General features: G+C 59.4%; 329 protein-coding genes, 71 pseudogenes and 1 riboswitch (2 of these 401 running past the window's edge). Of the genes and pseudogenes, 173 read left to right on the forward strand and 227 right to left on the reverse strand.

All coding sequences use genetic code 11. The features are described 5' to 3' along the window. Positions 1-322, forward strand: the 3' portion of a protein-coding gene (locus A6B35_RS31075) for an adenosine kinase (protein WP_006199643.1). It extends 671 nt beyond the left edge of the window; the window shows 322 of its 993 coding nt (coding positions 672-993); its start codon lies off the left edge, out of view; its stop codon occupies positions 320-322. Positions 323-1,067: 745 nt separating this feature from the next. Here A6B35_RS31075 and A6B35_RS37630 read toward each other — a convergent pair. From A6B35_RS37630 to A6B35_RS31095, 5 genes and pseudogenes are all read right to left on the reverse strand, one after another. After that, positions 1,068-1,262, reverse strand: a pseudogene (locus A6B35_RS37630) (IS701 family transposase); the annotation flags it as partial. Between the two features lie 19 nt (positions 1,263-1,281). Beyond that, on the reverse strand, positions 1,282-1,515 hold the full coding sequence (locus A6B35_RS35895; protein ID WP_006199641.1) for a hypothetical protein: 234 nt from the start codon (positions 1,513-1,515) through the stop codon (positions 1,282-1,284). A 152-nt stretch (positions 1,516-1,667) separates the two neighbouring features. Further along, complete coding sequence (locus A6B35_RS31085; RefSeq protein ID WP_006199640.1) at positions 1,668-2,102, reverse strand: type II toxin-antitoxin system VapC family toxin; 435 nt, start codon at positions 2,100-2,102, stop codon at positions 1,668-1,670. Further along, positions 2,099-2,401 (reverse strand): hypothetical protein, encoded by a 303-nt coding sequence (locus A6B35_RS31090; RefSeq protein ID WP_006199639.1) that lies wholly within the window; start codon positions 2,399-2,401, stop codon positions 2,099-2,101. Before A6B35_RS31090 ends, A6B35_RS31085 begins: the two co-directional genes overlap by 4 nt. 700 nt (positions 2,402-3,101) lie before the next feature. Next, a pseudogene (locus A6B35_RS31095) lies at positions 3,102-4,145 on the reverse strand (IS110 family RNA-guided transposase). A 34-nt stretch (positions 4,146-4,179) separates the two neighbouring features. Between A6B35_RS31095 and A6B35_RS31100 the strand changes: the two are divergent. From A6B35_RS31100 to A6B35_RS31115, 4 genes are read left to right on the forward strand one after another with little or no spacing between them, the layout of a single operon-like run. Continuing rightward, positions 4,180-5,193, forward strand: a complete 1,014-nt coding sequence (locus tag A6B35_RS31100) for an SMODS domain-containing nucleotidyltransferase (protein WP_006199637.1) — start codon at positions 4,180-4,182, stop codon at positions 5,191-5,193. Continuing rightward, positions 5,190-6,881 carry a ThiF family adenylyltransferase gene (locus tag A6B35_RS31105; protein WP_006199636.1) on the forward strand — a complete coding sequence of 564 codons (1,692 nt, stop codon included), beginning with the start codon at positions 5,190-5,192 and terminating at the stop codon, positions 6,879-6,881. Before A6B35_RS31100 ends, A6B35_RS31105 begins: the two co-directional genes overlap by 4 nt. Next, the gene (locus tag A6B35_RS31110) at positions 6,859-7,323 is read left to right on the forward strand and encodes a M67 family metallopeptidase (protein WP_006199635.1); all 465 of its coding nucleotides are present in this window, start codon (positions 6,859-6,861) and stop codon (positions 7,321-7,323) included. Before A6B35_RS31105 ends, A6B35_RS31110 begins: the two co-directional genes overlap by 23 nt. Then, complete coding sequence (locus A6B35_RS31115; protein WP_006199634.1) at positions 7,316-8,737, forward strand: SAVED domain-containing protein; 1,422 nt, start codon at positions 7,316-7,318, stop codon at positions 8,735-8,737. The genes A6B35_RS31110 and A6B35_RS31115 overlap by 8 nt, the downstream gene beginning before the upstream one ends. Here A6B35_RS31115 and A6B35_RS36350 read toward each other — a convergent pair whose 3' ends face one another. The 3 genes from A6B35_RS36350 to A6B35_RS31130 form a co-directional block, all read right to left on the reverse strand. Next, positions 8,738-9,640: a hypothetical protein gene (locus tag A6B35_RS36350; RefSeq protein WP_006199633.1), complete on the reverse strand. Its 903-nt coding sequence runs from the start codon at positions 9,638-9,640 to the stop codon at positions 8,738-8,740. A 91-nt stretch (positions 9,641-9,731) separates the two neighbouring features. Continuing rightward, positions 9,732-11,480 carry a phospholipase D-like domain-containing protein gene (locus A6B35_RS31125; protein WP_006199632.1) on the reverse strand — a complete coding sequence of 583 codons (1,749 nt, stop codon included), beginning with the start codon at positions 11,478-11,480 and terminating at the stop codon, positions 9,732-9,734. Continuing rightward, positions 11,477-14,812 (reverse strand): AAA domain-containing protein, encoded by a 3,336-nt coding sequence (locus A6B35_RS31130; RefSeq protein WP_244425827.1) that lies wholly within the window; start codon positions 14,810-14,812, stop codon positions 11,477-11,479. Before A6B35_RS31130 ends, A6B35_RS31125 begins: the two co-directional genes overlap by 4 nt. A 293-nt stretch (positions 14,813-15,105) precedes the next feature. Between A6B35_RS31130 and A6B35_RS31135 the strand changes: the two genes are divergently transcribed. The 4 genes from A6B35_RS31135 to A6B35_RS31150 all read left to right on the forward strand — a co-directional run bounded on the left by A6B35_RS31135 (position 15,106) and on the right by A6B35_RS31150 (position 20,671). Beyond that, on the forward strand, positions 15,106-15,987 hold the full coding sequence (locus A6B35_RS31135; protein WP_006199630.1) for an SIR2 family protein: 882 nt from the start codon (positions 15,106-15,108) through the stop codon (positions 15,985-15,987). A 324-nt stretch (positions 15,988-16,311) separates the two neighbouring features. Continuing rightward, positions 16,312-19,032: a UvrD-helicase domain-containing protein gene (locus A6B35_RS31140; RefSeq protein ID WP_050900685.1), complete on the forward strand. Its 2,721-nt coding sequence runs from the start codon at positions 16,312-16,314 to the stop codon at positions 19,030-19,032. A gap of 78 nt (positions 19,033-19,110) precedes the next feature. Then, entirely contained in the window at positions 19,111-20,259 is a 1,149-nt protein-coding gene (locus A6B35_RS31145) for a DUF4238 domain-containing protein (protein WP_006199627.1), read from the forward strand. Positions 20,260-20,449: 190 nt separating this feature from the next. Next, positions 20,450-20,671 carry a hypothetical protein gene (locus tag A6B35_RS31150; protein WP_006199626.1) on the forward strand — a complete coding sequence of 74 codons (222 nt, stop codon included), beginning with the start codon at positions 20,450-20,452 and terminating at the stop codon, positions 20,669-20,671. A gap of 138 nt (positions 20,672-20,809) precedes the next feature. Here A6B35_RS31150 and A6B35_RS31155 read toward each other — a convergent pair whose 3' ends face one another. Further along, positions 20,810-21,241, reverse strand: coding sequence for a hypothetical protein (locus A6B35_RS31155; protein ID WP_006199625.1), 432 nt, complete (start codon positions 21,239-21,241; stop codon positions 20,810-20,812). Positions 21,242-21,965: 724 nt separating this feature from the next. Continuing rightward, a riboswitch (cobalamin riboswitch) is annotated at positions 21,966-22,165 on the forward strand. Between the two features lie 93 nt (positions 22,166-22,258). On the opposite strand from A6B35_RS31155, the gene metE reads away from it, so the two are divergent. Next, a complete protein-coding gene (gene metE, locus A6B35_RS31160) occupies positions 22,259-24,604 on the forward strand; it encodes a 5-methyltetrahydropteroyltriglutamate--homocysteine S-methyltransferase (protein ID WP_040581813.1) in 2,346 nt (781 codons plus the stop codon). 83 nt (positions 24,605-24,687) lie between these two features. On the opposite strand, the gene A6B35_RS31165 is transcribed toward metE, so the two are convergent. Then, on the reverse strand, positions 24,688-25,743 hold the full coding sequence (locus A6B35_RS31165; RefSeq protein WP_006199623.1) for a cytochrome-c peroxidase: 1,056 nt from the start codon (positions 25,741-25,743) through the stop codon (positions 24,688-24,690). A 605-nt stretch (positions 25,744-26,348) separates the two neighbouring features. Between A6B35_RS31165 and A6B35_RS31170 the strand changes: the two genes are divergently transcribed. Next, positions 26,349-26,825: a Ros/MucR family transcriptional regulator gene (locus A6B35_RS31170; protein WP_040581820.1), complete on the forward strand. Its 477-nt coding sequence runs from the start codon at positions 26,349-26,351 to the stop codon at positions 26,823-26,825. A 245-nt stretch (positions 26,826-27,070) separates the two neighbouring features. Here the strand turns inward: A6B35_RS31170 and A6B35_RS31175 are convergent, their stop codons facing one another. Further along, the gene (locus tag A6B35_RS31175) at positions 27,071-27,283 is read right to left on the reverse strand and encodes a cold-shock protein (protein ID WP_006199621.1); all 213 of its coding nucleotides are present in this window, start codon (positions 27,281-27,283) and stop codon (positions 27,071-27,073) included. Between the two features lie 441 nt (positions 27,284-27,724). Between A6B35_RS31175 and A6B35_RS31180 the strand changes: the two genes are divergently transcribed. The 4 genes from A6B35_RS31180 to A6B35_RS31200 all read left to right on the forward strand — a co-directional run bounded on the left by A6B35_RS31180 (position 27,725) and on the right by A6B35_RS31200 (position 33,333). Then, positions 27,725-27,994 (forward strand): hypothetical protein, encoded by a 270-nt coding sequence (locus A6B35_RS31180; protein ID WP_006199620.1) that lies wholly within the window; start codon positions 27,725-27,727, stop codon positions 27,992-27,994. A gap of 704 nt (positions 27,995-28,698) precedes the next feature. Next, the gene (locus A6B35_RS31190) at positions 28,699-30,009 is read left to right on the forward strand and encodes a M16 family metallopeptidase (protein WP_006199618.1); all 1,311 of its coding nucleotides are present in this window, start codon (positions 28,699-28,701) and stop codon (positions 30,007-30,009) included. Between the two features lies 1 nt (position 30,010). Then, the gene (locus tag A6B35_RS31195) at positions 30,011-31,408 is read left to right on the forward strand and encodes a M16 family metallopeptidase (protein WP_006199617.1); all 1,398 of its coding nucleotides are present in this window, start codon (positions 30,011-30,013) and stop codon (positions 31,406-31,408) included. Between the two features lie 515 nt (positions 31,409-31,923). Further along, on the forward strand, positions 31,924-33,333 hold the full coding sequence (locus A6B35_RS31200) for an NAD-dependent succinate-semialdehyde dehydrogenase (RefSeq protein ID WP_244425831.1): 1,410 nt from the start codon (positions 31,924-31,926) through the stop codon (positions 33,331-33,333). A gap of 819 nt (positions 33,334-34,152) precedes the next feature. Here A6B35_RS31200 and A6B35_RS31205 read toward each other — a convergent pair. Together A6B35_RS31205 and A6B35_RS37265 are read right to left on the reverse strand one after the other, a co-directional pair. Next, positions 34,153-35,457: a lysine N(6)-hydroxylase/L-ornithine N(5)-oxygenase family protein gene (locus A6B35_RS31205; protein ID WP_006199614.1), complete on the reverse strand. Its 1,305-nt coding sequence runs from the start codon at positions 35,455-35,457 to the stop codon at positions 34,153-34,155. A 280-nt stretch (positions 35,458-35,737) separates the two neighbouring features. Further along, the gene (locus A6B35_RS37265; protein ID WP_006199613.1) at positions 35,738-35,860 is read right to left on the reverse strand and encodes a hypothetical protein; all 123 of its coding nucleotides are present in this window, start codon (positions 35,858-35,860) and stop codon (positions 35,738-35,740) included. 757 nt (positions 35,861-36,617) lie between these two features. On the opposite strand from A6B35_RS37265, the gene A6B35_RS31210 reads away from it, so the two are divergent. Then, the gene (locus tag A6B35_RS31210; protein ID WP_006199612.1) at positions 36,618-36,974 is read left to right on the forward strand and encodes a hypothetical protein; all 357 of its coding nucleotides are present in this window, start codon (positions 36,618-36,620) and stop codon (positions 36,972-36,974) included. 349 nt (positions 36,975-37,323) lie between these two features. Beyond that, the gene (locus A6B35_RS31215; RefSeq protein ID WP_006199611.1) at positions 37,324-38,019 is read left to right on the forward strand and encodes an OmpW/AlkL family protein; all 696 of its coding nucleotides are present in this window, start codon (positions 37,324-37,326) and stop codon (positions 38,017-38,019) included. 392 nt (positions 38,020-38,411) lie between these two features. On the opposite strand, the pseudogene A6B35_RS31220 reads toward A6B35_RS31215, so the two are convergent. The 3 genes and pseudogenes from A6B35_RS31220 to istA (A6B35_RS31230) form a co-directional block, all read right to left on the reverse strand. After that, positions 38,412-39,444 (reverse strand): annotated as a pseudogene (locus tag A6B35_RS31220) (mandelate racemase/muconate lactonizing enzyme family protein); the annotation flags it as partial. Between the two features lie 133 nt (positions 39,445-39,577). Continuing rightward, the gene (gene istB, locus A6B35_RS31225) at positions 39,578-40,390 is read right to left on the reverse strand and encodes an IS21-like element helper ATPase IstB (protein WP_065518361.1); all 813 of its coding nucleotides are present in this window, start codon (positions 40,388-40,390) and stop codon (positions 39,578-39,580) included. After that, complete coding sequence (gene istA / locus A6B35_RS31230; RefSeq protein ID WP_065518362.1) at positions 40,387-41,901, reverse strand: IS21 family transposase; 1,515 nt, start codon at positions 41,899-41,901, stop codon at positions 40,387-40,389. The genes istB (A6B35_RS31225) and istA (A6B35_RS31230) overlap by 4 nt, the downstream gene beginning before the upstream one ends. A gap of 155 nt (positions 41,902-42,056) precedes the next feature. On the opposite strand from istA (A6B35_RS31230), the gene A6B35_RS31235 reads away from it, so the two are divergent. Further along, positions 42,057-42,335: a hypothetical protein gene (locus A6B35_RS31235; protein WP_244897192.1), complete on the forward strand. Its 279-nt coding sequence runs from the start codon at positions 42,057-42,059 to the stop codon at positions 42,333-42,335. Between the two features lie 506 nt (positions 42,336-42,841). Then, a complete protein-coding gene (purU, locus tag A6B35_RS31245; RefSeq protein WP_006199537.1) occupies positions 42,842-43,618 on the forward strand; it encodes a formyltetrahydrofolate deformylase in 777 nt (258 codons plus the stop codon). A 721-nt stretch (positions 43,619-44,339) separates the two neighbouring features. Here the strand turns inward: purU and A6B35_RS35905 are convergent. From A6B35_RS35905 to A6B35_RS31260, 4 genes and pseudogenes are all read right to left on the reverse strand, one after another. Further along, on the reverse strand, positions 44,340-45,344 hold the full coding sequence (locus tag A6B35_RS35905) for an ABC transporter permease (protein ID WP_083209860.1): 1,005 nt from the start codon (positions 45,342-45,344) through the stop codon (positions 44,340-44,342). 9 nt (positions 45,345-45,353) lie between these two features. Beyond that, entirely contained in the window at positions 45,354-46,946 is a 1,593-nt protein-coding gene (locus A6B35_RS31255) for an ABC transporter substrate-binding protein (protein ID WP_006199498.1), read from the reverse strand. Between the two features lie 408 nt (positions 46,947-47,354). Next, positions 47,355-47,581, reverse strand: a pseudogene (locus A6B35_RS36870) (IS66 family transposase); the annotation flags it as partial. 600 nt (positions 47,582-48,181) lie between these two features. Continuing rightward, entirely contained in the window at positions 48,182-50,323 is a 2,142-nt protein-coding gene (locus tag A6B35_RS31260) for a CocE/NonD family hydrolase (RefSeq protein WP_006206983.1), read from the reverse strand. 2,567 nt (positions 50,324-52,890) lie between these two features. On the opposite strand from A6B35_RS31260, the gene pyc reads away from it, so the two are divergent. Both pyc and A6B35_RS31275 read left to right on the forward strand, forming a co-directional pair. Then, positions 52,891-56,361: a pyruvate carboxylase gene (gene pyc / locus A6B35_RS31270; protein WP_006206980.1), complete on the forward strand. Its 3,471-nt coding sequence runs from the start codon at positions 52,891-52,893 to the stop codon at positions 56,359-56,361. Between the two features lie 565 nt (positions 56,362-56,926). Beyond that, a pseudogene (locus A6B35_RS31275) lies at positions 56,927-57,532 on the forward strand (MFS transporter); the annotation flags it as partial. Between the two features lie 14 nt (positions 57,533-57,546). Here the strand turns inward: A6B35_RS31275 and A6B35_RS36875 are convergent. After that, positions 57,547-57,951, reverse strand: a pseudogene (locus tag A6B35_RS36875) (ISAzo13-like element transposase-related protein); the annotation flags it as partial. A 31-nt stretch (positions 57,952-57,982) separates the two neighbouring features. On the opposite strand from A6B35_RS36875, the pseudogene A6B35_RS34965 reads away from it, so the two are divergent. Beyond that, a pseudogene (locus A6B35_RS34965) lies at positions 57,983-58,155 on the forward strand (ISAzo13-like element transposase-related protein); the annotation flags it as partial. On the opposite strand, the pseudogene A6B35_RS34970 reads toward A6B35_RS34965, so the two are convergent. The 6 genes and pseudogenes from A6B35_RS34970 to A6B35_RS31305 form a co-directional block, all read right to left on the reverse strand. After that, positions 58,154-58,520, reverse strand: a pseudogene (locus tag A6B35_RS34970) (IS21 family transposase); the annotation flags it as partial. The pseudogenes A6B35_RS34965 and A6B35_RS34970 sit on opposite strands and share 2 nt — an antisense overlap. A gap of 265 nt (positions 58,521-58,785) precedes the next feature. After that, the gene (locus A6B35_RS34975) at positions 58,786-59,076 is read right to left on the reverse strand and encodes a transposase family protein (RefSeq protein ID WP_081482344.1); all 291 of its coding nucleotides are present in this window, start codon (positions 59,074-59,076) and stop codon (positions 58,786-58,788) included. Between the two features lie 630 nt (positions 59,077-59,706). Continuing rightward, positions 59,707-59,919: a hypothetical protein gene (locus tag A6B35_RS31290; protein ID WP_006206975.1), complete on the reverse strand. Its 213-nt coding sequence runs from the start codon at positions 59,917-59,919 to the stop codon at positions 59,707-59,709. 284 nt (positions 59,920-60,203) lie between these two features. Next, positions 60,204-60,722, reverse strand: a complete 519-nt coding sequence (locus A6B35_RS35915) for a hypothetical protein (RefSeq protein WP_139032278.1) — start codon at positions 60,720-60,722, stop codon at positions 60,204-60,206. 222 nt (positions 60,723-60,944) lie between these two features. Beyond that, positions 60,945-61,366 (reverse strand): annotated as a pseudogene (locus A6B35_RS31300) (IS1634 family transposase); the annotation flags it as partial. 413 nt (positions 61,367-61,779) lie between these two features. Next, on the reverse strand, positions 61,780-62,577 hold the full coding sequence (locus A6B35_RS31305; protein ID WP_006206972.1) for a CmcI family methyltransferase: 798 nt from the start codon (positions 62,575-62,577) through the stop codon (positions 61,780-61,782). A gap of 460 nt (positions 62,578-63,037) precedes the next feature. Here A6B35_RS31305 and A6B35_RS35920 point away from each other — a divergent pair, with 460 nt between their 5' ends. Then, positions 63,038-63,178, forward strand: a complete 141-nt coding sequence (locus A6B35_RS35920) for a hypothetical protein (RefSeq protein ID WP_006206970.1) — start codon at positions 63,038-63,040, stop codon at positions 63,176-63,178. A gap of 665 nt (positions 63,179-63,843) precedes the next feature. Then, positions 63,844-64,032, forward strand: a pseudogene (locus tag A6B35_RS37635) (IS1634 family transposase); the annotation flags it as partial. Positions 64,033-64,237: 205 nt separating this feature from the next. Here A6B35_RS37635 and A6B35_RS31320 read toward each other — a convergent pair. Next, complete coding sequence (locus tag A6B35_RS31320) at positions 64,238-65,086, reverse strand: recombinase zinc beta ribbon domain-containing protein (protein ID WP_006206965.1); 849 nt, start codon at positions 65,084-65,086, stop codon at positions 64,238-64,240. A gap of 303 nt (positions 65,087-65,389) precedes the next feature. Here A6B35_RS31320 and A6B35_RS31330 point away from each other — a divergent pair, with 303 nt between their 5' ends. From A6B35_RS31330 to A6B35_RS31345, 3 genes are all read left to right on the forward strand, one after another. After that, positions 65,390-65,563, forward strand: a complete 174-nt coding sequence (locus tag A6B35_RS31330) for a hypothetical protein (protein WP_156788639.1) — start codon at positions 65,390-65,392, stop codon at positions 65,561-65,563. Then, positions 65,556-66,095, forward strand: coding sequence for a recombinase family protein (locus A6B35_RS36880; RefSeq protein WP_063825612.1), 540 nt, complete (start codon positions 65,556-65,558; stop codon positions 66,093-66,095). The genes A6B35_RS31330 and A6B35_RS36880 overlap by 8 nt, the downstream gene beginning before the upstream one ends. A 184-nt stretch (positions 66,096-66,279) precedes the next feature. Continuing rightward, a complete protein-coding gene (locus A6B35_RS31345; RefSeq protein WP_244426149.1) occupies positions 66,280-67,164 on the forward strand; it encodes a recombinase family protein in 885 nt (294 codons plus the stop codon). A 458-nt stretch (positions 67,165-67,622) separates the two neighbouring features. Here A6B35_RS31345 and A6B35_RS36885 read toward each other — a convergent pair whose 3' ends face one another. Further along, entirely contained in the window at positions 67,623-68,327 is a 705-nt protein-coding gene (locus A6B35_RS36885; RefSeq protein ID WP_065518368.1) for a helix-turn-helix domain-containing protein, read from the reverse strand. A 15-nt stretch (positions 68,328-68,342) separates the two neighbouring features. Between A6B35_RS36885 and A6B35_RS36890 the strand changes: the two genes are divergently transcribed. After that, entirely contained in the window at positions 68,343-68,876 is a 534-nt protein-coding gene (locus A6B35_RS36890) for a hypothetical protein (protein WP_040584376.1), read from the forward strand. 823 nt (positions 68,877-69,699) lie between these two features. Here the strand turns inward: A6B35_RS36890 and A6B35_RS31370 are convergent. The 3 genes and pseudogenes from A6B35_RS31370 to A6B35_RS34990 form a co-directional block, all read right to left on the reverse strand. Continuing rightward, complete coding sequence (locus A6B35_RS31370; protein ID WP_006206961.1) at positions 69,700-70,629, reverse strand: 2-oxoglutarate and iron-dependent oxygenase domain-containing protein; 930 nt, start codon at positions 70,627-70,629, stop codon at positions 69,700-69,702. A 584-nt stretch (positions 70,630-71,213) separates the two neighbouring features. After that, positions 71,214-71,706 (reverse strand): annotated as a pseudogene (locus tag A6B35_RS31375) (IS630 family transposase); the annotation flags it as partial. 326 nt (positions 71,707-72,032) lie between these two features. After that, a pseudogene (locus tag A6B35_RS34990) lies at positions 72,033-72,358 on the reverse strand (transposase); the annotation flags it as partial. On the opposite strand from A6B35_RS34990, the pseudogene A6B35_RS35935 reads away from it, so the two are divergent. Continuing rightward, positions 72,357-72,564: pseudogene (locus tag A6B35_RS35935) on the forward strand (IS630 family transposase); the annotation flags it as partial. The pseudogenes A6B35_RS34990 and A6B35_RS35935 sit on opposite strands and share 2 nt — an antisense overlap. On the opposite strand, the pseudogene A6B35_RS35940 reads toward A6B35_RS35935, so the two are convergent. After that, positions 72,548-72,671: pseudogene (locus A6B35_RS35940) on the reverse strand (IS630 family transposase); the annotation flags it as partial. The pseudogenes A6B35_RS35935 and A6B35_RS35940 overlap by 17 nt on opposite strands. 192 nt (positions 72,672-72,863) lie before the next feature. On the opposite strand from A6B35_RS35940, the pseudogene A6B35_RS31390 reads away from it, so the two are divergent. Then, positions 72,864-73,888 (forward strand): annotated as a pseudogene (locus A6B35_RS31390) (IS110 family RNA-guided transposase). A 1,095-nt stretch (positions 73,889-74,983) separates the two neighbouring features. Here the strand turns inward: A6B35_RS31390 and A6B35_RS31395 are convergent. The 4 genes and pseudogenes from A6B35_RS31395 to A6B35_RS31405 form a co-directional block, all read right to left on the reverse strand. After that, positions 74,984-75,994 (reverse strand): alpha-ketoacid dehydrogenase subunit beta, encoded by a 1,011-nt coding sequence (locus tag A6B35_RS31395; RefSeq protein WP_006206955.1) that lies wholly within the window; start codon positions 75,992-75,994, stop codon positions 74,984-74,986. After that, positions 75,975-77,006, reverse strand: coding sequence for a thiamine pyrophosphate-dependent dehydrogenase E1 component subunit alpha (locus tag A6B35_RS31400; protein ID WP_006206954.1), 1,032 nt, complete (start codon positions 77,004-77,006; stop codon positions 75,975-75,977). The genes A6B35_RS31395 and A6B35_RS31400 overlap by 20 nt, the downstream gene beginning before the upstream one ends. Positions 77,007-77,262: 256 nt before the next feature. Next, a pseudogene (locus A6B35_RS34995) lies at positions 77,263-77,388 on the reverse strand (peroxiredoxin); the annotation flags it as partial. A gap of 67 nt (positions 77,389-77,455) precedes the next feature. After that, positions 77,456-78,112 carry a class I SAM-dependent DNA methyltransferase gene (locus tag A6B35_RS31405; RefSeq protein WP_244426148.1) on the reverse strand — a complete coding sequence of 219 codons (657 nt, stop codon included), beginning with the start codon at positions 78,110-78,112 and terminating at the stop codon, positions 77,456-77,458. A gap of 481 nt (positions 78,113-78,593) precedes the next feature. On the opposite strand from A6B35_RS31405, the pseudogene A6B35_RS35000 reads away from it, so the two are divergent. The 4 genes and pseudogenes from A6B35_RS35000 to A6B35_RS35010 all read left to right on the forward strand — a co-directional run. Then, positions 78,594-79,154: pseudogene (locus A6B35_RS35000) on the forward strand (transposase); the annotation flags it as partial. Positions 79,155-79,361: 207 nt separating this feature from the next. Further along, a pseudogene (locus tag A6B35_RS31415) lies at positions 79,362-79,897 on the forward strand (IS5 family transposase); the annotation flags it as partial. 186 nt (positions 79,898-80,083) lie between these two features. Continuing rightward, complete coding sequence (locus tag A6B35_RS35945) at positions 80,084-80,575, forward strand: hypothetical protein (protein WP_006206950.1); 492 nt, start codon at positions 80,084-80,086, stop codon at positions 80,573-80,575. A 117-nt stretch (positions 80,576-80,692) separates the two neighbouring features. Next, positions 80,693-81,725, forward strand: a pseudogene (locus A6B35_RS35010) (IS110 family RNA-guided transposase). Between the two features lie 488 nt (positions 81,726-82,213). Here the strand turns inward: A6B35_RS35010 and A6B35_RS31435 are convergent. Beyond that, positions 82,214-82,558 (reverse strand): LysR family transcriptional regulator, encoded by a 345-nt coding sequence (locus A6B35_RS31435; RefSeq protein WP_006206946.1) that lies wholly within the window; start codon positions 82,556-82,558, stop codon positions 82,214-82,216. A gap of 657 nt (positions 82,559-83,215) precedes the next feature. Here A6B35_RS31435 and A6B35_RS35015 point away from each other — a divergent pair. From A6B35_RS35015 to A6B35_RS31455, 3 genes and pseudogenes are all read left to right on the forward strand, one after another. After that, positions 83,216-83,910: pseudogene (locus tag A6B35_RS35015) on the forward strand (IS5 family transposase). 64 nt (positions 83,911-83,974) lie between these two features. After that, positions 83,975-85,339: pseudogene (locus A6B35_RS31450) on the forward strand (IS701 family transposase). A 374-nt stretch (positions 85,340-85,713) separates the two neighbouring features. Then, positions 85,714-86,880 carry an amino acid kinase family protein gene (locus A6B35_RS31455; RefSeq protein ID WP_006206943.1) on the forward strand — a complete coding sequence of 389 codons (1,167 nt, stop codon included), beginning with the start codon at positions 85,714-85,716 and terminating at the stop codon, positions 86,878-86,880. 16 nt (positions 86,881-86,896) lie between these two features. On the opposite strand, the pseudogene A6B35_RS31460 reads toward A6B35_RS31455, so the two are convergent. The 4 genes and pseudogenes from A6B35_RS31460 to istA (A6B35_RS31475) all read right to left on the reverse strand — a co-directional run bounded on the left by A6B35_RS31460 (position 86,897) and on the right by istA (A6B35_RS31475) (position 91,330). Next, positions 86,897-88,043 (reverse strand): annotated as a pseudogene (locus A6B35_RS31460) (IS30 family transposase). A 242-nt stretch (positions 88,044-88,285) separates the two neighbouring features. Continuing rightward, positions 88,286-88,839, reverse strand: a pseudogene (locus A6B35_RS31465) (transposase family protein); the annotation flags it as partial. A 214-nt stretch (positions 88,840-89,053) separates the two neighbouring features. Then, on the reverse strand, positions 89,054-89,794 hold the full coding sequence (gene istB, locus A6B35_RS31470; RefSeq protein WP_065518369.1) for an IS21-like element helper ATPase IstB: 741 nt from the start codon (positions 89,792-89,794) through the stop codon (positions 89,054-89,056). Between the two features lie 10 nt (positions 89,795-89,804). Then, positions 89,805-91,330, reverse strand: a pseudogene (istA, locus tag A6B35_RS31475) (IS21 family transposase). Between the two features lie 307 nt (positions 91,331-91,637). Between istA (A6B35_RS31475) and A6B35_RS35950 the strand changes: the two are divergent. Both A6B35_RS35950 and A6B35_RS35955 read left to right on the forward strand, forming a co-directional pair. Beyond that, complete coding sequence (locus A6B35_RS35950) at positions 91,638-91,961, forward strand: IS110 family transposase (protein WP_006199672.1); 324 nt, start codon at positions 91,638-91,640, stop codon at positions 91,959-91,961. 49 nt (positions 91,962-92,010) lie between these two features. Continuing rightward, the gene (locus A6B35_RS35955; RefSeq protein ID WP_156788640.1) at positions 92,011-92,181 is read left to right on the forward strand and encodes a hypothetical protein; all 171 of its coding nucleotides are present in this window, start codon (positions 92,011-92,013) and stop codon (positions 92,179-92,181) included. Here A6B35_RS35955 and istA (A6B35_RS31480) read toward each other — a convergent pair. Together istA (A6B35_RS31480) and A6B35_RS31485 are read right to left on the reverse strand one after the other, a co-directional pair. Continuing rightward, a pseudogene (istA, locus tag A6B35_RS31480) lies at positions 92,166-93,179 on the reverse strand (IS21 family transposase); the annotation flags it as partial. The gene A6B35_RS35955 and the pseudogene istA (A6B35_RS31480) sit on opposite strands and share 16 nt — an antisense overlap. Before the next feature lie 111 nt (positions 93,180-93,290). Continuing rightward, a complete protein-coding gene (locus tag A6B35_RS31485; protein WP_156788641.1) occupies positions 93,291-93,842 on the reverse strand; it encodes a hypothetical protein in 552 nt (183 codons plus the stop codon). 147 nt (positions 93,843-93,989) lie between these two features. On the opposite strand from A6B35_RS31485, the gene A6B35_RS31490 reads away from it, so the two are divergent. Continuing rightward, a complete protein-coding gene (locus tag A6B35_RS31490) occupies positions 93,990-94,754 on the forward strand; it encodes an SDR family oxidoreductase (RefSeq protein ID WP_006199500.1) in 765 nt (254 codons plus the stop codon). Positions 94,755-95,131: 377 nt separating this feature from the next. On the opposite strand, the pseudogene A6B35_RS31495 reads toward A6B35_RS31490, so the two are convergent. After that, positions 95,132-95,600, reverse strand: a pseudogene (locus A6B35_RS31495) (pantoate--beta-alanine ligase); the annotation flags it as partial. A 9-nt stretch (positions 95,601-95,609) separates the two neighbouring features. Continuing rightward, positions 95,610-96,617: a glycine betaine/L-proline ABC transporter substrate-binding protein ProX gene (proX, locus tag A6B35_RS31500; RefSeq protein WP_006199502.1), complete on the reverse strand. Its 1,008-nt coding sequence runs from the start codon at positions 96,615-96,617 to the stop codon at positions 95,610-95,612. A 1,235-nt stretch (positions 96,618-97,852) separates the two neighbouring features. Here proX (A6B35_RS31500) and A6B35_RS31505 point away from each other — a divergent pair. The 9 genes from A6B35_RS31505 to A6B35_RS31545 all read left to right on the forward strand — a co-directional run bounded on the left by A6B35_RS31505 (position 97,853) and on the right by A6B35_RS31545 (position 107,632). After that, a complete protein-coding gene (locus A6B35_RS31505) occupies positions 97,853-98,968 on the forward strand; it encodes a mandelate racemase/muconate lactonizing enzyme family protein (RefSeq protein ID WP_006199503.1) in 1,116 nt (371 codons plus the stop codon). A gap of 252 nt (positions 98,969-99,220) precedes the next feature. Continuing rightward, a complete protein-coding gene (locus tag A6B35_RS31510) occupies positions 99,221-100,156 on the forward strand; it encodes a LysR substrate-binding domain-containing protein (protein ID WP_040581755.1) in 936 nt (311 codons plus the stop codon). A gap of 260 nt (positions 100,157-100,416) precedes the next feature. Further along, positions 100,417-101,265, forward strand: coding sequence for a 3-methyl-2-oxobutanoate hydroxymethyltransferase (locus tag A6B35_RS31515; protein WP_006199505.1), 849 nt, complete (start codon positions 100,417-100,419; stop codon positions 101,263-101,265). Positions 101,266-101,270: 5 nt separating this feature from the next. Next, complete coding sequence (locus A6B35_RS31520; protein ID WP_006199506.1) at positions 101,271-102,284, forward strand: sterol desaturase family protein; 1,014 nt, start codon at positions 101,271-101,273, stop codon at positions 102,282-102,284. A gap of 104 nt (positions 102,285-102,388) precedes the next feature. Then, positions 102,389-102,712: a 2Fe-2S iron-sulfur cluster-binding protein gene (locus tag A6B35_RS31525; RefSeq protein WP_006199507.1), complete on the forward strand. Its 324-nt coding sequence runs from the start codon at positions 102,389-102,391 to the stop codon at positions 102,710-102,712. 52 nt (positions 102,713-102,764) lie between these two features. Then, complete coding sequence (locus tag A6B35_RS31530) at positions 102,765-104,003, forward strand: NAD(P)/FAD-dependent oxidoreductase (RefSeq protein WP_006199508.1); 1,239 nt, start codon at positions 102,765-102,767, stop codon at positions 104,001-104,003. A 269-nt stretch (positions 104,004-104,272) separates the two neighbouring features. Continuing rightward, the gene (locus A6B35_RS31535) at positions 104,273-105,364 is read left to right on the forward strand and encodes an alcohol dehydrogenase family protein (protein ID WP_040581761.1); all 1,092 of its coding nucleotides are present in this window, start codon (positions 104,273-104,275) and stop codon (positions 105,362-105,364) included. A gap of 16 nt (positions 105,365-105,380) precedes the next feature. Further along, positions 105,381-106,496, forward strand: coding sequence for a mandelate racemase/muconate lactonizing enzyme family protein (locus tag A6B35_RS31540; RefSeq protein ID WP_006199510.1), 1,116 nt, complete (start codon positions 105,381-105,383; stop codon positions 106,494-106,496). A gap of 35 nt (positions 106,497-106,531) precedes the next feature. Beyond that, positions 106,532-107,632, forward strand: coding sequence for a proline racemase family protein (locus A6B35_RS31545; protein ID WP_202799439.1), 1,101 nt, complete (start codon positions 106,532-106,534; stop codon positions 107,630-107,632). Positions 107,633-107,903: 271 nt separating this feature from the next. On the opposite strand, the gene A6B35_RS31550 is transcribed toward A6B35_RS31545, so the two are convergent. The 5 genes from A6B35_RS31550 to A6B35_RS31570 are packed head-to-tail and all read right to left on the reverse strand — an operon-like array spanning position 107,904 to position 113,300. Then, the gene (locus tag A6B35_RS31550; RefSeq protein ID WP_006199512.1) at positions 107,904-108,830 is read right to left on the reverse strand and encodes a DMT family transporter; all 927 of its coding nucleotides are present in this window, start codon (positions 108,828-108,830) and stop codon (positions 107,904-107,906) included. A 10-nt stretch (positions 108,831-108,840) separates the two neighbouring features. After that, positions 108,841-110,181 (reverse strand): NAD(P)/FAD-dependent oxidoreductase, encoded by a 1,341-nt coding sequence (locus tag A6B35_RS31555; protein ID WP_006199513.1) that lies wholly within the window; start codon positions 110,179-110,181, stop codon positions 108,841-108,843. Further along, positions 110,181-111,068, reverse strand: a complete 888-nt coding sequence (locus A6B35_RS31560; RefSeq protein ID WP_006199514.1) for a dihydrodipicolinate synthase family protein — start codon at positions 111,066-111,068, stop codon at positions 110,181-110,183. The genes A6B35_RS31555 and A6B35_RS31560 overlap by 1 nt, the downstream gene beginning before the upstream one ends. A gap of 1 nt (position 111,069) precedes the next feature. Then, positions 111,070-112,557, reverse strand: coding sequence for an aldehyde dehydrogenase (locus tag A6B35_RS31565; RefSeq protein WP_006199515.1), 1,488 nt, complete (start codon positions 112,555-112,557; stop codon positions 111,070-111,072). A 38-nt stretch (positions 112,558-112,595) separates the two neighbouring features. Continuing rightward, on the reverse strand, positions 112,596-113,300 hold the full coding sequence (locus tag A6B35_RS31570) for a GntR family transcriptional regulator (protein WP_006199516.1): 705 nt from the start codon (positions 113,298-113,300) through the stop codon (positions 112,596-112,598). 173 nt (positions 113,301-113,473) lie between these two features. Here A6B35_RS31570 and A6B35_RS31575 point away from each other — a divergent pair, with 173 nt between their 5' ends. The 7 genes from A6B35_RS31575 to A6B35_RS31605 all read left to right on the forward strand — a co-directional run bounded on the left by A6B35_RS31575 (position 113,474) and on the right by A6B35_RS31605 (position 121,841). Next, on the forward strand, positions 113,474-114,517 hold the full coding sequence (locus A6B35_RS31575; RefSeq protein ID WP_006199517.1) for a GlxA family transcriptional regulator: 1,044 nt from the start codon (positions 113,474-113,476) through the stop codon (positions 114,515-114,517). A 57-nt stretch (positions 114,518-114,574) separates the two neighbouring features. Continuing rightward, positions 114,575-115,558, forward strand: a complete 984-nt coding sequence (locus tag A6B35_RS31580) for a LysR substrate-binding domain-containing protein (protein ID WP_006199518.1) — start codon at positions 114,575-114,577, stop codon at positions 115,556-115,558. A 270-nt stretch (positions 115,559-115,828) separates the two neighbouring features. Further along, positions 115,829-116,815 (forward strand): ABC transporter permease subunit, encoded by a 987-nt coding sequence (locus A6B35_RS31585; RefSeq protein ID WP_006199519.1) that lies wholly within the window; start codon positions 115,829-115,831, stop codon positions 116,813-116,815. Positions 116,816-116,829: 14 nt separating this feature from the next. Continuing rightward, the gene (proX, locus tag A6B35_RS31590) at positions 116,830-117,858 is read left to right on the forward strand and encodes a glycine betaine/L-proline ABC transporter substrate-binding protein ProX (protein WP_006199520.1); all 1,029 of its coding nucleotides are present in this window, start codon (positions 116,830-116,832) and stop codon (positions 117,856-117,858) included. A gap of 70 nt (positions 117,859-117,928) precedes the next feature. Next, positions 117,929-118,978, forward strand: a complete 1,050-nt coding sequence (locus A6B35_RS31595; protein WP_006199521.1) for a quaternary amine ABC transporter ATP-binding protein — start codon at positions 117,929-117,931, stop codon at positions 118,976-118,978. Positions 118,979-119,093: 115 nt separating this feature from the next. Further along, the gene (locus A6B35_RS31600) at positions 119,094-120,614 is read left to right on the forward strand and encodes a trimethylamine methyltransferase family protein (RefSeq protein WP_040581756.1); all 1,521 of its coding nucleotides are present in this window, start codon (positions 119,094-119,096) and stop codon (positions 120,612-120,614) included. Between the two features lie 171 nt (positions 120,615-120,785). Then, positions 120,786-121,841 (forward strand): GlxA family transcriptional regulator, encoded by a 1,056-nt coding sequence (locus tag A6B35_RS31605; protein ID WP_006199523.1) that lies wholly within the window; start codon positions 120,786-120,788, stop codon positions 121,839-121,841. Positions 121,842-122,145: 304 nt separating this feature from the next. On the opposite strand, the gene A6B35_RS35960 is transcribed toward A6B35_RS31605, so the two are convergent. From A6B35_RS35960 to A6B35_RS31620, 4 genes are all read right to left on the reverse strand, one after another. Next, a complete protein-coding gene (locus A6B35_RS35960; protein ID WP_006199524.1) occupies positions 122,146-122,553 on the reverse strand; it encodes a hypothetical protein in 408 nt (135 codons plus the stop codon). Between the two features lie 228 nt (positions 122,554-122,781). Next, a complete protein-coding gene (locus A6B35_RS31610; RefSeq protein ID WP_040581757.1) occupies positions 122,782-124,818 on the reverse strand; it encodes a hydantoinase/oxoprolinase family protein in 2,037 nt (678 codons plus the stop codon). Between the two features lie 118 nt (positions 124,819-124,936). After that, a complete protein-coding gene (locus tag A6B35_RS31615) occupies positions 124,937-125,755 on the reverse strand; it encodes an SDR family NAD(P)-dependent oxidoreductase (RefSeq protein ID WP_063825573.1) in 819 nt (272 codons plus the stop codon). Between the two features lie 9 nt (positions 125,756-125,764). Beyond that, entirely contained in the window at positions 125,765-126,526 is a 762-nt protein-coding gene (locus A6B35_RS31620; protein ID WP_006199528.1) for an SDR family NAD(P)-dependent oxidoreductase, read from the reverse strand. A gap of 347 nt (positions 126,527-126,873) precedes the next feature. Here A6B35_RS31620 and A6B35_RS31625 point away from each other — a divergent pair, with 347 nt between their 5' ends. Then, positions 126,874-127,056, forward strand: coding sequence for a tautomerase family protein (locus A6B35_RS31625; protein ID WP_006199529.1), 183 nt, complete (start codon positions 126,874-126,876; stop codon positions 127,054-127,056). Between the two features lie 37 nt (positions 127,057-127,093). Further along, complete coding sequence (locus A6B35_RS31630) at positions 127,094-128,341, forward strand: M24 family metallopeptidase (RefSeq protein WP_006199530.1); 1,248 nt, start codon at positions 127,094-127,096, stop codon at positions 128,339-128,341. Positions 128,342-128,533: 192 nt separating this feature from the next. Here A6B35_RS31630 and A6B35_RS31635 read toward each other — a convergent pair whose 3' ends face one another. After that, positions 128,534-129,868 (reverse strand): ISNCY family transposase, encoded by a 1,335-nt coding sequence (locus A6B35_RS31635; protein WP_006199531.1) that lies wholly within the window; start codon positions 129,866-129,868, stop codon positions 128,534-128,536. 237 nt (positions 129,869-130,105) lie between these two features. Here A6B35_RS31635 and A6B35_RS31640 point away from each other — a divergent pair, with 237 nt between their 5' ends. Continuing rightward, entirely contained in the window at positions 130,106-130,369 is a 264-nt protein-coding gene (locus tag A6B35_RS31640) for a hypothetical protein (RefSeq protein ID WP_040581758.1), read from the forward strand. A 398-nt stretch (positions 130,370-130,767) separates the two neighbouring features. Here the strand turns inward: A6B35_RS31640 and A6B35_RS31645 are convergent, their stop codons facing one another. The 8 genes and pseudogenes from A6B35_RS31645 to A6B35_RS35970 all read right to left on the reverse strand — a co-directional run. Next, the gene (locus A6B35_RS31645) at positions 130,768-131,805 is read right to left on the reverse strand and encodes an ABC transporter ATP-binding protein (RefSeq protein WP_006199532.1); all 1,038 of its coding nucleotides are present in this window, start codon (positions 131,803-131,805) and stop codon (positions 130,768-130,770) included. Further along, a complete protein-coding gene (locus A6B35_RS31650) occupies positions 131,802-132,818 on the reverse strand; it encodes an ABC transporter ATP-binding protein (RefSeq protein ID WP_006199533.1) in 1,017 nt (338 codons plus the stop codon). The genes A6B35_RS31645 and A6B35_RS31650 overlap by 4 nt, the downstream gene beginning before the upstream one ends. Continuing rightward, positions 132,815-133,708, reverse strand: a complete 894-nt coding sequence (locus tag A6B35_RS31655) for an ABC transporter permease (protein ID WP_006199534.1) — start codon at positions 133,706-133,708, stop codon at positions 132,815-132,817. Before A6B35_RS31655 ends, A6B35_RS31650 begins: the two co-directional genes overlap by 4 nt. 1 nt (position 133,709) lies before the next feature. Then, the gene (locus A6B35_RS31660; protein ID WP_065518371.1) at positions 133,710-134,648 is read right to left on the reverse strand and encodes an ABC transporter permease; all 939 of its coding nucleotides are present in this window, start codon (positions 134,646-134,648) and stop codon (positions 133,710-133,712) included. 22 nt (positions 134,649-134,670) lie between these two features. Next, positions 134,671-136,263, reverse strand: a complete 1,593-nt coding sequence (locus A6B35_RS31665) for an ABC transporter substrate-binding protein (protein WP_006199498.1) — start codon at positions 136,261-136,263, stop codon at positions 134,671-134,673. 813 nt (positions 136,264-137,076) lie between these two features. Beyond that, complete coding sequence (locus A6B35_RS35965) at positions 137,077-137,283, reverse strand: hypothetical protein (protein ID WP_139032159.1); 207 nt, start codon at positions 137,281-137,283, stop codon at positions 137,077-137,079. A 9-nt stretch (positions 137,284-137,292) separates the two neighbouring features. After that, positions 137,293-139,317, reverse strand: coding sequence for a CocE/NonD family hydrolase (locus tag A6B35_RS31670; RefSeq protein ID WP_040581754.1), 2,025 nt, complete (start codon positions 139,315-139,317; stop codon positions 137,293-137,295). A 1,059-nt stretch (positions 139,318-140,376) separates the two neighbouring features. Then, positions 140,377-140,490: pseudogene (locus tag A6B35_RS35970) on the reverse strand (IS5/IS1182 family transposase); the annotation flags it as partial. 2 nt (positions 140,491-140,492) lie between these two features. Between A6B35_RS35970 and A6B35_RS35020 the strand changes: the two are divergent. Then, positions 140,493-141,178 (forward strand): annotated as a pseudogene (locus A6B35_RS35020) (transposase); the annotation flags it as partial. A 203-nt stretch (positions 141,179-141,381) separates the two neighbouring features. Here A6B35_RS35020 and A6B35_RS35025 read toward each other — a convergent pair. The 3 genes and pseudogenes from A6B35_RS35025 to istA (A6B35_RS31685) form a co-directional block, all read right to left on the reverse strand. Further along, positions 141,382-141,673, reverse strand: a pseudogene (locus A6B35_RS35025) (transposase); the annotation flags it as partial. Positions 141,674-141,917: 244 nt separating this feature from the next. Beyond that, positions 141,918-142,730 (reverse strand): IS21-like element helper ATPase IstB, encoded by an 813-nt coding sequence (gene istB, locus A6B35_RS31680; protein ID WP_065518361.1) that lies wholly within the window; start codon positions 142,728-142,730, stop codon positions 141,918-141,920. Then, entirely contained in the window at positions 142,727-144,241 is a 1,515-nt protein-coding gene (istA, locus tag A6B35_RS31685) for an IS21 family transposase (RefSeq protein WP_065518362.1), read from the reverse strand. The genes istB (A6B35_RS31680) and istA (A6B35_RS31685) overlap by 4 nt, the downstream gene beginning before the upstream one ends. Before the next feature lie 349 nt (positions 144,242-144,590). Here istA (A6B35_RS31685) and A6B35_RS31690 point away from each other — a divergent pair, with 349 nt between their 5' ends. Further along, positions 144,591-145,814: an ATP-grasp domain-containing protein gene (locus tag A6B35_RS31690; RefSeq protein WP_040581986.1), complete on the forward strand. Its 1,224-nt coding sequence runs from the start codon at positions 144,591-144,593 to the stop codon at positions 145,812-145,814. Positions 145,815-145,943: 129 nt separating this feature from the next. Here the strand turns inward: A6B35_RS31690 and A6B35_RS31695 are convergent. The 17 genes and pseudogenes from A6B35_RS31695 to A6B35_RS35030 form a co-directional block, all read right to left on the reverse strand. Beyond that, a pseudogene (locus tag A6B35_RS31695) lies at positions 145,944-146,593 on the reverse strand (leucine zipper domain-containing protein); the annotation flags it as partial. 423 nt (positions 146,594-147,016) lie between these two features. Next, positions 147,017-148,423: an aminotransferase gene (locus A6B35_RS31700; RefSeq protein WP_040581983.1), complete on the reverse strand. Its 1,407-nt coding sequence runs from the start codon at positions 148,421-148,423 to the stop codon at positions 147,017-147,019. Between the two features lie 160 nt (positions 148,424-148,583). Further along, positions 148,584-149,081 (reverse strand): Lrp/AsnC family transcriptional regulator, encoded by a 498-nt coding sequence (locus tag A6B35_RS31705; RefSeq protein WP_006200079.1) that lies wholly within the window; start codon positions 149,079-149,081, stop codon positions 148,584-148,586. A 506-nt stretch (positions 149,082-149,587) separates the two neighbouring features. Beyond that, positions 149,588-151,132, reverse strand: a complete 1,545-nt coding sequence (locus A6B35_RS31710; RefSeq protein ID WP_006200078.1) for a fumarate hydratase — start codon at positions 151,130-151,132, stop codon at positions 149,588-149,590. Positions 151,133-151,138: 6 nt separating this feature from the next. After that, positions 151,139-152,572, reverse strand: a complete 1,434-nt coding sequence (locus A6B35_RS31715) for an NAD-dependent succinate-semialdehyde dehydrogenase (RefSeq protein ID WP_065518372.1) — start codon at positions 152,570-152,572, stop codon at positions 151,139-151,141. A 199-nt stretch (positions 152,573-152,771) separates the two neighbouring features. Next, positions 152,772-153,698: a LysR family transcriptional regulator gene (locus A6B35_RS31720; protein WP_006200072.1), complete on the reverse strand. Its 927-nt coding sequence runs from the start codon at positions 153,696-153,698 to the stop codon at positions 152,772-152,774. 129 nt (positions 153,699-153,827) lie between these two features. Next, a complete protein-coding gene (locus A6B35_RS31725; protein WP_065518429.1) occupies positions 153,828-154,727 on the reverse strand; it encodes an HpcH/HpaI aldolase/citrate lyase family protein in 900 nt (299 codons plus the stop codon). 106 nt (positions 154,728-154,833) lie between these two features. After that, positions 154,834-155,985, reverse strand: a complete 1,152-nt coding sequence (locus A6B35_RS31730) for a CaiB/BaiF CoA transferase family protein (protein WP_040582405.1) — start codon at positions 155,983-155,985, stop codon at positions 154,834-154,836. 16 nt (positions 155,986-156,001) lie between these two features. Then, positions 156,002-157,255 carry a methylaspartate ammonia-lyase gene (locus A6B35_RS31735; RefSeq protein WP_006201090.1) on the reverse strand — a complete coding sequence of 418 codons (1,254 nt, stop codon included), beginning with the start codon at positions 157,253-157,255 and terminating at the stop codon, positions 156,002-156,004. Between the two features lie 178 nt (positions 157,256-157,433). Further along, positions 157,434-157,814 (reverse strand): M20/M25/M40 family metallo-hydrolase, encoded by a 381-nt coding sequence (locus tag A6B35_RS37430; protein ID WP_244426115.1) that lies wholly within the window; start codon positions 157,812-157,814, stop codon positions 157,434-157,436. Then, positions 157,811-158,509, reverse strand: a complete 699-nt coding sequence (locus A6B35_RS37435; RefSeq protein WP_244426114.1) for a M20/M25/M40 family metallo-hydrolase — start codon at positions 158,507-158,509, stop codon at positions 157,811-157,813. The genes A6B35_RS37430 and A6B35_RS37435 overlap by 4 nt, the downstream gene beginning before the upstream one ends. Before the next feature lie 142 nt (positions 158,510-158,651). Further along, positions 158,652-159,116 carry a M24 family metallopeptidase gene (locus tag A6B35_RS31745; RefSeq protein WP_040584048.1) on the reverse strand — a complete coding sequence of 155 codons (465 nt, stop codon included), beginning with the start codon at positions 159,114-159,116 and terminating at the stop codon, positions 158,652-158,654. Between the two features lie 29 nt (positions 159,117-159,145). Next, positions 159,146-159,869, reverse strand: a pseudogene (locus A6B35_RS31750) (ABC transporter ATP-binding protein); the annotation flags it as partial. Beyond that, positions 159,869-160,441, reverse strand: a pseudogene (locus tag A6B35_RS31755) (ABC transporter permease subunit); the annotation flags it as partial. The pseudogenes A6B35_RS31755 and A6B35_RS31750, both read right to left, overlap by 1 nt. Before the next feature lie 647 nt (positions 160,442-161,088). After that, positions 161,089-161,441: pseudogene (locus A6B35_RS36895) on the reverse strand (transposase); the annotation flags it as partial. Positions 161,442-161,661: 220 nt separating this feature from the next. Beyond that, the gene (locus A6B35_RS31760; RefSeq protein WP_006205982.1) at positions 161,662-162,201 is read right to left on the reverse strand and encodes an SET domain-containing protein-lysine N-methyltransferase; all 540 of its coding nucleotides are present in this window, start codon (positions 162,199-162,201) and stop codon (positions 161,662-161,664) included. 1,373 nt (positions 162,202-163,574) lie between these two features. Then, positions 163,575-164,276: pseudogene (locus A6B35_RS35030) on the reverse strand (IS110 family transposase); the annotation flags it as partial. A 195-nt stretch (positions 164,277-164,471) separates the two neighbouring features. Between A6B35_RS35030 and A6B35_RS31770 the strand changes: the two are divergent. Beyond that, a pseudogene (locus tag A6B35_RS31770) lies at positions 164,472-165,458 on the forward strand (IS110 family RNA-guided transposase). Between the two features lie 421 nt (positions 165,459-165,879). On the opposite strand, the gene A6B35_RS31775 reads toward A6B35_RS31770, so the two are convergent. Further along, on the reverse strand, positions 165,880-166,380 hold the full coding sequence (locus tag A6B35_RS31775; RefSeq protein ID WP_040584047.1) for a GNAT family N-acetyltransferase: 501 nt from the start codon (positions 166,378-166,380) through the stop codon (positions 165,880-165,882). A gap of 220 nt (positions 166,381-166,600) precedes the next feature. Then, a pseudogene (locus tag A6B35_RS37645) lies at positions 166,601-166,865 on the reverse strand (IS630 family transposase); the annotation flags it as partial. Between the two features lie 217 nt (positions 166,866-167,082). Here A6B35_RS37645 and A6B35_RS31780 point away from each other — a divergent pair. Next, complete coding sequence (locus A6B35_RS31780; RefSeq protein ID WP_244426113.1) at positions 167,083-167,532, forward strand: GNAT family N-acetyltransferase; 450 nt, start codon at positions 167,083-167,085, stop codon at positions 167,530-167,532. A gap of 300 nt (positions 167,533-167,832) precedes the next feature. Continuing rightward, positions 167,833-168,825 (forward strand): annotated as a pseudogene (locus A6B35_RS31785) (IS110 family RNA-guided transposase). A 666-nt stretch (positions 168,826-169,491) separates the two neighbouring features. On the opposite strand, the gene A6B35_RS31790 reads toward A6B35_RS31785, so the two are convergent. The 5 genes from A6B35_RS31790 to A6B35_RS31805 all read right to left on the reverse strand — a co-directional run bounded on the left by A6B35_RS31790 (position 169,492) and on the right by A6B35_RS31805 (position 175,193). After that, entirely contained in the window at positions 169,492-170,589 is a 1,098-nt protein-coding gene (locus tag A6B35_RS31790) for a porin (protein WP_006205973.1), read from the reverse strand. 390 nt (positions 170,590-170,979) lie between these two features. Beyond that, positions 170,980-171,678 carry an antitoxin Xre/MbcA/ParS-like domain-containing protein gene (locus A6B35_RS35035; RefSeq protein WP_006205972.1) on the reverse strand — a complete coding sequence of 233 codons (699 nt, stop codon included), beginning with the start codon at positions 171,676-171,678 and terminating at the stop codon, positions 170,980-170,982. 384 nt (positions 171,679-172,062) lie between these two features. Continuing rightward, entirely contained in the window at positions 172,063-172,668 is a 606-nt protein-coding gene (locus A6B35_RS31795; RefSeq protein ID WP_244897198.1) for an HpcH/HpaI aldolase/citrate lyase family protein, read from the reverse strand. Positions 172,669-172,771: 103 nt separating this feature from the next. After that, positions 172,772-173,923 (reverse strand): CaiB/BaiF CoA transferase family protein, encoded by a 1,152-nt coding sequence (locus A6B35_RS31800; RefSeq protein WP_040582405.1) that lies wholly within the window; start codon positions 173,921-173,923, stop codon positions 172,772-172,774. A gap of 16 nt (positions 173,924-173,939) precedes the next feature. Beyond that, the gene (locus A6B35_RS31805; protein WP_006201090.1) at positions 173,940-175,193 is read right to left on the reverse strand and encodes a methylaspartate ammonia-lyase; all 1,254 of its coding nucleotides are present in this window, start codon (positions 175,191-175,193) and stop codon (positions 173,940-173,942) included. A gap of 451 nt (positions 175,194-175,644) precedes the next feature. Between A6B35_RS31805 and A6B35_RS31810 the strand changes: the two genes are divergently transcribed. The 3 genes and pseudogenes from A6B35_RS31810 to A6B35_RS35040 all read left to right on the forward strand — a co-directional run. Beyond that, positions 175,645-175,926 (forward strand): hypothetical protein, encoded by a 282-nt coding sequence (locus tag A6B35_RS31810; RefSeq protein ID WP_006201096.1) that lies wholly within the window; start codon positions 175,645-175,647, stop codon positions 175,924-175,926. A gap of 59 nt (positions 175,927-175,985) precedes the next feature. Beyond that, complete coding sequence (locus tag A6B35_RS31815) at positions 175,986-177,269, forward strand: ATP-grasp domain-containing protein (RefSeq protein WP_083209861.1); 1,284 nt, start codon at positions 175,986-175,988, stop codon at positions 177,267-177,269. 291 nt (positions 177,270-177,560) lie between these two features. Continuing rightward, positions 177,561-178,293, forward strand: a pseudogene (locus tag A6B35_RS35040) (transposase); the annotation flags it as partial. Between the two features lie 50 nt (positions 178,294-178,343). Here the strand turns inward: A6B35_RS35040 and A6B35_RS35045 are convergent. Further along, positions 178,344-178,697: pseudogene (locus tag A6B35_RS35045) on the reverse strand (transposase); the annotation flags it as partial. Between the two features lie 158 nt (positions 178,698-178,855). Here A6B35_RS35045 and A6B35_RS31835 point away from each other — a divergent pair. The 6 genes from A6B35_RS31835 (at position 178,856) to A6B35_RS31860 (ending at position 184,453) form a co-directional block, all read left to right on the forward strand. Next, a complete protein-coding gene (locus A6B35_RS31835) occupies positions 178,856-179,785 on the forward strand; it encodes an IS66 family transposase (RefSeq protein ID WP_065518375.1) in 930 nt (309 codons plus the stop codon). A 373-nt stretch (positions 179,786-180,158) separates the two neighbouring features. Beyond that, positions 180,159-181,190 carry a tyrosine-type recombinase/integrase gene (locus A6B35_RS31840; RefSeq protein WP_244426054.1) on the forward strand — a complete coding sequence of 344 codons (1,032 nt, stop codon included), beginning with the start codon at positions 180,159-180,161 and terminating at the stop codon, positions 181,188-181,190. After that, positions 181,187-182,131 carry a tyrosine-type recombinase/integrase gene (locus A6B35_RS31845; protein ID WP_006205291.1) on the forward strand — a complete coding sequence of 315 codons (945 nt, stop codon included), beginning with the start codon at positions 181,187-181,189 and terminating at the stop codon, positions 182,129-182,131. Before A6B35_RS31840 ends, A6B35_RS31845 begins: the two co-directional genes overlap by 4 nt. Continuing rightward, positions 182,121-183,116 (forward strand): tyrosine-type recombinase/integrase, encoded by a 996-nt coding sequence (locus A6B35_RS31850; protein ID WP_006205292.1) that lies wholly within the window; start codon positions 182,121-182,123, stop codon positions 183,114-183,116. The genes A6B35_RS31845 and A6B35_RS31850 overlap by 11 nt, the downstream gene beginning before the upstream one ends. A 177-nt stretch (positions 183,117-183,293) precedes the next feature. Beyond that, the gene (locus A6B35_RS31855) at positions 183,294-183,857 is read left to right on the forward strand and encodes an IS66 family transposase (protein ID WP_244897204.1); all 564 of its coding nucleotides are present in this window, start codon (positions 183,294-183,296) and stop codon (positions 183,855-183,857) included. Next, positions 183,854-184,453, forward strand: coding sequence for a UPF0149 family protein (locus A6B35_RS31860; RefSeq protein WP_006200087.1), 600 nt, complete (start codon positions 183,854-183,856; stop codon positions 184,451-184,453). The genes A6B35_RS31855 and A6B35_RS31860 overlap by 4 nt, the downstream gene beginning before the upstream one ends. A 79-nt stretch (positions 184,454-184,532) precedes the next feature. On the opposite strand, the pseudogene A6B35_RS35980 reads toward A6B35_RS31860, so the two are convergent. Next, a pseudogene (locus A6B35_RS35980) lies at positions 184,533-184,625 on the reverse strand (transposase); the annotation flags it as partial. 196 nt (positions 184,626-184,821) lie between these two features. Between A6B35_RS35980 and istA (A6B35_RS31865) the strand changes: the two are divergent. Together istA (A6B35_RS31865) and istB (A6B35_RS31870) are read left to right on the forward strand one after the other, a co-directional pair. Continuing rightward, positions 184,822-186,336, forward strand: a pseudogene (istA, locus tag A6B35_RS31865) (IS21 family transposase). Continuing rightward, positions 186,333-187,145, forward strand: coding sequence for an IS21-like element helper ATPase IstB (gene istB / locus A6B35_RS31870; RefSeq protein ID WP_065518376.1), 813 nt, complete (start codon positions 186,333-186,335; stop codon positions 187,143-187,145). Before istA (A6B35_RS31865) ends, istB (A6B35_RS31870) begins: the two are co-directional and overlap by 4 nt. A 133-nt stretch (positions 187,146-187,278) precedes the next feature. On the opposite strand, the pseudogene A6B35_RS35050 reads toward istB (A6B35_RS31870), so the two are convergent. Further along, positions 187,279-187,573 (reverse strand): annotated as a pseudogene (locus A6B35_RS35050) (transposase); the annotation flags it as partial. A 56-nt stretch (positions 187,574-187,629) separates the two neighbouring features. On the opposite strand from A6B35_RS35050, the pseudogene A6B35_RS31875 reads away from it, so the two are divergent. Further along, positions 187,630-187,911 (forward strand): annotated as a pseudogene (locus tag A6B35_RS31875) (integrase core domain-containing protein); the annotation flags it as partial. 23 nt (positions 187,912-187,934) lie between these two features. Here the strand turns inward: A6B35_RS31875 and A6B35_RS31880 are convergent. Continuing rightward, positions 187,935-188,519, reverse strand: a pseudogene (locus A6B35_RS31880) (recombinase family protein); the annotation flags it as partial. Positions 188,520-188,591: 72 nt separating this feature from the next. Here A6B35_RS31880 and tnpA (A6B35_RS35055) point away from each other — a divergent pair. The 3 genes and pseudogenes from tnpA (A6B35_RS35055) to tnpC (A6B35_RS31890) all read left to right on the forward strand — a co-directional run bounded on the left by tnpA (A6B35_RS35055) (position 188,592) and on the right by tnpC (A6B35_RS31890) (position 190,690). Beyond that, positions 188,592-189,065, forward strand: a complete 474-nt coding sequence (gene tnpA / locus A6B35_RS35055; RefSeq protein WP_081482054.1) for an IS66-like element accessory protein TnpA — start codon at positions 188,592-188,594, stop codon at positions 189,063-189,065. Beyond that, positions 189,046-189,399: an IS66 family insertion sequence element accessory protein TnpB gene (gene tnpB, locus A6B35_RS31885; protein WP_006200090.1), complete on the forward strand. Its 354-nt coding sequence runs from the start codon at positions 189,046-189,048 to the stop codon at positions 189,397-189,399. Before tnpA (A6B35_RS35055) ends, tnpB (A6B35_RS31885) begins: the two co-directional genes overlap by 20 nt. A 54-nt stretch (positions 189,400-189,453) precedes the next feature. Continuing rightward, positions 189,454-190,690, forward strand: a pseudogene (tnpC, locus tag A6B35_RS31890) (IS66 family transposase). 73 nt (positions 190,691-190,763) lie between these two features. Here the strand turns inward: tnpC (A6B35_RS31890) and A6B35_RS31895 are convergent. The 4 genes and pseudogenes from A6B35_RS31895 to A6B35_RS31910 form a co-directional block, all read right to left on the reverse strand. Then, a pseudogene (locus A6B35_RS31895) lies at positions 190,764-192,255 on the reverse strand (recombinase family protein); the annotation flags it as partial. After that, a complete protein-coding gene (locus A6B35_RS31900) occupies positions 192,245-192,442 on the reverse strand; it encodes a hypothetical protein (protein WP_006206148.1) in 198 nt (65 codons plus the stop codon). The gene A6B35_RS31900 and the pseudogene A6B35_RS31895, both read right to left, overlap by 11 nt. Before the next feature lie 804 nt (positions 192,443-193,246). Beyond that, entirely contained in the window at positions 193,247-194,419 is a 1,173-nt protein-coding gene (locus A6B35_RS31905) for a serine hydrolase domain-containing protein (protein ID WP_006206147.1), read from the reverse strand. Between the two features lie 476 nt (positions 194,420-194,895). Next, entirely contained in the window at positions 194,896-196,161 is a 1,266-nt protein-coding gene (locus tag A6B35_RS31910; RefSeq protein WP_006206146.1) for a Zn-dependent hydrolase, read from the reverse strand. Positions 196,162-196,671: 510 nt separating this feature from the next. Here A6B35_RS31910 and A6B35_RS37650 point away from each other — a divergent pair. Then, on the forward strand, positions 196,672-197,100 hold the full coding sequence (locus A6B35_RS37650; RefSeq protein WP_425312841.1) for a pantoate--beta-alanine ligase: 429 nt from the start codon (positions 196,672-196,674) through the stop codon (positions 197,098-197,100). Between the two features lie 93 nt (positions 197,101-197,193). Here the strand turns inward: A6B35_RS37650 and A6B35_RS31915 are convergent, their stop codons facing one another. Beyond that, on the reverse strand, positions 197,194-198,600 hold the full coding sequence (locus A6B35_RS31915) for a M20/M25/M40 family metallo-hydrolase (RefSeq protein ID WP_006206145.1): 1,407 nt from the start codon (positions 198,598-198,600) through the stop codon (positions 197,194-197,196). Between the two features lie 467 nt (positions 198,601-199,067). Next, positions 199,068-199,805, reverse strand: a pseudogene (locus A6B35_RS31920) (ABC transporter substrate-binding protein); the annotation flags it as partial. 294 nt (positions 199,806-200,099) lie between these two features. On the opposite strand from A6B35_RS31920, the pseudogene A6B35_RS35065 reads away from it, so the two are divergent. Next, positions 200,100-200,427, forward strand: a pseudogene (locus A6B35_RS35065) (MFS transporter); the annotation flags it as partial. A gap of 761 nt (positions 200,428-201,188) precedes the next feature. On the opposite strand, the gene A6B35_RS31925 reads toward A6B35_RS35065, so the two are convergent. From A6B35_RS31925 to A6B35_RS35985, 9 genes and pseudogenes are all read right to left on the reverse strand, one after another. Continuing rightward, a complete protein-coding gene (locus tag A6B35_RS31925) occupies positions 201,189-202,610 on the reverse strand; it encodes a CapA family protein (RefSeq protein WP_006206140.1) in 1,422 nt (473 codons plus the stop codon). Positions 202,611-202,745: 135 nt separating this feature from the next. After that, positions 202,746-203,777, reverse strand: coding sequence for an ABC transporter ATP-binding protein (locus tag A6B35_RS31930; protein WP_006206139.1), 1,032 nt, complete (start codon positions 203,775-203,777; stop codon positions 202,746-202,748). Continuing rightward, positions 203,774-204,781 carry an ABC transporter ATP-binding protein gene (locus tag A6B35_RS31935; protein ID WP_040584121.1) on the reverse strand — a complete coding sequence of 336 codons (1,008 nt, stop codon included), beginning with the start codon at positions 204,779-204,781 and terminating at the stop codon, positions 203,774-203,776. The genes A6B35_RS31930 and A6B35_RS31935 overlap by 4 nt, the downstream gene beginning before the upstream one ends. 1 nt (position 204,782) lies before the next feature. Continuing rightward, positions 204,783-205,664: an ABC transporter permease gene (locus tag A6B35_RS31940; RefSeq protein ID WP_040584120.1), complete on the reverse strand. Its 882-nt coding sequence runs from the start codon at positions 205,662-205,664 to the stop codon at positions 204,783-204,785. A 2-nt stretch (positions 205,665-205,666) separates the two neighbouring features. Further along, positions 205,667-206,608 carry an ABC transporter permease gene (locus A6B35_RS31945; RefSeq protein ID WP_006206136.1) on the reverse strand — a complete coding sequence of 314 codons (942 nt, stop codon included), beginning with the start codon at positions 206,606-206,608 and terminating at the stop codon, positions 205,667-205,669. Between the two features lie 5 nt (positions 206,609-206,613). Further along, positions 206,614-208,215, reverse strand: coding sequence for an ABC transporter substrate-binding protein (locus A6B35_RS31950; protein WP_040584118.1), 1,602 nt, complete (start codon positions 208,213-208,215; stop codon positions 206,614-206,616). A gap of 151 nt (positions 208,216-208,366) precedes the next feature. Continuing rightward, entirely contained in the window at positions 208,367-208,642 is a 276-nt protein-coding gene (locus A6B35_RS31955; RefSeq protein WP_006206134.1) for a hypothetical protein, read from the reverse strand. Between the two features lie 38 nt (positions 208,643-208,680). Beyond that, a pseudogene (locus A6B35_RS31960) lies at positions 208,681-208,911 on the reverse strand (hypothetical protein); the annotation flags it as partial. Between the two features lie 574 nt (positions 208,912-209,485). Beyond that, on the reverse strand, positions 209,486-210,892 hold the full coding sequence (locus tag A6B35_RS35985; RefSeq protein ID WP_139032267.1) for a glutathionylspermidine synthase family protein: 1,407 nt from the start codon (positions 210,890-210,892) through the stop codon (positions 209,486-209,488). Between the two features lie 2,036 nt (positions 210,893-212,928). Between A6B35_RS35985 and A6B35_RS31975 the strand changes: the two genes are divergently transcribed. The 3 genes and pseudogenes from A6B35_RS31975 to A6B35_RS36920 all read left to right on the forward strand — a co-directional run. Next, positions 212,929-213,660 carry a helix-turn-helix transcriptional regulator gene (locus tag A6B35_RS31975; protein WP_006206129.1) on the forward strand — a complete coding sequence of 244 codons (732 nt, stop codon included), beginning with the start codon at positions 212,929-212,931 and terminating at the stop codon, positions 213,658-213,660. Positions 213,661-213,751: 91 nt separating this feature from the next. Further along, positions 213,752-214,117, forward strand: a pseudogene (locus A6B35_RS36915) (IS3 family transposase); the annotation flags it as partial. Positions 214,118-214,123: 6 nt separating this feature from the next. Beyond that, positions 214,124-214,566: pseudogene (locus A6B35_RS36920) on the forward strand (recombinase family protein); the annotation flags it as partial. A 23-nt stretch (positions 214,567-214,589) separates the two neighbouring features. On the opposite strand, the pseudogene A6B35_RS37755 reads toward A6B35_RS36920, so the two are convergent. Then, a pseudogene (locus A6B35_RS37755) lies at positions 214,590-214,661 on the reverse strand (integrase core domain-containing protein); the annotation flags it as partial. Here A6B35_RS37755 and A6B35_RS36925 point away from each other — a divergent pair. Beyond that, positions 214,661-215,084 (forward strand): annotated as a pseudogene (locus tag A6B35_RS36925) (DDE-type integrase/transposase/recombinase); the annotation flags it as partial. The pseudogenes A6B35_RS37755 and A6B35_RS36925 overlap by 1 nt on opposite strands. Here the strand turns inward: A6B35_RS36925 and A6B35_RS35085 are convergent. The 3 genes and pseudogenes from A6B35_RS35085 to ectB all read right to left on the reverse strand — a co-directional run. Further along, positions 215,019-216,621, reverse strand: a pseudogene (locus tag A6B35_RS35085) (recombinase family protein); the annotation flags it as partial. The pseudogenes A6B35_RS36925 and A6B35_RS35085 overlap by 66 nt on opposite strands. Positions 216,622-217,441: 820 nt before the next feature. Beyond that, entirely contained in the window at positions 217,442-218,284 is an 843-nt protein-coding gene (locus tag A6B35_RS32000) for a 2OG-Fe(II)-dependent halogenase WelO5 family protein (RefSeq protein WP_006199538.1), read from the reverse strand. After that, complete coding sequence (gene ectB / locus A6B35_RS32005; RefSeq protein ID WP_040581772.1) at positions 218,274-219,533, reverse strand: diaminobutyrate--2-oxoglutarate transaminase; 1,260 nt, start codon at positions 219,531-219,533, stop codon at positions 218,274-218,276. Before ectB ends, A6B35_RS32000 begins: the two co-directional genes overlap by 11 nt. Positions 219,534-219,887: 354 nt before the next feature. Here ectB and A6B35_RS37655 point away from each other — a divergent pair, with 354 nt between their 5' ends. Next, positions 219,888-220,394 (forward strand): 7-cyano-7-deazaguanine synthase, encoded by a 507-nt coding sequence (locus tag A6B35_RS37655; RefSeq protein WP_006199540.1) that lies wholly within the window; start codon positions 219,888-219,890, stop codon positions 220,392-220,394. Positions 220,395-221,448: 1,054 nt separating this feature from the next. Here A6B35_RS37655 and A6B35_RS35995 read toward each other — a convergent pair. The 17 genes from A6B35_RS35995 to nifH all read right to left on the reverse strand — a co-directional run bounded on the left by A6B35_RS35995 (position 221,449) and on the right by nifH (position 238,782). Then, positions 221,449-221,760, reverse strand: a complete 312-nt coding sequence (locus A6B35_RS35995) for a hypothetical protein (RefSeq protein ID WP_139032161.1) — start codon at positions 221,758-221,760, stop codon at positions 221,449-221,451. A 384-nt stretch (positions 221,761-222,144) separates the two neighbouring features. Next, positions 222,145-223,005, reverse strand: coding sequence for a radical SAM/SPASM domain-containing protein (locus A6B35_RS35095; RefSeq protein ID WP_244425819.1), 861 nt, complete (start codon positions 223,003-223,005; stop codon positions 222,145-222,147). 336 nt (positions 223,006-223,341) lie between these two features. Then, complete coding sequence (locus A6B35_RS32030) at positions 223,342-224,355, reverse strand: 1-aminocyclopropane-1-carboxylate deaminase (RefSeq protein WP_006199545.1); 1,014 nt, start codon at positions 224,353-224,355, stop codon at positions 223,342-223,344. A gap of 333 nt (positions 224,356-224,688) precedes the next feature. Then, on the reverse strand, positions 224,689-225,009 hold the full coding sequence (locus A6B35_RS32035; RefSeq protein WP_006199546.1) for an exopolysaccharide production repressor protein: 321 nt from the start codon (positions 225,007-225,009) through the stop codon (positions 224,689-224,691). Positions 225,010-225,038: 29 nt separating this feature from the next. Next, on the reverse strand, positions 225,039-225,359 hold the full coding sequence (fdxB, locus tag A6B35_RS32040; protein ID WP_006199547.1) for a ferredoxin III, nif-specific: 321 nt from the start codon (positions 225,357-225,359) through the stop codon (positions 225,039-225,041). Next, positions 225,356-225,559: a CCE_0567 family metalloprotein gene (locus tag A6B35_RS32045; protein ID WP_040581781.1), complete on the reverse strand. Its 204-nt coding sequence runs from the start codon at positions 225,557-225,559 to the stop codon at positions 225,356-225,358. The genes fdxB and A6B35_RS32045 overlap by 4 nt, the downstream gene beginning before the upstream one ends. A gap of 26 nt (positions 225,560-225,585) precedes the next feature. Beyond that, the gene (locus A6B35_RS32050) at positions 225,586-226,053 is read right to left on the reverse strand and encodes a DUF269 domain-containing protein (RefSeq protein WP_157999191.1); all 468 of its coding nucleotides are present in this window, start codon (positions 226,051-226,053) and stop codon (positions 225,586-225,588) included. 340 nt (positions 226,054-226,393) lie between these two features. Continuing rightward, a complete protein-coding gene (locus tag A6B35_RS32055) occupies positions 226,394-227,554 on the reverse strand; it encodes a TlpA disulfide reductase family protein (RefSeq protein WP_006199550.1) in 1,161 nt (386 codons plus the stop codon). Positions 227,555-228,905: 1,351 nt separating this feature from the next. After that, positions 228,906-229,793 (reverse strand): universal stress protein, encoded by an 888-nt coding sequence (locus A6B35_RS32060; protein ID WP_006199551.1) that lies wholly within the window; start codon positions 229,791-229,793, stop codon positions 228,906-228,908. Positions 229,794-229,899: 106 nt separating this feature from the next. Beyond that, positions 229,900-230,685, reverse strand: a complete 786-nt coding sequence (locus tag A6B35_RS32065) for a response regulator transcription factor (RefSeq protein ID WP_006199552.1) — start codon at positions 230,683-230,685, stop codon at positions 229,900-229,902. Positions 230,686-230,712: 27 nt separating this feature from the next. Continuing rightward, complete coding sequence (locus A6B35_RS32070; RefSeq protein WP_006199553.1) at positions 230,713-231,189, reverse strand: NifX-associated nitrogen fixation protein; 477 nt, start codon at positions 231,187-231,189, stop codon at positions 230,713-230,715. Positions 231,190-231,215: 26 nt separating this feature from the next. After that, positions 231,216-231,713, reverse strand: a complete 498-nt coding sequence (gene nifX, locus A6B35_RS32075; protein ID WP_006199554.1) for a nitrogen fixation protein NifX — start codon at positions 231,711-231,713, stop codon at positions 231,216-231,218. Further along, positions 231,679-233,061: a nitrogenase iron-molybdenum cofactor biosynthesis protein NifN gene (gene nifN / locus A6B35_RS32080; RefSeq protein WP_006199555.1), complete on the reverse strand. Its 1,383-nt coding sequence runs from the start codon at positions 233,059-233,061 to the stop codon at positions 231,679-231,681. Before nifN ends, nifX begins: the two co-directional genes overlap by 35 nt. A 9-nt stretch (positions 233,062-233,070) precedes the next feature. After that, positions 233,071-234,561 (reverse strand): nitrogenase iron-molybdenum cofactor biosynthesis protein NifE, encoded by a 1,491-nt coding sequence (gene nifE / locus A6B35_RS32085; protein ID WP_006199556.1) that lies wholly within the window; start codon positions 234,559-234,561, stop codon positions 233,071-233,073. A gap of 63 nt (positions 234,562-234,624) precedes the next feature. Then, on the reverse strand, positions 234,625-236,166 hold the full coding sequence (gene nifK / locus A6B35_RS32090) for a nitrogenase molybdenum-iron protein subunit beta (protein ID WP_006199557.1): 1,542 nt from the start codon (positions 236,164-236,166) through the stop codon (positions 234,625-234,627). 127 nt (positions 236,167-236,293) lie between these two features. After that, positions 236,294-237,787, reverse strand: coding sequence for a nitrogenase molybdenum-iron protein alpha chain (gene nifD, locus A6B35_RS32095; protein WP_006199558.1), 1,494 nt, complete (start codon positions 237,785-237,787; stop codon positions 236,294-236,296). Between the two features lie 101 nt (positions 237,788-237,888). Continuing rightward, positions 237,889-238,782, reverse strand: a complete 894-nt coding sequence (gene nifH / locus A6B35_RS32100; RefSeq protein ID WP_006199559.1) for a nitrogenase iron protein — start codon at positions 238,780-238,782, stop codon at positions 237,889-237,891. 817 nt (positions 238,783-239,599) lie between these two features. Here nifH and A6B35_RS32105 point away from each other — a divergent pair. The 3 genes from A6B35_RS32105 to A6B35_RS32115 are packed head-to-tail and all read left to right on the forward strand — an operon-like array spanning position 239,600 to position 241,762. Beyond that, positions 239,600-240,526 (forward strand): AbiJ-NTD4 domain-containing protein, encoded by a 927-nt coding sequence (locus A6B35_RS32105; protein WP_139032163.1) that lies wholly within the window; start codon positions 239,600-239,602, stop codon positions 240,524-240,526. 55 nt (positions 240,527-240,581) lie between these two features. Beyond that, on the forward strand, positions 240,582-240,797 hold the full coding sequence (locus tag A6B35_RS32110; protein ID WP_040581783.1) for a hypothetical protein: 216 nt from the start codon (positions 240,582-240,584) through the stop codon (positions 240,795-240,797). After that, complete coding sequence (locus A6B35_RS32115) at positions 240,797-241,762, forward strand: DUF4238 domain-containing protein (protein ID WP_006199562.1); 966 nt, start codon at positions 240,797-240,799, stop codon at positions 241,760-241,762. Before A6B35_RS32110 ends, A6B35_RS32115 begins: the two co-directional genes overlap by 1 nt. A gap of 50 nt (positions 241,763-241,812) precedes the next feature. Here A6B35_RS32115 and A6B35_RS36935 read toward each other — a convergent pair. Next, a pseudogene (locus tag A6B35_RS36935) lies at positions 241,813-241,959 on the reverse strand (XRE family transcriptional regulator); the annotation flags it as partial. 348 nt (positions 241,960-242,307) lie between these two features. On the opposite strand from A6B35_RS36935, the gene A6B35_RS32120 reads away from it, so the two are divergent. After that, positions 242,308-243,423: a Fic family protein gene (locus A6B35_RS32120; protein WP_006199564.1), complete on the forward strand. Its 1,116-nt coding sequence runs from the start codon at positions 242,308-242,310 to the stop codon at positions 243,421-243,423. Here A6B35_RS32120 and A6B35_RS36000 read toward each other — a convergent pair. Beyond that, positions 243,406-243,687 (reverse strand): GntR family transcriptional regulator, encoded by a 282-nt coding sequence (locus tag A6B35_RS36000; RefSeq protein ID WP_040581774.1) that lies wholly within the window; start codon positions 243,685-243,687, stop codon positions 243,406-243,408. The genes A6B35_RS32120 and A6B35_RS36000 overlap by 18 nt on opposite strands. A 1,632-nt stretch (positions 243,688-245,319) precedes the next feature. On the opposite strand from A6B35_RS36000, the gene A6B35_RS32130 reads away from it, so the two are divergent. Next, complete coding sequence (locus tag A6B35_RS32130; protein ID WP_006199568.1) at positions 245,320-245,853, forward strand: peroxiredoxin; 534 nt, start codon at positions 245,320-245,322, stop codon at positions 245,851-245,853. Positions 245,854-245,923: 70 nt separating this feature from the next. Next, entirely contained in the window at positions 245,924-247,408 is a 1,485-nt protein-coding gene (gene rpoN, locus A6B35_RS32135) for an RNA polymerase factor sigma-54 (RefSeq protein ID WP_050900680.1), read from the forward strand. Here the strand turns inward: rpoN and A6B35_RS32140 are convergent. The 8 genes and pseudogenes from A6B35_RS32140 to A6B35_RS32165 form a co-directional block, all read right to left on the reverse strand. Beyond that, the gene (locus A6B35_RS32140; RefSeq protein ID WP_006199570.1) at positions 247,405-248,025 is read right to left on the reverse strand and encodes a nitrogen fixation protein NifQ; all 621 of its coding nucleotides are present in this window, start codon (positions 248,023-248,025) and stop codon (positions 247,405-247,407) included. The genes rpoN and A6B35_RS32140 overlap by 4 nt on opposite strands. 35 nt (positions 248,026-248,060) lie before the next feature. Further along, positions 248,061-248,372: pseudogene (locus tag A6B35_RS36940) on the reverse strand (ferredoxin family protein); the annotation flags it as partial. Between the two features lie 293 nt (positions 248,373-248,665). After that, positions 248,666-249,718, reverse strand: a complete 1,053-nt coding sequence (locus A6B35_RS32145; protein ID WP_006199571.1) for an LLM class flavin-dependent oxidoreductase — start codon at positions 249,716-249,718, stop codon at positions 248,666-248,668. Positions 249,719-250,027: 309 nt separating this feature from the next. Then, positions 250,028-251,629: an SDR family oxidoreductase gene (locus tag A6B35_RS32150; protein ID WP_006199572.1), complete on the reverse strand. Its 1,602-nt coding sequence runs from the start codon at positions 251,627-251,629 to the stop codon at positions 250,028-250,030. A gap of 318 nt (positions 251,630-251,947) precedes the next feature. Beyond that, positions 251,948-252,583: a nuclear transport factor 2 family protein gene (locus A6B35_RS32155; RefSeq protein WP_006199573.1), complete on the reverse strand. Its 636-nt coding sequence runs from the start codon at positions 252,581-252,583 to the stop codon at positions 251,948-251,950. A 180-nt stretch (positions 252,584-252,763) separates the two neighbouring features. Beyond that, positions 252,764-253,009, reverse strand: coding sequence for a ferredoxin (locus A6B35_RS35105; RefSeq protein WP_006199575.1), 246 nt, complete (start codon positions 253,007-253,009; stop codon positions 252,764-252,766). Positions 253,010-253,055: 46 nt separating this feature from the next. Beyond that, the gene (locus tag A6B35_RS32160) at positions 253,056-254,273 is read right to left on the reverse strand and encodes a cytochrome P450 (protein ID WP_006199576.1); all 1,218 of its coding nucleotides are present in this window, start codon (positions 254,271-254,273) and stop codon (positions 253,056-253,058) included. Positions 254,274-254,290: 17 nt separating this feature from the next. After that, complete coding sequence (locus A6B35_RS32165; RefSeq protein ID WP_040581778.1) at positions 254,291-254,527, reverse strand: hypothetical protein; 237 nt, start codon at positions 254,525-254,527, stop codon at positions 254,291-254,293. An 895-nt stretch (positions 254,528-255,422) separates the two neighbouring features. Here A6B35_RS32165 and A6B35_RS32170 point away from each other — a divergent pair. Then, positions 255,423-255,869, forward strand: coding sequence for a hypothetical protein (locus tag A6B35_RS32170; protein ID WP_139032164.1), 447 nt, complete (start codon positions 255,423-255,425; stop codon positions 255,867-255,869). Positions 255,870-255,961: 92 nt separating this feature from the next. Here A6B35_RS32170 and A6B35_RS32175 read toward each other — a convergent pair whose 3' ends face one another. The 10 genes from A6B35_RS32175 to A6B35_RS32225 form a co-directional block, all read right to left on the reverse strand. Further along, on the reverse strand, positions 255,962-256,870 hold the full coding sequence (locus A6B35_RS32175; RefSeq protein ID WP_006199579.1) for a MurR/RpiR family transcriptional regulator: 909 nt from the start codon (positions 256,868-256,870) through the stop codon (positions 255,962-255,964). A 267-nt stretch (positions 256,871-257,137) separates the two neighbouring features. Beyond that, positions 257,138-257,686 (reverse strand): tetratricopeptide repeat protein, encoded by a 549-nt coding sequence (locus tag A6B35_RS35110; RefSeq protein ID WP_006199580.1) that lies wholly within the window; start codon positions 257,684-257,686, stop codon positions 257,138-257,140. Between the two features lie 35 nt (positions 257,687-257,721). Then, positions 257,722-259,818: a type III secretion system export apparatus subunit SctV gene (gene sctV / locus A6B35_RS32185; RefSeq protein ID WP_040581788.1), complete on the reverse strand. Its 2,097-nt coding sequence runs from the start codon at positions 259,816-259,818 to the stop codon at positions 257,722-257,724. 11 nt (positions 259,819-259,829) lie between these two features. Next, the gene (gene sctY, locus A6B35_RS32190) at positions 259,830-260,183 is read right to left on the reverse strand and encodes a type III secretion apparatus assembly chaperone SctY (protein ID WP_244897167.1); all 354 of its coding nucleotides are present in this window, start codon (positions 260,181-260,183) and stop codon (positions 259,830-259,832) included. A gap of 59 nt (positions 260,184-260,242) precedes the next feature. Then, on the reverse strand, positions 260,243-260,776 hold the full coding sequence (locus A6B35_RS32195) for a hypothetical protein (RefSeq protein ID WP_006199583.1): 534 nt from the start codon (positions 260,774-260,776) through the stop codon (positions 260,243-260,245). Between the two features lie 50 nt (positions 260,777-260,826). Next, a complete protein-coding gene (locus tag A6B35_RS32200; RefSeq protein WP_006199584.1) occupies positions 260,827-261,723 on the reverse strand; it encodes a SctD/MshK family protein in 897 nt (298 codons plus the stop codon). Between the two features lie 111 nt (positions 261,724-261,834). Further along, positions 261,835-262,044 carry a hypothetical protein gene (locus A6B35_RS32205; protein ID WP_006199585.1) on the reverse strand — a complete coding sequence of 70 codons (210 nt, stop codon included), beginning with the start codon at positions 262,042-262,044 and terminating at the stop codon, positions 261,835-261,837. Between the two features lie 71 nt (positions 262,045-262,115). Continuing rightward, positions 262,116-262,418, reverse strand: coding sequence for a hypothetical protein (locus tag A6B35_RS32210; protein ID WP_081482024.1), 303 nt, complete (start codon positions 262,416-262,418; stop codon positions 262,116-262,118). A 1,636-nt stretch (positions 262,419-264,054) separates the two neighbouring features. After that, complete coding sequence (locus tag A6B35_RS36945; RefSeq protein ID WP_244425937.1) at positions 264,055-265,068, reverse strand: Effector protein NopP; 1,014 nt, start codon at positions 265,066-265,068, stop codon at positions 264,055-264,057. A 304-nt stretch (positions 265,069-265,372) separates the two neighbouring features. Then, on the reverse strand, positions 265,373-272,032 hold the full coding sequence (locus A6B35_RS32225; protein WP_065518384.1) for a shikimate kinase: 6,660 nt from the start codon (positions 272,030-272,032) through the stop codon (positions 265,373-265,375). A 2,944-nt stretch (positions 272,033-274,976) separates the two neighbouring features. Here A6B35_RS32225 and A6B35_RS32240 point away from each other — a divergent pair. From A6B35_RS32240 to A6B35_RS32250, 3 genes are read left to right on the forward strand one after another with little or no spacing between them, the layout of a single operon-like run. Continuing rightward, positions 274,977-275,687 carry a response regulator gene (locus A6B35_RS32240; RefSeq protein WP_006205126.1) on the forward strand — a complete coding sequence of 237 codons (711 nt, stop codon included), beginning with the start codon at positions 274,977-274,979 and terminating at the stop codon, positions 275,685-275,687. Beyond that, positions 275,684-277,153 carry a type II and III secretion system protein family protein gene (locus A6B35_RS32245; RefSeq protein WP_006205125.1) on the forward strand — a complete coding sequence of 490 codons (1,470 nt, stop codon included), beginning with the start codon at positions 275,684-275,686 and terminating at the stop codon, positions 277,151-277,153. The genes A6B35_RS32240 and A6B35_RS32245 overlap by 4 nt, the downstream gene beginning before the upstream one ends. Positions 277,154-277,163: 10 nt before the next feature. Continuing rightward, positions 277,164-277,757: a CpaD family pilus assembly lipoprotein gene (locus tag A6B35_RS32250; protein WP_006205124.1), complete on the forward strand. Its 594-nt coding sequence runs from the start codon at positions 277,164-277,166 to the stop codon at positions 277,755-277,757. 302 nt (positions 277,758-278,059) lie between these two features. Here the strand turns inward: A6B35_RS32250 and A6B35_RS36005 are convergent. Further along, positions 278,060-278,519: pseudogene (locus A6B35_RS36005) on the reverse strand (transposase); the annotation flags it as partial. A gap of 427 nt (positions 278,520-278,946) precedes the next feature. Here A6B35_RS36005 and A6B35_RS32255 point away from each other — a divergent pair. From A6B35_RS32255 to A6B35_RS35115, 7 genes and pseudogenes are all read left to right on the forward strand, one after another. After that, positions 278,947-279,540, forward strand: coding sequence for a DUF6088 family protein (locus A6B35_RS32255; protein ID WP_040583658.1), 594 nt, complete (start codon positions 278,947-278,949; stop codon positions 279,538-279,540). Then, positions 279,533-280,554, forward strand: a pseudogene (locus tag A6B35_RS32260) (nucleotidyl transferase AbiEii/AbiGii toxin family protein). Before A6B35_RS32255 ends, A6B35_RS32260 begins: the two are co-directional and overlap by 8 nt. Positions 280,555-280,617: 63 nt before the next feature. Further along, positions 280,618-281,463: a restriction endonuclease gene (locus A6B35_RS32265; protein ID WP_202799464.1), complete on the forward strand. Its 846-nt coding sequence runs from the start codon at positions 280,618-280,620 to the stop codon at positions 281,461-281,463. Between the two features lie 11 nt (positions 281,464-281,474). Next, the gene (locus A6B35_RS32270) at positions 281,475-282,254 is read left to right on the forward strand and encodes a Hachiman antiphage defense system protein HamA (RefSeq protein ID WP_040583656.1); all 780 of its coding nucleotides are present in this window, start codon (positions 281,475-281,477) and stop codon (positions 282,252-282,254) included. Further along, positions 282,238-285,756, forward strand: a complete 3,519-nt coding sequence (locus A6B35_RS32275; RefSeq protein ID WP_006205119.1) for a DEAD/DEAH box helicase — start codon at positions 282,238-282,240, stop codon at positions 285,754-285,756. Before A6B35_RS32270 ends, A6B35_RS32275 begins: the two co-directional genes overlap by 17 nt. Before the next feature lie 518 nt (positions 285,757-286,274). Next, complete coding sequence (gene parS / locus A6B35_RS32285; protein WP_006205117.1) at positions 286,275-286,763, forward strand: type II RES/Xre toxin-antitoxin system antitoxin; 489 nt, start codon at positions 286,275-286,277, stop codon at positions 286,761-286,763. Continuing rightward, positions 286,760-287,266 carry an RES family NAD+ phosphorylase gene (locus A6B35_RS35115; protein WP_006205116.1) on the forward strand — a complete coding sequence of 169 codons (507 nt, stop codon included), beginning with the start codon at positions 286,760-286,762 and terminating at the stop codon, positions 287,264-287,266. Before parS ends, A6B35_RS35115 begins: the two co-directional genes overlap by 4 nt. A 653-nt stretch (positions 287,267-287,919) precedes the next feature. Here the strand turns inward: A6B35_RS35115 and A6B35_RS32290 are convergent. Continuing rightward, positions 287,920-288,957 (reverse strand): EscU/YscU/HrcU family type III secretion system export apparatus switch protein, encoded by a 1,038-nt coding sequence (locus tag A6B35_RS32290; protein WP_006205115.1) that lies wholly within the window; start codon positions 288,955-288,957, stop codon positions 287,920-287,922. A 263-nt stretch (positions 288,958-289,220) separates the two neighbouring features. Between A6B35_RS32290 and A6B35_RS32295 the strand changes: the two genes are divergently transcribed. Then, the gene (locus A6B35_RS32295) at positions 289,221-290,153 is read left to right on the forward strand and encodes an IS110 family transposase (protein ID WP_006205114.1); all 933 of its coding nucleotides are present in this window, start codon (positions 289,221-289,223) and stop codon (positions 290,151-290,153) included. A 232-nt stretch (positions 290,154-290,385) separates the two neighbouring features. On the opposite strand, the gene sctT is transcribed toward A6B35_RS32295, so the two are convergent. Genes sctT through A6B35_RS32345 form a run of 10 tightly spaced genes read right to left on the reverse strand, consistent with a single transcriptional unit; the run spans position 290,386 to position 297,737 of the window. Then, the gene (gene sctT / locus A6B35_RS32300) at positions 290,386-291,207 is read right to left on the reverse strand and encodes a type III secretion system export apparatus subunit SctT (protein ID WP_006205113.1); all 822 of its coding nucleotides are present in this window, start codon (positions 291,205-291,207) and stop codon (positions 290,386-290,388) included. An 8-nt stretch (positions 291,208-291,215) separates the two neighbouring features. Then, complete coding sequence (locus A6B35_RS32305; RefSeq protein ID WP_006205112.1) at positions 291,216-291,491, reverse strand: EscS/YscS/HrcS family type III secretion system export apparatus protein; 276 nt, start codon at positions 291,489-291,491, stop codon at positions 291,216-291,218. Between the two features lie 2 nt (positions 291,492-291,493). Further along, positions 291,494-292,159 carry a type III secretion system export apparatus subunit SctR gene (sctR, locus tag A6B35_RS32310; protein WP_006205111.1) on the reverse strand — a complete coding sequence of 222 codons (666 nt, stop codon included), beginning with the start codon at positions 292,157-292,159 and terminating at the stop codon, positions 291,494-291,496. Beyond that, the gene (sctQ, locus tag A6B35_RS32315; protein ID WP_081482254.1) at positions 292,152-293,267 is read right to left on the reverse strand and encodes a type III secretion system cytoplasmic ring protein SctQ; all 1,116 of its coding nucleotides are present in this window, start codon (positions 293,265-293,267) and stop codon (positions 292,152-292,154) included. Before sctQ ends, sctR begins: the two co-directional genes overlap by 8 nt. Next, a complete protein-coding gene (locus tag A6B35_RS32320) occupies positions 293,267-293,800 on the reverse strand; it encodes a hypothetical protein (protein WP_040583665.1) in 534 nt (177 codons plus the stop codon). The genes sctQ and A6B35_RS32320 overlap by 1 nt, the downstream gene beginning before the upstream one ends. Continuing rightward, a complete protein-coding gene (sctN, locus tag A6B35_RS32325; RefSeq protein WP_412177440.1) occupies positions 293,776-295,128 on the reverse strand; it encodes a type III secretion system ATPase SctN in 1,353 nt (450 codons plus the stop codon). Before sctN ends, A6B35_RS32320 begins: the two co-directional genes overlap by 25 nt. Before the next feature lie 2 nt (positions 295,129-295,130). Then, positions 295,131-295,754 (reverse strand): type III secretion system stator protein SctL, encoded by a 624-nt coding sequence (gene sctL, locus A6B35_RS32330; protein ID WP_006205107.1) that lies wholly within the window; start codon positions 295,752-295,754, stop codon positions 295,131-295,133. Then, the gene (locus A6B35_RS32335; protein WP_040583652.1) at positions 295,751-296,359 is read right to left on the reverse strand and encodes a hypothetical protein; all 609 of its coding nucleotides are present in this window, start codon (positions 296,357-296,359) and stop codon (positions 295,751-295,753) included. The genes sctL and A6B35_RS32335 overlap by 4 nt, the downstream gene beginning before the upstream one ends. Next, the gene (gene sctJ / locus A6B35_RS32340) at positions 296,352-297,212 is read right to left on the reverse strand and encodes a type III secretion system inner membrane ring lipoprotein SctJ (protein ID WP_040583664.1); all 861 of its coding nucleotides are present in this window, start codon (positions 297,210-297,212) and stop codon (positions 296,352-296,354) included. Before sctJ ends, A6B35_RS32335 begins: the two co-directional genes overlap by 8 nt. A 9-nt stretch (positions 297,213-297,221) precedes the next feature. After that, positions 297,222-297,737, reverse strand: coding sequence for a nodulation protein NolB (locus A6B35_RS32345; RefSeq protein ID WP_006205104.1), 516 nt, complete (start codon positions 297,735-297,737; stop codon positions 297,222-297,224). A 211-nt stretch (positions 297,738-297,948) separates the two neighbouring features. Between A6B35_RS32345 and A6B35_RS32350 the strand changes: the two genes are divergently transcribed. Together A6B35_RS32350 and A6B35_RS32355 are read left to right on the forward strand one after the other, a co-directional pair. Beyond that, entirely contained in the window at positions 297,949-298,632 is a 684-nt protein-coding gene (locus tag A6B35_RS32350; protein WP_100084833.1) for a secretin N-terminal domain-containing protein, read from the forward strand. A 621-nt stretch (positions 298,633-299,253) separates the two neighbouring features. Further along, complete coding sequence (locus A6B35_RS32355; RefSeq protein WP_006205102.1) at positions 299,254-301,110, forward strand: HrpF/NolX family T3SS translocon protein; 1,857 nt, start codon at positions 299,254-299,256, stop codon at positions 301,108-301,110. A 310-nt stretch (positions 301,111-301,420) separates the two neighbouring features. Here A6B35_RS32355 and A6B35_RS32360 read toward each other — a convergent pair whose 3' ends face one another. Then, complete coding sequence (locus A6B35_RS32360) at positions 301,421-302,479, reverse strand: hemin-degrading factor (RefSeq protein WP_006205101.1); 1,059 nt, start codon at positions 302,477-302,479, stop codon at positions 301,421-301,423. A gap of 597 nt (positions 302,480-303,076) precedes the next feature. Here A6B35_RS32360 and A6B35_RS32365 point away from each other — a divergent pair. The 10 genes from A6B35_RS32365 (at position 303,077) to nifA (ending at position 312,686) form a co-directional block, all read left to right on the forward strand. Beyond that, positions 303,077-303,397, forward strand: coding sequence for an iron-sulfur cluster assembly accessory protein (locus A6B35_RS32365; RefSeq protein ID WP_006205100.1), 321 nt, complete (start codon positions 303,077-303,079; stop codon positions 303,395-303,397). A 27-nt stretch (positions 303,398-303,424) separates the two neighbouring features. Then, positions 303,425-304,111: a Fe-S cluster assembly protein NifU gene (locus A6B35_RS32370; protein ID WP_006205099.1), complete on the forward strand. Its 687-nt coding sequence runs from the start codon at positions 303,425-303,427 to the stop codon at positions 304,109-304,111. Positions 304,112-304,163: 52 nt separating this feature from the next. Then, a complete protein-coding gene (nifS, locus tag A6B35_RS32375; RefSeq protein WP_006205098.1) occupies positions 304,164-305,369 on the forward strand; it encodes a cysteine desulfurase NifS in 1,206 nt (401 codons plus the stop codon). Further along, complete coding sequence (gene nifV / locus A6B35_RS32380; protein WP_006205097.1) at positions 305,366-306,574, forward strand: homocitrate synthase; 1,209 nt, start codon at positions 305,366-305,368, stop codon at positions 306,572-306,574. Before nifS ends, nifV begins: the two co-directional genes overlap by 4 nt. Beyond that, positions 306,571-306,951: a nitrogenase stabilizing/protective protein NifW gene (gene nifW / locus A6B35_RS32385; protein WP_006205096.1), complete on the forward strand. Its 381-nt coding sequence runs from the start codon at positions 306,571-306,573 to the stop codon at positions 306,949-306,951. Before nifV ends, nifW begins: the two co-directional genes overlap by 4 nt. 176 nt (positions 306,952-307,127) lie before the next feature. After that, the gene (locus A6B35_RS32390) at positions 307,128-307,979 is read left to right on the forward strand and encodes an electron transfer flavoprotein subunit beta/FixA family protein (RefSeq protein WP_006205095.1); all 852 of its coding nucleotides are present in this window, start codon (positions 307,128-307,130) and stop codon (positions 307,977-307,979) included. A gap of 16 nt (positions 307,980-307,995) precedes the next feature. Continuing rightward, entirely contained in the window at positions 307,996-309,105 is a 1,110-nt protein-coding gene (locus A6B35_RS32395) for an electron transfer flavoprotein subunit alpha/FixB family protein (RefSeq protein ID WP_006205094.1), read from the forward strand. Between the two features lie 10 nt (positions 309,106-309,115). Then, positions 309,116-310,423, forward strand: a complete 1,308-nt coding sequence (locus A6B35_RS32400) for an FAD-dependent oxidoreductase (RefSeq protein WP_006205093.1) — start codon at positions 309,116-309,118, stop codon at positions 310,421-310,423. 14 nt (positions 310,424-310,437) lie between these two features. Beyond that, on the forward strand, positions 310,438-310,734 hold the full coding sequence (locus tag A6B35_RS32405; RefSeq protein ID WP_006205092.1) for a ferredoxin family protein: 297 nt from the start codon (positions 310,438-310,440) through the stop codon (positions 310,732-310,734). A 185-nt stretch (positions 310,735-310,919) separates the two neighbouring features. Beyond that, positions 310,920-312,686: a nif-specific transcriptional activator NifA gene (gene nifA / locus A6B35_RS32410; RefSeq protein WP_040583651.1), complete on the forward strand. Its 1,767-nt coding sequence runs from the start codon at positions 310,920-310,922 to the stop codon at positions 312,684-312,686. 20 nt (positions 312,687-312,706) lie between these two features. On the opposite strand, the gene A6B35_RS36950 is transcribed toward nifA, so the two are convergent. Further along, positions 312,707-313,072 carry a hypothetical protein gene (locus A6B35_RS36950; protein ID WP_244426043.1) on the reverse strand — a complete coding sequence of 122 codons (366 nt, stop codon included), beginning with the start codon at positions 313,070-313,072 and terminating at the stop codon, positions 312,707-312,709. Between A6B35_RS36950 and nifB the strand changes: the two genes are divergently transcribed. From nifB to A6B35_RS32445, 7 genes are all read left to right on the forward strand, one after another. Beyond that, on the forward strand, positions 312,975-314,399 hold the full coding sequence (gene nifB, locus A6B35_RS32415; protein ID WP_244426041.1) for a nitrogenase cofactor biosynthesis protein NifB: 1,425 nt from the start codon (positions 312,975-312,977) through the stop codon (positions 314,397-314,399). The genes A6B35_RS36950 and nifB overlap by 98 nt on opposite strands. 34 nt (positions 314,400-314,433) lie before the next feature. Continuing rightward, positions 314,434-314,628 (forward strand): 4Fe-4S dicluster domain-containing protein, encoded by a 195-nt coding sequence (locus A6B35_RS32420; RefSeq protein ID WP_006205089.1) that lies wholly within the window; start codon positions 314,434-314,436, stop codon positions 314,626-314,628. Between the two features lie 99 nt (positions 314,629-314,727). Then, on the forward strand, positions 314,728-315,054 hold the full coding sequence (locus tag A6B35_RS32425) for a nitrogen fixation protein NifZ (protein WP_006205088.1): 327 nt from the start codon (positions 314,728-314,730) through the stop codon (positions 315,052-315,054). Next, positions 315,051-315,263 carry a putative nitrogen fixation protein NifT gene (nifT, locus tag A6B35_RS32430; RefSeq protein ID WP_006205087.1) on the forward strand — a complete coding sequence of 71 codons (213 nt, stop codon included), beginning with the start codon at positions 315,051-315,053 and terminating at the stop codon, positions 315,261-315,263. The genes A6B35_RS32425 and nifT overlap by 4 nt, the downstream gene beginning before the upstream one ends. A 42-nt stretch (positions 315,264-315,305) precedes the next feature. Next, entirely contained in the window at positions 315,306-316,190 is an 885-nt protein-coding gene (locus A6B35_RS32435; RefSeq protein WP_006205086.1) for an SIR2 family NAD-dependent protein deacylase, read from the forward strand. A 118-nt stretch (positions 316,191-316,308) separates the two neighbouring features. Next, positions 316,309-318,150: an ABC transporter ATP-binding protein gene (locus tag A6B35_RS32440; RefSeq protein ID WP_065518386.1), complete on the forward strand. Its 1,842-nt coding sequence runs from the start codon at positions 316,309-316,311 to the stop codon at positions 318,148-318,150. Further along, positions 318,150-320,057 carry an ABC transporter ATP-binding protein gene (locus tag A6B35_RS32445; protein WP_006205084.1) on the forward strand — a complete coding sequence of 636 codons (1,908 nt, stop codon included), beginning with the start codon at positions 318,150-318,152 and terminating at the stop codon, positions 320,055-320,057. The genes A6B35_RS32440 and A6B35_RS32445 overlap by 1 nt, the downstream gene beginning before the upstream one ends. Before the next feature lie 298 nt (positions 320,058-320,355). Here A6B35_RS32445 and A6B35_RS32450 read toward each other — a convergent pair whose 3' ends face one another. The 3 genes and pseudogenes from A6B35_RS32450 to A6B35_RS32460 all read right to left on the reverse strand — a co-directional run. Beyond that, complete coding sequence (locus tag A6B35_RS32450) at positions 320,356-321,660, reverse strand: dicarboxylate/amino acid:cation symporter (RefSeq protein ID WP_006205083.1); 1,305 nt, start codon at positions 321,658-321,660, stop codon at positions 320,356-320,358. Between the two features lie 637 nt (positions 321,661-322,297). Then, positions 322,298-322,543: pseudogene (locus tag A6B35_RS32455) on the reverse strand (carbonic anhydrase family protein); the annotation flags it as partial. 136 nt (positions 322,544-322,679) lie between these two features. Next, a pseudogene (locus A6B35_RS32460) lies at positions 322,680-323,379 on the reverse strand (sulfotransferase domain-containing protein); the annotation flags it as partial. Positions 323,380-323,626: 247 nt separating this feature from the next. On the opposite strand from A6B35_RS32460, the gene A6B35_RS37440 reads away from it, so the two are divergent. Further along, on the forward strand, positions 323,627-323,809 hold the full coding sequence (locus tag A6B35_RS37440; RefSeq protein ID WP_006201718.1) for a hypothetical protein: 183 nt from the start codon (positions 323,627-323,629) through the stop codon (positions 323,807-323,809). Positions 323,810-323,837: 28 nt separating this feature from the next. On the opposite strand, the gene tnpC (A6B35_RS32470) is transcribed toward A6B35_RS37440, so the two are convergent. From tnpC (A6B35_RS32470) to A6B35_RS32520, 11 genes are all read right to left on the reverse strand, one after another. Beyond that, on the reverse strand, positions 323,838-325,514 hold the full coding sequence (gene tnpC / locus A6B35_RS32470; RefSeq protein WP_006201719.1) for an IS66 family transposase: 1,677 nt from the start codon (positions 325,512-325,514) through the stop codon (positions 323,838-323,840). A 65-nt stretch (positions 325,515-325,579) separates the two neighbouring features. Next, complete coding sequence (tnpB, locus tag A6B35_RS32475; protein WP_006201720.1) at positions 325,580-325,927, reverse strand: IS66 family insertion sequence element accessory protein TnpB; 348 nt, start codon at positions 325,925-325,927, stop codon at positions 325,580-325,582. Continuing rightward, complete coding sequence (gene tnpA / locus A6B35_RS32480; protein WP_040582614.1) at positions 325,924-326,277, reverse strand: IS66-like element accessory protein TnpA; 354 nt, start codon at positions 326,275-326,277, stop codon at positions 325,924-325,926. Before tnpA (A6B35_RS32480) ends, tnpB (A6B35_RS32475) begins: the two co-directional genes overlap by 4 nt. A 211-nt stretch (positions 326,278-326,488) precedes the next feature. Beyond that, positions 326,489-327,541 (reverse strand): NADP(H)-dependent aldo-keto reductase, encoded by a 1,053-nt coding sequence (locus A6B35_RS32485; protein ID WP_006201684.1) that lies wholly within the window; start codon positions 327,539-327,541, stop codon positions 326,489-326,491. Positions 327,542-327,576: 35 nt separating this feature from the next. Continuing rightward, entirely contained in the window at positions 327,577-328,365 is a 789-nt protein-coding gene (locus tag A6B35_RS32490) for an ABC transporter permease (protein WP_006201685.1), read from the reverse strand. Positions 328,366-328,367: 2 nt separating this feature from the next. Continuing rightward, positions 328,368-329,282: a nodulation factor ABC transporter ATP-binding protein NodI gene (nodI, locus tag A6B35_RS32495; RefSeq protein WP_006201686.1), complete on the reverse strand. Its 915-nt coding sequence runs from the start codon at positions 329,280-329,282 to the stop codon at positions 328,368-328,370. A 4-nt stretch (positions 329,283-329,286) separates the two neighbouring features. Next, positions 329,287-330,996: a nodulation protein NodU gene (gene nodU, locus A6B35_RS32500; RefSeq protein WP_006201687.1), complete on the reverse strand. Its 1,710-nt coding sequence runs from the start codon at positions 330,994-330,996 to the stop codon at positions 329,287-329,289. Between the two features lie 31 nt (positions 330,997-331,027). Beyond that, positions 331,028-331,660, reverse strand: a complete 633-nt coding sequence (gene nodS / locus A6B35_RS32505) for a nodulation methyltransferase NodS (protein WP_006201689.1) — start codon at positions 331,658-331,660, stop codon at positions 331,028-331,030. Beyond that, positions 331,660-333,012: a chitooligosaccharide synthase NodC gene (gene nodC / locus A6B35_RS32510; protein WP_006201690.1), complete on the reverse strand. Its 1,353-nt coding sequence runs from the start codon at positions 333,010-333,012 to the stop codon at positions 331,660-331,662. Before nodC ends, nodS begins: the two co-directional genes overlap by 1 nt. A gap of 43 nt (positions 333,013-333,055) precedes the next feature. Further along, the gene (gene nodB / locus A6B35_RS32515) at positions 333,056-333,706 is read right to left on the reverse strand and encodes a chitooligosaccharide deacetylase NodB (protein WP_006201691.1); all 651 of its coding nucleotides are present in this window, start codon (positions 333,704-333,706) and stop codon (positions 333,056-333,058) included. Then, complete coding sequence (locus A6B35_RS32520; RefSeq protein ID WP_006201692.1) at positions 333,703-334,293, reverse strand: NodA family N-acyltransferase; 591 nt, start codon at positions 334,291-334,293, stop codon at positions 333,703-333,705. The genes nodB and A6B35_RS32520 overlap by 4 nt, the downstream gene beginning before the upstream one ends. A 502-nt stretch (positions 334,294-334,795) precedes the next feature. Here A6B35_RS32520 and A6B35_RS37660 point away from each other — a divergent pair. Continuing rightward, positions 334,796-335,489, forward strand: a pseudogene (locus tag A6B35_RS37660) (transposase); the annotation flags it as partial. On the opposite strand, the pseudogene A6B35_RS36965 reads toward A6B35_RS37660, so the two are convergent. Then, positions 335,465-335,675 (reverse strand): annotated as a pseudogene (locus tag A6B35_RS36965) (transposase); the annotation flags it as partial. The pseudogenes A6B35_RS37660 and A6B35_RS36965 overlap by 25 nt on opposite strands. 151 nt (positions 335,676-335,826) lie before the next feature. Further along, the gene (locus A6B35_RS32530; protein WP_006201696.1) at positions 335,827-337,767 is read right to left on the reverse strand and encodes an acyltransferase family protein; all 1,941 of its coding nucleotides are present in this window, start codon (positions 337,765-337,767) and stop codon (positions 335,827-335,829) included. Positions 337,768-337,941: 174 nt separating this feature from the next. On the opposite strand from A6B35_RS32530, the gene A6B35_RS32535 reads away from it, so the two are divergent. Further along, positions 337,942-338,892 carry a LysR family transcriptional regulator gene (locus A6B35_RS32535; RefSeq protein ID WP_006201697.1) on the forward strand — a complete coding sequence of 317 codons (951 nt, stop codon included), beginning with the start codon at positions 337,942-337,944 and terminating at the stop codon, positions 338,890-338,892. A gap of 69 nt (positions 338,893-338,961) precedes the next feature. Here A6B35_RS32535 and A6B35_RS32540 read toward each other — a convergent pair whose 3' ends face one another. From A6B35_RS32540 to A6B35_RS32555, 4 genes are all read right to left on the reverse strand, one after another. Then, positions 338,962-339,147 carry a 3-keto-5-aminohexanoate cleavage protein gene (locus A6B35_RS32540; protein ID WP_006201698.1) on the reverse strand — a complete coding sequence of 62 codons (186 nt, stop codon included), beginning with the start codon at positions 339,145-339,147 and terminating at the stop codon, positions 338,962-338,964. Positions 339,148-339,343: 196 nt separating this feature from the next. Continuing rightward, positions 339,344-340,666, reverse strand: coding sequence for an aspartate aminotransferase family protein (locus A6B35_RS32545; protein ID WP_006201700.1), 1,323 nt, complete (start codon positions 340,664-340,666; stop codon positions 339,344-339,346). A gap of 85 nt (positions 340,667-340,751) precedes the next feature. Next, positions 340,752-342,368 carry an MFS transporter gene (locus A6B35_RS32550; RefSeq protein WP_006201701.1) on the reverse strand — a complete coding sequence of 539 codons (1,617 nt, stop codon included), beginning with the start codon at positions 342,366-342,368 and terminating at the stop codon, positions 340,752-340,754. Between the two features lie 13 nt (positions 342,369-342,381). Beyond that, a complete protein-coding gene (locus A6B35_RS32555) occupies positions 342,382-343,212 on the reverse strand; it encodes an alpha/beta fold hydrolase (protein WP_006201702.1) in 831 nt (276 codons plus the stop codon). Positions 343,213-343,472: 260 nt separating this feature from the next. Here A6B35_RS32555 and A6B35_RS32560 point away from each other — a divergent pair, with 260 nt between their 5' ends. Then, positions 343,473-344,900, forward strand: coding sequence for a sigma-54 interaction domain-containing protein (locus tag A6B35_RS32560; RefSeq protein WP_006201703.1), 1,428 nt, complete (start codon positions 343,473-343,475; stop codon positions 344,898-344,900). A gap of 212 nt (positions 344,901-345,112) precedes the next feature. On the opposite strand, the gene A6B35_RS32565 is transcribed toward A6B35_RS32560, so the two are convergent. Continuing rightward, entirely contained in the window at positions 345,113-345,949 is an 837-nt protein-coding gene (locus A6B35_RS32565) for an EamA family transporter (RefSeq protein ID WP_006201704.1), read from the reverse strand. A 215-nt stretch (positions 345,950-346,164) separates the two neighbouring features. Here A6B35_RS32565 and A6B35_RS32570 point away from each other — a divergent pair, with 215 nt between their 5' ends. Next, complete coding sequence (locus A6B35_RS32570; RefSeq protein WP_006201706.1) at positions 346,165-346,764, forward strand: helix-turn-helix domain-containing protein; 600 nt, start codon at positions 346,165-346,167, stop codon at positions 346,762-346,764. Between the two features lie 97 nt (positions 346,765-346,861). Here A6B35_RS32570 and A6B35_RS32575 read toward each other — a convergent pair whose 3' ends face one another. The 4 genes from A6B35_RS32575 to pdxR form a co-directional block, all read right to left on the reverse strand. Further along, positions 346,862-349,258, reverse strand: coding sequence for a transketolase (locus A6B35_RS32575; RefSeq protein ID WP_006201707.1), 2,397 nt, complete (start codon positions 349,256-349,258; stop codon positions 346,862-346,864). A 48-nt stretch (positions 349,259-349,306) separates the two neighbouring features. Then, positions 349,307-350,257 carry a PDR/VanB family oxidoreductase gene (locus A6B35_RS32580; RefSeq protein WP_006201708.1) on the reverse strand — a complete coding sequence of 317 codons (951 nt, stop codon included), beginning with the start codon at positions 350,255-350,257 and terminating at the stop codon, positions 349,307-349,309. 6 nt (positions 350,258-350,263) lie between these two features. Next, entirely contained in the window at positions 350,264-350,755 is a 492-nt protein-coding gene (locus A6B35_RS32585; protein WP_006201709.1) for an MOSC domain-containing protein, read from the reverse strand. Between the two features lie 158 nt (positions 350,756-350,913). Then, positions 350,914-352,419 (reverse strand): MocR-like pyridoxine biosynthesis transcription factor PdxR, encoded by a 1,506-nt coding sequence (gene pdxR / locus A6B35_RS32590; RefSeq protein ID WP_040582600.1) that lies wholly within the window; start codon positions 352,417-352,419, stop codon positions 350,914-350,916. Between the two features lie 74 nt (positions 352,420-352,493). On the opposite strand from pdxR, the gene A6B35_RS32595 reads away from it, so the two are divergent. The 4 genes and pseudogenes from A6B35_RS32595 to A6B35_RS32610 all read left to right on the forward strand — a co-directional run. Next, positions 352,494-353,726: a trans-sulfuration enzyme family protein gene (locus tag A6B35_RS32595; protein WP_006201712.1), complete on the forward strand. Its 1,233-nt coding sequence runs from the start codon at positions 352,494-352,496 to the stop codon at positions 353,724-353,726. A gap of 52 nt (positions 353,727-353,778) precedes the next feature. Continuing rightward, positions 353,779-354,681 carry a dihydrodipicolinate synthase family protein gene (locus A6B35_RS32600; RefSeq protein ID WP_006201713.1) on the forward strand — a complete coding sequence of 301 codons (903 nt, stop codon included), beginning with the start codon at positions 353,779-353,781 and terminating at the stop codon, positions 354,679-354,681. Between the two features lie 33 nt (positions 354,682-354,714). Further along, positions 354,715-355,350 carry an FMN-binding negative transcriptional regulator gene (locus A6B35_RS32605; RefSeq protein WP_006201714.1) on the forward strand — a complete coding sequence of 212 codons (636 nt, stop codon included), beginning with the start codon at positions 354,715-354,717 and terminating at the stop codon, positions 355,348-355,350. A gap of 330 nt (positions 355,351-355,680) precedes the next feature. Continuing rightward, positions 355,681-355,872 (forward strand): annotated as a pseudogene (locus tag A6B35_RS32610) (DDE-type integrase/transposase/recombinase); the annotation flags it as partial. Between the two features lie 255 nt (positions 355,873-356,127). Here A6B35_RS32610 and A6B35_RS32615 read toward each other — a convergent pair. From A6B35_RS32615 to A6B35_RS32630, 4 genes are all read right to left on the reverse strand, one after another. Beyond that, a complete protein-coding gene (locus A6B35_RS32615) occupies positions 356,128-358,050 on the reverse strand; it encodes a class I tRNA ligase family protein (protein ID WP_157999206.1) in 1,923 nt (640 codons plus the stop codon). Between the two features lie 71 nt (positions 358,051-358,121). Next, complete coding sequence (locus tag A6B35_RS32620; protein ID WP_083209866.1) at positions 358,122-359,480, reverse strand: SidA/IucD/PvdA family monooxygenase; 1,359 nt, start codon at positions 359,478-359,480, stop codon at positions 358,122-358,124. Continuing rightward, positions 359,371-360,648 carry a saccharopine dehydrogenase C-terminal domain-containing protein gene (locus A6B35_RS32625; protein ID WP_006205817.1) on the reverse strand — a complete coding sequence of 426 codons (1,278 nt, stop codon included), beginning with the start codon at positions 360,646-360,648 and terminating at the stop codon, positions 359,371-359,373. The genes A6B35_RS32620 and A6B35_RS32625 overlap by 110 nt, the downstream gene beginning before the upstream one ends. Positions 360,649-360,659: 11 nt before the next feature. Beyond that, entirely contained in the window at positions 360,660-361,844 is a 1,185-nt protein-coding gene (locus A6B35_RS32630; RefSeq protein ID WP_006205816.1) for an MFS transporter, read from the reverse strand. A gap of 551 nt (positions 361,845-362,395) precedes the next feature. Between A6B35_RS32630 and A6B35_RS35130 the strand changes: the two are divergent. Then, positions 362,396-363,203, forward strand: a pseudogene (locus A6B35_RS35130) (IS110 family RNA-guided transposase); the annotation flags it as partial. A gap of 318 nt (positions 363,204-363,521) precedes the next feature. Further along, positions 363,522-364,553 (forward strand): IS110 family RNA-guided transposase, encoded by a 1,032-nt coding sequence (locus tag A6B35_RS32645; protein WP_006205814.1) that lies wholly within the window; start codon positions 363,522-363,524, stop codon positions 364,551-364,553. A gap of 464 nt (positions 364,554-365,017) precedes the next feature. On the opposite strand, the gene A6B35_RS32650 is transcribed toward A6B35_RS32645, so the two are convergent. The 13 genes from A6B35_RS32650 to A6B35_RS32705 form a co-directional block, all read right to left on the reverse strand. Beyond that, a complete protein-coding gene (locus A6B35_RS32650; RefSeq protein ID WP_006205813.1) occupies positions 365,018-365,461 on the reverse strand; it encodes an Lrp/AsnC family transcriptional regulator in 444 nt (147 codons plus the stop codon). After that, on the reverse strand, positions 365,445-366,266 hold the full coding sequence (locus A6B35_RS35135; protein ID WP_006205812.1) for a phosphotransferase: 822 nt from the start codon (positions 366,264-366,266) through the stop codon (positions 365,445-365,447). Before A6B35_RS35135 ends, A6B35_RS32650 begins: the two co-directional genes overlap by 17 nt. 17 nt (positions 366,267-366,283) lie before the next feature. Beyond that, the gene (locus A6B35_RS32655) at positions 366,284-367,693 is read right to left on the reverse strand and encodes an aspartate ammonia-lyase (protein ID WP_006205811.1); all 1,410 of its coding nucleotides are present in this window, start codon (positions 367,691-367,693) and stop codon (positions 366,284-366,286) included. Between the two features lie 11 nt (positions 367,694-367,704). Continuing rightward, entirely contained in the window at positions 367,705-368,583 is an 879-nt protein-coding gene (gene dapA / locus A6B35_RS32660) for a 4-hydroxy-tetrahydrodipicolinate synthase (protein WP_006205810.1), read from the reverse strand. A gap of 56 nt (positions 368,584-368,639) precedes the next feature. After that, a complete protein-coding gene (locus A6B35_RS32665; protein ID WP_006205809.1) occupies positions 368,640-370,055 on the reverse strand; it encodes an aldehyde dehydrogenase family protein in 1,416 nt (471 codons plus the stop codon). After that, positions 370,055-371,116, reverse strand: a complete 1,062-nt coding sequence (locus tag A6B35_RS32670) for a homoserine dehydrogenase (protein WP_006205808.1) — start codon at positions 371,114-371,116, stop codon at positions 370,055-370,057. Before A6B35_RS32670 ends, A6B35_RS32665 begins: the two co-directional genes overlap by 1 nt. Before the next feature lie 486 nt (positions 371,117-371,602). After that, entirely contained in the window at positions 371,603-372,244 is a 642-nt protein-coding gene (locus tag A6B35_RS32675; protein WP_006205806.1) for an FMN-binding negative transcriptional regulator, read from the reverse strand. 216 nt (positions 372,245-372,460) lie between these two features. After that, entirely contained in the window at positions 372,461-373,681 is a 1,221-nt protein-coding gene (locus A6B35_RS32680; RefSeq protein ID WP_006205805.1) for a trans-sulfuration enzyme family protein, read from the reverse strand. Positions 373,682-373,725: 44 nt separating this feature from the next. Further along, positions 373,726-374,415: an ABC transporter permease gene (locus tag A6B35_RS32685; RefSeq protein WP_006205804.1), complete on the reverse strand. Its 690-nt coding sequence runs from the start codon at positions 374,413-374,415 to the stop codon at positions 373,726-373,728. A gap of 9 nt (positions 374,416-374,424) precedes the next feature. Then, positions 374,425-375,147, reverse strand: coding sequence for an ABC transporter permease (locus A6B35_RS32690; RefSeq protein WP_065518389.1), 723 nt, complete (start codon positions 375,145-375,147; stop codon positions 374,425-374,427). Between the two features lie 75 nt (positions 375,148-375,222). After that, a complete protein-coding gene (locus A6B35_RS32695; RefSeq protein ID WP_006204322.1) occupies positions 375,223-375,984 on the reverse strand; it encodes a transporter substrate-binding domain-containing protein in 762 nt (253 codons plus the stop codon). Between the two features lie 36 nt (positions 375,985-376,020). Then, positions 376,021-376,827, reverse strand: coding sequence for an ABC transporter ATP-binding protein (locus tag A6B35_RS32700; RefSeq protein ID WP_006204323.1), 807 nt, complete (start codon positions 376,825-376,827; stop codon positions 376,021-376,023). Between the two features lie 170 nt (positions 376,828-376,997). Then, positions 376,998-377,693, reverse strand: coding sequence for a B3/B4 domain-containing protein (locus A6B35_RS32705; protein ID WP_006204324.1), 696 nt, complete (start codon positions 377,691-377,693; stop codon positions 376,998-377,000). A 44-nt stretch (positions 377,694-377,737) separates the two neighbouring features. Here A6B35_RS32705 and A6B35_RS32710 point away from each other — a divergent pair, with 44 nt between their 5' ends. Together A6B35_RS32710 and A6B35_RS36970 are read left to right on the forward strand one after the other, a co-directional pair. Continuing rightward, the gene (locus tag A6B35_RS32710) at positions 377,738-378,358 is read left to right on the forward strand and encodes a helix-turn-helix domain-containing protein (RefSeq protein ID WP_006204325.1); all 621 of its coding nucleotides are present in this window, start codon (positions 377,738-377,740) and stop codon (positions 378,356-378,358) included. Positions 378,359-378,870: 512 nt separating this feature from the next. Then, the gene (locus A6B35_RS36970) at positions 378,871-378,945 is read left to right on the forward strand and encodes an Lrp/AsnC ligand binding domain-containing protein (RefSeq protein ID WP_244426006.1); all 75 of its coding nucleotides are present in this window, start codon (positions 378,871-378,873) and stop codon (positions 378,943-378,945) included. A gap of 134 nt (positions 378,946-379,079) precedes the next feature. Here the strand turns inward: A6B35_RS36970 and A6B35_RS32715 are convergent, their stop codons facing one another. From A6B35_RS32715 to A6B35_RS32750, 8 genes are all read right to left on the reverse strand, one after another. Then, complete coding sequence (locus tag A6B35_RS32715; RefSeq protein WP_006204327.1) at positions 379,080-379,892, reverse strand: 2-keto-4-pentenoate hydratase; 813 nt, start codon at positions 379,890-379,892, stop codon at positions 379,080-379,082. Positions 379,893-379,913: 21 nt separating this feature from the next. Further along, positions 379,914-380,651, reverse strand: a complete 738-nt coding sequence (locus A6B35_RS32720; RefSeq protein ID WP_006204328.1) for an ABC transporter ATP-binding protein — start codon at positions 380,649-380,651, stop codon at positions 379,914-379,916. Beyond that, positions 380,648-381,415, reverse strand: a complete 768-nt coding sequence (locus A6B35_RS32725; RefSeq protein ID WP_006204329.1) for an ABC transporter ATP-binding protein — start codon at positions 381,413-381,415, stop codon at positions 380,648-380,650. The genes A6B35_RS32720 and A6B35_RS32725 overlap by 4 nt, the downstream gene beginning before the upstream one ends. Beyond that, the gene (locus tag A6B35_RS32730; RefSeq protein WP_006204330.1) at positions 381,412-382,281 is read right to left on the reverse strand and encodes a branched-chain amino acid ABC transporter permease; all 870 of its coding nucleotides are present in this window, start codon (positions 382,279-382,281) and stop codon (positions 381,412-381,414) included. Before A6B35_RS32730 ends, A6B35_RS32725 begins: the two co-directional genes overlap by 4 nt. Next, a complete protein-coding gene (locus A6B35_RS32735) occupies positions 382,278-383,144 on the reverse strand; it encodes a branched-chain amino acid ABC transporter permease (protein WP_006204331.1) in 867 nt (288 codons plus the stop codon). Before A6B35_RS32735 ends, A6B35_RS32730 begins: the two co-directional genes overlap by 4 nt. A 162-nt stretch (positions 383,145-383,306) precedes the next feature. Beyond that, positions 383,307-384,557, reverse strand: coding sequence for an ABC transporter substrate-binding protein (locus A6B35_RS32740; protein ID WP_006204332.1), 1,251 nt, complete (start codon positions 384,555-384,557; stop codon positions 383,307-383,309). 89 nt (positions 384,558-384,646) lie between these two features. Continuing rightward, on the reverse strand, positions 384,647-385,783 hold the full coding sequence (locus tag A6B35_RS32745) for a M24 family metallopeptidase (RefSeq protein WP_157999218.1): 1,137 nt from the start codon (positions 385,781-385,783) through the stop codon (positions 384,647-384,649). 35 nt (positions 385,784-385,818) lie between these two features. Next, the gene (locus A6B35_RS32750) at positions 385,819-386,256 is read right to left on the reverse strand and encodes an Lrp/AsnC family transcriptional regulator (RefSeq protein WP_157999219.1); all 438 of its coding nucleotides are present in this window, start codon (positions 386,254-386,256) and stop codon (positions 385,819-385,821) included. A 280-nt stretch (positions 386,257-386,536) separates the two neighbouring features. Here A6B35_RS32750 and A6B35_RS32755 point away from each other — a divergent pair, with 280 nt between their 5' ends. From A6B35_RS32755 to A6B35_RS32800, 11 genes and pseudogenes are all read left to right on the forward strand, one after another. Continuing rightward, complete coding sequence (locus A6B35_RS32755; RefSeq protein ID WP_157999220.1) at positions 386,537-387,196, forward strand: NAD(P)H-dependent oxidoreductase; 660 nt, start codon at positions 386,537-386,539, stop codon at positions 387,194-387,196. Between the two features lie 25 nt (positions 387,197-387,221). After that, positions 387,222-388,421 carry an LLM class flavin-dependent oxidoreductase gene (locus A6B35_RS32760; protein WP_065518392.1) on the forward strand — a complete coding sequence of 400 codons (1,200 nt, stop codon included), beginning with the start codon at positions 387,222-387,224 and terminating at the stop codon, positions 388,419-388,421. Continuing rightward, a complete protein-coding gene (locus A6B35_RS32765; protein WP_006204337.1) occupies positions 388,406-389,209 on the forward strand; it encodes an alpha/beta fold hydrolase in 804 nt (267 codons plus the stop codon). The genes A6B35_RS32760 and A6B35_RS32765 overlap by 16 nt, the downstream gene beginning before the upstream one ends. 28 nt (positions 389,210-389,237) lie before the next feature. Further along, positions 389,238-389,684 carry a cupin domain-containing protein gene (locus A6B35_RS32770; protein ID WP_006204338.1) on the forward strand — a complete coding sequence of 149 codons (447 nt, stop codon included), beginning with the start codon at positions 389,238-389,240 and terminating at the stop codon, positions 389,682-389,684. Between the two features lie 57 nt (positions 389,685-389,741). Next, a complete protein-coding gene (locus A6B35_RS32775) occupies positions 389,742-390,749 on the forward strand; it encodes an MBL fold metallo-hydrolase (protein ID WP_006204339.1) in 1,008 nt (335 codons plus the stop codon). 15 nt (positions 390,750-390,764) lie between these two features. Further along, positions 390,765-391,574, forward strand: coding sequence for an SDR family NAD(P)-dependent oxidoreductase (locus A6B35_RS32780; RefSeq protein ID WP_157999221.1), 810 nt, complete (start codon positions 390,765-390,767; stop codon positions 391,572-391,574). A gap of 174 nt (positions 391,575-391,748) precedes the next feature. Beyond that, positions 391,749-391,835, forward strand: a pseudogene (locus A6B35_RS37665) (twin-arginine translocation signal domain-containing protein); the annotation flags it as partial. A gap of 99 nt (positions 391,836-391,934) precedes the next feature. Further along, positions 391,935-392,897 (forward strand): ABC transporter substrate-binding protein, encoded by a 963-nt coding sequence (locus tag A6B35_RS32785; protein WP_244426005.1) that lies wholly within the window; start codon positions 391,935-391,937, stop codon positions 392,895-392,897. A 60-nt stretch (positions 392,898-392,957) separates the two neighbouring features. After that, positions 392,958-393,794 (forward strand): ABC transporter permease, encoded by an 837-nt coding sequence (locus tag A6B35_RS32790; protein ID WP_006204342.1) that lies wholly within the window; start codon positions 392,958-392,960, stop codon positions 393,792-393,794. Positions 393,795-393,806: 12 nt separating this feature from the next. Then, complete coding sequence (locus A6B35_RS32795) at positions 393,807-394,619, forward strand: ABC transporter permease (protein WP_006204343.1); 813 nt, start codon at positions 393,807-393,809, stop codon at positions 394,617-394,619. Next, a complete protein-coding gene (locus tag A6B35_RS32800) occupies positions 394,616-395,689 on the forward strand; it encodes an ABC transporter ATP-binding protein (RefSeq protein ID WP_006204344.1) in 1,074 nt (357 codons plus the stop codon). The genes A6B35_RS32795 and A6B35_RS32800 overlap by 4 nt, the downstream gene beginning before the upstream one ends. A gap of 39 nt (positions 395,690-395,728) precedes the next feature. Here A6B35_RS32800 and A6B35_RS32805 read toward each other — a convergent pair whose 3' ends face one another. From A6B35_RS32805 to A6B35_RS32820, 4 genes are all read right to left on the reverse strand, one after another. Then, positions 395,729-396,502, reverse strand: a complete 774-nt coding sequence (locus A6B35_RS32805; protein WP_244897169.1) for a response regulator transcription factor — start codon at positions 396,500-396,502, stop codon at positions 395,729-395,731. Between the two features lie 159 nt (positions 396,503-396,661). After that, entirely contained in the window at positions 396,662-397,222 is a 561-nt protein-coding gene (locus A6B35_RS32810) for a TetR/AcrR family transcriptional regulator (RefSeq protein ID WP_006204346.1), read from the reverse strand. A gap of 2 nt (positions 397,223-397,224) precedes the next feature. Continuing rightward, positions 397,225-397,569 carry a DMT family transporter gene (locus A6B35_RS32815; protein WP_006204347.1) on the reverse strand — a complete coding sequence of 115 codons (345 nt, stop codon included), beginning with the start codon at positions 397,567-397,569 and terminating at the stop codon, positions 397,225-397,227. Between the two features lie 265 nt (positions 397,570-397,834). Then, entirely contained in the window at positions 397,835-398,644 is an 810-nt protein-coding gene (locus A6B35_RS32820; RefSeq protein ID WP_006204348.1) for an alpha/beta hydrolase, read from the reverse strand. A gap of 363 nt (positions 398,645-399,007) precedes the next feature. On the opposite strand from A6B35_RS32820, the gene A6B35_RS32825 reads away from it, so the two are divergent. The 10 genes and pseudogenes from A6B35_RS32825 to A6B35_RS32865 all read left to right on the forward strand — a co-directional run bounded on the left by A6B35_RS32825 (position 399,008) and on the right by A6B35_RS32865 (position 409,947). Continuing rightward, positions 399,008-400,636: an AMP-binding protein gene (locus tag A6B35_RS32825; RefSeq protein ID WP_006204349.1), complete on the forward strand. Its 1,629-nt coding sequence runs from the start codon at positions 399,008-399,010 to the stop codon at positions 400,634-400,636. A gap of 165 nt (positions 400,637-400,801) precedes the next feature. Continuing rightward, positions 400,802-401,263, forward strand: a complete 462-nt coding sequence (locus A6B35_RS32830; RefSeq protein ID WP_040583436.1) for a MarR family winged helix-turn-helix transcriptional regulator — start codon at positions 400,802-400,804, stop codon at positions 401,261-401,263. A 170-nt stretch (positions 401,264-401,433) separates the two neighbouring features. Next, positions 401,434-403,758 (forward strand): bifunctional salicylyl-CoA 5-hydroxylase/oxidoreductase, encoded by a 2,325-nt coding sequence (locus A6B35_RS32835; protein WP_006204351.1) that lies wholly within the window; start codon positions 401,434-401,436, stop codon positions 403,756-403,758. Continuing rightward, the gene (locus A6B35_RS37270) at positions 403,755-403,889 is read left to right on the forward strand and encodes a hypothetical protein (RefSeq protein ID WP_280110143.1); all 135 of its coding nucleotides are present in this window, start codon (positions 403,755-403,757) and stop codon (positions 403,887-403,889) included. The genes A6B35_RS32835 and A6B35_RS37270 overlap by 4 nt, the downstream gene beginning before the upstream one ends. Before the next feature lie 10 nt (positions 403,890-403,899). Continuing rightward, positions 403,900-404,337 (forward strand): RidA family protein, encoded by a 438-nt coding sequence (locus A6B35_RS32840; protein ID WP_006204354.1) that lies wholly within the window; start codon positions 403,900-403,902, stop codon positions 404,335-404,337. A gap of 10 nt (positions 404,338-404,347) precedes the next feature. After that, positions 404,348-406,327, forward strand: coding sequence for a 3-hydroxyacyl-CoA dehydrogenase NAD-binding domain-containing protein (locus A6B35_RS32845; protein ID WP_006204355.1), 1,980 nt, complete (start codon positions 404,348-404,350; stop codon positions 406,325-406,327). Beyond that, positions 406,320-407,522: a 3-oxoadipyl-CoA thiolase gene (gene pcaF / locus A6B35_RS32850; RefSeq protein ID WP_006204356.1), complete on the forward strand. Its 1,203-nt coding sequence runs from the start codon at positions 406,320-406,322 to the stop codon at positions 407,520-407,522. The genes A6B35_RS32845 and pcaF overlap by 8 nt, the downstream gene beginning before the upstream one ends. A gap of 232 nt (positions 407,523-407,754) precedes the next feature. Further along, positions 407,755-408,045: pseudogene (locus A6B35_RS32855) on the forward strand (transketolase C-terminal domain-containing protein); the annotation flags it as partial. A 322-nt stretch (positions 408,046-408,367) separates the two neighbouring features. Further along, positions 408,368-408,622, forward strand: a complete 255-nt coding sequence (locus A6B35_RS32860) for a helix-turn-helix domain-containing protein (protein WP_040583439.1) — start codon at positions 408,368-408,370, stop codon at positions 408,620-408,622. After that, entirely contained in the window at positions 408,622-409,947 is a 1,326-nt protein-coding gene (locus A6B35_RS32865) for a type II toxin-antitoxin system HipA family toxin (protein WP_006204359.1), read from the forward strand. Before A6B35_RS32860 ends, A6B35_RS32865 begins: the two co-directional genes overlap by 1 nt. 198 nt (positions 409,948-410,145) lie before the next feature. On the opposite strand, the gene A6B35_RS32870 is transcribed toward A6B35_RS32865, so the two are convergent. The 3 genes from A6B35_RS32870 to A6B35_RS32880 all read right to left on the reverse strand — a co-directional run bounded on the left by A6B35_RS32870 (position 410,146) and on the right by A6B35_RS32880 (position 415,018). Further along, a complete protein-coding gene (locus A6B35_RS32870; protein ID WP_085983169.1) occupies positions 410,146-410,523 on the reverse strand; it encodes a c-type cytochrome in 378 nt (125 codons plus the stop codon). Positions 410,524-411,600: 1,077 nt separating this feature from the next. After that, on the reverse strand, positions 411,601-412,632 hold the full coding sequence (locus A6B35_RS32875; RefSeq protein ID WP_040583440.1) for a LacI family DNA-binding transcriptional regulator: 1,032 nt from the start codon (positions 412,630-412,632) through the stop codon (positions 411,601-411,603). A 1,678-nt stretch (positions 412,633-414,310) separates the two neighbouring features. Continuing rightward, positions 414,311-415,018, reverse strand: a complete 708-nt coding sequence (locus A6B35_RS32880) for an SDR family NAD(P)-dependent oxidoreductase (RefSeq protein WP_202799458.1) — start codon at positions 415,016-415,018, stop codon at positions 414,311-414,313. A gap of 1,072 nt (positions 415,019-416,090) precedes the next feature. Between A6B35_RS32880 and A6B35_RS36375 the strand changes: the two genes are divergently transcribed. Then, positions 416,091-416,696 carry a helix-turn-helix domain-containing protein gene (locus A6B35_RS36375; RefSeq protein WP_006204364.1) on the forward strand — a complete coding sequence of 202 codons (606 nt, stop codon included), beginning with the start codon at positions 416,091-416,093 and terminating at the stop codon, positions 416,694-416,696. A 268-nt stretch (positions 416,697-416,964) separates the two neighbouring features. Here A6B35_RS36375 and A6B35_RS37275 read toward each other — a convergent pair whose 3' ends face one another. After that, complete coding sequence (locus A6B35_RS37275; protein ID WP_006204365.1) at positions 416,965-417,090, reverse strand: hypothetical protein; 126 nt, start codon at positions 417,088-417,090, stop codon at positions 416,965-416,967. Positions 417,091-417,107: 17 nt separating this feature from the next. Next, positions 417,108-418,868 (reverse strand): alpha,alpha-trehalose-phosphate synthase (UDP-forming), encoded by a 1,761-nt coding sequence (locus A6B35_RS32890; protein ID WP_006204366.1) that lies wholly within the window; start codon positions 418,866-418,868, stop codon positions 417,108-417,110. 591 nt (positions 418,869-419,459) lie between these two features. On the opposite strand from A6B35_RS32890, the gene A6B35_RS32900 reads away from it, so the two are divergent. From A6B35_RS32900 to A6B35_RS32945, 9 genes and pseudogenes are all read left to right on the forward strand, one after another. Then, complete coding sequence (locus A6B35_RS32900; protein WP_006204368.1) at positions 419,460-420,023, forward strand: hypothetical protein; 564 nt, start codon at positions 419,460-419,462, stop codon at positions 420,021-420,023. Between the two features lie 1,078 nt (positions 420,024-421,101). Continuing rightward, positions 421,102-428,109, forward strand: coding sequence for a shikimate kinase (locus A6B35_RS32915; protein WP_244897171.1), 7,008 nt, complete (start codon positions 421,102-421,104; stop codon positions 428,107-428,109). 718 nt (positions 428,110-428,827) lie between these two features. Then, the gene (locus tag A6B35_RS35150) at positions 428,828-429,076 is read left to right on the forward strand and encodes a DUF982 domain-containing protein (RefSeq protein WP_081482080.1); all 249 of its coding nucleotides are present in this window, start codon (positions 428,828-428,830) and stop codon (positions 429,074-429,076) included. A 1,474-nt stretch (positions 429,077-430,550) separates the two neighbouring features. After that, positions 430,551-431,207: a YopT-type cysteine protease domain-containing protein gene (locus A6B35_RS32920; RefSeq protein WP_244425880.1), complete on the forward strand. Its 657-nt coding sequence runs from the start codon at positions 430,551-430,553 to the stop codon at positions 431,205-431,207. 248 nt (positions 431,208-431,455) lie between these two features. Continuing rightward, positions 431,456-431,902: pseudogene (locus A6B35_RS32925) on the forward strand (Ros/MucR family transcriptional regulator). Positions 431,903-432,093: 191 nt separating this feature from the next. Next, on the forward strand, positions 432,094-432,762 hold the full coding sequence (locus A6B35_RS32930; protein ID WP_006200712.1) for a hypothetical protein: 669 nt from the start codon (positions 432,094-432,096) through the stop codon (positions 432,760-432,762). A gap of 851 nt (positions 432,763-433,613) precedes the next feature. Continuing rightward, positions 433,614-434,126: pseudogene (locus tag A6B35_RS32935) on the forward strand (SDR family oxidoreductase); the annotation flags it as partial. A 170-nt stretch (positions 434,127-434,296) separates the two neighbouring features. Beyond that, positions 434,297-436,609 (forward strand): NADP-dependent malic enzyme, encoded by a 2,313-nt coding sequence (locus tag A6B35_RS32940; protein WP_006200709.1) that lies wholly within the window; start codon positions 434,297-434,299, stop codon positions 436,607-436,609. Then, positions 436,606-436,923, forward strand: a complete 318-nt coding sequence (locus A6B35_RS32945) for a hypothetical protein (protein ID WP_139032185.1) — start codon at positions 436,606-436,608, stop codon at positions 436,921-436,923. The genes A6B35_RS32940 and A6B35_RS32945 overlap by 4 nt, the downstream gene beginning before the upstream one ends. Before the next feature lie 701 nt (positions 436,924-437,624). Here A6B35_RS32945 and xopAD (A6B35_RS32955) read toward each other — a convergent pair. The 3 genes and pseudogenes from xopAD (A6B35_RS32955) to A6B35_RS35165 form a co-directional block, all read right to left on the reverse strand. Next, positions 437,625-444,638: a XopAD/skwp family type III secretion system effector gene (xopAD, locus tag A6B35_RS32955; protein ID WP_202799446.1), complete on the reverse strand. Its 7,014-nt coding sequence runs from the start codon at positions 444,636-444,638 to the stop codon at positions 437,625-437,627. Between the two features lie 156 nt (positions 444,639-444,794). Then, positions 444,795-444,956: pseudogene (locus A6B35_RS35160) on the reverse strand (DDE-type integrase/transposase/recombinase); the annotation flags it as partial. Between the two features lie 249 nt (positions 444,957-445,205). Further along, positions 445,206-445,555 (reverse strand): annotated as a pseudogene (locus A6B35_RS35165) (IS5/IS1182 family transposase); the annotation flags it as partial. Positions 445,556-445,913: 358 nt separating this feature from the next. Between A6B35_RS35165 and A6B35_RS32970 the strand changes: the two are divergent. The 6 genes and pseudogenes from A6B35_RS32970 to xopAD (A6B35_RS37285) form a co-directional block, all read left to right on the forward strand. Beyond that, positions 445,914-446,279, forward strand: a complete 366-nt coding sequence (locus A6B35_RS32970; RefSeq protein ID WP_065518398.1) for a hypothetical protein — start codon at positions 445,914-445,916, stop codon at positions 446,277-446,279. A gap of 269 nt (positions 446,280-446,548) precedes the next feature. Further along, positions 446,549-446,674 carry a hypothetical protein gene (locus A6B35_RS37280; RefSeq protein WP_006200702.1) on the forward strand — a complete coding sequence of 42 codons (126 nt, stop codon included), beginning with the start codon at positions 446,549-446,551 and terminating at the stop codon, positions 446,672-446,674. A gap of 396 nt (positions 446,675-447,070) precedes the next feature. Beyond that, the gene (locus tag A6B35_RS35170) at positions 447,071-447,736 is read left to right on the forward strand and encodes a methyltransferase (RefSeq protein ID WP_081482079.1); all 666 of its coding nucleotides are present in this window, start codon (positions 447,071-447,073) and stop codon (positions 447,734-447,736) included. Positions 447,737-447,739: 3 nt separating this feature from the next. Continuing rightward, entirely contained in the window at positions 447,740-448,684 is a 945-nt protein-coding gene (hemC, locus tag A6B35_RS32975) for a hydroxymethylbilane synthase (RefSeq protein ID WP_081482078.1), read from the forward strand. A 1,079-nt stretch (positions 448,685-449,763) separates the two neighbouring features. Beyond that, complete coding sequence (locus tag A6B35_RS32980) at positions 449,764-451,800, forward strand: hypothetical protein (RefSeq protein ID WP_006200698.1); 2,037 nt, start codon at positions 449,764-449,766, stop codon at positions 451,798-451,800. Between the two features lie 4,092 nt (positions 451,801-455,892). Next, positions 455,893-461,373: pseudogene (xopAD, locus tag A6B35_RS37285) on the forward strand (XopAD/skwp family type III secretion system effector); its annotated part runs 330 nt beyond the window's last position; the annotation flags it as partial.

Genomic DNA, 461,373 nt, shown 5'->3' on the forward strand with positions numbered 1-461,373 from the left:
GACATCGTCGTTCGACGAGGCGCTGCTGCAGATCCGCAAGGATTGCCGGATCGCCGCCGTCACCCGCTCGGAAAAGGGCTCGGTCATCGTGCGCGGCGACGAGACCGTGCTCATCCAGGCGACCGCGATCAAGGAACTGGTCGACACGACAGGCGCCGGCGATCTCTATGCGGCCGGTTTCCTGCATGGCTACACGCAAGGCCGCGACCTCAAGACGTGCGGCGACCTCGGCTCACTGGCCGCGGGCCTGGTGATCCAGCAGATCGGCCCGCGCCCGCGCCAGAACCTGCGCCGCGAGGCTGAACAGGCTGGGTTGCTTTAGGGGGCGTGCGAACTACGTCCCCACCCCGGTGCAAGCTGTCCAAGGAAAGTGCGGGCAAATCGCTATCTCAAGATCGACGTATTGGGATCAAGAGCGACGTCGACACCCGGCCGAGACTGCCAAGACAGGCCAGCATCCTTAAGATCGTGTCCGTCGACGCACGTCGGTTCGGTCCGCTGGTGCTCCCCCGCCGCTGGCTCTCATCTGCTGCCCGCTTCGCCCTGCAGACACCAGAGAGCGAAGCCTCCACGGCCGCGAAAATCTCGGCACGGCGGCTCGATACCAGGACCGGATCGCCATTTTGGGGAGGTGATCGGTGCAGGTGCCCGGCGTGGATCACGCCATCCATCTCCTGACTGTATCATAGCCATCGTCCTTTTCAGCCGGCACAGCCTCCCGACCGCCGGATCGATGATGAAGATACCCTCTGGCGAATAGTCTCTTTTTGAAGAGTGTGACGGTCTGCGCCGTCCTACTTGTTCCGGCCTGTTGCCATGCCCTCCTGCTCCGCGCACGCGGCAAGGCGTTGTCACTCTACCGTGCAACACCCTGTGGAAATACGACAGGTGCACCAGAATAACCCGGTCTGGGCTAAAGATTTTTCAGGCAAACCCCAAAAAGCGAAACGGCAGCCCTTGGTGTTCACGCCGCCGCTTGGGCTAGTACTACAGGTTGCGCATGTCCACGCCGTTTGTAGTGACAGATGGTGGCTGCGGGCCGATGTCGTGGTCGCCAGAGCGACCATGGCGGCGATTGGCTCCTTCGAACTCCTTTCGTTCGGTTTGCTCCATGCGCTGCGGCGAAGATCAGCCGATAGCGTGGAGAGGAACGCCAGGGCGGCCATGCACAGGCTCATGTGGCGATGCCATCCGTGCCAGGACCGAGCCTCGCAATGATCAAGTCCGAGATCATCCTTGGCGCGCCAAAAGCACTCCTCCAGTTCCTCGGGCGAGGTTTCCTCAAGCCGACGATCCCCTCCACGGCGCATGGAGGACGTTCTCGGACTGCAATGCCTCGGAGCCAACACACAGCTTTTTCTCGATACGCTGCGAGCGTGGCTTCAACTGGCGAATGATTTGCCAAGGCGGCGTTTGTCCGGGGTGGGTCAGACGGATTCCGCCGACGTCCACTCCGTCCCGGTCGAGCAGCACGCGGATCAAATCTTCTCGACTCAACTTATTGTAATCAGTCATTTTTTACCTCGACAGAGCCGCTAGGTGCCTGCTCCTGAATGAATTTGAAGCTAGGCCGGGCCCGCCGAGGCGTGAGACCATACGCTTTTTGATCTGTTGCTGTGAGTCGACCTCGATAGGAACATCACATGAACAAACGCAAGTGACTACGCTCATCTCGCGACTTCCCGCAGGGGGTTAACGATATCGACTCCCTCGAAATCTTTCTCATTGTCCGTGACGACAAGGCACCCATTTCTCTCGGCAACAGCGGCGATGATCGTGTCGAGAGCGCTTCGTGGGCGGCCTTTGGCCTTGCCATCTGCCATTAGCCGCGCCCAGATCAGACCTGCTTTCTCGTCGAATGCGAGGATTCGATCCGCGAACAGAACCTGCGGCCCTTCAGACCCAGTGAACCACTTGTCGAGTGCATCGCGCTTTCTGCCGCGTGGTTTCTCCAAAATCCCGCGTCGGATTTCCGCAACGGTCAGCGAGGCGATAAACAGGTCCTCATCGCGCTGTGACGACATCCATGCCACGAGTGATTCTGATGGCTGCGGTTTGACGACATTGCTGATGATGTTGGTATCGAGCAGGTAACGCGTCACAGGTCGACCTTGCGCCCCTCTTCGCGGGGCCGGCTGAGGTCGAGGTCCGCGCCAACCAGAGGCGAGCGACGCAACGCAGCGAGAATGCCGCCCGCTTTCGGAGACTCACCCGCCACTGCCTGCCGTACGGCCCGACGAAGCTGTCCGGCTTCCGGCCCGCCCTCCGTCAATTTCCGGGCAAGGGTTCGCAGTAGATCGCGGTCGGCGTCGAACGCCTGGATCTCGAACCGCGCGATGCCGCGCTCAGTCAGGCGAGACCGATAATTCTCGATGGCTCTCTTCTGCGCGCTGTTGCTCATCGCGTGCCTCCGTTCTATATCCGGATATATAGCCGTCTTTTCCTTGGAGCGCAAGGCTGGTGAAACTGTTATGCATCCCGGTGGGTGAGGATGGCCTCCCCAAGGCATTCATGGTGTCGAGGGTTGCCACCATGACGAGACTACCCTCTTCAAAGGAAGGTGATCGCAAAAATATTTTTGCTACGACGGTAGTCGACTCGTGCCCCGCCACTACGCTGCCGTCCGCCAGAACTCGCTCTTGCGCGAAACAAGCTATTGATTCAAAATGCATTTCTCTCTTGCCAACGCGCCGTCACGTGGCATCTTCGTCGCGAAGCGGAGTGCTCCGCGCGAGGACGAGGACGCGATCGTGGTGCGACCGAGACGTACAACAGCCGAAAAGCTTGGTGTGATCGTCGACGCGGCCCGCGAACCGGCAGTGCCTGCGTGTGTCCCGGCTGCAATCGTGCAGCGCTCGAACCGTCGTGGCACACTCTTCCATCGGAGTGACGGAGCATCGTCACGGGCAATGCGGCGCGGTCCGGCCGTCTCGCGATCGGCGCGGCCGCAGGCAATATAACGGGCGTTCCGCCGTTCCTGACCTGCATCGCTCCTCATCCGCCGGAGCGGATCTCTTGTGTCAGGTGGCGCGCCCCGTCAGCGTGCCGGCGCCATGCGCTTCAACTTCCATTGCGCTGTTCATCGATGCGCTCCGAGCAGCCTACGATCCTTGATTGAGCGCGCCGGGCAGCATCGCTTCGGTCGTCGCGGAATCACCAACATAGAACGTTCCGTCGCTCCATATGGCATGCATGATCACCGCCAGCTTGCGCGCCACAGCGACACTGGCCTTGCAATGGTACGAACGTTTGGCGATCGCCCGGCCCCGGCTTTTGACCTTGTCGGAGCCCTTGAAGCACGTCATCCGTCCCGACGCCGCCTCGTAGAGCGAGCGTCGTACATCCGCGTCGCCGGCTTTCGATATGCGGCCCTGGACGTCGGTCGAGGTGCCCGACTGCCAGCGCCGCGAGGTCGGCCCGAAGTAGGGTGCGACGTCGCGCGAGTGGCGGAAGTGCGACAGATCGTCGATCGCCGTCATGAACGAAGGTGTTGCGATGGGTCGACGCCGGGGATTGCCATGAAGCGTCAGCACAGTTCACTGCGGGCCACCATTTTGACGACGAGATTTTGCAGCCGGCAATACTGCCGCCACAGCGCTGCCCATGCCGACAGCATCGTGTCCATCAACTCGGACGATAATGGATCTCCCGCGGGCTCGGTGCGCTCCGCCTACTCGAAGGCCGTCGCCTGACCTTGCCCAGGCGGATGCCGAACGCCTTCAGCGAATGACGTATGGCATTCTCCAGGTCGAGGAACTTGGCCTTCAATTGCGCCGGTGTGTGGAAGTTTGGTCCGATGGCAGCTTTCCGATTTGATGTGGGCCTGTCGGAACCCAAGCCGGTGCGCATGATATCGGCGATGCCGAGCGCATCGGCCTTGTCGGTTTTGTTGCGCGGCGCCGACATCGCGGCGCGCACGTGCTGATCTCCCAACGGCCGGCAGGCCGTGTCTCTTGAATTTGAGATGCAGCCAAGGCGACGGTGATCCCGACGCGGCGCAGCCGTCCGAGGAACGGTTTCAGAATATCGAAGATCGCCTCCGGATCGGTCACGACCGCCGATACCAGATGCGCCGCGCGAGAGAATCCGGTGCATTTCGACTTGGGTCGCCCACCTGATACTTGAACGTTTGCGGCAACATCCACATATTCGAACGAATGGCGAACATTTGAGGGATATATGCCGGTTCCGCAGGCGCGTTTTACCGAACTTCTCGCTGACATCGAGCCAAGCCCAACCACGAAGTCCCACGCATCTGGCGGACACAGTGGCATTCGGGATCACCTTCGAACGCAGGAAGAGTTCAAGGACAGGTATATCTCAAGCTTTCTGTCCGGCAGCTATGCGCGCGACACGTCGATTCGACCGCGCACGTCAGCTGATGGCCAGGAGCGTCCAGACGTCGACATCATCATCGTCACGAACTTCGAAACCAGCGACCATCCCGACGATGTTCTGAACGAAGTGTGCCGGGCACTCGAGGACGGAGGTGACGGCTACGAGGTCGAACGCATCAACAAGCGCTCGGTGCGCGTCGAGACGTGGCAGGCCGACATGGACATCGTTCCGGTCGTGCAGACGTCGAACGGCTACATGATTCCGGATCGGGACAACGGCACCTGGAAGTTCACCAACCCGCCGGTTCATACCTCCTGGAGCGCCGAACAGAACAAAAGGTTCGGCGGCCGCTTCAAGCCGCTCGTCAAGCTGTTCAAGTGGTGGCGTCGAATTAACCCTAGCGGCAAGCGTCCGAAAGGTTTCGTGCTTGAAGTGCTCGTCTCGCTTCATGCGCCGACAGCGGAAACGCATTATGGCGCCGCCTTCGCCCAGTTGCTGACGAATATCGATAAAGCATACGGCTTCCTCGCGTCGCTCGACCAGAAGCCGTTCATCGCCGACCCCGCGGATCAGTCGAACGACATTCTGGGCAAGGTGAAGCTGGCGCAGTGGAAGGACTTTATCGACAAGGTTCGCGTCTATGCCGACATTGCGCGTCGCGCGCAGGAAACCGACGATATGGACGAGGCGACACGCCAATGGAGGCGGGTGTTCGGCGATCGGTTCAAGGCGACCGCGAACCCGGCGAAGGCTGCTTCCTACGGCGGCTTTGCCGCGGCAACACCTTTGGCCGCCGGCTACACATTCCCCGATGCGATGGCCGCGCCGGCCAGCAAGCCGCGTGGCTTCGCTTGAAGTTCTGGTGGCTGACTGATTCGGCGAGGCTGGCGGCCGAAAAGGCGGCGGTCGAGGCACTTGCTCGCGGCGAGAGTTGGTTCGAGTTCGAGCGCTGGCGGTTTCATGAAGGCAGCCTAAGCGCTGAAGGTGTCCTGAGCGCGCATGGCCAGCGCTATCAGGTACGCCTTGTCTATCCGGATCAGTACCCGGAAGTTCCGGCATGGGTTGAACCGCAGGACGAGGTCCGCTGGACAACGCATCAGTACGGCAACGGCACACTCTGCCTGGAACTGCGGCCGGACAACTGGATTCCCGGCGCGACCGGCGTCGATGTCCTGCGCAGCGCCTACAACTTGCTCGATATCGAGGACCCTCTTGGGAAAGGCGAGGTACGCGCGCCGTCGGCGCATGACGTCGGCGAGCTGCAGGCCTATGGCTGGGGCGCCAACCCAGTGCTGATCGGCTCGGGCTGTGCGACGCGGATCCGAGCCGGCACCGCGATCGGTGTCCAGGCTCTGCGGTGGATGGCCAGTGCTGATGTATGGCCGATCATGATCCACGACGAAGCGGATCAGCGGGGTGCCCGCCGCGTGCCTGGGCCTGACATCGACAGTTGGCGTTTCACAGTGCCCGTCTATGTATCCGACGAGGCTCCGCCGCCTGCGGGCGAGTTCGATCGGACAACATTGGTTCGGGCCGCCGGGCTCGATCCGGTGACGGCGGCGGCGGTTGAAGCCTCATCCGCCGGCGTCGTCATCTTCAAGGGCGCCGAGCTTGATGTCTTCCATCTCACCGCTGACGGCGGAACCAGCCGCCGCCGGGTCTTTATCCTGCCCGATGAGGATGGTCTGCGCTCATCGCGGCCAGCGGAGGTCGAAGCCAAGCGTGTTACGATCGTCGGTGCCGGCTCGGTCGGGTCGAAAATCGCCGAGTCGCTACTGCGTTCAGGTGCTCATCGCCAGACATTGGTCGATGGCGACGTGATGCTGCCAGGGAATCTGGAGCGCCATGCGCTCGATTGGCGCGACATCGGGTTTCGCAAGGTACATGGGCTGAAGCGCCGGCTCCTCGGAATCGTACCTGGCGCCGACGTGAAGGTCATCGATGTCAACTTGAACTGGCAGCGGTCGGCGAAGACCCATGCCTGGCAGGTTGAGGCTGTGGCCGAGAGCGACGTCATCGTGGATGCGACCGGCGATCCGGCGACTGCGCTCTTCCTGGCCGCAATCGCGGACGCGAATGGTCGCGCGTTCGTCTTGGTCGAGGTCTTTGAAGGTGGACTCGGTGCTCTGATTGCAACCGCTATACCGAGCCGCGATCCACCCTTTGTGGAAGGCCGAGCGACGTTTCTGGCCTGGTGCGATGAGCAGGGTGTCAAACCGCCTGAGGCCGGTCCGAGGCGCTACGAAATGCTTGCCGAGGATGGCACCCCGGTTGCCGCCGATGACGCCGCTGTCACAATGACCGCTGGCCACGCGGCTCGGGTAATCCTGGACATCCTTGACGGCAATCCCGCTCCGATCGATTCCGCCTGGCTGCTGCTCGGATACCGAAAGGCCTGGCTGTTCGACGGACATTGCCACACAATCCGCCTGAATGTCGGCGAGCGCGGGCTGAGGCCTCCGATCGCCGACAATCCGGAGGCCCGGTCGTTCGCCTTTGCACTGATACAGGAGTTGCTTGGTGAAGGTAGCGCTGGCGGCTGATCAGACCGAAAGGCTCCTCGCAGCTCTTGAGCGAGCAGGCGTCAAGGAAATCGGCGGCCAGTTGTTCGGCGAACAGCTTGCGCCGTCGGACTTTCGCGTGACGGAACTGACCGTGCAGTCCCGGCCCGGCACATTCGCCCGGTTCATCGTCGATCTGCTGCAGGCTGCAAAGGATGCCATTCGCTTTTTCGATCGAACCGAGCATCGATACACGAGGTACAACTATATTGGCGAGTGGCACAGCCACCCGAGCTTCGCGGTGCAGCCTAGCGGTACTGACGCGGCGACGATGCGGCAACTCGTCCGGGATGCGCAGTTTGCGGGGACCTTCGCCGTTCTGATGATCGTACGGCTGGATGCGGAGACACTGACATCGGGCGCCTGGGTCTTTGATCCGCAAGGAAACGAACGTCGGGTTTTGCTGGAGGTTGAACTTGAGTGAGATTGAGAATGGACCGGCCCTGACCGACGCCCGAGGCATGGGCGGCGTGATTGCCCAAGACGGCTTCGACTATCAACTTTGGGACGGTCTTGCGCGGCTGCCGGCCTGGCTGGCCAACCCCGCCTTCGAGCAGATGATTTTTGAAGGCCTTGAGGACCTGGAAGCGCGGTTCTTCGCGCCTCAGGCGCCGAGAGAGCGGCTGCTCGAGCGCTTCCAGGCGAAGGCCGGCTCATTGGCGCCAGCCGCGGTGCGAGAGGTCTTCGAGACGTTTGAGTGCTTCGAGAATAGCTATCCGCGTGCCGCGCGCGTCCAGACACTGGTAACACCTCGGTTGCCGGCAACTGTGGGCTGGCTCGCGCGGGATCCAAGCCGGGTCCGCAAGGCTCGTCCGTTCTACGCGCCTTTTGCCGACATCATGGCGGCAAGCGATGCCGAGTTGCTGAGCAGACTCGTCGAGGCCTACGGAGATCAACTGGGGAACTTCATCGCCCAGTCGGTCGAGGTCAGCGAGCGCAATCTCCCGGGCCACGATGCCGCCCTGGCAGCATTCGGAATCGAGCTCGACCGGGCCTATCCTTCCCTGGAAGCGCCCCAGAAGCGGGTAGGCGAAGCTTTCGAGGCGTTGAGCGCTCTGGCGCGCAGGTCGATCGGCGCACCGCTGGGTCGGGACGTGTTGGTGAAGACCATCGAAGATGCGTTGGGCAAGCCGCTCCCACTGCCACGAAGCTTCCCGCTCCATGTCCGTTCCGATCGAAACGAGGCTGACGAGCGCTGTCTCGAGATCGACGCCAGTGCGTTTTCCGGTCGCGACGGCGTATTTCCGCCACCAGCACAGTGGGCGGGTGACCTCGCTGCGCCATTGGATAGGACAGCACGGTGGCTGCGAAGCCATGCCATACACCGGGTCGCGCTTACGGGCTCCTACCGACTGACGACCGCGATAATCATCGGCTGGTCACTGCGTTCAGCTCTCGGGTTCGAATTGGAAATTCCGACCCGAGATGGTTCATGGGCGACCGACGATCGGCCCGCTCCGAGCGACTCTGCGCAAAACTGGCGGATTACGGAACCGACGAACTTGGCTGCTGGTCAACTCGTCGTGTGTGTCGGCATCCTGCGCGATCCTGGTGCCGATCTCGGTCAGAGTGCCGGAATCCCTGCAGAGGCGGTGCTGGGGTTTTACCTCGATGAGCCGATCGTTTCTGCGAAAGCGGCGCAGGCCGGTGTCACGGGCATCAAGCGAGCGGTGGATGCTGCGATTGCGCGATTAAGGCCTAAGGGTATCCAACTCTACTTCGCCGGGCCAGCGGCTTTTGCTGTAGCACTTGGCCACCGCTGGAACGCGATGCCACCGACGCAACTGCACGAGTTTGCCACCTTGAGTCGTACCTATGTCGCTACCGGGCTGATTTGATCAGGAACGGCGGACTAGGTTCTTTATCCACGCCATCGCAATCTCGATAGCCCAGTCCGTCTGATGGACCGTGAGGTTGGGCGGCGGTTGGCTCCCGGCGCCATGGCCATGGGGATTTCGAACGTGGACGAAATATGCTCTCAGCATGTCTCCTTCCCACGGGGCGACAAAACGCCCGCTCTGTTGACTGACAAGGTTGTCGATATAGTTGGCGGCGCCGCGCTCACGACCCGTCGACCATCCCTTGTCATCGGATATGATCTTGATGGCGCTTTCAAGCGCCTTCGCGGCATGGAAGGCCGCATCCTGACGCTGGCCCTCAGCGCGCTCGATTGCCTCCTTCAGTTCGCGATCGACATTTGCCCATTTCGCATCCCGCAGAAGTATCCAGCAGGGCTCCGCGGTGCGCGTCTCGGTCAGTTCATCGCGCGCGAACTGCAGGATCCCGTTATGATAGTGCAACCCCATGCCGGCATGGCGAAGGCGACCGTTAAGCTCTTTCACGGCGCTCGCGACAGCGGATACTGCAGCTGGAGCACGAGGGGCAAGTTCACGGGCACGCTCTTCGGCAAATCGGAAAAGCAACTCTACAAGGCTGAGACGCATTTTTAGGAATGCGTCGGCGGAACTATGGTGGTCGTTCCAAAGGTCATAAGTCTCGGTCAGGAATTCACCGCAGACAGCATCCCAAGACGATGCGTCGTAGAGACGTCCGCATCCTGCTTCACGTGCAAGCGCGTCATGCGCTCGCTTGAAGAAGCCAATATCCAATTGCAAAGGTTCGACAAGGTCGTCGAAGATGATGTGCGCGGCCTGCAGGAAGAACCGGTGCATCTCGGCACTGGGGTGATCCGCCCAGTAAACCTGCTGAGGGTAACGGCGAAGGAATATTTCCTGGATCATGATGCGCCGCGGTCAGTAAATCCTGCTTTTGATTCGGCTACGGAGTACGGCAAGTCAGAGTCATTGTGCATATGGCTAATCTTTTGCTGTGCTACGCATCGGTCTGAGGCTCGCCTATTGCGCCGACGATTATGGACCCCATCGAAGAACCTACAAGTGCGCCCTTTAAAAGTTGCACAATCCCAGAGCCCTTCAATAGAAGTCCCAGTTCCGCTCCTCGAGCCCTGGTCCCGTCCACGGTCGTTGAGAGCCAATTGAAGCTGGACGCAGCAAGTGTGTCGTCATCCCAGAGCAACACCTTTGCGTGAAGCTTTTCAATTTTCTCAAGCCGGATGCCTCTTTCCAGCAATCCATCTTCGGCAGGGGCATAGCCTTCACTTGCGAGGAAACGGCTCGGGCGCTGGTAGAACATGTGTACTTTGGTTCCGCGCGCCGCCGCGCGCGACAACGGCACCACAGCCGAAGTCTCTGCGGCAATTCCAAACAAATCACAGCCAATAAGTATTCGGCGCTCGGCTTCGTCGCGAGCCTGCCTAATGCACGCATAGTGATCTTCATCGACGAGAAGAGTAATGCTGTGTTCGCCAGACTCCCCTCGGTTGGCCGCGCTCGAATGCGCGGCGCTCCATAATCGATTGAGCCGCCGCGCCGTAGGGGACCAGCTTCCCGCCGCTGGCAGTTGGGCGGAAACAAGCCAACCGAGCAGCAGTGTGGCCAGCCGCGGACTTCTCGAGCAAATCGTAACATCCAGAGAGTCGTACCAAGTCGATAGGAAATTGCAGCTTCCCACAGCGCTCCGCCACGAGCCGTCGGCAGCGTCATGGATGATTATCTTTGCATGCGAACCCGAGGATGAACTGGACATCTGAACGCGGCGGCGCAGGTCAGGGGCCAGTTGATCAAGCACTCGTTCTGCGTCCTTAACTGGGCGAGGCTTTTCCGTGCTCTCTGGATCACGGTTCAGCCCCCACAGCAACTCCACGCGAACTTTGCGCTTCGCTGCCGCCTCAAAATCCGGCAGCAACTTCTGAAATACTTCGGGGTGCACGAAGCAGGAGTGAAGCACAACTGTAGTCGCGGCCTCGCCAAGAACCCTGCGTACAAGGGCAAGATGAGCCTCTCCCCCCACGACAATGTCCTCCTGGAGAAAGGTGTCGCGGACTTCATCCTTATAGACGCCGAGTCCGTTCGGGCTCGACGCTTCGTTCTCCCCATTTTCTTCGGCCAGCTCAAGCAACATGCGTCGCAATCGCAGCGGCGCGTAGCCGGGAAGTCCGGTGATGCTCCCGAGGCTAATCTCGAATCGAGCGAAGGGTCTGGATGGTGTTTTTAACCTGGGCTCGTCGGGCTCAAGGCTTTGATCCGCATCGAGGTAGAGTAGGTCGCGGAACGATCCGTCGTTCTGCTCCCATGATTTGTAGACAGGATCTAGGATGTTTGCGTCTTCTGGCAGATCCTGGAGATAAACTAGGTTGAGGTCGTCCGACCGTAACCAAGCACCCGTTATCTGATCGAAGCAGAGAGACGTGAACCTTGTGTCGCGGCCGAGTTTCGTAGGCAGTTCGCGTTCCGATGCGCGGCGAGAACCCACAGCTGTCGCGGCGAAGAACACGCCCTTGTCATCCGCCCTGATTTCGATCCAGTTCTCGCGCAACAGATTTATCAACGCTTCGACAACCATTCGCGGGGACACGTTGGCGTCATCCGCCAGTTGGGCAACAGTCCGTCGGGACGCCACCAAGTCCAGCAGAAGCATTTGCTCGAGCAGGCTCCACCGGCGGCCAAACGACACCGTATAGCTGACTGCGGTGCGCAGCACAGGAACGTATATGATTGTCATCGTGGCGCTCTCACGCGGACAAGCTTGGTTTGGCTTTGAAGGTCAGCCATTACCTCCATCATTTGCCCGAGATACGCGTAGTCGGCATCCTCACTTGTGCGCGCATTGACCCTTGTTTCGAAGAAGTCCCAACTTCCTACAATCACCAGCTTGTGCTTGGCCCGGCTCAAGAGGACGTTCATACGATTGCGCTGTCTGAGGAATCCAATACTTTTGGCTGGCGGCAAGCCATTGTTGCGGACGAGGCTTACTACAACAATATCAGCCTCGCTGCCTTGGAACTCATCAACCGTTGCTCCGAGACGCTTTCCATTTCCGATTTCAAAAGGTGCCTCAAACATATGGAGCAGGCGGCCGGATCGCTTCGCAGCTTCGATTTCGGATCGAATGGCTGCGAGTTGTCCGTTGTATGGTGAGAGGATTTGGAGGTTGCAAGGAGATCCGGGCCGGGACCTAATTTCCTCTAGAACATCAACGACAGCCCTCGCCTCCGAAGGTGCGGTGAAAAGACCCTGAGTTTCGCCGACCGAGAACTCCTTCTTCTGTACCCAATCGACATCGCACCAGACGATCCTTGAGTCAGGAAGCCAAGACCCGCTCGGAATGAGGTAGGGAGGCTCCTTCGAGAACCTTTCCCGGGTCTCGGTTGGGGATCGCAAAATCGTTCCGCTCTCATCATCGATCTCGTTGGAAGGGTCCGACTGGTCGGACGGATAGAACGTTCTACCTACCAATTCCGCGATATCCGGATGCATACGGTGTTGGTCGGTAAGGGTAGCTGCTGGGCCAGGCCCATCTTGGCCGACGACGCTTGCCTTAAATACTACAGCGAACAACTCCACCATTCGCCGCCACCTAACACATCGGTCAGCGAAGGGATCACGATCGTCAGCGTCATCGACCAACCCCGTGTCAATAAGCGCCGGAGCGAACTGCGCTCCCTTCTCGATCGCCTTCCTGACCCTAAGAGGATCCTCAAGAAGCCTTCGAAATATTTGCGAATTGTAAGGTGGCAGTTGAAAATGGTCGCCTATCAGAAGAAGCCTGTGGCTAGCCTCAAGAGCCGTCGCCATATCGAACCCGTGTGCCTTACCGGCTTCTTCGATTACAGACCAGTCAAAGCGCCGTCCGCGACTGGCAAGATTCGCTAGATCTGCGGAGTTCGAGGTGGAAAGCGTCACGTTCGCGGCATCCTGTACCAGGATTTGCATGGTACGCAGGTCGCGGTTGTTGCTTTCAACATCCGCGCTGGCCGTTACAGCTACGGAAAGGCGCTCTCTGATTTCTTTTGCGGTGCGTTTGGCGAGGTCACTGTCCGCGAGTTGAAGCAGAAGCTTACGTGTGACGGCGGGCGGATCGAAGACATGCGAATCACGGGCTCCCAGTCGCACCATCACGGGTCGTTCCTTGGCCGAGAGCGTCGAAAACAGCTCATCGAGCTTGGACAAGACGTCGTCGACCGTGTGGTGTGAATGTGCCGTTAGCAAAATCTGAGCGGTCGGATCAGCGGCCAGAAGACGGTCAACAAAACCTTGGATCAGCGTTGTCTTGCCCGTTCCAGGCGGTCCTTGAATCGCGAATGAGGGTTGCGTCCCCCAGAGACGCTCCAAGGCATCGAGCTTAGACGGGTCCAGTTTTATCGGTATGCGGGCCGGAGGGGCCTTTTCGTCACTTTGCCGACTTGACTGGACTGGATCGTCCAACATGCGCAATAGGCTGATGTAGGACCTCATCTCTTCTATTGCGTTGTGGCGTCGCCTTATTTGAGCGATGGATCCACCGAAATTCTTCGCTAGATAATTAGTCGCACCTTCTCTGACCGGAGGATTGCCCCTGCAACGGAATCGATACCTAGGACCCTTTGTGGTCTGCTGAGCGCCGATGAAGCGCCAAGTGCCCTCGCTCACCGCCTCGTTGGCTATGACGCGTCGATCGAGCAACGAGTACACATCCCTTTCAGGATCATCTTCGTCATCTATCGAGATGGGCTCGGCGCCCAAGCTGAACCAATCGCGTAGCTGTTCTTCGGGCGAATCCATTCGGAGGAACCGAGCCAGTTCCGTGCGCTCCACCTCGGGGCGCGGAGTGACCTCAACCTCGGTATCGCTGCTCGACCGAAATACAGTTACAATTTCAACCGGACAAATTTGCGCTGCAGTGAGAATCGTATCCAGCTGCTGTGTGATACGGAAGAAGTCATGCACGTCTCGCAAGTATGGCGGAAGCTCGGCGCGGTTCTTGCGGAAGGGAAAGGTTCGATCCCAGGCGACCGCCCTGTCCCTAATGGTATGTTGATTGCTGCGTACGTTGGGATAGTTTTGAATCTCAAGCTTACGGGTGCCGAGACTGTAGAATTGGTCATCAGGGAGAGACAGAGGATAGAGCGCCGCAGCCTCGCAATAGGCAATGCTCCACGTTTGCGACGCGTCCACAGACCACGGCCACAGTTTGTATTCTAGTTTCTCACCCCGCAACACAAAGTGCGGTGTGGCACCGCCGCGCGCCGTAACGCGTATATCGCCCATCAGATCCCGCTCGATCCATTCGCGTTGCCGCACAGGATCCATTGACGGTGCCGTTCTCTTGGAGGAGTTCTCGACCGCCTGCGAAAGATTCGACCCCGGGCCAAGCCGCACGGCCATGACTAGGCTACGGCCACCTCCTGCACTTGCCGCGTTGAGGTTGCGCACAACGTTGCGGATTTGCTGAAGCGCGTCCTCATCATCAGCCAGCCGCGTGTCGGCCTGGTCAGACAAGAAGCGCAGGATTAGCTCACGTTCGCTGGCATTGAGAACGCTGACCCGTTCAACGGCGAGACGAAGTGATTGAGCCTTGCGATGGTTCTTTGGATCCACTCCAAATACTTCGGCGACAAGTATTCCGAACGCGAACCAGTCCGTCAGCATCGAGTATTCCGAACGCCCGGCCTCAAGCTCTGGCGCAAGTGGTCCAACTCGGGTGGCTATGCGCCCTGGAGGCTGATCGTTGCCGGCGACACGCAACGACCACTCGAAGCCGCTAAGGCGAAAATCGCCTCCTCCTTCTGGACCGGCGAAAACCGAGGCGCTGGATAGCGCACGGTGTAAGGTGCCCTCCCGGTGCAAAATAGCGAGAGCCTCTGCGATTCGCAGCAGTCCGTCCCAAAGTGGTCTCCGGCGTCCCACTTCTCCAAGGTTCTGCAGCCAGTGATGGTTTCGGCGTTCCGAAAGCGTTCGAGCAAGGGGCTGCCTGCGACCACCTTCCAGCACCGCGTAATACTGGCGCTCATCAATTCCAACCTGCTGTAGCGAGACAAATAACTCGCTGGCCCCGGGATATCCTTGCAGGCGCATCAGCCCCCGAACCTCCCGGTTCCAGAGCGCGCGTATATCCTGTCTGTCCTCACCCAGCCGTCGCCACGTCTTCACGTAATAAACATCGCCAGCGTCAAACGCCTGCCAAAGGTCGGGTGTCCCTCGTATTGGATCGCCCGCCAACATCTTGCGATGGAGCCGGTAGCGGCCTCCGATGTATTGCTCTGCCAAATTCACCCCCGTCAAGCTAAAGAAGCATCGTAAAAATTTGGAGAGGTTGCAAGACTAACCTGAGGCACTATGCTACTGCGCTTTCAATGGGGAGTGGGTGGATGGCGTTTCCAACTGACGACAATATGGATGAATTTGCATCCAACTGGGACACTTTTCGTGATCGACTTGTTGTGTTCCTGGGCGCTGGCGCGTCGATCGGGGCTAAGAACACGTCTGGCGACCCCCTTCCGAGTGCATACGATCTGCGCAACAGCCTTTGGCAACGATTCAAACAGCCACACGGAACAACCCTTGATCCAGCTGACCTGAAGCTCATGTCGCTTGAGCACGCCTCAGCCATCATCGAGCAGAAGGTGGGACGCGATACAATTGCAGAGTTCCTCATGAAGGTATTCGACTGCGATCGACCGCTCTGGAGTCACGTGGCACTTCCTTATCTCAGACCGAAGGCCGTGTTTACGACGAACTACGACCAGCTGATCGAATTGGGATACAAGCACAGCACAGTTGTCCCCGACGTTATTTGCGACGACCGCCGACCGACTTCTGGGCAGTTGCCGCTCTACAAGCCACATGGCAGCTTGTCGCACGGGAACCAGGCCGTTGGACGTGGTGGACTTGTAATCACTCAGTTCGACTATTTCGAAATGATCGCCGACTACCGAAAAATGCTTGAGAAGACAATCAATACATTCGGTCGGAGTTGCGTTCTAGTGATTGGTTATTCGTTCGGAGACATGGATATTGGCTCCGAGCTATATAGATTACGCAAGCAAACAGCAGGAACACCTTGGTACGCCGTGTTTCCGCGCGCAGACCCTCAAGTGAGAGGTATGTATAGTGGGCGGCTGGGCATCAGGCAAATAGCACGCACATTCGAAGATTTCATGACTGATCTTGACGAGCGCGTGGGTTTTCTACCAGAAGGCGTGAATAGAGGCAAAAAAGATTCCATGCAGGCCGCAGGAATTATACAGTAGATGACGATAATACTTGAGAAGGCGCCTTGATAACTGATGGCGCAGCTATATTCGGCATGCCCGATACGCTGAGCAGACGTCTGACTCAACCATGGAGGTGGGTTGCGCGTTGCGCAGCCTTTGCAACGAGCGATTCGGGCGCTGGTGAGTACTAACCGTCTGTATGAATTTGCCTCGCAATTTCCCGCAGCGATTTGGAGCATCTCAATCTGCTCATGATATTGGACCCTCCGCACCAATTGCTTACCGGGCGTATCGAATGTGGCTTTGACCAAATTGCTATCTGGCCGCTCGCGCACCTACCGGCCTGGTTTCTTTGCGCGGATGTTTCCAGCCGGAAGATGGAAGCTGACCCTAGACCCGAAGCTGCCGGGGCATTTCCGACTGGCTCAGGATAGCGACGTCGAGTTTAGCTGCCTTGACGTTGTATCGATTTCGGCCAGCAAGGCCCTCTTGTGGCATACAGTCGAGTTACGCACCCGTAGCAGAACAGACACGCTGTCGGCACTATCGGCTGACGCGGCCGCACAACTGGCCGGAGACCTTCACGCCTTCATCAACACTCATCTTTTTGGTTTGATCGATAACGAGAGAGAGCGCTTGCTCGATGTCGGCGGCAGACTTCGGGAGGTCACCGAGGGCAATAGACAGTATCTTGGCCAGGCCGATCTCAGCAGAGCCATTGCCAGCGTTCCTGGCGCCGCGGCAGCTGCCCTCTCTCACCCGCTTCTAAACGCAGACCTCATGCCCGCAGGGCTCAAGGCCTCCCTTCCGGCCTCGTTCGCCATGATAACGAACCCAGGCGTTCGCCATGCCTACAACGAGGCTTTCGTCAGCTCCGAATTGAGAAAGTTCCAGTCGTTCTTCGACGATCTCGACCGGCGTTCGTTTTCCGATCAGCAGCGCGAGGCCTGCATCCGGCTGGAGGACAACAACCTGCTGGTCGCCTCGGCAGGGTCGGGCAAATCCGCGACGATGGTCGGCAAAGTCGCGTACGTCCTGGAAAAACGGCTCTATCGACCCGACGAGATCCTGCTCCTGGCCTTCAACAGAAACGCAGCCGATGAACTCAGGACGAGGATCGCCGCCCAGCTGCAGGTCGAGGAGGACGCCCTGGAGTGTCGCGTCACGACGTTTCACGCGCTTGGGCGCGGAATCATCGAGGAGGTCGAGGGCCGACCGCCCCAGCTCGCCAACTGGGTGGATCATCCCGCTGGCGAAACCAAGGTTATCGAGGCGATCATCCAGAGCCTTTGCGAGAGCGACCCGGAATTCGCCCGGATGTGGGCCGAGCTTCTCGTTGTGCATCCCAAGGCCGACATCCCGATCGAGGTATTTGACGGGCAGGCCGACTATCGGCGCTACGTTTCGGACAGCCTTCAAAAGGGTAGCGCCACGATTGGTTCCTTGTCCGGCGTTATCGTAAAGTCGTTGCAGGAAAAGAAGATCGCCAACTGGCTTTGGCTGCATTCAGTCGCCTTCGAATACGAACGGCAGATTGCAGTAGAGGAAGATGGTGACGCGGTCCGCCATCTGCATCCCGATTTCTACTATCTGCAGACCGCAACCGTGCACGAGCATTTCGCGCTCAATGCGGACGGAAGCTCACCCTTTGCGGACTATGCCCAGCACGCCGAGCACAAACGGCTGGCATATCGCCGCAATGAGATCGATTTCTTCGAGACGACTTCCGCCCAGGCCAGCAACGAGACGCTGCTCAGCACGCTCGAATCCGAACTGGCGCGGCGCTCCATACCTTTCGAGCGCAAGAGCTACGCCGAAATCACCAAGGCGCTTGATCCTGTGATTATCAAGCACTATCACCAGCTGATATCCACCTGCTTGAAGCATATACGGGCCAGCCACCTCACACTCGACATGCTGCTCGAACGTGCCAAGACCTTGCATGACAAGGAGCGCGCGAAGCTATTCGCGCGCGTGGTCTGGATGATCACTCAGGGATATTCCCGGAAGCTCGAGGAAGCCAAGCGGATCGACTTCGATTCGATGATCGCGGATGCGGTCCGGCTGGTCGAGTCCGGTCGATATCGAAGCCCCTATTCCCTCATTCTCGTGGATGAGTTTCAGGACATTTCCGAACCCCGCGCTAACCTCATCAAGGCGCTCAAACAGCAGAAGGCGTTCAGCAAGGTGTTCGCGGTAGGAGACGACTGGCAGTCGATCTATCGCTTTGCCGGATCGGACATCACGATCTTTATGCGGTTCGAGGCAAATTTCGGGACCAGTTGGCAGGGGCGCCTGGAGCAGACGCATCGCTGCAACCAGCTCATTGCCGAAACGGCCGCTAAGTTCGTCCAGCGCAATCCCGAACAGATCAAGAAGTCCGTCCGCTCGACGCGCCCAGCCGTCTCGCGATCGATCCGTGTCATTCCCATCGATGATAAGCGCGACAAGCCGGACTTCGCAGTAGCTTGTCACCGCCTGCTGGAACGCCTTGACGCCGCTCTGGGTGGCATCGCCAACCGGTGGCGCGATGAAAACCGCGACAAGCTCAAGGTTCTGGTGTTGTGGCGCTACAACGTCCTCGATCCTTTCGAAGGAAGGCCCCCGTCCTTTGCCAACATCGAGGTGACCGGGCTGTCGTTTCACCGCGCCAAGGGCCTTGAGGCCGACTATACGGTCCTGCTCGATGTCAGCGAGGGCAACTATGGCGTACCAAGCCGCATCGAAGACGATGAGCTGCTGAACCTGGTCATTCCCCGCCCCGAGACCTTCGCCTACGCGGAAGAGCGACGCCTGTTCTACGTGGCGCTGACGCGTGCGAGCCGAGGCGTCTACATGATCACCAGTCGTCGTCAGCCATCCCGCTATATCCATGAGCTTTGCGAGATCGCCGGCGATGAAGTCCGCTTCGAGACGATTGAGGGAGCCGAATTGAGCCAATGTCCGGCCTGCCTCGTCGGCCAATTGGTGGAGCGGCGCAGCAAAGACGGATCGAAGTTTCGTGGGTGCAATCAATTCCCGGATTGCAAACATTCCGAGCCGACAGTTGCAGGCCGGCGCCGTCCTTCACGACACAGGTAGCGGCCATCAGCCGTGAGCCCGTGGCCGCGACCTTCGGAATCAGATCAAATGCAAAGAAGCCGGAGACGGGAAACGCGAATGATCAAGGCGCCTGGATATTTCGGCGCGTGGGGCAACGTGCCTGCAGACGGTGACGTGCGGCCGTTCAGCATGCTCAATCCGTCGGGTGGTGACATCAACCGGACCAACCGCCGGCATCACTTCATTTCGGCCGTCTATATGGACAGCTTTGCAGATGATAGCGGCAGGGTTCAGGTTTACCTTTGCGAGGCGCCTGGTAACCCGCTGCCGCCGATGAACCCCCGGGCCATCGGATTCGAGCGAGACTACTATTCCCAGAAGCTCCCCGGGGGTGGCCAGGACAACCACCGTTTCGAGGATTTGTGGAACACAATCGAGACCGTATGGCCGGAGACGGTGCAGGCGCTCGCGGCACGCCGCCTGTCACCCGCCATCTCCTTCAACGTGCTTGGAATGCAAACGATCATGCGTGCGCGTGTTCCCGCCACACGCGATCGGCACGCGCTGATGATCGAGGCCAAGATTCGCTGCGAGCACAAGATCGGCGAGGAACTAGGCCTCCTTCCCCCGCAGCTCGAGCGCTATGCGGGCCAGTTCGACACCGTGCCGGTAGGCGTCAACCCACACGAGACGCTGCTGGCGATGAAAGGCGAGTTCAAAAATTTCGGCGACCTCTGTTTCCGCCTTGGTTTCGAGGTGCTCCACAACAAGACAAGCACGCCTTTCCTCACATCGGACAATCCGGTCTGCAGCTATGATCCGTGTCAGCCGTTCCATGCGCGCAAGCCTTACGAGCACTTCGGCGAGGTGGAACTGATCTTCCCGGTTTCGGCGCGCATGCTTGTGCGTGGCTCCAGCAAACGTGGGCCGGTAAACATGATCTCGCGCCATCGTGACATCTCCGACAGCCGCAAGGTACGGCAACTCAATCGCACGATTGCGCAGTTTTCCTATCGCATGACCATCGGCCAGGATCGCTCGAGCGACGATTTGATCCGCGCCCATGGCGCGTTGGTCCCGACCATCACCACAAGAGTGCGCCGGCTTGGGAAAGAGGTGCAAATCATCTGCCGCGATGTTTTTGGCCCCCGGCCGACGCTCTCCCAATATATCGATACGCCCGAGAAAGCCGCGCGCCTTGAGGCCAGGATGGCCGCCGCATCGAGTCACGCGGACCCGGCCCCGCTTAAGGACAGCTACCGGTAACGGGTAAAAACAAATGATGGCTGCCGCTTATTTTCGGCCGCGCTGCCATCTTGCCGAAGCCTTTCCCTTTCCGTCAGCCCTGGGGGCCCGCAATGGTCGACAGACATTCGTCAGGGCACCACGCGTACACATGGGACAGGGCCGATTCGGTTCGGCCCCCGATGCTGATGCAACGATAAGGAATGAAGCCATGACGATCAAACAAGCAAGTACCCAAGTAGTCGCCGCCTTCATCGATTGGAAAGAAAGCCGAGGTCACCGACCCGACGAAGTGCTGCGCGGTGACGATGCCTTCCTGTTCTACCTCGGCCTCGAAAGCAGCCGCTCGCCACTGCTCGACTTCCGTGCAACCGGTGACAAGTGGCAAACCGTTCATGCGTGGTTACGCCGCCGCCGTTTCGTCAGCGACTAAAAGGGCGTGGGATGGGCCGAGTGGGTGGGTCGCATTTCCCGACACTCTCGGCCCGGACCACAGCTAAAATCCTGGCAGCCAGATGCGACTGCTTTCACGTGGTTGGCGGGGCGATTGGGCGACGGCGTGCAGTGCCCTCTATCCCTTCCGGTGCGCTGCCCACTTTTGCTCGGCGCTGATAAGTGTTTCGATCATTCCGATGCGCCCGGTCGGACCGGCCAGATGCGCATAACCATCGGGAATGCGGCGCACGATGATCGTCATGCCATAGCCGGGAACCTCAAAGGGTTTCCCGTCATCGAAAGCCTCGCGCGGCAGGTGAACATCGATCTGGCGGCTTTGGAAAGTCTCGGTGTTCGCGCCAGTCCAGATGTGGAAGACGCCGGGCGGCGTTTCCATCGTAATGTTCATCTTGACCGAGCCGTCCGGCTGCCGAACCGCACCGCCCCGATACTCAGCACCGGCAATATCGTTGCCTATAAGCGACCCGTTCCGAATTTCTATCACACCCTGCGAAGTGCCAGCCGTTGCGCTGGCGATCACCGCGTAAACACCGTCTGTCGCCGACATGGGACGTGCCCTTTTCTCTTCGACTTCAAGCAATGCCTCAGGCCGATCGAGGGCGCAAGGGTGACGGCCCATCGATAGCGCCTTCGGTGCCGGCCGCTACCCCCTTGCTCGCTGGGATGCCTCAAGCGCGCTGGCGCATTCAGGCGGCAAGGCGAGCGGGCGATATGCCTCGAAAAACTTTATGAGCTGTTGGTCCGCGCCGCTCTGCCGCCAATTTGATAGCGCTCGCAAGGAATGCAGGCAATGGCGGCAGAGAACAGGTCGACACTATCTCGTTGGCGGCGAAGCGTAGCGCGGAAAGGTGTCGCGTTAGGGCAATCTGTGTTGAAAAGACTGGCTGTTTGAGACGGTTGCGTTCCTCTCAAACGGAAAAACCGCCCCGGTTAGACCGGGACGGTAATTGATTTATGATAAAATTGGTTGCGGGGACAGGATTTGAACCTGTGAACTTCAGCTTATGAGCCGGGAACGCCGTTCACCCTTCGAACAACACGACTGTCGTTTGGCTGGCAAGCCATCGGTCACCTACAGCGGTGGGGTAATATCCTCATGTAGCCGATGTGCCGATAATGCAACAGGATGCCGAACCTGATAAGGCATTTTCGCATAGAAACGCGCTGCTGCTCGCATCGCACGCGACCCTAAGGGGAACAACGCCGAACGGATTTCACATAACGACATAAACATTTATTTATATGGTGTTTGACAAAGGGGCGTGCTGCTGCGATTGTCTCAATGTCGTGGTTCTCCGTACGGCACTGCCGCAGCGGAGCTAAGAGGGAAGCCGGTGCGATGCCGGCGCTGCCCCCGCAACTGTTAGCGGCGAGCCAATCCCACTCATGTCACTGAGGCGAACAGCCTCGGGAAGACGGGTAGAGGCTATGACCCGCGAGCCAGGAGACCTGCCACGGCGAACAATGTCCACGGGCGGGGTGTCTCGGTGGTCGCGGTAGCCCGACGTTCCTGTCGGCCTACTAGCGCCTTCCTTCTCCCCACGCCGCAACCATCGGGGTATGCATGACTGTCTCTCAGCAAATTCCTGTAGCAACGCTCGGCGTGCCGCGTATCGGTCGCCGGCGAGAACTGAAGTTCGCGCTTGAAAGTTACTGGTCGAGAAAATCTTCTGCTGCCGACCTTCTCACGACGGCGAAGGCGCTCCGTGCCGCTAGCTGGGAGGAGCAGCATGATCGCGGCGTGTCGAAAATCCCGTCGAACGACTTCTCGCTCTACGACCATGTGCTCGACACCGCAGCCATGGTCGGCGCCGTCCCATCCCGTTACGGCTGGAATGGCGGTGAGGTCCCACTCGACGTCTACTTCGCCATGGCGCGCGGCAACCAAGGTCGAACGCAGGATTGTGGACAGCCTGGTCACGAGCATACGGCTTATGAACCTAACCTAACCGCGATGGAAATGACCAAATGGTTTGACACCAACTATCACTACATTGTGCCGGAACTTGAGGATGACCAGACGTTCGCCCTTTCGTCGACGAAATCGGTTGATTACTTCCTCGAGGCTAAAGCCCTTGGCATTCACACACGCCCGGTCATCCTTGGACCGGTCACCTTCCTCAAGCTGGCGAAGTCGCCTGCCGAAGGTTTCAATCCCATCGCGCTCCTCCCACGGCTGTTGCCCGTCTACGAGCAACTCCTGCGGAGGCTAAGTCTGTCGGGAGCCGACTGGGTGCAGATTGATGAGCCAGCGCTTGTGCTCGATTTGAACCCGAACGAACGAGCTGCGCTCGAATTCGCCTATGGCCAGCTGTCGAAAGCCGCGCCCGAGTTGAAGATCATGCTGGCGACCTATTTCGGGTCGCTGGGAGACAATCTCGAGACCGCAATTTCTCTGCCGGTGGCGGGCCTGCATCTCGATCTCGTGCGCGCTCCCGAGCAGTTGGAAACGGTTGGACGGCTCGCGCCGAAGGATCTGGTGCTCTCGCTTGGCTTGATCGACGGCCGCAACGTCTGGCGTGCGAACCTGCCTGCCATTCTCGACCGCATCAAGCCGATCGTCGCCGGCTGGCCGTTGGACCGCGTCGAGATCGCGCCTTCCTGCTCGATGCTGCATGTGCCGATCGACCTGCGGATGGAGACGGCGCTCGATGAGGACATCAGGTCGTGGCTCGCCTTCGCTGCCGACAAGACCGACGAGCTGGTCGTGCTGGCCGAAGCCTTGTCCAAAGGCAGGGATGCGGTAGCAGACGCGTTGAATGCTTCGGCCGAGGTGGCTGCCGCGCGCGCGACGTCCACAAAGGTCCATGATCCGCTCGTCGAGGGGCGGATCGCCAGCATCAATAGCGGCATGAAGCATCGAAAGAGCGCATTTTCGGAACGGACCAGAGTCCAGGCCGGCGCGCTAAGCTTGCCGCCGTTCCCAACGACGACCATAGGGTCCTTTCCGCAGACGCCGGAGGTGCGCAAGGCGCGTTCCGCCCATGCGAAAGGCAGGCTCAGCTATGTCGACTACGAGACCTTCCTGAAGAAGGAGACCAAGGCTGCTATTCGCTGGCAGGAGGAGATCGGGCTGGACGTGCTGGTGCACGGGGAGTTCGAACGAAACGACATGGTACAGCATTTTGGCGAGCAGCTGTCCGGCTTCGCCTTCACCCAGCATGCCTGGGTGCAGAGCTATGGCTCCCGCTACGTTCGCCCGCCCATCATCTTCGGCGACGTGTCACGGCCCAATCCGATGACGGTGCGCTGGTGGCAATTCGCCCAGTCGCTTACCGAAAAGCCGGTGAAGGGAATGCTGACAGGCCCAGTGACCATTCTCAACTGGTCTTTTGTTCGCGACGATGTACCCCGCCCAGAGGCCTGCCGCCAGATCGCGCTTGCCATCCGCGATGAAGTGAGGGACCTCGAAAGATCCGGCGCAAGGATGATCCAGATCGACGAGGCCGCGTTTCGCGAAGGTTTGCCCCTGCGCAAGTCCGACTGGAAAGTCTATCTCGACTGGGCGGTCGAATGCTTCCGGCTCGCTTCAACGGGCGTAAAGGACGCGACCCAAATCCATACTCACATGTGCTATTCGGAGTTCAACGAGATCATCGACGCGATCGCTGAAATGGATGCGGATGTAATTTCGATCGAGACGTCGCGCTCGAAAATGGAACTTCTGGACGCGTTCACGAACTCGAAATATCCGAACGAAATCGGTCCCGGAGTCTATGACATTCACTCACCACGCGTCCCGGAAGTCGCCGAGATTTCGGCCCTCCTTATGCTTGCCCGGGAGCGACTGTCCGACGCCCAACTGTGGGTAAACCCGGACTGTGGCCTCAAGACACGCAAGTGGGAGGAGGTCCGCCCTGCCCTCACGAACATGGTCGCTGCAGCACGCGCGCTCCGGGAGAAAGTGTAGGCCGGAGGCTTTCTGAATTTCGCACCATGTCCCAGGGAAAAGTCGCCATCATTGTTGATTGCGACTTTCCCTGGCTCCGGCCATTATTTTCCTAAGATCTGCGAGACAGGTCGAGGCGTCGCCGCCGTTTCGGCGGGCAAGATGGGATAGGCGACCTCGGGCACCTTTCCGGTCAGCGAGTTAAGGAAGGCAACGAGCCGGTCGATCTCTTCTTGCGTCAATTCTTCACCGAGCTGGGTGGTCCCCATGATAGCGACGGCCTGTTTCAGATCCCAGACCTTGCCCGAATGAAAGTATGGTGCGGTCAGTGCCACGTTGCGCAACGGCGCCACGCGGAAGACATAGGCATCGTCGGGTGTATTGGTGACCGCAAATCGGCCCTTGTCTTTTTCCGGCAGGATGTCGGCGCCAGGCTTTTCAACAAGGCCAAATGGGTAATAGCCGTCCCCACCAACGTTGATGCCGGCATGGCAGGACGAGCAGCCTTTGTCCATGAAAAGGGCCAGGCCCCGTTTCTGTTCGGAAGTCATGGCGGCGTCATCGCCATTGAGGAAGTCATCGAAGGGGGACGGCGTGATCAGTGTCGCCTCGAAGGCTTCGATTGCCTTGGCGAAGTTATCGAAGGTGACACGATCGGCTTCACCCGGGAAAGCTGCATTGAACCACTCGACATATTGCGGCATCGACTTCAGCGTGGCGATGAGTTGACCCGGAGTGTTGGCCATTTCGCCACTGGCTTGGACCGGACCTTTGGCCTGGGCCTTCAGGTCTTCGGCGCGACCATCCCAGAACTGCGCGATGTTGAAGACCGAGTTCAATACCGTCGGCGCGTTGCGCGGCCCCTTCTGCCACCCATGGCCGATCGAGGTTTCCCGATTGTCGTCGCCCCCGGTGGCCAGGTTGTGGCACGAGTTGCACGAGAAGACGCCTGACGCCGAGACGCGTGGATCAAAGAACATGGCCTTGCCAAGGGCGATCTTCTCCTTTGTGATCGGGTTGTTGGCGACTGCCGGTGTGGTGGATGGCAAAGCCTTGAAGGTGGCCCGTGCCGTTTCCCTGAGGTCTTCGGGGATCGCTTGCGCAGCAAGAGCGGCAGCTACAGGCAAGGCGACAGCCACCGTAGTCACTAGGATTTTCATAAATGGTCTCCCTGCGTGGTGCACCGCACCATTGTGGGACAAGCGGTTGGTGGGCGCCTTGCGCTAGATCAGGACCGGTCCCCTGTGGTCGCGGCAGAGCCGCGACCGGCCCGGAAGTGAACGCTCTTCTGGATTGGATTTCAGGGAAGCAAAGGGGCGGTGCTCGGCAAGCCCCGAAGCGCTGGCGCCGGAGCCGGAGCAATAGCGGCTGACGGATGATGAACCTGCACCGTTTCGACCATTGAGAATGAACACGTTTGATACATCTTCCTTGACACGGGCTAGGACACGGCCGCGGCCATCGATTTCACAGTCCAAAGAGAGGATGGCAAAACAGAAATAGACCGCTTCGTTTCGAGAACACCGGCAATTTTTGAGCGCAAAGCTCACGGTCGAGACGCGCCAGGAAATGCGCGAAGCACCGCGGCGGCACGGTCGCCAATAACGGGCGGACCAACGTTCACGACGGCGCGATACCGCGCTAAAGAGCTCGCCGCTGGACGAGCATCGCAATAATGCCGTCGAGACGTTTGTTGCTTTCAGTGGCAACCGGCACTATGAAGCGACGCTTCGCTGACTATGTTTCACGCCGCCTGGAGAGTTTCATGACAGAAGAAGCCGAAAAAAACATCGACACCCTCATCGAGCTGACCGCCGATGTCGTGTCAGCCTACGTCTCCAACAATCCGGTCCCGGTGGGGGATCTCCCTGCCCTGATCGGCCAGGTGCACGCGGCTCTGAAAGGCACGGCCGGAAGTGTCTCCACACAAGAGCCAGAGCCTCTCAAGCCTGCGGTACCGATCAGGAAGTCGGTGACACCGGACTACATCATCTCGCTTGAGGACGGGAAGAAATTCAAATCGCTGAAGCGCCATCTGTCGACCCACTATGGGCTGACGCCGGATGAATATCGCGCCAAATGGGGCCTGCCGGCGGATTATCCCATGGTCGCGCCGAACTACGCCTCGGCGCGCTCGGCATTGGCCAAGACGATGGGGCTCGGCCGTAAACCGAAAGAGCCGGAAACGCCGGAGCCGGCGCCGGAGCCGGCGAAGCGGACCCGCAAGAAGGTCGCAGCTTGATTTCGGCAATCGAGATTCGTTCTCGAGCGCTGCAGCCATCGGCTTAAAATGCGCCGGATATAAAAAGGCGGGGACCAACCCCGCCTTTCCTTGCAGACAGCCTGCTTTTACTGTAGTTCGCGACGCCTTGCAGCTATCTGCTGCCCGGCCTTGCCGTTGAACCACTTTCTTGCTCGCTCTTATCGAGCGGCCGTGAGTATCTGCTGACATACTGCGCCCACTCTGGCCGGGACGCAGGAGAAAATTCAGCCAGCTTTGCTGAGGTTGCCAGCAGAGGATTTGCCAGTGCGGCGGTCCTGTTCGACCTCATAGTTGATCTTCTGGCCATCAGCGAGAGTCGAAAGGCCCGCGCGTTCGACAGCGGAAATATGGACGAAAACATCCTGACCGCCATTGTCGGGTTGGATAAATCCAAATCCCTTGGTGCTGTTGAACCACTTCACCGTTCCAGTCGCCATTATACGCATTCCTTTGTAACAATTGTAACGTAGGCAGGCCATTGGGCCAGCCCGATTCATAGCCGAGAGTGAGGCTTAGCAAAACGAAAAATTTCAAGGCGCTGCTTGATCGCCCGGCGGGCAGCTGGCGCACGCCATCGCAACCGCCTACCACCAGTCAAGCTTTGTCCAGCGCTGCCACTCAGGCACGGCCGAAGCACCCGATCTTCCAACGCTCCGCAGCGCCCCGTCCATGGCTTGGTTCTTGCAGGCCTATCACGGGACCATCCGACCTACCGACCCTGGCAGGATACGTTGACGAGATCCAACAACTGCATCGCGCATGAGACGCACTTAGCGTGACGCCTTATTCGTCGGGCCACCAGGATAACGGCTGGGTGGTTCAGGGTGCCGTCTTCGTGCATAAGCCGCCTGGCAAGCGCTTGAAGGAGTTTCGCAAAATTGGATTGTTTCAAGAAGATCGAGGGTCTGATCGATGCGGCCGGCGCCGATGCGGATACGGCCGGCGCGGATGCGATCGATGACGCGCGCGATTTGCTGGGTCAGTTCAAGGATAAGTCGGAAACAATCGCCCATGCGATCGACGACTTCCTGCTTGATTTGATGACCTTGCTGTTTGTGGTGGAAGCCACCCGCGAGCGGTTCCACAATCCCGCGCGCCGGTTGGCGCGCACCAGATTGAGCAGGATCAGGCTGTTGTTGACCAGATAGGCTTTGCCTAACAGGCCACCTCGATTAACTGTCGCAGATCCTTGATAAGATCTGTCTGCGCGTGCGAGCGCGACTCCGCGCGCTTGAGCCCGCCACGCTCCTTACGCCTCTCGCGTTCAGCATCGACCCTGACCTGCTTATCAAGGACAGCGTTCCGCGGGCGACCACCGACCTCTCCATTCTAAACCCTCTGAGTGCCGGCCGGTTCGAGGCGCATCCCATCCCCCAAGGCAGCGCACTTAGTCGTCTCGCGAACGAGGACGATTTCATCCCAAGCCACAAGCGCGTCTCGGCGGTGTCCAACGTGCGACAATGTCGGCTACGCGACATGGCGGTGCCCAACTATCACCTGCGCCGAACGGTTTTCTGATCTGGCACGGTACCTGCGTGGTCATGCGCACACGCGTCACGGATCAAGGAGAAGCCGTCCAATGATCGCCCCACCAAGAAACACCGCCACAGGTCTCCTGGGCCTATGCAAAGATGGGGCTCGAGTGAGGCCTGGCACCATGAAGGCGGTTGCTCATGCTCTGGCTCGGTGCTGCCCGCCGAGCCGCCCACGGGGGGAGACGGGGACGCGGCGCGTTCGAGATGTGCAACAAATCACTTTGCCTCGAACCTTGCCTTTCAACCAGCCACCACAACTTGCGCCACCGATCAAACTTCGGCCCCACTGGCTGCGCAGAGCATTCGCTGCAGCCGCGTTGGTCCTCGCGACGACCGCTACGGCTGCTGCCGCTAAGGATGACGGCAAGGTGGCGGATTTCCTGCTCGACAACGGCATGGAGGTGGTCGTCATCCCCGACCATCGTGCGCCGGTTGTCACCCATATGGTATGGTACAAGATCGGCAGCGCCGACGAGCCACCCGGCAAATCCGGCATCGCGCATTTCTTCGAACATCTGATGTTCAAGGCCACAAGCAACCACGCCGCCGACGAGTTCGACCGCGCCGTGGCCAACATCGGAGGCTACCAAAACGCCTTCACCTCATACGACTACACCGCTTTCAACGAGACGGTAGCGCCCTTGGCCCTCGAACAGATGATGGGCTTCGAGGCCGACCGGATGCGCAACCTCATCCTTACCGACGACGTCGTCAAGACGGAGCGGGACGTAATCTTGGAAGAGCGCCGTCGGAGCATCGACACCAACCCGCACGCAGTGCTGGACGAGGAGGTCGTCGCGACGCTGTGGCAGAACCAGCCCTACCGCATACCGGTGCTTGGCTGGATGCAGGAGATGGAGAAGTTGAACCGCGCCGACGCCGAGGCCTTCTATGACAATTATTACCGGCCGAACAACGCGGTGCTGGTGGTAGCAGGCGATGCCGAGCCGGAGACGGTCAAGGCGCTGGCCGAAAACACCTATGGCAAGATCGCCCGCGGCCCCGACCTGCCGCCGCGCATTCGCCCAGTCGAGCCGGAGCAGAACACCAAGCGCGTGGTGACGCTGAGCGATGCCCGCGTTGCGGTGCCCAGCTTTTCGACGTATTGGGTGGTGCCTTCCTATCGCACGGCCGAGCCCGGCGAGGCCGAGGCGCTGGACCTTCTGGCTGAGATCCTCGGGGGCGGCAACCGCAGCCGGCTCTATCAGGAACTGGTGGTGAAACAGGGTATTGCCACCGAGGCCAACGCCTGGTTCCGGGGCACCATGCTGGACGCCACCTACTTCACCATCCGTGGCTCGCCGCGCGGAGATGCAAAGCTGGTCGATCTCGAAGCGGCTGCCGATGCCGAAGTCGCCCGGATCGCCAGGGACGGCGTCACCAGCGACGAGCTGGAAAAGGCCAAAGACCGCTTTGTCCGCTCGATGATTTTCGCCCGTGACAAGCAGGACCACATCGCCAACATGTTTGGCTCCACCCTTGCCACCGGCGGCAACGTGCAAGACGTCGTGGAGTGGCCGGACCGCATCCGCAAGATCACTGCCGATCAGGTCAAAGCGGTTGCCGCCCGCTATCTGGTGTTCGACCATTCGACCACCGGCTATCTCTTTCCCGAGACGGAGAATTGATATGATGACGAACCAACACCGCGGCGCCTTCGCACACGTCTTGTCTTCTCCGCTTGCAGGAGAAGGCAAGGCTGCGCGCCTCGCCATGCCGCTGGCCATCCTTCTCCTCGCCATTTTCTTCCTCATCCAGCAGGCGCTCACCGCCCATGCGGCGATGGACATCCAGGAGGTAAAATCTGGAAAGGGCATAAAGGCCTGGCTGGTGGAAGACCATACGGTGCCGATCGTCACCATCCACTTTGTCTTCGAGGGCGGCACCACCCAGGACCCGATCGGCAAGGAGGGGCTCGCTTATCTGATGACCGGCCTGTTCGCAGAGGGGGCTGGCGATCTCGACAGCGATGCTTTTCAGGTGGAGCTTGACGATGCGGGCGCCCACATGAGCTTCATCGCGCAGCGCGACCGCATCAATGGGTCGATGCGCATGCTTTCCCAACAACAGGATGCCGCTTTCGATCTGCTCAGGCTCGCGGTCAACAGGCCGCGCTTCGACCAGGAGGCGTTCGAGCGCATCCGCGCCCATATCTTCTCCGACATCATAGCCAAGGAACGCGATCCCAAGACGATCGCACAGGGCAAATGGCGGCGCGCGCTCTACGGCACGCATCCGTATTCAAGGCCGGACAAAGGTACCAAAGTGAGCCTCGCCGGCATAACGCCGGCCGATCTTAGCGCCTTCCACAAGGCCATTTTCGCTCGCGACGGGCTCCGTGTTGCCGTGGTCGGGGACATCGACGCGAAGACGCTCAGTAACAAGCTCGACCAGCTGTTCGGCGATTTGCGCGAAAAGAAGACGCTTTTTCCCATCGCCGATGTCGCTGCAGAACTCGGACAGCAGGTGGAGGTGAACTACGACCTTCCACAGACCTCGCTGCAATTGGTTTTTCCAGGCGTCGCGCGCACCGAGCCACAATTCTTCGCCGCGGTGCTGATGAACGAAATCCTCGGCGGATTGCCCTTCACCTCACGCCTGTATGACGAGGTGCGGGAAAAGCGCGGCCTTGCCTATGGCGTCGGCTCTTATCTGGTCGATAACGAGCATTCTGAGGAACTTGTGGTTGAGACGGCGACACGCTCGAACCGCGCGGCCGAGACGCTGAGCATCGTGCGTCGGGTGGTGAACGATATGGCGCAGAAGGGCCCGACCGAAGCCGAGCTCGAGGCGAGCAAGAAATATCTGATCGGCGCCTATGCCATCTCCCGTCTGGATTCCTCCAGCTCGATTGCAGCCACGCTGGTCGATATGCAGATCGACAATCTCGGCATCGACTACATCCAGCGCCGCCCAGCCCTCATCGATCAGGTGACGCTCGACCAGGTCAAGGCAGCGGCGAAGAAGCTGCTTTCGGCCGAGCCTTCTATTATGGTAGTCGGCCCGCCGCTGGGCGGCAAAGGATAAGCTCAGGTCCCGTTTTGCTTTCCTTCTCCCCTTGTGAGGCTGTTTCGCGTGGAGCGAAGTCCAGTTAGAGGCCCGCGGAGCAGTTTTCGGGGCCCTCGCCAGGCATTTATAGGTCAGGCGGTCGACTCTCGCCTGATTGCGGAGCGCTCCTCCTCAGGCAAGCCTCCTTTCGAGCGGATGGAGGACGCCGGAGGATTGTCTGCAATTGTAGGCGCAGGCCACCAGCGTGCACCGCGCGCGGGTGGCGAAGCCGACGACCGATTGTCCAGTTTTCGCCTCAGCGAGAACCGCGAGCCATCGACCAGAGAATTCGAAGTCCTTTCCCTTTTCAGTTGAGTACCGTGGTCTACCAGCCGTCTGGCCGAGGCCCTATAAGAAAGCCGCACCTGCAGAATACACCCCACATTCTGCCGACATGGATATTCGCTGCGTTGAGGAGGAATCCGGTATTGCCCCTGTGCCTGCCGATGATCCGCCACCTGAAATCCCCCGACCTGTTTGGCGCCATCGACCGCATGCCGGCACTTGGCACACCTGTTGGCGAGCGGACCTTCAAGGTCTTTAACCCGTCGACCGGCGAATTGCTGGCAGAACTTCCCGACATGGGTGTCGAGGAGACGCGCGCTGCAATCGACATGGCCTATGTCGCACAGGCTGAATGGGCGGCATTGACCGCACGCGAGCGCAGCGACATGCTCTGGCGCTGGCATCAGCTGATTATCGACCACGCCGATGACCTTGCTGCGATTCTCACCGCGGAGATGGGCAAGCCGCTTGCCGAAGCCAAATCGGAGGTCTCGCATGCGGCCGCGTATCTGCAATGGTACGCCGAAGAGGCCAATCGCATCTACGGCGAGACGATCTCGGCGCCGTCGACGGACCGCCGGATGCTGGTGATCAAGCAGCCGGTCGGCGTCGTTGGCACGATAACACCGTGGAATTTCCCGGCCTCCATGGTGGCGCGCAAGATTTCGCCGGCCTTGGCGGCGGGCTGCACAATCGTCCTCAAGCCCGCCGAACAGACCCCGCTCGTAGCTGGCGCAATATTCGCGCTAGCCCATCAGGCTGGCTTTCCCGAAGGCGTCGTCAACCTGATCTATGCGTCCGAAGGCGACGCTGTCGGCCGTGAACTGTGCACCAATCCCAAGGTCCGTAAGATCAGCTTCACCGGCTCGACCGAGGTCGGCCGGCTGCTGATGCGCCAGTGCTCGGACCAGGTCAAGAAGGTCAGCCTCGAGCTCGGCGGCAACGCACCTTTTATCGTCTTCGACGATGCCGATATCGATGCCGCGGTTGACGGGGCGATCCAGGCGAAGTTCCGCAATGCCGGACAGACCTGCGTTTCGGCGAACCGCCTTTACGTTCAGTCAAGCGTTCACGACGAGTTCGTCGAGAAATTCGTGGAGAAAGTCCGCCACTTATCGGTTGGGGATGGCTTCGCTCCCGCGGTCGACATCGGCCCGCTCATCGACAGGCATGCTTTGGTCAAGATCGAATCCCATATTGCCGATTCCGTCGCAAAAGGCGGTGTAATTCGATGCGGGGGCAAATGCATCGGCAAGGAAGGTACGTTTTTCCAACCGACGGTCCTCACCGACATCTCCAGCGAAATGATAGTGGCGCAGGAAGAGACATTCGGCCCCCTGGCTCCGATCATTCGCTTCGAGGATGCGGATCAGGTCGTGCGTGAGGCCAATGACACGATCTACGGCCTCGCCGCCTATTTTTACGCATCAAACCTGAAGCGTGTCTGGCGCGTGGCCGAGGCCTTGGAATACGGCATGGTGGGTATCAACACGGGACGTATGTCCTCGGAAGCCGCCCCTTTTGGCGGAATCAAGCAGTCCGGCATCGGGCGGGAGGGTTCCCGCCATGGGCTCGAGGACTACCTCGAAATGAAATATCTCTGCCTGGGCGGCATCTGACGCATCTTTTTGCGGATTCGCAGACCCGGTTATCGAACGAGCCACCTCCGAATGCAGGAGCGCTCCTCGATGGGAGCGGACGAACGGCTCGGAAGCCGGAGCAAAGACGCAATCCTGAAAGACTATCTTGGCTGGATGTATCTCTCGACGTAGACGATCGTCTGCATTGTCAGCGAAACGGCGCGCATGTAACGGAGGAAACGCTTGCGAGCGATTTGGCGGCACTCGCCGATTACATTAAGGCGATGGGGCTGTCGTTTGCGCGGGTCGGTTGGAAGCCTGCGCGATCGTGAACGCTGGTTGTGCTTTGTCCGGTCTCTGGGGCAGAATTTGAACCAGAGCCTTCCGATTGACTCACTTGCACTTCGGCCGACTGCCGCCGATCCCGGAAGGTCAATGCGAATGCCTGGGATCTTCCGGTTTTGTCCGAGCCTGTACCGGCGGCGCAGCCGTAGCCGTAGCGTGCCTACACTCGTTCCCTCTGCTGCCGGCAGGGCAACGTCCATATCGTCCGGATCCGGCTCACTGAACACTGCCTTGCCAATCTGATATGGTCCATGTGGCCCGTCACCTATGCATGAGGCTCGGCGTCGGCCGGCTTAACCGTTCCGTTGCATATCGGGTGACGGGCCGCTCTCAGGCCCAGCAATCATGGGGACTAGTTGCATGGGGAAACGCACGCTCCCAGAATAATAGGATGCCGACGGATCCAAAGGGCTTGGTCGGTCACGATGATTTCGCAGAAGGCTCCCGCCTTCCCTGCAGTGAAGGTGGACATCATTCCTTGGATGCTACCGCCGATGATCAGTAGTCGCCGAGTCATATCCCGCTGCCCATTTCTTCGGCCAACGGGTCGGACCAATTCTCAGTGGAAGTAGGGCTGATGAAGCCGGGATGCTCGGGGTTGGCGCGCGGCGCGCGCCCCAGAAGGCTGTCGAGGATGCGACGCGCGCGCCAGGCGAGCAGGCTTAGATTCGGATCAGCCAGTCCGCGCTGCCCGAGGCTCGCGTTTTGTATGAAGATGCGACAGTCTGGCGGTCCGTCCCAGCACACCGAAAAATCTTCGCCAATGGCCAATTCATTGTCGACCTGCTCCAGCCGGTCCGCGATCGGTTCCAAGAAGTCTGGCACCGCGTTCTGGTAACCGGTGGCCAGGATGACGATATCGGCCATGACGTCTCCGACAGCGTCCCTGCCGCGCTGCAGGGTCAGCCTGTGACCTGCTCCGGCGTTGATGCAGCGCGAAACGTTGCAACCTGGCCGCAGTGTGATGTCGCATGGGTTTGGCTCGAGAAATGCGTGGCGGTACAGCGCCTGATAGATAGCGCGCAACGTGCTTTCCGAAATCCCGTCCGAGGCGAGTACGAAACGCTCCAGGAACAGCTTACGCTCCAACTGGCTCATCTTGGCGAAACGATCCGAAAAGCAGGGCATGAACAACTCGTTTGTGAACGGGCTGTTGTCGAGGGGCAGGTAGTTTTCACGCTGCGAGACCCAAGTGATCGATCGAGGTCGCCGTTCTTTTGGCAGGCCGACAAGGTGCAACAGCACCTCAGCCCCCGACTGGCCTCCGCCAACCAGGCAGACATGCTTTCTCCGCACGTCAGGATCGATGTGCAGGACGGCAGATGAGTGGAACAGGTTGCGTCCAATCCAGCCCTCAAACTGAGGCGGAATTCGCGCCTGCTTGCCAATGCCGACCACGAGGTTTCTGGCGCCAAGAACCGCGTTTTCCGTCCGCACCCGGAACTCGCCGTCAAAGCGGATTTCGTGCACGGTCTCCCCGCCACGAACAAGTGGGTTCCTATGGAAAGCCCAGTTTAGGTATTGCTCAAACTCAGCTCTGAACACGGCCCCGAACTGTGCGTTCAGGAAGTGGTAGAGACGCCCGTTCTCATACAGGTAGTTCACGAAAGTGTAGGCTGATCGCGGATTCACCAGCGTGACCAGATCCTTAAAGTGGCTGACCTGGAGCTCTGAGGAATCGAAAGCGATGCCTCGATGCCAAAGGAAGTCGACTTGCCGATCCAGGAACAGCGCGCCTTGCCCGATTTGCTCGTGTATCTGACATGCAAGACTCAAATTAGATGGCCCAGCACCGACCCCAATGCAAGAGATTTCCACTTTGCCTTGCTCCTATAGTTTTCCCACTGGCGGCTTGTTCGCAGCGAGTATCGGCCATAGCCATTCGACTCCCCCTCGCGAGCGTTTTCGAGCCACGGTCCCGACCGGGTTTACGGAAATTGTCCTGCGGGTTGGGGTTGTCGAATGTAGCCCCCGAGCATTCCGGCCGGTGACAATCGACGGGTCGTGCCGGCGACGTGGGTCAGGAGGCATCGACGTCCATCCTTTCCGCCCGCCTCGATGACCGGGTCGCCGTCACCCGAGACGCTTTCCAGTCCCATTAGGTGTTTGAAGCCGGCGCAGTTGCCCACTCGACCATGACGCGCCGGCCTTTTGGCGGCTTGGTGGCGGGCGAGAACGCGGTTTTCCCTGCGGCGACGGCATTTTCGGTGCGCGTGATCATGGACGACGTCTCGCTGATACCTTCGGAGAATCCTAAGCAAGGGCCGTGCCAGAGAAGGAAATCTTATTAAAGCAATGGGTTGGCGGATGTGCGATCCTGTCGGGAATCCGACATTGAGGGGGCGCCTCACGGCGGCGCCCGATTTGCACGTCGATGTCGCCTTTTCCGAATAATCGGGCACCTTCTGCACCAGAAGACTTCTTATGGAGACCAGCACGATGGCTTCATGAACGGACGGTGCAGAACCTTATGTCTCTTGCTGGACGGATCGCGATATGCCTTGTCCAACAAGGTCGGCAGTTGCAAGAGCTGCCAGATCCTTCGCCCTTGAGACACTCCTCGACCAGGGGTTTGGCGATTTGCCTCAAAGGCAGGCGATTGCCCCCGTCGCCGATGTCGTCCGAAGCTCGGCCAGTTCGCGGTGAGCTTCACTGCTTGAGTTTTCCGCGGTGCCCACCGAGCTCGCACAGGAGACCGATCAGGCGTTACGGCTGCACTCGTTGTCGGGTCTTCGACAATGTCAGACATGAGACATAGCCCTATCAGGGCCATCTCATTGTTCTAAAATGATTTTCTCATTTGGCACGACACATGCTTGGCTGTCCGCAAACGCGCTGCGGCACGGACGAAGGAGAAATCATCCCATGATCACGCTCGCCGAACATGCGGTCGCAGCCGCGAAAACTGAGCTTTCCCAAACCGAAGGAGAACCTTGCGCTTGTTTCCCAGTCGACATCATTCTTCACGTTATCCGGACATGACCGCATTCGGTGTCCGCCCGACGCTGAATGCCCCGGACGATGATCCCGATTTTTGGCTTGGAGATGTCGAAGGAGAACGGACGCCTGCCTGGGCCACCTGCCAGTCGGGCAGGACCCTGGAGCACTTCGGTGGAACGCAATTCAAGCGCGACGACGACGCCCTGACGGCGATTTTCGACCGTCCTGACAGGATTCCCTTGATCAGACGCCGCAGCCAGTACCTCTACAATTTTTGGCAAGACACCGGAAATCCGCGCGGACTGCGGTGGCGGAACACCCCTACCGCTTATCCGCCGATCCTGCTTGTCGCCACAAAGCGGGACGACTGGGTCCATCCGGGGCTACGCGCTTAAGATGCCCGCAAAGCTGCAGACTCTTGGCTATCGCGCTTACTTCTGCGAGCCCGGCGCGGCGCCACGGCTACGGCAAGACAATCAGGAGCGGGCCGCATTCACTGCTCTGAACGACAACCTTCGCAGCGCGACCCACTGGCAAGCCGATTGTGTTCGATAGGTGGGCGCAACCCGGACAAAGGGCAACATTTCAATAAGCGAAAACAGGTCGATGATTGCGAGCAAAGCGCAAATAATGTGAGCACAATATCACACAACACGAGCACCGGCGTTCCCTCAACCTCAACTAATTCCAGCAGGATTTTTCATAGTGCAGTGCGTCATTTCTGAAGAGCAAGGAGAGAATATCATGGCGAAAAAGCGAATGGGCGTGGCGCGGGAGGTAGCAGCGGCCGTTATCCTCATTGTGATGGGACAGCAGGCCATCGCGGCGGACCTGGAGCAAGCTGCGGACGTCCCGCTGGCAGGAGCCTCGGTCACGGAATGGCCAAGCCCTTGGCAGGTCCGCCTGCGCGCGTTGGGTGTCATCACTAAGGATTCGGGCTACGTCAACGGGGTGCCCGGTTCCGGTCTTTCCTATTCGGACACCCTGACACCGGAACTCGATATCTCCTATTTCTTCACGGACAACATCGCCGCCGAACTCATACTCGGCACGACTTACGCCAACATCGACGGCCAAGGAACGATTGGCGGGCTGGGCAAGGTCGGCAAGGTTTGGCTGCTGCCGCCCACGCTCACATTGCAGTATCATTTTACCGATCTCGGCGCCTTCAGGCCCTATGTCGGTGCTGGCGTGAACTACACGATCTTCTATAATCAGGATGCTGGCAGCGCCGATGCTCTCAAGGTCAAGAACACTTTCGGCACCGCGCTACAGGTCGGATTCGACTACATGGTGGATCAGCACTGGGGGGTCAACTTCGACGTGAAGAAGCTTTTCCTCAAGCCAAACTTCGACGTCACCGTGGACGGCGCGAAGCTGACGGGGAAGGCCGCGCTCGATCCCTGGTTGATAGGCGCAGGTGTCACCTATCGCTTCTGATAACGAAGGCGACTTGCTGACAGCCGATCAGAAAATGAAGGGCGCCTGTGCGCCCTTTTTTCCGTCGGTCCTGCCCGAGCGAATCGACCCGGATCATTCGCAGAGGCTGCGTTCTTGCTCGTAGGCGGGAACGTGTCGAAATCCGAGCAACGCTCTGATCAGTCTTACCAATGAACATCCGACGCATAACAGCGGTGGGGCGACTCTTGAAGAGCCGTTGGTCGAGAGCGCGGGCTCGCCGGCTTCGGACCAGGAAGATCACTCCCGGTCATCGCGGCCTCCACTTTAGCTAAGCTAGACAACTCCGCCATCCCCTTCCGCACGATCCGTGACGGCCATCCCGGATCGGGGCATCTCTTGCTGCTAAACTTCATTTTGAAACGTTGAGAACCTCAGCCGACGGAAAATTCGGGCTCTCCGAACATGCCACCTTCCGGCACGACCCCAAGGCCCGGGCCTTCGGGCAGTTTGATGGCCGCCCACGACCTTCACGCCCTTGGGATCATACGTCCCCTCGATATAGGGCCCGGCCAGCCAAACGCCTTCCAGCAGTCGGGGTTGGACCGTGGAGCCGATATGGGTGCAGGCGGCGGCGATGATATCCCACCCCAAGCGTCGTCGCAGGTATGGGGCATGCTGCGCGCCTCGCAGATGTCACGGAAGGTGGCCATGGCATGCAACCCGCCGATCCGCGTAACCTTCATTCCGAATCCGTCGCAAAGGCCCGTTCCCGCGGCGCGGATGACGGTGGCCAGATCCTCGCCATTCTCGTCGATATAGATGCCGTGATGGACCTGCCCCCGGATCGCGGCGATCTCTTCCAGCGTGTGGCAGGGCTGTTCCATGATGAAGGGGATGTCCGGGCATTCCCGCGAAAGCCGCAGCGCGTCACCTGTCGTAAGGCCACGATTGGCATCGGCGGCCAGGCGCACCCCCTTGCCGCTCACCTCCCAGAGCTTGCGGAGGACGGCTATATCCACCTCCACCGAACGGCCGCCAATCTTGATTTGCAGGCGCGGATAGCCCTCGGCCACTTTCTCAGCGGCGATCCGGGCGATGTCGTCGGGCTCGCCCATGCCGGTGGCATAGTAGGAGGGCACGTTTTCGGTGACAGCCCCACCCAGAAGGTCGGCCGCCCGCACTCCATAAGCCTTACCCATCAGGTCATAGGCCGCGATGTCAATGGCCGCCTTGGCATAGCGATGGCCGTTCAACAGGCCATCCATTTGCCTCTAGCAGCAAAGGTTGCAGTGCGTTGGCGCCGATCAACCCCAGGGCCATCTCGGTCAGCGCGGCGCGGGCATCCTTGGCATGGTGCGGCTGATAGGTTGGGCCGACGGGGTAGGTTTCGCCCCAGCCGATAAGGCCTGTGTCGGTGACCAGCTTGACCAGCGTGGTGTCCAGTGACCAGACTTTGGCATTGGCCTATGGCGCGACAATCTGGGAGAGAAGCGCGCGACAATCAGGATGAGAATCTGGTGTCGCGGCGATGGCGATAATCGCGGCATGGATTGTCGCGCGCAAGAGGTTTGTCGATTTGATTGTCGCGGCGCGTCAATCAGGAAGCGACGTTCGCGGGTGTCGCATATGACGGCGGCCTGCCTGGCCCCCGCTTTCGCTCGATGGCCTCGCGCCGCCGATAGCTCTCGACATTCAGCTCGAAGATTGTTGCATGATGGACGAGGCGATCCACCGCGGCGAGCGTCATGGCGGGATCGGGGAAGACCCTCCCCCATTCGCCGAAGGGCTGATTGGCGGTGATCAGCATGGAACGCCGCTCGTAGCGGGCGCTGATGAGTTCGAACAGCACGCTGGTTTCGGCCTGGTCCTTGGTGACATAGGCGAGGTCGTCGAGGATCAGCAGGTGAAAGCGATCGAGCCGGTTGATGGCGGCTTCGAGGCCGAGTTCGCGGCGCGCGACCTGAAGCTTCTGGACGAGATCGGTGGTGCGGGTGAACATGACCCGCCATCCGGTTTCGATAAGGGCGAGTCCGATGGCCGAGGCGAGATGGCTCTTTCCGCCGCCGGGCGGGCCGAACAGGAGCAGATTGGCGCCTTTCTCCAGCCAAGTGTCGCCGGCGGTGATGGCCATAACCTGGGCCTTGGAGATCATCGGAACGGCTTCGAACTCGAATGTGTCGAGGGTCTTGCCCGGCAGGAGGCGCGCCTCGGCGAGATGGCGTTCGATACGTCGCCGGTCGCGCTCGGCCAGTTCATGTTCAGTGATCGCAGCCAGGAAGCGAGCGGCCGGCCAACCTTCCTTGTCGGCCTGTTCGGCAAACTGCGGCCACATACCCTGGATGGCCGGTAAGCGTAGTTCGTTGAGGAGCAAGCTCAGTTTGGCTGAATCGACGGCGGGGTTCGTCTTCATGCCGCATCTCCTGTCAGGTTGGCGCCAAGCAGGGCTTCATAGTCGTTGAGCGGAGCAAGGCGCACGACGACCCTCGGCAGTCGGGCGGGATCCGGCGCGAACCGTTCCCGCAAAGCAGCCATGTCGGGCAATCGCCGTGCCTGCAGCGCGGCAGTCAGTTGATCGGCCAGTTCGCTCTCGCAGCCGCGTTCGTGCGCCATGGCGAGAAGCTCGACCATGGTGCGGCAGGCCTGCCACTCAGGCAGTCGCTCCATGAGCTTGTCGAAGGTTCGCCTGTAGGCCTCGCGCGGGAACAGCTGGTCCCGGTAGACGAGGTTGAGCAGCGCCATCGGCTTGCGGCGCAGCGAATGGATGACATGCCGATAATTGACGACCTGGTTGTGCTTGCCGGTTGAAGAGGCGCGCCCGCGCGGCAGCGTCATGATCTGCGTGCCGCCGATGAAGATATCCAGCCGATCATCGAAGAGCCGCACTCTGAGGCGGTGGCCGATCAGGCGTGAGGGCACGGTGTAGAACACCTTGCGCAGCGTGAACCCGCCCGATGACGTGATGCGCACGGTGACCTCCTCGTAGTCGGAAGTGCGCCGGACGGGCAGTTCCTGAAGTTCGGTCCGCTCGATGTCGATGCGCTTGGAGTTGCGAGCATTCACGCGGCTGACGATCTCGTCGACAAAGCGACGGTAGGCTGCCAGGTCGTCGAAATCGCTCGATCCTCTCATCAGCAGCGCGTCATTGAGCGCTCGCTTGAGATGGCCGTGCGGCCCCTCGATAGACCCGTTCTCATGCGCGATGCTGCGATTGTTGCGGGAAGGCGTCATGCCGTAGTGGCCGCACAGTTCGTCGTAGCGGCGCGTCAGGTCCTCCCGTGCGTCCTTGTCCAGGTTGCGGAATGCCGCCGAGAGGCTGTCGCTGCGATGTTCGCGGGGAGCCCCGCCGAGCGACCACAGCGCATTCTGCAAGCCTTCCGCCAGAGCAACGAAACTCTCGCCGCCGAGCACGACATGCGCATGCTCGAAGCCCGAATAGGCGAGCCTGAAATGGTAGAGCCGGTGATCGAGCGTCTGGCCCGCGATCGTCACGCCGGCGGCGGCCATGTCGGTGAAATCCGACAATCCCATGCGTCCGGGTTCGTGGACCTGCCGGAAAATGACCTCCTGCTCCTCGCCATGGATGGCGCGCCAGGATCGAATACGGCGCTCGATCGTGCGGCGAATGCCGATGCTCAGTTCGGGATGTCGCCTGATCATCTCGTCGAAGATGGCGACCGGCCGGATGCCAGGAGCCGCCCGCAGCAGCGGCACGATCTCGGCGTCGAAAATCTCGGCGAGCGGATCGGGCCGGCGTCGTTGCCGCGGAACCTTCTTTTGTGACGGCAGTCTCGAATCCTTCTCGATGCGATAGGCCGTGGCCGTGCTGATCGACGCCTTCGCCGCCGCGACGGCCGTCGTATTGGTCTTCCGGAACTTCATGAAAAGCCTCAATTGGTGATCGGTTACGTGGCGGCCGGGCACAAAGTGATTCCTCCCCAACAGGAAAAACCACCGCATACCCGGTCGACCGTGATCACCAGACGACGCCCCGGAAAAGGAACGCGCCACCGGCGGGTTGAAACTCCAGTCGGGCTACGCCCTCCCTGCGTTCCAACCCGCCGGCATTCTCATCCTGATTGACGCTGCGCTCTCACGTTCATTGCCGCGCCGCAGCCATCAATCTCAACAACAAAAAATGGAAATCGCTACTCGACCTCAACAACCCCAACCACGGCCTGCTGCTGCCGATCCTGATCTACTGCGTCGACAAAAAGGGCAGGCCTGTCCTCGGCAAGCCCAAGCCGAGGGCCGAAACCGCGCGCTTCATCGAGCACGAGGCGTACAAAGACATCGCCCTCGTCATCCCCGTCCTGCGCGAACTCCACTACTTCACCCGTTATGACGCTCCGAAGTGATCGGCGCCGGCGCGCCGACCAACGATCGATCTAACCATCAAGACGATTTCGGGACAGGTGCCTTGGCGCACCGCTTACCATCGAAGATGCCTTGGACGCCATCATGTCGTCGCCTGTTATTGACGGGGCCGTCCTCAGTGAACCTGCAAGGCGAGGCGACCTTTGCGGCGGCTGAGCATTTGCAGCGACGCCAAATCCCATTTGTATTTCTGCAGGGCTTCAACGCTTCGAATATCCCTGAAAGCTTCAGGAATACGGCGAGGTTCGAGAAGCCAGTCGACGTCGATCGGCTCACGGAGGTGATGGAGGCTCTTGTCTCAGCGCATAAACCTCCGTCACGCTTAGCGAACTAGGCTGGTGGTCGCGCAACGGACACCAGGTCGACGAGTCGCGACTTCTAAAAACGATTCTGTATCTGTGAAATTATGTTGGTTTTTTTACCAAGCCCGCCGGGGGCGGTGTCAAGCATCCCATGCCCATTAACGCCTTGGAGCTTGGAGCTAACTGTGACTAAAAACAATCACATCCTCACCGTCTCTTGCAAATCGACACGTGGCATCGTCGCGGCCATCTCAAGCTATCTCGCGGACAAGGGTTGCAACATTACGGACAGCTCTCAGTTCGACGACCTCTCGACGGGCCACTTTTTCATGCGCGTCGGCTTTCTGTCGGAAACGGACGTTGAGGAGGCCGAGATACGCGAGGGCTTTGCCAAGATCGCGGCGGCATTTGCGATGGAATATGAGTTTAACCGAAGTGACAAAAAAACCAGAATTTTGCTCATGGTCTCTCGCTTCGGCCACATTCTCAACGACCTGCTCTATCGCTGGAAGATCGGCGCGATGCCCATCGAGATCGTGGGCGTCGTGTCTAACCATCTCGATTATCAGAAGGTCACCGTCAACCATGACATACCCTTCCATCACATCAATGTAACGAAGGACAATAAGGCCCTGGCTGAGGCCCGACTGATGGAGGTGGTCGAGCAGTCCGGCGCCGAACTCATCGTTCTCGCCCGCTACATGCAGGTTCTGTCGGACGCCGTGTGCAAAAAGATGTCGGGCAGGATCGTCAACATTCACCACTCGTTCCTGCCGTCTTTCAAGGGGGCTAACCCCTACAAGCAGGCTTTTGAGCGCGGCGTGAAGCTGATAGGGGCGACAGCGCATTACGTGACGGAGGATCTCGACGAAGGCCCGATTATCGAGCAGGACGTTGCCCGGATCACGCATGGGCAATCGGCTGAAGACTACGTGTCGATCGGCCGAGATGTGGAAAGCTAGGTGCTTGCCCGCGCCGTACACGCGCATATACACCACCGCACCTTCAAGAACGGCAACAAGACAATCGTTTTTCCGCCCCAGCCCCGGCTCCTATGCCTCCGAGCGTATGGGTTGATAAGCCGCCGTACCAACCGGAATCGGCTGCCGCTCTCGGCGCCATTGCAGGTGCGGTCGCGACGAACGTGCCCTCACCTACAAACAGTGTGTCGCCGCGTTTGCCAGGACGCCCGTCGAAAGTTAGTTCTATATGACATAATGTCCTTTAGGTCATATAGAAGCTATGCTAGGCTGCGGTATTCATATACCTTCGAACTGGAACGACATTGTCACTTTGGTACTGCTAGGCGCGGCGTGAACACTTGGCAGTCGATCACCGCAGGCCGAGTCAAGCTACGCGCCGCGATTAGGGTGCCGATGATCTCCAATGGCGGCCCTTGGCAAGGCAGCTTGAGGCCCGGGAAAGCATTTCCCCCGTACTTCGATACGCGACCTGGTTGCCATCGCTCGAAACACGCCTACTTGAACTCGTCTGGGCTACCGATCAGCGGGCCGAAACGCGCTTTCGTGGAATCTTCCTGTCGCACCACAGCAACCCGAGCACCCGAAAGTCCTACGCCTAAGCGGTGATCAGTTTAAGAAGTCGGCTGATGTCGGTCATTTAATCCAGATGGTGAAGTCTCTTGTTGTTACGTGGAAGCCGGGGTCGACCCGATCAGAGGCACTATGTCAAACGACTACCCGAGGCCGTCAACGACCTTCGGGCAGTCTCGGTAGCTTTCATCTTGTGTCTTGTGCTCCTGATATTGCTCATGCTTCTCGGTCCGATCGTTGGCTTGATAACGGGGTAAGACCTCAACGGTGTGCCATTCTCATCGTGCACGAGATAGAACCACCTGCGAAGCTGACCGAGCCGGGATCGATAAGGGACTGCACGGCCCCGCCGACCGCCACACCCATTCGTCTCCGCACTTGCCGTTACCTCCGGCCAGGCTAAGGTCGGCGAAGTGCTCTTGTCCATTGAGGCGATCAAGTGCGGCGGCAGCGCGTAGCGCGCAACGATGCGCCATTCCGAGATCCCAAAGGAGCGAGCCATCCGTATGTGGTTTTCCCCCAGGATCTCAAGCATCGACGCGCGCACCAGTCGGGAGATGTAGCCGACCCAGCCAATCCCTATGGCGAAAGCTGGAAGAATGAGATAGGTAAGCCCATCCCAGAATCCATTGCCGGCTCCGACCGCTGGCAACCAGCGCAGAGTTACGGCAAAAATCAGCAGCGCATAGACTGCCATTACGAAGGACGGAATGGCGATGGTGGCGACCGACAGGACGCCGGTTACCTGGTCGATCACGGAGTTACGCCTTATCGCCGAGTAGCAGCCGAGCGGCACGGCTATCACGACTGCCCATAAGATCGACACCAAAATTAATTCGATCGTATATGGCAATTGCTCAAAGACGATTTCGGCAACAGGTCTCTGGCTGAACACATCAAAACCGAGATCGCCATGGAGCAATCCACCGAAGAAGGTAGCGATTTGCGCGACGAACGGCTTGTCCAGCCCCATCTGCTCATGGAGCTGCGCCTTCATTTCGGGAGTCGCCCGCGGGCCGAGCAGAACCGCTGCAGGATCGCCGGGCACTGCTCTGATCATCAGGAACAGTAGCGTCACCGCGATCACAATAATTGTGATCGCGAGGACGAGCCGTTTGAGCAGATAGAGCCACATTTCTTCCGATCACGTCGAGACCGGCTTGAAATCGAGGTAAAGCGGGATGCCGTCCGGACGGGTTGCGGCCTCTTCTATCTTGGTGGTCCGATACATGAGCGGCCAGCTCACATTAGATAGGAAGCGATAGGCGCCGGACTCCTCCATCAGGTCCTGCATCTCGTAATAGATCTTGGCGCGCTCGCCGGGGTCGCTGACCGTGAACCCTTTCTCGCTGAGCTCGTCGAAACGCTGACTGCGGAAGCGCTCCCAATTCCACACGCCAACTTGTTCTTGCTTGGCCCACCACGTCGCGGTGTGCGGGTCCGCCTGCGAGTAGAATTGTTGGACGTAGAGTTGCAAGGCCTTCCATCGCTCGCCCTCAGACTCCATGCCGGTCGTCCAAAACGAGCCGGAATCTTGGAGATTGATCTCAACCGTGATGCCGATTTGCGAGAGCTGCGCCTGGACTGTCTCGGCTATCGTTTTAAAAGTGCTTGTGTTCAGGCAATCGATGCTCAAGGTGAGATCGCTAACACCGGCCTTTTCCAGGAACTCCTTGGCCTTCGCCAGATCCCCTTCCGGCGGGACGAGCGCTTTCTCGCGGTGCCCGATAAGGCCCGGAGCAACGGCGCCAGTGGCAACGACGGCCTGACCACCATAGGCGGCGTCCAGAATCTGCGGCACATTGATCGCCCATTGGATCGCCTTACGGACGTTGATGTCCTTGAGCTTTGGGTGATCCACATTCATGCCGAGCCAATTATAGTAGAGCGAGGGAAAATTCTCGATCTTGGTGTCGGCGGGCGGGGCGACCTTTAAGGTCGCAAGAGAATCTGAACTAATTGTAGTGATGTCAACGTCGCCCGCGCGATAGGCGCGCTCCGCTGCCTTGACGTCATCTATCAGCAGGAGACGGATTTCGTCAAAGCCCGGCTTGGGGCCTGACCACTCAGCATTACGGGTCATGAGCAGAAATTGGCCGGGCTTAAAGTCGGCGATTACATATGGGCCGGAGAATGCGGGCGGCTTCAAGCCGAAGTCACCACCGTCCTTGGTTGCCTTCATCACCGCGTCTTCAGAAACGATATGGCCAACCCCATAGGGGAGCACGACGTTCCAGAGGGGCACGTATGGCGTCTTCAGAACGATCACGCCAGTAAGATCATCCTCTATCTCAACACGGTCGAGCGGGCCCCAATCGCCTTTTACCGGCGAATTATGCTTGATGACGCGCTCGAAAGAGAATTTGACGTCTCTGGCAGTCAGCTCGCCGTGACCGCCAGTGAACTTGATGCCCTTCTTAAGGCGGAAGCGGACATGGGTCGGATCGACCTGCTCGATCTTTTCTGCCGCCTCGAGCTCCCAGCCCCATTCTGAGCCCGGCTTGTAGCGCGTGAGCTTCGAGTAAATGCAGCTCATCACATCCGTGTCGCCTTGGCCGACGTAGAAGCCAGGATCGAGCTTGACGATGTCGCCACTAGAACGCGCCACGAGCACCTTGCCTTCGGCCGCCCAGATGGCTTGCGACAACGGCATGCCGCCTGCGACGACTCCCCCGCCAAGCACAGCGCCGGTCTTGAGAAAGGACCGGCGGCTCATATTGCCTATGGCATGCTTCATGATCTGTTCCCTTTTTTAGTCGATATTCAGTCTCCGGGACGCTTACGTCCATTTCAGCCTGTGTGTTGAAGTCATCATTTGATTTTGAGATGAGACCACGCTGGTTGAAGGCAACTTCCGTCACGGGCTGTTTCACACCTAGGAACGCTAGGGACGCGGCAGCAACAAAACAACGGAACAAAAAGTTATGTGCCGCACGACTAAATGTTATCGGATGATGGTGGCTCTGCAGGCCAGCCGATGTCTCGTTGCGTCCGATGTTGCCTTGGCGCACTCGGCAGCCCACTCCGGCGGGATTGGATTGTGGTCCCGATCTGTCGATCAGCCATTGCGACAGGTCTGGACGTCCTCTCGCTCAATCGCAGTAAATCGCGGTAACCGGAAACACCAAATGATTCGGCCGGTCGGATAGCCTTCGACCTGAAGGATTGCGGTCAAGCCTGCGAGATGAGCTATGAGCCGCCGGTCTTTCGGTCCGGCGAATAGACATAGGCGCCGCCCCCGGCGGGTCGGTCCCCCCATGGTCGATCGGGCATAGGCCCCAAGCTGCCCAGTCTTGGTCTTGCCGCGGCCAGGATCGAGCACCGGCGCGGCGTCTGGTCGGCGAAGCGTTTTGGTGAAGTCTTCAGCGCTGACGGCCTTACTTTCTACCTTGGTTCCAGGAACCGATGACGTTGAACCTCACCAGCCTGCCTCGACCGCCCTCTCTCAGCGAATTTGCAGACCTCTCAGCACACTACCCGCGATACCAGCAAGCGACGCGCCCGAGCGGCGATTTTCCGGTCCCAGTTCACGGTGACGATACACAACCCCTGCACTCCACGACACTCTTACACAGCGGCCATCATTGTTGTGCGGCGCATTGTGCGACACCAATGAGTTTCGGCACGGACTCTCATACCTTGCGGCGGCGTCCCGCGCCTACTTGTCTACACCCAGATTCTGGATGCTGGGGTAACAGATGCCTCAGATTCTGCTTGCCGATAGCGCGTTGTGAGACCGCCATATGGCAGCCGCGCCCACTTCATCAGGGAGCCAAGGCGGGCAGGCTGCGGGCAGGCTGATGAACGAATCTCGCTCGCCAACTTGCGCCAAAGATCCCCAACCACCCATCACACATTTCGCAAGCTTGGTCGACCAGACGCGCAGGCTGTTCGTTGGTAGATATTCTCGATCTCACGAACATTGCGCCGCGTCTCGCTATCGCTCACGTTATGCCATTCACGATCCGGGTATCAAACAAGCATGCGCGGGATAGTACGATTCCAAGTCTTGGCGAAGACTTCTTTGTCGTGCTCGAAGGCCTTTATCTGACCAACAACTAAAAAATTGTCTGTGGTCAAGCTGAATCGCAGACGGCTCTCGATGCGGACATCCCAGTCGCTGCGATTATACGTCGTAATGAACTGGGTCTCGACCTTGGCGCTGGTCGGATCGTGTTCAAATATTTCCGTTACCTCGTTGGCAGTCGACCACAATTCTGTGCCGATCGCATCAATCCTATATCGATCGCCGGGCACGGCGGTGCGTATCGTAAGTTTGCCCGTTGCGACATCCCATTCAGAGATTGTGGTCGGCGCTGGGGCTTTCTGTAGCACCGTTCGTCCGGAGGTGGGTTCGGGCATGAAGGGGTCGAAGGGCTTCAACTCCTTATCCTCGGCCCGCGGCGGTCGTACGGGCAGCTCGAGCTCGGACCCACCGGCATAAACTGTAAGGACCACCGGCTCCGGCGATGGCCAATAAGCCGGCCAATATGAGGTCGACACGGCAACACGAATGCGCCTGCCCGATTTGAAAACATGGGCACAATCCCTCAGTGCCAAGCGGATGCGATAGCGCTTGCCGGGCTCCAGCGGCTCAGGAAACTCATGACTGTCCCGGTGGGTCAGATTCAGCACATCGTAAGAGATCCGCTTTGATTGACCGTCGGGCTCGACTTCATTGAGTCGAACGGCCAAGAGCGCAACCGGCATGTCGGACGCTAGATCGAGAGTGACCACCGGCGCGCCGAGTATCTCGAAATCGCCCTCGAGCGGCTCGGAATCGAATGTCAGCGAGCGAGCGTCGTCAATGCGCTGATCGGTCGGCAGCTCCGTGTCGATGTCCATCGCGTGCCAACTCGGCGCCGTTATTCCCACTGTCTGCAAAGGCTTCAGAACATGTGCCGTTTCGGTGCCGGCATTGTTCTCCAGTCCGTCCTTGGTGAGATAGAGTTTGCGCGGCCTGATGCGCGGGGACGGCCAGATCTCCTCAGCCACCCACCGACCGGGACTCTGGTGTATGCCGCGCATTGCCGGCTCCTGTTGCATCCATACCCGGTACATCGGCTCGGCCATGGTGCCCGTATCGACGTCCTTGAGCCAGTAATCCCACCAACGCAGCGCCTCGGGGAGCCAGTCTATCGCCGGCTCCGGATCGCCACTGTTCGGATATTGGTGCCCCCAGGGGCCGACCAGGCCTTTACGTGGGCATTTCAGGTTGGCCAGCATGCGCGGGATCGTGCGCTGATAAGGATCTGCCCAACCCCCCACGGCATAGACGGGGCATTGAATGGCACCATAGTCCTCATTGACTGACGCGCGCTTCCAGAATGCGTCGCGGTGCTGGTGGGTAAGCCAGTTCACGGGGTAGTAGTCCACGTTCTGGAGACGCTCCATCCACATGTCGCGCCAGCGGTCCCCAACAATGGCTGGATCGGGAGGACGGCAACAATAAGCGGGATAAACAACACCCCACTCAAAGAAATTACAATCGTGGATTAAGCCACCGTTGAAGGGCTCTTCGGAATAGCGGTCCTCAGTCGAGCAAACCGTGATGATCGCCTTGAGCTCGGGCGGACGTCGTGCAGCCACCTGCAGTGCGCTGTAACCGCCCCAGGAGATCCCGAACATGCCGACCTTGCCGGTACACCAAGGCTGCCTGGCGAGCCAGGCGATGATCTCGACGCCGTCGTCCTGCTCCAGTTCAACATACTCGTCCTGCGGCAGTCCCTCGGAATCCCCCGATCCGCGAATGTCCGGCCGCACACAGGCATATCCGTAAGAAGCCAAGTAGGGGTGCATGGCGTCATCACGAAGACGCGTGTTGTCGCGCTTGCGGTAAGGGATGTACTCCATCAGCACTGGCACCGGATTGCTCTCGGCATCGTCCGGCAGCCACAAGCGCGCCGCAATCTTGGTGCCGTCGGACATCGGAATCCAGATGTTTTCGATTTCACGCACTTTGCGCGGACCCCTTCGCACCACGGCCTGTGATGTCTCGGGCTCGTCCGGCGTGGCCGCAAATGCCTTGGCACTGACGCTGGTGAGAAGTGCCGCGTGATCGTCGCTGGACGGCGCGGCGAGCGCTCCTGTGTTCATGAGGGGCAACTTCGTCATTCGCATCTCCCTTCCGGTCCGGTTCTCGTCGCAGTCGCTGCCCTTGGGTTAAGCCACTGACCTTTTTGATACGAGAGCGATGCCCTGCAGCGCGCTGAAAATCCGACATCGAGAGGGCACCTCGCTAGCCAGAAAAGCGTGAAGTACGAAAAGCGCGCTATTGCTTGTGCATCCGCCACCTTTGAGCTCGGTAGATCAGGAAGCTCGGCCGCCCACGTGCGGCTCATTCTGCCATCCTATGTGACGCTCTACGTGCGCCCTGGAGCGAAGAATGCGTCTCCCTAGAGTTTTCGACTGAGGCGTTTGGGGACTTCGCAAACCGAGTGTTCATCTCTGCAACTGCACCTTTGATGACGACTTTCCCCGAAGTTTGCCTCTCATCGGTCCGGGAACGCTAGCGGCGGGGGCGGCTACAGCACAACGGTATAAAAAGTCATGTGCCGCAGGAATAAATGTTATCAGGCGCATGTCAGGCCTTGATGCCACCTGGTGTCGCGCGCTGTGTGGAGCTGGTGTCGCCCTGCTGTCTTCCCCCAGCCGACGTTGGCCGGAGGGGGTTGAGATCTGCGACCTGTGTCATCACCCAATTGCGGAATTCGTCCCACTCAAGTGCAGTATCCGGAATGACCAAATGATGTTTTCTACCAAGTAGGTAGCTCTCGCTCAGAGGCCTCATCAAGGTGCCTTCATTGAGGACATCACTTACCAAATGACGCCAGCCCAGCCCGATGCCATTGCCTCTGATCACAGACTGCCTTGTTGGATGAAGTCGAAAGGGATCCCGAACTTGTCCAAGCCCGTGCACCAGTCGAAGGGAGACTAGGGGTAGCCGGACCAAATGCTGATCGTCCATAACCAGGAGGACTCGCTTACCAGATCCTCCGGCGTGAGAATACGCGGGAATGTGTCTGATATGATTACTGCAACCTGAAAGACTTCCGCGCCGGAGAACTCGTTGGCGGTGAACCTAGGACGCGCCAGACACCCCATGACCCCGGACATATCAAACCCGTCCGTCGCTGGCGCCGGGCTGCGTTCGAGGAGACCAAGGCAGGTCTACTTCGGGGTTGTTCGCGACGAAATCGCCAATCCGATGGCTCATAAACGGCGTTGCAAACGACATCGGCATGCCGACGGTCGACCGTCGGCTTTCTGCCTATCTTCACATGTCAAAAGCCGCTGCAATATGCGCCAGCTAAGGGTCGCAGCTTCAAACAACTCCTCGCCAGCGGGTGACAATGATACCTTCTGGTTTCCGCGATCAAAGAGCTGGATGTCTAGGTGGTCCTCCAGCGTCAGGATATGGCGGGCTCACCGCCTGCCTGAGTGACCGAAAGCTCTTGGCAGCCTTGGTAAGACTCAAATGCCCGTGCGGCAGCTTCAAATGCGCGTAGCGCACTCAACGATGCCCTCGATAATCCTTCGACATGAGTAATTGTTATCCCGGCCCTGATAAAAAGTAAATTGCATCCCGCGCCGTTACCTATAAGGATCGCGAAGTTCAATATCAAATGACCAGGCTGCGAGCCACGCAATAGCCAAGCAATAAATGTTCCCCGAACATTGCCGTGGTTCGCTAGGAAACGAATTCGAGGTGCAACTTAGAGCCTCCGAACCGTGTGCATGGTGACGTCCACGCCGTTTGCGAGCGGGGAAAAGATCGATGAGGCCGCCCGATACAAGGATCACGTCGATGACCTGATCAACAATATGGCTCTTCAACTATTCTGGACTACGGCGGACCCTGGTTCCGCCTGGCCGGCGCTATCAAATACCTCCCGAGCAGCGCCGGTCTCCTCTTGCGGTGACGAGATCGTGAGCCGGGCGTGCAACGGTCCCATTCGTCGAATGGCATCGACGTCGGCTCGCCTTGCTGTATGTGCATACTCCTATGGTGCGAACTCTGCCGGGGAACGATTGCTCGCTGGATCTCCGTGAACAGATCGCGCGTTTTGTTTACTGCGGTCATTCGCGGCAATCGGCGGCGGCTCATTTTGGCGTCTCTGGTGAGAAGCGGTTGTCGTCGTTTTGCGCAAATGGCAGCCTTGGGCGAGCCCGAGGGCGGTTGCCGCTACTCGAGGCTTGCGGTACGAACCCAGGGGCAATCGTTCAACAGCGCGGCGATGAAGTGTTAACGGAGCGAACCATGACGCCATGATGAGTTCCGGACAGGCGGGCCACATTGAACAATATGGCCTCGAGAACACAGCTCACGGACTGAGTAAGACGACGGGATCCTCCACCAGCCTCTCGCAGGACCCAGCGCGACACTCTCGCCTCCCATAGGCTCCCATCAGCAAACGTGCCGGTCATCCGCGTCATGCCGTTCCACCAGTGAAAAGGCTCACGTTTTTCCGGAGCAGCCGCTGTAAAGAAGGTGGCTCGCGACGTAGAAGGCAATTCTGTCCACAAAAGCGGCCAGCCGAGCGTCAGCGCATGGCTGGTCCTCTAGCGCTTCAAAGCGATCATTGTCGTATCGCACCCAGAAAACGGCTGCCTAATCCATGCTCAATGCGTGCACTGGCAACGCAGACGGCATCGTCAAGCGCATCCTTTGGAGGAGTCGAATGCCGATCACGAAGATCCTCGTCGCCAACCGATCCGAAATCGCCATCCGCGTGTTCCGCGCGGCCAATGAGCTTGGCCTCAAAACCGTGGCGATATGGGCCGAGGAGGACAAATATTCGCTGCACCGCTTCAAAGCCGACGAAAGCTACCAGGTCGGGCGCGGGCCGCATCTCAGCAAGGACATGGGGCCGATCGAAAGCTATCTGTCGATCGAAGAGGTGCTCCGCGTCGCCAGGCTGTCGGGCGCCGACGCCATCCACCCGGGTTACGGGCTGTTGTCGGAAAGCCCTGAGTTCGCCGAAGCTTGCGCCGAGGCCGGCATCACCTTCATCGGCCCCAAGCCGGAGACCATGCGACGGCTCGGCAACAAGGTCGCGGCGCGCAATCTGGCGATCGAGGTCGGCGTGCCTGTCGTGCCCGCCACCGAGCCGCTGCCGGACGACATGGAGGCGGTCAAGGGGCTCGCCAAGACCATCGGCTACCCGGTGATGCTGAAGGCATCGTGGGGTGGCGGCGGCCGCGGCATGCGGGCCATCCGCTCCGAGGCCGATCTGGCCCGCGAGGTCATGGAAGGCAAGCGCGAGGCCAAGGCCGCCTTCGGCAAGGACGAGGTCTATCTCGAAAAGCTGATCGAGCGCGCCCGCCATGTCGAGGTGCAGGTGCTGGGCGACACGCATCGCAACGCCGTGCATCTGTTCGAGCGCGACTGTTCGATCCAGCGCCGCAACCAGAAGGTCGTCGAGCGGGCGCCGGCACCCTATCTGAGCGAGGCGCTGCGCCAGGAGCTGTGCGGCTATGCGCTGAAGATCGCGCGCGAGACCGCCTATATCGGTGCCGGAACGGTCGAGTTCCTGCAGGACGCCGACACCGGCAAATTCTACTTCATCGAGGTCAACCCGCGCATCCAGGTCGAGCATACCGTCACCGAGCAGGTGACCGGCATCGACATCGTCAAGGCGCAGATCCACATCCTCGACGGCTTTGCCATCGGCACGGCGGAATCGGGCGTGCCGGCGCAGAAGGACATAAGGCTGAACGGCCACGCGCTGCAGTGCCGCATCACCACGGAAGACCCCGAGCACAATTTCATCCCGGACTATGGCCGCATCACCGCCTATCGCGGCGCCACCGGCTTCGGCATCCGCCTCGACGGCGGTACCGCCTATTCGGGCGCGGTCATCACCCGCTTCTACGATCCGCTGCTGGAGAAGGTGACAGCGTGGGCGCCGACGCCGGCCGAGACGATCGCCCGCATGAACCGGGCGCTGCGCGAATTCCGCATTCGCGGCGTGGCGACCAATCTCACCTTCCTCGAAGCGATCATCAATCACCCGAGCTTCGCCGACAATTCCTACACGACCAAATTCATCGACACGACACCGGAACTGTTCCAGCAGGTCAAGCGGCAGGACCGCGCGACCAAGCTGCTCAATTATCTGGCCGATGTCAGCGTCAACGGACATCCCGAGACACGCGGCCGCCCCATGCCCAAGGCCGATGCGGCGGCACCGGTGGTGCCCTATCTCAACGGCAAGATCCCTGGCGGCAGCAAGCAGAAACTCGATGCGCTCGGCCCGGAGAAATTTGCGGCCTGGATGCGTGCGCAGAAAGAGGTTCTGGTCACCGACACGACGATGCGGGATGGGCACCAGTCTCTGCTCGCCACGCGCATGCGCACGCATGACATCGCCGGTATTGCCGGCACCTATGCGCGGGCGCTACCGCAATTGCTGTCGCTCGAATGCTGGGGCGGCGCGACCTTCGACGTCGCCATGCGCTTCCTCACCGAGGATCCATGGGAGCGGCTGTCGCTGGTGCGCGAGGCGGCGCCCAATCTGTTGCTGCAGATGCTGCTGCGCGGCGCCAACGGCGTCGGCTACACCAATTATCCCGACAATGTCGTGCAGCATTTCGTCAAGCAGGCGGCAAGCGGCGGCGTCGACCTGTTCCGCGTCTTCGACTGCCTGAACTGGGTGGAGAACATGCGCGTCGCCATGGACGCGGTCGGCGCCGAGGGCAAGCTGATCGAAGCCGCGATGTGCTACACCGGCGACATACTCGATCCGGCGCGGGCCAAATACGACCTCAAATATTATGTCGGACTGGCGAAGGAATTGCAGGCCGCCGGCGCCCATATCATCGCGGTCAAGGACATGGCCGGGCTGCTGAAGCCGAGTGCCGCGCGCGTGCTGTTCAAGGCGCTGCGCGAGGAAACCGACCTGCCGATCCATTTCCACACGCATGACACTTCAGGCCTGTCGGCGGCGACGGTGCTGGCGGCGGTGGAAAGCGGCGTCGACGCCATCGACGCAGCGATGGACTCTTTCTCGGGCAACACCTCGCAGCCTTGCCTCGGTTCGATCGTCGAGGCGCTGAAGGGCACCGAGCGCGACCCCGGTCTCGACCCGCAATGGATCCGCAACATCTCGTTCTACTGGGAAGCGGTGCGCAACCAGTATGCCGCCTTCGAGAGCGACCTCAAGGGACCGGCTTCGGAAGTTTACCTGCACGAGATGCCGGGCGGACAGTTCACCAACCTCAAGGAGCAGGCGCGCTCGCTGGGGCTCGAAACACGCTGGCACGAGGTGGCGCAGACCTATCACGACGTCAACCTGATGTTCGGCGACATCGTCAAGGTGACGCCGTCGTCCAAGGTCGTCGGCGACATGGCATTGATGATGGTCAGCCAGGACCTGACGGTTGCCGATGTCGAAAATCCGGCCAGGGATATCGCCTTTCCGGATTCGGTCGTCTCGATGCTGCGCGGCGATCTCGGCCAGTCGCCCGGCGGTTGGCCGCCAGCGCTGCAGAAGAAGGCGCTGAAGGGCGACAGACCGATCACGGTGCGGCCGGGTTCGCTGCTCAAGCCGGCCGATCTCAAGGCCAGCCGCAAGGAGGTCGAGGAGAAGCTCGAGCGCAAGCTCTCGGAATTCGAATTCGCCTCGTGGCTGATGTATCCGAAGGTGTTTTCCGACTTCGCCGGCGCGCAGGAGACCTACGGCCCGGTCAGTGTCCTGCCGACGCCGACCTATTTCTACGGCATGAAGCCGGAAGACGAGATTTTTGTCGACATCGAGAAGGGCAAGACGCTGGTGGTGCGCTGCCTTGCCATCGGTGATGTCGATGAGAAGGGCATGGTTACCGTGTTCTTCGAGCTCAACGGCCAGCCGCGCCGCGTGAAGGTGCCGGACAGGGCGCATGGCGCCTCGGCGGCCAAGGCACGGCGCAAGGCCGAGCCCGGCAACGAGGCGCATGTCGGCGCGCCGATGCCGGGCGTGGTCTCCGCGCTTGCGGTTGCCGCCGGCCAGGCGGTCAAGGCTGGTGACGTGCTGCTCTCCATCGAAGCCATGAAGATGGAGACGGCGCTGCACGCCGAACGCGACGGCACGATCGTCGAAGTGCTGGTCAAGGCCGGCGACCAGATCGATGCGAAGGATCTGCTCGTTGTTGTGGAGGCTGCATGCCCATGACTTTGAAAGCTCTCGGACTACCGGCATACCCGATTGACGGCGATCACCCGACAAACGCCGGGTTGAAACTCCAGTCGGGCTACGCCCTCCCTGCGTTCCAACCCGCCAGCATTCTCATTTTGCTTGATTGACGCAACGCTCGCAGCTTCCCTGTCGCGCCGCATTTCGCCGTACATGCACGACGCCGGGCCTCTTCGCCGGCAGATAGCGCTTTGAGTGTTTGAGCTCCGCCTGCCCGCGCACCGAAGACTGATGCTGCTCTGCGAGCAGCAAGCCCCGGTCGCAAGGACCGAGGGTGATGCCAGGGTAGTTCGGGTCGATCTCCGTCCGCCGCAGCCGAGGCACGCGGCGGCAAGGCATGCGGGAATTCGCGCTGACCAAACGGAGGTTTGCCCCGCGCAATTCGCTATGACTCAATGCGGCACGTCCGACTCCGATCTTTGCTAAGAACTCGGGATTGAGCGCGTCATCCTAAACCGATGTCGGCCCCAAGGGTGAACTTACAGCATGCGGAAGCGCGGGTGGTTAGCATGCTTGGAAGTACTGACCCATTGCCCAGCCGTGAATTTCGGGGAAGGTAAAAAACGTATGCAGCACGAAGTCCCCTCATCCATCCGTTCCAACGACGTTTGCCCCGCTTTGGAACCCGGTGTTTCGTTCGATCTGGATATGCACACAGGAATCGAGCTTGGATGGCTCGTGCAAACAGTTGCCATCAGTTGGCTCATGGTCACCATTTCAAGGTCCGATCTGATGGTTGCACTTGTGCAGGTCGCATCCACATTACCGGTGTTCTTCCTCTCAATCCTTGCCGGAGCCATCGGCGACAATTTCAGCCGCCGACGGGTGATGTTTGCGGGGCATTGCTTGATAGCATTGGCATCAACGACGCTGATGATTTCTGTGGGTCTTGGATTTGTCAGTCCCTGGCTAATTCTCGGATTGGGTTCCTGGCCGGCTGCGTTTTGCCTTGAATGATCCGGCCTGGCACGCTTCCGTTGGCGATATCGTCGATAAGCGCGACATTCCGGCTACGGTGACGCTTATGGCTGTCGGATACGCCATTGTGCGCAGTGTTGGTCCGGCTCTGGGTGGCGTAATCCTGGCCTTCTTTGGGCCGCTGGCCGCTTTCGCCTTGGCCGCCCTGCAAGATCTGGCGCCTCTAAGGGCGTCGTCCGGGAATAATTACGTCGAAACGGGAAGGTACGGTTCGATGGTGTAGTTCGATTTGCCGTGAAAATCATTGGCGCTTGAGATTGACGGCTTGGAGTTCGGCTTCCGAGATTTTGACGCCAGCCGGATAGATGTTGGTATCGAGTTGACTGCGCACCTTCAATCCCGCGTCAATGGTCGTGGCACCGATCAGTTCGATGATGGCCTAGTGACTGACCAGCGGCTTGCCACGCCAGTTGGCGGTGATGAACGAGAACAGGCGATGCTCGATTCTGTTCCACTTGCTGGTGCCGGGCGGTAGATGGCAGACGTTGATCGGCATGCGCAGTTCGTCGGCGAGCCTCTGGAGTTCCAGTTTCCACAACCGCACGCGCGAATGGAGCCGCCACCGTCGGCGGTGATCACAAGCCGCGTGGCGCAAAGGGGGCAGTTCCGGATGGCGTTTGACAGGGTGCACGACTTCACCATCCCGGAGTTGGGACGCGCGGTGCCTTACGGCGTCTACGACATCGCCGACAATACCGGCTGGGTGAGCGTCGGCATCGATCTCGACACGGCGCCTTCGCGATCAACGCCATCCGCAACTGGTGGACGCAGATGGGCCGCGAGCGTTTCCCGCATTTGTCCGCTGCCGGAAGGCGGCAAACCGCTCACAGAACCAGGTGAATCCATAGCAGTCGGGATGGCTGGCGCGGTATTCCTGCCATAGAAGCGTCAGCGTCACGCCTTCCGCTTCAGCTCCCGGGCAACCAGGGGCAGTCCGGTTCACTCAGATCCTGTGGTGGACCGGCGCGGCCGAATAGAAGCCGCTCCAGCTTTGCATCGTCATCACACCCGCTTGGCTGGGGCCAGGAAAGCCCGGCTTCCCGGGCCCCCAGCAAATAAGTCGATACCGAGCTCTTGCCGATCGTAAGCCGCTCGGCAATCTCGCGCACCGAAAGACCCAGTCCATGGGTCAGGCGCAGGATCGTCCGGATATCCCTCACTGTCGTTCGTCTTGCTTGCTTCCGTCGGCATCGACCCCTCTCAACGTTGTCGTGAGAGGCCTACCCGCAAAGACGGCGCAGCCGCGAACCTATCGTCACACCGCCGCCGGAAACTGTCCGGGATTTAGCGGAATCGCTGTCCGGGAATTACTGAAAACCCTGTCCTGGACATTACCGGAAAGCCTGTCCGGACTTTTCCGAAACCCGCACCAAGTGACGAACGATCGTCTCAAGACGTCCGGTCCTTCGCGATAGCGGAGCCAGATTATCGTCCCCAAACTGCTCGGCAAAAAATGCGGCGGCGGCAAAGAACGGCGTCGCACCAGAAACGGCGAACCGTCACCCGCAGGAAAACCCGCCGACCGGCGATCGGCAAATCGGCGGCTTGCCGCAGATATCGGCTCTGGGTCCGGAGTGAACTGGCCCCGCAGCACGGGCATGTTGCCGAAAGCGCCGTAGCGCGCACGTCAAGAAATACGCAATCCGTGTCGATCTCCGCATGCTCGACGACGAAGCCCGCCGGCGTCAGTTTCGACGACCCAGATCTCCGTTCCATCGCGCTGATTCCCGTTCGGAAAAATCGCGACTTCAGCCTTCACATGCAGCGAGATTGAGTCTGCCCCCCGTTTGGATGAAAACGACCCCTCAAGCAGGATCCCTATTCCATGAAAAATCACACCGAACCGGCATGCGGTCTTTCGTTGCGCACCCGGCTCTCCACAAGACATGGTAAAGTCAGGCATATCCAAATCCATGCGAGACGGAAGCGGCAGAGGGGGGTCTAGGCGAGCATGTTTGCTCGGCCCATCCCTCGCGCCAGAGCCGTCTCGTCGGCCCGCGACTACTGGGCTGATAGGCCGCCCTGTCACGCGACCGCACTTTGGGGCGTTTCATCCGTCGCACTATACCATGACATCGCACAATTTGGAGCCGTTACCGGTTGAATCCGAGGCTTCCGACGCTCACTTCGTATCTCGCCATAGACATTGTGGTAGCCCGGCCTGCGGTCGATGATCCGCACCCGCTACAGTTCAGACCGATCTGCTGATGACACCCAACCGGCGACGCCCGGTCGAGCTTTTCGGCACCCTTCCGCCCGCTGCTCCTGTGGGAGGGCGGCATTGCAGCCGCCGGTCGAAAATCAGCAGCTTGAGAGGTGGTTATTCCATGTTCACCTGCCGCGCCATCACGGCGCACCGTCGAGACCGATATACTGCTTTATGGCAATCCTCCGTTCGTTGCCTGGGCCCGATGTAAGTTGCTCCAGGTCGCGGATCGCGGGGCCGACCCGTCCATGCCACAGACGCCACTTCACGGCTCTGATGTCTCTGTCGATGATTGGAATCGCTTCAAAGGGGCCCGATCGGGATCGTACGATGTGATCGGCGATGTGCTGCATGGGCTGGATCCTCATGGCAATATGAAACCAGTCGATGATGTGGGTCGTTGGTTTTCGGCATGACGCAGGGCAGCCGCTTTAGGATTTCGGCCCCGTCCGAGATCACCGTCACATCCCCAAAGCCGCGATATCCGACTTCCTGGAGAGAGTGAAGAGCACGATCGCGGATTGCCTGCTGGTCGGTGCTGCCGGTGACGAAATAGCGACCGCCCGCTTCGCCCCGTCCCCCGCGCCCACATCTGGCCACGCCAAGCTCGAAATTTCGCGCCGAATGTTGATCAGCGCTACGAAACGTGCGCCGTATCAATGCTGATGACGAACTTTTTGCGCCGGTCTCCGGGAAGCTGCATCTCTAGCTGCCATCGGGCATCCATTTGGGACCTCGCGCGCCAAGTTTCCTGCATGACCTGGTCATCGAGCCGCTCGCCGACTTTGATGGTCCGCTTTCGCACGGTCGCATGCGTCTCAGTCGGATCAGTGGGCAGGAAATCGGCCAGCACCTTCGCCGCCTGCCGGTAAGGCAGTATGCTTCCTAGCCGCGCCGTCAGTTCCATCAGTTCCGGTGTCGCTCGATCAGGACAAATTTCCTTCAGCGGCGCGAAGGCACCGACCATCCCTGGATGGCATTCCCGGCACAGCATCCATCGGGGATTGCGAACCTCTACAGTGCCAAAGACGGTTCGGATCCGACGTGTCGTGTAGTCCTTGACCGGTCGGGACGTATGGCAATCCGGGCAAATCCGGCGAAGAAAAGCATAGGTCTCCGCCTCATGATTCACGACCGCGTTCTGCAGCGCAGCCATGATCTTCTTGTATCGCCGATCGACAAGCCGATGTCGCCGTCGAACAGCCTCTCCCAGCTCTTGTCTATGCGGACCTCCTTCCGACATGTGTCGCCAAATTCGTTCCGGCCCTCGATAGTAACCGTCCATTCCACCGCCATTGCTTTGTCTCCGATCAAAACGATGCTGATGGACCGGTCGAGCCTAACAACCGGTATTCGACCCCAGAGAAATTACCGGTCTCGCGCCCTCGATACCATAATCGGCCATCCAGTTCACGCAGTCGCGGTCCGAGCCCGAGACGAACAGCCGATGCAGCGTGCCAACGAACACCGCCCATTCCACCGCAAAGCCGAACTGGCGCCCTCCAGCACCTCTTCCAGCACCTCGCCGATCCCGAGCCGCTCCCACAGCCGCCCGAACAACAGCGGACCGCCAATGCGGCGAGAGGCAATTCGCCCCGCGTCAATGTCGGACAGGATGAGGCTGCGTTCGCCATGGCGCGCAATCGAGGCCGCCAATCTGTCAAGTTCGCCGCTGGCAACCAGCGCATCCTTGCGGCCCAGCGCCTTTATCGTGCGCTGGCGAACGGTCTTGCCGTCGCGGACACTTTCCACGAGGTAGAGATAGCGATGGCCTCGCGCGACTCTCTCAACGACAAACATGCCAGCGTTGTTAGCAAATAAAATCCATACAATATGCGGCTAACAGCACAAATGTTGTTACCACACAATTTCGCACCGGAAATTCAAAACAAGTGAATTCAATAGCTTAACTGACAGGGTTCGCCATCCGTTCACCTCCAACTGTTCAAGTCGGGGTAATGGTTGCGCAGGGCCTGTTGGACCGCCGTGGTACGGACCCGTATGCCCGGTGGTGTGGGAAGGGCGGCGCCGCGGGGCGTTCCCCTCTCCCGATCAATCCGCAATCTCACCCGCCTATCGGCAAAATCCTTAAAAACGATCCGTGCACCAACGCCTATCCCCGTGGATCGCACCGTCGACGGGCTTGCAACTCCCGGCCGAACTGGCGCGGCCTGCGTTGCGCAGCCCAACAAAGCTCGATATCAGAGTCAAGGCTACGACTTTCGAAGCCATGCATTTGGAGCACAAGTGACATTAATCCCGAACGCATCGGTGTAATAAGTATCTATCAAGAAACCGGATTCCTCTATCATCTGAAATCCATCGATTATATCCTGAGTTACTTGAAAAGGTTCGTCTTCAATTACATAGTAGTCGCCTTTTTTCATAAATTTGTTCAAGTAAGAAAATGTATGAAATATTCTAACATGAGCATCATCGATAACAAGCCAAGGGTGAGGGAGTCTCTTCAGTAAATCTTCGTCGAAATTGGCGGAATCGCAAAGATCAATTTGATGAAACTTAAGCAACGGGTGCTTTTTTGCGTCATTATGGACACATTTTGTATACAAGTCAAATGAGTGGACTTCACCTGTATTCTCACACAGCACCAACATATTGTCGGCAAACCACAGTCCGCTTCCTCCTTGATATGAGCCGAGCTCTATAATTGTCCTCGGCTGAAGTTCCCAAATTAGCCGTGGATACAGAGCTAGGTCAAAAGGAGTCTTGAGAAGTATAAGACCTTTATAAGTTCTAGCTAGGGCTCCAACTTTTGTGCGCTTGTCAGCACTCCATGGGAAGATAGATGACATCCATGTTCGATCGGATGGCTTTGCAAAGCGGCCAGAGTCGTCTGCAGTCATTACGTTGCTAATGGTGTCAAACATTCCCACCCAGTCAGGAATGAACTGTCGCCACGACTGATCAAGAAGTCCGTCGGGCTTCATCTGATCGGGGTAGTTCTCGTGCGCGGCATCCCAAAAAGCCTTGTACCCGGAAGCGAGTTTCATAGGTCTATCTCCATGTTGCATCTGCCTCCCTATCAATGCAATCGGCGTGCCACCCGCGGAATGAGGTTGAGCGCGCTTAACGAGCGCGAAGCTGCCTGCATCCCCGCTGGAATGTCCGCGCGCTTGTCGGGTCCGGGACATCAGCGTCATCTTTGGCCCGTCTTATGCATTGCGCCCCGATGGCGCGTATCGCCAATGGAGGAAGGTTCCACGAGCGGCTCGGTCGGGTAACTGGCCGGGTCGACCCCTCGCCTTGGGCGGTTGGGCAATCCGATGGGCCATAACGTGAGTGAAGTCTGAGCAGCTCTCGAAAGTGATAATGTGGATGCCGACCCATCTGAATTTCGGGGAAGGCTGCGTGAACGGGGAAGCAATCGACATGCGCACCGCGTTCGATCCGCAGGGGTAATGGGCACGGCACCTCGGAAGGGTGATCGGGTAACGGGGAGACCCGCTCGGCATGAGGGTAGCGGCCTCAATGCAGCCGTTCTGCATCCTCTACGACAAGATCTGCCGTGAGGACATGCTGCGCAATGCCTATGCGCTGGCGCCAATGCGGGTTCGCCGAGCCTGGAACGAGGCGGAAGGCGCGGAGAGGTGACTGGAAGGTCTGCGCGACGAACTTGTCTCGAAGACCTACCGGCGCTGCCGGTATAACGGTGATGATCCCGAGGCCGGGGGCGGCGAACGTCCGCTCGGCATCCCGACCATTCGGGCCCGGGGTGGTTCAGACCGCCGCCAATCTGGTGCTGGAACCTATATTCGAGGCAGACTTCGACGATGGTGCCCTATCAGCCCAGAGGCAGTGGGACACGCAATCAAGGTAGTACACCGGCTTGTCTGCTGGGGCTACACGGACGTGGTAGACGCCGATTTGTCGAGATACTGCGACACCATTCCGCATTCGGACCTCAATCGGTGGCCCGGCGCATGTCGACCGGCACGTGCTGTGACTGATCAAGCTGTGGCTGAGAGCGCCTATAGAAGAGCGGGGCGGTGAAGGGAAACGGCACGTGAGGTGGCAAGAGCAGCACGCGCGGCACGCCGCAAGGTGGCATCGCAAACCCGCTGCTCTCGGTCATCTACATGAACCCGGTTTCCTGAAACATTGGCGGCTGACCGAACGCGGCGAGGCGTTCCGTGCGCATGTCATCTCCTATGCCGATGACTTCGTCATCCTCATCCGCGGACATGCGGACGAGGCGCTGTCGCGGACACGTTCGGTGGATGACAAAACTAGGGCTGAGGCTGAACGAGGCAAAGACCTCGCTGAAGGATGCCGAGGCCGAAAAGGACAAGGCCGATCACCAGGCGATTGTGGAAGGACCGCAAAAGCAGCTGAAGAAAGGCGACAAGGCGCTGATCGGCAACAAGGCCCATCGACGCTATTTGAAGTCTGTCGCGAGGGACGCCTTCGAGATCGATCTCGCCAAGCTGGCCCAAGAGGCTCGCTATGCCGCGGCAGGTCACGGGTGAGTGCTTCGATCCGACGCCGCATCTCAGCGCTCAGTTGCTCCTGGTTGCCGGCGCGGAACCGCGCCAGTTCGTCCTCTGCCGCGGCCAATTCCGTCAGCCGTGCATTCCACTCCGCCTCGAGGCCGGCCGCGACCACCGGCTCGCCGGGTCGACCAGCACGAAGCGGCGGCGGGCGAGGTCGCTGTCATAGCGGGCGCGGGTGATGCGCAGCTGATGGATGATGCTCGCTTTCGGCAATTCGGCCCAATTCGTTCTGGATCGCCAGGGTCATCTCCACCGCCATCGGCGTCATCAGCTCGAGCAGCAATCGGGCGACCGCGGCATCGACGTCGACGGTCGGCACGCTCCGGCAGGCGGCGCGGCGGGCGGCGGCCTTATCCACGCAGACATAGCGGGGGCGCGGACGGTGGCCCTGGCGGCTGCCGTAGCGGACATACATCGGGCTACCGCACTGGCTGCACATGACCCGGCTCTGCATGGGCCGGGCCCTCGCGCGGCGGGCCGAACGGGCTGGGTCGGTCGAAGCTTTGCGCGTTGCTGTGCGGCTGGTCCCGGATGGCCTGGAATTCAACCCATGACTGATAGCCCGCGAGCGATCGGGGATCACAACGATCCAATCCTGCGGCGCCAGGGTGCGACGGTCGATCTGGCCATTCGGCGCCATCCGGCAGCGGCGACGGCCATAGACGTAAGCGCTGGCATAGGCCGGGTTGGTCAGCACGTTGCGGACCCGGCTGGTCGTGTAATCGCACCAGAGGACCGTTCCGGCGTTTTCTCCGCCCCAGGCGCGCTGTGGATAGCGTATCCCCGAGGCGTCCGCCGACGCAGTGTGCCGGCAACGCTGCCGGTTGTGGTGAAGGCTCCGAACACCGCGGCGATGCTGGTCTGGATCCCGGCGTCCGGATCGCGCGCAACAGCGCCCATCAGGCACCAGTCCGACCGGCGAGCGCTGCGTCAGTTCGCCGCGTCGCGCCTTGTTGAGAATCCCGCCGCGTAGGCGGCTGCGCAGCAGATGCAGCTCGGCCTCGCTCATCGTTCCCTTCGAACCCGCGACATACTGCCCAGCAACAGCCGCTTGAAGTCGTTGTCCAATATCCGCATCACCCGCATGCCGGCGAGCGCCTCACGGTCGTGCGTCATCTTCTTTACGCCGGCGACGCCACTTCGTTGTCGAGCTGCCAGGCGGCGGCCGGCTCCTGCTGCCTGCATGGATGACCGAGACCAACGCGGCGACGCCGCCCGTTCGCCTGCCTGCGAGAGCTGCGCCAGCTCGTCGACGCGCAGGGCGTATCCTTGTCGCCATCGCTTGAAGCGATTCGCAACGATGGAGACGACGATGCAACAGCATGCCCAAAAGCGGCAACTCGATCTTCTCATGTTGGCGGCCGACGATGGCGTGCCCCGACTATTCAATCCAGTGAGGCGCGCGGAGATCGTGAGCCTGCTCAAAGCTCTCCTGAGCGATCGCCGCGCCCCGGTCAGAATACTGGAGGAGACGGACGATGACTAGAATCACTGCCGATCACCTGGCGCGCAGCGCCTATGTCTATATTCGTCAGTCCACCCCGGACCAACTTGCCAACAACTCCGAGAGCCGACGACGCCAGTACGCCCTGAAGACGCACGCCCGTGCCCTCGGCTGGGAGAATGTGGTCGTCATTGACGATGATCTCGGCCGCTCCGGCGGCGGGACGGCGCGACCGGGTTTCGAACGCCTTCTGGCGGCGATCGGCAGCGGCGGCGCGGGCGCGGTCTTTGCCCTCGAGGCCTCGCGCCTGGCCCGCAACGGGCGCGACTGGCATACACTCTTGGAGTTTTGTGCCCTGGTCGGCAGCCTGATCATCGATGAGGACGGGATCTACGATTCCCGGCTCGTCAACGATCGCTTGCTGCTCGGCATGAAAGGCACTTTCAGCGAACTTGAGCTGTCGACGCTGCGGCAGCGCTCGCAAGAGGCGTTGCGCCTGAAAGCGGCGCGCGGCGAACTGCACACGACGGTGGCGATCGGCTACCGGCGGGGCGCTAACGATCGTCTGGAATAAGACCCCGACCGGCGCATCCGCGAAGCGCTGTCGCTGGTGTTCCACAAATTTCGTGAGATCGGCGGCGTGCGCCAGCTCGTCCTGTGGCTGGCCAGGAGGGGATCGACCTGCCGACCGCTGTCCATGGTCCTCAGGGTGGACGGTGCGGTGAGGGGTACCGCGCTACCACGCCGTCCATCGGCTGCTGACCAATCCGGTCTATGCTGGTGCCTATGTCTTTGGCCGCACCGCCACGCGCACGCGCGTCGAAGACGGCCGCAAAGTCGTCACCCACGGTGTCGCGCGCCGGCGTGAGGACTGGGCGGTTGTGATCCGCGATCACCATGATGGCTATATCTCCTGGACCGAGTATGATCGCAACCAAACGATGATTGCCAACAATGCGAACATGAAGGGAACGATGGTCGCGGGCGCGGTGCGCAATGGCAGTGGACTTCTCGTCGGCTTGCTGCGCTGCGGCTGCAAGCTCAAGGTGCTGCACCATTCACGCCGCGATGCGCGCTATGTCTGCGCTACCCATGTCGACCCGTCGACCGAGAAACGGTGTTCCGTCTTTAGCAACATGCGCATCGATGCCGCAGTGTCGGCGGAAGTGCTGCGGGCAGTTGCGCCGCTGGCACTCGAGGCGGCGTTGCAATTGATTTCCGATAGCAAGCAGGCCGGCAGCGAACGGCTGCGGCAAAGCGAGCTCGCCCTGGACCAGGCCCGCTATGAGGCGGCGCATGCTCGCCGGCAATACGACGCCGTTGATCCCGATAACCGCCTGGTCGCCAGCGAGCGCGAACGGCGATGGAATGACTGTCTGGCGGCGGTCGCCCGGCTCAAGGATCAGGTCCGGAGCTTGCGCCGCGAGCAGCCGTGCGCCGTTGGCGATGACGAACGCATGACACTCATGGCGCTCGCCGATGACCTGCCTGCGCTGTGGAACCATCCCGCCGCTTCCGTCGAAACGCGAAAGCGGATCTTGCGCACTGTGCTGAAGGAGATCGTCGTGACGGCCGAGAGCGGTCGGCTGCATCTGGTGCTGCATTGGCAGGGTGGTGGGGATCACTCGCAACTTGAATGCTGAAGAACCGGACCGGTCAAAACCGCTACAAGACCGATGCGGCGACCGAGCAACTGGTGGGCGAGCTCGCCCGCCTTTTGCCGGACCATAGCATCGCCCCTATTCTCAATCGGCTGGGAATACGCTCGGCCAGAGGGCAGACCTGGACCCAGCTGCGCGTGCGCAATTTCCGCGGCGCGCATCAAATCCCGGTTTACCGGGAGGGCGAACGTGGAGAGCGCCATGAGCTTGTCCTACGCGAAGCAGCAAGCCGCCTCGGCGTCAGCAACATGACCGTTATTCGCCTGATCCGGGATGGACTGCTGCCGGCAAGGCAGGTATGCGCCAGTGCCCCCTATGTCATCCGCGAGGATGATCTCGCCCAGCCGGCAATTCCGCCAGGCGATCGCGAAAGGTCGCCCAGTATCAGCCAATGCGCGCCAAGAAACCATGTCTTTTCGATGAGATCACGAGGTACTGCATCATATCACCGTCCTCTTGAGACCGAGCAGAAGCCTATCATTGAATCCCGCCGGGTCGTAGACGGAGTTGCGCGCCAGGCGCGAGACCTCGAGCCCCAGCACGATACCGACCTTGCCCAGGCCAACGGCGGCGACCATCGCCTGGAATCCGTCGCGCGCTCTCGCCGTTCTCGCTGACCTGGCGCGGCGTCGATTGCCTGTTGTAGAGGTAAGCAAGCGGCTCAGATGGTGGGATGCAACGCGCGGATCACGCATCAACGGCCTCCTGGTCAGACGCAGGACGATCGCCGCGAAGGCGGCCGGCAGCGAGCCGTGGCGGGGCGCCTCGGCGGCTGGCCATGACGGCTCGCTCGCTCGGCGCTGCGGCGGCGTTGCGGGCGCCGCCGTGCGCCACGCCGCGAGCCCGAACGGCAGCCATCCGGAGCCTGGCCTTCGACCGATCAGGAGCGCCGCGCTGCGCAGCTCCTCGTAATCGGTGATGTCGCGCGGCACGCATGGCACTCCCATCACAGCTGCAATTTTTTTACCGCGCAGCACCCGCTCGAGGCTGCGCCTATGGACGGTCAGGCCGAAGCCGTGCTCTAGCTCCGCCAGCAGCTCGCGGGTGCCCCAGTCGGGCCGCTCGCGCTGCCGGCGCTCGATGTGCGCCAGGATCTCCGGGGGCCGCGACCAAGGCCGCGTACCGTTGTCTTCGACAATCCGCACGTCACCGAGTACGGCATGCTCGCCGGGCACTTCGCCGCGACCGCGACGCGCCGTGCGGCGAGCGAAGGGCCTATCCTGGTCCTGCAGGACACGACCGAGTTCATCTATAGCCGTGCGCGGCCGGACCGGATCGGCTTCACCGGGACGATGAACGGCGGGCGCTACAAGGCGGGGCAGCCCAACGTGGTGACCTTGTCCGGCATGCACATGCACTCCAGTCTGGCTGTCACGCTCGCTGGTACGCCCCTCGGTCTGACGGCGGTGAAATCGGGTTGCCATCGCGTTGCCATCGGCGGCGATGCCGATGAGGCCGCCTGCCTGCATGTCAAGTTCGCCGTCATCACAACCTTGTCGCCCATCGGCAAGAAGAAGCATTACCGCCCGCGGGTTCTCACCTATATCCATGCACTCGAACTCGATCCGCCAGCCGGGGGCTCGCCGATTGACTGGAAGCTACTGACCAACCTGCCCGTCGATGATATCGCCGCGGCGGTCGAGAAGCTCGACTGGTACGCGTTGCGCTGGAAGGCGGAGTGTTCCACAAGGTGATGAAGTCGGGCTGTCGCGCGGAAGAAACCAGATTGCAGACCGCGGAGAGGCTGGTGAAGTTTCTCGCCCTTGCCATAGTCGTCGGCTGGCGCATCCTCTTCCTGACCATGTCAGCCCGCGCAAAGCGCGATGCGCCACCGCAAAGCGTCCTCACGATGGCCGAGATCACTACACTCGACCGCATTGATGCGGCTCGCTCAAGAGCAGCGGCGAACCCTCGGCGACTACCTACTGCAGATCGCCATGCTCGGGGGCTATCTAGCCCGAAACCACGATCCGCCTGGCAACATGGTCGTGTGGCGTGGATTGAGCCGCCTCCACGACATCGCTGTCGGCATCACTATCGGCCAAGATCGACGATGTGGGTAATTGAAAGCTTCGTCGTATGCGTACGTTGGTGTCGATGTCACTTATATTTGGAAGTCGGCTTTCCAGTCACTGAGTAGATTCCAGAGACAAAGCCGAGGTTCTCGCGGTTTCGCTAACATTAACCGCAGGGTCCGCGAATACTCTTGCGGGCGGTGTAGCCCAGAGAAATCCCCTGGTGCTGATCGTCTCGTTCCACCCCGGGCTAATGCTCGGCTTTCCACGCCCGAAATCATCGCCTTAGCGCAGCGGCACAATGGAGGCCGTGGCGCTGCACTCGGGTAAAGCGCCGCGCGAATCTCGTGTGTTCAAGCAGTCCACCGGTATCAGCGTGACTCTCCGAGGCGTTGCAGCCGCCGCGCTATACGCGCGACGAATTCCTTCTGGGAGAGTTCTTCCAGAGCACCAAATGCCGAGTGGTCGCCGTAGTTTGCTCACGCCTCAGAAAGCCGAACACCTACTGCAACTCTCGCGCGCGTCCGGCGCCATTCCCTTTTTCCCAGACTGATTCGAAGTTGCGCAGCATCATTTCTGCGACGCTGAAGGTATGCTTGCCTTGCCGCGAAGTCAGGCGAGCATCGATGTCGGGATAGATAAAGAAGGGAAGGGAAATTCGTTCGGCCGGACCATCATGCGCGACTTGGTGCGGCGTACTCTTGAACCGGTCGTCGCTCAAGGCCTGAAGCATGTCGCCCAGATTAACCACCAGACTGTCGGGTAGACTCGGTACCGGCGTCCAGCACTCGCGGAACCACACCTGCAAAGGGCGCGTAGGGAGTTCCTCCTGCAGGAGCAGCGTGAAGAAGCCATTGTCCGTATGCTTAGCGGCCGCGCCGCCAGTAGATGGATACCGGATCACGCGTTGCAGTACCGTCGGTGGGTTGAAATGGCGTTGGAACCAGCCCTTTTCCATATCGAGTAGGTCGGCCAGCGCGCCCCCGAGCAGCGGCACAACCTTCTTGAGCACTGTAGCTTGCAATGCAAGTAGGCTTCGAGCGAAACCAGGAGCCACGGTGTCATCCGGAAGGCGCGTGATTCCGGCAAATGGACGCCGGTCTCCCTCTTTCTCGATTCCGAGGTCGAACATTTCCTTTGGATCGGGGCCGGCCTCAGGATGTAGCATTTCACCATGTAACGGAATGTATCCACGAGCGGTAACGGGGTACACGTCTTGAGAGGCGTGACCGTAGCGTTCCTTCGTAGCCTGCGGCAACGCGAAGAAACGCCGGGAAGCGTCGATCGCTTCTGCGATCTGTTCTTTCGGGATCCCGTGCTCAAGGTAGAAGAATCCGTACTCCTCGCAGGCCATGCGTAAACGCTGCTGCTCTTCAAGTCGTATTGAATCGGATGCCAGTTTCGCCAGTGATATTTGCGGTAGTGTGGTCATAGTCGCTTCTCCTTTGGTGCTTTGCCCCATGGGGCTCTTGAAACTACAGTCCATATTCTTGATCGCGATGTGTCAGTCGTCGTCTAGGCAGTGTGCTGGCAAAGGCACGGTCGCATTTTGGAGACGGCGCATCTCGTCACCATCAAGGATGTGGCCTCCCCATAGCTCTTAATGCTAAGCTTGATAAATTCCGCTCGGGCGCTTGACGCAAGCCAGTTCGAGCAGCCAATCCGGGCGTAGACATGCCCGACGTAAGACACCTCCGCGGACCTTATTGTGATTGGCCCGGGTGTACCGGGTGTATTTGGAGGGCGGTTGATCACGATCGGCATTGCCTCGGACATGGCGGTAAGCGTGGATTTGTCGGACATTTCTGGCCATCTCCAGTTACGGCCGTTCCTACTATTTTTGGAGTACGCACTGAGCATAACTTTGCAAGACAATTTATGGCTTTCTCAGGTATAATCCTCTATTGCCGACACGTAACACCCCAATATCTACCATAACCTTCACCGATTACAACAATCAGTATCAATACTAATACTAAATTTTTGATACAGCTTTTTGCATCTCTTTAATATTTGTTACAAGAGTGTGTTATTGTTATGATTTAGGAAGGATGGCTGGTTCATTGATTTCAACACTTGGTGCCAACGCCTGACGTCTGCGATTATGTTGTCAGGGTCTGCTTTCCACATGAACGACTTTGGCTCTTCGTTGTGTTCCTTGATAAAGCGGTTGATGGCTGCCTGCAGGTCAACGACGGAATGAAAGACACCATTTTTTCAGCCGTCGCCGTGTGAGCTTTGCGAAGAAGCCCTCGACGGCGTTCAACCAGGAACACGATGTCGGAACGAAGTGGAATGTCCAGCGTGGGTGCCGCGCCAGCCAGGCCCGGACCTTCGGCTGTTTGTGCGTCGCATAGTTGTCGAGAATGACGTGGACTGCCTTATCCTTCGACAGTTGCACCTCAATCACGTTGAGAAAGCGGATGAACTCCTGGTGACGGTGACGCCGCATGTTGCGGCCAGTGACGGAGCCGTCGAGTACATTCAGGGCAGCGAAGAGTGTCATGGTCGCAAGCGGGATATTGGTGCGGCCGATAGGAGCAGCAGCGACCGGATGTGAGTTTGAAGCGGCGGCCGCAGTGGCACGATGGCCCATGATTACAAGCGCCATGGCACGCTTCTACGCGCCAAAGCACAGCGTACGGTCAACGCCCTGTGGAATGCCGTCATCGGAAACGGGCCGGGTCATGCAAACGGGCTCAGACCTTGGATACGGAACAACGAGCGGAGATTTACCATCGAATCCTGATCCGAACATCTTGACCCGCAAATCCCCATGTGAGCCAGATCCAGGCGCTCGACCGGACGCAGCCAGGACTTCCTTTGAAGAAGGGTTGCCGCCTTGTGCGCCGGCAAGTTATCCATGATGACGATATCGCCCTGCTTCAGGGTCGGGACGAGGACCTATTCGACATAGGCGAGGAAGACGGCGCCGTTCATGGCGCCATCATAGACGAACGGCGCGGCCATGCCGGTAAGGCGCAGCGCCCCGGTGAAGGTAGTGGTCTTCCAGTGGCCATGAGGCACAGCTCGCCGCGTGGCGCACGGCCCCGCAGCCGAGCCATCTTGGTCGACAGGCCGGTCTCGTCGATGAACACGAGCTTCGCCGGATCGAGATCGAGCTGTCCGTCGAACCAGGCACGACGGCGCTTCAGGACGCATGAAGCCTTCATCGTCGAGCTGATCGAGGCGCGCAAGGACATCACGCTGGACGAAATGGTCGAGCGGCTGGCAGTCGAGCCGTCGGTACGCATCAGCCGCAGTGCCTTGAGCGCCTGGCTTGGCAAACGCGGCTGGACGTTCAAAAAAGTCCGCACATGCACTGGAGCAGGACCGCCCGGACGTATCGAGGCTTGAACCTCGCCGCCAACCCTGTGGCCGAGGCGTCCGCTCGCCGAGCTTGGCTCGCGCGACCCAACGGATCGCACTCGATATTCCGACCCCGAACCGGGCCCCCGCCTGCCGGGCAGACATACCCTCATCGGAAGCCTTCAAAACTCACCACCGAAGATCCTCGCTCAGTGCTTTTGCCATCATCCACATGGGGTAATCGCGGGAGCGACGTGCCCTGGAGCCGATCATAGCGTTGGAGGGTGGCTGTTCCCCGATAAGATGGAAAACGGGCTCACGACTGGATGCCGGGCCCAGCATCAACGGAGAACAGCCATGACAGAATATATCGGTCTCGACGTGTCGATGAAAGAGACGGCAGTGTCGATCCGCCGTGGAGGCGAACGGATCTGGCGCGGAAAGTGCGCATCTGATCCCAACATCATTGCCGAGCTTGTCCGCAAGCGGGCGCCGGCCGCAAAGCGTGTCGTGTTCGAAACCGGCCCGCTGTCGGTGTGGTTCTATCATGCGCTGCGCGCCGAAGGATTGCCAGCCATCTGCATCGATGCACGCCATGCCAAAGCCGCTCTCGATATGGCAGCGAACAAGACCGATGCGAATGACGCCGATGGTTTGGCACATCTTGCTGAAGCGGGGTTCTTTCGCGAGGTGCGCGTGAAAGGCTTCGATAGTATGTTGACCCGCACGCTCGTGGCAGCACGCACCCGATTGGTCCGGATCACCGTCGAGCTTTCCAACCAGATCCGCGGGATCATGAAAACGTTCGGCCTGCTCGTCCCAGCAGGTAAGGGAACTACATTCGAAAAGAATGTCCGGAGCCTTCTTATCGATCAGAGCGAGCTTGCTCCGATCGTGATACCAATGTTGGAGGCCTGGCGCGGCATTCGCATTCGCGCCGCCGAGCTCGGGCGCCAACTGGTTACGGATGCTCGTCAAAGCCAAGCCTGCCGCACCCTCATGTCGATCCCCGGCATCGGCGTGATCACCGCGACCTCTTTCGTCACCGCCATTGAGGATCCAAACAACTTCAAGAAGTCCCGCTCTGTCGCTGCTTGGATCGGCCTGACAACCCGCCGATACCAATCGGGAGAAGTCGATTATGACGGCCATATATCCCGGCGCGGGGATCGACATCTGCGAGGGCTTCTCTACGAAGCCGCCGCGGTCATCCTGACACGCTGTTCGACCGAAAGCAGCCTCCGTACATGGGGTCTAAAGCTCCGGGAGAGGATCGGCTTCAAACGAGCCGCCGTGGCCGTGGCGCGCAAATGGCGGTGATCATGCATACGATGCTCAAGACTGGCGAGCTCTTCAATCCGAGTGCAGGAGCCACGGCGTAAATCCAGATAGCGTTCAGAATCTGAGCGCCCGAGGTGTCCCTGCCGGGACGTGAGCCGAGCCATTCCGCTGATGGGGTTGCACCGCTGTCTCAGCAAAGTGCGTCGTCCACATTGAAGGCTCGTCCCGCGAAGCTCCATCATGCGGCGGCCGATGTCGACCGCGAAGACAACCATGCACCCGGCAGCGCCTTATCAACGCGATAGATGCTTGACGCCCAAGCTGCTGGACGTTGAATCAGTCCAGCAGGCCGGTGTCACATCACAATCGATTCATCGATCGATGGATTTGCTCTAGATGCCGCATTACTGTGTGAGCCACTCGAACTTGACGAAAGCTGGCTCTTCAACGCTATCGACCGGCTCGTTGGCAGCGGACCGTCTTGCTCGGTCAGTTTCGTTCATGTTATAATTGCTCTGGCGGCAGAAATACTTCTGGTTTAAATAGATCTCGATATCAGTTGACGTTCGTAAAATGGATAGCCCGAGTGCAGTCCGTCCTAGCGCGCTTCTATCGGATGCTCGGCAGGCCGTTTCAATTTCGGTTGGACCCGATCGGCCAATTCATGGGTTCCCTTCTTGAGGGATCGAAGGCGCGCTCCGCTCTTGAGCTTGGCACTCCTATCACTATACAACAATCTCCTTTGCCGAGGCAGCGCGCGCGAATAGCGGATCGTCACGAGTTGCGATTTTGACGAATTGCGGGAAAACAACGCGAAAACACCCCAAATCCTGCAGCTTCGCTTCCGCCTTGGAATCAACGAGTCGCAGATCGTTCACTGCCGCGCGGAAATGGGGAGATAGTTGCATTGCCGAGCGCTGGTAAAGCTAAGAGTTTTGCGCCGAGAAGCGTAAACACCGTGCATTCTGACTGACGAAGCTGAACTTATTCTGGAGCTCCGAGTCGTGCAACTATTGCCGCGCAACAAACCTGGCGGCAGCGACGGCGGAAAACCATGGAATATGGCGACAACGTGGCTCATGAATCTCATTTCCGACGTCGATCCAACAACAATTGTAGCTTCCTGATTCCACTGAAGGGCAGGATGATGTCGATTGTCATTTTTGCTTTCCCTTCTGTCGGAGACTTTGAGAATGTCAGAGCAGCCGCCGTACGGCGGCGATGATGTGGTCCTTCGTTGGGAAGAAATCCTTCTCGAGGGCAGGACTGAAGGGTACGTGAATATCTGGAGCGCTCACCCGCAGGATCGGGCGCTTCAACAGATCGAACGCCTCCTCCACCATCACCGCGGCGATTTCACTTCCGACATTGCAGACGCAGTGCGCGTTCTCAACGATCACTAACCGTCCGGTCTTGGCGACTGACGTTTTGATAGCCTCATGATCGAGTGGCTTCAACGTACGTGGATCGATCACTTCGACCGAAATCCCTTCCTCGGCGAGCGCGCTGACGGCTTCCATCGTCGGCCGAATGACACCGGCAACAGCGATAAGGGTTACGTCTTCTCCTTCGCGCTTCACATCCGCCTTGCCAATCGGGATTAGATGATCCGGGTCTGTGGTCACATCGCCCTTCACCGGCCACAGGCGGGTGTCTTCGAAAACCATTACCGGATCGCCGTCGCGAATGGCCGATTTCATAAGCCCCTTGATGTCGGCGGCGCTTGTCGGGCTGATGATCTTGAGGCCAGGCACATTCATAAAGAACGGATAAGGCCGGTCGGCATGCTGCGCCGCTAGGGACCCCAGCGAGTACATACAGCAACGAAACACGATCGGAATGTCGATCTGACCTCCCGTCATATACCGCAATTTCGAGGCCTGGTTGATGATTTGGTCCGAGGCGAGATAGACGAAGCTGGAAACCGAGAGGTCTACGACCGGCCGCAATCCGTTGATGGCAGCCCCGATTCCGAGGCCGGTGAAACTGCCTTCTGAAATCGGCGTGTTCCAAATCCGGTTCTTGCCAAACCGCTCAATAAGTTTGGCACCGCCATGAACCGAGAGCTCCTCTCCCATCAGGACGACGCGCTCATCACGCTCCATTTCCTCCATCTGCGCCTGCACCAAGGCTTCAAAATAGGTCATCTGAATATGGACGCCGGAGGTCGAGGCGAGTTTCTGGGCATCAGTTTCCATGTCGATCATTCCTCTCGAGCCCAGCCCCGAAACCGTAATGGTCTGCAAGGGGCGAGTTGAACATGTAATCAGGCAAGGTTTCGGGTCGAGGCAGGGGGCTGTCTAGACCAAATTGTACAGCCTGCTTCACGGCTTCGACGACTTCATACTCGATTGCTCTCAGACTATTTTCATTTATGCCTTCACCGAGGAGCACAGTGCGGTATAGCAAGATGGGATCGCGGTTGCGTTTGTGAGCTTCGACTTCTTCAACCGATCGATAAGGCTCCCCCGGTATCACCATTCCGAAATCGTGCTCATCGAACCGATAGGTGTTGGCCACTATTAGAGTGGGCCCCTCGCCCGCGCGTGCTCGCGTAACGGCCTCTGCCGCAGCTTCATAGACGGCGCCAACACTCTGCCCGTCAACCGTTACCCCTAGCATCCCGTAGCCCGCTGCCCGCAGCGCGATGTCCGGCTGCCCGTGGCTTTGCGCCACCGAGGTGGTCATTGCATAGCCGTTGTTCTCGCAATGATAGATGACCGGAAGCTTCCACAGCGACGCCATGTTGAGACTCTCATGGAAGGTGCCCTGGTTCACCGCCCCATCGCCGAAGAAGCAAAAGGTAACCTGATCGACGCCGCGCACCTTGGCGCTGAACGCACACCCTGTGGCAAGAGGAATGCCTCCTCCGACAATACCCGATTCACTAATGATCCCCACCGAATTGTCTGCAACGTGCATTGAACCGCCGCGCCCCTTGCAAATGCCGCCAGCCTTTCCCATCAGCTCGGCCATGAGCGTGTTCAGATCCGCACCCTTCCCGATCGGATGGCCGTGCGAACGATGGGTGCCGGTTATGGCGTCATCGTCCCGAAGGGCGAGGCAAGCCCCAACGATAGCGGCTTCCTGCCCCACGCTCGAGTGGAACCAACCAGGGATCTTGTCACCTTCGCACTGCCGCATACCCTCTTCTTCGAATCGACGGATACGAAGCATCCGCCGATAAGCTTCCAGTCTCTGATCACCGTTCAACTGCATGATCCAAACGTTGCTCCAATTTGAAGGTAAAAGATGCCGCCTGGGGATGGCATGGCGCAGGTCCTAAACTCGGAATTATTCATGCACTTCCTGGTTCTCTCATTCATCCGGAGCAAGAGCTTGCTGATAAACCGGCGGGCCGCGCGATTGGCTAGTGATAGGATTGACGAGAATTGCGGCTATGTAGCCTCAGCGTTAACGGCGGCCTTCGGCGTTCCAAGGGTGTTTTGCCTCGACGAGAGACATAGGATCAGCTTTCCGCCTCGACCAACTTCTCCACCACGCCATTGTTCATCAAAACGGCATATCGCCAGAAGCGCATACCGAAGCCGAGATTGTCCTTGGCGACCAGCATGTCGGGCTGGCGCGTGAACTCGCCCGAACACCGAGATGAGCTTGATACGTTGCATCGGCTGCCAGTTTCGACAGCAAAATTTGGGGTAGCGTCGTCACAGCCTCGGTTCCTCTGGTGCGCTGGTCTTCTCGGGCACCTGGAAGACCCAATAGTGCGCGTCCTCCTCGGCGACGTATCTGCCGTTCCTTAGACACTGTGTCGGTATAAGGACGCCCTCATCGTGCAGACGCCGCACCTGGTCTTCAAAGGATGTGGTCTCCGCATAGCTCTTGCGGGTGCTTGCAATGACGAAGCCGTTCGGGCGGGTGACGCGAGCCAGCTCGCGCAACCCATCCGGTCGGACATGCCCGAGCGTGAAGACGCCGCAGCAGACGGTCAGGTCATAGCTCGCGCTGGAGTAGTCGGAGAGCGGCCCGTTAAGGTCGACATCGCCTCGGACATGGCGGTAGACGCCGGTTTGCCGGGCCTTTTCGGCCATCTCTTCGGAGAGATCGAACCCGTCAATCAACCGGAAGCCGAGACGGTCCAGTTCCACGCCGACGAGCCCTGTTCCGCAACCAGCGTCCAGAATTGCAATGGCATTTCGCTGCCCGGCCAAATAGGCCGTCTGCACGGCGCCTGCCAGTTCCGCCACGATCATCGGCCCGCAGTACCCGACGCGGGCCTGATCCAGATCGAAGGCACTCGCCCATCCGCGATATAAGTGGGCCAAGCGAACGGCGTCGCCATCAAGAGCATGGGATTCCTTCATGCGCTCTCGTGCGGCTTGCTCCGGTGCTGTCGGCTGATCTAGGGGGTTCATAACAGGTCCTCCGTGTAAGGGCAGTTGGGTGCGACACTGTATTCATGGGCGCGTAGTGGCTGCGGCTGAAACTACGGACTCTTCCTTGCCACTGTGCGGAGCATGGTTGTTTGTCCATGCGAAGGCGTCTGGACGGAGTGTCGACCGCTTATCATGGAGAGCGTCGATGCAGGCCAGCAGCAGTCAGATCACCTTTCCCAAGATGGGTAAAGGAAAAACGAATTGGTATTCTCAAGGGCGACTGTACCAGTGGCATTCAGGAACAAAAAGATGTTTTTGAGAATTTTCTGTTACATTATATTACAAATTCTTATATATAATTGTTACTTTAAGTTCATATTGAGAAGATAAACAGTCATACATCGATAACAGCACTGCCTTCCGAGTGACGATGTTGTATTGCCTGGAGCGAAGCCCGGCAGGAGATTGTCCTCTGTGCAAGGGAAGCTCATTCGAAAAGGGATGTCCGGGGCCTTCTTGTCGACCAGGACGGGCTCGCCCCTATCATGCTGCCGATGCTGGAAGCCTGGCGCAGCATGCGCATCCGTGCCATCGAGCTCGGACGCCAGCTTGTCGCTGCTGCGCGCCAAAACCAAGCGTGTCAGCTCCTCATGTCGATCCCTGACGTCGGCACGATCACCGCGACCTCTTTCGTCACCGCCATTGAAGATTCCGACAATTTCAAGAAGTCCCGCTCTGTTGGCGCCTGGCTTGGTCTGACGACCCGCCGCTACCAATCGGGCGGTCGACTATGACGACCACATATCCCGACGCGGCGATCGTCATTTGCGAGGGCTTTTCTACGAAGCCGCCACGGTCATCTGACCCGCAGCTCGGCCGACAACGCCCTGCGGACATGGGTCCTCAACTCCGCGAGCGGATCGGCTTCGAACAAGCTGCTGTTGCGGTAGCCCGCAAACTGGCCGTTACGATGCACGCAATGCTGAAGGCCGGTGAGTTCTTCGATCGGACCGCCGGCGCCACAGCGTGATAGCTTAGGAATAGTTCGGTCCCTGAGCGCGCTGAGACGTCCCTGCCGGGGACGTGGCAGAGCCATTCCGCTTGATGGGGTGCACCGCTGGCTCAGCAGAGTGCGTCGTCCACATTTGAAGGCTCCTCCCGCGAAGCTCCATCATGCGGCGACCGATGTCGACCGCGAAAACGATCCTGCACCCGGCATACGCGTCTCAGAAACAATAACGCTGTGCGCTACCTGGTCCGCTCTGGTTGCGGTTGGCGGATGCTGCCGATCCATTTCGGGCCGTGACAGACGGTCTACGGCTGGTCCCGCGAGTTGGCGCGGCGCTTTCTGTTCCAGACTATCCACGACGTTGCAATGATGCTGGACCGCGAGCGAGCCGGGCGCGAGGCCAGTCCCACAGCCGGCGTGATCGACAGCGAGTCGGTCAAGGCTCCGCAAGCGGAAACAAGAGGGTACGACGCCGGCAAGAAGATTGTCGGCCGCAAGCGCCACATCCCGTCGATACGGATGGGCGGCTGTTGATGGTCTACCTCACCACCGCCGATATCTCCGACAGTGCCGGCGCTCAGGCGATCCTGGATGGTATCCGCAAGCGCTGGGCCCTGGGTGAAGCATCTGTTCGCCGATGGCGCCTATGGCCGGCTGAAGCTCATGGACAAAGCCACCTATCTCGACTTCGTGGTCGAGATATCCGTCGATCCGAAGACCAGAAGGGCTTCCAGATACTGCCCCGCCGCTGGGCCGTGAACCGCTGTACAATGTTGCCAAGTGTGCCTTTGAGTGGTCGGTGCGGATCGAGCGTCTAAGTCGTAGGCTGCAGCTTGTTGAGTAGCTCCTGCCCGTGTCTGGTAGCCGATCTGCTCGAGCCGCCGGCATACTGTGAGCCGGGACCAAGGCGGCGGCGTGGCACGCTTCGAGGTGATGGAGGCGGAGGCCGCATGTACGCAGAGACGCTCGACGTGGCCACTGGCAACCGCATCCCTCAGCAGCTCCAGCGCCGGGCGAAGCAGAATCGAACCACTGTAGCCATTATCCAGATAGCTGTGACCTGGCTCAAGCATGAAGCCGTCGGCGGCGATGCGTTGCTGCAACGCAATGACCTGACTGGCGATCGTGTTGTCGCGCGTCTGCGCCTCATCAGCCGTCTGGAAGACTTCTCCACCAAGGTGACAGCAGGGCTCGCCGGCCTTGATCGGACCGGCATGCGGCAGATCATCCGCACCGTGGTTCGCCGGGTCGAAATCGACGACGCGCACATCGAGATCATCTTCCGGGTACCCCCGATCGATGGCTCGGCTGGCCCAAAATCACCAAGCAAAATGACCAGTTCCACGCAACATTGTACAGACGTTCCTCGAGCGGACCTTGGGCTGCAAGACCCGATGGCGCCGCCTCGTGCGGGACTAATCCGCCGAAACGCTCATCCTTGAATTTCAAAACAGATGGGGTGATCGGGGTCTCGACCGAGCCAGTGATGGCGGCTGCTCCTGTGGAAATGTGAAAACGTGGTCGATGTAAGTCGACACAAACATTTGGAAGGAGCAGCCATGAAGTACTTTGCCGGACTGGACGTGTCTTTGGAAGAGACCTCTATTTGCATTGTCGACGAGACTGGCCGGATCGCGAAGAGGCGAGAGCGTTGAGCGATCCGCAGGCATTGTGTGACGCGCTGAAGGGGACCGGCTTGCCGCTTGAGCGGATCGGCCTGGAAGCGTGCCCGCTGACGGCCTGGCTTCACGATGGACTGCACGCCGAAGGCTTGTCGGCGACCTGCATTGAGACGCGGCAGGCCAATGCGGCGATGAAGACGATGCCCAACAAGACCACCGCAATGACGCCCGCGCGCTGGCGCAGATCATGCTCACTGGCTGGTATCGGCAGAGGCATGTCAAGAGCAGGCAGTGCCGGCTGTGGCATCCGCTGCTGGTTGCCCGCCGCACGGTGCTGAACGAGATGCGTTCGATCGAGAACGTAGTGCGGGCGATCCTGCGCGAGGCCGGCGTCAGCTGGGCCTGCGTCGCGCAGCGCGTTTGCCGTCCGCGTGCGTAGTTGACGGAGCGCTGACGCCGAGGTGATGGCGACGGTCGAGCCGCTGCTTGCAATCCTCGGTGTGATGTTGGGAAAGTTCACCCGCCTGACGAAGCAGGTTCTCGACATCGTCCGCAATGAAGAAGTCTGGCGGCGGCTGAAGTGCGCGCCCAACGTCGGGCCGATCACCGCGGTCGCCTTCCGCGCCACGATCGACCGGCCTGAGCGGTTCGGTTTGTCGCAGGCGGTGGGGGCGCATCTGGGCTGACGCCGGCGCGCTACCAGTCCGGCGAGACCGACATCCAGGGAAAGGTCAGCCGATGCGGCGACGAACTTGCACGCACCGCGCTTTGCGAGGCGGCCCACACACTGCTGGTGCGATCGAAGAAGTGGTCGAGCCTCAGAGCATGGGGCATGAACATCGCCAGGCGGCGCGGCATGGCACGAGCCCGGGTTGCGGTCGCCCGCAAACTGGCCGTCATTTTGCATAGCATGTGGGCCGACGCGACCGAGTTCCGCTTTGGGAAGGAGCCTGTTCACCTGGCCGCGTGACCTGAGCAAATCGAGGACCAAGCAACACGAACAAAGCCTTCGCCCGAAAGGGCGATGCCCGGATCGTTCCCTGGGGACGATGGGCGAGGCGATCTCGTTGAGAGTCCCGAACCTGCCGGCCCAAGCGCGGCAAGGTCGTGAAACAGATTGAGACGCCTCGCTCTCCCTGACCCCATAATGCGGCGGCCCAAGCGCTGACCGCGAAGAGAAGCGAGTGACCCACGGAACGGTCCAGAAAAAAGTGCAGGAGCACCTTGACCACAACGACCCCAATCAGAGAAGACTCTGAGGGGGTGGAGCCGGTAGCGCTGGGAAAGAGTTTCGGCGGTGGGCTTCCAATCGCTGCTGTCATCGGCGAGGCAGTGATGCTGGACGCCCTGCCGCCGGGCGATCTCGTAGGCACTTACGCAGGAATATCTTGCATGCGCAGCGGCACTTGGTCTACTGTAATATCATTGTGCGATGCCCTATTGTGCGGCATCGCGGTATTAGCCAGATCGACGCGAACGCATCGTTGGAGGCAATCGTGACATCCGGGAACGACCGCCACGTTTAATGGTCGTTTCGATATCGGACGCCTTGGAAAAAATGCTTGCCAGCTCGGTGTAGAGGTCTTTGCCAGCGCTGGTAAGCATCACGCCGGTTCCTGGCCTCACAAACAGCGGAATACCGAGCTCGTCCTCAATGACTTTGATCTGCCGACTTATCTCTTCCGTTGTCACGTTCAGCTCGGAAGCTGCAAGTTCGAGCGAAAGATGGCGTGCCGATACTTCGAATACCTCGAGGGCACTGAGGACAGTGAGGGACAGGAGATCATCATTGCGATGGGCCATTGAACACTCGCGAACCGAACGACCAGGTATCAACGTCGTCCTCTGGCCTATAAAGGACTGCTTTCAGTCTACACGCGTTAACGTTGAGAGACTGATTAGTCACCACGGGAGTCCGTGACGGAACTGCGGCCGTCCGCCGTGACCCACGCAAGTTGCGTGCCGATTGGCGCACCGTTGTGAGTTACACCACTCGTCCACACCGACAGGCCGGCCCGCTCGATCGTTTCGTCGGGTTTCCGACATTCTTGTCCAGCTTCGGGCAGGTTTACTGCCGAGATGGTCAGCGCGGGAAGTCAGTCGTGAAACGGTGGGCCGTTGGGCGAGAAGTCCAGATAAAGGCCTAGCCTGGCCGAACCGCAACACAGTTCGACGAAGCGGCAATGATCACACGTTCGCGCTTGCGGAGTGGCTCGCCAAGGGCTTTTTGGTTTGCTTCTAGCCCCGAGAATGAAGGGTCGCAGGCAGGTGTCACATGAGTAGTGCCTATGGTCCGGATCGGCGATCACCATTTGTCTATCATTGCCTGCAACAGTTCGTTCTCAGGCTAAGGCTTTCATGTTGCGGCGGAATCTGATTCAGGCTCCGCATGAGCCGATATGACTGACTGACTTTGAATGGCGCGTGATCGAGCCGCTTTTGCCCAACAAGCCGCGAGGCGTGCCCCGCGTTGATGACCGGCGGGTGCTCAACGGCATCTTCTGGGTGCTGCGATCCGGTGCACCATGGCGCGATCTGCCAGAGCGATATGGCCCACGCACCACTTGCTACAATTGCTTTGTCCGATGGCGGAAAGCAGGTGTATGGGACCGCCTCATGGACTCCATCACCAAAGCCCACGACGGTAAGGTGCAGATGATCGACACCTCCATTATTCGCGTCCATCAGCAGGGCGCGGCAGCAAAAAGGGGGATCGAGATCATTGTCTCGGCCGCTCCCGAGGCGGATTGACAACCAAGGTCCACGCACTTGTGGACGCCAAAGGCAGGCCGATCAAGCTGACGCTCACCGCAGGCCAGAAGAGCGACATCGCCTCGGCACCGGACATGATCGCCGACTTGCCTGAGGGAGCCATGCTTCTGGCCGATAAGGGCTACGACGCCAACGCGCTACGCACGGCGGTCAAGGAGCGAAAGGCATGGGCCAACATCCCGCCAAAGACCAACCGCAGGGACCCGATCTGCTTCAGCCCCTCCCTCTACAAGGCACGCAATCTTGTCGAGCGCTTCTTTAATAAGGCCAAGCAGTTCCGCCGCATCGCGACCCGGTACGACAAGCTGGCTGAGAACTACCTCGCCGCCCTCAAGCTCGTCGCAATCCGCATCTGGCTGCGCGGTTATGAGTCTACGTCCTAACACTACTTTGGCAGTTTTTTATTTCTGGGAGCATTTTGAGGATTCCCAGGAGCGGTTTTGCGTGATTCATGAGAGGTCGGCTGTTGGAAGGGCCGGCCATGAACAGGGATTGGCAAGTCGATCTGGAGCAGTGGCTTGAGCCGTTCGTCTCGGCGTTGAGGCACAAGACGCGTGCGCGGATGTGTCCGGCCTATATTGCTGGGCTGATTGGCCTTGGGGATCGCAAGAGCATTCAACCGATGGCGGCGCGCGACGCAGGCGTCAACTATGACCAACTGCACCACTTCATCGCGAGCGGCGTGTGGGATGCTGCGCCGCTGGAGAAGGTGCTCCTTGCGGAGGCCGACGGACAAGTTGGAGGGAACGATGCGTGGCTGATCGTGGACGACACCGCGCTCCCCAAGAAGGGGCGCCACTCGGTCGGCGTCGCGCCGCAATATGCCTCGGCGCTTGGCAAGAACGCCAACTGCCAGACGCTGGTGTCGCTGACGCTGGCCTCTGGCGAAGTGCCGGTCATGGTGTGATTGCGGCTGTTTCTGCCCGAGAGCTGGACTTCCGATCCCGCCCGGCTCGACCGTGCCGGTGTGCCCGAGGACCATCGTGCCTACAGGACCAAGCCCGAAATCGCGCTGGCCGAGATCGACCGGGCTCGCGCAGCCGGCCCACGCTTTGGCTGCGTGCTCGCCGATGCCGGATATGGCTTGAGCGCCCCTTCCGGCAGGCGCTCACCGAGCGCGGCCTTACCTGGGCCGTCGGTATCCCGTTCAAGCAGAAGGTCTATCCCGCCGACGTGGCAATGATCTTTCCCGTTGTCGGACGTGGCCGCCCGCGCCAGCGGCATATCCCCGATGTGAAGTCGATGACCGCGCAGGCGATGCTGGAGACAGCCCCATGGCGCGCGGTCAGTTGGCGGCGTGGCACCAAAGGCCGCCTCGCGGCGCGCTTCGCCGCTGTCCGTGTCCGGGTTGCAGATGGCCCACCCCAGCGCATCCGCGACATGGGCGCTCAGCATCTACCGGGCGAGGAGGTCTGGGTGATCGGCAAGCACCGCTCGACCGGCGAGCGCAAATACTACCTCTCCAACTTGCCCGCCGACACCCCGCTCAAGCAGATCGCAGGCGCCATCAAGGCGCGCTGGGTCTGCGAACAGGCGCATCAGCAGCTCAAGGAGGAACTTGGCCTCGACCACTTCGAGGGACGCTCATGGACGGGCCTGCACCGGCACGCGCTGATGACGATGATCGCCTACGCCTTCCTGCAATCTCGCTGCCTCAAACAAGCGGGAGGGGGAAAAATGAATCCTTGGCCCGCCGCCCCAACCGAGCCTACCCGCCGTCAGGCAAGCCATCCTCACCGCGCTCGCGCAGCCGCCCCAATCCGTTGTCCCCACTGCCGCAGAACCCTCTCCGCTAAAAATCTGCCAAAGTAGTGCTAAAGCTCGGGATCAAACAACCGAGGATCTGCGGCACAGCATTTGCAAAGGGCTCGTGTATGACGCGCGCCTCCAACATACAGCCTAGTATCCGAGCTGGTTTTCAGCTTGACGCACAGCGAGCGCACCGACACTGCCACCTACCAATCCGGGTAGTTTTTGAGAATTTTATCCTCGCATAATCTGTGGGTGGTATCGCCGGCCAGACCCCGGTCGGGAGCCTGATGCGCCCAACGGGAGTAATTAACATGTCCGATAAACGGGGCCTGCCACCGAACGGTTCTTCGTGGTGGTGGACAACTGGTCGAGGCTGCGCTTGACGCACTTCTCCTCGCAAAGTTTGCAATTGCCAACAACCTGATTGGTGGAACATGAACACGACCATTCTGAAATTCGGGGGCTCTAGTTTTCTGTATCCTGACGACTACGGTCGAGTTGCTGGCCATATAGCCGACCGACTCGCGGCAGGCGAAAAGAAAATCGTTGCCGTGGTCAGCGCAATGTCGGGAACAACCGATAAGCTCAAAGCAGTCATGCTCGACGTCAACAAGCAAGCATCGCCATCGAACCTCGATGCGGCACTCGCAACCGGAGAGATGCTCAGTGCTTGCCTACTGGAGGCCGCCGTCAGCCGGCTAGGGATTACCGTAATGTCATTGAACGGCTATTCACTTGGAATACGTACGAATTCAGACTTCGGACGCGCGTCCGTAGAGAGCGTGGATCCCAAGCCAATTATCGCAGCACTGCTGGAGCACGACGTTGTCATTGCTGCGGGAGCCCAAGCAATTGATGAGTCCGGTAGGTTGAATTTTCTCGGCAGAAATAGCTCTGACCTGACTGCTATCGTAATTGCGTCCATGCTCGGAGAGCACGCTTGCGAAATTTACTCGGATGTCCCGGGTGTCTACACGGCAGACCCTTATCTTGTCCCACAGGCACAACTGATCGCCGAGATTGCATATGGGACAATCGCACAAATGTCGCGACATGGGGCAAAGGTACTGCACCACAAGGCAGTGGATTATGCCGAGAAGCACGCGGTCGCCATTGTTTGCAAATCGCTCACCCGCGACGGAGCCGTCACGGGCACGATTGTAACAGGCCATGGAAACGCCCGTTCGGTGACAGTAGCTCGTGACGCAGCAGTGCTGTTGTGCGCCAGCCTTGCAGAACGCGACAATCTCGGCGCGTTTCTTGAGCGGCACGATATCAGCGCCATCTGTGTGGAAGACAACTGCGCGGTCAGCATATGCATAATGAGTGACATCGATTTCGCGATGCGGCTTGTCGAGCTGGCGAGCCCTCGGCCAGTGTCCATTGAACCAAGAACCGCAGTGACAGAGCTTGATTCTTCAGTGCTACGCGTCCACTTGGATCGTGATTACGAGCGGGCCGTTTCCTTGGCGCGCCAGATCCACGAACGGATGTACCCTGGAGCGGTTGCCGAACGGCTTGGGCCGAGAAAGGATAGGCAGCGCTCGGCTTATAGGTCGCTGCTCATCCGAGCAAATAAGGCGCAGGGAGATCTGCAGTAAGCCCTTCGTGGCGGGTTCAACCGATCGCTGCAACACACTCAGCGAACTTCTCCGCTGGGGATCCTTCTGGGGCGTTCGTTGAGCTGCCGCGCGATGGCGCTGAGCTTTGCCTGGCTTTGCAGGGATAGGTCGGTGCCACGTGGCAGATATTGGCGCAGCAGTCGGTTGGTGTTTTCAGTCGAGCCGCGCTGCCAAGGTGATCGAGGATCGCAGAAGTAGACCTCGACGTCCGTGGCCAGTGCCAGCCGCTGGTGGTCGGCAAGCTCTTTGCCTCGGTCCCACGTCAGCGATTGCTAGAGTTCTCCGGGCAATTTCTGCGACTGCTTGATTAGGGCTGAGACGACGCTTTCGGTATCTTTGTTGGCGACCTTGATCAGCATCACATAGCGCGAGTGGCGCTCGACCAGCGTCGCCACGTAGCTGTTCTTGGACCCGCCGCTGAGGTCGCCCTCCCAGTGGCCGGGAACTGCTCGATCTTCGACGGTGGCGGGCCGTTCGCTGATGGAGATTGCATCCTTGATCTGGCCCAGCCCACTCCGCTTCATGCTGGCGTGCCGGGAACGGCGGATCGTGCGCCTGGCTCTCAGATGCTCCAGCAGTTCCTTTTTCAGCACTCCACGTGCCTGGATGAACAGGCTGCGATAGATCGTTTCGTGCGACACCTGATTATGCGGCTCCCCTGGGTAGATGCGCTTGAGCCAGCCGGCAATCTGCTCGGGCGACCATTTCCGCTGCAGCTTGACCGACACTGTCCGGGCTAGGGACGGACAGCAAGCCAGCTTGCACAGCTTGGGGCGCAGGGCCCGATCCCAGGCGGCGTGATCGGAACGTGCTGCACTATACCGTCCAGGCCCGCCATTGCGAAGGACCTCACGACTGATCGTGGACGGCGATCGACCCAGTGTGTGGGCGATCGAACGCAAAGAGCACCGCGTACTGAGCCCTCGGGATATCTCCTCCCATTCGCCCAGACTGAGCGCCTTGGGCGCCCGTCGCCGCTCGGCTGGGCGAATGCCGCCGGCTGGGGAGATCACCGAGAACACCGATGATGACGCCCGATCAAACCGCCGCCCAATCGACTTCATCGACTCGCCAGCCTGCCATCGATCCCAGATCTCCGATCGCTGGGCGGCAGAATAATAGATGCGACGTCGCTGCTTCATGGCCCACACTCCATCTTCGATGAAAGACTAGTATGTTGCCCTCACCGATTGAGCCCACCGGCAAATACGGTCGTTCCGCTCTTCCGCCTGGATCAGAAGCTCGTGTTGAGGACGGTGAGGGCCGCCTTCGTGCGGACCCTGAGACCTGGAAGCCGCCTGGTTCGATGACTTGACCAACGGCGCGCAGCAAGAGCATGCTTACGACCTTGATTGCAGGCTGCATTTCCTTCCGCGCTTAGGACGTTGTCGGTGAGCACGGTGTGGATTCTGTAGGGAACAGCCGCGATCAGGCGCAGCAGGAAGTCTCTCGAGACAGCGGTGGTGGCCTTCTCATGCAGTTCGACAAAGGCGAACTTCGAGGTTCGGTCAATGGCGACGACCACGTGCAGCTTGCCCTGCTCGGTGCGCACCTCGGCGACGTCGATGTGGAAGTAGCCGATCGGATAGCTCTTGAATTTCTTCTTCGCGGCTTGTCGCCCTCTACGTCCGGCAAGCGGCCGATGCCGTGGCGTTGCAGACAACGATGCAATGACGAACGCGTCAGGTGCGGGATTGTCGGCTGCAAGGCGTAGAGGCAATCGTCCAGCGGCAGCAGCGTGTACCGGCGGAAGGCGACGATGACGGCCTCTTCCTCGACAGACAGAACCGTCGACCTAGGCTCTCTCGGACCGGTCGGCACATCGCTCACCGACGTCCGCCCCTTCCATTTGATGACCGTCTTCTGGTTGGTCCCGTAGCGCTTCGCCAGCACTCTCAGCCTCTCTTGATGGGGTTGTCTTGTCTTATGACTTTCCAACCCTTTGGTTCAGTAAGAGATGCCCGATCCGGGATGGCCATCCCGGATCGGGCGGAAGGGGATGGATCGAAGTTGTCTAGGTCGTTGAGGGACTGCGGATTCCGACGATCGCGCGCATGTATTCCAATCTGATGCCGCGCAGCGTTCCTATCTGATCGCGCGCAGGTGGAGCACCTGATCGTCGGGTCAAGATGTCACCGTATTTGCGGTCCGGTCAAGCGGCAGCGGAGATGGTCGACCTGCGCATGGATTCGCCGCTGAGTTCGAGCCGGTGAGCGTTGTGAATGAGGCGATCTAGTATGGCATCGGCGTAGGTGGGGTCCCCGATCAGATCGAACCAACGGGCCACCGGGAGCTGGCTGGTCACCAGCGTTGAGCGACGCCCGTACCGATCTTCGAGGATTTCGAGCAGGTGATGACGGGCATTGCCGTCGAGGGGTTCAAGTCCCCAGTCGTCGAGGATGAGGAGATCGACCCTGGCGAGGCTTTTCATGCGCGCGGCGATGCGGCCATCGCCTTTGGCCAGGGACAGATCATCGATCAGGCGCGGCAGCCGGGTGTAGAGTACCGAGCGATTGTCACGGCAAGCCTTGTGGCCGATGGCGCAGGCCAGCCAACTCTTCCCCACCCCCGCCGGCCCGATGATGGCCAAGCTCTCATGGGCCGCGATCCAGTCACCTTTGAGCAGCCTGTCGAACAGCCTACGATCGAGACCGCGCACGGCACGGTAATCCACGTCCTCGGGCACGGCATGGTGACGTAGCCTGGCATGACGAAGGCGAAGCGCAAGGCGCCGGTCATTGCGATAGGTCGCCTCGTGATCGAGGAGAAGGGCAAGCCATTCGGCATGGCTAAGGTTGGCGGCATCGCTGTTGCTCTCCAGTTCGGTGAACGCATGCGCCATGCCTGCCAGACCGAGTTGCCCCAGCAGTTCGAGTGTCGGGTGTTTGAGCATTGCAGTCCTTTCAGTGGTAATATCCGGGGCCCCGGATGTTGGTGTGGAAGATCGGCGTGTGCTCCGGGCTTTGCGCACCGGAACCTTGTCGAGCCCCTTCTCGAGGATCGATTTGACTGAAGGATAATTGCGCGCCTGGATCTCCAGCGCGCGCCGCGCGGCCGCTTCCAAGCGTTCGGTGCCGAAGCGCTTCTCCAGTCCGATGATGCCGAGGCATGAACGGTAACCCTGCTCGGGATGCGGCCGATCCTCGATGATCTTCTCAACCAGCAGCGACAGCATCGGGCCGATCCGTGCCGCTTCCTCCCGGATTTTCAACGGCGTCCATTCCCGGTAGCGCCGGTGGCTCGACGGCATATGTTCGGGGATCGTCGTATGCCGCCCGTTGCCGCTGCCACGCATGTGCGCGGCGATGCGTTCGCCTTCGAGGAAGATTTCGACGGTGCGTGCGGTGATGCGGGCCTCGACCTCGCGGCGGGCGAAGCGCCAGGGGACCGAGTAATGGTGATGCTCGATCGCAATGTGATAATCGAGCCCGACCCGGCAACGCTTCCACTCAGCATGGACCCACGGTTCGATCGGCAGCGGCTTGAGGTTCGGCGCGTCAATCTCCTCGAACAGATGGCGCCGCGTTTTGCCGAACTGGCGAAGCACCCGTATCTCGTTGAGATCGGCGATGCACTCGGCGACCGCAATGTTCACCTCGGCCAGACTGTAGAAGATCCGGTTACGCAAGCGGCCCAGAACCCAGCGTTCGACAATGCCGACGCAGGCCTCGACTTTCGCCTTATCCCGCGGCTTCCTCGGCCGCGCCGGGAGCACCGCCGTGCCGCAATGGCGCGCCATGTCGGTATAGCTGCGGTTGACCATCGGATCGAAGTGACACGCCTTGATCACCGCAACCTTCGCGTTATCGGGGACCAGCAGATGAGCCACGCCGCCAAAGAAGGCGAAGGCGCTGTTGTGCGCTTCGATCCAGTCGGCGAACCGCTCGGTCCACGTCGCGCACGCAAATGACAAGCTCGATCCGCCGAGCACCGCCACAAACAGATGGGCATCGCGCACCTCACCGGTCCGGCGGTCGACCACAACCGGCACCGTGTCGCCGGCGTAATCGACAAACATCTTCTCGCCGCCCGCGTGGTGCTGCCGCATCGTCAGAGGCAGGCGGCCTTCCCAGCGCCGGAACAGGTCACACCAACGACTGTAGCGATAACCATCCGGGTGCGCGCCGATATATTCTTCCCACAGAACCTGCAGCGTCACATGCTTGCGCTTCAGCTCACATACCACCGCCGACCAGTCCGGTTCCGGCTGCTTGCGCCGGCCAGGCTTCACCCCAGGTAAGCCGTACAGGCACGACTCCAGGTCGGCGTCGCTCATCTCTACAGGGACCGGCCAGTTCAGCCCGGAGCGTGCAAACCGCTTCAACATATCCCGGACCGTCGTTGCTCCGACCCCGGTACGCTCGCCAATCACCCGCGTCGATAGTCCTGCTTCCAGGCTCAAACGCAAAATCTCGCGCACGTGGCGCATCGTAACCCTCCTCGTCGGCATCCATCCCTCCGGTCGCTATCCGGCCGGAAAATGGCCCAACGATCAGGCTCTCCCAACTCCAAACTGCGCGCGATGGCTTCGGAATTCTGCGCGGACAATTCTCGGAATGCTGCGCCCCATCATTTCGGAATGCCGCGCGCAATCAAATCGGAACGCTGCGCGCGATCGCCTCGGAATCCGCAGTTGAGGACCGTCGATTAGTGTGATCACCCCTTTCTTTTCCATCAGGCCTGAACGGAAACCGGGGCATTTGGGCCCGGATAACAAGAATAGGATAGCGGAAAAGATGTGCGATACCCTACCAAAAACCATCGGCATCGATATCTCAAAAGCAACACTCGATGCTCATGCCTATCCTGTAGGCAGCAACCAGCAGTTTGCCAATACTGCCCGCGGCCATAAAGCCTTAATTACATGGCTGGGACAATGGTCAGTCGAATGCGTGGCATATGAGGCGACTGGCGCTTACCACCGGGAACTCGAGCAAGCTCTGGCTGATCTGCCTTGCGTCAAGCTCAACCCCGCTCGTGCGCGGCGCTTTGCCCAGGCAGCTGGAACCTTGGCCAAGACCGACCCGGATCGATGCAGTGATGCTGGCCCGCATGGCTAGCACAATGCAGCCGCCCGTGCGCCCGGCTATAAACCCCGAACAGGCAAGGTTGGCTGAACTGATCAGCGCCCGCGACGGTCTGATGCGCGACAGAACCGCGCTTAAAAACCAGGAGAAAAACCTGACGATTCCGCTTCTAAAGCGTCAGCACAAGCTACGCCTCAATCAGATCGATCAGCATATAATCGCTCTCGATGCCGAGCTCGCAGGCACGGTGTAGAACACCTTGCGCAGCGTGAACCCGCCCGATGACGTGATGCGCACGGTGACCTCCTCGTAGTCGGAAGTGCGCCGGACGGGCAGTTCCTGAAGTTCGGTCCGCTCGATGTCGATGCGCTTGGAGTTGCGAGCATTCACGCGGCTGACGATCTCGTCGACAAAGCGACGGTAGGCTGCCAGGTCGTCGAAATCGCTCGATCCTCTCATCAGCAGCGCGTCATTGAGCGCTCGCTTGAGATGGCCGTGCGGCCCCTCGATAGACCCGTTCTCATGCGCGATGCTGCGATTGTTGCGGGAAGGCGTCATGCCGTAGTGGCCGCACAGTTCGTCGTAGCGGCGCGTCAGGTCCTCCCGTGCGTCCTTGTCCAGGTTGCGGAATGCCGCCGAGAGGCTGTCGCTGCGATGTTCGCGGGGAGCCCCGCCGAGCGACCACAGCGCATTCTGCAAGCCTTCCGCCAGAGCAACGAAACTCTCGCCGCCGAGCACGACATGCGCATGCTCGAAGCCCGAATAGGCGAGCCTGAAATGGTAGAGCCGGTGATCGAGCGTCTGGCCCGCGATCGTGACGCCGGCGGCGGCCATGTCGGTGAAATCCGACAATCCCATGCGTCCGGGTTCGTGGACCTGTCGGAAGATGACCTCCTGCTCCTCGCCATGGATGGCGCGCCAGGATCGAATACGGCGCTCGATCGTGCGGCGAATGCCGATGCTCAGTTCGGGATGTCGCCTGATCATCTCGTCGAAGATGGCGACCGGCCGGATGCCAGGAGCCGCCCGCAGCAGCGGCACGATCTCGGCGTCGAAAATCTCGGCGAGCGGATCGGGCCGGCGTCGTTGCCGCGGAACCTTCTTTTGTGACGGCAGTCTCGAATCCTTCTCGATGCGATAGGCCGTGGCCGTGCTGATCGACGCCTTCGCCGCCGCGACGGCCGTCGTATTGGTCTTCCGGAACTTCATGAAAAGCCTCAATTGGTGATCGGTTACGTGGCGGCCGGGCACAAAGTGATTCCTCCCCAACAGGAAAAACCACCGCATACCCGGTCGACCGTGATCACCAGACGACGCCCCGGAAAAGGAACGCGCCGCCGGCGGGTTGAAACTCCAGTCGGGCTACACCCTCCCTGCGTTCCAACCCGCCGGCATTCTCATCCTGATTGACGCTGCGCTCTCACGTTGATTGCCGCGCCGCATTGGCCATAACATAGGGGCCGTTCTTGACCGGCAGGTCATTTGCGTAGACGGGATTTCCTTGATCTTCATGGTTATCTCGCTTTTTAAGAGAAGCGTCGGTTTGGATGTCAGGGGCACGAGCAGAACGATCTTGCGGCCGGTTCCCTTCGACAGAAAATCCTGTTGTGCCGTGACAATATCTGCCCACGAGTTGGTCTTGCCGATGTTGGATGTCATCTCGCCGCGCTCGATGTAGGATACAAGGTTGAACACGTTGTCGTCGTAAAAGTGCAGCGAAGAAAGTCCGGTGACACGAGCGGGCGAAACTTTACGCGCCACCATCGCCCCAGAGCTTTGCGCACCTTCGACGTGACACGCGACATCAAACGTGGCGACCGGTCGCGCAGCACTGTCTTCAGCACCGGAAGGCGACCGATCACCTATCGGATGGACGGCGGAGTAACGTCGGATCCCGTACATTGGTGTCGTCATTATGCACGGCTGTAGCAAACCGAAGTTCTATCGGCAGAGCCATCATACTGTTTGAGCGGATTTTTTCGTTTGGCACGGCACATGCTTGGCTATCTGTAACGGTGGCTGTAACGGTGCCAAGCGTGGGATATTAAGTCGGAGGCAAAAATGGATTTAGGGCTTGACGGCAAGGTGGCAATGGTGGCGGCCGCGTCCAGCGGCTTAGGTTTGGCCACAGCTGAGGAGTTAGCCAATGAAGGCTGCCACCTGTCCATCTGTGGCCGGGATCCGGTGCGGCTGGAAGGAGCGGTGGATCGGTTGCGCAGCAAAGGCGCCGAAGTGCTGGCCCGCGCAACCGATGTAACTGACTGTGCGGATGCAACAGCTTGGGTTGCCGAAACAGCAGAGCATTTTCGGTGTATCGACATCTTGGTGACGAATTGCGGCGGCGTTTCTGCCGGGCCACCCTCGGCCATGACGCCTAAGGATTTCGACGATGCGTTTGACCGAGTGATTTTACCTTCGATAAATCTAGTTACGGCTGCCTTGCCGTATCTGCGGCGTTCGCGGGCGGGGCGAATATTGATGATCGCTTCCGAGGCTATTGTACGGACCCCGGTACATTTCGCGCTGTCGGGTGTCGCACGAGCAGGGCTAGTGCCCTATTGCCACACACTCGTACAAGAATTGTCAGGGAAGAGCATCACCGTAAACGTGCTCGCTCCTGGAGCACACAGCACCGCGATTCATGAAGCCAATCGAACCGGAGACCATGCCGAAGCCATCCGTGCGCTCGAGGATAGGACTCCGGCCCGACGGCTTGGCGATCCCTCGGAATTCGCAGCAGTTGCTGCATTCTTGGCCAGCGCCCGCGCGGCCTATGTCAGCGGCGCCTTGATCGTCATCGATGGCGGGCTGAGTGCGACCGTCTGAACAATTCTTCGCACTGGGAGCCGTCGCATGAGCGAAGCCAACGCAAACAGAACCGGCATCGATCTCGGCCGTTCAAATACATGCTCGCATTCGCGATCGTTCTGAGCCGGAGCTCACTCTCAAGCTTCGCCAGCTTGGCTGAACCGCGGCACAGGCAGTTCCGGGCGCGGCGATGACGACGCGCTCGCGCGGCAGATGCTCGGGGAAAGGCTTGCGCGTTGGACGCTCGCGCTCTTCCCGAGACCAGCGCCGGCGCCGCTCAACCGACGTGATCACTTCGATCTGATGCTTCATCACAGGGCCAGTCCTAGTGCTTGCACTAGGACTGGCAGCTTTCAGCCTACCTCAGCAAGGCGGCCGTCACCGTGGGGATACCTTTTGTTATAACCGGCAGCGATGATCGCTTGCCGGGCCTCGGCAAGCACTAGCTCTGCTGGCGCTCCGGCCGACAGCCGCTCGGCCGAGGTGGACAGGACTTCGGGGAGCTTTGGCGCTGCCAAGCGCTGTTCGGGCGAGAGCCTGACATTGCGCGACGACATCGCCAGGCCGTCGGCTTCACGTACCGTTGGACATGCTACGATCTCGATGGGAATGTCGAGATCGCGCACGAGCCGGCGAACGACGTGCAGCTGCTGGAAATCCTTCTCACTGAAGAAGGCGAGATCAGCACGCGTCTGTAAAAAGAGCTTGGCTACGACGGTTGCCACGCCGTCGAAATGGCCGGGACGGAACTCTCCGCACAGGCCATCGCTCACCCACCCACCGTGGTGTCGAATCCTTGCGGTCCGCCGCATTTGACGCGTAGAGCATTGGCGCGTAGAGCAGATGGGCGCCGAGCGGCCCGAGACTGTTACACTACTTGGCCGCGGCCTTTGCCTCAGCAATCCAGGCATCCCATTGCACGCGGTGTTTTTGCCTCCAATCTTCCGCATTCTTGCGAATGTCTTCCGGCTTTCCGTGCCCTTCGTGTATTCGCAGGCTGTTGGCGCTAATGTCTTCTTGCGGAACTTTAAGCAATTCGAACCACTTCTGCGCTGCTGGATTTGCGTCCAAGAACGCTGTGTTTGCGATCACGCGCTCAGAAAAGAAGGTGAACCCTAGGTTGCCAATCCCAGGAACAATTGTCTTTGCCCCTTCCAAGTCTTTCGGAAGATCGGTATGGTCGACCGTCAACCAAACTACGTTTTTGCCCGGAGTAAGCACTGTAGTCAACCACATCGGGCTCCACGAATAGTATAAAGTTGGCGTACCGGCTTTGATACGCTCGATAGCGTCGGCGATGATCGCTTCGTAGCTACCCTGAAGGTGTTGTACGGTGTCGCGAAGGCCATAAGCATCCATCTGATGCTCAATAACTCTCTCACATCCCCAACCGGTTTGGCATCCATAGAGCTCGGCCTTGCCGTCTCCGTCGTTGTCAAACAGTTTTGCAATCTTAGGGTCCTTAAACTGGTTGATCGTCTTGATATTGAAAGCATCGGCCGTCTTCTTGTCGATTAAGTAGCCCTGAAGGAAGTTTTCGGCCAATGTTCCGACTGGCTGAAGCTTGGCGCTTCCTCCAGCTTTCTCCCAAATAGATGAGTGCAGCGGATCGTCATATGTAGCGTAAAAGGTTGCGTCCCCACTTCCGACTGAGAGTATGGCCGACTGAAGCTGCATGGAGGCAGATGGCTTTACTTCATACCCAAGATCCTCCAGTCCCATACTGACGATATCTCTTTCAAACCACTCGTCAGCGTAGTTCTGATCGGCTGGTTGCACCGAAATCCCTGCTCCTGGAAGTTTCTCCGCCGATTCCGCCGTGCCAATGGTGCACGCTACAACCAGCGCCCCAAGGGACATCGCTATTGCACCTATACGCATAGTTCTCTCCTCCTGTTTTATTTAGATGATTGCTCGCGCCCTTTTGCGGTGACAGCGCTAACACCACCAACCCGCGGGAGTCTCCCCAAAAACGTCCTCGGGTTTCACAACATTTCCTTCAGCCAAGACCTGGATGCCCGCTACACGCGCAGAGTGCTCGGCAGGCGGACAAAATGCCCAGTTCTCAGTCGGGGGAAACTGCGCATTCGGTATGACTTGAGAGGCTTTTCCTTTGTTTGGTTCTGGGATGGTAGCGGGGGGGGGCTACAAATCAACGGGATAAAAAGTCATGCCCCGCACGACTAAATGTTATCACGCTAATATGGCTCGCATGGGGTCGCCATCGCTCGGGGATGCCGGGACTTTCTTTGCTGAACAATGAGGAGCCGAGATCTGCCGGCCTTTACGCTCCTGACATCAGAGCCGTGGCACCGCTGCCCGGTTTGGCAAGTGTCCCGTCAGCTCAAAGCCCAGTTAGGGGCCCTCGGACCGACCCTCGGCCAACAAGCTGGCGACGTGCCGCGAAAAGCATGCGAGCGATGACCGATACCAGAGTATGCAGCCCGCTGCGCCTACCCCAAGCGCTTCCGCCTCGATCCCGCACTTACTACCCCCCGCGAGAACGCGAAAAGGCCGCTGGCGGGTGCTCATTGTAGCGGTATATCTCGGCACCGGAGCGTTTGAAGCGTCGACCGACTGATAACATTTACTCCTGAGGCGCATGATCTTTTGTCACGTTGTGTTGAGACCACCCCGCCGTTAGCGTCTGAGAAACTCAAGAGGGAATACCCTTACGCTGGGCTGAGGGGGCGGAACTAAGCCAATCCGCCAGCGCGATGCGTAGGCGGTAAGCATACACTGTAAGGCACGAACGAGGCCCATCTGCACTCTCTACAGTCGATATATAGAATCCTTCGAAGACGCTCCGGCGGGATAGGAAGGGACGAAAAAGCGGCCGGCAATCCATCGCGTTGACATCAATTGGAGCCGCAATGAGTGATACCTCGAGCAGTGGAATAAGATGGATCGCGGAAGCGAAAGCAGGTGGCTAAGTAGACCTTAGCCACGCAATCGACCCGTCGGAGGGGGTTACGCTGCCGTGCGGGTTGTTCTTTGTCGTGCAGGCATAAAGAACCAAAGACTGTCGGTCAGTCTTTGCGGTGGGTCCGATGTCCAAACTGCAAGTGTCGAACGTCAGGACGAGGTCGCGCGGAACATCAAGGGAGGAACCTACTGTGTCTAAATGCGCCATCAAAAGGATCGATGTTTTCAAGGCGGACCTCCGCTATAAGGGCGGGGTTTACCGTTTGTCAGGGGGGCGCGAGTACAGCGTCTTGGACGCGACAATCGTGCGGGTAACTACGCAGGATGGAATTGAAGGCTGGGGGGAAAGCACTCCCTGGGGCTCTAATTATGTCGCCTCCCACGCGCTGGGTGTCAGGTCCGGCATCGCAGAAATGGCGCCCCATCTTATTGGCCTTGACCCAAGACGAGTTGACCGCACCTATGACGCCATGGATGCAGCCCTTTTAGGGCATGAACATGCCAAGACGGCGATCGATGTCGCCTGCTGGGACATTTTTGGAAAGTCTGTGGGTCTCCCCGTGTGCGAGCTGTTGGGGGGGCGCACCAACGTAAAGATGCCGGTTATCTCGTCAATCCATTTGGATGAACCGGAAAATATGCGCCGGAGCGTAGCTGAGTATCGTGCCATGGGTTATCTAGGTCACTCCGTGAAGGTGGGCGGGGAACCGGCAGAGGACGCAGCCAGAATTGAGGCTGCTCTCGCAGATCAAAAGCCCCGAGAATTCTTTATCGTCGACGCGAACGGAGGGCTGACGGTAGAGACCGCGCTACGCATGCTGCGTCTTCTTCCTCAGGGGCTCGACTTTGTACTTGAGGCACCCTGCGCAACGTGGCGGGAATGCGTATCTCTGCGCAGGAGGACCGATATCCCGATCTTCTTCGACGAGCTGGCAACCAGCGACGCTTCGATCGTGCAGTTGATAGCTGATGATGCAGCAGACGGAATAGGTTTGAAAATCTCCAAAAATGGCGGGCTCACGAAAGGACGCCGCCACCGCGATATCTGCATTGCGGCCGGCTACACGATGAGCGTCCAGGAGACTGCGGGCTCCGATATAGCCTTCGCAGCAATTGTGCATATGGGCCAGACCGTTCCAGAGAGATACCTTCGCTGTGTGCTTGAAAGCCGCGCCGTGATGTCTGGGAAGACCGCCGACGGCCGTTACGATGTCGTTAACGGACGTATCGTCGCCCCGGATCTACCAGGCCTGGGGATCACACCTCGCCTCGATTTCCTAGGTGATCCAGTTGCCCATTATTCCTAGGTATGGCGCGTGAGCCATACGATTGCGAAGGCCCAATGACGGCCGGTGGCGCTCAGAATTAAGGGTCTGTCGGTCGACCGGGGCGACACGGCCAATTCGAGTTCGTGTTCGGTGATGCGACCCGCCTGTCTGCACTTCGTATTCGGTCTGGCCAGGGACTTGGGATCCTTGCGCAGGCATCGGCCGACATTGTCGGCAATCGGGGGATGCCCTAGAAGCGAAAGAACTCAAATTGTTGTGGCGCGACAGACGATGCGATCAAAGACGCTGTACCATAACATCCTAAGGCTATTGCCGACCTTCGAAGCAGCTGCGCGCCGCGAAAGCTTTACCTTAGCCGGCGAAGAAGTCGGCCTGTCACAGAGCTCAGTCAGCAAGCAGATCATTCAGCTCGAAAGCAGGCTCGGACAGCCGCTTTTTGCCAGGGCGCATAAGCAAATTTCGTTAACCCCGGCGGGCGATCGGCTCTTGAGAGCTTACTCCGCCGCGGCATCTCAGATCATTGATGCTCTTGAGGATTTAATTCAGGATCGATCTAGGCAGCAGATCGTACTTTCGACATCAACGGCCAATGCGACCTTCATGCTGCTGCCTCGGGTCGCCGAGGTCAGGGAATGTTTTGGCGGCGGGGAGATCTTTGTTGTGACCGCCGACCCTCAAGGCATCGAGCCGACAGGGCAAGTGGACCTAGTGTTCACCTTCGGAGAACCAGATTTTCCAGGTCTCACTCTACGCCCGTTGTTTTCGGACATTATGACACCGGTTTGTTCTCCTGAGTTCCTGGAAAAGAACGGGCCCCTCCTAAAAGTGACTGACCTGCAGAATTGCGAACTGCTCTACATGCAGGCTCAACACCCATCGTGGGTGGGTTGGCGGCAATGGCTGCGTGAGTTTTCCTTGGAGCCGCCCAAAAACCAGCGCACGATGGGATTCAATAACTACTACAACTTGATCCAAGCGTGCCTAGCAGGGCAAGGCGTGGCTCTGGGCTACCTCCGGGTACTTGGCGAACTGCTAGAAGCCGGACGCTTGGTGACCCCGCTCCCCGAATTCCGCCAAACAGAGGATAAGTACCACATCGCTTGGCCTTCGCATCGACCTCCAGATTTTCCGATCCAGCGGTTTGAGGAATGGCTGACCAGGCGGTATGGCGGCCCTATCAAGGGCTTTTCGCTGTCTGGCGACTGAACACTCGTTGTTGACGGCAGCCCTCCGGAAAGTTCCGAGTTTGACGCGCCCTTGCTATCCCCTTTAGCCGAGTTGCCGGCGTAGACGATGACGCATGCTGATTCATGAAAGCGCCCACCCTGAATAGTTAGGCAGCTTTTGCATTCTCTGGAGGAATGCAAAAGCTGCCTAACTTTCATTTGATTTCCGAGTGTCGCGGCCACATCCTTCAGCCCTGAAGAGCCGCAACGGGTTTAAATCCGCTCCAAGGAAGGTGGCGAATGCGCAACATATTCACATTTGGTCATCGGCCAGCTCAACGCAACTGGACGGTTGCCGACTTGCGCGCCAACAAGGGCAAAGTGCAGCTGACCGAAGTAACAGTCAGCAGTCGCGAACAAGCGGCGCGAGCTGCCGCCGCCGGGATCGACACGCTGATGACGCGTTCGCAATATTTGAAGGAGGTCAGGGATGGGGCGCCTACCACATTCGTGACCGCGGCTCTTATGCTTGTAGATCACCCTACGGAAAAAGATGTGCTCGAAGGCGCGATGCGAGCGATGGATGAGGGCGCCGACGCGCTTTATACAAGCCGAAGCCTCGACACCATCAAGATGCTAGCCGATCTTGACTTTCCGGTTATGGGACATGTCGGCCTGGTGCCTCCCTATAGCACCTGGATTGGCGGGTTGCGTGCTTACGGTACCAACGCCGACGAAGCGATGAAACTTGTTGAGCGCTTCCGGGCCATGGAGGCTGCAGGTGCTTTCGCTGTCGAGGTCGAGCTCGTGCCACAGGAAGTGCTTGAGGCGATCAACGAGCAAACGAGCCTCATTACTTTTTCAATTGGATCCGGCTCTGGTGGGGACGTCACCTTCCTATTTTCGGAAGACATTTGTGGTGAGACGAAGAACCCTCCCCGGCATGCTTACGCGTATGGCAATGTGCTTCAGTTGCAGGAGCAAATGGAACGGGAAAGAATCCAAGCGTTGACTGCGTTCCACGCCGCCGTGCGGGATGGTTCTTTCCCCTATCGCAACGTTACGGTCTCGATGAAGCCCAACGAGCTGGAGTCATTCCAGGCTCGGCTGGGCGAAGCAGCCCCCTTGGGTGCGCAAAGCGTAGGATGACGCACATGGTCACCGATACGACAAAGCCAGAAGTTACACTCCCTGGAAAAGCGATTTGGAACTACCGCCCTAATCTGCCGCTCGAGGACAAATCCATCTTCAACCTCAGGCGCGGACCACTTGAGGGGCTAATGCTCATCTGGCACTCGTGGTTGCCTATTTCTGATAGATTGATTGTGGTCGGCGTGTCTTTCCTGACCTGGTATTATCTTTCACCGACGCTGGAAACTGCGCGCACATTCAGTCTTGATTGGGTCGCAGCCATCTATCTGCGCAATCTGGCAATGATAGTGCTTCTCGCCGGCGGAATGCATCTTTATCTGTATACGTTCAAAATGCAGGGAGACCGTCTGCGCTATGACGCCCGCCCGTTCCATAAGAAGAATGCGCTATTCACTTTCAGCAGCCAATTTCTCGATAACGTGTTCTGGACGATTGCTAGCGGCGTAACGGTATGGACAGCGTACGAAGTCCTAGGCCTTTGGTGTTATGCGAACGGCTATATGCCGGTTCTAACCTTCACGGCGCATCCAGTCTGGTTTGTCCTGTGGTTTGTGTTACTGCCGCTGTACGGGGTTTTTCACTTCTACTGGATTCATCGTGTTCTTCATTGGGGACCGCTCTACAACCGCTTTCATTCGCTTCATCACCGCAATGTCAATGTTGGGCCATGGTCGGGCATGTCCATGCATCCCATTGAGCACCTCATCTATTTGACTTCAATTGTGATCCACTTTGTCCTCGCGTCACACCCAATCCATTTTATCTTCCACCTTCAGTCGAAGGTGCTTTTGGCCGTGAGTTCGCATGCCGGATACGAGTCGGTTACGGCGGGCGAACACAGTGACTCGGGCCTGAAGGTTGGCGACTTCTTCCACCAATTGCATCACCGCTACTTCGAATGCAATTACGGCGAACCAGAGGTGCCTTGCGACAAATGGTTTGGGACCTTCCATGACGGATCAGAAGAGGCGACTGCCCGTACCCGGGTTCGCACCAAGGAGATGCGTAAGAGGTGAGTCGCCAGGGAAACGTCTCTGCGCGCCCCCCCGCTTCTTCGGCGTGAGCCTGTGACCACATTGCCTTCCTGGAGAAGGGGAGCAGGTCGCTTAGAAAGGTCATGATGATTAAGATCACTTATGTAGAACACAACGGCCGCGAGCATACCGTTGGCGTCCCACAGGGAGGGACCCTTATGGAGGGCGCGCGGGACAACGGCATTCCCGGCATCGAGGCAGACTGCGGTGGTGCATGTTCCTGCGCAACTTGTCACGCCTACATCGACTCTGCGTGGATTGAAAAGCTCCCGGCCAAACAGCCGATGGAGGCCGACATGCTGGACTTTGCATATGAGCCGGACGCGACGCGATCGCGCCTGACTTGCCAGGTCCGAGTGACCGAGGCTTTGAACGGCTTAGTGCTGCATATGCCGGAGAGGCAAGCCTGAGATCAGAACCGATGTGTCGGCGAGCTTGAGGCTACAGCGGCAGGGAGTGGGAATGGCCGGTATCGTAATCATAGGCGCGGGCCAAGCAGGAGCCTCGGTAGCGGCGAAGGCGCGAGTACTCGGGTTCTCAGGACAGGTTACGATAATAGGTGACGAGCCTGTCGCACCATATCAACGCCCTCCCTTGTCCAAGGGGTATCTCATAGGCGAAACCAATTTCGAACGGCTCCTTCTACGATCCCCGTCGTTCTGGAGTGAAAACGGTATTGACCTAAAGCTTGGTGCCCCAGCCTCCGCAATCGATCGGTTTGCGAAGACAGTGAGGTGCTGCGACGAGACCGTTCGATATGACCAGCTTGTCCTGGCGACCGGCTCCAGCCCGCGGAGGCTCCCGGCGCAGGTAGGGGGCCAGCTAGGCGGAGTGTACACGTTCCGTACGGTGGCCGATGCAAACGCAATGACGGCGGAATTCAGCCCCGGACGAAAATTGCTCATCGTCGGGGGCGGATATATCGGCCTGGAAGCTGCTGCCCTCGGCGCAAAACTCGGTCTCGATGTTACCCTGATCGAAATGGCGCCGCGTATACTCCAGCGCGTCGCAGCACCGGCGACTTCCGATTTCTTCCGTGCACTGCATGCCGAGCACGGGGTCACCATCCTAGAAAACATCGGGCTTGGCCGTCTGATCGGTGAAGGGCGCGTTTCCCGGGCTCTGTTATCCGACGGTACCGAGCTGGAGGTCGATTTCGTGATCGTGGGTATTGGCATTGCGCCCAGAACCCAACTTGCGTCCGAAGCTGGCCTGGTCATCGACAATGGGGTGGCTACCGATGCCTTCGGCCGAACCTCCGACCCAAGCATCTGGGCGGCCGGAGAATGCGCCTCCTTTCGCCATGGTGGAAGCCGAATCAGGCTCGAGAGCGTTGGTCACGCAATAGATCATGGCGAACTCGTAGCTAGAAACATTGCTGGTGCCGCTGTCCGATACAAGGCGCAGCCTTGGTTCTGGTCAGATCAATACAACGCCAAGCTTCAGATCGCCGGTCTCAACGTCGGGCATGATCGCTTCGTGGTGCGTGAGGGAGAGGGCCCTTCACAATCTGTGTGGTATTATCGCGGGCCGCAACTGCTTGCGCTCGACGCGATGAACGACTCTCGATCCTATATGGTTGGCAAGCGCATTATTGAAACCGGTCAGACGATTTTACCAGAATTTGTCAGCGACACGTCCAAAGACGTGAAGTCGCTCCTGTCGCTTGCCACCACGATTACAGAAACATTTGCGGCGTGAATAAAGGTGGCTTTCAACTAAAGGTTGTATAGTGAACATTGTGAACTAACGCCTGTGTAGAGCTTGATAGGGTAGGGTGAAGGCTACGCCGGGGCTTGCTCACCTCCTCTATCGATAACATTTCGTCTCATGAACCATGAGTATTTATCGGGTTGTTATCTAGCTGACCTCGCTCTAGCGTTTGAAATCATTGAGAAAACTTGTGTACACTAATCGAGGTCTGTCCAGGGATGAAAAGTGGTTTTTCGAAATCTTCGAATGGCTCTGGAATTGAAATTCCAGAGGTGATGGCTGGCGTAGTCCTCGTCGGGCATGGGGGGGTCGACAAGCTCGAGTACCGCGAGGATATACCGGTACCCACGCCGGGCCCTGGAGAGGTTTTGATCCGTGTCGCGGCTGCCGGCATCAACAACACTGACATCAACACGCGAATTGGTTGGTATTCAAAGGGTGTCAACAGCGCCACAGAGGCAGGTGCGACGCAAGGCTTCGAAACAGTGCAGGACGCCGACGCAACGTGGTCAGGCGTTCCTATGTCATTTCCGCGCATTCAAGGGGGCGACTGCTGTGGTCACATCGTCGGCGTCGGCGACGGCATTGATGCCAGCCGGATCGGTGAACGCGTCATGGTGCGAAACATCATACGCACCTATGCAGATTTCAGGCCTCTGGAGGGCTGGGTCTTTGGATCAGAGTGCGATGGGGCTTTCGCCCAGTATACCAAAGCACCGTCACACGAAACTGATAAGATAGAATGCAATTGGAGCGATGTTGAACTCGCTTCCATACCAGTCGCCTACTCAACGGCAGAAGCCATGTTGCACCGTGCCGGAGTCAAGCGAGACGAACATGTGGTCATCACCGGCGCCTCGGGCGGCGTCGGATCCGCTGCCATCCAGCTGGCCAAACGCCGTGGAGCTATGGTGACCGCAATCGCGGGGGCTAACAAGCTCGAACAACTGCGCGAGCTTGGCGCCGATCGTGTCGTCCCGCGAGGCGAGGATCTGGTTAAACACCTCGGCAAGGAAGTCGCCGACGTTGCTATCGATGTTGCAGCGGGACCTGGCTTTGCAGCGCTCCTGGACGTCTTAAAGAAAGGCGGACGTTATGCGGTCGCCGGGGCCATAGCCGGGCCCATTGTTGAGCTTGATGTGCGTACGCTGTACCTAAAAGATCTCACCTTCTTTGGGTGCACGTTCCAGCCCGACGAAGTTTTCACGAATCTCGTTTCCTACATCGAAAAAAGTGAGATCCGCCCGTTTGTCGGCAACACTTATCCATTGAAGGATATTGTTAGGGCTCAGCAAGACTTTCTGTCAAAGCGTATTCCCGGGAAACTGGTGCTCGTCATACCTCACTAAAAAATGGAAAGTAACAATGCCAGATCTTAAGATTGCGCGTATTGACGTATTCAAGGTCGACCTGCCGTATACCGGCGGTGTCTATCTCCTGTCAGGCGACCGTGAATACACGACGTTCGACGCGACCATGGTGCGTATTACGACCCAAACTGGCCTCGAGGGATGGGGTGAAAGCACGCCATTTGGCGCGAATTACGTGGCATCTCACGCACTGGGTGTCCGATCTGGGATTGCTGAAATTGCTCCCTCGCTTATCGGGCTCGACCCCAGACGGGTTGACCGCGTCAACGATGCAATGGATGCGGCGCTTCTTGGTCATGAGCATGCCAAAACAGCGATCGACGTCGCATGCTGGGACGTTTTCGGAAAGTCAGTCGGTCTTCCTGTATGCGAATTATTGGGAGGGCGGACTAACCTCAAAATGCCGCTTATCTCGTCTATACGCATGGATGAACCCGAAAACATGCGTCGCAACGTAGCTGAGCATCGAGCAAGGGGTTATCGAGGTCATTCGGTAAAAATCGGCGGCGACCCGGTCGAGGACGCGGCTCGCATTGCGGCATCGCTGGCTGACAAAAGAGCAGGCGAGTATTTCATTGTCGACGCCAACGGGGGAATGACGGTCGAGACGGCCCTTCGTACGCTTCGACTCCTTCCGCACGGCCTGGATTTCGTACTCGAGGCGCCCTGCGCGACGTGGCGCGAATGCCTTTCGCTGCGTCGGCGTTCTAACATCCCTATGATTTTCGACGAACTTGCAATGAGCGACTCATCAATCGTTCAATTGGTCGCCGACGATGCGGCGGAGGCCTTTGGGTTAAAAATCTCCAAGAATGGCGGTTTGACAAGGGGCCGTCGTCATCGCGATATTGCGATCGCAGCTGGCTACACGATGAGTGTCCAGGACACAATCGGATCGGCCATCGCATTTGCTGCGATTGTGCAAATGGGCCAGACGATTCCGGAAAAATATTTGCGTTGCGTCGTCGATCTTCGGGCCATGGTTGCCCAGACGACGGCTGATGGAGACTTTGACATAATCGACGGCCGCGTGACAGCCCCGGACACGCCTGGCTTGGGGATCACACCCAGGCTGGAAGTCTTAGGCGAACCAGTTGCCAGCTATTCGTAGCGGTGCAACACGAGTTCAGCCATCGTCGACGTCCCATGTCTGGAAAGGTTGATATGCCTCAATCGTCGGGCCTTCTCCCAATAACTCAGATCAATGCCAGATTTACGGCGTACGACTGCCACTGCGAGGGAGACGTTGAGAAAGTTGTCATCTCCGGGCTTCCCGAATTGCCCGAGGGCACCGCTTTTGAGAAAATGAAATTCTTCCGGGACCACCACGACGGCCTGCGCCGATTCTTTCTTCGAGAACCCCGCGGGAGTATGATTCAGAGCGTCAACTTCATCGTGCCGACAGAGAATCCCGCAGCGGTCGCTGCGTACATTATCGCCGAGGCAGAAGAATATCCTGAAATGTCAGGCGGCAACACGATCAGCGTGGCAACCACCCTGCTTAAAACTGGCATTGTGCCGATCACTGGTCCGATAACCCGGTTCAAGCTTGAAGCTCCTGCAGGCCTCATTGAGATCGAATGCGATACCTCAGGTGGCAAGGTGGGTTCGGTCCGGTTCACAAACCAGCCTGCCTTTGCCTATTGCACCGGTAGGACAATTCACCTGTCGAACTTTGGCGACTTGATCGTGGACGTCGGGTACGGGGGAATGACGTATGCTATCGTGGACGCACGCCAGTTCGGGTTCGAACTCCGTGCATCCGAGGGGCGGCGGCTCAGTGACTTGGGACAGGAAATCAAGGCTGCCGCAGCGGCACAGATACCCGTGTCCCATCCCTTGAATGCCGAGTTACCTGGCATCACCCAAGTCATGTTTGTGGACCCCGTTACACGTAGTTCACATGGTGCCGAGTCAAAGAATGCGGTGATTGTCTCACCCGGCCGGGTTGATCGTTGCCCCTGCGGTACAGGAACGTCGGCACGGCTTGCGGTGATGCATGCGAAGGGGGAAATCGGCGTGGGACAGGCCTTTGCCCACAGGTCATTGATCGACTCGGTGTTCATGGGAGAAATACTCAGCACGACGACGGTCGGCCCCTACAGCGCCATCGTCTCGGCGATTAGCGGGCGGGCGTGGATCACTGCCGAATGCGTTTACATGCTTGAAGACGATGATCCTTATCCTACGGGGTATACGATTTCGGACACGTGGCCCGAAATGAACCAAGACGCGGGTCGGACCTAAGAGGCGTCAGAAGGTTTCAAGGCAGATGAAGGTATGGAGCTACTTACAGAATTTTCTGGCGCTTATGTTCGTAGCACCGGTCAATGACGGCGCAGATCGATCTAGCCGCGTCATTATCGGAGGCGGAGTTATCTGGATTGACAACTGGTCAGCAGGCAAGATGGCAGGCGCTGACTGTGGAAATTCTTCGAACCTCCGATGCACCGAACGCAAGGCACCAACGCCTGCGTAATTCTTAGATATCTCAATTTGTTTAGTTCGGATAATATACTTAGGTTAAATCGTGCGCGTCCAACGGCTTTGCGAGCCCCTGACCGACAGTCAGCGGTGGCACAATCGCAATGGGGCGGCTTAACGAGATGGCTGCACCGGCGAGACAGATCGCCAGACCACAAAGCTTCGCCAAAGTCAGCGGTTCATCGAAGAAAAGCCAGGTCACGGCAACAGCAAAGACCGGTGTTAAATAAAGCACAGTGCCAACGTGAACTGCCGACGAGCGCCGCAGGCACATCCAGTAGAAGCTAAAGGCCCCAAAGGTCGAGAACACGATAAACCACCCCACCACGAACCAGAACGTAGGATCCTGGAATGGTGGGCGCAGGCCTACGTCGGCAATCGCCAATAGCATAAACAAGGCTGCGCAAAAGCTGCTTTGGATGCCTATAGACGGGAGGATGGGGGTCGCATCATTTGTTACCTTCGCGATCAGCGTCGCTGCAACCAGGCCGAACGTTCCTAGTGCCGTTAAAAGGTAGGTCAGCGGCGGGGCCGACTGGCCCCCGCTGGCGATCCAGACCCCTGCAAATGCGATGGCAAGACCGATCCATTGCCGGCGGGAAACACGTTCGCCGAGAACCGGGTCTGCCAGGGCGGCGGTCAGGAGCGGTTGCGTCGCATAGATGATCGAGACTGTGCCCGCCGACATCCCCATCCCGACTGCGACCACGGCACAACCAATCTGCATAAACATGCCGCAGACACCAAGCACTCCGTTCAGCCACACGGCGCGGACGCCGCCTCCCATGGTGATGTGGCGGATCGATGCTGGCGCAAGCAGCAGAGCCACCAGCAGGAAACGCCAAAACAGGACGAGGTATACTGACTGGGTCTCGGCCGCCAGTTTGGCTCCGACATACCCGGAGCTCCACATGGCGACGAGGCCAAGATCCAATAGGGAGAACGGATACCGCCTGGTCATGCACGGACGCCTATTCGCGTCCCGCGCGCCATTCCCTGTAGGCCAGGTTCAGTCGGGCCCCAACGTCGACAAATGGGCGTGGGGGCAAGGTCTGTGGCTTAGCAAAGGCGTGGAAGATGTCACCCAGTCTCGACTGGTGTCCAACGATGAGCTCGGCTGCGGCAATGCCTGCAGCGGTCGACTTGGTCCCACCGATGCCGTTGCATGCGCAAGCAGCGAATATTCCAGGAGCGACTTGGCCAAACAGGGGCACCGTGTTTCGCGTAAGGGCCATGGCGCCCCCCCAGCGGTACTGCATCTTCAGGTGCCGATGCGACGGAAACCGGTCTGCGAATTTGCGGTCGTGCAGGTCCCCTGCTCCCTTGATTGTTGCGTCGCTCGCCTCAATCGTTGGATGATATGTGTAGCGCGAGCGGATGAGAATGCGGTCGCCGTCAGGGCCGTTGATGCGCCGCACCGTCGTCCCCATCGGGGAAGCGGGCGTGGCTCCCCATTTGCGGAGACCGCCCAGTGTGGCGGGATCAAACGGCTCACTCAGTGAGGCGTGCGTAAAGACGTGGAGAAGCTCGCCGCGACCGAATCCAAAGCTCTCGGCATGGCCGTTGGTAGCCAAAATGACTCGCCCTGCCCTCACCTCTCCTTTTGGGGTTTTTACCTTGCAGCCGCCGGAAAAGCTTTCGATGCTGAGCGCTGGCGTCCGTTCATAAAGTTTGACCGGCTCTTGAAACACCGCGGCCACGGCTCTTACCAAAGCCGTCGGCTGCACCATGACCGCTCCGGGCGTAAAGAGTCCCGATTTGAAGGCTGGCGTGCCGGTGACCTTCTCGATCTCGCCTCGACCCAGAAGCTGGTTCGGTTCGTCAAGCGACTTAAGTTGCAGGGAATAGGCTTCGAGATGCTCCGTTCCGCCATCTGTCATGGCCACGCTGTATTTGCCGCTCGCATCGAAGACGTCGTTGTCCCACCCGTGGACCTCTGCCAGCCGCGCATATTGTTGGATCGCAGTCCGAGCCACGAAGATTTCATCGCGGCTTTTGGCAACTGCGTCGGCCCCGAAGTTGCCTGATGAAATGTCGTGTGGCAGATCGATGAGGAATCCAGAATTGCGACCGCTTGCCCCGTGCCCAACTTCGTCAGAGTCAATAACGGCGATGGAGAGCTTAGGATCCAGTTCGGCGAGGCGCACGGCGGCTGACAGACCCGCAAACCCTGCGCCGATGATGGCGACGTCGACAGAGATTGTGCGATCGAGCTCTGTCGTGGGAGTCCTGGCTGGGAGCAAAGCGTCCCAGCCGGACTGAACACCATGAGCCGGGAGGCGACGTGCCTGAAAGACTCTGCCGCTGGCCATTATACTGCTTCTTGCTCAACCAGAGGTCCAAGCGCTATGCGAAGGGCCGAGATGCGGTCCGCGGAAAGCGGCCGGAACGGCTTCCTGGCGCTGCCGCCCCCATATCCGGTGATTTCGGACGCCGCATACACGCTCGGTACATAATCACCATCCCAGAGGAGAGCCATGATTGGCTCCAAGAGCTGCCACAGGGACCGGACGTCGTCCCATCTCTTTTCCTGCGCGGCCCTGACGATGGCAACGCAAGTTCGCGGGGCAATGTTCGCACCGCCCCAAATCAAGCCGGAGCAGCCTGCGAATAGCGAGAATGGCACCAGCGGGTCAGCGCCGTTGATGACATTCAGGCCGGTGCCGATCAACCTGACTTGGCCGACCAGATCACCACTACTGTCCTTGACCGCCTGAAATTCGGGCAGTTCGCAGAGCCTTTGCAGCAGCTGCGGTGTGATCCGCACTCCAACCGCCTGGGGCACATTGTAGCCAATGATGGGCAAACCGACCCCGGCGACTTCGCTGTAGAATTCAAAGACGCTGTCGTCGTCCGACGGGCCCTCGAAGAATGGCGGTAGCACCATTACCCCGTCTGCCCCGGCATCTTTCGCAAATCGTGTTCTTTCGACGACGTCGGCTGTAAGGAGCGCGGAGGCCTGGGCTATCACTTTCGCCCGACCGGCAACGACGCGCGCGCCGCGTTCGACAAGAGCCCGCGACTCCTCCGTGGTGAGGTAGGCGTGCATACCGGTACCGGAGCTGAACACGAATCCGTCGACGCCGACGGCAAGATGGCGCTCGATGAGTTCCTCGAACCGCACGATATCGATGCGGCCGTTTGCGTCAAATGGCGCCGTGATCGCGAGATTGAGACCAGAAAATGCGAATGATGACATCTCAGAAACCTTCATTTGAGCCGCTCAGGTCAATCCAGAGCGTTTTGGTCTGGGTATACTGATCATGAGCGTGCAGGGACTTGTCGCGCCCGCCGAAACCCGACTGCTTATAGCCGCCGAATGGGGTCGAAGCGTCCCCCTCACCGTACGAGTTCACGGTGACGGTACCTGCCTTGAGCGCCCGGGCGGCCCGCAGCGCCCGCGTCCCGTCCGCGGTAAAGATCGAGGCCGCGAGTCCGTATTCGGTCTGGTTGGCGAGGGAGACGGCTTCAGCCAGGGAGTTGACGCCGACCACGGACACGATCGGACCAAAGATCTCCTGCCGCACGTGTTTCCCGTCATGCTGGCCGAACTCCATAATGGTCGGCTCGATCGTGGTGCCGTTGAAGGCCTTTCCACCTGTCACCACCCTGCCCTCCCCGCCGAGATAGCCGCTGACTTTCCCAAAGTGGGTCGCAGAGATCAGTGGCCCGATGCGGGTTTCCGGATCCAGCGGATCGCCAACCGTCCATGACTTTGCAACCACGGTGAGCTTCTCAAGAAGGCGGTCCTTCACGTCATTATGGACAAACACCCGCGATATTGCCGAGCAGTTTTGACCCATGTTCCAGAACGCTCCATTGCCAATATGGGCGGCCACGGCGTCGAGATCGGGCACATCATCCATGACGATGCATGGGTTCTTGCCACCCATCTCAAGCACCACCTCCTTGAGGTTGCTCTCCGAGGAATATTTCAGGAAGCGGCGCCCGGTTTCGGTCGAGCCAGTGAACGAAACGGCGTCGATATCGGGATGCCGGCCGATCGGTTCACCGACGTCCGGACCGTCGCCGGTCAAGACGTTGAAGACGCCGGCAGGAATGCCGGCATCCAGCGCGAGCTCTGCAATCCGCAATGTGGTAAGCGACGTCTCTTCAGCGGGCTTGACCACGATCGTGCAACCCGCGGCAAGTGCCGGACCAATCTTCCACGCCAGCATCAGAAGGGGAAAATTCCACGGGAGGACCAGACCAACAACGCCGATAGGTTCTCGCACGATAAGGCCGAGCGTTGCGTCATTGGCCGGGGCGACCTGGTCGTAGATCTTGTCGACAGCTTCGGCGTGCCATCTGAGGCTGTTAATTGCCTCAGGCACGTCGATGTTGATGCAGTCATTGATGGTTTTGCCGCTGTCCACGCTTTCCATCAGGGCGAGCTCAAGTGCGTTATCTTCGATGACAGCGGCCAGTTGGAGGAGTACCTTTTTCCGGCTTGCCGGCGGCAGCTTTGACCACCGGCCGTCTTCGAAGGCCCGTCGGGCCGCTGCGACCGCCTTGTCCACGTCGGCCGAGGCCGCGGCCGGAAGCTCAGCCAGAATTTCCCCCGTCGCCGGGTTGAGGGTTGGGAACGTTTTGCCCGAAAGTGCGGTGACCGCCTCCCCGTCCACAATCATTTTGGTGGGCAGCTTGAGTGCCTTTGCCTGCGTCTTGTAGTCGACTTTGTTCAGCATTTCTGTTCTCCCTCGTGTCCCACTGACACTGACAATAATTAGCCTTCCAGTTCACCCTGCATGCCGCTCGGCACCGCGTAGAGCGCGACGTCGCTGCGGAATATTTCAAGATGAGCGCGGACCACCTCGCCGGCACGCTCTGCATCGTGGCCCTCAATGGCATCGATCATCTGATCGTGCTGCAGGGCCGCGGTTTCCTGGTCTTTCTGAATCCGCGGGCCGCCGTTCTGGCGGTAAAAGATTTTGCCGATCCGCGCATGGTCGATGAGCAGCTTCTTGAGGCTGGGTAGCAAGTACGGGTTGTGTGCCATCCTGCCGATGGTCAGGTGGAACTGGTGATTGAAAATCACCCTGCTCTCAACATCACCGTCCGCTATGGATTGCCGAAATTTGCGCTGGGTCTGCTTGAGGACCGCAAGATCCCCCGCACTGTGGTTCACCGCCGCGAGTTTCGTCGTTCCAACGTAGATCATGGGCGCGACGATCAGGAAGTCTCGAAGAGTCTGATAGGACATCACGGATACTCGCGCAGCACGATTGGCCTCGAGGTCGACATATCCTTCACCGGCCATCTGACGCATGAGTTCGCGGACGGGAGGGCGGGACAGGCCGAATTCCTCGCTCAGTGCAACCTCATCCAAAACTGCCCCAGGCTCGAGCTGCATGGTCAGAATGCGGTGCACCAAGGTTTCAGCGAGAAGGCCCTTGCGGTCCGTCGACGCTGGCTGCTCATCAAGGTTCATTGCGAGTCCCTTTTTTGTAGATAGACATATTGTAGACAAAGATCATAAGTCAAGATAAGAATGTGACATAACCCTTGGAACAGCGACTTGAGGTGTCACCCAGGTCGGCATCGGCCGGAGCATCGACTGTGTTTCATTCATCCCCACGCGGCAGGCAAGCTTCCTCCGTCCGGTTGAAGGTCGGGTTCATTCTGGCCCGCTCATTTACGTTGACCGCATTTGCTCTGTTCATTGATACGCTTCGCCTCGCCAGCGATGAAACGGACAGATCCGGCAGGGTCAAAGCCGACTGGGAGGTATTGTCGGACACCCGACATCTGGTTAGCGCAAGTTGCGGCGTACAGGTGTCGCCGACGTCGTCGCTTCAAGATCCGATGGAGTTTGATTACATCGTTGTCGTCGGAGGCCGGTTGTCCGACAGCCAGGCAGTCGACAGTCGGACGATACAGTATCTTCGGGAAGCCGCAGCGAGAGGCGCGTGCCTGATTGGAGTCTGCACCGGGACATTTATCTTAGCGGAAGCCGGCCTCATGACTGCCCATGAGACGTGTGTAAGCTGGCTGCATTACGTCGACTTCCGAGAGCGATTTCCTGGCCTCCGGGTCCAAGCTGACAGAATCTATACCCTTGATGTCACTCGGGGATCATGTGCGGGGGGCAGCAGCACAGCCGACTTGGCGGCGGCACTGGTGCGGCGGCATATTGGTGAGGCGGCCGAACGAAATGCGCTCGAGGTCCTGCAAATCGACAGGGTCCGCGGAGCGCAGTGGGTACAGCCGCGTAGACCGCTCGAGCTCGAAATCCATAGTCCGAAACTTCGCGCCGCACTGATCCTAATGGAACAGAATGTGGAGAATGTCCTGTCGATCTCCAGACTGGCCGCCGCATTGGGCATTTCAAGGCGACAACTCGAACGCCTGTTTTTCACGGAGCTGCAGAGCTCTCCTGCGCTCGTTTACAGGCGCATAAGGCTTGAACGTGCCAAGCAGTTGCTCCGGACAGGCAATGCACCCCTGATCGACGTCGCGGTTGCTGCGGGGTTCGAGAATGCTTCACACTTCGGCAGGGTCTTTCGTACCGTTTATGGCCAGTCGCCATCGGTTTGGAGGCGTTCGGAGGGTAACGAGCAGCCCCCATCGGACGCCGAATGCGGTGCACAGGAGGGTCCCCTCCAACGTGCCGTTCGAAAAGAGACAAATTTGCGCCAAACTGTATGATAGGGTCCTCGACAGTTTTGCGGCCCGCGAATGGCCTTATTTGGGTGACGAAAATCCATGTCTAATTATCGACGGCTGCCGCTGAGCGCGCTTCGCGCTTTCGAGGCTGCGGCACGTCATCTCAGTTTTACCAAAGCCGCCAATGAGCTGTCCGTGACCCAAGCGGCAGTTAGCCGCCATATCCTCACCCTTGAGGACCACCTCGACATCCAGCTCTTCAACCGGGGTAACCAGAAGGTTTCCCTGTCTCCCGCAGGCGAGGAGCTCTTCGAAGCTGCCACGCTCAGCCTCGCGCATATTGCGGCGGCCTTCGACAGCGTGAAAAGGAGGGAAAAGGCGCGACGGCTGACCGTCGGCATGCCCATGTCGTTCGCTACTCTCTTTATGAGCCATCGCATCGGCGATTTCGTGGCGAACAACCCAGACGTCGACCTCCATCTGGTTTCCCTTGAGCGCAGCCCGTCGCCGGCCACGGATGGCTTTGATGTATCAGTCGTTATGGGTTATTTGGCGCGGCCTGGCTTCACCGCCACCGAGCTTTTCGGGGAGGAAGTTTTTCCCGTCTGCAGTAAGTCCTATCAGCCCCACGCGCCCATTTTGACCCCTGAGGACCTCGTCAACGAGGTCCTCCTGGTGATGGATGATCAGCATTGGTCCGCTTATCCGTGGTCGCCCTTTGACTGGGTGCATTGGCTTGGACAGTTCGGCGTTTCATCCGATTTCAAACGCGTCATTACGTTTAACAACTACCCGACGATGATGCAGGCTGTGATCAGAGGCCACGGAATCGGGTTAGGCTGGCGTCATTTGGTCAACGATTTCCTGAATGAAGGCTCCCTAATCAGGCCCCTGCCGGAAAGCTGCCTGACCGGGCGCAAACATCATTTGGTCATACCTGATACAGCGATCGAACGGGAAGACGTCCAGATCTTTCGCAACTGGCTGATGGCCCAAGTGGTAGACCTCAATCCTTCGCCCACCCCAACGGAAGTTGGTATCGAGACATCCGCTTTTGCGCATAGCAAGGGAACAGGACGCTGATTTGCGCGATAACATTTAGTCCTGCGGCGCATGACTTTTTATACCGTTGTACCGAAAGCGCTCCCTCGCTAGCGTTTCGGCAACATTAAGAGGGAATACCCTCATGCTGGGCTGACCGCCCAGTTACCATGGGAGCCAAGCATCGACGAAGATCCTGGGGCGGCCTAACCGCGCGAACATGTCGTCGCGCAAAAAGGCTTCGTCTGGATAACCCGCCTGGCGGACAACCGAGGCGCAGGGACGTGATAAGCCTGGCTGAAAGGAAGTTTGGTGAAGCCTGAAGATATCCTGAACCCGTTTAAAAGCTGGCATTTACCGTTTGACCACTGGGTCAGCGACGGCTTGGGTTGGATTGTACAAAACTACCGACCATTTTTTCAGAGTGTTAAATGGCCTATTGACCAGCTCCTGACGACGTTCGCAGCTGTTCTCAACGGCATTCCGCCCGTCATCGCAATTGTCATCGTTGGCCTTATTGCCTGGCAGCTTTCCGGTTGGCGGCTGGCCGTCCAGACAGCAGGCCTCCTGATCATCATCGGCCTCCTCGGCATCTGGGGAGAGACCATGACCACGCTCTCTCTTGTTTTTACGGCGGTCCTTTTCTGCACGATCGTTGGCATCCCGTTGGGCGTGCTTGCGGCGCGGAGCGCTCGGACTGCTGCAATCTGCAGGCCAATCCTCGACACAATGCAAACGATTCCGTCATTCGTCTATCTCGTCCCGGTTGTTATGTTGTTTGGCATCGGCAATGTGCCGGGGGTTATCGTAACCATCGTTTTTGCCTTGCCGCCGGTCATAAGGCTGACGACGCTAGGTATCCAACAGGTCTCCGAAGAGGTGGTGGAGGCGATGCGCGCCTTTGGCGCCTCCGACAGCCAGCTTCTCTTCAAGGCGCAGTTGCCGCTGGCGTTGCCGAGCATTTTAGCGGGCGTCAACCAGACGCTGATGATGTCGCTCGCGATGGTTGTGGTTGCGTCGATGATCGCCGTGGGCGGGTTGGGACAAATGGTCCTACGGGGCATCGGCCGGCTGGATGTCGGCCAGGCCGCAACCGGCGGAATTGGGATTGTTCTCCTGGCAATCATCTTGGATCGCCTCACCCAATCAGCCATGACCAGCAGCAGGCAATTCGCTCACGTAGCTTGGTACAACCGCGGCCCTGCTGGGATCGTCACAGCTGTGGTCAGAACCCTCGCTGCCCGTCCGGCAAGCCGCGAGCAATTGCGAAGTGACCGGCAACAAGTGTCAAATTCATAACAGCGGGAGCAACAATGAGCCAGTTTACAATCACTTCGGCCCTTAGGACACTCGCCGTCGCCGTCACGGTGTTCGGCACAATGATGTTGACGTCCGGATATGTGGCCGCGGAAGATCTGCCGGGTAAGGGCGCCACAGTGAAGCCGATGTATAACGGGATCGCCGAAGAACTATTCGAGTCCTACGTGGTAAAGCTTGGGCTTGATGATCTAGGGTATACAGTCGAAGAACCGGCACAGTCCCAGGTTGCAGTTGCCCATGTGGCCGTCGCAAATGGCGATGCTGATTACTACACTCCGCACTGGTACCCCCTGCATACAGCGTTTGCAAACCAAGCTGGTGGAGACGCGAAAGCCCATCGGGTGGGCACCTTGGCGAGAAATTCAATTCAGGGCTACTCGATTGATAAAGCTACGGCCGACAAGTACGGCATCAAAAGCATCGATCAGTTGAAAGATCCGAAGATTGCCAAGCTTTTCGATATTGACGGAGATGGCAAAGCAGATCTCTACGGTTGTGAGCCTGGCTGGGGGTGTGAGCGCATTATCGAGCATCATCTGGATGCTTACGGGCTGAGGGACACGGTAACGCATAACCAGGGCGAGTACTTCGCTTTGATCGCCGATGCGATCGAACGGGTCAAAGAGGGCAAACCGGTGTTGTACTACGGTTGGACCCCTACCTGGATTAACGGCATTCTCCGCCATGGCGAGAATGTATCATGGCTCACGGTTCCCTTCACGGCTTTGCCCGATGAACAGGCCGGGGCAGAGACGGCAGTCGCCGGCATAGGCAATCTGGGCTTTACTGTGAACACACACCACGTGTTCGCTAACACGGCGTTTCTTGAGAAAAATCCCGTCGCAAACAAGTGGTTCGAGCAAGTCCAGATTCCGATTGAAGACATCGACAGCGAGAACCTGCTGATTCACAAGGGAGAGAAGTCGAATGACGACATTCGTCGGCATGCTGAAGATTGGAAGAAGGCCCATCTCGACGAGTGGAACAAATGGATCGCCCAGGCCAAGCTCGCTTCCAAATAACCATCAAGGATAGAACTCATCCGGCAGAATAGCTCTGCCCCACGGTAGGCCGGAAACCTGGAGACGGATTTTGACTGCTCACGCCATCGAGTTCAGGGATGTGTGGAAGGTTTTCGGATCGACTGCAAAGTACGATCTGGCTCGCATCCAGAGGGATTATCTTTCAAAGGACGCTCTCCTTGAACAGCACGGCTGTGTCGTTGCGGTGGCCGGCGTTTCTTTCAAGGTCAAGGCTGGAGAGATATTCTGCGTCATGGGTTTGTCCGGAAGCGGTAAATCGACATTAGTCAGGCATGTCAACCGGCTAATCAAACCTAGCGCTGGGCAGATCATTGTAGGCGGTGAGGACATTAATCTGAAGTCCGAGGCGGAGATGCGCCAGCTGCGGGCTCAATCGATTGGAATGGTATTCCAGAACGTGGCGCTGTTGCCGCATCGAACCGTGCGGGACAATGTTGCATTAAGTCTAGAGCTACGAGGCGTTCCGAAACGCCGCCGTTACGATATCGCTGAGGAAAAGCTGGAGCTGGTGCAGCTTGCCGGTTGGGGGGATCGTTATCCGGACGAACTGTCCGGGGGAATGAAACAGAGGATCGGATTGGCCCGTGCGCTAGCGGCTGACCCGGCCATCTTGCTGATGGACGAGCCTTTTTCGGCGCTCGATCCACTTATTCGTCGGGAGTTGCAAGACCAGTTCAAGGAGCTGTCAAGCAAGCTTCGGAAAACAACACTTTTCATCACACATGATTTGGACGAGGCGGTGCGCCTGGGTCATCAGATTGGCGTCATGAAGGACGGCAAAATGCTGCAGATCGGCTCTGCGGATGACATCATTGGAAACCCGCAGGATCCGTACGTCGAGAAGTTTGTCCAGGGAAGCAGTCGTCTCAAGCTCCTGACGGCCGCCTCTGTCATTTCACCCCTCAGCGGATATTCGAGTGTCGGAGGCACGGCGCTCGCCGATGCTCCGAGGGTCATGTTGAACATTGGGATAGAGGAGCTGGTGGCGTTGTCAAATACAAATGGGAACAAGCCGCTGGTTGTAACTGATGAGTCCGGCGCCGACGTTGGAATCGTCACTGCATCCTCCCTGCTCAAAGGCATTGAGGATAGGCTTTAGCGGCCCGACACTCACCCGCCATAACCTTACTTCATGACGTGGATGACTATTTATTGTTAGTTTTCCGCAGATTGCTGATCTATATTCTATTCTAACATCAACTAAGGATTAAGCTATGTCTGCACGACCCGGTGGCCGGGACGCCCGGCAGAAGATGCGTTCGGAGCGGGCAGTTACATATATGCCCCCGATGGACCGCGGCCTGCCTTACATGGATTTGCTAAGCGCGGACGAACTGGAGCGTCTTCATGACTACTCCATGCAGATCCTCGAAGAAATTGGCATTGAGTTTCGTGACGACGAGGCCATTGCGCTGTGGAAGGCTTCCGGCGCCGACGTTACCGAACAGCGTGTCAGGATAGACCGTCACCTGTTGATGGATCTTGTCGCGAAGGCTCCCGAGTCGATTACTGTCCACGCCCGCAATCCGGCAAAGACAGTCACCCTTGGCGGCCGAAGGACAATTTTCACCCCCGCGTATGGCTCTCCAAACGTGCTGGACCTAGAAGGCAAGCGGCGAAACTCGACGATCGCCGATTTCGTGAATTTTGCAAAGCTTGCCTATCAAGCGCCGGCCATGCACATGACCGGCGGCGTCCTTTGCGAGCCAATGGACGTGGCAGTTCCCAAGCGTCACCTGCATATGAATTACAGCCTGATAAAATACTCGGACAAAGCGTTCATGGGCGCCGTCACCTCTAAAGAGAGGGCAGAGGACACTGTTTCAATGGCCAAGATCGTTTTCGGCGACGAATTTGTCCACGATAACACCGTCACGGTATCGATAGCGAATTGCAACTCGCCGCTGGTATGGGACTCAACGATGCTCGACGCGGTCAAAGTCTACGCCGCGAGCAATCAGGCAATCCTGTTCACCCCGTTTGTCCTTGCGGGCGCCAGCACCCCGGCGAGTACCATCGGCGCGGTGGCACAGCTCAACGCCGAGGCGCTTGCCGGCGTAGCCTTCGCTCAAGTCGTCCGGCCGGGAGCTCCGGCAATCTATGGACAGTGGCTGGCTACGGTCTCCATGAAAACCGGGGCGCCCATGGCTGGAACGCCGGAAATCGACCACATGAACATGTTGGTCGGTCAGTTGGCGAGGCGCTACAAGCTCCCCTGGCGCTGCAGCGGCATGTGCACGAGTTCCAAGCTCGTCGATGCCCAAGCCGGGTATGAAGCAGCCCGCAACATGTATGGCGTACTGATCGCCGGCGCGAACTTTGTTCTTTCGACCACCGGTTATCTCGAGGGAGCCCTCACTCAGAGCTATAGCAAGTTCATGCTCGACGCAGAGCAGATGGTAATGTTCTACAAGCTCGGACAGGGCTTGGTGAAAAGCGAGTTGGATGAGTCGCTTGATGCGATCCGCCAGAGCGAGCCCGGCGGCCATTATCTCGGGACCGCCCACACGCTGAAGAACTTCGAGCAGGCCTTTTTCGTACCCGATCTGATGGACCACGACAGCTTTGAGCAATGGTCGTTCGCAGGCGCAAGGGACGCCGACACACGGGGACGCGACGCGGCTGCAAAAGCGCTGAGGGAGTATCAGGCCCCGCCACTAGACGAAGCTATTGATGAAGCCTTACTCGAGTTCATGAAGCGCAAGGAACTCCTGATCGGCGACGCCGTCCTCTAAGCGGCAGCCGAAGGTCGCAGGTACCAATGTCTGGTCGAGACATCCGCAGTGTCGTCGTGCAGTTTCGTGCGCGACCGGCACGGATTGCGAAACGTCCCAGTTAGCTGAAGTCCCACCAAGGCTGTCTGTCCACAGGCCGGCCATCCCCTGCGAAAGGTATGGAAGAAGCTGATGAACGCACCTCCCGACATGAATGCCATGAAGGCTTTGTCCACATTTGACAGCCACATGCGCGGCGGCCAGCCTGTCGACCTGGTTGTTCTTGTCCTGCCCGGCTTTTCGCAATTGGCACTCCACGCGTTCATCGAACCATTCCGCATTGCCAATGTGCTTTCAAAGCTGGCGTTGTTCCGGTGGCGCATAGCAGGACTTGACGCACGGCCGGTCGTGGGCGCGAGCGGGCTTTCGGTGGCGGTAGATATGACCGTCGACGACCTGGACGTTTGCATCGGTGGGAAGGCACCAAACCACCTGGCGATCATAGCCGGGGAACCCGTGAGCCCGCGCCTGCCGCCCCAGATAACTAACGTCTTACGGACATTCGCACGCCGCGGGATTCCAATCTCGGCACTAGGCACAGCACCCTGGCTTCTGGCGCAGACAGGTCTGCTATCGGGTACGCGCTGCACGATTCATTGGTCAAGACTGGCCGCATTCTCGGAGATGTTCCAACAGACGCAGGCGCGGGATGCGTTGTTCGTAAAAGACGGCCAATTTGCCACCTGCGCAGGGGAACTGGCGGCCTTTGACCTCGCCGTCGATCTGATCTCCGGCCATGTCAGCGGAACGATCGCCCAGGAGATCTGCCGATACGCAACGGTTGACGGGCAACGGTCTGGTTCGAACCGTCAGACGGGACCAACCGGCCTTGCGTTCGCCGGCGCGAGCGACAAGCTGCTGATGGCAATGCGTATCATGGAAGAATACGTGGAAAACCCTTTAAGTATGACGGAAGTTTCCCGGCGCGTTGGCATATCACGACGTCAGTTGGAGCGGCTGTTTGCAGCCCACGTCCATATGCCTCCGGTGCGCCATTACCTGCGCGTGCGTGTCGAGCACGCCAAACGCCTGATCGAGGGCACGAGCTTGCCGATTATCGATATCGCAATGGCCTGCGGCTTCATGTCTGCTTCGCACTTCGCAAAGTCGTTCAGGACCTTCCATGGCGTGTCACCACAGCAATGCCGTATTGCGCTACCAGCGTGGGTCGGACCCGGCCTTGGTTGACACAACTGCTAACGACCGCCGGAAGGCTCGGCGTTCATTCTCATTTAGGCCTCGCAATAGGCGGCTTGACGTCGGAGGGCTGGGTGCCCTACGCGGAACTGATTAGAGCGTCCACTGCTCATGGAAACGGCAAACCGTTCTAGGCTTTCGGAGCATCGGGTAGCTATTGGGAGTCATTGTGGCTTACGGATCTGGCGACATGAGCGAAGGCGCGCGCCTAAATGCACACTCACCACTACGGTCTATCAACAGCTTCGCGACGATCTTCTGCTCGGCGTATGTGACAGCCAATGCATCATGCCGGTTAGCGCTCAAGTGCTGGAGGAACTGACCCCCATGCGCTGCCGGCTGGATGAGCTGACGCGTCAACCGAATCGGCGAATGGGAAGAGCAGTTGGTGCTGGCTTTGCACCGGCTGGCGCGCCAAGCGTCCTCTGCCGGAGGTTCCGTCCTCCAACAATCCGGAATGGGAGAATCTGCGCCGGGCCTTTTCACCGGGCGCTGATCGTCGGTGGCCGCTCGCACTGGCTGACCGATTGGCGACCAGCTCTCCGATCAGGCCCCCCGCTAAAGGCTGATCTCCTAGGATGATTCCGAGCGCGATGAGATAGGCGGGCATCGGATGATCGCCGTGCGCGCCGTGGATGGCGACGCTGAAGGCGCCGTCGAAGCGCAGCTTAACCAATACCGTCTTACGGCGGCCAAGTTGCATGGAGCGCTTCGAGGTAACCTGCGACCCGCGCGAGTGACGCCAAGCAGCTGCGCAGCCTAGGTCTCTGAGCGCCTCGCCACCGGAACTGAAAGTTGGCAGGGACACCCCGATTTCGCTTCTGCTTGGCAGGCCGACGCTGTTCCTTTTTGGCGGGTTGCTTGCGCTATAACAATTTCAAGGAAACGTGCGCTCCGTTTCCGGCCGGAATTCCGTCAACACTGTTGCGGGCTAAACCGCTATCCTGGGTCTTCCCGACGCGACCGCTAACACCTGTGCCTCGATGAAGAGACGCTGACCTTCCACGGTCGAAACCCGATATTCGATGGTGACCTCAATCTCGGCGCTGTCGGTGCCTGCATCCCTAGCCGTCCCCACGACGAGGGCGCGGACATCGGCCTCTGCGGCGGCGATGGCCGATGGTTCATCAAGGAAATCGCGAACTCTACCCCCAGAGGCGAGGCGGAAGAGTCCTTCTTTGGGTTGGCTGACCTGTGCCTCGGCCGACACGCGCACCTGCCCGACGACCGCGCCCAGCGCATTGGCGACATCGGTATCTTCCGGCACGACGCAGTCATTGCCGACTAAGGGCGGCAGCCCGGCATAGTGCAACGGCGCGGAGGCGCCCAGGCCTATGACCGGGCGGTCGAGCGCGACGCTTAAGCGGGCGATGCCGGGATGTGCGTCGACAGCGCGTTGAACCAGGGCATGTGCCACCGTCGAAGCGCCATCGAGCCCGTCTTCGGTGAAAGCCGTCTCCAGAATGACCTCGGCCGACCAGCGGGTCAGCGTAAGCAGTACACGCTCCGAAAACGCCTCCGGGGACACAGCAACCGGGTGGCCCCGGCCGTCACGTTTGCGGGCGAACAATTCGGCGCCGAGCCGGGCAGCGAGGGGGTCCCAATTCGCTTGCCTGCCCAGCACATGGGCAGCATCCGACGGGGTAAAGCCGGCGACATGTACCAGACCGCGCGACACCAGCCTGTTGAGCGTGGCGTTCTGGGCGTTTGAGGTAAGAAGCTTGTCCAAAGCGACGGCCATATTACCAATAGCCTCGTAGAGTCGGCTTTCAGGTGCGGTAAGGCCAGTTGCAAGCCGATCTGGCACGCCTGTGCGCACCGCGAAGCGGCCATCCATGCGGCTGGGATTGGGGGTGCGCAATTGGCGTTCGAGCTCCCCCACAACGGCCTCGCTATGCGTCGTACCGGCAAGCGCCAAAGGCACCAGGCGGCGCGGCCCAAGCAGGATTTGTGGAATTAGCGCCCCATCCTCCAGCGCCACTTCGGAATCGCCGCCAAGGCCGAAGGTGCGCATTGCGACAGCCTCGACCATGGTGCGGAAGCCACCGACAGTGGCCCCCTCCGGGTCAAGGCGCGGTCGGCCCCTGTCGAGCACGGCGACGTCAGTAGTGGTGCCGCCAATATCAGAAACGACGGCGTTGTCGAGGCCGGTCATGTGATGGGCGCCGACCAGGCTGGCGGCCGGCCCGGAAAGAATGGTCTCAATGGGCCGCTGGCGAGCAAACGCCGCCGAGACCAGCGCGCCGTCGCCGCGCACCACCATCAAGGGGGCCACGATCTTACGCGCTTCGAGAAACCCCTCGGTTGCTGCGACCAGCCGGTCGATCATCGAAATCAGCCTGGCATTGAGCAGTGTGGTCAGCGCTCGACGAGGGCCGCCGAGCTTGGCTGAGAGTTCGTGGCTCGCAGTGACCGGCAGCCCGGTCCTCTCGCGGATCATGTTGCGAGCGGCAATTTCATGCGCTGGATTGCGGGTGGCAAAATAGGCACAGACGGCGAAGCCGGATACCGAGGCGCCGAGTTCCGGGAGTGCCGCTTGCAAACCCGACAGGTCGAGTCCGGCGGTGTTGCCATGAACATCATGGCCGCCGGGACAGAAAATCACCGGGTCTGTGCCAAGAGCGGTCTTCAACCCGTCTCTTGCAAGGTCGGCTTCGGAGAAGCCGATCATAATAAGCGCGACCCGACCGCCCTGCCCTTCGACTAGTGCGTTGGTGGCCAGTGTTGTCGAAATCGAGACCAGTTTGATGGCAGCCGAATTGGTGCCCGCCTTGCACAGCACCGCGTCGACGGCGCCCGAAATGCCGACCGCCAGATCGTGCCTCGTGGTCAACGCCTTGGCCTTGGCCAGCACCTTGCCCTTGTTCGGTCCCTGTTGCGGGCCTTCCGTTTCGGACCACAGTACGGCATCCGTATAGGTGCCGCCGGTATCGATCCCGAGAAACACTGGCTTTGGCTTCGAACTCACTGCGGATAGCCGTTCGATGGGAGTCCGTTAGACTTGCCTTGCAGGCTAGCGGGACCCTGGATTTTTAGCAGAGAGTCCTGCGGGAAGCTTAACCTGACGCAAGCCGTCTGGCGCACGGTTAGGCCTGGACTTTAGTCAGCTTGGCACGATATTCTTCATCCAAGATCGCCGGGAGAGAGATCTTCTTAGTGCGAGCACCATCGACCGAGATCATTTCACCGCTCACAAAACTGGAATCATCACTCGCCAGCCATAGGACAGCATTGGCTATCTCCTTCGGAGCGCCAATCCTTCCCACTGGATGAAGCTGGCCCAATTCGCGCTCAATCAAGGCGCGGTCTGGATGCATCTCGACGTATGCACGATTGAGATCAGTGTCGATCCAGCCCGGGCAGACTGTGTTGCAACGGATGCTATCGGGACCAAGGTCCACGGACAGAGCGAGGGTCAATCCATGAATACCAGCTTTCGACGCCGCATAGGCACTGTGCCATGGGTTGACCATGAACCCTTCGACCGACCCTATGTTGACGATGGTCCCCCCGCCCTGACGTCTCATTTCAGGGACGACATATTTGGCCATTAAGAAAGGCCCGCGGAGGTTAACGGCCATGAGCCGGTCCCACTCTTCAGCTGTCTGGTCATCAATAGTCTTGTGCATGACCAGACCGGCGTTATTGACCAGGATATCGATCCGGCCGAACTTCTGGAGGACTTCATCGACGAAAGTCCGGATCGATACCTCTTTGGTCACATCAAGGGTGAGAGCGGTAATTCCCTCGCCGCCATGCGCACCGGAAGACCGATCGTCGCGCAGGTCGCCGACAACGACAATGGCGCCCTCTTCGGCAAGCTTCTCCGCGATCGCACGCCCTATGCCCTGATTGCCTCCAGTGACGATGGCGACCTTGCCTGATACCCGACTCCGACTGCCCAAAATGTCCTCCTATCCTGCCGTGAAGCCGCCATCAATTGGTATAGCGACGCCTGTGATGTGCCTGGCGCCGTCACTTGCGAGGAACAGCGCTAGACTTGCGATTTCCACTGGGGTAGCCACGCGGCCCTGCGGTATCGAATCGACATTCCCTTGCAGGATTTCTTCCGCGGTGACAGGTTTATGGTGGGCCGACACCAGCATTGGTGTATCGACGGCGCCAGGACAGACCGCATTGATGGTAATGTGCTCCTTGGCATGATCGAGGGCCATGGCCTGGGTCATGAGCACGACCGCACCTTTGGAAGCGCAGTAGGCGACAAGCCCAGGACAACCGACCAAACCAACATTCGAAGCAATGTTGACGATGCTGCCGCCCCCGGTGGTCCGCATGGATTTCACGGCGGCTCGGCTAAAGTAGAAAACGCCGTTGACGTTTGCTTCAAAGGTCTGACGCCAGTCCTCGTTGCTAGTGTCAATCGCATTGCCACGCCGAATGATACCGGCACTGTTAACCAGCACGTCGACCTTGCCAAAGCGCTCGACGCTAGAATTTACCACCTCGTCAGCAAAGACGGGGTCAGCTACGTCCCCCAGCATTAGCTGCGCGGTGCAACCCAGCTTTTCGACGACCTCAAGAGCCCGTTGACCACGTTCTCGATCGCGGCCGACCAGCAGCAGAGTCGCCCCAGCAGAGGCAAATGCCTCCGAAATGGCGCCGCCGATTCCAGATGTTGCGCCCGTGACGATAACGATCTTTTTGGAATGGGTCATATACCGGTTGCCTGTCTAAAATCAGCCCGACGGAACCGCCCGGCACATTTCCTGATCTAGAGCCCCAGACCGCCCCTTCGCAAGCGACCAAAAAGTCATGCCTCGGACAAGCTGAAGTCATGGCGCCTCAACGGCAGAACCCTGTCAAATTTCAGGCGGACATACTCATGACTCCTGGTTATCCGGTTCGACAGGAATACTCATTTGAATGACAGCTCGCCGCTGCCTATAGCTCGCTCTCGCGGCCCTTTGCGTAGCTGCGCATCCTGCGTGGCTTGGTCCGCAATACGGGAGTAGCCCTGACAGGCTATGATCAAGCTCATCCGCAGAGCCAATAGGAGCGTGTTATGCCAGTCATTCACATTGAAACGTTTAAAACTGATGACGACAAGAAGGCCGAAATTGCCGCGGAGATCACCAAGTTGTTCTGCGAGAAATCTAACCTGAAGCCAGAACAAGTCCACGTTGTTTTCGACGAGTACACCCCGAATAACTGGGCCACCGGCGGCAAACTCTGGTCCAGGATGTAACCCGCGGGCCCTAGCCATCAAAGCAAGCGAGGAACCCATGAGCGACACCAAATTGGTTTCAAAAGATCCTGACGGGTCCCTGCTTTCCGACAACTGGAGCGATTTGCGACAGTTCCGGCAGATGCCTGAAATAGACGCTCAGAGGCTCGACAAGTACCGCAAAGATCGCCTGAGGGCTGCGATGCGCGCGTCAGACGTCGCCATGTGCGTCCTGGTGAGCCCTATCAGCCTTCGCCATGCGATCGATTACAACGTCTATCCTCTCTTTCAATCCCATATTCCCGTCACCTATGTCTTTATGCCTGTCGACGGGCCGCTCGTTCTACATGCCGGGCTTGGGAATGAATCTACCGCCGACGTATCGCGGCCCGGACGGCCGATTTCGTTTTTCGAAGGCGGCGCCGAGCTGACGGAGAATGCCCGACTGTTCGCGGATGACATTGTTCAGTTTTTGAGCGAGATCGGTTCTAAGAACCGCAGGGTAGCGATTGAGTATGTAAACCCGAGCATCACCCTGGCATTGCTGCAACGCGGAATCGAGGTTATCGACGCCGTCGACATTGCCGAAGGTGCACGTGTGATAAAATCGGCTGATGAGGTCGAATGCATTCGGTGGGCATGCGCCGTGGCTGAGCATGGTATCGCCCGCATGCAGGCCAGCATGGGCCCTGGCGTCACCGAAGTACAACTCTGGGGAATCCTCAACTACACCAACCTCGCCAACATGGGCGGCTGGCATGAGGGACGGATGCTCGCGTCTGGACCTCGCATCAATCCATGGCTTCAGGAAGCCACCCAGCGAGTCATCGAGCCAGGCGACCTGGTTGGGTTCGACACAGACATGGTCGGCCCATTCGGTTATTTTTGCGATGTTTCCCGGACTTTTTATTACGGCAAAGACCGTCCAACTGCACGTCAGCGCCAACTCTACCGCTATGCCTACGACGAGTTGCACGCCAATATGAAGCTTATTCGTCCCGGTGTCACCATGAAAGACCTTCAAGAGAAGGCTTGGCCGGTGCCGGAAGAGTTCCACGAGCAGGCATACACGTGCTTGATGCACGGGGTCGGAATGTGTGACGAATATCCGCAAGTTAAGCCGATATTTAGAGGACCAATTGCCTTTGAGGCGACCCTCGAAGCTGGCATGGTTGTTTGCGTCGAATCCTACATTGGCGCCGTCGGCGAACGTGACGGGGTGAAGCTTGAGGAACAGGTCCTGGTGACAGCGGATGGGTATGAACTCCTGTCGTCCTACCCGTTCGAAGACCGCCTGCTAGACTAGTGCGCGTCCATAAACGGCTGTTTTCCCGGAGTTTTCAGGGGTCTTTGGCCTGCTGAAGCGATGTTTTGCGGACGCGTGATGGTACAAGGGCACGGAGGTTGCGGCCGGGGGTCGATCTGGCGGCATTGGGGTCATAGGGGTATCGGCCGGCGCTGGCCGGCGTGCTCCTGAACGCAGCCCGATGACTGGGGGTCAGGTCGATTTGAGGCGGGTGAAGAGGGCGAGATTGTAAGCGACCACCGAGGACCAGACGTAAGCCTTGAAGTGGTTGAGCCCGCGCCAGGTGCAGCGGGCCAAGCCATAGGCGCGCTTCAGGCAGGAGATGCTGGCCTCGATACCAGCGCGGAAGTTGCGCAGCTTGCGATAGACCCAGCGGCTGCTGACCATGTCTTCGATCCTGAGGGCGCTCTTCTTGTGGAACGCCATATCGCGCACGCCCCAAGCCTTGGCTTGGCGCAGATTGGCGCGGCTGGCATAGCCGCCGTCGGCCGCCGCCTGACGCGGCGGCTCGCCGTAAAACGCGATGTGGCGCTCCAGCATTAGCAGCAGACGCTCGCTGTCGGCTGGGTTGCCCGCTTCGATGACGAGATCGAGGATCAGCCCGCTGCGACCGGTGGTCAGATTGATCTTGTGACCATAATCGACGTCGCGGCTGCCCTTGACGATGATATCGGCATGCGGCTCGAACAGGCTCACCAGCTTCTCGCCGGCCGGGACCGGCTCGCCTGCCAGGACCCGCCGTTCGGTCTGGGCGATGATCCGCTCGATCAGCGGCCAGTAGTGGCGGACTTGGGCCTGCCACAGTTCAACGGCCGGGCTCGCCGCCAGGGTCGGTTGCTCAGCCGCCTGCTGGAGATAGCCCAAGGTGGTGCGTGTGATCCTGAGCAGCTCGCGGTAGTGCCTCACCCGTTTCGGGCGACCGCGGGTATATTCGATCGCCCGGGACCGCTTCTTCGCCGCGCGGCAGTGATCGTGCCATGGGATGGCGCTGCCCAGTGCATCCGCGTGCTGCAACAGCCGCACCATCACCCGCACAGCGTCCCATAACAGGCTGCTGTCGCTCGGCTCGTGGACGAGTGCGGCGGTGACGGTGCTGTCCACGCGCACGACCTTGCCGCTTTCCAGCTTCTCTCGCCTGGCGCTTGCCAGCAGTACTTTGTTGATCTCTTCCCAGGTCGGCGCCCGGATCGCGCTGATCGTCTTGTGCAGGACTGATTTCTTTGGGCTCCACCCCCATGGCAGCCGGGCAAAAGCCCGGAACGAGGCGGAATCCTCCAAGTGAAAGGCCAGTTCCTGATAGCTTAGTTGGCGATGCTGCTTGAGCAGCGCGCAGCGCAGCACAGCCTCCGCCGGCAGGCCCTCGCGGCCGGTCTCCTTGAGACCGTGCCGGCGCAGGTCCCGCGTCACCAGGCTCAAAAGCTCGCGATGCTCGTCCAGCCATTGCGACATGGCTTTCAATTCACAGCCGATCTCGTGTCGGGCGAAAAGATCAAATACACTGGATTGGACGGTGCGTTCTTGGCGCATTGTCGGCTCCGGCGGTGGCAGAAACGCTTTGGAATCAGTGGCTTGATCTCGAAGTGTATCTGAAACCGCCGGGCCTTGCCTGCCCAAAATCAGGATTCATTCAATAATATCAGCAGCTTGCCGTTTATGGACGCGCACTAGACTAGGCCGATAAAACGAATCCGGTCGACTCGGCAATCGGGGGCAAACGCGAAACAGCCAGGAGCCAATTGCTTTCGGCCCAGTTCAACATTCGACATGATCGGCTCTGAAGCCATGACTTGGATCCATGAACAAGTGGGCGCTACCATACTTGCCGACACCCACGAGCACCTCGTTGAAGAATCCAGACGCATTTTCCCCTTAAACGACTGGCTGCTACCGTGTGATGACTGGTCATTGCTTTTCAAAGAGTATCTGCAGGACGATCTCTTTTCTTCAGGAATGAGCCAATCGGAGGTACGTCGATTTTATGATCCTGCGGTTTCAGCAGTACAAAAGTACAAAATCGTCTCTCCCTAATTTGACGCTCGCATTTACTGGTGGCATACATGCTTCACCGTTGCCGCATCGCATTGGCTAGGTGCACGGCACCTCCTTCATGACAAAGGCTGAAAACCCGTCCTCGGGTCGTTTCATTTGCAAGATCGCTCGATCCAGCCATACGTTCGTTGCCGCACGCGCCCGGGCACGGTTGCAAGATCTTCGGCCGCCGCCGCGGCACCCCTTAACTCGGCGACCATATCTGCATGTCCCAATGTCATGGCGCGAAAGCTCCATGTTCATAGACCTATTGCAAGGTGCCTTGGCGCATCGCTTACCCTGCTGCTCAGAGAGCGAAATTTGCTCTTTCCGCAATTCTGCGAGTGGCAGGAACGCAATCCTCCTGCCAACACATCCCAAGACTTCCTTAGTCACAATCATTCGGTTCCGACCGAGAGAGGGTGTAACCACTCCAAACCGGGGATGATTTCACGCTTGAGCGGGAAGTAGCATCTGAAGCTGTGCTCCGTATCATCCGGGCTTGTTGAAGGTTCGGGGAAGACGCGGCCGCAGATATCCTGCGCGTAACGACAACGGGTGTGGAACTCGCAGCCGGATGGTCGCCTCAAAAGGCTCGGCACCTCGCCTTTGAGCTCGATCCTATTGAGCACCGCATCCGGGTCGGGCTCCGGATTGGCCGCAAGCAGCGCCTCGGTGTAGGGGTGCCGCGGTTGATCGAAAATACGCTCGGTCGAGCCGACCTCAATAAAGCGGCCGAGATACATGATCGCCATGCGATCGGTCATGTGGCGCACCACGTTAAGATTGTGCGTGATGATCAGGATCGCCATGCCGAGTTCGTCCTGAAGCCGCGCGAGAAGATTGAGCACCTCCCCTTGCACTGAGACGTCGAGGCCTGCGGTCGGCTCATCGGCAATAATCAAGTCCGGATTCAGTGCAAGAGCACGCGCGATACCCACGCGCCTGGCCTGACCTCCGGAGAGTTGATGGGGATAGCGGCGAGCAAAATCCGCCGGTAGGCCGACCATCCGAAGCAGGCGCTCGGCTTCGCTTCCGGCGTCGCGACGCTTTAATCCATGGATGCGAAAAGGCTCTGTCAGGAGCGATCGAACCGTCAGCCTCGGCGACAGTGAGCCAACTGGATCCTGGAACATCATCGCCATGCGCCGCAAGTAGGGTTTGCGTTCGGCCCCGCTGAGCTCCTCAATTTCCTGTCCATCGAAGCTGATGCTGCCGCTCAGTGCCCGCTGCAAGCCGATTATCGTGCGCGCGATGGTGGATTTGCCCGAGCCGCTTTCACCGACAAGGGCGAGTGTCTCGCCCTTGCGGATTTCAAAGGACACCCCGCATACTGCGTCGATGAAAGGGGCTTCCGTCCCGGTTGCGAGCGCCTTCAGCGGACCCATGGTGCGGAAGCGGACGCGCAGGTCCTGAACCCGAAGCAGCGCGCTCATGCCGAAACCAAACGCTCTTCGGCGAGAAGATGGCATCGCGCGACTTGGTCTAGGCCGATGCGGTACTCGACCGGGCTCTCTTGCACACAGCGGTTGTACGCATGTCGGCAACGCGTACGGAAGATGCATCCTTGCTTGCTGCCCAGCAGACTGGGGACCTCACCGGGAATAGTCGGCAAAGTGCGAGTGCTTTTTTTGATACGCCCGGGATCGCACTCAAGCAGCGCGCGGGTGTAGGGGTGAGCAGGATTGTGGAAGATGTCCCGAACGGCGCCCTGCTCCACCACTTCCCCTGCATACATGACGGCGACTCGGTCGCACAACTCAGCCACCGCACCGAGGTGGTGGGAGACGAAGAGAATCGAGCAACCTATTTCTTTTTGCAGATCCTTGAGCAAATGAATGATCTGCACTTCCAGCGTTGCATCAAGCGCAGTGGTTGGCTCGTCGGCGACGAGGAGCGCGGGTTTCACAAGAAGCGCCATGGCGATACAAACGCGCTGGCGCATGCCACCTGAGAAGTGATGCGGATAGGCGCCTATGCGGCTTTCCGGATCAGGAATTCCGACCCGGAGAAGCATGTCGAGGGCACGAGCGCGCTTTTCGCTCCGACTTCCTTGATCGTGGTGCTGGATATCGATCATCTGGCTCTCGATGGTCCGCACCGGATTGAGTGAGGTCATCGGATCCTGAAAGATCATCGAGAGACGATCGCCGAGCAGGGTCCGGCGCGCTGGAATAGGCATTTTGAGCAGGTCTTTGCCTTCGAACAGGATGCTGCCGGCTGTCACATCTGCATTTTCTGGAAGCAGGCCCATCACTGTATAGGCGAGCGTCGACTTCCCGGATCCGCTTTCGCCGACTATGCCAATCACTTGTCCCGCTGGCACATCGAGCGAAACGTTCCGCAGGGCATGGATGCGCCCACGCGGTGTACCGAAATCGAGATTTAGGCCACGAACCGCAAGGAGCGGCCGGGCGGATATTTGCTGGGTTAGACCGTCTTGTCTCATAGGTCTTTCCGCAATTTGGGATCAAATATATCGCGTAGCGCCTCGCCCAGGAACGTGAAGCCAAGCGTTGCGAGGACGATCGGAATGCCGCTAGCGATCACCAGCCAAGGGGTCTGGTTGATGTAGCTATAGCCATCGTTGAGGATCGCTCCCCAATCAGGCGTTGGGGGTCGCACACCCATGCCCAGAAAGCTCAGACCCGCCTCTACGGCGATGACAGCCGGAACGTCCATACTCACCAGAATGAGAAGCGGGCCGAGGACATTAGGCAGTACGTGCACGGCGAGAATGCGCGTCGTGCCGGCGCCCATACTACGCTCCGCGGCAACGTACTCGCTGCTGCGCAGCGCCTCCGTCTGGGTCCGCACGACACGCGCGTAAATGGGCATGGACGTTATCGCGATGACGAGAATGACACTCGCCAAACTTGGTCCCAGAAGCGCGATCATGGCCAGCGCGAAAATGATACTTGGAAACGACCGGATCGTATCGAAGACAAGCAGGAGCAAATTATCGAGCCAGCGCGGACCGAAGCCCGCGATCAAACCAAGGACGAGGCCGACTGCCAGTGAACTGCCGAGAGAGGCGAAAGCAACGAGGAGCGGGATGCGACCGCCCATGATGATGCGAGAAAAGGTGTCGCGGCCCAGTTGGTCCGTACCCAGCAGAAAATCCAGTGAAGGTGCGGCCAGACGCGGCCCGACCATGATCCGGATCGGATCATGCGTGATCATCAGCGGAGCGAAGATAGCGATTGCTGCTATGAGTATGACAAGCACTGCTCCGAGCATGCCCAGGCGGTTTTTGCGAAATTGCCGCAAAAAGGTCCGAAAAGCGCCGGTAGCCATTGCATCGTTGGGTTCGGGACGAATGGCTTCAACGCTCACCATGTCAGAGCTTTTCCCGGGTTCGCGGATCGAGGAATGCGTTGACAAGATCCGAGAGCGTCGTAGCGGAAACAATGAGGAACGTGGTGACGAGCACGACGCCCATCACGATCGGATAGTTGCGCGTGTTGACCGCGTTCACAATTAACGCGCCGATGCCAGGTCTCGCAAAGACCACCTCGATAAAGACAGCGGACGAAAGCAGCCACGCGATGCCCACTCCAAGTATGGTCACGGTCGGCAGGATCGCGAGCGGCAGCGCGTAGCGCGCAACGATGCGCCATTCCGAGATCCCAAAGGAGCGAGCCATCCGTATGTGGTTTTCCCCCAGGATCTCAAGCATCGACGCGCGCACCAGTCGGGAGATGTAGCCGACCCAGCCAATCCCTATGGCGAAAGCTGGAAGAATGAGATAGGTAAGCCCATCCCAGAATCCATTGCCGGCTCCGACCGCTGGCAACCAGCGCAGAGTTACGGCAAAAATCAGCAGCGCATAGACTGCCATTACGAAGGACGGAATGGCGATGGTGGCGACCGACAGGACGCCGGTTACCTGGTCGATCACGGAGTTACGCCTTATCGCCGAGTAGCAGCCGAGCGGCACGGCTATCACGACTGCCCATAAGATCGACACCAAAATTAATTCGATCGTATATGGCAATTGCTCAAAGACGATTTCGGCAACAGGTCTCTGGCTGAACACATCAAAACCGAGATCGCCATGGAGCAATCCACCGAAGAAGGTAGCGATTTGCGCGACGAACGGCTTGTCCAGCCCCATCTGCTCATGGAGCTGCGCCTTCATTTCGGGAGTCGCCCGCGGGCCGAGCAGAACCGCTGCAGGATCGCCGGGCACTGCTCTGATCATCAGGAACAGTAGCGTCACCGCGATCACAATAATTGTGATCGCGAGGACGAGCCGTTTGAGCAGATAGAGCCACATTTCTTCCGGTCCGCCTACTTGATCACGTCGAGACCGGCTTGAAATCGAGGTAAAGCGGGATGCCGTCCGGACGGGTTGCGGCCTCTTCTATCTTGGTGGTCCGATACATGAGCGGCCAGCTCACATTAGATAGGAAGCGATAGGCGCCGGACTCCTCCATCAGGTCCTGCATCTCGTAATAGATCTTGGCGCGCTCGCCGGGGTCGCTGACCGTGAACCCTTTCTCGCTGAGCTCGTCGAAACGCTGACTGCGGAAGCGCTCCCAATTCCACACGCCAACTTGTTCTTGCTTGGCCCACCACGTCGCGGTGTGCGGGTCCGCCTGCGAGTAGAATTGTTGGACGTAGAGTTGCAAGGCCTTCCATCGCTCGCCCTCAGACTCCATGCCGGTCGTCCAAAACGAGCCGGAATCTTGGAGATTGATCTCAACCGTGATGCCGATTTGCGAGAGCTGCGCCTGGACTGTCTCGGCTATCGTTTTAAAAGTGCTTGTGTTCAGGCAATCGATGCTCAAGGTGAGATCGCTAACACCGGCCTTTTCCAGGAACTCCTTGGCCTTCGCCAGATCCCCTTCCGGCGGGACGAGCGCTTTCTCGCGGTGCCCGATAAGGCCCGGAGCAACGGCGCCAGTGGCAACGACGGCCTGACCACCATAGGCGGCGTCCAGAATCTGCGGCACATTGATCGCCCATTGGATCGCCTTACGGACGTTGATGTCCTTGAGCTTTGGGTGATCCACATTCATGCCGAGCCAATTATAGTAGAGCGAGGGAAAATTCTCGATCTTGGTGTCGGCGGGCGGGGCGACCTTTAAGGTCGCAAGAGAATCTGAACTAATTGTAGTGATGTCAACGTCGCCCGCGCGATAGGCGCGCTCCGCTGCCTTGACGTCATCTATCAGCAGGAGACGGATTTCGTCAAAGCCCGGCTTGGGGCCTGACCACTCAGCATTACGGGTCATGAGCAGAAATTGGCCGGGCTTAAAGTCGGCGATTACATATGGGCCGGAGAATGCGGGCGGCTTCAAGCCGAAGTCACCACCGTCCTTGGTTGCCTTCATCACCGCGTCTTCAGAAACGATATGGCCAACCCCATAGGGGAGCACGACGTTCCAGAGGGGCACGTATGGCGTCTTCAGAACGATCACGCCAGTAAGATCATCCTCTATCTCAACACGGTCGAGCGGGCCCCAATCGCCTTTTACCGGCGAATTATGCTTGATGACGCGCTCGAAAGAGAATTTGACGTCTCTGGCAGTCAGCTCGCCGTGACCGCCAGTGAACTTGATGCCCTTCTTAAGGCGGAAGCGGACATGGGTCGGATCGACCTGCTCGATCTTTTCTGCCGCCTCGAGCTCCCAGCCCCATTCTGAGCCCGGCTTGTAGCGCGTGAGCTTCGAGTAAATGCAGCTCATCACATCCGTGTCGCCTTGGCCGACGTAGAAGCCAGGATCGAGCTTGACGATGTCGCCACTAGAACGCGCCACGAGCACCTTGCCTTCGGCCGCCCAGATGGCTTGCGACAACGGCATGCCGCCTGCGACGACTCCCCCGCCAAGCACAGCGCCGGTCTTGAGAAAGGACCGGCGGCTCATATTGCCTATGGCATGCTTCATGATCTGTTCCCTTTTTTAGTCGATATTCAGTCCCCGGGACGCTTACGTCAAATTCAGTTTGTGTATTGAGGTCATCTGGGTTTGAGATAGCGTAAGGTCGGGCAATCTAGAAGGTCTGGCCATATCCAGGCACGGACAGGAAATCGAGGCCGATGCCCTCCTCGAGTTCGAGTCAAAAGCCCAGACCAAAGGCTGCGGAAAACAGGATGGAGCTCGCTGGATATTGATTGAGGGAATAGTCGACGCCTTCTGGGCGATCCCTGACCGGCGTGTCCGGATCTGCAGCATCGTAAGAAGGAATGTCAAGCAGAGCGGCAGCAGCGCCGGAGCGAAGAACAGATCGCCACCCCGACGCATCATTGCCCCACAGGACTGAGCCCAGCCAGTAGCCGCACAGAGAGAAGCGAGAGTCAGCAGGCCTCTGAGGGTCCGGATCGAGCTGCCCAAATCTGTGAGCAATACCTCATAGACATGATGCTCTGTGCCCGATAATCATCGCCACAGCTCTGCCGGCAGGAAGCGCCGGTGGTCGTGACCGCGATCGCACGCAAGATGGCCGCCTTCTTGTGAGTCATCGCCGAAAGGTCGAACCCATCATAGCGACCTCGACCCAACTCCTGCACCGCGCCGGGGAGCGACGGCCATGGCGGAGAAACGCCCGTCGCTGGTATGTGGTCGAGCCAATGCGCAGCCGCCCGCGCTTTACACTGAGGACAGTCCCCGAGACGAAGACACGGAAGGTGGGTGTCCAACCCGCCGGATGAGAGGCCGATGTACCGTTGTCCCTCAGTTCTACCCACGGCCCGTACAGTTTCAGGCGGTGCTGATCACGCCTTCTTGTGGCCACACGCATGCTTGTTTGTTCCATTGCTCGGAGAAAAATTTTTGGTTTTCGACAGATACTGTTTGCAGATCGACGGGAAATGCGAGGAGCCAACCCGCAGCCATTTTGAACGCAACTGAGAAGTGGAAAACGCAGAGATCGCTGTGCGCTTTACGACGTTGTCTCTGGTTCGCCATATTTCCAATTTAGACGAGGTCACGAGGAATTTTCTCCGACCATGATTTGCAGAAGATGCGCTCGCCGTTTTCGAACGCGTCGAAATCAACGTGAAGGTGGTAATGCGACTTGGTCGCGGTCAACACAGTTCGCGCCTGCACCGCCGTCTGCCAGGCACCTCGACCGCGATCGAACCGTTCATAGACCTCTGTGCGGACTGTCGAGGGATCATTTCCGGCAATCGAATAGATCATATGCTTCTCGTGCCCAACAACCGTGCCGATGGGATCGAGACGCACTAAGCCACCGTCCGTCTTGACCGTGAGGCTGACCTGGTTCGACACCAGATCGGTCCGAATGTACCGCTCGATACTTCCCGGTTTCAGCGTCGTGGTCGCCATTGGCGCAGAAGCCTCCGGTGCGTCGAAAGCCCGTAAGTCGAGGTCACCCGGTTGCTGCATTCTGATCGGTAGCTGCACCTCGCTGGCATCAGCCTGTACCGTCAATATGGCGCGCTCGGGTGCGGGAAGTGCGATCGGCCAATAAGTCGTTGAAATAGACAACCGAATCCGGTGACGTGGCGGAAAAGTATATCCGACTTCGTTCAGCGCAAGGCGAATGCGATACGACTTCCCAGCTTCCATTGGTTGCAAATCTTCGTGTCCATCGCGGTGCGACAGATTCAGAAGCCCGTATGTGACCCGTGTGACCTCACCTGATGGTCTTACATCGGAAAGGCGTGCTGCGAGTATCGCCGTAGGCTTGTCGCAAGTGATCTCTATTTCAATGACAGGCGCACCCAAGATTGGCGTGGCTTCCGTCAAGAGTTCGCTGTCAAAAATCAACGAGCCGCCATCGTCCCAGCGCTGATCCAGCGGATGCTCCGGACCAACTCCACCGAGCCCATAGGGGCACCACTCGCCGGCCGCGATCCCGACCGTCGCGGGGGAGCTGATTTCAAGGGTAGCTTCAGGCAGTGGCAGCTGAGATAATCTGCCGAGGCCCATGCGGTAAATCCGTGGCGTCACGTGAGGCGACGGCCAGCGCGGGTCCCCGACCCAGTGCCCGGGCCGCTCATCGTAGTGGGCAGCGGGCGCAACCGTGTCGAGCATCCAGCTGCGCAACATTGGCTCCTGCATAACGCCGGTATCCTTGCCCTTCAACCAGTGGTCCCACCAGCGAAGGCACTCTTGCAGGAAACCGATGGCGGGACCGGGAACACCCCCATGAGGGTACTTGTGCCCCCAAGGTCCAATCAGCCCTTTACGTGGTGCATCCAGGTTTGAAAGGAGCCGAAATACCACGTTGGAATAGCCATCTCCCCAACCACCGACCGCGAAAACTGCGCAATTGATTGCACTGTAATCCTCGCAGACTGAGCCATGCTTCCAGAAATCATCTCGGCGTTGATGAGCGAGCCAGTCAATCACAGTTGGCCGAGCATTTTCCAACCGCTTCATCCACATCGAATGCCAGCTCTCCTTGCCGACAATCTCGGGATCTGGAGACTGGGACATCATCGCCAAGCACGTCGTGCCCCAAGATACGTTGTCGTTGAGAACACACCCGCCCATGTAGTGCACATCATCGGCGTAGCGATCGTCGGTCGAGCAGTGGGTGATGATCGCCTTCAGGCCCTTGGGTCGACGAGCGGCGACTTGCAAGGCGCTGAACCCACCCCACGAGATGCCGATCATCCCCACATTGCCACTGCACCAGGGCTGTCGCGTTATCCATTCGATTGCGTCGACAGCGTCATCCTGTTCTTGCTTGACGTATTCATCCTCGAATAGGCCCTCGGAATCGCCAGTGCCCCGAATGTCTAGACGGATACACGCGTAGCCATACGAAGCGAAATAGGGATACATCATTTCGTTGCCCAGAACGGTGCCATCCCGTTTGCGGTAGGGGATGTAGTCCACAATGGCTGGAACCGGATCGGAAGCCGCATCCTTCGGCAACCAAATTTTAGCAGCTAGACGTGTTCCGTCGGCTAGCGGTATCCACACGTTCTCCATGAGCATAACGGGTCTCGGCCCCAGAGCAATTTTCATTGTTCACCACCGGGGTTTTCAGATTTCCACATTTTCCATTTCCTTTGGGTTCGGCGATTTCTCGTCCGGGGCCGAGCTGGCTCCGCTTTGGGGGTCGTTTGGGGGTCGTTTGGGGGTCGGCCGGTCGGCAGGATTCTCTGTGCGACTGCCCCAAGTCTCCAATCAATCCCGATCTTCGCAGCAGTCAAACACTGTTTCAAGATTGGACCCATCTGACAATTAGAGGGCGGATCGGCGTACCACGGACACTAATAAGAAATCGGGCGCACCTCGAAGTATGCGCCACGGCGATTCACCATGTTCCTTAGGTCCTACGGACGGGGGTCCGTGGGCGGGCGTCCAGGGTTTCTCTCGGCTGAAGGGCCACCTCTAAAGCAGCGGGACGGGACTGGGCTTTCTGGGCCGGCGCCACTTTACAAGTTCAATGAGAAAATTTCGTTCAACCTTCGGATCTTGGTTAATCAGCTCAAGGACTGTGGAGTGGCTGCCCGCCTATACGGCCGAAGTCGACTATGACAGCCGGGGCACTTGTAAGCTTGTTTCGGTCGTTCAAGGAAGTCTCGAGGTCACCGTCGGCGCTGAGACAATGACATTGCATGCAAGCGAAGCCGTGCGGTTCGTCACCGGTCAGCCTGTACCGTTTTTCAGTGGCCGTGCGCGAGCGCGGAGGATCCGAACCCGTCCGGTGCCGGATTGCCATGAGCAACTGCCCAGACACAGCGCCCTCGTCGTAGCGCCCGTCCGCTTGAGCGATGGCCGAGCGGCTGATCGATCTGCTCGTCCGACCTGTCGAACCGCGCCCGCGAAAAGGAATTCGCGGCTCTGACCAATGACGAGGCAGGGCGGATCGAGGCGATCTATGCGCAAACCTTTGGTGCCGATCAAAGGTGTGATCATATAAGGATTGATCGTTAGTCCGATGTTTTTGGCGGTCCCCCTAATCCCTACCTCGGGGGTGTGATGTTAACAAAACGCATCGCCGCCAAGTAGCCTTGGTAAAATGCCGTGCAGCAGCTTCAAATTCGCGCAGCGCACTTAGCTTAGAGTCTGTTTTGAAATTCACGGATAAGCGTTTCGGCGGATGAGATTGCCGCCCATTGCGACAAGGATCATGGCGTGAGAGACGTCGATGCGCTGCTCGTAGTCGCGCACGGGGCGGCGCCATCGAGTCATCCGAGGTGCGCGTGAAAGGCTTCGACAGTATGTTGACCCGAACGCTCGTGGCAACACGCACTCGGCTGGTGCGGATCACCGTCTAGCTTTCCAACCGGATCCGAGGGATTATGAAAACGTTCGGCTTGCCCGTTTCCGCCGGTAAGGGAACTACATTCGAAAAGAATGTCCGGAGCCTTCTTATCGATCAGAGCGAGCTTGCTCCTGTCGTGCTACCGATGTAGGAAGCCTGGCGCAGCATTCGCATCCGTGCCGCCGAGCTTGGGCGCCAGCTTGTCGCAGATGCACGTCAAAGCCAAGCAAGCCGCATTCTCATGTCGATCCCCGGCATCCCGCCATTACCGCCACCTCTTTCGCCACTGCCATTGAAGATTCGGGCAACTTCAAGAAGTCCTGCTCAGTTGCCGCTTGGATCGGCCTGACAACTCGCCGCTACCAATCGGGAGAAGTGGATTATGAGGGCCATATATCCCGACGCGGCGATCGACATTTGCGGGGACTTCTCTATGACTATGAGGCTGCGGCGGTCATCCTGATACGCAGCTCGATCGACAGCGGCCTGCGCACGTGGGGCCTCAAGCTGCGGGAGAGGGTCGGCTTCAAACGAGCTGCCGTGGCTGTGGCGCGCAAACTGGCGGTGATAATGTGGCGCCAGCATGAAATCTTGCGAATAGCGTTCAGGATCTGAGCGCCTTAGACGTCCCTGCCGGGACGTGAGCCGAGCCATTCCGCTGATGGGATTGCACCGCTGTCTCAACAAAGTGCGTCGTCCACATTGAAGGCTCGTCCGCGGAGCTCCATCATGCGGCGATTGACAACCATGCACCCGGCAGCGTCGTCTCGACGCAATTACATGCTTGACGTCCCAGCGGCGATTAGTTTCCGTTGTGATCAAGCACGTTTTTCGACCCAGATGCGATCGGCTTTGACGAGCGCGTTGGCGGTGACGAGGAGCTTGCGCATCTATAGCGATTTTGGCTGGTTTGCCCGATGCAATGAGGTGCTGATACTTTTCCCTGAGGTCAGGGTTAAAGCGGGCAGCGACGAGAGCGGGCATGTAGAGTGCGCGTCTAACGTTGGCCCTTCCACCTTGGATGAAGCTTCTGCCTTTCCACTGCCCTGATTGGCGGGCGACGGGAGCGAGTCCTGCCAGCGATGCGGCCTGTTTGTTATCAAGTGATCCGTGGCGCGCTGATCAGCCCGGCCCATGTCGGAGAGCACGGCGACCAATGCCGCCAACTACACCACGCCGCGGGGCACGATCCACCGCCCAGTAATCAAAACGGTTGCAACAGTATGGCGCGACAATCTGGGAGAGAAGCGCGCGACAATCAGGATGAGAATCTGGTGTCGCGGCGATGGCGATAATCGCGGCATGGATTGTCGCGCGCAAGAGGTTTGTCGATTTGATTGTCGCGGCGCGTCAATCAGGAAGCGACGTTCGCGGGTGTCGCATATGACGGCGGCCTGCCTGGCCCCCGCTTTCGCTCGATGGCCTCGCGCCGCCGATAGCTCTCGACATTCAGCTCGAAGATTGTTGCATGATGGACGAGGCGATCCACCGCGGCGAGCGTCATGGCGGGATCGGGGAAGACCCTCCCCCATTCGCCGAAGGGCTGATTGGCGGTGATCAGCATGGAACGCCGCTCGTAGCGGGCGCTGATGAGTTCGAACAGCACGCTGGTTTCGGCCTGGTCCTTGGTGACATAGGCGAGGTCGTCGAGGATCAGCAGGTGAAAGCGATCGAGCCGGTTGATGGCGGCTTCGAGGCCGAGTTCGCGGCGCGCGACCTGAAGCTTCTGGACGAGATCGGTGGTGCGGGTGAACATGACCCGCCATCCGGTTTCGATAAGGGCGAGTCCGATGGCCGAGGCGAGATGGCTCTTTCCGCCGCCGGGCGGGCCGAACAGGAGCAGATTGGCGCCTTTCTCCAGCCAAGTGTCGCCGGCGGTGATGGCCATAACCTGGGCCTTGGAGATCATCGGAACGGCTTCGAACTCGAATGTGTCGAGGGTCTTGCCCGGCAGGAGGCGCGCCTCGGCGAGATGGCGTTCGATACGTCGCCGGTCGCGCTCGGCCAGTTCATGTTCAGTGATCGCAGCCAGGAAGCGAGCGGCCGGCCAACCTTCCTTGTCGGCCTGTTCGGCAAACTGCGGCCACATACCCTGGATGGCCGGTAAGCGTAGTTCGTTGAGGAGCAAGCTCAGTTTGGCTGAATCGACGGCGGGGTTCGTCTTCATGCCGCATCTCCTGTCAGGTTGGCGCCAAGCAGGGCTTCATAGTCGTTGAGCGGAGCAAGGCGCACGACGACCCTCGGCAGTCGGGCGGGATCCGGCGCGAACCGTTCCCGCAAAGCAGCCATGTCGGGCAATCGCCGTGCCTGCAGCGCGGCAGTCAGTTGATCGGCCAGTTCGCTCTCGCAGCCGCGTTCGTGCGCCATGGCGAGAAGCTCGACCATGGTGCGGCAGGCCTGCCACTCAGGCAGTCGCTCCATGAGCTTGTCGAAGGTTCGCCTGTAGGCCTCGCGCGGGAACAGCTGGTCCCGGTAGACGAGGTTGAGCAGCGCCATCGGCTTGCGGCGCAGCGAATGGATGACATGCCGATAATTGACGACCTGGTTGTGCTTGCCGGTTGAAGAGGCGCGCCCGCGCGGCAGCGTCATGATCTGCGTGCCGCCGATGAAGATATCCAGCCGATCATCGAAGAGCCGCACTCTGAGGCGGTGGCCGATCAGGCGTGAGGGCACGGTGTAGAACACCTTGCGCAGCGTGAACCCGCCCGATGACGTGATGCGCACGGTGACCTCCTCGTAGTCGGAAGTGCGCCGGACGGGCAGTTCCTGAAGTTCGGTCCGCTCGATGTCGATGCGCTTGGAGTTGCGAGCATTCACGCGGCTGACGATCTCGTCGACAAAGCGACGGTAGGCTGCCAGGTCGTCGAAATCGCTCGATCCTCTCATCAGCAGCGCGTCATTGAGCGCTCGCTTGAGATGGCCGTGCGGCCCCTCGATAGACCCGTTCTCATGCGCGATGCTGCGATTGTTGCGGGAAGGCGTCATGCCGTAGTGGCCGCACAGTTCGTCGTAGCGGCGCGTCAGGTCCTCCCGTGCGTCCTTGTCCAGGTTGCGGAATGCCGCCGAGAGGCTGTCGCTGCGATGTTCGCGGGGAGCCCCGCCGAGCGACCACAGCGCATTCTGCAAGCCTTCCGCCAGAGCAACGAAACTCTCGCCGCCGAGCACGACATGCGCATGCTCGAAGCCCGAATAGGCGAGCCTGAAATGGTAGAGCCGGTGATCGAGCGTCTGGCCCGCGATCGTCACGCCGGCGGCGGCCATGTCGGTGAAATCCGACAATCCCATGCGTCCGGGTTCGTGGACCTGCCGGAAAATGACCTCCTGCTCCTCGCCATGGATGGCGCGCCAGGATCGAATACGGCGCTCGATCGTGCGGCGAATGCCGATGCTCAGTTCGGGATGTCGCCTGATCATCTCGTCGAAGATGGCGACCGGCCGGATGCCAGGAGCCGCCCGCAGCAGCGGCACGATCTCGGCGTCGAAAATCTCGGCGAGCGGATCGGGCCGGCGTCGTTGCCGCGGAACCTTCTTTTGTGACGGCAGTCTCGAATCCTTCTCGATGCGATAGGCCGTGGCCGTGCTGATCGACGCCTTCGCCGCCGCGACGGCCGTCGTATTGGTCTTCCGGAACTTCATGAAAAGCCTCAATTGGTGATCGGTTACGTGGCGGCCGGGCACAAAGTGATTCCTCCCCAACAGGAAAAACCACCGCATACCCGGTCGACCGTGATCACCAGACGACGCCCCGGAAAAGGAACGCGCCACCGGCGGGTTGAAACTCCAGTCGGGCTACGCCCTCCCTGCGTTCCAACCCGCCGGCATTCTCATCCTGATTGACGCTGCGCTCTCACGTTCATTGCCGCGCCGCAGCAACAGACACTTCATATAACTTCACAGAATTTTTGTGACCGCAAATCGCTGACAATGGTACGTACACCACACGGTCTGAGGTCAGGCACGGCTGAAAGAGATTCTGCCGATGTAATCCGGACCGCCGCACAGCTCACAACGTCGGAGTCAACAGCCAATGGCAAGAAGAGCACTCATGGTAGTGGAAGGCCATCGTTCTTTCTGTCTGCTATACGTGAAAGCGGCACGGCGTCTTGGCCTTCATCCAATTGTCCTGTCGGCTGATCCAACTCGGTATGACTATCTTGCGGCGGAAGGAATTGAGGCAATCCGTATCGATACAGACAATATCGATGCGCTGATCCACGAATGTTCCCGGTTACGTTCGACCTATGACATTGCTGGCATTACGTCCGCCAGGGGAGCATTCTATTCGACAGTTGGCAAGCTCTGCCGGTATTTCGATCTACCGGGACCGGACCCCCAATCCGTCGAACGATGTTGCGATAAGTTCACCCAACGTCAGCTCCTGGCCCAGGCCGGCGTCCCAATACCTGCTTATCGCCTGGCAACGGATGCAGCGGAGGTAGAAAGCTTTGCTGCAGAGATCGGCCTGCCGGTGATTCTAAAGCCAACGGCGGGCAGCGGCAGCATGGGGGTCCGATTGTGCCCCAGTCTCGGTGAGTTGGCCGACCATACGACCTATCTGTTGGAGAAACACATATGGCGGTCGTCGCCGAGGATACTGGTCGAAGATTTCGCACAAGGCCCGCATTATAGCATTGACATAATGGGAAATGCGGTCGTTGGGATTGCCGCCCTTGACTTCGGCCCCCCACCGCATTTCGTCTATCGTGAGCTCACCTATCCGGCCGTGCTGACGGAGGACGAGCATAATCGTATCGCCGATGTTTCGCTGAGCTGTTTGCGAGCTCTCGGCCTTGACTGGGGGCCAACGAACGTTGAGCTCCGGTGGACGAAGCGTGGCCCAGTCGTCATTGAAGTCAATCCGCGTCTTCCGGGTTCGCCCGCTCCTCAACTGGTTCAGCTGGCTTACGGTATCGATCTCGTCACCGAGCACATCAAGGTTGTCATCGGCGACGAATGGAATTTGCACAGAAGCAATTCGCAGACTGCTGCCGCGCGGTTCCTAGTTGCTGATCGCGATGGGACGCTCGATTGGATCGGTGGCGACAGTCCGGCGGCTGCTGTATCAGGTGTCGCCGAGGTCAAATTTTATGTTGAACCCAAGACGCCGATCGTGAGGAAAGGCAATTACCGCGACTGTATCGGACATGTCATCGCCGCTTCCCCCAGCCTTGCTCGGACAGAGGCGATCCTTCAGCGTGCCGTCGACATGATCGATTGGTCGATAACACCATTTCCAGCCGAAAAGGAATAATCAGCGTTCTCACATCTCCGCACCAGCGTTCAGGTAAAGAGCCACCGTCGCCAAAGCGTTATGTGGCGAGAGCATGCTGACGAACAGAGAGACTTTGACCGTCTCCCCATTTCCTTCCGCTCGTAGGACGTTGTCGGTCATGACGCGCGAGACGGTGACGCCAAGGCTAGCATAGTAGGCAGCAACTGGTTTGAGGAAGGCGACCGCGCCGAGGGCGGTTGGTCGGGCATGATGTCGGTGAAAGTGATACGTCGTCGATGCAGACATGGACATGTTCACATCCAGCGCCCCACCCGTTGCCTCGCCTCGAAACTTTGCCTGGTTCTGTCGCCGGTGATGCGGTGACCGACCGCCTCGAAACGGCCGAGTGTCTTGATATCCAGGTGGATGCGCCCGCTCGTAACGACGCACCGGCTCGGCCGACTCGATATCCTTCAGCCGCGACAGGCCAGTTCGCCTCAGCACCCGGCTGACGGTGCCGGCGAGACCCCGACGGCAACCGCGATGTGCTTGCCGGTCAGGCGCTGGCGTCGCAGCGCGACAATGCGCTCGACGGTGGCTGCCTCGGTGGGACGATAAAGCTTTCTGGGGCGCGAAGAGCGATCGGCCATACCTGCGCGGCCGTCAGCCTTGAACCGCTCCACCCATCGCGCCACGATCTTGGCCGACACACCATAGGCCTGCGCCGCAAGAGCTTGAGAAAGACGGCCCTAAATGACCCAAAGAGCCATTTCCTCTCGACGCAACGGCGTCAGACGGGCATTCTTGTGGATGTTCATTCGGATCCTCCGGTGAGTGCTGAAGCCTGGTAACTCCAGTCTCCTCCGTTCGGTCCGAATGGACAACCTATCGACAGCTCACACCTAGAGCGCGGCGGGAGCAACAGGTAGGCGAAGGCGAGCAGGTCGAATTGGGAGGCCAAATCGGTGAGAGCGCTGCGGAAATCGACCTCATCGACGCTGTCCCAAAGCCGTTCCAGAAATCTCTCGAAGACAGGTTGCATGTCTGTCCTTATCAGCACCTTCCTTGGGTCTTCGGCAACTTGCTTGCAGGTGGCAGCAAGTCCAGGTGGACTTGCAACGTCTCAAAGATGCGCCCTGCCGGCGGGGAGGTGCACCGGCAGGGCCCCCGCCCAAAGGCCGCGGTTAAATGGGAGGACCGGACAGCAGCGGCAAGAAAATGCTGGTTGGCGCCCGCAAAGATTATGCCGCGCCCTCTGCCTTTAGCGCGCGATAGGTCGTATCGACTGATTTCGCGGTTGCATCGACGATGATGTCGATCTCTTTTCGGGTAACGATCAGAGGTGGGGCATAGCCTAGGATATCGCCGTGCGGCATAGCTCGCCCGATGACACCATTCTCAAACAGAGCAGCGGCGGCGCGCACGCCGACCTGAAGTCCGGCCTCGAATGGCACCCGTTCTTTAGGATCCCGCATCAGCTCCACGGCGGATAGAATGCCGACGCCGCGAACCTCGCCAACAATGGGATGTCCGTCCAGTTCGGCTTTCATGCGGGCCTGCCAGTACGGCCCGACATCCCGAACATGTTCCAAGATGTTTCTTTCCTTTATCAATTTAATATTGGCAAGCGCGGCCGCCGCGCAAAGCGTGTGACCGGAATATGTCCAGCCATGGCCGAGTGCGCCGTGTTTTTCCGTTCCTTGCTCCAAGACCGACCAGACGCGGTCGCCGATAATTGACCCAGAGATGGGCAGGTAGGCAGAACTCAAGCCTTTGGCGATCGTTACGAAATCGGGACGCATGCCATAAAGGTGGGAACCGAATTTCTTACCGGTTCGCGCGAAGCCGCAGACCACTTCATCGGCGATAAGAAGGATATCGTGCTTGTCAAGCACCTCTTGAATCGCAGTCCAGTATCCCTTCGGGGGCGGAACAATGCCGCCGGTCCCAAGTACGGGCTCTCCGATGAAAGCTGCAACCGTCTCCGGGCCTTCAGAGAGGATAAGGGCTTCAAGTTCGTTGGCACAGCGCCTGGAGAACGCTTCCTCACTTTCGCCATCATGCGCCTGCCGGTAATGGTGCGGCGTCGTCGTATGGCGCACCAAATTCAGAGGCAGGTCGAAGAAATCGTGAAAGAAGGGAAGGCCTGTCAGGCTTCCGGTGACCAGCCCGGACCCGTGATATCCGCGATGCCGCGAGATGATCTTCTTCTTTTCAGGACGGCCGAGAATGTTGTTGTAGTACCACACCAGCTTGATGTTGGTTTCGTTGGCGTCGGAACCGGAGAGGCCGAAATAGACCCTTCGCATGTTCTGACCGAAATATTCGACCACGGCCTCCGCCAAGAGGGCGACTGGCTCGGTTCCTTGGCTTGCATAGATATGGGCGAACGGCAACTCGTGCGCTTGCCGGGCAATGGCGTCGGCTATCTCGGTGCAGCCATACCCCATATTGACGCAATAGAGCCCGCCAAAACCGTCGAGGCTTTTTCGGCCTTCAGTATCCCAGATGTAGACGCCTTCCGCTCCGGCCATGATCCGATTTGGCGTCTCGCCACGGCTGTGCTTGGCTAAGTGCGTAGACGGATGAAAGACGAAGTTTCGATCCTTCTCCCGGATTTGCTCGGTTCCCAGATTACTCAAGCCCATCGTTCCTCTCCTTGCGATCCTTCGGCGGAGGACACTCAGCCGCCTCCCTGGCAATTAGCATACCGGCAAACACCTCACGAATTTCGCGGGAATTCGCGTCTTTGGCCAACGAATTCGCGGAATCGGCACCGATCGCCGTGGAAACCAAGGCTTCGAGGATTTACCGTTGCCTCAGGGCGGACAAGGGGATCGGTGAATTGGATTTCACAGGTTTCGTCACAACAAGGCTATAGTATTGGTCGATACCCAAGCCGGCCTGCAGTAATCTCTCCATGAAATCCTGATACGCAGCCATGGAAGGAGATGAAACGCGCATCAGATAGTCGATCCGCCCCCCGACAGCCCAGCAGTCGAGGATTTCCGGAATCTCCTGGATCGCAGTCTCGAAGTGTCGTTGATCCTCGAGACGATGGCGATCCAGAACCACCTCCACCATTATAGAGATAATGCCCCTGATGAGAGCTGGACTCAGTCGCGCGTAGAAGCCCTCAATGATCCCTGCGGCTTGGAGCACACGGAGCCGCTCCGAACAGGCCGACGCCGAAAGGTGAACACGCTTTGCGAGCTCGCTTTTCGAAATCCGACCATCTGACTGGATCTCTGACAGAATCCGGACATCCCAAGCGTCTAGTCGCACAGGATCGGGTTTTGACTTCATGACTTTTGCTCTCGAGCGGTGGTCGACGGCGCAATTGGTGCCAACCAATCCTATCATCAATTGAAGCGAGCGAATGTAGTGGGCGTCATCCGTCCTCGGCCTGCAACACTTCACTGCGAGGTAGTCGAAGTTAGGTGACTGAGAGCGATCCAAGCAGAAAAGGCTGTAGAACCGTTGTGCTATTGCCCCTCCCCCATAAGCGGGCGATGACGCATTTGGAGAGGGGTGGTCGCCTGGCGGCGGCGACCTCGTCGTAGATAGATAGTGACATTTTTTGGTATCTCCGGTGCTTGACCTCATTGGCACCCCTCGACAGCACCCTGAGCGTCGATCGTATGGACGGCAGTTCGATGCAGTGTTTACATCCGAGCATTTGGCATCGAATGCGACTTGAAGGCCTTCTTATCTGGCTCGCCGAGGAGCTGAACCACAAGTTGCCGCTTGTGTTACCGATGCGGCCCAAAATCCAGCGGGGGAGTCTGGCCGGAGCGCGCGGCCGGGAAGACTCAGACGCCGATACTGCGGGCGATGCTGTCGGCCGCCATGCGCTTGCGCCATTCAAGGGGCCCGGAATTGTGAATGGATTTTCCCTGAACATCGACTGCCATGATAACCGGCATGTCCTGCACCTCGAATTCATAGATGGCTTCCATGCCCAGGTCTTCAAAGGCAACGATCCGGGCCGCCTTGATCGATTTTGAAATCAGGTACGCAGCGCCACCCACTGCGATGAGATAGGGCGTTCTGTGTCTCACAATCGACTCGATGGCTGCCGGGCCCCTCTCCGCTTTGCCGACCATCGCAAATAGGCCAGTCTCGGCGAGCATCTTTTCAGTAAAACCGTCCATGCGGCTGGCAGTTGTCGGGCCAGCCGGCCCAACGACCTCATCCCTCACGGCGCGGACGGGTCCGACGTAGTAGATTATGCGTCCCCGCAGATCGACCGGGAGCGGCTCGCCCGCATCGATCAGGTCGACCATTCGCTGGTGGGCGGAGTCACGGCCCGTCAGCATCTTTCCGGATAAAAGCAGGGTTTCCCCACAGCGCCACGATGCCGTCTCTTCCTTCGTGAGCGCATCGAGATTGACCCGCCGAACGCCGGTTGTGTGCAAATCCTCATGACCGATCTGGGGCCAGTCGGAAAGGTCGGGCGGTTGGAGCTGTACGGGTCCTGTGCCGTCCAAGATAAACTTCAGGTGCCGGTTGGCGGCGCATTGCGGAATGAGTGCCACAGGCTTGGACGCCACATGTGTGGGATAGGTAGCAACCTTGACGTCAACGACCGTAGTCAGGCCACCAAGCCCCTGGGCGCCAATCCCCAGCGCGTTAATCCGCTCAAAAAGCTCGATCCGCAGTGCCTCTTCGGCGCCGGATGGCCCCCTGGCGATTAGATCCGCCATGTCGATCGGCTCATTCATGGCCTCCTTGGCCAAAAGCATCGCCTTTTCAGCGCTGCCACCGATGCCTACCGAGATCAGGCCGGGCGGGCACCATCCGCTCCCGAGGGTCGACACGGTGTCGACCACCCAGTCGGCAACGGACGCGCTGGGGTTAAGAGTGGTGAAACGCGCCTTGTTTTCCGATCCGCCCCCTTTTGCGGCGATGGTGATCTCAATCTGGTTGCCGGGCACGAGGTCGACATGGACGACTGCCGGCGTGTTGTCCCGCGTGTTGACCCGCCCGGCAAGCGGATCCGAGACGATCGATGGTCGAAGGGGATTGTCGGGGTCGAGATATGCTTGGCGGACGCCCTCATTCACGAGGTCCGCGAAACTGGCCGTTGATTTGATGCGGACGCCCATGCCGACCTTGGCGAAGACCACCACAAGACCGGTGTCCTGGCAGATCGGGCGCCGTCCGAAGGCCGCCATGCGGGAGTTCAGCAAAATCTGCCCGATGGCGTTCTTAGCCGCCGGGCTTTGTTCGCGAGCATATGCCTGCGACAGGTACCGGATGTAGTCGGGGGGATGGTAGTACGAGATGTACTGAAGGGCGTCGGCGACGCTCTTTGTAATATCCTTGCCGGCAATGATCCGCGTTGTTTTATTCACTGAATCTCATCCGAATGACCCAAGCCCGTTGACCAGTTTCAGGCTTTGGAAGCTCCGCAATCCCTGCTCGCCCCCTTCATATCCATAGCCGCTTTGTTTGACGCCACCATAAGGTGCATCTCTAGAAACGCCTTTTAGGTAATTTACACTGACAGCGCCCGCCGCAAGACCGCCAATCAGCGCCCGTTTCGCATCGGCTACACCGGTGAAGAAGTAGGCGGCCAAGCCATACTCAGTGGCATTGGCTTCTTCGATCGCCTCCTCGATCGTGTCGAACGGCGCCACGGTGAGGATCGGCCCGAACGGCTCGTCATGAAGCACTTTCGCATCCTTTGGCACCCCTGTCAGGATGGTTGGCGGCCAGTAAAAGCCCTGCTGGTCGAGGCGGGTGCCGCCGGTTTCGACGCGGGCGCCGCGATCGACCGCATCCTCGATCAGACGCTGCATGGCCTCGATTCGCCGCGCGTTTGCCATTGGACCCATCTCAGTCGCCGGGTCGTCCGGTGGACCGATCTTGATCTTGCGGGCAACTTCGGTCATTCGGGACAGGAATTCCTCATAGAGAGGCCGCGCGACGAGGATCCTGCTGGGCGCATTGCAGCTCTGGCCAGCGCACTCGAACTTGTATTCCGAAATTGCCGGTATGGCCGTTGCCAGGTCGGCATCCTCGCATACAACGACCGGGGAGTGCCCACCGAGTTCGAGGATGCACCGCTGCAAGTTATTCGCGGCGAGCTTGGCCAGCTGTTTTCCAACCTCGGTAGAGCCCGTGAACGTTAAGACCTTGACGATCGGCGAGTTGAGGAGATGCCGGGATATTTGCACCGGCACGCCAAAGACGAGATTGACCACGCCGTCCGGGATACCCGCTTGTCGCAAGGCTTCGACGAAGTGGACAGCCGCGCTTGGTGTCTCTTCAGCCCCTTTGAGGATCACCGGGCAGCCCGCCGCCAAAGCAGGGGCGAGCTTGCGGGCGATGAGAACGGCGGGATAGTTCCACGGCGTAAAGGCAGCAACGACGCCAAGGGGCTCCGGGACGATCATCCGGTTCGGGCCCATCGGAATAGGGGCCGACAGCTCTTCGGCGTGCGTGCCGTTCCACTCCAGCGTTTCGACGGCGCGCGCGTACTCACCTGTCGCTTCGGCAATCGTCTTTCCCTGTTCGGTCGACAAATCCTTCGCTGCGTCTCCCATCTTCGTGGCCAGTATCCTGGCGGCCGCCACAAGGATCTCGCCGCGCTCTTTTGCAGGCCGTGAGGACCAAGCCCGGCGGCTTCGCTCTGCAGAAGCGAGGGCCTCATCCAGATCCGACGCTGAAGCTGCGGCCACCGAGCCAAATACCTTCTCTGTCGCCGGGTTGGTTACCGGCAGAGTAATTCCGTCACTACCGGCTCGCCACCTGCCATTGATGAAAAACTGATAGCTCGTGGCGTTGGGCATCGCATGCTCCGCTTGACTGAATTCCTGCTAGTGCGAGGCCAAGCGGTATCCGGACCATGGGCTCGCTTCTCTGCAGTCTCATCGCTATGGTCGGGTCCGGTCAAATATTGAATATCGCCCAAAACCATCTGGAAACCAGATTGATATCGCTCAAGCAGCCGCGGAGGAGCGATAGCACTGAAACTGGTTTGGGATGTGCCTAAGGCCGGTCCGGAGCTGTGGCTGACCAGTGCTTGCTCTCGATCAAAGTCCTTACGACCTTGGGGATCAGCTTGCGGACCGCAGAGACGGCTGGAGAGCGCTCGTCTTTCGGGTTGACGGCAAGCACAACGGAACGGGTAATCACCGGATCAATGATCTTAACCGTGCGGACTTGGCCTTGAGACGCCTCTTTCTGAATGGCCGAAGGGGTAAGGATGGAATACGCCTTTCCTTCCATGACCATATTGATGATCGTAGAAAGGGAGTCGACTTCGAATCTGACGTCCAGCACACAACCGTGTTGGGCAACGACATCAGCCACCGAACGCCTGACATTGTTGTTGCGCATGGGAACCGCCAGCGGAAACGCGTGCAGGTCGGCGAGCCGGACCGAATCTTCGAAAGGCGGTCGACCCGGCGGCACCACCAGGCAAAACTCTTCGCGGGCCAGCACCGTCATTTGCCCCACGCTCTCGGCAGTGCGGTAAAGGACAGCCAGATTGAAACGGCCAGCAGCCATCCACTCCTCTAGCGGTCCCGTCATGCCCTCGATCATCTTGAGCGAAATCCTCGGCAATTCACTTCTTACCGATTCAATTAGAGGACCACTAAGGACGCGAGCGGCACCGGACGGAATGGCAAGGGTCACCTCTCCGGAAGGAGCGGCCACCGAGTTGGTCAGTTCCGCCTCAGTGAGCTGAATTTCCTTCAGAATGATCCGCGCGCGCTCAAGCAGCTTGTCTCCGGACGCCGTGACGCTGACACCGGTCCTATCGCGAATGAGCAGCTGGGTGCCGAAACCTTCCTCCAGTTGACGCACATGCAGGCTTAGAGCGCTTTGAGCAACGTTCAGGGTTGCAGCTGCCTTCGTGAAACTGCCGGCTTCAACCACGCCGACAAAGTATCTTAACTGCCTGATGTCCACGATGAAATAAATCCAACCGGGGCATGATCCCCAGTGCTTTTATATCTATCTCGAAACGAGATGGCAGGCAAGTAATAAACCGTCGGACCATGGCTCAAAAACAGCCTGTCCGGCCGCTGACTTAAGGGCTCAATTGTCGCTAGCGAGAGCCAGGATCTCGTGGGCACGCCGAACCACCGGGGGATCAACCATCCTGCCATTCAATGAGAATGCAGACAGGCCACGCGTGGCGGCATCGTTTTCCGCCACGATAACACGATGGGCCCACTCGAGTTCCTGTGCGCTTGGCGAGAAAGCCTCATTGAATATGGATACCTGCGTCGGATGGATCGCCAAAGCTCCGGCAAAACCAAGCCGCCGCGCATGCGCTGCGGCTTCACGAAGTTTATGAGTGTCCGAAAACTCGCCGATGCTTCCTACGAAGCCCAACGGGAGCAACCCGGCCGCACGGGCGGCAAACAGAACGGAAAGGTTTGGCGTCAAGAGAAGGTCGAATTCCGGGGCGCCGCCAACGGCGGCACTGAAGTCTTCAGGACCAAGCGCCATTGCGACCATCCTGGGATGCGCCGATGCAATGGCCGCTAGCCTCTGCAAGGCACCTGGAGTCTCGATCTGGGCAAGGAACCGGATGCGTCCCGGCGCAAGATTTCTTTCTCGTTCAAGGTCCGATACCGCATTCGCGATCTCTGATACCCACTCTGCCGATTCCGTCTTCGGAAGAACAAGTGCGTCAACACCTTCCATTACGGCTGCATCGAGATCGGCCGCCAAGGCGCGCAAACCACGATTCACGCGGACCAAAACAGATGCGCCCTTGCGCCCCACCTTTGCCACGGATTCAGAAAGCTGCCGCCGTGACTCACCCTTTTGATCCTGGGGAACGGAGTCCTCGAGGTCGAGTACGACGCCATCTGCCCCGCGCTCATGAGCCGCCTCCACAAAGCGCGGAACGTGAGCGGGAACGAAGAGCAGCGATCTCCAGCGGGGTACAGACATCGAGCTTTCAACAGCCGGAACGGTGTCCCTGATCATGGAGTCGCCTCTGCGGTCGATTCTAGCGATGGCGGTGGCAGCGAGCTTGCTGGGCAGCCGATGCCCGTCGCGAGCGCGCCGAACTTCCCGACAAGATGCGCGCTTACGATGACGTGGCTCTTTCGCGCAAATGCCCCAGAACCTCTTCCCGAATAGCCTCGGTATGAGCGCCAAGAGCCGGAACTGGGCGCAGCGAAGGGCGCTCCGAGTTGAAAATCGCCGCCGGCGCTATCGTCTCGACGGTTCCTTCGGGTGTTCCAACCTGCACCCTGCGAATGTGTGGATGTTTTGAAATATCCGCCACTTCGTTAAGTCGGCCATATGCCAAACCGGCCGCCTCAAGCTCCTGCATTGCTTCGTGGCAGGACAGTTCGGAAAACCGCCGTTCAATGATCTCATCAAGTTGGGCACGGTGACCGAGGCGCTCCATGTTGTCGGCAAAACCAGGTGCGCGTGTGAGCCCCGGCTGCCTAAGGAATTTCTCGCAGAAATTTACCCATTCGCGGTCATTCTGAACCGAAAAGATGACGTCTTTGCCATCGGCACAACGATAGGCGCCATACGGCGCCAGGGACGGGTGTTTCACGCCCGCGCGTACCGTGTGGTAGCTGCTATAGTCGTGTTGCAGAACTGGCACATTCATCCAGTCGGCGACAGCATCGAACAGTGACACCTGAATGCTGGCCCCCTCGCCGGTGACCTCGCGGTGATACAGCGCCTGAAGAATGGCGCTATGTGCTGTCATGCCGGCCGAGATGTCGCAAACCGAAACCCCAATACGGGCAGGCCCGTGTTGGGTACCGGTGATTGCGCATAGACCTGTTTCAGCTTGGACAATCAGATCGTAAGCCTTCAGGTGCGAAAATGGGCCTCCCTCCCCGAAACCAGAGATGTCGCAGGTGATCAGCCGCGGAAAGCGTCGACGGAGATCCGCAGACCTGAAACCAAGTTTTTCGATACTGCCCGGCTTCAGATTCTGGATAAAGACGTCAGCACTGGCAATGAGCGTGTCCAGCACGGCGCTGTCCGCCACCGATCTCAGGTCCAGACAGACCGACTCCTTACCCCTATTAAGCCAGACGAAGTAAGCGCTTTGTCCCCGCACCAACTTGTCGTAGTTTCGGGCAAAGTCCCCTTCGGGCCTTTCGACCTTGATCACACGGGCGCCTGCGTCCGCAAGGCGAGACGATGCGTAAGGCGCAGCTACGGCCTGCTCCACAGCAACGACGGTGATCCCCTCAAGGCAGCTACGCATCACGACACCGCGCTTTTCATCCAAGGTTTTCGTTTTGAGCCCAACGACGGTTCAGCATCGCCAGCAACCGGTTTTGTTCATTCCCAACAATTGAGAATGCCTCGTCGACACCCATTCCGGGCTTTGCAAGCATCATGTCGGCCTGGGTCGCCACCGATACGTGGACAGAAGCTTGGGCGGAGAGATCCGTCTCGGTACAGCTTCCTCCGACATACGCTCCAACTTGGTTCTCCTTGCAGAGAATAACGGCACGCGCCGTGTCGGCAATTGAGCCCACATCCGGGGTCTTGATTTGAACGAGATGCGTGGCCTTGGCTTCGGCAAAGAGCCGAATATCCTCGAGCGTGTTGCACCTCTCGTCAACGACGATGCGCGCGCTGGAACCCCGGTTGTCCAAAATCGATACGATCTTGGCATAGTTCTCAATTTGAGCTTCCGTCGAACCAAAATCCGCCGGGGATTCGATGTTGAGCGTGAAATCCGGGACGGCATCTGCAACCTTGCAGATAAAGTCGGCGATTCTTTGCGGCTCCAGTCCGATTTCCTGGCCAATCCAGCCATACACATCGAAATGCAGCATCGGATGATAGCCCGGGCGGCCGATTTGGCGCGTACGCGTTGCAACCCACTTCACGAACTCCATGAAGGTCTGGCCGTCGACGCCGAATTTCTGCCGCGAGTTGATCAGGCCGTGGGGGAGTACATCCACGGCTTTCAAAATCATCTTGTCGACGTTGATTTCGCGAGCGTCACCGCTCTGGCAGTAAATTGGGACGCGGCACGTCGGTAGCGGCAGATCGAACTCCGCGCATATGATCTCCGCCATTGTCTTGCGCTGTAGGTGGGCGGCTGCGCGAAGCAGCGCTTGGCTCACGCCATACTCGACAGCCAGAGGCAAGCGCAGATGTTCGACAGGTTCAAAAACCTTTGCGCAAGAAGTACGAAACCGAGATACATCGACATCAAAAAGCCGGGGCGCGACCACGCGTGATGTGAAAACTGACATCTGATTGGCGTCGAACAGAGGATCGCGTCCGCCGGCACCAGAGTACTGGACGTTCATCATGTCGCCCCAAACAACGGTCTCATCGGAAAGGACGAGCCCGATGCTGAGCGAAGATGCCGGAATGCGAATCGACGTGAAGCCAGGCGTTATCGGTTCGCCGACATAGCGGAAGCCGTCCTGGGTCGCGCCGGATCTAATGGCGGCCTGATCGTCATAAAAAAATGCGCCGTTGCCGGGCGCGAGGAGGACATCTTTGATCTGCACTTCAGCTCGCTCAATTTCTATCGGACCGCGTTGACGGCGGATGTAGTTGGATCCGTTGCCCGCCAAGTATGTGCCACTTGGCGATGGATTCGCCAATATAATGTCTCGGACGGTGCCATCGCGTTTTCAGATGACTGGGCGCCTTCCCTTGGTCGGCCCGATGCGTCAAGCCGCATCTTCAGACGAGTTTCGCTTGCAGGCGCGAAAGCATTTTCAGGCAGCTCTTGAGCTGGTCGATGTCGACGAACTCATTTGGCTTGTGGGCCTGCTCGATCGAGCCAGGCCCGCAGATGATATTGGATACGCCCGCTTCCTGGAAAAGACCGGCCTCGGTACCGAACGCGACGACGTCAGCCCCATTGGCGCCGGTGATTTCATAGACGATATCGCGTGCCTCCGACTGCGCCACGACCTGAAGTCCTTCCACCTCGCCGACGACGTTCGTTTCGATGCCGGCAGAGGGTGACACGGCTGTCATTTCTGGCAGGAGCTGCCGATTGACAAAGGTGTCGAGGCTCTCTTTGACGAGGGCGGCGTCCGATGGCTGAACTGGGCTCATTTCCCATTCGACAGAGCATTCCCGGCGATGATGTTGCGGCCGGCGCCGCCTGAAATGCGTCCGACCTGAATCGTCGCCCAGGGTGGATCGAAACGGCTCCCCGCCATAGCGCGATCCTTCAGCCTTTCGCCGAGCTCCATCAGATGTGTGATGAATCGCGCCGCGAACTGAATGGCGTTAACTCCAAGGTCAGGCTGGGATCCGTGACCTTCAAGGCCTACGAAATTGGTGGTATATTCGTAGCATCCCTTGTGGCCTTCGATGACCCGCATCATCGTCGGCTCACCAATTAAGGCGGCGGAGGGCTTTATCCCACGTCGGGCCAATTCCTTCATCAGCGCCTGAGCGCCAAAGCAGCCCACTTCCTCATCATAGGTAAAGGCAAAATGCAGCGGCCGAACGAGGTTGATTTCCGCCATGCCCCGCGCGGTGGCGAAACAGCACGCGAGAAATCCCTTCATGTCACATGTGCCTCGACCATAGAGCCGTCCTTCACTCTCCTGCATCTTGAATGGGTCGCTCGACCATTTCTGGCCTTCGACAGGCACGACGTCAGAGTGGCCGGAGAGCACCACACCCCCTTCCCTATCCGGACCGAAGGTCACGAAGAGATTGGCCTTTCGTCCGTCTTCGTTGTGCTGCAGGAAAACTCGCGCGCCCAACTGGCCGAAGAAATCGGCTAAATAATTCACCATGGTAAGGTTGGAGTCGGAGGAATGTCGGGAACGCGACCAGCTTATCAAGTATCTGTTTCGTGTCTTCGATCGTTGCGACTGACATTACGAGCTCCACCAAGTTTATGCGAGCGGCTAGGTCTCAGCGTTCGCAAGCGGGATTTCAGTTTTTGACGAACAGTTTGCGGGGCACGTTGGCCAAGCACTCCATGCCGGTCTCGGTGATGAGGAGGGTCTCGGTCATTTCAAAGCCCCAGTCTTCCATCCACAGACCGGTCATGAAGTGGAAAGTCATGCCGGGCTGAAGTTCTGTCATGTCACCACGGCGCAGGCTCATGGTGTGTTGACCCCAGTCTGGCGGATAGGCGCAACCGACCGAATAGCCGACCCGGTTCTCCTTCTTGATGCCGTAGCGTTCGAGGACGTCGCAGAACGCGATTGCGATATCCTCCGCCTTCGCCCCCGGCTTGCGGACGGCAAGCCCAGCCTCCATTCCTTCTAATGTCATCTTCTCAGCATTCAAGAACGTCTCGCTTGGCTTCCCAAGATAAACCGTCCGCGATATCGGCCAGGTGTAATGCCGGTACACGCCGGCAATCTCGAAAAACGTTCCCTCGTTATCGCGCATCGGCTTGTCGTCCCAAGTCAGATGGCAAGGCTGCCGTCGGAGTTGCGCCCGTATTCGAGCACCACGACGTGGTCGGAAATCTGCATGACCACCGACATGTCGTGCTCGATCAGGAGGATCGAGGGTGCTGCTCTTGATATCCATCAACAGTGCATTGAGTGCTGCCGATTCCTTTGGATTGAGGCCAGCGGCTGGCTCTTCGAGGCACAGAAGCTCTGGGCCCGTGCACATGGCGCGGGCAATTTCCAGGCGGCGCTGCGCACCATAGGGCAGGTCGCCGGCCGGATCGTCGGCACGGTCGACAAGATCGGCCTTCTCCAGCCAGTGCTTGGTAAGCTCGACCGATTCGGCCGAGGCCTTGCGGTAGCTGCTGAAGCCGAACAGGCCAAGGATCGTATAGCCTGATGCCTTCATCAGCTTGTTGTGCTGGGCAACCAAAAGGTTCTCCAGCAGCGTCATGGCGCGCGCCGGGATCTCATGGTTGGGCAGACGTTCGAGCAAATAGCTCGATCCGGCGTTCCGGTTGAGCGTGATCATGCCTTCCGACGGTTTGTAGAAGCCGGTGATGCAGTTGAAGACTGTGGTCTTACCGGCGCCGTTGGGCCCGATCAGCGCGGTGATCTCGCCGCGCCTGGCGGTGAAGGAGAGGTCGCCGATGGCGACCAAGCCGCCGAACTTCATCGACAGATGATCGACCTGCAGGATGGCGTCGTTCATGCCCGGATTGGTCCCCTGAATCGAGCTCGCATTCATCAGCCGTGCCCTTCCTTAGTGAAGGAACCGGAGACCGCTCTTCGCACCTTGAGGAAGGCGGTCGGCTCGCGACTGCCAACAAAGCCGCGCGGCTTCCAGAGCATGACGATGACTATGGCCATGCCGAACAGAAGCATGCGGTAGAGTTCCGGGGTGAAGTCCGGCCCGAATATCTGCTTGAGGAAGTCGAGTTCACGCAGCGCCTAGGTGCCGCCGATCATCACCATCGCGGCAACGGCGATACCGACCAGCGAACCCATGCCGCCGAGCACGACGATGGCGAGGATAATGGCCGATTCCAGGAAGACGAAGGATTCCGGGTTGACGAAGCCTTGCCGCGCGGCGAAGAAGGAGCCGGCAAAACCGCCGAACATGGCGCCGGTGGCAAAGGCGGTCAGCTTTGTGGTGGTGGTGTTGATGCCGAGTGAGCGGCAGGCGATCTTGTCTTCACGCAAGGCTTCCCAGGCGCGACCGACCGGCAGGCGGCGCAGCCTGATGGTGACGAAGGCGGTGAGCAGGCACAGGCCCAGGATCAGATAGTAGAGGAAGATCTTGTAGTAGGCGCCCGACTGGACGATGCCCAGCACCTTGGCGACCAAAGGTCGCGGCTTGTGGGGACTCGGTGCCGGGACCAAGCCGGGCAAAATACCTCGCGAACGGGCGAAGGGCCTCGAGGCGCCGGGCCCATGAGAAAGGACTGGCCCGTTTGGCCTGGCCTTGCACCCAGTTCAGGACGATATCGTTGGTGAGCGGGCCACTGTGACCGCGCTCGTCGGCAAACAAGGCGAAGGCGGTGATTTGATGGCCCTGCATCCTGAGGGCGAAACCAAGGGGCGCGGCGTTCGGACAAATAGTCCTTTGCCAGCGAGAGCATGGTGCGCGCGCCTGTCATTGCGCGCTCCCCGGCCAGGGTAGGGCCACCAGCTGCAAGATTGGTCAGATCGACCTTTGCGCGCCTCGGACGGGATAACAAATCCGATCGATACTGCGCGGGCATTCGCGGTCGGCGCTCAACAGGGTGGAGCGACGATCCTCGAGCGCACTCCGGTCACCCGAATAATCGTGGAGAATGGCCAGTTTACCGGGGTCAAAACAGGAGAAGGGATCGTCACGCGCCGTGAAGGCAGTGATCTGCACCGGAATGTGGAGCCGAGGGATCGGTGCGGACCTCAACTGGACGATTCCGCTCCACGCGGCAGAGCATTTTTACGTCGTTACGGAGTTGGCCGCAATATTGCGGCGCAACCCCTACCGGAAAGCCGGTGTCGTCAACGATCCAAGCGCGGCTCGGTCCCTGATGATCAAAGCGCCGACACAGCCTGCGCTCGCACGATACGACGCACGGCATCATGCGCCCAGTCCGCTTTCGCCACGAACTAATGCAGAGACTGGTACGCCGCCTGCACACGCCCAGGGCTGCACCCGTGCCGCCATCGGGTCGACGCTCTTGCGCTCGTCCGGCAAAAGCACCTTGGTGATAGACCTTCAGCCTCGGTCAGCATGACCCAATGCCGAGGCGATATAGGCTGGGAAACGCAATTCACTCGTTTCGATTCCGTCCCGGAGATTCATCGCTCGGTATGCAGGCAGGGTCGAACAGTCCTTCGAACTTGGTAGGCCATTTCTTTTTAGAGCTTTCGGACTGCTCGAAAGATCGATCGGCGGGATTTACGAGACGGTCAATATCGACTGCTTCAACGACACCATGCAAGACGGTAGACATCACGTCGCCAAGTCACGCCTTCGAGGTGCGTATGGGCGGGACAGTTCCAAGTGCCGACAAGTTTTGGACCTATTTACCTCGGAAATTGTTCAGGGTTTCCTCAAGATATGGTGCGTAGAATCGTGACAGGACCATCGGATGATCGGGAGGCAACTTGGAGAAGCCTCCGGCTGCACCTCGGCAATTTGCCGCCGAACAAAGACAAACTGAAATCCCGATGCATTCGAACTCCGAGGTGGCGTAGTCCCAGGTCACTTCGACATCAGAATAGATTTCCTGAATAGCGATAAAATCGTAAGCTCCGAACCGATTAGAGACGATCGCTAAATTGGGATCACAAGAATGGTTCACAATGACAGCCGGCTTCTCAAAGAGAGCATGGACATCCCAATTCAGTTGGATCGAGTTTGTCGTCCGAATCCTTTCCAGGCGGTCAAGTAGCCCAATGATAACAACCTCGCCCGGCAGAAAATCGCGAGCAGCGAATACGCCGCGGCCCCTATCGGCCCCGGTGTCGAGGACACTCACGTTGCGGGCATTGAGTCGCCGAGCGCAGTCGACATCGTCCGTCAAGATAGATAGGGTTTTGTTTATGTGCGGAGACGTCATGGGCCAAATTTCTTCCATGGCAATACTAGGTTAGTTGAGGGATAATTTATGTCGCGTGCGATACATGAAAGGATGGCAATCGTTGCTTGTAATCATGCAGAATATATATTCCTGGCATCCATTTTTTTCTCGCGGGCACAGGGACACTACCGGTTTACCTATTAGCCGTGAGTTTCATTCGCTCAATCCCACAGGGCGCCATGCCTATTTTGGGAGGTGGAGGACTTGCCGATGCCCCCTTGCCGTAAAATGCGATGTGACACAGACCCTGACATTTCCTTTCCTTCCTCCGTTCCACCCATTGGGTTACCCGCGACATTAACGCCGATCGGCACCTCTCGCCGCCTCGCAACGAAGGCTTCAAAATTCGTGCCGATATGGCTGACCGAATGGAAGAAGAACGTTTTGATTGCTTTTCAGCTATTTAACCCGAGGCAACCAAGAGAATGGCTAAAACAAGCCTGTGTGGCGGGTTGGACAAACCCGACGAGGATGTCGGCTTTGTTCGACACTTCAGTCCCGTTGACCTGGATGTGGAGCCTTCTGTAGTTGCCGCCCGTTATGCAAGAGGCTTCTGGCTCTTTTGGATGTGTGATCGAGTGCGGTCTTCTGTCAGGCCTTCATGTGCGGCATTTCCACAAGCCGTTGCGATAAGGTGATCTGCAAATCAGGTCCAAATCTCAACAACGAGCGCATCGGCTCTTTGGCTCCAGCTGGATTTCCTGATCCAGATCAGTTCGATCGTTGTCCCATTCGGAGCGTCGCCTTCTCACACCTGCTTACCGGCTCTGGGCTGTTTGCTGCAGGTCGATCATGCAGCCGCAACCGATCCTGGATTCCGATAACCTTCTTCGTTCTCAGCATCGCCCGATTGCCCGCGCCATCTTTGTTCGTCAAGGCGATCGCCACGGCATTCGCGGCTTACTCGTCAGTATATGCGCCAGCCGAGATCCCTTGAGATCAATCTGCGACCGAGCCAGTTCAGACGTGACATGGCCCCGATGATGGCGAATGTCGGCTTGTCCCTCCTTCGAAACCCGCCGGAGGCGTTCCTTACCTCTCAAGGACTGCTGCCGTGGGACATGGCCCAGCCAAGCCGCCAAGTCCGGCCGCGTTTGAAGCTGGCCATGTCGGGTACGAATGCTTCAACCTCCAGCGCGGTAAGCGGGCCAACTTGGTCTGCAGCCGCCGCACTGTCTCGGTCTCTGTGGTCAGCTTCCTGAGCTGCACGGTCCGTTGTGGCTCCTGCATTCGGATCAAAGAGCTCGCCGCGCGACAGCCACGGAGTTCCTTTGAAGCCGATCTTCTCCCGGAGTTCGAGCCTCATGTCCGCAGGGTGCTCTCGGTTGAGCTACCCCGTGGCTGAACCTGAGGACGGCATGGGCGCCAACGACAAGCAGTCGACGGATATGAGGATCGCCCTGCTTACTGATCCGGCCGAAACGGTCCTTGCCGCCTGACGAGTTCTACCGCGGCACAAGACCGAGCCACGCCGCCAACTGTCTGCCGGATCTGAACAGTGACGCGTCTGTCACCGTCGCGGCGATCGCGCTGGCGGCTGTCTCTAGGCGCCGGCTAAGTTCATTCGAGCGGTGCCAGGCGTGGATCCGACGATCCAGGTCAATGACCTTCTCATGCGCCGCTCGTAGCTGCTCGACCAGGGGAATAAGCGCAACTCGGGCAAGCGGTGGCCGGACCGAGAAGCTCTCGGACCCGATGCAGCATCAGCACGCTCTGCTGCTCCTCGCTCTTCACCGGAACGAAGCGCATCGACGGCCGCGTCACCGCCTCGCAGATCGCCTCTGCATCTGTCGCATCGTTCTTCTGCCGCTTTACGTATGGTTTGACATAGGAAGCCGGTATCAACCGAACCTCATGACCCAGCCGCATGAGAACGCGGGCCCGGTCGCACAAGCCTCAATACCGATCAGGCAGGAGGGCAACGCCTCGAAAACTCCGACGACATCACCGCGCCGTAACTTTCGACGAACGACGACCCCGCCGCCAGCTTCGATGCCGTGAACCTGAAAGACCTGCTTCGCAATATCCAGACCAACTGCGGTAACTTTCTCCATTACGGCTCTCCCTTATGTGACTTGTGACAGCCACTATGGCACCTCGATGCCGGGAGCGGAGGCCGTCCACATGGGGTAATCGCGGGAGCGACGCGCCCTGGAGCCGATCATAGCCTTGGAGGGTGGCTGTTCCCCGATAAGATGAAATACGGGCTCACGACTGGACGCCGGGCCCAGCATCAACGGAGAACAGCCATGGAAGAACATATCGGTCTCGACGTGTCGATGAAAGAGACGGCAGTGTCGATCCGCCGTGAAGGCGAACGGATCTGGCGCGGGAAGTGCGCATCTGATCCCAGGATCATTGCCGAGCTTGTCCGCAAGCGGGCGCCGGCCGCAAAGCGCGTCGTGTTCGAAACCGGCCCGCTGTCAGTTTGATTCTATCATGCGCTGCGCGCCGAGGGATTGCCAGCCATCTGCATCGATGCGCGCCATGCCAAAGCCGCTCTCGATATGGCGGCGAACAAGACGGATGCAAATGACGCCGATGGTTTGGCGCGTCTTGCTGAAGCAGGGTTCTTTCGCAAGGTGCGCGTGAAAGGCTTCGACGACAGTATGTTGACCCGCACGCTCGTGGCAGCACGCACCAGGCTGGTTCGGATCACCGTCGAGCTTTCCAACCAGATCCGAGGGATCATGAAAACGTTCGGCTTGCTCGTTCCCGCCAGTAAGGGAACTACATTCGAGAAGAACGTTCGGGGCCTTCTTATCGATCACAAGGAACTCGCTCTTATCGTGCTGCCGATGTTGGAAGCCTGGCGCGGCATGCGCATCCGTGCCGCCGAGCCAAGCATGCCGCATACTGATGTCGATCCCCGGCATCGGCGCCATTACCGCAACGTCTTTCGCTACTGCCATTGAAGATCCGGGCAACTTCAAGAAGTCCCGCTCTGTTCCCGCTTGGATCGGCCTGACAACTCGCCGCTATCAATCGGGAGAAGTCGATTATGACGGCCATATATCCCGACGCGGCGATCGACATTTCTTCTCTACGAAGCGGCGTCGGCTATTCTGACGCGTAGCTCAATCGAGAGCACCCTGCGGACATGGGGCCTCAAGCTCCGGGAGAGGGTTGGCTTCCAACGAGCTGCCGTGGCTGTGGCGCGCAAACTGGCGGTGATTATGCATTCGATGCTCAAGACCGGTGAGTTCTTTGATCGAAATGCAGGCGCCACAGCATGAAATCTTGCGAATAGCGTTCAGGATCTGAGCGCCTGAGACGTCCCTGCTGGGACGTGAGCCGAGCCATTCCGCTGATGGGGTTGCACCGCTGTCTCAGCAAAGTGCGTCGTCCACATTGAAGGCTCGTCCGCGGAGCTCCATCATGCGGCGACTGATGTGACCGCGAAGACAACCATGCACCCGGCAGCGTCGTCTCGACGCAATTACATGCTTGACGTCACAGCGGCGATTAGACAACACCATCAGGTCACATGGATTCAGATTCGTGCCTTCTTGGCCCATGCGAGTCCGAAACGGCGCGCATAATAGTTCAGCTCGGGGCCCGCCTCACAACAGATTCACGCAGTTCTGAAAGCAAGCGCGCTTCCTCGTGATCGCGAGAGCGAGCGTTACGACGCCGAATGACCATCCAGGCAATGGTTCACCCTTCTATGGGCCTTTCAAGAACCAAGAGGTCGTAATGCTTTCCACGGTCAGAAAAGAGCTCTGAAAGGCAGCCGGCGACTGAAAATCCACATTTCCTTTCTGCGAAGGATATGACATTGGGCATATCCTTAAAAACGATAGCGAAAATGCAGTGCAGATCAAGTATAGCCGCGCGGTTCAAAAGGGTTTTGGCAAGAGCCGTCCCAATTCCCTTGCGACGAAACGCCTCTTGAACATAGAGCGACATCTCGGCTGTCTGGTCAGCATCTTCTTTGACGCGGAACGGAGTGAATGCTGTCCAGCCGACCACGGCGCCCTTGTCCACGCACGTGTAGGACTCAAGTGACGGATGCGATTCGAACAGAAATTCTCTCATTTCATTGATGCTCCAAGGGCGGGTTCCTTCTGTTGATTCCCTGGCGCGACATGCGACGTTATAGATCTCTGTCACGCTTGGCAGGTCGCCTGTTCGCAACGGGCGCACTTGGTACGACATCAGGCGTCCTCCGACCTCATTCGGCATGGTGGCTGGGGTCAATCATAGCCGTTTTAGAGTGACGTTCTCCGGCACGCGCAGCAACCTACCAGAGTTGGTAGCTTGGGTGGACAGATCTGATCGTGGTTTGTTTGTCATGCTAAGCGGGCGGACAGCGGACATCCGCCTTCTAGAGGTTAACGGCAATATCCGCGTGAGCAATTGCCAAGTTGCCCAGTCACCATCGGCGGACCTCTATGGACACTGAGGCGTGCTTGTGGGCGGCGCAATCGTCGAGGATCACTAGACAGACTTGCCGGTCGGGTAGCTGATCGTTGATGATTGGGGAGGCGGATGTGACGCTGCATGATGCGGCCGATGACCGTGGTGTCGAGCACGTCTAGGGCAGCAAACAGTTTAATCGTGCCGTGCCGCTTGGAGTCATGAGTCATGGCGCCGACCCGCCCGTTCTTAATCGGCAGGCCGCTCTGAGTGCTGTCAAACGCCGGGGGGCGGATCAGCCGTGACATGGGCGCGAGCGGCCGACAAAACCGTGAACGATATTCCTGTGCGCATTCCCAGACTCGCACGTGCACTACCGAAAGGGAATCACTATTTGGGACACTTCCTCAGACGACCTAGAACACCGGCACGAGCGCTTAAAACACGAACAGACGAGTTAGACTAATGTTTCGACGTGCAACTTATGCCGATGCCGGCGACATGGCAAAGATCTACAATCAGGCGATGAAGCCCGGCGTCTTTGCTATAAGCCAAATCGCTCCCGAAACTCACAAAGAACGGGTCGCCTGGTTGAAGGAACATCGAGACCCGTATCCTGCATTCGTCTATGAGATTGATCGTACAGTGATCGGCTGGTGCTCATTGAGCAAATTTTCCCTGCGAACTGAATATACGGATGTCGCTGAAACATCACGCTACATTGATGAGAACCATCGAGGGAGGGGAATTGGCAAGCTGATGCATGAAAAATTGATTGAAACGGCCACCAACCTTGGGTTTCGGATACTTGTTTCGCGAGTAGGACAAAGAAACGCTATGAGTATAAAAAGTGCTAAAAAGTTCTTTCAGCAGGTCGTGGTGCTTCACGAAGCGGTCCGCATCCACGATGAATGGCACAACGACGTATGGTTGTGGAAGAAATTACGATGAGTCGTACTCAGCGAACTTGTCTAGCAAGGGGTGATCTGATCCCCAAAAGCTGGACCGTTCTTGGCTCGAGCTTTCCACGTGATTTCCTGGCGGGAAACGGGAGCGGAGAACGAAAAAGGCATCGCGGTCTTCGGAAGCGCAGCAGCGCAGCATCTCGCGGTCCAGGGTCAGATCGGCCACCATATTTATCTGACGCATGTTCTCCTCCTCGAGCCGTTTCAGCTGTTTCATCTCCGAAGGCATCGGCCGGCTTATTTAGTGGGATGGTCCGCCCCCACCAGCGCCGCGCTTATATGGCCGGTGCAGCAAAATGGAGGAGATCATGAACGTCGCTACATTGGCATCGATGTCGGTAAGACCTGGTTCCATCTTATTGGCCTAGACAGCAGAGGAGCAGTTGTCGAGCGAGAGCGCTTCAATCGGAGCCACCTGCTTCGGTACATGTCACGTATGAATTCCGCGCTCGTGGGCGTGGAAGCGTCGTGCGAGGCCATCATCTCGCCCCCGATCTGATTGCACTTGGTCACGATGCGCGCCTGATGTCGGCAAAGTTCGTGCGGCCATACCTGAAGGGTAACAAGAACGACTATCTCGACGCCGAGGCAATCGCAGAAGCTGTCCAGCGGCCAACAATGAGATTCGTACCCGTGAAGAGCCGGAGCAGCTCGATCTTCAAGCGAACCACCGGGTCAGAAGCGGCCTCATCAGTCGCAGAACTGGAGTGATCAATCAGATCCGGTCATTCCTGCAGGACCGCGGTATCACTGTTCCATCGGGTCCGGCCGTCTTGGCTCGAAAGCTTCCGGAGATTCTAACCGACAGCGAAGGCCTCATGCCAGGAATGAAGCGCCTGCTGACGCTGCTTCAGCAACAATGGTTGGCGATAAACGACCAAGTGGCGGAACTCGAGGCTTGGGCTTCGTGACGTTGCCGAGCGCGATAATGCACATGCGGACGCCTCGCGTCGATACCCGGGATCGGTACGATCACCGCGACGGCGATCGTTGCTGCGATCGGCGATGGCCGCATGTTCAAATCTGGGCGCGACTTCGCAGCTTGGCTCGGCCTCGTCCCTCGACAGTATTCGACGAGCGGCCGATCGACACTGCTCGGCATCAGCAGCGCGGCAACTCCTACATCCGATCGCTTCTGATACACGGCTCCCGATGCATGCTGAGGTTCTTCAAGAATCCGGCGACCACCATCGGATTGTGGGTGACGCAGCTGAAGGCGCGCACCCACGCAAACGTCGCGGCGGTCGCCCTGGCGAACAAGCAGGCCCGCACTGCGTGAGCGATGCTCACGCAGGGCACCTTTTATGAGGCCCGACCGATGACGTAGACGCGTCAGGAGGTCACCGAAGTCTGCGAGCGCAACAAAAGGAATGATGGACCAACGGCCAAGCGGCGTCTCCCGGGAAGCCGATGGAAGAAGCGGCCGTTTCCCAGGCCGGGTTTATTTAGCTGGGACGGGGACGCGCGGATCCCATCATGGCCAGGAGCGACAAGACGCTCCACGAACAGGCCGGATAGATTGATGCAGACCACGCGGTTCAACACCTCAAATGCACTTGCAGATGGGGCGCGGACCATAGATCGCCTTCCTAGCAATCAAGAACGAGGAATGACAGTGGAGGTCCCAAGCCGCTGTACTGCTCTGTAGACAACAACATCCCCCGACGTGATATTAGATTTTCTGACAGCAGGTCGTCGCTACAAGACGGCAATCCCTTCGATTCAGTCAGTATGCTCGACGCTCTAGAATGAAGGGCGCCCTGGTCAAGGGCGCCCTTCGCATCGGCGGCAGGCTTCGATCCCGGAGGTGCGGACCTAAGCACTTTGGAAGGAGCCGCCGGTGAACCCTTTTGGGTATCCCCCTAAGTCGACACCGACTGGACGAGCGGGTCTAGCGCACCCAATCGTATGCGACGGGCGCTATTGGTTTAATTGCTTCGATCCGTCAGAACGAGCGCTGGAAGCGGAGGATACCGCCGATCGCACTATCGTCACCGGCTGGAATACCAGTCCAGTTGGAGTTGCCTTCGTCGATGTAGTCGACTTCGGCCGTGATCGTGAGACCCGGGACGATGTCGTAGGCGATATTCGCTGCAACGCCGAAGTTCTTGTCCTCGTCATAGGAGAGCTGGGCATTGAACGAGGTCTTTTCGTTGATGGTGTAGGTGCCACCACCCCAGATTGCCCAGTTGCCGCCCCACTGCTTGTAGAAGCCGCGGCCGCCGGCAGGGATTGCATAGGTCGGATCAGAGAGGTTGTCGTCCGTGCCGTAGCCGACCAAAACGAACAGTGCCAGGTTCTGCACCGGGGTCACGTCTAGGCGAACCTTGCCGGCCACCTCTCCGTAGTTGCTGTCATAAGCAACGACGCCGGTGATGGCGCCCCAGCCCTGCGTATACTTCACGCCGCCGACGACATGCGGAACGTAGCTGTCGATCGTGCCAACCGTACCAGAGCCTTCTTCGAGCGAGACCACCGCCGAGAAGCCGTTGCCGGCGTCGAAATAGTACTGCACGACGTTGGAGTCGAAATCGCCATAGGGAACCAGCGTATCGTTGATGACATTGCCGGCGTAGCCGATGAACGTATCGAAGGCCGAATCGTCTTTACCGACACGCAGCCCACCGAGTTGTATCCAGGCATAGGGCAGCGTACTACTGTTACTGCCGTCGGTATAGTTGAAGTTGGTTTGAGTGTAGGTCTTCAAGGTGCCGAGCTCTGTTTCCTGACCAGTCCAGGTCTTCAGCGCGAAGCGGCCCCTCTTGTACCAGGTGTCGTTGATGCTGCCGTCCTCATGGTCGACAGCACGGCGGCCGTTGAACGAACCTTCCTGGCCGGCCGAAGCATCCCAGCGGACATAGCCACCGATGCGCAGGCAGGTTTCGGTGCCAGGGATGTAGAAATAGCCGGCGCCATAGACGTCACAGATCTTGACGTACTCAGCTGGTTCCGGCTCGGCGACGGTGACGGCATCGGCCGCACGTGCGCCGGTGACCGCAGCTAAGGCCGCAGCGGAGCCGAGAAGAAGGCTCTTGATGTTCATTTTGATCTCCACTCAAAGGATTAAAAAAAGGGCCAGGGTGTCATTGCTGAAGGACAGCATCCCCTCCCCATTCCCCACGATCGAAAAAGATGCGCATCGCGCTGCTTCTTCGCAGCTTGACGCTATTCGCGTAATTGAATAACGCAATAGATATGGCGCGAGGCAGTGAGATATAAAGCAAAAGTTGCGATTATGTCACGAAAAATCGAAGAGATATTGTACAAGTCGTTCAAACTATACAAACAACACAGGCTGGACATTTCGCACGATATCGAAAGATACATTACGCACCCCTAGTGGCGCGTGCAACCTCAATAGGGCTTCCACAGGCTCACAGCGACCAACCGATTGCCGGTGCATTGATTTGCAATTGGTTTCGTCAGTTGGGCTTCATGTCGAGGAATAATCTCGTGCGGCCAAGATGACTTCTGTAGCCAAGTCTTGTCTGAGCATTTCTATAGGAATTCGGCCATCAAGCCGCGGTGAAGGGGAGGTAAGCCAAAGCCATGCCAGTCTGGGATTGGCGATCAAGGAGAGCACTTGTCGTATCCCCGGCGCAGGCCTGCCGTCGATGAACTGAGCCAAGGGGAACACATGCTTGCGCGCGCCTTTCCGCAATGCGACCACGTCTTTGTGCCGTTGCCACCAATGCAATGTCGATCGCGGTATGTGGAAGTGTTCTTCCAGATATGTGGGCCCTGCAACCTGACCCGCCCAGTCTTCAATGCGCAGGCAATCGCTTTGCTGATCTCGCGCTTTTCGGACCGCGCGCCCATGTGCGCCCTCGGTTCGAACCATGAGCGGAGCTGCCTCACTGACGCTTTCATTGGACCGACGCACTGTTTCGGCTGCGAGCCTGCGAACAAATTCAGACGCCAGGGCGGTCAAATCGTCATGAATGGTTTGTTGGGGCGTTGCAGAAAGCAAATCGGCGGCAGCGATGTTGACGGGCCCCGTCCGCGACGAGATTGAAGTCCTTTCCTTAATTACCTCCTCGTGCTGAGCCAGAACACGCTGGACTTCCTTTGCAATCAAGCTTGAAAGCTCGTCCTGGCGAGGCTCATTTCCAGAATCAAATGATTTTGTCATGTGTGGCCCCCTGCCGCGAAAAAGTCCGCTTGATTCACTGCGCGATCAAGCTCGACAACTCCATCAAACCGGCTAACGACTGGCGCATGGCCCATTCTGAGCCATGCCAATCAGGTATTGAACGCGCTCGATCCGTGCCGAATTCGCCAACGACGAGCGCTGGGGTTGGATGGGAGTTGGAAAGTAGCTGCAACGGGTGTTGCGTACCACCGCAGACCACACCAGCTTCGCGATCACATTTAACAACCAAACGTTATGTCTATGAGGTTACCCCAAAAGCCGACGCCAAAAGGGTGTCAGCGCGTTGCTCTGGCCGCTGGACGTTGCATGACAATCGGATGTCAATCCGCCTTCGTACATCAGAGGATCGGTCGCGTGTACGCCTTAGTCAAATGCAGTCTTTATATCGACATCATCTAATTTCGAGATAAATTGAACGAAGAGAAGGTCGAATTCCGGGGCGCCGCCAACGGCGGCACTGAAGTCTTCAGGACCAAGCGCCATTGCGACCATCCTGGGATGCGCCGATGCAATGGCCGCTAGCCTCTGCAAGGCACCTGGAGTCTCGATCTGGGCAAGGAACCGGATGCGTCCCGGCGCAAGATTTCTTTCTCGTTCAAGGTCCGATACCGCATTCGCGATCTCTGATACCCACTCTGCCGATTCCGTCTTCGGAAGAACAAGTGCGTCAACACCTTCCATTACGGCTGCATCGAGATCGGCCGCCAAGGCGCGCAAACCACGATTCACGCGGACCAAAACAGATGCGCCCTTGCGCCCCACCTTTGCCACGGATTCAGAAAGCTGCCGCCGTGACTCACCCTTTTGATCCTGGGGAACGGAGTCCTCGAGGTCGAGTACGACGCCATCTGCCCCGCGCTCATGAGCCGCCTCCACAAAGCGCGGAACGTGAGCGGGAACGAAGAGCAGCGATCTCCAGCGGGGTACAGACATCGAGCTTTCAACAGCCGGAACGGTGTCCCTGATCATGGAGTCGCCTCTGCGGTCGATTCTAGCGATGGCGGTGGCAGCGAGCTTGCTGGGCAGCCGATGCCCGTCGCGAGCGCGCCGAACTTCCCGACAAGATGCGCGCTTACGATGACGTGGCTCTTTCGCGCAAATGCCCCAGAACCTCTTCCCGAATAGCCTCGGTATGAGCGCCAAGAGCCGGAACTGGGCGCAGCGAAGGGCGCTCCGAGTTGAAAATCGCCGCCGGCGCTATCGTCTCGACGGTTCCTTCGGGTGTTCCAACCTGCACCCTGCGAATGTGTGGATGTTTTGAAATATCCGCCACTTCGTTAAGTCGGCCATATGCCAAACCGGCCGCCTCAAGCTCCTGCATTGCTTCGTGGCAGGACAGTTCGGAAAACCGCCGTTCAATGATCTCATCAAGTTGGGCACGGTGACCGAGGCGCTCCATGTTGTCGGCAAAACCAGGTGCGCGTGTGAGCCCCGGCTGCCTAAGGAATTTCTCGCAGAAATTTACCCATTCGCGGTCATTCTGAACCGAAAAGATGACGTCTTTGCCATCGGCACAACGATAGGCGCCATACGGCGCCAGGGACGGGTGTTTCACGCCCGCGCGTACCGTGTGGTAGCTGCTATAGTCGTGTTGCAGAACTGGCACATTCATCCAGTCGGCGACAGCATCGAACAGTGACACCTGAATGCTGGCCCCCTCGCCGGTGACCTCGCGGTGATACAGCGCCTGAAGAATGGCGCTATGTGCTGTCATGCCGGCCGAGATGTCGCAAACCGAAACCCCAATACGGGCAGGCCCGTGTTGGGTACCGGTGATTGCGCATAGACCTGTTTCAGCTTGGACAATCAGATCGTAAGCCTTCAGGTGCGAAAATGGGCCTCCCTCCCCGAAACCAGAGATGTCGCAGGTGATCAGCCGCGGAAAGCGTCGACGGAGATCCGCAGACCTGAAACCAAGTTTTTCGATACTGCCCGGCTTCAGATTCTGGATAAAGACGTCAGCACTGGCAATGAGCGTGTCCAGCACGGCGCTGTCCGCCACCGATCTCAGGTCCAGACAGACCGACTCCTTACCCCTATTAAGCCAGACGAAGTAAGCGCTTTGTCCCCGCACCAACTTGTCGTAGTTTCGGGCAAAGTCCCCTTCGGGCCTTTCGACCTTGATCACACGGGCGCCTGCGTCCGCAAGGCGAGACGATGCGTAAGGCGCAGCTACGGCCTGCTCCACAGCAACGACGGTGATCCCCTCAAGGCAGCTACGCATCACGACACCGCGCTTTTCATCCAAGGTTTTCGTTTTGAGCCCAACGACGGTTCAGCATCGCCAGCAACCGGTTTTGTTCATTCCCAACAATTGAGAATGCCTCGTCGACACCCATTCCGGGCTTTGCAAGCATCATGTCGGCCTGGGTCGCCACCGATACGTGGACAGAAGCTTGGGCGGAGAGATCCGTCTCGGTACAGCTTCCTCCGACATACGCTCCAACTTGGTTCTCCTTGCAGAGAATAACGGCACGCGCCGTGTCGGCAATTGAGCCCACATCCGGGGTCTTGATTTGAACGAGATGCGTGGCCTTGGCTTCGGCAAAGAGCCGAATATCCTCGAGCGTGTTGCACCTCTCGTCAACGACGATGCGCGCGCTGGAACCCCGGTTGTCCAAAATCGATACGATCTTGGCATAGTTCTCAATTTGAGCTTCCGTCGAACCAAAATCCGCCGGGGATTCGATGTTGAGCGTGAAATCCGGGACGGCATCTGCAACCTTGCAGATAAAGTCGGCGATTCTTTGCGGCTCCAGTCCGATTTCCTGGCCAATCCAGCCATACACATCGAAATGCAGCATCGGATGATAGCCCGGGCGGCCGATTTGGCGCGTACGCGTTGCAACCCACTTCACGAACTCCATGAAGGTCTGGCCGTCGACGCCGAATTTCTGCCGCGAGTTGATCAGGCCGTGGGGGAGTACATCCACGGCTTTCAAAATCATCTTGTCGACGTTGATTTCGCGAGCGTCACCGCTCTGGCAGTAAATTGGGACGCGGCACGTCGGTAGCGGCAGATCGAACTCCGCGCATATGATCTCCGCCATTGTCTTGCGCTGTAGGTGGGCGGCTGCGCGAAGCAGCGCTTGGCTCACGCCATACTCGACAGCCAGAGGCAAGCGCAGATGTTCGACAGGTTCAAAAACCTTTGCGCAAGAAGTACGAAACCGAGATACATCGACATCAAAAAGCCGGGGCGCGACCACGCGTGATGTGAAAACTGACATCTGATTGGCGTCGAACAGAGGATCGCGTCCGCCGGCACCAGAGTACTGGACGTTCATCATGTCGCCCCAAACAACGGTCTCATCGGAAAGGACGAGCCCGATGCTGAGCGAAGATGCCGGAATGCGAATCGACGTGAAGCCAGGCGTTATCGGTTCGCCGACATAGCGGAAGCCGTCCTGGGTCGCGCCGGATCTAATGGCGGCCTGATCGTCATAAAAAAATGCGCCGTTGCCGGGCGCGAGGAGGACATCTTTGATCTGCACTTCAGCTCGCTCAATTTCTATCGGACCGCGTTGACGGCGGATGTAGTTGGATCCGTTGCCCGCCAAGTATGTGCCACTTGGCGATGGATTCGCCAATATAATGTCTCGGACGGTGCCATCGCGTTTTCAGATGACTGGCGTGTTAAGAAGTCGACCGTGTCGCGGACGCGGTGAGTGGCGCGATAGAGGGCATATTCCCACGGCCATGGATCATGATGCATGTCTCGTAACTATGCCATTTGCCGGTAACGGTTCGCTTGCGCCGATTGCAGCGTTCCAGCAGAGGCGAGGAACAAGCGGTCCGGCGGTATGATAGTGGTATCATCGGACGCAATGCGCCCTCGGCCATCATTCGGATCACACAGGCTGAGATTGCGGGGTAGGGTATTTCCTGCCAGTCCCCCCCGCCTACACCTCCAACCTCAACGCCATAGAACGTTTGGGGAGAGGCATGAACGAGCATGTCACCCACAATTCCTACAATAGCATTCCGCGCCTTCGCCGAAGCCCAATGCGCTTCTTCAAATCCACCCTGCCACGCAACCGCAAGACCATCCGCGACGTCGTCGACGACAACTTCGTTATCGTTCGGCCCGGCGAATTTCGGTTTATCGGGCAGACGATGACCAAAGTTGCAACAGACGTTTCAAATAACTTCATAGAATATTTGCAACCGCAGATCACTGACGATGGTACGTTCACCGCAAGGGCTGGAAGTAGGTGTACAAAATAGGCTGACGCCCGCTCGCGCACAGGCCGCCGCACGGCAAGCAAACATAGGAGTCACAGTCAATGGCAAGAAGGGCACTCATCCTGATCGAAGGCGGCGCATTGGGTTGTGGTCTGCTATACGTCCAAGCGGCCCAGCGTCTTGGTCTTCATCCAATTAACCTGTCGGCCAACCAAGATCAGCGCGACTTTCTTTCGGCGGGATGTGAGACAATCCATGTTGATACAGGAAATCTCGATGCTCTGGTCCACGAATGTTCCCGGTTGCGTGCCACCAATGAAATTGCTGGCATTGTATGCGCCAAGGAGGGGGGGGGGGTCTATGCGACGGTTGGCAAGCTCTGTCAGTATTTCGATCTACCGGGACCGAATCCGGGATCGATCGAACGATGCTTCGACAAATTTGCTCAACGTCAGCTCCTCGCGGACGCCGACATTCCAATACCTGCTTATCGCTTGGCAACAAATGCGACGGACGTAAAAAATGCTGCTACGGAGATCGGATTTCCATTGATTCTTAAGCCAGCCGTGGGCGCAGGAAGCTGCGGTGTCCGATTATGCCGCAGCGCCGATGAGGTGGCCGAACATACGACCTATCTGTTGGGCGGGAAGCACATATGGCGGTCGTCGCCAAGGATACTGGTTGAAGAATTCGCGCAAGGCCCCCTTTATCTCACTTATACAATGGGAGATGAGGTCGTTGGGATTGGTACCTGTGACTTCGGCCGCCCACCGTATTTCGTGTGTCGTGAGACTATTTTTCCGGCCGTGCTGACTGATGAAGAGCATAAGCGTATCGCCGATGTTTCTCTGAGCTGTTTGCGAGCTCTCGATCTTGGCTGGGGGCCAACGAACATTGAACTCCGGTGGACGAGGCTTGGCCCAGTCGTGATTGAAGTCAATCCGCGTCTTGCCAGCGCGCCTCATTCCCAACTGGTTCAGCTGGCTTACGGTATCGATCTCATCACCGAGCACATCAAGCTTGTCATCGGCGGCGAGTGGTATTTGCACAAACGGCGTTCGCACACCGCGGCCGTGCGGAGCCTACTTCCTGATCGCGATGGCATCCTCGATTGGATCAGTGGGGACGGTCGGGCGGCTGCTGTATCAGGTGTGGCCGAGGTGAAACTCTTTGTTGAACCGAAGACGCCGATCGTCAGAAAAGGCGATTACCGCGACAAGATCGCATATGTCGTGGCCGCTTCACCCAGCCATGCTCAGACGGCGGCGATACTTCAGCGTGCCGTCGACTTAATAGATTGGTCGATCACACCATTTCCGACCCTTGGCGAACAGGAACAATTCGATTTGAACTCGTCGCGTGTGGGCCAGGGCGTAGATCTTTAGTCTAGTTTCCAGCCATAAATGGCAAGCATTTGATTTAATTTGATAAATATTACGTTTGTGCGAGCAAGGTCCGGCGATTTCAGGTATCTTGGATCATGCCACTGGTTCCTAACCCCTCACCGCTGGAGCCGACAATGCGGCAAGAACCGCCCAAGCCAGCATACTCGATCTTTTCGCCTCGCACGCGCTGCAGCGCTACGACATTGCCATTGCTCTGATCCCTGAAAACTGGATCATTCGAAAGTGGAGTGTTCCGCGGTAACATCCCTTGGCTGGGAGGAGCGGAAGACGATGAAGGCATCGAAGTTTTCGGACGCGCAGAAGGCGTTCATCCTGAAGCAGGGCGCGGAGGGGATTCCGGTCGCGGAGATCTGCCGTCGGGCGGGGATCAGCCAGGCGACCTACTTCAACTGGAAGAAGAAATACGACGGCTGCTGCCGACCAAGATGAAGCGGCTGAAGCAGCTTGTGGACGAGAACGGCAAGCTCAGGAAGCTGGTGGCCGATCTCTCCTTGGACAAGGAGATGCTGCAGGACGTCATTCGCCGAAAACTGTGAGGCCTGGTCGCAAACGCGAGCTGGTGGCGCAGACGTGTCATGAGTGGAACGTGTCGATCCGGCGGGCATGCCGGGTTCTGGAGTTCGACACGTCGACCTATCACTACAAGTCCCGCCGCCGCGACCAGGCCGGCATCGAAGCTCGGATCAAGGACATCTGCGCCACACGGGTCAGCTACGGATACCGCGCGTGCACGTAATGCTCACGCGAGGGCTGCGACATCAACATGAAGCGAACCTACCGAATTTACAGGGACTTGGGCCTGCAGCTCAGGAACAAGACGCCGAAGCGGCGTGTGAAGGCGAAGCTGCGGGAAGGCCGGGAGGAAGCCCTCGGGCCGAACGAGGTCTGGGCGATGGACTTCGTCCACGATCAGCTCGCGACGGGCAAGTAGATCTGTGTGCTGACGGTCGTCGACACGTTCACCCGCTATGTGCCTGTGCTCGACCCGCGGTTCAGCTATCGGCGGAGGATGGGACTGTCAGGAATTCCGTGTGCGGGCGGGCGGTTGAACATTTACGCCGCCATGGCCTTGATGAAGCGCTCGCCGAAGATGACGGCGAACTGAGCCTTGGCCATGGTCCACTCACGTAGCGGCATGTTCCACTCTTTCTCGGATCGGTTCAAGATCAGATAGAGCAACTTGGTTGCCGCATCGTCGCTTGGGAAGTGGCCCCTGGCCCTGACAGCCCGCCTGAGCTTCGAGTTCAACGCCTCTATTGAGTTCGTGGTGTAAATGATCCGACTGACGTCGTCAGGGAACGCGAAGAATGGAATGACCTCGCCCCATGCGCGCCGCCAGCTCTGGCCGATGGCGGCATAGCGCTGGCCCCAAGGGCCGGCCTCGAACGCCGCCAGCGCCTTTTCGGCGACCGATCAATATGGAGCTTTCGAGCCATGACATTGGAACATGCAAGGGGCGATACGGTCACCGAATTAAGCGGCGCCGGCGGCGGCCGAAGATCTTGCAACGGTGCGCGGGCGCGTGCGGGCAACGAAGGCTGTGGAGTTGCACTGAGAAGCGCGCGTTGGTCGATCTGGCGAGCGCGGCGGGGTCGTCGGTGACCGAGGTCGCGGAGGCGTTCGGCGTAGCTCCGTCACAGCTCTATGCCTGGCGCAAGCAGATGGCCGGCGGCGAGCTCGAGGCCGATCAGGCGATGGCAACTTTCGCGCGGATCGACGTGAGCGATCTGCCCGAGGTCGAGCGGGATCGCTTCAACCGCAAAGCCTTCGGCCGCTCCTCCGAGAAGCTGGGCCAGATGCGGCTCGAACTCGAAGATCTCGAGTCCGATTTCGCCGCCAGCGTGCCCGATACCGAGCTGCCCATCGTCGCTGACACCGACAAGGTCCGGGTGTTGCCGGTGCGCAAGCTCAACCCCAACCTGCCGCGCAAGCGGGTCGTTCGCGAGCCCTCTTGCGCATGCTGCCCGGGCTGCGGCGGCGATCTGCGCGCCATGGGCGAAGATAGCGAGGAGATGCTCGATCTGGTCGCCCAGGCCTGGCAGGTGATGGAGACCGTTCGACCCAAGTACAGCTGCCGGACCTGCGATAAAATCATCCAGGCGCCGGCACCAGCCAAGGCCATTGCACGCGGCAAGCTCAGCTATGCCGCGCTCGCCCATATCATGATGGCCAAGTGGGGTTATCATCTGCCCTTCTACCGTCAGGCCCAGATGATGGCCGCCAAGGGCGTCGATATCGAGCGATCCACGCTTGCGCGCAGCGCCGGCTACGCCGCCGCCTTGCTCGATCCGATCTACAACCGCATCCGTGAGATCGGCCGTACCCGCAGCAAGATTCACACCGACGACACGCGACTTCCGATCCTGGCGCCCAGCACCGGCAAGACGCACAAGGGCGCGCTCTGGGTTTACGTCGCCGACGACCGCAACTCGAGCTCGAAAGAGCAGCCGATCGCTGGTATCGCGCCACCATGGGCCGCGCCGGCGAGAGCGTGATGAGCGAGCTCGCCGGATTTGCCGGCACGCTCCAGGCCGACGGTTTCAGCGGCTATGTTGCGGCCGTCCATATGTGGCCATGCTGGCCTTTACCCATTGTCAACTGAGTGTTTGGGCCCGATTTGACGCAACATAAATCGCGAGCTCAGCTGGCGGACCTTTTCTCATTTGGAGGTTCGACATGGATCGCTCTTGCTTTTCTGACCAAGCCGCTGATGCCCTATTTCCCGAAGTGCCCTTCGCTGACGAGCGGAACCGCTATTTGCATCATTGCGCCACACTCGGAGCGAGACCCGAAGTTCTGAGGGTCAAACGCAGCGAACTCCTATGGATCGCGCGACATCTCCGCCCGGACGCCGCGGAGGGAGTTGGCATGGCGGAGTTGTTGCCGATCGCGCAAGCTCGGCAGAATCTTCGCGGTGCGGCTACCGCCGCGCGTCGAGTTATCGATATCGGGCGACCCTGGCTGAAGTTCCTAGGCTGGTGGCGCGAGCCCACCGTCATATTGTCGTACCAAGGGCAACTCGACCAATACGTTGTCTGGATGCGCGACGAACGCGGTTTGACACCGTCGACGGTGGAGCAATGGGGGAGGATGGCCGGCAGGTTCTTGCTGTGGTGCGAACGGTCGAACCGCCATCTTGAAGATTTGAAGGCAGAAGACATTGACAATTATATCGCGACCCAAGGAGCCGGACGATGGGGTCGCCTCTCTATTGCACACGCCACTTCAGCCTTGCGGGATTTTCTGCGATACGCAGCAAAAGAGGCGTGGTGCTCAGACCGCTTGGCGGCGTCAATATCGCGACCTCGGCTGTATCAGCATGAGTCTCTGCCATATGCCCCGGATTGGTCCGACGTCCAGAAGATGTTGGCCGACGTCGATACGGACCGGCCCCGCGACATCCGAGACCGCGCGATCCTACTGCTGCTGGCTGTTTATGGCATGCGCCGCGGCGAAGTCGCCGCACTGCGGCTCGACCAGATCGACTGGGCGGGGCGAACACTTCGGCTTTTCCGCCTAAAGCGACGAGAAGCCCAGATCTATCCGCTGGTGCCTTCCGTTGCGGAAGCATTGGCGCGCTACGTGGATACAGTCCGCCCGCAGTCGTCGTGCCGAGAAGTTTTCCTCCGGATGCAGGCGCCTCGACGCCCCTTGAACGTGACCAGCATTTATAGCATCGCCAATCGGCGATTTGTTGCGCTCGGGATTCGAGCTGCGCATCCCGGCGCGCATGCCTTGCGCCATGCCTGTGCAGTTCGCTTGCTCGCCGAGGGACTGACCATCAAGGAGATCGGCGACCATCTTGGACACCGCAGCACCGCGGCAACAAGTGTCTACGCCAAGGTGAACATGGCAGCTCTTCGTGAAGTCGGAGCCTTCGATTTGGGAGACGTCCTATGAAGCTGAGCGACGTCATCGATCTCTACGTGGCCCGGCAACGGTCACTGGGCATGCGCTTCGAGTCTGCCGAACGCAAGCTCCACCACTTCGGGCGAGCAGTCGGCGATCGACAGATCGACGAGGTGACCCCGGAATCGGTCATTGATTTCCTCAATGGAGACAAGGCTCCGACAGCGACGTGGGTACTCAAGCACAGCGTGCTGAGCGGCCTGTTTAGGTTTGCAATAAGTCGTGGATATGCCGATCGCTCGGCTCTGCCGACAGTTCTGCCGAACCTGCCGCCGGCGCAAACGCCATACGTATATTCGACCGACGAACTGCGCCGACTTTTGGAAGCAACGTCGACTTTGCGAACGGGCTACAGCCAGCATGTACCCGCGATGTATCGTACGATGATCTTACTCCTCTACGGGACCGGCATGCGGATCGGCGAGGCCCTGCGCTTGACCTTTCAGGATGTCGATCTCGTCGAAAAGGTCATCACCATCCACTGCACCAAATTCTACAAGACTCGCATGGTTCCGATTGGACCGAAGCTGTCTGGAGAGCTGGCCGCGCATCTCGAACGTCGTGGTATGCTACCAATGCCGCAGGGGAATGCGGCGCCGCTGTTCGCGTCGCGCGGCATTCGAGGATGGACTTATCCGACTGTCATCACGATGTTCCAGCATGTCCGCCGCGACGCCGGTATCGAACGCCCGATCGGCGAACCGCGTCCACCACGTCTCCATGATCTTCGCCACACCGCAGCCGTCCACCGTGTCGTCGCATGGTATCAATCCGGCCAGGACGTCCAGCGATTGCTCCCCCAACTCGCAACCTTCCTTGGTCACATCGACATCCAATCGACGCAACGCTATCTGCAGATGACGCCGGAACTCCTGGAGGCGGCCAGCCAACGCTTCGCCGAATATGCGATGGAGGGCAGCCATGAAGAATGAGATGCTCCTCGGACCATGGGTGCGGCGGTTCCTCCTCGAACATCTGGTGGCGGAGCGGAATCTGTCCCGAAACACTCAGGCCAGCTACCGCGACACCCTGATGCTCTTGCTTCCGTTCGCCAGCAATCACGCGGCGCGCGCCATCGATCGAATGGTAGTCGAGGATTTGACACCGTCAATCATCCGTCAGTTCCTTGATCACCTGGAACGCGATCGAAAGTGCAGCGGAGTCACCCGAAACCAGAGGCTGGCGACCATACGCTCATTGGCAAGGTTCATAGGCATGCACTCTCCGGTCCACATCGCGTGGTCCGGCGAAGTACGAGCGATGCCGTTCAAGAAGACCGCCAAGGCCGTGATCGGATATCTCGAGAAGCCGGAGATGGACGCGCTCTTGGCACAACCGGACCGTCGTACGCCTCTCGGCAATCGCGATTATGCTTTGCTTCTGTTCTTGTACAACAGCGGTGCCCGTGCCGATGAAGCGGCGAACTTGATCGTCGACAATCTACAGCTGGGCCGGCAAGCGTCGGTGCGACTACACGGCAAGGGAAACAAGTTCCGATCATGTCCATTGTGGCCAGCCACTGCAACGACATTGTCGAGGCTCGTCGAGGGGCGTGGCAAACGTGACCCGGTGTTTTTGAATCGGGTCAACTTGCCATTGACGCGGTTCGGGATCCACAGGCTTGTGACCCACTACGCCGAACTGGCGAGCAGAACAGTGCCGTCGATCGAAACGAAGCGTGTCAGTCCCCACACCATTCGGCATACAACGGCAGTCCACCTGCTTCGCGCTGGCGTCGATATCAACACTATCCGCGCCTGGCTTGGCCACGTGTCTCTCGACACGACGCATATTTATGCTGAAGTCGATATGGAAATGAAGGCAAAGGCGCTTGCTCGGGTCGACATCTCTGGCCAACAAGCCACTGTCCCTCAGCGCTCACTGCCATCCTTGATGGCTTTCCTGAAAGCTCTGTAGCCGTCGCAGAGTTGGAATTTATGTTGCGGTTCAGGCCGGGGAAACGAACCTTTCTCCGGCCACCGTTACATATGGACGGCCGCAACATAACCTCCAATATGTTCTGGAGGACATATCAGCGGCTACAATCAGCTCTACAAGGGCGGCGCCATTCGAGAAGCTGCCTGCCTAGCCCATCTGCGTCGCAAGATATTCGACGTTCACGACGGCCAGCCGACCGAGCTCAGCACGACGGCCATGGCCGGTATCCAGGCGATCTACCGGATCGAGGAAGAGATACGGGGGCTGCCGCCCGCCGAGCGATTGGCCGCACGACGAAGTCGGACCCGACCACTGGTCCTCGCGCTGCGACGACAGCTCATGCGCCAGGGCAAGGGTTTGTCGCGCCATGCCGATATCGCCAAGGCCTTCGCTTATGGCACCAAGCGATGGCGAGCATTCAACCGCTTCCTCTACGATGGGCAGCTCGAGCCCGACAACCTGATCGCGGAGCGCGCCATTCGCGGATTTACGGTTGGCAGGCGTAACTGGCTTTTCTCGGGCAGCTTCGCCGCGGCAGAGCGGTCAGCGGTCGTGCTCAGCATCATTGAGACCTGCAAGCTCTGCGGCGTCGATGCCGAAGCCTACATGGCCGATGTCACCGAGCGCATCCAGAACGACTGGCCAGCCTCGCGCTGGGATGAGCTGATGCCATGGAACTGGGCGCGTCGCCAAGAGATGCCGCTCCCGTTGGCAGCATGAGCGCGATCGATGACATGGCGCTGTCGGACGAGGCGCTGGAGGCCTGGATGGCCGTCAAGACCAACCCCCGCCCGCTGGTGCGGACCATGTCGGCGCTGGATGGCTTCGTAACGGCGGCGGTCACCGGGCCGCGGTTCGCGGACCCGCAAGATTGGATGTGCCCGCTCATGGGGTTGCGGCGCGACGTCCTGGCCAAAGGGTCTGCAACCGATCACGCCGTGTTTGCCAGCCTCGCCAGGATCCACAACCGGATCAAGGAGACGCTCTTCGACAGACCGCAGGATTATGCACCCCGATTCGCAACCAGGCCCAGCGGCGGCATCGACCCCCGGCCGTGGTGCCAGGGGTTCTACGCGGCCATGAATCTCAACATCAAAAAATGGAAACGGCTACTCGACCTCGACAATCCCAACCACGGCCTGCTGCTGCCGATCCTGATCTACTGCGTCGACAAAAAGGGCAGGCCCGTTCTCGGTAAGCCCAGGCCGGGGCCCGAGACCGCGCACTTCATCGAGCATGAGGCCTACAAAGACATCGCCTTGGTCATCCCTGCTCTGCGCGAACTCCACTACGTCACCCATTATGACCCGGAGTGATCGGCGCCGGCGCGCCGACCAACGAGAGACTTAACCATCAAGACGATTTCGGGAAAGGTGGCTTGGCGCATCGCTTGCCGAAGAAGACCAGCGGGTAAATCGGATCGAGCGGCCTTTGCTGCCAGGTGGCGACTTCGTCGAGCACGGCGTCCGTCACTGTTGAGATCAGATCCTGCGTGCGGCGCGGCAATCAACGTGAGAGCGCAGCGTCAATCAGGATGAGAATGCCGGCGGGTTGGAACGCAGGGAGGGTGTAGCCCGACTGGAGTTTCAACCCGCCGGCGGCGCGTTCCTTTTCCGGGGCGTCGTCTGGTGATCACGGTCGACCGGGTATGCGGTGGTTTTTCCTGTTGGGGAGGAATCACTTTGTGCCCGGCCGCCACGTAACCGATCACCAATTGAGGCTTTTCATGAAGTTCCGGAAGACCAATACGACGGCCGTCGCGGCGGCGAAGGCGTCGATCAGCACGGCCACGGCCTATCGCATCGAGAAGGATTCGAGACTGCCGTCACAAAAGAAGGTTCCGCGGCAACGACGCCGGCCCGATCCGCTCGCCGAGATTTTCGACGCCGAGATCGTGCCGCTGCTGCGGGCGGCTCCTGGCATCCGGCCGGTCGCCATCTTCGACGAGATGATCAGGCGACATCCCGAACTGAGCATCGGCATTCGCCGCACGATCGAGCGCCGTATTCGATCCTGGCGCGCCATCCATGGCGAGGAGCAGGAGGTCATTTTCCGGCAGGTCCACGAACCCGGACGCATGGGATTGTCGGATTTCACCGACATGGCCGCCGCCGGCGTGACGATCGCGGGCCAGACGCTCGATCACCGGCTCTACCATTTCAGGCTCGCCTATTCGGGCTTCGAGCATGCGCATGTCGTGCTCGGCGGCGAGAGTTTCGTTGCTCTGGCGGAAGGCTTGCAGAATGCGCTGTGGTCGCTCGGCGGGGCTCCCCGCGAACATCGCAGCGACAGCCTCTCGGCGGCATTCCGCAACCTGGACAAGGACGCACGGGAGGACCTGACGCGCCGCTACGACGAACTGTGCGGCCACTACGGCATGACGCCTTCCCGCAACAATCGCAGCATCGCGCATGAGAACGGGTCTATCGAGGGGCCGCACGGCCATCTCAAGCGAGCGCTCAATGACGCGCTGCTGATGAGAGGATCGAGCGATTTCGACGACCTGGCAGCCTACCGTCGCTTTGTCGACGAGATCGTCAGCCGCGTGAATGCTCGCAACTCCAAGCGCATCGACATCGAGCGGACCGAACTTCAGGAACTGCCCGTCCGGCGCACTTCCGACTACGAGGAGGTCACCGTGCGCATCACGTCATCGGGCGGGTTCACGCTGCGCAAGGTGTTCTACACCGTGCCCTCACGCCTGATCGGCCACCGCCTCAGAGTGCGGCTCTTCGATGATCGGCTGGATATCTTCATCGGCGGCACGCAGATCATGACACTGCCGCGGGGCGCGCCTCTTCAACCGGCAAGCACGACCAAGTCGTCAATTATCGGCATGTCATCCATTCGCTGCGCCGTAAGCCGATGGCGCTGCTCAACCTTATCTATCGTGACCAGCTCTTCCCTCGCGAGGCCTACCGGCGAACCTTCGACATGCTCATAGAGCGACTGCCTGAGCGGCAGGCCTGCCGCACACCATGGTCGAGCTTCTCGCCATGGCGCATGAGCGCGGCTGCGAGAGCGAACTGGCCGATCAATTGATCGCCTCGCTACGGGCACGGCGATTGCCCGACATGGGGCTTTGCGCGGACGGTTCGCTCCGGATCCCGCCCGGCTGCCGAGTGTCGTCGTGCGTCTTGCTCCGCTCAACGTCTATGAAGCCCTGCTTGGCGCCAACCTGACAGGAGACGCGGCATGAAGACGAACCCCGCTGTCGATTCCGCCAGGTTGAGCTTGCTCCTCAACGAACTGCGCCTGCCGGCCATCAAGCTTATATGGCCGCAGTTTGCCGAACAGGCCGACAAGGAAGGTTGGCCGGCCGCTCGCTTCCTGGCTGCGATCACTGAACATGAACTGGCCGAGCGCGACCGGCGGCGTATCGAACGCCATCTCGCCGAGGCCCACCTCCTGCCGGGCAAGACCCTCGACACATTCGAGTTCGAAGCCGTTCCGATGATCTCCAAGGCCCAGGTTATGGCCATCACCGCCGGCGACACTTGGCTGGAGAAAGGCGCCAATCTGCTCCTGTTCGGCCCGCCCGGCGGCGGAAAGAGCCATCTCGCCTCGGCCATCGGACTCGCCCTTATCGAAACCGGATGGCGGGTCATGTTCACCCGCACCACCGATCTCGTCCAGAAGCTTCAGGTCGCGCGCCGCGAACTCGGCCTCGAAGCCGCCATCAACCGGCTCGATCGCTTTCACCTGCTGATCCTCGACGACCTCGCCTATGTCACCAAGGACCAGGCCGAAACCAGCGTGCTGTTCGAACTCATCAGCGCCCGCTACGAGCGGCGTTCCATGCTGATCACCGCCAATCAGCCCTTCGGCGAATGGGGGAGGGTCTTCCCCGATCCCGCCATGACGCTCGCCGCGGTGGATCGCCTCGTCCATCATGCAACAATCTTCGAGCTGAATGTCGAGAGCTATCGGCGGCGCGAGGCCATCGAGCGAAAGCGGGGGCCAGGCAGGCCGCCGTCATATGCGACACCCGCGAACGTCGCTTCCTGATTGACGCGCCGCGACAATCAAATCGACAAACCTCTTGCGCGCGACAATCCATGCCGCGATTATCGCCATCGCCGCGACACCAGATTCTCATCCAGATTGTCGCGCGCTTCTCTCCCAGATTGTCGCGCTATAGGTACTTGGCGATCAGCTGCGGTTCGAAACTCGACTGGCGGTCGCGCGGAACATCGGTCTCCAGCTTGCCGGTCTCGGTCGTCACCGTCTTGCGGCCGTAGCCGTTGCGCGTGTTGCCAGCGTCTTCGCCGCTCGCCAGATGATGGTCCATCTCCGCGTTCAGCGCGCACTCGGTCAGCGCCTTCTTGAGCGTATCCAGCAGGCCGCCCTGTTAAGAAGGCAGCACTGGCTGCGCCTCCTGCCAGGAGCTGGTCGAGAAGGTCATTCAGTATCGCAGGTTCTTTGCGTCGGGTCATAGTGGGAATCCTTTTTACCCATTATGCCCGCCCCACACGGAATTCCTGACAGTCCCGCGGAGGATGTGGTCAGAGCACTGGAACAGGTCTGTCCGAAGATGGGCTATCCGAAGACGATCCACGTCGACCAAGGCTCCGAGTTCGTCTCCCGCGACCTCGACCTATGGGCGTACGCGAAAGGCGTGACGCTCGACTTCAGCAGGCCGGGAAAGCCCACCGACAACGCCTACATCGAAGCCTTGAACGACCGCTTCCGGGCGGAGTGCCTGAACGCCCACTGGTTCCTGACCCTTGCCGACGCCGCCGAAAAGTTGGAGGATTGGCGCAGATACTTAAATCCTGTTTCATAACACCCATCTGTCTATGTCGTTGAAGTGAATAGGTTTTGCTGATCTGGATGCGATCCCGTGGGGTATTTTGGGTTTTGCCGCGCGCGATGAACGATGCGCTGGGCCGCCGGTTCGTCAAGCGTTGATCGGCTGAAGATCCACGGACCATCCGGCAGAGGATGAACGCCTTCGATCTCGCCCGCCTCGGCGGCGAGCCTGAGGGTCTTCGGTGCAACGCCGAGAAGGCGCACCGCCTTGTTCCGGTTAAGCCATGGCTCTTTGCCGTCGGCCGCTGGCCGGAAGATAGGGATCTTATGATGCGACCTGTGCGCGGTGACCCGTTCGCGTGTCCATCGATTGCCACGGCCGGTCACCAGTCCATTGCGGTTGAGGATGCTGGCAATCAGATCATCATTGGCGATGAGCACCAGTTGGCGGACGGACGCGATGATGTCGCCGGACGTGCTGTTGCGCTGTCCACGGCGACGCTTCGGCAGGCGCAGTTCAGTATGGACGCCACCAACCCAATGGATCAGGAGAACGATCTCTGACGCTTCGTCATCGATATCGGCGACCTCCCGGATGACGGTGCGAACGATGCGCTTCTTGGCAAGCGCGAATTTCCCCGCACCTTTTGCTGTTGAGTGCTCTGATGCAAGGTGTCCACCGAAATAGGTGGACACCAGGTGATGGAAGAAGATGAGCAGAAACTGCGGGTGAGGCTTGTCGGTCGGGACGGGCGACGCCGATACGACCCGGCATCGAAGGACCGTCTTGTCTCGGCCTGCCTTGAGCCTGGCGTGTCGGTATCGAGGCTCGCGCTCGAACATGGGGTCAATGCGAACCTTCTTCGGAAGTGGATAAAGAAGCGCGCGGAGACCCAGTCCTTCCCGCCGTCCTCATCACCGTCGTTTATCCCGGTTCAGATTGAAAGCACTTCCGATCGGGTCTTGCTGCGACAGAGCAGCATGGCTGCGGTGGATTTGCCGGGGACTTGCGATGGGGTGCGTGGGTCGGCATCGAAAAGGACAGCGCCTTTTTCCTCTCCGGCCAAGGTGAGCGCGTCGCTGCCGAACGGTGTGAAGTTGACGCTGGAATGCGGTGATGTGGATGCGTTGGCAGCGGTAATCGGAGCGCTGGGTCATGTTCACACTGGGCGCTGACCTGAAAGTCTACCTGCACCGCGAGCCGATCGACTTCCGGGCCGGCATCAACAGCCTTGCGGTTCTGGTCCAGGAGACGATGGCGCTCGATCCGTTTGCTCCGGCGGTTTTTGCGTTCTGCAATCGCCGTCGCGACCGGATGAAGCTCCTGTTCTTCGATCGGTCGGGCTTTGTGCTGGTCCTGAAGCGGCTGACCGAGGACAGGTTCCGGTGGCCGCGCCGGGAGGCAGCGGTGGTCACGCTTACGACCGAGCAATTGCACTGGATCCTCGACGGCATCGATATCGATGCGATGGTCCGCCATCCGGTGCGGCAATATCAGGTTGCCGGTTGAGGGCTCTCGAATTGAGCGGTTGACGCGGCGGCATGCTTTCGATTCAAGAATCTGATGAATCGACCCGGCGAACCGACTGTTGAAGAGTTGATGGCGCATATTGCTGCACTGCAGGCGCAGAACCGTCAACTCACCGAACGCGTCGTCAAACTCGAGGAAGAGCTGGCGCTTGCACGGCTGCATCGTTTTGCGCCGCGCAGTGAAAAACACATTGACCGCCTCTTCAATGAAGCCGAACAGGCCGCGGATGAGGACGCCGCCGACAACGAAGATGGCGATGTCGTTGTCCTGCCGGACACGGGCTTGCCGGCGACCGAAGGGGCGACGGGAAAGAAGCGCGGCCGCAAGGCCTTGCCGGAAAACCTGCCGCGCGAGCGTGTCGAGTATGACCTTCCCGACGCCCAGAAGGCTTGTCCTTGCTGCCGTCACCAGATGCATCGCATGGGCGAGACCGTTACCGAGCAACTTCATATCGAGGTGAAGGCGAAGGTCCTGCAGAATGTGCGGTTCAAATATGCTTGCCGTCATTGCGACCGCACCGGGATCAACACGCCGGTCGTGATCGCGCCGATGCCCACGCAACCTTTGCCGGGCAGCATCGCTACGGCCTCGACGCTGGCCTTCGCGCTCGTTCATAAGTATGTCGACGGCACACCGCTCTACCGCCTGGCGCAGGCCTTCGAGCGCGCCGGCGTTCCTGTCAGCCGAGGCGCTCTGGGCCACTGGGTGATCGGCTCAAGCGAAAGGCATCTCTCCCGCATCTATGACGCGCTGAAGCTGCAGCTCAGATTGCAGCCCCTCATCCATGGTGACGAGACCACGGTCCAGGTGCTGAAGGAAATGGACAGAGAGGCCGCCAGCACGTCATATATGTGGGCTTACCGGAGCGGCCAGGACAGTGACGAGCCGATCGTGCTGCTCGATTATCAGCCGGGCCGCCCCAAAAGTCTTGCCGGACAGCAAGCTCGGCGACGCCGTCTCCTACACCCTGAACCAATGGGGATATCTGACGCGTTACACCGAGGACGGCAGCATGCCGATCGACAATAATCTTCTCGAGCGTGACATCAGACTCTTTGCCACTGGCCGGAAAAGTTGGCTGTTCAGCGATACCGTCGACGGAGCCAGGGCCAGCGCCGTCATCTACAGCCTGATGTTGACCTGCCGCGCCTGCGGCGTCGAGCCGTTAGCGTGGCTGCGCTACGTCCTCACCGAGTTGCCTCAACGCGCTATCGATACTGATATCGACGACCTGCTGCCCTTCAACTTCGCCAAAACCGCTGCAGCCTGATCCGCCCGGACGCGTCCGTCTGAAAGCGATCAGCTGTTGCAAGGGCCGTCGACGTGCGGGGAAATGAGCGCTTACGCTTCCTGAGCCTTGCATCCGTCGTCGGCGCCGCCCACACAGCCTTGAGATTGGCGGCGAGCGCGGTGACGTGTATTGGCGACAGAAGTGATGGCTCCGATGTCGAGGCAGCATGCGCAGCAATCCTGCTCTCGATCTCGCCGACACGCGTAAGCGCCCGGTTCCATCGCAACTCCAGTTCCGCCGCGACCAGCCGGTTCCGCGGATCGATGGCGTCGTATTGCCGGAACGCCCGATCGGCGCTGTAGCGTGCCGCCTCGAGATCGCGCATCAGAACATCGCGGACCTGATCGCGGCGACTGGCCGCTTGCGCTTCGGCCTCGACGGCCGCGGCTATCGCTCCCGGCTCGACAACCCGCAGAAGAGCTTCTTCGATGGCGTCGTCGACGCGTAGCCCGAAGCGATGCAACGCGGCTCGCCATTGTCAAGCAGACCACGCCAGCAGGAATAGCGCGGAATGTTGTGCTTGGTTCCCGTGTAGCGGACCGTCAGCTTGCGGCCGCAGCGCCGGCAGCGGACAAGGCCGGCGAGCAGAGCGTCGCCATGCTTGGGCGCCCCGTGATGCCGGCTCGTGGGCGCGTTGTCGCTCACCATCTTGCGGATCGCTTCCGCCCTTCCCAGTCGACGTGGTCTTCGTGTGCACCCGGGATCAGCGCCAGCCATTCATCACGCGCCTTACGGCGGCTGCGCGAGCGAATGGGTGTTGCATCATATCCCGACGCAGCACGAGTCTTACCATAGGCGTAGGCGCCGCCGTAGATCGGGTATCATTCGGTGGATGGTCGCATAGCTTGGCCTGCGCCAAACCACATCGCCATTGTTGCGCTTGGCAGGCAAATCCAGCCCATGTTCGAGGAACCAGAGCAGGGCCTGGCGGGCACTGCCGAGTTCCGCCACCTGTCAAACACAAGGGTGATGGCCTCTTGCATGCGACGATCGGGATCCTTCTCCAGCCGGTCGCCGACCTTCACGAAGCCGACCGGGGCTGTGACAATGAGCTCGCCGCGCCGGGCCTTCTCGTAGCGTGCCGACAGGGAACGCTGACGCAGAAGATCGAGTTCGCACTCGTTGAGGCTGCCCTTCAATCCCAGCAGCAGCCGGTCATTACCCTGACGCGGCGCATAGACCGTCTCCTGATCGACCAGCACGGTATCGACGACGCGGCACATCTCGATGAGCTGCTGCCAGTCACGGCTGTTGCGGGCGAAGCGCGATACTTCCCGCGCCGCAACCGCCCCAACCTTGCCGAGACAGACTGCGGCGACCATCCGATCGAAGCCCGCTCGCGCGACACCGCCAGCAGCAGAGCGGCCGAGATCGTCATCGACGGTCTCGATGCAAGACCAGCCGAGCGCCACCAGGCGATCGCGCATCGCATACTGCAGGGCGCTGCTCTCACGATTGTGCAGAACCTGATGGGCCGAGGACTGCCGCACATACAGGATCGCCTTGCGCTCCAGATGGTGGGGCCGGATCTTCTCATGCATCATGGCTCGCTTCCTCCCGTTGAACGGCGCGCGCGCCGTCGACGTGATCGAGGATCAGGCGCACCATCAGCTTTGTCAGCGTCGGGCGCGTCTCTTCCGGCAGCGCCTGCCATGGTGGCATCTGCGCGGTCTCCGGATCGTGCGGGTTGGAGAACAGATCGGACTGATATGTCGTGGGCTGGCGCGGCACGGACCTCTCCCCGATTCGCGTCGTAAGGACCCGATGCTGCGCCCGAATCCTCCAATTGCGATGGGGTGGGGGAATTGGCCGTCGCGTCCTGCAGCAGTGTCACTAAGACGCCAAGCGTTCTGGGATCAACATGTGGGGCAGCGGCAATGCGCCACGCGGCGCAGACCGCGCGATCAAACATCCAGGCCGGAACCTCCAGCCACCGATCGGAGGCGGGGCCAGAGAAACTGCAGCGGAAACCACCCGGTCAGCCTTCTCGATCACCTCATGAACGTGAACACAACGCCCGGCCTAGGGATGCCATGGATAAAGAAACTTGCGTTCCTCCCGTGGGCGTTCTCTCGTCGTGTTGTATAACGAGGTGCGCCCGCATGGGGCGATCGGGCACAAGGCCCCGATCTCGTTGCTCAATCACGATGACGCCGCCAGCCCGCCATCGTGAGAAAGCCGGGAAACTCTACCTTCCGGCGTCCAGAGAATGGTATCGGAGCACCGATTGCCAAGACTTTCCCTCGACCCGGAGGAGATTAGGGTCTCAGGTCACGGCCTTCGATGCACTGTGAAGAGATGCTCCCGCAAAAGGCATATAGCTGGCTCGGAAACCGCTTCCTCCGACGGCCAGACGCGATGCTCAAAATCGCAAGATCGACGCGATGGTTTTCGTGCGAATCAGGATCGCAGGATCCGCGTGCGCGATGCACTCAAGCCGGTGCACAAGCATACCCGATGGAACAGCACCTCGTTCCTTATAGTATTTCGTGAATGACGTGCGTCCCCACCGCGCGGTCACAGCGGACACGGAGGTTAAAGGGTTGCCGCATTGCAGAAAAGGCTTTCGATAACGGCCTCTCTGCTGTCACCAATGTCGTCTCCATTGAAGTAAACGATCGCGCCAGTCCTGTCCTTTTCGCGGAAGAACATTTGGGTCCTGACACCGGGATCGCTGCCACCGTGACCCCAAATGACATCACCATTTTTGAGGATGCGTTTGTTCCAGCAGAGAGCGCGACCATCATGGACTTCAGAGAGCATCATGTTGATGGTCGACTCTTTCAGCAACTGATTTCCGCCTCGGTATCCATAAGCGGCGAGAAAGAGCGCCAGTTCCTCGACGCTCGTGCGCGCCAGTCCCTCCGGATAGGTGGGGTAACTGTAGAAGCAATGCGGCATGCGGCCCCCCGGCGTAAGCTCATCAATTGTCAAACCAGGAGCTGGTAACAGGGAGGAAAATGATTGCCGGCCCCTCTCCAACATTTCTTTGGTGACCCTGCCATAGACAACCGCGTGCCGGTCAACATCGACATCACGCACATACCAGCCAGTGCTGTTCATGCCCAAGGGGGTGAAGATGTGGTCGGCGCAATAATCGGTGAAGCTCGTGCCAGTCACGCACTCGACAAGGTGGCCGAGCAGGCCATAAGCAACATTGCAATACCCGGGCGGCAGCGATGAACCAGGATCGAGATAAGGATTCCGGCCGGGGTGATCCGGTTCGAATATGCCGGGCGCCCACTCATGGAAATTGTCGTTGGCGTCATAATAGGCTCCTCCTGGCTTTAGGTATGCCTCGACCCAGTCGCCAAGCGCAGCCGCTGGATCGCCGCAGGCGTAGGTCTCCCAGTAAGACTTCCCATCCCGGATTGACGAACGATGATTCAAGAGCCGCCGTGCCGTGATGGCCACCGATGGGTGTTTCGGATTGACGACCTGATAGGGAAGATACCTACTGACATCAGTATCGAGGTCAACTAACCCCCGCTCCCAAAGCTGCATCACGGCCGTTGCCGTAATGGTCTTCGACACGGAACCGATATTCATGATGGTTTTGGGCGTCATCGGAACTTTGCGTGTCACATCTGCCCATCCATAACCCTTTGCCCAAACGAGCCTGCCATCTTGCACGATCCCAACTGCTGAGCCTGGAATCGAAAACTCCTTGAGTTTGCCCTCGATGACCGCATCAATCGATGATTGCATAGATGTTTACTCCTTCGCGAGAATCCCACGTCCTAAAAGAATGCCTCTGGAAATCGAGGTGCCGAAATCGCCGCCGAGGATGCGACAGCCAATGCAGCACCTCATTGGAGAACGGCGACGAAGCAAAGGCGGCAACAAAAGATAGCGCCCGACCACCACAACGAACGAGGTCGCCTGCATTAAGTCCCAGAGGTTTAACAAAAAAGCTCATCGTCCTGTCTGCGATTTTCGACTCTTTAATGTGCAGCTGGTTCTCAATTGCCGCCGAGTTTACGTCAAATTCAGTCTGTATATCGAGGTCATCTCGTTTTCAGATGGGACTCAGATTGGCGTAAGCCCGAAATTCCGTCGGAGTATCGCCGGGCTGTAAGCGGCGAATGTGCTCTCACGCTTGTCATGTGGGTACTCACTTGGATTACTTGGAGGCAGCTCATATGAGGGGTAACGCTCACCGAGTTGCGAAATTCAGCCAGCTTTCAAGACTTTGCGTCATTTAGCTGCGGAGGCCAGGTGTTTCCCTCGCCTCGCAGGATCGCCTCGGCGGCATCAGTCAGCACCTGGCAGCCGAGCACCAGGTCGGCATCGTCTGTGTTTTCGGTCCAATGGTGGCTGGTGCCGCCGATGCTCGGCACGAAAAGCATAGCGGACCTCAGTCTGCGCGCCACGACTTGGGCGTCGTGACCAGCCCCACTTGGCATCCTTACATAGGCGTTTGGAGCATGGCGCGCGGCCGCTTTCTCTATCGCGTCCTGAAAGGCCGGATCCATGTGGCATGGTTTGCCGGTCTCGGTTTGCTCGATCTCGGCGCGGCAGCCCATTTTCATGGCGGTCTCTTCAACCAGCCCCCTTAGCACAGCATCCAGGCGCTCAAGCACCGGCATTTCTGAATCGCGAAACTGGAACAGCATCTCTGCCTTGCCCGGAATTATGCTGGGAGCACCCGGCTCCAGCGTAATGCGGCCTGTGGTCCATACGGAACGCGGGCCGGCCACTTCAGGAAAGTGCCTTGCAATGGCCATGGCCAGCGTCGCTGCTGCGACGCCGGCATCCCTTCGGATGGCCATGCGCGTCGTGCCGGCGTGATTCTGGATACCGTGAAAAACGATTGAGTACTGCCAAATCCCGACGATGCTCGTAACAACACCGATCCGTTTGCTCGAGGCTTCCAGCGCGTCCCCCTGTTCTATATGTGCTTCCAGATAACCGACGTGGCGTTCCGGCTCCACCAGAGATCGGGGAACGCCGGTTAGGCCGGCCGCACGGAGCGCGTCCCTAAGCGGCAGCCGGTGATCAACATTCACCGCGCGATCGATCTCCGCCTCATCGATGTCACCGACGAATGAACGACTTCCGAGCATCGAGACGTAGTGACCTTCTTCATCCGCCCACGCCACTGGCGCGATGGGAAGGTCTGCGCAGTCCGGCGTTTCCGCCAAGGTCCGGGCAATTTCAAGGCCGTAGACCACACCAAGCGCCCCGTCCAGCCATCCGGCATAATTCTGGGACTCTGCGTGCGACCCGATCAACAGCGATCGCCGGTCCGACCGCGGCGTGCCGAACACGTTGCCGACCCCGTCAATATGCGCCTGAAGCCCTACGGCTTCGTACTGCTGCGCAAGCCAGCGGCGGCTGTCCATATCCTCCTTCGAATAGGTTGGACGATGGACACCGGTCCGGTACGCGCCGAACTGCGCGAAACCTCTGAGATCCGAGAGCAACCGCCCGGCGTTGATCTTTGGCATTTGCACTGTCCTGGCATGTATTTGACCAACGCCGACTTCCCTTGGGACGCGTTGTCAGTGGAACCCAGTCGCCATGATTCCACCTTAGCTCTGGAAGAAGGCTTCAAAGCAGGCCGCGGCCGACTCTAACACGGCTGGGAAATGGGAGGCCGGCGAGCCCACACTTGCGTGTCATCGATCATTTCTTGACCGCTGACAGATATAAGAAGATGACCCGCATAACGTCAAATTGCGTTTTTAGATCAGGGATATCTTGGTCTTAGATGGCTGTCCTGGCTGTCCTGGCGGCGGTATGAAGCAAAGTAGCTTAGTCGCCACTCGAGACGCAGGACGCTCTCTCTCACGGCTTTTCAACGATTAGAATGGCCAATGGTGCATCCGGATTAGATAGGTCGTCTCTCACCGAGCGGCGTCCGGCAATCCAATTGCGGCTTTGCCGCAGCCGAGCGCGGACGCTTACTTGCCGCCTATCCCCGAACTGAGCAGGACGACAACGCCAAGATCGCGCCAATGGATGCTCGCATGCTCTGTGCCGCGGAGTTGCCTGAGATGTATCCGTACGTTTCGCTAGGACGGCTTGGGGTGAGCGGGATGAGCGAAGGCCTGTGCAACACGTTCCGTCCAAGCCATTTCGACAGCGTGGCAACAGCGGTGCCGAAGCTGTTTCCCCAGACGGGCGCCGGGCCTGGCCTTCTTCGGCGAGAAGGATTTCCAGGAGCTGCTGTTGTTCGCCGGCTCGACCGCGATCTCGACATCCCAATCAATACAGCCTGTGGGTGTGTGAAGTGGCGCAGGATCGTGGTGTCTACTTCCGACGCGAGCAAACCACCATTCTGGAGTGAGAAGGATCAAACCCGCAACAATCATCTGCGGCTTGTTCCTCCGCCAGGCAGCCACCCGCTACATAATACAAACCTCAGGGGCCAGAACCTCCTTTAAATCAGGTTGCTCGTTGTCTCTCCCTGAGGACGGACAGGCACTGATACTATTAAAGACCCCCGTCTTTGTCTGGCGATGGTGAGATTAATGGTGTTATTCGCAGCTGTCGCACTTGACCGGATCGCGCTCAGCAAATGATAAACAACCAAGCTCGTACAATAACGCAGCGCCTGTGCGAATCCCGCTGTAGAAGCAACTGAGTGTGAGATTTTCATTCGGCGCATGGTTTGCCTCGTCGTGGTTCGCGTAAGGCGTGTCGAAAGCAGGAATGCCGAGGATCTTGGTGAATACATAGTTAGGGAGAGTGCCGAAGCCTGCGGGGACCAGCAAAGGCTCCTCCCCTTGCGCGGCGACGAAAGCACGGCGAAGCGGTGCAGTGAAAGGGGAGGTCATGGGTGTTTTCGAGGGGTACATGCTCCCTTGCGCTATGAATTCCACTTCGGGCGCGTGTTTTTCCACATGGGCCGCCACCTTGCGCAGGATGTCCGCGGGGTCCTGTGCTTCCACGAGCCGTATGTCGCATTTCACGAAGGCTTCGTTGGGCAGGACGCTCTTGCTACCAGGCCCGCCATAGCCGCCATGGAAGCCATTGATCGTCAGCGTCGGGCGGAAGCACAGGCGCTCGTAGAAGGGCCGTTCCGCCGGCGCGTCGAGTCTCGCAAGATCGAGACCACGCTTCACAGCCTCGACATCGAGAGGTAAACGCTCGACCGCGGCCAATTCCTCCTTTGACGGTGGGTCGATTTCATCGTCGAAACCGTCAATGGTGATTTCACCATCGGCATTTTTCATGGTGCCGAGCAGATGCACCAACGTCCAGATCGGATTGGGCACAACGCCGCCAAAGTTACCCGAATGCAAGTCGCCGTTAGCGTGGCGGCAGCGTAGTTCAAAAGACACCTCGCCACGCGATCCGAACTTGATCACAGGTGCGCCGCTCGCATGACGCGGACCATCGGCGGTGACAGCAAGATCAGCTTCCAGGATACCGATGTTGGCATGGACGAAATCGGCGATGTGCGGACTGCCGATCTCCTCTTCGCCTTCCAGCAGCAGGATGACGTTGCAGGGCAGCGCGCCATGCACCTTGAGGTGGGACTCGATTGCCAAAATCTGTGCGAAATGCTGGCCCTTGTTGTCTCCCACACCGCGTGCGTATAGGCGCCCGTCACGGATGGTCGGCTCGAAGGGCGGCGAGAGCCATTTGTCGATCGGGTCAGCCGGCTGCACGTCGTAATGGCCGTAGAGCAGCACGGTCGGCTTGCCCGGCGCCTTCTCCCAGCGCGCGACCACCATCGGGTGTCCTTCTGTCGACACCAGGCTGGTCTCGAGCCCGATCCCGGTGAGCATCTCGACCAGCAGCGCGCCGACTTCGGCGATGCCAACATTCTCGGCGCTGATGCTCGGGTGCCGAACGTAATCAATCAGGCGATCGAGGAAGGGGGTTCGGTTCGCCTCGATATGCTCGAAAACGGCGTTCAACGGATCAGAAGAGGTCATATCCTTGCCTGTAAGAAAGAGGAAGAAGTCGGAGATACAGGGTGTTCTCGGTTGGCAGGCCGAACAAAGGCGCGCGGACGCCGTGGATCGACGGGCCGGCCGAGGCGCGCCTCCAAGGCCGCCGCATCTCGAAATGCCAGCGACAACTCCCAGCGGCGAAAGGGAACAGCCTGATCCAGCCCCCGGCTTGGTTGCGATCGGATTGAGATAGAGGCGGATCGCAGACCATGTCGCCGGCCTCGCAGGAGCGCGAGCCGGGCGATCTGGATACCCTCGGCGCCACATCTGTACCTCATGCTTTTTGGTTTCACCAACCCGCCGCTCCGAAGCTGCTTCCGCCGGTCACAGATCTGCCAGCGCGTCACGCGCAACCTCCGCAACGCGCATGCCCGCATAAGGCTCTCGGCCACGATCCTAGCTTTATCGAGGCGACGCAGTCCGCTGCGGTGACGGGGGTACCGTCATGCCTGCTTGGCCTTTTCCGGGTCGCCACCCTTCTTGTACCACCCCGTATTTTCGTCGTTGGAATAGGGCGTATGGCTTCCGAACACCGAAGTGACAGTGCTGATGTATTCTTGAGGGAACGTGGTGCGCATGAATGCCTCCTGATCTATCAGGTGAAGCATCGCTTGGCGCGCCTTGACGTTGTCGAACGGCTTCTGCAGACAGTTCATGCGCATGAAATACACATTGCCCGCCTTGTTCAGAACCTCGAGGTCAAGGTTGGGATCGCCCTCGATCGCTGGGTAAAGATCGGCGGATGGTTCTAAGAGGAAATCGGCCTCACCCGCCTGCAAGGCCGCGAAAGCAGTCTGCTGATCGGCGATATTGTCCCAGACAACGCGATCGACGTTCACGACCTTCCCGCCGGCGAATCCGTCTGCTGGCTCCAGGCGTGGTACATACGCTTCATTGCGATCGTAGGTGAAGGTCGCGCCCGGCTTGGCAAGAGCATGGTTAAACTTGAACGGCCCTGATCCGATGTTCGAATTTACGCTCTCGGTTGCGGGGCGATCCGCATCCTTCTCGCGCATCATGAACAGGCACGGAGTCGACGCTTTCCCCAGGATGTCGAGCAGAATCCCCATGGGTTCCTTGAGCGCGATCGCGAAGGTTTTGTCGTCGATTTTTGAGATGTCGCTCGCCCGCTCCATGATCAGTCGTCCGCCGCCGGTATCCGCCTGGCCCCAGCGACGGATCCGCGCTCGTAATCGGACTCGAAAGTCATGAATATGCTCCAGCCGCCGCTCTCAATGGGGCCCTTGTTCCTGTAGCGGGCGGAACGTGCGGCACTGTCGAGCGGCAAAAGCTCTAGCTGCCTATTCGGATGAAGCCGCCCCGCTTGGCCTGCCGTTAGATCGGAGTTCGACTCTCCGAGAAATGAGCAGTGTGGCGGGTGCAAATACAGATCCGTTTTCGCCGGGGCGTTTGCGCCGCTCAAAAATCGAACCTTTCGTTCGATCTGGCTCGCAACGCAGGTTTCCAGTCTCGGCTAGCTCATGCAGACCGTTGCCATCAGCTGGTAGATGGCAACGATCTCAACCTCCGATCTGATGGTCGCGCTGGCGCAGACTTCATCGAACCTGCCAGCGTCCATTATCTGTCTTCGTCGGGCCCATCGCCGATAACTTTAGCCGTCGTAGAGTCATGTTCGCCCTGATGGCGGTAGCATCTGCGATGCTGACCGCTTCCGTGGCGATGGGCCTTTTGGAACCGTGGATGATCCTCGGCTTCAACTTCTTGGTCGCATGAGGCGCCGCTCTCAACGATCCCGCTTGGCAAGCCTCGGTTAGCGATATCGTGGACCGACGCAATGTTCCTGCGGCCTTCCCAACGTTGACCTCTCGCAAGTGCAAAGATGCACAATATTCATAACTGACCAAGTTAGCCGGTAGCTAAGACTTCTTGGCTCGAGCACTGGCCTTGGCAGCAAACCGGTTTACCACGATGAGTGTGCGTGCCGTAGTCAACTCAGTTGGACCCAGCAGCGTCGCACGGGTTTTCCGACACCGGCGGATCACAGCAACATCTTGCCTGCGAGATTCACACCTACAGCAGCCTCTAGTTAGCAGTTCGCCTGGATATGATCGAAAACGGCGTTCAACGGATCAGAAGAGGTCATATCCTTGCTTTTAAGAAAAGGAGGAGACAGATGTACAGGGTTGTTCTCAGCTAACAGCCGCTGGTGCGAGCATGCAGCGATCATTCAGATAACACGCGCTCATTCGCCCAGGTTCAACTTCCTTCAGCGGTGGCTCGGTCTTGCAACGAGCAAAGGCGCGCGGCTCCGTGGATCGACGGCTGGCCGGAGCGCCTTCAAGGCCGCGACATCTCGAAAGGCCGCGACAACCCAAGCGGCGAAAGATGACTAGACCATGTTACCGGCCCCGCAGGAGCGCGTGACGGCGATCCGGACGCCCTCGGCACCACATCTGTACCTCATGCTTTCTGGTATCGCCAACCGACCGCTCCGAAGCTGCTTCCGCCGGTCATGAAGTGCCAGCGCGTCAGCTCGTATTTGCGCGCAACCTCCGTAACGCGCATGCCCAGCGTAAGGCTCTCGGCGACGATTCGTGCTTTCTTCAAGTTTACGGCGAGTTGGGCCGCAGTCTGATGACTCCAACGTTGTTGTCGATGGTGATCTCGGTCCCAAATGGCTTCGAGAGCTTCTGTAGCCGCTCCAGAATGGATTTTGCTTGCGGCGGAGGGGCGAGCCGCGGAACACCCCTGTTGGCAAACCGCTTTAAGTACCCGAGCTCGACGGGATATAGTCGCAACTCAGCAAGCTGGTTCTGCTGAAAGCGGCTGACGGTCACAACGCTTTCATAAAAGACCGGGTCGTCAAATCCTTTTGCCTCCTCCGCGACTGTCACCTCGGCATCCGTGTCGACCCGTGGGTCCTTCCCATAAGCGGCAAACATGTCGGCCCCTACAGGCGTCCGGTGGTCATCATAAAGGAAATTGGCCAAGCTATAAAAGATCGGCCGGCCCTTATAGATCTCGATGCCGCGCAACTTGTGCGGCCCGTGACCGACATATGCATCCGCTCCCGCATCAATCAGTCGATGCGCAAACGATTGTTCGTAATCAGGCGTCTCCTCGCTCCAGTTCCCGGGCTGGTGACAGTGATTCGTGACGATGCAGAAGTCAGAGAACTGCTTGCCCCGACGAACGTTTCGAAGAATGTCGGCGACGTCGCTCGGATCGGCTTCGTAGCTGTAACCGGCCTTGTCGCCCGCTGTGAACGCCATTCCAGCGACCACGACGCGGTTTGGATCGTTAGGGTCCTCGGGCCGGTCCGCCGTGGCCCCTGAAACTGCCGGCGGAGCCGATCGACCGCCCGGGCGGGAGTCGGGCAACGCATCGCGTATCTGCCTCAAGCTCTCGAGCTTCTCGGGCGGGACCACAATGCTTTTCGCCAAACGAAGGGCGTTGAGTCCGGGTCTGCCTGGCGCCTCGCCGGCGGGATCGCCAGCCCGAGACATGGGCGTGAACGATGAAGCAAGCGACACCAATGCTACGCGACCGCGCGCGGTTTCCAAAAAGCGAGCCGCGCCGGCTTGTGCGAGATTTTCACCCACCCCTGCATGGATGATCCCGCTCTGATCGAGCACTTGGCTCGTCTCGCGCATGCCTTCAAGCCCCCAGTCGAGCGTATGGTTGTTTGCGCGACTCATTAGATTGAACCCCATTGCCTTCAGATCAGGTCCGACTTCAGGAAGGCTGACGTGAAACGCACCGCCATACTCAGCCTGCGGACTTCCCTCGAACGATCGGATATCAAAGATGTTCATTTCCATGTTGCCAAACGTGACATCGGCGTCATGGAGGACTTTGACGATGTCGCCGAAGCCGGGATGGTGACCTTTGGTCAGCGGCCGCGACACGATGAGATCGCCAACTGCTACCATTGTGAAGCCGTCCGCGACGTTCGTTTCAATCGAACCGACTGTATCATAGCTGCCCGCTTGGGCCGAATGATCGTTGTTCTCGTGTGAATGCTTTTCCATACGGTTCTCCATAGGCCGAATCTTTGCTTTCAAATCTGTTCGTTTCATCTCTTCTTCTCACCGTGCTCCACGCGATGTTCGGTGCTGATGTCAGCGGTACGAACGAGATATTCGATCGGGTGAAAGAGTCTGTGGCTATACCACACGACTGAGCGAAGAATTGGCTGCTGTAGTTGGCTTTGCCACGACATCTGTAGCCGGAGCGCGCACATGACAGGCCACGACGCGCCCGTCCGCCAATGGCACCAAAGGCGGCACCTCGATGCGGCAGCGCTCGACGGCGAGCGGGCAGCGCGGGTGAAACGCGCAGCCGCTCGGCGGGTTGATGGGGCTTGGCACCTCGCCCTCAACGGGCGCCTCCAGTCGAACACGGGTGGGATCCGGGACGGGAGCTGCCGCCATCAGCGCCTCGGTGTAGGGGTGGACCGGCTTGGCGAAGAGCGCCTCGCAGGGCGCGAGCTCCACGATCCGCCCCAGATACATGACCGCAACGCGATGGCCGATATGTTCCACGACGCCAAGGTCATGTGAGATGAAGACGAAGGCGATTCCCATCTGCTGCTGGAGATCCAGAAGCAGATTCAAGATCTGTGCCTGCACGGACACGTCAAGGGCTGACACCGCTTCGTCGGCGATGATCAGCGAAGGCTTGAGGGCCAGCGCTCGCGCGATACCGAGTCGCTGCCGTTGACCGCCCGACAACTCGGACGGGAGCCTGTGCATCATCTCAGGCGACATTCCGACCTTCTGGAGAAGGTCAGCAGCAAGCGCGTTGCGTTGCTGCCGGCTGAGACGCTCAAAATTCTCCACGGGTTCGGTGATGATCTGTCCCGCCGTGAGGCGCGGATTCAGCGACGAGTAAGGATCCTGGAAGACCATCTGCATGCGACGGCGCCAGGCGCGAAGTGCGTCCTTCTTGAGGCCCGCAATGTCGGTCCCGTCGATCAGCACGCGCCCCCCCGTCGGCTCCACGAGCCGCATCAAGAGCCGCGCCACGGTGGACTTTCCGCAGCCGGATTCGCCGACGATGCAAAGCGTCTCGCCCGCCTCAACGGAAAAGGATACATCCTCCACCGCCCGGATCACCGGAATGTTTTTCTTGAAGATTCCCGAGCCAAGCGGGTAGTGCTTGGTTAGATTCTCGACTTTCAGCAGAGGACCGTTCATGCGCCCATCACCTCTTCGGCGCGCCAGCAAGCTGCGGCGTGGCTCGACCCGACATCACGCAGGGCGGGCGTCTTCTCGCGGCAAATGTCGATCGCGAACGGGCAGCGAGGAGCAAAGCTGCACCCGACAATGGGCTCGCGCAGGCTTGGGACAATGCCGGGGATTTCCGGAAGGCGGCGTTGTCGGCCGCGTCGCCGGTCAGGCACCGATCGCATGAGGCCCTGTGTGTAGGGATGCGCCGGACGCGCAAACAAATCTATGACGTTCGCTTGTTCTACGATCCGGCCAGCATACATCACGATCACGCGCTGGCATGTCTCGGCTACAACGCCCAGATCATGCGTGATGAACATCACGGCCGTACCCGTGCGCTCTTTCAGATCGACGATGAGCCGCAGGATCTGCGCCTGGATAGTGACGTCGAGGGCGGTCGTCGGCTCATCGGCAATCAACAGTTCCGGCGAGCAGGCAAGAGCCATAGCGATCACGGCGCGCTGGCGCATGCCGCCTGACATTTCGTGAGGATAGTTGTTGACGCGAAGCTCAGGGTCCGCGATGCGGACGAGACGGAGCATCTCTTCGGCCTTTTCCATGGCCACGGAGCGGGACGCTTTCGTGTGGATCTGCACCGCCTCGGCGATCTGGCGGCCGACTGTGTAGACCGGGTTCAGGCTCGTCATCGGCTCCTGGAAGATCATGGCGATCTGGTCGCCGCGGATCTTTCGCATCTCCCGATCGGACAACTCAAGCAGGTTGCGTCCGTGGAAGTGGATCTCGCCGCCGACAGTCCTGGCGCTCAGCTTCGGCAGCAGGCGAAGAATGGTGAGAGCGGTGACGCTCTTGCCGCATCCGGATTCGCCGACGACGCCAAGCGTTTCGCCTTTCTTTACCTGAAAGCTGATCCCGCCCAGGGCGCGGGTGACGCTTTCTTCGCTGTAAAAGTGAGTCTCAAGGTCGCGTACGTCGAGAAGCACGTCGTCTCCTGCGGATTCTCGCATTAGCATGTCAGCGCCTACGCTTCGCACGGGGATCGAACAGGTCGCGCAAGCCATCCCCGAGCAGGTTGACGGCAAGGACCATGACGGCAAGGCAGATGCCCGGGGCGAAGATCGTCAATGGGGCAATCGAGAGATACAAGCGAGAATTCGAAATCATGTTGCCCCAGCTGGGAATCTCGGGCGGCACGCCCACGCCGAGGAAGCTCAGTCCGGCCTCTGTCAGAATCGCATCTGCGCAGACTATGGCGCTCTGCACCATAAGCGGCGCGATGGTACTGGGCAGGATATGCCGCCACAGCACCTTGGGCAGGCGCGCGCCGCCGCTGACCGCGGCCTCCACGTAAGGACGTTCCCGAACACTCAGAACCGCCGAACGAACCATCCGCGTGACGCTCGGCAGCTGGGGGATCGTGATGGCAACGATGAGGATGCCGATCCCGGAGCCTGTCAGAGAAATAAGGGCAATGGCGAGCAGAATCGTCGGAATCGACATCAATCCGTCCATGACCCGCATTGCGATATTATCGAAGGCGCGGACATAACCGGCGATGACACCAATCAGAAGCCCGCCTAGGGCCGCGCCCACCGCTGACAGCAATCCGACCACGAGCGAGATTCGGGCGCCGAAGATCGTTCGTGCAAACACGTCACGGCCCAGATTATCGCTTCCGAACCACATCTCCGCGGACGGTGGCTGGAGGCGCTTGAATGGATCCATGCTCGATGGATCGCCGGCGTAAAGCGGGGCAGCGAGTGCCAGAACGATCAACAGTGCGAGGAAGCCGCCGCCTATCACGACCAGCTGATGCCGCCTTGCTAGACGGGGAAGGTCAGATATTCGCAGGCGACCCGTCGGGACGTATTCCACTGGTAGGGAGAGGAGCGTCATAATCAGTACCGGATTCGGGGGTCGACCAGGGTGTAGGAAAGATCGACCGCAAGATTGATAAGGACGTACAGAGCCGAAACTAGGATGAGCACACCTTGAATAATGGGGTAATCGCGGTTGTTGATCGCATCCACTACCAAACGACCGACACCAGGTATGTTGAACACCGTTTCCGTGATGACAACACCGCCAACCAGACTTGCGAAACTTAGGCCGATCACGGTCAGAATTGGAACGCCGGCATTTTTCAACGCATGGTGGAAAAGCATGGCATACGACGACGCGCCTTTGGCGGCGGCTGTTCGCATATAGTCTTCCGACAACACCTCAAGCATGCTCGCCCGCGCGATCCGCGCGATAAAAGCGATATAACCAAGACTTAACGCCACGGTGGGCAGGATCAGGTGCACAAGCCATGGCCCGAAGCCATGGTCAATCGGCTGGTATCCCTGGACCGGTAGCCAATGTGATATGATAGCAAACAAATATATGAGAAAGAAACCGACGACAAACACCGGGACAGAAAAACCAAGTGTCGCGAATACCGTCAGGATACGATCAATAAGGCCGCCAGCTCGCCACGCGGCCACGATACCGAAGGAAATCCCCGTCGTCACCGAAAGGATCATCGTTAGGATCGAAAGAGAGACGGTTGGTTCCAGCCGCTGCGAGATCAGTTCAAGAACGGGTAGCCCCGTGAAAATTGAGGTCCCGAAGTCGCCGCTGAGGATGCTGAGAGCCCAATGTACGAACTGAACGGGCAGCGGCTCGTTGAGCCCCAATTGTTCGCGGATGCCGGCGATCATCTCTGGCGTGCCCTTATCGCCAGCGATGATGGCGGCCGGGTCGCCTGGCGCCAACCTGAGAAGCAGAAAGACGAAAACCCCGACCATCACCATGACGGCGATGGTCGAGAATATTCTGCGCAGGATGTAAGTGGCCATTGCGCTCAGGCCTTCTGCATGTTCCACATCGGCGTGAGCCCCGGCATGCCGATGAGGCCGGTCAGCGTTTTGCGGCGCGCGATTGGCGAGACAACTTCACCCAGCAGAACGGTGCCCACGAAATTCCAATATTCTTGTTGCATCTTGCGGGCCAGTGACTTGCGTTCTTCCAGCGTTTTGACAACCGCCCATTTGGCCCGAAGAGCCTCATATTCATCGCTCTTCGGCCAGCCCAACCAACCCTCTTCGCCGTTCGCGTTTAGAGTGGGGTTGCCGGCTGCATCGCCGCGCTCGTAATCGGACTCGAAAGTCATGAATATGCTCCAGCCGCCGCTCTCAATGGGGCCCTTGTTCCTGTAGCGGGCGGAACGTGCGGCACTGTCGAGCGGCAAAAGCTCGGCGTTGACCCCGATCTTGCGCAGCGTGGCCGCCAGTAACTGCGTCGCATTGTTGGTAAACGGAACGTCCGTCGCTTGGATAATGACGACCTTCTCGCCGGCGTATCCCGCCTCCTTGAAGAGCTGCTTGGCCTTTTCCGGGTCGCCACCCTTCTTGTACCACCCCGTATTTTCGTCGTTGGAATAGGGCGTATGGCTTCCGAACACCGAAGTGACAGTGCTGATGTATTCTTGAGGGAACGTGGTGCGCATGAATGCCTCCTGATCTATCAGGTGAAGCATCGCTTGGCGCGCCTTGACGTTGTCGAACGGCTTCTGCAGACAGTTCATGCGCATGAAATACACATTGCCCGCCTTGTTCAGAACCTCGAGGTCAAGGTTGGGATCGCCCTCGATCGCTGGGTAAAGATCGGCGGATGGTTCTAAGAGGAAATCGACCTCACCCGCCTGCAAGGCCGCGAAAGCAGTCTGCTGATCGGCGATATTGTCCCAGACAACGCGATCGACGTTCACGACCTTCCCGCCGGCGAATCCGTCTGCTGGCTCCAGGCGTGGTACATACGCTTCATTGCGATCGTAGGTGAAGGTCGCGCCCGGCTTGGCAAGAGCATGGTTAAACTTGAACGGCCCTGATCCGATGTTCGAATTTACGCTCTCGGTTGCGGGGCGATCCGCATCCTTCTCGCGCATCATGAACAGGCACGGAGTCGACGCTTTCCCCAGGATGTCGAGCAGAATCCCCATGGGTTCCTTGAGCGCGATCGCGAAGGTTTTGTCGTCGATTTTTGAGATGTCGCTCGCCCGCTCCATGATCAGTCGTCCGCCGCCGGTATCCGCCTGGCCCCAGCGACGGATCGAGGCGACGCAGTCCGCTGCGGTGACGGGGGTACCGTCATGCCACCCCAGGCCATCCCGGAGCTCGAACGTGTAGGTCTTCTTGTCGTCGGAAACGCCCCACTTCCCTACCATTTGCGGCTGAGGCATCAACTTGGAATCAAGCGCAAACAGCGTGTCGTAAATCGCCAGGCCATGATTGCCACTCGAGTAGGCCGCTGAAAAGACAGGATCAAAGTCGGTGAAGTTACCCATCACCATCCGGGCCGTCCGCGCGGCGGCGGGCGCCGTTTGTGCTCGCAGGACCGACGGGATCGATAGAGCCGTTCCGGCGGCCAAGCCTACCTTAATAAGGTCGCGTCGAGAGATTGTCATGCTACAATTCCCCTTTCTTGGTTTAGCGATGCGGTTCTGCGCTTTTGACTTTGTTTCGTCGAATTTCAATCCACCGCGGTGCTTACGTCAAATTCAGTCTGTGTATCGGCGTCATCTGGTTTTAAGATGGACTCAGATGTGCCGAATACCCTTACCCATCTCGCTTCAAGATAAGTGTCGAATTAAAGTTGGAAACGCTCAGCGGTTTCCGGATCTCGCCCATAGTAGTTGTCTGCTCGGGGCGCCATCCGACGAGCTGTATATGTACAGCCAAACGCGATGCGGCCAGCGTAGGTCCAATTGTAGGTACTAGCGGGCTCGGCAAGCTCTTCGGGAAGAATAGATGTTCGACGGCCTTTTGAAATAGCCTCAACAGCATCAGGAAAAACTGCTTCTCGGGCTTAGCATCGATGACTTTCATGCTCATGTCAGGATGACGCCTCCCTTCCCAACCGCCGGGGGACTTCCCGGCATTTCGTTCAGATAGACTTCCGAGGGCAGACCCTTGAAATCCCTTCCGAAGCCGGCGTACTGGTTGCGCAGCCCTTCGAACGAGATTTTCCTGATCCACTGCGGGTCGCGCTCGGCGCACTCCTTGACGGCGATGATATGGGCGCCGGCAGCTCTGGCCAACCAGACATAATAATTGAGGTTCGTATTGGCACGGGCCGGCGCGAGAATGTCGCCGGTGTGGCAATCGTACCCAAATGAGCATCCGGCGCGCGGCGGGAAGCTGTCCCTCGGAGGCCTTGGGCGCCAACCCAAAGCAGGTGATCTCGATAGAATCGAGCAACGACCGATGCGGATCCGGCTTTCGCAGGGGGCGAGAAGCGTTCGGGGCGACCCGGCGTGCGTGCTCGATCGTCATTCGCGCGGCGATGTGTGGTGTTGCTGTCCGGAGACCGTACACGAAACGATCAAACGTCGATGTTCGGCCATTACGAGCCGCGAAATCGCTGAAACTGGCAAGCCGGCTGATCTGACCTTAGCCGAAGTTTGCTTGTAACCCAACCAGCGAGAAATGCGCCGCAAAATGCGGTCAAGCTCTTCAACCAGCGCCATGCGGGGAAGGCGCCTGAGGACTCTAGTATATCTGAAATCAGTTCCAACATACCACTCTCTCCATCACGAAACATCCTTGGCCCGAGGGAGAAAGTGACCAGATATTATGTGGCGGCAAAGCTCACCAACACGGTTGAATGACAGGCTTCTGGCGCACGCCGCCACAGATCGAAGTCCGGCACATAAAAACGGATCGGCACCCATCTGTTCACGCATTAGCGACAGCGACGGGCATTAGAATCCCGCTCCGCCCAACGTTCATCACAGCATCGAAGCTTGCGCGCGACTGAAAACCTGCTAAGCGGCCACCGAATACATAACAGTCAATTCCATACGCCATTTTCTTGATCGAGCGGCTTGGCGGGTGCAGAGCCGTCACCTCTCCGGGCCTGACGTACTCTTGTACGACGTATGGGTTGCGGGCGGCCCGGTCAATGTGTTCCTCCCACACTTCTGAGGGTGTGAGATGCCCAACCAAGACATGCTCGCCACGCGTCGCATTAGAGGGCTTCAGAACAAGATTGACCTTGTTCTCCCGAATGTAACCGATGAGCTCGATCCGACGTCGTTCGGGGTTGGTTGTTACTCCCGCTCTAACAAGACGGGTCCATGGAATGTGGCGTGCAATGAGCTCGACCTGCTCGGCGTTGAAGTTCGAGACGAATCGATCGTCGCTGAGTACAGCAAGGATCGCCTTGTCAGATAATATCCACTGGGAGATCCAGGGGTTTATCGAAACCACCTCTTGAGCGGCACACGCATCTAAGTAATCTCCCGATTCCCTATATTTAAATATATCTCGTACATCGAGTTTATTGTAAACAAGATCAATAATTTCGCCGCTCGGTCCGACTAACCCACGAGGTGTGCGCTTCATCTCGGTAATGTCTAGCAACGCTGCTTCGACGCTAGCGTCTCTTAGGCCGCTCACAATCCACTCTACTTCGTTTGTATAACGGCCGCGAAAGTTGACTACGGCGGCGGTTCTGAGCTCGCTGCCAGTTTCAGCGTGGTAGGCAGACACCAGCTCCCGAACAAAACAGTTCGGATCTTTCGCGAAAGGCTGGCTGCTCACGTCAAGTGCCAGGCCGTGTGCCAATGGATTGGAAATACAGCTCCAGACTTTTGCGGCGAGGCCGTTCTGAATAACGCCTCCCGGCCCCTCGGTATTTGTTTCAAGTATCTTATAATATCCATCGCTCCCGAATAACCCATCCAGTCGGCATATTCTTACAAGCGGCCGATGTTTTGGGAGACGAGTGATCCAATGCCCAATATGTCTATAGGCTGGAAACAGGTTTTGCACCTCTTTATTGAAGCAATACAGATCAGCGGCGACATCAAGGAGCTTGACCACTTCCTCAGCGGTGGCGCTCAGGTGATTAGCCAGATCGCAGTCTATCGCAAGGGGTCTAAGGCATACCGGATACGCCCGCCCCTCAAAGTGCATGCCCGCCACTGCAATCGCGCTGGACAGTTCGTCTTGAGCCTCCCAGATCAAGGCTGAATCGGAAGTCGCGAACTCGCAGAGTCGGCGCTCAATTTGTGCATCCGCCTCGCTGATTGCAGGAACTGTTGCAATTTCCGCGGGGCCTAACCCTATCTGAGTTGTCATGAGCAGCTCCTATCTCGTGGTCTTGTTGGTTGCGTTTTCGAGACCCGAGAGCTTCCTGGGATAGCGCGAGTTTCGCTCTGGGATCGATCCGGTCAGACAGTCAGCAGACCACCGGAGCGCGCGAATCTCAGCCTCGCATAGTGTCGCTTGGCCGGCCCACCTTGCGCTCCGTTGGTCGCTGACAGGACTTGAAAGATAGTGTGTTGATGTTTTTCAGGAACTGCCTAATCTGGTGGCTTGACGCTTCCGCGACACCGCTGCCTGTCTTCGCTGATGTCGAACCACGTCGGCCCGCCGCCATGCGGAAGTTACGCTAGGTATGGTACGGTGCAGAAGCTCGACGTAGCGGGTGTCCGCATGATCAGCGCTGCACACTGCTCTTCGCGCCCAAAAACTTAGATTCGCGACAGAGCCGTTCGAGATGATGTCTCAGTTCCGATTAAGGCCCATCACCGGCGTCACGATTGCAGAGCAGATCGAGACGCAGCCAAAATGAACTTCGCAGGTCCAGCCGCTTCAAGGTGGACCCGTTTGGCCCAGCCTCGGTAAAGTTCGCAGAGCCATCGGCTGTCGCGGTAGCCATCGGGGTGGCGGGCGATGTATTCCTCTCACAGGATCGCAGCCTCGGAGCCCGGTGGACGTGTACCCAGTCGGGCTCGACCCTGCGGCGATGGCCTTCTTTTTGCCCGATTCCATCCCTCCCAGCTGTGAGGTTTCGGTGAGTTGTCCATCCGAGTTTCGGTGATTCCATGAAGGACCAGAATGCCCAACTGACGCCGCGTGATCGAGAGCGAATTGTAAGGCAGGTCGAGAGCGGGCGGACGCCGCAGACCCCCGTTCGAAAATGGATTGACTGATAGGAGCGAAGGATTCGCCGGCTTGCGGGATCGCTCTTCCCGGCCACATCGACTGTGCGGGCCGACATCCACGGGATCATCGAGACGATCGAGCGGCTGCGCCGCCAGCGCTGGACGGGCAAGCAGATCGCAAGCGAGGGCTCGCGGCCACCGTCAGCCGCGCTGTGCGCCGGCTGGTTTGAACAAGCTGTATGCCAAGGAGCCGGAAACCCATGCGCCGCTGCGGATGCTTCTAATCGGAATTCTGCCGGCGTCTCGGCGATTTTACCGGCACCTGAGCCCCGTGCGCCTACCCAGGACGGTAGTATCGTCGCTGGCCGTTCTTTAGTAACTCGCCAATTCCGATTAAGAATAGAAACATCGCAGTCGAACCTCATGTCCTCCGCGAAATACCCACTCTGGCAGGCACGTGCCATTCTCTAAAAAGCCTGAACAAACCCTATGTCACACAACTGCGTGCCAAGGCAAAGGACGACGCGGTCGCCTTTCAGCTAGGTCCGGCGTGGGCGGCCACGACGAGATGCTGGCGCTTCTATCCCGATTGCGTTGGCGACGCCGATGGCACCATTGGCCGCGATCTGTTGGTACGACGTTCGGCTGAATGTGCCCCTCATGATGCGAAAGTCACTGGAACGCGGAGTTGAAGAAGCTGCTCGCCGAACGGATGGAGGACTCTCAACACCGCGAGGCCCCATTTCTCGCTCGACTACCAGACTCTGGCGGCCTATGCGGAGGTATCACCCAATCGGCTCCCGACGCTGCACTGATCGAAGCCCCGTGTCTTCGCCGGTTGCTCAACCCGCGCCATACGGCCTAGCAGAAACGGTCGAGGCTTTAGACGTGATTATTAACGCAAGTGACGAATATTTCAGAATCTAAACGGATTCATTTTCGTCATGTTAAGCTTGCGCAAATGCTGGTTAAGCATAACTTTAACCTAAAATAACCTTTGTTTTCGCAGCGAGGTGGTAGAGAATTTTGCCGATACCGGCGGCGCGCGGAGCCGTGGTTTACAGCCGGGAAGACTGTGCGCTAGTGACAATATCCGATCCAGATGGGTGCGGAGAAGAGACTTGGACCCCCGCGGATCACTACGGGCTCTCAACGTCGAGGGCTGGCAACCAAAGCCAGTTTTCTTTGATCCCGTCTATTCATCTCCCGAAGGCAGCCGGGGAAGCGATGGGGGCCGAGTTCGACCGATTTCTCGAACAGGTTGATAGTGTTGCTCAATCCGAGCAGGTGTTCAACCTATTAGCTGCTTTTGCCTTGCATTTTGAGTGCCCATGGATTGCCTATGGCCCTCTTACACCCGACCAAAATTTCTTGAAGCCGGTCCGACGCGATCCGGGGGCCATGCTAAATTATCCCGATGAATGGCAGGAGCGCTGTTTCGAAATGGGTTATGACCGGATGGATCCCCTCATCAAGAAGAGTCGAAAGCGGGCAGGCGCCTTTCGATGGAGCGAGGTGTACAAAGATGCAAGCACGACTGAAGATGAACGGCGCGTTTTCGACGAGGCTGCGACGTTCGGCTTAAGGTCAGGCATTAGCGTTCCATTGCACGGCCCCGGCGGCAGGTTTGCGATCATGAGCTTTGCTCAAGCCTCGGACCGCGAATTCCAAAATAGAACAATCACCTACTTGCAATTTGCCGCGTTACATTTCCATCTGAGGGTGGCGAAGTTCGCGAGTTCGAATGGCAGCGGCGAAGCTCCTGACCTTTCTCCAAGAGAAAAGGAGTGTATTCTGTGGACGGCGAGAGGAAAATCGTCGTGGGAAATGGGAAAAATTTTAGGAATTTCCGACAACACCGTCAATTTTCACATAAAAAACGTGATGCGAAAACTGAACGCTGCTAGCAGAACGGTCGCTGCTATAAAAGCTGTAAATCTCGGAATAATCGAATTGTGAGAAGCGGCTTACCAGACTGAACTTTCATCCAGCGGCGATTAGAGTACCCGTGTTGGTTGCTCTGACCCCTGAAGAAGCAGGGAGCGGACGGGATTTGAAGCGGCTGAAGCAGCTTGAGGACGAGAACGGCAAGCTGAGGAAGGTCGCCGACCTGTCGCTGGACAAGGAGATGCTGCAGGACGTGATCCGCCGAAAACTGTGAGGCCTGGTCGCAACGCGAGCTGGTGGCGGAGACGTGCGGTGAGTGGGATGTGTCGATCCGGCGGGCGTGCCGCGTTCTTGAGTTCGACACTTCGGCCTACCCTACAAGTCCCGCCGCCGCGACCAGGCCGGCATCGAGGCTCGGATCAAGGACATCTGCGCGACGCGTGTGCGCTATGGCTCCGGCGCGTCCATGTGATTGCTGAAGCGCGAAGGGTGGGACATCAACATGAAGCGGACCTATCGCATTTACAGGATTTAGCGCAACAGCACGTCCGGCGACATCATCGCGTCCGTCCGCCAACTGGTGCTCATCGCCAATGATGATCTGATTGCCAGCATCCTCAACCGCAATGGACTGGTGACCGGCCGTGGCAATCGATGGACACGCGAACGGGTCACCGCGCACAGGTCGCATCATAAGATCCCTGTCTTCCGGCCGGCGCCAGACGGCAAAGAGCCATGGCTTAACCGGAACAAGGCGGTGCGCCTTCTCGGCGTTGCACCGAAGACCCTCAGGCTCGCCGCCGAGGCGGGCGAGATCGAAGGGGCTCATCCCCTTGCCAGATGGTCCGTGGATCTTCAGCCGATCAACGCTCGGCGAACCGGCGGCTCAGAGCATTGTTTGGCGTGCGCCGGCAAAACCCAAAATACCCCACGGGATCGCATCCAGATCAGCAAAACCTATTCACTTCAACGACATAGACAGATGGGTGTTATGAAACAGGATTTAAGTATCTGCGCCAATCCTCCAACTTTTCGGCGGCGTCGGCAAGGGTCAGGAACCAGTGGGCGTTCAGGCGTTACGCTCGACTTCAGCCGGCCGGGAAAGCCCACCGACAACGCCTACATCGAAGCCTTCAACGACCGCTTCCGGGCGGAGTGCCTCCAAATGAGGAACAAGACGAACAAGCGGCGCGTAAAGGCGAAGCTTCGGGAAGATCGCCAGGAGGCCATTGGCCTGAACGACGTTTGGGCGATAGACTTCGTCCACGATCAGCTTCGCCACCGGCAAGAAGATCCGTGTCCTGACGGTCGTCGACACGTTCTCCCGCTATGTGCCTGTGCTCGACCCGCGGTTTAGCTATCACGCCGAGGACGTGGTCAAAGCACTTAAGCAGGTCTGCCCTCGCATCGGATATCCGAAGACGCGAAGGACGCTTCGGCAGGCGCAGTTCAGTATGGACGCCACCAACCCAATGGATCAGGAGAACGATCTCTGACGCTTCGTCATCGATATCGGCGACCTCCCGGATGACGGTGCGAACGATGCGCTTCTTGAGCCTTGCATCCGTCGTCGGCGCCGCCCACACAGCCTTGAGATTGGCGGCGAGCGCGGTGACGTGTATTGGCGACAGAAGTGATGGCTCCGATGTCGAGGCAGCATGCGCGGCAATCCTGCTCTCGATCTCGCCGACACGCGTAAGCGCCCGGTTCCATCGCAACTCCAGTTCCGCCGCGACCAGCCGGTTCCGCGGATCGATGGCGTCGTATTGCCGGAACGCCCGATCGGCGCTGTAGCGTGCCGCCTCGAGATCGCGCATCAGAACATCGCGGACCTGATCGCGGCGACTGGCCGCTTGCGCTTCGGCCTCGACGGCCGCGGCTATCGCTCCCGGCTCGACAACCCGCAGAAGAGCTTCTTCGATGGCGTCGTCGACGCGTAGCCCGAAGCGATGCAACGCGGCTCGCCATTGTCAAGCAGACCACGCCAGCAGGAATAGCGCGGAATGTTGTGCTTGGTTCCCGTGTAGCGGACCGTCAGCTTGCGGCCGCAGCGCCGGCAGCGGACAAGGCCGGCGAGCAGAGCGTCGCCATGCTTGGGCGCCCCGTGATGCCGGCTCGTGGGCGCGTTGTCGCTCACCATCTTGCGGATCGCCCCCGCCCGTTCCCAGCTGACATAACCCCTCATGGAGATCCGGGATCAGCGCCAGCCATTCATCACGCGCCTTACGGCGGCTGCGCGAGCGAATGGGTGTTGCATCATATCCCGACGCAGCACGAGTCTTACCATAGGCGTAGGCGCCGCCGTAGATCGGGTATCATCCGGTGGATGGTCGCATAGCTTGGCCTGCGCCAAACCACATCGCCATTGTTGCGCTTGGCAGGCAAATCCAGCCCATGCTCGAGGAACCAGAGCAGGGCCTGGCGGGCACTGCCGAGTTCCGCCACCTTGTCGAAGACGAGAATGATGGCCGTCCTGGACACGGCGATCGGGATCCTTCTCAAGCTTGTCGCCGACCTTCACGAAGCCGACCGGGGCTGTGACAATGAGCTCGCCGCGCCGGGCCTTCTCGTAGCGTGCCGACAGGGAACGCTGACGCAGAAGATCGAGTTCGCACTCGTTGAGGCTGCCCTTCAATCCCAGCAGCAGCCGGTCATTACCCTGACGCGGCGCATAGACCGTCTCCTGATCGACCAGCACGGTATCGACGACGCGGCACATCTCGATGAGCTGCTGCCAGTCACGGCTGTTGCGGGCGAAGCGCGATACTTCCCGCGCCGCGACCGCACCGACCTTGCCGAGGCAAACTTCGGCTACCATTCGGTCGAATCCGGCACGTGTGACGCCGCCGAGCGACCGAGGTCTTCGTCGACCGTCTCGATGCGAGACCAGCCAAGCGCCGTCAGGCGATCGCGCATCGCATATTGCAGGGCGCTGCTCTCACGATTGTGGAGGACCTGATGGGCCGAGGATTGCCGAACATACAGGATCGCCTTGCGCTCCAGATGGTGCGGCCTGATCTTCTCAGACATCATGGCGGGCCTCCTGCCGTTCCCGAGCGAGGTCACCGTCGGCGTGGTCGAGGATCAGGCGGACCATCAGCTTCGTCAGGGTCCGGCGCGTCTCGGCGGGCAGTGTCTGCCATTGCGGCGTCTTGCTGCGTCTCGACAGCGTGCGGATTGGAGAACAGATCGAACTGGTACCTGGTGAGCTGGCGCGGCATGGACATCTCCCCGATTCGCGTCGTGAGCGCCCAATGCTGCGCTCGAATCTCGCATTTGCGATGGGGTGCCCGAAGCGGGTGCTACATCCTGCAGCAGGGTCGCCAAGGCGCGTAGCGCAGCAATATCGACATGGGAGCGGCGCCAACCTGCCAGGCGGCACTAGCCGCCCGATCAAACATCCAGGCTGGAATCTCCAGCCACCGATCGGATCCCCGACCAGAGAGGCTGCAACGGAAACCCTCTCTACCAGCCTTCTCGACCACCTCATGAATATGGGCCAGGCTCCCGGCCCAAGGATGCCACGGGTAGAAAAGCTCGTGCTCCGCGATCCCGTGGGCGTTCTGTCGTCGTGTTGTCTAACGAGGTGCGCCCGCATGGGGCGATCGGGCACAAGGCCCCGATCTCGTTGCTTAATCCCGATGGTGCCGCCAGCCCGCCATCGTGAGAAAGCCGGGAAACTCTACCTTCCGGCGGTCCAGAGAATGGTATCGGAGCAAAACGGCCAAGGCTCTAATCGCTGCTGGATGAATGTTCAGTGGCAGGTCAGGGGCGGACCATCCCACTAAATATGGGCGATGGACGTCTCAAACGCGAAGCGGCTGAAGGCCTTGGAGGCGGAGAGAACGCAACTTCAGGTCCACCAGAGAACAAGATCCGGGCGTGCGAATCCAAAGAAGCTGTTCAGCACCAGGCGAGGCCTTCCGTTGCCGGATTGACCGGTGACTCCGTGAACGAAACCGCCGTCGATCAGGGCGATATCTCCGGCCCTGAGCAGGAAATCGCGACAAGGAACGGCATCGAGATAAGCTGTCGAGTAGGGATATCCTGTGGTCTCCACACCTTGCGACTTTCGATCGGTGACCGTCGGCTTATGGCTCCAGAGCCGCAGGTTGCCACCTTCCTCGGCCATGCTGGGATAAAAGTTGAGTGCTGCGACGGTGTTGTGCGCCACGGCAGAAAGCTCGTAATCGTCCCCGGCACATAAGACTTGAGCGACATCGTCGTGGGGGTCCAAGGAAAACGTGCCGCTGCCAGACCAGCTGAGAGCGCGACAGACATTAGCCTGACCCTGCGCCGAGCGTGCAAGTCCCAATTCAATGCCCTGCTTGTGAAGCTCGCGCTTCAAGGCGTCGAATAGTGATCGGACCGGATCAACCAAATTGCCAAAAAGGGCATCGACGTACGGCCGCGCAGTTTCCGAGTCTGTGAAATAGCTGGCTGCATCCTTCCTGTAGTGGGATGCGCCGACATATTGTCCGGGGACGCCATCTTTACGCTCCCTGCGACCGGGACTGTCAACAAAGTTCGCAGTGATTTCTTCCGCTAGTTCGGTGCTGAAAGCTTGCTTGACGTGCAGAGCGGTGATCTCACCTTTCAGGACGGACACGATTTCGGCAGTGCTGATTGAGCCAGTTCGCTCTCTGATTGTAGGAGCGGAGATGGTAGGCGCTTGAGATGCTTGGTTAGTGCCCATTGGCTTGCTCCTGTAGTGCGTGATCTAGGATGGCGATGCCATGATCGAGTTCTTCGTCAGTGATGGTTATCGGCGGTAGCACTTTGATGACGTCTCGATCTGGCCCTGAAGATTCGATCAGCAGGCCGTTTTCGAACGCGACATCGTGCACACGGGTGACAACAGCCTGGGAACGGAACTTGAGGCCGGCCATCAGACCGCGGCCGCGCTTTTGTTCGATGCAAGTGGGAAATTTCGCAACCAGACGATCAAGGTGTTTTTGGACGTTGACGGCTGTCCGCTCGACGTCTGCAGTAAACTGCGCGTCGGACCACATTTTGCACATGGCCTCTGCCGTCACGAAAGCAAGATTATTGCCTCTGAAGGTCCCGCTATGTTCTCCGGGATTCCATACATCTATGTCGGGGCGAATCAGAACAATGGACAACGGGCTACCTGAACCGCTTAGGGATTTGGAAAGGCACACGATGTCGGGTTCGATTTTTGCGAACTCGAAGGAGAAGAAATTGCCCGTTCGTCCCGCTCCTGCCTGAATGTCGTCGACGATCAAAACAACGCCGTGCTTACGGCAAATGCGCTGAATTTCTGAGAGCCAAGCTGCAGAGGCGACGTTCATGCCGCCTTCAGCCTGGATGGTCTCCAGAATGATTGCGGCCGGTTTTTCTATTCCGCTGCCTGGGTCGCCCAAGACGCAGTCGATGTAACCCGCGGAATCGAAGGTTTGGTTCGGATAGCTATCGTAAGGGACGCGGATCACATCGTGACGGGCAACGCCGCCTAGCTCCTTGGTTGATGCCGAACCCGATACCGCCAGAGAGCCGAGCGACATGCCGTGGAAGGCATTTGTGAAAGCCATGACGCTCGAGCGACCGGTATATTTTCGGGCCAGTGCCAGCGCCGCTTCGTTAGCGTTTGTGCCGGTCGGGCCAGGAAACTGTATCTTGTAGGAAAGGCCTCTGGGTTTAAGGATCGAATCGACGAACACTTCAATGAAGTCACGCTTTGCTGCCGTATACATATCAAGAGACAAAATAATGTTATCACCGACGAGATATTCAATTGCCGGAGCCATAATGGTCGGGTTGTTGTGTCCGTAGTTGAGGGCGCCAGACCCAACAACGAAATCAATATGAGGTTTACCCGTCTCGTCCCAGATTGTCGCCCCAAGTGCCTTGGTAAAGACTGTAGGAAACGACCGCCCATAGCGACGAACATTGGACTCATGATTGGTGAAAGCGTCGGTATTCATTCTGGGGTTCCCTCGGCGCGTAGGCGTAGCGTTCGACGCGAAAGTGATAAAAATGCGTTTGGTACTTTCCAGCGTCGTCCCCCTGCTCTCCATGCGATCTCTCTGGGTCGACCTGCTGGGACAAATGGTTTCTAGAGTTCTCGGGCAAGCACCGATACTACAGCATCTGGTAGTTGACGCTCTCGCTCGCGCCCGCGAAGCGCCCTGCCGGTCAGCATAGTCCGAAGTGACCATCGGCTTCGACTATGGGCAGCGGCATCGAATCGACCTCGCCGTCCGACCGCGCCTCTCCAGGGCATTCGAAGAGACTTTCCCGCCTGGCATGACCGATTGCGCAGGAACCATCTGATTGATATGGCCGTGGTCGGCCAAGTCAGCGATATCGCACTGAAGCGGGACGTCGAGATCGAGACGAAAGCGAGCAGCCAACCAAGTACCTTCGTGCCTGGCCGCAACCTACTGTTTCTCGACTTCGCGGCCGACGTATTGCCGGAAGCGCGCGAAGCACGTCGTCACTTGCGTCTGCCGAGACGGATCATTCGGGTTACCCGGGACTGCCGGGATGCTTCATTTGGGCGATCCAACTTGCCCTGGCCCTTGGGCTGGAACCGTTTCGATATTCACACGCCGCTCATCGGAATTGACAAAGCGCAGACCCGGCCGCTGGCGGAGCGACTGCGAGGCAAGGCGCTGGTGAAGCTATCCGCGAGAGAACTCACAACGCTATCGCGGAGACCGCCGGCACAGGCATGTCTGAGGGTCGGTTGTGGGTCCGGCCCAGCGTGTAGTCTTCACGGAGCGGGGTGGGAGACATTCCGACACCACAAAGCGACGCCGGAGGTCGCCCATGAGGCGATGTGAGCGTGCGCGTCGGCACGCTTCCTTTTCTTGGGCTTGCCGTGTGTGCCAAGCAACTGACTCACCGAGAACGTAGGGACCGTCATTTCCTGTCGCCTCGATCGCAAGAATCCTCTCAGAAGGTGGCAACGCGCATTGTAGCAATGCTGCTCGTAGCAATGCAGCGAAACTTGGCGAGCGGCTGGGTTCGGGACAAGCGTGTTTCTGACCGTTGCCAGCTCTGCGACCTACCCTTGCTGCGAGTGACGCCAGTGAGTCGGGCGGCACGTTGACCGGTCTCTTGGTCGATGCCTCAATCCAGCCGCCATCAACACGCCGAAAGGGAAGACAAGCGGGTGCAGACCGTCTCGATCCATGACGGCGAGTTCGAGATCCGGTCGAAGGGTGCGCTGGAATCCGTTTCCACATGCGTCTGGATACATTGCTGAATCGCTCTTCACATTGATCCGGCTCAAGACGATGCGAAAAGTGTGCGCCAAGCGGAGGAGCCGGCACGAGCATACGGGCGTACCTCTATCGGGTTTCATGTTTGATCCGCCGCATACTGGCACCGAGGGCGTGAGGCAACCTGCCGCGATGCGGTCACAGAACACATTGAGGCCAAGCAAAATCAGGGAATAGACTCTACCGAGCGCGGTTCGCGTGAAAACAGGTGGAGACAATCGTGCGACCCTTTTGAAAAGCGCTGGCCACAAACACGCAGGGTGTGGAGACAATTCGCTCACATGGACCTGGTCATGGAGCGAGCGGGGGTCGACATCAGCAGTAGCGGCTCGCAAAGCCTGTGGCGCTGCTCTCGCGCAGGCACGAGACAAGTGCTTGTCTTGCACATTGGACCGCGAATGCCGGAACTGGTTCAAGACCCCCGAAGACTTGACCCGCCTACTCGAGTCCTGTCCGAACGCAAGCTTCTTCCGCGATTGCGCCCGGAAATCGCGCTGACGAGTTCCGGAATCCCGAGGTGACATTGAACTTTTGCGCGAACGCTGCCGGTCGCTGTGTATCGCCAGCTGCGGCCGCAGTCGAGCACAGATACGTCGTTACAAATTCAGCGCATTCAATAGGACCCCATGTTTCTCCTGACGATGCGCCAGCCTAAGGACGAGACCTTCCATTTTTGAGATCCGGTAGGTTTGAAGGCGGCACTCAGGGCAGCTAGCGCGGCCGCCGTTCGTCTTGCTGCGCACGTTTTGGCGACCATCGGCTCGGAATGGGGACCATGGATCGGCGCGCAAAAAAGGGGCCCCTTCATTGATCTGAGGCGGTGAGCGCTCGCCGGGCGGAGCTGGTCCGGGTTGCGCAGCCCGAGCGAGCGCGCGGCATCGGCATTGAGCATTCGACCGTCCACCGCCGGGGCCTTGATTTTCACCGCGGCTTTCTGAAGCGGGGCAATCGGCGCAGCGGGCTGTCGGCGGCAGGCAGGCCGCATACGGACGAGATCTCTCAAGATTTGGGCCCGATGGATGTATCCCTACTCGTGTATTTTGCCCAAGTGATGATCCTTATCGAAACACGTCCCATCGCGTGAGCCATTAGAATGCCTAGTCCCAGACACGCGCCAGAATAACGAAGGTGGAGAACGCACGTGGATCACCCATCTCAAATTCAATCGCGGGATGAAGCGATTTCATATCGCAACCAGGCCGCATGGCACGATAGAAAACAAATCATCGATCACTGATGAGGCGGCACAGCTTTACGGTCCCAGTGAATCTGTCTTCGGATCGGTCCACGTCCTAAGGCCGGCATCCACTCAGCATGCGGACGCCGTTAGATGGGCATACTCGCACATCCTACAAAGCAGAAAGCCATCCATTCCATTCATGCGATCGACGATTTCGCAAAAAACGGATCCTTCGAAGAGATCTTCGTATTCGTCGCGCAGAAGGTTGCCCAATACGTGGCGCCGTTCAAAATCCATGCAGCAGAGCGTGACGTCACCGTTTGGGAGAAGAACATTGCGATGATGCCGTTCCTCAACGCATGTCAGCGCTCCGGCGACTGGCTGCCGCGGTTCGACGATGTTAGGATCGACGCTTCCACCCCTGCTACTCAGAGGTCGCGCGCGAATGAGCGCTTCGGCGGGGATTAACTCGATGATATCGGGATGGACCTCGCCCAGGACTACGAACCGAATGGTGGCAATGTCTGCGTCGACCAGTTGACGAATCAAATCGAGATGCTTGTCTCCGACGAGGCGGCTATTCATGTGTGAGCCATCATCGAGAACATGGACCACGAATACCCTCGAGCGAAGCGCTTGCAAGCGTTGCAGATCTCGCCTCTTCATGCCTACAAGCGTCGTGAAAATCCGGATGCCATGGCCTCTGGCGTAAGCATGCTCCACCATTTCGGTGCAATCCGGATTGAGCCAAGGTTCGGAGTAGCCGGCAAAACTAATGTCGACGGAAGTCGGCACGCGGGCCAGACATCGCCTGAAATCTTCAAGACGAAGGTGCTTCAGAGGAGAGACTGCTCTTTGCCGGCGGGCGAACTTGTCCTGCGGACAATATGAACATCCGACGATGCAACCTGTGGTCGTTGTTATTTCCAAAACCCTGCCGCCGGGGATGGCAGAACCCAATTCCTTTAAAATCACAGGATGCGACTCCACTTTTCTGATGCTCTTTAATAGGTCACTCCAGAATTCTAACCGAAAACAGTTAAAAGATTAAATTATTTTATAATGTTTTTCTCATTCGAATGTATTATATTATAATTCTCACGGTATCCGCAAAAATATTATAATATTTGCATAATAAAAATGGCAGCGATTTTCTGATTTCCTTAGAGAATCTTGGTCGGCTTAAACCTTCCGAATGAACTCTATCAACTTCGCGTTGGGCGGCGATCGACCGCCTCCTCCCTCGGTTTTCCGGTTGGCCGTCGAACGACCTTTGGGCGCATCGACGGCACGGGACAGGACGGCGCGATGGCAATCTGTCGAGCGTCAGCCGTTGCGGAAGGTATAGCCGTAACCGTTAATCGCCGGCGCGCCGCCGAGATGCGCGTAGAGGATCCTCAATCCCTCTGGAAAGAAGCCTTTCTGAATGAGGTCGATCATCCCTTGCATCGATTTGCCCTCGTAGACAGGATCGGTAATCATGCCCTCGAGCTGCGCACACAGGCGGATGGCTTCCTTCGTCCCCTCGGACGGAATGCCATAACACGGGCCAGCGTACTCCTCGAGCAACACGACGTCATCCTCGACAAGTTCCGTTCCGAGATCGACGAGCGTCGCTGTATGTTGGGCAATGCTAAGCACCTGCGCCTTGGTTCTGGCGGGCGTGGCAGAAGCATCGATACCGATCACGTTGCGCTGTCGACCGTCCTTGGCAAATCCAACCAGCATGCCAGCATGCGTCGAGCCCGTGACCGTGCAAACGATGATGTAGTCGAAGGCAAACCCAAGCTGTTTCTCTTGGGCGCGCACCTCCTCCGCAAACCCCACATAGCCGAGGCCGCCCTTTTCGTGAACAGACGCCCCGGCTGGTATCGCATAGGGTGTGCCGCCCCTTGCCTTGACCTCATAGAGCGCTTTTTCCCAACTGCGGCGGATGCCGATGTCAAAGCCCTCGTCGACCAAGCGCACCTCTGCTCCCATGATGCGGCTCAAGAGAATGTTGCCGACCCGGTCGTAGACGGCATCCTCATGCGGAACCCAGCTCTCCTGTACCAGGAGGCATTTCATGCCGATCTTGGCGGCGACCGCGGCGACCATCCGCGTGTGGTTGGACTGCACGCCGCCGATGGAGACCAGCGTATCGGCATCTGACGCGATGGCGTCGGGGATGATGTATTCGAGCTTGCGCAGCTTGTTTCCGCCAAATGCGAGACCGGAGTTGCAGTCTTCGCGTTTTGCGTAGATTTCCACCTTTCCCCCGAGATGCTTGCCAATGCGGTCGAGTTTCTCGATAGGCGTTGGTCCAAAGGTGAGCGGATAGCGTTCGAATTTTTTCAGCATGTTCTCTCCGGCAACACGTGATTGAGCTGACATTAGCTTCCACTGCTCATTCTAAAAGGCATGTTTGATTTGAGGTTTAGCTTGCCATCCTCCGACGTTCCATAAGAGGCCCATCATTACTTCCAGCCCCATTTCGTCATCGAGACCAAGCGCCCGCATGGCGGCGTGCTGGGACAAGCTACTTTGCCTATGGCACCGAAAAGCTGCATTTCTTAAATAGAATGACCGGACTGCGGCCGCCATCGACCTATCAAACACAGTATTCCTTGCGAGATCCGCTCAATGTTCATGGTTGATTGAAAGTATCCTGAACACAGACCTTGTCATGACAAATCAAGGCAGAAGCAGCGATATGGCTAGCATTTGATTCTGGAGCAAATCTGCAGATTCACTCGTCGCCTCCTCATGGTCTGGCGGCTGGGTTCCAACGTCCTTGCAACTGCCGAAATGCTCAGCCCTTTGCCCAGCTTCGCGAGCGAAACCGGACCGCCAGATCAGAAAGAGCACGCTGCCGAAATAGCAGACCTGGAGGAGCAGCCAACAAGCCAGCGTCGTGACGACGACCGTGCGGATGGAATGCGAGGCGAAGTAAACGGCCACAGCATTGCCGCATAGGACCAGCCACAGAACGCGATAAAAGATTCTCAGGGGCAACGCCGTTCTCCTGGTTTGTGCGCGCCACATCATGCAGCGACCTTGTCGGCCGCGACATGCGTCTGGCAGTTCTTGGGGCAGACGCGGGCGCAGGCTCCGCAGCCGACGCAGCGGCCTGCATGGTCGACGACCATGATCATGCGATTGAGCTCGCCATCGAAGTCGTCGTCGTCCTCACCGTCGCAGGCGCCGAGGATTTCACCCGCGTCGTCGACGCCATAAAGGTGCATGACCTCGCGCGAGCAGACCTTGAAGCAGCGGCCGCAGCCGATGCAGGTCGTGCCATCGATAGCAGTGAGATACTGAGGCATCCATTTGGAGCCGTCGCGGGTGACGAAAGCGCTCGTCATCGCGAATTCTCCGACGCAGCGAGGTCTCTCTTGGCAGCGTCCCACTCAGCAAACACGGTGAACGTTTTCTCGGCAACCGCCTTGATCTCAGTCCAGTTGACCGGGAGGTCCTCGGCAAGGTCGTGCAATTCCATCTTCGCTGTGCCCGCACGCGACTGCAGCTTGCGAACTTTCTTCCGCAACGCCTCAAGGTCTGACATTGATCGTTCCTCGAAAATTGGTTTCATCACGCCCGCGCCACGTCGGGACAGGCTTCAGTGGCTGCGGTCGCATCGTCGACCAGTTTCGTACCGGCCTCGGCGAGTTGCCGGAACGTCTCGAAGCCGAACTGATGCAGGTCTGGGCAGAACGACCAACTGCCCGCCCCTGAAAAGCACGCGCCCGAAGGCCTGACTGGTTTCATCTCCACGACTGGCGATGTCACCGGGCGGAAACGCTCCGCGATCGCAAACCCGACAGCGGTGTAAAACATATCGAGCCTCCACAGCACGTCCGGATCAGAATAGCCCATGCCAGGGAACGCATGGCGCCTTTTTTCTGGTGACGATGAAGTCGGCCAGCAGCGTGGCGTCCGATCTGCCCATAAGCAGTAGGATTCCTGAGAACGAATCAGCCGCACGAGGCATTTGACGAACGGGGCGGCAATGGCCGCCTCGTCCTCGTTGGCAGCGGGGCTAACCGCGGCATCAGACATTTCATATCTCCTCAATTTCCGTCCTCTTCCGCGAAGAACTCTTTCTTTTTTCGAAGACGGCTGCCTCGGGCACACTTGCGCAGCCGACGCCCGGCTCGGGGCGGCCAATTCCACGGACTTGATGCCCCGGTGCCCGAGCTTGGTCGTGTCTTCGACTGCAAGGCCTTCCACGCGGTTTCGCGTCGAACATCCCATCCGCCGCCACGTGGCCACAGGTCAGCGCAAGATTCGAACCTTGACCCCGCTGCAAACAATCCATCCGGTGCTGCCTGGGGCCTCCTTGCGGCCAAGCCAGGGAAATGGACGAATTTGCCAGGGAACATTCCAACCATCCCCGTTTCTAAGTACTCGTCTCGCGCGGTAGCGCTTTGGCACCTCCAGGAAGTTTGTTTTGCGGAGCCGCACAGAGAGCGCCGTAACAAACCTTGCCACCCCTGTAGTTGGCCAGGGCCTTCAGGAGATCCGGGAGAAGCTGCTCTTTCAGGTCGTCCGGGATAGGCTCCGGACCGTCCAGCGACGTCAGTGCCAGTTCGACCAACTCGATCGCGCGATCGTTGTTGCCGTTCTCGTGATAGTACCGGGCGACCGCCGGATAGGACCGGAACTTGGGGCTGTCGCCTTGCGGCGGATTCAGTGCCAGGATGTGTTCGGACAGCTCTTTGCCCATTGCGAAGCGCTCGGCAGGGGGAAGGCGCGAATGGTCATTGGCCGGATGGAAAAGTTGGTCTAGCGCCGAAACCATCCAATCCTCGGAGTTTTTGTCGATCGCGTCGCGAACCAATTGGCGTATGACGGGCAAGCCGGTCCACATGTCTTGGATTTTGTGCAGCAACAGATGCGCATGAGCCAGGCGGAAATTGATGTCGTCAGGCATCAAGGCGATGCCCTCTTCGATTGCCCAGAGCGCCGTCTTCCAATCTTCCAACTTCACCGCCGCCCAGAATCTGTCATCGATCGGCTTTTTCAACGCTTGCTCGCGCGCCATAGGTTCGCTTGTCGCGAGCCGCTCCGTATCGGCGGCTTTAGCTTTATCGCTGGTGCGCCAGCTGCCGTTCAGCACTTCCGGCAAAACCTCATCGAGTTGGCTCGGATGACCGATAAAGGCGATGTGGCTGTCTCGGTCGACCACGAATGAGGTCGGAATCCCGACGGAAAAGCTGGGTTCCCTCCAAAGCTTGTTCATTTCGCCTGTGAAGTCGAACCCGATCCGATAGTTCAGATTCGAGCACTTTTCGGTCAACCACGCTTCCAACTTGGTTCGGGCCTCCACTTCCGTTGGAGCGTCTTCATCCGCCGCTATCCCGACGATCTCAAGTCCGCTGTCCTTGTATATTTCCTGGAATAGCATCAGTTGGAGCATCTCCGTCGAACATGGTCCGCACCAAGTTGCCCAAAATTCGACGACATACACTTTGCCGGACTGGAAGTTCGCAAGGGGCTCACCACGCAGCCAGTTCTCCACTTTGATCGAAGGAGCCGGTGACTCCATCCGCAATACCATCTTGCTCTCCAAAGCTGTTGCCGCAGGTTTCGCCACCGGATGCCCGAGCTTGTTTCCCTCTTAGAGAGGGGCACAAGGGTTCAAAGAAAGGAGAGCTATCGTCTCGCGCATATGCATGCAGTCAGCCTTCACTCAGTGTTGCCACATCACAATCAGCAACGGTCAATCAGCAAAGGCCGTGCCAGCGCGCACAGCACGAGTTAAGCACATGATTTCGCATTGAAAAACCTTTACAGCGTCCAAGATGGCCGGTTGTAGCGAACCTGACATTTTGTCTGTCGCTGTCAGGTTTTGGACAAGCACCCCGCGTCGCGGTCAGAAAAGTGTGGCTGCGGACGACGCAACATATATTTGGGCTAAGGGACAAGCCGAAGGCCATCATGACTGTCTTGGCAACTATCGGGCTCGTCATCATCGTCTACTAACGCCACCTCGCTTGAGCTTCTTGCCGTTCCGGTCCGGAGGCGCTAGCGACCTCGCCATTTGCAAGGGGCCGCTTCATTCCGTGCCCCTCCTGCGCCCCTCCCCCGCTTGCGATTGAATTCCTGGCTGGTGGCATAGGAGTTCTTTACGACGAAGCCGGTTCAGCTGCGGCTCGTGAATACCGAATCGTCAGATCTGACGACGATGATCGGGGCGAAAAGGTCAGGATGAGCGCCGGCATGTGCCTGCCGGTGAACTCTGCGGGAATCCTGCTTTGTGTTTATCTTCTGTGTTCCCGGTGCTCAGGTGCAACGGGGACTCATGGTGGGAATGTAAGCGTTGGCGAAATTGACAACCCAAAGACCGCTCGGTCGCCAAGGCGGGGTCGGGCCGACCGACCGAAAACGAAGATGCCGCCGTCCGCACTAACCCGGGCTACCATCCCAGGCGATGACATGGGATTGATGCCATCGTTCGCGCCGACGCTGGCAAGCGCCCGACCGTCCCGAGCCTAAGGCGAGGGCCGTGGCCACTGCACGGTCGTTGCGGTGTTCAGCTCCCGGCCAGTGATGAGGGAAATCGTGATAACGCCAATACGATGCGGCTACGGTCCGAACGCGGCCTGCCGCGCTGAAACGACTCTCTTTCTCGACCTGACGCCGACCCGCGAAGCGGTGGTTTTGAGCGCATTGAGGACGCCTGGACCTCTGTCCGGCCGTTGGTCTGCGCGTTACGAATTGTCTCGGGCGGGCAGAAACCCCGAGGCGCTCGAGGCGTCCGGGATGTTCTTCGCGACGGCGCGTGCAAATTGGCTCGAGGAGCTTCACGAAACCTGCGCATTTGCTGCAACCCTTCTCGGATTTGGCATCAGGAGAGGTGATGCAGGGGAGTAGAGCTGTGAACGGCACCGGTGCACCTTCGGAACCCGTCAGCGGGCCAAAAACAGCGGCAATGGCGGCTTGCGAACGATCCATCTCGTCACGCCGCCGAAGAGCCGCTCGCGCAGCCGGCGGCTGCCATAAGCGCCCATGACGATCATGTCGGCAGACGTGTCGATTGCGTACTGCGCGAGCACTGTGGCCACCGGTTTGCCGGCACTCGCTAGCCGGTCAACCGACACCCGAGCACCGTGCCGAGTGAGATAGGCAGCGATGTCGGCTCCCGGCTCGGCGCCGCTTTCGGTGCAGGTCGGCTCAGGATCGACGACGGCGACACGAACTTCCTCAGCACCGGACAGCAGCTCCAGCGCTTCCCGAACCGCACGGGACGCCTCGGCTCGCGAATCCCATCCGACCAGCACGCGCCGTGGCGACAGAGTAGCCTCAGCACCGTTCGGCACGACAAGCACCGGCCTTCCCGTGTCAAACAAGCTGCCGTCGATAACTAAAGGTCCGAGACTAATGTCGTTGAGAAGTGCGGGGCCAACGATTGTCAGGTCGGCACAGAGCGCGCGCTGTCGCACCGCCTCACCGACGCTGGCCCGATCGCAGTTGGCAATATCGACATCATAACACCGCCACGTGGCTCTCAGCAGTTTATGAATTTCCCTGGATGTTTTTTCCAGACTGGCCATGTCCTGGGAAAATGTCTCGATTTGCCTGTAGCGTTTTTCCAGTCTGGCAATGGCCTTTGCGTGTTGTTCAGGCCATTCGGGGATGCCATCGCATGGCGGCGGAGGCGACATAACGAGCCGAGGAGGCGACATAATCAGGACGGACAGATATGCGCCGACCTCGGCGCACAAGCCGGCAGCTGTTCTGACATCCCGATCGGAGTGGTCAGCTCCCATTACACTGAGTAGGCTTTTGAAGGCCATCTGACTGCCTCTCCCTGAGTTTGTCGTGCCCGCAGGCGCGTTTCGAAGCCGCAAGACTTACCCTGGCCAGGACGCAGACGGGGAGTGGCACCCACCCCTGCCCTGTTTAGTCGTCCGGCTTCTCGAGCGAGTAGCCGGCCGACCTGACGGTGCGAATGATGCTGCCTGGCGAAGCCGCCTTCAGCGCCTTTCTGATCCGGCTTATATGGACGTCGACGGTGCGCGCACCGATATGGATATTGTCCGGCCAGGCCGCGTCGATCAGCTCGTCTCGGCTGAAGACCTTGCCTGGAGTCTCAAGAAACTGCCGCAGCAGGTTGAACTCGAGAGGTCCCAGATGGATGTCGTGGCCATTGCCGCGAACCCGGTAGGCATCGAGCTTCATCTCGAGGCCGCCGCAGCGGAGCCAACTGCCGTTTTCAATTCCGTTTGAACCTGGCTTCGGCAGCGCCAGCTTCGTCCGCAGACAGTCAAGCAGCGTGGCCGGCGCGATCGGCCGCACAAAGCTCTCGTCAATGCCTGCCTTCAACAGATCAAGGTGCTGGTTCTCGGCACCTGGCGCGATCAGGGCAATAACGGGCAGATCGCCGGTCCGTGGCTCGCCCTTGAGCCGGGCACAAATTGTGGAGCCTGTCGCGCTTGCCGGTCCGCAGTCCAGCACGACTGCCTGGAACTCCCGTTCATCGACAAATGCGAGAGCGTCGTCCACGCCGCCTGCCGGCTCACTTGTGAAGCCGTCCACCCCCAGGATGTGGCTGAGGAACAGATACAACTCCGCATCTTGCGAACAGATCAGGACCAGTGGCTTCATCAGCCCTACCCCAAGAACCAAATCGGCCTCGACCGCCTCGGTTGAGTGGGCTGGCCATTGCCTGTCCTCAAGGCTTGACATGATCCCCTTGCTCGAAAATCCGTTCCATCACGCCCGTGCCACCTCGGGATAGGTTTCAAGGGCTGCGGTCGCATCGCCGGCCAGTTTCGTACCGGCCGCGGCGAGTTTCCATAACGTCTCGAAGCCGAACCGGTGGACGTCGCGCAGGGTCTTCGACAGAACGACCAACCGCCCGGACGTCAAAACGACGCGCCCGAAGCCCTCATGGCTCATCTCCATCATCGGCGATGCCATCAAGCCGGAGCGCTCCTCGATGGTTAGCCCGACGGCGGCGTAAAACATGTTGAGCCGCCACAGCACGTCCGGATCGGGATCGCCGATGATCGGGATCGCACGGAGCTGTTGCTTGGTGACGATGAAGTCGCCCAGCAGCTCGGCATCCGGTTTGCCTTCCCATGACCCGTAGGAATCCTGAGCACGGATCAGCCGCACGAGGCATTTGACGAACGGGGTGGCAAGGGCCGCCTCGTCCTCGGCGACAGCAAGGCTAACCGCGGCATCCATTTCGCGTTCTCCTCATTTCAGTCCTCTCAGTCCTCGTCCTCGAACGACGGTTTCTTTTCGGCGACACCGGCCTCTGCCAGCACCTTGCGCAACCAAGGGGGAGGACACGTCCTCAGCATCATCTGCGTGCGCAACAGCACCTCCTGGATGGTCTGGGGCTGCGGCACTTTGATCGGATGGATTTTTGCCGAAACAACCCTGGCTGCCGAGGGTCCGCCGATAGCCAGACAAAACAGGAGATGACAGCCCCTCAGCGCCTCGACTTTCGGGGTGATGCGATCATCGCCGTCAGTCCGATGCTCCCCGCTCTCATCGGAAACATCATCGAAGGCCACGGCTTCCACGAGACTCCACTCCTCGCGCGTGACGTCGTAGACAGCAAAGCGCCTGGCCGACCCGAAATGGGCGTTGAGGCTCTTCATGTCTTGCGTGGCGATCGCCACGCGCAAGGCGCCGACTTGCCGTTCCGGCACCGGTGCGTGGACCTCGTCAGTGACGAGTGAGAGGCGACGAACGGAGCTCATCTGGCATGTCTCGCATACGGAGTGGATCAAGCGCCTCAGGCGTCGGCGCGTGCCGGTTGGCCTGGAAGATGTTGGCAACCTCGAAGATCAGGTCCCGAGTCCCCTGATAGAGGATTGTGAGCTTGTGCTGGCTGCCGAGCCGGTCGAAGATCGGGAAGCCGACGTGCATGAGCGGGATGCCAAGGCGCTGCGCCGCCTGGCGGCCGTGGGAATGAGTAACGAGAAGATCAGCGTCGGCGCCAAGCGCTTCCAAATCGCCGAGATCGCCGACTTGAACCGACTCCGCCGGTATTTTCTGCAGAATTTTCGACATGTCGGTCGTGACGACCGCCGCCGCGATGTCGGAGCCCATGTCGGTGAAGAAGGTCGCGAGTTGGTAGAGTTGGTCTGGTTCAGCAGCGATCGCAATTTTCTTGCCTCCGAAATGGAAATGTCCGTCGAGCAACGCATCCTGCAATTGCGCCCGGCGCCGGCGCACCCCCGCCGGCACGGTCGCGCCTGAAATCGCAGATATCAGCGAGACGAACCGGTCGGCGCCCCGCAATCCCGTCAGCGACTGGAATAGCACGTAGGGCACGCCGGTCACCCTCTGCAGCACCTCCGCCGGGCGCCGCATATGCTCCCCGATGACGATGCATTGTGCGGCCGTGCCAAGCTCGCGGATATCCTCGACGCTGGTACCGCCATAGGTGGTCGTGATCCAGCGGTCGGGCACCGTGCCGTCGAGCGAGCCGGAGATGTCGGGCAGGATCACCGGCTTGAGCCCAAAGCTTTCAACCATCTCGCGCAAATGCTCGATGTCAGCCACAGTGAGGTGCCAGCCGGGCAGGATTGCGATCTTCTTTGATTGCCGCGCCTGCTGGCCTGGCCGTGTAATCCCTTCGATCATCGCGGTGACGGCTTTGGCCCAGCCCTCTTCGATCGCGCCGTCGAAATCCGGCGTGTTGGCCAGCACCACCTCCGTACCCGCGATGTCTTCCGCGCGCTTCAGCTTGATGGTGGCGATTTCTTCAGCACAATCTTCGCCACGGGTTTCTACGAGCGCCGTCGTGCAGACCCCGATCAGCGTTGGCTTTGTGCGGGCCTTGAGGTTGAGGATCGCTTCTTCCAGACGGTCCGCCCCGCCGAGGATGGTCGCCACCTCGTCCATCGCCGTTGTCTGCAAGGGGATGGCTTCCTTGAAATGCCGCACGAAAAGCACGAGCGCGAGGCTGGTGCAGCCCTGGCTGCCGTGGAACAACGGCATCGCACCATCGACCCCAAGAAAGGCCAAGGCGGCGCCGAGCGGCTGTGACGACTTCAGCGGATTGACCGCCGCCGCTTTGGTCTGGGGAAGGATGCGGACCATCGGCTTTCCTCAACACGCGCCGAAGTCGACGGCCGTCGCGCCGGCGAATTTCTTGAAAGCCTGGACAGTCGCGGTCTCGCTCTTTGTGCTCGGCAGTTCGTCCTTTACCGCAGGCGGGCGATCCCACGGTGCGGGCTCACGCACCTGGCGCCAGATCGGGTTATGAATGGCGAGGTCGATCTGGCGCACGAGTTCCACCATGCCGTCATAGCCGGCATAAGGGTGTTGGCGCTCCTGGTTGATGTCGAGCCAGGGTGTCTTGGCTTTCAGCGCGATGAATTGCGTGCGCCCGCCCGACAGCATGATATCGGCCTTGTGTTCTGACAGCATGGCGTAAAGCTCGCGCGCTGCCATCTGCTCGAACATGTGGTTGTCGTCCTTGAGTATCTGTTTGATACGCTCCTTGTCTTTGGCCGTGGATTTCTTGACCGAGGTGCCGACGATCTCGATGCCGATTTCCATCAGCGCATGGACGATTGACCAGGACTTCACACCGCCGGTGTTGAGCAGCACGCGCTTGCCTTGGAGCCTCGGCCGGTAGGCTGCGAGCTTCTTCCACGCAATCCCCTCCTCCAGTGCGATCAGCGTCTCTGTGCGGTCAAGGATCTCTGGATCGGCTCCCTTCTTCACGAGCAGGTGAGAGATCTGCCGGAGCGCTTCGGAGGTGTCGGTTATGCCGTAGAAGGAGCCCTCGAAGAATGGGATCTCCCAGCGCTCCTCCATCTTGCGGGCGAGATTGATGAGCGCGCTCGAGCACACCATCATCGCCGCCCGCGCGCGGTGCGCCGTGGCAACGTCGCGGTAACGCGCGTCGCCCGGAATGCAGGCGCGCACCCGGATGCCAAGCCGGTCAAGGAGCGGCTTCACCAGCCAGAACTCGCCCGCGAGATTGAATTCGCCAAGGATATTGATGTCGTAAGGGCCGGCGTCGTCGGGCTCCACCGTGCCGATGACATGATCGAGCAACGCCTCGCCGGCAAGCTTGTTGCCAAGATTCTTGGAGCCGACGAAGCCTGGTGCATCGACCGGGACAACGGCCAAGCCGAATTTTTCCGCTGCGCGCTTGCAGACGGCCTCAATGTCCTCGCCGATCAGCGCCGTCACGCAGGTCGAATAGACGAAGATCGCTGGCGGCCCATACGCTTCCTTGATCTCGCGGATCGCTTTGAAAAGCTTCCGCTCGCCCTGCCCCATCACCACGTCGAGTTCGGTAAGGTCCGTCGTGAAGCTTGTGCGCCACAGCGTTGGCCCGGACGAAGCCGCACCGCGGTTGTCCCAGGAATTGCCCTCGCAGGCGAGCGGCGCATGGACCAGGTGCGCGACGTCGGTGATCGGTTGCAGCACAATCTTGGCGCCGTCAAAGGCGCAGCCGCCAGCCGCCGCCCCGGGGGTTAGTGGCTTCGAACAGCCCTCTTTGCGCGCCTTGGCATCCTTGCCGCGGTTCTTCTCACAGGCGGGCTCGTTGAAGACTTCCTGGATTTTGGTACTGAGCGAGGACATTGCGTCGGTCTCCAAAGTCCATTGGGAGGACGGACGGCGGCGGCGGAAAGCCGGCCGCCAACCTTAGCGGGTGAGGTCATAAGAATAGTCCGTCACGCCCGTCTCGCTTGTCTCGCGATCAAGCTTGTCGAAGATCTTGTCGAGGATCGTCGTCAGTACGCGCAAGCCGCCTTGGTAGCCCATGAGCGCAAAGCGATGGTGATGGTGCCGGTCGAAGATCGGAAACATCAGCCGGATCAGCGGCGTGCCCGTGTCGCGCTCCAGGTACTTGCCATGGGAATTGCCGATCAGCAGATCCACCGGCTCGGTGAAGAGCAGCGAGCGCATCGCCCAGAGGTCCTTGCCCGCCCAGACTTGAGCCTCCTTGCCGAAGGGCGAGGATGCAAGCAGTTGTTTCAACTCGGCTTCCCATGCCGAGGTGCCGTTGGTGGCGAGGCAATGCGTCGGCTCGCCGCCGGTCTCCATGACGAAGCGGGCCATGGCGTAGACAAAATCCGGATCGCCGTAGATCGCGTACTTCTTGCCGTGTAGCCAGGATTGGCTGTCCGCCATGGCGTCGACAAGTCGGCCGCGCTCCAGGCGGATTGTCTCGGGGATTTCCTTGCCGGAAATCGCCGAGACCTTCATCAGCAATTCGTCGGTCGCCTGGACGCCGAGCGGGTAGTGAAACGAGGCCGTCGCCTGCCCGACCTCCTCACAATATTCAAGCGTTTTTCGGGTGTTGTAATGCTGGAGCGAAAGTGTCGCTTCGGCGTTGAGGGCCTTCTTCACGTCTTCGATCTTCGTGCCGCCGTCGTACATGCGGTATTCGCCGTCCGACGGCGTGTCGAACTGGTCAGAGGCGTCCTGGATGAAGGTATAGGACACGTCCATCACATCGAGCAGGCGCTTGAGTTCCCGGTTGTTGCCAACGCAAAAGCCGTCGAAGCCCGGAATGATGTTGATGGTTCCACCGGCTTGCGTTCGCTCCTTGCCTTTCCAGAAGTGCTCCAGAATGCCCTTGACCGTGCCGTCATAGCCGTCGACATGGCTGCCGACGAAGGCCGGCGTGTGGGCGAAGGGCACATCGAAGTCGCGCGGGACCGAGCCTTCGTCCCTGGCGTTCTCGATGAAGCTGTGCAGGTCGTCGCCAATCACCTCGGCCATGCACGTGGTCGAGACGGCGATCATTTTCGGGTCGTAGAGTTTATACGTGTTGGCGAGCCCGTCGACCATGTTCTTCAGGCCGCCGAACACTGCCGCGTCCTCCGTCATCGAGGACGAAACCGCCGAAGCGGGCTCCTTGAAATGGCGCGACAGGTGCGAACGGTAATAGGCCACGCAGCCCTGGCTGCCGTGGACGAAGGACATGGTTCGCTCGAAGCCCGCGGCCGCGAACACCGCGCCGAGCGGCTGGCAGGCCTTGGCGGGATTCACGACAAGCGCTTCGCGGGCGAGGTTCTTTTCGCGGTATTCCCACGTCTTGGTGAATTCGCGTTGATCGGTAACGACCTGGTCGGGGTGCGGACACTCGAAATTCAGCTTCTTCTCGGCGAGCATCTGCCTGTACTCTGGCTCGCGGAACAGGGGAGCGTGGTCGAGAACTTTTTCGGCCGACTGCGGCATGGTCGTTACCTCTTTTCCATCTGGCCGCGCCATACGGCGGCACAGGGACAATCAAGACATTTTCAGGTCTCCCGCGGACACAGGGCCGCAGGCGTTCATCGCCTCCCAGCCTTCGGGAGGCCAGGTTCTATTCGGCTGCGATCGCCGCCGACGGCTCGGTTTTTTTCTTCCAAGGGGCGTCGTAGAGGTCCCAGACCGGGTTGTTGATGGCCAGATCCATGTCGCGGGCGAAGATGGCGAAGCCGTCGTAGCCGTGATACGGGCCGGAATAATCCCAGGAATGCATTTGACGGAACGGTATGCCCATCTTCTGCACCGGGTATTTTTCCTTGATGCCGGAGCCAACGAGATCAGGGCGGATCCCCTCGATGAACTTCTCCAGCTCGTAACCGGTCACGTCGTCATAGATCAGCGTGCCCTTCTTCACGTAATGGCCGGTGCGCTGATAATCGTCGTTATGGCCAAATTCGTAGCCGGTGCCGACGATCACCATGCCCAGGTCCTCATAGGCCGTTACGACGTGACGGGGGCGCAGTCCGCCGACATAGAGCATCACGGTCCTGCCTTCGAGGCGCGGCCGGTACTTGGCGATGACCGCATCGACCAGGGGCCGGTATTTGGCGATAACCGCCTCGGCCTTGTCTTCGATTTCCGGCCCGAAATGCTTGGCTATCTTGCGCAGAGAAGCTTCCGTTTGGGAGGGCCCGAAGAAATTGTACTCCATCCAGTCGATGCCATACTTTTCCTCCATGTGCCGGCAGATGTAGTTCATCGACCTGTAGCAATGGATGAGGTTGAGCTTGGCCTTCGGCGCGCGTTCTATCTCGGCGAGCGTGGCGTCGCCCGACCAGTTGCCGACCACGCGCAGGCCCATCTCCTCGAGCAGGATGCGCGAAGCCCAGGCGTCGCCGCCGATATTGTAGTCGCCGATCACATTGACGTCGAATGGGCCGGCCTCGAACTCGACGTCCTTCTTCTCGAAGACCCAATCGCGGATCGCATCGTTGGCGATGTGGTGGCCGAGTGATTGCGAAACGCCGCGGAAACCCTCGCAGCGCACTGGCACGATCGTCTTTTCGTGCTCCTTGGCCTTGTTGCGGGACACCGCTTCGGTGTCGTCGCCGATCAGGCCAATCGGGCATTCGGATTGCACGCTCATGCCCTTGTTCAGCGGAAACAGTTCCTCAATCTCGTCGATGATCTGTTCCAGCTTCTTGTCTCCGCCGAAGACAATGTCCTTCTCCTGGAAGTCGGAGGTGAACTGCATTGTACCGAACGTGTTGATGCCCGTCGTACCGACGTAGTAGTTGCGCCGCTGCGACCAGGAATATTGCCCGCAGCCGACCGGACCGTGCGAGATATGGACCATATCCTTGACTGGCCCCCAGACCACGCCCTTAGAGCCGGCATAGGCGCAGCCGCGAATGGTCATTACGCCGGGAATCGACTTGATGTTCGATTTGACGTCGCATTCGGAAACGACCTCGCCAGCCTCGTCTCCGCTCCTTGCGACGCTGAGGTGCTTTTTGCGGCGCTTGGCCGCCTTGTCAGGATATTGCGACAGCACCTCCTCGATAAGCTTCGCATGCAGAGCACCGTCATTTTCGTATTCGAGGCTCATGGGACCCCTTTCAAGGTTCGCATGACGCCTCACCGACGAGGCGCCGTTGTTCGGAAGGCGCCAGCTCAAGGCCACGCCTCATGTTGGCTTGACAGCCGTCGTTACTGCGCGGCCGCCTTCGGCGTTTCCTTGGCCTGAAGCTCGGCAAGCATCTGCTCCTCGGTCTTCATGATGCCGAAGTCGAGCAGCATGTCCTCGAGCTCCTCCATGGTGATCGGGGTCGGGATGGTGCCCTGGCCCGAATTGACATGGATCTTCTCGGCCAGTGCGCGGTATTCCCCAGCCTGCTTGCAGTCCGGCGCATACTGGATCACCGACATCTTCCTGAGTTCGGCGTGCTGGACGATGTTGTCGCGGGGCACGAAGTGGATGAGCTTGGAATTGAGCCTGGAAGCCAGCGCTTCGGCGAGGTCGAGCTCGCGGTCGGTCTGGCGCTCGTTGCAGATCAGGCCACCCAGCCGCACGCCGCCCGAATGCGCATATTTCAGGATGCCCTTGGCGATGTTGTTGGCGGCGTAGAGCGCCATCATCTCGCCCGACATGACGATGTAGATTTCCTGGGCCTTGTTCTCGCGGATCGGCATCGCGAAACCGCCGCACACCACATCCCCGAGCACGTCATAGGAGACATAGTCGACATCGTCATAGGCGCCGTTCTCCTCGAGGAAGTTGATCGAGGTGATGACGCCGCGCCCCGCGCAGCCGACACCCGGCTCGGGACCGCCGGACTCCACGCACTTGATGCCTTTATAGCCAATCTTGAGCACGTCCTGGAGTTCGAGGTCTTCCACCGAACCTTCCTGTGCCGCCAGGTGCAGGACCGTATCCTGTGCCTTCGCATTCAGAATCAGGCGGGTGGAGTCGGCTTTGGGGTCGCAGCCGACGATGAGAATCTTCTGCCCGAGGTCAACAAGTGCGGCGAGTGTATTTTGGGAGGTGGTGGATTTGCCGATGCCGCCCTTGCCGTAAAAGGCAATCTGACGCAGACGTGCCATGTAGCTTTCCTTCCTTCGTTCCTATCAATCGCGGCTGCCCGCAACATGAATGCCGGTCGGCAGCTCTCGCCGCCTCGCACCAAAGGGTTTCAAGACTCGTGCCAATTTGGCTGAGCGAGCCGAAGAGTAGATTTCGTGATTGCTTTTCAGCTGTTTAGCGTGAGGCGAAACAAGAGATCGGCCAAACAAGCCCCTGTGTAGCGGACCCGACAAAGGCGACAGGACGCGTCGGATGGTAACTTGCGACCGCTGTTGACCTCGCCGGAGCCGGCCATCTTCCCCGCGGAACGCCTGTTTTTGCGCGAAACGGGGACCCCGCAGCGAAAGGGATTCTAAGTCATATACGCTTAATAGCATCACATTGAAATAATTACCATATTTGACTTGCACATGCGGCTATGTGTAGGATTCTGTGTAAATTTCGTGTCGAAAATACCACTGTTACCATAGCCGAAGGGCCAGAGGGCCTTTTCCGCTTTTGGGGCAGAGGCTCCGACCGTTGTCCGGCTAGTGAGGCGGAAATTTGGGCGACAACTCCGCATGAGCAGTGGGAAGCGGACTCTCGCAGTTAGGATCGCATGTGCTTGACGGTCGCTTTTTTGTCCCACAGGCGGCTTCTAGTGATCAATCGTCCCTTGACGAAACGTGGTCGCAGCAGGCCCATGCTGTTGCTCATCGTCTGCCCCAAGGCGAAAGCTGTATCCTCTTATGGGTGGCGGATACCGCTCGGTTGCTCATTGTTTGCGTTCTATCTTTGTTCTATATGGCTGGCTAGGATAGCGCAATCGTGCCTGGATATCTCTGGAGCTTGAAACCCATGCTGTTCAGTCAGCGTTACTTTCGTCCAATCGAACAAAACAAGCTGGTCGTGGAAATTCCGGAGGCGGCGCGTCGCAAATTGTGGGCGTGGCTTCAGGCAAACAATTCGTCACTGCATATCCAACGCGACCCAAACGATCGTTGGATTTCCCAATCATCCATTCTGGAGGAAGTGGAGTCCGAATTGCTCGTCGAACATGGTTGGGACCGACTCCCCGTATCACGTTCTCAGTCTGAACGGCCCGGCGAACTACGTTTGCTGGTTCAGCATGGCAACGCCACGTGGGTTTTTGACACGATCGAGCTGGCCTCCAGACAAATGGATGACTCCGACAAGGAAGCACTACGCCAGAAGGTCAACCAGATATTTGAGCTGCATGATTGCCCCTGGCGGCTCTCTGACGGTGAATTTTTCAAGCTGGACGGCGATTTCATCGGGGCCAGGCTTGCCACAACCGCACACGACGCTCTGACGGCCAATCGGTTTGCAGGCGCGGGCGACGAGTTCGCCAAGGCCCGGCAGTATCTCGGCGCCGGTGATGTTCGCGAAGCCATCTTCTATTCAGGGCATAGTTTCGAGAGCGTGATGAAGGTTCTTACGGGACTGGACCATGCCAACGGCGACAAGCTCATCAAGGAACTTGCTCAACAGGGCTTTTTCGATGATCTGCCCGAGGCGGTCAGGAATGGTTTTACCGACCAGGTCCTGAAGGCATTGCCTTTTCTGCGCAACAAACTAGGCGGACATGGACAGGGTGCAGCGGTGGTCAACATCCCGACCGTGTACGGAGATCTGGCTATTCAGATTGCCGCCGCCTTCCATAATTTTCTGATCTCCAAGCATTTGGAGCGCTCGCCGCCGCCCCCGCCAGAACCGTTGCGTGAGCCCGCAGCTCGTGAGTTGGCCGACGAGATACCGTTTTAGGGGGAGAAATATGCGCAGCGCTGGGCAGGTTGTTTTTGTTTCGAGAAACGAGGGCATGATCGTCGTGCACCACGATGACGGTTACGCTGTCGTGGAATTGATCGGCGATGAAGGCTCTTTCAGTGTTGGTGACCGTTTGGAGGGAGATTGGGACGCACTGGGCGGTGAGCCTCTGTTTGCCGACGGCGAAACGCTTGACGCGTATTTTCAGGGCAGTTGGGGTTCGCGCGACGCGGCGGTGCAGATTGCCCGGAACACCGGCGGCGGCTGATGCCTCTCGACCACTTCGTTTCGCAAGTCCATTTGAAGAATTTTTACTCCAACGGCGGATGCGGACCGTTGGTCGGGATCAAAAAAGACGACCTGAAAAAATTCCGTCCGTGGTCAGACAATGTGTGCCGTCGGCCGGACGGCAGCACCAATGATTTTTTGGTCGAGCCTCGCGCGATCGAGGCCTTTCTAAAACGCGTGGAGCCAAACTACAACACGGCGCTCGAAGCGATACGGCGTCGGGATATTGATGAAACGGCCGTCTACGTCATCGCTGGCTTCGTCGCCTATGTCATGACATGTTCGCCGACCGCAATGCGTATCGGCACTCCCCATATTGCAGCGACCCTCCAATCGGCGGCAGAAATCATCGATGCCCAGGGCCTTTTCCCAGCTGCTCCGAAGGAGCTTGGCAACAAGAGCATGACCGAGTTGCTTGAAATGGGCGCCGTCCGGTTCAACGTCAACGAGAGATACCCACAGGCGATTGGCATAACCAGCATCGAAGCGCGGGTTGATGTTCTTGGCAACGCGGGGTGGGATGTAATGTTCGCCGATCCCGCTTACGGGACATTTTTCACGAGCGATTTCCCAGTAGGGCTTGGACCGTCCTTCGACAATCGCGTCGTGAGCAAGACGGTGCCATTGGCCCCCGACATTGCGGTTCGCATACATCCAAAAATACGCGAACGCGGCATGGAATTAGACTTTTCGTTCCCTCATTTTCGTGCGCGGTTTCGCAAGTTGAGACCTGAAGAAACGCGAGAGGTAAACCGCCAATTGGTGCGGGCTGCCGAGACGATGGTGTTCTACAACGACGACGCAGAATGGCTACTGCCGTTTGTACGCAAGAACCGCAATCATAGGGTAGAGTCGCTTGTCGATCGTATTCCAGCACCGGGCGGTGGCAAAATGGTGGTCGCTAAGCAGGGGGTGATGCCCTACCAACGCCCGTCTTTGCCGTAGAGAAAAGTCGCCGACGGTTTTAGGCTCTGGCCATCTAGTCGGCTACCCACTCATCGCAGAGCATGCACCGAGACGTGCCCCAACCGATCATCGCGGCTAGGGCGGATGACGATTTCGACATCACGGTTTAGCAGCGTAAGAAAACCCATAAGCCGTTCGACGGAAAATCCATCGAGGCGATAATTTACCAGCGCCGCGCTTGGTGTTGCCAATTAATCGCAAGGCCGCGCAGCATCTCTCCCGCGAACTCGGCGTGCAGTATAAGACCGCTTGGGTCCTGTCGCTGAAGATCAAGTAAGCCTTGCGTCTGTGCCGTGTCGGCATGAAGCGTGAGGCGAGGTTCAGATAGGCAGCAAATATGCAGGTGGTCGTATCAAGCAGGAGAACAAGGCCGAGGACCGGATCGCGCAAGCCGAAGGTGCGACCCTCCGGAGACCGCGCCCTTGTTCGTGCAGGGGGCGAAGCCCTAATTCTGAGGCAAAGCATAGATTGCTATAGCTCACTATTTGTGTCACAATGAGTTATAGAGAGGTGCCTTATAACTCATGGCATGGAATTGGGAGCAGGCCGACTGGCCGCATTTCACCTACGATAAGAAGAAGCTGGAACCGCTGGAAAGCGAGTTTCTGCTGCGATCGGGCGAGTTCCTGGGCGTCTTTCGTCATGTAGGGTCCGACGATCGCGACCAAATCCGCATCGACCTTATCAGCGAAGAAGCCTTGAAGACATCCGCAATCGAGGGGGAGTACCTCAACCGCGAGAGTTTGCAATCATCCTTGCGCCAGCAACTTGGATTGGGCAGGGAGACTAGGCGCATTCCCCCTGCCGAGCGCGGCATCGCGGAAATGATGGCCGATGTATATTTGCATTTTGCCGACGCGCTCTCGCATCGCACCCTCTACGCTTGGCACAAGATGGTGATGTCGGGTGAACGACGTATGGAGACCATCGGGAATTATCGCCAGCACGCCGACGCTATGCAGATCGTTTCCAATCGGCTGGATAAGCCCAAAGTGCATTTCGAGGCCCCGCCCTCCGCGCGGGTGAAAACCGAAATGGACGCCTTCGCCGCTTGGTTCAACGATACCTCACCCAAAGGCAAGACACCGATCCCGGCGTTGACGCGTGCCGGTATCGCGCACCTTTATTTCGAGAGCATTCACCCGTTCGAGGATGGCAACGGTCGCATAGGGCGTGCCCTTTGCGAAAAGGCGTTGGCGCAAAACCTGGGCGAGCCCAGCCTCATCGCGTTGGCCTACACGATCGAGCGCCACCGCAAAGCCTATTACGATAGCCTGGAGGCCAACAACAAGAGCAACGCGATTACCAATTGGCTGCTATACTTCGCCAACACTATCCTTGAAGCCCAGCGCGTAACCCTCGCCCGTGTTGAATTCTCTGTCGCCAAGGCCAAGTTTTACGAATGCTACCGGGGTCAGTTCACCGAGCGGCAGGAAAAGGTCATCGCCCGCATGTTCCGCGAAGGCATCGACGGCTTCAAAGGAGGGCTCAGCGCCGAGAATTATATCGCCATCACCCAGGCATCGCGCGCGACGGCGACAAGAGATTTGCAGGACCTCGTTGCCAAGGGTGCACTGATAAGAACCGGCGAACGGCGACACACCCGTTACGCGTTGAACATCCTAGCTGGCCGCGCCTAAACCATAACAGAGAAAGAAGAAGCAGGCTGTCAAAGAGCCTGCTTGGAGCATTGAGGGGTGGCTGGCTGCAAGCCGGCAGGAAGTCGTCGATTGGCTGACACGGCACGTCTTCGCGTAGAAACCCTTTTCAGGAACAAAGTCCATCAGGCCTTCATGCGACACGCGAAACAGAGCTTCGCGCACCGGGACAGGGCTGACGCCGAGAATGGTCGAGATCTGGCGAGTGCTTATCGGAACGCTGTCCGATAAGACGTTGCGTTCCATAGTTTTTCACAAAGCGATACGCACGCCTCTGCGCATGTGACGTCACGGCCCCCTCCGGAGTGGGCCGCGGGTGGCGGTAAGCCCCTTGCGATTTTTGCTGGCGCCGACCGTCAGGACGGCGATCGTCTCCGCAGATCCGCGCATCGCCGCCTGAAATCGCACGAACTCCCGCGCATCAGTATGTCTGCCTACCATGCTTGTCTTACCCTCCACTCCCTCTATCGGGATGGACATATTTGTCACGGCTGCCGCACGAAGCGCTTCATCACCAACCGCTCTACGGTCCCATCGGAGATGCCATTGCCGCCCGCCGTGACAGAATCATCAAGACGCGTGCCGAATTAGTGTACCGTCCGCGTTGAACTCCTTCTCCGTTCCGCGGCCCGCCCCTCACCCTTTGGTCGGGCTTCCGACATTTTTGTCCACCTTCGGACACAAAGGTTTCATGGGACCGCTGCCGCCGCAAGGTTGCGACAAAGCGGCGCCGGAAAAAGACACCGGTGGTCGATGCAGGGGCTGTGGATGCCGCAATCGCCGCGGCGGACATTGGGCTTCGACGTGATGTCGTCCGCCACCTGATGAGATCGCCATCTTAGCCGACAGGCTTTCCTTCGTGGCGGCTCCTGGTCAGCTGATCGTGGCCGCCGGCGGCAGCAGCGCCGAGAACATGCCAGCCCTATGCTCGAGCCTGTGCGCAGGTGCGACCAAATACGGGCATCCGCGAACATTCAGCTGCGATTTGGAAATTGGCAGCATGTCGTCTCTTCACGACACGGTCGGCGGACATCCCTTCGATCTCCAAGGCAACACCTTAGAATCCGGTGATGCAGTCGCAGGTCAGCACCTTTGCTCGGTGCGCGTGAGGCAAGCGACTATGGCGCGGGGTCTTGGCGAAGGCATGGTCCTTTCTCTGAAGGCAAAAAGATCGCTTTAACCCGCTGCTTTCAAGTCAGATGGCATGGCGTTTGCAGCACACACTAGAACCGACAAAGGCACAGAGAAAGCGACGCGCAACCCATGGCCAACAGGCGACGTTCCAGACAAGCGCCTGAGGAAACCGGGCCCATTCCGGTTAAACATCGGCACGTCATCCTCTCCAGACATCCGTGCTCGGTAGCTGTTCCCCGCACATCTGGCCCGACGCCGACATCCAAACGTGGGGCGCTCGCCCAATTGCTGCTTGTCGGTCCTCATCAGCATGTGAATGCCGAAGAACTGCATCAAAGGGCCACCCATGCCTACGCCGGCGTGTCACTGGCCAACACGCCGGAACAGTTCCGTGAAGCGAGGCTCTTGCGCGACGTCACAGTTGAGGCGTCACACGCCTATTTCGACAACGACACTGCCGATCCCCTCTATTTTTCCTCAAGGACGAGCAGCGGGTCATTGATATCGCTTCCAGCGCGGTCGCCGTCGAAGGCCTGCTCGAGCCGTCTGAAGGCACCCGGATCACCCATATTGACCTGGCCGTTTTTGGTCACAAAGACAACGAGCCAAGGGCTTCCCAGGCAACTGGATGGAAAAGAATGGAAGCCGCAAAGGTCCGCATCTCATGTCCGCCATGCCGGCCGATGCTGCATCGGCCCAAACCAGGAAACCATGCACCAGTTTTCTTCCAAAGGAGCAATAGTGATGACCGTTACAAAGAAGGTTCCCTTCGTCACCTTTCGCACGCGTGTTCGTGATGAGAACGTTGAGGGGCCAAATCCATACCGCTGGGAAGACAAGACATCCGACGACTATTTCGGGGGCAAGCGGGTCGTCCTGTTCTCGCTGCCTGGCGCCTTCACCCCGACCTGCTCGACCTACCAAGTGCCCAATTTCGAAAAGCTCTATGACGAGTTTGCGAAGGAGGGCATTGACGCGATCTACTGCGTCTCCGTCAACGATGCCTTCGTCATGAATGCGTGGGCGAAGAGCTTGGGCCTGCAGAAGGTCGAGCTCATTCCCGACGGCTCCGGCGAGTTCACGCGCAAAATGGGCATGCTGGTCGCCAAGGACAATCTCGGCTTCGGCATGCGCTCCTGGCGCTACGCCGCCCTGATCAACAATGGCGCGGTGGAGCAGTGGTTCGAGGAAGAAGGTTTCTCCGACAACTGCGAGGCCGATCCTTATGGTGTCTCATCCCCGCAAAACGTCCTTGAAACACTGAAGGCCCCCGCATGACGGGGGTAACGTCTCGCCGATCCCACTACGCACGGCCAAGAGCCTCCCCAATCGGTTTTGAGGGCTAACCATGCAATCCTCAGCAAGCCTGCTTCAACGCCAGAAGCAATCTATGGTCGCATCGCCTCAGCTGATTGCGTCGATTCGCTTGCTGCAACTGGCGCGTGCCGAACTGCATCAGTTCGTGGAGCAGGAACTCGAGAAGAACCCGCTTTTGGAGCCTGCTTCAAACGACGGCGAGTCTTTTGGCGATGTTTTGCCGATGTCGCGGGAGGATCAGATCGGCGCACGCGAAAACGACATTGATAGGCCGACGAGCGCCGGAGCCTCCGAACGACTCGGGGATTGGAAATCGCTGCGCAACACAACGAACAACCCGCCGGGTAATCGCCCCACCTTGGACGAGTTTACCGCCTCCACCGAAACATTGCACGACCATGTCGCTGGCCAGATCGCGCTCACGCCATTCACACCGCAGGAGCGGCTGATAGCTGGCCAGCTTGCCGCTCATCTGGAAGACACCGGCTATCTTCAGGCACACCTTTCGGAGCTGGCCGAGCGCCTAAATATCCGGACGGCTGATGTGGAACGGGTTCTCGCAGCGTTGCAGCAATTTGATCCACCGGGAATTTTTGCTCGAACTCTCAGCGAATGCCTCGAGATACAGTTACGCCAGCGAGACCGGTTCGACCCGGCGATGGCAGCCTTGGTTGCCAATCTCGAGCTGCTTGCACGACGCGATTTTCAGGCATTGAAGCAGCTTTGCGGCGTCGATCAAGAAGACCTTCTCGACATGTTGCATGAAATCCGTGCGCTCGATCCCAAGCCTGGAAATCGATTCCAATCCGGAGCGCCGGAATCCATCATACCCGACGTCTGGGTCACGCCCTCGCCGGGAGGAGGATGGCAGATCGAACTTGATCCCGACACGTTGCCCAAGCTGCTGATCAACCAAACCTACTTGGCCGAAGTCTCGCGTCTCACCGACCAAAATCCGAAAGATCAAGCATTTCTCAACGAATGCCTGCAAAACGCGAACTGGCTGATCCGCAGCCTCGATCAGCGCGCCAAGACAATTCTTAAGGTTACGGCTGAAATCGTGCGACAGCAGGGTGCCTTCTTGGAACATGGCGTCGCCCATCTGCGGCCTCTCAATCTCAGGACTGTCGCCGAAGCGATCAACGTGCACGAGTCAACCGTGAGCCGGGTGACCTCGAACAAGTACATGCTTACCCCGCGCGGGGTGTTCGAACTGAAGTATTTCTTCACTGTCGCACTTGTCTCCTGCCAAGGCGGCGAGGCGCACTCCGCGGAAGCTGTCCGCCACCGGATCAAAGCGATAATTGCCGCAGAATCCCCCGGTGACGTGCTTTCCGACGATGACATCGCTGTCCGGCTGAAGAACACCGGCATCGATGTCGCGCGCCGTACCGTCACAAAATATCGCGAGGCGATGAACATCCCCTCCTCCGTACAACGGCGCCGGGAAAAGCGCTTATGGCTCAGTGCCAATCAGGGCATGGCGCCTGGTACCGCTGACCAAAGCGGCGCTTAATCCAAAGCGATCCCGTTCTTGATCCGTGCGAGGCGACTTTCGCCTTCCTCCGGGCCGAAGCAGCTTTCGAAATCGTTGCATTCCCGGCAACTCGGTGTGGTGCATAGGGAAAAACCTTCAGCCTCGCAGAGCTTGCGGTAAAAGTACTTCTTCCATCTCATGTTTTTGGTGTTGCCAGCCGCTAGCGTTGGGAAATGCGTGGCAAGCAAGCGGCTGACCTCGGCCCGATTGAAAAGTCCAAGGTCCTGCCACAGATGGTCATTGCGCATGGCACGCCGGGCGATGATCTTGGCGAACCGGACGCTCGCTAGGTCGCCCGGCCGGGCATGCGCCAAAAGCAGGCCGCGCAGGAGTTCTTCCTCCAGATCCGGCTCGGGCTCGTCCACCTCTTCCAAAGCGAACGCTCCGATAGGAATGGCAGGGAAGCCGCGGGACAGGACATCGCGCAGCTCGGCGCGCGAAAGGCCGGTTGCTTCCGTTGCCGTCGCCTCGCCGGCCTCGAGTTCCTCGAGCGCACATGAAAGCACACAGCCAAGCACATGCTGGTCAAATCCGCTTTCCAGCTCGATCCGCGGCCGTTGGCGGTCGATGAACCAGCCATAGTGACGGGCGAACATAGGTGCCATTCTCCTCTGGTTTGTCCATCAAGCCATGCCGCGACCGGGTCCGCCGCAACAGGGCGTCTGTCAGTTCTTCGGGCAGACGAGGGCGCAGACTGGGCAGCCAATGCAGCCGCACAGCGGTCGAGAACCATGATCATGCGATTGAGCTCGCCGGCGACATCGCCCTCGCCGTCGCGGGCGCCGAAAATTTCACCCGCGTCATCGAAGCTGTAACGATGCAAGACCGCGCGCGAGCAGACGTTAAAACAGCGGCCGCAGCCCATCCAGGTCATGCCGTCGGTCGCGGTCAGATATCGCGGCATTCGTCTGGAGCCGTCGCGGGTGACGAAAGCGCTACGCATCGGGAATTCTCCGACGCACCGAACTCTCTCGCCCTTGCTGAGTGCCCGTCGTGCGAACGCTTTGCTGAAGCCGGCATCCTCGCCGTGCGAGCGGCATGCTAAACGCCGCCTGCGGCTAGGGGCCAGGGAACAGTCGACGGAGGCTGGGCACCGCATTCGCTTGAATTCCCTTTCTGACTGCACCTTCGACCCCGAGTCTATCGCTAGCAGCGCCCCCTAGACGCTCCGTGCCCCGATGTTGACCGCGCTTTGAAACGATCAAGCGGCAGAGGTGAGAGTTCAAGCCGTTGCGGTCAACCGCCGGCATTCGCGAGCGACTTGTTGATCGCTGGAATGATCTTGTCGCCCCAAAGCTCGATCTGCCGCAGCATCGTCTTCTGGTCGAAATCCCCCAATTGGGTCTGAATAGCGATCTGGTCCGGTTTCAAGATATCGATTTCTTCCAGCAGGCGATCAATCACACGATTCACGCTGCCGATCGGCAGGTTCTGGCGCATAGTTTCGAATGAGAGATCCTGCTGCGTGGGCGTTTCCTGCAGGAGATAACCGTCCAGGCTCTGCTGGCGGCGCTGATGCAGTGCTTCGGACAGCCGGCGCTGGAAGCGGGCATTGTCGAGATAGCTGTTGATCTCGGCCTCGTCGTCGCTGGCATAGCAGCAACGCAGCAGAGATAACTTGGCGTCCGTGACATTCTTGCCTTCGCAAGCCGCCGTCTTCTCGATTGTTTCGCGCAGCGCGCTCAAGGTCTCCAAGCCGTTGTGGAATGCTGTGACAAAGAAATTGTGTCCTTCGCGATAGGCCCGGCCTATGCGCGCGGGCCCGCTGGCGATCCAGATCGGCGGGGTCGGCCTCTGGACGGTGCGCACCGAAATCGCCGTCGGGGGTATGTTCTGATACTGGCCGTCGTGCTCGAAGATGTCTTGGTTGAGGCCCTTCAGAAGGATGTCCAAATGTTCCGAAAAGAGGGCCGGCGCCTCCTCAATATTCACGCCGAAGCGCTCGAACTCGAATTGCTGGTATCCCGAGCCGACGCCGAGCTCGAGACGGCCGTTCGCGAGGATGTCGGCGAAGCCGATCTCGGAAAGCAGGCGTTGCGGTTGATAGAGCGGCAGCACGCACACGGCAGTGCCAAGGCGAATGGTGCTCGTCACGCCGGCGCAGTGCGCCACCATCATCAAGGGCGAGGGAATCAGGCTGTAATTGTTGAAGTGGTGCTCCGCGAACCACGCGGTACCGAAGCCTGCCTGCTCGGAAACGACGGCCTGTTCGATAGAGTTGCGGATGACGCTATCGCACGTTTGATGATAGCCGCGCTGGGCGGCCAGGATGAAGGTCGCGAATTCCATGGTGTGTCCTTGTTTTACAAAGGGAGTTTGCCGATCGGAGGATGCGCTGGGCATGCGCATCAGGCGTTGGCCGCGATGTCGATCCAGCCCTTGGCGTCGGCGTGGTCCTGCGGCAAACCGCTCGCCATTCGGCGGTTGCAGGCGCGCGCGGAGCGGTTGAACTGCTTCGACCGGTGAGGACCTTTTCGTCATCGCCGAAGATGACATCTTCGATCGCAGGCAGTGCGGCGCGGTACGCAGCCGGGGCCTTTAGCCTGGACGTCCTCGGCTTTGATGAGCCGCAGCCCTGGCTTGGCGAAAAGTCGACAATCAACGCGCGGCCTCCGCTAAATACTCGCTATCGAGTTCGCTGGCGTTTCCCGCATCGCCGAACGAGGTCCAGCCGCCGTCCACGTAGAGGATGGAGCCGTTGACGTATGAGGCGTCAGACGAAGCCAGGAAGAACGCCGCGTCAGCGACGTCTTGCGGCTTTCCCATCCTGCCCATCGGGATGCGTCGTCTGATCGCTCTCGCGTCGATGCGGCCGACCTTCGCCAACTGAGCAACCCCGGCCGTGCGGATGTAGCCAGGCGCGACGGTTGCAGTCCGAATGCCGACCGGCCCGAGTTCGGCCGCCATGCATCGGGTCAGAATGTCCAACCCCGCCTTCGAGGCGCCGTAGGCATGGTGCGACGCCACTGGCAGAAAGCTGTTGATCGATCCAAGGTTGAGGATCACGCCGCCAGGGCACATCGCCTTGATTGCCTCGCGCATACAGGTGAAGGCGCCGATTAGATTGACGTCAAGGACGTGTTCGATCTGTTGCGGTATCTGTTGGGTTCCCGACAACGAGGTGTCGGTGACCGCAGCACCGTTGACGAGGACATCGATGCGCCCGAAGCGTCCTCGCACCTCCTCGAACAGCGCCACCACCTCGCTCTCCACGGTCACGTCCACGGATTTGGCCGGGTTCTCGCCGTCGAGCGCTGCAGCGAGCTCTGCCGCTGCGGCGCCATCTTTATTAGCAATCACAACGGTATCGCCGTTCGCGGCAAAGCGGCGAACGACGGCCGCCCCTATGCCGTTGGCGCCACCCGTGACCAGCACGATCCGCGCGTCGGTGCGTTCGGCCGGACGGCAGAGTTCGGCCAGGGGCGTCCCATCCACCGGCGGGTGCGCGTCCCCCGGCTGGTTGAATTGCACCCAGCCGCCGTCGACCGCCAGCACGGATCCGGTGATGTAGCGCGCCTGCGGGCTGGTTAGAAAACGCACCGCGAGGGCGATCTCGTCCGGGCGCGCCAAGCGCCCCATCGGCACCCGGCGCCGCACTGCCGCCAGGTCCATCTTGCCCACGCGTTCCAGTTTTGCCAACATCGGCGTGCGCACGTAGCCCGGCGCTACCGCCGTCACGCGAATGTCGCGAGAAGCCCACTCGCATGCAAGCGACTTGGTCAACGAGATCAGCCCCGCTTTCGAGGCTGCGTAAGCGTTGCGCTTGGGATTGGCGACCAAGCCCGACATCGAAGCGACGTTGACGATGGCGCCGCCCGGCCTCATGCGCCTCGCCGCTTCGCGGGCCATGACGAACGGTCCAATCAAGTTTACTGCCAGGCCGAGCCGGAAGGCGTCGACACCAGTGTCGGCCGTCGCAGCCATGGTGGGTCCCATCCCTGCGTTGTTGATAAGGACGCCGATCCGCGCGAACTGTGCTTCGATCCGGCCGTAAAGCGCGAGGATATCCTCCTCCCGCGAGACATCGCATTCGATGCCGAGATGCGGGTGGCCGAGACGACGGGCCAGTTCAACGACGCCGCTGCCAGGAAGGTCCACCGCAACAACAGTGTCTCCATCCCTGGCATGAATATCGACCAGGGCACGGCCGATCCCGCCCGCGGCGCCCGTAATGACGACAATGCGTCCTGCCTGTTTCATGAGAATTTCTCCGCGACGAACCCCAGCGATCTCAGCCCATCAACGTTGGGCGGCAAATGATGCGTCGCGGGTAAGCAGCACGTCCTGGTGACGGCCAGTTGCAGGCCCGGATAGACGACGTGCGTTCCGGCAGCGGTCCACTCCCGATTTGGCAGCCGAACCTGGTGAGGGACGAGGACAGGGCTGGCCTCGATGGGCGACGCTGCCGAGGTCCCGCACATCGATGACACGAGCGTCGGCGGCTGGCTCATGGTGTGGACAGATCGCTATCACGATCACGCCGTCGGGGGGCAGAAAGGCATGCTGTCGGACGTATCGTCATCGGGCAGGCTTGCACAGGGATCGGTGTGGCCTTGCAAAATGGTCATAGTCTGTTGTTCCCCCCGCCGATGCGGCGTTCGAACCTTTGAAGGCATCATGGCGAGAAGGAATGCGACGCTTCCCGAGCCTGTAGACCGGATCATCCGGATGTGGTGCTCCAATCGGCTGTCGAGGGCCGAACCGTTCTGCCTCAAGGACCGCTGGTGGGATCTGCTCCTCAAGCCAATCGTAGACCACTGTCCGTTCGGCAATGCGCCACTCCCCTTCCCTCTTCTGAAACAGATCGCAGTAACGGCCGCAAAGGAGCGTCTGGCGCACTTCTCCGCTTTCGTCCGGTGCGCGTTGCAGCCCGGTAAAATAGCTCTCGACTGCCGCCTCTGCCGAGCCAATAAATTCGATCAGGATGTTCGTGATCTGATGGATGTTGCGCGGCCCGGTCTTGAAGACACCGAGCGCAAACTGGATGAAGCCCTCTGCGGAGCCGCAATAGGCCCCGTGATTGTCATGTGCATCGGGCCAGTACGCGCTCCGCAGCGCCGCCTCATCCGCGCGGTCTATCCCGCGGCAATACCGATAGAGGCAGTCGCGGATCGCCTCACGGTCGAGTAGTTCGGTAATTTTCGTCTGGCCCATCGGCTCTGTCGCTCATTCTGTGATTGGAAAAGGTGTTTCGCGAACCCCGCCCGGCTGTTTGCGCATCGTGGGGCTCACCTCTCGATGCCGGAGCTGCCGCCTGCACAGTTGGATGAGGACAGTGATGGGACAGAGGCCGCATGCCACCCTTTCTTCCGTGTGCGGCCACATGGTCCCCCTTCAAGCGCGGCAGGCTCTCGGTTGAATGACGTCCGATTCAACCCGAGCAGCCAGGGCACGGCCGAGTTCCAGCGCACGTTCGGGGCAGGATCGCGCGCCTCGCGATGCAAGCAGTTCCTGGCCTTCCGCAACTTCAATGTCACCGGGCAGGATGTAACCCTCTTCATCAAGCTTGAAGATATCCGGCGCTTGCGCCGCGCATCGCGCGTGACCCTGGCATTTGGAATTTTGGACGATGATACGCATGCCGCTGCCTCCATTGTCTGTGCCCCCGGCTCGGGGCGGGGCTTGGTCAGGACCAGTCCAGGATCAGATTTTCGATCCCGAACACATGGCCGCCGCAGGTGATGGGTGCCGTACCCTTCTTGATCCGGAAGGCCGGTATGCGCGCCAGCCACTCCTCCAGGCCGATGATAATCTCCCGCCGGGCCAGGTGTGAGCCAAGGCAACGGTGGGGACCATAGCCAAAGGCGGCGTGGCGGTTGTCCTCTCGCGCCAGATCGATCGTGTTTGGGCAACCAAATTCCGCCGGGTCACGATTGGCAATCATCGTGGCGCAGGAAACATAGTCCCCCTTACGGATCGGCGCGCCTTCGAAGTCGATATCTTTTGTTGCAACGCGGATCAACTGAATGGGCGGATAGGCGCGCAGCAACTCTTCGGCTGCGAGCGCGATCCGGTCCGGTTCGCTGCGCAGCAGTTCCTGATCCTTGAGGTTGCGTGCGAGATAAGCCAGGTCAAAGCCTATCGCTGCTGCGACCGTGTCAAGTCCCGCGACGAACACAAGCACGCCGATGCCACGGATCTCCTCGTCGGTCAGCCGGCGGCCCTCGACCTGTGCCTGCACGATGAAGGTCATGAGATCGTCTACCGGCTCCTTGCGGCGATTGGTTGCAAGTTCATCGATGAAAGTCACAATCGTCCGGGCAGCCACAGGTCGTTTCACATCGTCGCCGTGGAGCAGGTCTTTCGCCCATCCAACAAATGTGTCGAGCCGGTGATCCGGCAACCCCAAAAAGCGAAGGAAGATGCTGACCGTGAAAGGAAAGGCAAACTCCTTCATGACATCGCAACTTGTGCCCGATGCGGCGATACTATCGATCAGCGTGACCGCTCGCTCGCGGACAGCCGGCTCCAACACCCTCACCCGCTTTGGCGAAAGCAGCGGACTGAGCAGTGAGCGAAAGACGCCATGGGCCGGCGGATCCAGTTCAAGCGGGATCGTCGGCCAGGTTTCGCCTAGCACGGAGGAGAAGATGCTGCGATGGCTGGAAAAGGTTTCAGTGTCCTGCAGCACCTTGCGCTGGTCTGCGGCGCGGGTGATGACCCAGGTGCCCCGGCCATCTTGCGTGTTGTAGGGGGAATAAAAGATCGGCGGCCCGTCATGGGCGCAAGCGACAGCTGCATGCGGATCCCCGTTGGGCGTCGGTGACATGCCTGGTGACGTAAACAGGCTGAAGTCCCTCACCATTTCGGGCGGGACATGATCTGGAACCGGGTTCGTCGCCATTCGGTTTCTCCTGAACGTCAGGCGTGCTTGCGCTCGATTGAGACTGCACGGCCGGTCATGAAGTCGATTGCCAATGTGTGGTAAAATTTCCGCTCAGGCGCGATGAGGTTCTGTTGCGCGGTGCAGCCGATCTGCGCACCGGCGCGGATGAGACCGGTCGCGAATTCAAGCGGCAAGGGCAACCACGTCGTCTTCAGGTCCTTGAGGGACCGCGCCGTTTTATACGCGCTAATTTTGAGAGGCTGGTCTATCACCGCTGAACTCCGTGAGGCACTTCTGACGTGCCGTGTGACAAAAACATCGAAGCAAGTTGCGTGCCGGATTGGCGCACTGACGGCGCTGCACGACTTCTGCGTACGAGCGGCCGGCGCCGTGCCACCCTTTTGGGGTCTGGCTTTCGACATTCTCGTCCAGTTTCAGACACGGCATGGGTTGCGGGTAGACACCGCACGGAGGAGCAATGAAAGGAACCTCAACCATGCAAACCCCGCGAGCCGACCAGATGAGCGGTGGGTGTGTAGCTGAAATATCATGCTTGCTGCGAGACTTCCTTGATCGAGATATGGAAGGCTCTCCTATTCGGTTGACGAATGGAGGGGCTAGGCTGTGCCAAACGATCAAATTCCTAAACGGGATCGCCGAAAAACGGCGTCTCCACTCTCAAGTGCGCAGCAGCCTATGGACCATGTTAGGTGACGCGGTTAGACACCACCAAAATGCCGATGGCCGCTCCCCTCTACCGCCACTCTAGCACAGCGTTTCTATCCCCCCAGGCGGGACAGCGCCCCGCGAGTGATTGGGTAGCAACCGCCACCAAGCCTCGTGAGTGAGTTGATCTATCTTGTCTGCGCGGTCATGCGTGCCCCGATCCCGTCCGGACGTTTGAAAATGTGCGGCTCAGTCGCCGTCCGGATTGAGCGGTGCGAAGTCCAGACGACAACCCAAAGGCCGGGTGCCTCCATGGCTCAATGCGCTCCCCCTCGATGGGGAGCAGTGTTTTCCAGTCCCGGCACAGGCAACAACGGCGCGACACCGTGGCGGTCAACGGAAGGCCACGCTCGGGTTCAGGTAACGTTGCGGACAGCGAAACGGCCGACGGCCTCGCCGAAGCGTTGCGTTTTAGGTCAGTGCTGTCATATGAGTCTCTGTATGGCCACGCTTGTGCCTGGAGACGCCATGGGGGTCGGCCGGGATCTTGGCGCTCCGAAAGCGAGGTCTTTTCAGTGGCCTGTCCCGGCTTTGGTACTTTTTACTACCAAGCGGCTTGATGCTCGCTGTTCCCTATGCCTGGAGCGGCGCGCCAATGCCGTCAGCGAACACCTTTGCAACTTTGCTAGCGCTCGGGATTCTCCCCTCGATCTGCGGATTCTACTGCACAATTCGCGCTGTTCAGCATATCGAGGCTTACAGACGCAAGTCATCGAATCGAGCGAGCTGTTCTTTTCCGCCCTCTTCGCAGCCGTTTTCTTCGGCGAATGGCTCACAGGTACAGGAATGCTTGCGGCATTGGCCACCATTGTCGGTGCGTTGATCACATCCATGCCTGAGCGCCGTGTCATCTCCATGCAAGTTCGCCCAATTGCCGAAAGGGAGTAGGGAACCGTCCTTGTGGCAGGCTCCACGCAAAGCGAATAATGATCTACGCCATCGAATTGCGAACCTCCTGGATAGGGCCTGCGGAAACGCGCTCATCCTGATTCCAACCGTTTGGCTGGCGATTCCCCCGCCCCTGCCCGCTGTCGGGTCGGTTTCCAAAATACATCGAGCTCCGCAAGCTGGCGCTCAGTGTCTTTCACGACCTCATCGACATTCATCCCGGATTTGACAGCGATCAACGCTGCCAGGATCTCGCTTGCGGCCACAGCCGGTGCGATACTTTTGAAGAAGGATTGAGAGCTGCTGGTTACAATAACGCTTTCCTTGGCCGTACTGGCGAGCGGGGATACCCTGCTGTCGGTGATGGCAACGACAGCTATGCCTTGGCGCGCTGCATGCCTCACCGTTTCGATGGTTGCACGACAGTAGGGCTCAATCCCTACCGCCAGCACTGCGTCGCCTTTGCCAGCCCCTCGCAAGGCATCAATACCGAGACCCCCGGCCGCATCGAGAACGACCGCCTGCCGGCCGAGCTGTGACAGCGTGTAGGCAAAATGCAGCGCCACCGGATGCTCTGCGCGCAGCCCAAGGCTGAACAGGTTTCGGCTCGCGGCAAGGACACTCGCAGCAGCCATCAGCTGCATCGCGTTCCCGCCTTCCCCGAGCCTTGCGATTTGCGCTGTCAGCGTGTCCGCGACCTCTCCGACCGTCGAGCAACCGCCATCGCCTTCTTCCCGACGCCCCGGCAGCGCCGGTTCGGCAGACGTGCGGATCGCCTTTGCATAAAGGCTGCGCATGTCCTCGTAGCCGTCCAGGCCGACCCATCGCGCCAGCCTCATCATGGTCGTGTGGGACACACCCGCCAAATGCGCCTGCTCGCGCATCGACATCAACGCAACGTCCTGCGGATGATCCAACACAAATCGGGCAGCCAGCTGGAGCTGCCGCGGCATCCTTTCGAACCGGTCGACCAAAACGCCGGCCAAAGGGCCCTTTTCCATACCGCTCCACCGCGTTCGCCCGGCCGAAAGATCCTTCGATGTCGTGGAAGGAACACTCGATGTTAGTCTCAAATGAACTTTCATCCTGAACGCACCACCCTGATGCCGAGCTACCCAACCCATTTGGGAGAGCAATTTGCATTCCTTTCGACGAAGCTTGTTCGCACTGAGTTCGGTGTCGTGAGGCACTGCGGGGCGACAGGGGCTGATGACAAGCTGCTGCGAAGTTGTTAGTCGTGTGCGGTACGGTTCCGAGCCAATGCCAAGCTATAGCGTTCGGGCTGACGCACTCGGTTCGACCGTCCCGTCAAGTGCGAGCGACAGGTTGAGATTGTTACGCAACATCTGATTTCCTGGTTCTGTTTTGAGGGCTTGCCGGTATAGTGCTTGTGCCGCGTCGTGCCGGCCCTCAAGATCGAAGACAACTCCCTTCGCGTTCAATGCGCGCAAATTATTTGGTGCCGCAAGCAGGACGTTGTCGAGTATCTGAAGCGCCTCACTCTCGCGTTTCTGCGCCACCAGGGCCTTCGTAAGACGGATCGCCGCATCGACATTGCCCGGTTGCTGCTTCAGCTCATCCTGCAAAGCTCGCTCGTCAGTATCTGGACCAACAGCGCGTGCAATGCGCTCGCGCATAGCCGGATCGATATCCTTGGCGCCGAGCAAATCCGGCGGCGCCGCCTCCTTCACTGACAGACCTGACTTATTCCAGCTTGAGCAAGCGCTGAGAGGCACTATGGTGAGTATAGCGAAGACAATCGAGGCCAGACGAAATGACCGCGGCCGTATTGCGTGCAAATTTTGGTATGACTTCATGCTGTTCTCACCTGTGATCGCGTCCTTTGTTCTTGTCAACTGGCCGAAGCGCGCGGGTTACGACGTTCGTCTGACATTACTTTATTCGGTTCAGCCATGAGCTTGACGGATCCAATGGGCTGAATCGTAAAGTCGGAGGCGAGGTCCTGATAAGACAACACAGCGAGATCGATGCCGTTGCGGGTGAGAAAGCCACGGACGAAGCGTCGGACATCCATTGAAGCCAATATGACGGCGCTGGTCTGCCCTGGCGCTATGCTCGACTGGATCTGACGCATTTGCGACACCAGCATCTCGCTTTGCCAATCCTCGAGTACCAGGTACGGCCCGACGGCCGAATCGCGTATAGCACCGCGCACCACATCCTCAGTTTCACGTTCGATGATGAAGGCAGGCACGATACGCTGGGCATTCGCATAGCGGTGGCAGATCTGCCGCTTCAGACCGGAGCGAACATATTCCGTGAGAAGCGCAACGTTTTGCTCACGTTCGCTCCATTCGGACAAAGCCTCCAGGACCAGCCGGGTGTTGCGGATCGGGATGCCCTCATCCAGCAGGCGGCGCAGCACATCGGCAATCCGGGGGATCGGCGTCGTGCGCAGCACCTCCTTCACCAGCTCGGAATATTCCTTCTCCATTCGACCAAGCAATTCGCGCGTCTCCTGGATACCCACCAAGCGTTGTGCATAGCGCATTAACGTCGCATGGACGCGCAAGGCGAGGAGTTCACTGGGACGGTGATGCCCGATACCGGCGGCATTGAGAGCCGGTGCATGGCTTTGTTCGATCCAAATCCTGTCCGTCTCTGGGTCATGCCGAAACGGGATGTCACTCAATTCAATGTTCGCCAGATCGTCGGTAAGCGCGAGCTGCGTCGGATCAATCAAACCCTGTTCAACCGGCACGCCCTCAACATCTATCCGGAATTCCGACTCGGGCAACTGCTGGTCGGCCGTGAAACGGATGGGGGGGACGATTATGCCGAGATCAGCAGAGACCAGTCCCGAAACGCGTGCGATGTGCTGTTGCAATTCGTCCTTGTCGAGAGCCTGTGTCAGGCTAGGCGCAAGGAATAACGCGATCGGACGTGCCTCCGCAGGTGCGGCTTCGGTGTCAGGCTGCGCTGGACCTGTCGTTGTGGAAATGACCTTGTCGGCGCCTTGGACATCACCGCTGACAAAGCTTGCCGCTGCGAAGACCGCGGCCAGGACGAGAAAGACGAGCAGCGGAAAGCCAGGAACAAAACCCATCACAACCAGGACGCAGGCCGCCAGCCGCAACGCTCGCTTACTGGCGGTCAGCTGGTTGACTATGTCGGCACCAAGATTGAGCCCCGCCCCCCCACTGACACGAGTGACCATGGTCGCCGCTGTAATTGAGAGCAGCAGCGCCGGAATCTGCGAGATCAACGCATCACCGATCGTCAGTAGAGTATATTGATGCAGTACATCGCTAAAGGACATGCCCTTCGAGAGAAGGCCGATGGAGATACCACCCAGCATGTTGATGCAGATGACCACCAGCCCGGCGATGGCATCGCCCTTCACGAATTTCATGGCCCCGTCCATGGCGCCATAAAGTTGGCTTTCTCTCTCCAATGCGGCGCGCCGCCGGCGAGATTCGTTCTGATCGATATGGCCGTTCCGTAGCTCCGCATCGATCGCCATTTGCTTGCCCGGCAGAGCGTCGAGCGTGAAGCGCGCCGCCACTTCTGCCACGCGTTCGGCGCCCTTGGCGAGGACCATGAACTGCACCATGGTCACGACCAGGAATATGACAACGCCTACGGCGATATTGCCAGATATGACGAAATCGCCGAACGTGTAGATGATGCTGCCGGCCTCCCCCTCAGCCAGAATTAATCGCGTCGTTGCGATGGTGAGCGCCAGACGGAATACCGTGGAAATCAAAATGACGCCCGGCAAGGAGGAAAAATCAATTGGCGTGGCCACGTACAGCGCAACCATCAGCAGCAGTATGGCGAATCCCAGATTGAATCCGATCAGCGTGTCGATCGCGACAATCGGGATCGGAATGATCATCATTCCGATTGCCAGAAGCAGTATCAACGCGACCATCAAGTCCGGGTTGGCCGGCGCTCGCGAGATGAAGTTACGCAGGACGTTGGTTATGGGGACCATTCTTATGACTGTTCGACAAGAACTGTGCTGGCACGCAGTGAGACGTAGCTTTGGAAAACCGCGCGCGCCTCTTCCATCCGGCCGGCCCGCCGCAGGGCATGGCTACGCATGAGAGTCAAAGGGAGGCGCGAAGACGGCTGCTCATCAAGTATGTCCAGTCTATCCAGGATCGTTAGTGCTTCATCGCCAAGACCCTCCGAGATGAGGGCGTACGCGAGAATGCGCAGCAGATCGACCTCTTGAGAATTGGCGTGAGCGGCAAGCCGCAACAGAGCCAAGCTATGTGCGCTCTGCCCACATGCAAGGTGAACATAGGAAAGTGCACAGAGTAAATCGCGCGCCTGCTCGGAGATCAAGACATCACCGGTTTTGGAAACGTCTATTGGCGGGAGTGTGCTTCGTTCGACTGACATCGCTAGCCCTCGATCAAGCTGTTCCGGTTCTGCCGGAGCAGGATCAGCCGCTGCAACTCGTCTTTCAGGACGGCAACGCCGTCACGCGACACCAAATCCTCAGGAGCGGCCGCCAGCGTGTCAACCAAGCCTTGCAGAAGAACACAATGCTTCTCCGCGCGCAGCACGTCCGGGTAACGCAGCCGTGGCGTGACGAAGGAGAGTTGCTCTTGTGCGAGATTGTGGCCATCAAGGGGGACCAGTTCCGCGCGTGGGTTGACCACGTTGATCCGGGCGCGCAATTCGTTGGGACTGACGCGCGTGATTGCGTCGATACCACCAACCTCCGGCACACCGCTGATCGCCAGCGGAAGATCCAGCGTGTGCGTTTCCCGCCCAATCGACGCGTGCTTCTTGTCGCCATTTGAATGAGCACCATTGATCTGCTTGTCAATCGCTTGACGGATGGCAGGCTCTATTGTTGATTCACGGCCATCGATGTTGAACCTTTGTGGAGAGGTGCCGGGCCCGACAGGGTGGCTAGGCAGCTTGACCATGACATCTTCCTTAATAGGCCTGCGAAAATAAGGTCTCCGAATTGGAGACTTTAATAGGGGAGAGCAGCAAACTGGCCATTTCGGCTCAGCAGCACACGACTCTCCTCGATTCGATCGATAATCCATCCATCATCTAGGAGGGCACCGACGAAATACTTTTGGCCACCGATCAGGACGTACGGCAGGACTCCACGCCAAACAGCTTCAACGGCGATTGAAGATGGCGCCTTCTCCTCTTTGATAGCCACTCCGCTCACCAGTGTCAGCGCACCATTCGTACGATGATCGAACCACTGCTGGACCTTCTGCCATCTGGCGACCAAGGCAGGCATAACTGTTCCGTTGGCGGTCACAACACCGTTTGCGGAGGCGATCTTTATATTGAGCAGGCCCGCTCTTTCAACTTCCTGTTGCAGCGCCTGTGCCGCCGCCTGGGCGGCTTGACCAACAGGGTGGTTGATGGTTGGCTCGGGTGCAGGTTCGGTGCCGGGTGAATTGGTGCTCAATGCATCGGTGCTGCCGTAGTAGAAGAAAATGGTTGAGAGAATGCCGATCCCGAGCAAGCCGACTAACACGATGGCGAGCAGCGGAATTGAAAGACGCGGTATGCCAATCGAACCGGCTTGTGCTGCATCCGGTGCCGACCAGAGAATGGACATCGTGCCCGCATGAATGACCACAGGAAGAGGAACGACAACGCGCTCGCCTGCGGCAATATCGTCGCGCCCCTCGATGCTGATTCCGGCCGCAACGGCCTCGACCTCAGCCTCGATAGAATTGCGAAGAAAACTGATGCGAAAATGATGCGGCTCGAGTCGTTGCTCGACGAAGACCATATCGGCATCGAGGCCACTGCCGATCAGGTTCGCTCCAGAAGCGGAATTGCCGGTAAGTCCGGAATAAAGTCCGGATAGCACTTCGAAATGAAGGGAAGCGGCATCATTCACCGATAATCTCCTGAACAGGAGAGAGCCGCACGGCAGCTGCCATGCGGCTCATTTGACTTCATACAGCGCACCGCCGCCAGGACGGCATATGCGGGGCGCCCACTTCCAACATCACTGAACCCGCTCGTCGGCCACCTTCTTGATTGACCCGAGTTCGGTCGTGACAGTGCGCATCGTCACGCTCCTCTGCGTCGCCTCCAAGCTGACAGCCGTCAGCTGCGCGATTTGCGCCTGGAAAGCGAGTTCACCAGCGCCCTTTGCAGCTATATCCGTTCCAACTGCAGCGGCCGCGCCGGCTACGGCACCAACTTTACCAACCATGTTGCTTCACCTTTCTGTTTCAGATTGCCGCCATTGACGGCTTGCGTCTCCTGACGTCGGACCATCCGGCGTCAGGCACCTTCTTCTGTTTCATCCAGAGCATCGTCGAGATCACCCATGGAGTCGTTCACAATTTGAATTGCCACCGACCTGAGAGCCGCATCGAAGGCTTCCTTTTGAGCTGCACCTTGCCAGTCATTCCCGGAAACGGCCGCACCATCTTCATGGCCGCTTGCACCATGACCGCGCGCGTCACCCGGTTTACTCTGGCTAGAATGCTCGGCGGGCGCGTCCTGCCGTTGTCCATGAGCACCTCCGTGACCCGTTCGGGCCAAGGAAACACCAATGCCACCAACCCCTCCAATTCCAATCATCGGGCGCTCCTCTGATCTTCGTTTGCATGGCCATCAACAGACGGCGAAGCCATTTGACGTTTTGATGCTACGAGCGCCAGCTTTCGAGAAGCTGACGAGTTTCAGAAAAGTCGGCGGTGCGACAAAATGGTGGTTGTGCGCAAGCTGGGGCCTCCTCACATGAGGCTTCTTCAATGACCCCTCTAATGGGCCTCATTTGACCTTCAAGGAGCGAAAATCACCTATCTTCGACGAAACAGTCAACGCGATAACGCGTACCAAATTCGTTGAAGACCTCGTGGCGGGGAAGAATATTCCCGCGCATCACCAGTTTCGCGGACAAGCGACCCGTCGATGCCCAAGCCGCGTTCAGACATGCTGTCTTGAGATCGCGAAGGCCGAGGCCAGGGACCAGCGCACGCACAGCACACACGGTCAAACTGGCGTCCCTTATGCGGGTAGCGACTGGCAATGCGCGAGGTCGCGGATCGTCAGCAGTGCTGACGGGTGTCTCACTATGAGCTTCTCCGCCAGATTGACAGCCATGCCGCTGTGGCGAGCATGCCGGAACACTCTCATCCTTCCCTCGTCGACGGAGTCGATGAAAAACCAGCAAACCGATCCAGTTGTCTTCCTCCAGGCTTCGAACCTTCGAATATCTTCGGTGTCAAGAGCGCCCTCGAGGCCGCCTCGGCCGAGATCTTGAACCGCGGCATAACAGGCAAGTTCGCCACACTTCACCGCAGCCTACCAATGCGGTTTGCGCTCGTAACTTTTGCCACTGCCGGCTTCCGTCAGAAGGATGACTCGGTTTCGTTCTTTAAGTTCTGACCAGCCCACGTGACCGCTCTAACGAGGATCGAATAGAAGCGCCGGTGTCTTCGCCTCCTCACGCGAGACGGTCCGAAATCGATGGTCCAGATCGACAAAATTGCTACTCCTGGTGCAAGGATAGGAGCTGCAGAGTAACCTGCAATCGGTATGATTGCGCCCAATGGAGTGGGGGACATCACGAGCAACATAAGGGAGGATCCCTTCGGCGACCATAGCTCGCTGACACGTACGACCTTATGATCGGCGGAAGGAACGCATATCGCTCGCGCCAAACCGCACGGCAGCGGCTTTGGCGGTTTTTGTTCGGAGTGTCACACCGGCGTTGCACTTGGACATTATTCGGAAGACGCGCTGTTGATGAACGCAGGTTGACGCGCGTCCTCCCAAGACTTGCCCCTCCGGTCCCTGTCGGAGGGGTTTGTCCTGTTTCGCTTTGAGAGTTGCAATATCTCGATTGCATCCGTGGCGTGCCGCCGAGGCACCCAGTTCCCGCCATACGCAACCTCTTCATTCCACCTCGCGCAAGACACTCAGCGACTCAGGATCCATCTTCATCGTCTGAACGCAATGGCGGAGTGGAAGGCCGCGAGTGCGGTCAGCTGACAGAGCACACCGCTTCAGCGCGTTTATACGCAGACAACGTGAGAGCGCCCGGCTATCCTCAGCGCTCTCGCGCAGCCGCCACCAACACGGTGTCCGCACTGCCGCAGATCCATATCAGCTAAAACTCTGCCAAAGCAGTGCTAGCGCCCGGAACGCTCGTACCCCGAACTTTCACGTCTCGTCTATTTGACGTAATTCCTAGAAGATCCCATTCGGCGGTCTACATAAAGTCATCGTCGCAGGAATCCGCCGCCGTGGTTACGACACTCTCGGTATCGCTGCCTTCACTATCGTCCGCCTTGGAGAGGTACATGGCAGGTTTGCCCGCACGCTGCCATTCACCGTCACTGTTCTTCGTCCACTTATCGGGATGCTGGGTGGGGTCTAGCACCATGTTAAAGTCATCCACCGCGACAAAACCCATCGCCATTGCGCGCTCTTTCGCTTGTGGGTTTGCGGGGCAAGAATTGAGCAATGGTCTGTCGCCGTCGAGTCGAAGTTGATGCTCCAGCAGAATGTCTCCTGCGTTCTCGACAAGCGGGTGCGTAACCCGCAAATCTACGATGGATGTCACCTCAGTTCGCCCAGGAAAAAGTTCTCGCCACTTTTCCCCCTCGAACAGATTACCCATGCTATCTCCGCCTTCGGTTCTAAGAAGCCCGACACTTTGGCTGCCCAATTGATAGCTGAAATACCGTGCCTGCTCTGTATCAAACCTGGTGGTGCCGTATTGGTCAGCAATTTCCACCGTTCGCCTGGCTTTGGAGGAAAGGGAAGTCGAGTACTCTTGTGGCTTCGACGCGATATGCACCATTTCATCGCCATAAAAGGCCTTCGCTTTTTTCTCGAATGAAGAGCGAGATATCTCGACCACAGGAGGTCGGGGAACGAGGGCATACGATGGCGTTGCCGCTGATGAAGAAGACAGGGGCGCCGCTGAAGAAGAACTAGCGCGGGACTCCCGTGCTTCTAAGTGCATAACTGCAAGTATTTCGGCAAAGCCGTGGCCGCCGCTACCGGCTTGCGCAGCGCTGGTCGCCGACCATCTCGCGTTGTCAACGTCGCCTGCACGCGCGGATTGGGTATTGGATGAACAACTGATCCGGCTATGCATGCTTCGCGTTCCTATCGGCAGAGTTTTCCACTGAGTGGGGGGTGACTCCAGCGGAATGATAGTCAGCCTTGCTGACCGCAAGCTGACCACAAGCTGACGATACGCGTTGAGCGTCTGCATCACGCTTCTGCGCGATGGTCAGGTTATGGCGATCCCGCCAACGCACTCCGCTCACGTGACAGGGGTTGCAGATTGCTTTCGCGGGTGTAGGCCTTCGTCGAGCGCGAGCGACAGGTTGAGATTTTTGCGCAACATGTGATTGTCTGGGCCTATTCAAACAGGCGGTGTCACAGGCTGAAGCCAGGCCGGACGCGCAGTGGTCAGGGTCCGCAGCGCCCCGGCCTGGCGTTCTGATGGGCCCCGACATGACCACGATCAGAAGCAAGCTCTCCGCGGTAACAACCGGCCGATTACCCTGCCATTCCTAGTCCAGGAGCCAGTAATCCGCAGTGATATGGGCGTCGGTCAGCCAATGGGTGGGGCCGAGCGCCAGCCGATCCTGCGATGCGCTGCCCGAGCCAGAGGCCGGTTCATCCGTCTGGGCAACTCGAGCGTGAGGGGTGGGAAGAATGCGCCCGTCCGGCTCCCGCGCCGTGGAGGTGGGCTCACCGTTGACAGTTTGCGCTCCTGGCACATGTATCCGATCGGCTTCCTGTCTGGCAGGGCCGCGGTCCGCGCCCGCCTCGGGGCACAGGTGGGCGTGCAGGGCGCTCACGCATGGATCGACGTTCTTTCTATCTTGCTGGTGGGGTGGGACGACGGTGATATCGGCTTGTGCATAAAACGGCCTGCGCTCGCTCAACAGTCTGGCGATCTTCTGCTCCGGGTTGGGGCCTTGCAGCAGCGGGCGGCTGGTATCGTTCCTGGTGCGTTTTTCGATCACGTCGAGCCTGGTGTCGAGCCAGATCGAGACCGCCTTCTCGCCGATCAGGTGACGGCTCTGCTCACGCATGAACGCGCCGCCACCGGTCGCGATCACGGCAGGGCCTTTCTGGAGCAAATCTGCGATCACACCTGCCTCCATGTCCCTGAAGAACGCCTCGCCATGGACTTCGAAGATCTGCGATATCGATATGCGGGTGTCCTTCTGGATTATCTTGTCGGTATCGACGAAGGGCAGCCGCAGCCGCCTGGCGAGAGCCGGGCCGATGCTGGATTTGCCGGCACTCGGCATGCCAACGAGCACGACCGGCCGTCCATTGAGGGCGGCAAAGATCTCCTTTGCGACCGGTGACCTGGCGATCAAGGGTGGTCCTGGCTGTTCGGCCGCGCGCACCCCAAAGCTAGAGCGGCTGGTTCTGCCCGTTGCCCCCTCTTCGGCTCCCCAGTGGGGGACGTCCATGGCGCCGTCTGGAATCGCAACCTGGCTGCAGACCGCGCGCACGCGCTGCGCCAGTTCCACGGCCTTGGCTTGCTCCAAAGCATCCGCGCCGGCTTGCTGGCGCAGCCTGAGAAGCGCCTTGTAGGTATCGTGATTGTCAACCTTGGCCCGGTAGCTGCCTGGCGTGTGGAACTCTAGCTGGAAGCGGTAACCGTCCGGGGTGGTGAGCACCGTCTGGATGCCGAGAAAATTCGGAGTCCGCGTTCTGAACCAGTTGGTTGTCTGGAGTTCGGAGTAGCCCCGCTCATCGAAGGCCAGCATGGCTGCCTTGAAAGCGCGCGTAAAATCCTTGTCAGGGACTTCGAAGACATGGCGTAGGGCGTTGCTGACCAGCTGTACATGGCTGCCGGTCGGGGCGCTCATGCCGGTGAGCTGATCTGTCATGGAGGCTGCCGATTTCAAGCGGCGCTCCAGGTGAGGCATGTTCACATGGATGTCCGCTGTCCTGAGGCTTGTGGCAACGCTGAGGGCCGCTGCGGTGATTGTCTCTTCTGCCTCTTTGGCGCGGGACGCTTCCATCCTGGCGCGCTCCGAGGCCTCCTCGCGGGTCAGCGTGATCGTCATGGCGCAATCCTCGGCCGCAGGCTGCCGGGCAGAGAGGTTGCGCAAGATGCCCTGCTCCGTTGCGAGCTTGATCGAGGTCTCCATGATTGAAGCCGTCAGCGTGGGATTGTCCTTCAGGTCCTCCAGGGTCGCATCGACATCGAGCCTGCCCTGGTTGAGGGTCGCCGCCAGACCCTTGACGTAGGGCACGGCCTTCAAGCCCGGCGTTCGATGCAGGAGCCGCTGCAGCTCCTCGCTCTTCTTCATGAACAGGCGGGCGCCGGTGTCGGATTTGTAGGCGTCGGTGCCGACCTTGATGCCGAGGCTCAGGAGGTTGTTTGCGCTTTCGACGAGGTCGTCGGGATTGTAGCCATCCGGGCGCGGATCGATGCGCGCACGATAGTGATCGAGCAAAAGCTGGACGCGCTCTCGTGGCTGGGGAGTTGCCGCATAGGTCTCAGCCAGTTCCGCGAACAGCGCGCACAGCGCGGCACTGAGCTCAGGGTTTGCGTCGTTTGCGTCGTTCACGCTTTCGACCGTCTCGGGCGGGACTTGCTCATGCGTGCTCGCGGCCCAGGCCTCGAGGTCGGCGGCGAGCAACGCGGCCATTTCGCGGGCGACCGGATGTCTGGCGACCTCGATCTCATGTCGCGCCCTGGCGAGCGTGTCCTGGATGTCCTGGCCACGCACCTGGTCCTGGTTCAACAGGTTACCGATGTCTCGCCTGAGCTCGTGGTGAACGCCCTCGTAGATGCCAAAGATGGCCCGCTCGGCAAACCATTGTCGTGCCTCATGGGGCTGAGCCAGAAAGTTTCGCTGCAGGCTGGTATAGGTTTCCAGGACGTTCTGCGTGGCGGCCAGGATCTGGCTGGCGCGGCTGAACTGGTAACGCTCGCCGTCGATGGCCGGAGTGTGCGACTTCGGCGGCTTGAGCGAGCGCAGGCCGCGCGCCTGCTCCTTTTGATCGAACTCGCGCACATGCTCATAAAGCCGCGGCCGGTCGCCGAGTATGATGACCGTGTCGCCGTCGAAGTCGCCGTCGAGCTTTTTCTGTTCACCGGTCGGGACGGCAACCAGCGACCCCGGAGCAAACACCTCCGTCGCCTGCAGGATGCCGACGCAGTCGAGCGACGTGTCCACCGTGACCCGGTCCTTGCTCGTGGTCCAGCTCGAATGGCTCTTGACGTCCTCGGCCGACATCACCAGCCCACGCTCGGCATAGTCGGCCGGCCACATCTCGTCGGGGACCACGATCAGAATGCCCTTGGCAAAAAAAGTCGGATCGGCGGCGGCCAATTTCTCCCCCGACTTCTGGGCGACATTAAAGCTGTATTGGATGGCCACGCACTGATCCAGGAACCCTGCCGTCGGGTCCCCGTCAACCGCCGACCTGACCTGCCCGGCGGCAAACGGGCGCAGGTTCGGCTTGTCATAGGGGGACCGCCCGATCAGCACGCCACCCGTCCCCGTCAACGTCTCGCTCTTGAGCGTCGGCACATGGACGTGGCCATCACCGGACGGTACGGCGACCGCGCCCGGACCGTCGATGTGTCCGGCCGTCACCGTGCGAAACAGCTCTTCGGACGTCAACCCGCGCCCTTGCCCCTGTCGGCTTTCGAGCCAGGCCCTGGCCTTCTCGCGCGCCTCATCCGCCACCAGTTCGCTGCGCGGATAATGTTGCGCCGCCAAGGCGGGCAGGGACGATCTCCTTCCCTCGCCAAAGGCAGCCACCCGATCGGGATCGCCCGTTTGACCGGCCCGGCGAACCGTTGGCATACGCGCGGCCAGCGAGGCCTTGATGAAGCCGCAGCCGTCATGCGGCCGCAAGGCGATCGGGCCTGCCTTTCCAGTCAGCTTGAAGGGATGCTGCTCATTGGCAGGGCGGTCCGGCATCAGCGACAGTTTGAAGGCGCCTTCCAGCGCGTAGTCGTGGGGCCCCAGACCTTGAAGGGCAGGAGGCGCGGCAAAGCCCCGGCGCTGCGTGTAATAGTAGGCCTCCTTGAAAGGGGCCCAGGCGCGCGATAGCTGCTCGAACGCCGTGCCCGGCGCGGTTTCGGCATAGGGAATGGCCAGCAGCTTTCCCCCGGAGGCCCTTGCTGGCGCCGCGTCCGGGCTGCGGGCTGCGATCTGCGACACCGTCGGTTGCGGCGCTTTCAACTTGCTGCCGCCAAACAGGTCCATGCGGTATGGCACACCCTCGACCGTAACCGTCCGCGCCAGCATGAAGGCGCTCGGCTTGCCCGGCAGTTGCACCGCGACCGTCTTGATGGTTCCCGAGGTCAGGCGATGGAAAGCCGAATATCGTGTCTCGGGCTCGGTGGCCACGCGCTGCCCCCGTATGTCCACCACCGGCAACTGCATCAGTCCCGCGTCGCCCTGTGGCGGCCTGGGCTCGTGGTCCATGGCTTGCAACACCTGGTGGACATCGAAGACGGACGCTGGATGCTGGGCCTGGACGGTTGCCGCATTGTGCGCCATGAACGTGTCCAGCGCATCGACCGGGCTATCGGCCTCGATCTCCGCGATCACGTTCCAGCTCATGTTGGAAAGGTCGCCTTCGATGAGGTCGCGCGTGCTGGCCAGGATCTGCCTGGTCTCGCGCTGCAGCTGTTGCTGGGTCATCCGCAAGTCGGGCTTCCTGCCCTCGACATACGGTCGCCGGTACAATGACTCCAGGACCGCGCGGGCCTTGAGCACCTGATAGATCGACAGGGCGGGACAACGGCTGGAGCACGGTCCGCGTGTCTGCTCGGCACTGCTTGCCTGCAGATGCGCCTCGATCTTGTGCTTCACGACCGGCTGGATGTCCTTCAGCAGGTTGAGCGCCTGCCTGCGGTGCCAGCGCAGCTGCTTGTGCGGGCTGCGCGCCAGCGGCAGCAGAGCGGCGCACAGATTACCCATGCTTTCGAGGTTGTTCTCAGTGGCAAAACCAGGGGCACGGTGCAATTCCTGAAGCCGATCCAACCCTGCCCGTGCCAGCGAACCGAAATCGTCAAAAAGCCGGGCCTTGGCCAGCGCCCTGAAGATGTTCGTGATGCCCAGAGCGTCGGCCCGCTCCAGCCGATCAGTGGCATAGTGGAGGTGATGGGCCAGCTTGTGCAGCCTATCCCTCAGCAGGGCAGTCTCTGTAATCTCTCCGCTGCCCTCTCCCCTCTTGCATTCCCGCGCCAGATCATTGGCGATCGTGCTGAGCGCAGGTGTGGTGAACGCCGCGAAGCGCAGGCCTGCGGAGCCCAGTCTACGCGCAATGTCCATTATCGCCTGGTGGCACGCCGCTTCTTCCGGCCACCTGCTGAACCCGTTCATCAGGTTCGCCAAGTGCTGGGGAATAAAATCAGCGAGCTCATCGGCACGGCCGAGTACTTCGCCGGCGATCGCGACCGTCGCCTGGCGACACTCCACCGCTTCCGGCCATTTGCCGAAGCCGTTGACCAGGTTCGCCAGGTGCTGGGGAATAAAATCAGACAGCTTGTCGACGCGGCGAAGCACCTCACCGGCGATCGCGACCGTGGCATCGCGACAGTCGGTCCCGTCAGACCATTTGCTGAAACCGTTCGCCAGGTTCGCCAGTCCCTGCGGAGCAAAATCAGACAACCGGTCGGCGCGGTCGGCACGGCCAAGGAGCCCAACGCCGAGCGCGACCGCGGCTTGGCGACACTGCGCCCGTTCCGGCCATTTGCTGAAACCGTTCACCATGTCCACCATGTCCTGCGGCGTAAAATCAGACGGCCCACTGGCACGGCGAAGCACTTCACCGGCGATCGCGACCGTGGCTTGGCGACAGTCGGCCTCTTGCGGCCACTTGCTGAAGGCATTCACCAGGTTCGACAGGTGCTGGCGACTAACATGAGACAACGGGTCGTCACGGCGCGTGACCTCACGGGCGATCGCGAGTGTTGCATCGCGACAGTCCGCCTGTTGTGGCCACTTGCTGAAACCATTCACCAGGTTCGTCAGATTCTGGTAAGCAAAACCAGGCAGTTGGGCGCGGCGGCGAATGACCTCACGGGCGATCACGACTGTGGCTTCATGATAGTCCGCATCGTCCGGACATTTGCTGAACCCGTTCACCAGGTTCGCCAGCTCCTGCGGAGTAAAATCAGCGAGCCCTTCCTCGCGGTCACGCCGAGAGAGTTCTCTGGCGATCTTGATTGTGGCTTGGCGATAGACCGCTTCGTCTGGCCATTTGCTGAACCCGTTCACCATGTTCGCCAGGTCCTGGTGATTAAAATCAGAGAGCCCGAACTCGCCGGGGGCGACGCGGCGACCGACCTGACCGGCAATCGCTCCGATGGCGTGGCAAGACCACTCCTCTTGCGGCCATTTGCTGAAACTGGTCACCATGTTCGCCAAGTCCTGGTGACTAAAATCAGCGAGCCCGGCACGGCGGTCACGACGGATGACCTCACCGGCCATCGCGCCTGCGGCTTCGCGAGACGCTGCCTCTTGCGGCCACTTGCTGAACCCGTTCACCAGGTTCGCCATTTCCTGCTGAGTGAATTCAGAGAGCCGGGCACGGCGGTTGCGGCGGAGCACCTCGCCCGCGATTGCTACTGTGGCTTGGCAAAAGACCTCCTCTTCCGGGCACTTGCAGAACCCGTTCACCAGGTTCGCCAATCCCTGCGAAGTAAATGCAGAGAACCGGGCATCGGGGACGCCAGCGCGGTGACTGACCTCACTGGCGATTGCAACTAAAGCGCCGCGGCAGTCCTCCGGCCACTTGGCGAAGCCGTTCACCATGTTGGACAGTTCCTGATGTCCAAAATCAGAAAGCCAGACGTTGCGGCGACGGGAGCGACGAAGGACCTCACCGGCGATTGCTGTTAAGGCCTGGCGAGCGTTCGGCTCCGCCCATTTGCTGAAACCGTTCACCAAGGTAGACAGGTTCTGCGAAGGAAAATCAGAAAGCTGGCGAGCGCGGCGACAGATCTCGGCGGCGATTGCAAGTGTCGCCTGGCGGGGCGTGCTTTCCTGGGGCCACTTGCTGAAGCCGTTCACCAGCAGTCCGAGACTTTGACTGTTGAGTTCTTCAAGTATCCCGCTTTCGTCGCGACAAACTTTGGCGATCCTGATCATTCCATTGCGGCATTCCGCTGCCCGGGAATGCCGACCGAATGATGATGCGAAGAGCGAAAGCGCCTTGCCTTCGACTTCGTTCACTAGCGCATCACTAAGCTGCGACACCCGAGCTGCCATGGCTCTGCAAGCTTCGATACCTGCCTGCCCCCCAGCCTCCCGGCTCACTGCGTTGCATGTCGTGGCGTACCCCCATGATTTCCAGGCGCGGACATCGTTCTCCCAGTTTGGGACAAAGTCACGTGCGAACCGGGCGGCCGCCTTTTGCAGAAACATTGCGTGGTTCGCGTGCCCCGCTCTTTGCAGCACCCTGTCATGCTCCACCACCGCACGTGAGAATCGACCGATGTCGCGAGCGGCATAGATCTCATGCAAAGCCACATTAAGTTGTGTTTCAGAGATTGCGTGTTGGTCATGCTGGGCCGAGACGTCGTCGATACGCCGCTTTCCTGGCCCTGCATCCAGGTTGGACACGATTTGCCCATGAGGTGGGAGAGCGTCTGCTTGCCAGCTCCCGGCTTCTTGATCGGCGAGCCAGGATTCGCCTTCGTAATGCCAAGAGCTTTCTTCTCGGCCTGGCGCTTCATCCTCCGGCAGTGAGGGAAAACGACGACGCCGCCCCCCTATTGCACGCGGCAGAGCCCCGGGAGCCCGACGGGCGGCAGCGGAGGAGCTGGTAGGCCTGTCTCGAACAGCCTCACTGGTAAGGGGCGGATTGCGAACGGAGGACGTCCCCTCATCTTGAGGCTCGGGACATATCCCCTGGACAATCGAGCTGAACGATCTATTGCCTGCTCCAGGGGCAATGGCTGGTTCTGGGCGCGAACTGCTCGGCCCCCATGTGCCGTCGGCTCCAGCATCCCCACTGTGCGATTTCCCAGATCGGCCAATGCCTGTCATAATTTATCTCCAATGCAGGCGAAAAGTGCGCGGGCAAGGATTCCGCTGGCTGAATTTAGGCAAGTGGAGGGTCCGCATTCGCGGCATGACAACACTCCGAGCCAGGATGATTCACCGTTGCGGCAAATCAGACGCCCTCCGGCAACCCATGCCGCCGCTCATTCCCTTCCATTTGATTATTGTTACCATCCACCGACTGCGACACATGGATCTCGCCAGAGCGCGGCTGGCCATCCTTTCGGCAATGGTCGCGCTTTGACCGTCGTACATAGCCATCGCCGCTGACATAAACCTGACTTGCACCCAGCCGACACGACTTTGGCCAACGCGACAACTACCGCAACAGCTGCTGCAGCACTGACTAAGGCATGGCAATGTCAAGCGTCGGGTGAGCAAGCTGGGCGAAGAGGTAGCGTGGCTCTCAGACGGCGTCCAACAATTGAGGCTAACGCAAACTTGATGAAGTCCCGGGGCATGCGGCGCCGATCAGGCCGACCTGCAGGAGATCGAGCTTTCCGCGGCGATATCATCTGGCTTCACCAGCTTGAGTTTTGGGATCAACCCCTCTGTCTGCCTCGTTTGGCCAGGGTTCAGTGTCGCTGCGCCGTCGCCCGTGATGCCGCTGGCGAACGACGCGATAAGGCTTGCACTAGCGTCCGCGATCCAGATCCGGTTGCGGCCCTTCGTCAACGGCACCGTCCCTTGGCGACGGGAATGGAAGTAAAAATCGGAGCACCAGACGGGCGGCGCAATCCGAAGCAAGCGCTCGATAATTGGGCTGCCCGCCGTAGTAGTAGCCGCAATGTCCACGCAGAACGGCGGCGCATTCGTGCTGCGTGACCAGCGGCGCTTGCATGAGCCCCCCAATCTCCCGGCGTCTGGGCGCGAGGCGACAGAAGTTGCCGACCCGAAATTCGTGTCGAGATCACAGATCAAGCCCTTGAAACGCAACGCTTTATCCATCCACAGTATGGATGAGAAACATCGAAACAATCGATTTTACCAATTTTGCAGAAGGCTGCATAAGAAGGTTGCATACGAGGACTCTTAAGAGCAGGCACCCGCGATGGTTGTCGATGTTAGCGTTGCATCCGAGGAGAATTTTCTAATGTAGCCAGCATCAGCCAAAATTCATCATTCATCGTGACCAAGGTTCCTCCTGTTCTGCGTAAGCTGCATTCGCTTGGCGCGAAAACCTCAAGATTAGGCAATCGCCATGGGCGAGAGAAGACTGGATCCTGCCATCCAAGATCGATCACCTAAAACAATCTGTGCAGAGTTCATTTTCTCGATAAAGAATAAGATACCTTTGATATCCGGGACAAGAATTTATGATATCCTGATAATGAATTCGAACAAAATCATTTCTGAATTAGAGATCCATTTTTTACTTTAAAACTAAGCTCTTCTTTGATCGGAGCGAACCGCTCGTCAACATGCCCAAGAACTCCAGAACCTCCCAAATTTCTCGCGATCGACCGCAAAATGAATCGTTGGGAGGTTCGTCAGCTTCTCGAAAGCTAACCGTCCTACTCATGGAACGTGATTCTCTGGACGGAGCCGCCGGATCTATCGAATGCAAGGGCTGAACTCAGGAGGATCGATGCGTAGAGAAATCGCAGACGTGGCACGCGGAATTTTTTGTTGGGCGGCCGGTGATGTTCGGTCCCGTCAACTGGTCGATCACTTCTTGCATGTTGTTGCTCGTGCCGTAGTCCTATGCGTCCCCTCGATTGCAAGGGGGAAACAGTGTCCGGCGCTTCCGAGATCGCGCGACCGGAGACTGCATGATGATACGCACTTCAGCGAAATTTCGAGTTCCCTGCCTCCGGGGCCGCTATACCCGGGCTATGGCGGCTGTCAGCGGAAGACGGTGCACCGGAAATCGGGCTTCTCGTCGGTTCGAACGGGATTCTCGCTTCAAGGAATCCGCAGAGGGATCGTCGCTATGACTTCGCCTCCTGGCTGAACGTGCTGCGGTTGAGCGGCTTGCCTGCGCCTTAGACGATTATCCATCGGAAAGAATGATGGCGAATACGCGACGAGTTGCGCGACTGATCATGTCGCCGCGGTCTCACAGCCGACGGTGACGTCCCAATGGTTTGTCGTGCCTTGATAGGAGATGAAAATGCGAACGCTGCTCGTTGATCATCATACCGATCTTACGCGCTCGGTGCGAGGAGCGCTCGCGGAGTGCGGTTTCACCGTTGATGTGGCTCGTACCCTGGAAGAAGCGTCGACTGCTATTTGTTTCGCGAGCTATGAAATCCTCCTGCTAGAGCTCGCCCTGCCGGATGGAGATAGCTTAGACTGGCTGAGGCAGTTAAGGCGTGACGGGCATTCAATTCCTGCCATCATCATGAGTAACCTCAACGATCTCGACAGGCGAATCGCGATTTTCAACGGTGGCGCAGACGATTTCCTGCCCAAGCCCGTCTCTAGTGATGAGCTCGTTGCCAGAATGCGAGCCGTTCTGCGTCGATCAACACAGGTGACCGACCCCATAATTGAATTTGGCAATCTCACCTTCGATCCGATTAGCCGACAAGTTTGCGTTGGTGGTCGGCCGCTAAAGATCGCGCGCCGCGAACTGTCCATTCTTGAGCATCTGCTCAACCGCGCAGGCCGAACCGTGCCTCGCGAGCAGCTGGAAGACAGCGTCTATGCGTTCAACCACGAGGTCTCGGCCAACGCGCTCGAAGTCGGAATCTATCGCTTACGCGGACATTTGACCAAGTCCGCTGCAACGCTACGCATCAAGACCGCGCGTGGCATCGGCTACATCCTTGAATTGACTGGGACGGCATCGGCCCGAGTTGATCGAACTGGAAAGCAATGACTGCCTTGAACATCGTTCGCAAGAATCACTCTGGTGGCGATCGGCGGTCGATCGTCATTAACACCCTGAAATCGGGCGTTTTTCCTTGCCTTCGCCACTTCCTGTGCGCGGTCATTCTGCTTTCTCCACTTTCTGCCGTTGCCCAGATCAAGCAGGATGACAGTGGGGAGACGTCGCACGCCTCTCCTAATAGCGTTAGCGGCACGCTGAACCTTTCCTCCTCGCTCGGCAAGACAGTTCATCTGTCCGCGCCCGCCGCAAGCATTTTTGTTGCCGACCCAACGATCGCAGACTATCAGGCACCCTCGAACAAAACTATCTTCGTCTTTGGCAAGAAATCCGGGCGGACGACCTTGTTCGCCCTCGACGAGAACGGAGAGGCTCTCGCCCAGTTGCAGATTGTCGTCGCGCAGCCGATCGAGGACCTGCGCGCCATGTTGAGGGCCCAAACCGGCGACTACCCGATCCACGTCAGCTACACGCCGCGCGGCGCAGTCCTGAGCGGTACGGCACCCAATGCTGAAGTCGTCGACACCGCAATGAAGATTACTGAACAATTTCTCGGCGCCGGTGCGCAGATCGTCAATAAAATCCAGGTCACCGGGTCGTTGCAGGTTAATCTGAGTGTGCGCGTAGCGGAGGTCTCGCGTAGCGCCATGAAGAAGCTCGGCGTCAACCTCTCCGCTTTCGGTCAAATCGGCAATTTCAAAGTCGGCTTGTTGAGCAGTGGCAACGAGGCTGGTTTCGACAGCGGCAATAAGGCAGGAATCGGATTCAGCGATGGCAATATCAACGTCAGCGCGGTTCTCGATGCGCTCGCCACGGAGCATCTTGCGTCCGTATTGGCTGAGCCGAATCTCACCGCAATGTCCGGCGAGTCCGCCAGCTTCCTGGCTGGCGGCGAATTTCCCATTCCGGTCGTGCAGAACAATGGGCAAGCCTCCGTCGAATTCCGGCACTTCGGCGTCAGCCTGGAATTCGTACCGACCGTTCTCAGCAACAATCAGATCAATATTCGCGTAAAGCCGGAGGCCAGTGAACTATCGTCACAAGGAGCCGTCCAAATGAATGGTATCTCGGTGCCTGCCATCTCCACGCGGCGTGCCGACACGGTTGTAGAGCTCGCCAGCGGCCAAAGTTTCGCAATCGGCGGGCTGATCAGGCGCAGCGTCAACACTGATATCAGTGCCTTTCCTTGGCTTGGTGACGTGCCGGTCCTCGGCGCGCTGTTCCGTTCGTCCTCATTCCAAAAAGAGGAAACGGAACTGGTTATTATCGTCACGCCTTACATTGTACGGCCCGGATCGAGCCCGAGCCAGATGAGCGCACCCACCGACCGCATCGGGTCGCCCTTGGGTGTGGGGGGCACTCCGACAAATTCGTTGGCAACTCCGCCGCCAAGCCACGGTGCTCCTCGCCCCAGCGTATCAAGTCGCGCCGGCGGTGCCGGCTTTATTATCGAATAGCGATCACCCAATGATGTTGAGGATCATAAGCCTTCTAGTCCTGACCGCCAATATAGCTGGCTGCACAACCAGCGCGCCGCTCTATGTCGACCCATCGGCACAAGCGATCCTTGTGCGGCAGGAGAACAACGTCCTGCTGTTGCAGGGCCTTCACGCGGCCGAGCGCCAGCGTCTGCGTGGTTTCATTGCGAGTGCCAGTCGCGGTCGAGTCGACGCGCTCCAACTCCTTATCAGCGGCCCATCTCGGCCCAGCGCACAGATAGCCAGTCAGGCCAGGAAAATGGGGGTCGACGCTTACAACATCCACCTGCTGGACCCCAGTATTGATCAGAACGACGGCGTCTCGGTAAGAGTAGAGGCGATTGTCTACAGTGCCAGTCCTCCCGTGTGTCCGTCGCTTTCCAGCCCGTTAGGCAAAGACAATTCTTTCGACCAGACGCTTGGCTGCTCGACCCGCCACAATCTGGTGGTCATGGTCAACGATCCGCGCGACTTGCTCGACAACCCGGCTGTCAGGCCAAGCAATGGCGATCGTGCCGCTATCCCCGTTGCCAAATACAGGACCTTCGCCACGGACAAGGACGCACCAGAACCAGGAACTTAACAACCCACGCTGATAAAGCACCCCTGATGACAGCGGTTGCGAAACGGGCGGCAAAGGTTGTTGGCTAGCGCGAAACGGTTTGTGATGCGCAGCAACTAATTGGACCACCTTCAGGCGTAGGCGGCCCGCGGGCTAATCGCATTGCATGTAGGGGCGACCACGGCAGAAATTACAGCGCTGTCCGCCATTGGAGTTTGAGTAGCGGATGTCGGTAACTATGTGCAGGCTCAGTGGAGAGCCGGTGTTGAGCAAAACCGCAAGGGTACTCATTCCAGCAGCTTGCCGGTTCTCCATAAGTCCACCATGAAGGACGGTCTTGCCTTCTTGCCCTGTCCCTTGCGGTGGAGCCTAGCGTTGGGATCGGTATGGGCTGGTTCGACAGCTTCTGGCCATCGCCGCCGCATTCTGCTGGCGAATCGCCCAAGCTGTCCTTCGGCATCACACTCTTCATCGAAGCCCAGGCCTCGATCAGCATGCCGTCGACCAAGACGTGATCCGTAGACAGAAGCCCCTTCGCTGGTCTGGGCCAGCTCGGCAGCCAGGACCTTCGCCGTGATGTCGCCCTCCAGCAGCCGGGCGCAGCTGTTGAAGAGCACCGAGTGATCCCCTGGTACATCATCGACGCCGATGCCGACGAACCGCGAAAGAGAAAGTATACTCCTGCTGCTCCATAAAAAGCTGCTCTGAGCGGATCGAGTAGATGCCTGCAACAGCATCGGCCGAAACCTTCTCGGGCGGGACCGAAGGTCGCCCGATCGGCGAAACAGCGCCGCAAACCCCGCTCGATTATTAAAACTGACCATAAGTAGCTGATTTCACTCGCAATTTCTCAGTTTAGACGACAATAAGCCGACATGGGCCATCAAAAAGCTACACTGTTGATTTTAAACATATTTTTCAGCGAAAATTTTTTCGTGTGGCTTCGGTATCTATCGAGGTCGATTGCCTCTGAGAACCGATTTTTAGCGGCTGGGAGCCGCTCCGCTACCAGCGGAAAAGTACCGTCATGCCTCTTATAGCAGCGTTTTGTCGCCCGAACGAGGCCCGTCCGACCCACGTCCCAGAGCAAGCCTACGCAAGGGCCTGACGTACCGTTGTCGCCCCCATTCCGCGCCCCTTGAATGTCAGAAAAAGATGTACTATTTTCTGACGCATGAAAGCCACTGTCACATCAGTTCCGGATCGGATCATGCGACGCGCCCGCGCTGGCGGGCGTGGCGGCGTCTTCACGCCTCGTGACTTCCTGGACGTGGCGGCGCGCGCAGCGGTCGACCAAGCCCTTTCCCGTCTGGCGAAGACCGGAAAGCTTCGCCGCCTGGCGCGCGGCCTGTATGATTTCCCCAAGGTCCATCCCAAGCTCGGGCCGCTTTCTCCAACTCCGGACGACGTTGCGCAGGCGCTTGCACGCGAGACCGGCTCGCAGGTGCAGATGGCTGGCGCGCGCGCGGCGAACGCGCTCGGCCTCTCGACTCAGGTTCCGGCGAAGAGCACCTATCTGACCGATGGCCCCTCCCGCCGCGTCGTGCTGGGCAAGCGCGTGGTCGATCTGCGTCACGCCTCGCCCAAGCATCTGATTGCTCCGGGCAGCGCGGCCGGCACCGTCGTCCAGGCCCTGCGTCATGTGGGGCAGGTGCGTGCCGCCGACGTCGCACAGATCGCAGCGCGTCGTCTGTCGGCCAGCGACAAGAAGACGCTCGCCTCCACCGCGGTCCAAGCACCCGCCTGGATGCGGCCGACGCTCGTCTCGATCGCAAACGCAGCGTCGGGCGATCTCGATGGATAAGGTCGCTCTTCTTCCAGCCACCGATCGGGCGGCTCTTTTTGGCGAGACCGGCGCAGGTCGAGGGGTCGCCGACACGATCATCGAAAAGGACTTCTGGGTCTGCTGGACCTTGAAGCGGCTTTTCGGCCTGCAAGGGAAGGACGCTGCCACCTTGGTCTTCAAGGGCGGCACGTCCCTTTCCAAGGCGTTCGGCGCGATCCGCCGCTTCTCCGAAGATATCGATCTGTCCTTCGATCGCGCCGACCTCGGCTACGTCGGCGACCGTGATCCCGAGAAGGAGGGAATCAGCCGGAAGAAAGCGGCTCAACTCATCGAAGACCTGGTGGGCGACGTCGAGGCGCATATCGCCGAGAAGCTGCTTCCGGGGCTTCGCGCCGCCATCGCGGAGCAACTCGGCGAACCTACCGATGGCGCCTGGTCGCTGGAGATCGACGCAGGCGACGCGCAGACCGTGAACTTCCACTATCCGACCGTGCTGCCCGCCGCCGAATATGAGGGCATGGCCTGAAGCTCGAACTCGGCGCGCGCGGCGATCCCTGGCCGACCGAGGAGAAGGTCATCCGCTCCTATGCGGCGGAGGACTATCCCGACTTCTTCGAAGATCCCGACGCCGTCGTCACCGTGCTCGCGGCGCAGCGGACCTTTTGGGAAAAGGCCACGGCGTTGCACGCAGAGGCCCATCGCCCCGCTGAATCCGCGACGCCGCAATATTTCTCACGACACTATTACGACCTCGCCATGCTTCTCGACACGGACGAGGGCAAAGCCGCCGCAGGCGATTTCGACCTTCTGGCGACAGTGGCGAAGCACAAGGCGACCTTCTTCCGATCGGGCTGGGCCAGCTACGACACTGCGCGGTCAGGGACGCTGCGCCTTATACCGAGCGAGGCGCGGATCAGGGACCTGCGTGCAGACTATCGTGCAATGGCGCCGATGATGTTCGACGACAGCCCGCCCGCCTTCGACGCCATACTTGCAAGAATCGAGAAGCTCCAAGAAAACATCAATAGCTAGCGCAACGCTACACGCCGGGGAGGAAAGTTTATTAGCGCGATACGGTCCATAGATCTGCGTCTTGTGGATGATCTCGTCGACTTCGTACGAGGTCCCGGCTTTGTGCTGGATTTTTCCGACGCCAGCTTCGCGAACTTCTTCGCCTCCGAACTCAAGGTCAACATCGACGACCGGAAATATGCAGTGAATGGCGGCTCGAAGGGCAAGCGCCTGCGCTACTTCCTGCAGAGCTGCGACGACGCCACCGCAGTCCTGACCCTCACGGCGCTCTGGGAGCATCGCTCGGAACATCTCGCCCGCACGGGCGGGGAAGATCCCGTCGTCAATGCCGAGAGCCGTTATCACGGGCTGATCACCCGGCTCTCTGGCCGCGCGACGCCGCAGGCGCCAGGGCGCAGCGCGAACGCTGGCCCGGTCGACAAGCAGCAGATCGCCAAGATCAAGGCGGACCTCCTGCAGGTCACGTCGCTCGGCCCGCACGCGCAGGGCTATGCCTTAGAGGGGTTCCTCAAAGGGCTGTTCAACGCCTTCGGCCTGGCGGCTCAGGACCCTTTCCGGCTGAAAGGCGAACAGATCGACGGCAGCTTTCTGCTTGGCACCGACGTCTATCTTCTCGAAGCCAAGTGGCACGGCCAACCCATCGGTGTCGCCGAGCTGCACACGTTCCACGGCAAGATCGAACAGAAGGCCGCCTGGACGCGCGGCCTGTTCGTGAGCAACAGCGGCTTCTCGGAAGACGGCCTCGTCGCCTTCGGCCGAGGCAAGCGCGTCATCTGCATGGATGGGCTCGATCTCTACGAGATGCTGGACCGGGAGATACCGCTCGACCAGGTTCTTGAACGCAAGGTACGCAGGGCCGCCGAAACCGGCATGCCCTTTCTTCGCGTTCGCGACCTCTTTCCGAGCTGAGGGCGAGGCGCATGGTCCAGTTCAACGATTGGTGCGACTCCGCCGATACCCCCGCAGGCAATCATCACGTTCGGATAATGACGGGCCGGCCGGCGGACTCGGCGACCGGTATACAGGTGACGGCCACGGCTCTGCCGGTCCACTACGCCGCCGAGGAACGTATCGCCGGCGCGCTTGCGAGGCTGGGCAAGCCTGCCGCCGCGAAGATGATCACCGATCTTCTCCCGCAGACGCCGCAGATCCGTTCGGGCGACCTCGGCGAGATCTACGCAACCGAGTGGATCAACGCGCACAGCGGCTACCGCGCGCCCATCAAGCGGCTGCGCTGGAAGGATCACCGCAACATGGCGATGCGCGGCGACGACGTCATCGGCATGATCCTCGATCCCGCAACGCAGCGCCTCCGCTTCCTGAAAACGGAAGCGAAGAGCCGCATCGACCTGCGTGCCCAGACGCTGCAGGAGGCGCGGATCGGACTTGACAAGGATGGCGGCCTTCCGTCGTCGCATGCACTGTCCTTCATCTCGGCCAGGCTGATGGAATTGGGCACTGACGCGCCGCTTGTCGACGCGATCGACGAGGCGCTCTATCGGCACGGCATCCCGCCCGAGAGCGTCAAGCATCTTCTCTTCACCTTCTCCGGAAACTCTCCGCACGCGTTGCTGACGCAGTCGCTGCAGGCTTACCCCGGTCCGATCGGACAATGGGGTGTGGGTCTGCACGTCGATGGCCATGCCGCGTTCGTGGGGGCCGTCTACGCTCAGGTCATCGCCGATGCCAACCAGCCCTGAAGCGATCATAGCCGCCATAACGGAAGCGACGACGACGGGCTTCCGCGGCAGGCTCATCGCGCGGGGCCAGGCGCGCGCGATGATCTGGCGCGACGGCGTTCTTCCCCCTGAAGCGCCCGCCTTCTCGCCGCAGCTCAGCTTCGACCTCCATAGCTACGCTTATGGCTTGCTTGGGTTGGGGCTGCGCCTCCTCGAACTCAATGGCGACCCGACCCAAGCACGCATCGCGTTCGAACAGGCGGCGACCGCGCTCGAGGCGGTTATGGCGAAAGGCAATCGTGCCGAGGCGGATCGCGATTTCCACTTCGTCATGGCGGCGGCGAGCTATCATCTCGCGCACCTGTCCGCCCGGGCCTACTCCCTCCTCGCGGTGGTAGCGGCCGAGGGCAACTTCTCCCCCATCGAACAGGCGCTCGCGCTGTTGATGCGGCGAGACATCACCGAGCTGCGGGCACGCGTCTATGCCTTCCGCCTGGACGGCCGAGGATCGGATGCGACTATTGCGACGCTGCTCCAGCAGCGCCTTGCCGAGCCGGTGGCCGACGCGCCGGAGCGCAATGGGCAGGACTTCCTCTTCGAGGGCCTCGACCTCGCACTGACCGACGCCTTCTTCGGCGCCTTCGCCATGTTCCTGCTGGCGCTGGATGGCGGCGAGAGAGCCCTGGTGGACCGAGCGATCGCGCAGCTTCGCCAGAACCTCGACATCTGCGCAGAGCTGAACCTTCTGCCGCAATGGTGGGTGCATCGGGTCACCATCCATCTGCTCTCCGATCTCTGGGCGAGCACCTTCCACGAAAAAGTGCCCCTGTTACCAGCGGGTGGCGCTGCGCCCGCCTGGCCCGGCCTTCGCGAGCTCTTCATCGCCCTGCTCGCGCGGCGCCCGCGAGCCGAGGTCGATCTGTGGCCTTCGCAGATCGAGGCGGCGGCGCGCGCCGTCGATCAGATCGACAATCTCGTTGTCTCGCTGCCGACCAGTGCCGGCAAGACCCGGATCGCCGAACTGTCTATTCTAAGATGCTTGGCCGGCGGCCGTCGGGTCATGTTCGTGACGCCGCTGCGCGCCCTGTCGGCGCAGACTGAAACCACGCTCCAGCGCACCTTCGGCCCGCTCGGAAAGACCATCTCCGCCCTTTACGGCAGCATCGGCGTGTCTGGCTTCGATGAGGACGCGATCCGCGAGCGCGATATCGTCGTCGCGACTCCTGAGAAGCTCGATTTCGCCTTGAGGAACGCTCCCTCGCTGCTCGACGACGTCGGCCTTCTCGTCTTCGACGAAGGCCATATGATCGGACCTGGCGAGCGCGAGGTTCGATACGAGGTTCAGATTCAGCGCCTCCTGCGTCGCCAGGACGCCAATCAACGTCGCATCGTCTGCCTGTCAGCCATTCTTCCCGATGGAGACCAGCTGGAGGATTTTTCGGCGTGGCTACGCTGCGATCAGGTTGGCGGACCCATCAAGCACGACTGGCGTCCAACGCGCCTGCGCTTCGGCGAGGTGACCTGGAATTCGCCGACGGCTCGCCTCAACCTTCGCGTCGGTGAGGAAAAACCCTTCGTGCCCCGGTTTCTTACCGGTGCGGCGCCGCCGTTGTTCGTTCCTCCGAAAAAGCTCCGCACGCGGCTCTTCCCAGACAACCAGCCGGAGTTGAGCCTCGCGACCGCCTGGCGTCTCGTCAACGATGGCCAGACGGTCCTGATCTATTGCCCTGAGCGCCGAAGCGTCGAGCCGTTCGCCAAGGTCATCGTCGAATTGCACTCGCGCGGCGCGCTCGCATCGCTGCTCACGGTCGATCCGACCATGTTGCGAACCGCTATCGCGCTCGGGGAGGAATGGCTCGGCGTGGACAGCGACATCCTCAAATGCCTGCGGCTCGGCGTAGCGCTACACCACGGGGCGTTGCCGACCGCCTATCGCAAGGAGGTCGAGCGTCTCCTGCGTGACGGCGTGCTCAGGGTCACGATCTCATCACCCACCCTGGCCCAGGGCCTGAACCTGTCGGCGACCGCAGTCGTCATGCATTCGCTCTATCGGCATGGCGAAAAGATCAAGGTCTCTGAGTTCAAAAACGTCATCGGCCGCGCTGGCCGCGCTTACATCGATGTCGAAGGCCTTGTCCTCTATCCCATTTTTGAGGACACAAAGAATAAGAAGCACGACGAGTGGGTCGGCCTGATCGAGGATGTCGGCGCTCGCGAGATGGAGAGCGGACTCGTCCAGCTCATCTTCTCGTTGCTCACGCGGATGCACAAGCGACTTGGCGGCAACCTCGACCAGCTCATCGACTATGTCGTCAACAATGCGGCGGCATGGACCTTCCCGGAAGTTGCTGGCGAAAAGGCCGACAAGCGCGAGCGAGCGCTGAACGAGTGGGAGCGCCATATGGCGACGCTCGATACCGCCATCCTCAGCCTTGTCGGTGAGGCCGACGTGCCGGATGACCAGATCGACGCCGCGCTCGACACCATCCTTCAGTCTTCGCTCTGGCAGCGTCGCCTGCTGCGCGTGGACGATGCATCGCGCGCCGCCTATCGCGCTACGCTCCTCACGCGTAGCCGGTACATCTGGGCAAATTCGACAGCCGCGACGCGACGCGGCTACTTCCTGGCTGGCCTCGGCCTCGAAGCCGGGCGCGCCCTCGACGCCGTCGCGCCCGAAGCCAACATGCTCCTCATCCAGGCGAACGCAGCGTTGATGGAGTCGGACCATGAAGCAGCGATCGCGGCCATCACCGGGATCGCCGAGCGCGTCTTCGCCTTCTACCCGTTTGAACCCGACCCATTCCCGGACAACTGGCGAGACATTCTGCGATGCTGGTTGCTCGGGCAATCCCTTGTGGGGACTGTTGCCGGTAGGGAAGCAGAGACGTTGCAATTCATCGAGGGCGGTCTGGTCTATCGCCTGCCTTGGGCGATGGAGGCACTGCGCGTCCGTGCCGCCGCCAACAGCGATGTCGTTGGTGTGTTCGGCCTGTCACTAACGGATCATGAGCTGGGCCTCGCGGTTCCGGCCGTTGAAACGGGGACGATGAACCGCTCTGCTTCCATCCTGATCCAGGCCGGCTTCAACTCGCGGCTTGCGGCCATCAAGGTCGTTGCTGACATCGGCGCCACATTCACGACCGGCGCGGAATTGCGCGCTTGGCTTCGCTCGCCTGGCCTCGCGGCATGGTCGGCCCAACCAGAGTGGCCCTCCTCCGAGACTCGCGGCATGTGGCTCGAATTCATCCAGGAATTCGCGCCATCCGACAATCGGACCTGGGCGCGGCGAGACTATCTCGGGAACGTGCAGTGGTTCGCTGCACCGGCGCCCCCGGGGACGCCCGTTAGCCTCCATCATCGCGACGGACAGCCGTTGGTGCTGACGCCCGACGGGCGCGCGATCGGCCTGCTGCAACACCCGCTCAATCCAAATCGGCGTGGTCTCGTGCGAGCAAGCGTCGCTCAAAATGTCGCCCAGCTCAATCTTAGCTATCTCGGCCCCGACGACTTATGGGGGGCCTAGAAGGAAGATGACCAAGCCGCCCACATAATTCGGCGCATGGGACAACGTGCCCATCGATGACGATGTGCCGCAAATTCAGCATCCTCAATCCCATGATTAGCAATGCCAAACCGATGCCCGAGGGTGGCCAAGAAGACCATCGCTTCGAGGACTAATGATGAAGCATCGAAACCGTATGACCAGAGACGATCAAAGCGCTGGCGGCACGCTTATTGTCACCTACCATTTCTTTCAGGCTCCGAGTAGGTCGGTCAATTAGCCCGCGGTTGAACCCGAATTGCCTCGAAGCCCCCTTCGCAAAACTGATTGTTGTCGGCTAGTGCCCGATAAAGCTTGCCGAGCCAATAATTAGGGCCGCATACATCCTCGAAATCCTGCGCCACTTCGATGAGCTTTTCGGCGACCCTCTCGGCGTCCTCTGCCGCGCCATATGCGCGGCGCAAGGCCTCAGATTATACAGCACTTGAATTCCCGCGCCACCTGTCGTAAATAATACGACACATGACGGAGCAGCGACCATGACCAATCCCCTGATGGCAATTAGAGCGGCGTCGAGCGTCGGAAGCGAGTTTGAAGAGCTCGTGAACCTATTTGGCGGGCCGAACGTCCTAAAGCATCCCGTATCCAATCAGATCGAAGCTCACGAACTAATCCTCCACGGTATTCCGAGTTTGGCTCTGGAGAAACTCGTGACCCATCTCCTCGTCATCGACCCCACCGATGCCTTCGAGAAGGCTTTCGGTATGAGCGAACGCACATTCCAAAGACACAAATCCGACCACTCCAGGACGCTCAACACTGAGCAGAGCTCTAGAACATGGAACTTCGCGAGAATTTTGACAAAAGCTACCTCTGTCCTCGGTTCCCAAGATGAGGCCGAGAAGTGGATGATTCAGCCTGCGATGGGGTTGGATAATCGAAGGCCGATTGATCTTTTGGCTACTGCGGCCGGCACCGAGCTCGTACAGGAGTTCCTGGAGCGTTTAGACTACGGTGTCTATGCATGACGCCTTTACCAGGCTTGCTCGGAAATGGAGAGATCATAGGCTGGAGGCTCGACCACAACCGTTTCAGGTCCACCTGGGATAGTGGCGAGGGTTCGTTCAAACTGGGTGCAAGATGGAATAGCAGAGGCGTTAGGGCAATCTACGCTTCAATCGATCCGTCTACTGCGATTCTCGAAGTCGCCGTTCACAAAGGGTTTAGAACACTCGACACCGTTCCCCATGTTCTGACGTCTTTTGAAATTAGAGAACCATCCACTATTCATGTCGTGGACATTGGGGACATTCCAAATGCCAATTGGCTAAGGCCAGGCATTCCCAGCGCAGGGCAGCAGCACTTTGGCGATGCTTTACTCGCAACGTATATGTTTGTCCTGATTCCAAGTACGGTATCGCACCACAGTTGGAATTTGGTGTTTGATCCAGCCAGGGCCAGCGGTCTCTACACGCTTCGATCCCAAGAGGATTTCGCGCTGGACACGAGATTGCATCCACCAACGCCATGAACCCACGACTTTGACCCCATCTCAGTCCATGCCTGAAAAGCCCTACGCCATTGAGCCATCGGCAAAAAATCAGCTTTTCGATGACATTCCGCGGCTCGTGAAGACGCCATTACGGTCGCTGATTTCTACAAGAATATTTACAACATCACCCCGCTCCCACTGATGACGTACATTCGGCAATGATAGAAAACCCCGATCTCGAAGTGAGTACGCCCGCGGGCCGGAAATTCCTTTTTCCTTCAATGCTTTATGGGGCAAAAAAGTTCCGTCACTAACCCTCATTGACTGTGACGGTACTCAGAAAATTTCGGGCGGGCAATATGTATGCGACCCGTCAGGCGGTCCCTCACAGCCAATCTCTGCGTACCGATTGTCGCTGATTGTCTTTGGAGTGAGTTATTTTTGTTTTCAGTACGTTACGTCGCAGATTTGCGTATTTTTTCGGCGGCGTTTGAGTGGGTCCGAATCATTCCCGCTCCAACGCACATCGCCGCACATCGCCAGCCCCTCGTCATGATCGCCCGAATACGCCGCAACGGATAGTCCCGCTGGCCCCGCGCCTTGAGGTCACCCGTTCATCTGCGAATTTCTCTGGAGCCAATCAATCACGCTCCTCAAGTTACCAAGAGCAAATTATTCAACATCCTTCTAATCTAAACTAGGCCGGCGGCATACAATACCTTCGCGACCGGCTCGAAATACTTCTGTGGGACGGGATCCCCCAGCTTCGTCGTGGGGATGAGCTGGCGCGCCAGGACATCATCATCGACAATGGTGAGACGTAGCGCTCGCGCCTCATCAAATAGCTGAGAAGCAGCCTCCCCCTCGCCTCGGCAAACCAGTACCGGCACCCCGGTCTCGCCACGGACGTAACGTAGACCAACCAACATCGCGCGCCCTCTCAAGATCAATGTGGCGCGATGCACGCCAAGCGGAAGCTCGCTAGCCATTTCGTTGCGGAGGCGACGTCGTTCACGTTTCAATTCTGGCTCGCCTTGCTGATCCTTCAACTCGCGCTTCATCTCGGTGTCGGTCATGCGCATGTCGCGCAAAAACAACCCGCGCTGAACCAGGAGATCAATCAATCCGCCGATCAGAAAGAAGCCGGCAGCAATCCCAATCAGCAGTTTCACCTCTGCAAACACAAAGCCGACACAGCCCATGCCGCAGATCGGCAGATAGACCATCGTCTTCCACATGCCGAGAACGACGAGGAGAAAGACTGCGCTGAGGACGAAAACCTTCACCAGCGTCTTCACAAGCTCGGTTAGAGATCGCATCGACGCGATGCGCTTCAGCCCTTTGAAGGGGTCAATTTTCTCATATTTCGGCATCATCGGCTCGAAAGAGAAGACCAATCCACGATTAGCGAGAAGTCCCGATAAAACTGCTGCGGCGACAATAATCCCGAGGAATGGGCCAACGATTGACACTGCGAGTTCGGTAAAAAGGACCAGCGCCTGCTGAACCGCGCTGTTGAAGGGCATATCTTGCAGCTTGTCTGTTAGTAAAAGCGCTTCCTGGCATTTATCCTCGATGGTGCTCGCTTTTAACCATAGATATCCCAGCCCGGCGCACGTGCTGGCAGCGCGGACTAAATCGGCGCTGCTTGGAATCTGCCCTTTCTTGCGCGCTTGGTTCAGCTTCCTGGGTGTGGGTGGGTGTTTCTTTTCTTCGCTCGTGTCGCTCATCAGGCAGCCTCGCGATTGCGCTGAATTCGTTCAAGGGAGGACTGGGCGTCGGTCCCGCGTCGCCGCGAGGACCGCCTTTGCTTGCCCCACGAGGGCCCAAATGAGGCTTGAGGCGTTGCAGTGGCCGGGAGCTCCAGACGGCCTACAGGAAGATGCGCCACGGACACCTCCACCAAGATGTGCCCAGAGCGTCGATTGATGAGCACCTCGTGAGGGCAGCTTCCGGCACCGGGCACCCGACCCCAGTTTGTAAAGGTGCATCCATGACCATTTTGGTTGGTGTCGATTGGGGCGGATCGAACCATGCCGTTTGTATCGTCGACCCTGCCGGCTGGGGCCTGGACCACTTTGCCGTCGCCCACGAGTGGGACGGGCTTGCTGATCTCTCTGCCTGCCTGCGCCGGTATGGCACGCCCGGCGAGACGCCGATCCCCATCGAGCGGCCCAGTGGGCTCGTCGACGTGCTGGTCGAGGCCGGGTTCGTCGACACCCTGCCCTACCCCAATGTCGTCAAGGCGTGCCGGCGCCGCTATCGCGCCGACGCTACCAGCAGCGACCCCGGCGACGCCTGCATCCCCGCCGACATTCGGTGGATCGAGGGCCACCGGCTGGCGCCGTTCCGGCCACAATCTGACCCCATCAAGGCCTTGCACGCGCTGGTTCGCGGCCGTGACAATCTCATTGCCAGAAAGGTCGTGATCGCCACTCAGCTCCGCGCCCTGCTCGAAAGCTATTGGCCAGGTCCGTTCGACCTGTTCGCCGACATCGCAAGCCCCATCGCGCGGGCTTTCATTCAGTGCTACCCGCCGGAAGACGCCGGCCGCCTGGCTGAGAAGCGAATGGCCGCGCTCCTCGCCCAGAACCAGTATTGCAGCCGGCTCTGCTCCACTCCCAACCCAACCGCCACGGAGGCTGACGCCAAGGGCGAACTCTCGCGCGTCAGTGCCAGCACACTCGAAGGCCTCGTCGCCCAGATCGCCAAGCTCTCCCGCCGCATCGAGCACCCCGTTGCTCGACTGCCGGAAGGATGCATCGTCATATCCTTCCCCGGGGCCGGAAAAATCTGCGCCGCCCAAATCACCGGCGAACTGGGAGACGGGCGTGTCCGCCGCCAAAGCGAGGATCATCTCGCTGCGGAGGCGAGCGTCGCTTCCGTCACATACCAGAGCGGCAAATCCCGCAGTGTCGGCTGGTGATGGGCCTGCAACAAACGCTTGCGCGCCGTCATGACCTGCTTCGCCGACAACTCCAGACAGGCAAGCCCATGTGTCGCGAAGGTCCATCAAGACGTCAGAAGACGCGGATGCCGGCATCCGCTCACGCATGGATGTGCATTTTCTGGAGAGCATGGCAAGACGACATGCCCTACGATCCAAAAACACCCCCCTGCCTGGCCTCTGCTTGTCGCTGGTTGGCAAAGGACCTCTCTCATTTCAGCAGCTTCTCAAACCACTCCAGCGCGCCGTTCGACCAGACGATTTCCGATTTCATGCCTTCGACGAGATAGACAGTGTAGGTGACCATGATGATCGGAAAGCCGATATTCTTGATCGTCGGGGAGAGATCGCTCGGCTTGAATTGCGGCGCATAGCGCCCGACTATCATCACAGATATATCGACCAGGAGTAGGAAGGCCACCACAGGTCCAGAGACCAACAGAGTCGTGCGCATGATGTGGTCCAGGAGCCCCATCAATTCCATTGCTCCTTGCGCAGTCAGGGTGGGTTGAAACCGATACACGGGCCAGATCAGATAGCTGCCATAAAGGCTGTTGATCATAACCTCCAGACCTCCCGACGCGACAAAGATCGTTGCCGCAGTGATGCCGAGAAAAACTCCCGTCGCCGAAGCCTGACTGCGCGTAGCGGGATCGTCCGAAGCGACCTGGCTGGTGATGCCGCGCTGGGTGTCAATAATCTCACCGGCCGCCTGCAGGCTCCATAGCGGGATGCCGAGCAGCGTGCCAAGCAGCAGGCCGACAAAAACCTCCTTCAAACCGAGCAGCGTTACCTGAATAAGACGTGTTTCAGGATCAATCGCCTGCAGGCCGACGCTGATCTGCGCCAAGCAGGGTAGGGCGAACGCAACAGCCAAGCAGCCGCGGATCAGCCCGCTAATCTGAGACCGTGTAAATATCGGAAGGACCAGCATAATACCGACGGCGCGGGACGCGCCAAGTCCAGCTGCAACGATGAATTCGATGGCCGCCTGGATCAGACTTTGAGAATCAGAAAGTGACAAGCCATACATGGGAATGGCTAGTAGCTGGATGTGATTGCGGGAAACTCAGCAAAGATCTGGTTGGTGTATTCTATGAGCGGGGCGCTCAGCACAGGGGAAAACAGACCAATGACGGCAACAACGACCAGAAGTTTCACGGCGAGTGGCAAGGAATCATTCTGGATCTGCGTCGCCGCCTGGAAGATGCCAATGCCCAGGCCAACAACCACCGCCGCGATGAGTGGCGGCAGAACCCAGATCATGAAAACCACGAACGATTGGCTCATGTGAGTTACAATGCTGGCCTCGTCCATACTCAACCTCCCGGTGTTGTGTAACTCAACACAAGCCCGTGCGTTAGTTGCGACCAACCATCGATAGTGACAAATAGAAACAGTTTGAAAGGCACAGATATCACCGCCGGGGACACCATTGACATGCCCATGGCCATCAGAATTGTCGTTACGATAAGATCGATGGTGATAAAGGGAAGATAGAGAAGAAAGCCAATTTCGAAGGCACGCTTGAGTTCTGAGATTAGAAAAGATGGTATCAGAATGACGAGGTCATCAGGTGCAGCGCTGGCGCGCATATCCTGTGGCCAGACTTGTTGGGTCGAGGATAGGAAAAACCGGCGTTGTTCTTCATTGGTGAACCTCTTGAGATAATCACGCAAGGGCTCCCGCCCCTCTTTAGCGGCGGTCACCCAGTCATCGAACGTTTGATAATGCAGTTTCGGATCCGTGACGCGAGCATAGGTTTGCTCAATAACAGGCGCGCTAACGAAAACGGTGAGAATCAATGCAGCGGCGTATAGCACGATGTTTGGTGGTATTGTCTGGGTCCCGAGCGCGTTGCGGACGAGGAAGAGGACGACCGATATCTTTACAAACGCCGTGGTCGTGACGACCGCCAACACCAGCAGACCGAGTCCGGCTGTAACCGCAAGTAATGCCAGGATTCCTGGTTGAACGTCAGTCATTGCATGCCAGTCTGCCACGGAGTCTGATGCCCAGCCCGTCGCCGATGCGCACGATGTCGCCGCAGCCGATACGCTGGCCGTTGGCAAGAATATCGACCGGACCGTCGATCGGCCTACCAAGTTCGAACACATGCCCTTCGCCGGCGCTTCTCAATTCTCTTAACGGCATCGACCAGCGGCCGCATTCAAAGACCAATGTGATCTCGACATCGTCGAGATCGGCTTCCGCCGGCGCTTGCTGTGATTCGGGTTGTGTCGTCATATGTGCATTCTCCAAGCGGGATGGTCGCGGACGAAAAGGGCGCCGCAGAATTAGGCTGTCTCCGGCAATATCTGCCGCGGCCCATAACCGGCCCGCAGATAGGATGATCTGGCCGCGCCCAAACGGTAATACATCCGGCAACAGCGCATCCCCCGCACGTGCGTTGCGAAGAATCGCGGCCGAAGCGGTGAGCGAGCCGATCTCTGCTGCAACTGTGATGGGGAGCTCTGAAAACAGGTTGCACGGCTGTCGCTGCAACTGGCCAAGCAATTCGCCTAACGCACGGAATGCAGATGGTACACGACCGTCGAGAGGCGAGAACAGGAACAGACGAACTTTGCCGCTGACTGGACCGCAGACGATGTCGAATTCCAGATAAGGAGCTGGCGTCATGGGGTCGCCTGTACGAAGGAATTGCACGTTCCGCTGTGTCTGACTCTCCAGTCGAGCGATAAGCGGCTCGAGTGCAAGTTCGAGAACAAGCGAACCAGTTGGTTCGCAAGGTAATGCAAGACCATTCTGCACTGTTGAGATGAGCGCCTCTGCAAGTCGACGGCACAACGACAAGACGATCGTTTCGTCTCCGACGCGCCAAATGCAGTCAAACATTGGAGCCGTAGAAGGTTCCTGCTGCCAGACAATCCGTTCCATCCGCACAGATAGCGGCATATCGCCAAGCCGGCTTTGAAAGGCCATGCGGGGGGTCGCGATTTCGTTGATCCACGAGACGACGGCGCGGGACAGAGTTAGCGATGGTTTGAGCGTAGCGTGTCTGCCCACAGGAGTTACCGGGGGCGGCTCTACAAAACGGCACGACCGCGCCGCGGTAAGAGGATGAGCCGTCATCATATCGGGTCGCCCGACATTTGGGGACGCGAAACCCTCCCATACCGAGGCATGCTTTCGTCATCGGCCTCTATCTCGGCTGCGGACTCCGAATGGATGTCGACCGCGCGCCGAACGTCGCCCTCGATCTGTTCCCATTTGTGCCTGGCCGCCGAACATTTGACCCAGTGGGCCCTTGTCTCAGACGCCGCCGTCTCGGCCTCTTCTTGAGCGACGTGCGCGTCATCAAGCCTCTGACGTCTCAAGGTGATCTCGGTCTCAAGCCGCTCAATCAGGAGCTTGCCACGATCGAGTGCTGCGACGGACAAGGTATCGAGCGATATTAGCTGTTGATAAAGCTGCACTTCGGCCGCTGCGCGGCGGTCCTCTGCGATCGCAAGCTCCTTGGAAGCTTGCTGTGTAGCCAAGGCCGCGATCTGGCGCTTGGCTTCCATATTGGACAGGTTGCTAAGGGCACTGCGCTCTCGCATATCCTTCAGAAGCCTTAGCCTCGAAGCGTGAACACGATTCACGCGGTCAGACGTGACATCCATTCGACGGTTTCCTCAAAACTGGACGTCTCGACTTCGCCCTGGCGCAAAAACTCCTGCAGATCATCGATCGAGGCGATAGCCCGGTCAGTCAGCGGATCGCTGCCATGCTTGTATTCACCGACCTTGACCAAAAACTCGGACTCGGCACTGCGCGAGAGGAGGTCACGGAAGAAGGACGCCGACCTACGATGTGCAACAGATACGACTGCATCCATTACACGGCTGCGGCTCTGCAGCACATCGATTGCGGGGAAATGCTCTCGCGCCGCGATCGTGCGTGAAAGGACGACATGGCCATCGAGAATGCCGCGCGACTCCTCGGCGATTGGATCCCCCACACCGTCACCCTCGACAAGCACGGTATAGAAGGCTGTGATTGAGCCACGCTCCCCCATGCCGGCACGCTCCAACAGGCCTGGCAGCGTGGCAAAGACGGAAGGAGGAAAGCCCCGCCGGGTCGGCGGCTCACCCGCAGCAAGGCCGATTTCGCGCATGGCGCGGCAAAGGCGCGTCAATGAATCCATCATCAGAACGACGCGTCGCCCTTGTTCGCGAAAATACTCGGCGAGTGTGGTTGCCATATGCGCACATTGCGCCCGCTCTATTGCCGAGCGGTCGGAGGTTTCGACGACAACGATCGTACGACGAAGGGCTGCCTCCCCAAGATGCCGCTCAATGAATTCACGAACCTCACGCCCACGCTCGCCTATGAGCGCGACGATGGTAACGTCGGCTGCCGCGCCTTTTACGATCTGTGACAGTAAGGTTGACTTGCCGCAGCCCGCCTCTCCATAGATTCCGATCCGCTGGCCTTCGCCACATGTCAGTAGACCGTCCAGGGCACGGACGCCGAGTGGGAAGGGCCGCTCGATTATGCGCCTTGTCATTGGGTTGGGGGCTCTGCCGCGCAGCGGACGGGTTTCAGCGGTTTTGACAGCGCCTTTGCCATCGAGCGGACGTCCGAAGCTGTCGATCACGCGGCCGAGCAAATTGGCCCCGACTGGCACTTCATGCATTCGTCCCGTAGCCACCACTTCTGCACGGCTGGACAGGCCGACCAAGTCACCGACCGGCGTGAGCAAAACGCCATTCTGAAACAGACCGACCACCTCGGCTTCCAACGACCACCCGGTCCGCGGATCCTGCAACAGACAGAGTTCGCCGATACGGGCGTCTGGCAAGACGGCATAGAGGAGCGTTCCGATGGCCCGCGTGATCCGTCCACGTACGACACGCGTGTCGATATGCTTGGCTTTAGACCTCAGACCAGACAGCTCTGTATCCAGAGTTCTCTCTGCAGCGGGATTGCTGTGCTCGGGCATCCGCATGGTCACAGTTCGTTTTCTTCAGAACGCAACCCAAACCCGAGGCGCAGCGCGCGTAGCTGCGCAGTCAGCCCGAGATCGACATTGCCATATTCGCTCCACAGCACGCATTGCTGCGGCGACAGCGCCGGATCGGGGTCAATCCTAACCTTCGGCCGGCCTTCCCTTCCATCGCATTCAGCGAACTCGCGCGCGAGCGCATCGACTTGCGTGGGAGACACATGAAGACAAACTTCGGCGCCACCATATTCCCGCTCGATCGCACGACGAACGGTCTTCACCAGCAGATCGCCTGGATCAAAGGCACCCAGAAGATCGCCTACGATCTCCATCACGAGCTGTGGCAATTCTTGCTCCAGAACGGTCTTTCGCCGTGCCACTTCAGAGACTGTCCGCCCAATCAGTTGGGCCATCTCCTCGGCGCCGTCGTTGAATCCCTCGGTATGACCGCGCGCCCGTTCGCGCCGATAAGCCGCGCGCGCCCAGCCGCGAACCCGCTGCAGATGCCGTTCGGCCGCCGAACGCGCCTCCGCGGCATTGTCCCAGATTTCGAGCTCACTTGCCGGTATCAGTGGCCCGACTGGGCGCATCTGTGGAGCAACCGGCGCTGCTGGATCATCGAACGTCATATCGTCGGGGTCTCCGCAACCAAATAGGCTACCACTAAAGAAAACAACTGGCCTGCAGCATTGCGGTGCTCAATCGCGGGCTCATCGGCGGCGGTCCCAACAGGCAGGCGCAGCAGCACGCGGTCCCGGTCAAGGGCTGAATTTTCATCGAGCCAGGCGCCAAGACAGGCATGCCCATCGTGTTCAATCTGTTGGGCGAGTTGCTCCGGATCGTCAATCGATCCGGTTGCAATGGCATGCGCCAGATGTCGGATGCCAAACGCGTGCGCTTCAGCGCCGATAGATTGGATCAGAACGGTGAGGTCAGGCTTTGAAATCAGCTTCAGCAGCGAACGGGCATGCCAGAGGCTGCCGGCAAGCAGGGCCGCTCGACGCGGATCATGTCCACGCAGAAGGTCCTGACCCCAGCGGCCTTCATTCAAATTCATTTCATTGTCGAGCAACAGTCCTGCCAATCTCACCTGAAGCCTGCGACTCTTCTGCAACCGCACCAAGGTCGCGGCCGACAACGCCGGGTCAAGACGTGCGGCAAATCGAGTCGGGTGAATCGCAGCAGCAAGCTGGCTCAAGTCCACGGAAGCCGATTCGGGCGATCGATCACGCATCGCCGACCATCTTTTTAGCAACAGACTCGATCGCAGGCACACCCTTGCGCCCTTCGAGCCTAGTTGGTTCGCGCGATTGCCTGCGCTGGCGTATACGAGCGCGGCCCAAGACATAGCTTAGAACGCCGATCACGGCAGCGGCGAAACCCACAGCAATCGCCAGCAAAGGCGCCGGAATCGATTTAGATGCCTGGGTCAAAACAGCCGCTGGCTCAGCCCGTTGCTCAAATGCGGGCCGTTCCACTGGCACGAAAACCACCTCCACCTTATCATAGGATAGGCCCTCGATGCTGTTTGCAATGAGCATCTTGATTTGCGGTAGCAGAATTGAGAGGTTTGCCTTAGCGTCATGTCGGATAAACGCCGACGCCGAGGATGGCGTGGCGCCCTCTCGTAAAAGGTCGTTATGCGGCAGAACGACATGGACGCGCACCGAGATGACGCCGTCGATGTCGCTGATCGTACGCGACAACTCTTCGTTCAGCGCATAAACATAACGCGCGCGCTCTTCGGTCGGCGACGCGATCAGACCCGATCCTTTGAATATTTCGCCGAGGTTCTTGAAAGACTGGTGCGGCAGCCCCTTGGCATTCAGCAGGTTGATCGAGAAGGCAAGCTGCTTTTCTTCGACCTGAATCGTGCTGGTCCCATCCTTTACGGCGACACGGACCGCATCGACGCCACTGTTAAGCAGGAGCGCGAGCATGTCGTTCGCCTCGCGCTCCTGCAATTTCGTGTAGAGATCGGCCTTGCAGCCACTTAGAGCAAGCAGAAGCGGCAGCACAGCACAACAAGGCCATAGCCGACCAGGCGGACGGCTATGGGTGATCTCGCCATGCGTTGCGCCAACCATGGGCGACATTCAACCCGCCGATACCAGTTTATTCACAGACGAGCTGGCGGAGCCGATACCCTTGCATACAAGGGAAACCTGAGTGACGTCATTGTAGACGTCGCGCAGGCCAGCAACCATCGCTTCGAAATCCTTCCCCCCTTGCGGAGCACTTGGCGTCTGTACTCCTGCTGCTCGGGCCTGCAGAGGGAGCTGCGCCGCCGGCCCAGGCGGGGCGCCGGTCACAAGGGGCACCTCGCGGCCGAGCGCGGGAGGCGCGACTGCATTGTGCTGATGCATCGAAGAAAGCGTTTGAAGCACGCGATCGCCCAGCGGGTTCGCCTGCGTTACAGCCCGTTGAACCTCCAAGGTGGGAGGAACTGGCGCCACCCCAGCCGTCGCGGAGGACGCATCGTTTTTGACTGAGCTCGCCGCCTGCACAAGACTGCGCTGAAACTGCGCCTGGTCGCCGAGCGCTGCCGCTGACCCGACCTTGGACAGACCGTCGGTTAGATTGGTGGAGATCGATGTGACGCCCAACATCATGCAAGGACTCATTTGTTCTCTTTGAGATGTGGTGAGTCTAACCCGCCCATCACCCGTTATCGGATCAACAGCATAGAGAGTCGAACTGACGACAAGCTGACGAATTGACCATGGGCAGCGTCTTTTAATCGCCACGTTCGGCGCCTAAGTTAGAACGCGAATTTCAACCTTATGTTCTTCGGGACGAGATGCCGGGAATGCTTGTGAATCCATGATCCTGCACATTTTTAAGAAAGTCCTCTGTGTCGTTTTTGTTGTCTCCACCGGAAACCATTTGGCGCACAGTGCTCCTCTGTCACTGCCCTCGACACCTTACAGGTATGCGGTTCTGGATCAGGAACTCGCTGCCGCGTTGCAGGAATTCGGCAACAACCTCAAAATCAAGATCAGCATCAGCGGCGAGGTGAAGGGGCGGATTCGCGGACGCATGCCGGATTTGCCACCGCGCGCGTTCCTCGACCGCTTGACCGATCTCTACAATCTCCAATGGTACTTCGATGGGGTCGAACTTTACGTATCATCTGCAAATGAAGCGCAAACTCGCCTGCTTGTTCTGACCCCGATCCGCTTCGATGCGCTCAAGGCAGCTCTAGATGCGCTCAACATCTCCGATGAACGCTATGTCGTGAGACCGGCGCCGGGAAATGCTCTCGTCATGGTTTCCGGTCCACCACGCTTCGTCGCGCTGGTGGAGCAGACGTTCAACGCTCTTGTGGCGCAGGCGCAGGCGCAGCCACAGGCCGCCGCCGTCGAGAAGCCGCCGCAGGAATCGGTACTGCTGTTGTTTCGCGGCTCCTCCGCCACGGTCATTCGCGATGGACGGCAGGAAGGCCCCTATTCTTCCCTGCCGCGTCAGGACGACATCGTGCGGGAGCCTGAGCCAGCCCAGAAATGACATTGAGAATACGGGCACTGCGCCCCGCCTCTGCCCAGGAACACAAGTGGGTGTGCGGCGCCCTCAGCATGGATTGACGTTCTTTCTATCTTGTTTGCGCAAGAGATCGGCTTGTGCACAAAACGACATTCGCTCGCTGATTGGTTTGGCGACCTTCCGCTCCGGGTTTTGCAGCAGTGTCCGGTCGGCATCAATCAAGCGGACCCAAGGTCCCCATTCCGGGCCGATCGACACTCCTGAGAGAGGAGGTCTCCAGCATTGCCTGGTTGTTCGACCGCCTCTCGCTGACGCGCTGTCGATAGCGGATGGGCGAGGCGATGACATCACAGAATACACCACGGCCTCCGGGGGCAATATCGCCGGCGATGCTGATTGTGACTCCTTTTGAAAGTCGTCAGCTTGTCGAAAGCTAACCCGCCTAACATGAGTCTCCAGACGGCACTGCCGCCTTTGGCTGTAGTGGGAACAACCGTCGTGCAAGTGACGAGCGGAGCAGTCAAGACCGTGGCTGGTGGCATTTAGGTGGCCGACCGGCGCTGGGACTTGTCACCGTTCGCCGTGAACAGTGGCCCCACATGATGCACATGTGGCGGTTTTCAATCCTGCATCTGGGGATACGCAATGTCGCTCAGCAATCTTTCGCTATACGCTAACTCGAATCTGCCTCAGTCCGCGCAGGGCTTGTCGTTCCGGGGACCTTCTGCCCCAACGCCCGACCAGACCCAACAAGGCGCAACTTCGACCTTTGAGGCGATGTTGTCGACTTGCTTGCAGGAAGACAAAAATGCCCCCCTCGCGCAGCGAGATCTGGTGCCGCCGGATCTGAACTCGGTGATGGAACAATTGCAGAAGCACCCTTTGGATCTGCTGTCACCGCAGATGAGGGAGTCAATCAAAGCACTGGATGAGGCCTCGCAGCCCTCCGCAATCGCAGCGCCAGCGCCAGCGCCCGTGCCGACCTCGCCAGTGCCAAGCTCGAGGATCACGTGGAACGGCGGCACGCTGACCGAGACCGAGTTGCAGATCGTAGCAGTGCTGAACCGTCACAAGGACCAATGCCCGCTCAGTTGGCAGTCGCTGGCAGATAAAGCCAACGATCCCACTACGCCGCCTGATTTGAAGGCAGCGATCGAAGGACTGCAGCAGGACCCAGAGCTCTTTTATGCGATCGGCTCCCAGGGCGATGGTCGCTGCGGCGGTAAGATCGCGGCGAAGGATTTGTCGGGCTTCTCGGAGCATCACTCACAAGTTGGCGAATTCCAGGGCCGGCAGGCACAAAGCTATGAGCAAAACTACATCCCATCCGACGGCACTGGAAATGGGCAGCCGCAGGTCATGACCGCGAGCGACGCCATGCGCGAGCTTTACCGATATTCCGACTATCTGCCCAAGAACCTGAGCCTGGCGGATTTCAAGCAGATCGTCGAGGGCGACGCCAAAACCGGCAAATGTCCGCCCCAGGTCATCGCGGCGGCGCAGTACTTCGTCAATCACCCGGATGCGTGGAGGCAGTTGTACGGCGGCGCGATAGATAAGGTTCACAAAGAGGACTTCCTACAAGTCGCTTCAGCTGCGATGAGCCTCACGAAACCCGAGTTGGCTGCGCTTGACACAATTAACAAGAATCAGAGTGCCTTCTTTGGCAGCGGCGACTTGACTCGCGAAAAGCTTGCCAGCATGGCCGACGACAAGAGCCTGAACGAGAGTGTACGGAAAGCAGCTTCGCAGCTGCTTTCAGATCCGCTATTGTTCGGTTTGCTAAACAATTCGATCACGGGCTACAAGACCCACCATGGGTTCTTCGACTTCGGCGGCGGACATACGGTCGATTCCGGGAATATAAGCAACAACGACTTCAGGCATTTCTACAACAACATGTCGGCAGCCAACAGCACCGTTCAGAACGCGAAGACCCATGTTCCCAAAACCGCTGCGGAGCAGGATGCCGTCGCGGACATGATGATGGGCGTGGCGGACCAGCCTAATATCAAGTCTGCCAAGAAGAACGGCGGGGCCTTCATGCACGCAGCCGATAGTGTGCTCAAGGTGGGCTCGGAAGTGCTTGACTGGGGTGCGACAGCGGTGGGGCTGCTGAGCTTCGTTCCAGTCTTGGGTGAGTTGGCAGATGTCGTGTCAATGGGGCTTGAGACGGAGTCGCAAGCCGCAAATCTTCTGCATACGGCCATTAGTGGAGGCAATATGAAGCTGGCGCTGGCAGAAGCCGGCATCAGTCTCGGGGGGCAGGCGCTAAGCTTTGTCGCCGGCCCCGAGGTGAAACTCGCTATTCGCAATGGGCTCGTGAAGAAGGCCCTGGAAGAGGCGTTCACGGCTGGCGTCAATATGCCGATTTCGGTGGCGCAATCCTATGCAGAGGGCTATTTGAGCAACATAAAGGCACGCCTTGAGGCCGGTCCCGTGCAAGGCGTAGGCGCTCCAACCCAATACGACACAACGGCGCGGTCTCAAAACGTCGCTTGACAGGAGACTTGCCCCGACCCAGCGGCCGTGTAAGCCTTGCAGTCACAGCACCCGTTGACCTGATAGAGCGCGTTGCGGCGCAACACCAGAAACGCCGCACGCACGCTGGGAATGCGTGCTGAGAGCGAATGGCGGCAATAGCCGCTGGCGAACTCCACGGCAAGCCCGGCTATGGCTGTCGGTCGTATACTGACGGCCTCAATGCGCCGTCATACGATCTTGCCGGGAACAAGTTGCCGAAAGACTGATGAGGTTTGACTGGCGACCCAAGCCTTTCTCCATAGAACGGAAGACAACATGCATTGGGGTCTTAAGCGGTCGGACTGGGAATGCGCGGCAGTGTCTCGGCCAGGCCCCGCCAGTCGCCGCGCTCGCATTCGCCTTCCTTACGCGTCCCGAAGAACTGGATGATCATTTTGCCATCGGCGCCATAGGCTTCGAGCGACGTGACGTGACCGTCCCTGGTCGGCTTGCGCACGGCCCAGACCTCACGGATGTGGTGGGTGCCGAGATGCAGGCGGAAGGTCTCGTCGAGCACATTGATCCACGGCCCGATCGGTTTGACCGACTTGATCGGGCCGGAATGGATCTGGATGCAGCCACGATTGCCCACAAAGCACATGATCGGAAGCTCGTCTTCGACCGCGTGTTGAAACATGGTGCCGACGGCATCCTTATCGAGCAGCCAAGCGTAATCCTCGCCGACCATACGCATTGCCTGGCAGCGGCGGAGCTTCAGTGTCTTCAACATGTCGTAGAACTGATGCACGTCGGTCAGCTGGCTCCAGTGGTCGCGTAAATCCTCGATCGTGGCGGATTGGTCGCGAACCTCTGCGTCATCGTCGGCACCGGTCGCCTTGACTGAGACGATCGGCGCCTGGCTCGAGGATTCCAGCTTGGCCACCAGCTTCTGATAAGCATAGAGGTTTGAGGCGGGCCTGAGATGCACCTTGTGCACCGCTTGGCCTGTGGCATCAAAGAATTGCAGGCTGCGGCAGATGTCGTCGCCATCGCGCTTCTCGACGGCAAAGCCATAGGCCCACACTTTCGGAAAGATGCGCAGGTCGATGTCGTCGCCGAGTACCATGGCATGCTGGTTGCCGGTGACCACCTTGTCGTAGACGCCTACCTTTTCGTGCACGACACTTTCGTTGCGGGTCAGCGCCATCACCTCGCCGACCGTTTCGAGGCCGGTCAGCAGATCATTGACGCGCGGCTCGATGCGCACCGCGCTGGAACCGCAATGCGCCGCGACCAATTCGGCTTCCGAAATGCCCAATTTGGTGGCGAGATCGTGCTCGCGTATTTTCGGATTGTCTTCCCGCGCCCGCCGGATTTCGTCCGGTGACGGTTTCTCGCGCTGGTCCATGTATTACCTCTGCTTCCACCTACTTGTTGAGGATCAGCTGCGCTGCCAGGCGATCAGCCGAGCGCGCGCCGTGATGCTCGATGCGGCTCTCGTGCTCGCCCATGACGTGTGTTCCTGGACAGCGTGCGCATCGCCGTCAGGACCGGCTCGAAACCGGGTGTTCCGTCTGAATGGTGAGCCGCGGATCCCGCGAGCGGAGAGCGGATCTGACCTAGACCTGACACGTTGGTTTCCTCCTTCGTTCCATCGATCGCGGGCACGCGCGACTGATGATCGGTCTCCAGTTCTTGTCGTCTCCGCCAATTGGACGCCTCAAAAGTCGTGCCAATGTCGCCGAAGCAAGTTCAGAAGAATCTTCTGCACACCAGTCAATGGTTTACGCGAGAGTTCAGCAGGAACTCAGACCGAACACCCTGTGTGGCGGGCTCGACAAACCCGACAGTTACGTGTCGGTTGCCGGACATCTTCCCAGCAATGGCGCACAAGAGGGATAGCAGTTTTAGAGAGATTACGTCTGAGTTGAAACGGTTTTTGCCTTTGGCACGGTCCATGCAACGTGAGCCGCAAACACGTCACGGACCGAGGAGAAATCGAGCCATGATAACGCTCACGGACAACGCTGTTGCCGCCGTCAAGACCGCTCTTTCCAGCGCCAGCGAGCCGGCGGAAGGCTTTCGCATCATGGTCCAGACCGGCGGCTGCGCCGGCTTCAAGTACCTGATGGGCCTGGAGAGCGTCCCGCGCGAGGGCGACGCGATCACCGAGACAGACGGGGTCAAGGTGTTCGTGGACGCAGGCTCCCAACCCCATGTCGCCGGCATGACCGTCGACTTCATCACCGGTCTCGAAACTTCCGGCTTTGTCTTCGACAACCCCAACGCGCGGGAGAAGTGCGGCTGTGGCAAGTCCTTCGGTTGATCGCCAATGAGAAGGAGTAGGGCCACGATGACGTGGAACTATAGCGATAAGGTCCAGGAACACTTCTTCAGCCGGAGGAATGTCGGCTTGGAAACAGTCAATGCCCGCAGTGTGGTCAGCACCATCGCCTGCGGTGCCGCGTTCGCCTCCTCGTCGGCGCTTACCCAACCCATCATCGGCAAAACTGTCGACGTAGGGATGATAAGGCGGGCCGTCCGTATCAATGGCCTCGCCACAATCGAGCAGGTCACTCATCACACCAACGCTGCCCGTGGCAGCCTCTCATGCTGCGAAGCCATCGAGCACGTGCTTGTGGGGGTCCATGAAGCGATAGCCGCAGACGGACACTCTGCGGCAGACGAGGCTTATATGGCCAGTGCAAGAGGTGTCCCCGTCCTCAAGGACAAGACATGGTCGAAGCTGATCTCGGGACCGCCAATCGCTTCCGGCAGAATGCAGAGAACGTCGGCGCCCGGAACGATTCAGTTCGTGGCGAGACCCGAACTGCTGGCCGCCAAATCGCGCCCCTGGAGCAAATTCGGCTTATCGAAATCGCTGTCGCGGGCGGGCGTCCTTACCTGCGGGCTGACGGCGGCAGCTGCGAACTTGTCCTGTCGACGGCGCCCAAGTCTACTACGTCAAACTGTCGGGCGCCTGAGCCGGTTGCCAGTTTGGGCCCATCACCATCAACGGCATGCGCCAGAGGCTCAATGAGGCGACCGGCCTCGCGCTTGGCGTCATTGCGGGTCAACTGAGGATCGCACCTATGAGGCCTATTTATCTCGACAACAACGCAACGACCCGGGTCGATCCGGAGGTCGTGCAAGCGATGCTGCCGTTTTTTGCGGATCAATTCGGCAACCCGTCGTCGGCGCACGCTTTTGGCGCCTCGGTCGGCGCGGCGGTGAAAAAGGCGCGGCGGCAGTTGCAGGCGCTGATCGGCGCGGCGTTCGACGATGAGATCACCTTCACCTCGGGTGGGACAGAAAGCGACAATACCGCGATTCTTTCGGCGCTTGAGGCGATGCCCAACTCAACCGAGATCGTGACTTCCGCGGTCGAGCATCCCGCCGTGCTGACGCTGTGCGCGCATCTTGAGAAGACCCGCCGCGTCAAGGTGCACAGGATCCCGGTGGATCGCCTTGGCCGGCTCGACCTCGACGCCTATATAGCCGCCCTCACCCCCCACGTGGCGATCGTCTCGATAATGTGGGCGAACAACGAGACTGGTGTGATCTTCCCCGTGGCCAAGCTTGCTGAGTTGGCCAAGGAAGTCGGCGCCCTTTTCCATACCGATGCCGTGCAGGCGGTCGGCAAGCTCCCGATGGATATCAAGTCGACCGCAATCGACATGCTGTCGTTCTCCGGCCACAAGCTGCACGGCCCGAAAGGGATCGGCGCACTTTACGTAAAACGTGGTGTGCCCTTCCGCTCGCTGATCAAGGGTGGTCACCAAGAGCACGGCCGGCGTGCTGGCACCGAGAACACGCCCGGCATAGTCGGGCTCGGCAAGGCGACCGAACTCGCCATGAAATTCATGGACGACATGACCACACGGGTCAAGTCGCTCCGCGACCGCCTGGAAGGCGGGATTCTCCAGCGCATCCCAGATACCTGTGTCACTGGCGACCCGCTGGAGCGGCTGCCAAACACCGCAAACATCTCCTTCGAACATGTCGAAGGTGATGGAATCCCGCTTCTGCTCAGCCGCGTGGGCATCGCCTGTTCCTCCGGATCCGCCTGCAGCTCCGGCTCGCTGGAACCGAGCCATGTGCTGAGTGCAATGAAAACGCCACACCAGGCGGTCCGCTTCTCCTTCGCACGCGACAACGGTGAAGCGGACGTCGACCGGGTGTTCGAGGTCATGCCGGCAATCTTGGCGAAACTGCGTAGCGCGCCCGGCAGGCGAAGTGCTGATGACGTTCAATCCAATTCATGCCTGAGCCGCAGCAGAACAGGCTGCCATTCATGAACCGTCATGTCTTTCTCAACGATACGACCTTGCGCGACGGCGAGCAGGCGCCCGGCGTCGCCTTTACGAAAACGGAAAAGCTGGAGCTCGCCGAGGCTCTTGCGGCAGCCGGCGTCCCAGAGATCGAGATCGGCACGCCGGTCATGGGCGCCGACGAGATCGAAACAATTCGCGCCGCGGTCGCGCGGCGTCTCCCGGTTCGGCTCACGGCCTGGTGCCGGATGACGTCGCAGGATCTCGACGCAGCGATCGAGAGCGGTATCGGCGCCGTCAATCTGTCGCTACCTGCATCGGACATCCAACTTGCCGCCAGGCTCGGCCTCGACCAAGCAAGAGCGCTGCAGATCATCGATCATATGGTTAAGCGTGCCGCCGCGGCCGGCTTCTTCGTCGCGGTGGGATGCGAGGATGCCTCGCGGGCCGATCGGGATCATCTGGCCCGCGTCATCGAGGCGGCTGCGCACGCCGGCGCAAGCCGTGTCAGACTGGCCGACACGGTCGGCGTTCTCGACCCTTTTTCGACCTTCGAACTTGTCGCCCAGCTCGTGGCGCAATCTCCAATCGACCTCGAGTTTCATGCGCACAACGATCTCGGTCTCGCTGCCGCCAACACGCTGGCCGCGATCCGCGCAGGCGCACGCCACGCCTCCGTCACCGTCCTCGGGCTCGGCGAGCGTGCGGGCAATGCCGCGCTGGAAGAAGTGGCCGCTGCGATGGCCGTCCTCGACGGCGCGGATACCGGCATTGAGCTGACCGCATTGCCCGACCTCGCCGCCCAGGTGGCCTGGGCCGCCGGCCGGCAGACCGCAGCCATTAAGCCAGTCGTCGGCGCCGATGTTTTCTCTCACGAATCCGGCATTCATGTCGCAGGGCTGCTGAAGGACTCGCGTACCTATCAAGGGCTCGATCCGGCTCTCGTCGGCCGCTGCCGTCGTATCGTCATCGGCAAGCATTCCGGCGCCACCGCGATTGCCCATGTGCTGAGCGAAAGCGGTCGTGATCTCGACCCGGATCTGGCAGCCGCGATGGTGGCCCGCGTCCGCCGCAAGGCGGCCGAGACCAAATCGACCGTCAGTGCAACTCAACTGGTCGAGCTCTACGATGCAATGTGCAACGGGCCATGCTTCGCCGATCTCGCGGGTCCAGGTCAGCCGTGCGGCGAACGCACCGACACCACAGTTTTCCGACCGGGGGAAATGCAATGAATTGTTCCGCTGACAGCTCTCCCATCGATGTCACCGACATCCTCGCGCGACTGAGAGGCCTGTCGGCTGCGGAGGAATTCTTCGCCATCCTTGGCGTCTCCTATGACCCGAAGGTGCTGGATGTCTCTCGCCTCCATATCATGAAGCGCGTGGGCCAATATCTTGCCGAAGAAGATCTGTCCGGCTTGCCCGATCAGGTGATCGCCGCGCGGGTGCGCGCCACACTCGAACGTGCCTACGAAGACTTCGCGATTTCCTCGCCGCTCTCACACCGGGTCTTCAAGGTGCTCAAAGACCACGACCCGAACAAACCTGCCACGCCGGGCCGAACCTTCGTCCCGTTCGACGCCGTGCTGAAGCGGTTCGAAGAAGAATGAACGCGACATGTTTGCGACGCGACAATGTCGAGAAGCCGACAAATCACGAATGCGCCCCTCGACAGGCCATCCGAATTTCCAGGGTTGGGAGCGTGCAAAGCAGTTGGCACGGATGATGCTTTCAAGGAGGTGAACTGCCAGGCCCGCATCGGGACAGAAGCCCAGAGAGACCGCCAATGCACATCGTGATCTGCATCAAGCAGGTGCCGGACTCGGCACAGATACGGGTCCATCCGGTGACGAACACGATTATGCGCCAGGGTGTCCCGACCATCATTAACCCTTACGACCTGTTCGCGCTCGAAGAGGCACTGCGACTGCGCGACGCTTATGATGGCGAGGTCACTGTGCTCACCATGGGCCCGCCCATGGCAGAGGACGCGCTGCGCAAGGCGCTCGGCTACGGCGCCGACCGCGCGGTACTCTTGACCGACCGCTATTTTGCAGGCTCCGACACGCTGGCGACGTCCTACGCGCTCTCCCAGGCAATCGCGAAGGTTGGCGAGACGTTCGGCACGCCAGACATCGTCTTCACTGGCAAGCAGACGATCGATGGCGATACCGCCCAGGTCGGGCCCGGCATCGCCAAGCGCCTCGATCTCCTGCAACTTACCTATGTCGCGAAGATCGCCTCCCTTGATCTTGATCAGCGCGAGATCAAGGTCGAGCGCCGCTCTGAAGGCGGCACGCAGATGCTGAAGAGCAGGCTACCTTGCCTCATCACCATGCTGGAAGGCACCAACGAGATCCGCCGGGGTTCGCTCGTGGACGCCCTGTGCGCCGCGCGCAGCCAGGTCTTGAAATGGAGCGCGGCCGACGCCGGCATTGATGACCTCACCAGATGCGGCCTGCGCGGCTCGCCCACGGTCGTCAAGCGCGTTTTCGCCCCTGCTACACGAGCGGAAAAGGCGGCGCAAATCGACACCACCGAAAAGGCGCTACGCGATATCGCTGACGAACTCATTGCCGCAATCTTCACCCGCCAGCCGGCGCTGCAACATGAGCTCGCCTTCAACGGCGGCGCGTGACGGCAAGGAGCAGACGATGTCGACCGTAAACCGAGAAACCACTCGCCCTGCCGCCGGCCGTGCCGGCATAAAGAAGGAGCTGCCCGCGCATTTCAAGGACTACCGCCACGTTTGGGTCTTCATCGAACTCGAACGTGGCCAGGTCCATCCCGTATCATTCGAATTGCTCGGCGAAGGCCGAAAGCTCGCCGACAAGCTTGGCGTCGAGCTTGCCGGAGTCGTGATAGGACCGCCGGGAGAAGCCACCCGGCCTGCCGTAGCCGATGCCTTCGCTTATGGCGCCGACCTTGTCTACATCGTCGAGGCGCCGCTGCTTGCCGACTATCGCAACGAGCCGTTCACCAAGGCGATGACGGATCTGGTCGTTACCCACAAACCCGAGATCCTTCTTCTCGGCGCGACCACACTCGGCAGGGATCTCGCCGGCTCCGTGGCCACGACCTTGCTCACAGGGCTCACGGCCGATTGCACCGAACTCGATGTGGATACCGATGGATCGCTCGCCGCGACCCGGCCGACTTTCGGCGGCTCCTTGTTGTGCACGATCTATACGCTCAACTACCGGCCGCAGATGGCGACGGTGCGACCGAGGGTCATGCCCATGCCGCAGCGGACGGACAGGCCGGCCGGGCGTGTCATCCGGCACAAGCTGTCGGTCCCCGAGGACGAGATCGTTACCAAAGTCCTCGGCTTCCTGCCGGATAGCCAGTCGGCAAACGCAAACCTTGCCTATGCCGACGTCGTGGTTGCGGGAGGTCTCGGTCTAGGCTCGGCGGAGAACCTGCAGCTTGTGAAGAACCTCGCGCGAGCAATCGGGGCCGAGCATGGCTGTTCGCGCCCGTTGGTCCAGAAGGGCTGGATGTCGGCGGATCGGCAGATCGGCCAAACTGGCAAGACCATCCGGCCGAAACTTTATATAGCGGCCGGGATTTCCGGCGCCATCCAGCACCGGGTTGGCGTCGAGGGGGCGGATCTCATCGTGGCCATCAACACCGACCCCAACGCGCCGATTTTCGATTTCGCCCACCTCGGGATCGTCACCGACGCGATCCGCTTCCTGCCCGCACTAACTGAAGCCTTCACCCGGCGGCTGTCGCCCCACAATCGCGATAAGCTTGCGAGCTAGCGAGATGGACATGATCGCGGAAAAATTCGACGCCATTGTTATTGGAGCCGGCATGTCCGGAAATGCTGCTGCGTACACCATGGCAAGCCACGGCCTGAAGGTGCTGCAGTTTGAGCGGGGTGAATATCCGGGCTCCAAGAATGTCCAGGGTGCCATCATGTACGCGAACATGCTGGAGAAGATCATCCCGGATTTCCGGGACGATGCGCCTCTCGAGCGGCATTTGGTTGAACAGCGGCTTTGGGTGATGGACGACACGTCCCACACCGGGATGCACTATCGGTCGGAGGACTTCAACGAGGCAAAGCCCAACCGCTATACGATCATTCGTGCCCAGTTCGACAAATGGTTTTCGCGTAAGGTGCGCGCGGCCGGCGCGACAGTCCTGTGCGAGACGACTGTGACGGAACTCGTCCGTGATGCCAAGGACAAGGTGGTCGGCGTCCGCACGGACCGGGCCGGCGGCGCGATCTTCGCGGACGTTGTCATTCTCGCAGAAGGTGTCTCGGGGCTGCTTGGCACGCGGGCCGGGCTTCGCGAGATGCCGAAGCCACAAAGCGTGGCGCTCGCCGTCAAGGAAATGCATTTCCTGCCCGAAGATGTCATTGAGCAGCGGTTTGGCCTCAAGGGCGGTGAAGGCTGCGTAATCGAGGCTGTCGGCACGATCTCCCGCGGCATGGCCGGGCTTGGCTTCCTTTACACCAACAAGGAGTCGATCTCACTGGGCATCGGCTGCCTCGTTTCGGATTTCGGCGCGACGATGCAGAGCCCATACGCCCTCCTCGATGCGCTGAAAGACCATCCTTCGATCCGGCCGCTGATCGCCGGCTCGGAGGTGAAAGAATATGCCGCGCATCTCATTCCCGAAGGTGGCTACAAGGCGATTCCGCAGCTCTTTGGCGACGGTTGGGTCGTGGTCGGCGATGCCGCGCAATTGAATAACGCCGTTCACCGCGAGGGTTCAAACCTCGCCATGACCTCCGGCCGCATCGCGGCTGAAGCAATCGTCCAGGTCAAGCGCCGCAATGGTCCAATGACCAAGCAGAACCTTGTCCTTTATAAGACCATGCTGAACAAGTCCTTCGTGGTCAAGGACCTGAAGAAATACAAGGATATGCCGGCCCTGCTCCACACCAATTCCCGAAATTTCTTCACGACCTACCCGCAGTTGATGTCGCAGGCGGCCCAGAACTTCATGCGGGTCGACGGCACCCCGAAAATCGAGAAGGAAAAGGCGACCGCTGCTGCCATGATCAAGGCGCGTTCGCGCTGGGGGTTGGTGAGCGACGCGGTCCGCCTGGCGCTCGCCTGGCGTTAAAGGAGGGACGAGAGATGACGGTCGCGGTGACGTTGCGCGTCGAGGAGAAGCTCTACCAGAACCGCTACCTGGTCGATTCGGGGCGCCCGCATATCAAAGTGCGACCGCACGCGCGGCCAAGCGCTAACCTGCTCGGGTTGACCCGCGTCTGCCCGGCCCAATGTTATGAGCTGAACGACCAGGGCCAAGTGGAGATCACCGCCGACGGCTGCATGGAGTGCGGCACCTGCCGGGTCCTGTGCGAGGCCAGTGGTGAGATCGAGTGGAATTATCCGCGCGGTGGCTTCGGTATCCTCTTCAAGTTCGGATGACCCGCGCACGCACGCGCCATTTCGGGCGCGTGCCGATAGCCACCTGCGATTGCCGCGGCTCCAGCCTAACAAGCTTCTCGCAACCAGTTTGCAATTGCAATTCAACTGGGGGTCGTCAATACTGAATCGAAACACAAAAAGCCGCTTCGGGGAGAAGCACGCTGCACAACCCCTGAGGTGTCTCCATGACTCAAGTATTGCGCGATCGGGTGGATGAAATAGGCCTTCGGACGAGCCGGTCGCCTGGCAAAACCATGCACGAGGCGGATATTTCGGTCAAGGGAATCTACGCGATATCCAAGAGCCTGACCGCCCCTACCCGGCTGGAGATCACGCTCGCCAATGTGGTGAATATTCTCTCCTCGTTTGTGCACATGCGTCATGGTGCAATAGTCGTCCTGGGCGCTGAAGGAGAGGCGGAGATTACCGCAACTGCCAGCAACGACCACACACCTCAATCAGGCCTGTGCCGCGCCATACCTCAGGGCGTCGTAGACCAAATCGTCGCTGCGGGGACGCCGCTTGTCATACAGGATGTCAGCAAGTCCGAACTCTTTCAGGCTGACCTTAAAACATTTTCGAGCGGCGGCACCGTCCCGGTTAGCTTTATCGGAGTCCCGATTAAGGCTGAGGATAAAATCCTTGGGACATTGTCGATCGACCGTGTCGGGGACGGCACCACCAGCGTGCGCTGCGACGAAGACTTACGCTTCCTGATCATGGTCGCCAACCTTGTCGGCCGGACCATCCGCCTGCACCGCATCCTAAACCCAGATGGTCAGCGGCTTAAAGAGGAGCAACGCAGACCGGAAAAATCGCTCGGCGAGGAAAGGACCAACCCCGCCCGGCATTCGCATGTCAAAATCGGCGGGATCATCGGGGAAAGTCCAGCACTCAAGCAGGTGCTCGAAACCGTCTCGGTCGTCGCGACGACTAATTCCACCGTGCTTCTTCGAGGTGAAAGTGGCACCGGCAAGGAATTCTTTGCACAGGCCATCCATGAGCTTTCACCTCGCAGCAAGAAGGCTTTCGTCAAACTGAACTGCGCCGCACTGCCTGAAAGCGTTCTGGAATCGGAGTTGTTTGGGCATGAAAAGGGCGCCTTCACCGGGGCTATCTCGCAGCGCGCCGGTCGTTTCGAATTGGCGAATGGCGGAACCCTGCTGCTTGACGAAATCGGCGAGATTTCGCCTGCCTTTCAAGCCAAGCTGTTGCGCGTCTTGCAGGAAGGCGAACTGGAGCGAGTCGGCGGCACCAGGACGCTAACGGTCGATGTCCGGCTCATATGCGCCACCAATAAGGACCTCGAGGCGGCAGTCGTGAAGGGAGAGTTTAGGGCCGACCTTTACTACCGCATTAATGTGGTGCCAATCATGCTGCCTCCGCTGCGAGAGCGACCCGGCGATATTCGACGCCTTGCGAAAGCCTTCCTCCAACGCTTCAACAGGGAGAACCACCGCGACCTCGACTTCGCACCCTCGGCGCTCGACCTGATCTCGCAATGCTACTTCCCAGGTAACGTGCGTGAGTTGGAAAACTGTGTGCGAAGGACGGCCACGCTTGCGCGTTCAACGACGGTCGCCACGTCGGATTTCGCCTGCCAGAATAGCCAGTGCCTTTCTTCGCGCCTCTGGAAAGGGGCAGACCTTCCGCCCGGCAGCAATGCCCGCGAAGAGCTCGCTCGGGGCAACCGCATGCCGGTCGCATCGCCGCCGTTGCCGTCCAGGCGCATCGGCGGCGCCGAAGGCGAGGTACTGCCCGTCCAGGTCTGCGATCCGAACGATCCTGCTTACCCCGCAGCCGGCCCGCGTCTGGCGGACCGCGACCGGCTGATCGATGCGATGGAGAAGTCCGGCTGGGTTCAGGCCAAGGCGGCTCGTATCCTTGGCCTCACGCCGCGGCAGATTGGCTATGCTCTGCGCCGGTACCGTATCGAGGTGAAGAAGTTCTAACGTGCCGGCGACGTCAAAGGTCAAGCTGGCGTTGTTGGCCCCTCTTCCGTGCGTGGGATGCGGTGCCGCGATCCAATTCGCCTGTCCATGTCGGAAGCCTGACAAAAATGTGTCGGAACAAACGGCCAGAAGCGGAAACGAATACCTAACACATTGAACGAATCGCGCTTTTCAAGTTGGCGCAGCTCTTGCAGTTGAATGGGGACGTTCGCCCTGGCATGGAGCCGTTTGATGTCCGCACCGACGATTTCGCTTGAGGGCGTGGCCAGCACAAAATCCTTCGACCGTTTGCTGGCGACTGCGAAATCCGGTGGCTGCGCATCTCCATCTTGCGGCTTGTCCGCAAAGACGGACGACATGGACCCGGCTATCTGGGAGAAGATCAAGGACCATCCGTGCTATTCAGAAGAAGCCCACCATTATTTCGCGCGCATGCATGTGGCGGTCGCGCCGGCCTGCAATATCCAGTGCAACTATTGCAATCGCAAATATGACTGCGCCAATGAAAGCCGGCCTGGGGTCGTCTCGGAAAGGCTGACCCCAGACCAGGCGCTACGCAAGGTGATCGCGGTCGCCAACGAAGTGCCGCAGCTTTCCGTGCTCGGCATCGCCGGACCGGGCGATGCCTGCTACGACTGGAAGAAAACAAAGGCAACGTTCGAGCGAGTTGCCAGGGAAATCCCCGACATCAAACTATGTATCTCCACCAATGGGCTCGCGCTGCCGGACCATGTTGGCGAGCTTGCCGACATGAATGTCGATCATGTGACAATCACCATCAACATGATCGACCCAGAGGTCGGCGCAAAGATCTATCCCTGGATCTTTTACGACCACCGCCGGTACACCGGCGTCGAAGCTGCCCGGATCCTGCACCAGCGGCAGATGTTAGGCCTGGAGATGCTGACCGCGCGCGGCATCCTTACCAAGATCAATTCGGTGATGATTCCCACCGTCAACGACGAGCACCTGATCGAGGTCAATAGATGGGTCAAGGAGCGCGGCGCGTTCCTGCACAACGTCATGCCGCTGATTTCCGACCCGGCGCATGGCACGTACTTCGGTCTGACCGGGCAGCGCGGTCCAAAGCCGGTGGAATTGAAAGCGCTTCAGGATAGTCTAGGAGGTGGCGCCAAGCTGATGCGCCATTGCCGGCAGTGCCGGGCCGATGCGGTCGGCCTGCTTGGCGAGGATCGTGGCCAGGAGTTCACGCTCGACAAGCTTCCCGGCGAAGTTATCTACGACGCCGGCAAGCGCGAGGCCTATCGAGAGGTGGTCGCGTGCGAGCGCGGCGATCATGTGGCAGCCAAGAGTCAAGCGGTCGCGATCGTCAAGGCAGCGGACTCCGGCAAATCGCTCCTTGTCGCCGTGGCGACCAAGGGCGGCGGGCGCGTCAACGAACACTTCGGCCACTCGAAGGAATTCCAGGTTTATGAGGCCTCGCCGAGAGGGATCAGTTTCATCGGGCATCGCAAGGTCGAGCAATATTGCCTCGGCGGCCGGGGCGCGGACGCCACCCTCGATGGCGTTATCGCTGCGCTGGAACGCATCGACATCGTGCTGTGCGCCAAGATCGGAGATTGCCCCAAGGATCGGCTCGCGGAAGCTGGAATCCGGGCAACGGACGTTTATGGCTATGACTATATCGAGACCGCGATCAGCGCGCTTTACGCTGCCGAATTTGGGGTCGAACCAATGGCGGCGACGGCCTGAGCCGTCTCGTTCCAACCGAACCAGGAGTTGAGAAATGGCCTTCAAGATCCTCGCATCACAATGCACGCAATGCGGTGCCTGCGAGTTCGAATGTCCCTCGGGCGCGATCAAGTTCAAGGGCGAGGCCTACGTGATCGATCCTAAGGAATGCACCGAATGCAAGGAGGCCTTCGATACCCAGCAATGCGCCTCGGTATGCCCGGTACCGAAGACCTGCGTTCCCGCCTGACCTCCAATCGGGCTAGCGACACGGGTCGCGGTCACCTCCCGAGGAGGCCTCTACCTCTTTATTGACAACCTGCAGCCGTGACGAAGGAAAGGAACAGGCATGGGCCTTGGACGCGAACAGGAGGTCGAGATCCGCAAACCTCCGCGATTGATGCCGGGGGAGCGGGTCCGTGCCACACGCCACATAAGGAATGACGGCACCTATCCTGGTCGCCAGATCGGCGAAAACCTCGTGCGGAAGGGCGACGAAGGCTATGTGCGCGACATCGGCACCTTTCTCCAGCAGTTCTACATCTATGCGGTCGAATGGGTCGATCGCGGCACCGTCGTTGGCATGCGCGCCCACGAACTGATGAGCCTCGACCAATCCGGGAATCCTTGCGGTGCCGAATTCACTGCTGGCCCTAATAAAGGAACTGCCCGATGAAGGTAATGATCCGCAGGACCGGCGCCGGGCTGTCGGCGTATGTTCCCAAGAAGGATCTCGAAGAGCCCATCGTCAAGGTCGAGAATGAAGACTTGTGGGGCGGGTGCGTAACGCTCAGGAACGGCTGGCGGCTCGTCCTGCCCGAACTTCCGCGGGATACACGTCTGCCGATCACTGTCGAGGCAAGGAAGATCTCCGACAAGGACTGATGCTGCAGGCTGGCAACATGACAACGCCAACCGGAGACGAGCATGAACATGATCTCGGCCTTGAACCATCTCTTCATCATTCGCGACAGTCATGCCTCAAAGCAGCTTGATCTGCTGAAGAAGGCGCTATACGCCGATCAGATCATCCCCTATCTTGGTCCGGGTCTACTCCGGCTCAAGACCGTGGAACCACCCGTACCGCATACGCCGGAAACCGTCGCCGCTGCCCTCAACGCGCGAGCGCCAGCGCCTTCCAAGATCCGCACCAATATGTGGTCGGTCGCCCAATTCATCGAACAGCGCCGGCATCGCCGGACGCTTCAGGCTTGGATGGCTGAGATATTCGCAGGGCCGGTTGCGCCGACCGTTTTCCACGCCTGGCTTGCAACGCTGCCGCTCTCCCTCATCGTCGACAGCTGGTACGACGGCGCCATGCGCGCAGCCCTCGCAGAGACCGGCCGAACGGATGTCATCGAGATTCAAGGCGTCACGCGGGCGGACGCAATCACCGACATTTGGACAAGAACCTACGACTTGGCCGGGAGGGAACTCCAACCCGGATCAGCGGCAACGACGGTTCTCTATACGCCACACGGCAGCATCAGGCCCGCCGCGAATTTCCTCGTCGCAGATTCCGACTATGTCGAGACCCTAACCGAAATCGATATCCAGACGCCTATCCCACAAGTCATGAAGGAACGGCGCACCAACAGAGGTTTCCTCTTCTTCGGCTGTCGCTTCGACGATCAGATGCTGCGCACTTACGCCCGGCAAATCATGAAGCGCTCCCAAGGCCCGCACTTTGCGGTAATCGATTCGGCAACGCTGACCAAAAACGAACGCCGTTTCCTTGCAGCAAATGCAATCACGGTCATAGACATGCCGGCAGGCGAAGCCGCGGCTCGGCTTGCCGCAGCACGCGTCTAGAAGATGATGGCGGGCCATGTATCGCAACGGCCTTTGATCGTGGTCCGGCTCACCGCCCACCCCCGGCCGGACCTGAGTCCGAAATATACGCTTGAGCAGTGAGGCTAGTGGCGGCGTGATGAAGGGCCGGAATTCGCCCGGGCATGTAGAGGCGGCGGGTTGGGGCCGGGGCTTGAACACGATACTGCGCATTACGCGCATGAATTTGCGGCACCCGTGGCAGGTCGCCGTTGCAATTGGCTCGACACTCGTGGCGGTAACCCTCCAATTGCTCATCCCCCAGCTTATCGGCTGGGCCGTCGACCACACCCAGACAGCCATCGGTGGGGGTATTGCCGGCGCGGCAGCGGATGAGGCGCTCCGAACCTCAGCTCTCCTGCTGCTTGCCGTCAGTGTGCTGCGAGGCCTTTTCACACTGGCTCAGAACTATTTTGCCGAGGCGGTAGGACATCACATCGCGTACGAACTGCGGCTTGCCTACTACGAAAAGATCCAGCGCCTTAGCTTTTCCTTTCACGACCAGGCGCATTCAGGCGATCTGATTACCATCGGCATGCTCGATCTCGAAGGCGTGCGAATGTATTTTTCCACCGCTCTGGTTCGCGCCGTCCTGCTCATCATGCTGATCGGGATCGGCGCCTGCATGCTGATATCCACCGACCTGGCGCTTGGTCTCCTCACGCTGAGCTTCGTGCCGTTCGTCGGATGGCGCTCATCGGTCACTCAGCTCAAGCTGCGCCACACCTGGCTCGACCTGCAGGATCGGCTTTCGGTTCTGGGCCGCGTAATGGAAGAAAATCTTGGCGGCATTCGCGTCGTGCGCGCCTTTGCGGCGCAGCCTTACGAGATGCTGAAGTTCGACCACGCCTCGAAGAAAGCGCTTGGTCTCGCCCATGACCGTGTCGATATCCGCGTACGCAACACCTCGGCGATGACTTTCTCCTTCCTTTTTGCCATGGCTCTGGTCCTCTGGATTGGCGGCAACAAAGTTATCGCTGGCGAGACTAGCGTCGGGACGCTTACGATGTTCCTGACCTTCATGATGATCCTGCAAATGCCGGTCCGCCAGATCGGCTTCATGGTCAACGCCTTCGCCCACGCTTCGACTTGCGGTTCCCGCCTATTCGGGCTCCTCGACCTAGATATCGCGATCAAGGACGCACCGGGCGCGAGACCGCTTGAGGTCAGCCAAGGGACCTTACGCTTCGACAATGTTTCATTCGCGTATAACGGCATCGAGAACCGCCCAATTCTGAAGAATATAAGTTTCGAGGCCCGCAAGGGCCAGACGATCGCGATCGTTGGCCCCCCGGGCTCCGGCAAGTCGACGATGGCTCATTTGATCCCCCGTTTTTACGATGTCACTGGCGGCACCATCACGCTCGACAGCCAGGACGTCCGCGAGGTCACCCTTGCCACGCTTCGCAGGGCGGTCGCGGTCGTGCAGCAGGATGCCTTCCTGTTCAGCACGACGATCGAGAACAATGTTGCCTATGGCGATCCCTGGGCCGAGGAACAGCGGATCGAGCGCGCGAGCGAGTCTGCTCAGCTTCACAATTACATTCTCGGCCTGCCGACCAGCTACAAAACAGTCGTGGGCGAGCGCGGCGTCTCCCTTTCGGGCGGCCAGCGCCAGCGCCTGACGATCGCCCGCACGATGATGCTGCGCCCGTCCGTCATCGTTTTTGACGACTCGACGGCGGCAATCGATGCAGCCACCGAACAGCGCATTCGCAGCGCCATGCGACGCTTTGCCAAGGATCGCGTGACCATCATCATCGCCCACCGCCTGAGTTCGCTCATGCATGCCGACAACATCCTGTTTATCGAGAATGGAGAGATCGTCGAGCGTGGCACTCACCAAGAGCTTCTGGCGAAGGACGGACGCTACAAGGCCCTTTACGATCTTCAAGTGCCCCCGGGCGATGACATGCTGCCCAAACAAGAGGGAGGGAGTTGATGGCCCACGCCGGCGAAGTCGAGACGGAACGCAACGATATCCGCGACGACGGCCGGCGCCCTCCGCGTGCGGTCGTCGGGTCCCATCGCGTCGAAGAGGAGTTGTTCGGACGGGCCTTTGACAAAAACGTTGTCCGACGCATTTGGGCATTCGTCCGGCCCTACCGCACCAAGATGATGATCTCGCTAGCCGCAATGTTTGTCTTCACCGGGACGCAGCTTCTCATCCCGCTGATCATCCGCTATGCGATCGACAATGGGATGTCCCCGGGAAGTGGCGATCGCTCAGCCCTGCTTGCAGCCGCCTGCTTCTTCCTTCTTGCCATTTGGGTCAATTCCACGGCCAGCTACACGCAAGAGACGGTGATCGGCAAGATGGCCGAGAATGTTCTCTTCGATATACGCCGCGCCATGTTCGGCCATCTGCAGAAGGTCTCACTTTCCTTCATGGACAAGACGGAGGTCGGACGCCTGATGTCTCGTCTGCAGGGCGACATCAATTCCATGCAGGAATTCCTCGAAACGTCCTTGTTCTCGCTGGGCGACGTTGCCCTTCTCTTCGGCATCGTCTTGGTCATGCTGTGGCTCGACCTTCGGTTAGGCCTCCTTACGCTTTCGGTCCTGCCGGTTCTCTTCATAGTGCGCATCTTCTGGCTGCCGCGCGCCCGCGATGCCTTCATGGCCGCGCACGAGACCAACTCTGTCGCCAATGGCGCGCTGGCAGAGGCCATTCAGGGCGTGCGCGCAGTGCAGTCCATGGACCGCCAGCAGGTCAACTTCAGCCTCTACGATGATAAGGCCGATGCGAATCTCAAGACGCATCTGACGGCTGCCAAATATGCGCAGGTCATGGTGCCGATCGTCGATAGCCTGACGGGCGTTGCCATGGCCGTCGTCGTGATGGTCGGCGGTGCGATGGTCATGAGTGGCGGCATCGACGCGGGTGTGATGGTTGCCTTCCTCTTCTACATCCAGCGCTTCTTCGATCCGATCCGCTCGCTCACTCTGCAATATTCGATCATGCAGCGCGCGATGGCCTCCGGAAAGCGTCTGACCGACGTGCTCGACGTCAAGATTGACATCCAGGACAAGCGGAATGCCAAGGTGCTTTCGCCCGACATGGACGGCTCGGTGGAGTTCAGGAACGTTACTTTCGGCTACGACCGCAAGCATCCGGTATTGAAGAACGTGTCCTTTCGGGTCAATCCCGGCGAGACCGTCGCCCTCGTCGGCCCGACCGGTTCGGGCAAATCCAGCGCGATGGCGCTTGTCCACCGCTTCTATGAGGTCCAGCAGGGTCAAGTGCTGATCGGTGGACACGACGTGCGCGATCTCACCCAGGAATCGCTCGGCCGTCATATCGCCATGGTGCTTCAGGAGCCGTTCCTTTTCACCGGCACGGTCTTCGAGAACATCCGCTACCACAAGACCGACGCCAGGCGCGAAGAGGTGATCGAGGCCGCCAAAGCGGTCGGCGCGCACGACTTCATCGTGAACCTTCCTGGTGGATACGAGGCCGATGTAAGCGAACGCGGCGGCAATCTTTCGCTCGGCCAGCGCCAGCTTATCAGCTTTGCCCGCGCGCTCGTTGCAAACGCCAAGATCCTTATACTTGACGAGGCAACCGCTAATATCGACAGCTATACGGAGAAGCTCATCCAGAAGGCACTGATCAGGCTTCTCAAAGGCCGCACGGGCCTGGTCATCGCCCATCGGCTTGCCACAGTCCGAGGCGCCGACCGCCTCATCGTTCTCCAAAATGGCCAAGTCGTCGAGACCGGCAAGCACGACCGGTTGATCGCCATGGGCGGGCTCTATTCCAAACTCTACAACCTCAACCACGCCTCGTTCGACGACATCCCCGATGAGGAACTCGATACCTCAGCCCAAACCGGCGCAAAGACCTGATTTCTGACCAGCAATCGTCTGCGGCTTGCCGCTGCGAAATGGTTGGCTTGGCGGCTGGTTTGCGAGCTCAACGAGGTTTGTGCGATTGTTGGTAGCAAAATGGATCTCATTCGTGTTTTGGTTTGATGCAAATCAGCATCCGGCGCTGCCCTGGGACGGCATAGCATCTAACTGCCTGCTACCTGCAGACGAAAGCACACCTTTGTGCGGCCAATTTTCATTTCCAGGCCAATCAGCGATTTAACAGGCCGCGCTACTGCGACCTTCCCGGCGGGCGTCTGTATCGTTAGTTGGCCAGCTATGTCTCGGCAAGCTGATGGCCAGACAAGGCGGCTTCCAACTTTACGCGGTCCAATTCGCCCTCCCAGCGAGCGACGACGAGGGATGCCACCGCGTTGCCGACGATATTCGTGAGGGCCCGGCACTCGGACATGAAACGGTCGATGCCGAGGATCAGGGCCATACCGGCCACCGGCACGGAAGGTACGACGGAGAGCGTCGCGGCCAACGTGACGAAGCCGGCGCCTGTGACCCCTGCAGCGCCCTTCGAAGAGAGCATCGCCACAAGGAGCAGCAGGATCTGGTCGCCGATCGACAGATCCGTATTCGTCGCCTGCGCGATGAAGAGGGCTGCCAGCGTCATGTAGATATTGGTGCCGTCCAGATTGAAGGAGTATCCGGTCGGAATGACGAGGCCCACGACCGAACGCGTGGCGCCGGCCTTCTCCATCTTCTCCATGAGCGAGGGTAGCGCGGCCTCCGAAGAGGACGTTGCGAGAACAAGCAGCAGCTCTTCCTTGATGTAGCCGATGAGAGCAACGATCGAGAACCCGTTGTAACGGCAGACCGCGCCGAGGATGACGAACACGAAGAGGAAGGCGGTGAAATAGAACGTCCCGACCAGCATCGCCAGGTTCACAACCGAGCCGATGCCATATTTGCCGATGGTGAAGGCCATTGCGCCGAAAGCGCCGATCGGGGCAGCCTTCATCAGAATGCCGACGAGCTTGAAGACGGGCGCGATGAGCGCCTGAAGGAAGGAAACGACAGGCTTGCCCGCCTCACCGGCCATCGCCAGCGCGATGCCGAAGAGAACCGAGAAGAACAGCACCTGCAGGATGTCGCCTTGCGCAAACGCGCCGACGATCGTCGACGGAATGATGTTCATCAGGAAGTCCGTCACGGACTGCTCGTGGGCCTTTGCGGCGTAACTGTTCACGGACTGGAGGTCGAGCGAGGCGGGATCGATATTGAGGCCGGCGCCGGGCTGAACGACATTGGCCACGATGAGGCCGACGATCAGTGCGAGCGTCGAGAAACTCAGGAAGTAGACCATGGTCTTGCCGGCGACCCGGCCGACCTTGTGAAGATCGTTCATGCCGGCAATGCCGGTCGCAATTGTCAGGAAGATGACAGGCGCGATGATCATCTTGACGAGCTTGATGAAGGCATCGCCCAGGGGCTTCAGGCTCTCGCCGATCCCCGGACAGACATAGCCAGTTGCGACGCCGAGGGCGATGGCGACAAGCACCTGCACGTAAAGCTGGGCGTAGAGAGGCTTGCGAGGCGCGCGAGGCGCGCTGCGGACTGGTGGAGCTAGCATTTTTCTCTCCCTGACCGGATCTGGGCGGGTTTCGGACCGTCCCGGGCTTCTCCCAAGCAGCGCTCCGGCCGAACGCGGCTGCCACCTTGGGCGCAAGAGCCATGCCAGACCAAATGTTGCGGTTCTCAGGTGTCCAGTGCAGGCCGAACTAACGGCTTTCCTGGCGGAATCTCGCACCAGGCTTCGTCAACGGCCGGCCTGGAGAATACGGTGGCAGACGAGATCCAGCACGCCCCATGATGCTTCTCGCCAAATCGTCCGTCGGTCGATCTCTCTGGATTGCGATGCTCGGCCCTTTAGGCTTGTCTTCTTGCGACAGGTTGCATGCGCGCGCCAGAAGCAAAGCAGGTCCTATGCGACCGTGTCGTTGCCGCGTCGCCGCCGATACTTTGAAAAGGTACGTCAAGAGACTGATTCCGCCGGTCGCAGCAAGCGACGTGCGGTTCAACAGATATTTCGGAGTTCGGCCACTGCCAAGGAAGCCGCACTTGATGACACGCTTCGTGCCATCGGGAGCGACGCCCCGCTCTTCTGTTATCAAGCTAGAGAGCGCTGAGTGATCGAGATCGCGAAGCATCTCAACCTGACCCGGCGTCGCAACCCACCGCGGTTGGCTGCACGCCCAAAGGCCTCAGCCTCAGTCACGGCCCAGGGTGAAGCGCCGATTGGGTGCACGAAGCGGCCGCGCGTTCAGGGGGAAGAGCGAGGTAAATCGCTTGATGTCTACAGCGTCGACCTCGACCGGATCCATTGCCAACATCCACTCGACGTTCTCGGTGCAGGGCGTCGTCGTCAATGATCCCTCACAGGTCCAGTAGCCGAGCGAGGCCGGCAAAAGCCCATTGGGATCGACCTCGTCGAGCGCCATCTCATCGCCTGGCCGCGCAGTTCAAGTGAATAGATGCCAAGATCCCCTAGCTTGGTGTCGGCTGTAACATCGTGCCGGTGTCCGAGTAAGCTTTCAGCTTTGGGATGATCTCGGTTGCCGTCCGATCGCTCGCTGCCCTTGCCCGAAAGACGTCATCAACCTCAAAGAACCTCGCGTAAGGTCTGTTCGCGAAGTGAAGCCGCAGCTCATCAAAATTCTCTATCGTTTGATCCAGCGGTCGCGTCTCCTGACGCTGAAGGATGGCGCTGCCAGAAAGCTGAAGCGTTGGGACCCCCAGGAAATCCCAAATCGTTGCCAAGCATGCGGCAGGTTCGCGAAGACGGCTCTCATATTCGATCTCAAGCATGCTGGTCGGTGCAAAGGCGTGCGCCACCCGAGCGTGGAAACCGTCGGCAGTCTTGAAATAGGCCTGGCACTTGGCGATTGACAATCTGATGCGCGGCGGGGAAGCCGCTTGACTGTCCGAGCCGAACTTCAGCCACTGGCCGGATTGCCTCACCTGCACCAGCGACCGCAGCGATTCAAGGTATTTGTGCGAACCACAAGGATGACCTTGAGGCCGGGCCGACGGACCAGTTCGGAAAAAAGCCCGGGCGATCGTGAAACTGAGGTTCGTTGATCTTGCAACCAACATGCGTCACCTTCTTGTCGCTCCCTGCGGGAAAGCACAGATAGGCGAGCTCGAGGAGTTCGCGATCGCTGCGTAGCATGCGAGCTTTGTCGAGCCAATTCGTATCACAAGTGTTGAGCAACTCACCGTTGCTCAACACGTTCGGATGCTCGTTCAGCAACGCTTCCAGATAGTGCGTCCCAGTCCTTGGCATCGCCATGCGTCATTGCGTGTTTCCAACTTGCATGAATTGCAGGCGGTCCGGGTGGCGTCCCAGTACAAGATCCGCTGTCATCTGTGCGCCGGTCCGTTCAACAGTGTTAGGAACCGAAGCGCGGAAACAAACAAGACAGAACTATCAGCGTCTGATCGTACCCATCCGGTGAAGACCGCAGGCGTGCGTATCCGGCGGCCATGAGCACCTGAGCACCGCGGTGCTGGGGTCAAGCTTTCGATGGGGAGACGCGATGATATTCTTCGAGGAGGAGTTTGACTTCCTCGATGCCCTCATCGGTGAAGGCCAAGATCCCGTCGTCATCGTTGGCGCCGTACACCCAGATGACGCCGTCCTCGGGCTCGAGACCGAGGGTCAGGTCCTGGATGAGCGCTTCGCTGACGCCGAGGTCCCTGGCGACAATTCGACGGTGTAGACGTGATGCACCTTATTGCGCTGCATGATCAGGCCGCCGCTGGTTGGGTCCGCAGTTTTGCGGATCTCCAATTCCACGGCAGCAAATCATCGATCCGCTGTGCTGGGTGGGCTGCGATGCGCGCCAGGATATCGGCGAGCCAGGCCTGAGGGTCGACGTCATTCAACTTGGCGCTGACGATCAGGCTGTAGAGAACGGCAGCGCGCTGTCCGCCGCGATCGGAACCGCAGAACAGCCAGGACTTTCTTCCGAGAGCGACGCCGCGCAGGGCTCGCTCGGCTGCATTGTTCGATAGGCAGATCCGCCCATCGTCGAGGAACCGGGTGAAGGATGACCAGCGGCGCAGCATGTAGTTGAAGGCCTTGGTCAGATCGTGTCCGCGCGAGAGCTTGTCGCGCGTCTCGATCATCCAGCGCTCGAGCTCGGTGACCAGCGGCGCGCTCCGCTCTTGGCGCACGGCGTGGCGTTGGCCTGGCGACAGGCCGTTGATCTCGCGTTCGATATCGAACAGGGCATCGATGCGCTTCACGGCTTCAACCGCTAGCGGATAGACCAGGTTGGGCTTCTCGCCGTGCGCCTTCTTGCGCGCCGCCGCTTCGATATCGGCCAGCTCGAACACTTTGCGCCGGCTGTGGGCCCAGCAGCTGGCTTCCAGAATAGGCGCCGGCTGACGGCCCGCCGCATAGAGATCGCCATAACCGCCATAGGCATCGGCCTGCAGAATGCCGCTCCAGCCGGCGAGATGCGCCGCGGGATGTTCGCCTCGGCGATCGCGGGAATAGTAGAACACCACCGCCGGCGGATCGGCGCCGCCGAACGGTCGGTCATCGCGCACATAGGTCCATAATCGGCCGGTATCGGTCTTGCCCTTGGCCAGGACCGGAACCGTCGTATCGTCGCCGTGCAGACGTGAAGCGGACAGCACATGGGCTTCGAGCCGCTTGAATAGCGGCATCAGCACCGCGGCGCCGGCGCCGACCTGGTCGGCGAGCGTCGACAGGCTGAGCGGCACGCCTTCGCGGGCATAGCGTTCAGCCTGGCGGTTGAGCGGCTGATGCTGGCCGAACTTCTCGAACAGGATCATCGCCAGCAGGCCGGGACCGGCCCAGCCGCGCGGGGTGGCGTGGAACGGCGCCGGAGCCTGGCTGATCGCCTCGCAGTCGCGGCAGGTGAACTTCTCCCGCACGTGTTGGATCACCTTCCATTGCCGCGGCACCACCTCCAGCGTCTCGGTGATATCCTCACCTAGCCTGCGCAGCCGATGACCGCCGCAGCAATGGCAAGCGGTCGGCGCCGGCTCGACCACGCGTTCGCGCGGCAGATGCTCTGGAAATGGCTGGCGCGCCGGTCGTTTGCGCACATAAGGTGCCACCTCGGTGGTCCGGGCCGCCGCCTGTTCGGCGGCGATCTCATCTTCCGTTGCCGTGCTCTCGAGTTCCTCGAAGGTGAGCTCCATCTGGTCGTGCAGGCGGGCTGAGCGTTCAGAACTCTGACCATGCAGCGCCCGCTGCAGCTTCCGGATCGTCAGATCCTGATGTGCGATCAGCGCCGCATCATCCGATGCCTTGGCCCTGGCGACCGCCAGTTCGGCCTCGACCAACGCAGCGCGCGCGGCCTCGTCTTCGGCTCTGGCCAGTGCCGCGGTCAGCGCTGCTCTCAGCGCACCGATATCGTCCGGAACAGCATCCAGGGCGGTGGCAACCATGCTCTGGAGTGAATCATAAAACGCGTCCGCTGACACGCGGAAAATGGCGCAACTCAAAGAAAAACTCAGCCCGCGCGCTGGGGGCGGAACGTGTGACGCGGGTTGCGCCAATCGATCCCGTCGAGCATGTAGGCGAGCTGCGCCGGTGATATGGAAACCGTACCATCCGCCGGCGACGGCCATAGAAACCGGCCCTTCTCGAGCCGTTTTGCATACAGCGACATGCCGAGCCCATCATGCCAGATAATCTTGATCAGATTGCCGCTGCGGCCGCGGAAGACATAAAGATCGCCGGCATGCGGATCGCGGCCCAACGTCTCCTGAACCTGCAGAGCGAGGCCTTGCATTCCGCGACGCATATCGGTCCGGCCGACCGCCAACCAGATCCGCACCTGGCTCGGAACCGGGATCATGAAACGCCCAGCGCCTTCACCATCGCCGCCGCCAGTGTCGGCGGTGTGGTCAGCGGAATCCGCAGCCGCACCTTGCCGGCGATCTCCAGCTCGATCACCGCTGGGGGCGCCGCCGGCACCGAAGCGGCGACAGGCTCATCGGGAACCACGACAACTTCGGCAAAGCCTGTCTCGCGGGCTCTCAGCGTGCGGCGCCACTTATAGATCAGACTGGTCGCGACATCGTACTGACGCGCCACCGCCGCCACTGTGGCCCCGGGCGCGAATGCCGCGGCCAGTATCCGGCACTGATCCTCTTCACGCCAACGACGACGACGCTCCGGTCCGGTCAATAACGTCACATGGCTCATGCTGTGCTGCTAACTACGCTCGTAAGGGCGACCTTAAGAGCGCAACTTCGCTACCGTGCCATGCTCCCGCAAGGCGGCCTTCGCCGGAGGCGTACGTCTGATCACGCAGACCCGCGTGAGTACCGGTCTCTTTCCGCGTTGCTTTTGATTTTGGGTCTCGAATACGCGACACCAGATCGACGACACGATTTGATAAGAAGGCCACAACCAATCATGGCACCGGCGTGCCATAGCGCTGGTAGATTGACTGGATGCCGTCGAGCATCTCGCGTGACAGGGTGACTTCCAAACTGGCGATGCTGTGCTGCAATTGCGGCACGGAGGTAGCGCCAACAAGAGTGCTTGCAACAAAAGGCCGGCTTCTAACGAATGACAACGCGCCGTGCACTGGATCGATGCCGTGTTCACGAAAGAGCGTTGTATATGCGAGTGCCGCATGCTGCGCCCATTCGCTGCTGTAGCGGAAGAACCGTCCGAACAAGTTCAGCCGCGAACCGGTTGGCCGCTGCCCCCCCAGGTACTTTCCAGTCAGCGTGCCCATCGCCAGCGGTGAATACGCGAGAAGCCCCACCTGTTCACGCAGAGCCATCTCCGCCAGGCCGTTCTCGAAGTCGAGGTTGAGTAGATTGTATGGATTCTGAATGCTTATCACACGGGCGAGCCCTAGTGTTTCCGCGTGATGCAGGAAGCGCGCCAAGCCCCAAGGTGTTTCATTGCAGAGCCCAATGTGGCGTACGCGACCGCTTTTAACGAGCGCGTCCAACGCCTCCAACGTTTCCAGGATTGGTACCGCATCGTCGTCGAGTTCATACTGGTAGTCGACCAATTCGAATATATTGGTGCTACGGTCGGGCCAGTGCAATTGGAATAGGTCGATATAGTCCGTCTGGAGCCTTTGGAGACTGGTTTCGACGGCCTCGAACAGGTTGGCGCGTGTGTAGCTGACACGACCGTCGCGCGCATACGGTAAGTTCGCGTTGCCTGGTCGAGCAGGACCGACGGCTTTGGTCGCAAGCACGATGTCTTGCCTGCGGCCGGTCTGCCGTAGCCAACTCCCGATATAACGCTCCGTAAGTCCATGTGTCTCGGCGCGGGGAGGCACAGGGTACATCTCCGCAGTATCGACGAAGTTTATGCCGGCATCCAGGGCTGCGTCTAACTGCGCATGCGCCTCGGCCTCCGTGTTCTGCTCTCCCCAACTCATAGTGCCCAGGCCGAGCACGCTCACCTTCAGGGCGCTGCGTCCCAGTTCATGATATTGCATTGTCTATCTCCTTCTCGAATTGTTCGTAAATCGCGTCATGGCATCAGGCGCCGACGGAACAGGGCCGTCGACACGAAAAAGGGCAATACTGCGTAGATGGAAAGCGCGCCGATATGCAGGCCAATGCTGTCGGCCGGACGGCCAAGCATCGCCGGGCGAATGAGGTCGATCGCTTGTGCCAGCGGCAAGAAGTGCGCGGCCTGTTGAAAACCCTCGGGCAATTGGGCGACTGGAAAGACCGCGCCGCACAGGAACAGCATGGGGGTGACAACAAGTGTCTGGTAAAACACGAAATAGTCGTAGCTGGGTGCAAGCGCCGTCACCACCATCGCCAGGCTTGCGAAGGCTAACCCAGTGAGGGCGATGACTGGCAGCGCATAGAGGATGGAAGGCCACGCCGCATAGCCTAGCGTGCCGGCAACAATCGTAATCCCCGTACCGGCGAGAAAGGCCTTGGTGGCTGCCCACGCCAATTCACCGAGAACGATGTCACCGAGCGTAAGCTGGGTGTAGAGGATTGCTTCCCATGTGCGCTGAGCGTGCATGCGAGCGAAAGCCGCATAAATCGTCTCAAATGTCGCAGAGGTCATCGCGCTTGTCGCGACCATGCCGCCTGCCAGAAACGCGACATACGAAGTACCGTCAACGCGACCTACAACAATTCCCAGGCCAAAGCCAAGACCGAACAGGTAGATCAGAGGATCGGCCAGGTTCCCGAGAAGTGACGCAAGCGCGACCTTCTTCCATGCCATATAGTTGCGGCGCCATACCGCGATCCAGTTCCAAGCGTTGGTGGGCAGAGCCGTGGCACAACCTTCACCCATGTTCATTTCTCCATCTCGCGCCCGGTCAATCGCAAAAAGACATCCTCCATGTTCGGCGGACGCTCCAGAAGGCGTAAACCCGCACGCCCGCGCAACTGCAGGCGCACTTGCTCCGGATCGGGCGCGTAGCAAAAGAGTGTCTCGCCGCTCACCTCGATGCGCTGCGCATACGGCCTAATCAACGCATCCAGCTCATGCGGATTGCCGCCATAGATCTCGATCACCTGACATCCGATCTGTTCGTCAATCAGCGTGTGAGGACGGCCTTCGGCAATGTTGCGACCTCTTTCAAGCACGCACAGCCGATCGCACAACCGCTCAGCCTCTTCCATGAAGTGGGTTGTCAAGAGAATAGTCTTGCCCCGCGCGAGCAGCGACCGCAGGCGTTCCCAAATCAGGTGTCGCGCGTGCGGATCTAAACCGGTGGTCGGCTCGTCCATTACAATCAGTTGCGGGTCGTTGATCAACGCACGCGCCAGCGTCAGGCGCCGCTTCATGCCGCCGGACAGTTCGGAAACGCGAGCATGCGCCTTGCTTTCGAGGCGGGCGAACTCCAGAAGCGATGGTATGACTGCTTCGATCTCGCGTGTGCTCATGCCGAAATAGCGCCCGAATACCAGCAGGTTCTCGCGCACCGTGAACTCAAGGTCCAGGTTGTCGAACTGCGGGACCACGCCGATGCGCCGGCGTGCCAAGCGAGCGCGTGCCGGAACTGGCACGCCGAGCACGGTGATCTTGCCCGCATCAGGTGAGGTCATGCCGAGGATCATACGCGCAATCGTGCTTTTGCCCGCGCCGTTCGGTCCCAAGAGCCCGAAGCATTCCCCCGCTGCTACGCGGAATGACAGCCTGTCGACAACGACCTTGTCATCATATGTCTTGCTTACGTCAGTAAGATCGATTGCTAGCATGGACATACGTTCATGTTACCGTGAAGGTCGTCTCAACTGGCGATTGCTCCGTTGCCTGCGTTTTCGTCAACAGCAGGCCGTCGCACCATACGCGTTCGATGCGTCCCCACTCGCAGGCTGCAGCAGCGTCCGGGAAGAAGCCACGTCCGTGGTGATTGGCACTCGTGTTGCAAAGCAGCGGAATGCCGGTGAGTTTTTCATATGCGACAAGTAGCTCGGCGACTTCGTGTTGCGATCTTCTCGAGATGGTTTGCAGTCGCGCAGATCCGTCGAGATGTACAACTGCGGGGATTTTGTCCCGCCACTCCGCCCGCGTCTGGTGATCGAACAACATGTAAGGGTCCGCCGTTCCAGGGCTGAAAATATCCGGCGCACGGTCCTCAAGGCATATCGGCGCAACTGGCCGAAAGTGCTCGCGAAGTTTAACGTCGTTGAGATAGTCCTTCGTCCTCGGCGAAGTAGCGGCCGCGAGAATGCTTCTGCCTCCCAACGCTCGAGGTCCAAGTTCGGCACGCCCGGAAAGGAAAACCACGGGTTCGTTGCTGGCGAGAATGGTCGCAAGTTCCGGCATGCTGCACGGCGTGGCCTCCCATCCTGGCGGCACATCGCCACTTTGTAGGACCGGACCGCTGTAGACTGACCATTCCAGCGGGACGAACCCTTGCTGCGCCACCATTGCAGAGCAAGCGGCTCCGATTGCCGAGCCGCTGTCATTGGGAAAGGGCGGTACCCAGACATCGTCGAAAAGGCCGGTCTCACGTAGTGCACTGTTCCATTTGATATTGAGCCCGCAGCCGCCGGCTATACACAAATATTGCGGTCCCGCAAACGAATGGCGCTGCAAGGCAATTGTCATTTCCTTGACGAGGAGACGCTCGAGGAACATATGAAAAGACGCAAGTACATCTTCGGGTGCCTCAGCCTCCAATCGGAGCGCGGCGGCGTCGAAGAACTCATGTACAGCCGCAAGCGTGGACTCTGCACTGACGATGTTCGCGCGGTAATGATGGGCGAGCTCCGCGTCGCCCGCAAAGCGCTCCTCGTATAGCTCCTGAAACACCGCCACGATGTCTTCATGCACCGACCCGAGCGCGATGTAGGCCATCAGCTTGCCGGCAACACCTAGATCCCAGCCGGCGCGGCCCGCTTGCTTATAAGGTCCGAAATGATGGCCCGCGGCAGCGTAGACATGACCTATCACCGGGAACAGACATTCCAGGAAGCGGGCACCTCGCTGTTCCACATGGTAGAGACGCGGAAAGATGCAGCCGTCCCACACCAAGCAGAACGCGGGTTGTCCGGCCCTGGCAAAGGGGCTGGTGCAGTAAGCGGAGGCCACATGGCCCGTCACGTGCGGGTAGCTTTTATACGGGAAAACCCGGCCGTCGAGCATCAGGCCGGAGCTGTTGAGCGAAGTTAGAAGGCCCTCGGCATCGCGTTCGATATAAGGCGCCCCTTTAAGGATGACAGGAGTTTCCCCACTGAGGACCTGAAACTGCGACTCCACCTCCCCGTCCCAGCCGTCGATAACAAACTGTTCAACGTCCCGCGCATCCATACCGTGCTCAGCCAATGCGGTTACAACAGTGTCGAGATTGTCGATGGCTTTGTATCGTCGGTTGTTGTCTCGCTTCTCCTGCTCAACGCAAAAGACGAGCCGTCCGTCCTCTATGAGGGCAACCGCCCCGTCATGCGTCAGATTGATGCCGCAGATGCGCATAGTATCTCCATATCTAAGGTCGGCAATTCGCTTAATTTGGAAGCCGAACCGGGTTCCTAAAGCGGGCGAGCAAGCAGTCTTCGTTGTCCGACTCACCGCGGCACTGCAGACGCTCGACCTCGACCAACGATTCATTCAGAATGGCCAAGACCGTCTCGGCCCCGGCAGCGTGACCCCAGCGCCGGCAAAGGGCATCGCGCGCCGATCCGAAAACCAGATGCCCGCCTGGCGCAAGCAGCCGCACCAGATTGCCGATGGCCGCGCGCATCTCGGCTATGCCCTCGACGTAGTAGAGAACTTCCGCCACGACGATCAGATCGAACAGCTCGTCAGTCGAAAACTGTTGAACGTCGGATACTATCCAGCTGATGTGCGGTAGCTTGTTCACCCGTTGGCGCGCTAGATCAATCGCTCGCGGCACGACATCGACTACGGTGAGCCGTTGGCAGTAGGGCGCGAGTTTTTCCGTGAATGCGCCTGCCGCGCACCCGACTTCGAGAGCATTCATGACAGGACCTTGGGAGAACGATAGCTGAAGCATTTGCATGTAACGCTCTTGCTCGAACGGATTGCCGTCGAGCCGCCACGGGTCGTCCGCGGCCAGCTCCTGCTTCAACAATTGATAGTTCTTGTCCTGCTTCAATTCATCCACCTCGATAACCATCATTCGTCACAGCAAACGCTGTCAGATGTCACCAACATCGCCGAATCCCGCGCTAACCTGCGAAGCGACGTCGCATTTCCCGTAAATTCTGTAGTGTTTGATCCAGTGATCGGGTTTCGGATGTGGACCTGTTTTTCGCCCATATCTGGTACGGCGGTAGCAGAACTGCGCGAAAGCCAATCACTATTGCTCAATGTGCACAACGCATAGGCTTTCAAGGGAAGTAAGAGCAGGATGTTGATGAATGTATGCAGAGAAAAGCCAAGAAATCGAAGCTGACGAGTGCGAATCGCTACAACGCTGCAGCGAATGATGGTCATGGATGCAATCATCAGGACTGTCCACCAAGGCACTGTGGCTGTCAGTGCGAACTGCGCGAGCCCGGTTAGCACCGATAGCGCGAGGAGTAGCGGACCGAGATTCTGTCCGATCACGTCCAATGTGAGAAAGCGATCGAGGCCGGGCAGCAGGCGCAACGCAAGCAACGTGTCCCGAAAAGTGCTACGTGCCCAGCGCAGTTGTTGGCGCAGATATGGCCCTAGCCTGTCAGGAACAACTGTCGACGCGATGGCGTCCGGGACGTACTCGGTTTGAAGGCCTGCTTTGAGCATGAGGATCGTGAGATGGCGATCCTCGCCGAAGTCGCTTGGCTTTCCCCGAAAAAATTGCGATTCGTACTTATCCAGCAGCAAAAGAAGCGCGGATCGGCGATACATGGCACATGGGCCGCAGCAGCACATCACGGCACCGAAGCGAGCCTGTGCCGCGCGCTCCTCGTTGCAAGCCAGCCAGTACTCCATATCGATCATCCGGGTCAGCCAGGTGTCGCTCCGGTTGCTAGCCGTCAACTGGCCCATGGCCGCGCCGATCGTTGGATTGCGCATCTTCAACGCAAGCTTTGCGATGACGTCGGACGCGAGTATCGTGTCAGAGTCAACGTTAAGCACCAAATCTCCATATGAGCGGCGTATCGCCGCGATCTGCGCCTTGCGCTTCCCGACATTGTCGGGAAGCAGAATGATATTGAACATAGGGTTGCGGGCGTAGGCTTCGTGAACAGGTCCTACTGCAACGCGATTTCCAGAACCGTCATCAACCACATAGACCCGGAGTTTTCCGGAATATTCTTGGTTTGCAATGGAAGCCAGGCATTCCGAAAGCGTGCGCGGGTCCTCGTTAAAGCAGGGGACAATGACATCCACGCTCGGCATTTGGCCAGAGTCGGCCAGACCCTCCAATGCCGATGAAGTGTTATTCGGCCGAGCGTAAGCGATCTGCATGCTTCTATAAGCAGTCGAAAGTATCGCATATGTCGAAATGGCGACGGTGCTGACTGTATCAAGAAGGTACATTGGGTATTGCCTTCAGCTTCATAGCAAATTTCTCTCAGTGATATTAAGGGAGCAAGCGGAGTACGAACCCGCGACTATGCAAAGCAGGAATTATTTGGGATACTGCCATGATCGTCTGGCGCCGGAGACTGACGTCTGCGCCCGCTGGCAACTCGTCGGGAGGACATCCGTCGTGCAAGAGTACAATTGCGCCCGGCTGGACAGAATCGAGCACTGCATCGACAATGGCGTCGACCCCAGGTTGCGACCAGTCTCGCGGGTCTACCGACCAGTGGACGGCGGCCAGTCCAGCGCTCACCGAAGCAGTGAGTACTTCTTCGGTCCAGTTTCCAAACGGCGCGCGCATGTGCCGCACAGAGGCCTGGGGGCAGGCCGTCATGATGGCCCGGTTCGCCTCAAACATTTCACGCTGAACTTCGCCGGGTCCGCATCTGGACAGATCCGGATGTGTCATTGTGTGGTTAGCGACCTGGTGCCCTTCTGCAACCATTCGTTGAATTAGTTCGGGCTGGTCTGCCGCGTACGCGCCGATGACGAAGAAAGTTGCCGGCACGCGGTGTTCTGCCAGCACATCGAGGATCTCCGGCGTGGCAAATGGATAAGGACCGTCGTCAAACGTCAAATAAACGCTCGGCTGGCCTGTGCCGTCAGCATCCTCACTGCGCACTTCGGACAAGCAATCGAAGTGGTTCATAGCTCTGGCCCATTCCGATCGATGAAATTACCGGTGGGCCAATCGCTCATCGACCGTGCAAGGGTTAAAACGATCACAAGTGCGTCCTCGATGCGAATGGGCGGCTTGTCGAGACGCGCGTCTGGTAGGGTGGAGCGCACGCGAATCCCCGACAAAACGGTCAGTTGGCTGTGTCGGCCGAACCTTTCAATGTGTTTTTGCAGCGCGTGCCGAACGGTGCCAAAAGCGAATGGAACGCCTAGCTCCTGCAGCGTTGGAATCATGAAGCGGATCGAATGGGCGATCCCAAGGCCCTCAAGGTCCGGACGGACCCCGTACAGGCCTAGCTCGGCAACCAGAAGATCGACCCCGTCAACCTTGATGAAACGCCGCAGGCAGCCCATGTGAGCCGCCACACCGTTCGAGTCATAGGCGATTGCGCGGAGTTCGGGCCTGGCGCCAGCCCAGCTTCGACTACCTTCGAAGGGTTGTGCATTAAAGACTCCAGTCGGCCCGTAGGTCTTTCGAAAAAACTCCGTCAGTTCGACATGGTCGCCCAGTTGCAACTCATTTTCCCAGCACAGCTTCCACCGCACCTGCGAGCGCATGTAAAGACTTCCCTATTTTTGCTGTTTGTTTAAGACGCCTGATCACACGTTCGACGCAGCAGAGGCCGTCGTCAGCGATCGTGATGTCGGGCAATTGGGCGGATGGAACCCTTCAGGGCATTGCGTTCCAGATGTGGTGATGCTCTAATCAATGTCCGTCTTTGTTGTGCCGCCCAGGAAATGTACAGCTGGAGTACTTGGTTTCGCTCAGTTGACGATCTTCTAATGTATCACGCTCATGGATTTGTAAAATCGATTGTTTGGATAGACCGCATCCACGCTTTGGATGGATGCGGTCATGCGGCTGGAGGCCCTTACCCAGCTGTTCAGGATGGATGCCGCGAACTTCTCCCCCGTCCATCCAAGCCGTCATCCGATCCATAAGGTGCTGATTATCCCTTGAGATCGCGACGCCCTCCCAGTGCAAGTCCAAGCGATCCTTAAGGACGGCACCTCCACTTCCCGACCGCCTGCTCATGCACCGCAAACTCAGCCGCGACGATGGAAGGGCCGCCGGCATGGCCCGCGAAAGGATCGGCGATGGGCCAGGGCCTGGCGCCCGGAGCAGATTGCCGACGCTTGCTGATCGACTTCCCGGACGACAAGACGATGCGCATCAGCCACGAAGCCATCCATCAGGCCTTCTTCGTTCAGGGGCTGCGGAGTGCTGCGCCGCTAGCTGACGGCCTGCTTGCGAACAGGACGTGTGTTACAGGTCCCCAGGGCGCGCGTACGTAGGCGAGGCAAGGGCCTTATCTCGCCGGAAATCATGATAAGTCAGCGTCCCCGCCGAAGCGGCCGATCGAGCGGTGCCGGGACATTGGGAGGGAGACCTCATCCTCGGTCTTGGTAGCTCGCGACGGGCACGCTAGTCGAGCGACGCGCTTCGCGATGCTACTGCATCTTCCCCGGCTTGCGGGGCATGGCCCAGCACGATCGTCTGATGATCGATGCGGGTGTCTAGTTCTACTTCTGCGATCCGCAAGGCCATGGCAGCGCGGAACCAACGAGAACACCAATGGACTCCTGCGTCAGCACTTCCCGAAAGGCCCCGACCTGAGCATCCACCGCGCCGACGAGGATCGCCGCCGTGGCGGCCCACAATGCCGCCGAGAAAGACCCTGGGTTGGAAAACGCCGGCAGAGGCGCTTGACGAGTTGCTGGTCCTCTACAGCCCATTGTCTCGCCAAGCATAGAAGAGCGTTGGACCGTCGAAACCGGCGGGAAGCGGTCCGGTAATGCCCGTCACTGGCAGCCCGTCCAGGCGATCGATATAGAGGAGCGCGTCCACGATTGTCCGCATCTTCGGTCGTCCGTGGTCGTCCGGTCGCCTTCGCTCCAGGCATGAACGGCTCGATCAACGCCCATTCCCTGTCGGTCAATGCGTTTACTCCCGCTGGCCCGCGCAGCAATATTGCCGGTGCGTGTGGCCTCCGTCCAACCCATGTCGCGATCCCGCTCAAGTCAAGCGAATCGCAACGGACAGAGCCACTCAACCGCTTCCACGTCCAAGCCCGAGTTTCGGGTCAGGCTCTAACGAGCAGCCCTGATCAGCTTCTCAGCAAGTCTTGTCTGGCGAGCAATGATTTCTGATCCTTCATAGGAAAGATGCCCGCTGTCGCGATAAAGGAATTTGCCATCTATCTCGGTCTTGCATGTGGTCTCATCGCAGAGGAAGTCGCGGTAGGAAATAACCTCTACGTCAGCCTTCAAGGAAACTTGTTTCAATAGCTCAAGAGTTCTGGATCTTATCTGGAGGTAATCAATTACATATATTTTACAGTCACTGTAGGGCCCGATCATAAAACTTCCCAGCGACTTTCGCTCAAGGCAATCGCCGATATCGAAGCTTGCGACTGGCGGAGGGGCAACAACAACCACTCGCTTGCCCTGCGCTCGAACGGCTTCGACGAGAGCCTTGATACCATCGACTGCTACATCTAGAGAAGCGTCAACCTCCGTGAAAGTACCATTGCTCTTCTTAAGAAGCATGAAGTCCGTCGACACAGGCGTGGCAAATGGGCTTGAAATGGCAACGGTCGTGATCTCGGGCCGACGTTTCAAGACATCCAGAACACTGTCATTGAAGCGCATGCAGTCCTCGCCGAAGGCACGGGGATAATAAGGAGACTCTGTTGACGTCTTCGAGAAGGCAGCAATGCCAATGGCGGGGAAGCATGCACTCATCGTGAGCTGCGCCAGTCCGCCTTCGCCGACTGTCTTGGCCAAGCCGGGAACGAGTGCCATGGCAAATGAATCGCCCCAAACCAGCAATTGGGGCCTGCCTACCGTCTGGCAGTTCTTGGGGATTTCCCGAGGAGGCGATCCTGGCTTGAAAACACATGCTGGTCCCAAACCGCTATTGATCTGCCGGATCTTGGCAAAGTCAACATTGTTCTGGATTGCGGCGATGGCGACTGAAGGTGACAAGCCAAGAACAACGGATGCGGCAACAAGTCCTCGGGCCAGCCGTCGACGAGACGTGACGAACCCCCGCCGGAACGGCTCCTCCACGAAGCGGTAGAGAGCCCAGCCCGCAACAAATGAGAAGGCAACTGCCGCGTAGATCGCAAGGGCAGGAGCATCTGACAGCCAAACAGCCCGCACATAGACAAGCACAGGCCAGTGGACCAGATAAAGCGAGTACGATACATCCCCTATCCTTGCCATGCCTCGAATCGCCGCGTTATCCCTGCTGGGCGCGAGCAGGAGGATCAGGGTTGCCAAGCAAACCAAAGCGGCGTCCACGCCCGGGTGCTGGGAACCAACAGGGGCAATGGGAAGAAAGAGAAGAAGTACGAGCGCGGGGAGGCGCAGCTTCGAAAGCTTGGCAGTCACCCAAGGGCTGGCGGGAAGCAAGGTTCCGAATGAACCGAGGGCCATTTCCCAAAATCGGGTGGGTAGAAGATAGAATGCAGTGGAGGGGTCATAAGAGGCCACGTATAGACATAGAGCTAGGCTGGCAACGAGGAGTGAACTGACTCCTATCAGCCACCATCTTCGGGGAGCCAAGGCCAAGAAGGCAGGCAGCAGCAGATAATACTGCTCTTCAACACCAAGCGACCAAACATGCAGGAGTGGCATCGTATCGGCGGCTCCGCCGAAATAGTCGCATTGGAACCAGAGAACGATATTGCCGGAGAATGTGAGCGCCCCGAGGACTTGATTTTGGAACTCCCTCAGGCTCACTTCGGACAGCAAGAAAGGCGCAGCGATCGTCGTGAGCGCAATGACGACATAGGCAGCGGGCAACAGACGCTTCGCACGTCGATAATAGAATTCCCAAAAACTGAATCGTGACTGCTCAAGCTGCGTCCTGATGAGGCCGGTGATCAGGAAGCCCGAAATCACGAAAAAAATATCAACGCCCAGGTAACCCGCGGCGAACGGCCCAAGGCGAGCATGGTAGAGGACAACCAGCAAAACAGCCAGACCCCGCAAGGCCTGGATATCAGATCGAAACTCTCGCGGCATGGGACTGCGTTCCAGATGTGGTGGGTGCTCTAACCAATGCCCGTCCTTCCTGCGCCGCCAAGAATGCACCGCTGTGGCACTTGATTTCGAGGGGTCGATGCTTCTAATGACGCATGCTCACTAATTCCTAAAATCGATTGTTTGGATGCCACACATCCACCCTATGGATAAGACATGCGGTTCAAAGGCCTTGATCTAAATCTCCTGGTGGCACTCGACGCTCTGATGACCGAGCGCAACCTCACGGCGGCGGCGCGCAACATCAACCTCAGTCAGCCAGCGATGAGCGCTGCCGTCGCCCGGTTACGGGCCTATTTCAACGATGACCTGTTTACGATGCATGGTCGTGAACTTATCCCAACACCGCGTGCGGAAGCGCTTGCCATCACGGTGCGCGAGGCCCTGCTGCACATCCAGCTCTCCGTTATTTCCAAGGATCTGTTTATCCCAGCCAAATCGGGTCGCCGCTTCAGGATCATCCTTTCGGATTTCATCACACTGGTGTTTTTTAAGACGATCGTAGAGCGTACTGCGCGGGAAGCTCCCGAGGTCACCTTCGATTGTCTGCCTCTTGCCGACGACTACGATCAGCTTCTCCGGCGCGGCGACGTCGATTTTTTGATCATGCCGGAACTCTTCATGTCGAAGCAGCCTCGTGAAGCACTGTTCGAGGATATATTCGTATGCGTAGCCTGCGGCACGAATAAGCCGCTATCCGAGCCATTTACATTCGACCGATACATGTCGATGGGGCACGTCGCGGTCAAATTCGGGAACACCCTGAGGCCGTCCATCGAGGAGTGGTACTTGCTCGAGCACGGTATCAAGAGACGAATAGAGATCGTCGTACAGGGCTTTAGCATGATCCCGCCCGTTCTATCAGGCACCAACCGTATAGCGACGATACCCTTGCGACTGGCTCAGCATTTCGCAAAAACAATACCCCTGCAGATAATGGAGCTTCCGCTGCCACTTCCCTCATTGAAGGAGGCCATCCAATGGCCTGCGCTTCACAGCAGCGATCCCGCAAGCATTTGGATGCGGGAAATGATGTTAGATGAGGCATCTCGCATGGCTTCCTCACCTGAGAGACTGTTTGGAAATTCTACTCTGGCGGCCGTCTAGCGGTTTCCACGGACCCAAATGTCCGCTTCGTGTCAAGCGAAGTGAGGATTTGACCCCTAATACAAGAAGCTAGGCCTTTTGCGACAGCCGAGATTGCCCTGAAGCTGGGCCGGCGACCGGCGCACCAAGCCGTTCCAAGTGCCATTTCGCTTTCTCGACGAGTTCGGCATTGCTCTTCACGAGCTCAGTCAGCGACATCTGGGTCGTGTCCTCCATACCGATCCGGACATCGCCACCGAGCACATAGGACTGCATCAATCGCGCATCGGCGGGATGCTGGCAACACCCGAATCGTGCCACCTTGGCCCAGTCTGGCTATTCGGCTGGGAGAAGGGCGACAGACGCAGCACCATATATTGTGGCCACCTGAGGCGAACGGGATAAGCGGTCTGCACCAACAAACAGTGCCGTTCGCTCTGCCGACAGCTTCCCAATCATATTGCGTAGGTCATCAGGCGAAAGCCGGCAATGCTCGGTCGAAGGCCCGTACTATCTCGTCGATATCCGCGCCCTCCATGGCGGTGGAGAACGCCATCAACCCGTTGCCTGAAATGATCACGCCTTCGTCGAACAATACCTTAGCGAGCGCCGAAATCCGCGCGGCGCCATCCGCCGCTGCGAATGTGGAACGGTAGTCGCTCAACGGTGCGTCCGTCAGGTGGAAACGGCGTAGCGAGCCCAGCCCGGTAACTTGCCCCTTGATCCCGTGTCGAGCAAAACACGCACGAATACCCTGGTCGAAGCGATCACCGAGCGCCTCGAGCTTCTCGAATGCGGCGGGTGTCAATTCCTCCAGAGCGGCTATACCGGCTGACATCGACATGGGATTGGCACTGAACGTCCCGCCATGAGGAACAGCGGGTTTGCCCTTGCTCGGATCGAACACCGACATCACTTCCGCCAGCCCGCCGATGGCGCCGATTGCAAAGCCGCCGCCGATGATCTTGCCGAGCGTGGTAAGGTCCGGGTCGATGTCGAAACGGCCCTGAGCGCCATTGTAGCCAAGGCGAAACGTGATGACCTCGTCGAGAACCAACAAGGCCCCGAGTTCGCGCGTGACCCGCCGCAGCATCGCCAGATAGTCGGACTTTGCCGGCACGAGGCCAGCGCGGTTTGGCATCACATCGACAAGCACGGCGGCGAGGCTGTTGCCGCTGGCACGCAGGATTGCCTCGGCGACCGGGGTGTTGTTGAAGGGAATGACGACGACATCGTCGAGCACCCCTTGGGGTGTCCCCTCGGCTGCCGGCACGGATCCCGGCCTATCGATATCCCCCCAGGTAGCTGGACTGGCGTCCAGACTTGTCTCGGCCGGGTCGTACGTTCCGTGATAGGCGCCCTCACATTTTGCTATTTTCGGTCGGCCGGTATAGGCGCGCGCCGCCTTGATAGCGTTCATCACCGCTTCGGTGCCGGAATTTGTGTAGCGAAGCTGCTCGACGGACGGCAGACGATCGCACAGAATTTCAGACAGCCGGATTTCGCTCTCGGTAGGCATGCCGAAACACGTTCCGGCTTCAAGCTGCCGTGTAGCCGCCTCGAGGATTTGGCGATTGCCATAGCCATGGATCAGAGAGGTGGAGTTTCCCAAGGCATCGATCCGGACATGGCGGTCGATGTCGGTGATCCGGCAGCCATCGCCGCGCCTTGCATAGATTTGATGCGGTTTGCGATAGACGGTGGTGCGCGTGTTCCCGCCAGGCATGACCTCGCGGGCACGCGCATAGAGCTTTTCGGAATTTGGTGTCGCTGGTCCTGACATGATGTCGCTCATCACTTGGTTCTAGGGGGCAAGGTTGATCCGCGCGCGACGCACGCGGCGCCGTTGGGACAGCGCCGCGCCCTTCTATTCCGCCGCCCTAGTTACTCAAGTCGCGGCCACGGGTCTCTGGGAGCAGAAACGCCCCGATAACCGCGGTCAAACCGGCAAACGCGACGGTATACCATAGGCCACCGAAAATATCGCCGGTCGCGATGACGACAGCTGTTGCCACAAAGGGCGCGAATCCACCAATCCAACCGTTGCCAAGTTGCAGGGCGACCGACACCCCGCTGTAGCGGATCCGGACAGGAAACAACTCGACCAACAATGCCCCGAGCGGTCCGTAGACCATCGTCGCAAGAAAGATCAAAGCGAACAGAACAGCGACCACCATGGGGCCGTTGGGCTGGGCGGGTGTATTTGCCGGCGGCATGCCCTTTTCGGTCAATGCCGCAAGGAGTGCGGCATCATCGAAGGTTTTGGGTGCGTCATCGTTGATCTGGATGCGAAGGGGTTCAGCGTCGGTGTTGATGGTGTAGGGGACGGCGTGCGCCGTTAGCAGCGCCTTCACCGTCTGGCAGTGTGTCGCTGCCTTCGGTCGGAAAAGCTGCCCGACGAACGACTGATCTTGGCGGCAGCCATTGCCAGTTAGCACCACTGACGTCTTCGAGCGGAACTGTGCGAGCGCAGGGTTCCCGTAGCTCGCAAGGCCCTGGAAGAGCGGTATGATCAGCAGGGCTGACAGCGCGCAACCCGTCACCACGATCCACTTGCGTCCGACCTTGTCGGACAGCCAACCGAAGAAGAGGAAGAACGGCGTTCCCAAAGCGAGTGCCGTTAGAAGGTAGAAGCTTGCCTGGTCCTGGCTCATCCTCAGCGTCGTGGTCATGAAATAAAGACTGTAGAAATGCCCCGTATACCAAATTACCGCCTGACCAGCGACGGCGCCGAAGATCGCAACGAGCACATGGCGCAGGTTTCGGCCGTCGGCAAATGTATCGGCGATCGGATTCTTCGAACCTTTGCCCTGTGCCTTCATCTCCTGGAAGATAGGTGATTCCTGCAGTTTGAGACGAATGTAGAGCGACAGCAACAGAAGGACGATCGAGCCGATGAACGGTATGCGCCAGCCCCAGTTTGCGAAGTCTTCCGCTGACATGGAAGCACGACACAAGACGATCACTATCAGCGACAGGAACAGGCCGAATGTCGCGGTGATCTGGATCCAGCTCGTCGTGAAGCCTCGCCTTTCCACATCGGCGTGCTCGGCGACGTAGGTGACGGCACCGCCGAACTCGCCGCCGACGGCCAGCCCCTGCAACAGCCGCAGACAGACCAGGAGTATCGGAGCGGCCCACCCGATGGACTCGAATGTCGGCAAAAAACCGACCGCTACCGTAGCAAAGCCCATGACCAGCATGGTCACGAGAAACGTTTTCTTGCGACCGACAAGATCACCCAGCCGGCCAAACACAACGGCTCCGAAGGGACGAAGGACGAAGCCCGCCCCGAAGGTCGCCAGTGCAGCGAGCAATGCAGCCGTTTCATTGCCTTTGGGGAAAAACAGGGTGCTGAACAATACGGCAAGGGAGCCGTAGATGAAGAAATCATACCATTCGAACACGGTTCCCAAGGCGGCGGCAAAGACGATCCGCTTGGTGTCGCGGTCGAGATCGTGCGATTGCGAAGCGGCAGTGATACTTTGAAAGGACATTTGAACCTCCCAATCAAACAGTTTGCTGAGAGAGGCCAGCGCCTCCCATCAGACGGGATCGGCTGATGTTCTCGACGAGGAATTCGTCGAGCACGCGGTTGAAAACATCGGGCTGCTCAAGCATCGGGAAGTGGCCCGCCTCGGCGACGATCTCAAGCTGGCTATCGGGAATTCCTTCCGCCAAAATAACCGATTCACTCGGAGGCGTGATGACGTCCTCATTCCCGACGACGACCAGGGTCGGGACGCGGATCTCTCCGAGCCTGAGGCGACTGTCCGATGCATTGAGTGAGGCGATCGCCTGGCGCGCCACGAAGTCCGGAGTTTGCGCGACCTCTTCCTTGGCAAATGCCACGAGCTCAGCGCTTGCGGCCCGGCCGAAAGATTTTTGGATGACATTCTGGCTCGCCGTAACGACTCCCAGCTCATCGATTGCCGTCAGCACACTGTCGGCATTTACGTGCTCGCCTAGCCCATGTGATGTAGCCCCGACAAGCACAAGCGCTCGCACGCGTTCGGGGTGGGAAAGCGTAAAACTCTGAGCCACGGTCCCTCCCATCGAAAGGCCAACGAGAATAGCCTCGCCGATTTCCAGGGCGCGATACACTTCCAGGACATCCTCCGCAAAGGCCGGTACCGTGTAGTCGCGTCGCTTGCGGCGCGGGGATGCACCATGTCCGGGCAAATTGATCCTGATGACCCTGTATCGCGACGAGAACGCCTCGATTTGTTCTCGCCAGAATTCGGCTGTGGTCGTGAATCCATGGACAAAGACCAGTGGTGTTCCTGCTCCAGACACACGTACCACGGTGTCTCTTATTTCAAAGGTGTCGATGCGCGTCATCTCTTTCCTCCCTGCGCGTTTCCACACGGGGAACTTTGCAAGGCCCGGGCCAGTCCACGCTCGCGCGCCAACAACCCTCTTATCGAGTTGGTATCGTTGTAGAAAATCGTCGCCTTTGAAACTGTGAGCGATGTTTGACAGGCCGCAACCGGGATAGTAATGTCACCGAAGAGACACACTATCGTCTCGCTTGCGGGACACTCGGACATCATGAAGCCTCGCAAGCCTGCGCTTGGGGCTTGGCCAACACAGGTGCTTCAATGGCGCTTCCGGATTGGTTTGTCGGTTCATCCGAAGAGGCCGACTTTCTGAGGCTCATCCTCGATCATGTCTCGGACTGTCTGGTTGCCGTTGATACGTCCGGGACGATCGTGTTGATAAACGAGCCTTATTGCCGCCTGCTGGGAGGCGAGGCAGAGGAATTTCTAGGTCGACACATAACCGATGTGGTTGGGCAACAAACCCGGCTTCATCTTGTTGCTCGAGGCATAGGGACCCATGTCGGCTATCCCTTGGAAGTTCGTGGCCACAAATTGGTGACGAAGCAGGTTCCTGTACAGCGCGATGGTATTACTATCGGCGCGGTAGGGCTGGCCCTGTTCTCCGATTTCGATGCGCTAAAGAAAACATACAGCCGTATCTCGAAGGCGGAGCTCGCCATCCCTCAAAGCAACAAGCTCTGGCAATCAAAATTCAGCTTGGACGACATCCTTGGACAAGGTGAGCAGATGGATGCGTATCGCGGCGCCCTTCAGTCGGTCGCGGAATATGAACTGCCAGTGCTCATCTGCGGCGAAACCGGCTCGGGCAAGGAACTGGCCGCGCATGCAATTCATGCCCTATCAGACAGATCCCGCGGACCCTTCGTCTGGGTCAATTGCGCTTCGATTCCAAGCGAGCTCGTCGAAGCTGAGCTATTCGGTTACGAGGGTGGCGCCTTCACGGGTGCCCGCAATCGCGGCAAGCCGGGCAAGTTCGAACTTGCCGCAGGTGGCGCGCTGTTCCTGGACGAAATTGGCGATATGCCGCTTTCCCTTCAAGGCAGCTTGCTGCGCGTCCTTCAGGCCAACGAGATTGTGCGGGTAGGCGGCACCACTCCCGTGAGCGTCAGCGCGCGTGTTATCTGTGCTACCAACCGACCGCTCGCCAATATGGTCAAAGCTGGCCGCTTTCGCGAAGATCTCTACCACCGGCTGAATGTGCTTCCCATAATTGTACCTGCTTTACGTGAGCGCGACGATGTCGGTTTTCTCGCGGAGCAATTGCTCTCACGCATCACCGACCGTCTGGGCAAGCCAGCGCCCGCGTTGGCGGCGAAGGACCGTCAACTCCTGCTCCGGCATTCATGGCCCGGCAACGTGCGCGAACTGGAGAATGTTCTGACGCGACTGGTCATCACCGGCAAACTTTCTGCGTCTTTCCCAGAGTTTCCTTTGGAGCCGACATATGCGGGATCGAACCCTCCGCTCAAGCACCGAATTCAAGCCCAAACCGGAGCGGAGATTCGGGCCGCGTTGAAACAAGCTCAAGGGAACAAGCGTCGCGCCGCGGATTTGCTCGGCATAAGTCGCGCACATTTATACCGGCTCCTGAAGGCGCACAGTGCCCAAGGGCCTGTCAAAGGTGAAATGTCGCCGATGCAACCTTCAAGCCAGCGCAAGAATACTTCGTTTGGGGCTGGCGGCTGACCCCGGAAGGGCAACGCGACCGTTGCCACTTCGCAGGCGCTCCACGTCCGGTTGGCATCCGCGAATTGTCATATCCTGACGGCCAACTGCCCTGCGCATGCCACTCGATCGTCGCACCAGGACGATAGGGAGAACGTGACGCCCCCTCTTGCATGGACGGGCACCTCAGACCGGCATCTATCATTATCGTCCCGAGCCGCTTGGACCACCCCTTAACCGGATTGGAGAAGGAAGACCGCCGGAATGGCCAAAAGCAGCCCGATCCCTTGTGTAATCGAAGGCCGCTCTCGCAGAACGGCGATGGCCAACAGGATGGTGGCGACCGGATAAAGTGAGGCGACGGCGGCAGTCTCGGCCAACCCTCCCGTGGCAAATGCAAGCATCAGCAGCAGGTTTGCAGTTCCATCGAGAAGGCCGGCAACAGCAGCGACACCCAAGCTCCGCAACTGAAACACGTGTCTTCGGCTTCTCAGGGCCACGGCAGTAACCAGTACAAATGCTGTGGCACGAACAAGCGTGAGTCCCCAGATCCCTCCCCCTGCCGCGTCGACTCTATCAAGGCCGATGTAGAACAGGGCCAAGCCAAGCCCGGCACCGATAGCGACAATGATGACCGATCGGTTCCGGATGCTCTTGTACAAGCCACCACTCAAACCCGATAGAAGAGCAGCGCTGAGGCCGGCAGCCCCGAGCCCAAGCAACAGATGCCCTGTCAGCGCTTTGCCGGTCAGAATATCCACCAGAGCCGGAACGGCGATTGCAACGACGGCGGTGACCGGTGCGACCTGGGTCATCTGTCCCTCGGCGAGCGCGCGGTAGAGGAGCGACACACCGACCGCGAAACCTGCGCCAGCCGACAAACACCAGTTCAGCGGAAGCGTAGGGGGCGGGCTGCCCTTGAAGCATGCCGCGACGCCTAAGACCAGCAAGCCCGTTCCGAGCGCCACCAACACGACCCGGCGCCAATCCGAACCGCGGGACGCGACACCGCCAAGAAAATCGCCAGCGCCAAAAGCGGCGGCCGCCAAGCTTGCGGCCGTGACACTCATGCGCAGCACCCAGTGAGCAGAACGGGTTTCAATGGTCGATGCATATCCGCCGCCGCCCTTATTGTCGGGGATGTATCTGACTTCAAAGCAATGGCTTTACGAGCGATCGGAAGGTACATCTTCATCAATCCTTGAACAAATGAGATGGCATGATTGAAGTCCCCGCACCGGTCATTATACTGACCGTAAGCGGCATATCTGGAGAAGTCAATATAATGACCAAGCACGCAGCAGCGGTGGCAACCGAGAGAGAACTGGGAACGCTGCTCTCGTCCAAGGTGCAGCATTTGCGGCAATTGCAGAATATGAGCCTTGATGCGCTAGCGAAGCGCGCGGGCCTTTCGAAGGGCACGGTTGTGGCCATCGAACAGGCAAAGGCAAATCCGAGCATTGGAGTCTTGTGCCGCCTGGCCGTCGCGTTCTCGCTGTCGGTCAACGACTTGCTAGGTCAAACTTCGGAAGAAATCACAGACGATCGTATCGAACGGACCAAACCAGCAACACTTTGGAAAACCCCGCAAGGCAGCGAGGCGAAACTGATGGCATCGACCTCAGGCCGAACGATGTTCGAGATGTGGTCCTGGACGATTGCGCCCGGTGATGTCCATTGGTCGGACGCTCACAGCCGCGGCACTCGTGAACTTGTTTCGGTCCTGCGAGGAAGTCTGAAGCTCACTGTCGGCTCCGAAACCATAATCTTGCAAGCCGGCGAAGCCGCGCGACTCCTCACCGATCAGCCGCACTCCTATGCGGCTGCCGACGATCATGCCGTTTCGTTTTCCATGGCTGTGCTGGAACGGGGCGTAGAAACGTGACCCCGCGGCAATATGGCGTTGGCTTGATGGAGTCTCGGGCGGCTACTCAAGCATGACACCCCCATCGTGCCGATAGCGCAAGACGTCCGCCGACCGCTTAGGGAAGCGCCTTCAGGTATCGGATCCTGCGGCCGGAACTGACTGCCTGGGCGGCATGCACGATGGCATTCGCATCGAGACCATGGTGGCGATAGAGATCTGCAATCGTGCCGGTCTGGCCAAAATGCTCGACCCCAAGCGCCTTGACGCGATGCCCGTTCACGCCGCCGAGCCACGCAAGCGTCGCCGGGTGACCATCAATTGCGGTAACGATTCCGCAATCGCGCGACAGCGGTGCCAACATCCGCTCGATGTGGCTAAGGGCGCCGGTCGTTCCGCGCTGGCGGGCACGCTCCGCTGCCTGCCAGCCCGCGTTCAGCCGGTCGGCTGACGTGATTGCCATCAGCCCGACGTCGCGCCGGTCCTCTGCCAGAAGCCCAGTCGCTGCAATCGCCTCTGGCGCGACAACGCCTTGATAAGCGATCACTACACTGGCGTTCGGCCCGGGCGGTCGCAGCCAATAGGCGCCATTGACGATATCCCGTGCCAGGTCCGGCCTGATGTCGCGCAACGGCTGCTCGAGCGGCCGGGTGGACAAGCGCAGATAGACCGACCCTCCGGTCTGATCGCGCAGCCATGTCGTCTCGTCCGGATCTCCTTCGCCGTTGCGCTGCATGTAATCGAATGCGAAGCGCATGATCACGGACAACTCGTCGACGAAGGCCGGTTCGAAGGCGCAAAGCCCATCCTGCGCCATGCCGATGAGCGGGGTGCCGATCGATTGGTGCGCCCCGCCTTCCGGCGCCAGCGTCACGCCGGAGGGCGTGGCGACCAGCATGAAACGCGCGTCCTGGTAGCAGGCATAGTTCAGTTGATCGGCGCAGCGATAGATGAACGGGTCGTAGACCGTCCCGATCGGCAGCAGACGCACGCCATTGATCGAATGCGATAGACCGAGCGCCCCGAGCATGATCATCAGGTTTGACTCTGCGATCCCGAGTTCCAGGTGCTGCCCCTTGGGTCCGAACTCCCAACTGTAGGTGGAGGGGATGCGTTCGGCCTTGAAGGTGTCGGCCATCGTCTCGCGCGCAAAAAGGCCACGCCGGTTGACCCACCCCCCAAGATTGGTCGAGACCGTCACATCGGGCGAGGTGGTGACAATGCGTTCGGCAAGTGGACTCTGCTCGCGCGCGATGTCGTTCAGGATCTGGCCGAAGCCCATCTGGGTCGAGAGCGGCTTGCCGCGCTGCCCCGATGACGGAAGGGTTTCGGGCACCGGCACTGACGGCGCCGACAGCCGGCGCCGCCCCTCACTGAAGAACGGCACCTTGGAGAAGAAGGCTTCAAGCTCCGCTTCCGGCAGGGTGGCCGCGGCCCATTTGCCCCACTCCTCACCCGGCTTGACGCCCATTTGCCGGCGGAACCCTTCCATCTGTGCAGGCGTCATCTGTCCCGCATGATTGTCCTTGTGCCCTGCAAGCGGCAGGCCGTAACCCTTGATGGTGTAACAGATGAAGCAGACAGGGCGGTCATGTCTGGATGCCGCTTCGAACGCTTCAAGGAGGCTCGGCATGTCATGCCCGCCAAGGTTCGTCATGAGCGCCTGCAACTCGTCGTCGGAGCGGCGTTCGATCAGAGCGGTGGCCGGACCCTGATCTCCGATCTCGTCGAGCAGCCGCTTGCGCCAGGCTGAGCCTCCCTGGAAGGTCAGCGCCGCATAGAGCTGGTTGGGACACCGCTCGATCCACTCACGCAGCTTCTCGCCCCCCGGCTCAGTGAAGGCGGCCTCTTGTAGGGCACCATGGCGCAGGATCACCACGTCCCAGCCGAAGTTACGGAAAATCTGCTCGAACCGCTGCCACAGGCCCTCCCGGATCACGGCGTCGAGCGACTGGCGGTTGTAGTCCACGATCCACCAGCAGTTCCGTAGCCCGTGCTTCCAGCCCTCGATCAGGGCTTCGTAGATGTTGCCCTCGTCCATTTCGGCATCGCCGATCAAGCTGACCATACGACCCTCGGGGCGGTCCTTGATCCAGCCATGGGCCGAGACATAGTCCTGCACCAGCGACGAAAACAGCGTCTGCGCGACGCCGAGCCCCACCGACCCGGTCGAGAAATCGACGTCGTCGATGTCTTTGGTCCGTGAAGGGTAGCTCTGGGCGCCCTTGTAGCCGCGAAAGTTCATGAGCTTTTCACAGGTCTGGTTGCCCGCGAGATATTGGAGAGCGTGGAAGATCGGCGCCGCGTGAGGTTTGACCGCCACCCGGTCCTGTGGGCGCAGCACCGATCCGTAGAGTGCCGTCATGATCGTGCTCAGGGAGGCGGAAGAAGCCTGATGGCCGCCGACCTTGATCTCGTCGCTCTCGCGGACGTGGTTGGCGTGGTGGATCGTCCAGGCTGCGAGCCAGGAGACGCAGCGCTCGATCTCGTTCAAATGTGCAAGTTTCGTCGTCATTCACTTCCCCGAAAATCAGCGTCCGGATGGCTGCATCCCAGTGGACCGTCAAAGATCGAGCTTCAGCACGCCCGTCGCTCGTGACACGCAGGCGATGAAGCGGTGGCCGCGTGCGTCTTTCGACAGGATGGAATCCCGATGGATCGGCTGCCCACCAAGCATCCCGCATTCGCAGGTCCCGCAAACGCCATTCTCGCATGAGGCCAGCAACGGCACCCCGGCTGCGCGCAGGGCCGCGAGCGCCGTGGTCTGCGCCGAAACCTCGACCACCCTGCCCTCACGCAGTTCTATGATGAATGGTTCCGGTGGCGCGCCGTCAAGCCCGGCAGGCTGGAAAGTTTCGAAATGAACAGTGCCCTCGGGCCAGTGTTCGGCCGCGCGCCCCACAGCCGCCATGAATCCGGGCGGCCCGCAATAGTAAGTCTGTGCGTCGGCCAAACGGTTGGCCAGGAGCGCGGCGATATCCTCCCGGGTCGCCGGCTCGTCATCGAAATGGAGCTGCACATTTCCGACAGGAAGATCGCTCTCGATCGCCGGCAGGAGTGGCGTGAGCGCCCGGCTGCGGGTGAAATAATGCAAGTGGAACGGCTTGGCCTGCCGGGTGAGCGCGCGCGCCATGGCCAGAATCGGGGTGATTCCGATCCCGCCTGCCAGCAGCAAGATCGGCCCCTCGCCGGGCTTGAGCGCAAAATGGTTGCGTGGCGCCGAGATGGGCAGTGTGGAGCCGGCCGCAACGGTTTCGTGAATCCACGCCGAGCCGCCACGGCCGTCACTCTCGCGTTTCACCGCGATGGTGTAGCGGCCGAGCTCGGTCGGGTCGCCGCAAAGCGAATACTGACGCACCTTCCCCTCAGGCAGATGGACATCGACGTGAGAACCTGCCTCGAACGGCGGCAGCAGAGGTTTGCGCGGGTGTTTCAGGTCGATGATCAGCACGTCACCGGGCTCCTTGCGGACGGCGGTCACGGTCAGCTTCATGATGATGCGGGGCGAGGCCATGGCGTTTCACTCGTCGATGGGCAAGATCAGATCACCGGGGCGGATCACGCCCCCGACCTCGATTGTGCAGTTCAGGCCCGAGCGGTTCAGAAGCCCCTCGTAGAGACCCGGAAGCCCCAGCAACTCCTCGATATACTTGCACGGCACATTCATCCGGGCAGCCCTGAGGATCGTTTCACCGACCCGGAAGCGCTTGCCGACAAGATGGCTAAGCGGAACGCTTCGTGTTGTGATATTGCGCCGGTGATCTTCGGGCGCGAGCTTGGCCTTGAAGCCCGGTATCCTGGGTTCGCCCTGCGCGATCGCGTCCAGAACTTCGGCTTCGATCAGTGTCACCTCGCGAACGTCAGGACGCGCGGAATAGGTCCCCGTCCCCAGGTAGTAGCGGTCTCCGACAATGCCTCGGCCGGCCACGAGCTGCGCCTGCGCCAGCTCCTCCATTTCATAAGAGGCAGCGGGCGCGATATGGATGTGCAGCAGCTTTCCTTGCCAGGTCATGCATCGCTCTCGGAAATTCGTCTTGCACCAAAATCTGCCGCCAAACTGGCCTGATCAACAGCACCAGTTGCATGGCGTTTTCCCAGTCCAGTTGGCTTTGCCACGAAATGCGGGGGCCTTGGGGTCGCTTTCAGCGCCAGCTTTCGACGTCCCCTGTCTCAGTCACCCTGCCCCGGCAACGCGTCTTGCACTTGCTTGACAACCTCGCGCAGGACCTCAACGCCCTTCTCGATCTGCCGAATGCTCAAGGCGGCGTAGCCCATGACAAGCCCAACGCGATCGGTGCGGCCTTCCTCTGAGTGTCGTTCGTAAAGGGGCGATATTAGGTGTAGCCCCAACCCCGTGCGTCGGGCGGCTTCGACCAGTGCCGTTCCCCGCGATCGCTGCAGGTCGTTGAGCCAAACGACGACGTGCAGACCAGCCTCTGCTCCCTGGACAGCGATGCGATCTCCCAAGCAGCGCTGCAAGGCGCCCAACAATGTCTCCCGACGCTCGCCGTTCAGCCTGCGCACGCGGCGCACATGGCTTTCGTAGCCGCCGCTCTCGATGAGAGAGGCCAGAGCCTCCTGTTCAGCCACCGGCGAATGCCGGTCCGCGAATTGTTTGGCGGTTGCGAAGACCTCCTGCAATTCCGGCGGGACGACGAGGTAGCCGATACGCAGCATCGGCGAAAGCGTCTTGGAGATCGTGCCGAGGTAGATGACAGCCCCGTGGTCCTCGAGACTGTGCAGCGGAGGGACCGGATTGATGTCATAGCGATATTCGCTGTCGTAGTCGTCCTCGATCACGTAGGCGTTGTTGTGCCGCGCCCATTCCAGAAGCTGATGGCGGCGCGCGACCGGCATGACGCCGCCCAGCGGAAACTGATGCGATGGCGTGACATAGGCCAAGCGTGCCCCGATCCCCGCCAGCAACTCCGTCTTCATCCCATCCTCGTCGACGGTGACGGGGATGGGCGAGGCACCGGTACTGGCAAAGACCTGACGCGCCATCCTGTAGCACGGATTCTCGATGACGAAGTGGTCGGCGGGATCAAGAAGCAGGCGAGCGCACAGATCGAGGCCCTGCTGCGAGCCGTTCACAACTATGATCTGCTCGAGGTCGCAGCTCAAGGTTCGGGCGCGCCAGAGATAGCCCTGCAGCGCCTGGCGTAGCCTGCGCGAGCCGCGAGGATCGTCATAGGCAAGACGCAACGGGCGCTGCCCCATCGCCTCGTTCATCACACGTTTCCAGACCAATGCGGGGAAGTCTGCCGGCGCCAGGTCGCCATAGCGGAAATCGACCCTCAACCCAGTCGGCAAGTAATCTGGCCAGGGCGGCGTGACGCGCAGTCGTTCGCCATAGGCGGACATATGAACCGGGCCTAGCCGTTTCGGGGAAGTGCGGCTTGCCTCAGGACCGATTAACGAAGATGAAACGCGAGGTCGCGCGCCTTGACGGACTTCGATGAAACCTTCCGCAGCCAGTTGCTCGTAGGCGACCGTCACCGTCGTTCGCGAAACCCCGAGGTCATTTGCCAGGCCTCGGGAGGACGGCAACTGACTGCCGGTTTCATAGACGCCGCCGAGGATTTGCTCGCGAAGAGCCTCGTAGATCTCGCGCGCACCCATCGCGTGCGAGCGACCGGCAGCACCGGCACTTGAAGACTGGCCCATTTCATTCATCGCCAACTGGATATTTCACATTGGCCAGTTTGCCGTCAATCTTTCGGAAACCCAAGAAAGATCTTCGAGGCCGAATGACCCGCACCTATCAATCCGCAACCGATGCTCCCGCGCGTTCGCTCAACGACACCGGCCCCGGTTTCGCCACCCGGGCGATCCATCATGGCTACGATCCGTCCGGCTTTTCCAATGCCGTTCAGCCACCAGTCTTCTTGACCTCGACCTATGGCTTCGAAAGCGTGGCAGCAAACGAGGCCGCCGCCGCGCTTGGCGGAAGGCTCTACGCGCGCGAATACAATCCCACGACGGAGATCCTCGAACAACGGCTCGCCAATCTGGAAGGAGCCGAGGCAGGTCTGGTCGTTGCCTCGGGGATGGCGGCTTTCGGCACGCTGATCCTGTCGCTCCTCTCACAAGGCGATGAACTCATTGTCCACAAGACACTTTATGCGAACACGCTTGCCATGGTCGAACAGGCGGTCCCCCGCTTCGGCATCAAGGTCGTGGCGGTCGATCTGTCCGATCCACAAAATCTCGAGGCCGCGATTACCGAGCGGACGCGGCTTGTTTTCTTCGAGACGCCGGTGAATCCGCTGAGCCGCATCCTCGACATCGCTGCCATTGCCGAGCGCGCCCATGCGCGCGGTGTCAAGGTTGCAGTCGACAGCACCTTCGCCTCGCCCGCGCTCCAGCGACCGCTTGAACACGGGGCCGACATCGTGCTCCACTCGCTGACCAAGTACATCAACGGTCATGGCGATGCCCTTGGCGGGGCGATTCTGGGCGACGCCCAAACACTCCGCACGCTGCACGAAACGGGCCTACGCTATATCACCGGCGCAGCGCTCTCGCCCATGTCAGCCTTCCTGATCCTGCGCGGTCTGAAGACGCTCACGCTGCGTATGGAACGGCACAGCGCCACAGCCCTTGCGGTGGCTCAGGCGCTCGAGGCGCACCCAGCGGTGGCATTTGTGAGTCATCCCTTCCTCGACTCGCACCCTGATCAGGTGACAGCGCGAAAGCAGATGTCCAACGGGTCGGGCATGTTGGCCTTTGGCCTGCGCGCTGGATACGAAGGCGCGCGCCGGATGATGGACCGGCTCAACCTGATCACCCGCGCCGTCAGCCTCGGCGATGCCGATAGCCTCATCTATCATCCGGCAAGTCTCACACGTGCTCGGCAGCCGATCCGCAAGGATGCCCATCTGGCCGACGGAGTCGGCGAGGACCTCATGCGTCTGTCGGTGGGTCTTGAAGACGCCGATGACCTGATCACCGACCTGCGGCGGGCTCTGGACGCCTTGTGATGACCTGTCGTGCGCCCAGCCCTGCCCTCACGCACCAACCTGGAGCCTTGCCATGGCATTCCTGAGCGGTCTTTCCGCGTTCCCTATCACGCCCGCCGATCGTGACGGCCGCGTCGACACCGTTGCTCTGCGCAGGCTGATTGCTCGGCTTGGCGCCGCTCAGGTCGATTCCATCGGTCTTCTCGGCAGCACCGGCACATACATCTTTCTTTCGCGCGAGGAACGGCGGCGGGCTCTCGCCGAGACCTTGGAGGAAACCGCAGGGCGAATGCCGGTCGTGGTGGGTGTAGGCGCGCTACGCACTGACGAAGCCGTGCGGCTCGCGCAGGACGCCAAGGCCCTTGGAGCTGCGGCGGGGTTGCTTGCCGCCGCCTCTTATACCCCGCTCACTGATGACGAGGTGTTCGAACATTTCTCCACAGTGGCGCGCGAAAGTGGCCTGCCGATCATCGTCTACGACAATCCGGGAACGACGCATTTCCATTTCACCCCAGCCCTCGTCAACCGCCTGGCAAAGGTTGGTGGGATCGTCGCTATCAAGAATCCGACCAACAAAAGCGATGCGATCAAGAGCCATCTGGCCGACCAGAGGCGAACGCTGCCGGAAGGGTTCTCGATCGGTTACAGCGGCGACTGGAATGCCGCCGAGGCCATGATCGCCGGCGCCGATACATGGTACAGCGTCCTCGCGGGCATCCTGCCCGAGGCATGCATGATGATCGTCAGGGCGGCGCAGCAGGGCGATGCGGCCGAAGCGCGACGGATCGATGCCACGCTTTCGCCGCTCTGGAGCCTCTTCCAGGAGTTCTCAAGTCTTCGCGTCGTCTATGCCCTTGCCGAATTGCTCGACATTTGCCGTGCCGAACCCCCGCGTCCCATCCTGCCTCTGCCTGCAGCAGCGAAGGACCGGGTCGCCGCCGCGTTGGAATGCTTGCCATCAGATGCCAGCCGGTGAACAGCGACCCGGCGGCCCGTGAAAGGAACTGTCATGTATGTACCCGCGCATTTCAATGAACCGAGCCGAGAAATCCTTTACCATCTGATCGAGAACAACGCCCTCGGCGTGCTGATTACCCATGGCCGGAGCGGGCTCGACGCCAATCACATCCCCTTCGAACTCGACGCGTCACATGGAGAAAACGGCACCCTTCGCTGCCACGTCGCCCGCAACAATCCAGTTTGGCAGGATGTGGCGACCGGCGATGAGGTGCTCGTGGTGTTCCGCGCCGGCGATGCCTATATTTCGCCCCAGTGGTATCCGAGCAAACAGGACTTTCACAAGCAGGTGCCGACTTGGAACTACATCGTCGCACATGCCTATGGACGGATCACAATCCACGACGACGAACGCTATGTCCGCCGCAATGTCGCCAAACTGACTCACAGGCACGAGGCGACCCAGCCTGCCCCGTGGAAGATGGGGGACGCACCCAGGGACTTTATCGACACAATGGTCAAGGCGATCGTCGGCATAGAGATCGAGATCACTCGCCTTGTCGGCAAGGCCAAGCTCAGTCAGAACAAAGAGCGGCGCGACATCCAAAACGCTGGGGAAATGGTCAACGCCCCGGGGGATCATCCGATCGGTCAGGCGATGCTGGCAGCCGCCGCCCGGAAAGTCTGAATGAATGTCGATGGAACATGATCCTTGAGCCACACCGCGAAGTCCATTCAATGCTTTGTCTTGGCTGTGCATGCACGGCCAACACGGCTATGTCGACAAGGGGGCCGATGGCTCAATCAAGGCCTGACTCATGCGCCAGCGTCACTTTCGTTAGCGAGCGCGTCGGCCTGACGGCTGAAACGATGACGAACATCGATACGTCAAGCACCCTGCCCTGCACTTGCCGTGGTTGTTAGGTCTTGCTCATGCTCCCCTAGGAGGACGGTAGTCGATCCGTCCGTGCAAGAAAATACGGATGGCGCGTCGCGCCTATTCATGCCTGATAGCGATAACAACAGGATCGAGCAGGACCACCGGCGCATCAAGCGCCGTGTGCGGCGGATGCTGGGTTTCAAGTCGCCGGCCACCGCCAGCACCCTGTCGGGGATCGAAATGCTTCACATGATGCGCAAGCGACAGGCGAGGTACGCGTTCAATCCAAATCCCTCCCTGGCCGAGCAGTTCGCCATACTGGCGGCATGACAGCGGCTTGTCCCGACCAACCTTCATGACACAGAAAAAACTTTGCAATACAACCAACTCTTGTCGTCGTTTAGCCGCGCTTTTGAAAAGCCATCAACACGTCAGACTTCGCCCGAGCCGGACGACATCGGCGTCGTTTCGGTGACAAGGCTAATCAAAGACGAAGTCCACGATGCACTTCCTGGCTTGCCCGCATCCTCCGGCTGATTCTCGAAAAGTGGCTGCGGTGAACGCCCGAAATCCTTGATCGGTTATTCAACGGCCTCCAGCGTCATGGCTTGCAGACAGACGGACTGGCTCGGCCAGCCAGTCGCGGTCGAACCAGCTGAGCTTGGGAGCCTCTAGCCCCAGACTCCTTGCGATGGAGATGGCGAAATCAGGTACGACCGGGTATGTCGCGACACAGAGTCCGACGAGCGCGAAGGTCACCGCGCGGGCCGCAGTCCGGGCAAGCGCCTCCTTCACCTTCGGCGCAGCCGGAACTTGCAGCACTGAACATGAATAGCGGTCAATTGCGTCGACGAACGCCTCGATTGCGCGTGTCAACTGACGTACGTCCGGGTAATCCGCTTCGAATCGCGCCCGCACTTCCGCGTTGAAGCGTGTGCAGTCCGCGAGGAACGCAATGTCGGTGGCTGACCACTGGCCAGGACACGGGAGCTCGTCTGTCGCGACCCGCCCGATGACCTCGTTAGCCTTCGCGACCGATCTCGACAGCCGTCCGTCCCAGAAGTCCCGTTTCCAGCTCTCGTAGGCACCCATGGAGAAGTCCTCGACAGAACCGTCCGGACGACACCGACACAAGTAGAAGCGAAGCGGCTCGGCAGTTTCTTCCGCAGCGATGTCGTTCACCCAGATTGCGTGATTTCGTGATGTTGAGAACTTCTTCCCCTCAAGCGTGAGCATCTGGTTGACGAAAATCCGTCGGGGGAGCATCTCATGGAGATCAAGCGCCGAAAGTACCCCGGGAATAACCAACAGACGTCCGAAGGCGTTGTCCGCCCCGAAGAGAATGTCCAGCTCCGGCATCTCGTCCCGTGGGATTTGGTACCAGAAGGCGGGGCATCCGCTCTTTTCTCTTATCGTTTCTAAGGCGAGCAAGTGCCGAGGCACGTGTTCCATGGTGATGGTAAACCGCTGGCACTCAAATCCTGGGATTGGAATCCGAATTCCCTCCCGGTTTGGGTTTGAGATGCAGACTGCCGGAAGCCCCCGGGACAGCCAGGACTCGACATAGAGCTTTGCGTAAATGGGCAGGAAGTTCCGCGAGGCGAAGGATTCGAGTGCGTCATGCAATGGAGCGAGGTTCAGGAAAAGGCGCTTCAGGGGACGACGTTCCAGCGAGCGCCCGTCGAGATCGACCGGATCCTGGAGTTCGGCATCGAGGACCAGCGCGCCGCAATCCTCGCATTCGTGGCCGGAGGAATAGCCGCCGCAATATGGACATTTGCCGTGGACGAAGGCGTCCACCTTGAAGCGCCCACTTTGGACGTCATACGGGACCAAATGCTCGCTTTCAGCGATCAGGCCCTTGCTGCAAAGTCGCTCAAAGACCTCGAGAACGACCGCCTTGCCGCGGCGGTCAGGCTTTGTCCCAAGGAAAATATCCGAAACTGCATTGAGCCGATGCAGAGCCTCCTGGAAAGAAGCCGTGTTTTTCTCGGCCAGCTGGTAGTATTCCAGTCCAGCAGCGTCGGCCGCAATTGCAATGTGCTCAAGGTGACCGTGCGTGCCCTGCAGCACGAAAACCTCTCGGCCGCCGGTCTCGGCAATTCGGCGCAACACATCCGCGTAGAGGAACGGTCCTGAGGCATGACCTATATGCATGTTCCCATTCGGGGTAAGCATTGCGGGCACAAGCAGCAGCGGTCTGCTCTTTCCTATCGCTTCGTTCGTGGAAGTCGCCTCTTCGAAGGCTGCGCGGCTGTGCCACCACACTGTCTGCATGACTGCACCGCTGTCCAAAGCCTCAATCCTGTGCCTGCTCAGCGGGTCCATCCTAATGCTCTCTCCGCCAAGCAGCAGGAACGTCTTTTCGTCTAGATGAATTCGAACGCCGCCAGAGATCACCGTCCAAAATTCGACTTCCGTATGGTTGTGACGGCAAGTGGTCGCGCCTGGACTGAGCTTCAATAGTCGGATGGAAACGTCGCCCCCTTCCGGGAAGGGATCATGCATGACGATGCCCCTTTCAATCGAGATGGGGACCGCGCGTGTTTCATTTTTGAGATCTATTACTTGCGAACACATCATTTCGTTTCCAGTCTCGAATTTCCGGTTGGCCGTGCCGCTGGCAAGGTCTCGGGGCGACCTCGAGCAGGTTGAAGCACGTGCCCGTCTTGCAGCGCCTTCGCCACCACCGCAGCCCGTTCGGCCAGACCGCCGAGTGTGTGCTCCGTTGGGCCCCGAAGGCCAAAAGAGTGGTTCAACAAGAAAACGCGAGGTCTCGGACCGGTGAAACAAGATTCTGGCATCTGATCGAGTCCCACTTCGAAGGACTCATCGACAACGACGTCGCCATCTTCCATTCGCGGTTGCAGCAGTTGGAAAAATGATAGATGGCGACGGTTTGAAAAGCCCGTCGCGCATACCAGGAGGTCAATTTCAAGCGTCGTGGAGTCCGGCTTGCCTCCGATTCCGCGAAGGTCTAGACGAAGACCATTCTCGAGACGCTTTGCCGCCGTGATTTCAGTATACGGGAACAGCCTGAGCCTGTCGCGTCCGCACGCCTGGTCCTCGAATCGAAGATCGTAGATGCTTTTGAGGACGTCCTTGGTGACGGTGGAGAAGTTCGTGTTCCTAGTGTCGGAAAGAAAGCTCTTGCGATCTTCAAGTGGCAACTCCGCGAACTTCAGCGAGTGTGGATAAGTGTAGAAATCATTTACGAACGGGTTGTCATCCGTCTGTTCGAAGAGGTGGCGCCGACCAACGACGATAACTTCCGACACTTCCCGGTGTTGGAGCAGGAATCTGACTATCTCGCCGGCGCTTTGCCCGGACCCGACGACCGCAACGCGAGCGTTAGCGTTGATTATTCCCTCGTTCGCATGGGATAGGAAGAAGTTTGAATGCACCACGCGGCCGGAGTCGACGGCCAGTTCTTCGGGGATGTATGGCTCATGCCCAAGGCTGACGACCACGTCGTCTGCCTCGATTTCTGAAACATCTCCGCTCGAGACATCCCTGGTCGTGACGACAAGGGTTTGGGTTCCCGACGGCTTCTCGTGGAACCTGGCCGCCACCGCCTCCTTGCCGAAAGAAATCTTGTTCGCAAAGAACCGGCTTACCCAGACCAGATAGTCGGAAAACAGCTTCCTTGAAGGATACAGATTGTTCGTATGGATGAAGTGATAGAGAAGCTCCTTGTCACGCAGGAACGAGAAAAAAGTGAATGGGCTTGCCGGATTCCTCAGGAACGCCAGGTCCTTGAACAACGACACTTGGAGCATCGAATCCTCGAAGGCGATGCCCGGGTGCCATTCTGCGCTGTCGCGGCGCTCAAGGACTTCCAGCGAATCCAGAACTGAGGATCCCCGCTCCTTGAGGCAGGTCAGCAGTGCCAGGTTTGCTGGTCCGCTCCCCACGAGTAGTGTCTTTCGTCTTTGCATGACCAGCTCCCAAAATTGTGCTTGTTTCCAACAGCCCGGTCGCGCGCTCGGCTAAGACAGCGATCCGGCTTCTCCTCAGTTGCTCGAGGGCCATCGCGGCAACATCGGCGAGCGCGGCTTTGCTGGGGTGTATGGGACCCCGCAACTGTTGACGCGTGACGCATTCCACGGCTGCGGCCACCGGAACTGCGGTGGCGATAGCCATGCTTGAGATGCCTCGCTCCTGAAGCTCGGAGCGCAGGATGCACGTCCAACGGCCAACCCGCCCTTGGCGATCCTCAATGGCGATGTCAAGGACGACCTGGTCGCCATCGTCATTTGGGTTCCGGCGACTTAAAAGCGCCTCCGTGACCTCCTTGACCTGCAGGCGCGCGCTCCCGATTTCGATCTCCTCGTCGGACAGCAGCCCGAGGCGATGCAACATCCGAACGCCATCCGCAAAGCCAGGCCACCGCACAGTCAACTGTCGAAGCGTTGGAATGCTAGGATGAGCGCCTGCAGCCGTCGACGAAACCATTGCATCATCGTATGCTTCGAGAAGGCCGACACCATCCACGAACAGCTGAGATACGCTTTCGAAGCGATTTCGCGTTACGGCTTGGCCGTCGATTCGAGCAAACGCGAGCCTCTGCTCTATGGGCAGCCGACGCCCAAAGGCGAGAGCATAGTTCAGCGGAGGTTCCGGAATTCTGGGAATCCCTCCGCAATGAGTTACTATGCTCTCTATGTCCTTTATTTCAGCCGCAACCAGCGAGACTAAAGATTCAACCAGTCCTGGTTCGAGACCCGCTCCCAAGACTACGGGCGGACCGTTAGGCGGTACCCGGAGAATGTCAAGATCCCCAGGGCTCGGCCTGCCGACGCAAATAATAGGGGTGTGTAGACCTGCCTCGTGCGTTTGGTGCAAAAGCTTGCCGACCAAAACTCGGGAATCTCTCCAAGACGTAGCCATGATCAGCGATCGGGCTTGAACCGAGAGAGCGGATGGACCCAACGACACGTCGAAGCGGACGTTTGCGAGATTGCCCAGAAGCCGTTGCGCCACGGCAAGCGCAGAATGGCTCCTGTCAATCACGACAACGAACGAGTCCGGCTGGTCCGCAAGTTGCAGCGCCACTGCCCGACCGACCGGCCCGGCTCCGATGACGACGTGTGATCTCTCGTGCATAGTGCCCTGCTTCAGCCTTTACTGCCAACTACGGTCGGGGTCGGCTTGCGCCGGATCGTGCGATAGCCAAGGAGAGCGATAGCCGTTTGCAGTAGAGCCAAGCCGGCAATCAACAGCGTCAGCGTGTCATATCCCAGATGGACTGAGACGAGCCCTGCGGCGAAGGGGAAGAAATACAGGCCAAGAAAATAGCAAAGGCTGAAGATGATCTGCACCAAAGTCCGGGACTGCGGCGCAGTCACGCGGATGGCTTCTGCCTGTATCAGGGGATAGGATAGCCCATAAGTTATGCCGGTCGCCAGCGATGCCATTGCGTAAATGACGGGGTGGCCCGGGGAGTAGTGAAAGCCGAGAAGCGAAACGACCATCCCGCCCAGAAGTAGCGGCAAGGTGCGGTCGGCCGCACTGCGGGTTACGCGCGGACCAATTGCAAATCTGGAGCCGACTGATCCTATGGCCCAAAAGCCAAAGAATATTTCGTACGGTAGACCTGAATTATTCGCAAATGTAACCTGGAAGTTTATCAAGCTAGTGTAAATGCTTGCGGACAACAGTACAAGAACAAAAAACAGAGCAGATTTGCTGAAGAGGAGATCAAAAAGGTCGCGCGCAATCGAGGCGTTATTCGGAATATCGGCTTCGCCGATGTTCGCCGCATGTCGCGCTGCCCACGATGACAACGCTGCCCCTGCCGTCGCCGCGAGCATTGCCAGAATGAACATATCCAGCGTGCCCAAGCCGGCGTACCGGGTAAGGAGGCTGCTCAGCAGCGGTCCGCAGGTTAACCCTAAGGTGGAGAATGCGGAGTAGGCCATGAAGCTCGATGGCCGGTCTGCATCGCTTGAGAGGGCGGAAATGCATATCGAGCCGATAGTGAAGTGCAGCGCCCATCCGCCTGATTTCAGCATGTAGCTGAGGAAGTAGGGGAATGTCGCGCGCACCCCCGACAATTCGTTCAAGAGTACGGTCGCGCAGGCTGCTGCATAGAGAAGCCCGCCGATGGGTGCGAGCCTCCGCACACCAAACTGGCGTATCAGCGTAGGACTGATCAAAACTATTAATATAGCGACCGCCATGCCTGCTGCTGAGATCGAACCAAAAAAGATCTCGTCGCGCCCAACAGACAACAGGTAGACTGGAAACAGCGCAAAAACGCCCATCGCGAAGGAAATCAGATATCGTTCAGCAATGAACATGCGCCTGTGCCACAAAAGGCGCCTATTATTGATCGAGATGCTGCGAACGTTCATTTTGTTATACCATGAAACTGTACTTTGCGTCGGTTAGGACGAAGATAAGTTATGTATCCGAATATGATTCGCGGTTTTGATGTGACCATTGTCATGGTCGAAGGGATACGTTTCCTTAGATCGAGAGCCGTCCTTCGCCTGTTCATCGTGGCTACCCGTGACACGAGTTATGGCCGGCAGCTGTTGCCCGCCCCGCAACGAAGGCTCTCAAGAGTCATGCCAGCTTGCTTGATTGAGCTGAGGAAGGAACTTTATGGTTGCTTTTCAGTCGATTAGCCCGAAGCAAAGCAAGAGATCGACTGAAAATGGCCATATCGCGAACTCGACAAACCCAACAAACCCGACAAAAGATGTCGGATGGCGTTGTTGAGACTGCTCCGCTCTGACCTCGCCGGTGAGCCACGAACATCGTGCCGTGTCCAAATGGAGCCCGGAGTTGAGAGGGTTGTGTTGCAAAGTTTTTTCTGTGTCATGAAGGTTGGTCGGGACAGGCCATCTGGGCACGAGTGTTGGCCGAGGCTGGACACGAAGTTCGCCTGATGCCGCCTGCCTATGTCAAACCATATGTGAAGCGCGGCAAGACAGATGCTGCCGATGCCGAAGCGATCTGCGAGGCCGTCACACGGCCGACCATGCGCTTCGTAGCGGTCAAATCGGAAGACCAGCAGGCGGTTCTCATGCTTCATAAGGCGCGGGAACTCCTGGTGCGCCAGAAGACGATGCTCACCAATGCCATTCGCGCCCATCTTGCCGAGTTTGGCCTGGTTGCGGCGCAGGGACCGGGTGGATTGTCAGCCCTTCTGGCGGTGTTCGATGCTCATCGAGAGCAACTGCGCTCGATGGTCTGATCGCGCAAGCTGATCATATCGCGACCGAGATCGCCGCGCTGGAGGCCCGCATTCTCGAATGGCATCTCGGACACGCCGCCAGCAAACGCCTCGCGACGATCCCAGGCGTCGGACCACTCACAGCAAGCGCGATCGCTGCGAGCGTTCCCCACGCTTCACTGTTTCGTTCGGGCGACAGTTCGCCGCCTGGCTCGGCCTGACGCCGAGAGCTCATTCGAGCGGAGGCCATGAGCGTCTGATGGGCATCAGCAAACAGGGAGACGGCTATCTTCGCCGCCTGCTTGTCGTCGGCGCTGCAGCCGTGCTGCGATACGCTCGTCAGTCGACTGAAGCGAAGGTTTGGGCAACGCAGCTTCTCGAGAGGAAGCGCCCGAAAGTCGTCGCGGTCACGCTGGCCAACAAGATGGCGCGGATCGCGTGGGCGCTTCTGCGCCGCAACGAGACCTACGTGGCGCCGACGGCACAAAGCGCCGGAAATCGCGCCACAAGCAGACATGCATGGATGCTGAGAGGAGATGACGAACCGGCCGTGCCGGGGATCGGGACACCCCTTGGGGTCAGAGCGCATCAAAAGCGCGCAAAATTGATTGGGAACTGATCCGCGGACTTTATCTTGGCCAGCGAGGCGAGCCTCGCATGAAACAGGCCGTAGACATGACTGCACCTGGCCGGTCCGTCACCCACAATCACCCTTGCGCAACGGGGGCCAATGGTATGGACCCCGCCCTCCAGGCGCGGTGAAATCTCGAACGTCACTGCAACGAAGGAGGATGTCATGCAGATCGTTCGAATAGGTCTGGATCTTGCGAAGTATGTCTTCGAGGTTCACGGCGTCGACTGCCACGGGAAAGTTGTCGTACGCAAAACCCTACGTCGCGATGCGGTAGCCAGCTTCTTCGCCAACCTGCCACGATGTTTAGTCGGCATGGAAGCCTCGAACGGAGCGCATTATTGGGCAAGAGTGCTTTCCGATCTCGGCCATGAGGTTCGGCTGATCAGCCCTCAGTTCGTGACGCCATACGTCAAATCGAACAAGAACGACCGGAACGATGCGGAAGCTATCTGCGAGGCGGTCGGTCGGCCATCAATGCGCTTTGTGCCGCCGAAGTCGACTGATCAGCTGGCAATCCAGGCCGTTCATCGCATTCGTCGGCGTCTGGTCGCCGACCGGGTCAGACTCGTCAATCAGATTCGTGGCCTCCTTTCCGAGCATGGGATGGTCATTGCTCGTGACATCTCGCAGCTGCGACGCGGCCTTGCCGTCATCGTCGGAAACGACGATGACGGCCTCAGCGACATGGTCCGTTCGCTCATGAGGGAGTTGCGGGCGGAAATGGCCGAACTCGATGATCGCATTGCAACCTATGACCGGCGGATACGAGAGATCTTCCGCACCAGCGAGCAGTGCCAACGGCTTGGAAAGATCGAAGGCATCGGCCCCGTAACGGCAACCGCCTTGATCGCTGCCGTGGGCAATAGAACCTGTTTCAAGAACGGCCGTCAGTTCGCGGCCTGGCTCGGCCTGGTGCCGAAACAACGATCCAGTGGAGGGCGAGCCCGCCTATTCGGTATCAGCAAACGCGGCGATCGCTATCTGCGCACATTGATGATCCATGGCGCTCGCGCTGCGCTCGGCAAAGCAGCTGGCAAGCAGGATCCTCGAAGCCTTTGGCTTAATAAGTTGCGGCAAAGGCGGCATCCCAATGTCGCGGCTGTCGCGCTCGCCAACAAGAATGCGAGGATCGTGTGGGCCATGCTCTCGGGCAGCACATTCTACGAGCCTGCACCGTCGGTGAAAGCAGCTTGAGGCGAAGCGGCAAACGAAGGAACAACAGAAGGAGGTCTCACCCCGGCAATTGCAGCAAAATGGTAGGAGATGGTGAAACGGTCATTCCGTCGCTTCCCGAACCTGGTGTGTGGACCGGCTTGGCTTCGGCCAATGTCTAGGGGCCGACGAGGTGGAAGCGCGCGAAAATCCATCGGGGCTCGCGGCGAAGACGTTGTCCAGCCGCATCAGGAAGCCGGATATACGTCAGCAGTTGTGACCAACGATCCTGATCCAGCCGACCTGTTGCAATCGGGCGGGGTCCATATACGTCCAGACATGAACCCCGACCGGCGTCCGAGGCCATCGACTAAAAGCGAGGGCCCGGCCAGCCGACCCCGCTCTGGACGGCCGCTGCGAGAAGGCGAGGCTCTCCACACCGGCAGAAACACGGATCGGACGATCAGCAATGCAACCTGAGTTGGCTCTCCTCAGAGCCGATAGTGCTATTTTCGAATGACGGATGATAAAGCAAACGCCGTAAGGGTATCACGTACCCCTGGCAATTCGGAGATTTGCTGCCAGATTTGCCGAATACGGTCCGCGTCACCGGACTCCACCCGCACCAAAAGATCAAAGTCCCCGGTCATCACGTCACATGAAACAACCTCCGGAATACGCCGCAACGCGTGTATGACCTCGCCACCTCTCATCCGATCATGTCTATAAACGAACATCATTGCGGTTGTGAGAGCTTCGCTGCTCAAACCTTCACCGGACACGATTGTGTAGCCTTTGATGAAGCCTTCCCGCTCAAGTCGTTCGATGCGCACGCGAACAGCGTTACGCGACAAGTTGACTTGTCCGGACAATTCAGCATGCGATATGCGTGCGTTGTTCTTCAATTCGTTCAGGATTTTTTCATCGGTTCTATCAAGCAGGTATTTCATGGGGATCCAAGCCAACCAGTCCTGATTGCATTATCCCGCTAGCCGATCGATATGCGTTTACAGCAATGTCAGGGAGATGCCTGTGATCTCCCTTTCTCCCATAGCACCTGGCTGTTGCCGCCATCACAAAGGCAGGTAGCGCATCTCGTTCAGCATCCGACAAACTTCTAACACTCTGGTATCCAGCCAGCAGTGCTTGAGCGTTGTCATTATCCAAGCCTCCGTTCGACCTACCTGTCCAGTCAACAAGCACATCTGCAACTTCCGAAATGAGCGCATCATCATGGCGGAGTCGAAAATTTATGATACCGCTGACCTTGTCATCGAGAAAGAAAACATTCTGATGGACCAGTGCTCCGTGAACCGGTCCTGTCGGCAGCTCATACGAAGATCTATTCGGATGGGGCTGCAAAATGGAGTGAATCCTTGCCATGGTCTGCCCTAGGCTGTGACACTTGCGCGTTACGGGATCAAACGTTGACGATCCAGGCACGAAACTCACGATCGCTACGAGTTTGCCAGCTGCTCGAGAGGTGGCATTTCCGTCGAGGCTTCGAATTGGCTTCGGACAAGGGACTCCGTTTTTGTGGAGCCTCTCCATGGTTTCAAATGCTCGTTCCAGATCTGACGGTTCGGCGCCATTTTCGAACAGGGTGACGATAAGGTCATTTTCTTTGGATCTGAAAAGATAGGTCGTCTCGCGGTCTCCATCAGCAATGCCGATGACAGATAACAACGATGTTATCCCGTACGCAGACGCAATAGCGTCGCGATCGCCGTCAGAGAGCTCTGTGAATACAGCCATAACCCTTGCCGCCAATCTTAGGAATTATTCGGTGATGTGGAGGGGCAATCAGAGATGCCGAATATCCGAACAATCTGGTCTCGAGATAAGATACCCTCTTCTTCTACGACTTGCCGAAGTGGTTTCTTTTCCCCCAAAGCTCTCATTGAAAGAGCCGAAGCTTTACTATAACCAATCAGTGCCGCCAGTGGCGTAGCGAGAACGAGAGATTGATCGCAAAACGATTTGCATCGATCAACATCGACCTCGATTCCTTCTACGCAACGCTGCTTCAGAATTTTGATACCTCTTGTCAACATGCGCATGGATTGAAGAATGTTCAAAACTATGACGGGCTCCATCGCGTTCAGCTGCAGCTGGCCCGCGCTCGCCGCGAGCGTCACCGTCAAATCATTGCCTACCACCTGAAACCCAATCTGGTTCATCATCTCCGGGATGACCGGATTGACTTTTCCCGGCATTATGGACGAGCCAGCTTGTACGGCCGGCAGTCGGATCTCTCCGAAACCCGTGCGAGGGCCGCTGCTCAACAGACGCAAGTCGTTGCATATTTTTGAAAGCTTTACCGCGATTCGCTTCAAAGCGCCGGAGAAGGTAACGAAGGCTCCGGTGTCGGAAGTGGCTTCGACAAGGTTGCGAGCAGGCACCAAATCAAAGCCAGAAATTTGATTGAGATGACTGCAGGCAAGGCCTGAAAAGCCAGGTGGAACATTGATGGAAGTGCCGATCGCCGATCCACCCAGGTTAACCTCCATCAGCAGCCTCGACGCTGATTGTAAATGCACTATGTCTTCTTCCATCAGTTCCGCGAACGCCTCAAACTCTTGGCCAATCGTCATAGGCACGGCGTCCTGAAGCTGTGTGCGACCAACTTTTGCGACTTGATCATACTGAGCTGCCTTCACTCGGAAGGCGTCTCGAATATTTACCTGCGACGCGATTAGTGCATCGCAGGCCCGCAAGATGGTTAGGCGTATTGCCGTTGGGTAAACGTCGTTGGTTGACTGTGACAAGTTGACGTCGTCATTGGGATGCAGCGTGGCATAGTCCCCCACTACCCCTCCAATTTTGATGAGAGCGAGGTTTGCTACAACCTCATTGACGTTCATGTTGGTGGAGGTCCCAGCTCCACCCTGCATCATGTCAACAGGGAAATTCTGATCAATGCCTTGCAGTTCTATTAGATCTTCACAAGCCTCGGAAATTGCCATTGATTTTGATCTTGATATCAGCCCGAGGTCCATATTGGCCAGCGCCGCTGCTTTCTTCACCATGGCCATGGATTGTATGAGTTCGGGAAAGTCCTTCAGTTGTAGCCCTGAAACGTAAAAGTTCTCAGCTGCACGTGCGGTGTGCACACCATAGAGAACGTTGCCGGGAATGAGGAGCGGGCCGATAAGATCGGTTTCAATACGTCCTGGCGACATGTCTTGCCCTCTCATGCGAGGATGCCAGCATGCAGCATGGCACGCTTGATTTCATCCTGGACCGTCGGGCTGACAGCGACGAGCGGCAATCGAAGGTCTGCCTTCATCCTACCAAGTAGCTCCAAGGCATGTTTGGGACCAGCGGGATTCGTTTCGAGAAAGAGCGCTCTGTGGAGCGGCATCAGCTGATCCTGAAATTTGAGCGCTGCTGCAAAATCGCCGTCCAGACAGGCCTGCTGAAATTGAGCACAAAGACGGGGTGCGACGTTTGCGGTCACCGAAATGCATCCATGCCCGCCATGGGCCATATAACCCAAGGCAGTTCCGTCTTCGCCCGACAACAAATTGAATTCCGGGCCGCACGCGATGCGCTCGAGCGAGGGACGCAATATGTTGCCCGTGGCGTCCTTAACCCCACAAACATTGCGACAGTTTTTGAATATTCGCGCCAGAGTTTCAACTTGGATGTCGACGACGCTGCGAGGCGGTATATTGTAAACTATGATCGGAAGTCTGCTGACAGCGTCGATCGCCTTGAAATGCTGGTAGATTCCCTCCTGCGTCGGCTTGTTGTAGTAGGGAGAGACAATGAGCAGTCCGTCGGCGCCGGCGTCTTGAGCATGGCGCACGAAATCAAGCGCTTCCTCGGTGCTGTTGGAGCCCGCCCCTGCGATGACTGGTACACGACCGGCGGCGGCGTCTATGGTGATCTCCACCACCCTCTTGTGCTCGGCATGGGTAAGTGTTGGACTTTCTCCTGTCGTTCCACACGGTACCAGACCTGATGACCCTTCAGCGATTTGCCATTCAATGAAGTCGCCCAATGCAACGTCATCGACGTGGCCGTCCTTGAACGGTGTTACAAGCGCTGTGATAGAACCTTTGAACATCTACACTTTTCCCCTCAGGCAACAATTGCTGGCGGCTGCCAGCTGCAAGACGCCGGTTATCGTTGCAGTCTGTTTATGCAAACGACCTTGGGTTGCGTCATTTCCTCATAGGCGAACCGAACGCCTTCTCGTCCCATGCTGCCATATTTAAAGCCGCCGAAGGGCATCGCGTCGAAACGATAGTCCGAAGAGTCGTTGATCATGACGCCAGATGCATCAATTCCGCTGGCGGCATCGAGGGCGTGGTCCAGATCGTTGGTGAATATTCCGGCATGGAGACTGTACTCGGGCTCGTTAGCCATCGCGATGGCATCCTTCAGCTCACCAAACGGTTGCAGGATGACAATCGGCGCAAACACCTCTTCCGACCAGACAGCACATTGCGCGGGGACATTCTCCAGAACGGTAGGCGCGTAGAGATTCCCATGCCGGTGATGACCACAGAGCAAAGCGGCTCCCGCCGAGATTGCTTGATCGACCATTGCAGTGGCTCGCAAGATCGCTCCTTCTGAGATCATCGGGCCGATGTCGGTCGTTTGCTCAAGGGGATTTCCGGCCTTCAATCTTGCGGTCGCCTCGACGAACGTTGACCTGAACCGTTCATAGATAGCGTTCTGTACGAGAATTCTCTGCGTGCCTATGCAGTTTTGGCCAGCTGCCCAATAGGCCCCGGAAACGCAGGCGTCGACGGCTGCATCGAAATTGCAATTTTCCATCACGATGACGGGAGCGTTGCCGCCAAGGTCCATTGCAAGCTTCTTGATGCCCGCGGTCCTTGTGATCGCCTCGCCGGTGTTGAACCCACCTGTGAAAGATATCATGCGCACGTCGCGCGCAGAAACAAGCGCCTTACCAAGCTCCGGCCCACCGACGGCAACGGTCACGATCTCCTCAGGCAAGCCGCTAGTGATCAAGGTGTCGACCAGCTTGAGGGCGGAAAGTGGCGTGAGTTCTGACGGCTTCAAGAGCACGGCATTGCCGCCGGCGATTGCGGGGCCAAGTTTATGGGCGACGAGGTTCAGCGGGTCGTTATAGGGCGTAATGGCAGCGATAATGCCCAAAGGCTCCCGTGTGTACCAGCCCTGGCGAGATTCCGACCCGAGGTAGGAGTCGAACGGTATGATCTCGCCCGCATTTCGTTTTGCTTCATCCGCCGAAAGTTTGAGAGTGTTGACGCACCGCGTTGCTTCCTTGCGGGCCTGCACGATGGTTTTCCCCGCCTCGCTCACGATGAGCAGCGAGAATTCTTCCAGGTTGGCCTGGATTGTCGCAGCTGCCCTTTCCAGGATAGCCGAGCGCTTGTATCGCGGCAGGGCTCTTGCGATCTCGGCTCCCCGCTTTGCCCGTTCCAAGAGCGAGCTCACGCTTGCAGCACTGGTCTCGGGAACTGTTCCCACGACCGTCCCGTCGAAGGGGCTTCTCACGATGATATCTTGAGTAAAGGTGGTTTCGCTCAGGGCTGCACTGCGCATTATGCAGCCTCCTTTGCGTCTTTCGACGGTTGAGCAGAGTGGATGGCAACAATATCAGACAGAAGGGCATACGCAGTCTCGACCCGTCCAGCGCCTGGTCCTGTTATCGTCACCGATCCAAGCAGCTCCGTGTTGAGTGAAACTGCGTTCGTTGCGCCTCCGACTCCTGCGAGCGGGTGCTCTAGAGCTAGTCTCTTGGGAGCAACACTGCCAACGACAATCCCATCTACACCACGAGCCGCGGATCCGATGAGCTTCCACCGGCAATTCTCCTTGGCAGCCGTTTCAATGTCGTGAGGAGACAATCTTGAGATGCCCTCGCAGGTGACATCCTCGGGCTTGAGGTTTGCCCCCAGCAACTCGTTTGCAAGGATCACGACTTTCAGTCGAACATCATGGCCCTCAACGTCCGCAGTTGGGTCGGCCTCAGCATATCCAAGGGCCTGCGCCTCTTTGACGGCAGAGGAGAAGTCCAACCCCCCCTCCATGCGTCCCAAGACGAAATTCGAGGTGCCGTTGAGAATGCCCTCAAAACCTTTCATTTCGGCGCCGGCCAGCGTTTTGTCCGCCAGTCGCATTACCGGAGTTCCGCTCATGACGGCGCCCTCATACTCGAAGCGCACGCCGCGAGATTTGGCCAGTGCCTTGAGCTCCTGGGCGGCAAGAGCTACCGGACCCTTGTTGGTCGTGACGACATGTTTGCCTGCTTGAAGCGCCCAACGGCAATGGCTGACGGCAGGCTCCCCATCTTTCGGGTTGGTGAACGTCGCTTCAACGACAATGTCTGCTGGCGCCAGCTTGATGACAGTTTCATTGTCAGCCTCAGAACTGCCGCCGGAAAGCTGCCCAAAGCCACCTTTGGTGAAATTGGCCTCAGTGAGCATCCGCGGGTCAAGCCCGTTGGGTGATATCACCGAGCCCAGGTAGAGATCACTGACGGCGACGATGTTTAACTGGAAGCCAAGCTGGCGCTCCCACTGCGGATTTTTTGTCGCGATAAGTCCTGCCAAGGCCCGGTTCACACCGCCAAAGCCAATAAGCGCAATATTGTAAACTGTCATGACGATCCTCCAAAGAATTGTGCGGGCATCATGCGGGTGCGGACCGCACAGTGGAAACGCCGCAATAGGACCAAACAACCGAGCACTTTGCTCATTTTGCCGCTATTTTGTTGGCGTTGCGACCAATGGCCTTCCAGCCGCGGGAACCAATCGCCTCCGATTCGCCGGTGGGTGGTCGCCGGACCATCAAGGTCGGACCGCTGATGGCATATACTTGTGCCGGAGCCAGACGGCTCCCATGTTGGACCAGAGAGCAAGTCCGTGAAGACTCTGGCTCAGGAATGAGGTGGGGGCGCGGATGCTGCGGGATCATGAACAATTCACGGTGTGTTTTGCCCATTGATTTCGCCCGATCCATCAAGATCACCCGATCTGCTACCTGGCGGACAAACCGCACCTGATGGGACACGGCTCGAAAGAGAAACAGCGTGGCGGATCCGATAGCGGTATTCCTCATGGCCCCTGCCCCGGATGGGACTGTTCGTGCTAACTCTGGACGTCGATATCCGCGCGCGCAATCATGGCGTCGCCAATCAAAATATCGCCCTGGGCTTTCAGGCCAAGGCCAGCGCCGCGCATATCTGGGGCACCGTCATCTTGGCCCAACTTGGACTTGCCGGTCAGCCTGGTAACCTCGATCTCTATGCCGACGATCGCCTTCACCAACGCGTCAATGTAATCCCTTGGAGCATGCGTCATCTTCCATGGCGTCTCGCGCGTTGCCTCGTGAATACGCGTCAGGCGCGCTACGATAGCGCGGACATAGCGTTCGTCATCGCGGATCCTGATTTGCCCATAGGCGTGAGCAACCATGTAGTTCCAGGTGGGGACCTGCCGCTGCGTCTCATGCTTGGTCGGATACCAGGTCGGCGTGATGTAGGCGTCTGCGGCGCGAAATACGACCAGCACTTCATCGCCGTTCGCAGCATTCTGCCAGACGGGATTGGCGCGGGCGACGTGGCAATGAAGCACGCCTAACGTGCCTTGCTTGGTGTCAAGGAGAAAGGGGATGTGATTTGCATCCATTTCACCTTTGCTATTGGTGAACAGGATGCCAAGGGGATTGCGCTCGATCAGGTCGTGAAGGACCTCAAGGCGCGACTCGATGAAATGCGACGGCAAATACATGACCGCTCCTTTGATGCCTAGTGCTATCCCCAGCACCTTTTGCCTTGGCTCTGCGACAAATGTCTTGCCCTTCCCTGGGTCAGAACCGGCGAGTTGGCGAATTTCGCGCTGACATGCCAGAGACGTTCAGGGCACAAAATTCGCACCGGCTTGAAGATCGCCCAGGGCCAAGTAAATGCTCAAAGAGCAATTCACTTGGCAAGAAGGGCCACTCCCCTAGATTTTGTGGGATTTTCGGAACGTTTCGTCCAATGCATTCTCGATGTCGGCGATGAGATCGCTTGGGTCTTCCAGGCCGATTGAGAGGCGCAGATGTCCATACTTTTGGAAGTTGGGCGGATATTTGTTCGAGCCGCCTCGTCCGCCGCCGCCAACGTGAACGATCAGGCTCTCGTCATGCCCGAGCGAGACCGCGGAGGTGATCACCTTCAAATTGCCCACGAAGCGGTTTTGCGTGTCCGGATCGCCTTCCACCGCGAAAGCCATCATCGCGCCGTAACCTTGGCCTGCGAATTGCTTTTGCGCCAACTCATGCTGGTCATGGCCCTCAAGGCCGGGGTAGGTCACATATGCGACACGCTTGTCGGTCGCGAGGTATCGCGCAACCGTTTCGGCCGAGGAGAACTGCTGCTTGAGGCGAAGCGGCAAGGTGACCGAGCCACGCATGATCAGCCAGGCGTTGAAAGGCGAGATGGTTCCGCCGACATCCACCAGGGCGTCTGCCTTCACATGGTGGACGAGTTCCTTCGAGCCGATCACAACGCCGCCCATCGCATCGCCATGGCCGTTGATGTATTTGGTCAGCGAATGGATGACGAGGTCCGCCCCCAACGCAAGCGGTCGGAAGAAGGGCGGAGGGGTGAAGGTCGAGTCCACTGTTAGAAGCGCGCCGGCTTCCTTGGCAATCGATGACAGCGTGGCGATATCAGCCACCTTCGTGGTCGGGTTTGCGATCGTCTCGGTATGGATCAACTTGGTGTTCGGCCGGACGGCGGCCCTCACGGCATCCATGTCGCCCATGTCTACAAAGGTGGCTTCGATCTGATAGCGTTGCGGCAGGAGTTCGGCAAACAGCCGCCAAACCGCTTCATAGGTGACATCACCCACGACCACATGGTCGCCTGTTTTCAGGAAGGTGAAGAAGACGGCGTGAAGCGCAGCAACACCTGTTGCAAAAACAGCCGCATCCTCGCCTCCCTCGAGCGCCGCCAGCTTCCGCTGCAGGCCGATCTGGTTGTGCCCCGAATTGCGGGTATAGGAGGGCGTTTCTGTATCTGACCAATCCATCGTCGATGGGTCTTCCGGGAGAAGATAGGAATTGGCCATGACGATCGGCGTTCGGATCGCGCCGGACGTCTTATCGATCTCGTTGCCCCCATGAACCGACAGGGTGTTGAAGGATAGCGTGGAGAGCTGATGTTTATCGGGTCTGGGCATTTGTGACTCTTCGTTGCTGGAGTTTGAAACAGTAATTGTGACGTTCAACGCCGGGATGGCACCGACTTTTCGAGTTTCTGAAAGACCTGCGTTATGGCGAAGGTCAGGCCGACGTAAAACACCGTCACAAGGATAAGCGGCTCATAGACCAGCAGGGTGTCCTGACGGATCTTGTAGGCCGCTCCGTAGAGATCCATGACGGTCACTGAGAATACAATCGGCGTGGCTTTCAACTGAAGCACGACCTCGCCGGCAAAGGTCGGCAAAGCGATGCGGATCGCACGTGGCAGCCATATGCGACGCAAGATTTTGCCAGGGGACATGCCAAAAGCACGCGCCGCCTCGAGTTCGCCTTTTGGAACCGACAGCATCGCGCCCCTCAGGATTTCGCCTTGGTAGGCTGCGAAGTTCAGCGTAAGCGCAAGCGCTGCGAAGAAGAACCCCTCGCGCAAAATGGGCCACAAAAAGCTTGCCCTTAGGCCGGGGATAAAAGGAAGGTACGACCCAAGGCCATAATAGAGGAGCCAAAGCTGTATCAGGAGCGGGGTGCCGCGAAAGAACGTGCAATACCCTCTAGACAACCAACGCAATGGGAAGAAGGCCCCCAATTGTGCGACCGCAAGGAGAATTGCCAAAGCGAAACCGACCGAAACAGAAATTGACAGAAGAAGAAACGTTATTGCAGCTCCCCGCACCAGCAAATCTGCATAGGAGGCAACCCAAGAGAAGTCCATTTTGGCCCCCTACGCCAATGCTCTCTGCCCGCGACGGTAATAAGCTTCCAGCGCGGTAAAAATTTGATTCGATATTAGGGTTATTGTTAAATATATCGCTGCGGCCGCCAGGAAGAAGACCATGTATTGTTTTGTATTGCTTGCGGCCATTCGTGCAGCGAGAGCCAATTCCTGGTAACCGACGACAGCTATGAGTGCGCTGTCCTTGACGACTCCCATCCATAGGTTGGCGAAACCCGGCAGGGCATTCGGAATCAGCGCGGGGAGGATCACCCTGCGGAATCGTAAGGCCGGGCGCATTCCAAACGCTTTCGCCGCTTCGAGCTGGCCGACCGGAATTGCCAGAATGGCGCCTCGCAACACCTCCGTCATGTAGGCTCCCTGGACGAAGCCGAGCACGATCACAGCTGCGAGCAGGCCGTTAACCTCCAGCGGACCAAGATCAACCAAGGCGAGAACACGGTTCAGGCCGTCGGTCCCAGCATAGTACAATGCTATGATCAAAATCAGTTCCGGAACGGCCCTGACCACAGTCGTGTAGAGTTGCAAAAGCCACTCAATTGATCGAAATCCGCTCAACTTTCCAAATGCGCCAAACAGCCCCAAGACCATGCCAAGGAAATAGGCGCCCATGGATATCAACAGCGTGGCGAGAGCCCCGGTGAGCAGAACGCCACCCCACCCCGGAGGGTTGATGGATAACAATTCCAGAATTGAGTTCACAGAATTCATAGTGGAATCTTTCGAAACAGAGCTAGCGGACTTGCCGCGAAGGATGCTCGTCAGCAAATCCGCTAGATAAATGCATCAGTAAGGATCGTAGTCGAAGTACTTCTTATTGAATTCCGCGTACTTCCCGTTGGCTCTTATCGCCTTGATGGCGCCGTTCAGTTTCTGCTTGAGCTCTTCGTCCCCCTTGCGAATTCCGCCGCCTACGCCTGCTCCAAGAATCTCGTCATCGGCAGCAACCGTCCCCTTGAATTCGCAACAGCCCTTTCCGAGGTCCGTTTTGAGGAATTCCTTCAGGGGCCCGGTGTCTGCAAACGCATAGTCGATCCGACCTGAAGCCAAGTCTTGCAGTGATTCATCAACAGTCGCGTAGCTTTTCTCAGTTGCTATATCTGCGAAATGTTTCTGGAAGTAAGCCGATTGCGTTGTGGAAACTGCGATCCCGATGGTCTTCCCCTTCATCTGCTCATCAGTGACCCCAGCAACTCCGTCCTTTGCTCCAATCATGCTTGCCGCTGCGGAGTAGTACTTGTCGGTGAAATCGATACGCTTCTTGCGCTCGTCCGTAATGGACATCGAAGACCAGATTACATCGATCTTCTTGCTTTCGAGAGCGGGAATGAGGCCATCCCAGGCAATATCGACGGTTGTGCACTGCTCGTGAAGCTGTTGGCAGACCGCGTCCATAAGATCGATCTCCCAACCGATCTCTTTGCCGGAGGCATCTTTCGTCGTGTAGGGAGGATAGGCCTCGTTCGCGATGCCAAACCGGATATCGGCATGAGCGTCTGCCGCGAAACAGAGAATGGTGAGAGTTAGAGCAATAGTCCGATATTTCATCTTAGTTCCCCTTTTTGAGAAGTTGGGTGGTGGTGACTAGTGCGAACCCGCTCCAACAAATTCCTTGCAGCGGCTGCTCATGGGTGCACCGAAGACCTGGTCGGGAGGGCCGTCTTCCTCCACTTGGCCTTGATGCAAAAACAGCACGCGAGTCGAGACATCGCGAGCGAACTTCATTTCGTGGGTGACCAACAACATGGTTCGGCCCTCTTCCGCTAAGCTGCGGATCACCTTGAGGACTTCACTGACCAGTTCCGGGTCCAGGGCCGACGTCGGTTCATCAAACAGCATGACGGAGGGGTCCATGCAGAGCGCGCGGGCGATCGATGCTCGCTGTTGCTGACCACCGGAAAGGAAAGCGGGATAGGCATCGCGCTTGTCGTAGAGACCCACTTTGGTGAGCAGCCCATGCGCTTTCTCGACAGCGACCTTTCGATCAACGCCAAGGACGTGAACAGGGGCTTCGATCACGTTCTCCACGATCGTCATGTGGGGCCAGAGATTGAAGCTCTGGAAAACCATCCCTAACCCTGTTCGGAGTCTCTCAATCTGGCGCCAGCTTGCTGGATGGCATTTCCCATCATGCCCAATCCGGAACTTGACGTCCTCTCCATTGACCTGGAAGGCTCCCTGGTCAGGGATTTCGAGGAAGTTGATGCAGCGCAGAAAGGTGCTCTTGCCAGAGCCTGACGAGCCGATGATCGAAACCACATCACCCTTTTGTGCCGTGAGCGAAATTCCCTTCAAAACTTCGTGGGCTCCATAACGCTTATGGACATCCCGTACGGCAAGCGCAGGTATCCCAGTGCCAGCATGCATTCTGATCTCCATCAGGCTCGTCATGGCTTTTCGGTGCTCATGCAGGCAACGCTCCGCAATCGCTGCGTTGCCGCAGCAAACGTCACCCTTGTGCAGTTAGTCGCAGGAGAGGAAGGCTACTCAAATCTGGCCGTTTGGCCGCGGCAGGGAGCCCGCGAACCGAGTGCCGTTATCTGGTCGCCACAGATTGTTGTTTAAGGAGGAGGAGTAATGGACAGCTTTTGTTTCAGGATCCCACACCCTGGCATGAGGCGCGACAAGCCGTCGGTCAGCATATCGCCTGCTTCTTCGAGCGCGTTTTCAGGCATGGTCTCCAAGCTTTCCAACAGAAACCACATGCGACCGGTCAAAGCGTCCAACCGGGTGCGAGAGCACTGTCGCCAATTCCATCTCCTGCAAGTGACGCCTGCATCATCTCGCCAGATGGCCTCTCCCGGTGCCGGGCATTCCTTTATCGCCTCTCCATTCACAACCGTTTCGAAGACTTCAGTTCCAGCGGCAATTGTTAACCGTGGCCGCCCAACATACGCGTCGTAGTTTTCACCGCCGACAGGAAGTGCGTACCGAAGGCTGACAGCGTTGTAGAGATCGACAACGGGGTTGATCGTGGGAACCTTGCCGTCTTTCTCCACCCGTTTTCTGAGAGCCTGGGCAGAGCAGGGAGTTCGGTTCGGCTTTGCACCGAACCGGAAGTACGTTTCCGACCAACTGGCCAAATGCGCGTCTGCCCATGGCGCACCTCCCGCCGACACAAAGTTGCAGGCCTCTGCCAGAAGATTTGTATCAACGCTTCCTGTTTCGGCATTCGTGGCATCGATATGGATGGATATGGCGCGAAAGCCAGGGGCAATGCTGGCAATTCGTTCGTCGACAACCGGGATTTCGAACACGGCCCACTAGCTCCCATTGACCATCTTGGTGTAATATACCGACCATGGAACAGAAAGTCAATATACTGACCGACGTGGGCGCCGAGGTCGAACACGTCAGTGCAATGGTCTCCCAGAACCTCAAGCTTTTCCGACGCCAGAACGGCCTCACACTTGACCAGCTCTCTCGAAAATCCGGGGTCAGCAAAGGGATGCTGGTGGAAATCGAGAAGGGCAGCGCTAACCCCAGCATCGCCACTCTTTGCAGGATGGCAGTCGCTCTGGGGGTTTCTGTCGCAGACTTCGTAGGCGTAGCATCAAGTGTGCCAGCACGGATCGTGCACCCGCAAGACACTTCCACATTGTGGCGAGGCCCTGGCGGAGGCAGTGCCACTCTCCTTGTGGGAACGCACGGTCCGGACGAGGTGGAGCTTTGGCGGTGGATTATGTTTCCAGGCGAAACATTCGAATCGCCAGGGCATTCTGCGGGAACGCTCGAACTGCTGAATGTGGAAACCGGCGAGCTAACTCTGAAATTGGCTGATACCGATCTCCTAGTTCAATCCGGTTCTTCGGTTTTGGCACGCACGGAAGACAAGCATGCCTATATGAATCGGGGCACTCAAGAGCTTCGGTTCATCATGGTGGTCGCAGAACTGCAGTATCCACGCGTGCAGCATGTTTAGGTACAATTCCCGTATCCCACGCTATATGCGCTTTTGGCTAAGTCGGACCGGCGGAACGATTTCCCGCAACCCCGATGCCTGTCTCTTAGACCAGCACTGAATGCTAGAGCCATGATTGACAATACGGGATTGAACGCGTCCTTCGTCGGATGCAGCGAGGGGCACACTGGACCTGTGCGCATGCGGCAATGCCTGCCTGATGCTCGTCTGCGGAAAGCCAGAAGACGGGCTTCCGTTCCCCACGTCGAAATGGCACGAGCCAACTTCCGTGCAGCTCGACAATCTCATGCCCCAGCAGGAAATCTCCCGCGGTGTAGGCCCTTCGGCGCCAGCGGTAGCGCGCCGCCTTCAAACGGCTTCGCTCCACCGGATAATCAAGAAGAAGGACATCTCTGTCGTAAACGAGAGGGCGATTGGGCGCCCCCTGACGGTTATCGCGGAGGTGACGACCGAAACAGGAAAGACTGGATCTGATCGACGAGATAAAAAAGCGTTTCGCGAGCTGTCCACAGGTGCAGCAGTGCTACTGCATCACTGGCGAGACGGACTTTGTGCTTATCATGAATGCCAGCGACATGGATGAGTAAACGGCACTGATGCGCCAATCGTTCTTCGAGGGCGGAAATGTGACGAGCTTCGAAGCTGCGTTGCAATGGAGAAAGCCGACGGCCGATCCCGCTTTTGTCTCACCTGCGCATCGGAATGGTTTCGTCTTGATATTCTAGACTAGATCCAAGCTTATATCCTTGAACGGAATTTCCAAAGGCTGTGCTCGCCACCGCTGTCCCGACTGAGCCGGTAGAGCTACGGTCAAAGTGCCTGTGGTAACGATGTCTCCCGATTTGAGGGGTTGACCGCCAAAGCGCTCCAGTTCTCGTACCAAATAGGCTAATGCGGCGAGAGGGCTACCCAGGACCTGCGACCCACCACCCACCGCCGCGGAACCGTTTTCACAAGCAAGCGTCACCGAAAAGCTATGCAGTTGCTTTCCCCATCGCTCGCGGTCACTTTTGATTGAGTGCCGGGAGCCGAGAAGTAGGGCAACATGAACACCCGTTGCCGCAGCATCTGCGACATTGAAACGCCATTCTGGAAAGATCGACGTGCAAACCTCGAAGCCGAGTGCTGCCCATTCCACACACGAGAGAAGATCGTGTTCGTCCATGCGAGGGTCCGGAGGTGCGCACAAGCCGAGCGCGACTTCAGCCTCCATTCTGACGTTCGGCCAATGCGCTACCGCAAGGCTCGTCTTCACGCCTAGATCGAACGTTGTTTGGTCGTAGAGGTAATTCCAGATTGGCCCGCTGATCCCGTAGCCGGCCCACGCGGCAGAGTTGGTAAAGCCAATCTTGCGGCCGACTATTCGCTCACCATTTGCCTCGCGTCTGCGTCTTATCTCTTCGACAACCCAGTATGCATCCGCCAGTCCAAAGTTTGGATAACGGGACGTAAAAGGTGAGACCTCTCGCAGGACATCGCGTGTATTCTGAACTTCATCCGCAATATCCGATAAGATATTCTTGGGAAGCTGCACTTAAACCTCCTACACGATGCGTCAAGGCTTCTCCGCCCCGTCGCCGGCACCGAGATAGATGCGGCCGACCTCCGGATTGCTGGCGATGGAAACAGCGATCCCGTCCAGCCTGTTGCGCCCTTCGGCGAGCACGTAACAGCGATCCGAGATAGCTAGCGCCTTGTGCGCATTCTGCTCGACCAGCACCACGCTAACGCCGCCCTCGGAGCTGATCGTACGGATGTGCCCGAAAACCTCGTCGGTTGCCTTAGGAGAGAGGCCGGCACTCGGCTCGTCAAGAAGCAGCACTTTGGGGGATGCCATCAGGGCGCGACCGAGGGCCACGATCTGTTGCTGACCTCCGCTCAGCCGGCCGGCGGTGGCGCTCCAATAATCGCCGAGCGTCGGCAGGATTTTGCGTACCGCATCCTGCCGCTCGCGAACGGGACCGGGCACCGCGACGAGGCCCATGCGCAGATTCTCCTCAGTCGTCATGGTCGCGAAGACGTTCCTGACCTGCGGCACATAGCCCAGCCCGGCACGCAGACGCTCGCGCGTCGCGGTGTTGGTGATATCGTGTCCGGCAAGGGAAATCTTGCCTGCAGTTGGGTGGATGACGCCGACCAGCGTCTTCAGGAGTGTCGACTTGCCGCAACCGTTCGGGCCAATGACGGTGACGATCTCGCCTGGCGCTACGCGTATGCTGATACCGTGCAGAATCTGCATTTCGCCGTAGCCGGCCACCAAGCCATCGGCGACGAGAATGTCGCTCCCGCTCATGCATCTACCCCGCCGAGATAAGCGTCAAGCACCTGCTTGTTCTGCTGGATTTCCGCCGGCGTACCGGCGGCAATGACGTGACCCCGGTCGAGCACGACCACCCGCTCGCAGAGTTCCATAATGACGTTCATGTTGTGCTCGATGATGAGCAGCGTGATGCCCGAGGCGTGCACCTTCTGCATGACTTTCATCAGGTGCCGGATTAGGGTCGGGTTAACGCCTGCTGTCGGCTCGTCGAGCAGCATCAGCCGCGGTCGGCTCATCAAGCAGCGGGCAAGCTCGAGCAACTTCTTCTGGCCGCCTGAGAGACGCGCCGCGGCAATGTCGGCCTTTTCGGCGAGCCCGACCGTCTCCAACACCTCACGGGCGGCTGCCTCGTTGACTTGCTCTTCCTGTCTGACCCGCGCGCCTGGCAGAAGGACGGAGAGGAGCCGGTCGCCGAATTGGCCTTCCGGCACCAGCATCAGGTTTTCCAGCACCGACATCTCCTTCAGCTCTCGTGGGATCTGGAAGGTACGGCGTAGCCCGCGCCGCGCGACCTCGTATGCGCCCAGGCCCTCGATGCGCCGCCCGCCAAACCGGATCTGGCCGGAATCGGGCTTGGTGAAGCCGCTGATGATGCTGAAGAGCGTGGTCTTGCCCGCACCGTTAGGGCCGATCAGGCCAGTGATCGATCCCTCTCGGACCGATAGCTCGCAACGGTCGACGGCCTGGAGGCCGCCGAAGCGTTTGTTCAACCCGGCAATCTCCAGAAGGTTGCTCACGCGCGCCTCCCGGGACCGTAGCGAACCGCCACGATTATCATTAGCGCCAGGCCAAGCGCCATCAGGCGAAGTGCGGCCAACTGCACACCGTCGACGACGGTGATGTAGTCCTTGAGAAGTCGCGTGCCTTCGAGAAGGACGGCAACGACCGCCGTTCCCGCGAGCGTGCCCAGGGTGGAACCTTGCCGGCCAAGCAGCACGGCCGCAAGCACATAGATCGAGACATTAGGGCCAAACATGTCAGGTGAGATGTAAGTGAGGTAGCTCGCGAACAACGCGCCACCTATGCCTGCGAGCGCAGCGCCGAGCACGAATGCGAGCGTCTTGTAAGTAAGGGTCGGCTTGCCGATGGATGCGACCACGGTCTCGTCCTCACGGATTGCGCGCAGCGTCCGGCCTATCGGGAAGTGTGCCAGCCTTTGACTAAACCAGAAAGCGACGGCGAGCAGCACGGCGGCAATCACCAGGAAGGAAGTTTCTGAATCGAGGCCTGGAATGGTGACGGGCCGCGGTATGCCGGCGATGCCGTCCGGGCCACCAGCGAGCCACTTTTCGTTGAGAAAGATCAGCCGCACGAATTCGGAGAACCCCAACGTGACAATGGCGAGATAGTCTTCGCGCAAGCGTGGCGTAAACAGCGCCACCGCACCGCCGAGCGAGCCGCTGACCAGCGCAGCCAGAACGAGAGCAGGCAGCAACGGCAACCCGGCCTGCGTGGTGAGTGCCGCGCAATAGGCGCCGACCGCGAAGAATGCGACCTGGCCGAGATTGATCAAACCAGTGAGGCCCCACTGGATGTTGAGGCCGAGCGCCACGAAGCCGTAGATCACGGCAAAGATGAGGATGGCAACAAGATAGGCTGTCATCGCTCAATTCCCCCCGTCCGGATGAGGCCCGTAGGTCTGACCAGCAGCACCAGCGCCAGCACCAGAAAGGCGAGCGCTGTCTTGTAGGTGACCGGCAGCAGCAACAGGCTGAATTCCGACACCGTCGCGAGAAGCAGAGCCGCAAGTGCGGCGCCGGTAACGCTGCCCAGTCCACCCAAAATGGCGACGGCAAAGAGTGGGATCAACACCCGCCAGCCGAGAAGTGGGGTGAGCGAGGTCTCCGTGGCAAGCGCCACCCCGCCGATGGCCGCGAGGAAGCCGCTGGCAAAGATGATGCCGCCATAGACGACTTCCGGCCGGATGCCGGTGACAACCGCGAGCTCTGGATTGGTGGAAGTGGCGCGCACAGCGCGGCCGAAGGAGGTCCAGCGCAGCGCCGCGATCCCAAATACCAGGATGACCGCGACGGCGCCGATCATGGCCGCTTGCGTCGGCGTGACGATGAAGCCGGCGAACACGAAGGGACGCGCAAGCTCGATGGGATACTGATGCACGTCATTGCCCCAAATGAAGCGGACGCCGTTCTGCAGGAAGAGCATCAGGCCAAGCGAGAGGAGCACTGGCGGCAGCGTGCCCGCGGCGCGCACGAAACGAAAGATCGTCTGGTCGACTGCGAGCGCGATTAGCCCTGTTAGCACGGCCGCCAGAAGTGCCGAAAGCCACAGCGGCACGGAGAAGCCACACAGTAACAACGCCAGATAGGCGCCAAGCGTCATGAATTCGGGAATGGCGAAATTCGGGTAACGCAGAACTCCGTAGATCAACGATATCGCCGCCGCGGGCAGCGTCCAGATCGCGGCCGAGACCAGCGCCGAGACGAGATAGATTTGCAACTCATCCACAATAGCGTTTCCTAGCCTCCAGCTCCGCCTGCCGGCAGCGCCTCCGATGAAATCGCACGCGGGTACGGATTTAAAGCCCACCGCCGTTTGGTCGAGGTCAGGTGCTGCTTGTCATCCTTACCCCCTCCCCGCAAACGGGGAGAGGGATTGTCAGCGTCTCGTCTAGAACACAACGTCCTTGACCGCGCCGATGGGCATGATCTTGCCGTCCTTCACTTGCGACACGCGGAAATTGGCCTTAGCGATATTGCCGTTCGCATCGAAGTCGATCGCCCCTGAGGCGCCTTCGTAGTTCACCTGCTCACCTGTGCGCAGCGCCTTGATGCCCTCTGCGAAAGAGGTCACTTTGGCGCCGTCGGGCCCGGAGACTTTTCTGACGGCGTCATTGAGCGCAGTGCCGTCGGTCGACTTGGCCGCCTCAATGGCAAGCGCGAGCAGGACCAGCTGGTCGTAGGCCTGCGCGCCGAAGGAATAGTAGCGGTCGCCGCCAAGCGCCTTGGCAAGGCGATCATAGGCGGGCGAACCCTCGGCCACGCCCTCTTCGACCAATAGCAGTCCTTCCGCGGCAGGCCCGGCATTCTTGATGAGCTCGGGGCTCACCGCAAAGCCGGGCACGATAAAGCGTCCGGAAAGACCGAGCTGGTAGGCAGCCTTTAGAATGGCGGTGATGTCGGGCTCGTAGCCGGAGATATGGATGAAGTCCGGCTGATCAACGAAGGCGCGCGTCACCTCGGAGCGGAACGTGGTCTGGTCCTCATTGTAGGTGGTGAAGCTCATCACCTTCCCTCCCCGCTCCTCGAAACGCTGGCGGAATGCCGCGACCGTCATCTGCGTGAAGGGCACATTGAGGCCAAGCACGGCGGCCTTCTTCCAGCCCTGGCTGTTGGCGTATTCGGCATAAGCTTTGCCAAACAGAAGGTCGTCTGGCTCCGTGCGGAACAGATGACCCTTCTTCTGTACCTCGGTGATGCGGCTGGCGCCGGAGGTCGAGAGCTGGATGAGCTTCTTCTCTTGCACGATCGGCGCCACCGCAAGCGTGACACTGCTCGCCCAGGTGCCGACGATCGCGGACACCTTGTCGACATCGACCAGCTTGCGCGCACCGCGCACGGCTGCTTCAGGGCTGGTCTCGTCGTTTTCCACCACGAGCACGATCTTGCGACCGAGCGGACCGCCGGCCGCATTGATCTCCTCGAGTGCCACCTTCGCCGAGGTGAGCATCTCCTGCCCGAAACTACCGCCGGCCCCCGACAACGGCATCAGAGCGCCGACTTTGATGTCGCCATCCTGAGCCCAAGCTGCGCTCAGACCCGGCAGGGCGGTTGCGGCTACCGCTCCGGCGCTGATGGCCAGCAGCGAGCGGCGACTGATGGAGCCGCCCAATGGACGGCGCTTCGTGAAGTCGCTTTTCATCGTTTTTACTCCCCTTTGTTACTAAACTCTACGCTGAGCCCGCGGCAGCCTTGGGAGGATGACGCCGGGGGATCGGCCGGATTCTGTTCTCAAAAGCCGATGTCGCGTGGGAAATCGGTGATGCAGCGGGACCCGGTTTCCGTGACGATCAGCACATCGGAGTGACGGAAGCCACCGAGGCCCGGAATGTAGACGCCCGGCTCGACCGAGTTCGCCATGTTGGGCAGGAGCTTGGTCTTGTTGTAAAGACGCAGTTCTCCCTTCTCCTCGCGGCTGGCGGAGCCGATCATGATGCCGTGGGCATGCCCGGTGCCGTGGCGGATATACTTGACCAGGTCGTATTTCTGCAGAATCCCGCGCGTCAGCATATCGATGTCCGACATGGCGACACCCGGCTTCAGGGCTTCCTTGCCCGCGTCGAACGCCTCGTTGACGGCATCGAGCGTCCTCCTGATCTCAGGTGTAGGCTCGCCATAGACGAAGGTGCGCTCCAGCTCCGCGCAATAGCCCCAGACGACCGGAAAGATGTTGAGCGATACGAGATCGCCGCGCTTCAGGCGGCGGCTGGTCGGGTGCAGATGCGGTACCATAGTGTGGTCAGCGAATTGGGCATAGGCGTAGGTGCTGGTTAGTCCGTTGTCGGACAGGGCGCCCATCGCCTTGTTCACCGCCGCGACCGCATGGGCGGCCACCGCAAGTTCGGTGACGTTGTCCTGCATGGCCTCTAGGAAGGCGTCGGCGCCGATCTTGGCGAGGTCCGCGCCCAATTCAAGCAGGCGGATCTCCTCGTCCGACTTGATCAGCCGCAACTCCTCCAGCCATGGGCCGACTTCGACGAGTTCTGCCTCGGGAAAGCGGGCCTGAAAGGCGCGGAACAGACCGACTGGCAGCAGAGCTTCCTCGATGCCCAGCCTTATCCTGGCGGAGCCGCGGCGCGCGATGAAGTCTGCGCAGAGCTTGAGGCTCGCCTGCACGACATTCTCATCATCGCCATAGGCCATCACCTCGTCGAAGGAGCTGTGCTCCTCCATGTTCTCAGTCTCGATAGCCGCACCGCAGACCGCGCTCGACCCCGATGCCGGCAGAATCGCCCACATCGGCCGTCCCCATTCCGACAGCAGCGGCACGCCGCTCATGTAGAAGACGCTGTCGGCGGTGTGCAGGAATGCGACATCGACGCGCTCCGCGGCGAGCTTTCTGCGGAGAGCATCGATACGACGTGTCATTTCCTGTTTCGAGAAGGCTGGCATTTCAAACTCCACTAGGGTTTGTTGTCTTGAGATTCATTGTTCGGTCCGTCTTCGAGACCGGCGACGCCGATCAGGCCGTCGGTCTTGATGTTCTGGAGGATCATCAGCGAGTTGGAATCCTTGATCCCGTCGACCGCAGCGAGCTCAACCAGGATGAAGTCGTAGAGATCGCGCAGCGTCTCGAAGCAGGCCTTGATGATCAAGTCGTAGGGACCTGTCGTCACGGCGACACTGTCGACGAACGAATATTGCTGCAGCACCTTCGCCACTTTGATGATGGCGTTACGCTCCACGTCAATGCCGATGAAGGCCGAGGCCTCGTAGCCGAGATCGACGGGATCGGCGGTGGCGCGAATGCGCACCCTACCCTCCTGAGTAAGCTGGCTCAGCTTCTTGCGCACAGTCGGCTCGCTGATGGACAACCGCCTAGCCATCTCGGCGGTCGGCATGCGGCCGTCCTCTTGCAAGAGACGGATGATGAGCCTTTCGGTTTGATCAAGCGGTTTTGGCTTCATGTTCTCAATTCAGGTAATTTGTTCGTTCATATCTTCCATAATCCGAAACTTTTTGCAACGTATTATTTCGGCTTCCATATTTTTCGGCGCGCCAGACTCAAAATGGGCGCGAGCGCGGCGTCCAAACGCAATCCTGCTTACCGACCGATCTAACAGCGACAACCGACAAAGCGCTCTCATAGAGTCGACAGCGTTCACCCCTCCATTTGGCGGGGTGGAACTGCCGCTGCCTTCGGCCGATGATTGCCTTGCAGACAAATTGCGAGCAGGCGGCAAGCGTATGACAAGATTGAGAGTCGTGGCATTCAGCGGCAATTTTCGCCGGCCTTCCAAGACATTGGCGCTGACGAACGCGATCGTCAGTCAATTGGCGCAGAAGACCAGCGCTGAGATCGTCACCTATGATCTCCTGGACCTGGATGAATCTGTTTGCACTTTCGATCGCGCCGACCTGAGCCAGCAATCGGCCCGCATCATCGGCGAGCTCGAGAGCGCAGACGCCCTGATCGTGGCGACCCCCATCTACAAGGGTGCCTATTGCGGGCTGATGAAGCATATCTTCGACCTTCTTCCAGCCGATGCCCTTTGCGAAACGCCGGTACTGATCAGCGCCAACGGCGGGGGGCCGCGGCATGCCCTAGTGATCGAGCATCAGCTGCGGCCGCTGTTTGGCTTCTTCGAAGCAGATACGCTTCCGACATGCGTCTATTCCTGCGAAGCCGACTTCAAGGAAGACAAGATCGTCGATCCGGGAGTTCTAGCGCGGATCGACAAGGCGACCAATCAAATGGCGCATCGGCTCGACGAACTTGGCGAATTTTCGAGCGAAAGCTCCACTCTCGTTTCTGGGAAAAATCATGCCTATCCTGTCTGACACGAAATTCCTTGTCGCCCACTACATGCCCTACACCGACCTTCCTGATGAGTGCCTGGAACGGGACTCGCTTTGGGTCGACATCCCGAACGCCTACTACGATCCACACAAGGGTCATGCACTTTATGAACGCTACCTGGGCGAGGCGGTGCTGGCCGAGGAATTGGGCTTCGACGGGCTGTGCATAAACGAACATCACGCCACGCCAGCAAGCATGATGCCGGTGCCGTCCATAATCGCATCGGCGATCTTTGCCAGGACGGAGAAGTTGCGTGTCTGCATTATGGGCACGCCGCCCAATCTGGAGAACCCGCATCGCCTGGCCGAAGGCTATGCGATGCTTGACGTCATGTCAGGCGGTCGGCTCGAAGTCGCTATCCCGCTCGGCACCCCGATGGAATACTGGGTCAATCCCGTGGCGCCGGCGACGGCGCGAGACCGCCTGCATGAATCGATCGATATCATGCTGAAGTCCTGGGAGACGCAGACCGGCGAACCGAAGGGCTACGATGGCAAGTTCTATCATTACAAATATCTCAATGTGTGGCCCCGACCGATCCAGCAGCCGCATCCTCCCATCTTTCTCGTCGGCTCCGGGAGTCTCACAACGGTCGAGATGGCTGCACGGCTGGGTTTCGGATATGCCGCGACTTTCTCGCCGATTCCCAAGCAGATGAAGGCGCTGGAGATCTACCGACAGAAATCGGTCGAAGCCGGACATGACCCGGATCCCTCCAAATTCCCGCTTACCGCAATGGTCTACGTCGCGGACACCGACGAACAGGCGGTCGAAGAGATGACGCCTTGGGCCGATTTCTACTTTGGTCAGTTGCTCAAATCGGGCCGGTTTATCGAGTTGCCGGGATACATTCCCGTCGACGAATTCCGCCGGCGCGACGGGAAATTCATTCCCGAATCCCACGGTGTCTTCGACTGGAAGGCGATCGAGGCGGTCTACCGTGTCGTCGCAGGCTCACCAGAGACCGTCGCCAATCAACTGGAAAAATGGGCTGAAGAGACCGGGTCAAATCGGATCATCTGCGAAGTCCACATCGGAAACATGCCGCATGACAAAGTCGTCAGCAACATGACCAAGCTTGCCAAAGAGGTGATCCCGATTCTTGAGGAGCGACGCGACGGAGCCCCAAAGGTCGAACAGTCACCGCAATCGGCTTACCTCGATCCCCCGGAAATGATGAGATTTAGAAAATGGACGGGCCGGTGAACAAGAAAATCGTGGATATGAGCGGGTTCGACCGCTCGGAGTATGTCGTGTCCGGCGTCAGGACGGCCGTTTATTCGATCGGCTCAGGACGGCCCGTCATTTACCTTCACGGAGGCGGCACCTTCCCGGGTTTCGATTTCGTGCGCGAGTGGGCCAGGGACCGCCGTGTCATCGTCCCTTATCATCCCGGTTTCGGCGAGAGCGACGACGATCCCCGCATCGACGACGTTAGCGACTACATCTTCCACTACATCGACCTGTTCAATCAGATGGGGCTGGATGAAGTCGACATCGTCGCCCACTCGCTGGGAGCCTGGATCGCGGCCGAATATGCCTCTGTTCAGGCGCCGCGCATCGGCAGGCTCGTACTCGTGGCGCCGAACGGCGTGGTGATCCCGGAGTTCCCCAACCCCGACAGCTTCAAGATCCCAAAGGAGCAGCTCCACGAATATCTCACGGCCGATCCCTCGGTCGCGCTTCGATATTTCCCTGATGGCCACGACATCGACTTCCTGACGCTTGGCTTCCGCGAGTTGACGGCCTTCAGCCGAGTCGGCTGGGAGTATCCGCAGGGCAATCCAAAACTGCGCCAGCGCATACACCTGATTACCTGCCCGACGCTGCTCCTGTGGGGTCAGGAGGATCGGTTTTTTCCGGTGGGCGGTGCCAAGACGTGGCAGGAGCTTTTGCCGAAATCGGAACTGAGGATCCTCCCGAAAACCGGGCACCTCGTCTTGGGCGAGAACCCTGATGCGCCGGGCATCGTGCACGAGTTCCTGACACGCTGATATCCATCCCTGAAGAGGAGAAGTCCACATGAAACCTGAACCCGCCGGCATCACGCGCATGAAGGATGCCTATGAAGGGCGCGTCTGGAACATCCTCGGACAAACCTACACACTCAAGCATGTGACCGAGACTTCGATGCTTTGGTATGCCGAATTCCCGCCGGGAACGTTCGTGCCGCCGCATATCCATCCCACCCAGGACGAGCTGGTCATCGTTCTCGAAGGCGAGATCCATGCCGTGCTCGACGGAGTAGAGCAGGTTGCAGGCTACGGAGATACGGTCCGATTGCCGATGGGCATTCCGCATGGGCTGTTCAACAAGTCCGATAAGAAGGCTGAAGCTCTTTTCGTGGTCTCGCCGACCGGCGCGCTGTTCTCTCTGTTTGACAAAATCCACAACGTCGGCGACCCGGCTGAGGTGGTCCGCTTGGCCGCGCAGCATGAGATCAACTTTCTCCCGCCGCCAGCCGGCTGAGCGTCGGGCGCCCGGCGATCGCAAATGCCCGGTTAGTGTGCGTAAATGGGAGCACTTATGTCTTCGACCTGCAGCAATCACGCCAACAACAGCCAGATGTTTCGGCCGCCGATCGGCGATCTGTGGGACTATGCCGACATCTCGCGCGACAAGTGCATTGCGCCTGGATTGAAAGTACGCAACTGGATCCAGTACCAGGCGAGCGAGGAGTTCTACATCCAACGCCTGACAGATCGTGGCTATTTGGTCGGCGCCGCAGGTTACAACGCGGTTGCCGTGATCGGCGACAAGGGGGTGCTGCTGGTGAGCACCCAATCGGGCGTGGCGACCACCCACACGCTCAAGGGGTTGCGCACACTGACCGACCTGCCGGTCACGGACATCGTCTACACCCACTACCATATGGATCACATCGCCGGCACGCCCGAGATCGTAGCCGAGACCAAACAGCGCTTCGGTAGGGAAAGCCGGATCTGGGCGTCCTCGCTCACCGCGCGGCAGATCGACCGCTTTGGCCGTAAGGTACCGATGCCCACCAATGTCATCGAGGGCCATGACGGCGACTTCCTGTTCGAGGGCAAGCGGGTGCGCATCCGCACGCCTGAATACAACGGCCATTGCCTGGACAACGCGATCATCCATCTGCCGACCGAGGGCATCGTGCAGTTCGACGATATGGTCGAGCCGGAATGCATGCCCTTCCCCCATTTCGGCCCGCAGGAGAACTTGCGGAACTTCGAAGACAACATGATCGAACTGCAGGGGATGACCTGGGACTTCGTCAATGGTGGTCACGGCAATTTGGGCAGCCACGGCGACGTCAAATTCTACCTCGACTATTTCGACAAGATGCGCAACGCCACGGCGGCGCGCATGGAACGGCTCTCCACGACGGATTTTGTCGTGCCCACCTATTCGTACATGAGTGCCTGGGTGAATTATCTTGCTGCCGTCAGCGCCCTGGTCAAAGAGGACCTGCGCCCGGAATATGGCCTCTACTACGGATTCGAGGAAAGCGTCCCTACCCATGTCGAGATGATGATCAATCATCTTATCCTGTACTGAGGCATGAACGCGTCCATGACAGATCGCTTGCCGATTCCTCCTACCCTCGCCGGGAAGCGCGCTCTGGTGACCGGCGCCAGCCAGGGCTTGGGTCAGGATATGGCGGTGACCTTCGCCCAGGCAGGAGCCACGGTCGCAATTCACGGCCGAACACTTGGCGAGACAGAGGCAACGATCGAATTGGTCCGCAACCTCGGCGCAAACGCGCACGCGGTCGCAGCCGACTTCCTCGAGCCCGCAAGCATCAGGCCCATGGTCGAAGGGGCGATCAAGGCGATGGGCGGTCTGGACATCCTGGTGAACAATGCTGGGATCGGCGAGATTTCCACGCTGGAGGATATGGACGAGGCCCTCTGGGATCGCACCATTGCGATAAATCAGAAAGCGCCGTTCCTCGTCACCAAGGTAGCGGTCGAGACGATGCGGTCCAATGCCGATGGCGGACGCATCCTGTTCATCTCATCGACCGCGGCAAAAACCGCGGACGCCGGTTTTTCCGTCTATGCCACGGCAAAGGCCGGGCTCCTGGCCTTTGCTCGCTGCATTGCCCCTGAATTGGGTCCGCACGGGATCACGGTGAACGCCATCTGCCCGGGCTGGATCGACACCGCGTTGTCACGCGACCCGGTCAAAGCGATGGCAGAGGAGCTGAAAGTCCCCTTCGATCAGGTTTGGCAAATGACCATGGCGGACACCAACATGATGAAGGCTTTTCTCAAGCCGGCCGACATATCCCAGGCAGCGCTGTTCCTGGTGGGCCCCGGCGCCCGCCACATTACCGCGCAATCGCTGAATGTCTGTGCGGGATTGGCCTATTGGGGTTGAGACAGCGACGACCAAGAAGGTGGCGCGGAGAGTAGAATACGGAGCAGCAGTCCAGTTGCAAAAGCATGGTATGTCCTGCCGAGAATCGATCCATGGCGAAGCGTCCGATGGACATTTTCGGGGACGGGCAGAATAAAAAACAAAGAGGAATTACCTCAGAATGGGAGAGCAGACATGAAGACGTTGCAGCATTCGGTTCAACCGGGATTGCGGTTCGATCGGCGTGATTTCCTGAAGGCGTCGGGCGCGGCGGCACTTGGCCTCGCAGGCAGCGCAATGCTCGGCCGGTCCGCACTTGCGCAGAACATCGGTGGAACCCTCGACTATCTTGGGTGGCAGGGCGAGGAGATGCCCGGCGCAATGGGGGCCTTCGCCAAAGAACACGGCATCAAGATCAATCCGAGCTACATCGCTTCCATCGACGACGTCGATGCCCGCTATGCCGGCGGCGGCGGCAGCGGTTTCGACCTGCTGTCGACCACCACGTCAACGAGTGACCAATTGGAGAAGAATGGGCACGTACTGACGCCACTCGATCTCGAGCGGATACCGCGTCATGGAAATCTGGCGAACTACTTCACGCAGAATGCGCGTACGATCGGCATCGCCGACGCGGACGGCAAGTTGTTCGCGATACCACATTCGTTTGGGGTTTTCGGTATCACTTACGACAGCAAGGCCATCCCCGAGCCGAAGGCATGGACCGATCTGCTTGATCCGAAATTTAAGGGACGCATTACCATGCCGGGAGATCCCGGCGCCAACTTCACACTTGCCGCGCATATTCTCGGACACGATCCGTTCCGAACCCCGAAGGGCAAGATCGACGAGATTGCCGCGTTCATGAAGCAATTCATCGACCAGTCGAAGACCATCGCGCCGAGCTACGGCGACGTGGCGTCGCTTATCGGTTCGGGTGAAGTGGTCGCCTCCTTCCTCGGCTGGGCGGCGATCGATGTCTTTGCTGCTGCCGCCGGCAACAACAATGTGCGCACCAACATTACCCCGACGGACGGCACCTTTACCTTTGTCGAAGCTTATGTGATCCCGCAAGGGGCGGACAACGCCGAAACGGCCTATGCGTGGATCAACGAAGTGCTCGATCCAAAGGTCAACGCCGCCGCCGCGATGGAACTCGCCGCTGGTCCGACGGTAAAAGGTGCAGCCGCCTTCATCGATCGCGCCAAGAGCCTCTATCCGGTCGATGACGTCGATGCATTCCTGGCAAAACGCCCGGTTCTCCTGCAAGCCCCGATCGAATCCGACGAATTTATCACGCTGGGCGAATGGGTGGCGAAATTCCAAGAGCTTCTGGTCAAGTAAGTTAGCGAAGTGCAGACACCTCGTTTTGGAAGCTTTTGGCCCCGGTTCAGACTGACGGCAATGACCTTGCCGGCAGTCCTTGGCCTGTTGGTGTTTTTCGTCGTCCCCGTCCTTTTCCTGCTCGGCTACAGCTTTATGACGGCCGGGCGGTTCTCCGTTCATCTACCGCTGACGCTGGAGAACTTCTGGGCGGCGGTCACATCGTCAGCCAGCCTGCGGCTGGCGCGCAACTCACTCATTGTCGGCGGCTCCGTCGCGACACTTTGCGTCCTCATCGGCATTCCGGTCGCCGCCTATATCAGATATCGCGCCGGACGCTGGGAGTTTCCCGTTTTGCTGCTCTTCGTTATCGCGATGTTCGCAAGCTATCTTGTGCGCATATACGCCTGGCGGCTGATGTTGGGGGAACACGGCGCAGTCAACGCAACTTTGTTGGCACTTGGCGTGATCGATACGCCACTTAAGGCGCTGCTGTTCAGCAAACTCGCTATCGTACTGGCAATGGTCCACATCGGCATTCCCTGGGTCGTGCTTATCTTGTATTCGGCGATGCGCCCGCTCGAACCGCGCTATCTCGAGGCGGCGCAGGACCTTGGCGCGACGGCCACACAGCGGTGGTGGAAGGTTATGTTTCCGCTGCTGGCGGCACCTATTGGATCCGCTTTCCTGCTGATCTTCATCCTCGCATCGAGTGACTACGTTGCGCCCCAGTTTCTTGGTAGCCCGGGCGATCAGCTCATCGGCATACAAATCCAGTCCGATTTCAGGGGGCTCGGCAACTGGGGCGTTGGCGCCGCGCGATCATTCCTCACTCTGCTGGTCTATGTATTTGCCTTCGGTCTGTTGACCGTTGTGCTCCGCTTCAAGCGCCTCAAAGAAATCCACTGGGAAAACTAAAGGGCAGGCAGCATGAAGAACGTGGTCCTCCTGGCAAGCACAGTGTTCGCCCTGCTCTACCTTTTCGTTCCACTGTTCATCGTGGTTCTGTTTTCATTTCATGCGACGGGTGGATTGTCATTTCCCTTCGAGGGCTTCTCGTTGCGATGGTACGAGGAAGTCCTGTCTTCGCCGGATTTCCTGAACGCGACGAAGAACTCGTTCTATGTCGCTTCAGCCACCGCGGCCATCACGCTGGTTGTGTTCACGGCAGCGGCTTACGGCATGTCGCGATCGACGGCGCGCTGGCGAGATACCCTTTCTCCGCTCTTCCTGTTGCCAATCACCCTGCCTGGCATTTTCATCGGCGTGGCGCTTCTGCTGTTTTTTGCTCGCATTCAGCTGCCTCTGTCACTGATGACTGTCATCATAGCCCACATCGTCTTTGTCGCCCCGTTCTTCTATCTGATCACCAGCGTTGCGCTTGAGAGCCTTGACCCCTCTCTGGAAGAGGTGGCGCTTGATCTGGGGGCCAGCCGCTACCAGGCGTTCTTCAAGATCGTTCTCCCGCAGATCTGGCCGACGTTGGTGGGTGCAACTGTGTTGGCCTTCATGTTGTCGTTGGATGAGTTCATCATCACCTTCTTCGTCATCGGAAACGACGGCACCCTTCCGATGTATATTTTTTCCAAGCTTCGCCGCACCGTAGATCCGTCGATAAATGTCGTATCGGCCCTCCTCATCGGGGCAAGCTTGCTGCTGTGGATTGTGGGACTGATGATGATGTGGCTTCAACGTGAGCGAGCTGCGATCGGTGTAAATGGCAAGGAGAACATAACAACGTGAACCAGACTACCAATCCGCGCCTCGAAGTCCGATCCGTTAGCCATTCGTTCGGTGCATTCCAGGCTGTTAGGGACGTATCGCTGACATTGCATCAGGGCGAATTCCTGTCTTTTCTCGGTCCATCCGGGTGCGGCAAGTCGACAATGCTGCGCATCATCGCTGGCTTCCTGGTCCCGACTGAAGGCAAGGTGCTGCTGCACGGGCGCGATGTCACGGCCACGCCGCCGAACCGTCGCCCAGTTAATCTGGTATTCCAGCGACCGACGCTATTTCCCCATTTGAACGTGTTTGAGAACGTCGCATTTGGGCTGCGCATCGCCAAGCTGTCGGAGCCCGAAATCAAACGACGCGTCATGAGCATGCTTGAGATCGTTGATCTTGGCGCGCTCGCGAGGCGGCGATCGCATGAATTGTCCGGCGGACAAATGCAGCGTGTCGCGGTCGCCAGGGCGCTCGTGAACGAACCGCAACTTCTCCTGTTGGACGAACCGTTCTCAGCACTCGACATCAAAATCCGCCTTCAGATGGAATGCGAATTGCGACGGATTCACCGCGACTACGGTGCCACGATCGTCTTCGTCACTCACGACCAGCGTGAGGCGATGGCGATGTCGGATCGGATCGCGCTGTTCCGCCAGGGCGGAATCGAACAGATCGCCCCTCCAGACGAGATCTATCGGGCACCAATCTCCGAATATGCGGCGCGATTTGTCGGAGATGCCAACATCTTGCGGGTCGACCTGCTACCGCAAGCGCCGGGATTGGCTCGGGTGGCCAGCCATGAGGTCAATGTCGGTAACCTTCATGACTGTACGTCCACGTCCGCTGTCATGATCCTGCGGCCCACCGCCATACACTTCGAGGCCATCACATCGGATGGACCGGGGTTGCCGGGGCTGGTCACCGATGTGGCCTACCGCGGCACCGGCTTTTCTTGCGAGGTGAAGGTTGACGGTCTTAGCGAACCGCTACGCGCGGAGGTCAGCGCGCTTGGTGGCTTCCGGATCGCTGTCGGAGATCGTGTCAAAGCGACTTGGTCCGGAGCGGAGGTGCGGATGATCGCGACGTGAATAGGCAGTATGCACCAATGGGAGCGGCGGGAGGACTGTTCAAGACGCCTTCATCAAGACGCCAACAAGCTCGGTCCTGTTTGAAACCGAAAACTTCTTGTACAGCGTCCCGAGATGTTCCTTCACTGTGTGGGCGGAAATTCCGAGCGAACGTGCGATTTCCTTGTTCGACCGGCCCTGGCAGATCAGCCTGGCAACCTGCCGTCCACGTGGTGGCAAGACCTCAACATTCTGGAATTCCGATCTATCATTCGCCGGTTCGGCAGGGGGTGGCGAAGGTGGTTCGGCCATTGGTGCTTTGATGTCGAGCGCCGCGTACGCATGACTGCTGGCACGGCAAACCAGATCCATCGCGGCGCGTGCCTCCAACGAGTACGACCCATAGATTTCCGATCGACCGATATAGATGACGGCCGCAATCTTTCCGTCCACCTTGATTGCGCCGGCCATGCAATGCCCAAACCCCCAGCGACGCAGAAAGGCCAAGTTGCCCTGGTCAATCCAGCCCGGCCGCCCCTTCATCATTTGATCATGCACCGGCATACCGCTGGTCGCGACGTATTCGAGCAGCAGGTCCTTCGTCTTGCTGTCACGATATTCAACGTGCAGCCCTTCGGGCACTTCTTTCGAAAACAGGAGCTTTGGCGTGGCCCCGTCCAGGGCATAGATAGATATAGCGAGGGATCCGACATAATCGGCGATAAACCTGCTTGCCTCTTCACCCAGCGTGTCGACCGTCTTGCTCTCGGCCACTCGCATGAGCGATTGGCCTAGGCGCAGGGAACAGTCCAATTCGTTCGGAGTCAGCGTCACGTTATCCTGGGTTCATATGAGTACAGCAATGGGTAGACAACCTACCGCATGAGAAGAAACAGTGCCACCGACATCGATAGTCGGCTGCCACAACTGCGCTTCGGGGCGGTTGCGTCTGCGACACGGCCGCACCGTATCGCCAGGTCAATGCGGCGGCGGTTACTTCCTTGTGAGGGAGAGCAGCCTGGCTCTTAGGTCTGCGATGTCGGCAGCTACGGTTCCATGATCGCGCAAGGCGAGGCCGAGCCAGGCTCCGTCCGCCGCGAGACGCACGATCTCGAGAATGGGGTCGCTGTCACTTTCGCGATGCCGTCGCAGCCGTGCGTCGAGCCAATCAGCCCAGATGCGTCGCAGGCCTGGCTCGGCGATCATCGATACCGAAAGAGCTGCCCATGGCCCCTTGAGACCGAACTCATGCCCGACGAACACGGTGTCGAGATAGGCGCGCGTGAAACTTCCCCAACGCTCGTGATCCCTCGCGATGGCCTGGTCGAGTTCCGCGTCCAGACGTTTGAGGATGTTTTCGAACATGCCTTCAACGAGGATCTGCTTCGACTGGAAATGATGCAACAGGCCGCCTTTCGTGACCCCCGCCGCCTCGGACACCGCTTGCAAAGTTATACCTGCAAGGCCCAAATCCACTGCGAACTTCTCGGCGCAGTCGAGAAGTTTCCTGCGAACCAGCTCCGGCTGCTTCTTGCGAAGATGACCTTGCGACATCGTCAGTGCACGGTCGTGCGGGAGAATACCTGCATCACGACCACGCCGCTCACAATCATGGCGATACCCACCAGTGCCGCCACGTCGATTGCCTGGCGGAAGACCGTCACACTGACGAAAGCTGTCAAAACGATGCCGAGGCCGCCCCAGATGGCGTAAGCCACCCCGAGCGGTATGCCTTTGAGGGCTTGGGAGAGGAAGAAGAACGAAATCCCGTAAAGGATCGTCATCGCAAGGACAGGCCCGATACGGCTGAACTGTTCTGACTTTTGTAGAAAGGCTGAACCAGCGACCTCGCAGACGATAGCAATGGCAAGCGAGCCGTAGGCAAGGAACGAGGGGGTCATGGGTGCACCGAAAAGACAAATATTGTAAGATACCATCCAGCCGGTATCTTATAAATCATGCCTCGTGCTCAATGGCAACCGGCGCCCTCACAAAAGAGCACTTTCGGCCGATCCTCACCTATTTCCTCGGCGTTCCTGTTCGGTAAGGTGACTCCCGAGAATTAACCACCATAGGGCCTGCATGCCGGCGTGCCGCAGCAACTGCTGTCTAGAAGTGGATGGCGTAGTGGCTATTGCAGGCCGGATTGTCGAGATATAGGTCGGCTCATTCTACCAAAGTGCGGGTGAGCGGGTGGTTGCGGTCGACCAAACCGTCAATCACATCGAAATGATGCCGATCAGGCTCCTCGACGGCATCAGTAGCAGCACCCAGCCCCGCCCAGACATTGTTCAACAGTGCATTTTGGCGCCGGAACTCAGCGCGCTCCGCGCCGCCTACCCAACACGTCAGTCTTGCGCCTTCAATGGGCCGCAGCAATACGGGACTTTCGACGTTCGCCTCAGTCTCATCTATCCTCAGTTGCTTGTTCATGACGGTGCGCATCAACGGCCGAAGATCGTGGACACCTGAGATCGAGACTGTATTCACCACCCTGTCCTGCACCGATGGCGGCAAAAGGACGTCCGATGTGATCATGCGCGTAACAAGGTGGCCGCCGGCGGAATGGCCTGTAAGGCGCAGCGGTCCCTCCACCATGGCGGCCGCCGTGCCAATAGCCGCGGCAACTTCGCGAACGATGCCCGCGATGCGGATTTCGGGGCACAGCGTATAGGAAGGCATGGCCACTGCATGGCCATGTGCGAGTGGCCCGGTGGCAAGATGCGACCAGAAGCTCTTGTCCAGCCGTAACCAGAAGCCTCCATGAACAAAAACCACAAGACCTTTCGGAGTGCCTTCCGGAAGAAATAGATCGAAGAGATTGCGCGGCCTTTGGCCATAGCGTTGATCAAGTCTTGCACGCCCTTGAGCTTTCATACGCTCACGGAAACGCTCCGCCGGCTCGATCCACAGATCTGGCCATCTCTCGCCCCCTGCGATGTTGGGACCGTTGGCGTAGGCATTGTCCCAGTCCACTATTCTATGCAAAGGCACGCTTTTCGCCTCCAAATGAAAACTGACTTGTTGCCGTTTTGGCCCTTTGCTTCGAGCCGGCCAGAAAGCGCGCTATCGCGCGGTCGAGGGATGCTGCAACTGCTCGCAGAGTGTGCATTTCAGGTTCGCAAGCCTTCGAAAAGGAAAAAGCGCTGCCGGAAATTAGCAATGACCGGAGCCACCCGTGCGCGTCAATAGCCACGCAAAAAAACTTTAGGCTTGAAATAGTTTTCGGTTCGTGGGAGCCTTTGTCGGCGCCCGGTGCCCGCCTTGCACGGGCAATGAGGCAGAGGGGCCAACGGCCGCGAATTTGCCGATTGGCCGGCTCGCAAGTCGGGGGGAAATATGCTTGGGCCTTCAGCGCATATCGACACGTTCACGCGCGATCATCTGCCGCCGCCGGAGCAATGGCCGCACTTCCTGCTCGACGGCTTCGACTATCCCGAACGCCTCAACGCCGGCGTCGAACTGACCGACCGGCTGGTGGAGAAAGGCCTCGGCGACCACACCGCGCTGATCGGCAACGGTCGCCGCCGCACCTACAAGGAACTGTCCGACTGGACGAACAGGCTGGCCCACGCGCTGGTCGAGAATTACGGCGTCAAGCCGGGCAACCGGGTGCTGATCCGCTCGGCCAACAACCCCGCTATGGTCGCCTGCTGGCTGGCCGCCACCAAGGTCGGCGCCGTGGTCGTCAACACCATGCCGATGCTGCGCGCCGGCGAACTCGGCAAGATCGTCGACAAGGCGGAGATCACCGTCGCGCTCTGCGACACCAGGCTGATGGACGAGATGACCGCCTGCGCCAAGGACAGCGCGTTCCTCAAGCAGGTCATCGGTTTCGATGGCACCGCCAACCATGATGCCGAACTCGATCGTGCCGCTCTCGACAAGCCGGTGACGTTCAGCGCCGTCGACACCGGCCGCGACGATGTCGCGCTGCTCGGCTTCACCTCGGGCACGACAGGCGTGCCGAAGGCGACGATGCATTTCCACCGCGACCTGCTGATCATCGCCGACGCCTATGCCCGCGAAATCCTCCAGGTGACGCCGGACGACATCTTCGTCGGCTCGCCGCCGCTCGCTTTCACCTTCGGCCTTGGCGGCCTCGCCATCTTTCCGCTGCGCTTCGGTGCGGCGGCAACGCTGCTGGAACAGGCGACGCCGCCCAACATGATCCACATCATCGAGACCTACAAAGCGACCATCTCCTTCACCGCGCCGACCGCCTACCGCGCCATGCTGAAGGCCATGGATGAAGGGGCCGACCTGTCGTCGCTGCGCGTCGCCGTCTCGGCCGGCGAAACCTTGCCCGCTCCGGTTTTCGAGGAATGGACGCAAAAGACCGGCAAGCCGATCCTAGACGGCATCGGCGCCACCGAAATGCTGCACATCTTCATCTCCAACCGTTTTGGCGACGTGAAGCCTGCTTCCACAGGCAAACCAGTCGGCGGCTACGAAGCGCGCATCGTCGACGATGAGATGCGCGAGCTGGCGCGTGGCGAGACCGGACGGCTGGCGGTGCGCGGCCCGACCGGCTGCCGCTACATGGCCGACGACAGGCAGAGGGAGTATGTGCGCGACGGCTGGAACCTCACCGGCGACACGTTCACCCAGGACGAGGACGGTTTCTTCCATTTCGCCGCGCGTTCCGACGACATGATCGTCAGCGCCGGCTACAACATTGCCGGACCGGAGGTCGAGGCAGCACTGCTGTCGCATCCCGATGTCGCCGAATGCGCGGTCATCGGCGCCGAGGATGGCGAGCGCGGCCAGATCGTCGAGGCGCATGTCGTGCTTGTGCAAGGCGTGGCGCCCGATGCGTTGACCACCAAGCGCCTGCAGGATCACGTCAAGGTAACGATCGCGCCCTATAAATATCCGCGCTCGGTCAAATTCATCGCCGCTCTGCCCAAGACCCAGACCGGCAAGATCCAGCGCTTCCGGCTGCGGGACGCCGACTGCAACAAATAGAACCTCGGACGCGCCAAACCGGTGAAGGCCCTGTTCAAGACGGCAGGGCAAGCTTACAAGGCGCATCATGCGCTACCGCCGGATGCTGGAACGATTGCCGACGTGAACCACGACAATGTAGTCAAGACGATCTCGCCGGACTGGGTTGATGGCGAGACGAAAGTGATGGAATCCCCTGCCGACCATGGCCAGGATCTGCGCCTGTGGCTCAGGTTGCTGACATGCTCGACGCTCATCGAAGGCGAGATCCGGCGCCGCCTTCGCGAGCAGTTCGACTGCACGCTGCCGCGGTTCGACCTGATGGCGCAGCTGGAGCGGGCCAAGGCCGGCATGGTCCTGGGCGAGCTCTCCAAGCGTATGATGGTGTCGCCCGGCAACATAACCGCGCTGGTCGAACGGCTTGTCGAAAGCGGCCACGTCACCCGCACCGTTTCGGCGGCCGACAGGCGGGTGCAGATCATCGCCCTGACGTCCTTCGGCCGCGCCGAATTCGAGAAGATGGCGACCGCGCACGCGGATTGGATCGCCGAGCTGTTCGACGTCATTACAGCGCGGGAGGGCCAGATCCTGTTCGACAGGCTGGGCAAGCTCAAGCGCTCGGTCGTCACCGCCCTCGCCCGGGATTGACGGGTTTCCTTCAGCCGATCCGCAAGGCCGAACCTGCCTTCACAGGCTTCTCATAGCATCGGTTGCTACCGAAAATTATTTTAAGCTTGAAGTTTTTTCCAAGCCAGTTCATGGTGCCGGGAAGAGCAGGGCGACTCGCGGTCGGTCGGCGAAACGCGTGGGAGGACAGTATGCGCATCGTCTGCATCGGCGGCGGCCCGGCCGGTCTTTACTTCGCGTTGCTGATGAAGAAACAGCAGCCCCTGCACCACATCACGGTGGTCGAGCGCAACCGGCCATTCGACACGTTCGGCTGGGGCGTGGTGTTCTCCGACGCCACCCTCGAATCGATGCGTCAGTGGGACCTGCAGACGGCCGCCAGCATAGAAGATGCCTTCAACCACTGGGACGACATTGAGCTCGTCTTCAAGGGCCGCAAGATCAGAACCACCGGCCACGGTTTTGTGGGCATCGGCCGCAAGAATTTGCTCAGCATCTTGCAGGAACGCTGTCTTGAACTTGGCGTCGAATTCGTCTTCGAGCGAGACGTGCTCGACGACGGAGAATTTCCCGACGCCGATCTCATCATCGCTTCGGACGGGGTGAACTCCCGTTTGCGGCTGAAATATGCAGATGAATTCAAGCCCGACATGCAGATGCGGCCGAACCGCTATATCTGGCTTGGCACCGACAAGCGCTTTGACGCCTTCACCTTTGATTTTCGTCGCACCGAGCATGGCTGGTTCCAGGCTCATATCTATCGGTTCGATGCGACCACCTCGACCTTCATCGTGGAAACGACGGACGAGGTTTTCCGCGCGCATGGCCTCAACAAGATGGATCAGGACCAGTCGATCGCCTTTTGCGAGAAACTGTTCGCCGAGACGCTCGACGGCCACAGTTTGATGACCAATGCCCGCCATCTGCGCGGCTCCGCCTGGCTGAATTTCGGCCGCCTGATCTGCGAGAAATGGAGCCATTTCAATGGCACGAACCACGTTGTCCTGATGGGCGACAGCGCACACACGGCGCATTTCGCCATCGGCTCAGGCACCAAGCTCGCCATAGACGACGCCATCGAGCTGACCCGCCAGTTCGACATCGTCGGACATGATGCGAAGAACATTCCGGCCGTGCTGGAAGCCTATGAGGGTGTACGCCGGATCGATGTCGCGCGCATCCAGAATGCGGCTCGCAACGCCATGGAATGGTTCGAGGTGGTCGGTAGGCGCTATGCCGACCAGCTGGAGCCGGAACAGTTCATGTATTCCATGCTAACCCGCTCGCAGCGCATCAGCCATGAGAATCTGCGGGTGCGCGACAGGGAGTGGCTGGAAGGCTATGAGCGCTGGTTCGCCCAGCGCGCCGGCATCGAGGCCGGGCCGGACGGGCAGGTCCCTCCGCCCATGTTCACGCCCTATTCCGTTCGGGGGCTAGTGCTGCCCAACCGGATCGTCATGTCGCCGATGGCCATGTATTCGGCGAAGGAAGGGGTGCCTGACGATTTCCACCTTGTCCATCTCGGCGCACGCGCCATGGGCGGGGCGGCGCTCATCTTTCCGGAGATGACCTGCGTTTCGCCCGATGCACGCATCACGCCAGGCTGTCTTGGCCTTTGGAACGACCAGCAGGTGCAGGCCTTCAGGCGCATGGTCGATTTCGTCCATCGTGAGACTCCCGCGAAGATCGGGATCCAGCTCGGCCACGCCGGACGGAAGGGCGCGACTAAGGTGGCGTGGGAGGGTATAGACCAGCCCCTCGACGAAGGCAGCTGGCCGCTGATCTCGGCTTCGGCGATCCCTTATCTGCCGCACTCGCAGGTTCCGCGCGCCATGACGCGCAAGGATATGGATCGCGTTGTCGCCGACCATGTCGCCGTCACGAAACGCGCGGCAGAAATCGGCTTCGACATCCTGGAACTGCACGCTGCACATGGTTATCTCCTGTCGAGCTTCCTGTCGCCGCTCACCAACCGGCGCGACGACGAATACGGCGGCGACCATGAGGCTCGTGCTCGCTTTCCACTCGAAGTCTTCCGGGCCATCCGCCAAGCATGGCCTCACGGCCGACCGACATCCGTGCGCCTGTCCACCAATGACTGGCTCGCGGGGGGAAACAGTCCAGAGGATGCGGCGATCTTTGCGCGCATGTTCAAAGAGGCCGGGGCCGACCTCATCGACTGCTCCTCAGGCCAGGTGGTGAAGGAAGAGAAGCCGGTCTATGGCCGACTGTTTCAGACGCCCTTCTCCGACAAGATCCGCAACGAGATCGACGTACCCACCATCGCTGTCGGAGCGATCTCGGAGGCCGACCATGCCAACTCCATCATCGCGGCCGGTCGGGCTGACCTGTGCGCGGTGGCGCGGCCGCATCTGGCCGACCCGGCCTTCGTCATCCACGAGGCGGCGAAAATCGGGTTCGCGGGACAGCAGTGGCCGAAGCAGTACCAGTCTGGCCGCTATCAGTATGAGGCCAATTTGGCGCGTGCGGCAGCGGCGGCTGGGGTCAAGTCGTGAGCGACACTGCGCGGCACGCTTTGGTGACTGGCGCGGGCGGCGGCAGCGGCCTCGCTGTTGCGCTGGCGGGCGAAGGCCACGCGGCGATCCTCGGCCGCGCCAATGCCGGCATCGCCGCCTTTTCGAACTGATGGATTTGTTATGACCGCTACACCGAACGGCAAAGCCGCAGCGCCTGCCTCGCCCCATCGCAAACTACAACCCGATGGATGGGAACAGCCCATCGGCTATGCCAACGGGATCGAGGCGCGTGGCCGCACGATCTTCGTCGGCGGCCAGATCGGCTGGAACGAGCGCTGCCAATTCGAGACCGACGATTTCCTAGGTCAGGTGCGCCAGACGTTGATAAACATCGTGGCCGTCTTGAAATCCGGCGGCGCCGAACCGCACCACATGACCTCCATGACCTGGTATTTCATCGACAAGAAGGAATATGTCGACAATCTGGGCGGTATCGGCCAAGCCTATCGCGAGATCATCGGCCGGCATTTCCCGGCAATGGCGGCAATGCAGGTTGTGGCGCTGGTCGAGGATCGCGCCAGGATCGAAATCCAGGCGACCGCCGTCGTGCCGGAATAAGGCTCGGCGGATGAGCGTCACACGGTTTTCCCAGAGCGTATCCGGCAGCATCCGCGACGGTGTCCTTGTCGTCACGATCGACAATCCACCCGTCAATGCTCTGTCCACCGAAGTCAGGGAAGGCCTCTGCCGGGCCCTCGACCATGCCGTGAGCCTGGAAGGTGCGGCAGGCGTCGTCATCACGGGAGCGGGAAGAGCGTTCGTGGCTGGCGCAGACATTCGTGAATTCGCAACACCCGCGGCGGCGCCCATTTTGCCGGATGTGACACAACGCATCGAGCAATCCGACAAGCCGGTCGTCGCAGCCATTAACGGCGCGGCACTCGGTGGCGGCGCCGAGATTGCACTCGCCTGTCATGGCCGGGTCGCAAGCATGGCGGCGATCTTCGGCCTGCCGGAGATCAAGCTTGGCATTGTGCCTGGCGCTGGAGGCACGCAGCGGCTGCCGCGTCTCGTCGGGGCAGCCCACGCAGTGGAGATGATCGGCAGCGGTCGCAGCGTCAAAGCCGACGAGGCGCAGAGCCTCGGTCTCATCGACGCCTTGGGCGACGACCCGGTCGCGGAAGCCGTCGCACTGGCGCATGGGATGGCGAAAGCGCCCCTGAGGCGTACTGGCGAGTTGGCCTGCGTGCCGGCAGACGAAGCGGAGACTGAGGCCGTGGCTAGGAAAGTACTGGCCAGGGCACGCGGCCAGGTCGCGCCGGCCGAAGCCGTCAGGCTGGTCAGGGTTGCTGCCCTCACCAGTCTTGAGAAAGGCCTCGCGGATGAACGCGCGACATTCCTGCGGCTGCGTGATTCCGACGAGGCGGCCGCCTTGCGCCACGTCTTCTTCGCGGAACGGCAAGCCGGCAAGGTAGCGAAACTGGAGGGCATCAGTCCGCGCCCCGTCGTCACGGTCGGCATCGTCGGGCTCGGCCTGATGGGCTCGGGGATCGCCGTCTCGGCGCTTACGGCGGGCTATTGCGTGATCGGCGTCGAGCAGACGGACGATGACGCGCAAAAGGGCCGCACATGCATTGTCGGCCTTCTAGACAAGGCGGCGCAGTCGGGACGTCTCACGCCGGACGCGCGCGAGGCCTGCCTGCAACGGCTCGCCGCCACCGCCAACTTGACGGCGCTCTCCGGGGTCGACTTGGCGATCGAGGCGGTGTTCGACAATCTTGCGATCAAGACCGACCTGCTCCGACGGCTCGACGGCATCGTCCGGCCCAACACGATTCTGGCCACCAACACCAGCTATCTAGACCCCAGCGAACTCGCCGCGGCGACCGTCCATCCCGAGCGGATCGTCGGGCTGCATTTCTTCTCGCCTGCAAATGTCATGCGCCTCGTCGAAGTGATCGATTGCGCGGCGACCCGGTTGGACGTGCTTGCCACAGCCCTCGCCTTCGCCAAGAGGCTCGGCAAGCTGCCTGTCGTCTGCGGCGCGGCAGAAGGCTTCATCGGCAATCGCATCTTTTCCGCCTATCGACGCGAAGCTGAATTCATGGTCGAGGACGGCGCCATGCCCGAAGAAATCGACGCCGCACTGGAAGCCTGGGGCTTTCCGATGGGCATCTTCGCCGTCAACGATATGGCCGGACTGGAGATCGCCTGGGCGCGGCGCAAACGGAATGCGGCCACGCGCAACCCGAACGAACGCTATGTCGAGATCGCCGACCATCTGTGCGAGGCGGGCCGCCTCGGCCGCAAGACCGGCCGCGGCTGGTACGACTATTCGTCGGGCGAGAAGATGGTCGATCCGCAGGTCACGGCGCTCATCGAGGCGGCGCAGAAGGCGAAGGGGATCGTGCCGGGCCGCTTCTCCGCTGACGAGATCGTGGCACACTTGCTTCGCGCGATGGCGGCCGAAGGGAGCGTGTTGCTATCGGAGGGCATTGCCGGGAGTGCCGGCGACATCGACCTCGTCATGATCAACGGCTATGGCTTCCCCGCCCATAAGGGCGGCCCGATGTTCCAGGCCCGGCTCAAAGAGGACAGCCATGCCTGAAGCCTTCATCTGCGACTATGTCCGCACGCCGATCGGCCGGTTTGGCGGTATCTTGTCGGCAGTGCGCGCGGACGATCTTGCCGCGGTTCCGCTGAAGGCGCTGATACGGCGCAATGCCTCGATGGACTGGGCTGAGATCGACGACGTGATCTACGGCTGCGCCAACCAGGCGGGCGAGGACAACCGCAACGTCGCGCGCATGGCGCTGCTTCTGGCCGGACTTCCTGTCAAGGTGTCCGGGAGCACCATCAACCGGCTGTGCGGTTCGGGTATGGATGCCGTCATCGCCGCCGCCCGCGCAATCAAGGCCGGCGAGGCGCAACTGATGATCGCCGGCGGGGTGGAATCGATGAGCCGCGCGCCCTTCGTTATGCCGAAAGCCGATGCCGCCTTCTCACGCAAGGCCGAGATTTACGACACCACCATCGGGTGGCGTTTCGCAAACCCCCTTATGGAAAAACAATACGGGATCGAATCCATGCCGGAGACGGCCGAAAACGTCGCCGAAGACTTCAAGGTCTCCCGGCAAGACCAGGACGCCTTTGCCGCACGCAGCCAGGCAAGGGCCGTCATGGCTCAGGACAACGGCCGGCTGGCTAAGGAAATCGTGGCTGTGACGATCCCGCAGCGCAGGGGCGATCCCCTGGTTGTTGAGCGAGACGAGCACCCACGCGCCAGCTCGACTGTCGAAACGCTGGCGAAGCTGCCGGCACCGTTCCGCCAGGGCGGCACGGTCACGGCCGGCAACGCCTCCGGCGTTAACGACGGCGCGGCCGCCCTGATCGTCGCTTCGGAAGCGGCGGCGAAAAGGCATGACCTGACGCCGATCGCCCGCGTGTTGGGTGCCGCGACTGCTGGCGTCGAGCCACGCGTCATGGGCATGGGGCCTGTCCCAGCGACCCGCAAACTTTGCGCACGGCTCGGCCTCGATCCGTTTGACTTCGATGTGATCGAGCTCAACGAAGCTTTCGCCTCACAAGCGATTGCAGTGATGCGCGAACTCGGCCTTGGTGACTCGTCCCGCGTCAATCCGAACGGTGGAGCGATCGCCCTGGGGCATCCGCTTGGAATGTCAGGCGCGCGCATCACCGGGACCGCCGCACTCGAACTGCGGGAGCGCGGCGCCAAGCGCGCGCTCGCGACCATGTGCGTCGGCGTAGGTCAAGGAATCGCGTTAGCGCTGGAACGTTTGTAGCAGCGGGCTGGCCGCTCGTTTGGCTCCGACAACGTGCCGGAGTGCTTGAGGCCCGGCGTCCGTATAAGGTGGACAGAGGGACTGCCAAGCGCGCAGATGAAGGAAAGGAAGAAGGCGCGCGTAGGAGCATCAGCCCTTTGCGACGGCCTTTTCAAGTCAGGCGGTGCCGACTGCAGCGGCTTCTCCCGCTGGTCTTTGGTCAAGAGATGCATACGGGCCTCCTACCGCTCGGGTCTTGCCAGTGCCGGCTATCCAGCCCCGAAAGCCGCTGGATGTCGAAACCATCGTCGAGGCGGCCAGGGTGCCGGGTCGCCTCGTCGTCGTCGCCGAGAACCATTCGGTCATCGGTGGCCTCGGCGAAGCGGTCGGCTCGGTGCTGCTGCGCAACGGCGTGACGCCGGCCTTCCGCCACATCGGCCTGCCGGACGCCTTCCTCGACGCCGGCGCCCTGCCGACGCTTCACGACCGTTACGGCATCTCGACATCCGCTATGGTGAACAGGGTCCGCGACTGGTTGAAATGAGGAAATGTGGCCACCGAACGACCCTCCCATAACATGAAGCGGCCAGCGCGGCATCGCACAGAGCTCAGGGAGGAATATCAGCGTGATTGCAGCTTCAATCACGCGTCGTGGCCTGATCGGGGGCGTGGCCGCTGCTTTCGGAGCCGGCCATCCTGTCACTTCCACGCTGGGCGCAGGCTACGACGACACTAACGCTCGCGCCACATACGCGATTACGTATATGATCTTTTTATACCGCTTCGCGTATAGATTCGTGATATACGCGAACCCGTATATTGACGAAATATACCAACTCGCGTATATCAACCTCTGGAGACGCGCCATGACCGACCAGATCGCTCGCAACGAAAAGCAACTCGGTGCCATCCTTCGCCGAGCCCGCAGGCAGGCCGGCCTCACGCAAGCGGCGCTGGGCAGTCATATCCATCTGCGCCAGGGCACGGTATCCCGGCTTGAAGCCGGGGAACCTGCGGTTCAACTGCACACACTGATGGCCGCACTTTCCGCCCTTGGCCTTGAACTCGTCGTGAGGTCGCGCAGCAAAGGCAGCGCAACCGACATCGAGAATCTGTTCTAGTGGCGCGGCGCCCGGCCCATGTCCCGCTCAATGTCTTCCTGAACGGGCGGCTTGTCGGCGTGCTGCGCCGGGAATCGACGGGAGCCATCGACTTCCAGTACGCCCGTCAGTGGCTGGACTGGCGGAGCACCTTCCCCGTCTCGCTCTCGCTCCCGCTGCGCGAAGATCGCTATATAGGCGCGCCCGTCATCAACGTCTTCGACAACCTGCTCCCTGACAACGATGCCATCCGCAGGCGCATCGCCGAACGCGTCAATGCCGACGGCACGGACGCCTACAGTATGCTGTCTGTCCTCGGCCATGACTGCGTCGGCGCCCTACAATTCCTGTCCGACGGCATCGATCCCGGCCCCGTTGGCCTCAGCGATGGCAAACGTATCAGCGACGATGACGTGGCGGAGATGATCAACAACCTTGCAGCGGCCCCTCTCGGTCTCGGCGAAGATGAGGACTTCCGTATCTCCATCGCCGGCGCGCAAGAAAAGACCGCACTGCTGCGCAAGGACGGCCACTGGTTCAAGCCGATTGGAACTTCCGCGACCACACACATCCTGAAGCCACAGATCGGCCGGCTGCCCAACGGCATCGATCTTACGAACAGCGTCGAGAACGAATATCTGTGCCTCAAGCTGCTCGAGGCGTTTGGCATCCCTGCGGCAAAGTCGGAGATCGCCGATTTCGGAGAGCGGCGAACGCTGATCGTCGAACGCTTCGACCGCCTGTGGGCTCGCGATGGCCGCCTTCTGCGCCTGCCGCAGGAGGATTGCTGCCAAGCTCTGTCCATACCCCCGACAAGGAAATACCAGACGGGTGGCGGTCCCGGCCTGCGCGCGATTGTCGACCTGCTGAAAGGCAGCGACACGCCTAACGAAGACATAATGACCTTCATGCGGGCAAACATCATATTCTGGCTGATTGGCGCAACAGACGGTCACGCCAAGAACTTCAGCATCTTCCTGACGCCAGGCGGGCGTTACCGGCTGACGCCCCTTTACGATGTGCTCACCGCGCAGCCCAGCCTCGACACCGGTGAAGTCTCGCGCAAGAAATTCAAGCTGGCCATGTCTATCGGCAAGAGCCGGCATTATGCCATCCAGGACATCATGCCCCGCCATTTCATGCAGACAGCTGACCTTGCAGACATCGGCAAGCCGATGATGAAAGCGCTATTTGAGGACCTCGCCATCGGCGTCGAACTCAGGATAGCTGCCTTAGCAGAATCCCTCCCTCGGGGATTTCCGCCAGCGCTCGTGGATTCTGTTACGGCCGCGCTTAGGCACCGCGCACGCTTCCTCGTTGAAGAGGGTGAAGCGACCTGTTGCTGAGAGCTTTAAGGAACCTGTGGGATGAGGATATTGCCTTAGTGAAAGGGACAAAGGACGCAAACGTCGCAACGGCGGTTACGGGTTAGATTCGCCACCCTGCCTGGAAGAACAGTCAGCTTTTCAAAACGGGCTTCGCGGCGCGAAATAAGATCGCTTCATCCTAAGGTCGTTCTCGAAAGCCAACGTCCTAAGGTTTCTCTAGCCTGACACACTCTTGAGATAGGCGATGACATTTTTGATGTCGTCAGGGTTCTTGAGGCCCGGAAATCCCATCTTGTTGGCCGGCACTTTCTTCTTGGGGTTTTTTAGGTATTCCGCGAGATTCGTCTCGACCCAGACCAAGCCCGCGGCACCTGCACCCTTCATCGCTGATGAATAGACATAACCGGGCGCGGTCCCGGCTTTCCGGCCAACGACGCCCTTCAATGTGGGGCCGATCTTGTTCGCATCAGTTTCGGCGTTATGACAGGCAGCGCACTTTCTGAAGACGGCTTTCCCGGCCTCGATATCCTGGGCTCGGGTGACCGATGACGTTAGCGCCAGACCAATTGCGGCACTGACAAGCAAGCATTTCACGCGGGAAACTCTCCGATTGGTTTTGTTGCTATGGCTGATTTGGGACGCAACGAGGATTGTTCCGTTGCAGGTGAGGCGGCGAGATTGGCGATAGTAACGTCAACCCATTTTCGACGCGCTATTTCAAAGAGCCTACGTAACACGCGTTTGCGAATCACCACGCATCCGCCGTGCCAAATGAGAAATCGTTTCGGAACAATACGATAGCTCGGCAGCTGTGTCGCATATCCGACATCGGTAGATGCTGTCATCCAATCACGCGCAAATGTCGCATCCGGCCTCGATCAGCGCGTCGACGAATGCCGGTATCTCACTCGGCTGCATCAGAGGCCGTCGCGAACCTTCCTCCCGTTGGCTCGGCTAGGAGTAGAAGGGGTGAGGGTGCGGCTGGCGCCGCACCCGTGGCCCGTAAATCCTGCCGACCTTGTTTTCAACTGGCGCAGAAAAGCGAGGATCCCTTTACAGACCGTCGATTTCATCCAGCTTTTCGATGATCGCTTTCCACGTCTCGGCCTCCGGAAAATCCTGTCCCCAAAGGTGCGGCGCGCCCGCCGATGTCACCTTAACTTGAACTCGGGATATCGGAAGTCACCTACGTGGTTATACCCGCTCATCCCTTGCTCCTCTCGGCCTTCGTGCTGGCAGATTCCGCCTTGCCTCGCGGGTCGGCGTACCGGGTATCGGCGGCTAGGTTGTCACAGAGCTTCACACCGAGCTGTTAACGGCTCGGCATGTCCGGTTGGGAACGGCTGATGGACCCCCCGCCTTCTTCAGCCAGTATTTCCTCCGGTGAAACAGAAACTCACGCGATTTGCAGGTCGCATGAAAGCCCGCTTTGCCAAGTTCACCCCGATCATTCGTTCATTTTCGCCGTCCTGCCGCGTCGTGGCTCATCGAGCACATCTCCTGGCACTTTCGATGGCGGGAAGACAGCAACGATCCTATCTGCCACGCGACAAGTATGCCTTTTGCGCTCATGCGCTCTAAATCGTGCACGCCGTTCCAATGCCGCCCGCATGGAAGAGTCAATGGCAATGACGTGGAGCACCCCATCATTTCTTCTGTCGTGAAGCTCAGTCAAATGTTTTCAGGCAGGTAGATATCGAAAGGCAGGAACGTCTGTCCGGGTGCGTTGGCTGGTCCGTCTTTGATCGCAATCGCCATGAGATCAACCAGCTCTCGGCACAGCCTTTCCAGAGGTGTCGCGATCACCATGGTGGCGATGTTATCCGCCAGTGCAACGCGCGATTCTGGTGTGATTTGATCGCAGACGACAATCGGCGGATCCACCGGCTTGATCGCCCTCACTGCGGCGATGGCTCCTTCGATGGCGCCACCTACAATGTGACATCCGACAAGGTCGGGGTTCGTGTTGAGCAGGTCCGTCATGGCCTGATAATTCAATTCGCTTGTTTCGAGATTGACCAACGGCTCCAAGACGGTGAAACTTGGGGCCCTCTCACGAAAATATGAACGCAGGCCTATCTCGCGCAATTCCTCACCCTGAAAGCGGTGGCTGCTCACGAACACCGCGACCTTGCCCGGCCGTCTCGCGCATTTGGCAATCATCCAGGCAGCGGTGCGCCCTGCTTTTCGATTGTTGAGGCCGATGTAGCCTTCGCGAACGCCGGCGGCGAAATCAGACAGCAGCGAGAACACGGGGATGCCGTGTGCCTTCAACGCCTCAACGGCGTCGGTGACCGCCGGATGATCCGGGCTGACAAGGGCAACCGCGTGCGTTTTGCCCGCCAAGCGGTTCAACTGCCCGACGATGTCTTCCGGCGACTGGCCCGCCCAGGAGTCAACAATCGGGACACATCTGAACCGCAGCGCCTGTGCAGCCGCACGCTCCAGTTCGCGTGCAAACTCCTGATAGAAATGCTGCCCGGGCTTCCGAAGAAGGAAACCCAGCCTGTATTCCGGGAGCTCTTGGTGCATTCGCTGCTTGATCAGCCTGGTGGCATGGTAGCCGATGGCGCTTGCGGCCTGGTAGACCCGTCTTGCGGTCTCCTCCCGAACTGGAAGCCTGCCGTTCAGCACGCGGTCGACGGTTGCGACGCTAACCCCCGAAGCCTCTGCAAGATCTGAAATTGTCGGTCTCTTGGCCAATGGTGCGCTCATCGGTTTTCTGGGAGTTTGCGGGGTGGTAGTCAATGATGGGGATTATTGCAAAACATTGAGTGGAACGAATGTGTTGGATATTTTCCAGCCAATGACCCTTAAGTTCCGGTGTCACCAGAGAGGCTAACGAGCGCGACGGCGGCGGCGATGATTAGCCGGCGAACGAAGAGAGATTACAAACTACGGGCTGTCGAGCGGCCTGTCGGCGGCCTGATGGAGCGGGACGTCGGTGCTGCCATCCGCAACATCGTTGCCTGGTTGGGGCGTCCTCATTTGAGCGGCGGGTGGCGCTTCGTTCTGGGGCAGCCGGCGGTGTGTCTTCCTGGTGAGGGCATCTCTATCGTTCCTGGCGTGCCACCTTAACTTAACGCGAAATAGCGGGACACGCCTTCTAAGCTCTGGTTCTATATCCTTGGCCTCATGTTTGGCACTGGTGCGGCCGGTCTCCTGCAGCGGGTCGCGGTCTGCCTTTCGGACTGATCTTAGGCCATGGCTCCCGCCCCAGCTTTTCACGCGGCGATCGCGTGGAGCGGTAGGTTACGCTAGAGCAGGCTGTGTGGCCGGCCTGGGGCGCGGACGCCGCTTGCCCTGCGAAGCGCCGGACGAGCGCCGTCGAAAAATCAGCGCAAAGGTTTCGACGACTCGGGTTTTGCGGTGTGAGGTCGCACGCCCCTATCGCCGACATCAGTGCGCCCAGTTGATCTTGGAGAGCCAAACGCGGACGCGGCCGAGGCAGAGCACGCCATCGCGCGACGGTGTGCCGAGGCAGGCAGCGGACCCGGAAGACCGAATTCCGCACCCTGCGTGAGACACTTCCGGCAGACGACAGGTCCGGGTCGTTGGGCCTGCCGGCAGCAGAGCCGGGAACTTGTCTTGCCTCCGAGCGGCCGCACCAACCTCGAGGCAACCCTTCCGGCAGCCCGGCAGCGCTGTGGGGAGCATGGAATGATTTCTCCTCAGTCCGCGACGCACTTGCGAATGACCGCGCATATTCCGTGCCAAAGGAGAAATCACTTCAAACAATACGCCGGCTCGAACGAAGCTGTGTCGCATGTCCGACATTGGCGGATGCTGCATCCAATCACGCGGTAAAATGCGCAAGTGTCGCATCCGGCCTTGCGCGCGTATCACCGGGCCCCGCGGCGCTCGAACTTAAGGAGCATGGCGCCAGGCGCGTTCGCGACAATGTGCGTGCGTCGGTCAAGGGATCGCGCGGCGCTCGAACACTTGTAGCAGCGGGCATGCTGCTCGCAATGTACTACAACGGTCTGTCCGCAACACCCACCCGGATGGTCGCCTCCGCCCCGCTCATCGATCGGGCAGCCCGCACCGACGACGACGGGCTATCGCGTCCACCCCCGTTCTGTCTCGGGGTCACATTGGCGATCGGATCGTCACCATCGGACTGATTGACTGGAGCAAGGTTAGGGTTCTCGATGGCCTCATTATCGGTGATCGGATCGTCATTTCTTAATGGTCAGCGATCGGAAGACGATAGCCAGACGGTAGACGTGACGGCGTGTCCGGCGACACAAGCTGCCGAACGCTTTGGCCGGAGCGAGGGTGCTACTGGGTCGAGCATCAGCCCGGAGTGATGAACAGTACGGATGAATTCGCACGTCCAATGAATATGGCGTCTCGGCCGGGGCCTTGGCGTCCGCAAGTATCACATCTGACTGTCGAAATAAGTCATCCCTGAGTTCGCGATCAGCGACCCGCCATCCACGGCATACTCCGCACCGTTGACAAAGCCTGCGGCAGGCGACAGCAGGAAAGCAATGACTTCGGCCGCCTCCATTGCGGTACCCGCCCTTCGCTGCGGCACATGTTCACTGACCTTGCGATAGGCAGCTTCCAGACCATCACCAATCGAAAGAGCCCTCATCTCCTCATCACCCATCTCGGTGCGGATCCAACCCGGCGCCACTGCATTTGCCCTTACTCCGAAGCGGGCATTCTCGTAGGCGATACACTTCATGAGCTGGCTAATTCCAGCCTTAGCCGCCGCATATGCCCCAAGTCCCGGGCCAGTCTGCACAGCGCCGACCGAACTCACCGCAACGATAGCCCCTCGACTCTCAATGAGATGCGGTAGCGCCGCCTGCGCCATCACGAAAGGCGCGGTCAGGTTGACGTCGATCTGGCGGTGCCAGTCATCCATCGCCATGTCGGCCACCGGCGCGGTGACGACTATGCCGGCATTCAGAACCAGGCCGTCCAGTCGACCATATCGAGCGACCACGTCCGCGACGAGTTTCCGCGCTGCACCGTAGTCAGTGACGTCAATCACAGCCGTATCTGCTTTCGTTTTCGCCGCCACTACATCGAGTGAGGCCTGGCAGCGGTCACAAACGACAACCCTGCTGATTCCCATTAGCCGTTCCGCGACTGCGGCCCCGATTCCGCTGCCGCCCCCTGTCACAATCACGACGGAACCACCTGGCGGCGCGGGATCCACTTCTCGCGACATACGTAGAACCTCCTTTGTTTGACTCAAATGTATTTAATATTTTAGATTCAGGATTTTTCGATGAAACCACTTTCAGGTTATTTTCATGATCGGGATGGCGCACTCAACTCTTCTGCTTCCAAGGTGCAAAAGGCGGGACATCGAAATCGCGGATCCCGGCAAATCGTCGCCGTGCCAACCGCATATCGGCTCTTGATGGTCCCGGCCGCCAATTCCGGCATTGGCTGTTCACAGGTGCTATTAGGATGGGATTACGTCGGTTCTTGCCCATCCCCCCATGTGGCGGGGTGGACAGCGGCGACAGCCTAATATCGTCTTGCGAAATGCGAGCCGGGGCCTCACAACCGACTGAAAATCACGTCTCACGATGTTTCAGTCGTGCAGCCCTTCCGTGACAGCCCCGCGGGAGCGACCCAAATTGGCCATTTAAGGGCATGACGAATGCTCGGCACATGAGCCAAACCATGAAAAAGAAGACCAGGGTCACTCGCACCCAGCCCTAAGATACCCAAGAAGCGGGTCAGTTCGGCGAGATTGCCGGGTCAGTCCTCAGCAAAAAATCGACACTGCGGAGCGTTGCGTGCCAGAAACCGTATTCGACATGAGAAAATCGTCCGTCCCGCACTCGGGGGTGGATATAATAGTAATTGATGGAGTCTCACTGATAACAATGGCGTTAATCGTGCGACCATTGAGGTATGCAGCATCGACGACTCATCAAGCAACGCCCATCCGTACATTTGGATGGCCAAATAAGGTGGTCAGCTCTTGCGATGGGATTGAACTGACACTTGACGATACTTTTCAAAATTCGCGTTACGTTGCAGACGATATTGAGCCTCACACTGTAATTATCTGTGGCGGATGGCAAGGGAATTATCCCCCTGCGCTACTCGATTTTGTTAGGTGCATTTACGCCAATAACATAAGGATTTTTTCAGTGGGGCCAGCCACTTGGCTCTTGGCGGAGGCAGGCTTGGAGAAGCTCACCGATTGCGCCGTCCACTGGGCAGAAGCCGGACGGTTTCTCCGCGATTTTCCTAGCATCCGGGCTACAGAACAAATCGCGTCTTTCGGGCACCAACTGTGTAGCTCCCCAGGTGAACTTGCCACTCTCGAGCTCTCCATGCGTATTGTTGGAGACTTGTTTGACACTGCCACTTGCGAGGCCGTTTTGGATAAAATGCTCGTGGACCGGATTCGCCAGCCTTATTTTCAGCAGGTTCCCGTTGGCCCGCGAGACGCTAACGCAGACCCTTTTACCCAAGCGCTTAGCCTCATGGAATCCAACATCGCGAACCCGCAGCCGCTAGAGCGCATATTCGAGCTCTGTGGGCTTTCAAGGAGGCAATGTGAGAGATTGTTCAAGGATAAGCTTTCTCTGGCTCCCCATCAGGCTTATATAGAAATTAGGCTGAAGAGAGCAAAGTCGCTTCTTGAAGAAACAGACCTGCCAATTAAAGATATTCATACGGCATGCGGTTTTGCAACCCCAGCAACGTTCAACCGGTTGTTCATGCGCGCCTTCTCAAAACGACCTTCAGATGTACGTCGTCGTTTAGATACCGCAGACGCGGCGTAACAAAGGGCTGCGACATTCAACACAGAACAAAGGTGCGGCGCCATCCGCACCATGCCGAACGGATCACACTTCACGGACGGCACGTGGAAGGCGCCGTCGGCCATCCTACGCTTCGTCTCGTGCCTTGTTTGACGCCGTTGCGACAAAGAGTTGGCGCGCTGCAGATTATCCTGCACAGTGATGCGCGCTACTCCCAAGACGACCGCAATGTCGCGGGAGTTTGTCGCGCTTCCGGCAAGCCGAAGCTTTGTCTCTACCGTCTCAGGGGTCAGCCTTCTCTTGCCCGCATCAAAATGTCCTCGTTCATGGCGAGGCCATTGATGCCAAAGTTGCTGACCCAGGAGCCGAGCTTTTCTGTGCCGAAAACAGGCCGGCCTTTGATCGCCGCCGGCATCACGTCGGAATCCGCACTCAGGGGCGCGCGCCCGGATGATCTGCGCTGCTCGTCGTCGGGAGAACCCAACGTCTATCCATTGCGTGCTTCAGCGCGGCTTCCAACTCGGCAGTGGTTTCATACGAGGGCATTTGCGCCTCGTTTATCCAGCCGAGGCCGAGGTGTCGGAAGTGATCCGCCGGCACCGTTACCCGGCTTTTGTCCAGTTCCTGCACGAAGTCAGCAGACCAATGGTGGATCGTATATGCTTCAAGTCTATCCATCATCATTCGCCAGCGTTGTATGCGCTCCTCGCGCGGCATGTTGGCCGCTCTGGAAATCGCAGTCGCGATCTCTTCAGGGCGGGTCGGATCCACGAGCAGCGCTTCGTTCTCTTTGAAGTCTTCGGCTGCACCCGCAAACTTCGATAGGACCAGAACGCCAGGATCGTTCGGATCTTGCGCAGCGACATATTCTTTGGCTACCAAATTCATGCCGTCACGCAAGGGTGTCACCACGCCAACGTGCGCGGCTCGATAAAGACTCGCGAGTTGTGCCTGGGTGAAAGAATTCTTCTCGTACAAAATCGGCCGCCACTCGTCCGTGCCGTGCTCGCCATTGACCCGGCTGACCAAGCTGTCGACATTACGCTCATACTCTCCATACGCTGCGATTTGAGTGCGTGAGGGTATGGCGATCTGCAAGAGCGAAATGCTCCGCGGCTCGGCTGCTACCACCTGATTGAAAGCTTCGATCCGGTTGTCGATACCCTTGGTGTAGTCGAGACGGTCGACGCCGATTGCAAGCTTCGCGCCATTGAGTTTGTTCTGCAAGGACGAGATAAAGTCGTTCTGTTCCGCAAGCGACACCGCAGCATTTTCTGCGAACTGCTTGGGATCGATACCGATCGGGAACTTTTGGCAGCGCGTCTGCCTGCCCTGCGAGATCACTATGCCGTTCTTGCTTTCCAGCCCGAGATGAGAATGGACGCAGGCAAGGAAGTTATTCCGGTCCCAGTTGGTCTGAAAGCCAAGCAGATCGTATTCGAGCATCGATTTCATGAGTTCACGATGATTGGGTACTCGCTCTATCAAGTCAGGCGCCGGCCAAGGCGTATGTAGGAAGAAGCCGATTGGCCGGTCGATGCCAAGTTTGTGCAGATCGGCGCCCAGCGGAAGGAAATGATAATCATGCACCCAGAATGCGTCCCGATCCCTCAGGTCGAACGCCGCGCGCCCCACGAAAGCATTGACCTCGCGATAGCTTTCATAGTGGTTTTCCGCACCTGACGAAACCCGGTCGAGCAGCGAGTGGAACGCTGGCCACAGCATAGAATTCGCAAAACCCTCGTAGTAACCAGGATAATGCGCGGCCGGCAGATCGAGCCTCGCCACGTGGCCCTCGCCACACTGCGCGAGGGCCACGGGCCGGTCATTGCCATCGCCCAAGTTGCCCGAGGACCCCATCCAGACGGCGCCGGAACGGCTCACAACGGGCTCGAGGGCAGCGGCAAGGCCGCCAGTCGGGGGCTGATCGGGGTTAAATGTCGCAACGCGGTTCGAAACGACGACAAGTTTCATATTTGGTTTCTGGGTTTCGGTATCGAGGCGGCCCTCCTGCTGGGGAGAGCCAACGGGACGGGAAGGAGCAGCACCTGCTTGTTGCATCGGCCTCTGTGGTGCCTCGCTCAAGCGCCGCTCAAAGGCCGCTTGGTCCATGAGCTGCTGTTGTTGCGTGGCGTGTGATGTTTCAGCGGAGCCTAGAGCGGCTGCGCAAACAAGGTTATTGATTATATCCATTCCAAATTCCCCATTATGTCTCCGCTTGATGCAGGCTCGCTGATCGCAGCAGCTAAGCAGCGGATTTCTGCACATAGGACGTCTACCTTTCGAGAGACTGACGGGCTCAGAGCTAATTATGGCGGCATCAATTGTCAGCCAAATGGGGTCGGACGTGATTAGCTGGACGGCCCCTGCACCAGCGAAGCTTGGCAAAGATGCGGGTCATATGTGGGCGTATAGGAAGGCAACCACCCAGAGGATCACGTTTCAGCGTAAATGCCGCGACCTGAAATCGCTTACTGGAAAACCTGCCGCGAATGCATCCATGCCAGGTGGTGCAAACATTATGTTTTTGCGACAGGGCGCAAGGTGAACGTCCTGAAGCTGACATCCGTCGGATGTTCGAACGTCGACATCGAGCCATTCCGCTTGCAGTGCGCGAAGCGGTTGGTTGCGCTTTCAAGGAAGCTTCGCATCAGCATCGACGTTCGTCGGCATGGTTCTTGCTTCCCGTTGCGCATGGTTGGTGAAGAACGAACGGCCAGACCGGCTGCTCGGCGCTACAATCAATCGTTACGGCTGGATGCAGCCCGGAAGTGGAGCTAGGAAATGACGTGCATTGTCGGTTTGATCAACGATGGATCAGTTCACATCGGGGGCGATAGTGCCGGGGTGGTCGGCTACTCGCTCACGGTGAGAGCCGATCGCAAGGTCTTCCGAAACAAGGACTTCGTCTTTGGCTTTACGAGCTCGTTTAGGATGGGTCAGCTGTTGGCGCATTCTTTCAAGCCGCCAAAGAGACACCCGGACATTGATGTCTATACCTTTATGGTGACGGAGTTCGTCAATGCGCTGCGCCAATGCCTGAAAGATGGCGGCTACGCCGAGCGGCATCACGAAGCCGAGCGCGGTGGCACCTTCCTCGTCGGCTATGCCGGACGACTCTTCAAAATCGCGGGCGACTATCAGGTTGGCGAGTCGGCAGATGATTTCGATGCCTGTGGGTGCGGCGAGCAAATAGCGTTGGGCGCGCTCTTAGCCTCTCCAAATTCTCCACCGCGCGAAAGGTTGACGATCGCGCTCCAGGCCGCCGAGCGGTTTTCGGCCGGCGTGCGCACCCCGTTTCACTTCGAGACTCTGGGGCCGCCCCACATTCAGGTCCCTTCCAATTAACGGAGACAGCGCGTCCAGATCCTTAGACTACACGCCGCCAGACCGAAATGCGCTTGTCGCCACAGGGCAGTCGTGGCGAGGCCCGAAAGATGGGCAGTCCAAAGGAAATACGCTTCGTCGTTGCCGGCATGTTCTGCGCGCTTCGATTCCATTTGGGGCCGCCGGCTAACAAACTTTCCTTCACGCAAAACGCGCCCTTACCGCACCGCTCAGCGCCGGCTATCCGGCGCGTCTCGCCGGTAACGTCCAATACGGTATCCTACTCTGACTTCCATGTTCGCGCGCTCCAATCTGAGCCCATACTGCCACGGCCAATTTGGTGACCATGTATTTCGCCGAAATCGAGGTTCGGGCTGACCGCAAGTCAGGCTTCCGTCAGATACCACGACTATGTTGAAGCCTGACAATTTCCAGAAGCGAATGACTGTGCGCGATTGCATTCTCGTTTGCAGCGGGGCGGACCATGACAGGCATCGGTCGACGTGGCAGTTCGTACCATTCGGACTTCAGAGCCGACGACGCCGAGGACATAGATGGGTCGCGCGGTCCAGCCTCTGGACAAGGCGGACAGCTGTTCAGTTCTGCGATAGAGCGGATGCGCCCCGAGCATGAAGATCCTGGGGGTGGTTCTGTTCGCACTGGGATGCGCGCCCGTAATGTCCTGCACGATACCTCTGCTGATCCCTGGGCTGGCGCGCCCGGTCGGGAAGAGAGCTCGTTGCGTTCAGGTGGCGAATCTTGGCGTCGCGATCGGGCCGCCGGAAGCTGGCAGCCAGGAGCGCTCCCGCCCCAGCGACAATTTCGTGGCGCGCCCAGTCGGGAAGAACGCTCGTCGCGTTCAGATGGCGAATCTTGGCGCGGCGATCAGGCCGAAAGCTGGCAATCAGGGGCGCTCCCGCCGGCCAGGCAATTCGCGAGCGACCTGGGTACTGGAAGAAAGCGGCGTAGAGACGACGAAGCCGCGCAGAGCGTCCACATCGGCTTTGAGCGGCGTCATCCACGCTGTTCGGACGAGTTTCATGCTGCACTAAGAGGGATTGGCAACGCGCGCGCCATCGGTGGATTCTCAAAGGAGGTGGTGAAGTACTCCAAGCGCCTGCGAATGCCGGATCAAGCAACGTTCCTGCAAGAGGCCGCCTCCAATTTTGAAAGAAAATTTGTCAAGCGCATGAAGGAAGACATCGGCGCGCGACAATCATGGGGGTATGCCACGACATGCAACGCGGTGAGCCGGGAGGCTGGCGGTCGGGACGGTATGGAAGCTTGCAGGGTCGTTGCAGCTCAGATTTCGCAGTTTGATCTCGCGCTAATGAAGAAGATCGAACCCAGAGCGCTTTCGCTCTTTGCATCATCATTCGGTCGGGACCCATTGTCGACGAGATGTCGCAATGGAACGATCAGAATCGCCCAAAGTTGTCACGATCGAAGCGGAGCACTTGAGCATCTGAGCGGTCAAGATCTATCCTTGCTGGCAAACGGTTTCAGCAAGTGGCCGCAAGAGGCCGATTGTCGCCAGGCCGCAGTTGCGGTCGCCGGTGAGGTTCGTCGCCGCGCCGATCGAGACGTCGGGCGCTCCGGCTTTGTTCCGCGGGATCTGTCGAGCTTCGCGAATGCATTCAGCAAGTGGCCGCAAGAGGCGAACTTTTGCGATGCCATAGTTGCGATCGCCGGTGAGGTTGTCCGCCGCGCCGACCGTCAGACCGCCCGGCTCCCTGGTTTTAATCCGCAGGAAATGGCGAACCTCGTGAACGGCTTCAGCAAATGGCCGCAAGAGGCGGCCTCCCGCGATGCTATAGTAGCGATCGCTGGCGATGTCAGTCGCCGCGCCGACCGTCACACCGCCCGGCTCCCTGGTTTTAATCCGCAGGAAATGGCGAACCTGGTAAACGGCTTCAGCAAGTGGCCGGAAGTGGCGGAGTGTCGCCACGCCACGGTCGCGATCGTCGGTGAGATACGTCATCGCCGGCTTTTAGATTTTACTCAGCAGGAACTGGCGAACCTGGTGAACGGTTTCAGCAAGTGGCCAGAAGCGGCAGAGTGTCGCCAGGCCACGGTCGCGATCGCAGGCCATGTGTTTCGCCGCGTCCACAAGCTGTCTGAATTTGCTCCGCAGGGACTGGCGAACCTGGTGAACGGCTTCGGCAAATGGCCGGAAGCGTCCGAGTGTCGCCAGGCTATAGTCGCGATCGCCGGTGAGATCCGTGGCCGCGCCGGCCGGCTCTCTGGCTTTACTCAGCAGCACCTGTCGAATCTGGTGAATGCGTTCAGCAAGTGGCCGGAAGCATCCAACTGTCGCGACGCCACGGTCGCAATCGCCAATGAGGTCCGTTGCCGCGCCGGTGGGCAATCTGATTTTACGCCGCAGGGACTGGCGAACCTGGTAAACGGCCTCAGCAAATGGCCGGAACGGGCGCAGTGCCGCCAAGCCGCGGTCGCGCTCGGCGTGGGGCTCCTTGGCCGTGCCGACCGCGCCGATGGGCTGTCTGGTTTTACTCAGCAGGAGCTGGCGAACCTGGCGAACGGTTTCAGCAAATGGTCTGACGGGACCGACTGTCGCGATGCCACGGTCGCAATCGCCGGTGAGGTGCTTAGCCGCGCCGATCGCGCCGACGGGCTGTCTGATTTTACTTCGCAGGGGCTGGCGAACCTGGTGAACGGCTTCAGCAAATGGCTCGACGGGACCCACTGTCGCGATGCCACGGTCGCGATCGCCGGTGAGATGCTTCGCCGCGCCGACCAACTCTCTGAATTTACTCCCCAGGACATGGCGAACCTGTCAAACGGGTTCAGCAGGTGGCCGGAAGAAGCGGCGTGCCACCAGGCGATAATGAACATTGCGCACAGACTGGGCTCTGGAGGCCTGCGCTTCGCAGCATTCACCACACCTGCGCTCAGCACGATCGCCAATGATCTGGCGCGGGAATGCAAGAGGGGAGAGGGCAGCGGAGAGATTACAGAGACCGCCCTGCTGAGGGATAGGCTGCATCAGCTGGCCCATCACCTCCACTATGCCACTGATCGGCTGGAGCGGGCCGACGCTCTGGGCATCACGAACATCTTCAGGGCGCTGGCCAAGGCCCGGCTTTTTGACGATCTCGGTTCGCTGGCACGGGCAGGGTTGGATCGGCTTCAGGAACTGCACCGCGCCCCTGGTTTTGCCACTGAGAACAACCTCGAAAGCATGGGTAATCTCTGCGCCGCTCTGCTGCCGCTGGCGCGCAGCCCGCACAAGCAGCTGCGCTGGCACCGCAGGCAGGCGCTCAACCTGCTGAAGGACATCCAGCCGGTCGTGAAGCACAAGATCGAGGCGCATCTGCAGGCAAGCAGTGCCGAGCAGACACGCGGACCGTGCTCCAGCCGTTGTCCCGCCTTGTCGATCTATCAGGTGCTCAAGGCCCGCGCGGTCCTGGAGTCATTGTACCGGCGACCGTATGTCGAGGGCAGGAAGCCCGACTTGCGGATGACCCAGCAACAGCTGCAGCGTGAGACCAGGCAGATCCTGGCCAGCACGCGCGACCTCATCGAAGGCGACCTTTCCAACATGAGCTGGAACGTGATCGCGGAGATCGAGGCCGATAGCCCGGTCGATGCGCTGGACACGTTCATGGCGCACAATGCGGCAACCGTCCAGGCCCAGCATCCAGCGTCCGTCTTCGATGTCCACCAGGTGTTGCAAGCCATGGACCACGAGCCCAGGCCTCCACAGGGCGACGCGGGACTGATGCAGTTGCCGGTGGTGGACATACGGGGGCAGCGCGTGGCCACCGAGCCCGAGACACGCTATTCGGCTTTCCATCGCCTGACCTCGGGAGCCATCAAGGCGGTCGCGGTGCAACTGCCGGGCAAGCCGAGCGCCTTCATGCTGGCGCGGACGGTTACGGTCGAGGGTGTGCCATACCGCATGGACCTGTTTGGCGGCAGCAAGTTGAAAGCGCCGCAACCGACGGTGTCGCAGATCGCAGCCCGCAGCCCGGACGCGGCGCCAGCAAGGGCCTCCGGGGGAAAGCTGCTGGCCATTCCCTATGCCGAAACCGCTCCGGGCACGGCGTTCGAGCAGCTATCGCGCGCCTGGGCCCCTTTCAAGGAGGCCTATTATTACACGCAGCGCCGGGGCTTTGCCGCGCCTCCTGCCCTTCAAGGTCTGGGGCCCCACGACTACGCGCTGGAAGGCGCCTTCAAACTGTCGCTGCTGCCGGACCGCCCTGCCAATGAGCAGCATCCCTTCAAGCTGACTGGAAAGGCAGGCCCGATCGCCTTGCGGCCGCATGACGGCTGCGGCTTCATCAAGGCCTCGCTGGCCGCGCGTATGCCAACGGTTCGCCGGGCCGGTCAAACGGGCGATCCCGATCGGGTGGCTGCCTTTGGCGAGGGAAGGAGATCGTCCCTGCCCGCCTTGGCGGCGCAACATTATCCGCGCAGCGAACTGGTGGCGGATGAGGCGCGCGAGAAGGCCAGGGCCTGGCTCGAGAGCCGACAGGGGCAAGGGCGCGGGTTGACGTCCGAAGAGCTGTTTCGCACGGTGACGGCCGGACACATCGACGGTCCGGGCGCGGTCGCCGTGCCGTCCGGTGATGGCCACGTCCATGTGCCGACGCTCAAGAGCGAGACGTTGACGGGCAGGGATGGCGTGCTGATCGGCCGCTCGCCCTATGACAAGCCGAACCTGCGCCCGTTTGCCGCCGGGCAGGTCAGGTCGGCGGTTGACGGGGACCCGACGGCAGGGTTCCTGGATCAGTGCGTGGCCATCCAATACAGCTTTAATGTCGCCCAGAAGTCGGGGGAGAAATTGGCCGCCGCCGACCCGACCTTCTTTGCCAAAGGCATTCTGATCGTCGTCCCCGACGAGATGTGGCCGGCCGACTATGCCGAGCGTGGGCTGGTGATGTCGGCCGAGGACGTCAAGTGCCATTCGAGCTGGACCAAGGGCAAGGACCGGGTCACGGTGGACACGTCGCTCGACTGCGTCGGCATCCTGCAGGCGACGGAGGTGTTTGCTCCGGGGTCGCTGGTTGCCGTGCCGACCGGTGAACAGAAAAAGCTCGACGGCGACTTCGACGGCGACACCGTCATCATACTCGGCGACCGGCCGCGGCTTTATGAGCATGTGCGCGAGTTCGATCAAAAGGAGCAGGCGCGCGGCCTGCGCTCGCTCAAGCCGCCGAAGTCGCACACTCCTGCCATCGACGGCGAGCGTTACCAGTTCAGCCGCGCCAGCCAGATCCTCGCCGCCACGCAGAACGTCCTGGAAACCTATACCAGCCTGCAGCGAAACTTTCTGGCTCAGCCCCATGAGGCACGACAATGGTTTGCCGAGCGGGCCATCTTTGGCATCTACGAGGGCGTTCACCACGAGCTCAGGCGAGACATCGGTAACCTGTTGAACCAGGACCAGGTGCGTGGCCAGGACATCCAGGACACGCTCGCCAGGGCGAGACATGAGATCGAGGTCGCCAGACATCCGGTCGCCCGCGAAATGGCCGCGTTGCTCGCCGCCGACCTCGAGGCCTGGGCCGCGAGCACGCATGAGCAAGTCCCGCCCGAGACGGTCGAAAGCGTGAACGACGCAAACGACGCAAACCCTGAGCTCAGTGCCGCGCTGTGCGCGCTGTTCGCGGAACTGGCTGAGACCTATGCGGCAACTCCCCAGCCACGAGAGCGCGTCCAGCTTTTGCTCGATCACTATCGTGCGCGCATCGATCCGCGCCCGGATGGCTACAATCCCGACGACCTCGTCGAAAGCGCAAACAACCTCCTGAGCCTGGGCATCAAGGTCGGCACCGACGCCTACAAATCCGACACCGGCGCCCGCCTGTTCATGAAGAAGAGCGAGGAGCTGCAGCGGCTGCTGCATCAGACGCCGGGCTTGAAGTCGGTGCCCTACGTCAAGGGTCTGGCTGCGACCCTCAACCAGGGCAGGCTCGATGTCGATGCGACCCTGGAGGACCTGAAGGACAATCCCACGCTGACGGCTTCAATCATGGAGACCTCGATCAAGCTGGCAACGGAGCAGGGCATTTTGCGCAACCTCTCTGCCCGGCAGCCTGCGGCCGAGGATTGCGCCATGACGATCACGCTGACCCGCGAGGAGGCCTCGGAGCGCGCCAGGATGGAAGCGTCCCGCGCCAAAGAGGCAGAAGAGACAATCACCGCAGCGGCCCTCAGCGTTGCCACAAGCCTCAGGACAGCGGACATCCAGGTGAACATGCCTCACCTGGAGCGCCGCTTGAGATCGACAACCTCCATGACAGATCAACTCACCGGCATGAGCGCCCCGACCGGCAGCCATGTACAGCTGGTCAGCAACGCCCTACGCCATGTCTTCGAAGTCCCTGACAAGGATTTTACGCGCGCCTTCAAGGCAGCCATGCTGGCCTTCGATGAGCAGGGCTACTCCGAGGTCAGCACGACCAACTGGTTCAAGATGGCAAAGCGGACTTTTGTCGGCATCCAGAGCGTGCTCACCACGCCGGACGGTTACCGCTTCCAGCTGGAGTTCCACACGCCAGGCAGTTACCGGGCCAAGGTTGACAATCACGATACCTACAAGGGGCTTATCAGGCTAAACCAGCAAGCCGGCGCGGATGCTTTGGAGCAAGCCAAGGCCGTGGAACTGGCGCAGCGCGCGCGCGCGGTCTGCAGCCAGGTTGCGATCCCCGATGGCGCCATGGACGTCCCCCACTGGGGAGCCGAAGAGGGGGCAACGGGTAGAACCAGCCTCGCCAGCTTTGGGGTGCGCGCGGCCGAACAGCCAGGACCACCCCAGACCGCCAGGTCACCGGTCGCAAAGGAGATCTTTGCCGCCCTCAATGGACGGCCGGTCGTGCTGGTTGGCATGCCGAGTGCCGGAAAATCCAGCATCGGCCCGGCTCTCGCCAGGCGGCTGCGGCTGCCCTTCGTCGATACCGACAAGATAATCCAGAAGGACACCCGCATATCGATATCGCAGATCTTCGAAGTCCATGGCGAGGCGTTCTTCAGGGACATGGAGGCACGTGTGATCGCAGATCTGCTCCAGAAAGGCCCTGCCGTGATCGCGACCGGTGGCGGCGCGTTCATGCGTGAGCAGAGCCGTCACCTCATCGGCGAGAAGGCGGTCTCGATCTGGCTCGACACCAGGCTCGACGTGATCGAAAAACGCACCAGGAACGATACCAGCCGCCCGCTGCTGCAAGGCCCCAACCCGGAGCAGAAGATCGCCAGACTGTTGAGCGAGCGCAGGCCGTTTTATGCACAAGCCGATATCACCGTCGTCCCACCCCACCAGCAAGATAGAAAGAACGTCGATCCATGCGTGAGCGCCCTGCACGCCCACCTGTGCCCCGAGGCGGGCGCGGACCGCGGCCCTGCCAGACAGGAAGCCGATCGGATACATGTGCCAGGAGCGCAAACTGTCACCGGTGAGCCCAGCACGGCGGGGTGGGCGTCGGACGGGCGTCTCACCCCTCACGCTCGAGTTGCCCAGACGGATGAACCGGCCTCTGGCTCGGGCAGCGCATCGCAGGATCGGCTGGCGCTCGGCCCCACCCATTGGCTGACCGACGCCCATATCACTGCGGATTACGGGCTCCTGGGCCAGGAGTTGCAGGGACGTTCTCCGGATCTGGCTGCCCGGACGCGCCTCGTGGATCCCCTCATATCATATCAACTGCGCTTGATCCCCGAGCGCGATGCACTCGGCGAATTCCAGCGCATAGTCCATAATCAGAATGAGGAGGATACGGCCGACTTCCTGTTCCTACCAGTGAACGATGGCCGTGCTGGCGTTCCTGATAGTGGCAGCCACTGGTCGCTGCTGCTCGTTGATCGCCGCGACCGGGAAAACCCGGTCGGCTATCACTACGACTCGCTGGGAGCGTACCACCGCCCCATTGCAACGGAGTTCGCAGCAAGGCTGGGCGCCAGCCTGCGGCCAGTGCGCATGGCCAAACAGCACAACGGTTATGATTGCGGCGTCTTCATGCTGGAGGCCACGCGGGAGCTGGCTCGACGGTTGGCGCAAGAACCGCGGCTGCGGCGCGAGTCCCTGCACCTCGACAATCTGGTCGCCGATCGCCAGGCACTCCAGGAGCGGCTCGCGCGAATTTGATGACGCGCTCGGGCTGATGGAGTGGCTGGGGCGCTCTCGCCGTCGCGAGAACCGGCCCAGAATAGCCCAAACACGCTAATCGAGCAGCTATGCCGTCAACGGCCCGGTAAGGTACAATAGACATGACCGACGCACATCCGACGATCCGCTGACCGAGGGTGGTGCCGAGCGCCACAGTTGGGCACGATTTACATGGTCCTGGCAACGACTATGTGAGCGCGATTCTCTAAGCATCTAGCTCGATTTTCCACTTCTGCTGATTAACAGGTTGTCTGCGCCGTTCAGGAAACCATACCAGCGAGAACCGTCATCATCATCGAACGGCCGGTCGAGAGGCCCGGCCAGCGTTGGCATGACACTGCCAGGCGAGAGATCGCATCGTTTGCCTCAGGCCCTGCACTGATCACATCCCAAAGATGGCAGGCTCTCCTTGGATCGAGAATTCATAGGCGATTCGGAATCAGGCTGCATTCGCCATTTCTTCCAGATGAAGTAATCGCATCGGCCAGAAGGCCAACGGTAAAGAAACATCTTGCGCTGCCCCGATAAAATGCACTCATGGTACGATTCGTGCAAGAATTGAACATGGGTGGAATCCCACCTTGTACCAAGCTTTCGATTGAGCGGCCGACCGGTGCGACCCGCAAGCGGGATCGACACAATTTTCATCGGTTGTAATCGCAGGCTCTGGGTCGGTAGGAGTTGAGGGGGAGGCGAGATGACGGGCTTGGTCAGATTTGAGAGGCCAGTTGTGATCCAGATTAGCCGCCATAGCACAGAACGTGCCGTGTGCGATGTCAATGATGCTGCCTCCATCCTGCTCCGGGATTTTGGTCGTCAGACGGAGAGGCGCAGGGCCGCAATGGACGCCTGTCTGAAGGTACTGAGAGGTGAGGCTCATCCACCCGCCGCTCGAAGGGCCTTCGTCGCGGCCGCGCGCGAAGCAAATATCCTTCGCTGCGATTGACAGGATACTCAAGCGATACCGAGGCAATTGGCATCTCAGGTCCCCCCATCGGTAGAGCTGGAGGACATGCGGCGGATGAGTAACCCGAGAGTTCTGCATGCTCGCCATTGGGGGCCCTTAACTTTATGACATGGACAGCGACGCCGCAGCCAAACTGTCAGCGAAGGGCATGAGTTTTCATGCCGACTTTCCTAAGGCTTCACTGACGTCGTTCCTTACCATGATCGCCAGATCGCGATTTGAAGCCGGAGGATGGGCAGGTGGATTTATCTCACCAAGCCACAGCCCGATCTCCTGAAATTGCTACCCGCTAAACGGTGAGGGCGGGGAGCGACTGAGCCAATGGTCGAGATAACCGTCTCCGACAATTTGGCGGTCGACACACCTGATCCTGCAGGAGGCACTGCCAGGTAGAGCGACGAAATGAAGCACTCTTTCCTGCCGTCGGCTTTCGTGCGACAGGAAGCCCTCCTGCGGATGCATATGCGACGCGAATCCAAGTAACATTCTCGCAATTGCGATATATAATTTGTGCATCGCAATATCTGCGGCTATGGGTAAGGTCCTGATGTCGGTCATCTACCCCCCTCGAATGTGATGCCGACGCTGAATGCGGCGCGCCTCTTCCCGCGCTGCATCTCAATCGAGCCCGCTGCCACCTCCTCCCGGCAGCGGGCTTTTCTATGTCTAAGTGGACAGGTTCCGAGGATCGGCTGTGCGTTGGCTCTGGGAGAGGCGAGTGCTCCGGACTTCCAGACCTTCTTTCCCTGCCCGGCTTCGAGGAACACCTCTGTCCTTCCACAAGCACTCTGATTCCTGAGCGGATCGATGGCATGGACGAGACATCCTTCTCACCGTTATCGAGGTCCAATCAAGCCAAAGCCCGTGTTTGGATTGTCCCTCTTGAGCGTGCCCTTGGCTCCTGCAGGTCACTCGTCCGGAACTTTCTGACAAAGGTGCGTGTTTGACGGCTTTTTCACGATCTGATCGCCGATCTCAAGCATTTGCATAATCTGAGAACCGCTGGGCCGTGACTTTGAAGGGCGTCCCTTCGGAAACGCGGCTTCACCCTACGGGAAGAGCCGGGGTGCTGGAAATCCGCCTGCCCCGAGAGGGCGACAGCCGTATGGCTGAGTTACTCGACCCCAGTCGCATCGACCGAAAACGAACCTGATTCTGATAGGTCTTCAGGCGCGCAACCATTGCTTTCTAAGCTGGTAACACCGTCCGTAAGCTCGCCGTCAGCTTGACCGAGCATCATTCGGATCAGGGCCTATTCAGTCCGCACTCGCTACGAAGAAACCTAAGCCAAAAGGAAACGCGAATCGCCATGTATAATCGGATCAGTGACTCATCCACACGCGCTAGCTGGGCTGACGAACCGAGTCAGTCGATGGACAGCGACAGCTTTACCGAAACACTTGCGGACCTCGCGCTGCGGAGGAACCTGCCATCTGGGGAGTTGCCCGACAAAATGGGATGCTGCGCCAGCAAGTCAAATGCCTCGGATCCAGGCAACCCTCCAGCAGGGCCGAGCACCTCCGTTCCAGCAAGGCCGAGCACCTCCGTGTTGGAATACAGGACGGCTGAATTAGCTGATGCGAATCAACGCGGGATCTGCGTTGGGCTGGCTGCGGGGTGGCTCAGCAATCTCCACAACAGCCCGAGATCGCGAATGAATGCCCTAGTACCGGGATCGCAAGGACATCACTCAGCGGCTCAGTGGCAGGAGCGGTATATGGACGTCAGGAGCTCGTCGCGAAGTGAGGGAGCAGAATCTTCTCAGGCCAATCTGGAGGCCAAAACCACCATGTTGCGGGAAGTGGGCTTGGACCCATCCAAGAAAGAAAACGTGTATACGTTCGGTGGGCCTGACAGCATCTCACCGATGCTGAAGAAAATCTCCAAAAGCGGGGCGAACCATTTGCTCAGCTTGCGCTTTACCAACGGTCAAAGACACTCAATTGCGACGTCAGCGTCGGATGGGAGGATCACACTCTTCGATCCCAACTATGGAGAATTTGTTGTTCAACCAGACCAGACGGGAAGCTTTTTCCAAAGCCTCGCCAATCGTTACAGGAATCCCAACGGGCTGGAGTTGTCGACAGTCACCACACAAAAAATGAACTGAGTTCGGGCCTGCAGGCAGCCTAATGCGGGCTTGCCGTTACGGTAAACCGCGGCCATCGGCTCCTCATACTTGGCAAGACTTGAGACTCTGGTTTCGGACAGTCGAACGTTGTCTCGGCCACCAGCACAGCGGACCCGCAGCCTGATGGTCGAGACATTTACTGCTTTCAGCGACAACCGCCACTATGAGGCGACGCTTCGCCGACTGCGTTTCAGCCGTCCGGAGAGACAGAAGAAGCCGACAGGAACATCGACAACCTCATCGAGATCACCGCCGATGTCGTGCCAGCTACGTCTCCAACAAGCCGGTCCCGGTGGAGGTCTCCCCTGCCCTGATCCGCCAGGTGCATGCGACACTGAACGGGTCACCACAGAAGGGTCGCAGGCACTCAAGCCTGCTGTCCGATCAGGAAGTCGATAACACAGACTACATCATCTCCCTCGAGGACCGGAAGAAATTCAAATTGTTTGAAACGCCATCTGTCGACCACTATGGGCTGACGCAGGACGAGTATCGCGCCAAATGGGGTCTGCCGGCCGATTACCCCATGGTCGCGCCGAGCTATGCAGCCGCGCCCGGTTTTGGCCAAGACGATGGGGCTTGGCCGCAAACCAAAAGAGCCGGAAATGCCGTGCCGTCGAAGCGGACCCAGAGAAGGTCGCAGCTTGATTTCGTCTACCGGAGATTCGTCCTGAAGCGTCCAGTTGCCAACGGCATGATTGCGCGGAATATGAGAGGTGGGCGGTAACATTCCTTTCAAACAACGCGCGATCGCGCACAAGGCGCGTTTCGTAGTTGCGGCAGGGGCCGCCATGTTTTCAACGCGCGCGCAGGCTGCGTTCCTGCAAACGCCGCTTCGTAACGCAACGCAAAAGGGTTTTGTAGCATGGGTAATCGAAATTTCATCGCAGCAGCCTCCCTCGCCGTGATGGTGACCGTCTCGTCACCCTCCGAGGCCCGCACCCCTTTCACCGACGATACCGCCTCCCGCACGCAGGCCCTGGCCCTGCTGGAAACGCTCAACGCCGACCTGCTCAGCCACCCCAGCGCCACGCTTACGCTGGAACGGTGGTGTGGTGACCATGGTCTAGCACCGGAGGCGAAGATCGTCGCCCATCGCGTGAAGGGCGACAACAAGCTCCTGCCGGATAATGCCCGCCAGGCATTGGGCATCAGCGCTGACGAACCCGTTCAATACCGGCGTGTGCAGCTCGCCTGTGGCAAACTCGTGCTCTCCGAGGCCGATAACTGGTATGTCCCGTCGCGCCTCACACCTCAGATGAATCAGGTTCTCGACACGACGGACCAGCCCTTCGGGAAGGTGGTCCAGCCGCTGCACTTTCGCCGCCAGACCATCAGCGCCGAACTGCTGTGGTCGCCGCTGCCCAAGGGGTGGGAGATGGACGCGCCGCTGCCGGCGGCGGGAAAGGGGGTACTGGCCATTCCCCATGAAGTGCTGCGGCACCGCGCCATCCTCTATACCGGGGCGAACCAGCCCTTCAGCCTGGTGGTGGAGACCTACACAGCCGAGGTCCTGGCCTTCGGCCGCCGTTGAAAGGCCGCGATGCCTCGGAGCGGCCCTGCTGCTGTAAAGTTTAATGCCCGTACCTGTGCCCAATCGCTAAGGGCAGAGTCATGCAGCGGATCCCGTCAACCGAAAGAAGACTGAGGTGAAAAGCTACCCCCTCGAACCGCCGCTTCCCCATGTGGCCCGCCATCACCACTGCTCTCAACGAATTTGCAGAACTCTCAGAGCGCTACCGAAAACGATGGCTGGCTAACGCTCAAAAAAACGTCATGTCCAACCCGAGCAGGCCAGCGTTCAGACATCGGTCAGTTCTCAGTGGATAATCGCAAGTCCCGGGTTACTTCCTTGCGAGACTGGGGTCCGTTGTCCATCGCAAATCTCGAAGTTCGCCGAGACGCATGCCACCCGGCAATCAAACCGTTGCAACAAATGCTTCAAGTTAACTTTGCAGACTCTTTACGACCCCAAATCGCTGACGATGGTACCTCCCTCACAGACTCTGAGTCGGGCACGGGTAAAAGCGCTGATGCCGATTTATACGCTCAGACCGCCGCATGGCACGAATGTCGGGGTTAACAGCCAATGGCAAGAAGATCGCTCATCCTGGTTGAAGGCGGTGCGCGTACTGGTCGGCTGTTCGTCCAAGCGCCCAGCGTCTTGGTCATCATCCAATTACCCTCTCGGCTGGTCCAGTGTGGCGACTATCTTGCAGCGGAAAACATTGAGGCAATCCCTGTCGATGCAGACAATCTCGATATGCTGAGCCGCGATTGCTGGTACCTGATTTGCGCTCAGCTGGCGGTGGACGCTTGTCGCTTTCGATTTCATTGTGAGAATGTCTTGCCAACGATTTCAGAGGGATGTTGTCAACAACGATTGGCGGCACGCCGCAGCGCTACTTCCGCGAACTCGATCGCGCCAAGATTCTCGAAGGCGTCACCCAGAACATGGTGACGCCGGTCGAGCTGGTGCAGGCCGTCATCGACGGCATGGCAGCGCGCGGCTTCGGCCGCATCGTCAACACCACCTCGCTGTCGGTCTACGTTCTGATCCCAGGACTCGATCTGTCCTCCGGCGCCCTCGCCGACCTGAACTCGTTCCTTGCCAGCGTGGCACGTACGGCGGTCGACAGCACGTCACCGTCAACAGCCTGCTGTGCCCGGCAAGCTCGACACCGACCGGCTGCGTGGGTCCCCCACGAGGCCGGCACACCGGAAGATCCTGCGGCGGCGCCGCGCGCAAGGTCCGCATCCGCGCCGACTTGCCGGCAAAGCGGTTGGGCGCGCCGGAGGAGCTCGGCCAGATCTGCGCCTTCCTGTGCTCGGTCAACCGGCTACCTTACCGGCCAGAACATTCCGTTCGATGGTGGCCCTTACGTCAGCGCGTTTTGACGCAGCGCCTGCGATGGGTGCCCGACGCGTCGGAGATTCCGTGTGCAAAGGGCTGAGAGGCCGGACGATTTTCCGCTTCAGCAGCGCAACGTGGAAACCGCGATTGGCGTCGCGAAGAATCGTGCCGCAGGCTGAAAGCCTTGAAAGCACTGAACACAAGGAGGTCTGCGATGGATGACGAGACCAAAAAGACGGCACGTTCGGACCTCGACGAAGCCGCCCTCTACTTCCACAAGCACCCAACGCCGGGAAAGCTCGAGATCCAGGCGACCAAGCCGCTCGGCAACCAACGCGACCTGGCGCTCGCCTATTCGCCCGGCGTGGCCGCCCCCTGTCTTGAGATCCGCGACAATCCGGCGACCGCGGCCGATTATACGGCGCGCGCAAATCTCGTCGGTGTCGTTTCCAACGGCTCGGCCGTGCTCGGCCTCGGCAATATCGGCCCGCTGGCCTCCAAGCCCGTCATGGAAGGCAAGGCGGTGCTATTCAAGAAGTTCGCCGGCATCGACGTCTTCGACATCGAGATCGACGCTCCCGAGATCGAGCGCATGGTGGAGACCGTCGCTGCTCTCGAACCGACTTTCGGCGGCATCAATCTCGAGGACATCAAGGCGCCGGAGTGTTTTGAAGTCGAGGAACGGCTGAAAGCCCGGATGAGCATACCGGTGTTCCACGACGACCAGCACGGCACCGCCATCATCGTCGCCGCCGCCGTGCTCAACGGACTGGAATTCGCCGGCAAGACCATTTCGGACATCAAGGTCGTCACCTCCGGCGCCGGTGCTGCCGCCCTTGCCTGCCTGAACCTTCTGGTCGCGCTCGGCGTGCGCATCGAAAACATCTGGGTCACCGACCGTTTCGGCGTCGCCTACAAGGGCCGCACCGAAGAGATGGACCGCTGGAAAGACCCTTATGTGAAGGATACCGAGGCGCGCACGCTGGCCGATGTCATCCCGGGCGCCGATGTCTTCCTTGGCCTTTCGGCCGCCGGCGTGCTGAAGCCGGAACTGCTGCAGCACATGGCGCCAAAGCCGCTGATCCTGGCGCTGGCCAATCCCAATCCCGAGATCATGCCGGAAGAGGCGCGCGCGGCGCGTCCCGATGCCATGATCTGCACCGGCCGCTCCGATTTTCCCAATCAGGTCAACAATGTCCTGTGCTTCCCCTATATCTTCCGTGGCGCGCTCGACTGCGGCGCCAGCGCCATCAATGAGGAGATGAAGATGGCCGCCGTGCGGGCCATCGCCGCCCTTGCCCGCGAAGAGCCTTCGGACGTCGCCGCGCGCGCCTATTCAGGCGAGACGCCGATCTTCGGACCCGAATTCCTGATCCCCTCGCCCTTCGATCCCAGGCTGATCCTGCGCATTGCGCCGGCTGTCGCCAAGGCGGCCTGCGAAACCGGTGTGGCGACGCGGCCGATCACCGACTTCGCCGCCTATATCGACAAGCTCAACCGGTTCGTCTTCCGCTCCGGTCTGGTGATGAAGCCGGTGTTCTCATCCGCAAAGGCATCGAGCGCCAAGCGCGTCATCTATGCCGATGGCGAGGATGAGCGCGTGCTGCGCGCTGCCCAGGTGGTGCTCGAGGAAGGCATCGCCGAACCCATCCTGATCGGCCGTCCGCACGTCATCGAGGTCAGGCTGAAACGCTACGGCCTGCGCATCAAGCCGGGCGTCGATTTCGGCCTGATCAACCCCGAGGACGATCCGCGCTACCGCCACTATGTCGACCTTTTGATCGAACTCGCCGGCCGGCGCGGCGTCACGACGGAGGCCGCGCGCACCATGGTGCGCACCGACAACACGGTGATCGCAGCCCTTGCACTGAAGCGTGGCGACGCCGACGCCATGGTCTGCGGCCTTGAAGGCCGCTTCGAGCGGCATTTGCGCAACGTCACGCTGATCATCGGGCCCCGCGCCGGCATCAAGGACTATGACCTGTCGACGCTGTCCATGCTGATCTCGCAGCGCGGCATCATCTTCCTCACCGACACGCACGTCTCCGTCGACCCGACGGCCGAGGAGATCGCCGAGATGACCGTGCTGGCGGCCGAGGAAATCCAGCGCTTCGGCATCGAGCCGAAAGCGGCCCTTCTATCGCATTCGGATTTCGGCTCGCGCGATTCGCCAAGCGCGCTCAAGATGCGGCAGGCGGCGGCGATCCTGGCGCGCATTGCGCCGGAGCTGCAGTGCGACGGCGAAATGCATGCCGATTCCGCTTTGTCGGAGCATCTGCGCCAGCGCGTCTATCCGCATTCGCGCCTGAAGGGCGAAGCCAATCTGCTGGTGTTCCCGAACCTCGATTCGGCCAACATCACGCTGACGGCGCTGCGCGCCATGATGGATGCGCTGCATGTCGGGCCGATCCTGCTCGGCACGGACAAGCCGGCGCACATACTGACGCCCTCGGTCACGTCGCGCGGCGTGGTCAATATGACGGCGCTCGCCGTGGTCGAGGCTGCGCACAAGGCGCGGCGATATTGATCTGGGTCGGAGCCGGCATCAGCGGGTATGCTGAACAAACGGTTAATCGTAAGCGACGCGATCTCCACCCCTTCTTCCTTCGGATCATTAGCCGGGTCATGCGTGGCAAACACTCAGCCACGGCCGGCGAACTGCTCGGCAAGGAAGTCGCGTGCAGCATTTTCAGACGCCTCGAAATTCGCACGGCTTGTGCAGATCACCGCGCCATCCCTTTGCACCAGATCGGCAGCATGTTTATCGTCACCAACGATTTGGCCGCCGCCGTCACGAACATTGCCGTCATGACGTTCGACCAGGCTCTCTGGGCCGAATGAACCCGCGAACTACGAGCTGCCGATCCCCCTCGAAACTACGCCAGAACCTTCCGTCAAGAATCGCAAGCGTGACCGCGAGAGCGCGGAGCGCATCCAATTGGCCGGCGGCCTAAGCCACCCCTCCGAGACTGCGCTGTCGCATTTGCCGGTGAAAAGAGTGGAGTGCGAATGCGCGAGCTGACTGAGATCGGATTCCCCGCTGCTATCTGGCCCGTATGTGCGACGAGGGGCTGCTCATCAAGGTTGGCTATGGAATCTATCGCGCCACCCTAATTGATAATCATCAGCGAACCGGGCGCTGGTTGGCACCGAATTGGCGGTTGGAGCGACACGACCTATCAGAGATCACCGGGCTCGTTGCCGTTGCTCGTGTTCTACTTGGCGCGGCGCATCCGACGCGGTGGGCGTCGTTGCGCCTTCTCCAGTTCCAGCGAGCCTGAAAGATAAGTTGCAGATCACAGTCGGTGACGGGGCACTCAGGTGCACACCTTGTTCTGACCCCAGTCTGAAGCCGAGGCCTTTCCTGCCTGTTGCGGGAGAAAGCATCGATGAAACCTTGTCTTTGAAAATAAGTTTACTGAGCCGCATTTTTCATCTCCTCCTCGAGGCACGCTGCCGCCCATCGCCTAGACCAAGATCACCCCCCGCTCGCTGGCGCCTTCCTATGAGGAAACGGCAACGGCGCTGGGGTTTTTCATTCTTTAGTGCCGAGGCCACAGCGGCTGGAAATGCCCCGGCGTGTGCAGAATGTGTACCAGTCGACCTTCACCCAGGACAGGATGCACGGTCAGCCTGCCATTCGCATCAGCTTCGATGGCTTGAATGCTCACGCCAAGATTGTTCGCCAGCAAGACCCCGACGCCCTCAGCGCCGTAAAGGTCGATCTCGCCATGCGGATCGACTGCACCGACTTGAACTAGACTGTTCCGCAGCGACCGAACCTGTTGCCGAAGTTGCCCAGTCTGCGGCGTTTCGTGGTCCTGCCGCTTCGTGTTGTGGGCAACTTGAAGAACCGTGTCCAGCAGGCAGTTCAGTCCTTGGCCACTGGCTTGTCCCACTTCGGCATTGAATTGCTCCAAAAACGTATGGAGCGTGTGCGTCAACGGACCGACGGGCAAGTCGGGCAGCGATGCGCCCCCGAGTCCCTGTGCAGGCGCCTGATATGCCGCGGACGGCACGCTGAGTGCGGGCCTGTGCCCGTCGTAGCCAGGAGTGCTGGCGTCGCCAACCCAGTCCTGCACGCCAGTCGGTCGCGTGTCGCTGGCCTGGAAACTCGGCGCGTTCCACGATTCCGCGCCGTGGGCGTAGCTATGTTCTTGCCAGTCTTCGATCTCGTCACATCCAGGCGGCATCGGGATGCCGCGGAAGGCGAGCCAAGCCTCGCGCGTAAGTGCGCGCAGTTGCTCGGCTGATGCGCCCTTCAGGCGCATGTCTTGAGCGCTCTTGTAAACATCGTGATAGCGCTCCTTCAGCGCGAAGGTCTCGGCCGTGTGGAACTGGGTTTCCCATGGCGCACCGGCCGGGTTGCGCAACGTGACGCTCACCGCGCTGAATGCTTCGCTCTTGGTGAAGTGGTTGGTCAGCTTCGTCCTGGCGTGCCCCTGCTGGTCCAACATCGCGAGGATACGGCGGCAGCCCTCGGTGAAGTTCTGCGGCGGAAGCACCACGCTGTAGCGCAGGGCGTCGTTGACATCGGCGACGGCCTCCTCGAGGTTCTTGTTCTTCGCCGCCATCAGGGAGTCAAGCTTCTTGTGGAGCGAGCCCTTGGATTTCTGCCGGTGTTCCAGGCCAGCGAGATCACCCCCGAAGGCGGACACGACCTGCTGCAGCATCGGCGTGATCTCGCGATCCATCTGCCGCGCGCGATCGAACAGCGCTCCGGCGGCTCGTGAAACTTCTGCGCGAGGCGTCTTGCCAAGCCGGGCAGACGGTGCCGGCGGCCGGGCCAGCATGCCCGCCTGCTGCAGCGACTGCACGGCGTCATGCATGACGCCAGAAGCCATGGTCGGCATGCGCTGCAACACGGACTTGACCTGATCGGCATCGAAGCGGTTGTGCCGCATCGCACGGGCCGTCTCCTTGCCGTGCGGCACGTTGCGCACACGATCAGGGAACTTCGCCTCCTGGCGTTCGCATGCCTCGATCACCTTGGAGAACAGCGCGGTGCCGGTATCGGACTTCAGAGCGTCGGTGCCGACCTTGATGGCTATGGTGAAGAGGTTGCGCATCGTCAGCTCCGGCTCACCGGGGACCAGCCCGGGCTGCCCATCGGGGAACCGCTCGTGCGACAGCCGGCACACCGGGTAGTTGTCCAGGATGGCATGGATACGTGCCGGGGTGTCGACGGCCTGGACGTATGCCTGTGCCAAGTCCGGGAATCGTTGGGCCAGCGCTGCGGAAACCTCGGCAGGCCCCGACGCCATGGGCTGCCCCGAGGCCTGGTAATGCCGAAAGACCTCCCCATACAGCAGCAGGGCCGCCTCGCGCGCCTCGTGCATGTGCGCGCGGCCGATCGCCTGGTGCGCCTGGATTGCCAATGGATACAGCGCCTGCCGGTCGGGCTGTGGGCTCTCGAGAACGGCGCTCAGGCCGTTTCGCAGCGACCGTTCGACGCCGTCGTAAGTGCCGAACATCATGCTGTGCGCCATCGCCTCGCGCAGGTCGTCGGGCTGCGACAGGAAGCGCGTCGCCAGGGTGCTGGCTGAACCCATGAGCTTGCGTCCGCGCTGCTCGGCTAGGATCTCGGACGCACGCCCAGGCTGGTAGTGACCACTGTCGTCGAATGCCGGCGTGGCCGTCTTCGGGGGTTTGAAGGAACGGGGCTGGCTACGCCGAGCGGCGCGCCCGTCCATCACGCGCTCGATCAGCGCTGCCAGCTTCGGATAGCCTGCATAGACGAAGGCATCATCGCCGTCGCAATCCATGTTGCGCTTGCGCAGTTCATTGATAGGCAACGCTCCCAGCCGACCAGGCTGCACGATCTCCTTGACGCGCAGGCTGCCGGTGCTGAGCATGTCGCTAGGGGCGGCGGCGCGGTCGCGCCCGTCGGTCCAGCGTGACAAGGTTTTCAGGTCCTCCTTCGAGCACACCAGGTCCATGTCCTCGTGAGCGGGCGACCAGCACCCCTTGGGCGGGATGATGAGCATGCCCTTGCTGTGCAGCATCTCGGCATCCTCGCCTGAGTCGTCGTTGAATCCGGCGTAGCTGTATTGGATGGCAAAGCACCTTGACAGGAATTGAGCTGTTGGATCCCCCTGGGCTACGGTGGCAACCCGTTCCTCGGGCACCGGCAGCAGGTTCTCCTTGTCGTACGGCGGCTTGCCGAGCAGCAGCGCGCCGCCTGCGCGGTCGAAGGCAGCGCTGCGCTGGTGTGGCAAATGCACCTTGTCGTCGGCGGACGGCACGGCACGTATCTTCTGCCCCGCATAGCCGCCGCTGACGGTAAGGTCGTAGAGCGTTGTCGAATCGATGCCGAGGCCCGGCCGTCCGACAGAAGAATCTCCTTGCTGCCGAGCCAAATTGCGCAGGCGGCGTTGCATTGCTTGATGCGCTTCCTCGATAGCTTCCACGTCGTATGGGAAGTGCTGCAGTGCCTGCGGTGCCAGCCTCTTGAGCTCGCTCTCTTCGGCTACGAGCTTGCGTTGCTCTTCGCTAGCATGACCTGTTCGCATTGCCGCCCATGCGTCGTAGTGCTTGCGGACCGCGGGAATGCGCATGGCGACCTCGAACTTGAGGAAGCCGCAGCCGTCGTTGGGGCACAAGGCGATGTGTTGACCGCCCGGTCCGGCCAACTTGAATGGATGTTGAGGCCCCGGGACGTCGTCGATAAAGCCTATCCTGAGTGTGCCCTCGACCACGTGGTCGTGGGGCACCATCTCCAGAAGCGCGCGTTGCATGCGCGACCAGTCCTCGCGCTGCGGCGCGAGCTTTGCGGCCAGCTGCATCAGGGCGCTGCCGGGCGCCGTGTCGGCATAGCGAACCGCCGGCAGCATCGACGGCGCCTTCGCGCCGCCGGACAGGATGTCGGACGCCCGTTGCTGGCCCCCTCGGCTCAAGCGGCTGCCGCCGAACAGATCGAAGCGCCACGGCTCGCCCAGGAAATTGAAGGTGCGCGCCAGCATGAACGCGGACAGCGAACCAGGCAGTTGCACCTCCACCAGGGGCAGACCGGTCAGGCGCGCAAACAGGGAGTACGGCTTGCTCTCGTCATCCATGTTGCTCTTGAGCATCTGTCCCTGCATGTCCACCACGACGCGCCTGGTGTCGCCTGCGCCAGGGGATAGCGGCTGGGGTCGGCCGGGCCGCGTTCGCATGCTTTGATGCACGTCCTGCACACTGAAATCGGAGGGCGCATGGATTTGCGTGACCTGCTCGAAGTGCGCGAGCATGTGCAGGTCCAGCGCGTTCAGAACTTCATCGCCGGCTTCGATTTGCGCGATGAGGTTCCAGCTCATCTGCCCGAGGTCCGACTCGATGGTCTCGCGTGTGCGCCCGAGCGTCTCCGTGACCCAGGTCGCCAGTTGCTCACGGCGAGCTCGCACGGCCGAGCGCTGCCCCTCGACATTGCGCGGCTTCCACTGCCTGCTTACCACTGCGTAGGTCTTGAGCACCTGATAGGACGTCAGTGCCGGGCAGCGCGTGGCGTGCAGCTCGTCGGCGGGCGCAGCGCTCGCAACAGTGGGTGCGTCATCGGCTTGCTGACCCTGCAGAAAGCGATCGATCTTGCGCGCGACGATCGGCTGCATTTCATCGAAGACGGACAGTGCCTGGCGGTGATGGCGCGAGAGTTCCTGGCTGCGGGCCAGGGGCAGCAAGCCCAGGCACAGGTTGCCCACCGATTCAAGGTCCGTCTCGCGCAAGTGCGTTTCGCGGCACAGGTTTGCCACCCTGTTTAAGGCTGGCCCGGCCAGTGGTCGCATCTCGCGTTGCAGCTGTTCATGGGCCAACGCCTTGAAGATCATGGCGATGTCCTGGGCCTGCGCCGTCTCGAATCGATCCCGATGCAGGTCGAGGTGCGCCGCCAGACCCTGAAGCTTCGCGCGCGCCAGCGCTTGAACCTCCGCCTCGTCCTCCGCATCCACTGCTGAGTGGGACAGGTGCGTCAAGGCGTTGCCGACCTGCGCAAGCGTGCCCATGTCGAAATCGCGCCAGGGAAGGTCAGCCCCACCCGTCCGATCAGCTAGCCTGATCGACGTCCAGCGCCAGTCTGGCGCATGGGGCGACCCGCACAGTGCGTTGAGCGACATCGCGACTTCTTGCGCGTTCATCTCCTGCAGCAACGTGTCCTCGCTCGCGACCCATTCGGCCAGACGTTCGGTTGTTGCCAGGCAGACCTCGTTGCCGGGCCACTTGCTCAGCGCGTTGAGCGAGTTGGCGACATTCTGTGCGTCCATGTCCCGCAGCAAGCCCACATCGTTTGAGATTCGTTCAGCCAGATGTTCGCTGGCGCTCTGACAGGCAGAACTGTTGGGCCACTTGCTCAGGGCGTTGAGTGAGTGGGCGACATCTCGCGCGTTCATCTGCTGCAGCAACGCGTCGTCGCCCGTGATCCGTTCGGCCAAGCGCCTGCCTGCCTTCCTGCACGAACGATTCTCGGGCCACTTGCTCAGGGCGTTGAGCAACTCGGCGAGATGTCGTTCATCCATGTTCTCGACCAGGGGCGCATCATTGGCGATTCGCTCGGCCATGAGTCTGCCAGTCATCTGAAAGACGGGGCTATCCAGCCACTTGCTCAGGGCGTTGAATGTGCTGGCAACCGCTTCGGCGTTCATCTCCTGCAGCAAGGTGTCGTCGCTCGCGACCCGTTCGCCCAAGCTCTCGCCGGCACTTCGGCAAGCGGGGCTGCCGGGCCACTTGCTCAGCGCGTTGAGCGAGTTGGCGACATTCTGTGCGTCCATGTCCCGCACCAAGTCTACATCGTTTGAGATTCGTTCAGCCAGACGTTCGCTGGCGCTCTGAGAGGCAGAACTGTCGGGCCACTTGCTCAGTGCGTTGAGCGAGTTGGCGACCGCCTGGGCTCCCATCTCCCAGATCAAGGCTGCATCGTGTGCGATTCGCCCGGCGAGGCGTTCACCAGCGCTGTGGCAGTCTGGATTGCCGGACCACTTGCTCATCGCGTTAAGCACCAGGCTGGCCCCTTGTGCCGTTAGGTCCCGGTCCAGCCGCTCACGCAGCAGGACGCGTCCCAGGCGAGCGACGGCTTGCTCGCATCGATCGCTGCGGGTGTTCTTCGACAAAGCGTTCGCAAGCAATGCCAGGTTCTTGGCACTCAGCTCCGGCAGGCCGTCGTGTTCAAGCACCTCACCGGCGATCCAGGCTACGGCCTGCATGCACGTGGCTCTCCGCGGGTGCTTGCTCAGGTTGCTGCCCAGGCGCACGAGCTGCTGCAGCGGCGCGTCTACGAACCAGTCGGTCTTGACCAAATAGTGCGCGGCCAAGTCTGTGCAGCGTTCCAGATCCGGTCGATACTGATTGCTTTGTGGGGAAGTGGCGGAGCGCCTCAGCATCTGGAGGTACTTGTCAAGCCATCCTGCGTTCTTCTCTGGCGTCGCACCGCCATCGAGAAATGGCAGCGCCCAGCCGTACTCATTGCGGTCTGCCAACAGGTTGTCGCGGGCCATATCTATGCAAGCTTGAGGATGCCGCACGTGATGTTCCTGCGGAAGGTCGGGTTGCGCAGCAAGGCGCAGTTGCTGCCGCTGATACTGACGCAGCTGACGGAGTTGCTCAATCTCATCACGGCGCAGACCTCGCTCGCACTTCGTAAGCTGTTCCGTGGTTGGCGCGGCATCTGCTCCGGAGTCTTGCGTAACCGGGGACATGGGGTAGTCGGTGCTACCATGATGGACGGGCTCGGGCGTGGCGGCTTCCCATTCTGCTGCGGACCTGCGGTGTGCAGGGTGGAGTTCCCGCTCTTGAGGATCTAGGCTGGCCTCGATCACCTCCCGACCGCGTTTGGCGTAGTCGATATGAAAATCCGTTGAAACAACTGCCTGCGATGACGATTCCTTGCTGCTGCGGCTCAGACCGAACATTTTCCCAACGCCGGACCCGAGACGTGACATGATTCCTTTGCGGGAACTGCGCAGCGAAGGGGGCAGTGTCTGCACATCCGAAGCACCCGCTCGTTGGCGCCCGCCTGCTTGCTTGCCTCCGGCCGCCCGATCGCCGCGCGAATGTTCGCCGCCAGAGCGCGAGGTGCTTTCTTCCCAACGCAAACCAGGCCGCCCCTCATTGCCGAGCCCCGACTTAACACGCGACCAAAGTCCCCCGCTCTTCTTATCTCTTGTCCGCGCGACAGGCCCCGATTCCGATCGTGCCGTGTAGCGCGTGCTACTGAATAGCCTGTCACGCAAATCAGACTGCACCGCCTTCTCAGCCGAGCCAAGGTGAGGGCGAGGAAAATCGACGCTGTACCGCGTACTGCTGAAGCGATTGTCCCGCAGGTTGGATTGCGGCGGCATCCGCATCGAACCGCCGACGTCAGTGCGCTGGATACTTCCATGCGCCTCTGCGGGTGGAGTGTTGGGCGAAGCAGCATCACCGGACCTCTCATCAGAGGAACTGAGCTGCAAGTCGCTCAGTTGCCGCTCAAAGCTCGCTTGACCAGCAGGCATATTGTCCGACTGTTGCCTCGCCCGCTGCTGCTGTTCTTGCAAGGCAGCGTATTGGTGCATCCAAGCGTTGGTATTGAATGGATCGGAATTGGATTCCACGCCACTCTCCCTAAATACGATAATCTTCGTTGGTCAGACATCCACGTCTCCTAAGCACATAGCAGCGCTAGCTTTCGATGAACTGACGAGCCTCCTACGGGGGCATGTCGCAAGATCCGGGTGCCGTTCGTCAGATCGCATGCCGCCTTTGCACTTTGTTAAGCCACCGGAAAAACGCAAGCCTTCCCTCAACCACAGCATCGCCTCGAAACCCGCGATGGTCCGTCGCGCTGTGATGAATGACTGGAAGTCACCAACCTTCGGCATGTTCTCCTTCACCCGGAAATGGTCGGTCTCAATGCCTTGCTGGAGGTGTCGCCGGCTGAAGCGATCCGGATCCGCCGGAGCCGCTATTTGACGGATGTATTTGACAAGGGCCGTTCTGCTCCGATGTCCTGGGGGTGTGCTTTCACGCGTTCTGTCCTGGCGGACGGCCGAGATAGCGGCGCGCGCAGCGGGTTCAGGGCTGGCCGGCAGGACATCGCGCGGTATGCGCGGCTTGGCCTTGACAGAGGCGTTGGTGCATGACCACGGAACTGCACCCAACGCGGTCTTTGATGCATCCTTCTATGTCGGCCGTGCCGGGCAGCGGACGGACTCCGGGCGTGCGCACGCCGTCATGCGATTGAGAACGGCGCACGCGATGGCGGCCTCGGTCTGCTGAGCCGGAAAGAAGCGCGCGCGCAGGCGCCGGCCGATCAATCCCTTGGGCCGATGGCCGTCTCGATCAGGGCGCATCGGCCGTAACCGGTGGCAGTCTGCCATTTCAACCTTCCGTCATTGGCAATCGCCCTGATGTGACCATCTCTCTGGCCCGGTGGTCCGATTGCACCGCTCTCCACCGCCGTCACACGTGGAGGAATTACAATCGTTGCGGCGAAGCTGTGTTGCAGGACGGCGCCCGCTTCGTACTCCGGCCAATTCGTCACCTTGTACTTCATCTTCGGTATTCGTGACGCCGGGTGGCATTGTGTTTGAAGGGCATTCGGCGAAGATCATAGCTCCATTTGCGATCTCACCCGCCTATCGGCAAATCCCTAAAAACGATCCGTGCACCAATGCTGCTTGGAGTGCCATTTTGTTTTTTGTCCTTTGCTAACCCACGGCCAATATGCAAGACAACAAACTACTCACCATCCTGGCGAACGCTGCACAGCTGGACGTGAAGGAAGATAGGGCTGGATGGCTCGACCCGAGCGGCCATATAGACTTCACACGATGTAGATGTGGCAGGGGCGTTCGTCAAACGAGTCGACAGGCTGACTGGCGTTGCTCATGACTGATACGAGCGGAAAGAACATGATGAGAATGACGCGTGCCGAGCTTCATCGGCTGGTCTGGTCGAAGCCGATGACCGAGCTCGCAAGGCTATATGGCGTCAGGGACCAGCATGTCGCGCAGGCCTGCGATGCCCATGACATCGCTCGGCCGCGTGCCGGTCATTGGCAACGAGTAGAGCACGGCAAGACGGTGGAGACCGCCGCGCTCGACAACACGAACTATTCTCCAGAGGCGATCATCATCATCGAACCTTCGGTCGGGAGGCCCGGCCGGGTTACACGGGGCCAGACGATGAGGCATTTAAAAGATGTGCGGCATGATCCGTTAAAGGCCGACGCGGGAATTGCGGCCGGAAAATAGCGTCTTGGCCAGAGAGTCGACCCGCCGTCCCGGGCATTTCGCGATGCGGAGCCGGCGCTGTCTCAGATCCGGATGGCCAAGTGCGAAGCAGATGAGAGCCTGCGGCGGTTCAGGACGCTTACGAGACATATGATCACGATCTTCGTGGTGCTCGGGAAGGCATTGACGGCAAAGATCATCACCATTGCCCCCCCTGATCAACCCGCTTCCCGGCGACGGCGATGGGCATGGCGTCCAGCTCGAGGCGGTGTTGAGCTAAGAGTCACGGATTGGTCAACATCGGTGTCGGCGGCCGCTACTGGCGCGTGGCATCTACTGGCACCGCGCATTTCGAGGAGACGCCGCTCGATGGCAGGCCGCAGGTCCTGCATTGGAGGTTGAGCGGTACGGCGTGATCGTGCAGCGAGCGTCAAGTTCAATCGAGAAAGCACCGCCAGGGCCAAGTTGCCGTTGGAAAATCCACAGTGTTCCGAGAAGCCGCATGCTCACACTCTCCCTCAACTGCACCAAGACCGCTGAGGCTCGCTCGGCGTTGGTGGCACAGTCGCGGTCCGCCCAGCGCCAGCCTCGCTGGGAAGCAAACAAAGCCTGGAGCGACCTCGCCCCGAGCTTCCCGTGTATGCGGCGAGATTATCGCCTGCTGTAGCCAACGTAGTCGGCTTCGCCGAATCCATAAGTCCTGGCAGTCATCCGTTTCGCGCTGGGTCCGCCGTTAGAAAAATGATGGCAAGCGCGACCACAAATGCTGTAACAGGTCCATCCCTTTGAAATTTGATCGCGAAGGAGTCTCAATGCCGTTGGATCCACGAATTGAAGAGCGCCTCGGGCGCATTGATACTGTAGCCCCCGACGGTGAGGCAGACGACATCGTCCTCAATGGAATAGGGCTTCATGTCGATCCGGGTGTTTTCAATCCCGCCAAGGGAAAATCTGGTCGCAAGATCCTAAGAGCCATCGACCTCATTCCTCCGAGTCCGGACGCGCGAATAGTCGAGATCGGCACCGGCTGCGGACACCTATCTGCCGCCATGTGGCTCCGAGGATGCCGAAACATTGTCGCTTCGGACATTATGGTCGAAGCTTGCAACAATGCTCGTCGCAATTTTGATCGGCTTGGCTTCGAAATTTCTGTTGTTCATTCTGATCTTCTCGCGAGTATACAGGGGGACTTTGATTATATTGTCTTCAATGCACCTGCAGCCCATCCGAAACGCTTTTCACCAAACAGAGGTGCTACCACCTTGTATGATGTGACAGGCACCACCAAACAGCGGTTTGTCGAGCAGCTTCTCCAGAGAAAACCGAGTGGCCGGCTACGCGCAATGTTTACGTATAGCAGTTACATCGACTATGCACCGATCACGGAGATCGGTTTTGGCGATTTTGAAGTAAACTACCTTCTAGTAGATAAAGACGAAATATCTGAAACCGGTATAGTATTACTGTCTAGAGATTAAAATATGAAACATCCAAAACTTCGTCTAGGAACCCGCCGCAGCCCGATGGCAATCGTTGTGGCCGGGACTGCTGAGCGCCTTATTAAAGCTGTAGAACCGAGGATTGAGGTTGAAATTTGCCCATTTGTGTCCGAAGGTGATCTCATCAAGGGAGACCTTAAACTATATGGTGGGAAAGGGACATTTATCAAAGATTTGGAACGTCGTCTTTTGGCCAATGAGATCGACTGCGCGATTCATGCCCTGAAGGACATTCCGGGAGATGTCCAGATGCATGAAGAACTTATGTTAATTGCGTTTCTCTCAAGAGAAGATCCTCGAGACGCTCTTGTCCTTCGAAGCGGCCTATCTGAAGAGGAGTTCCTGGCAAAACAACGTGTCCGGATTGGAACATCGGCGCCGCGCCGCCGAGCCGCCGCGTTGCGCCTGTTCCCTGATTGTGCCGTTGAGTTGAGCCGTGGCAACGTCAATACTCGCCTTAAGAATCTGGATTCCGGTCTGCACGATGCCTTGATACTTTCTGGTTCCGGCTTGGATCGCGTTGGCTTTCATAGCCGTATCGCGCGACTATTCTCTTACGACGAGGTTCTCCCCGCTGCTGGGCAAGGCATTCTGGTTCTGCAGATAAGGCGGGAAGACTTGAACCGATGCTCTTATCTCAGGATCGTTAATAACGAAGAGTCGGAGAATGCCGCGGCGGCGGAGCGAGAGGTGCTCGCACAGCTCAACGGTAACTGCCACAGCGCAATTGCGGCGCACTGCTGGGCTGTTGAAAGCGGCGGCCACAAATTGACCGCTGCAGTCTTTGATAGTGCTACTGGGAACTGCCTTGAGGCGGCAATGGAGCTGCCCCTCAATTCCAAGGATTTTACCGAGTTAGGAGCCAAAGTTGCCGAGCAGCTCATTAAGGATGGTTGCAGAAAATTCCTTACGCCGGTCGGAGCTTAGTTTCTACAAGCACGTGCAACCTCGCCAAACCCTCCTTTGGCAACCTCTCGTGCGAAATCTGTTAGGATCAAATCCGCGCCGGCCGACGGCGAGTGTTGGTGGAGACCGTGCAGCAGGCGCCCCTCAACCATCAATCAGACAATAGCGTTACTCTCAGCCGCAATCGATCGATGCCACCTTTGTAGGGCTCGCTATTGCGGAATGGGAGCTGTGACCCGAGCCCTTGCCTGATATCTCTTTGCGACCGACTTCGGATAACGGGACAGCCGCGACAAGGCCGCTTGGCTGACCTTGAGGTTTCGCGGCCGATATAGGCCGCAGCCTGATCGCTAACGCTTAGGTCGGTTTTTTTGCATTCAGGAGAAGCGCGTCGTCAGCTAATCGTCAGACAGGCCGTCTATCCATGCCTACCGTACCCTAACCAGCTCGAGCTCAACGCGAAACATGGGAATGCGAAACGTCCTGTATGGTCGAACTGGCGGCTCGTCCGATTTTCACGAGGCCGACGAAACGAACCGGTTGGTAGCCGTCGAGCAAACGGGGTGGAGGATGCCACAGATTTGCGACATCTTTGCTTGGGTCTTCGGTGCCGGTTCCAGCGGCAGACCATCTTCGGGGTAAGGGCGAGCAATAGCGCCCGTGAAGGTACCCCCTCCCCCCAAAAACTCCCTCTCTGCGAATCACAACGGCTGAGCGACCATCAGCCCGCAACACCACGATCAGCGCATAGTCGCCAATATCGGAGATGGAATATGACGAGCATTGGCCGACCTGGCAGATCGTGCATTGGGGATGCTGGAGCCGGATCAAGCTGTTCACGCTCGCTATTAAGTGGCGCCCCTGGGGAAGGCAGCCAATCGTTCGATGTCTTCGTGGAGCAGATGCGCTCTGTGGCTCTGGATAAAGCGACGACCTCCGCTCCCATCGCGCGCGGTGCCGATGATGCCCTTGGCGATAGGTCTTCCTGCGCCTCCGTTGGCGCCCATCCAATCCTGGGCGCTCCGCCACTTGCAGCCGTTGCGCCACGTGCAGTCACGGCGCGGCGGCGCGGTTTTCCCTCGCTGTCGGAGGGTGAAGCCATGACGCCGGTCGCCAGCCAGCCGCCAACTTCGGGTGAGGCGGATCCTATTTCCTTGTCAGCCGAAGAGATCAACTCAACGAAGGAACGAATGCTCGGGCTGCTCATGGAACTCGACGCCTGCCGCAATACGGCCCTGCAAAACTATAACTCCTTGGACGAGGCGCAAGAGCAGATCGATCGGCTCGTTTATGCAGGCTCAGCAGTTCTAGATTACTATGCGAGCCTGCACCCGCCTCTGGCGCGTAACATTCTGTCCGACGATCGGGCGCGTCAATTCCGCGACGAGGTGCTCCATGCGGGGGACCAATGCAACATGCTGGCCGCCACGACTATCCGACAGGTGCAAGGCCGCAGACAGCTTGCATCCACCGTGCTCAAGAGCTTGCTCAAATCCGACGCTACTCCGGACCAGCTGAGCCGAGCGGCTTCAACGGTGGCGGACCACCATGTGGCCTCGATGGAGTGCTGGGAAAAGAAGGCTTGGCGCTGTGAACGGATGCGGTCCGTCTGTGCCGCCACTGCCAACTTACCAAGTGCAACGGCCAACATGCGCGAGGCCGATGAGGCCGCACTACGGCTGCACTCCGGCTGGGCTCTGAATACGAAAGTCATGCAGCTGGAATCTCGGGTTGCTCTCGCGAAGTTCAAGATTGAGCGGCAGGCGAGCTCCTTCGAAGCACCCGTGATGGGAACCCTCATGGGTGACGACGGGCAGGTGCGTCGGCTGGGAACCTTCGTCAGCGAGGTTTTTCCGGCATTTCACTCGACGTCCAACGCTGTTCTGTACAGCAAAGGGCGCCCACTCGACGCAGATCACTGCGCCGTTCTGGAAGGAGTCGTGGAGCGGCTTTCGGAATTTGCGGTGGCATTGCAGGACATCCTGACCGAGCTAAGCAATGACCGAACAAGTGCCGGGCTTCCATTGGAACTGTTGGGGAAGAGCGTGACGGATGCGTGGACCAGCGCGCACGAAGTCATGCGATTCCTGACACTGCAGCCGAAGACGTCAGCCATCATTGCACCGCCGACCGACGCTGGCGCTGGGATATCGGCTAGCACTGCCGGTAAGGGTGCGGGGGCTGAAGGCACGGCAGCGCGCAGGAAAGGGAAAGGCAAGCACAAGCCGGCCACTGGGGACGGGAGTTCGGCCAGGCGGCCGGAGCCGCAAGTCGTGGCGGGCGTCAGCGACACGGAGCCAGCAGCCAACGTTCTCGTGCGCTCGGATCTAGGTACGAAGAAGCTCGTGAGCGCGAAGGAGGCGCAGGCGAGTGCGGCGACGGCGACGGCACACTTGGCCATCTGGCAGACCCCCGCCTCGACGGCGGCCCTGACGCGAGGAGTCGAGCGGCTGAGCGAACTTTTGCAGTTCGATCTCGCTGGTCAGCAAAAGACCATCTCGCAAGCGCGTTGGATGAAACCCGAGGACGCCGCCTACGCACTCGACACCGTGGTCGAGCGTCTGCAGGCGCAGGCCACCGAGATGGAGGCCTGTCTGGCCGCGTTGGCGGAACCTCTTCGACTCGGCCTTTTCACGACGCAAGTGCGCGACGTGCACGCCAAAAAAGTTCGGCTTCAGGGGATGTTGTCCGAGGCGCGGGGATTGATCAACGATGTGAACAAGCGAAAGGCCGCTATCACGACCGATTGCATGAAGACCTACCCGTTTCCGTTGCAGAACTACCTTGAACAATTGCGGGTGGCCAAGGAGTTGACGCCTGCTGATCTGCCGCGGGCGTTGAAGGGCGAGCCAGGAGCGCTGTTCGAGATCAAGCTGCAGCCCAAGGCGCTGCGCAACGGAGCAATGCCGAAACCGATGTGGGTGCACATCCATACGAAGCGGTCGGTACATGCGTGGCAGTTGGCAACGCTGGATGACGCTGACTTTGCCGCTTGCCACGTCAAATCCAATGAACAGCGCGGGAGTAATCGAGAGTGGCAGGACAGGCGGGCCGCACTCGGTCACGAGAATGTCATGATCCATCGCGGCAAGCTCACCCCTGCGTTCTGCAAGTCCTTGTTTGACTACAGGGCGTAGCGGCCAGCCACGCCATCCGCATGTTGCGAACCACCGGTCGACGCGGGCTGCTCGATACGGAACGTAGCTAGCGGCGTCTAGCGGTCGAGTGCAGCTTGTGGTGACGGCATGAGGCAGTCGAGCCGCTCTGGTCTTGAGCCAGACAACGAATGCCGCGAACTGCCCGAGTTGCCGACAAGACTACGCCCCTGCTCCGTGCCTGCGCCGGCCCGAAGGCGTCCGCGTCTTCCCAGATTCTGGCGATCTTCGGCTCCACGGCTTTTACGGTCGGCACAGCGCTGGTGGATCGTTAGAAAGCCGATCTCATCGGTTGTCGTGGGACGAGCTTGCAGTTTGCCTCACGCCTCAACTCCATAACGAAGACAGCGGCGTCGCGGCCAACCTGTCCGCGACGGGCACGAGGTTGGTGCTGTCATAGAACACAACCCTATAGGCGAACCGATCCCCGCAAGCCTGAGCCAAGTCCTCAGGCCGCAGTCACTGGACTTCACCGTCACGGCCGACTTCACATCGATCTGCAAGATCGTGCCGTCGGCGCGTTCCAGCAGGATGTCCACCCTTGCATCTGCTGGTCGCGGAAATGGTAAGGCGTCAATCGCATGTCCGACGCCGTATCCATCTCTGGCCGAACAGCTCGCCATTCTCGCTGCCTGACCAGCAACGCAACAATCCTCCATGCGTCCCAATTTCGCCGTTACAACAAGAGCTTCGCGAAGCCTGGAAGGAACCCGGCCTTTCGGTGGACCAAAATTCAATCTTTTAGGAAGAACGATATCCCGGTCAAACGCAAGTATCTGAGAGTAATTGTTCTCCTGGCCGATCTCGCACCCGGTTCCTTTGAAATCATAATATTTGCCGAGGAAGGATAAAATTGCAAAATATTCAATTGACGTATTTCTTTATCATCCCGAGGCAGTCGGCAACCTGCAAATCCGTTAGGTGAAATATTTGAGCCGGATACCTCAGTATAGGCCTCAGCAGGTATTCGGTTGACGAATTTTAGATTGTGTCCGTGGACATTCTAATCCTTCTGGTTGTCGCGAGGTTTCTCCCAGATCGCCCGCGCTATACCCGAATTCGGCTGTGCGCAGGTCAGGTCTACGTCAGGTGCAGGGGATAAGTTCGATGCCACAGCGCACAATTGAGCAAAACCAGAGCGCGCGCACAATTGTGCCAAAGATGACGATCCCCGCTTGCCGGCTGTGGCGAGTCGCGTCTCGTCGGCGCAACGCAAGCAGTTCCGCCCTGCGGTGTTGAAACAACGCAGTTGAGGACGCCGCAGCGGCAACGTGTGGCCAAGCGTTCTAATCGGCGCATTCACAATTACTTGGGAGACGAATTTTGAAAAGAGTTGACCGGAGTTTGAATGCGCCCAGCGGACAAGACACGCACCGGCCCCATCCGGAATCAGATCTTGACGGTGGAAAAGATGGCTCGACGTTCAGTTCCGTCGTCCAGGGCTTGCGCCCTGAAAATCGAGAGTTAGGGGCCCCCTCCGGTCAAAGGCCACCTTCGGCCAGCGATGTCCGGCGCGGCCCCTCAACCGATCCCTCCGTTAATACGCGTGAGCGCCAGGCCGGTTCTCGCTACTTGCCGCACAGGGACGCACCAAACTGGGAAAAAAGTTCGTCGCGTTCCGGTGCGGAGGGCCGCGATGCCGATCAGTCCAGGGCATCACTACGAAGTGCCTCTTCCCCGCACAGGCAATCCGTATCCGGCCTGGACCATAGACCGAAAAAGCGGCGCCTGGATAGCGGCGCCACGCAGAGCACGCAAAGTGCAATATCCGGCCTGGACCACAGACCAAAAAGGCGGCGCCCGGATAGCGACACCACGCAGAGCACGCAAAGTGCAATATCCGGCCTGGACCACAGACCAAAAAGGCGGCGCCTGGATAGCGGCGCCACGCAGAGCACGCAAAGTGCAATCTCAGAACAACAATCTAACGCAGCTCTAGACGCGATTTATTTCGCCCGTGACATCGTTGGATTCTCGCGTGCGGTGGTGGAGTATGACAAACGGCTGCAAGGGGCGGGCGACGGGATCCATGCAGCCTTCATGCAAAAGGCCGCCGCCCAGTTCAGAAGTCAATTTGTCCCTTGCTTTGAGGACGATATCCGCCGCGGGAAATCATGGGGCTACGCCACGGCATGTAACGCGGTGAGCCGCGAGGCTGGAGGTCAGGAAGGTGTCGAAGCTTGCAAGGCGATGGCTGCTCGGGTGGCGCAGCTTCATGGCACGTTGGCGCTCCGAGTCGACCCCAAAGCTCTTTCGCTCTTCGCTTCATCATTTGGTCGGCATCCGCAGTCGAAGACATGCCGCAATGGAACGATCAGCATCGCCGAATTTTGCCGCGATGAGGGCAAGGCACTTGGGGTGCTGAAAAGTCAAAGTCTGGCGTTGCTGGTGAACGGTTTCAGTAAGTGGGCGCAGCGGTCGGAAACTCGTGAGGGCACGGAAGCCGTCGCCAGGGAGGTCGGTTCTCGCGCCGACCGCCGTGTCCAGCTCTCTGATTTTACTACGCAAAACCTGGCGAACCTAGTGAACGGCTTCGGCAAGTGGCCGGAAGAGGAGTGGTCTCGCCAAGCCACCGGAGCGATTGCCGATGAGGTGCTCCGTCGTGACCACCGTGCCCGGCTCTCTGATTTTAATCACCAGGACTTGGCAAATCTGGTGAACGGTTTCGGCAAGTGCCCGGAAGAGAAGGTCTTTCGCCAAGCCACAGTTGCGATCGCGGGCGAGGTGCTCCGCCTCGACCGCCGTGCCCGGCTCTCTGGATTCACTCAGCAGGAGCTGGCGAACATGGTGCACGGGTTCAGCAAGTGGCCGCAAGAGGCGGCGTCTAGCGAAGCCGCAGGCGCGATGGCCGGTGAGGTCATCCGTCGTGACCGCCGTGCCGGGCTCGCTGATTTTAGTCACCAGGACTTGGCGAACATGGTGACCAGTTTCAGCAAATGGCCGCAAGAGGAGTGGTCTTGCCACGCCATCGGAGCGATTGCCGGTCAGGTCGGTCGCCGCGTCGCCCCCGGCGAGTTCGGGCTCTCTGATTTTAATCACCAGGACCTGGCGAACATGGTGAACGGTTTCAGCAAATGGCCAGACGAAGCGGTCTATCGCCAAGCCACAATCAAGATCGCCAGAGAACTCTCTCGGCGTGACCGCGAGGAAGGGCTCGCTGATTTTACTCCGCAGGAGCTGGCGAACCTGGTGAACGGGTTCAGCAAATGTCCGGACGATGCGGACTATCATGAAGCCACAGTCGTGATAGCCCGTGAGGTCATTCGCCGCCGCGCCCAACTGCCTAGTTTTGCTTACCAGAATCTGACGAACCTGGTGAATGGTTTCAGCAAGTGGCCACAACAGGCGGACTGTCGCGATGCAACACTCGCGATCGCCCGTGAGGTGACGCGCCGCGACGACCAGTCATCTCACCTTACTCAGCAGGCGCTGGCGATATTGGTGAACGGGTTCAGCAAGTGGCCGCAGGAGGCCGAGTGTGGCCAAGCCATGGTCGCGATCGCCGGTGAAGTCACGCGCCGCGCCGCGCGCGGCGACGGGCTCTCTGACTTTACCACCCAGGGACTAGCGAACATGGTGAACGGTTTCAGCAAATGGCCGGATGCATCGAACTGTCGCGACGCAACGGTCGTGATCGCACGGGAGATTCTTGGCGGTGATGTCTGGCTCTCTAATTTTACTTCGCAGGAGCTGGCGAACCTGGTGAACGGCTTCAGCAAATGGCCGAAAAAGGAATGGTCTCGCCAAGCTGCCGGGGCGATCGCGAGCGAGGTTCTTCGCCGCGGCGTCCGACTACGTGACTTTACTCACCAGCATCTGGCCAATCTGGTGAACGGTTTCGGCAAATGGCCGGAGGCACCGGACTGTCGCGACGCCGCGGTCGCAATCGCCGGTGAGGTCTTTCGCCACGCCGACCAATTCTCTCGTCTTACTCAGCAGGGGCTGGCGACATGGGTGAACGGGTTCAGCAAGTGGCCGCGAGAGGCGGTCTGTCGCGATGTAACACTCGCGATCGCCGGTGAGGTCTTTCGCCGTGACGACCCGTTGTCTCATCTTACTCAGCAGACGCTGGCGATGTTGGTGAACGGGTTTAGCAAATGGCCGCTAGAGACGGCGTTTCGCCAAGCCACAGTCGCGATCGCCAGTGAGGTCAGTCGTCGCGCCGCTCGCGGCGAGTTCGGGCTCTCTGATTTTAATCACCAGGACTTGGCGAACCTGGCGAACGGATTCAGCAAGTGGCCGCAAGAGGCCGAGTGCCAGCAAGCTACGGACGCGATAGCGCATGAGGTCCTTCGCCGCGACGCCCGGCTCTCCGATTTTACTCACCAGCATCTGGCTAATCTGGTGAACGGGTTCAGCAAGTGGCCCAACGGGGCGGATTGTCGCGAGGCGACAGTCGCAATTGCGGAGGAGATCTGCTGGCGCCAGCTCTCCGATTGTTCTCCGCAAGAACTAGCGAACTTGGTCAACGGATTCAGCAAGTGGCCGGAAGCGGCGGCATCCCTGCAAGCCACAGTCGCAACGGCGCATGAGGTCCTCCGCCGCGGCGCCGGGCTTCGTGATTTCAATCACCAGGACCTGGCTAATTTGGTGAACGGGTTCAGCAAGTGGCCGGAAGAGCCGGACTGTCGCGCCGCAGCCGTCGCAATCGCCAACGAGGTCCCTCGCCGCCAGCTCTCTGACTTTGCTCCCCAGGGACTAGCGAACATGGTGAACGGTTCAAGCAAATGGCCGGAAGCACCGGAGTGTCGCGCCGCAGCCGTCGCAATCGCCAACGAGGTCCCTCGCCGCCAGCTCTCTGACTTTGCTCCCCAGGGACTGGCGAATATGGTGAACGGTTTCAGCAAATGGCCGGACGCCCCAAACTGTCGCGACGCAACGCTCGTGATCGCACGCGCGGTTCTTGGCCGTGATGTTATCCGGCTCTCTGATTTTAATTCACAGGGGCTGGCGAACCTGGTGAACGGTTTCAGCAAGTGGCCAGATCAGGCGAGGTCTCAGCATGCCACAGTGGCCATCGCGCATGAGGTCCTCCGCCGCGCCTCCTCGCTCTCCGATTTTACGCACCAGGAGTTGGCGAACCTGGTAAACGGTTTCAGCAAGTGGCCAGATCAGGCGGGGGCGCAGCAAGCCACAGTCGCTATTGCGCTTGAGGTCCTCCTCCGCGCCTCCTCGCTCTCCGATTTTACGCACCAGCAGCTGGCGAATCTGGTGAACGGTTTCAGCAAGTGGCCGGAATCGCAGGACCCGCGCGACGCCACGTTTGCGATCGCGGGTGAGGTCCTTGGCCGCGCCGAACTCTCTGATTTTGCCCCGCAAGGACTGGCGAACCTGGTGAACGGTTTCAGCAAATGGCCGGACAGCGAGGATTGTCGCCAAGCCACGACCGCAATCGCCGGGGAAGCCGGTCAGCGCCAGCTCTCTGATTTCGCTCCGCAAGGAGTGGCGGCCTTGATGAACGGGTTCAGCAAGTGGCCGGAAGAGGCGGCGTGCCGGCAGTCGACGATAGATATCGCGCGAGCATTGGGTACTCGAGAGCAACGATTCGGTGTGTTCACCGCACCTCAGCTGAGTATGCTCGCCAATGCTCTGTCGCGAATGATCATGAGGGCAGAGGAAAGTGGGGACATTACGGACGCCGCACTGCCGAAGGATCGATTGCACAAGCTCGCACACTACCTGCACTATGATAATGATCGCCTAGGGCAGGCTAACGTTCTGCACATCACAACCATTTTCAAGGCGCTGGGTAAGGCTCGGTTGTTCGATGATCTCGGTTTGCTCGCACCGACAGGTTTGAATCTGCTCTCGGAATTGCGTAAAGCCCCTGATTTTACGACCCAGAACGATCTGGAAACTATGGGCAATCTGTGTACTGCTCTGCTGCCGCTAGCGCGCAGCCCACAGAAGCCGCTGCGCTGGCACCGCACGCAAGCCCTCAACCTGCTCAACGACCTCCAACCCGCGATAGAGCAGAAGATCGAGGCGCATCTGAACGCAAGCGATGCCGAGCGCACCCGTGGACCGCTTGCGAGCCGCTGCCCCGCTCTATCGATCTATCAGACGCTCAAGACCCGTGCAGTCCTAGAGAGATTGTTCAGGCCACCGTATGTCGAGGGCAAGAGGTCCGACTTGCGGGTGAGGCAGCAACGGCTGGAGAGCAAGACCAAGGAGATCCTGGAAAGGACGCGGGGCCTCATTGAAAGCGACCTATCCAGCATGAGCTGGAACCTGATCGCGCAGATCGAGGCCGACAGTCCAGTTGATGCGCTGGACTTATTCATGGAGCAAGATGCGGAGGCGATCCAAGCGCAACATCCTGCATCGTTCTTCGACGTGCATCAGGTCTTACGAACCATGGATCACGAGCCCAGATCGCCGCAGGGTGACGCGGGACTGATGCAGTTGCCGGTGGTGGACATGTTGGGGCGGAAAGTGGCCACGGAGCCGGAGAGACGGTATTCGATTTTTCATCGCTTGACTGCTGGGGCAGTGAATGTCGTTGCGGTGCAGCTTCCAGGAACCCCGAGCGCCTTCATGCTGGCGCGTACGGTGAGCGTCAACGGTGTGCCATACCGCGCGGATCTGTTCGGCGGCAGCAAGCTAAAGCCGCCGCGATTGACCGTGTCTCGGATTGCGGCCCGTGCTCCAGGCGAGCTGGCAAAACCTACCGGGGGAAAGCTGCTGGCGATTCCGTATGCCGAAACCGCACCGGGCACGGCCTTTGAGCAGCTGTCGCGCGCCTGGGCCCCTTTCAAAGAGGCCTATTATTATACCCAGCGCAGAGGTTTTGCGGCGCCTCCAGCGATTAAAGGTATATCTCCGCACGACTATGCGCTGGAAGGCGCCTTCAAATTGGTGTTGCTGCCAGACCGTCCTGCCAACGAGGAGCACCCCTTCAAGCTGACGGGGCCGAAAGGCCCGATCGCCTTGCGACCGCATGACGGCTGCGGTTTCATCAGGGCCTCGCTGGCCAACCTTATGCCAGCTGTTCGTCGCGGCGGCGAACAGGAAAGTCCTGACCGGGTGCTTGCCTTTGGCGAGGGAAGGAAATCACTCCTGCCAAGCTCGGCGTTGCAACATTATCCGCGCGCCGAAAAAGTGGCGGATGAGGCCCGCGAAAAGGCCAAGTCCTGGCTTGAAAGCCGACAAAAGCGCGAGTTGACGTCCGAAGAGCTGTTTCGCGTCGTGACGGCCGGACACATTGATGGCCTCGGCGCGGTAGCCGTACCGTCGGGCGATGGCTACCTCCATGTGCCAACGCTCAAGAGCGAGACGTTAAGCGGCGGTGGCGTGCTGATCGGGCGATCTCCTTATGACAAGCCCAACCTGCGCCCGTTCGCCCCCGACCAGGTCAGATCAGCCGTTGACGGAGGCCCGACTACGGCGTTTCTCGATCAGTGCGTGACCATTCAATACAGTTTCAATGTCGCCCAGAAGTCGGGGCAGGAACTGGCGACCGACGATCCGACTTTCTTTGCCAAAGGGCTTCTGATCGTGGTGCCGGACGAGATGTGGCCGGCCGACTTCGCCGACCAGGGGCTGGTGATGTCCGCCGAGGACGTCAAGTGCCATTCGAACTGGACCACGGGCAAGGACCGCGTGAAGGCGGACACGCCGGTCGACTGCGTCGGCATTCTGCAGGCGACCGAGGTGTTCGCTCCGGGCTCGCTGGTTGCCGTCCCGATCGGGGAGCAGAAGAAACTTGATGGCGACTTCGACGGGGATAGCCTCGTCATCATCGGCGACCGGCCGCAGCTTTACGAGCATGTCAGGCAATTCGATCAAGAGGAGCAGGCGCGCGGCCTGCGCTCGCTCAAGCCGCCAAAGTCGCATACCCCGGCGATTGAGGACGGTCGCTACAAGTTCGGTCGCGCCAGCCAGATCCTGGCGGCCACGCGCAATGTTTTGGAAATCTATACCGGCCTGCAACGAGGCTTTCTCGCTCAATCCCATGAAGCCCGGAAGTGGTTTGCCGAGCGTGCCATCTTTGGTACCTACGAGGGAATTCACCAAGAGCTCAAGCGAGACATTCGAGGCTTGTTGGAGCAGGAACAGGTCAGTGCTCAGAACGTCCAGGACAAGCTGGAGAAGGCGCGGCACGAGATCGAGCTGGCAGAGCATCCGGTCGCGCGCGAGATGGCCACGTTGCTCCTCACCGAGCTCGAGGCGTGGGCCGCGAGCTCGGATAAGCAAGACCTGCCCGAAACGGTCACCAGCGCGAGCGAGGGACATGTCGCAATGAGCCAACCGCTCTGCGAGCTGTTCCCGGAGCTGGCGGAGACCTTTTCGGCAACGGCTCAGCCACTCGACCGCATCCAGCTTCTCGTGGACCGTTACCCTTCGCGCATCGACCCGCGACCGGATGGTTACAATCCGCATGACCTCGTGCAAAGCGCAAGCAATCTGCTGAGCCTAGGCATCAAGGTCGGAACCGACGCCTATAAGTCCGACACTGGCGCGCACATCTTTATGTTCAAGAGCAGGCAGCTTCAGCGCTTGCTGCAACAGACACCAGGGTTGAAATCGGTGCCTTACGCCAAGAGCATTGCCGCTCCCCTCATCCAGGGTACCTTCGATGTCGATGCGACCCTGGAGGATCTGAAGGAAAATCCCAGTCTGGCGGCTTCAATCATGGAGACCTCGATCCACCTCGCGACGGAGCAGGGCATTTTGCGCAAACCCTCCGGCCGTCAGCCCGAGGCCGAGGATTCCGCCATGACGATCACACTGACCCGCCTGGAGGCCTCGGAGCGCGCCCAAATCGAAGCAGCCCGCGCTCAAACCGAAGAGAAGGACATCACCTTGACGGCAACTGCGGTCGCCGAAGCCCTCAGGAGAGCCGACATCAAGGTAAAGATGCCCCATCTCGCTCAGCGTTTGAGATCGGAAAGCTCGATGACAGGCCAGCTCATTGGCATGCAGGTCCCGTTTGAGGCCGGCACCCAGCTGATCGGCAACGCTGTGCGCCACGTCTTCGAACTCCCTGATGAAGATTTTACACGTGGCTTCAAGAAAGCCATTCTAGACTTCGACGAGAGCGGCTATGCCGAGATCAGCACGACCAACTGGTTCAGGACGCGATCGCCGACCTTCGTCGGCATCAAGACTGTGCTCGCCACGCCTGGCGGCTACCGCTTCGAGGTAGAGTTCCACACGCCAGACAGCTACAAGGCCAAGATCGACAATCACGATACGTACAAGGAGCTGCAGAAGCTGCTGGAGCTGCAGCGAGAGAGCGGAGAGTCCCTCGATCAGTCCATAGCCGAGCAACTGTTGGAGCGCGTGCGACAGGCCTGCAACAAGGTTGTCATCCCCGAAGGGGCCATAGGGATCCCCCACTGGGAGGCCGACGCGGATAGCACAGTTGTTGCCAGCCTAGCCCGTCGGCTGCAAGTGGCCCCGTCGAAACGCACGGGGCGGTCCCAGATCGAAACAGAAATTCTTGGCGCCCTGGGCACACGACCGATCGTGCTTGTTGGCATGAAGGGCGCCGGAAAATCTAGTTTTGGCCGAGCACTCGCCAAGCGACTAGGGCTGAGGTTCGTCGATTCC

It is taken from the genome of Mesorhizobium amorphae CCNWGS0123 (genome assembly GCF_001686985.1).
Lineage (GTDB): Bacteria > Pseudomonadota > Alphaproteobacteria > Rhizobiales > Rhizobiaceae > Mesorhizobium > Mesorhizobium amorphae.

Coding starts and splice junctions, on each gene's coding strand:
- A6B35_RS35895 (WP_006199641.1), bottom strand. CDS start 1,515: ATGACTGATTACAATAAGTTGAGTCGAGAAGATTTGATCCGCGTGCTG.
- A6B35_RS31090 (WP_006199639.1), bottom strand. CDS start 2,401: ATGAGCAACAGCGCGCAGAAGAGAGCCATCGAGAATTATCGGTCTCGC.
- A6B35_RS31100 (WP_006199637.1), top strand. CDS start 4,180: ATGCCGGTTCCGCAGGCGCGTTTTACCGAACTTCTCGCTGACATCGAG.
- A6B35_RS36350 (WP_006199633.1), bottom strand. CDS start 9,640: ATGATCCAGGAAATATTCCTTCGCCGTTACCCTCAGCAGGTTTACTGG.
- A6B35_RS31125 (WP_006199632.1), bottom strand. CDS start 11,480: ATGACAATCATATACGTTCCTGTGCTGCGCACCGCAGTCAGCTATACG.
- A6B35_RS31130 (WP_244425827.1), bottom strand. CDS start 14,812: ATGCGCCTGCAAGGATATCCCGGGGCCAGCGAGTTATTTGTCTCGCTA.
- A6B35_RS31135 (WP_006199630.1), top strand. CDS start 15,106: ATGGCGTTTCCAACTGACGACAATATGGATGAATTTGCATCCAACTGG.
- A6B35_RS31140 (WP_050900685.1), top strand. CDS start 16,312: ATGTTTCCAGCCGGAAGATGGAAGCTGACCCTAGACCCGAAGCTGCCG.
- A6B35_RS31145 (WP_006199627.1), top strand. CDS start 19,111: ATGATCAAGGCGCCTGGATATTTCGGCGCGTGGGGCAACGTGCCTGCA.
- A6B35_RS31150 (WP_006199626.1), top strand. CDS start 20,450: ATGACGATCAAACAAGCAAGTACCCAAGTAGTCGCCGCCTTCATCGAT.
- A6B35_RS31155 (WP_006199625.1), bottom strand. CDS start 21,241: ATGTCGGCGACAGACGGTGTTTACGCGGTGATCGCCAGCGCAACGGCT.
- metE (WP_040581813.1), top strand. CDS start 22,259: ATGACTGTCTCTCAGCAAATTCCTGTAGCAACGCTCGGCGTGCCGCGT.
- A6B35_RS31165 (WP_006199623.1), bottom strand. CDS start 25,743: ATGAAAATCCTAGTGACTACGGTGGCTGTCGCCTTGCCTGTAGCTGCC.
- A6B35_RS31170 (WP_040581820.1), top strand. CDS start 26,349: ATGACAGAAGAAGCCGAAAAAAACATCGACACCCTCATCGAGCTGACC.
- A6B35_RS31175 (WP_006199621.1), bottom strand. CDS start 27,283: ATGGCGACTGGAACGGTGAAGTGGTTCAACAGCACCAAGGGATTTGGA.
- A6B35_RS31195 (WP_006199617.1), top strand. CDS start 30,011: ATGATGACGAACCAACACCGCGGCGCCTTCGCACACGTCTTGTCTTCT.
- A6B35_RS31200 (WP_244425831.1), top strand. CDS start 31,924: ATGCCGGCACTTGGCACACCTGTTGGCGAGCGGACCTTCAAGGTCTTT.
- A6B35_RS37265 (WP_006199613.1), bottom strand. CDS start 35,860: ATGATCACGCGCACCGAAAATGCCGTCGCCGCAGGGAAAACCGCGTTC.
- A6B35_RS31210 (WP_006199612.1), top strand. CDS start 36,618: ATGACCGCATTCGGTGTCCGCCCGACGCTGAATGCCCCGGACGATGAT.
- A6B35_RS31215 (WP_006199611.1), top strand. CDS start 37,324: ATGGCGAAAAAGCGAATGGGCGTGGCGCGGGAGGTAGCAGCGGCCGTT.
- istB (WP_065518361.1), bottom strand. CDS start 40,390: ATGAAGACGAACCCCGCCGTCGATTCAGCCAAACTGAGCTTGCTCCTC.
- A6B35_RS35905 (WP_083209860.1), bottom strand. CDS start 45,344: ATGTGGCTCTATCTGCTCAAACGGCTCGTCCTCGCGATCACAATTATT.
- A6B35_RS31255 (WP_006199498.1), bottom strand. CDS start 46,946: ATGAAGCATGCCATAGGCAATATGAGCCGCCGGTCCTTTCTCAAGACC.
- A6B35_RS31260 (WP_006206983.1), bottom strand. CDS start 50,323: ATGACGAAGTTGCCCCTCATGAACACAGGAGCGCTCGCCGCGCCGTCC.
- pyc (WP_006206980.1), top strand. CDS start 52,891: ATGCCGATCACGAAGATCCTCGTCGCCAACCGATCCGAAATCGCCATC.
- A6B35_RS34975 (WP_081482344.1), bottom strand. CDS start 59,076: ATGGAACGGAGATCTGGGTCGTCGAAACTGACGCCGGCGGGCTTCGTC.
- A6B35_RS31290 (WP_006206975.1), bottom strand. CDS start 59,919: ATGCAGCACATCGCCGATCACATCGTACGATCCCGATCGGGCCCCTTT.
- A6B35_RS35915 (WP_139032278.1), bottom strand. CDS start 60,722: ATGGCTGCGCTGCAGAACGCGGTCGTGAATCATGAGGCGGAGACCTAT.
- A6B35_RS31305 (WP_006206972.1), bottom strand. CDS start 62,577: ATGAAACTCGCTTCCGGGTACAAGGCTTTTTGGGATGCCGCGCACGAG.
- A6B35_RS35920 (WP_006206970.1), top strand. CDS start 63,038: ATGAGGGTAGCGGCCTCAATGCAGCCGTTCTGCATCCTCTACGACAAG.
- A6B35_RS31320 (WP_006206965.1), bottom strand. CDS start 65,086: ATGAGCGAGGCCGAGCTGCATCTGCTGCGCAGCCGCCTACGCGGCGGG.
- A6B35_RS31330 (WP_156788639.1), top strand. CDS start 65,390: ATGCAACAGCATGCCCAAAAGCGGCAACTCGATCTTCTCATGTTGGCG.
- A6B35_RS36880 (WP_063825612.1), top strand. CDS start 65,556: ATGACTAGAATCACTGCCGATCACCTGGCGCGCAGCGCCTATGTCTAT.
- A6B35_RS36890 (WP_040584376.1), top strand. CDS start 68,343: ATGCTCGCCGGGCACTTCGCCGCGACCGCGACGCGCCGTGCGGCGAGC.
- A6B35_RS31370 (WP_006206961.1), bottom strand. CDS start 70,629: ATGACCACACTACCGCAAATATCACTGGCGAAACTGGCATCCGATTCA.
- A6B35_RS31395 (WP_006206955.1), bottom strand. CDS start 75,994: ATGATCGACATGGAAACTGATGCCCAGAAACTCGCCTCGACCTCCGGC.
- A6B35_RS31400 (WP_006206954.1), bottom strand. CDS start 77,006: ATGCAGTTGAACGGTGATCAGAGACTGGAAGCTTATCGGCGGATGCTT.
- A6B35_RS31405 (WP_244426148.1), bottom strand. CDS start 78,112: ATGAAGGAATCCCATGCTCTTGATGGCGACGCCGTTCGCTTGGCCCAC.
- A6B35_RS35945 (WP_006206950.1), top strand. CDS start 80,084: ATGTACGCAGAGACGCTCGACGTGGCCACTGGCAACCGCATCCCTCAG.
- A6B35_RS31435 (WP_006206946.1), bottom strand. CDS start 82,558: ATGGCCCATCGCAATGATGATCTCCTGTCCCTCACTGTCCTCAGTGCC.
- A6B35_RS31455 (WP_006206943.1), top strand. CDS start 85,714: ATGAACACGACCATTCTGAAATTCGGGGGCTCTAGTTTTCTGTATCCT.
- istB (WP_065518369.1), bottom strand. CDS start 89,794: ATGCTCAAACACCCGACACTCGAACTGCTGGGGCAACTCGGTCTGGCA.
- A6B35_RS35950 (WP_006199672.1), top strand. CDS start 91,638: ATGTGCGATACCCTACCAAAAACCATCGGCATCGATATCTCAAAAGCA.
- A6B35_RS31485 (WP_156788641.1), bottom strand. CDS start 93,842: ATGACGACACCAATGTACGGGATCCGACGTTACTCCGCCGTCCATCCG.
- A6B35_RS31490 (WP_006199500.1), top strand. CDS start 93,990: ATGGATTTAGGGCTTGACGGCAAGGTGGCAATGGTGGCGGCCGCGTCC.
- proX (WP_006199502.1), bottom strand. CDS start 96,617: ATGCGTATAGGTGCAATAGCGATGTCCCTTGGGGCGCTGGTTGTAGCG.
- A6B35_RS31510 (WP_040581755.1), top strand. CDS start 99,221: ATGCGATCAAAGACGCTGTACCATAACATCCTAAGGCTATTGCCGACC.
- A6B35_RS31515 (WP_006199505.1), top strand. CDS start 100,417: ATGCGCAACATATTCACATTTGGTCATCGGCCAGCTCAACGCAACTGG.
- A6B35_RS31520 (WP_006199506.1), top strand. CDS start 101,271: ATGGTCACCGATACGACAAAGCCAGAAGTTACACTCCCTGGAAAAGCG.
- A6B35_RS31525 (WP_006199507.1), top strand. CDS start 102,389: ATGATTAAGATCACTTATGTAGAACACAACGGCCGCGAGCATACCGTT.
- A6B35_RS31530 (WP_006199508.1), top strand. CDS start 102,765: ATGGCCGGTATCGTAATCATAGGCGCGGGCCAAGCAGGAGCCTCGGTA.
- A6B35_RS31540 (WP_006199510.1), top strand. CDS start 105,381: ATGCCAGATCTTAAGATTGCGCGTATTGACGTATTCAAGGTCGACCTG.
- A6B35_RS31545 (WP_202799439.1), top strand. CDS start 106,532: ATGTCTGGAAAGGTTGATATGCCTCAATCGTCGGGCCTTCTCCCAATA.
- A6B35_RS31550 (WP_006199512.1), bottom strand. CDS start 108,830: ATGACCAGGCGGTATCCGTTCTCCCTATTGGATCTTGGCCTCGTCGCC.
- A6B35_RS31555 (WP_006199513.1), bottom strand. CDS start 110,181: ATGGCCAGCGGCAGAGTCTTTCAGGCACGTCGCCTCCCGGCTCATGGT.
- A6B35_RS31560 (WP_006199514.1), bottom strand. CDS start 111,068: ATGTCATCATTCGCATTTTCTGGTCTCAATCTCGCGATCACGGCGCCA.
- A6B35_RS31565 (WP_006199515.1), bottom strand. CDS start 112,557: ATGCTGAACAAAGTCGACTACAAGACGCAGGCAAAGGCACTCAAGCTG.
- A6B35_RS31570 (WP_006199516.1), bottom strand. CDS start 113,300: ATGAACCTTGATGAGCAGCCAGCGTCGACGGACCGCAAGGGCCTTCTC.
- A6B35_RS31580 (WP_006199518.1), top strand. CDS start 114,575: ATGTCTAATTATCGACGGCTGCCGCTGAGCGCGCTTCGCGCTTTCGAG.
- proX (WP_006199520.1), top strand. CDS start 116,830: ATGAGCCAGTTTACAATCACTTCGGCCCTTAGGACACTCGCCGTCGCC.
- A6B35_RS31600 (WP_040581756.1), top strand. CDS start 119,094: ATGTCTGCACGACCCGGTGGCCGGGACGCCCGGCAGAAGATGCGTTCG.
- A6B35_RS31605 (WP_006199523.1), top strand. CDS start 120,786: ATGAACGCACCTCCCGACATGAATGCCATGAAGGCTTTGTCCACATTT.
- A6B35_RS35960 (WP_006199524.1), bottom strand. CDS start 122,553: ATGCAACTTGGCCGCCGTAAGACGGTATTGGTTAAGCTGCGCTTCGAC.
- A6B35_RS31620 (WP_006199528.1), bottom strand. CDS start 126,526: ATGACCCATTCCAAAAAGATCGTTATCGTCACGGGCGCAACATCTGGA.
- A6B35_RS31625 (WP_006199529.1), top strand. CDS start 126,874: ATGCCAGTCATTCACATTGAAACGTTTAAAACTGATGACGACAAGAAG.
- A6B35_RS31630 (WP_006199530.1), top strand. CDS start 127,094: ATGAGCGACACCAAATTGGTTTCAAAAGATCCTGACGGGTCCCTGCTT.
- A6B35_RS31635 (WP_006199531.1), bottom strand. CDS start 129,868: ATGCGCCAAGAACGCACCGTCCAATCCAGTGTATTTGATCTTTTCGCC.
- A6B35_RS31640 (WP_040581758.1), top strand. CDS start 130,106: ATGATCGGCTCTGAAGCCATGACTTGGATCCATGAACAAGTGGGCGCT.
- A6B35_RS31645 (WP_006199532.1), bottom strand. CDS start 131,805: ATGAGCGCGCTGCTTCGGGTTCAGGACCTGCGCGTCCGCTTCCGCACC.
- A6B35_RS31650 (WP_006199533.1), bottom strand. CDS start 132,818: ATGAGACAAGACGGTCTAACCCAGCAAATATCCGCCCGGCCGCTCCTT.
- A6B35_RS31655 (WP_006199534.1), bottom strand. CDS start 133,708: ATGGTGAGCGTTGAAGCCATTCGTCCCGAACCCAACGATGCAATGGCT.
- A6B35_RS31660 (WP_065518371.1), bottom strand. CDS start 134,648: ATGTGGCTCTATCTGCTCAAACGGCTCGTCCTCGCGATCACAATTATT.
- A6B35_RS31665 (WP_006199498.1), bottom strand. CDS start 136,263: ATGAAGCATGCCATAGGCAATATGAGCCGCCGGTCCTTTCTCAAGACC.
- A6B35_RS35965 (WP_139032159.1), bottom strand. CDS start 137,283: ATGGCGAACCAGAGACAACGTCGTAAAGCGCACAGCGATCTCTGCGTT.
- A6B35_RS31670 (WP_040581754.1), bottom strand. CDS start 139,317: ATGAAAATTGCTCTGGGGCCGAGACCCGTTATGCTCATGGAGAACGTG.
- istB (WP_065518361.1), bottom strand. CDS start 142,730: ATGAAGACGAACCCCGCCGTCGATTCAGCCAAACTGAGCTTGCTCCTC.
- A6B35_RS31690 (WP_040581986.1), top strand. CDS start 144,591: ATGGCAAGAAGAGCACTCATGGTAGTGGAAGGCCATCGTTCTTTCTGT.
- A6B35_RS31700 (WP_040581983.1), bottom strand. CDS start 148,423: ATGGGCTTGAGTAATCTGGGAACCGAGCAAATCCGGGAGAAGGATCGA.
- A6B35_RS31705 (WP_006200079.1), bottom strand. CDS start 149,081: ATGAAGTCAAAACCCGATCCTGTGCGACTAGACGCTTGGGATGTCCGG.
- A6B35_RS31715 (WP_065518372.1), bottom strand. CDS start 152,572: ATGCCCAACGCCACGAGCTATCAGTTTTTCATCAATGGCAGGTGGCGA.
- A6B35_RS31730 (WP_040582405.1), bottom strand. CDS start 155,985: ATGCGTAGCTGCCTTGAGGGGATCACCGTCGTTGCTGTGGAGCAGGCC.
- A6B35_RS37430 (WP_244426115.1), bottom strand. CDS start 157,814: ATGAGCCCAGTTCAGCCATCGGACGCCGCCCTCGTCAAAGAGAGCCTC.
- A6B35_RS37435 (WP_244426114.1), bottom strand. CDS start 158,509: ATGGTGAATTATTTAGCCGATTTCTTCGGCCAGTTGGGCGCGCGAGTT.
- A6B35_RS31745 (WP_040584048.1), bottom strand. CDS start 159,116: ATGCGCGATAACGAGGGAACGTTTTTCGAGATTGCCGGCGTGTACCGG.
- A6B35_RS31760 (WP_006205982.1), bottom strand. CDS start 162,201: ATGACGTCTCCGCACATAAACAAAACCCTATCTATCTTGACGGACGAT.
- A6B35_RS31775 (WP_040584047.1), bottom strand. CDS start 166,380: ATGTCGTACCAAGTGCGCCCGTTGCGAACAGGCGACCTGCCAAGCGTG.
- A6B35_RS31780 (WP_244426113.1), top strand. CDS start 167,083: ATGGCAAAGATCTACAATCAGGCGATGAAGCCCGGCGTCTTTGCTATA.
- A6B35_RS31790 (WP_006205973.1), bottom strand. CDS start 170,589: ATGAACATCAAGAGCCTTCTTCTCGGCTCCGCTGCGGCCTTAGCTGCG.
- A6B35_RS35035 (WP_006205972.1), bottom strand. CDS start 171,678: ATGACAAAATCATTTGATTCTGGAAATGAGCCTCGCCAGGACGAGCTT.
- A6B35_RS31795 (WP_244897198.1), bottom strand. CDS start 172,668: ATGATCAGGGACACCGTTCCGGCTGTTGAAAGCTCGATGTCTGTACCC.
- A6B35_RS31800 (WP_040582405.1), bottom strand. CDS start 173,923: ATGCGTAGCTGCCTTGAGGGGATCACCGTCGTTGCTGTGGAGCAGGCC.
- A6B35_RS31810 (WP_006201096.1), top strand. CDS start 175,645: ATGAACGAGCATGTCACCCACAATTCCTACAATAGCATTCCGCGCCTT.
- A6B35_RS31815 (WP_083209861.1), top strand. CDS start 175,986: ATGGCAAGAAGGGCACTCATCCTGATCGAAGGCGGCGCATTGGGTTGT.
- A6B35_RS31840 (WP_244426054.1), top strand. CDS start 180,159: ATGGCGGAGTTGTTGCCGATCGCGCAAGCTCGGCAGAATCTTCGCGGT.
- A6B35_RS31845 (WP_006205291.1), top strand. CDS start 181,187: ATGAAGCTGAGCGACGTCATCGATCTCTACGTGGCCCGGCAACGGTCA.
- A6B35_RS31850 (WP_006205292.1), top strand. CDS start 182,121: ATGAAGAATGAGATGCTCCTCGGACCATGGGTGCGGCGGTTCCTCCTC.
- A6B35_RS31860 (WP_006200087.1), top strand. CDS start 183,854: ATGAGCGCGATCGATGACATGGCGCTGTCGGACGAGGCGCTGGAGGCC.
- istB (WP_065518376.1), top strand. CDS start 186,333: ATGAAGACGAACCCCGCTGTCGATTCCGCCAGGTTGAGCTTGCTCCTC.
- tnpA (WP_081482054.1), top strand. CDS start 188,592: ATGGAAGAAGATGAGCAGAAACTGCGGGTGAGGCTTGTCGGTCGGGAC.
- tnpB (WP_006200090.1), top strand. CDS start 189,046: ATGTTCACACTGGGCGCTGACCTGAAAGTCTACCTGCACCGCGAGCCG.
- A6B35_RS31905 (WP_006206147.1), bottom strand. CDS start 194,419: ATGCAATCATCGATTGATGCGGTCATCGAGGGCAAACTCAAGGAGTTT.
- A6B35_RS31910 (WP_006206146.1), bottom strand. CDS start 196,161: ATGCCAAAGATCAACGCCGGGCGGTTGCTCTCGGATCTCAGAGGTTTC.
- A6B35_RS37650 (WP_425312841.1), top strand. CDS start 196,672: ATGGATGCTCGCATGCTCTGTGCCGCGGAGTTGCCTGAGATGTATCCG.
- A6B35_RS31915 (WP_006206145.1), bottom strand. CDS start 198,600: ATGACCTCTTCTGATCCGTTGAACGCCGTTTTCGAGCATATCGAGGCG.
- A6B35_RS31925 (WP_006206140.1), bottom strand. CDS start 202,610: ATGGAAAAGCATTCACACGAGAACAACGATCATTCGGCCCAAGCGGGC.
- A6B35_RS31930 (WP_006206139.1), bottom strand. CDS start 203,777: ATGAACGGTCCTCTGCTGAAAGTCGAGAATCTAACCAAGCACTACCCG.
- A6B35_RS31935 (WP_040584121.1), bottom strand. CDS start 204,781: ATGCTAATGCGAGAATCCGCAGGAGACGACGTGCTTCTCGACGTACGC.
- A6B35_RS31940 (WP_040584120.1), bottom strand. CDS start 205,664: ATGACGCTCCTCTCCCTACCAGTGGAATACGTCCCGACGGGTCGCCTG.
- A6B35_RS31945 (WP_006206136.1), bottom strand. CDS start 206,608: ATGGCCACTTACATCCTGCGCAGAATATTCTCGACCATCGCCGTCATG.
- A6B35_RS31950 (WP_040584118.1), bottom strand. CDS start 208,215: ATGACAATCTCTCGACGCGACCTTATTAAGGTAGGCTTGGCCGCCGGA.
- A6B35_RS31955 (WP_006206134.1), bottom strand. CDS start 208,642: ATGAGCATGAAAGTCATCGATGCTAAGCCCGAGAAGCAGTTTTTCCTG.
- A6B35_RS35985 (WP_139032267.1), bottom strand. CDS start 210,892: ATGACAACTCAGATAGGGTTAGGCCCCGCGGAAATTGCAACAGTTCCT.
- A6B35_RS31975 (WP_006206129.1), top strand. CDS start 212,929: ATGGGGGCCGAGTTCGACCGATTTCTCGAACAGGTTGATAGTGTTGCT.
- A6B35_RS32000 (WP_006199538.1), bottom strand. CDS start 218,284: ATGGGCACTAACCAAGCATCTCAAGCGCCTACCATCTCCGCTCCTACA.
- ectB (WP_040581772.1), bottom strand. CDS start 219,533: ATGAATACCGACGCTTTCACCAATCATGAGTCCAATGTTCGTCGCTAT.
- A6B35_RS37655 (WP_006199540.1), top strand. CDS start 219,888: ATGGCCGTGGTCGGCCAAGTCAGCGATATCGCACTGAAGCGGGACGTC.
- A6B35_RS32030 (WP_006199545.1), bottom strand. CDS start 224,355: ATGCTGAAAAAATTCGAACGCTATCCGCTCACCTTTGGACCAACGCCT.
- fdxB (WP_006199547.1), bottom strand. CDS start 225,359: ATGACGAGCGCTTTCGTCACCCGCGACGGCTCCAAATGGATGCCTCAG.
- A6B35_RS32045 (WP_040581781.1), bottom strand. CDS start 225,559: ATGTCAGACCTTGAGGCGTTGCGGAAGAAAGTTCGCAAGCTGCAGTCG.
- A6B35_RS32050 (WP_157999191.1), bottom strand. CDS start 226,053: ATGTCTGATGCCGCGGTTAGCCCCGCTGCCAACGAGGACGAGGCGGCC.
- A6B35_RS32055 (WP_006199550.1), bottom strand. CDS start 227,554: ATGGTATTGCGGATGGAGTCACCGGCTCCTTCGATCAAAGTGGAGAAC.
- A6B35_RS32060 (WP_006199551.1), bottom strand. CDS start 229,793: ATGGCCTTCAAAAGCCTACTCAGTGTAATGGGAGCTGACCACTCCGAT.
- A6B35_RS32065 (WP_006199552.1), bottom strand. CDS start 230,685: ATGTCAAGCCTTGAGGACAGGCAATGGCCAGCCCACTCAACCGAGGCG.
- A6B35_RS32070 (WP_006199553.1), bottom strand. CDS start 231,189: ATGGATGCCGCGGTTAGCCTTGCTGTCGCCGAGGACGAGGCGGCCCTT.
- nifX (WP_006199554.1), bottom strand. CDS start 231,713: ATGAGCTCCGTTCGTCGCCTCTCACTCGTCACTGACGAGGTCCACGCA.
- nifN (WP_006199555.1), bottom strand. CDS start 233,061: ATGGTCCGCATCCTTCCCCAGACCAAAGCGGCGGCGGTCAATCCGCTG.
- nifE (WP_006199556.1), bottom strand. CDS start 234,561: ATGTCCTCGCTCAGTACCAAAATCCAGGAAGTCTTCAACGAGCCCGCC.
- nifK (WP_006199557.1), bottom strand. CDS start 236,166: ATGCCGCAGTCGGCCGAAAAAGTTCTCGACCACGCTCCCCTGTTCCGC.
- nifD (WP_006199558.1), bottom strand. CDS start 237,787: ATGAGCCTCGAATACGAAAATGACGGTGCTCTGCATGCGAAGCTTATC.
- nifH (WP_006199559.1), bottom strand. CDS start 238,782: ATGGCACGTCTGCGTCAGATTGCCTTTTACGGCAAGGGCGGCATCGGC.
- A6B35_RS32105 (WP_139032163.1), top strand. CDS start 239,600: ATGCTGTTCAGTCAGCGTTACTTTCGTCCAATCGAACAAAACAAGCTG.
- A6B35_RS32110 (WP_040581783.1), top strand. CDS start 240,582: ATGATCGTCGTGCACCACGATGACGGTTACGCTGTCGTGGAATTGATC.
- A6B35_RS32115 (WP_006199562.1), top strand. CDS start 240,797: ATGCCTCTCGACCACTTCGTTTCGCAAGTCCATTTGAAGAATTTTTAC.
- A6B35_RS32120 (WP_006199564.1), top strand. CDS start 242,308: ATGGCATGGAATTGGGAGCAGGCCGACTGGCCGCATTTCACCTACGAT.
- A6B35_RS36000 (WP_040581774.1), bottom strand. CDS start 243,687: ATGGAACGCAACGTCTTATCGGACAGCGTTCCGATAAGCACTCGCCAG.
- A6B35_RS32130 (WP_006199568.1), top strand. CDS start 245,320: ATGACCGTTACAAAGAAGGTTCCCTTCGTCACCTTTCGCACGCGTGTT.
- rpoN (WP_050900680.1), top strand. CDS start 245,924: ATGCAATCCTCAGCAAGCCTGCTTCAACGCCAGAAGCAATCTATGGTC.
- A6B35_RS32140 (WP_006199570.1), bottom strand. CDS start 248,025: ATGTTCGCCCGTCACTATGGCTGGTTCATCGACCGCCAACGGCCGCGG.
- A6B35_RS32145 (WP_006199571.1), bottom strand. CDS start 249,718: ATGGAATTCGCGACCTTCATCCTGGCCGCCCAGCGCGGCTATCATCAA.
- A6B35_RS32150 (WP_006199572.1), bottom strand. CDS start 251,629: ATGAAACAGGCAGGACGCATTGTCGTCATTACGGGCGCCGCGGGCGGG.
- A6B35_RS32155 (WP_006199573.1), bottom strand. CDS start 252,583: ATGGGCCAGACGAAAATTACCGAACTACTCGACCGTGAGGCGATCCGC.
- A6B35_RS35105 (WP_006199575.1), bottom strand. CDS start 253,009: ATGCGTATCATCGTCCAAAATTCCAAATGCCAGGGTCACGCGCGATGC.
- A6B35_RS32160 (WP_006199576.1), bottom strand. CDS start 254,273: ATGGCGACGAACCCGGTTCCAGATCATGTCCCGCCCGAAATGGTGAGG.
- A6B35_RS32170 (WP_139032164.1), top strand. CDS start 255,423: ATGGCCACGCTTGTGCCTGGAGACGCCATGGGGGTCGGCCGGGATCTT.
- A6B35_RS32175 (WP_006199579.1), bottom strand. CDS start 256,870: ATGGAAAAGGGCCCTTTGGCCGGCGTTTTGGTCGACCGGTTCGAAAGG.
- A6B35_RS35110 (WP_006199580.1), bottom strand. CDS start 257,686: ATGAAGTCATACCAAAATTTGCACGCAATACGGCCGCGGTCATTTCGT.
- A6B35_RS32195 (WP_006199583.1), bottom strand. CDS start 260,776: ATGGTCAAGCTGCCTAGCCACCCTGTCGGGCCCGGCACCTCTCCACAA.
- A6B35_RS32205 (WP_006199585.1), bottom strand. CDS start 262,044: ATGGTTGGTAAAGTTGGTGCCGTAGCCGGCGCGGCCGCTGCAGTTGGA.
- A6B35_RS32210 (WP_081482024.1), bottom strand. CDS start 262,418: ATGATTGGAATTGGAGGGGTTGGTGGCATTGGTGTTTCCTTGGCCCGA.
- A6B35_RS36945 (WP_244425937.1), bottom strand. CDS start 265,068: ATGCAGACGCTCAACGCGTATCGTCAGCTTGTGGTCAGCTTGCGGTCA.
- A6B35_RS32240 (WP_006205126.1), top strand. CDS start 274,977: ATGCGAACGCTGCTCGTTGATCATCATACCGATCTTACGCGCTCGGTG.
- A6B35_RS32245 (WP_006205125.1), top strand. CDS start 275,684: ATGACTGCCTTGAACATCGTTCGCAAGAATCACTCTGGTGGCGATCGG.
- A6B35_RS32250 (WP_006205124.1), top strand. CDS start 277,164: ATGATGTTGAGGATCATAAGCCTTCTAGTCCTGACCGCCAATATAGCT.
- A6B35_RS32255 (WP_040583658.1), top strand. CDS start 278,947: ATGCGACGCGCCCGCGCTGGCGGGCGTGGCGGCGTCTTCACGCCTCGT.
- A6B35_RS32270 (WP_040583656.1), top strand. CDS start 281,475: ATGGTCCAGTTCAACGATTGGTGCGACTCCGCCGATACCCCCGCAGGC.
- A6B35_RS32275 (WP_006205119.1), top strand. CDS start 282,238: ATGCCAACCAGCCCTGAAGCGATCATAGCCGCCATAACGGAAGCGACG.
- parS (WP_006205117.1), top strand. CDS start 286,275: ATGACCAATCCCCTGATGGCAATTAGAGCGGCGTCGAGCGTCGGAAGC.
- A6B35_RS35115 (WP_006205116.1), top strand. CDS start 286,760: ATGACGCCTTTACCAGGCTTGCTCGGAAATGGAGAGATCATAGGCTGG.
- A6B35_RS32290 (WP_006205115.1), bottom strand. CDS start 288,957: ATGAGCGACACGAGCGAAGAAAAGAAACACCCACCCACACCCAGGAAG.
- A6B35_RS32295 (WP_006205114.1), top strand. CDS start 289,221: ATGACCATTTTGGTTGGTGTCGATTGGGGCGGATCGAACCATGCCGTT.
- sctT (WP_006205113.1), bottom strand. CDS start 291,207: ATGTATGGCTTGTCACTTTCTGATTCTCAAAGTCTGATCCAGGCGGCC.
- A6B35_RS32305 (WP_006205112.1), bottom strand. CDS start 291,491: ATGGACGAGGCCAGCATTGTAACTCACATGAGCCAATCGTTCGTGGTT.
- sctR (WP_006205111.1), bottom strand. CDS start 292,159: ATGACTGACGTTCAACCAGGAATCCTGGCATTACTTGCGGTTACAGCC.
- sctQ (WP_081482254.1), bottom strand. CDS start 293,267: ATGACGGCTCATCCTCTTACCGCGGCGCGGTCGTGCCGTTTTGTAGAG.
- A6B35_RS32320 (WP_040583665.1), bottom strand. CDS start 293,800: ATGGATGTCACGTCTGACCGCGTGAATCGTGTTCACGCTTCGAGGCTA.
- sctN (WP_412177440.1), bottom strand. CDS start 295,128: ATGCGGATGCCCGAGCACAGCAATCCCGCTGCAGAGAGAACTCTGGAT.
- sctL (WP_006205107.1), bottom strand. CDS start 295,754: ATGACGTTCGATGATCCAGCAGCGCCGGTTGCTCCACAGATGCGCCCA.
- A6B35_RS32335 (WP_040583652.1), bottom strand. CDS start 296,359: ATGCGTGATCGATCGCCCGAATCGGCTTCCGTGGACTTGAGCCAGCTT.
- sctJ (WP_040583664.1), bottom strand. CDS start 297,212: ATGGTTGGCGCAACGCATGGCGAGATCACCCATAGCCGTCCGCCTGGT.
- A6B35_RS32345 (WP_006205104.1), bottom strand. CDS start 297,737: ATGATGTTGGGCGTCACATCGATCTCCACCAATCTAACCGACGGTCTG.
- A6B35_RS32350 (WP_100084833.1), top strand. CDS start 297,949: ATGATCCTGCACATTTTTAAGAAAGTCCTCTGTGTCGTTTTTGTTGTC.
- A6B35_RS32355 (WP_006205102.1), top strand. CDS start 299,254: ATGTCGCTCAGCAATCTTTCGCTATACGCTAACTCGAATCTGCCTCAG.
- A6B35_RS32360 (WP_006205101.1), bottom strand. CDS start 302,479: ATGGACCAGCGCGAGAAACCGTCACCGGACGAAATCCGGCGGGCGCGG.
- A6B35_RS32365 (WP_006205100.1), top strand. CDS start 303,077: ATGATAACGCTCACGGACAACGCTGTTGCCGCCGTCAAGACCGCTCTT.
- A6B35_RS32370 (WP_006205099.1), top strand. CDS start 303,425: ATGACGTGGAACTATAGCGATAAGGTCCAGGAACACTTCTTCAGCCGG.
- nifS (WP_006205098.1), top strand. CDS start 304,164: ATGAGGCCTATTTATCTCGACAACAACGCAACGACCCGGGTCGATCCG.
- nifV (WP_006205097.1), top strand. CDS start 305,366: ATGAACCGTCATGTCTTTCTCAACGATACGACCTTGCGCGACGGCGAG.
- nifW (WP_006205096.1), top strand. CDS start 306,571: ATGAATTGTTCCGCTGACAGCTCTCCCATCGATGTCACCGACATCCTC.
- A6B35_RS32390 (WP_006205095.1), top strand. CDS start 307,128: ATGCACATCGTGATCTGCATCAAGCAGGTGCCGGACTCGGCACAGATA.
- A6B35_RS32395 (WP_006205094.1), top strand. CDS start 307,996: ATGTCGACCGTAAACCGAGAAACCACTCGCCCTGCCGCCGGCCGTGCC.
- A6B35_RS32400 (WP_006205093.1), top strand. CDS start 309,116: ATGATCGCGGAAAAATTCGACGCCATTGTTATTGGAGCCGGCATGTCC.
- A6B35_RS32405 (WP_006205092.1), top strand. CDS start 310,438: ATGACGGTCGCGGTGACGTTGCGCGTCGAGGAGAAGCTCTACCAGAAC.
- nifA (WP_040583651.1), top strand. CDS start 310,920: ATGACTCAAGTATTGCGCGATCGGGTGGATGAAATAGGCCTTCGGACG.
- A6B35_RS32420 (WP_006205089.1), top strand. CDS start 314,434: ATGGCCTTCAAGATCCTCGCATCACAATGCACGCAATGCGGTGCCTGC.
- A6B35_RS32425 (WP_006205088.1), top strand. CDS start 314,728: ATGGGCCTTGGACGCGAACAGGAGGTCGAGATCCGCAAACCTCCGCGA.
- nifT (WP_006205087.1), top strand. CDS start 315,051: ATGAAGGTAATGATCCGCAGGACCGGCGCCGGGCTGTCGGCGTATGTT.
- A6B35_RS32435 (WP_006205086.1), top strand. CDS start 315,306: ATGAACATGATCTCGGCCTTGAACCATCTCTTCATCATTCGCGACAGT.
- A6B35_RS32440 (WP_065518386.1), top strand. CDS start 316,309: ATGAAGGGCCGGAATTCGCCCGGGCATGTAGAGGCGGCGGGTTGGGGC.
- A6B35_RS32445 (WP_006205084.1), top strand. CDS start 318,150: ATGGCCCACGCCGGCGAAGTCGAGACGGAACGCAACGATATCCGCGAC.
- A6B35_RS32450 (WP_006205083.1), bottom strand. CDS start 321,660: ATGCTAGCTCCACCAGTCCGCAGCGCGCCTCGCGCGCCTCGCAAGCCT.
- A6B35_RS37440 (WP_006201718.1), top strand. CDS start 323,627: ATGATATTCTTCGAGGAGGAGTTTGACTTCCTCGATGCCCTCATCGGT.
- tnpC (WP_006201719.1), bottom strand. CDS start 325,514: ATGGTTGCCACCGCCCTGGATGCTGTTCCGGACGATATCGGTGCGCTG.
- tnpB (WP_006201720.1), bottom strand. CDS start 325,927: ATGATCCCGGTTCCGAGCCAGGTGCGGATCTGGTTGGCGGTCGGCCGG.
- tnpA (WP_040582614.1), bottom strand. CDS start 326,277: ATGAGCCATGTGACGTTATTGACCGGACCGGAGCGTCGTCGTCGTTGG.
- A6B35_RS32485 (WP_006201684.1), bottom strand. CDS start 327,541: ATGCAATATCATGAACTGGGACGCAGCGCCCTGAAGGTGAGCGTGCTC.
- A6B35_RS32490 (WP_006201685.1), bottom strand. CDS start 328,365: ATGGGTGAAGGTTGTGCCACGGCTCTGCCCACCAACGCTTGGAACTGG.
- nodI (WP_006201686.1), bottom strand. CDS start 329,282: ATGTCCATGCTAGCAATCGATCTTACTGACGTAAGCAAGACATATGAT.
- nodU (WP_006201687.1), bottom strand. CDS start 330,996: ATGCGCATCTGCGGCATCAATCTGACGCATGACGGGGCGGTTGCCCTC.
- nodS (WP_006201689.1), bottom strand. CDS start 331,660: ATGGTTATCGAGGTGGATGAATTGAAGCAGGACAAGAACTATCAATTG.
- nodC (WP_006201690.1), bottom strand. CDS start 333,012: ATGTACCTTCTTGATACAGTCAGCACCGTCGCCATTTCGACATATGCG.
- nodB (WP_006201691.1), bottom strand. CDS start 333,706: ATGAACCACTTCGATTGCTTGTCCGAAGTGCGCAGTGAGGATGCTGAC.
- A6B35_RS32520 (WP_006201692.1), bottom strand. CDS start 334,293: ATGCGCTCGCAGGTGCGGTGGAAGCTGTGCTGGGAAAATGAGTTGCAA.
- A6B35_RS32530 (WP_006201696.1), bottom strand. CDS start 337,767: ATGCCGCGAGAGTTTCGATCTGATATCCAGGCCTTGCGGGGTCTGGCT.
- A6B35_RS32535 (WP_006201697.1), top strand. CDS start 337,942: ATGCGGTTCAAAGGCCTTGATCTAAATCTCCTGGTGGCACTCGACGCT.
- A6B35_RS32540 (WP_006201698.1), bottom strand. CDS start 339,147: ATGCAGTCCTATGTGCTCGGTGGCGATGTCCGGATCGGTATGGAGGAC.
- A6B35_RS32545 (WP_006201700.1), bottom strand. CDS start 340,666: ATGAGCGACATCATGTCAGGACCAGCGACACCAAATTCCGAAAAGCTC.
- A6B35_RS32550 (WP_006201701.1), bottom strand. CDS start 342,368: ATGTCCTTTCAAAGTATCACTGCCGCTTCGCAATCGCACGATCTCGAC.
- A6B35_RS32555 (WP_006201702.1), bottom strand. CDS start 343,212: ATGACGCGCATCGACACCTTTGAAATAAGAGACACCGTGGTACGTGTG.
- A6B35_RS32560 (WP_006201703.1), top strand. CDS start 343,473: ATGGCGCTTCCGGATTGGTTTGTCGGTTCATCCGAAGAGGCCGACTTT.
- A6B35_RS32565 (WP_006201704.1), bottom strand. CDS start 345,949: ATGAGTGTCACGGCCGCAAGCTTGGCGGCCGCCGCTTTTGGCGCTGGC.
- A6B35_RS32570 (WP_006201706.1), top strand. CDS start 346,165: ATGACCAAGCACGCAGCAGCGGTGGCAACCGAGAGAGAACTGGGAACG.
- A6B35_RS32575 (WP_006201707.1), bottom strand. CDS start 349,258: ATGACGACGAAACTTGCACATTTGAACGAGATCGAGCGCTGCGTCTCC.
- A6B35_RS32580 (WP_006201708.1), bottom strand. CDS start 350,257: ATGGCCTCGCCCCGCATCATCATGAAGCTGACCGTGACCGCCGTCCGC.
- A6B35_RS32585 (WP_006201709.1), bottom strand. CDS start 350,755: ATGACCTGGCAAGGAAAGCTGCTGCACATCCATATCGCGCCCGCTGCC.
- pdxR (WP_040582600.1), bottom strand. CDS start 352,419: ATGAATGAAATGGGCCAGTCTTCAAGTGCCGGTGCTGCCGGTCGCTCG.
- A6B35_RS32595 (WP_006201712.1), top strand. CDS start 352,494: ATGACCCGCACCTATCAATCCGCAACCGATGCTCCCGCGCGTTCGCTC.
- A6B35_RS32600 (WP_006201713.1), top strand. CDS start 353,779: ATGGCATTCCTGAGCGGTCTTTCCGCGTTCCCTATCACGCCCGCCGAT.
- A6B35_RS32605 (WP_006201714.1), top strand. CDS start 354,715: ATGTATGTACCCGCGCATTTCAATGAACCGAGCCGAGAAATCCTTTAC.
- A6B35_RS32615 (WP_157999206.1), bottom strand. CDS start 358,050: ATGCATGATCCCTTCCCGGAAGGGGGCGACGTTTCCATCCGACTATTG.
- A6B35_RS32620 (WP_083209866.1), bottom strand. CDS start 359,480: ATGCAAAGACGAAAGACACTACTCGTGGGGAGCGGACCAGCAAACCTG.
- A6B35_RS32625 (WP_006205817.1), bottom strand. CDS start 360,648: ATGCACGAGAGATCACACGTCGTCATCGGAGCCGGGCCGGTCGGTCGG.
- A6B35_RS32630 (WP_006205816.1), bottom strand. CDS start 361,844: ATGTTCATTGCTGAACGATATCTGATTTCCTTCGCGATGGGCGTTTTT.
- A6B35_RS32645 (WP_006205814.1), top strand. CDS start 363,522: ATGCAGATCGTTCGAATAGGTCTGGATCTTGCGAAGTATGTCTTCGAG.
- A6B35_RS32650 (WP_006205813.1), bottom strand. CDS start 365,461: ATGAAATACCTGCTTGATAGAACCGATGAAAAAATCCTGAACGAATTG.
- A6B35_RS35135 (WP_006205812.1), bottom strand. CDS start 366,266: ATGGCTGTATTCACAGAGCTCTCTGACGGCGATCGCGACGCTATTGCG.
- A6B35_RS32655 (WP_006205811.1), bottom strand. CDS start 367,693: ATGTCGCCAGGACGTATTGAAACCGATCTTATCGGCCCGCTCCTCATT.
- dapA (WP_006205810.1), bottom strand. CDS start 368,583: ATGTTCAAAGGTTCTATCACAGCGCTTGTAACACCGTTCAAGGACGGC.
- A6B35_RS32665 (WP_006205809.1), bottom strand. CDS start 370,055: ATGCGCAGTGCAGCCCTGAGCGAAACCACCTTTACTCAAGATATCATC.
- A6B35_RS32670 (WP_006205808.1), bottom strand. CDS start 371,116: ATGACAGTTTACAATATTGCGCTTATTGGCTTTGGCGGTGTGAACCGG.
- A6B35_RS32675 (WP_006205806.1), bottom strand. CDS start 372,244: ATGTATTTGCCGTCGCATTTCATCGAGTCGCGCCTTGAGGTCCTTCAC.
- A6B35_RS32680 (WP_006205805.1), bottom strand. CDS start 373,681: ATGCCCAGACCCGATAAACATCAGCTCTCCACGCTATCCTTCAACACC.
- A6B35_RS32685 (WP_006205804.1), bottom strand. CDS start 374,415: ATGGACTTCTCTTGGGTTGCCTCCTATGCAGATTTGCTGGTGCGGGGA.
- A6B35_RS32690 (WP_065518389.1), bottom strand. CDS start 375,147: ATGAATTCTGTGAACTCAATTCTGGAATTGTTATCCATCAACCCTCCG.
- A6B35_RS32695 (WP_006204322.1), bottom strand. CDS start 375,984: ATGAAATATCGGACTATTGCTCTAACTCTCACCATTCTCTGTTTCGCG.
- A6B35_RS32700 (WP_006204323.1), bottom strand. CDS start 376,827: ATGACGAGCCTGATGGAGATCAGAATGCATGCTGGCACTGGGATACCT.
- A6B35_RS32710 (WP_006204325.1), top strand. CDS start 377,738: ATGGAACAGAAAGTCAATATACTGACCGACGTGGGCGCCGAGGTCGAA.
- A6B35_RS32720 (WP_006204328.1), bottom strand. CDS start 380,651: ATGAGCGGGAGCGACATTCTCGTCGCCGATGGCTTGGTGGCCGGCTAC.
- A6B35_RS32730 (WP_006204330.1), bottom strand. CDS start 382,281: ATGACAGCCTATCTTGTTGCCATCCTCATCTTTGCCGTGATCTACGGC.
- A6B35_RS32740 (WP_006204332.1), bottom strand. CDS start 384,557: ATGAAAAGCGACTTCACGAAGCGCCGTCCATTGGGCGGCTCCATCAGT.
- A6B35_RS32745 (WP_157999218.1), bottom strand. CDS start 385,783: ATGACACGTCGTATCGATGCTCTCCGCAGAAAGCTCGCCGCGGAGCGC.
- A6B35_RS32750 (WP_157999219.1), bottom strand. CDS start 386,256: ATGCCGACCGCCGAGATGGCTAGGCGGTTGTCCATCAGCGAGCCGACT.
- A6B35_RS32760 (WP_065518392.1), top strand. CDS start 387,222: ATGCCCTACACCGACCTTCCTGATGAGTGCCTGGAACGGGACTCGCTT.
- A6B35_RS32765 (WP_006204337.1), top strand. CDS start 388,406: ATGGACGGGCCGGTGAACAAGAAAATCGTGGATATGAGCGGGTTCGAC.
- A6B35_RS32770 (WP_006204338.1), top strand. CDS start 389,238: ATGAAACCTGAACCCGCCGGCATCACGCGCATGAAGGATGCCTATGAA.
- A6B35_RS32775 (WP_006204339.1), top strand. CDS start 389,742: ATGTCTTCGACCTGCAGCAATCACGCCAACAACAGCCAGATGTTTCGG.
- A6B35_RS32780 (WP_157999221.1), top strand. CDS start 390,765: ATGACAGATCGCTTGCCGATTCCTCCTACCCTCGCCGGGAAGCGCGCT.
- A6B35_RS32785 (WP_244426005.1), top strand. CDS start 391,935: ATGGGGGCCTTCGCCAAAGAACACGGCATCAAGATCAATCCGAGCTAC.
- A6B35_RS32790 (WP_006204342.1), top strand. CDS start 392,958: ATGACCTTGCCGGCAGTCCTTGGCCTGTTGGTGTTTTTCGTCGTCCCC.
- A6B35_RS32795 (WP_006204343.1), top strand. CDS start 393,807: ATGAAGAACGTGGTCCTCCTGGCAAGCACAGTGTTCGCCCTGCTCTAC.
- A6B35_RS32810 (WP_006204346.1), bottom strand. CDS start 397,222: ATGTCGCAAGGTCATCTTCGCAAGAAGCAGCCGGAGCTGGTTCGCAGG.
- A6B35_RS32815 (WP_006204347.1), bottom strand. CDS start 397,569: ATGACCCCCTCGTTCCTTGCCTACGGCTCGCTTGCCATTGCTATCGTC.
- A6B35_RS32825 (WP_006204349.1), top strand. CDS start 399,008: ATGCTTGGGCCTTCAGCGCATATCGACACGTTCACGCGCGATCATCTG.
- A6B35_RS32830 (WP_040583436.1), top strand. CDS start 400,802: ATGGAATCCCCTGCCGACCATGGCCAGGATCTGCGCCTGTGGCTCAGG.
- A6B35_RS32835 (WP_006204351.1), top strand. CDS start 401,434: ATGCGCATCGTCTGCATCGGCGGCGGCCCGGCCGGTCTTTACTTCGCG.
- A6B35_RS32840 (WP_006204354.1), top strand. CDS start 403,900: ATGACCGCTACACCGAACGGCAAAGCCGCAGCGCCTGCCTCGCCCCAT.
- A6B35_RS32845 (WP_006204355.1), top strand. CDS start 404,348: ATGAGCGTCACACGGTTTTCCCAGAGCGTATCCGGCAGCATCCGCGAC.
- pcaF (WP_006204356.1), top strand. CDS start 406,320: ATGCCTGAAGCCTTCATCTGCGACTATGTCCGCACGCCGATCGGCCGG.
- A6B35_RS32860 (WP_040583439.1), top strand. CDS start 408,368: ATGACCGACCAGATCGCTCGCAACGAAAAGCAACTCGGTGCCATCCTT.
- A6B35_RS32880 (WP_202799458.1), bottom strand. CDS start 415,018: ATGGGAATCAGCAGGGTTGTCGTTTGTGACCGCTGCCAGGCCTCACTC.
- A6B35_RS37275 (WP_006204365.1), bottom strand. CDS start 417,090: ATGCCGGCGGCGATCAAAGGCCGGCCTGTTTTCGGCACAGAAAAGCTC.
- A6B35_RS32890 (WP_006204366.1), bottom strand. CDS start 418,868: ATGGATATAATCAATAACCTTGTTTGCGCAGCCGCTCTAGGCTCCGCT.
- A6B35_RS32900 (WP_006204368.1), top strand. CDS start 419,460: ATGACGTGCATTGTCGGTTTGATCAACGATGGATCAGTTCACATCGGG.
- A6B35_RS35150 (WP_081482080.1), top strand. CDS start 428,828: ATGACGGGCTTGGTCAGATTTGAGAGGCCAGTTGTGATCCAGATTAGC.
- A6B35_RS32920 (WP_244425880.1), top strand. CDS start 430,551: ATGGGATGCTGCGCCAGCAAGTCAAATGCCTCGGATCCAGGCAACCCT.
- A6B35_RS32930 (WP_006200712.1), top strand. CDS start 432,094: ATGGGTAATCGAAATTTCATCGCAGCAGCCTCCCTCGCCGTGATGGTG.
- A6B35_RS32940 (WP_006200709.1), top strand. CDS start 434,297: ATGGATGACGAGACCAAAAAGACGGCACGTTCGGACCTCGACGAAGCC.
- A6B35_RS32970 (WP_065518398.1), top strand. CDS start 445,914: ATGACTGATACGAGCGGAAAGAACATGATGAGAATGACGCGTGCCGAG.
- A6B35_RS35170 (WP_081482079.1), top strand. CDS start 447,071: ATGCCGTTGGATCCACGAATTGAAGAGCGCCTCGGGCGCATTGATACT.
- hemC (WP_081482078.1), top strand. CDS start 447,740: ATGAAACATCCAAAACTTCGTCTAGGAACCCGCCGCAGCCCGATGGCA.
- A6B35_RS32980 (WP_006200698.1), top strand. CDS start 449,764: ATGACGCCGGTCGCCAGCCAGCCGCCAACTTCGGGTGAGGCGGATCCT.